The 461,373-nt window shown below is 35.7% G+C and carries 431 protein-coding genes, 5 tRNA genes and 1 other RNA gene (2 of these 437 cut by a window edge); 230 read left to right on the plus strand and 207 right to left on the minus strand.

Translation table 11 applies throughout. The annotated features are described in order from the left end of the window. Positions 1 to 1,384 carry the 3' portion of a DEAD/DEAH box helicase gene (locus tag BUE84_RS10990; RefSeq protein ID WP_079241663.1) on the plus strand. The gene continues 761 nt to the left of window position 1, outside the view, so only the last 1,384 of its 2,145 coding nucleotides appear in the window; the start codon falls outside the window, past its left edge; it ends in the stop codon at positions 1,382 to 1,384. 34 nt (positions 1,385 to 1,418) lie between these two features. Here BUE84_RS10990 and BUE84_RS10995 read toward each other — a convergent pair whose 3' ends face one another. Further along, positions 1,419 to 2,012, minus strand: coding sequence for a Crp/Fnr family transcriptional regulator (locus tag BUE84_RS10995; protein ID WP_079241664.1), 594 nt, complete (start codon positions 2,010 to 2,012; stop codon positions 1,419 to 1,421). 592 nt (positions 2,013 to 2,604) lie between these two features. On the opposite strand from BUE84_RS10995, the gene BUE84_RS11000 reads away from it, so the two are divergent. Further along, a complete protein-coding gene (locus BUE84_RS11000; protein WP_079241665.1) occupies positions 2,605 to 2,946 on the plus strand; it encodes a helix-turn-helix transcriptional regulator in 342 nt (113 codons plus the stop codon). A 14-nt stretch (positions 2,947 to 2,960) separates the two neighbouring features. Here BUE84_RS11000 and BUE84_RS11005 read toward each other — a convergent pair whose 3' ends face one another. Continuing rightward, a complete protein-coding gene (locus tag BUE84_RS11005) occupies positions 2,961 to 3,692 on the minus strand; it encodes an MBL fold metallo-hydrolase (protein ID WP_079241666.1) in 732 nt (243 codons plus the stop codon). 244 nt (positions 3,693 to 3,936) lie between these two features. On the opposite strand from BUE84_RS11005, the gene BUE84_RS11010 reads away from it, so the two are divergent. Then, the gene (locus BUE84_RS11010) at positions 3,937 to 5,121 is read left to right on the plus strand and encodes an MFS transporter (protein WP_079241667.1); all 1,185 of its coding nucleotides are present in this window, start codon (positions 3,937 to 3,939) and stop codon (positions 5,119 to 5,121) included. A gap of 78 nt (positions 5,122 to 5,199) precedes the next feature. Here BUE84_RS11010 and BUE84_RS11015 read toward each other — a convergent pair whose 3' ends face one another. Beyond that, the gene (locus BUE84_RS11015) at positions 5,200 to 5,583 is read right to left on the minus strand and encodes a winged helix-turn-helix transcriptional regulator (RefSeq protein ID WP_079241668.1); all 384 of its coding nucleotides are present in this window, start codon (positions 5,581 to 5,583) and stop codon (positions 5,200 to 5,202) included. A gap of 157 nt (positions 5,584 to 5,740) precedes the next feature. Between BUE84_RS11015 and BUE84_RS11020 the strand changes: the two genes are divergently transcribed. The 7 genes from BUE84_RS11020 (at position 5,741) to BUE84_RS11050 (ending at position 11,724) form a co-directional block, all read left to right on the plus strand. After that, positions 5,741 to 6,670 (plus strand): alpha/beta hydrolase, encoded by a 930-nt coding sequence (locus BUE84_RS11020; RefSeq protein ID WP_079241669.1) that lies wholly within the window; start codon positions 5,741 to 5,743, stop codon positions 6,668 to 6,670. Positions 6,671 to 6,678: 8 nt separating this feature from the next. After that, positions 6,679 to 7,845, plus strand: a complete 1,167-nt coding sequence (locus BUE84_RS11025; protein WP_079241670.1) for an MFS transporter — start codon at positions 6,679 to 6,681, stop codon at positions 7,843 to 7,845. 259 nt (positions 7,846 to 8,104) lie between these two features. Further along, on the plus strand, positions 8,105 to 8,806 hold the full coding sequence (locus BUE84_RS11030) for a DsbA family oxidoreductase (RefSeq protein ID WP_079241671.1): 702 nt from the start codon (positions 8,105 to 8,107) through the stop codon (positions 8,804 to 8,806). Between the two features lie 102 nt (positions 8,807 to 8,908). Beyond that, a complete protein-coding gene (locus BUE84_RS11035; protein WP_079241672.1) occupies positions 8,909 to 9,490 on the plus strand; it encodes a nucleosidase in 582 nt (193 codons plus the stop codon). 17 nt (positions 9,491 to 9,507) lie between these two features. Beyond that, positions 9,508 to 10,029, plus strand: coding sequence for a GNAT family N-acetyltransferase (locus tag BUE84_RS11040; protein ID WP_079241673.1), 522 nt, complete (start codon positions 9,508 to 9,510; stop codon positions 10,027 to 10,029). A 144-nt stretch (positions 10,030 to 10,173) separates the two neighbouring features. Continuing rightward, complete coding sequence (locus BUE84_RS11045) at positions 10,174 to 10,749, plus strand: Crp/Fnr family transcriptional regulator (protein WP_079241674.1); 576 nt, start codon at positions 10,174 to 10,176, stop codon at positions 10,747 to 10,749. A gap of 162 nt (positions 10,750 to 10,911) precedes the next feature. Continuing rightward, the gene (locus tag BUE84_RS11050) at positions 10,912 to 11,724 is read left to right on the plus strand and encodes an alpha/beta hydrolase (RefSeq protein WP_079241675.1); all 813 of its coding nucleotides are present in this window, start codon (positions 10,912 to 10,914) and stop codon (positions 11,722 to 11,724) included. A 177-nt stretch (positions 11,725 to 11,901) separates the two neighbouring features. On the opposite strand, the gene BUE84_RS11055 is transcribed toward BUE84_RS11050, so the two are convergent. Together BUE84_RS11055 and BUE84_RS11060 are read right to left on the minus strand one after the other, a co-directional pair. Further along, positions 11,902 to 13,308 carry a serine hydrolase domain-containing protein gene (locus BUE84_RS11055; protein ID WP_079241676.1) on the minus strand — a complete coding sequence of 469 codons (1,407 nt, stop codon included), beginning with the start codon at positions 13,306 to 13,308 and terminating at the stop codon, positions 11,902 to 11,904. A 260-nt stretch (positions 13,309 to 13,568) separates the two neighbouring features. Next, positions 13,569 to 14,666, minus strand: coding sequence for a TauD/TfdA family dioxygenase (locus BUE84_RS11060; RefSeq protein ID WP_079241677.1), 1,098 nt, complete (start codon positions 14,664 to 14,666; stop codon positions 13,569 to 13,571). Between the two features lie 216 nt (positions 14,667 to 14,882). On the opposite strand from BUE84_RS11060, the gene BUE84_RS11065 reads away from it, so the two are divergent. From BUE84_RS11065 to BUE84_RS11105, 9 genes are read left to right on the plus strand one after another with little or no spacing between them, the layout of a single operon-like run. Continuing rightward, complete coding sequence (locus BUE84_RS11065; RefSeq protein WP_079241678.1) at positions 14,883 to 16,409, plus strand: pyridoxal phosphate-dependent decarboxylase family protein; 1,527 nt, start codon at positions 14,883 to 14,885, stop codon at positions 16,407 to 16,409. Continuing rightward, complete coding sequence (locus BUE84_RS11070; RefSeq protein WP_079241679.1) at positions 16,381 to 18,789, plus strand: GNAT family N-acetyltransferase; 2,409 nt, start codon at positions 16,381 to 16,383, stop codon at positions 18,787 to 18,789. The genes BUE84_RS11065 and BUE84_RS11070 overlap by 29 nt, the downstream gene beginning before the upstream one ends. After that, on the plus strand, positions 18,782 to 20,098 hold the full coding sequence (locus tag BUE84_RS11075) for a lysine N(6)-hydroxylase/L-ornithine N(5)-oxygenase family protein (RefSeq protein WP_079241680.1): 1,317 nt from the start codon (positions 18,782 to 18,784) through the stop codon (positions 20,096 to 20,098). The genes BUE84_RS11070 and BUE84_RS11075 overlap by 8 nt, the downstream gene beginning before the upstream one ends. Before the next feature lie 7 nt (positions 20,099 to 20,105). Further along, positions 20,106 to 21,917: an IucA/IucC family protein gene (locus BUE84_RS11080; protein WP_079243918.1), complete on the plus strand. Its 1,812-nt coding sequence runs from the start codon at positions 20,106 to 20,108 to the stop codon at positions 21,915 to 21,917. Next, the gene (locus BUE84_RS11085; protein WP_079241681.1) at positions 21,914 to 23,317 is read left to right on the plus strand and encodes an MATE family efflux transporter; all 1,404 of its coding nucleotides are present in this window, start codon (positions 21,914 to 21,916) and stop codon (positions 23,315 to 23,317) included. Before BUE84_RS11080 ends, BUE84_RS11085 begins: the two co-directional genes overlap by 4 nt. 1 nt (position 23,318) lies before the next feature. Next, positions 23,319 to 23,564 carry an acyl carrier protein gene (locus BUE84_RS11090; protein ID WP_002979498.1) on the plus strand — a complete coding sequence of 82 codons (246 nt, stop codon included), beginning with the start codon at positions 23,319 to 23,321 and terminating at the stop codon, positions 23,562 to 23,564. A gap of 4 nt (positions 23,565 to 23,568) precedes the next feature. Further along, positions 23,569 to 24,957 carry an AMP-binding protein gene (locus tag BUE84_RS11095; protein ID WP_079241682.1) on the plus strand — a complete coding sequence of 463 codons (1,389 nt, stop codon included), beginning with the start codon at positions 23,569 to 23,571 and terminating at the stop codon, positions 24,955 to 24,957. Continuing rightward, positions 24,944 to 27,388, plus strand: a complete 2,445-nt coding sequence (locus BUE84_RS11100; protein WP_079241683.1) for a TonB-dependent receptor — start codon at positions 24,944 to 24,946, stop codon at positions 27,386 to 27,388. Before BUE84_RS11095 ends, BUE84_RS11100 begins: the two co-directional genes overlap by 14 nt. A 2-nt stretch (positions 27,389 to 27,390) precedes the next feature. Then, positions 27,391 to 28,578: a PepSY-associated TM helix domain-containing protein gene (locus BUE84_RS11105; protein WP_079241684.1), complete on the plus strand. Its 1,188-nt coding sequence runs from the start codon at positions 27,391 to 27,393 to the stop codon at positions 28,576 to 28,578. A 513-nt stretch (positions 28,579 to 29,091) separates the two neighbouring features. Here the strand turns inward: BUE84_RS11105 and BUE84_RS11110 are convergent. Beyond that, positions 29,092 to 30,582 carry a PLP-dependent aminotransferase family protein gene (locus BUE84_RS11110; protein ID WP_079241685.1) on the minus strand — a complete coding sequence of 497 codons (1,491 nt, stop codon included), beginning with the start codon at positions 30,580 to 30,582 and terminating at the stop codon, positions 29,092 to 29,094. A 66-nt stretch (positions 30,583 to 30,648) separates the two neighbouring features. Between BUE84_RS11110 and BUE84_RS11115 the strand changes: the two genes are divergently transcribed. The 5 genes from BUE84_RS11115 (at position 30,649) to bioA (ending at position 35,767) form a co-directional block, all read left to right on the plus strand. Beyond that, positions 30,649 to 31,272 (plus strand): hypothetical protein, encoded by a 624-nt coding sequence (locus BUE84_RS11115; protein ID WP_079241686.1) that lies wholly within the window; start codon positions 30,649 to 30,651, stop codon positions 31,270 to 31,272. Then, the gene (locus tag BUE84_RS11120; protein WP_079241687.1) at positions 31,265 to 32,374 is read left to right on the plus strand and encodes an aminotransferase class I/II-fold pyridoxal phosphate-dependent enzyme; all 1,110 of its coding nucleotides are present in this window, start codon (positions 31,265 to 31,267) and stop codon (positions 32,372 to 32,374) included. The genes BUE84_RS11115 and BUE84_RS11120 overlap by 8 nt, the downstream gene beginning before the upstream one ends. Positions 32,375 to 32,421: 47 nt before the next feature. Continuing rightward, positions 32,422 to 33,036 carry a dethiobiotin synthase gene (gene bioD / locus BUE84_RS11125; RefSeq protein ID WP_079241688.1) on the plus strand — a complete coding sequence of 205 codons (615 nt, stop codon included), beginning with the start codon at positions 32,422 to 32,424 and terminating at the stop codon, positions 33,034 to 33,036. Then, positions 33,036 to 34,019, plus strand: a complete 984-nt coding sequence (bioB, locus tag BUE84_RS11130; RefSeq protein WP_079241689.1) for a biotin synthase BioB — start codon at positions 33,036 to 33,038, stop codon at positions 34,017 to 34,019. Before bioD ends, bioB begins: the two co-directional genes overlap by 1 nt. 455 nt (positions 34,020 to 34,474) lie before the next feature. Beyond that, complete coding sequence (gene bioA / locus BUE84_RS11135) at positions 34,475 to 35,767, plus strand: adenosylmethionine--8-amino-7-oxononanoate transaminase (protein ID WP_079241690.1); 1,293 nt, start codon at positions 34,475 to 34,477, stop codon at positions 35,765 to 35,767. 101 nt (positions 35,768 to 35,868) lie between these two features. On the opposite strand, the gene BUE84_RS11140 is transcribed toward bioA, so the two are convergent. Beyond that, positions 35,869 to 36,423, minus strand: coding sequence for a hypothetical protein (locus tag BUE84_RS11140; protein ID WP_079241691.1), 555 nt, complete (start codon positions 36,421 to 36,423; stop codon positions 35,869 to 35,871). Positions 36,424 to 36,502: 79 nt separating this feature from the next. Continuing rightward, positions 36,503 to 36,817 carry a winged helix-turn-helix transcriptional regulator gene (locus BUE84_RS11145; RefSeq protein ID WP_079241692.1) on the minus strand — a complete coding sequence of 105 codons (315 nt, stop codon included), beginning with the start codon at positions 36,815 to 36,817 and terminating at the stop codon, positions 36,503 to 36,505. Between the two features lie 92 nt (positions 36,818 to 36,909). On the opposite strand from BUE84_RS11145, the gene BUE84_RS11150 reads away from it, so the two are divergent. Continuing rightward, the gene (locus BUE84_RS11150) at positions 36,910 to 37,680 is read left to right on the plus strand and encodes an MBL fold metallo-hydrolase (RefSeq protein WP_079241693.1); all 771 of its coding nucleotides are present in this window, start codon (positions 36,910 to 36,912) and stop codon (positions 37,678 to 37,680) included. A 56-nt stretch (positions 37,681 to 37,736) separates the two neighbouring features. Continuing rightward, positions 37,737 to 38,444 (plus strand): DUF421 domain-containing protein, encoded by a 708-nt coding sequence (locus tag BUE84_RS11155; RefSeq protein WP_079241694.1) that lies wholly within the window; start codon positions 37,737 to 37,739, stop codon positions 38,442 to 38,444. Positions 38,445 to 38,456: 12 nt separating this feature from the next. Here BUE84_RS11155 and BUE84_RS11160 read toward each other — a convergent pair whose 3' ends face one another. Continuing rightward, positions 38,457 to 39,662: a CynX/NimT family MFS transporter gene (locus BUE84_RS11160; protein WP_238594406.1), complete on the minus strand. Its 1,206-nt coding sequence runs from the start codon at positions 39,660 to 39,662 to the stop codon at positions 38,457 to 38,459. Positions 39,663 to 39,733: 71 nt separating this feature from the next. Here BUE84_RS11160 and BUE84_RS11165 point away from each other — a divergent pair, with 71 nt between their 5' ends. The 8 genes from BUE84_RS11165 (at position 39,734) to BUE84_RS11200 (ending at position 50,534) form a co-directional block, all read left to right on the plus strand. Further along, on the plus strand, positions 39,734 to 40,516 hold the full coding sequence (locus BUE84_RS11165; protein ID WP_079241696.1) for an AraC family transcriptional regulator: 783 nt from the start codon (positions 39,734 to 39,736) through the stop codon (positions 40,514 to 40,516). Between the two features lie 580 nt (positions 40,517 to 41,096). Further along, on the plus strand, positions 41,097 to 41,705 hold the full coding sequence (locus BUE84_RS11170) for a hypothetical protein (protein WP_079241697.1): 609 nt from the start codon (positions 41,097 to 41,099) through the stop codon (positions 41,703 to 41,705). An 85-nt stretch (positions 41,706 to 41,790) separates the two neighbouring features. Continuing rightward, entirely contained in the window at positions 41,791 to 42,966 is a 1,176-nt protein-coding gene (locus BUE84_RS11175; RefSeq protein ID WP_079241698.1) for an MFS transporter, read from the plus strand. Between the two features lie 2 nt (positions 42,967 to 42,968). Then, entirely contained in the window at positions 42,969 to 43,718 is a 750-nt protein-coding gene (locus BUE84_RS11180; protein ID WP_079241699.1) for a siderophore-interacting protein, read from the plus strand. Between the two features lie 53 nt (positions 43,719 to 43,771). After that, entirely contained in the window at positions 43,772 to 44,341 is a 570-nt protein-coding gene (locus BUE84_RS11185) for a Crp/Fnr family transcriptional regulator (protein ID WP_079241700.1), read from the plus strand. Between the two features lie 132 nt (positions 44,342 to 44,473). After that, the gene (locus BUE84_RS11190) at positions 44,474 to 44,836 is read left to right on the plus strand and encodes a hypothetical protein (RefSeq protein ID WP_079241701.1); all 363 of its coding nucleotides are present in this window, start codon (positions 44,474 to 44,476) and stop codon (positions 44,834 to 44,836) included. A gap of 201 nt (positions 44,837 to 45,037) precedes the next feature. Continuing rightward, positions 45,038 to 49,375, plus strand: coding sequence for a CusA/CzcA family heavy metal efflux RND transporter (locus tag BUE84_RS11195; RefSeq protein ID WP_079241702.1), 4,338 nt, complete (start codon positions 45,038 to 45,040; stop codon positions 49,373 to 49,375). 7 nt (positions 49,376 to 49,382) lie between these two features. Then, entirely contained in the window at positions 49,383 to 50,534 is a 1,152-nt protein-coding gene (locus BUE84_RS11200) for an efflux RND transporter periplasmic adaptor subunit (protein ID WP_079241703.1), read from the plus strand. 57 nt (positions 50,535 to 50,591) lie between these two features. Here the strand turns inward: BUE84_RS11200 and BUE84_RS11205 are convergent, their stop codons facing one another. Both BUE84_RS11205 and BUE84_RS11210 read right to left on the minus strand, forming a co-directional pair. Continuing rightward, positions 50,592 to 51,110 (minus strand): hypothetical protein, encoded by a 519-nt coding sequence (locus BUE84_RS11205; protein WP_079241704.1) that lies wholly within the window; start codon positions 51,108 to 51,110, stop codon positions 50,592 to 50,594. Next, a complete protein-coding gene (locus BUE84_RS11210) occupies positions 51,107 to 51,547 on the minus strand; it encodes a hypothetical protein (RefSeq protein WP_079241705.1) in 441 nt (146 codons plus the stop codon). The genes BUE84_RS11205 and BUE84_RS11210 overlap by 4 nt, the downstream gene beginning before the upstream one ends. Before the next feature lie 244 nt (positions 51,548 to 51,791). Between BUE84_RS11210 and BUE84_RS11215 the strand changes: the two genes are divergently transcribed. Continuing rightward, a complete protein-coding gene (locus BUE84_RS11215; protein ID WP_079241706.1) occupies positions 51,792 to 53,600 on the plus strand; it encodes a hypothetical protein in 1,809 nt (602 codons plus the stop codon). A 293-nt stretch (positions 53,601 to 53,893) separates the two neighbouring features. After that, positions 53,894 to 54,838: an aldo/keto reductase gene (locus BUE84_RS11220; RefSeq protein ID WP_079241707.1), complete on the plus strand. Its 945-nt coding sequence runs from the start codon at positions 53,894 to 53,896 to the stop codon at positions 54,836 to 54,838. Between the two features lie 165 nt (positions 54,839 to 55,003). Here BUE84_RS11220 and BUE84_RS11225 read toward each other — a convergent pair whose 3' ends face one another. Beyond that, complete coding sequence (locus BUE84_RS11225) at positions 55,004 to 56,851, minus strand: chloride channel protein (RefSeq protein ID WP_079241708.1); 1,848 nt, start codon at positions 56,849 to 56,851, stop codon at positions 55,004 to 55,006. Between the two features lie 173 nt (positions 56,852 to 57,024). On the opposite strand from BUE84_RS11225, the gene BUE84_RS11230 reads away from it, so the two are divergent. The 6 genes from BUE84_RS11230 (at position 57,025) to BUE84_RS11255 (ending at position 63,564) form a co-directional block, all read left to right on the plus strand. Then, the gene (locus BUE84_RS11230) at positions 57,025 to 57,714 is read left to right on the plus strand and encodes a response regulator transcription factor (protein WP_079241709.1); all 690 of its coding nucleotides are present in this window, start codon (positions 57,025 to 57,027) and stop codon (positions 57,712 to 57,714) included. Between the two features lie 13 nt (positions 57,715 to 57,727). Beyond that, positions 57,728 to 57,961, plus strand: a complete 234-nt coding sequence (locus BUE84_RS25050; protein ID WP_409993841.1) for a four helix bundle protein — start codon at positions 57,728 to 57,730, stop codon at positions 57,959 to 57,961. 148 nt (positions 57,962 to 58,109) lie between these two features. After that, positions 58,110 to 59,396: a sensor histidine kinase gene (locus BUE84_RS11240; RefSeq protein WP_079241710.1), complete on the plus strand. Its 1,287-nt coding sequence runs from the start codon at positions 58,110 to 58,112 to the stop codon at positions 59,394 to 59,396. Positions 59,397 to 59,492: 96 nt separating this feature from the next. Next, entirely contained in the window at positions 59,493 to 60,248 is a 756-nt protein-coding gene (locus BUE84_RS11245) for a hypothetical protein (RefSeq protein WP_079241711.1), read from the plus strand. Between the two features lie 53 nt (positions 60,249 to 60,301). Next, a complete protein-coding gene (locus tag BUE84_RS11250) occupies positions 60,302 to 62,722 on the plus strand; it encodes a TonB-dependent receptor domain-containing protein (protein WP_079241712.1) in 2,421 nt (806 codons plus the stop codon). A gap of 32 nt (positions 62,723 to 62,754) precedes the next feature. After that, entirely contained in the window at positions 62,755 to 63,564 is an 810-nt protein-coding gene (locus tag BUE84_RS11255; RefSeq protein ID WP_079241713.1) for a phosphatase PAP2 family protein, read from the plus strand. Positions 63,565 to 63,623: 59 nt separating this feature from the next. Here the strand turns inward: BUE84_RS11255 and BUE84_RS11260 are convergent, their stop codons facing one another. Together BUE84_RS11260 and BUE84_RS11265 are read right to left on the minus strand one after the other, a co-directional pair. Then, positions 63,624 to 64,427, minus strand: a complete 804-nt coding sequence (locus BUE84_RS11260; protein WP_079241714.1) for an SDR family oxidoreductase — start codon at positions 64,425 to 64,427, stop codon at positions 63,624 to 63,626. 18 nt (positions 64,428 to 64,445) lie between these two features. Beyond that, positions 64,446 to 66,104 carry an FAD-binding dehydrogenase gene (locus BUE84_RS11265; protein WP_079241715.1) on the minus strand — a complete coding sequence of 553 codons (1,659 nt, stop codon included), beginning with the start codon at positions 66,102 to 66,104 and terminating at the stop codon, positions 64,446 to 64,448. 151 nt (positions 66,105 to 66,255) lie between these two features. Here BUE84_RS11265 and BUE84_RS11270 point away from each other — a divergent pair, with 151 nt between their 5' ends. From BUE84_RS11270 to BUE84_RS11290, 5 genes are all read left to right on the plus strand, one after another. Then, the gene (locus BUE84_RS11270; protein ID WP_079241716.1) at positions 66,256 to 66,684 is read left to right on the plus strand and encodes a rhodanese-like domain-containing protein; all 429 of its coding nucleotides are present in this window, start codon (positions 66,256 to 66,258) and stop codon (positions 66,682 to 66,684) included. 1 nt (position 66,685) lies between these two features. Then, positions 66,686 to 67,189 (plus strand): TlpA family protein disulfide reductase, encoded by a 504-nt coding sequence (locus tag BUE84_RS11275; RefSeq protein WP_238594407.1) that lies wholly within the window; start codon positions 66,686 to 66,688, stop codon positions 67,187 to 67,189. 357 nt (positions 67,190 to 67,546) lie between these two features. Beyond that, on the plus strand, positions 67,547 to 67,942 hold the full coding sequence (locus BUE84_RS11280) for a DoxX family protein (RefSeq protein WP_079241718.1): 396 nt from the start codon (positions 67,547 to 67,549) through the stop codon (positions 67,940 to 67,942). A gap of 148 nt (positions 67,943 to 68,090) precedes the next feature. Then, a complete protein-coding gene (locus BUE84_RS11285) occupies positions 68,091 to 69,164 on the plus strand; it encodes a sensor histidine kinase (RefSeq protein WP_079243919.1) in 1,074 nt (357 codons plus the stop codon). Beyond that, positions 69,145 to 69,846, plus strand: a complete 702-nt coding sequence (locus tag BUE84_RS11290; protein ID WP_079241719.1) for a LytR/AlgR family response regulator transcription factor — start codon at positions 69,145 to 69,147, stop codon at positions 69,844 to 69,846. The genes BUE84_RS11285 and BUE84_RS11290 overlap by 20 nt, the downstream gene beginning before the upstream one ends. 190 nt (positions 69,847 to 70,036) lie before the next feature. Here the strand turns inward: BUE84_RS11290 and BUE84_RS11295 are convergent, their stop codons facing one another. After that, the gene (locus BUE84_RS11295) at positions 70,037 to 70,354 is read right to left on the minus strand and encodes a DMT family transporter (protein ID WP_034698029.1); all 318 of its coding nucleotides are present in this window, start codon (positions 70,352 to 70,354) and stop codon (positions 70,037 to 70,039) included. Between the two features lie 240 nt (positions 70,355 to 70,594). Between BUE84_RS11295 and mug the strand changes: the two genes are divergently transcribed. Next, positions 70,595 to 71,098, plus strand: a complete 504-nt coding sequence (gene mug, locus BUE84_RS11300; RefSeq protein WP_079241720.1) for a G/U mismatch-specific DNA glycosylase — start codon at positions 70,595 to 70,597, stop codon at positions 71,096 to 71,098. 3 nt (positions 71,099 to 71,101) lie between these two features. Here mug and BUE84_RS11305 read toward each other — a convergent pair whose 3' ends face one another. Beyond that, entirely contained in the window at positions 71,102 to 71,707 is a 606-nt protein-coding gene (locus BUE84_RS11305) for a DNA-3-methyladenine glycosylase (protein WP_079241721.1), read from the minus strand. 377 nt (positions 71,708 to 72,084) lie between these two features. Here BUE84_RS11305 and BUE84_RS11310 point away from each other — a divergent pair, with 377 nt between their 5' ends. Next, positions 72,085 to 73,014, plus strand: a complete 930-nt coding sequence (locus BUE84_RS11310) for a hypothetical protein (RefSeq protein WP_079241722.1) — start codon at positions 72,085 to 72,087, stop codon at positions 73,012 to 73,014. Between the two features lie 17 nt (positions 73,015 to 73,031). Further along, positions 73,032 to 74,015, plus strand: coding sequence for a hypothetical protein (locus BUE84_RS11315; RefSeq protein ID WP_079241723.1), 984 nt, complete (start codon positions 73,032 to 73,034; stop codon positions 74,013 to 74,015). A 62-nt stretch (positions 74,016 to 74,077) separates the two neighbouring features. On the opposite strand, the gene BUE84_RS11320 is transcribed toward BUE84_RS11315, so the two are convergent. Further along, entirely contained in the window at positions 74,078 to 76,249 is a 2,172-nt protein-coding gene (locus BUE84_RS11320; RefSeq protein ID WP_099049842.1) for a S9 family peptidase, read from the minus strand. A gap of 14 nt (positions 76,250 to 76,263) precedes the next feature. Further along, the gene (locus tag BUE84_RS11325; protein ID WP_079241724.1) at positions 76,264 to 77,658 is read right to left on the minus strand and encodes an aminopeptidase P family protein; all 1,395 of its coding nucleotides are present in this window, start codon (positions 77,656 to 77,658) and stop codon (positions 76,264 to 76,266) included. A 187-nt stretch (positions 77,659 to 77,845) separates the two neighbouring features. On the opposite strand from BUE84_RS11325, the gene BUE84_RS11330 reads away from it, so the two are divergent. The 18 genes from BUE84_RS11330 to BUE84_RS11415 all read left to right on the plus strand — a co-directional run bounded on the left by BUE84_RS11330 (position 77,846) and on the right by BUE84_RS11415 (position 101,007). Beyond that, entirely contained in the window at positions 77,846 to 78,730 is an 885-nt protein-coding gene (locus BUE84_RS11330) for an AraC family transcriptional regulator (protein WP_238594408.1), read from the plus strand. 93 nt (positions 78,731 to 78,823) lie between these two features. Next, on the plus strand, positions 78,824 to 79,747 hold the full coding sequence (locus BUE84_RS11335) for a dihydrodipicolinate synthase family protein (protein ID WP_079241725.1): 924 nt from the start codon (positions 78,824 to 78,826) through the stop codon (positions 79,745 to 79,747). After that, the gene (locus BUE84_RS11340) at positions 79,744 to 81,234 is read left to right on the plus strand and encodes an aldehyde dehydrogenase (NADP(+)) (RefSeq protein WP_079241726.1); all 1,491 of its coding nucleotides are present in this window, start codon (positions 79,744 to 79,746) and stop codon (positions 81,232 to 81,234) included. Before BUE84_RS11335 ends, BUE84_RS11340 begins: the two co-directional genes overlap by 4 nt. Then, positions 81,231 to 82,229, plus strand: a complete 999-nt coding sequence (locus tag BUE84_RS11345; RefSeq protein ID WP_079241727.1) for a 4-hydroxyproline epimerase — start codon at positions 81,231 to 81,233, stop codon at positions 82,227 to 82,229. The genes BUE84_RS11340 and BUE84_RS11345 overlap by 4 nt, the downstream gene beginning before the upstream one ends. A gap of 9 nt (positions 82,230 to 82,238) precedes the next feature. After that, positions 82,239 to 83,504, plus strand: coding sequence for an NAD(P)/FAD-dependent oxidoreductase (locus BUE84_RS11350; RefSeq protein WP_079241728.1), 1,266 nt, complete (start codon positions 82,239 to 82,241; stop codon positions 83,502 to 83,504). A gap of 84 nt (positions 83,505 to 83,588) precedes the next feature. Continuing rightward, positions 83,589 to 85,736, plus strand: coding sequence for a M43 family zinc metalloprotease (locus BUE84_RS11355; protein ID WP_079241729.1), 2,148 nt, complete (start codon positions 83,589 to 83,591; stop codon positions 85,734 to 85,736). A gap of 191 nt (positions 85,737 to 85,927) precedes the next feature. Continuing rightward, positions 85,928 to 86,422 (plus strand): GNAT family N-acetyltransferase, encoded by a 495-nt coding sequence (locus BUE84_RS11360; RefSeq protein ID WP_079241730.1) that lies wholly within the window; start codon positions 85,928 to 85,930, stop codon positions 86,420 to 86,422. 257 nt (positions 86,423 to 86,679) lie between these two features. Beyond that, positions 86,680 to 87,096 carry an RrF2 family transcriptional regulator gene (locus BUE84_RS11365; protein WP_079241731.1) on the plus strand — a complete coding sequence of 139 codons (417 nt, stop codon included), beginning with the start codon at positions 86,680 to 86,682 and terminating at the stop codon, positions 87,094 to 87,096. An 83-nt stretch (positions 87,097 to 87,179) separates the two neighbouring features. Next, positions 87,180 to 87,893 carry a phosphoadenylyl-sulfate reductase gene (locus tag BUE84_RS11370; protein ID WP_079241732.1) on the plus strand — a complete coding sequence of 238 codons (714 nt, stop codon included), beginning with the start codon at positions 87,180 to 87,182 and terminating at the stop codon, positions 87,891 to 87,893. 12 nt (positions 87,894 to 87,905) lie between these two features. Next, complete coding sequence (gene cysD, locus BUE84_RS11375; RefSeq protein WP_079241733.1) at positions 87,906 to 88,814, plus strand: sulfate adenylyltransferase subunit CysD; 909 nt, start codon at positions 87,906 to 87,908, stop codon at positions 88,812 to 88,814. A gap of 106 nt (positions 88,815 to 88,920) precedes the next feature. Further along, the gene (locus BUE84_RS11380; RefSeq protein WP_079241734.1) at positions 88,921 to 90,159 is read left to right on the plus strand and encodes a sulfate adenylyltransferase subunit 1; all 1,239 of its coding nucleotides are present in this window, start codon (positions 88,921 to 88,923) and stop codon (positions 90,157 to 90,159) included. Between the two features lie 5 nt (positions 90,160 to 90,164). Further along, on the plus strand, positions 90,165 to 90,995 hold the full coding sequence (gene epsC / locus BUE84_RS11385) for a serine O-acetyltransferase EpsC (RefSeq protein ID WP_079241735.1): 831 nt from the start codon (positions 90,165 to 90,167) through the stop codon (positions 90,993 to 90,995). Between the two features lie 27 nt (positions 90,996 to 91,022). Then, positions 91,023 to 91,934 carry a cysteine synthase A gene (gene cysK / locus BUE84_RS11390; protein WP_079241736.1) on the plus strand — a complete coding sequence of 304 codons (912 nt, stop codon included), beginning with the start codon at positions 91,023 to 91,025 and terminating at the stop codon, positions 91,932 to 91,934. Between the two features lie 23 nt (positions 91,935 to 91,957). Further along, positions 91,958 to 92,803: a uroporphyrinogen-III C-methyltransferase gene (gene cobA / locus BUE84_RS11395; RefSeq protein ID WP_079241737.1), complete on the plus strand. Its 846-nt coding sequence runs from the start codon at positions 91,958 to 91,960 to the stop codon at positions 92,801 to 92,803. Continuing rightward, positions 92,793 to 94,505 (plus strand): sulfite reductase flavoprotein subunit alpha, encoded by a 1,713-nt coding sequence (locus tag BUE84_RS11400; protein WP_079241738.1) that lies wholly within the window; start codon positions 92,793 to 92,795, stop codon positions 94,503 to 94,505. The genes cobA and BUE84_RS11400 overlap by 11 nt, the downstream gene beginning before the upstream one ends. Positions 94,506 to 94,547: 42 nt before the next feature. Continuing rightward, positions 94,548 to 96,224: an NADPH-dependent assimilatory sulfite reductase hemoprotein subunit gene (locus BUE84_RS11405; RefSeq protein ID WP_079241739.1), complete on the plus strand. Its 1,677-nt coding sequence runs from the start codon at positions 94,548 to 94,550 to the stop codon at positions 96,222 to 96,224. A gap of 383 nt (positions 96,225 to 96,607) precedes the next feature. Further along, the gene (locus tag BUE84_RS11410) at positions 96,608 to 99,484 is read left to right on the plus strand and encodes a TonB-dependent receptor (protein WP_079241740.1); all 2,877 of its coding nucleotides are present in this window, start codon (positions 96,608 to 96,610) and stop codon (positions 99,482 to 99,484) included. A 5-nt stretch (positions 99,485 to 99,489) separates the two neighbouring features. Next, entirely contained in the window at positions 99,490 to 101,007 is a 1,518-nt protein-coding gene (locus tag BUE84_RS11415) for a TSUP family transporter (RefSeq protein WP_079241741.1), read from the plus strand. 459 nt (positions 101,008 to 101,466) lie between these two features. Here BUE84_RS11415 and BUE84_RS11425 read toward each other — a convergent pair whose 3' ends face one another. The 5 genes from BUE84_RS11425 to BUE84_RS11450 form a co-directional block, all read right to left on the minus strand. Beyond that, complete coding sequence (locus BUE84_RS11425) at positions 101,467 to 101,961, minus strand: DoxX family protein (protein WP_079241743.1); 495 nt, start codon at positions 101,959 to 101,961, stop codon at positions 101,467 to 101,469. Positions 101,962 to 102,560: 599 nt separating this feature from the next. Further along, on the minus strand, positions 102,561 to 103,469 hold the full coding sequence (locus BUE84_RS11435) for a helix-turn-helix domain-containing protein (protein ID WP_079241745.1): 909 nt from the start codon (positions 103,467 to 103,469) through the stop codon (positions 102,561 to 102,563). A 136-nt stretch (positions 103,470 to 103,605) separates the two neighbouring features. Continuing rightward, positions 103,606 to 104,541 (minus strand): NAD-dependent epimerase/dehydratase family protein, encoded by a 936-nt coding sequence (locus tag BUE84_RS11440; protein ID WP_079241746.1) that lies wholly within the window; start codon positions 104,539 to 104,541, stop codon positions 103,606 to 103,608. A gap of 244 nt (positions 104,542 to 104,785) precedes the next feature. Continuing rightward, entirely contained in the window at positions 104,786 to 105,175 is a 390-nt protein-coding gene (locus BUE84_RS11445; RefSeq protein WP_145953234.1) for a DoxX family protein, read from the minus strand. A 96-nt stretch (positions 105,176 to 105,271) separates the two neighbouring features. Further along, a complete protein-coding gene (locus BUE84_RS11450; RefSeq protein ID WP_079243922.1) occupies positions 105,272 to 106,255 on the minus strand; it encodes a polysaccharide deacetylase family protein in 984 nt (327 codons plus the stop codon). 90 nt (positions 106,256 to 106,345) lie between these two features. Here BUE84_RS11450 and BUE84_RS11455 point away from each other — a divergent pair, with 90 nt between their 5' ends. Next, complete coding sequence (locus tag BUE84_RS11455) at positions 106,346 to 107,194, plus strand: AraC family transcriptional regulator (protein ID WP_079241748.1); 849 nt, start codon at positions 106,346 to 106,348, stop codon at positions 107,192 to 107,194. Positions 107,195 to 107,226: 32 nt separating this feature from the next. Here the strand turns inward: BUE84_RS11455 and BUE84_RS11460 are convergent, their stop codons facing one another. After that, entirely contained in the window at positions 107,227 to 107,718 is a 492-nt protein-coding gene (locus BUE84_RS11460; protein WP_079241749.1) for a hypothetical protein, read from the minus strand. 163 nt (positions 107,719 to 107,881) lie between these two features. On the opposite strand from BUE84_RS11460, the gene BUE84_RS11465 reads away from it, so the two are divergent. Continuing rightward, a complete protein-coding gene (locus BUE84_RS11465) occupies positions 107,882 to 109,141 on the plus strand; it encodes a hypothetical protein (RefSeq protein ID WP_079241750.1) in 1,260 nt (419 codons plus the stop codon). 167 nt (positions 109,142 to 109,308) lie between these two features. Further along, the gene (locus BUE84_RS11470) at positions 109,309 to 109,794 is read left to right on the plus strand and encodes a hypothetical protein (protein WP_079241751.1); all 486 of its coding nucleotides are present in this window, start codon (positions 109,309 to 109,311) and stop codon (positions 109,792 to 109,794) included. A gap of 65 nt (positions 109,795 to 109,859) precedes the next feature. Here BUE84_RS11470 and BUE84_RS11475 read toward each other — a convergent pair whose 3' ends face one another. Beyond that, a complete protein-coding gene (locus BUE84_RS11475) occupies positions 109,860 to 110,249 on the minus strand; it encodes a Fur family transcriptional regulator (RefSeq protein ID WP_079241752.1) in 390 nt (129 codons plus the stop codon). A gap of 86 nt (positions 110,250 to 110,335) precedes the next feature. Here BUE84_RS11475 and BUE84_RS11480 point away from each other — a divergent pair, with 86 nt between their 5' ends. The 11 genes from BUE84_RS11480 to BUE84_RS11530 all read left to right on the plus strand — a co-directional run bounded on the left by BUE84_RS11480 (position 110,336) and on the right by BUE84_RS11530 (position 122,049). Beyond that, on the plus strand, positions 110,336 to 110,674 hold the full coding sequence (locus BUE84_RS11480; RefSeq protein ID WP_079241753.1) for a MerC domain-containing protein: 339 nt from the start codon (positions 110,336 to 110,338) through the stop codon (positions 110,672 to 110,674). A gap of 4 nt (positions 110,675 to 110,678) precedes the next feature. After that, complete coding sequence (locus BUE84_RS11485) at positions 110,679 to 111,881, plus strand: GTP-binding protein (RefSeq protein WP_079241754.1); 1,203 nt, start codon at positions 110,679 to 110,681, stop codon at positions 111,879 to 111,881. 79 nt (positions 111,882 to 111,960) lie between these two features. Beyond that, positions 111,961 to 113,355: an alkaline phosphatase gene (locus tag BUE84_RS11490; RefSeq protein WP_079243923.1), complete on the plus strand. Its 1,395-nt coding sequence runs from the start codon at positions 111,961 to 111,963 to the stop codon at positions 113,353 to 113,355. 215 nt (positions 113,356 to 113,570) lie between these two features. Continuing rightward, positions 113,571 to 114,896, plus strand: coding sequence for a phosphatidylserine decarboxylase family protein (locus tag BUE84_RS11495; protein WP_079241755.1), 1,326 nt, complete (start codon positions 113,571 to 113,573; stop codon positions 114,894 to 114,896). 257 nt (positions 114,897 to 115,153) lie between these two features. Continuing rightward, positions 115,154 to 115,768 carry a TetR/AcrR family transcriptional regulator gene (locus BUE84_RS11500; RefSeq protein ID WP_079241756.1) on the plus strand — a complete coding sequence of 205 codons (615 nt, stop codon included), beginning with the start codon at positions 115,154 to 115,156 and terminating at the stop codon, positions 115,766 to 115,768. A gap of 85 nt (positions 115,769 to 115,853) precedes the next feature. Then, positions 115,854 to 117,140, plus strand: a complete 1,287-nt coding sequence (locus BUE84_RS11505) for a TolC family protein (protein WP_079241757.1) — start codon at positions 115,854 to 115,856, stop codon at positions 117,138 to 117,140. Between the two features lie 15 nt (positions 117,141 to 117,155). After that, the gene (locus BUE84_RS11510) at positions 117,156 to 118,085 is read left to right on the plus strand and encodes an HlyD family secretion protein (protein WP_079241758.1); all 930 of its coding nucleotides are present in this window, start codon (positions 117,156 to 117,158) and stop codon (positions 118,083 to 118,085) included. A 24-nt stretch (positions 118,086 to 118,109) separates the two neighbouring features. Next, positions 118,110 to 119,039, plus strand: a complete 930-nt coding sequence (locus BUE84_RS11515) for an ABC transporter ATP-binding protein (protein WP_079241759.1) — start codon at positions 118,110 to 118,112, stop codon at positions 119,037 to 119,039. Further along, on the plus strand, positions 119,029 to 119,772 hold the full coding sequence (locus tag BUE84_RS11520; RefSeq protein WP_079241760.1) for an ABC transporter ATP-binding protein: 744 nt from the start codon (positions 119,029 to 119,031) through the stop codon (positions 119,770 to 119,772). Before BUE84_RS11515 ends, BUE84_RS11520 begins: the two co-directional genes overlap by 11 nt. A gap of 49 nt (positions 119,773 to 119,821) precedes the next feature. Next, entirely contained in the window at positions 119,822 to 120,928 is a 1,107-nt protein-coding gene (locus tag BUE84_RS11525) for an ABC transporter permease (protein WP_079241761.1), read from the plus strand. Next, positions 120,925 to 122,049: an ABC transporter permease gene (locus BUE84_RS11530; protein ID WP_079241762.1), complete on the plus strand. Its 1,125-nt coding sequence runs from the start codon at positions 120,925 to 120,927 to the stop codon at positions 122,047 to 122,049. Before BUE84_RS11525 ends, BUE84_RS11530 begins: the two co-directional genes overlap by 4 nt. Before the next feature lie 16 nt (positions 122,050 to 122,065). Here BUE84_RS11530 and BUE84_RS11535 read toward each other — a convergent pair whose 3' ends face one another. Both BUE84_RS11535 and BUE84_RS11540 read right to left on the minus strand, forming a co-directional pair. Next, a complete protein-coding gene (locus BUE84_RS11535; RefSeq protein WP_079241763.1) occupies positions 122,066 to 122,890 on the minus strand; it encodes an anti-sigma factor domain-containing protein in 825 nt (274 codons plus the stop codon). 1 nt (position 122,891) lies between these two features. Beyond that, positions 122,892 to 123,461 (minus strand): RNA polymerase sigma factor, encoded by a 570-nt coding sequence (locus tag BUE84_RS11540; RefSeq protein ID WP_238594409.1) that lies wholly within the window; start codon positions 123,459 to 123,461, stop codon positions 122,892 to 122,894. A 90-nt stretch (positions 123,462 to 123,551) separates the two neighbouring features. On the opposite strand from BUE84_RS11540, the gene msrB reads away from it, so the two are divergent. From msrB to BUE84_RS11580, 8 genes are all read left to right on the plus strand, one after another. After that, on the plus strand, positions 123,552 to 124,067 hold the full coding sequence (gene msrB / locus BUE84_RS11545; protein ID WP_079241764.1) for a peptide-methionine (R)-S-oxide reductase MsrB: 516 nt from the start codon (positions 123,552 to 123,554) through the stop codon (positions 124,065 to 124,067). Between the two features lie 113 nt (positions 124,068 to 124,180). Next, on the plus strand, positions 124,181 to 124,750 hold the full coding sequence (locus BUE84_RS11550) for a fasciclin domain-containing protein (protein WP_079241765.1): 570 nt from the start codon (positions 124,181 to 124,183) through the stop codon (positions 124,748 to 124,750). A gap of 78 nt (positions 124,751 to 124,828) precedes the next feature. Continuing rightward, positions 124,829 to 125,539 (plus strand): ferritin-like domain-containing protein, encoded by a 711-nt coding sequence (locus tag BUE84_RS11555; RefSeq protein WP_034697923.1) that lies wholly within the window; start codon positions 124,829 to 124,831, stop codon positions 125,537 to 125,539. A 24-nt stretch (positions 125,540 to 125,563) separates the two neighbouring features. Further along, positions 125,564 to 126,379, plus strand: coding sequence for a ferritin-like domain-containing protein (locus tag BUE84_RS11560; RefSeq protein WP_079241766.1), 816 nt, complete (start codon positions 125,564 to 125,566; stop codon positions 126,377 to 126,379). A gap of 407 nt (positions 126,380 to 126,786) precedes the next feature. Next, positions 126,787 to 130,695, plus strand: a complete 3,909-nt coding sequence (locus BUE84_RS11565) for a response regulator (RefSeq protein WP_079241767.1) — start codon at positions 126,787 to 126,789, stop codon at positions 130,693 to 130,695. A gap of 12 nt (positions 130,696 to 130,707) precedes the next feature. Beyond that, on the plus strand, positions 130,708 to 131,064 hold the full coding sequence (locus BUE84_RS11570) for a response regulator transcription factor (RefSeq protein ID WP_034697917.1): 357 nt from the start codon (positions 130,708 to 130,710) through the stop codon (positions 131,062 to 131,064). Between the two features lie 9 nt (positions 131,065 to 131,073). Further along, on the plus strand, positions 131,074 to 132,141 hold the full coding sequence (locus BUE84_RS11575) for a HEAT repeat domain-containing protein (RefSeq protein ID WP_079241768.1): 1,068 nt from the start codon (positions 131,074 to 131,076) through the stop codon (positions 132,139 to 132,141). Next, positions 132,135 to 135,572 carry a sulfatase-like hydrolase/transferase gene (locus BUE84_RS11580; RefSeq protein WP_079241769.1) on the plus strand — a complete coding sequence of 1,146 codons (3,438 nt, stop codon included), beginning with the start codon at positions 132,135 to 132,137 and terminating at the stop codon, positions 135,570 to 135,572. The genes BUE84_RS11575 and BUE84_RS11580 overlap by 7 nt, the downstream gene beginning before the upstream one ends. Here BUE84_RS11580 and BUE84_RS11585 read toward each other — a convergent pair. Next, entirely contained in the window at positions 135,569 to 136,804 is a 1,236-nt protein-coding gene (locus BUE84_RS11585; RefSeq protein WP_079241770.1) for a YaiO family outer membrane beta-barrel protein, read from the minus strand. The two genes, BUE84_RS11580 and BUE84_RS11585, sit on opposite strands and share 4 nt — an antisense overlap. Before the next feature lie 279 nt (positions 136,805 to 137,083). Next, positions 137,084 to 137,869 carry an XRE family transcriptional regulator gene (locus tag BUE84_RS11590; RefSeq protein ID WP_079243925.1) on the minus strand — a complete coding sequence of 262 codons (786 nt, stop codon included), beginning with the start codon at positions 137,867 to 137,869 and terminating at the stop codon, positions 137,084 to 137,086. 467 nt (positions 137,870 to 138,336) lie between these two features. On the opposite strand from BUE84_RS11590, the gene BUE84_RS24415 reads away from it, so the two are divergent. The 8 genes from BUE84_RS24415 to BUE84_RS11630 all read left to right on the plus strand — a co-directional run bounded on the left by BUE84_RS24415 (position 138,337) and on the right by BUE84_RS11630 (position 148,593). Continuing rightward, positions 138,337 to 138,603, plus strand: coding sequence for a hypothetical protein (locus tag BUE84_RS24415; protein WP_158521356.1), 267 nt, complete (start codon positions 138,337 to 138,339; stop codon positions 138,601 to 138,603). 212 nt (positions 138,604 to 138,815) lie between these two features. After that, complete coding sequence (locus BUE84_RS11600) at positions 138,816 to 141,200, plus strand: TonB-dependent receptor (RefSeq protein WP_079243926.1); 2,385 nt, start codon at positions 138,816 to 138,818, stop codon at positions 141,198 to 141,200. A gap of 286 nt (positions 141,201 to 141,486) precedes the next feature. Then, positions 141,487 to 142,980, plus strand: coding sequence for a BspA family leucine-rich repeat surface protein (locus BUE84_RS11605; protein ID WP_079241772.1), 1,494 nt, complete (start codon positions 141,487 to 141,489; stop codon positions 142,978 to 142,980). 147 nt (positions 142,981 to 143,127) lie between these two features. Beyond that, the gene (locus BUE84_RS11610) at positions 143,128 to 143,835 is read left to right on the plus strand and encodes a hypothetical protein (protein WP_145953236.1); all 708 of its coding nucleotides are present in this window, start codon (positions 143,128 to 143,130) and stop codon (positions 143,833 to 143,835) included. A gap of 393 nt (positions 143,836 to 144,228) precedes the next feature. Beyond that, positions 144,229 to 145,386, plus strand: a complete 1,158-nt coding sequence (locus BUE84_RS11615; protein WP_079241774.1) for an alpha/beta hydrolase — start codon at positions 144,229 to 144,231, stop codon at positions 145,384 to 145,386. Positions 145,387 to 145,463: 77 nt separating this feature from the next. Beyond that, positions 145,464 to 146,456 (plus strand): phosphotransferase, encoded by a 993-nt coding sequence (locus BUE84_RS11620; RefSeq protein WP_079241775.1) that lies wholly within the window; start codon positions 145,464 to 145,466, stop codon positions 146,454 to 146,456. A 10-nt stretch (positions 146,457 to 146,466) separates the two neighbouring features. After that, entirely contained in the window at positions 146,467 to 147,255 is a 789-nt protein-coding gene (locus BUE84_RS11625) for a DUF2625 domain-containing protein (RefSeq protein ID WP_238594410.1), read from the plus strand. 99 nt (positions 147,256 to 147,354) lie between these two features. After that, positions 147,355 to 148,593: a hypothetical protein gene (locus BUE84_RS11630; RefSeq protein ID WP_079241777.1), complete on the plus strand. Its 1,239-nt coding sequence runs from the start codon at positions 147,355 to 147,357 to the stop codon at positions 148,591 to 148,593. Positions 148,594 to 148,690: 97 nt separating this feature from the next. Here BUE84_RS11630 and BUE84_RS11635 read toward each other — a convergent pair whose 3' ends face one another. Together BUE84_RS11635 and BUE84_RS11640 are read right to left on the minus strand one after the other, a co-directional pair. Beyond that, positions 148,691 to 149,098 (minus strand): GNAT family N-acetyltransferase, encoded by a 408-nt coding sequence (locus BUE84_RS11635; RefSeq protein ID WP_079241778.1) that lies wholly within the window; start codon positions 149,096 to 149,098, stop codon positions 148,691 to 148,693. A gap of 22 nt (positions 149,099 to 149,120) precedes the next feature. Then, on the minus strand, positions 149,121 to 149,456 hold the full coding sequence (locus BUE84_RS11640) for an antibiotic biosynthesis monooxygenase family protein (protein ID WP_079241779.1): 336 nt from the start codon (positions 149,454 to 149,456) through the stop codon (positions 149,121 to 149,123). A gap of 93 nt (positions 149,457 to 149,549) precedes the next feature. Here BUE84_RS11640 and BUE84_RS11645 point away from each other — a divergent pair, with 93 nt between their 5' ends. The 7 genes from BUE84_RS11645 (at position 149,550) to BUE84_RS11675 (ending at position 157,154) form a co-directional block, all read left to right on the plus strand. Then, complete coding sequence (locus BUE84_RS11645) at positions 149,550 to 151,007, plus strand: PLP-dependent aminotransferase family protein (RefSeq protein WP_079241780.1); 1,458 nt, start codon at positions 149,550 to 149,552, stop codon at positions 151,005 to 151,007. Positions 151,008 to 151,150: 143 nt separating this feature from the next. Beyond that, positions 151,151 to 152,110, plus strand: a complete 960-nt coding sequence (locus BUE84_RS11650) for a DUF6624 domain-containing protein (protein ID WP_079241781.1) — start codon at positions 151,151 to 151,153, stop codon at positions 152,108 to 152,110. Positions 152,111 to 152,267: 157 nt separating this feature from the next. Then, on the plus strand, positions 152,268 to 152,876 hold the full coding sequence (locus BUE84_RS11655; RefSeq protein ID WP_079241782.1) for a hypothetical protein: 609 nt from the start codon (positions 152,268 to 152,270) through the stop codon (positions 152,874 to 152,876). 580 nt (positions 152,877 to 153,456) lie between these two features. Beyond that, positions 153,457 to 153,915, plus strand: coding sequence for a hypothetical protein (locus BUE84_RS11660; RefSeq protein ID WP_079241783.1), 459 nt, complete (start codon positions 153,457 to 153,459; stop codon positions 153,913 to 153,915). An 806-nt stretch (positions 153,916 to 154,721) separates the two neighbouring features. Continuing rightward, positions 154,722 to 155,117 (plus strand): VOC family protein, encoded by a 396-nt coding sequence (locus BUE84_RS11665; protein WP_079241784.1) that lies wholly within the window; start codon positions 154,722 to 154,724, stop codon positions 155,115 to 155,117. Positions 155,118 to 155,314: 197 nt separating this feature from the next. Continuing rightward, positions 155,315 to 156,184 carry a DMT family transporter gene (locus tag BUE84_RS11670; RefSeq protein ID WP_079241785.1) on the plus strand — a complete coding sequence of 290 codons (870 nt, stop codon included), beginning with the start codon at positions 155,315 to 155,317 and terminating at the stop codon, positions 156,182 to 156,184. Between the two features lie 94 nt (positions 156,185 to 156,278). Beyond that, entirely contained in the window at positions 156,279 to 157,154 is an 876-nt protein-coding gene (locus tag BUE84_RS11675) for a YDG/SRA domain-containing protein (RefSeq protein WP_202971515.1), read from the plus strand. A gap of 98 nt (positions 157,155 to 157,252) precedes the next feature. Here BUE84_RS11675 and BUE84_RS11680 read toward each other — a convergent pair whose 3' ends face one another. Then, positions 157,253 to 158,035 (minus strand): YdcF family protein, encoded by a 783-nt coding sequence (locus BUE84_RS11680; protein WP_079241786.1) that lies wholly within the window; start codon positions 158,033 to 158,035, stop codon positions 157,253 to 157,255. Between the two features lie 651 nt (positions 158,036 to 158,686). Between BUE84_RS11680 and BUE84_RS11685 the strand changes: the two genes are divergently transcribed. Beyond that, positions 158,687 to 159,448 carry an O-methyltransferase gene (locus BUE84_RS11685; protein ID WP_079241787.1) on the plus strand — a complete coding sequence of 254 codons (762 nt, stop codon included), beginning with the start codon at positions 158,687 to 158,689 and terminating at the stop codon, positions 159,446 to 159,448. A gap of 98 nt (positions 159,449 to 159,546) precedes the next feature. Here the strand turns inward: BUE84_RS11685 and BUE84_RS11690 are convergent, their stop codons facing one another. Continuing rightward, the gene (locus tag BUE84_RS11690) at positions 159,547 to 159,786 is read right to left on the minus strand and encodes a SymE family type I addiction module toxin (RefSeq protein WP_034697863.1); all 240 of its coding nucleotides are present in this window, start codon (positions 159,784 to 159,786) and stop codon (positions 159,547 to 159,549) included. Between the two features lie 150 nt (positions 159,787 to 159,936). Between BUE84_RS11690 and BUE84_RS11695 the strand changes: the two genes are divergently transcribed. The 8 genes from BUE84_RS11695 to BUE84_RS11730 all read left to right on the plus strand — a co-directional run bounded on the left by BUE84_RS11695 (position 159,937) and on the right by BUE84_RS11730 (position 167,044). Continuing rightward, a complete protein-coding gene (locus BUE84_RS11695; protein WP_079241789.1) occupies positions 159,937 to 160,341 on the plus strand; it encodes a helix-turn-helix transcriptional regulator in 405 nt (134 codons plus the stop codon). 28 nt (positions 160,342 to 160,369) lie between these two features. Continuing rightward, positions 160,370 to 161,617, plus strand: coding sequence for a hypothetical protein (locus BUE84_RS11700; RefSeq protein WP_079241790.1), 1,248 nt, complete (start codon positions 160,370 to 160,372; stop codon positions 161,615 to 161,617). Between the two features lie 284 nt (positions 161,618 to 161,901). Then, positions 161,902 to 164,016 carry a carboxy terminal-processing peptidase gene (locus tag BUE84_RS11705; protein ID WP_079241791.1) on the plus strand — a complete coding sequence of 705 codons (2,115 nt, stop codon included), beginning with the start codon at positions 161,902 to 161,904 and terminating at the stop codon, positions 164,014 to 164,016. Between the two features lie 150 nt (positions 164,017 to 164,166). Next, the gene (locus tag BUE84_RS11710) at positions 164,167 to 164,493 is read left to right on the plus strand and encodes an ArsR/SmtB family transcription factor (protein WP_079241792.1); all 327 of its coding nucleotides are present in this window, start codon (positions 164,167 to 164,169) and stop codon (positions 164,491 to 164,493) included. A gap of 186 nt (positions 164,494 to 164,679) precedes the next feature. Then, positions 164,680 to 165,144, plus strand: coding sequence for an SRPBCC domain-containing protein (locus BUE84_RS11715; RefSeq protein WP_079241793.1), 465 nt, complete (start codon positions 164,680 to 164,682; stop codon positions 165,142 to 165,144). Between the two features lie 217 nt (positions 165,145 to 165,361). After that, entirely contained in the window at positions 165,362 to 165,940 is a 579-nt protein-coding gene (locus BUE84_RS11720) for a YdeI/OmpD-associated family protein (protein WP_079241794.1), read from the plus strand. 17 nt (positions 165,941 to 165,957) lie between these two features. Beyond that, entirely contained in the window at positions 165,958 to 166,356 is a 399-nt protein-coding gene (locus tag BUE84_RS11725) for a DoxX family protein (protein WP_079241795.1), read from the plus strand. A gap of 133 nt (positions 166,357 to 166,489) precedes the next feature. Further along, positions 166,490 to 167,044, plus strand: a complete 555-nt coding sequence (locus BUE84_RS11730; RefSeq protein WP_079241796.1) for a DUF4256 domain-containing protein — start codon at positions 166,490 to 166,492, stop codon at positions 167,042 to 167,044. Between the two features lie 10 nt (positions 167,045 to 167,054). Here the strand turns inward: BUE84_RS11730 and BUE84_RS11735 are convergent, their stop codons facing one another. Then, positions 167,055 to 168,017, minus strand: a complete 963-nt coding sequence (locus BUE84_RS11735) for a hypothetical protein (protein WP_079243927.1) — start codon at positions 168,015 to 168,017, stop codon at positions 167,055 to 167,057. Positions 168,018 to 168,481: 464 nt separating this feature from the next. Between BUE84_RS11735 and BUE84_RS11740 the strand changes: the two genes are divergently transcribed. After that, a complete protein-coding gene (locus BUE84_RS11740) occupies positions 168,482 to 168,985 on the plus strand; it encodes a hypothetical protein (RefSeq protein WP_079241797.1) in 504 nt (167 codons plus the stop codon). Between the two features lie 73 nt (positions 168,986 to 169,058). On the opposite strand, the gene BUE84_RS11745 is transcribed toward BUE84_RS11740, so the two are convergent. Continuing rightward, positions 169,059 to 170,087 carry a threonine aldolase family protein gene (locus tag BUE84_RS11745; protein WP_079241798.1) on the minus strand — a complete coding sequence of 343 codons (1,029 nt, stop codon included), beginning with the start codon at positions 170,085 to 170,087 and terminating at the stop codon, positions 169,059 to 169,061. Between the two features lie 85 nt (positions 170,088 to 170,172). Between BUE84_RS11745 and BUE84_RS11750 the strand changes: the two genes are divergently transcribed. The 3 genes from BUE84_RS11750 (at position 170,173) to blaIND (ending at position 172,044) form a co-directional block, all read left to right on the plus strand. After that, on the plus strand, positions 170,173 to 170,826 hold the full coding sequence (locus BUE84_RS11750) for a metal-dependent transcriptional regulator (RefSeq protein ID WP_034697829.1): 654 nt from the start codon (positions 170,173 to 170,175) through the stop codon (positions 170,824 to 170,826). 151 nt (positions 170,827 to 170,977) lie between these two features. Further along, positions 170,978 to 171,151, plus strand: a complete 174-nt coding sequence (locus BUE84_RS24815) for an Lrp/AsnC ligand binding domain-containing protein (RefSeq protein ID WP_238594411.1) — start codon at positions 170,978 to 170,980, stop codon at positions 171,149 to 171,151. Positions 171,152 to 171,315: 164 nt separating this feature from the next. After that, on the plus strand, positions 171,316 to 172,044 hold the full coding sequence (gene blaIND, locus BUE84_RS11760; RefSeq protein WP_079241800.1) for an IND family subclass B1 metallo-beta-lactamase: 729 nt from the start codon (positions 171,316 to 171,318) through the stop codon (positions 172,042 to 172,044). A gap of 47 nt (positions 172,045 to 172,091) precedes the next feature. On the opposite strand, the gene BUE84_RS11765 is transcribed toward blaIND, so the two are convergent. The 4 genes from BUE84_RS11765 to BUE84_RS11780 form a co-directional block, all read right to left on the minus strand. Then, positions 172,092 to 173,261 carry an aminotransferase class V-fold PLP-dependent enzyme gene (locus BUE84_RS11765; RefSeq protein ID WP_167595389.1) on the minus strand — a complete coding sequence of 390 codons (1,170 nt, stop codon included), beginning with the start codon at positions 173,259 to 173,261 and terminating at the stop codon, positions 172,092 to 172,094. Positions 173,262 to 173,360: 99 nt separating this feature from the next. Beyond that, complete coding sequence (locus BUE84_RS11770; protein WP_034697821.1) at positions 173,361 to 174,500, minus strand: hypothetical protein; 1,140 nt, start codon at positions 174,498 to 174,500, stop codon at positions 173,361 to 173,363. Positions 174,501 to 174,526: 26 nt separating this feature from the next. Beyond that, entirely contained in the window at positions 174,527 to 175,363 is an 837-nt protein-coding gene (locus BUE84_RS11775; RefSeq protein ID WP_238594412.1) for a TssN family type VI secretion system protein, read from the minus strand. A gap of 120 nt (positions 175,364 to 175,483) precedes the next feature. Then, complete coding sequence (locus BUE84_RS11780; protein ID WP_238594413.1) at positions 175,484 to 176,401, minus strand: type VI secretion system baseplate subunit TssG; 918 nt, start codon at positions 176,399 to 176,401, stop codon at positions 175,484 to 175,486. A gap of 490 nt (positions 176,402 to 176,891) precedes the next feature. Here BUE84_RS11780 and BUE84_RS11785 point away from each other — a divergent pair, with 490 nt between their 5' ends. The 6 genes from BUE84_RS11785 (at position 176,892) to BUE84_RS11810 (ending at position 183,503) form a co-directional block, all read left to right on the plus strand. Next, positions 176,892 to 177,683 carry a S1/P1 nuclease gene (locus BUE84_RS11785; protein ID WP_047374592.1) on the plus strand — a complete coding sequence of 264 codons (792 nt, stop codon included), beginning with the start codon at positions 176,892 to 176,894 and terminating at the stop codon, positions 177,681 to 177,683. 338 nt (positions 177,684 to 178,021) lie between these two features. After that, positions 178,022 to 178,888, plus strand: a complete 867-nt coding sequence (locus BUE84_RS11790) for an RNA polymerase sigma factor RpoD/SigA (RefSeq protein WP_002979276.1) — start codon at positions 178,022 to 178,024, stop codon at positions 178,886 to 178,888. Between the two features lie 186 nt (positions 178,889 to 179,074). Further along, the gene (locus BUE84_RS11795) at positions 179,075 to 179,683 is read left to right on the plus strand and encodes a hypothetical protein (protein WP_079241803.1); all 609 of its coding nucleotides are present in this window, start codon (positions 179,075 to 179,077) and stop codon (positions 179,681 to 179,683) included. Between the two features lie 15 nt (positions 179,684 to 179,698). Then, positions 179,699 to 180,199 carry a GNAT family N-acetyltransferase gene (locus BUE84_RS11800; RefSeq protein WP_079241804.1) on the plus strand — a complete coding sequence of 167 codons (501 nt, stop codon included), beginning with the start codon at positions 179,699 to 179,701 and terminating at the stop codon, positions 180,197 to 180,199. A 78-nt stretch (positions 180,200 to 180,277) separates the two neighbouring features. Beyond that, positions 180,278 to 181,396, plus strand: a complete 1,119-nt coding sequence (locus tag BUE84_RS11805; RefSeq protein ID WP_079241805.1) for an FAD-dependent monooxygenase — start codon at positions 180,278 to 180,280, stop codon at positions 181,394 to 181,396. A 73-nt stretch (positions 181,397 to 181,469) separates the two neighbouring features. Next, positions 181,470 to 183,503 (plus strand): S9 family peptidase, encoded by a 2,034-nt coding sequence (locus BUE84_RS11810; protein ID WP_079241806.1) that lies wholly within the window; start codon positions 181,470 to 181,472, stop codon positions 183,501 to 183,503. 300 nt (positions 183,504 to 183,803) lie between these two features. Here the strand turns inward: BUE84_RS11810 and BUE84_RS11815 are convergent, their stop codons facing one another. The 8 genes from BUE84_RS11815 to BUE84_RS11850 form a co-directional block, all read right to left on the minus strand. Next, complete coding sequence (locus tag BUE84_RS11815) at positions 183,804 to 186,461, minus strand: multicopper oxidase domain-containing protein (RefSeq protein ID WP_167595390.1); 2,658 nt, start codon at positions 186,459 to 186,461, stop codon at positions 183,804 to 183,806. A gap of 89 nt (positions 186,462 to 186,550) precedes the next feature. Then, positions 186,551 to 187,024 carry a DUF3347 domain-containing protein gene (locus BUE84_RS11820; protein ID WP_079241807.1) on the minus strand — a complete coding sequence of 158 codons (474 nt, stop codon included), beginning with the start codon at positions 187,022 to 187,024 and terminating at the stop codon, positions 186,551 to 186,553. A gap of 116 nt (positions 187,025 to 187,140) precedes the next feature. Further along, entirely contained in the window at positions 187,141 to 187,521 is a 381-nt protein-coding gene (locus BUE84_RS11825; protein WP_238594414.1) for an HYC_CC_PP family protein, read from the minus strand. 129 nt (positions 187,522 to 187,650) lie between these two features. Beyond that, positions 187,651 to 189,888 carry a TonB-dependent receptor plug domain-containing protein gene (locus BUE84_RS11830; protein WP_079241808.1) on the minus strand — a complete coding sequence of 746 codons (2,238 nt, stop codon included), beginning with the start codon at positions 189,886 to 189,888 and terminating at the stop codon, positions 187,651 to 187,653. Between the two features lie 43 nt (positions 189,889 to 189,931). Beyond that, a complete protein-coding gene (gene kdsA / locus BUE84_RS11835) occupies positions 189,932 to 190,741 on the minus strand; it encodes a 3-deoxy-8-phosphooctulonate synthase (RefSeq protein WP_079241809.1) in 810 nt (269 codons plus the stop codon). A gap of 409 nt (positions 190,742 to 191,150) precedes the next feature. Further along, positions 191,151 to 191,678, minus strand: coding sequence for a DUF1697 domain-containing protein (locus tag BUE84_RS11840; protein ID WP_079241810.1), 528 nt, complete (start codon positions 191,676 to 191,678; stop codon positions 191,151 to 191,153). 122 nt (positions 191,679 to 191,800) lie between these two features. Then, a complete protein-coding gene (locus BUE84_RS11845; protein ID WP_079241811.1) occupies positions 191,801 to 193,294 on the minus strand; it encodes a hypothetical protein in 1,494 nt (497 codons plus the stop codon). 89 nt (positions 193,295 to 193,383) lie between these two features. Next, on the minus strand, positions 193,384 to 196,869 hold the full coding sequence (locus BUE84_RS11850; protein ID WP_079241812.1) for a DUF2723 domain-containing protein: 3,486 nt from the start codon (positions 196,867 to 196,869) through the stop codon (positions 193,384 to 193,386). A gap of 222 nt (positions 196,870 to 197,091) precedes the next feature. Between BUE84_RS11850 and BUE84_RS11860 the strand changes: the two genes are divergently transcribed. From BUE84_RS11860 to BUE84_RS11870, 3 genes are all read left to right on the plus strand, one after another. Next, positions 197,092 to 198,129 carry a PLP-dependent cysteine synthase family protein gene (locus tag BUE84_RS11860; RefSeq protein ID WP_034697765.1) on the plus strand — a complete coding sequence of 346 codons (1,038 nt, stop codon included), beginning with the start codon at positions 197,092 to 197,094 and terminating at the stop codon, positions 198,127 to 198,129. Between the two features lie 84 nt (positions 198,130 to 198,213). After that, positions 198,214 to 199,485 carry an aminotransferase class I/II-fold pyridoxal phosphate-dependent enzyme gene (locus BUE84_RS11865; protein WP_185117024.1) on the plus strand — a complete coding sequence of 424 codons (1,272 nt, stop codon included), beginning with the start codon at positions 198,214 to 198,216 and terminating at the stop codon, positions 199,483 to 199,485. Positions 199,486 to 199,549: 64 nt separating this feature from the next. Beyond that, the gene (locus BUE84_RS11870) at positions 199,550 to 200,428 is read left to right on the plus strand and encodes a DMT family transporter (protein ID WP_079241814.1); all 879 of its coding nucleotides are present in this window, start codon (positions 199,550 to 199,552) and stop codon (positions 200,426 to 200,428) included. Positions 200,429 to 200,504: 76 nt separating this feature from the next. On the opposite strand, the gene BUE84_RS11875 is transcribed toward BUE84_RS11870, so the two are convergent. Further along, a complete protein-coding gene (locus tag BUE84_RS11875) occupies positions 200,505 to 201,155 on the minus strand; it encodes an NADPH-dependent F420 reductase (protein ID WP_079241815.1) in 651 nt (216 codons plus the stop codon). A 130-nt stretch (positions 201,156 to 201,285) separates the two neighbouring features. Next, entirely contained in the window at positions 201,286 to 201,873 is a 588-nt protein-coding gene (locus tag BUE84_RS11880; protein ID WP_079241816.1) for a Crp/Fnr family transcriptional regulator, read from the minus strand. A gap of 352 nt (positions 201,874 to 202,225) precedes the next feature. Here BUE84_RS11880 and BUE84_RS11885 point away from each other — a divergent pair, with 352 nt between their 5' ends. Both BUE84_RS11885 and BUE84_RS11890 read left to right on the plus strand, forming a co-directional pair. Further along, on the plus strand, positions 202,226 to 202,987 hold the full coding sequence (locus BUE84_RS11885; RefSeq protein WP_079241817.1) for a hypothetical protein: 762 nt from the start codon (positions 202,226 to 202,228) through the stop codon (positions 202,985 to 202,987). Positions 202,988 to 203,145: 158 nt separating this feature from the next. Beyond that, entirely contained in the window at positions 203,146 to 205,335 is a 2,190-nt protein-coding gene (locus BUE84_RS11890) for a B12-binding domain-containing radical SAM protein (protein WP_079241818.1), read from the plus strand. Between the two features lie 368 nt (positions 205,336 to 205,703). On the opposite strand, the gene BUE84_RS11895 is transcribed toward BUE84_RS11890, so the two are convergent. From BUE84_RS11895 to atpD, 3 genes are all read right to left on the minus strand, one after another. Further along, positions 205,704 to 206,522, minus strand: coding sequence for a hypothetical protein (locus BUE84_RS11895; RefSeq protein WP_034697750.1), 819 nt, complete (start codon positions 206,520 to 206,522; stop codon positions 205,704 to 205,706). A gap of 80 nt (positions 206,523 to 206,602) precedes the next feature. Further along, positions 206,603 to 206,884 (minus strand): FoF1 ATP synthase subunit delta/epsilon, encoded by a 282-nt coding sequence (locus BUE84_RS11900; RefSeq protein WP_034697749.1) that lies wholly within the window; start codon positions 206,882 to 206,884, stop codon positions 206,603 to 206,605. Between the two features lie 98 nt (positions 206,885 to 206,982). After that, positions 206,983 to 208,491, minus strand: a complete 1,509-nt coding sequence (gene atpD / locus BUE84_RS11905; RefSeq protein WP_034697748.1) for a F0F1 ATP synthase subunit beta — start codon at positions 208,489 to 208,491, stop codon at positions 206,983 to 206,985. A 288-nt stretch (positions 208,492 to 208,779) separates the two neighbouring features. Here atpD and BUE84_RS11910 point away from each other — a divergent pair, with 288 nt between their 5' ends. Together BUE84_RS11910 and BUE84_RS11915 are read left to right on the plus strand one after the other, a co-directional pair. Next, on the plus strand, positions 208,780 to 209,706 hold the full coding sequence (locus BUE84_RS11910) for a bifunctional riboflavin kinase/FAD synthetase (RefSeq protein WP_034697746.1): 927 nt from the start codon (positions 208,780 to 208,782) through the stop codon (positions 209,704 to 209,706). Continuing rightward, positions 209,690 to 210,739, plus strand: a complete 1,050-nt coding sequence (locus tag BUE84_RS11915) for an acyltransferase family protein (RefSeq protein ID WP_079241819.1) — start codon at positions 209,690 to 209,692, stop codon at positions 210,737 to 210,739. Before BUE84_RS11910 ends, BUE84_RS11915 begins: the two co-directional genes overlap by 17 nt. A 9-nt stretch (positions 210,740 to 210,748) precedes the next feature. On the opposite strand, the gene BUE84_RS11920 is transcribed toward BUE84_RS11915, so the two are convergent. Both BUE84_RS11920 and BUE84_RS11925 read right to left on the minus strand, forming a co-directional pair. Continuing rightward, complete coding sequence (locus tag BUE84_RS11920; protein ID WP_079241820.1) at positions 210,749 to 211,240, minus strand: hypothetical protein; 492 nt, start codon at positions 211,238 to 211,240, stop codon at positions 210,749 to 210,751. Positions 211,241 to 211,322: 82 nt separating this feature from the next. After that, the gene (locus BUE84_RS11925; protein WP_079241821.1) at positions 211,323 to 211,676 is read right to left on the minus strand and encodes an MmcQ/YjbR family DNA-binding protein; all 354 of its coding nucleotides are present in this window, start codon (positions 211,674 to 211,676) and stop codon (positions 211,323 to 211,325) included. 119 nt (positions 211,677 to 211,795) lie between these two features. Between BUE84_RS11925 and BUE84_RS11930 the strand changes: the two genes are divergently transcribed. Beyond that, positions 211,796 to 212,452 carry an NAD(P)H-binding protein gene (locus BUE84_RS11930; RefSeq protein ID WP_079241822.1) on the plus strand — a complete coding sequence of 219 codons (657 nt, stop codon included), beginning with the start codon at positions 211,796 to 211,798 and terminating at the stop codon, positions 212,450 to 212,452. A 4-nt stretch (positions 212,453 to 212,456) separates the two neighbouring features. Here the strand turns inward: BUE84_RS11930 and BUE84_RS11935 are convergent, their stop codons facing one another. From BUE84_RS11935 to BUE84_RS11995, 13 genes are all read right to left on the minus strand, one after another. Further along, a complete protein-coding gene (locus tag BUE84_RS11935) occupies positions 212,457 to 213,371 on the minus strand; it encodes an ADP-ribosylglycohydrolase family protein (RefSeq protein WP_079241823.1) in 915 nt (304 codons plus the stop codon). 2 nt (positions 213,372 to 213,373) lie between these two features. Beyond that, positions 213,374 to 213,949, minus strand: a complete 576-nt coding sequence (locus BUE84_RS11940; RefSeq protein WP_079241824.1) for a glutathione peroxidase — start codon at positions 213,947 to 213,949, stop codon at positions 213,374 to 213,376. 34 nt (positions 213,950 to 213,983) lie between these two features. Continuing rightward, the gene (locus tag BUE84_RS11945) at positions 213,984 to 214,646 is read right to left on the minus strand and encodes a hypothetical protein (protein ID WP_034697731.1); all 663 of its coding nucleotides are present in this window, start codon (positions 214,644 to 214,646) and stop codon (positions 213,984 to 213,986) included. 98 nt (positions 214,647 to 214,744) lie between these two features. After that, complete coding sequence (gene kdsB, locus BUE84_RS11950; protein ID WP_079241825.1) at positions 214,745 to 215,467, minus strand: 3-deoxy-manno-octulosonate cytidylyltransferase; 723 nt, start codon at positions 215,465 to 215,467, stop codon at positions 214,745 to 214,747. 139 nt (positions 215,468 to 215,606) lie between these two features. Further along, positions 215,607 to 216,593, minus strand: a complete 987-nt coding sequence (locus BUE84_RS11955; RefSeq protein WP_079241826.1) for a phosphatase PAP2 family protein — start codon at positions 216,591 to 216,593, stop codon at positions 215,607 to 215,609. Positions 216,594 to 216,721: 128 nt separating this feature from the next. Further along, positions 216,722 to 217,273: a hypothetical protein gene (locus tag BUE84_RS11960; RefSeq protein ID WP_145953237.1), complete on the minus strand. Its 552-nt coding sequence runs from the start codon at positions 217,271 to 217,273 to the stop codon at positions 216,722 to 216,724. 158 nt (positions 217,274 to 217,431) lie between these two features. After that, positions 217,432 to 218,685: a pyridoxal phosphate-dependent aminotransferase gene (locus BUE84_RS11965; protein WP_079241828.1), complete on the minus strand. Its 1,254-nt coding sequence runs from the start codon at positions 218,683 to 218,685 to the stop codon at positions 217,432 to 217,434. Between the two features lie 22 nt (positions 218,686 to 218,707). Next, on the minus strand, positions 218,708 to 219,619 hold the full coding sequence (locus BUE84_RS11970) for a hypothetical protein (protein ID WP_079241829.1): 912 nt from the start codon (positions 219,617 to 219,619) through the stop codon (positions 218,708 to 218,710). 17 nt (positions 219,620 to 219,636) lie between these two features. Beyond that, the gene (locus BUE84_RS11975; RefSeq protein ID WP_079241830.1) at positions 219,637 to 221,352 is read right to left on the minus strand and encodes a phospho-sugar mutase; all 1,716 of its coding nucleotides are present in this window, start codon (positions 221,350 to 221,352) and stop codon (positions 219,637 to 219,639) included. Positions 221,353 to 221,415: 63 nt separating this feature from the next. Next, positions 221,416 to 222,117, minus strand: coding sequence for a GIN domain-containing protein (locus tag BUE84_RS11980; RefSeq protein ID WP_079243930.1), 702 nt, complete (start codon positions 222,115 to 222,117; stop codon positions 221,416 to 221,418). A 188-nt stretch (positions 222,118 to 222,305) separates the two neighbouring features. Continuing rightward, entirely contained in the window at positions 222,306 to 222,695 is a 390-nt protein-coding gene (locus BUE84_RS11985) for a hypothetical protein (RefSeq protein WP_079241831.1), read from the minus strand. Between the two features lie 197 nt (positions 222,696 to 222,892). After that, complete coding sequence (locus tag BUE84_RS11990; RefSeq protein WP_079241832.1) at positions 222,893 to 223,843, minus strand: glycosyltransferase family 2 protein; 951 nt, start codon at positions 223,841 to 223,843, stop codon at positions 222,893 to 222,895. A 16-nt stretch (positions 223,844 to 223,859) separates the two neighbouring features. Then, positions 223,860 to 224,462 (minus strand): DUF4199 domain-containing protein, encoded by a 603-nt coding sequence (locus BUE84_RS11995; RefSeq protein WP_079241833.1) that lies wholly within the window; start codon positions 224,460 to 224,462, stop codon positions 223,860 to 223,862. 130 nt (positions 224,463 to 224,592) lie between these two features. Between BUE84_RS11995 and ffs the strand changes: the two genes are divergently transcribed. After that, positions 224,593 to 224,690, plus strand: an RNA gene (gene ffs, locus BUE84_RS12000) — signal recognition particle sRNA small type. 117 nt (positions 224,691 to 224,807) lie between these two features. Here ffs and BUE84_RS12005 read toward each other — a convergent pair. The 6 genes from BUE84_RS12005 to gyrA form a co-directional block, all read right to left on the minus strand. Beyond that, positions 224,808 to 225,494, minus strand: coding sequence for a metal-dependent hydrolase (locus tag BUE84_RS12005; protein ID WP_079241834.1), 687 nt, complete (start codon positions 225,492 to 225,494; stop codon positions 224,808 to 224,810). A 116-nt stretch (positions 225,495 to 225,610) separates the two neighbouring features. Continuing rightward, positions 225,611 to 226,057 (minus strand): SRPBCC family protein, encoded by a 447-nt coding sequence (locus tag BUE84_RS12010; protein WP_079241835.1) that lies wholly within the window; start codon positions 226,055 to 226,057, stop codon positions 225,611 to 225,613. 16 nt (positions 226,058 to 226,073) lie between these two features. Continuing rightward, positions 226,074 to 227,003 (minus strand): 1,4-dihydroxy-2-naphthoate octaprenyltransferase, encoded by a 930-nt coding sequence (gene menA, locus BUE84_RS12015; RefSeq protein ID WP_079241836.1) that lies wholly within the window; start codon positions 227,001 to 227,003, stop codon positions 226,074 to 226,076. Between the two features lie 74 nt (positions 227,004 to 227,077). Then, on the minus strand, positions 227,078 to 227,914 hold the full coding sequence (locus BUE84_RS12020; RefSeq protein WP_034697698.1) for a 1,4-dihydroxy-2-naphthoyl-CoA synthase: 837 nt from the start codon (positions 227,912 to 227,914) through the stop codon (positions 227,078 to 227,080). Positions 227,915 to 228,236: 322 nt separating this feature from the next. After that, the gene (locus BUE84_RS12025; RefSeq protein WP_079241837.1) at positions 228,237 to 229,271 is read right to left on the minus strand and encodes a tetratricopeptide repeat protein; all 1,035 of its coding nucleotides are present in this window, start codon (positions 229,269 to 229,271) and stop codon (positions 228,237 to 228,239) included. Between the two features lie 29 nt (positions 229,272 to 229,300). After that, positions 229,301 to 231,901 carry a DNA gyrase subunit A gene (gyrA, locus tag BUE84_RS12030; RefSeq protein WP_034697691.1) on the minus strand — a complete coding sequence of 867 codons (2,601 nt, stop codon included), beginning with the start codon at positions 231,899 to 231,901 and terminating at the stop codon, positions 229,301 to 229,303. A 150-nt stretch (positions 231,902 to 232,051) separates the two neighbouring features. Between gyrA and BUE84_RS12035 the strand changes: the two genes are divergently transcribed. Further along, positions 232,052 to 232,366 (plus strand): DUF4286 family protein, encoded by a 315-nt coding sequence (locus BUE84_RS12035; RefSeq protein ID WP_034697690.1) that lies wholly within the window; start codon positions 232,052 to 232,054, stop codon positions 232,364 to 232,366. A gap of 43 nt (positions 232,367 to 232,409) precedes the next feature. Here BUE84_RS12035 and BUE84_RS12040 read toward each other — a convergent pair whose 3' ends face one another. The 4 genes from BUE84_RS12040 to BUE84_RS12055 all read right to left on the minus strand — a co-directional run bounded on the left by BUE84_RS12040 (position 232,410) and on the right by BUE84_RS12055 (position 234,111). Then, a complete protein-coding gene (locus tag BUE84_RS12040; RefSeq protein WP_079243931.1) occupies positions 232,410 to 232,670 on the minus strand; it encodes a hypothetical protein in 261 nt (86 codons plus the stop codon). Between the two features lie 77 nt (positions 232,671 to 232,747). Further along, complete coding sequence (locus BUE84_RS12045) at positions 232,748 to 232,888, minus strand: quinol oxidase subunit 4 (protein WP_407849198.1); 141 nt, start codon at positions 232,886 to 232,888, stop codon at positions 232,748 to 232,750. 213 nt (positions 232,889 to 233,101) lie between these two features. Continuing rightward, positions 233,102 to 233,593 (minus strand): GNAT family N-acetyltransferase, encoded by a 492-nt coding sequence (locus tag BUE84_RS12050; protein WP_079241838.1) that lies wholly within the window; start codon positions 233,591 to 233,593, stop codon positions 233,102 to 233,104. Positions 233,594 to 233,598: 5 nt separating this feature from the next. Next, the gene (locus tag BUE84_RS12055; protein WP_079241839.1) at positions 233,599 to 234,111 is read right to left on the minus strand and encodes a DUF421 domain-containing protein; all 513 of its coding nucleotides are present in this window, start codon (positions 234,109 to 234,111) and stop codon (positions 233,599 to 233,601) included. Between the two features lie 123 nt (positions 234,112 to 234,234). Between BUE84_RS12055 and BUE84_RS12060 the strand changes: the two genes are divergently transcribed. Beyond that, the gene (locus BUE84_RS12060; RefSeq protein ID WP_145953238.1) at positions 234,235 to 234,777 is read left to right on the plus strand and encodes a DUF3828 domain-containing protein; all 543 of its coding nucleotides are present in this window, start codon (positions 234,235 to 234,237) and stop codon (positions 234,775 to 234,777) included. A 34-nt stretch (positions 234,778 to 234,811) separates the two neighbouring features. On the opposite strand, the gene BUE84_RS12065 is transcribed toward BUE84_RS12060, so the two are convergent. From BUE84_RS12065 to BUE84_RS12090, 6 genes are all read right to left on the minus strand, one after another. Next, on the minus strand, positions 234,812 to 234,946 hold the full coding sequence (locus tag BUE84_RS12065) for a bacteriocin-like protein (RefSeq protein ID WP_079241841.1): 135 nt from the start codon (positions 234,944 to 234,946) through the stop codon (positions 234,812 to 234,814). A 114-nt stretch (positions 234,947 to 235,060) separates the two neighbouring features. Beyond that, positions 235,061 to 235,465, minus strand: coding sequence for a hypothetical protein (locus tag BUE84_RS12070; protein ID WP_079241842.1), 405 nt, complete (start codon positions 235,463 to 235,465; stop codon positions 235,061 to 235,063). Positions 235,466 to 235,713: 248 nt separating this feature from the next. Beyond that, positions 235,714 to 238,545 carry an excinuclease ABC subunit UvrA gene (uvrA, locus tag BUE84_RS12075; protein ID WP_079241843.1) on the minus strand — a complete coding sequence of 944 codons (2,832 nt, stop codon included), beginning with the start codon at positions 238,543 to 238,545 and terminating at the stop codon, positions 235,714 to 235,716. 305 nt (positions 238,546 to 238,850) lie between these two features. Next, positions 238,851 to 240,734 carry a type VI secretion system baseplate subunit TssF gene (locus BUE84_RS12080; RefSeq protein ID WP_079241844.1) on the minus strand — a complete coding sequence of 628 codons (1,884 nt, stop codon included), beginning with the start codon at positions 240,732 to 240,734 and terminating at the stop codon, positions 238,851 to 238,853. Positions 240,735 to 240,758: 24 nt separating this feature from the next. After that, a complete protein-coding gene (locus BUE84_RS12085) occupies positions 240,759 to 241,199 on the minus strand; it encodes a GPW/gp25 family protein (protein ID WP_002979175.1) in 441 nt (146 codons plus the stop codon). A gap of 156 nt (positions 241,200 to 241,355) precedes the next feature. Then, complete coding sequence (locus tag BUE84_RS12090; RefSeq protein WP_079241845.1) at positions 241,356 to 242,768, minus strand: APC family permease; 1,413 nt, start codon at positions 242,766 to 242,768, stop codon at positions 241,356 to 241,358. A 142-nt stretch (positions 242,769 to 242,910) separates the two neighbouring features. On the opposite strand from BUE84_RS12090, the gene BUE84_RS12095 reads away from it, so the two are divergent. Continuing rightward, positions 242,911 to 243,408 carry a DUF4920 domain-containing protein gene (locus BUE84_RS12095; RefSeq protein WP_079241846.1) on the plus strand — a complete coding sequence of 166 codons (498 nt, stop codon included), beginning with the start codon at positions 242,911 to 242,913 and terminating at the stop codon, positions 243,406 to 243,408. A 292-nt stretch (positions 243,409 to 243,700) separates the two neighbouring features. On the opposite strand, the gene BUE84_RS12100 is transcribed toward BUE84_RS12095, so the two are convergent. Continuing rightward, positions 243,701 to 244,810: a M14 family zinc carboxypeptidase gene (locus BUE84_RS12100; protein WP_079241847.1), complete on the minus strand. Its 1,110-nt coding sequence runs from the start codon at positions 244,808 to 244,810 to the stop codon at positions 243,701 to 243,703. Positions 244,811 to 245,777: 967 nt separating this feature from the next. Here BUE84_RS12100 and BUE84_RS12105 point away from each other — a divergent pair. Continuing rightward, positions 245,778 to 246,314 (plus strand): helix-turn-helix transcriptional regulator, encoded by a 537-nt coding sequence (locus tag BUE84_RS12105; protein WP_079241848.1) that lies wholly within the window; start codon positions 245,778 to 245,780, stop codon positions 246,312 to 246,314. A 449-nt stretch (positions 246,315 to 246,763) separates the two neighbouring features. Here the strand turns inward: BUE84_RS12105 and BUE84_RS12110 are convergent, their stop codons facing one another. The 30 genes from BUE84_RS12110 to BUE84_RS12255 all read right to left on the minus strand — a co-directional run bounded on the left by BUE84_RS12110 (position 246,764) and on the right by BUE84_RS12255 (position 275,078). Next, positions 246,764 to 247,930: a proline dehydrogenase family protein gene (locus tag BUE84_RS12110; protein WP_079241849.1), complete on the minus strand. Its 1,167-nt coding sequence runs from the start codon at positions 247,928 to 247,930 to the stop codon at positions 246,764 to 246,766. A 63-nt stretch (positions 247,931 to 247,993) separates the two neighbouring features. Next, positions 247,994 to 248,923 (minus strand): UbiA family prenyltransferase, encoded by a 930-nt coding sequence (locus BUE84_RS12115; RefSeq protein WP_079241850.1) that lies wholly within the window; start codon positions 248,921 to 248,923, stop codon positions 247,994 to 247,996. 10 nt (positions 248,924 to 248,933) lie between these two features. Next, on the minus strand, positions 248,934 to 249,860 hold the full coding sequence (locus BUE84_RS12120) for a mevalonate kinase (RefSeq protein WP_062674970.1): 927 nt from the start codon (positions 249,858 to 249,860) through the stop codon (positions 248,934 to 248,936). Between the two features lie 203 nt (positions 249,861 to 250,063). Next, positions 250,064 to 251,554: an MFS transporter gene (locus BUE84_RS12125; RefSeq protein WP_079241851.1), complete on the minus strand. Its 1,491-nt coding sequence runs from the start codon at positions 251,552 to 251,554 to the stop codon at positions 250,064 to 250,066. Between the two features lie 289 nt (positions 251,555 to 251,843). Continuing rightward, positions 251,844 to 253,022 (minus strand): acetyl-CoA C-acyltransferase, encoded by a 1,179-nt coding sequence (locus BUE84_RS12130; protein WP_079241852.1) that lies wholly within the window; start codon positions 253,020 to 253,022, stop codon positions 251,844 to 251,846. Between the two features lie 57 nt (positions 253,023 to 253,079). Further along, positions 253,080 to 253,490 carry a hypothetical protein gene (locus BUE84_RS12135; protein WP_079241853.1) on the minus strand — a complete coding sequence of 137 codons (411 nt, stop codon included), beginning with the start codon at positions 253,488 to 253,490 and terminating at the stop codon, positions 253,080 to 253,082. Between the two features lie 2 nt (positions 253,491 to 253,492). After that, positions 253,493 to 253,897 (minus strand): hypothetical protein, encoded by a 405-nt coding sequence (locus tag BUE84_RS12140; protein WP_034697646.1) that lies wholly within the window; start codon positions 253,895 to 253,897, stop codon positions 253,493 to 253,495. 298 nt (positions 253,898 to 254,195) lie between these two features. Beyond that, complete coding sequence (locus tag BUE84_RS12145) at positions 254,196 to 255,578, minus strand: nucleoside permease (RefSeq protein ID WP_079241854.1); 1,383 nt, start codon at positions 255,576 to 255,578, stop codon at positions 254,196 to 254,198. Between the two features lie 22 nt (positions 255,579 to 255,600). Further along, entirely contained in the window at positions 255,601 to 256,200 is a 600-nt protein-coding gene (locus BUE84_RS12150) for a bifunctional nuclease family protein (RefSeq protein WP_079241855.1), read from the minus strand. A 184-nt stretch (positions 256,201 to 256,384) separates the two neighbouring features. Then, a complete protein-coding gene (locus BUE84_RS12155) occupies positions 256,385 to 257,332 on the minus strand; it encodes an electron transfer flavoprotein subunit alpha/FixB family protein (RefSeq protein WP_034697637.1) in 948 nt (315 codons plus the stop codon). A 41-nt stretch (positions 257,333 to 257,373) separates the two neighbouring features. Then, entirely contained in the window at positions 257,374 to 258,120 is a 747-nt protein-coding gene (locus BUE84_RS12160; protein ID WP_034697635.1) for an electron transfer flavoprotein subunit beta/FixA family protein, read from the minus strand. Positions 258,121 to 258,319: 199 nt separating this feature from the next. Then, positions 258,320 to 259,027: an SDR family oxidoreductase gene (locus BUE84_RS12165; RefSeq protein ID WP_079241856.1), complete on the minus strand. Its 708-nt coding sequence runs from the start codon at positions 259,025 to 259,027 to the stop codon at positions 258,320 to 258,322. Between the two features lie 79 nt (positions 259,028 to 259,106). Next, positions 259,107 to 260,030 (minus strand): T9SS type A sorting domain-containing protein, encoded by a 924-nt coding sequence (locus BUE84_RS12170; RefSeq protein WP_079241857.1) that lies wholly within the window; start codon positions 260,028 to 260,030, stop codon positions 259,107 to 259,109. Positions 260,031 to 260,242: 212 nt separating this feature from the next. After that, positions 260,243 to 261,163, minus strand: coding sequence for a T9SS type A sorting domain-containing protein (locus BUE84_RS12175; RefSeq protein ID WP_079241858.1), 921 nt, complete (start codon positions 261,161 to 261,163; stop codon positions 260,243 to 260,245). Between the two features lie 200 nt (positions 261,164 to 261,363). Further along, on the minus strand, positions 261,364 to 262,743 hold the full coding sequence (locus BUE84_RS12180; RefSeq protein ID WP_079241859.1) for a dipeptidase: 1,380 nt from the start codon (positions 262,741 to 262,743) through the stop codon (positions 261,364 to 261,366). 158 nt (positions 262,744 to 262,901) lie between these two features. Then, on the minus strand, positions 262,902 to 263,174 hold the full coding sequence (locus BUE84_RS12185; protein WP_047429856.1) for a hypothetical protein: 273 nt from the start codon (positions 263,172 to 263,174) through the stop codon (positions 262,902 to 262,904). Between the two features lie 139 nt (positions 263,175 to 263,313). Next, a complete protein-coding gene (locus BUE84_RS12190) occupies positions 263,314 to 264,459 on the minus strand; it encodes a class I SAM-dependent methyltransferase (RefSeq protein WP_079241860.1) in 1,146 nt (381 codons plus the stop codon). A 156-nt stretch (positions 264,460 to 264,615) separates the two neighbouring features. Then, a complete protein-coding gene (locus BUE84_RS12195; RefSeq protein WP_079241861.1) occupies positions 264,616 to 264,999 on the minus strand; it encodes a GxxExxY protein in 384 nt (127 codons plus the stop codon). A gap of 204 nt (positions 265,000 to 265,203) precedes the next feature. Beyond that, positions 265,204 to 266,367, minus strand: a complete 1,164-nt coding sequence (locus tag BUE84_RS12200) for a methylmalonyl-CoA mutase family protein (RefSeq protein ID WP_079241862.1) — start codon at positions 266,365 to 266,367, stop codon at positions 265,204 to 265,206. Between the two features lie 84 nt (positions 266,368 to 266,451). Further along, positions 266,452 to 266,808, minus strand: a complete 357-nt coding sequence (locus BUE84_RS12205) for an FtsB family cell division protein (RefSeq protein WP_034697620.1) — start codon at positions 266,806 to 266,808, stop codon at positions 266,452 to 266,454. 3 nt (positions 266,809 to 266,811) lie between these two features. Continuing rightward, on the minus strand, positions 266,812 to 267,426 hold the full coding sequence (gene udk, locus BUE84_RS12210; RefSeq protein ID WP_034697618.1) for a uridine kinase: 615 nt from the start codon (positions 267,424 to 267,426) through the stop codon (positions 266,812 to 266,814). 209 nt (positions 267,427 to 267,635) lie between these two features. After that, entirely contained in the window at positions 267,636 to 267,941 is a 306-nt protein-coding gene (locus tag BUE84_RS12215) for an ATP-dependent Clp protease adaptor ClpS (protein WP_099049883.1), read from the minus strand. A gap of 10 nt (positions 267,942 to 267,951) precedes the next feature. Continuing rightward, positions 267,952 to 269,310, minus strand: coding sequence for a hemolysin family protein (locus BUE84_RS12220; protein ID WP_079241863.1), 1,359 nt, complete (start codon positions 269,308 to 269,310; stop codon positions 267,952 to 267,954). A gap of 272 nt (positions 269,311 to 269,582) precedes the next feature. Then, on the minus strand, positions 269,583 to 270,446 hold the full coding sequence (gene atpG, locus BUE84_RS12225) for an ATP synthase F1 subunit gamma (protein ID WP_034695417.1): 864 nt from the start codon (positions 270,444 to 270,446) through the stop codon (positions 269,583 to 269,585). A gap of 76 nt (positions 270,447 to 270,522) precedes the next feature. After that, positions 270,523 to 272,100: a F0F1 ATP synthase subunit alpha gene (gene atpA / locus BUE84_RS12230; RefSeq protein WP_034695418.1), complete on the minus strand. Its 1,578-nt coding sequence runs from the start codon at positions 272,098 to 272,100 to the stop codon at positions 270,523 to 270,525. A 16-nt stretch (positions 272,101 to 272,116) separates the two neighbouring features. Beyond that, positions 272,117 to 272,656, minus strand: a complete 540-nt coding sequence (gene atpH, locus BUE84_RS12235; RefSeq protein WP_034695420.1) for an ATP synthase F1 subunit delta — start codon at positions 272,654 to 272,656, stop codon at positions 272,117 to 272,119. A 2-nt stretch (positions 272,657 to 272,658) separates the two neighbouring features. After that, positions 272,659 to 273,156, minus strand: a complete 498-nt coding sequence (locus BUE84_RS12240) for a F0F1 ATP synthase subunit B (protein ID WP_034695422.1) — start codon at positions 273,154 to 273,156, stop codon at positions 272,659 to 272,661. 82 nt (positions 273,157 to 273,238) lie between these two features. Continuing rightward, on the minus strand, positions 273,239 to 273,433 hold the full coding sequence (gene atpE / locus BUE84_RS12245) for an ATP synthase F0 subunit C (RefSeq protein WP_002979108.1): 195 nt from the start codon (positions 273,431 to 273,433) through the stop codon (positions 273,239 to 273,241). Between the two features lie 47 nt (positions 273,434 to 273,480). Further along, positions 273,481 to 274,578 (minus strand): F0F1 ATP synthase subunit A, encoded by a 1,098-nt coding sequence (gene atpB, locus BUE84_RS12250; RefSeq protein WP_079241864.1) that lies wholly within the window; start codon positions 274,576 to 274,578, stop codon positions 273,481 to 273,483. Positions 274,579 to 274,637: 59 nt separating this feature from the next. Further along, complete coding sequence (locus BUE84_RS12255; RefSeq protein WP_145953239.1) at positions 274,638 to 275,078, minus strand: hypothetical protein; 441 nt, start codon at positions 275,076 to 275,078, stop codon at positions 274,638 to 274,640. A gap of 107 nt (positions 275,079 to 275,185) precedes the next feature. Between BUE84_RS12255 and ffh the strand changes: the two genes are divergently transcribed. Beyond that, positions 275,186 to 276,547, plus strand: coding sequence for a signal recognition particle protein (ffh, locus tag BUE84_RS12260; protein WP_034695428.1), 1,362 nt, complete (start codon positions 275,186 to 275,188; stop codon positions 276,545 to 276,547). A gap of 72 nt (positions 276,548 to 276,619) precedes the next feature. On the opposite strand, the gene BUE84_RS12265 is transcribed toward ffh, so the two are convergent. The 6 genes from BUE84_RS12265 to BUE84_RS12290 all read right to left on the minus strand — a co-directional run bounded on the left by BUE84_RS12265 (position 276,620) and on the right by BUE84_RS12290 (position 281,578). Beyond that, on the minus strand, positions 276,620 to 277,288 hold the full coding sequence (locus tag BUE84_RS12265) for a porin family protein (RefSeq protein WP_079241866.1): 669 nt from the start codon (positions 277,286 to 277,288) through the stop codon (positions 276,620 to 276,622). Between the two features lie 72 nt (positions 277,289 to 277,360). Next, on the minus strand, positions 277,361 to 278,023 hold the full coding sequence (locus tag BUE84_RS12270) for an outer membrane beta-barrel protein (RefSeq protein WP_079241867.1): 663 nt from the start codon (positions 278,021 to 278,023) through the stop codon (positions 277,361 to 277,363). A 75-nt stretch (positions 278,024 to 278,098) separates the two neighbouring features. After that, complete coding sequence (locus BUE84_RS12275; RefSeq protein WP_079241868.1) at positions 278,099 to 278,743, minus strand: outer membrane beta-barrel protein; 645 nt, start codon at positions 278,741 to 278,743, stop codon at positions 278,099 to 278,101. A gap of 460 nt (positions 278,744 to 279,203) precedes the next feature. Then, positions 279,204 to 279,704 (minus strand): hypothetical protein, encoded by a 501-nt coding sequence (locus tag BUE84_RS12280; RefSeq protein ID WP_079241869.1) that lies wholly within the window; start codon positions 279,702 to 279,704, stop codon positions 279,204 to 279,206. A 132-nt stretch (positions 279,705 to 279,836) separates the two neighbouring features. Then, the gene (locus BUE84_RS12285) at positions 279,837 to 280,499 is read right to left on the minus strand and encodes a porin family protein (RefSeq protein WP_079241870.1); all 663 of its coding nucleotides are present in this window, start codon (positions 280,497 to 280,499) and stop codon (positions 279,837 to 279,839) included. Between the two features lie 119 nt (positions 280,500 to 280,618). Continuing rightward, positions 280,619 to 281,578 (minus strand): PhoH family protein, encoded by a 960-nt coding sequence (locus tag BUE84_RS12290; protein ID WP_002979097.1) that lies wholly within the window; start codon positions 281,576 to 281,578, stop codon positions 280,619 to 280,621. Between the two features lie 133 nt (positions 281,579 to 281,711). Between BUE84_RS12290 and BUE84_RS12295 the strand changes: the two genes are divergently transcribed. The 7 genes from BUE84_RS12295 (at position 281,712) to rplI (ending at position 287,625) form a co-directional block, all read left to right on the plus strand. Further along, positions 281,712 to 282,539, plus strand: coding sequence for an S-adenosyl-l-methionine hydroxide adenosyltransferase family protein (locus BUE84_RS12295; RefSeq protein WP_079241871.1), 828 nt, complete (start codon positions 281,712 to 281,714; stop codon positions 282,537 to 282,539). A 63-nt stretch (positions 282,540 to 282,602) separates the two neighbouring features. After that, positions 282,603 to 283,910 carry a dihydrolipoamide acetyltransferase family protein gene (locus BUE84_RS12300; protein WP_079241872.1) on the plus strand — a complete coding sequence of 436 codons (1,308 nt, stop codon included), beginning with the start codon at positions 282,603 to 282,605 and terminating at the stop codon, positions 283,908 to 283,910. A gap of 270 nt (positions 283,911 to 284,180) precedes the next feature. Further along, positions 284,181 to 284,804 carry a hypothetical protein gene (locus BUE84_RS12305; protein WP_079241873.1) on the plus strand — a complete coding sequence of 208 codons (624 nt, stop codon included), beginning with the start codon at positions 284,181 to 284,183 and terminating at the stop codon, positions 284,802 to 284,804. Between the two features lie 43 nt (positions 284,805 to 284,847). Then, on the plus strand, positions 284,848 to 286,221 hold the full coding sequence (locus tag BUE84_RS12310; RefSeq protein WP_079241874.1) for a chloride channel protein: 1,374 nt from the start codon (positions 284,848 to 284,850) through the stop codon (positions 286,219 to 286,221). Positions 286,222 to 286,334: 113 nt separating this feature from the next. Beyond that, on the plus strand, positions 286,335 to 286,676 hold the full coding sequence (gene rpsF / locus BUE84_RS12315) for a 30S ribosomal protein S6 (protein ID WP_034695444.1): 342 nt from the start codon (positions 286,335 to 286,337) through the stop codon (positions 286,674 to 286,676). Positions 286,677 to 286,708: 32 nt separating this feature from the next. Continuing rightward, entirely contained in the window at positions 286,709 to 287,011 is a 303-nt protein-coding gene (rpsR, locus tag BUE84_RS12320; RefSeq protein ID WP_002979091.1) for a 30S ribosomal protein S18, read from the plus strand. A gap of 110 nt (positions 287,012 to 287,121) precedes the next feature. After that, on the plus strand, positions 287,122 to 287,625 hold the full coding sequence (rplI, locus tag BUE84_RS12325; protein WP_068945117.1) for a 50S ribosomal protein L9: 504 nt from the start codon (positions 287,122 to 287,124) through the stop codon (positions 287,623 to 287,625). A gap of 288 nt (positions 287,626 to 287,913) precedes the next feature. Here the strand turns inward: rplI and BUE84_RS12330 are convergent, their stop codons facing one another. Beyond that, positions 287,914 to 288,717, minus strand: coding sequence for a helix-turn-helix domain-containing protein (locus BUE84_RS12330; RefSeq protein WP_079241875.1), 804 nt, complete (start codon positions 288,715 to 288,717; stop codon positions 287,914 to 287,916). A gap of 214 nt (positions 288,718 to 288,931) precedes the next feature. On the opposite strand from BUE84_RS12330, the gene BUE84_RS12335 reads away from it, so the two are divergent. The 4 genes from BUE84_RS12335 to BUE84_RS12350 all read left to right on the plus strand — a co-directional run bounded on the left by BUE84_RS12335 (position 288,932) and on the right by BUE84_RS12350 (position 294,562). Beyond that, positions 288,932 to 290,188 (plus strand): TolC family protein, encoded by a 1,257-nt coding sequence (locus tag BUE84_RS12335; RefSeq protein ID WP_079241876.1) that lies wholly within the window; start codon positions 288,932 to 288,934, stop codon positions 290,186 to 290,188. Positions 290,189 to 290,193: 5 nt separating this feature from the next. Continuing rightward, a complete protein-coding gene (locus BUE84_RS12340; RefSeq protein ID WP_079241877.1) occupies positions 290,194 to 291,240 on the plus strand; it encodes an HlyD family secretion protein in 1,047 nt (348 codons plus the stop codon). A gap of 297 nt (positions 291,241 to 291,537) precedes the next feature. After that, entirely contained in the window at positions 291,538 to 293,100 is a 1,563-nt protein-coding gene (locus tag BUE84_RS12345; protein ID WP_145953240.1) for a hypothetical protein, read from the plus strand. A gap of 100 nt (positions 293,101 to 293,200) precedes the next feature. After that, the gene (locus BUE84_RS12350) at positions 293,201 to 294,562 is read left to right on the plus strand and encodes an aldehyde dehydrogenase (protein ID WP_079241879.1); all 1,362 of its coding nucleotides are present in this window, start codon (positions 293,201 to 293,203) and stop codon (positions 294,560 to 294,562) included. A 103-nt stretch (positions 294,563 to 294,665) separates the two neighbouring features. On the opposite strand, the gene BUE84_RS12355 is transcribed toward BUE84_RS12350, so the two are convergent. Further along, the gene (locus tag BUE84_RS12355; protein ID WP_079241880.1) at positions 294,666 to 295,238 is read right to left on the minus strand and encodes a thioredoxin family protein; all 573 of its coding nucleotides are present in this window, start codon (positions 295,236 to 295,238) and stop codon (positions 294,666 to 294,668) included. Positions 295,239 to 295,319: 81 nt separating this feature from the next. Here BUE84_RS12355 and BUE84_RS12360 point away from each other — a divergent pair, with 81 nt between their 5' ends. The 3 genes from BUE84_RS12360 to BUE84_RS12370 all read left to right on the plus strand — a co-directional run bounded on the left by BUE84_RS12360 (position 295,320) and on the right by BUE84_RS12370 (position 297,956). Beyond that, the gene (locus BUE84_RS12360; RefSeq protein WP_079241881.1) at positions 295,320 to 296,204 is read left to right on the plus strand and encodes a lysophospholipid acyltransferase family protein; all 885 of its coding nucleotides are present in this window, start codon (positions 295,320 to 295,322) and stop codon (positions 296,202 to 296,204) included. Positions 296,205 to 296,210: 6 nt separating this feature from the next. Beyond that, positions 296,211 to 297,191 carry a glycosyltransferase family 2 protein gene (locus BUE84_RS12365; protein WP_079241882.1) on the plus strand — a complete coding sequence of 327 codons (981 nt, stop codon included), beginning with the start codon at positions 296,211 to 296,213 and terminating at the stop codon, positions 297,189 to 297,191. Between the two features lie 210 nt (positions 297,192 to 297,401). After that, positions 297,402 to 297,956 carry a 3'-5' exonuclease gene (locus BUE84_RS12370; protein ID WP_079241883.1) on the plus strand — a complete coding sequence of 185 codons (555 nt, stop codon included), beginning with the start codon at positions 297,402 to 297,404 and terminating at the stop codon, positions 297,954 to 297,956. Between the two features lie 72 nt (positions 297,957 to 298,028). Here the strand turns inward: BUE84_RS12370 and apaG are convergent, their stop codons facing one another. The 7 genes from apaG to glgB form a co-directional block, all read right to left on the minus strand. Then, complete coding sequence (apaG, locus tag BUE84_RS12375) at positions 298,029 to 298,418, minus strand: Co2+/Mg2+ efflux protein ApaG (protein WP_034695467.1); 390 nt, start codon at positions 298,416 to 298,418, stop codon at positions 298,029 to 298,031. An 80-nt stretch (positions 298,419 to 298,498) separates the two neighbouring features. Continuing rightward, positions 298,499 to 299,752 (minus strand): 2-oxoglutarate dehydrogenase complex dihydrolipoyllysine-residue succinyltransferase, encoded by a 1,254-nt coding sequence (odhB, locus tag BUE84_RS12380; protein ID WP_034695469.1) that lies wholly within the window; start codon positions 299,750 to 299,752, stop codon positions 298,499 to 298,501. Positions 299,753 to 299,791: 39 nt separating this feature from the next. Beyond that, positions 299,792 to 302,608, minus strand: a complete 2,817-nt coding sequence (locus BUE84_RS12385; RefSeq protein WP_079241884.1) for a 2-oxoglutarate dehydrogenase E1 component — start codon at positions 302,606 to 302,608, stop codon at positions 299,792 to 299,794. Positions 302,609 to 302,733: 125 nt separating this feature from the next. Beyond that, on the minus strand, positions 302,734 to 303,774 hold the full coding sequence (locus BUE84_RS12390) for an SRPBCC domain-containing protein (protein ID WP_079241885.1): 1,041 nt from the start codon (positions 303,772 to 303,774) through the stop codon (positions 302,734 to 302,736). Positions 303,775 to 304,027: 253 nt separating this feature from the next. After that, positions 304,028 to 305,296, minus strand: a complete 1,269-nt coding sequence (locus BUE84_RS12395) for a glucose-1-phosphate adenylyltransferase (RefSeq protein ID WP_079241886.1) — start codon at positions 305,294 to 305,296, stop codon at positions 304,028 to 304,030. A 101-nt stretch (positions 305,297 to 305,397) separates the two neighbouring features. Beyond that, complete coding sequence (locus tag BUE84_RS12400) at positions 305,398 to 306,804, minus strand: glycogen synthase (protein ID WP_079241887.1); 1,407 nt, start codon at positions 306,802 to 306,804, stop codon at positions 305,398 to 305,400. 3 nt (positions 306,805 to 306,807) lie between these two features. After that, complete coding sequence (glgB, locus tag BUE84_RS12405; protein ID WP_079241888.1) at positions 306,808 to 308,754, minus strand: 1,4-alpha-glucan branching protein GlgB; 1,947 nt, start codon at positions 308,752 to 308,754, stop codon at positions 306,808 to 306,810. A gap of 199 nt (positions 308,755 to 308,953) precedes the next feature. On the opposite strand from glgB, the gene BUE84_RS12410 reads away from it, so the two are divergent. The 9 genes from BUE84_RS12410 to BUE84_RS12450 all read left to right on the plus strand — a co-directional run bounded on the left by BUE84_RS12410 (position 308,954) and on the right by BUE84_RS12450 (position 318,411). Next, positions 308,954 to 310,075 (plus strand): alpha/beta hydrolase, encoded by a 1,122-nt coding sequence (locus BUE84_RS12410; protein WP_079241889.1) that lies wholly within the window; start codon positions 308,954 to 308,956, stop codon positions 310,073 to 310,075. An 86-nt stretch (positions 310,076 to 310,161) separates the two neighbouring features. After that, positions 310,162 to 311,577: a M17 family metallopeptidase gene (locus tag BUE84_RS12415; protein WP_079241890.1), complete on the plus strand. Its 1,416-nt coding sequence runs from the start codon at positions 310,162 to 310,164 to the stop codon at positions 311,575 to 311,577. Positions 311,578 to 311,718: 141 nt separating this feature from the next. Continuing rightward, positions 311,719 to 312,933 (plus strand): acetyl-CoA carboxylase biotin carboxylase subunit family protein, encoded by a 1,215-nt coding sequence (locus BUE84_RS12420; RefSeq protein WP_079241891.1) that lies wholly within the window; start codon positions 311,719 to 311,721, stop codon positions 312,931 to 312,933. A 3-nt stretch (positions 312,934 to 312,936) separates the two neighbouring features. Then, on the plus strand, positions 312,937 to 313,215 hold the full coding sequence (locus BUE84_RS12425) for a hypothetical protein (protein WP_079241892.1): 279 nt from the start codon (positions 312,937 to 312,939) through the stop codon (positions 313,213 to 313,215). A 29-nt stretch (positions 313,216 to 313,244) separates the two neighbouring features. Continuing rightward, positions 313,245 to 313,958, plus strand: a complete 714-nt coding sequence (locus BUE84_RS12430; RefSeq protein WP_079241893.1) for an alpha/beta hydrolase-fold protein — start codon at positions 313,245 to 313,247, stop codon at positions 313,956 to 313,958. Between the two features lie 53 nt (positions 313,959 to 314,011). Next, positions 314,012 to 314,965, plus strand: coding sequence for a RimK family alpha-L-glutamate ligase (locus BUE84_RS12435; protein ID WP_079241894.1), 954 nt, complete (start codon positions 314,012 to 314,014; stop codon positions 314,963 to 314,965). 32 nt (positions 314,966 to 314,997) lie between these two features. Beyond that, on the plus strand, positions 314,998 to 316,119 hold the full coding sequence (locus tag BUE84_RS12440; protein ID WP_079241895.1) for a carboxylate-amine ligase: 1,122 nt from the start codon (positions 314,998 to 315,000) through the stop codon (positions 316,117 to 316,119). Between the two features lie 33 nt (positions 316,120 to 316,152). After that, positions 316,153 to 316,986: a type 1 glutamine amidotransferase gene (locus BUE84_RS12445; RefSeq protein ID WP_079241896.1), complete on the plus strand. Its 834-nt coding sequence runs from the start codon at positions 316,153 to 316,155 to the stop codon at positions 316,984 to 316,986. 246 nt (positions 316,987 to 317,232) lie between these two features. Further along, positions 317,233 to 318,411, plus strand: coding sequence for a hypothetical protein (locus BUE84_RS12450; protein ID WP_079243932.1), 1,179 nt, complete (start codon positions 317,233 to 317,235; stop codon positions 318,409 to 318,411). A gap of 327 nt (positions 318,412 to 318,738) precedes the next feature. On the opposite strand, the gene BUE84_RS12455 is transcribed toward BUE84_RS12450, so the two are convergent. From BUE84_RS12455 to cphA, 3 genes are all read right to left on the minus strand, one after another. Next, positions 318,739 to 319,158, minus strand: coding sequence for an N-acetylmuramoyl-L-alanine amidase (locus tag BUE84_RS12455; protein ID WP_079241897.1), 420 nt, complete (start codon positions 319,156 to 319,158; stop codon positions 318,739 to 318,741). A gap of 230 nt (positions 319,159 to 319,388) precedes the next feature. Then, positions 319,389 to 319,538: a bacteriocin-like protein gene (locus tag BUE84_RS25055; RefSeq protein WP_156106441.1), complete on the minus strand. Its 150-nt coding sequence runs from the start codon at positions 319,536 to 319,538 to the stop codon at positions 319,389 to 319,391. A gap of 403 nt (positions 319,539 to 319,941) precedes the next feature. Further along, a complete protein-coding gene (gene cphA, locus BUE84_RS12460) occupies positions 319,942 to 322,572 on the minus strand; it encodes a cyanophycin synthetase (protein ID WP_079241898.1) in 2,631 nt (876 codons plus the stop codon). Positions 322,573 to 322,770: 198 nt separating this feature from the next. On the opposite strand from cphA, the gene BUE84_RS12465 reads away from it, so the two are divergent. From BUE84_RS12465 to BUE84_RS12475, 3 genes are all read left to right on the plus strand, one after another. Beyond that, positions 322,771 to 323,661, plus strand: coding sequence for a cyanophycinase (locus tag BUE84_RS12465; RefSeq protein WP_034695508.1), 891 nt, complete (start codon positions 322,771 to 322,773; stop codon positions 323,659 to 323,661). A gap of 388 nt (positions 323,662 to 324,049) precedes the next feature. Beyond that, positions 324,050 to 324,892, plus strand: coding sequence for an isoaspartyl peptidase/L-asparaginase (locus tag BUE84_RS12470; RefSeq protein WP_079241899.1), 843 nt, complete (start codon positions 324,050 to 324,052; stop codon positions 324,890 to 324,892). Between the two features lie 99 nt (positions 324,893 to 324,991). Continuing rightward, positions 324,992 to 325,228, plus strand: coding sequence for a YtxH domain-containing protein (locus BUE84_RS12475; protein ID WP_034695510.1), 237 nt, complete (start codon positions 324,992 to 324,994; stop codon positions 325,226 to 325,228). 96 nt (positions 325,229 to 325,324) lie between these two features. Here the strand turns inward: BUE84_RS12475 and BUE84_RS12480 are convergent, their stop codons facing one another. The 9 genes from BUE84_RS12480 to BUE84_RS12520 form a co-directional block, all read right to left on the minus strand. Further along, positions 325,325 to 326,116, minus strand: a complete 792-nt coding sequence (locus BUE84_RS12480) for a class I SAM-dependent methyltransferase (RefSeq protein WP_079241900.1) — start codon at positions 326,114 to 326,116, stop codon at positions 325,325 to 325,327. A 20-nt stretch (positions 326,117 to 326,136) separates the two neighbouring features. Next, positions 326,137 to 326,664 carry a hypothetical protein gene (locus tag BUE84_RS12485; RefSeq protein WP_145953241.1) on the minus strand — a complete coding sequence of 176 codons (528 nt, stop codon included), beginning with the start codon at positions 326,662 to 326,664 and terminating at the stop codon, positions 326,137 to 326,139. A gap of 197 nt (positions 326,665 to 326,861) precedes the next feature. Further along, a complete protein-coding gene (locus BUE84_RS12490) occupies positions 326,862 to 327,401 on the minus strand; it encodes a PH domain-containing protein (RefSeq protein WP_079243933.1) in 540 nt (179 codons plus the stop codon). Between the two features lie 62 nt (positions 327,402 to 327,463). Further along, positions 327,464 to 328,111: a GNAT family N-acetyltransferase gene (locus BUE84_RS12495; RefSeq protein WP_079241902.1), complete on the minus strand. Its 648-nt coding sequence runs from the start codon at positions 328,109 to 328,111 to the stop codon at positions 327,464 to 327,466. Between the two features lie 18 nt (positions 328,112 to 328,129). Further along, the gene (locus tag BUE84_RS12500; RefSeq protein ID WP_079243934.1) at positions 328,130 to 328,978 is read right to left on the minus strand and encodes a PH domain-containing protein; all 849 of its coding nucleotides are present in this window, start codon (positions 328,976 to 328,978) and stop codon (positions 328,130 to 328,132) included. Positions 328,979 to 328,989: 11 nt separating this feature from the next. Next, on the minus strand, positions 328,990 to 329,853 hold the full coding sequence (locus BUE84_RS12505) for an SHOCT domain-containing protein (RefSeq protein WP_079243935.1): 864 nt from the start codon (positions 329,851 to 329,853) through the stop codon (positions 328,990 to 328,992). Positions 329,854 to 330,041: 188 nt separating this feature from the next. Next, positions 330,042 to 331,412 (minus strand): histidine--tRNA ligase, encoded by a 1,371-nt coding sequence (gene hisS, locus BUE84_RS12510; RefSeq protein ID WP_079241903.1) that lies wholly within the window; start codon positions 331,410 to 331,412, stop codon positions 330,042 to 330,044. A gap of 120 nt (positions 331,413 to 331,532) precedes the next feature. Further along, the gene (locus BUE84_RS12515; RefSeq protein ID WP_238594254.1) at positions 331,533 to 331,988 is read right to left on the minus strand and encodes an HRDC domain-containing protein; all 456 of its coding nucleotides are present in this window, start codon (positions 331,986 to 331,988) and stop codon (positions 331,533 to 331,535) included. A 12-nt stretch (positions 331,989 to 332,000) separates the two neighbouring features. After that, the gene (locus tag BUE84_RS12520; RefSeq protein WP_079241904.1) at positions 332,001 to 332,333 is read right to left on the minus strand and encodes a single-stranded DNA-binding protein; all 333 of its coding nucleotides are present in this window, start codon (positions 332,331 to 332,333) and stop codon (positions 332,001 to 332,003) included. 350 nt (positions 332,334 to 332,683) lie between these two features. Here BUE84_RS12520 and BUE84_RS12525 point away from each other — a divergent pair, with 350 nt between their 5' ends. Further along, entirely contained in the window at positions 332,684 to 333,061 is a 378-nt protein-coding gene (locus BUE84_RS12525) for a helix-turn-helix domain-containing protein (RefSeq protein WP_079243937.1), read from the plus strand. A 69-nt stretch (positions 333,062 to 333,130) separates the two neighbouring features. Here the strand turns inward: BUE84_RS12525 and BUE84_RS12530 are convergent, their stop codons facing one another. The 4 genes from BUE84_RS12530 to BUE84_RS12545 all read right to left on the minus strand — a co-directional run bounded on the left by BUE84_RS12530 (position 333,131) and on the right by BUE84_RS12545 (position 336,468). Then, the gene (locus BUE84_RS12530; RefSeq protein ID WP_079241905.1) at positions 333,131 to 333,916 is read right to left on the minus strand and encodes a GLPGLI family protein; all 786 of its coding nucleotides are present in this window, start codon (positions 333,914 to 333,916) and stop codon (positions 333,131 to 333,133) included. A 59-nt stretch (positions 333,917 to 333,975) separates the two neighbouring features. Then, positions 333,976 to 334,176 carry a hypothetical protein gene (locus tag BUE84_RS12535; protein ID WP_079241906.1) on the minus strand — a complete coding sequence of 67 codons (201 nt, stop codon included), beginning with the start codon at positions 334,174 to 334,176 and terminating at the stop codon, positions 333,976 to 333,978. A 330-nt stretch (positions 334,177 to 334,506) separates the two neighbouring features. Beyond that, positions 334,507 to 335,532: a methyltransferase gene (locus BUE84_RS12540; protein ID WP_158521357.1), complete on the minus strand. Its 1,026-nt coding sequence runs from the start codon at positions 335,530 to 335,532 to the stop codon at positions 334,507 to 334,509. Positions 335,533 to 335,676: 144 nt separating this feature from the next. Continuing rightward, positions 335,677 to 336,468 (minus strand): hypothetical protein, encoded by a 792-nt coding sequence (locus BUE84_RS12545; RefSeq protein WP_079241908.1) that lies wholly within the window; start codon positions 336,466 to 336,468, stop codon positions 335,677 to 335,679. A gap of 318 nt (positions 336,469 to 336,786) precedes the next feature. Between BUE84_RS12545 and BUE84_RS12550 the strand changes: the two genes are divergently transcribed. The 12 genes from BUE84_RS12550 to BUE84_RS12605 all read left to right on the plus strand — a co-directional run bounded on the left by BUE84_RS12550 (position 336,787) and on the right by BUE84_RS12605 (position 345,161). Then, complete coding sequence (locus BUE84_RS12550) at positions 336,787 to 337,692, plus strand: arginase family protein (protein WP_079241909.1); 906 nt, start codon at positions 336,787 to 336,789, stop codon at positions 337,690 to 337,692. Continuing rightward, the gene (locus BUE84_RS12555; RefSeq protein ID WP_034695530.1) at positions 337,693 to 338,286 is read left to right on the plus strand and encodes an HPP family protein; all 594 of its coding nucleotides are present in this window, start codon (positions 337,693 to 337,695) and stop codon (positions 338,284 to 338,286) included. A 5-nt stretch (positions 338,287 to 338,291) separates the two neighbouring features. Next, positions 338,292 to 338,636: a hypothetical protein gene (locus BUE84_RS12560; protein ID WP_034695532.1), complete on the plus strand. Its 345-nt coding sequence runs from the start codon at positions 338,292 to 338,294 to the stop codon at positions 338,634 to 338,636. 24 nt (positions 338,637 to 338,660) lie between these two features. Then, a complete protein-coding gene (locus BUE84_RS12565) occupies positions 338,661 to 339,566 on the plus strand; it encodes a TIGR01777 family oxidoreductase (protein ID WP_079241910.1) in 906 nt (301 codons plus the stop codon). 65 nt (positions 339,567 to 339,631) lie between these two features. Further along, positions 339,632 to 340,213: a GDP-mannose pyrophosphatase NudK gene (gene nudK / locus BUE84_RS12570; protein WP_079241911.1), complete on the plus strand. Its 582-nt coding sequence runs from the start codon at positions 339,632 to 339,634 to the stop codon at positions 340,211 to 340,213. Between the two features lie 81 nt (positions 340,214 to 340,294). Beyond that, complete coding sequence (locus BUE84_RS12575; protein WP_079241912.1) at positions 340,295 to 340,669, plus strand: hypothetical protein; 375 nt, start codon at positions 340,295 to 340,297, stop codon at positions 340,667 to 340,669. A 40-nt stretch (positions 340,670 to 340,709) separates the two neighbouring features. Continuing rightward, positions 340,710 to 341,168 (plus strand): DUF2750 domain-containing protein, encoded by a 459-nt coding sequence (locus BUE84_RS12580; protein WP_079241913.1) that lies wholly within the window; start codon positions 340,710 to 340,712, stop codon positions 341,166 to 341,168. A 14-nt stretch (positions 341,169 to 341,182) separates the two neighbouring features. Then, positions 341,183 to 341,845 carry a DUF2306 domain-containing protein gene (locus BUE84_RS12585; RefSeq protein ID WP_079241914.1) on the plus strand — a complete coding sequence of 221 codons (663 nt, stop codon included), beginning with the start codon at positions 341,183 to 341,185 and terminating at the stop codon, positions 341,843 to 341,845. A 284-nt stretch (positions 341,846 to 342,129) separates the two neighbouring features. After that, positions 342,130 to 342,510, plus strand: a complete 381-nt coding sequence (locus BUE84_RS12590; RefSeq protein ID WP_079241915.1) for a VOC family protein — start codon at positions 342,130 to 342,132, stop codon at positions 342,508 to 342,510. A 209-nt stretch (positions 342,511 to 342,719) separates the two neighbouring features. Further along, a complete protein-coding gene (locus tag BUE84_RS12595) occupies positions 342,720 to 343,484 on the plus strand; it encodes a hypothetical protein (protein WP_034695647.1) in 765 nt (254 codons plus the stop codon). Between the two features lie 184 nt (positions 343,485 to 343,668). Then, positions 343,669 to 344,565: a retropepsin-like aspartic protease gene (locus tag BUE84_RS12600; protein ID WP_079241916.1), complete on the plus strand. Its 897-nt coding sequence runs from the start codon at positions 343,669 to 343,671 to the stop codon at positions 344,563 to 344,565. Positions 344,566 to 344,714: 149 nt separating this feature from the next. Next, positions 344,715 to 345,161 (plus strand): KTSC domain-containing protein, encoded by a 447-nt coding sequence (locus tag BUE84_RS12605; protein WP_079241917.1) that lies wholly within the window; start codon positions 344,715 to 344,717, stop codon positions 345,159 to 345,161. A gap of 301 nt (positions 345,162 to 345,462) precedes the next feature. On the opposite strand, the gene BUE84_RS12610 is transcribed toward BUE84_RS12605, so the two are convergent. The 4 genes from BUE84_RS12610 to BUE84_RS12625 all read right to left on the minus strand — a co-directional run bounded on the left by BUE84_RS12610 (position 345,463) and on the right by BUE84_RS12625 (position 351,766). Continuing rightward, positions 345,463 to 348,651 (minus strand): efflux RND transporter permease subunit, encoded by a 3,189-nt coding sequence (locus BUE84_RS12610; RefSeq protein ID WP_079241918.1) that lies wholly within the window; start codon positions 348,649 to 348,651, stop codon positions 345,463 to 345,465. A gap of 7 nt (positions 348,652 to 348,658) precedes the next feature. Continuing rightward, the gene (locus BUE84_RS12615) at positions 348,659 to 349,720 is read right to left on the minus strand and encodes an efflux RND transporter periplasmic adaptor subunit (RefSeq protein WP_079241919.1); all 1,062 of its coding nucleotides are present in this window, start codon (positions 349,718 to 349,720) and stop codon (positions 348,659 to 348,661) included. Between the two features lie 9 nt (positions 349,721 to 349,729). Beyond that, positions 349,730 to 351,082, minus strand: a complete 1,353-nt coding sequence (locus BUE84_RS12620) for a TolC family protein (RefSeq protein ID WP_079241920.1) — start codon at positions 351,080 to 351,082, stop codon at positions 349,730 to 349,732. A gap of 90 nt (positions 351,083 to 351,172) precedes the next feature. Further along, positions 351,173 to 351,766 carry a TetR/AcrR family transcriptional regulator gene (locus BUE84_RS12625; RefSeq protein WP_034695556.1) on the minus strand — a complete coding sequence of 198 codons (594 nt, stop codon included), beginning with the start codon at positions 351,764 to 351,766 and terminating at the stop codon, positions 351,173 to 351,175. A 290-nt stretch (positions 351,767 to 352,056) separates the two neighbouring features. Between BUE84_RS12625 and BUE84_RS12630 the strand changes: the two genes are divergently transcribed. Then, positions 352,057 to 355,122 (plus strand): T9SS type B sorting domain-containing protein, encoded by a 3,066-nt coding sequence (locus BUE84_RS12630; RefSeq protein WP_158521358.1) that lies wholly within the window; start codon positions 352,057 to 352,059, stop codon positions 355,120 to 355,122. A 39-nt stretch (positions 355,123 to 355,161) separates the two neighbouring features. On the opposite strand, the gene BUE84_RS12635 is transcribed toward BUE84_RS12630, so the two are convergent. Beyond that, positions 355,162 to 355,986, minus strand: a complete 825-nt coding sequence (locus BUE84_RS12635) for a S1 RNA-binding domain-containing protein (RefSeq protein WP_079241922.1) — start codon at positions 355,984 to 355,986, stop codon at positions 355,162 to 355,164. Positions 355,987 to 356,122: 136 nt separating this feature from the next. On the opposite strand from BUE84_RS12635, the gene BUE84_RS12640 reads away from it, so the two are divergent. After that, the gene (locus BUE84_RS12640; RefSeq protein ID WP_079241923.1) at positions 356,123 to 356,569 is read left to right on the plus strand and encodes a hypothetical protein; all 447 of its coding nucleotides are present in this window, start codon (positions 356,123 to 356,125) and stop codon (positions 356,567 to 356,569) included. Between the two features lie 29 nt (positions 356,570 to 356,598). On the opposite strand, the gene BUE84_RS12645 is transcribed toward BUE84_RS12640, so the two are convergent. From BUE84_RS12645 to recQ, 10 genes are all read right to left on the minus strand, one after another. Then, complete coding sequence (locus BUE84_RS12645; RefSeq protein WP_079241924.1) at positions 356,599 to 357,390, minus strand: SDR family NAD(P)-dependent oxidoreductase; 792 nt, start codon at positions 357,388 to 357,390, stop codon at positions 356,599 to 356,601. Positions 357,391 to 357,434: 44 nt separating this feature from the next. Beyond that, positions 357,435 to 358,016 (minus strand): TetR/AcrR family transcriptional regulator, encoded by a 582-nt coding sequence (locus tag BUE84_RS12650; protein WP_079241925.1) that lies wholly within the window; start codon positions 358,014 to 358,016, stop codon positions 357,435 to 357,437. Positions 358,017 to 358,074: 58 nt separating this feature from the next. After that, complete coding sequence (locus BUE84_RS12655) at positions 358,075 to 358,995, minus strand: helix-turn-helix domain-containing protein (RefSeq protein ID WP_079241926.1); 921 nt, start codon at positions 358,993 to 358,995, stop codon at positions 358,075 to 358,077. 17 nt (positions 358,996 to 359,012) lie between these two features. Continuing rightward, positions 359,013 to 359,837, minus strand: coding sequence for an SDR family NAD(P)-dependent oxidoreductase (locus BUE84_RS12660; RefSeq protein WP_079241927.1), 825 nt, complete (start codon positions 359,835 to 359,837; stop codon positions 359,013 to 359,015). Between the two features lie 126 nt (positions 359,838 to 359,963). Continuing rightward, complete coding sequence (locus BUE84_RS12665) at positions 359,964 to 360,818, minus strand: DUF4476 domain-containing protein (protein WP_079241928.1); 855 nt, start codon at positions 360,816 to 360,818, stop codon at positions 359,964 to 359,966. Between the two features lie 120 nt (positions 360,819 to 360,938). After that, positions 360,939 to 362,342, minus strand: coding sequence for a dihydrolipoyl dehydrogenase (lpdA, locus tag BUE84_RS12670; RefSeq protein ID WP_047429636.1), 1,404 nt, complete (start codon positions 362,340 to 362,342; stop codon positions 360,939 to 360,941). A 130-nt stretch (positions 362,343 to 362,472) separates the two neighbouring features. Continuing rightward, a complete protein-coding gene (locus BUE84_RS12675; RefSeq protein WP_079241929.1) occupies positions 362,473 to 362,859 on the minus strand; it encodes a cupin domain-containing protein in 387 nt (128 codons plus the stop codon). 24 nt (positions 362,860 to 362,883) lie between these two features. Next, entirely contained in the window at positions 362,884 to 363,228 is a 345-nt protein-coding gene (locus tag BUE84_RS12680; protein ID WP_079241930.1) for a hypothetical protein, read from the minus strand. A gap of 68 nt (positions 363,229 to 363,296) precedes the next feature. Then, on the minus strand, positions 363,297 to 364,376 hold the full coding sequence (locus BUE84_RS12685; protein ID WP_079241931.1) for a glycosyltransferase: 1,080 nt from the start codon (positions 364,374 to 364,376) through the stop codon (positions 363,297 to 363,299). 209 nt (positions 364,377 to 364,585) lie between these two features. Next, positions 364,586 to 366,790, minus strand: a complete 2,205-nt coding sequence (recQ, locus tag BUE84_RS12690) for a DNA helicase RecQ (protein ID WP_079241932.1) — start codon at positions 366,788 to 366,790, stop codon at positions 364,586 to 364,588. A gap of 158 nt (positions 366,791 to 366,948) precedes the next feature. On the opposite strand from recQ, the gene BUE84_RS12695 reads away from it, so the two are divergent. The 6 genes from BUE84_RS12695 to BUE84_RS12720 all read left to right on the plus strand — a co-directional run bounded on the left by BUE84_RS12695 (position 366,949) and on the right by BUE84_RS12720 (position 376,346). Continuing rightward, entirely contained in the window at positions 366,949 to 367,908 is a 960-nt protein-coding gene (locus BUE84_RS12695) for an SIS domain-containing protein (RefSeq protein ID WP_079241933.1), read from the plus strand. 69 nt (positions 367,909 to 367,977) lie between these two features. After that, positions 367,978 to 368,505, plus strand: coding sequence for a hypothetical protein (locus BUE84_RS12700; RefSeq protein WP_079241934.1), 528 nt, complete (start codon positions 367,978 to 367,980; stop codon positions 368,503 to 368,505). A 67-nt stretch (positions 368,506 to 368,572) separates the two neighbouring features. Further along, positions 368,573 to 369,400, plus strand: a complete 828-nt coding sequence (gene tatC / locus BUE84_RS12705) for a twin-arginine translocase subunit TatC (protein ID WP_185116992.1) — start codon at positions 368,573 to 368,575, stop codon at positions 369,398 to 369,400. A gap of 228 nt (positions 369,401 to 369,628) precedes the next feature. After that, positions 369,629 to 372,589, plus strand: coding sequence for a reprolysin-like metallopeptidase (locus BUE84_RS12710; RefSeq protein ID WP_079241935.1), 2,961 nt, complete (start codon positions 369,629 to 369,631; stop codon positions 372,587 to 372,589). 135 nt (positions 372,590 to 372,724) lie between these two features. Beyond that, entirely contained in the window at positions 372,725 to 374,356 is a 1,632-nt protein-coding gene (locus BUE84_RS12715) for a M1 family metallopeptidase (protein ID WP_079241936.1), read from the plus strand. Positions 374,357 to 374,489: 133 nt separating this feature from the next. Next, on the plus strand, positions 374,490 to 376,346 hold the full coding sequence (locus tag BUE84_RS12720) for a PDZ domain-containing protein (RefSeq protein ID WP_079241937.1): 1,857 nt from the start codon (positions 374,490 to 374,492) through the stop codon (positions 376,344 to 376,346). A gap of 124 nt (positions 376,347 to 376,470) precedes the next feature. Here the strand turns inward: BUE84_RS12720 and BUE84_RS12725 are convergent, their stop codons facing one another. From BUE84_RS12725 to pepE, 4 genes are all read right to left on the minus strand, one after another. Then, the gene (locus BUE84_RS12725) at positions 376,471 to 377,646 is read right to left on the minus strand and encodes a sensor histidine kinase (RefSeq protein WP_079241938.1); all 1,176 of its coding nucleotides are present in this window, start codon (positions 377,644 to 377,646) and stop codon (positions 376,471 to 376,473) included. Between the two features lie 6 nt (positions 377,647 to 377,652). Next, the gene (dacB, locus tag BUE84_RS12730) at positions 377,653 to 379,026 is read right to left on the minus strand and encodes a D-alanyl-D-alanine carboxypeptidase/D-alanyl-D-alanine-endopeptidase (RefSeq protein ID WP_079241939.1); all 1,374 of its coding nucleotides are present in this window, start codon (positions 379,024 to 379,026) and stop codon (positions 377,653 to 377,655) included. Between the two features lie 108 nt (positions 379,027 to 379,134). Beyond that, a complete protein-coding gene (locus tag BUE84_RS12735) occupies positions 379,135 to 379,986 on the minus strand; it encodes a hypothetical protein (protein ID WP_079241940.1) in 852 nt (283 codons plus the stop codon). Then, positions 379,986 to 380,678 carry a dipeptidase PepE gene (gene pepE / locus BUE84_RS12740; protein WP_079241941.1) on the minus strand — a complete coding sequence of 231 codons (693 nt, stop codon included), beginning with the start codon at positions 380,676 to 380,678 and terminating at the stop codon, positions 379,986 to 379,988. Before pepE ends, BUE84_RS12735 begins: the two co-directional genes overlap by 1 nt. Positions 380,679 to 380,867: 189 nt before the next feature. On the opposite strand from pepE, the gene BUE84_RS12745 reads away from it, so the two are divergent. Beyond that, complete coding sequence (locus BUE84_RS12745) at positions 380,868 to 381,410, plus strand: tetratricopeptide repeat protein (RefSeq protein WP_034695599.1); 543 nt, start codon at positions 380,868 to 380,870, stop codon at positions 381,408 to 381,410. Positions 381,411 to 381,533: 123 nt separating this feature from the next. Here the strand turns inward: BUE84_RS12745 and BUE84_RS12750 are convergent, their stop codons facing one another. Next, positions 381,534 to 382,022, minus strand: coding sequence for a YdeI/OmpD-associated family protein (locus BUE84_RS12750; protein ID WP_079241942.1), 489 nt, complete (start codon positions 382,020 to 382,022; stop codon positions 381,534 to 381,536). Positions 382,023 to 382,227: 205 nt separating this feature from the next. On the opposite strand from BUE84_RS12750, the gene fsa reads away from it, so the two are divergent. After that, positions 382,228 to 382,881, plus strand: a complete 654-nt coding sequence (fsa, locus tag BUE84_RS12755) for a fructose-6-phosphate aldolase (RefSeq protein ID WP_047094862.1) — start codon at positions 382,228 to 382,230, stop codon at positions 382,879 to 382,881. Positions 382,882 to 382,951: 70 nt separating this feature from the next. Here the strand turns inward: fsa and BUE84_RS12760 are convergent, their stop codons facing one another. The 5 genes from BUE84_RS12760 to BUE84_RS12780 form a co-directional block, all read right to left on the minus strand. Then, positions 382,952 to 383,812, minus strand: coding sequence for a GLPGLI family protein (locus tag BUE84_RS12760; protein WP_079241943.1), 861 nt, complete (start codon positions 383,810 to 383,812; stop codon positions 382,952 to 382,954). 19 nt (positions 383,813 to 383,831) lie between these two features. After that, a complete protein-coding gene (locus BUE84_RS12765) occupies positions 383,832 to 384,398 on the minus strand; it encodes a sugar O-acetyltransferase (protein ID WP_079241944.1) in 567 nt (188 codons plus the stop codon). Between the two features lie 161 nt (positions 384,399 to 384,559). Continuing rightward, positions 384,560 to 385,450, minus strand: a complete 891-nt coding sequence (locus BUE84_RS12770; RefSeq protein ID WP_079241945.1) for a GLPGLI family protein — start codon at positions 385,448 to 385,450, stop codon at positions 384,560 to 384,562. 65 nt (positions 385,451 to 385,515) lie between these two features. Further along, on the minus strand, positions 385,516 to 387,408 hold the full coding sequence (locus BUE84_RS12775; protein ID WP_079241946.1) for a M56 family metallopeptidase: 1,893 nt from the start codon (positions 387,406 to 387,408) through the stop codon (positions 385,516 to 385,518). A gap of 5 nt (positions 387,409 to 387,413) precedes the next feature. Continuing rightward, complete coding sequence (locus BUE84_RS12780) at positions 387,414 to 387,779, minus strand: BlaI/MecI/CopY family transcriptional regulator (RefSeq protein ID WP_034695620.1); 366 nt, start codon at positions 387,777 to 387,779, stop codon at positions 387,414 to 387,416. A 499-nt stretch (positions 387,780 to 388,278) separates the two neighbouring features. Here BUE84_RS12780 and BUE84_RS12785 point away from each other — a divergent pair, with 499 nt between their 5' ends. The 8 genes from BUE84_RS12785 (at position 388,279) to BUE84_RS12820 (ending at position 394,790) form a co-directional block, all read left to right on the plus strand. Further along, positions 388,279 to 389,187: a heme-binding domain-containing protein gene (locus BUE84_RS12785; RefSeq protein ID WP_238594255.1), complete on the plus strand. Its 909-nt coding sequence runs from the start codon at positions 388,279 to 388,281 to the stop codon at positions 389,185 to 389,187. Between the two features lie 3 nt (positions 389,188 to 389,190). After that, complete coding sequence (locus BUE84_RS12790) at positions 389,191 to 389,664, plus strand: hypothetical protein (RefSeq protein WP_079241947.1); 474 nt, start codon at positions 389,191 to 389,193, stop codon at positions 389,662 to 389,664. A 58-nt stretch (positions 389,665 to 389,722) separates the two neighbouring features. After that, on the plus strand, positions 389,723 to 390,616 hold the full coding sequence (locus BUE84_RS12795) for a hypothetical protein (protein ID WP_079241948.1): 894 nt from the start codon (positions 389,723 to 389,725) through the stop codon (positions 390,614 to 390,616). A 104-nt stretch (positions 390,617 to 390,720) separates the two neighbouring features. Continuing rightward, positions 390,721 to 391,773 carry a sensor histidine kinase gene (locus BUE84_RS12800; protein ID WP_079241949.1) on the plus strand — a complete coding sequence of 351 codons (1,053 nt, stop codon included), beginning with the start codon at positions 390,721 to 390,723 and terminating at the stop codon, positions 391,771 to 391,773. Next, positions 391,748 to 392,515 (plus strand): LytR/AlgR family response regulator transcription factor, encoded by a 768-nt coding sequence (locus tag BUE84_RS12805; protein ID WP_079241950.1) that lies wholly within the window; start codon positions 391,748 to 391,750, stop codon positions 392,513 to 392,515. The genes BUE84_RS12800 and BUE84_RS12805 overlap by 26 nt, the downstream gene beginning before the upstream one ends. Before the next feature lie 143 nt (positions 392,516 to 392,658). After that, entirely contained in the window at positions 392,659 to 393,330 is a 672-nt protein-coding gene (locus BUE84_RS12810) for a Crp/Fnr family transcriptional regulator (RefSeq protein ID WP_079241951.1), read from the plus strand. A gap of 35 nt (positions 393,331 to 393,365) precedes the next feature. Beyond that, positions 393,366 to 393,932 carry a glutathione peroxidase gene (locus tag BUE84_RS12815; RefSeq protein WP_079241952.1) on the plus strand — a complete coding sequence of 189 codons (567 nt, stop codon included), beginning with the start codon at positions 393,366 to 393,368 and terminating at the stop codon, positions 393,930 to 393,932. Between the two features lie 276 nt (positions 393,933 to 394,208). Further along, complete coding sequence (locus BUE84_RS12820; RefSeq protein WP_034695632.1) at positions 394,209 to 394,790, plus strand: hypothetical protein; 582 nt, start codon at positions 394,209 to 394,211, stop codon at positions 394,788 to 394,790. A 347-nt stretch (positions 394,791 to 395,137) separates the two neighbouring features. On the opposite strand, the gene BUE84_RS12825 is transcribed toward BUE84_RS12820, so the two are convergent. Further along, a complete protein-coding gene (locus BUE84_RS12825) occupies positions 395,138 to 395,584 on the minus strand; it encodes a GNAT family N-acetyltransferase (protein WP_079241953.1) in 447 nt (148 codons plus the stop codon). Between the two features lie 191 nt (positions 395,585 to 395,775). Here BUE84_RS12825 and BUE84_RS12830 point away from each other — a divergent pair, with 191 nt between their 5' ends. The 4 genes from BUE84_RS12830 to BUE84_RS12845 all read left to right on the plus strand — a co-directional run bounded on the left by BUE84_RS12830 (position 395,776) and on the right by BUE84_RS12845 (position 398,894). Then, positions 395,776 to 396,489, plus strand: coding sequence for a 2OG-Fe(II) oxygenase (locus BUE84_RS12830; protein ID WP_079241954.1), 714 nt, complete (start codon positions 395,776 to 395,778; stop codon positions 396,487 to 396,489). A gap of 27 nt (positions 396,490 to 396,516) precedes the next feature. Next, entirely contained in the window at positions 396,517 to 396,756 is a 240-nt protein-coding gene (locus BUE84_RS12835) for an Ada metal-binding domain-containing protein (protein ID WP_079241955.1), read from the plus strand. 209 nt (positions 396,757 to 396,965) lie between these two features. Continuing rightward, positions 396,966 to 398,315: a hypothetical protein gene (locus tag BUE84_RS12840; RefSeq protein ID WP_145953242.1), complete on the plus strand. Its 1,350-nt coding sequence runs from the start codon at positions 396,966 to 396,968 to the stop codon at positions 398,313 to 398,315. A gap of 12 nt (positions 398,316 to 398,327) precedes the next feature. After that, a complete protein-coding gene (locus BUE84_RS12845; protein ID WP_145953243.1) occupies positions 398,328 to 398,894 on the plus strand; it encodes a DUF6705 family protein in 567 nt (188 codons plus the stop codon). A gap of 223 nt (positions 398,895 to 399,117) precedes the next feature. Here the strand turns inward: BUE84_RS12845 and BUE84_RS12850 are convergent. From BUE84_RS12850 to BUE84_RS12870, 5 genes are all read right to left on the minus strand, one after another. After that, positions 399,118 to 399,190: transfer RNA gene (locus BUE84_RS12850), tRNA-Met, on the minus strand. 38 nt (positions 399,191 to 399,228) lie between these two features. Beyond that, positions 399,229 to 399,301 (minus strand) — tRNA-Met (locus tag BUE84_RS12855). A gap of 38 nt (positions 399,302 to 399,339) precedes the next feature. Then, positions 399,340 to 399,412, minus strand: a tRNA-Met gene (locus tag BUE84_RS12860). 38 nt (positions 399,413 to 399,450) lie between these two features. Then, a tRNA-Met gene (locus tag BUE84_RS12865) sits at positions 399,451 to 399,523 on the minus strand. 38 nt (positions 399,524 to 399,561) lie between these two features. Continuing rightward, positions 399,562 to 399,634, minus strand: a tRNA-Met gene (locus BUE84_RS12870). 101 nt (positions 399,635 to 399,735) lie between these two features. Between BUE84_RS12870 and BUE84_RS12875 the strand changes: the two genes are divergently transcribed. From BUE84_RS12875 to BUE84_RS12905, 7 genes are all read left to right on the plus strand, one after another. Continuing rightward, on the plus strand, positions 399,736 to 400,347 hold the full coding sequence (locus tag BUE84_RS12875) for an L-threonylcarbamoyladenylate synthase (RefSeq protein ID WP_034696488.1): 612 nt from the start codon (positions 399,736 to 399,738) through the stop codon (positions 400,345 to 400,347). A gap of 37 nt (positions 400,348 to 400,384) precedes the next feature. Next, positions 400,385 to 401,086: a CPBP family intramembrane glutamic endopeptidase gene (locus BUE84_RS12880; protein ID WP_079241958.1), complete on the plus strand. Its 702-nt coding sequence runs from the start codon at positions 400,385 to 400,387 to the stop codon at positions 401,084 to 401,086. A 4-nt stretch (positions 401,087 to 401,090) separates the two neighbouring features. Next, positions 401,091 to 401,849, plus strand: coding sequence for a peroxide stress protein YaaA (gene yaaA / locus BUE84_RS12885; RefSeq protein ID WP_079241959.1), 759 nt, complete (start codon positions 401,091 to 401,093; stop codon positions 401,847 to 401,849). Then, positions 401,850 to 402,698, plus strand: a complete 849-nt coding sequence (gene prmC, locus BUE84_RS12890; RefSeq protein WP_079241960.1) for a peptide chain release factor N(5)-glutamine methyltransferase — start codon at positions 401,850 to 401,852, stop codon at positions 402,696 to 402,698. 15 nt (positions 402,699 to 402,713) lie between these two features. Beyond that, positions 402,714 to 403,073, plus strand: a complete 360-nt coding sequence (locus BUE84_RS12895; protein ID WP_079241961.1) for a DUF4180 domain-containing protein — start codon at positions 402,714 to 402,716, stop codon at positions 403,071 to 403,073. 536 nt (positions 403,074 to 403,609) lie between these two features. Next, positions 403,610 to 404,182 carry a hypothetical protein gene (locus BUE84_RS12900; protein ID WP_079241962.1) on the plus strand — a complete coding sequence of 191 codons (573 nt, stop codon included), beginning with the start codon at positions 403,610 to 403,612 and terminating at the stop codon, positions 404,180 to 404,182. 7 nt (positions 404,183 to 404,189) lie between these two features. Next, the gene (locus BUE84_RS12905; protein WP_079241963.1) at positions 404,190 to 405,731 is read left to right on the plus strand and encodes a lectin-like domain-containing protein; all 1,542 of its coding nucleotides are present in this window, start codon (positions 404,190 to 404,192) and stop codon (positions 405,729 to 405,731) included. Positions 405,732 to 405,748: 17 nt separating this feature from the next. Here the strand turns inward: BUE84_RS12905 and BUE84_RS24820 are convergent, their stop codons facing one another. From BUE84_RS24820 to BUE84_RS12940, 8 genes are all read right to left on the minus strand, one after another. After that, positions 405,749 to 406,132 carry a hypothetical protein gene (locus tag BUE84_RS24820; RefSeq protein ID WP_238594256.1) on the minus strand — a complete coding sequence of 128 codons (384 nt, stop codon included), beginning with the start codon at positions 406,130 to 406,132 and terminating at the stop codon, positions 405,749 to 405,751. Further along, positions 406,108 to 406,737 (minus strand): NAD-dependent epimerase/dehydratase family protein, encoded by a 630-nt coding sequence (locus tag BUE84_RS24825; protein WP_238594257.1) that lies wholly within the window; start codon positions 406,735 to 406,737, stop codon positions 406,108 to 406,110. Before BUE84_RS24825 ends, BUE84_RS24820 begins: the two co-directional genes overlap by 25 nt. Then, on the minus strand, positions 406,734 to 407,519 hold the full coding sequence (locus BUE84_RS12915) for an SDR family NAD(P)-dependent oxidoreductase (RefSeq protein WP_079241964.1): 786 nt from the start codon (positions 407,517 to 407,519) through the stop codon (positions 406,734 to 406,736). Before BUE84_RS12915 ends, BUE84_RS24825 begins: the two co-directional genes overlap by 4 nt. 158 nt (positions 407,520 to 407,677) lie before the next feature. Further along, complete coding sequence (locus tag BUE84_RS12920; RefSeq protein WP_079241965.1) at positions 407,678 to 408,766, minus strand: helix-turn-helix domain-containing protein; 1,089 nt, start codon at positions 408,764 to 408,766, stop codon at positions 407,678 to 407,680. Positions 408,767 to 408,797: 31 nt separating this feature from the next. Further along, positions 408,798 to 409,439, minus strand: coding sequence for a rhomboid family intramembrane serine protease (locus BUE84_RS12925; protein WP_034696498.1), 642 nt, complete (start codon positions 409,437 to 409,439; stop codon positions 408,798 to 408,800). Positions 409,440 to 409,484: 45 nt separating this feature from the next. Further along, complete coding sequence (locus tag BUE84_RS12930) at positions 409,485 to 412,076, minus strand: DNA gyrase/topoisomerase IV subunit A (protein WP_079241966.1); 2,592 nt, start codon at positions 412,074 to 412,076, stop codon at positions 409,485 to 409,487. After that, entirely contained in the window at positions 412,051 to 412,557 is a 507-nt protein-coding gene (locus tag BUE84_RS12935) for a hypothetical protein (RefSeq protein WP_238594258.1), read from the minus strand. Before BUE84_RS12935 ends, BUE84_RS12930 begins: the two co-directional genes overlap by 26 nt. A gap of 110 nt (positions 412,558 to 412,667) precedes the next feature. Then, the gene (locus BUE84_RS12940; protein WP_079241968.1) at positions 412,668 to 414,554 is read right to left on the minus strand and encodes a DNA topoisomerase IV subunit B; all 1,887 of its coding nucleotides are present in this window, start codon (positions 414,552 to 414,554) and stop codon (positions 412,668 to 412,670) included. 219 nt (positions 414,555 to 414,773) lie between these two features. On the opposite strand from BUE84_RS12940, the gene BUE84_RS12945 reads away from it, so the two are divergent. The 4 genes from BUE84_RS12945 (at position 414,774) to BUE84_RS12960 (ending at position 420,462) form a co-directional block, all read left to right on the plus strand. After that, entirely contained in the window at positions 414,774 to 417,602 is a 2,829-nt protein-coding gene (locus tag BUE84_RS12945; protein ID WP_079241969.1) for a histidine kinase, read from the plus strand. Next, positions 417,592 to 418,323, plus strand: a complete 732-nt coding sequence (locus BUE84_RS12950) for a LytR/AlgR family response regulator transcription factor (RefSeq protein ID WP_079241970.1) — start codon at positions 417,592 to 417,594, stop codon at positions 418,321 to 418,323. The genes BUE84_RS12945 and BUE84_RS12950 overlap by 11 nt, the downstream gene beginning before the upstream one ends. A gap of 108 nt (positions 418,324 to 418,431) precedes the next feature. Then, positions 418,432 to 418,632, plus strand: a complete 201-nt coding sequence (locus BUE84_RS12955; RefSeq protein WP_079241971.1) for a hypothetical protein — start codon at positions 418,432 to 418,434, stop codon at positions 418,630 to 418,632. Between the two features lie 117 nt (positions 418,633 to 418,749). Further along, the gene (locus BUE84_RS12960; RefSeq protein ID WP_079241972.1) at positions 418,750 to 420,462 is read left to right on the plus strand and encodes a hypothetical protein; all 1,713 of its coding nucleotides are present in this window, start codon (positions 418,750 to 418,752) and stop codon (positions 420,460 to 420,462) included. Positions 420,463 to 420,521: 59 nt separating this feature from the next. On the opposite strand, the gene BUE84_RS12965 is transcribed toward BUE84_RS12960, so the two are convergent. Then, complete coding sequence (locus BUE84_RS12965; RefSeq protein ID WP_079243940.1) at positions 420,522 to 421,073, minus strand: DUF2867 domain-containing protein; 552 nt, start codon at positions 421,071 to 421,073, stop codon at positions 420,522 to 420,524. Positions 421,074 to 421,299: 226 nt separating this feature from the next. On the opposite strand from BUE84_RS12965, the gene BUE84_RS12970 reads away from it, so the two are divergent. Continuing rightward, positions 421,300 to 422,448: a methionine aminotransferase gene (locus BUE84_RS12970; RefSeq protein WP_079241973.1), complete on the plus strand. Its 1,149-nt coding sequence runs from the start codon at positions 421,300 to 421,302 to the stop codon at positions 422,446 to 422,448. Positions 422,449 to 422,538: 90 nt separating this feature from the next. On the opposite strand, the gene cls is transcribed toward BUE84_RS12970, so the two are convergent. The 3 genes from cls to BUE84_RS12985 all read right to left on the minus strand — a co-directional run bounded on the left by cls (position 422,539) and on the right by BUE84_RS12985 (position 425,878). Next, positions 422,539 to 424,005 carry a cardiolipin synthase gene (gene cls, locus BUE84_RS12975; protein WP_079241974.1) on the minus strand — a complete coding sequence of 489 codons (1,467 nt, stop codon included), beginning with the start codon at positions 424,003 to 424,005 and terminating at the stop codon, positions 422,539 to 422,541. Between the two features lie 80 nt (positions 424,006 to 424,085). Further along, the gene (locus tag BUE84_RS12980; RefSeq protein WP_079241975.1) at positions 424,086 to 424,850 is read right to left on the minus strand and encodes an SDR family NAD(P)-dependent oxidoreductase; all 765 of its coding nucleotides are present in this window, start codon (positions 424,848 to 424,850) and stop codon (positions 424,086 to 424,088) included. A gap of 89 nt (positions 424,851 to 424,939) precedes the next feature. After that, positions 424,940 to 425,878, minus strand: a complete 939-nt coding sequence (locus BUE84_RS12985; RefSeq protein WP_079241976.1) for a helix-turn-helix domain-containing protein — start codon at positions 425,876 to 425,878, stop codon at positions 424,940 to 424,942. A 280-nt stretch (positions 425,879 to 426,158) separates the two neighbouring features. Here BUE84_RS12985 and BUE84_RS12990 point away from each other — a divergent pair, with 280 nt between their 5' ends. Genes BUE84_RS12990 through BUE84_RS24205 form a run of 4 tightly spaced genes read left to right on the plus strand, consistent with a single transcriptional unit; the run spans position 426,159 to position 427,065 of the window. After that, the gene (locus BUE84_RS12990) at positions 426,159 to 426,347 is read left to right on the plus strand and encodes a hypothetical protein (RefSeq protein WP_062675156.1); all 189 of its coding nucleotides are present in this window, start codon (positions 426,159 to 426,161) and stop codon (positions 426,345 to 426,347) included. 30 nt (positions 426,348 to 426,377) lie between these two features. Beyond that, positions 426,378 to 426,575, plus strand: coding sequence for a hypothetical protein (locus BUE84_RS12995; RefSeq protein WP_079241977.1), 198 nt, complete (start codon positions 426,378 to 426,380; stop codon positions 426,573 to 426,575). Between the two features lie 36 nt (positions 426,576 to 426,611). Beyond that, positions 426,612 to 426,770 (plus strand): hypothetical protein, encoded by a 159-nt coding sequence (locus BUE84_RS24570; protein WP_167595391.1) that lies wholly within the window; start codon positions 426,612 to 426,614, stop codon positions 426,768 to 426,770. A 37-nt stretch (positions 426,771 to 426,807) separates the two neighbouring features. Then, positions 426,808 to 427,065, plus strand: coding sequence for a hypothetical protein (locus tag BUE84_RS24205; RefSeq protein WP_145953244.1), 258 nt, complete (start codon positions 426,808 to 426,810; stop codon positions 427,063 to 427,065). A 160-nt stretch (positions 427,066 to 427,225) separates the two neighbouring features. Here BUE84_RS24205 and ychF read toward each other — a convergent pair whose 3' ends face one another. The 6 genes from ychF to BUE84_RS13025 all read right to left on the minus strand — a co-directional run bounded on the left by ychF (position 427,226) and on the right by BUE84_RS13025 (position 433,545). Further along, the gene (gene ychF / locus BUE84_RS13000) at positions 427,226 to 428,317 is read right to left on the minus strand and encodes a redox-regulated ATPase YchF (protein WP_034696517.1); all 1,092 of its coding nucleotides are present in this window, start codon (positions 428,315 to 428,317) and stop codon (positions 427,226 to 427,228) included. 176 nt (positions 428,318 to 428,493) lie between these two features. Beyond that, the gene (locus BUE84_RS13005) at positions 428,494 to 429,045 is read right to left on the minus strand and encodes a ferritin (RefSeq protein WP_079241978.1); all 552 of its coding nucleotides are present in this window, start codon (positions 429,043 to 429,045) and stop codon (positions 428,494 to 428,496) included. 241 nt (positions 429,046 to 429,286) lie between these two features. Next, the gene (locus tag BUE84_RS13010) at positions 429,287 to 430,903 is read right to left on the minus strand and encodes a family 10 glycosylhydrolase (protein WP_079241979.1); all 1,617 of its coding nucleotides are present in this window, start codon (positions 430,901 to 430,903) and stop codon (positions 429,287 to 429,289) included. Between the two features lie 129 nt (positions 430,904 to 431,032). Further along, a complete protein-coding gene (gene typA, locus BUE84_RS13015; protein ID WP_079241980.1) occupies positions 431,033 to 432,838 on the minus strand; it encodes a translational GTPase TypA in 1,806 nt (601 codons plus the stop codon). Between the two features lie 136 nt (positions 432,839 to 432,974). Continuing rightward, a complete protein-coding gene (locus BUE84_RS13020) occupies positions 432,975 to 433,181 on the minus strand; it encodes a bacteriocin-like protein (RefSeq protein ID WP_079241981.1) in 207 nt (68 codons plus the stop codon). A 109-nt stretch (positions 433,182 to 433,290) separates the two neighbouring features. Then, positions 433,291 to 433,545 (minus strand): DUF1294 domain-containing protein, encoded by a 255-nt coding sequence (locus tag BUE84_RS13025; RefSeq protein ID WP_079241982.1) that lies wholly within the window; start codon positions 433,543 to 433,545, stop codon positions 433,291 to 433,293. Between the two features lie 132 nt (positions 433,546 to 433,677). Between BUE84_RS13025 and BUE84_RS13030 the strand changes: the two genes are divergently transcribed. Next, positions 433,678 to 434,034 carry a hypothetical protein gene (locus tag BUE84_RS13030; RefSeq protein WP_079241983.1) on the plus strand — a complete coding sequence of 119 codons (357 nt, stop codon included), beginning with the start codon at positions 433,678 to 433,680 and terminating at the stop codon, positions 434,032 to 434,034. Between the two features lie 86 nt (positions 434,035 to 434,120). On the opposite strand, the gene BUE84_RS13035 is transcribed toward BUE84_RS13030, so the two are convergent. Together BUE84_RS13035 and BUE84_RS13040 are read right to left on the minus strand one after the other, a co-directional pair. Further along, the gene (locus BUE84_RS13035) at positions 434,121 to 434,798 is read right to left on the minus strand and encodes a YceI family protein (protein ID WP_079241984.1); all 678 of its coding nucleotides are present in this window, start codon (positions 434,796 to 434,798) and stop codon (positions 434,121 to 434,123) included. A 111-nt stretch (positions 434,799 to 434,909) separates the two neighbouring features. Then, positions 434,910 to 435,221 (minus strand): hypothetical protein, encoded by a 312-nt coding sequence (locus BUE84_RS13040; protein ID WP_079241985.1) that lies wholly within the window; start codon positions 435,219 to 435,221, stop codon positions 434,910 to 434,912. Between the two features lie 270 nt (positions 435,222 to 435,491). Here BUE84_RS13040 and BUE84_RS13045 point away from each other — a divergent pair, with 270 nt between their 5' ends. From BUE84_RS13045 to BUE84_RS13060, 4 genes are all read left to right on the plus strand, one after another. Next, positions 435,492 to 437,888, plus strand: coding sequence for a hypothetical protein (locus BUE84_RS13045; protein ID WP_079241986.1), 2,397 nt, complete (start codon positions 435,492 to 435,494; stop codon positions 437,886 to 437,888). Between the two features lie 117 nt (positions 437,889 to 438,005). Beyond that, a complete protein-coding gene (locus BUE84_RS13050) occupies positions 438,006 to 440,129 on the plus strand; it encodes a Tex family protein (RefSeq protein ID WP_079241987.1) in 2,124 nt (707 codons plus the stop codon). Between the two features lie 45 nt (positions 440,130 to 440,174). Beyond that, positions 440,175 to 440,825, plus strand: a complete 651-nt coding sequence (locus BUE84_RS13055) for an HAD family hydrolase (protein ID WP_158521359.1) — start codon at positions 440,175 to 440,177, stop codon at positions 440,823 to 440,825. 886 nt (positions 440,826 to 441,711) lie between these two features. Beyond that, positions 441,712 to 442,149 carry a transposase gene (locus BUE84_RS13060; RefSeq protein ID WP_079241989.1) on the plus strand — a complete coding sequence of 146 codons (438 nt, stop codon included), beginning with the start codon at positions 441,712 to 441,714 and terminating at the stop codon, positions 442,147 to 442,149. Between the two features lie 181 nt (positions 442,150 to 442,330). Here the strand turns inward: BUE84_RS13060 and BUE84_RS13065 are convergent, their stop codons facing one another. The 3 genes from BUE84_RS13065 to BUE84_RS13075 all read right to left on the minus strand — a co-directional run bounded on the left by BUE84_RS13065 (position 442,331) and on the right by BUE84_RS13075 (position 444,559). Then, positions 442,331 to 442,579: a hypothetical protein gene (locus BUE84_RS13065; RefSeq protein ID WP_079241990.1), complete on the minus strand. Its 249-nt coding sequence runs from the start codon at positions 442,577 to 442,579 to the stop codon at positions 442,331 to 442,333. 178 nt (positions 442,580 to 442,757) lie between these two features. Further along, positions 442,758 to 444,161 carry a tetratricopeptide repeat protein gene (locus BUE84_RS13070; protein ID WP_158521360.1) on the minus strand — a complete coding sequence of 468 codons (1,404 nt, stop codon included), beginning with the start codon at positions 444,159 to 444,161 and terminating at the stop codon, positions 442,758 to 442,760. A 113-nt stretch (positions 444,162 to 444,274) separates the two neighbouring features. Next, on the minus strand, positions 444,275 to 444,559 hold the full coding sequence (locus BUE84_RS13075) for a hypothetical protein (RefSeq protein ID WP_079241992.1): 285 nt from the start codon (positions 444,557 to 444,559) through the stop codon (positions 444,275 to 444,277). A 635-nt stretch (positions 444,560 to 445,194) separates the two neighbouring features. Between BUE84_RS13075 and BUE84_RS13080 the strand changes: the two genes are divergently transcribed. Then, the gene (locus tag BUE84_RS13080; protein ID WP_079241993.1) at positions 445,195 to 445,533 is read left to right on the plus strand and encodes a transposase; all 339 of its coding nucleotides are present in this window, start codon (positions 445,195 to 445,197) and stop codon (positions 445,531 to 445,533) included. 357 nt (positions 445,534 to 445,890) lie between these two features. Here BUE84_RS13080 and BUE84_RS13085 read toward each other — a convergent pair whose 3' ends face one another. From BUE84_RS13085 to BUE84_RS13100, 4 genes are all read right to left on the minus strand, one after another. Further along, positions 445,891 to 447,462 (minus strand): M28 family peptidase, encoded by a 1,572-nt coding sequence (locus BUE84_RS13085; protein ID WP_079241994.1) that lies wholly within the window; start codon positions 447,460 to 447,462, stop codon positions 445,891 to 445,893. Positions 447,463 to 447,651: 189 nt separating this feature from the next. After that, complete coding sequence (locus tag BUE84_RS13090; RefSeq protein ID WP_079241995.1) at positions 447,652 to 448,800, minus strand: carboxypeptidase-like regulatory domain-containing protein; 1,149 nt, start codon at positions 448,798 to 448,800, stop codon at positions 447,652 to 447,654. 218 nt (positions 448,801 to 449,018) lie between these two features. After that, positions 449,019 to 449,195, minus strand: a complete 177-nt coding sequence (locus BUE84_RS13095) for a histone H1 (protein WP_002978882.1) — start codon at positions 449,193 to 449,195, stop codon at positions 449,019 to 449,021. Between the two features lie 307 nt (positions 449,196 to 449,502). Further along, positions 449,503 to 450,918: a PLP-dependent aminotransferase family protein gene (locus BUE84_RS13100; protein ID WP_079241996.1), complete on the minus strand. Its 1,416-nt coding sequence runs from the start codon at positions 450,916 to 450,918 to the stop codon at positions 449,503 to 449,505. A 117-nt stretch (positions 450,919 to 451,035) separates the two neighbouring features. Here BUE84_RS13100 and BUE84_RS13105 point away from each other — a divergent pair, with 117 nt between their 5' ends. The 3 genes from BUE84_RS13105 to BUE84_RS13115 all read left to right on the plus strand — a co-directional run bounded on the left by BUE84_RS13105 (position 451,036) and on the right by BUE84_RS13115 (position 453,926). Continuing rightward, positions 451,036 to 451,551 carry a hypothetical protein gene (locus tag BUE84_RS13105; protein ID WP_145953245.1) on the plus strand — a complete coding sequence of 172 codons (516 nt, stop codon included), beginning with the start codon at positions 451,036 to 451,038 and terminating at the stop codon, positions 451,549 to 451,551. A 166-nt stretch (positions 451,552 to 451,717) separates the two neighbouring features. Then, positions 451,718 to 452,632: a helix-turn-helix domain-containing protein gene (locus BUE84_RS13110; protein ID WP_079241998.1), complete on the plus strand. Its 915-nt coding sequence runs from the start codon at positions 451,718 to 451,720 to the stop codon at positions 452,630 to 452,632. Between the two features lie 88 nt (positions 452,633 to 452,720). Further along, entirely contained in the window at positions 452,721 to 453,926 is a 1,206-nt protein-coding gene (locus BUE84_RS13115) for an MFS transporter (RefSeq protein WP_079241999.1), read from the plus strand. Positions 453,927 to 453,938: 12 nt separating this feature from the next. Here the strand turns inward: BUE84_RS13115 and BUE84_RS13120 are convergent, their stop codons facing one another. Further along, positions 453,939 to 454,298, minus strand: coding sequence for a DUF488 domain-containing protein (locus BUE84_RS13120; RefSeq protein WP_079242000.1), 360 nt, complete (start codon positions 454,296 to 454,298; stop codon positions 453,939 to 453,941). 211 nt (positions 454,299 to 454,509) lie between these two features. Between BUE84_RS13120 and BUE84_RS13125 the strand changes: the two genes are divergently transcribed. Beyond that, entirely contained in the window at positions 454,510 to 454,986 is a 477-nt protein-coding gene (locus BUE84_RS13125; protein ID WP_079242001.1) for a MarR family winged helix-turn-helix transcriptional regulator, read from the plus strand. Further along, positions 454,983 to 455,825, plus strand: coding sequence for a universal stress protein (locus tag BUE84_RS13130; protein WP_079242002.1), 843 nt, complete (start codon positions 454,983 to 454,985; stop codon positions 455,823 to 455,825). Before BUE84_RS13125 ends, BUE84_RS13130 begins: the two co-directional genes overlap by 4 nt. A gap of 28 nt (positions 455,826 to 455,853) precedes the next feature. On the opposite strand, the gene BUE84_RS13135 is transcribed toward BUE84_RS13130, so the two are convergent. Continuing rightward, a complete protein-coding gene (locus BUE84_RS13135) occupies positions 455,854 to 456,450 on the minus strand; it encodes a Crp/Fnr family transcriptional regulator (protein ID WP_079242003.1) in 597 nt (198 codons plus the stop codon). A gap of 114 nt (positions 456,451 to 456,564) precedes the next feature. Further along, a complete protein-coding gene (locus BUE84_RS13140) occupies positions 456,565 to 456,921 on the minus strand; it encodes a winged helix-turn-helix transcriptional regulator (protein ID WP_079242004.1) in 357 nt (118 codons plus the stop codon). Positions 456,922 to 457,036: 115 nt separating this feature from the next. Here BUE84_RS13140 and BUE84_RS13145 point away from each other — a divergent pair, with 115 nt between their 5' ends. Beyond that, positions 457,037 to 457,639 (plus strand): FMN-dependent NADH-azoreductase, encoded by a 603-nt coding sequence (locus BUE84_RS13145; protein WP_079242005.1) that lies wholly within the window; start codon positions 457,037 to 457,039, stop codon positions 457,637 to 457,639. 156 nt (positions 457,640 to 457,795) lie between these two features. Next, positions 457,796 to 458,212, plus strand: a complete 417-nt coding sequence (locus tag BUE84_RS13150; RefSeq protein WP_079242006.1) for a RidA family protein — start codon at positions 457,796 to 457,798, stop codon at positions 458,210 to 458,212. On the opposite strand, the gene BUE84_RS13155 is transcribed toward BUE84_RS13150, so the two are convergent. Next, complete coding sequence (locus BUE84_RS13155) at positions 458,209 to 459,528, minus strand: M20 family metallopeptidase (protein ID WP_079242007.1); 1,320 nt, start codon at positions 459,526 to 459,528, stop codon at positions 458,209 to 458,211. The two genes, BUE84_RS13150 and BUE84_RS13155, sit on opposite strands and share 4 nt — an antisense overlap. A 470-nt stretch (positions 459,529 to 459,998) precedes the next feature. Here BUE84_RS13155 and BUE84_RS13160 point away from each other — a divergent pair, with 470 nt between their 5' ends. Both BUE84_RS13160 and BUE84_RS13165 read left to right on the plus strand, forming a co-directional pair. Next, the gene (locus BUE84_RS13160; RefSeq protein ID WP_145953246.1) at positions 459,999 to 460,445 is read left to right on the plus strand and encodes a hypothetical protein; all 447 of its coding nucleotides are present in this window, start codon (positions 459,999 to 460,001) and stop codon (positions 460,443 to 460,445) included. After that, positions 460,442 to 461,373, plus strand: the start of a protein-coding gene (locus BUE84_RS13165; protein ID WP_079242009.1) for a GMC oxidoreductase. It continues 1,144 nt past the right edge of the window; the window shows 932 of its 2,076 coding nt (coding positions 1–932); the start codon lies at positions 460,442 to 460,444; the stop codon falls past the right edge of the window. The genes BUE84_RS13160 and BUE84_RS13165 overlap by 4 nt, the downstream gene beginning before the upstream one ends.

The following is a 461,373-nucleotide window of genomic DNA, read 5'->3' on the forward strand; positions in this document are numbered from 1 at the left end:
AATATTTCCCAATGCCCGTGGAAGAGTAGAAGAAGTTGCGGTGAAGTTGAAACAAATTTCAGAAAAAGTAGGGGGACACAAAAATTATTTTTCACATCATTCTTCTGTAGATAAAGAAGTTCGTGAATATGTTGAGTTTTTTGCTAAAAATTCAACGTTACAGAATTTTTGTATTTCCTGTACTTCAACATTGGAATTAGGAATAGATATTGGTAATGTAGATGAAGTGGTACAGATTGATGCTACCCATAGTATTGCTTCACTTATTCAGCGTGTAGGAAGAAGTGGTAGAAGAGAAGGTAAAGCCAGTAATTTATTCCTGTATGCAACAGAAACATGGAGCTTATTACAGTCTCTGGCATGTTGGATGCTCTATCAGGAACATTATATAGAGCCTGTTTATATCAACAAAAAGCCATATGATGTAATGGTTCATCAGCTTTTATCTATTGTTAAAAGCTCTTCCGGAGTTTCTTTATCTAAGCTTGTAGAAGAAATGAAAGGAAATTCTGCCTTTACAGAAATTAGTATAGAAGAAACAGAAGAAATCATCAGCCATCTTATTGCTATTGATTTTTTTGAAAAACTAGGAAATGAATTGATCATTGGTATAGATGGAGAAGAAGTGGTAAACACGAAAGAGTTCTACAGTCTTTTTAGTACTCCTGTGTTTTTTAAAGTAGCCAGTAACGGAGTGAAAATTGGAGAATTACCTTTAACTCCACAAATAAGAATAGATGAAAATATTTATCTTTCTGCTAAAATATGGAGCATAAAAGATATTGATTATCAGACAAAAAAAATAGAGGTAATCCCTGCCCGAGATGGTAAGAAACCTAAATTTTTCGGAGATGCTGCGGATACAGTTCATCAGATCAGAGAAAAAATGTTTGAAATACTTATTTCTAAAGAACAATATGAATTTCTGGATGATGTTGCTCAACAAATCATTATTCTTTTACGAAGTGAATTTTCTTCTTTTACCATCAGTGATTTCAAAAAGGAAAGACCTTTGTTGGAGCATAATGAAAAGCTTACTTTTTATTCTTTTACAAGTTCAAGAATTAACCGTACTATAGAATTGTTATTGAATAGTCTGAATATAGAGAATGTATTGGATCCTCAAAAAAGTGCTTTTGAAATAGAAAACTATACCACAGAAGAACTAAAAATAGCCTTCATTAGTTCTGATATAGAGCAAAATATTAATAAAATACTGAATGATTTATTAGAAAACAGACCTGAAATTATTGATTTTTCTAAGTGGGGGAAATATCTTCCTATATCTTATCAGGTGAAATTATTAAAAGAAAAATATTTCGATTTTGAAGGCTGTAAGAATTATCTTCAGGACTTGAAAATAATAAAGAATAAAGAGCAATAATAAAAAAAGCCGGACTCAGCCCGGCTTTTGCCTTTTAATAATAAATCTTCCCGCGTTCTATTTTCAAAATTTGATCCTTTTCCATATGTTTTATGGTTCGTATAACTGTTTCTACACATAATCCGGTAAGTGAAGCAAGCTGTTGGCGGGTAAGGGGAATCTGGAAAGAATAAGGGGTTTTATCGTCATGGTAGCTTTTCAGATAATCCATCAGGAGTTTTAGTTTGGAAACAGGGTTTTGGAATGAAAGATTATAAAGCATGATATATTTATAATACATTCTTTCAGCGAGACATTGATAAACATTTAATGAAATTTCAGGGTTATTCCGGAGCAGCTCCATAAAGTTCTGTCCCGGCATTATAAAAATACTTGAATCTACCATTGCAACAGCGTTCATAGGATAAGGTCTGTTGACAAAAAGTAAGGATTCTCCAAAGCTATGACCATCTGAGAATATATTTTGGATAAACTCTTTCCCGTTTTCTGTATAATTATTGAGTTTAATTTTACCTTTTTGAATCTGGTAATAATATATTGGTGACTCTTCTTCACGGAAAATAATAGCTTCTGCTTTATAGTCTTTAATTTCTGCTCCAAACGAGATGAGTAAATTTTCAGGGATCATAGTTGTTATTTATTTTCAGCTAAAATTTTAAATATCTCTTTGAGAGATTGCCTGATGCTTCAAAATTTTATAGTAATAAAGGAACACCCATTTTATTTATTTCTCCTATGATGTGGTACCATTCATATACCACATATATTTAGTTTTTTCCGATAAATAGGTTGAAAACATTGATCGAGATCATAAAAAGTTAACGGAATAACAGACTACATTTACTTCCTATCAAAACAGAAACGCAAATAATGGGAAACAAGTTGATAAAAGCAATTATGATATTTCGACTCAATATATAACGTGGTATCTATGTGGTACACGTATTTAATAAAATTTTAATCATTTTCTCTTTCTTTGCCTGTATAAAAATGGAAAGAAATTCATATGTGTAATTTTTTTAACATAATCATTCAATAAATGCGGGCTATACATCATCAATCGTTGCGTAATATTGATTAAAAGCTATAGAATTTTGAATACATAAAAATTATTTTGTTCCCAATGTTGATTCGGTAAAACACAAATTGAACAGTGAAAAAAAGACTTTGTACAGATTCACAAGAGATGTGGCATCTGAAATAAGAGATGAAAAAGTATTATGAAAAATAGAAAACCTGAAACTAACTTAGAGGATTTAACCCAAAAGATTCTTGTACAAGACGAAATAATGGCATTAGCCAAAAGCAATTCCCCTCGTCTCTTAAATAAATTCCGACTGGTTTATCCCGATTTTTTTAAAAAGTTATCTGATATACAGCCTTCCCTTAAAAATTCTGAACTGATCTTTTGTATTTACCTTAAGCTCAATATGACTACCAAGGAAATTGCAACCTGTATTTTTGTTACCCCAAAAGCAATACAAAACAGGAAAAACAGGATCAGAAAAAAACTCAATATTCCTTCTGAATTTGATATCTATAAATGGTTTAATGAAATTTAAACCATTTTTTATATTTAAACTTCTACTACAGATTTCTCCAGATCATGATACAAAAGAATTTTCCAGTTGTTCTCTCTTGCTTCCTTTTCCCATGTAAGTCTTAATTCCATTGCTTTTCTGCCATCGAAATCACTTTTATAGGCTAAATGATATTTTAAATAAGAAGCCTGCGGAAGATCATCAGCTCCATAAAAAACAGTTTCCCCATTTTCCCTGATCCAGAACACCTGCATAAAAGGAGTATGTCCGCCAACTACTTCATATGAAATTTCGTCTGTGATCTGTCCCTGATCTTCATTCATCCATATGATATTAGGAAGCTGAATTAGTTTTTCCAGCACATCAAAATCAAAAGAAGGATTTCCTTTCTTTTCCATTGCAAAATCCAGTTCACGTTTCTGAATATAAATCTGAGCATTGGGAAAAGCAGCCTCAAAACCATTTTCTGTAAGCTTTACAGCTCCTTCAATATGATCTTTATGAAGATGGGAAAGCAATAACTTTGTGATCTGTTCAGGACGAATATTTTCCTTTTTAAGAATTTCTGAAACCATTGTATTTCTGGATTCATTTTTCCAGCCAATCCCAGCATCTAAAAGGATAAAATCATTTTCAGTAATGATAAGAAATGGCTGAACAGACATTTTGATTCCTCCGATTGTATCAAAATTTTCTTCTGTTAAAAGCGTAAAGTCTTTGGTTTTGCTTGCAGAAAAATTGCCTTCTTTAAGTGGAATAATTTTCATGCTGCAAATTTCCTTAATATTTCTAATATTTAAAAGGTTTTTCATCGATATATATGATCAATAAAAACAATCATAGAGGCAGAATACTGAAATCATTCTACTTATCGCAGCATTACTGATTATTCATAAGGATGTAAAAGATAAGACCGGAAATTTTCTTTTTTTAATGATTATATTTGATCTCTTAAAAATCTGACGATCTGCTGTCAGATGACTTTCAATTCAAATAAAAACTTTATACGTAATGCAGGAGAGTTCTTCCTATGGTATTTCCCGGACGGTCATCTGGCTTATGGCCGTTATTTCCGGGCTTGTAGTCGCCAACAATTATTATAATCAGCCTTTATTGGCACTCATCTCTGAAGAACTTCAGGTTTCCGAAAGTGCTGCAAGTAAAATTTCTGTCCTTACACAGATTGGCTATGCATTAGGATTGCTGCTGATTGTTCCTTTGGGAGATAAGTTTTTCCGCAAGAAATTAATTTTAATTGATTTGTGTCTGGTTTTCGGTTCACTTTTATGGATGACTTTTGCTACTCAGTTGTGGATGCTGTATGCAGCCAGTTTACTGATTGGAGCTACATCGGTTATTCCGCAATTATTTGTCCCGATTGCAGCTGAGCTTTCATCTGATAAAGAGAAATCAGCCAATATTGGGCTGGTTATGTCCGGATTATTGTTGGGAATCCTTCTTTCCCGTTTTATAGGGGGAATAGTAGGGGAAGTCTGGGGATGGAGAGCCATGTTTGGAATTGCAGCAGGACTGATGATCCTTGTTTGGTTAGCTGTTTATAAAATGCTTCCAGAGCTGTCTCCCAATTTTAAAGGAACTTATAAAGAGCTGATGCGTTCTGTAGCCCAACTTGCCAAAACACAACCGATTCTTCAGCTGGCATCCTTCCGTGGAGCAATGGCATTTGGATCAATGTGTGCTTTGTTTACCACATTAGTTTTTCATATGGAAAAGCCACCTTTTAATGCAGGATCTTCTGTAGTTGGGAGCTTTGGATTAGCAGGTGCTGTAGGAGCTTTAGCCGCAGCCAAAGTGGGAAAGCTTCAAAAGTATCTGGATATTAACCGGATAATATTGTACTCTTTATTGATTGTAATAGCAAGCTGGGGGTTTACTTATTTTGCCGGAGAAACCTATTGGGGGCTGATTGTCGGAGTAATTCTTGTAGATCTGGGAGTACAGTCAAGTCACATTATGAACCAGACCAATTATTTCCTTATCAAATCAAATGCTGTTAATAGACTGAATACCGTTTATATGGTGTCTTATTTTATCGGAGGATCACTGGGAACCTGGCTGGCTTCTATTGCCTGGCAAAAGGCTCAATGGACCGGTGTATGCTTCGTAGGAACGGCCTTTGGAGTTCTGGCTCTGATAGCGCACATCCTGTTTTGTAAAAAAGTAAATAAAGCATAAAAAGAAAAGTATTTTTTATCCTAAACCTATGTATTGCTTCGGAGGATTTTATCTGCGATAAAATCCTCCGAAGCTTTTTTATGATACTTCTTCTATATTTTCCTGTGCCTGCATCATTTCTCTGTGTTTTCCTCCCCATTCATCAAGCTGTTTCCAAATGGGGATCAGCTCTCTGGCAATATCCGTAAGTTCATAGTCTACTCTTGGCGGAACTTCAGCGTGGACAGTTCTTTTTACCAGGCTTTCTTTTTCAAGTTCTCTCAGCTGAAGGGTTAGCATTCTTTCCGTTATTCCTGAAATAGAGTTTCTAAGCTCACTGAAGCGTAATTTTCCGTCTTTTAACTTGTTTAAAATGATCAGCTTCCAACGCCCTCCGATTTTGCATACTGCATAGCTCAGATCACATCCCTGGATATACTTTTTATTGATATTATTCGTTGAGTTTTCTTTTATTTTGCCCATTACTTACAAATTTGTTAGTACCATACATTTAGCTGTATACAATGCAAATGTAAGGTTTGAGATTTAATTTTGTTCATCAAAACAGAAAATAACTGCAATAGGAAAGACAATAGCGCTCATGTTTTCCGTAGCAGCAACAACTTAAATCAAAATAAAAATGCAATTAACTCCTAAAATAACACAAATTTTAAATCATTTAGAAACCATACAACCCTTCAATCCACAGGATTCTTTAGACGGAGCACGCAAATTTCTTGAAACCATGTCTCTTCAGCTTAGCGGGAAGAAAGAATCAGTAGCTATGATTGAAGAACTGCATATTCCACAGGAAAATCATCAGATTCCTATCCGGATTTACCGTCCTAAAGGAAGAGATGTTCAACAATCGTCGGCTATTATTTATATTCATGGAGGATGGTTTATTGCTGGTGGTTATGAAACACACGATGCTGTAGTCCGTAAACTGGCTAATAAAACAGGATCCGTTATTATTTTTATAGATTACCGCCTTGCTCCCGAATATCCTTTTCCAGCTGGTTTAAATGATTGTATTGGTGGTGTAAAATGGGTATTTGAAAATGCAGAATTTTTAGGAATCGATCCTGATAAGGTTGGAATCATTGGTGACAGTGCCGGAGCAGCTTTATCAACGGCAGTTTCTACTCAGCTCGGAAAACAATTGAAATTTCAGGCCTTGATTTACCCTGCTGTAGACAATCAATTGAACTCAAAGACCTGGGAAATCTATGAAAACGGTCCGGTTCTTAACAAACAAGGCGGTATAGAAGCTTGGGCTGGCTATCTTCCGGAAAAAGAAAATGAAAATCCGCTCGCGATTCCTGTTTTAATTAAAGATTTTAAAGAAACGCCACCTACCTTAATCATTCTGGCAGAGCATGATCCTTTACTGGATGATGGAAAACAGCTTTCTGAAAATATGAAAAACGCAGGAGTTGAGCTTAAAGCAAGTCTTTACAAAGATATGGTTCACGGATTTATGCACATGGGAGAACTATTGGAAGAAGTACAGGCTGCAGTGAATGAAATGGCTGATTTTGCCCATCAAAACTTAAAATCTGACGAATAAAAAGGACTATGAAGAAATATGCATACATTGGATGTCTTGGATTTATAGCCGTTATTACAACAGAATTTGGTGTCATCGGAATTCTACCGCAAATTGCTGAGCATTATAAAATCAGTATAGACAAAGCTGGGTATCTCCTGAGTGCTTTTGCTTTAATCATTGCTCTTACAGGACCTTTTATGACCTTGCTTACCTCAGGTTTTGACCGTAAGAAAATAATGCTCACTGCTATTTTTATGTTTCTGATTACAGGATTTGTATCTTCTTTTTCACCTCCTTTCTGGCTGCTGATGTTGGTGAGAATTTTGCCTGCATTCCTTCAGCCGGTATATATTGCGACCGCATTATCTGTGGCTGTTTCTCAGGCAGATGACCGTAAGAAGAATGAACTCATGGGGATTGTTTTTAATGGAGTAGCCGTTGCCATGGTTACTACAGTTCCTTTTGCAACATGGATTGCAGGTCTGTGGTCCTGGGAATATTCATTTATGATACAAACTATAGTCAGTTTGATTGCTCTGGTTGTCATTTATTTCCTTCTTCCTCCAATGCCTGTAAAGGAGAAAAAATCTTATGGAAATCAGGTCAGAATATTGAAGCAGCCTCCATTTGTACTCAGTACACTGACTAATTTTTTCATGATTACGGCTTGGTTTTCTACTTACAGTTATTTCGCAGATTATCTGAACAAAGCCAAAGGAATGGATACTTCAATGGTAAGCTATATGCTCTTGTTATTTGGAATTATCGGAGTATTTGCCAATGGAGTAGCCGGAAAAATGCTCAATAAAAATGTGGCAGCTACAACAGCTATTTTTCTTTCCGGAACTATTGTAGTACCTGTTCTTCTCTATTTTTCTGACGGAAATATATGGGCAACAATTGTAGTTATAGGAATCTGGGGATTTCTTTATTCACCTAGCTTTTTGAATGCATCCACCTATATGATCTCTTCAGCACCAGACTCATTGGAGTTTGCCAACAGTCTTGCCACATCATTTGGAAATCTTGGGGTGACGCTGGGAACTACAATTGGAGGATGGGTTATCGTAACAAAAGGAGTAGAGTACATTCCTTGGATAGGTCTTGTTTTTGGACTTCTTGCCTTTGCAATGATGATTCTAAAAGGGATAATGGAGAAGCGCAGTCAGGTACTCTCCACCTGTCAGAATTAAACTGTAATGATTTTTGTTACATTAAATAAAATAGACTATCTTTGTACTATTAATTTGAAATTGATTTAAGCTTTTATTTTTAAACCATTAAGATTTAATATGAGTTTAAGAGTATTAAGATGAGCTTCGCTTTAAGCTTAAAAATCAGAATGATTCATCTTAACTATACTTTATCTCTTAAATCCTTCTTAATGGTTTTAATAGATATTGAATATTTTTTGATAAGTTTAAACAGTTTCTTGATGTAAAATTAAATACAATGAAAATAGAAATCTGGTCGGACGTGATGTGTCCGTTTTGTTATATCGGAAAAAATAATTTTGAACAGGCTTTGAATAAGCTTCCTTTTAAAGATGAAGTAGAAGTGGAGTGGAAGAGTTTTCAGTTGGATCCTACTTTAGATCCGAAGGAAACGCAGGACACCATTCAGTATTTTAGAGAAAAAAAGGGGGTTGCAGAAGCTCAGGCTACACAAATGCTTGGTCAGGTAACGCAAATGGGTAAAGGAGCCGGAATTGATTTTAATTTTGGAAAAACATTGATCACCAATACCTTCAGTGCCCATAAATTGCTTCATTTAGCTAAGAAACATAATAAGTCTAATGAAATGGAAGAAGCATTATTTATCGCTCATTTTATTGACGGTAAAAATGTGGGAGATACAGAAGTTCTGGTTGATCTTGCTGAAAGCTTAAACATTAATAAAGAAGAAGCAAGACAGGCAGTTACAACAGATCAATTGGATTATGAAGTCAACCAGGATATTCAGGAGGCAAGAAACAATGGTATTTCCGGAGTTCCTTTCTTCGTTTTGAATGGAAAATATGCCGTTTCCGGAGCGCAGCCTGCAGAAGTATTTGAAAATGCACTTCAGCAGACATATAAAGAAACGGTGAGCCCGTTTAAGGATCTTTCCGGTGAAAACGGAGCTTCCTGTAATGCGGATGGATGTAGTATCTAAGATATGAGAACCCCAAAATAAAACTATTTTGGGGTTTTTAATTAAATAGAGTCTCGTATCTTTGTCATACAGCACCAATCGCTGTATAAATCTGATTTCTCAATGATAAAAATTAACAACGAAAGTCATTATTCAATAGATGATACCCTTTTTGTTTTTGCATTAGATTCCGAAGCAGGAACCGTTTTTGATGATAAAAACAAATTAATTACCGGCATCGGAAAAGTAAATGCAGCGATCGAATTAACCAAAGAAATTCATACAAGAAAACCTAAACTGATTGTAAATTTAGGTTCTGCGGGAAGTAAAGGATTTCACAAAGGAGAAGTAGTATGCTGTACAAAATTCATCCAGAGAGATATGGATGTAAGAGGATTAGGATTTCAATTGTATGAAACACCGTTATCCGGAGTACCACCTGTATTGGAATACGGTCTTAAAATGGAAACCCTGAAAGAAGGCGTTTGCGGCAGTGGTGACAGTTTTGAAATGAACCACTCTGAAACCGTATATAATATCGTAGACATGGAAGCCTATCCGTTGGCATTAATTGCCCAAAAGGAAAACATTCCGTTTCTATGCCTGAAATATATCTCTGATGATGCCGGAAGCGATGCTGCAGACGACTGGAGTGTACAGGTTCACCTGGCTTCTGAAGCTTTTAAGAAAATTCTTTTTTCATAACATTTATTCTTACTATCATGAGTTCAATTATCATTAACAAAGCCTTGGCTGAAGACATAGAAATTGTACAAAGTTTGGGAATACAGACATTTTCTGAAACTTTTGCAGAAGATAATACAGAGGAAGCCATGAAAAAGTATCTGGAGGAAAGCTTCAATACTGAAAAAATAAAATCTGAACTTAATAATCCTGATTCTCATTTCTATATTGCCTGGGAAGAAGACAATCCGGTAGGATATCTGAAGGTAAATACAGGAAATGCTCAGACAGAACTTCAGGATGATAGCAGCCTGGAAATTGAGAGAATCTACGTGAAGAAAAGCCATCATGGTAAAAAAGTAGGACAGCTACTGTATGATCAGGCTTTGGAAACGGCTCAACAACTCAAGAAATCCTATCTATGGCTGGGAGTCTGGGAGGAAAATCTGAGAGCTTTACAATTTTACAGAAAAAACGGATTTGTCGAGTTTGACAAACATATTTTCAGATTGGGAGAAGAAGAACAAACGGATCTGATGATGAAAAAAATACTGGATTAAACTTTTTTAACCACAGATGACGCAGATTTTCACAGATGATTATATTTTAAAATTTGAGAAAAATCGGATTTTAATCTTTTATCAGAAATTTTGTGATTCAAAGACAGAAAGTAAGGCAATTGCATTTGAGTAAAATATTCCCAAATGAACCATTCAGAGTTTGTAAAACATATTAATCAGTATTATCCTTTATCCGAAGAAACGGTTAAAGATGTATTGGATATCTGTACGGAAGAATATTACCGCAAAAATGATCTTCTCTTGGAATCCGGATCCATGGCGAGATATTATTATTTCATCAAATCCGGACTCATAGGATATTATACCATAGATGAACAGGGAAACAATATTTATAAAATCTTTTTTGAAGAAAACAGCTTTGTTGCTTCTACGGCCGCCATTATTAAAAATGAACCCAGCGATTTCAATATCATTGCACTGGAAGACTGCTCAGTGATACAATATCCCGCAAAAGCGTATCGTGAATTATTGGAGAAACATCATGATCTTGCACTTTTTCACATGTATTACCTGGAAAAAAACTGGGTGGTAAATAAAGAACCTTTAGAAGTTTCCCTGAAATACGAAACTGCAAAAAAGAGATATCTGCAATTGCTTGAAAATGCCTCCCTTTATAATCGACTCAAACAGCATCATATCGCTTCTTATCTGGGAATTACCCCTACACAGCTAAGCCGGATAAAAAAAGAAATTGATTGACATTTTTAATATAAGTAGAAAATAAATTAATAAAAGCTTCAACATATGTTGAGGCTTTTGTTTTTTTTCAGTGGCAATTTTGCTGTATCAAAAAGATCATTGGTACATTATATGTTCTATAATTAGAAATCCGTGATTATCATTCATTAAACATTTTTCAATATGAAGAAGCTTATCAACATTGTATTTGTCCTGACTGCATGTATTCAGTTATCAGCACAAAAAATTATTCATCAGGAAATTTTCAGTCCGAAAATGAATAAGAAAATCAAAACAGTAATCATCACTCCCAATCTTCAGCCTAATACAACCTATCCGTCTGTTTATATCCTTCATGGTTTCAGTGGAAATCCTGACAGAATCATTAAGCAGGACCTACCGGATCTGGTAAAAAAAGCACAGGAATTGAAAACAATCTATGTGCTTCCGGATGGGAATTACAGTTCATGGTATGTGGACAGCCCAATCGTTAAAGACTCACAATACCAAACCTTTATTGGAAAGGAATTGGTAGAATTTATTGATAAAAATTATCCTGTGAAAACAGAGAAAAAATTCCGTGGAATTCTGGGATGGAGTATGGGTGGCTATGGGGCAACCAATATCGGAGTGACTTATAATAAGACATTTGGTATCGTAGGGAGTTCTTGTGGAGCGTTGGATTTCAATTCTTTCGGAGAAGGCTATCAGAAATATATGGTGAATAAAGTTCTTGGGCCATTGGAATCAATTAATCCCAATTTTCTTACCGATAGTAAAATAAAGCTGATGGCCGGAGCAGGACAGCAATATATCTTCGACTGTGGTACAGAAGACACCCAGATGATCAATATGAACAGGAATTTTCATAAAAAACTGACAGAAATGAAAATCCAGCATCTCTATACCGAATCTTTAGGAGGACATGTTCCCGAATATTGGAGCAGATCATTATCTGAGCAATTGTCTTTGTTTGACAGGTTCTTTAAACAGTAAAATTATAAACTTTTAAGTTTTGGCTAAAGCCATGGAAATTTATATTTAATTATTAAACGGGCTAAAGCCCGCTCCTATTGAATATAGATTCGTTTTTATATCAATAGAGGCGGGCTTTAGCCCGCTTTCTCTATTATTGATGATAATATTGGCTTTAGCCAAAACCTATTATTCTTATTACTTTTCTTTTGAAAATGTAAACTTAGGTGAACCTCCCTGCGTGAAATCCATTGTGTTTTTTGCCGGATCAAAGACCATTCTTATATCTGCACTGTCAAACTTAAAAATATGATTTTCATAAGCTGTCAGTTCAAACGCTTGCTGCCCTTCCGCCTGTCCGTAAAGAGCTCCGTTCTGAACAAATATTTTTATTTTCATCGGGAAATTGGGAGCAGCATATACTCCAGAATATACTTGAAGCTGATCTGCAGAAAGGCTGGCTTTTTTCAGATTTTCAGATCCAAGTTTTTCATGATAAAGTATTTTCCGAATATCATCTGATGGAATTTTAGTGAGTGGAGTTCTGTTATTTTGAAGTAAAATAAAAGTTTTATCATTATCCAGATGCCTTTCTATGAAGGTGGCATACCCTGCCCAGCCTCCGGAATGATTGGCTATTTTTCCATATTTGGAAGTCTTTTTAACAAACCATCCGAATCCATAATTACTTGCTTTCCCATTGGCTGTAGTAACATCATTAAATATCAGTTTCTTATCATCTTCTTTCACTAGCTTGTTTGTATAAAGGGCTCTGTCCCATTTAAGAAGATCTTCCAAAGTAGAATTTACCATCCCATCACCTACAATTCCGTCAAGATAATAGGTGTAATATTCTTTCCCATGACTGTCCAGCAGAACTTTTTTTCCGGACTCATCAGTTTCATATCCTAAAGCATAATTGGAAACTGACTGTGGCTGATAGCGACTCCTGTATACCAATGTATGTTTCATATCCAGTGGTTTGAAAATATTCTGGCTTAAAAATTCTCCAAAAGATTTTTTGGAAACCCTTTCAATAATGCTCGCTAAAAAAGCATATCCCGTATTACTATATTCAAACTGTTGATTAGGTTCGAATTCCAAAGTAGGTTTATACTTTGCAAATTCTTTAATGATATCATCGTTTACTGCAAATTTACTTTTGTTCCAGTTCTTTTCGAATAACTCCATATAATCAGGAAGTCCACTGGTGTGATTTAAAAGATTTCTCACTGTAATTTTATCATAAAAGGAGAGTTCAGGAAGGTATTTGGATATTTTGTCATCATAGTTCAGCTTTCCTGCTTTCTGTAAAAGAACAATTCCCATTGCTGTAAACTGTTTGGATACAGATGCTAATTCAAAAGTGCTCTGTACATCAAGTTTACGTTTATTTCCTTCATCTGCCAGTCCATAGCTTTTCTCAAAAATAGGTTTACCTTTTTCAGCAACCAGGACATTTCCGTTGAATTTATTCTGGCTATGAAGAGCTGTAAAGAGACTATCCAGTGTTTTCGCTTCATTCTGGGCATAAGTTCCCATGGCAAATAAAACCAGCGGAAGACTGATTATTTTTTTTGTAAATAATGTTGTTGATTGTATCATGATGAATAGTTTTTAAAGAAAATATTTATTTGTTAATTTCCATTAATATCTGTCGTACAGTAACAGCATATGTTTCATGAAAAAGAATAATTTATTCATTTTTATTAAAATCTATTTAAGTTATTAGCCAGATAAAAGAAATTTAAAATGATTTTTAAATTTAAATAGGAAAATATAGGTCTAATAAAAAATCCTTTTTAAGCATTGCTTAAAAAGGATTTACGATTGATTGATGTTCAAAATGCTAACTAACCAGCATATTAAAATTGTTGAAAGTTTTTACCCAAATGCTCTTCTATTACAAAGAACGGATCTTCTGTAAGCGTGTGTGCTCTCATATCAATAAGACTCACTTTACTCATCATACGAAGCATAATTCTTCTCTCGCACGGCTGTTCTATACCGTCAATATTTCTTACGCCCGCACGGAATGCCGACCTCCCATGAGCGCATAAATGATTATTAACCAGAATAACATCTCCTGCCTGAGGAGTAAACCCGGAGTAAATCAAATGTCTGGCTTCTTCCCAGAACTCATGCAGCGTACTTTGAGCTTCCTCAGATTGTCTTATACTCGAATTGAAAAGCTGTTCCGCAGCATCAAATCTCATAAACGGAAGACTATAATTACCATACAGTACAGAATCTAACGTCTCTTCTTCATTTTCCGCCGTTTCCAGGTTAGCATCTTTCGGGATTTTATAAATACGCTCAAAAAGAGGTCTGTAATTATCCCCGATAGATTCATGAGAACGGATAGAGTAAAGCGTAGAAGGAACCTGTTCCTCATTTCTTACATACATAAAGCTTAAATAATCTGCCTGATGTTTCAGAAAAGCATCTTCTGTGTGTACATATAAATCTGTTGAAGATCCTGATCCGGTTTGTGTTTCCTTCATTTTTTCGTCAGGAATAATAGCGTGGATCAATCCGCCGCCTTTACGCTGTGAATAATATTGTACAGGTTTTGAAGGAAGTGCCCCATGAATAAGTGCACACGCAAAACCATATAAATTAAATTTTGAATAATCTGCCGCCTGCCAATTCGGAGGGGTAGATCCTATATCCTCCTGATCTATATCCATTAATCCTGTAAAGATCAGTGCACCATACTGATTTTTTGAAAAGTCACTCGCAAAATCAGCCGCTATGTTTAAAATTCTCTCCGGTAAGAAATAAGACGCCAGCTGATGTACATGCTTTATAAAATCACGGTTTTCATAATTGTCATACTTTTTCTGAAGATGCAATGCCGCATCTTTTATCATTCTTCTTTCCTGAGAGGTGACTTCTATGACCGTAGGAAGCAGTTTTACCGCTGTTAAACAGTCTTTATCTAAAATTTCTGTAGAATTCATTAAAAAAAATTTGGTGTTAAGTAATAATTTTTATCTTTGTTTTTAATTATTCTAAATAACAATAGCTGGTTCAAATTTAGTAATAATTACGTAATCACCAAATAAAATATAATAAAAAATGTAAAATTTAAAAACATGACTATCAGATATATATAATCGTATATCGAAAAAACCACAACAACTCACAGATTTAAAAAATCACATTACAAAACTTTTATGAACAACAATTTAATATCCCTAGAAGAGCTCGCAAGCACCACTTCACCTCACATTTCGGGGAATTTTGGGAATATTTTTCATCCTGACAATTATGATCATTATCGTAATGCTGTCAATAGTACTTTAGACCTGGTTCAGGAATTTCTTCACAGAAACAACAAACCTTTCAGTGGTATAGAAGCCCAAACAATGAAAGGAATGGTACAACAGATAGACCTTAATCAAAAACTTTCCAATTATAATGAGCTTCTGGCAGAAGTAGATGATATTTATGTAAAGCATGCCACAGCTTTTCACTTACCACAATATGTAGCTCACCTTAACTGTCCTGTGGTAATCCCGGCATTGGCAGGAGAAATTCTTGTAAGTGCCATCAATTCTTCACAGGATACTTATGATCAGAGTGCCGGAGGAACCTTCATGGAGAGAAAACTGATCGACTGGACTGCCGGTCAGATCGGATATAATACGAATGAAAGTGACGGTGTTTTCACCGCAGGGGGCTCACAGAGTAATTTAATGGGACTGGTCATGATGCGTGACTGTTTTTCTCAGAAAAGATATAATCACAACATTAAAATGGATGGTCTGCCAGCGGAGGCAAGCCGTTTCAGAATATTTGTTTCAGATAAATCTCACTTCAGTAATCTGAAAAACGCTTCCATTATGGGACTGGGTGAGAAAAGTATTGTTAAAGTTCCTACCGATGACCGCTTCCGTATGGACATTTCTCTTTTGAAAAAATACATTAAGAGAGAAGAACAATTAGGAAATATCCCAATTGGGATTGTGGCTACAGCCGGAACTACAGACTTTGGAAATATTGATCCACTGGAAGATATCGCCAATATTGCAGAACAGTATAATATATGGATGCACGTAGATGCCGCTTACGGTTGTGCTTTACTATTAAGTGAAAAATACCGTAATCTGATTAATGGTATTGAAAGAGCAGATTCTGTAACGATTGATTACCACAAATCATTCTTCCAGCCTATCAGCAGCAGTGCTTTTATTGTTAAGAATAAAAAAGAACTGTTAATTCTTAAACATCACGCCGATTATCTGAATCCTAAAGAAATGGACGAAGAAGAAATTCCGGCACAGATCAATAAATCCATTACCCAGAGTACGAGAAGATTTGATGCTTTAAAACTTTGGTTTACCATAAGAATGATGGGGAAAGAACAGTTGGCAGAATATACAGATACAGTGATTGATCTTACCAAAGATGTTGCTGCAATGATTACGGAAGATGCAGATTTTGAACTCCTTTCAGATTCTGACTTAAGTGTTCTTGTTTTCAGATATGTAAATCCTGAAATCAGTGATCTGAATGCCTTGAATCAATACATCAAGATGAAACTGTTCTACAGCGGGGAAATCCTTGTAGCCAGTACCAAAGTGGATGGGAACTTCTATCTGAAGTTTACGTTCCTGAATCCGATTACGACCACGGAAGACATTCATCAAATTCTCACCACAATCAAAAATCATGGAAAAGACTTTAATTCAGAAAAATAGAACAGGAGAAAAAGCCCGGGAAATTACCTTCAGAATTCTGTTGAACGGAATGCTGAGAGAACTGGGAAACGGAAAATTCTATCAGGGCGTTCCGAAATATGATCTTCTTACAGCAAAAGCTCTTCAAAATAGTGATTATTCATTGTTTATGAGGTTTGAAATGAAGAAAAGCGGACTGTTTTTATTTGCTCCGGTTTCTTATCGTTCCGAAACTCTTTTTCATGAATACGGACCTGTTTTGTGGGCGGTAGATCACCAAAATCAGGAAGTTTTTGAAGTGAATGATCAAAAGCTTACTGAACTGGTTTACAGAGAACTTTCTGAGACTACAAACGAAACAGGTTTCAGAAATTTTGTGGAAAGAATTCAAAGCAGCTTAAGAAATTTGGAATTGACAACAGAAGCTTGTCTTCAGGATGATCAGCTTTTAACCTATTCTTTCCTTGAATCCGAACAGATGCTTCCTGCCGGACACAATCTACACCCTTTCACCAAATCAAGAATGGGATTCTCTGAGGAAGAACAGTTGTTATACGGTCCCGAATTCGGAAAAGGATTTCAGCTGGATTATTTCCTGATTCATAAAGACTGTATCACAGAAAAATCCCTTCCGGGAATTTCTGCAAAGGAAATCTTCGAAAAATGGACTTCTTTACCGGAAAGCTACGATTTTGAAAACACAAATGATTTTTATATAGTTCCATGCCATCCATGGGAAGCACAATATCTTTTATCAACCGAAGAATATCCTGAAATGCTTGGTTCCGGAAAAATTATTCACATAGGACCTTTGGGGGAGGATTTTTATGCAACTTCTTCTATAAGAACAGTATATAATCCGGACTTTAGCTGGATGTTAAAGTTCTCTTTGCATGTTTTAATGACAGGCTCTGTAAGAACAAACAGCTTAAAAGATCTCAACAGAGGATATGCTTCGGCAATATGGTGGCAGCATCAAAAAGCTTCATTTGAACAAAACTTCCCGAATTTTAAATTATTGCTGGAACCTTCCACGTTAAGCGTTCATTATGGAGGAAAGAATATGGACAGTCTGAATATACTGCTCCGTGAAAATCCTTTTTCAAATGAAGACAAGGTGATTCTATTAGCAAGACTTTGCCAGGATGAATCTACAGACGGGTTTAATTTTACGACGCACTTCTTTAAAAATGTAGCCAATCAATTGGGTGTAGATGCAGAAAAAGCAGCTATTATTTGGTTTGAAAAGTATGTAAACTTATTGCTTTCTCCTTTAAACAGGTTGTATGATCAATTAGGCATGGCTCCTGAAGTTCATCAGCAAAACTTACTTGTTCAATTGGATAATCAACTTCTTCCTGAATCTATTTATGTGAGAGACGGACAGGGGTATTTAATCAAAGAAAGCTTTAAAGGAAAATATGAATCTCTGATTAAAGATTATCCTGAAGTTGAAGATCTTTTCATTAGGGATGAGCGCCTTCTGGACATTATTTCACACCACCTTCTGGTAAGTAACCTGAGCGCACTGATTGCTTCAATAGGCAAAACAGGTCTGGTTAAGGAAAGAAGACTGATTCATATTCTGTACAGGGAGTTTGAAAATCTTTATGAAACTGAACCTTCCTCATTAACGGATTATGCTTTGAATCAAAGATATTGGGCAGTAAAATCAAACCTTCAGTCGGCGGTTGCTGATGTAGACGGAGGCGTGAACGCTTCTTCAATTTCTTATGCTAAAGTTCCGAACCTTCTTCACAAACATTTCTTCTCGGATCAGTTAATCAATCCGCAGGGAACAGAAGTTTTCTTTAAAAGATATTTCCAGAAAGAGGACGTAACGATGAGTATGCGTCCTATAGATCTTGAAAATGACCTTGAAATGCTTCATGAATGGTTCAACCGTGAACATGCCGTAAAAATTTGGCAGATGAACTGGCCCATTGACGAGCTGGAAACGTATTACAGACTAATGCTTCCAAGCGATGAAGCTCACAGTTATATCATCGCAGGTAACGATGAACCATCATGTAATATTGAGGTGTATTGGGCTTGCAGAGATATTGTAGGTGATTATTACGAAGTGCTGCCAACAGATTACGGTACACACCAGTTTATTGCACCTATTGATCCTAAAAAGAAATTTGTATCTCCGTCTACTCAATCTATGGTTGACTATGTTTTTGCACAGCCACAGGTAGGAAAAATGGTAGGAGAAGGATCTGTTGACTCGCTTGCGTCTATGATGAATAAAGCCCATGTAGGATTCAAAGTAGATAAAGTAATAGAAATGCCTCATAAAAAAGCCAATCTGAACTTCTGTTACAGAGAATGGTATTGGGAAAAATTCCCACAGAATAAAGAGGTACAAATCACCACAAACATCACAAAAAATGACTAACGAAGCCGTATACAATGTAATAGGCATAGGTATAGGTCCTTTTAATCTGGGACTTGCCGCATTATCTAATCCGATTTCGGAACTGAAAACCCTTTTCCTGGACCAAAGAGATGGTTTCGACTGGCACCCGGGATTGATGATTGACCATGTAACCCTGCAGACTCCATTTTTATGCGACTGCGTTTCCATGGCTGATCCTACGAATCCTTTAAGCCTTTTGAATTATTTAAAGGAAACTGGAAGATTGTATAAGTTTTTTATCAGAGAAGATTTTTTCATTCCGAGAAAAGAATACAACCGTTACTGTCAATGGGTAATTGAACAGCTTCCACAATGCCGTTTTTCTACTCAGGTAGCGGATATTATTTATGAAGATGGATTATATCATGTGACGACAGTTCACACCAAAACAAAAGAGACGACGGTTTTTAAAACGGAAAGACTGATTTTAGGAACAGGAACACAGCCTCATATTCCTTCTTTTATTCCGAAGGATGATTCCCGTGTTATTCATACAAGTTCTTATCTGTATAGAAAAGAAGAACTTTTGTCTCAGGGAAAAAAAATAGCGATTATCGGTTCTGGTCAGAGTGCTGCAGAAGTTTTTTATGACCTTCTTCAAAACAGGAACGAAAAAACACAACTGGGTTGGTATTCCCGTCCGGACAGATTTTTCCCTATGGAATATTCTAAACTAACATTGGAGCTTACTTCTCCTGATTATGTAGAATATTTCTACAACAGAAGCGAATCTGCAAGGAAAACCATTTTAAGCAAGCAGCAAGCTCAGTTTAAAGGAATCAATTACGATCTGATCAATGATATCTATGATTTTATTTATGATCTGAATATCGACAATGCTGATCCTAATCTTAAAATTATTCCTAACAGCCAGTTGAATAGAGTAGACAACAGCAATCCGGATTTCATCAATCTTGAGTTTACGCAACTTGAACAGGATGTGCCTTATGATCAGGAAGCTGATTATCTGATTTTAGGAACAGGATATCGTTATCACGAACCTGCCTTCTTAAAGAATATTCAGGATAGAATCAAGAGAGATTCCAGTGGATTATTTGATGTGAACAGGAATTACTCAATAGACCATAACGGAGCTGAAATTTATGTTCTCCATGCTGAAGTACATACCCACAGCTATATTTCTACCGACTTAGGAATGGCGGCTTACCGTAATTCCTACATCATCAATGATATTCTGGGAAGAGAGTATTATAAAATTGAAAAGAAAATTGCTTTCCAGGATTTCGATGTAGAAAAATATGCTGATTTACCAACTGCCAAAATTTAATCAAAAAATGAACACCAACTTAAAAAATACAATAAGCCAGGAAAACTGGAATCAGGCCAACAGAAACCTAATGGCCAAAACCATCGCAGAACTGATGCACGAAGAGCTTCTAAAACCTGTGGTAACCTTTGAAAATAAAAACGGATATACTGTTTTTACCCTTGAAACCGGAGTTGAAAATATTGTCTACAGCTTCCGCGGACAGGAAAGAATGATGGATTACTGGCATATTGATAAAGACAGCATTACAAAAACAGAAAACGGTGAAGAGCTGTCTTCAGTAGATGTAGCAGCTTTCTTTCTGGAAATGCAGACTGTTTTTGACTTAGATCCTTATACGATTGCAAGATACACGGAAGAATTATTGCATACTTTGTATTGTGATGCTTTAATTTTATCAAGAGGAGTGATGTCTTCAAAAGATCTTGCGGATGCAGATTATCAAACTGTAGAACACAATATGACCGGACATCCGTGGGTCATTGTGAACAAAAGCCGATTAGGTTTTTCTCCAAGAGATCTGAAAACATACGCTCCTGAAGCCGATGAAAATTTAAAAGTAATCTGGCTGGCCTCTCATAAAAGCAGATCATCATTCCAGTCTTTGGAACATATCAACAGAGATGAGTTTTACCGTGCAGAAATAGGAGAGGATTTATATAATGATTTTCAGCAACAGTTGTTAAACAAAAGAAAAGTTGTCGAAGATTATCACTTTATCCCAGTACATCCATGGCAGTGGGAGCATAAGCTTCAGATTCATTTTGCCGGAGATATTGCTTCAGGAATTTTAATCCAATTAGGTGAGGGTAGTGATACGTACAGTCCACAGCAGAGTATCCGTACTCTATTCAATGTAGATCATCCTAAAAAGAGATACCTGAAAACGGCTGTTTCTATTCTGAGTACAGGAAATATCAGAGGATTATCACCTAAGCAGATGAAAATTGCTCCGGCTATTACAGACTGGGTAAAAGGCTTGATTAAAGATGATGCTTACCTTGAAAACAAAGAGACTATTTTCTTAGGTGAAGAGGCTGCCATCACATATCTGCATCCACAATATGGAGCTATTGCGAGCGTACCTTATCAATATAATGAATTCCTTGGAGCATTATGGAGAGAAAGTGCTGAAAATTATCTGAAAGAAGATGAGCAAATGGTAACCATGGCTTCTTTACTATATGTAGATGAGAGCGGAGTTCCATTGGTTCAGGCATTTGCTGAAAAAGCAGGAGTGAGCATTAAAGAATGGATTGAAAGCTATCTTGATGCCTATCTTACGCCTTTGCTACATATCTATTACACGCATTCATTATGTGTAACGCCACACGGAGAAAACATTATGGTGGTTCTGAAGAACGGAGTTCCGAAGAGAATCGTAATCAAAGATTTTGTGGATGATATTGTACTTACTACAGAAGCCAGAGAAAAGCTTCCTGCACACCTTGCAGATGGTTTGATTCAGTCTTCCAATAAAGAAAATATCCCGTTGTTTATTTTGTTGGGAGTTTTTGATGCTTTCTTCAGATATCTGTCGAATGCGCTGCATACCTATTCCAACTTTAATGAAGAGACATTCTGGGAACTAGTTCACAACTGTGTAGAAAATTATAAAGCTGAGAATACCCACCTTCAGGAAAGATACGAAAAGTATGACCTGTACGTGCCGGCATTCAAAAGATTCTATATCAACAGTCTGCGTCTGAAAAATAACGGTTACAGCGAAAATAAAGCATTTGCCATTCCGAGAAAAGACGGAGCATTGCCTAACCCACTTTATCAGATTGCCAATAAAAATTCAGTAGCAGCAGTATGAAGAAATTCCTGCATATACTAAAAGAAGGAGCGGTTTTTACGTATGGAGCCATAGCCGGAAAAAAAGTTGAACTGACTTCCGGAAGTATCAACCGTTCCATCTTTAGTCTTGCCATTCCCATGGTAATGGAACTTGTCATGGAATCTGTTTTTGTGAGTGTCAATCTATTGATTATTGCAAAATTAGGAGACAAAGTTCTGGGCCTTGTGGGAATTACAGATAACTACATCAATTTTGCTTATGCCATTGCAGTAGGGTTAGGTATTGCTGCAGCTACTCTCACAGCCAGAAGAGCAGGTGAAAAAGATCAGGAAGGAATGGGCAGAACAGCTCAGTATATCATTCTTCTTGCTTTACTTTTTGCGGTGCTTATTGGGGGAGTTTCCAGCTATTTTGCCACAGAAATTGTGGATTTCCTGGGAGTTAATGCCGGTACGGTAACCGAAGGCGTTTCTTTCTCAAGGCTGGTCTTCCTAAGTATCGGGCTTGTGATTTTCCGTCTTTCTGTGAATGGACTCTTCAGAGGGGCTGGTGATGCCGATATTGCCATGAAATCACTTTGGATCTGTCATATTTCCAATATCATTTTCGCAGTAATCCTTGTTTTCGGATTAGGATTTATTCCTGCTTTTGGATTGATGGGATTGGCTTATGCTACAGTTTTGTCGAGGCTTTTAGGTGTTTTATACCAGGCTTTTGTATTTGCCACAGGAAAAACCAGTATAAGCATCAGAGTTCCTTTCCAGCTTGATATTCCATTGCTGCAGAAGATTCTGAAAATAGCTTTTGGAGGGCTGGTTCAGTATATCATCCCAACATCCAGCTGGCTGATTATGGTGAAGATTATCTCCACTTTCGGAACTACAGCGCTTGCAGGATATATTATTGCCCAGCGTATTGCTTCAGTAGCTACAATGCCCGCCTGGGGAATAGGAAATGCTGCCGGAGTTCTTACAGGACAGAATTTGGGTGCCGGAGAACCGGAACGTGCTGAAAAAACAGTCTGGAGAGCCGGAACAATCAATATGACTTATCTGGTAATTGTAGCCTTATTCTGGCAGATCGCAGCGGAATATGTGGTGAAATTTTTCACTACAGAACCGGAAGTTGCAAGATATGCGGTTCAATACATCCATGTGGTATCTATGGCTTATCTGCTGTTAGGATTTACCATGGTGATCAGCCGTGCTCTGAATGCGGCCGGAAACATATTACAGGTAACGTTGTTGTACCTCGTCATGTTTTATGTGATTCAGCTTCCTCTGGCTTATCTCTTGGGAGTAAGATTTCAGTGGGAACTGAGAGGAATATTTACCGCAATCGTTTCTTCGGAAATTGTTTTGGCTGTACTATTCCTAATGATTTTTAAAAATGGAAAATGGAAAACTATAAAAATTTAAAATGAACACTACAGAAGAATTTTATGAAATTATTGCCTCTGCCATTGCAATCAAGAAAGAATTGGTAGATGAAAAACTAACGTATCAGGAAATCCCGGAATGGGATTCTATGTCTCATCTTCTTATCGTAGAAGCACTTGAACAGTTTTATCAGATCAAATTTGATTTTAATGATATTCTGGAGATGGGAACCGTCGGAAAGATTCGCGAAAAAATGAAAAAATACGATGTATTCGTAGAAAACTAAGCATATGAAAATTTTAGAAAATGTAATTGCCAATAAGAACTTGGGGTTTACAGATGCTTCCACCGGTACAACAATACCGGTGGGAACACTGTACCGGTCTTTAGGCTTAAACCCCGTAGAAAAAGGGCTGCTCTTTTTATACAATGACAACCAGCTGTCAAGTATTGAAGTGCTGCTCAATTTTTATGGTACAGCGCACACCATTGCGGTACTGGGACAGAAACTGCATGAGGAATTTAAAGAACGTATTGAAGCGGAATACCGTCCTAAATACATCTTTGATCCGCAAAGAGAGGAAATTGCCGGATACAGTCTGAAAGTATTCTCAGACAACATCAGCATCTTCGCGAAGAATGATTATAAGAGTGAAATTACGATTCATCCTGATATCAAAATCCTTTTGAGTACTTCAGGGACAACAGGCGTTCCAAAGCTTGTTAAATTATCTGATGAAAGTCTTTATCAGAATGCATTGAGTATCCTTCAGTATATGCCGATTCAGGGAACGGATGTAGTTCCTTTAAACGTTCCTATCAACTTCGTATACGGGTTCTCTATTTTCACTACGAACTGTATGCGCGCAGGAAGAATTGTATGTACAGATAAAGACATTATGCAGAAAGCATTCTGGGACGAAATGGAGGAGTACGGCTACAGTACTTTAGGAGGAGTTCCTTTTCTTTATGAGAACCTGAACAGAATAGGATTCTTCAGAAAAGACTCTCCAAGTCTGAGGTATTTTACCCATACCGGAGGGGTGATCAACGCTGAACTGAGGAAAACTCTATTCTCTTATTGTCATGAATTTAAAAAAGAATTCTTTGCGCAGTACGGACAAACAGAAGCTGGAGGAAGAATGGCTTACCTTACGACGGAAGGACTCCTTGAAGAAGAAACCTCTATTGGAACTGTTGTAGAGAGAGGAAACTTCAAGATTGATCCTGACACAGATGAACTTCTTTTTTCACATGTCAGTATTTTTGGAGGTTATGCTAATAAACTGGAGGATCTTGCTACTTATGAGCAACCTTCCGTACTACATACCGGAGATACAGCAAGAAAAGGGGAGAACGGAATTTATTATATCACAGGAAGAATAAAGCGTATCATGAAGCTTTTCGGAATACGCCTTAATCTGGATGAGGTAGAATTTATCCTTAAAAATGAAATGCAGGGCAATACTTTCGTATGTCTGAATGCCAATGATAAAAAAATCGTGGTATTGTATGACAATCCGGAAATAGATCCTCAGATCATCACCGAAACCATTAAAAATAAACTGCGTATCAATCCCCAATATGTACGCACAGAACTTATAGAATCATTCCCATTATCACAAAACGGTAAAATAAACTATCCCCTGTTACAAAACTTACAGCATGAAAACATCTAAAACCCTTATATTACTTCTTGGTCTTGCTTTATCTTCAAACTCGCTTTCTGCACAACAGGGCGACAGAATTCATGGCAAAATCATGCTGTCTGAAAAAGCACCAGTAAAAAATGCTATTTTAAGACTTGTCAACACGTCTTATCAGGCAAAAACCAATAATTTAGGAGAATATTACTTTGAAAATGTACCACCTGGAGAATATACGCTTCAGGTGGTTTTAAATGATATCGAACTGATGAGGGAACCCATCCACATTCAGAAAGATGTCTATGAAATCCCTGCGATCTATGCCCCTTTACACAATAATGTGATTGAGGGAATTACAGTATACGCAGTGAGCAGAAATAAATTTTTGGATAAAGACAGTACTTCAGTGGCTAAAATGCCTTTGAAAGTTCTTGAAAATCCACAGGCTTACACAAGCATCAACCAGCAGATCATGAAAGAACAGCTTACTTACGATATTTCGGAAGTATTGAAAAACGTTCCGGGTATGGTAAAAATGCAGGGAAGTCCGGGAAGAGGTTCAGGAGACGGAAGTTTCTACTACAGCCTTAGAGGATTTCCTACCAAAGTATCTATGGTAGACGGCGTTCCTGCAACTACGAACGGAGAGATAGATCCTGCCGATCTTGAGCGTCTTGAAGTGATCAAAGGACCTTCAGGAACATTGTATGGTGGGGCTGTAACTTCTTTTGGAGGTTTGATTAATGCGGTCACCAAAAAACCGAAAGATTATTTCGGGGGAGAAGCTTCTTATCTGATGGGAAGCTATAACCTGAACCGTGTAACCGCTGATGTTTATGGTCCGATTACAGAATCCAGAAATATGTTATTCCGTTTGAATGCCGCTTATCAGTATCAGAACGGATTTAGAGATTCTGAATTCAGAAAGTCATTCTTTGTAGCACCTACAGTAAGTTATCAGGTTAATGAAAGATTGAAATTTAACTTAGGAGCTCAGATTTATAATTATGAAGGAACAAACACTCCAATTATTTTTCTGGCCAGAACAAGACCCTATGTTGCTCATACACCAGATGAACTTGGATTCGACTGGAAAAGGTCTTACTCCAACAATGATATGACCTTAAAAGCTCCGTCTATCAATGTAAAAGCAGAGGCCAATTACAAAATATCGGATAAATGGACTTCGCAAACGTTGCTTTCAAGAAACTTCAGAAAAACGGAAGGATTATATCAATATCAGTTTATCAGAGGAACAACCAGCGATGCTCTGCTGGAACGTAACGTACAGTGGCAGAACTCGGAAGCTTCTTCTACAAGTGTTCAGCAGAACTTCAACGGAGAATTTAATATCGGAAAAATTAAAAATAAAGTGTTAATCGGATTAGATTATTTAAATCAATCTATCAACAATAATCATTCTCCGATTGTAGTGTATGATTACATTGATGGGACAAATCCTACAGGACCAGTAGTACTGCCGGTAACAGGGGTATATGGTAATATTTCCAAAGATTTGGCATTAAAAAAGATTCAAGCTTCTCCAGCATCTTTGGTGCGAAATACTTCTTCATCAAACCTTTATGGAGCCTATATATCTAATGTAACTTATATTACAGACCGTTTGATTACCCTTTTAAGCTTACGTATGGATCATTACGAAAGTAAAGGACAGCTTAATATGAGTGATAACAAACGTGTTGGTGATTTTAAGCAGACTGCATGGTCTCCAAAAGTGGGAATCGTATACCAGATTCTTAAAGACCAGTTATCTGCTTATGGAAACTATATGAATGGCTTTAGCTATATAGCACCTGTTACACAGCAGTTGCCAGATTATAGCGGAGAAATGAAACCTCAGATGGCCAATCAGTGGGAAGTAGGATTAAAAGGAAATCTTTGGAGAAATAAAATTAATTTCACCGTTGGATACTACGATATTCTTGTAGATAACATCCAGAGAGGAAGTGGCGTAATCCGTGACGGAAAAGAATACAATATTGTTGTTCAGGATGGAACACAGAGAAGTAAAGGGATTGAAATTGAAACCATTATGAACCCTGTTCAGGGATTAAACATTATGGCCGGATATTCCTATAACCACAGCAGATTTGAAAAAGCAGATGCAGATGTAGAAGGACGTCGTCCGGAATCTGCAGGTCCTGCGAATGTATTTAATTCCTGGATCAGTTATATCCTTCCGATCAAAGGACTTCAGGGACTTGGAGTAGGTTTTGGGGTAAACCGTGTAGGAAAACAGATTACCGGAAATAAAGTGAGAACCGGACAGTTTATATTTCCTGCCTACACCTTAATCAATGCTTCTATTTCCCTTGAAAAAGAAAGATACAGATTAGGATTTAAAATGAATAACCTGGGCAATGTACAATATTTTGCAGGACAGGGAGTGGTAGTAGCTCAAATGCCTCGTAATTTTGTTGCTGAGGTTAGCTTTAAATTTTAAGAATGAAGCTGAAGTTTAGAAAAATTGCATATCAGTTACATCTATGGCTCGGACTAACGTCCGGGCTTATAGTTGTTATCATGGCCGCTACAGGTTGTATTCTGGCTTTCGAAGAAGAATTAAAACATATTGTTCATCCCAACAGATATTATGTTGAAAACATTGGAAGAAAAAAACTTTCATTATCAGAACTTACGGAAAAAGCAGAAAAAGCACTTCCTGAAGGTTTGAAAGTCAAAAGAGTGGTAATGCCTTCCGATCCCTCACGAACCTATGTCTTCCGCACACTGAAAATGGATGAGGAAGCATGGACGTATTGGGGAACTTATCTTTATTATTACCGGATTTATGTAGATCCTTACACGGGAAAAGTACAGGAAGTAGAAGATGCCAAAAAAGATTTCTTTGAAATTGTGCTGGATCTTCACAGAAGACTTCTGCTGGGAGAAAAAATCGGAAAAACAATTACCGGTTATTCCACATTGATTTTTGCTATTATCCTTTTATCGGGGCTTGTGATATGGTATCCCCGAAAAATGAGTAAAGCCATGCTGAAAGGAATGTTCTTCATTAAAACGTCCGCCAATTGGAAGAGAATCAATTATGATGTTCATAATGTGTTGGGGTTCTACGCTGTGATTCCTTTACTCTTAATCTCTTATTCCGCATTGATATGGAGCTTCGAAGATGTAGATAAATGGGTAAAGAACACACTGAACGGAAATATTCCAACAGAAAAAAAAGCCAAAAGTACAATTCCTTCCGAAGAATTTTCAAACCGGAATAACATCCTGGATTTGATTGGAAACACTATGGAAAAAGGATTGAAAGATAAAAAATCAGCACTTATCAATTTTCCAAGATCGGAAGAGGGAACATATTATGCTGAACTGACCTATGACGGTAGACAGTATAGAAACGAACATTTTAATTTGGATCAATATTCAGGAGATATTTTAAAATCTCAATCTTATAAAAACAAAAATATCGGATATGGAACCGCATTGAGAGAAAGAAATTATGATCTTCACACCGGAAGCATCTTTGGAATGACCACCAGAATTATTTATTTTCTGGCAGCCATTATTGCTCTGTCACTCCCGATTACCGGTTTTATTATCTATTTGAATAAGAAAAAGAAGAAACCAAAACATAAGAAAAACAAAGTAGTTTTTCCTTCTCATCATTAATAAAAAGCCTCTGGAAAGAGGCTTTTATTTTTTTTTAAAACCACAAAAGTCACAAAAGATTTTACTTTAAAAATTTTAACTGTTTAAATAAGCTTAAAATGATACTGCAAAAAAGTTCACTAAGATGAAAATCAAAGATTTTCTAAAAACTCATGTGTACTTATTAAGCGTAAATCAGACTCTTAAAACTTAAATATTCAAAACTTTTGTGTCTTTTGTGGTTAAAATCAATCAATCTAAAAGTTAGATAACTTCTTATTTTTAAATATCCAGTATCAATTTTATTGCAGATAAAATCCTTGCGCCTTCAAAACAAGTTATTTTTGATTTCAATTGCGCCTTTGCGTTCAAAACTAAAATATTCTTTTGATAAAGTATTTTTTGGTGATCGCAAAGGCACAAAGTTTTTTAATCTTATAACTTTTTAAGGCGCAAGAAAATCAAAGATTTTCAGCAAGTGATACCTCATAATTTTCCTGCAGATCCATAAAACGGTACAATTATCTATTTTAATCAACCAATCAATCCCTTCACATTTTTAGTAAAAACCTCAATCCCTTTGTTCATCTCTTCAAAATTAAGATCACCAAATCCCAAACGCATGGCGGTAAGACCTTTATTCTGATATAACAATGTTTTGGGAATGAAAAGGTTATCCTTAGCACAGCTTCGGCTTAGTTGCATCAGATTCAGTGGAATATTCCATTCCAGCCATATAGCGAGCCCTCCGGAAGGTTTTTGAAAAGTAATCAAATCACCCAGGTTTTCTTCCAGTAGCAAAACAAAATGATCACGTCTTTCCTGATAAACCTTTAAAGATTTTTTCAGATAGCGGTTGATTTCCCCTTCTGCAATCATTTCTCCAAGAGCTCTTTCCATAAGAATATCGCCCTGGCGGTCAATAATTCCAAGATATTTACGCATCTCGGTCATCAGATTTTCCGGAGCAACAATAAATCCTGTCCTGAATCCCGGAGCCAAAGATTTCCCGAATGAACCAATATAAATTACCATTCCGTTGGTATCGGCACTGGCTAAAGGAAGAATGGGGCTTTTATCATAATGAAATTCGTAATCGTAATCATCTTCGAGAATAATAAATCCATATTCATTGGCCAGTTCCAGCAGTTCAAATCTTCTCTGGGCACTTAACGCAACCGTAGTAGGATAGTGGTGGTGCGGAGTAAGATAAAGCATCCGTATTTTCTGCTTTTTACAGGCTTCACGAACGCTTTCCACAATAATTCCTTCTTCATCTATGGGAATAGAAACAATGTCAACCCCAGCTTTCATAAAGATCATATTGACGGAGAAATAGCTCAAAGCTCCCACCAATACAGTGTCACCGGCAGAGAGAAGAATTTCTGAAACAATATAAATACTCATTTCCGTGCTTCGGGTGATGAGCAGGTTGTTCTTAGAAATAGGAAGTCCACGGGAAAGATTCAGATATTGGGATAAATGTTCTTTAAAAAATTCACTTCCATCATGATTATAATGTCCCAAAGCTTTCTGATTAGATTTGCGTTTCAGAATAGAACTGTAAAATCGGGAATGCTGTCCGATCTGAGTCAAACGGATATCCGGTACACCATCATTAAAGACATACTCACAGTCCGAATGTTCAAAAGGATTATCGAGAATATTGGATGTTTTGAATGAAAAACCAGTAGAAGCAGGGTAGTTTTGAAGGTTATTTTGTTCAAAATCGTTCAATTTAACAGGTTTTTCCTGATCTTTTCCAATGACAAAAGTTCCTTTGTTTGGAAAACTCTCTGTCCAGCCTTGTGCAGAGAGTTCATCATATACCGCAACTGCTGTATTTCTATGGATTTCCAGCATTTCACTAAACGTTCTTGTTCCAGGCAGCTTCGTTCCAAAAGGCAAAAAACCTCTCTGAATGGCATTGATCAGCTGATTGGCAATCTGTAGATAGATAGAAGTCTCTGATTTTCTATCAATTTTTATAAAACTTTCATAAGGAATCTTAACCGGACTATCCATAATATCAAAACTGGCACAATATAACCATCCGGCAATATACTACTTTTGACATCAAAATAAAAATCTATGGAATTTCATCATCTGTTAAAAAAAATTGTACAGGAAGGAAGTACCCACGCCAAATGGCTGAACACTCTTTCATTCATGGAAAATGCCGGTGCAAGAAAAATATCAAAATGTGAACATCCAACCCTGGTTTCTCAGATCCAGCTGAAACACGCTGCTGAAGAGCATCGCCATGCTTATTATTTAAAAAAACAAATAGGGAAAATAAATCCTGAACTCTGCAAAACTTACGAAAGCTCAGAACTTCTGGCCCCTATTGCAACAAGCCAATATCTTCACTCATTGGATATTAAAGCCTGTCGATATCTTCAGAAAGCATTCAATCTTGATAAAACAGATATTAAATATGCCGCTTATCTTTTTGTAACCTACGCTATTGAAGTTCGTGCTGATGAACTTTATCCTGTGTATCAACAAGCACTTACTGAAGCTTCTTCTAAAATTATGGTAAAATCAATTATTATTGAAGAAGAAGGACATCTGGAAGAAATGATCAACCAGCTTAATGAGTTTTCGCCAGATTGGAAACATCACGCGGATCATATTCTGACGATAGAAAAAGAACTGCATGAAGAGTGGATCAATGCCATTACCCAGGAAGTTGCTCAGTTGAATTATGCTTAGCAATACCTCTCGTTTTCAGGAATCTCTTGACAAAAGAACAGAAGAGGGAATATTAAGGCGTTTGCTTCTTCAATCCGATGGAATAGATTTTTATTCCAATGATTATCTGGGATTGGCAAAAAGTAAAGAGCTTCAACAATTACTGCTGCAAAACATTACAGATAACCCTCAGCTGCTTTCCGGAAGTACAGGTTCAAGATTGATTAGCGGAAACAGTGATATGGCAGTTTCTGTGGAAAAGAATATCGCTCAAAAACATCAGTTTGAGTCTGCATTGCTTTTTCCATCCGGATATAATGCGAATCTGGCTTTGTTTTCTACACTTCCAAACCGTCATGATACTGTGATTGTAGACGAACAGATTCATCGGTCGGTGCATGATGCCTGCAGATTATCAAATGCAAAAAAACTGAAATTCAAACACAATGATATTGAAGGTCTTGAGAATGTTTTAAAAAGACAGAAAGGTCATTCTTATATCGCCATAGAAAGTTTGTACTCAATGGAAGGAGATTTTGCCCCTATTCAGGAAATTGCTGAGCTTGCCCATCAATACAAAGCCTCTCTGATTGTTGACGAAGCCCACGCATTTGGAGTTTTCGGATATGGATTGATTGAAAAGTATCAGTTACAACATCAGGTTTCAGCGGCAGTTGTGACCTACGGAAAAGCTCTCGGAGCACATGGAGCTGCAATTCTCTGTAATGAAACGGTGAAATCTTACCTGATCAATTTTGCAAGTCCGTTCATTTATACAACATCCGCACAGGATTTTCAGTGGATGAGTATTAAGACAGGATATGAATTTTTAGATCAAAATCATGACCTGGCGATAAAACTTCAGGACAATATTAAAATTTTCCGAAGTCAAAATCTACAGTCTCCATCAATGGAAATAAGCCCCATTCAGGCTATCGTAATTCCGGATAATCAAAAACTAAAACAATTACAGGATACTTTATCTGAAGAAGGTTTTTTAACCTATGCCATATACAGTCCTACGGTAAAAGAAGGAAGTGAACGACTGCGGATTTGCCTTCACAGCTTTAATACAGAAGAAGAAATTATGAAACTGACGGGAATTATTAAAGAATTTATTTAAAGCAAAAAGATTCAAAACCCGGAACACGAACCACGAATCCCGAAAACATGAAATTATTTATAACAGGAATAGGAACCGAAATAGGAAAAACAGTCTGCTCAGCCGTTTTGGTTCAGCATTTTAAAACAGAATACTGGAAACCCATACAGTCCGGAGATCTTCACTACACAGACAGTCATAAAATTGAGGAATGGACTGATACGAAGGTATGCCATCCGGAAACCTATCGTTTACAGCTGGCTGCATCACCACACCAGTCCGCAAGAGAAGAAAATATTGCCATCAATCTGAATGATTTTCAACTCCCTGAAACAGAAAATCCACTGATTGTAGAAGGAGCAGGAGGCTTAATGGTTCCGATTTCAGACACTACTTTCATGATTGATCTCATTGAGGAATTAAGTCTTCCTGTAGCATTAGTAATCAGAAATTATTTAGGCTGCATTAATCATAGCCTGCTCTCAATCCTGGCTTTACAACAGAGGGGAATTCAGTTAGAATATTTAATTCTTAACGGAGATTTTCCGGAAGATACAGAAAGGGTAATCTGCAGTTTTATCGAAAAAGAAACAAAAATTATAAAGATTCCCGAAATCAACAGTACGGATAAAGAATCTATACAACATGCTGCAAAGCAATTAACAATAACAAAAATAGGATAATGGATACAAAAACAACATTGAGAAACAACTGGACGAAAGAAGAAATTGAGGAAATTTATCACCTTCCCCTGATGGAGCTGATCTATAAAGCAGCCTCCGTACATCGCGAATGGCATGATCCTTCTGAAGTACAGATCTCCACATTATTATCCATCAAAACAGGCGGATGCCCTGAAGACTGTTCATATTGTGGACAGGCAGCCCGTTATCATACGGATATCAAAGTACAGGCTTTATTACCTACAGAAACTGTAATTGCCCATGCACAAAAAGCAAAAGATTCAGGATCTTCAAGGTTCTGTATGGCAGCAGCATGGCGTGAAGTTCGTAATAACCGTGATTTTGACAGAGTGATTGATATGGTGAAAGGAGTAAATGACCTTGGTCTGGAAGTTTGCTGTACACTGGGAATGCTTACCGAAGAGCAGGCTTTAAGATTGCAGGAAGCCGGATTATATGCCTATAATCACAATCTTGATACCTCAGAACAATATTATGAAGAGATCATTTCTACCAGAACGTTTGACAATAGAATCAATACGATCAACAACGTAAGAAAAGCAGGAATTACAGTATGTTCCGGAGGAATTATCGGACTTGGAGAGACCCACAGAGACAGAATTTCAATGCTTCTGACCTTGGCAACAATGCCAAAACATCCCGAATCTGTTCCTATCAATGCTTTAGCAAGAGTAGCAGGAACTCCGTTAGAAGACAATGAAAAAGTTGATACCTGGGAAATGGTAAGAATGATCGCTACTGCAAGAATCGTAATGCCTTCTTCTATGGTAAGATTAAGTGCAGGACGTATAGAAATGACTGAAACAGAGCAGGCATGGTGCTTTATGGCAGGAGCTAATTCCATTTTTACAGGAGAAAGAGAAACGCTATTGGTAACGCCTAATCCGGGAGTTTCTGAAGATATGCAGATGCTTCAGACTTTAGGACTGAAACCTATGATGAAAAAAGAAACATGCTGCTAGGTAATTATAAATTATGAATGATAAATTATGAGTGATGAGCTGGATTATTGGTATTATAGCGCTTATTATAAAATTGGTTTTGAATTTTTATAAACTGCTTTAAACGGATATGAGTTGGAAAACGCAAAGACGCGAAGATTTTTAAGGTAAATAATATTTTAAGGCGCAAGAATTTTATCTCCAATAAAATTGGATATTGCAAATTTTAGTCTCTCGCAGATTATACAAAGTAAGCAGATGAAATTTAGAAAATCTACTAAATTCCCTAAATCTGCAAGGAAATTTATAACACTTCACTTGCTGAAAATCTTTGATTTTCTTGCGCCTTAAAATACTCGCAATCTTTGACAAAAACTTTGCGCCTTTGCGATTACTTCAACATTTACGACAACATATTCAACTAAATTATTGTTAAATCCAACTCCATCACTTATTTCTACTTTTTACATCAAAATATGAATACAATAATAAAAGAAATCAGCCTGCAGGAGAGAGATAAAGCGGTCAACTGGCATCCGTACACGCAGATGAAAACAGCTGATGATGCCATTCCTATTGTAAAAGGAAAAGGAATTTACCTGTATGATACCGAAGGAAAAAAATATCTGGATGTTGTTTCATCATGGTGGGTAACACTACACGGACATTCACATCCTTATATTGCACAACGTGTTTTTGAACAGTTGAATACACTGGAGCAGGTAATTTTCGCAGGATTTACTCATGAACCTGCTGTACAGCTTTCAGAAAATTTGCTGAAACTTCTTCCGGCTGGTCAGGAAAAGGTCTTTTATTCGGATAATGGTTCTACCTCAGTAGAAGTTGCTTTGAAAATGTGTATTCAATATGCATATAATCAAGAGAAAAAGAAGACAAAGATTTTAGCTTTTAAAAATGCGTATCACGGAGATACTTTCGGGGCGATGTCTGTAAGTGGAAAGAGTTTCTGGACAAGGCCTTTTGAAAGCATGTTGTTTGAAGTTGTTTTTATAGATACACCCAATGCAGAAAACTTGGAAAGCCTGCAGAAACAGATTAAAGAACTTGCTGATGAAGTAGCCTGCTTTATCTATGAGCCATTAGTTCAGGGGGCTGCCGGAATGTTGATGTATAAAGCTGAAGACCTTAGCCAGCTGATGAAATTCTGCAGAGAAGAAGGGGTTCTTATGATTCAGGATGAAGTTTTTACAGGGTTTGGAAGAACAGGTAAACTTTTCGCAGCAGATTATCTTACGGAAAAGCCGGATATTATGTGTTTTTCAAAAGGATTGACAGGAGGAACCATGCCAATGGGAATTACGACCTGCTCCAATGAAATTTATGAGGCTTTCCTTTCTGAAGACCGTTATAAAACATTATTTCACGGGCATTCGTTTACAGCTAATCCTTTAGCCTGTACAGCGGCTCTTGCCAGTATGGAATTATTACTTACAAACGAAACTCAAATGAATATCAACCGCATCACTCATCAACATTCAGAGTTTGTAAAAGTACTTGCATTGCATCCTCATGTAGAAAAGATTAGGCAGATCGGAACTATTTTAGCTTTCGATTTTAAAACCGGGAATGACACTTCTTATTTCAATGAAATAGGAAAGACGCTTTACAATGAATTCTTACAGAGAGGGATTATCATGAGGCCGTTGGGAAATGTAATCTATCTGGTTCCTCCTTATTGTATTACATCAGAAGAATTAGATTTTGTCTATCAGAATATTACAGAGGTTCTGGATCAGTTTAGAGAATAAACGATCTGTTCCGGTAATAATTATTTTTAATTTTTTTAATATACCTTATAGGTTTCCAAGACCTATAAGGTTTTTATGTTGAATGCCAGTGCCTGTATTTTTTAAATCTCCTGTTCTGCTTTCTTTAAAATAGTAATCAATTCTTTTAATTCATCTTTATTGAATTCCAGTAAATTATGATTAAAATGATTGCCTGGAATTTTTATATAATTCACCCACGAAGAAAGCTTTTCACGATAAACACTTCCAAATTCAATATTACTCATCGTTACAAACTTATATTTGGTTTCCTGGCCAGCCTTTTCGTTTTCTTTCTGTTCCACAATCTGAAGAGACTGGATCAGTTTTCCCAGTTCATTTTTATCAACGGTAAGTGTTTTTTTTGATATTTCATCAAACGTTTCGTATTCGTACATGATTCCCAGAAGAGTATCTGAAGAATTGTCGGAAACATCTTTCGTTACAATTTTTTGAATATTCAGGTTTTTGAACTTGCCCAGATTGGTAATTTTCTTTTCAATTAATGTCCCTTTTCTAGAATTGACAGTAAGTCCGCGGGATGTGGTGTTAGATCTTTGAATCGTTGGCGGTGGAGCTATCTGTGCAGTTACCCATGCGCCTATTGCACAGGAAATCAAAATAATAATTCTTTTCATCTGTAAAAATTGTTATTAGTTTTTATATCATTTAAATTACAGTGTAATTTTCAACAATATATAAAATTTTTAAAATAATTTATCCCAATTCATTTCCCCAAGAATGAAGTTCGGAAAGAATAGGTCCCAGTTTTTGTCCTTTCTTTGTTAGTTTATAATAGACTTCCGGTGGGAAATTATAAACTTCAATCCGTTCAATAATAAGGTCTTCTTCCAACTGCTTCAGCTGTTCTGCCAATACTTTCTTGGAAACCCGAGGCATATTCCGCCAAAGTTCTACAAAACGGACCTGGTCTTCTTCAAAAAGATTGTGCAGGATCAAAGGCTTCCATTTCCCTGAAAGAATATTCAGGCTTCGTCTTAATCCACAGTTTTTAAATTCTTCAAAATTCATAGCTCAGTTGAAAATTTATGGTTAACCTTTTGGTAACCTTCGATTGTTTTACCCTCATCAGGCAATAGCTTTGTTCTGCAAACATACTCAAAATGAAATTACAATTATGGCGCAATGCTACATTGCTATTGAATATTGATGGAATTTCCATCCTCGTAGATCCTATGCTGGGCGAAAAAGGCTCTATGGGAAAAATGCCGATGACAGAAAGTGAATTACTGAACCCTCTCACAGATCTGCCTTTTAATAAAGAAGAATTAAATAAAAGATTGGAAGAGATAGACGCAGTTGCGGTCACCCATCTTCACCCTGATCATTGGGATTCTGAAGCCGCCAGACTTCTTGATAAAAATATTCCGATCATCTGTCCGGATGTTATTTCAGACCAAATCGCAGCACAGGGCTTTACCAATATTATTGCTGTGAATAATAAGATTCAGTGGGAAAATATTGGGATATCTACCACGAAAGGCGAGCATGGAACCGGAGAAATCGGAGAAAAAATGGGAATCGTAAATGGTTTTGTTTTTAAAAAAGAAAATAAATCCGTTTACATAGCAGGAGACACGATTTGGTATGATGAAATTGCCGCAGAAATCGACAAACACCAGCCACAGCACATTATTGTTGCAGGAGGAGCTGCCACTTTCTCTGTGGGAGATCCTATTATTATGACTGCTGAAGATATTATAAAACTCTGTGAATACACACCGGAATCTACCGTTTGGGTAACCCATCTGGAAGCGGTAAGCCATTGCAGAGAAGACAGAAAATTTATTCAGGGAAAAATAACAGAAAAAGGACTCGAAAACCAATGTTTCATACTGAAAGACGGAGAAGAGGTAAGCCTGAAACAGATATGAAATAAATAACAGGAGTTATGGCTTATTTTTTGAATATTTCCTGATAAATAATTTGTATGCTGTCAGTTTTTCTCTTAAATCTTGATTGGAAAGAATTATTACTGGGACACGAAGAATGGTCTTTTCTTTTGGAGATCATTCTTCGTACCATGATTATGTTCCTTGCTATTATCATCGGACTTAGAATTTTAGGAAAAAGAGGGGTAAAACAACTCTCAATCTTTGAGTTGGTAGTCATTATTGGCCTGGGATCAGCAGCAGGAGATCCTATGTTTAATAAGGATGTCGGAATTATTTCATCCCTTATTGTTTTTATTGTTATTATCCTTCTATATTCTATTGTGACCCATTTTATCGGAAAAAGTAAAAGTTTTGAAAATCTGGTGGAAGGAAAATCTATCTGTCTGGTAGAAAATGGCGAATTTTCAATTAAAAACTTTCAAAAAGAAAACCTTGGGAGTGATGAATTCTTTGCTGAGTTGAGACTAAAAGGAATTTCGCAACTTGGACAGATTGAAATGGCTATAGAAGAGATATCAGGAGAGATCAGTGTATTCTTTTTAGAAGATGAATCTGTAAAGTATGGACTTCCTATTATGCCAGGCTCATTACATAATCCGTTACAATATATTCATGAGGAAAGACATTACTCTTGTATATTCTGTGGGTATACTGAACATAAAAAAGCGGGTAATGCCGGACGCTGCCCAAAATGCCAAAAAGAAGAATGGGTAGCATCCAGCAATAAAAGACGTGTCACATAACCTTTAGCCATCTTAATCCTCAACATATTTATTTCTCGCTGCTTTCAATCCGAAATACAGCATCAGCAGTACGGCACAACTTAATAAATAGAATGAACTGTTCCAGGAAATATCCCAATCATGCAGTTTTCCAAATAACGGAGGTCCGAATGCGGCAATCAGATATCCCACAGACTGTGCCATACCAGATATTTTAACCGCATTGATACTGCTTTTCGTTCTCGTTGAAAAAAACAGGATAGATAAACTGAAAGACAAACCGTTGGAAATTCCTATGATCACAGCATTCACATAAATCCACTGAGATTTCAGGAACACAAACATCATCGTACTTCCGAACATCAGAGCACATATAAAAAAAATCATCAGTCTCTGATCTTTCATCTTACTGGCAATAATCGGGCAGCAGAACGTCACAGGAATCATCGTAATCTGAATCACAAAGAAAACCCATCCCGAGCTTTCTCCCTGCATATTAAAATCCGCAAGAAATGAAGGCAGCCAGGCCACCAGACAATAATAAAATAAAGACTGCAGACCCATAAAAATACTGATATTCCATGCCTGGGCAGATTTGAACATATTAAAATCTGAAGTACTGAGCGCTGTTTTAGGCTGAACCGGATTTCTTTTGTTAAATATGAATTCCAATGATAAAACCAGAAAGCCGAGTGCGGCAATCACCAGCCATATTCCCAGAGATCCTTTCCATCCAAAACCTGTCAATTCTCCTATTTTTACACTGAACCCAGAAGCTAAAGCTGCAGTGAGATTCATAGATACAGCGAAAATTCCTGTCATAAGACCTATCTGCTTCGGAAAATTATTCTTAACATATCCTGGAGTAACCACATTTCCGATGCATATTCCTAAACCAATGAATAGAGAACCTAAAAACAAAAGCCATAGAGATCCACTGATTCGTAAAAATAACCCGAAGCTTAAAATAATCAGAGAGTATATTAGAAGTTTACTGATCCCGAACTTATTAGAAAATCTACTCACAAGAACAGAACAGGCGGCAAACATGAACAGTGGAATAGACGTAAGCAGACTTACCTGAAAATTATCCAGTTTCAATGCATCTCTTACTTCTCCCAGTACAGGGGCAACCGCTACAATAGGTGAACGGAGGTTACTGGAAATTAATATAACTACCAGAACATTAATGATTAATAAAACATAAGAAGCATTCTTTTTTACTTCATTCTTCATCATAATAAAAACTTTTGCACAAAATTAACACAGTAATTTTGTTTAATTTTGCCAAAGTTTTAACCTAAAACGACATGAACGCTAACGACAGCATAAAAATAGATGAACTGAAAAAGCCTTATTTTGTATGGTTTGAAGAAAACTGGATACATGATGATGTGCTCCATTACCATCAAAAAGGTCAGCTCGTGTATGTGGAGAGTGGTTTTCAGTATATTACTATTGAAGAAAAAATCTATCTCCTTCCTCAGAATCATGCGGTATGGATCCCGCCAAATGCTATCCATAAAACCAATTCCCATTCTGAAAAGATCAAGCTGATGATCATGTTTGCGGAGATCAGCACCCAGGAACCTTTTTATCATGAAGTGAATGTATTTTCTGTTCCTCCTGTTTTGAAGGAAATGATAAAATATGCAGAGAAATGGTCTAAGCTGATGACTCCGGATCATCATGAGAGCCTATTTCTGAAAGCATTATTCAACGAACTTCCACGGTTTGTAGAACATTCTCTTACTCTTCATATCAGTCTTCCCAAAGATAAACGTCTTACAAAAGTTATAGAACATCTTCACAATCATTACCGGAATGAGATCAAAATGGAAGACCTCAGTGATACAGCACTTTTATCTTTCCGTACCCTGGAACGTATTTTCAAAAAAGAAACCGGCCTTACCTTAAGCAAATATCAACAAATGCTTCGTATCCTCAAGAGTCTGGAATATTTGAGTTCAGGAAATCTTACCATTTCAGAAACAGCTTATGAAGTAGGATATAAGAGTGTTCAGGCTTATACCAGAAGTTTTCAGTCTGTGATGCAGTTCAGGCCAACTGATTTTATTAAAACCATTCAATAAGCTTTAAAACACGTACAAAGCGGGTCGGGATTTATTAAAAAGAAGAGTTATTAACATCTCAAAACTTTATATATTCCTTTGTGTAAAAGCGATTGGGGATATTGAAAAAGATAATATTTCACATTTCGTTCATTTTTTCACTTCAATAGCCAATATTCAATTATGAGATTATTGAAAATAAAAAGGTCTCCACGAGTGAAGACCTTAAAAAAACACAAATGATGAAAAAAAATTATTTCGATTCACAAATATAAGCAAAAATCATGGTATGCAAAACATCATAAGCTTATTTTTTTTAAAAAATATTTATTTTAAGTAAAAACAATTATTCCTTAAATGTTGTTGGTTTTCTTTGGGATTCCGAAATTACTAACGGAAAAATATATCTATTTAAATATAATTCGCCACCTGAAGAATTGTATGCCTGTTTTTTATCCAAAATAAAAATGTCGTAAAAAGTGAATTATTATCAAAATATGGCTTTGATGAGTCTGTATTCAAACAATTGTTTAACTCTTTTGTGACCCTGCTCATAAAATTTTATAGTTTTTTTGTTCTATTTTGCTTAAAAACCTGTCATATGAGTCCAAAGATATTTAAGGGAGTTCCTTCACAAAAATTCGGAGGCTTCCATGATACAGAAAGCAGAAAAGTATTTGAACAGGGTTTGATTCCGGAAAAGTTTACCATATTAAAAGAAAGATTTTTTTCAGTTAATAATTGGGGAAGTTATAGTGGAAAAGCATTTGCTACATTTAAATTGTATGATTTTGATGGGAATCCCGCAGACCGAGAACCTCAAAAAGGAGATTTTATCAGGATTGATATTCCTGGTCCGGGAGAACCTGAAGCTAAAGGATACGATTGGGTAGAAATAACAGATATCTGTTTCTATCAGGACAGTTTTTCCGAAAGTATATCAATCACATGCAGACCATCAATAGATCCTCAAAATAAAAAAAGCCGTCATATTGCTCATTTTTACAGTTCTGCAGCAAGCTCAACCTTTATGATATCCAGAAATATAGCTTATTTAAAAGCAGCTGTATACGGACGAAATGAAAGACCCAACTTGAATGCTCAGCTCCTGGATGTTTTTAGAAATCTTGCCACTGCTATAGGTGGAATGATGGGGATTGCTAAAATACAATGGAAAGGTCTTACAGACGGTTTTTTGAATCTTGATTAAGGCTGTTCTTCCTTTTTTGATCTAAGTCAAAGTTTTTTATCTGTTGTACCGGGACCTTTGCACCCGAATATTTTAAACAAAATTTATGAGTACAACATTAGAAAAAGGACAGACTATTAATTTCTATCAGGCAACCGCTCCTATTATCATTTCGGTATTTGCGGTCTACCTTACCATAGGAATTGCTTTAGGAGTACTTCCCAGGTTTGTTCAGAACACATTAGGCTTTGACAGCATTATTGTAGGACTTGTGATTGGTCTGCAATCATTATCAACACTTTTAACCCGTGCCTATTCCGGAAAGATGACAGACACCAGAGGTGCTAAGAAAAGTAAAATGTCAGGTGTAATATTGGCTGTTATTGCTGGGATTATTTATGTACTGGCAGTATTATTCCAAGCTAATCCTATTCTGGCACTTGCTTCTCTCTTATTGGCAAGAATTATTCATGGGGTTGGTGAAAGTTTTCTGGTTACCGGAGCGTTAACGTGGGGAATAGGCCTTGTAGGACATTCCAGCTCGGGAAAAGTAATGACCTGGAATGGTATTGCCATGTATGCGGGAATTGCAATCGGAGCTCCCATCAGTATATGGTTAAGTAAAGAATACAATATTCTGCCTGCTTTTCTTTTTATTGCCTTACTTCCGCTGGTAAGCTGGCTTTCCACTGCTAAACTTCCTTCTATTCCTGTGGATAAAGATTATGTAAGAACACCTTTCTACAAAATAATTGGTGCCATATCTGGTCAGGGTCTGAGCCTTGCTTTTTCATCAATGGCTTTTGGATGTATTGCTTCTTTTATTGCGTTATTTTTCTCTCAAAAAAATTGGGGTGATGCTTCATTGGCTTTTATGATCTTCGGAGCATGTTATGTGCTGACCAGAATTTTCTTTGCTTCTTTTCCAGATAAATACGGAGGCTTTACAATAGCCTTGATCTCTCTGATTATCGAAGTGGCTGGACAAATGCTGATTTGGACCTCTGCATCCAAAACATTGGCCATTATCGGATGTGGGTTGACGGGTGTTGGGTTTTCATTGGTTTTTCCGGCTTTGGGAGTTCTTGCCATTCAAAAAGTAAAACCGCAGATGAGAGGAACAGCACTAGGAGCCTATGTCGCATTTGTTGACCTTTCATTAGGGCTCGCAGGTCCTATAGCAGGATTAATTGCCGGTTGGTTTGATTATCAGACTGTATACCTGTTCGGAGGCATCAGCTGTATCATTGCAATGATTATTTTACTATTTAACAAAAAATAAAAATGGAACATTCACTAACATCTCAAGTAAAAGAAACGAAGAAAATACATTCTGTATTTACCGTTAAAAAGAAACTTTTTATTACACCACATTTAATCCGTGTTATATTTGATATTGATGAAAAACAGGCTGAACTATTGGCGAATGTAAAGTCCGGATCTAATAATAAAATCTTTATCCCCACTGAAGAAGAAAACATCACTCTGATCAGAACCTATACCAATAGAAAAATTGACCTGGAAGAAAAAGAACTGAGTGTTGATTTTGTAGCTCATGGTGACAACGGACCAGCTTCTGCATGGGCATTGAAGACCAAACCAGGAGGTCTATTGGAAATAGGAATGAAAGAAAGTTCAAAACCGTTAGTTCCGAATGCTGATTTTTATCTGCTTGCAGGAGATGCAACGGCACTGCCGGTGATTTGTGCCATTTCAGAACAGTTTCCTTCCTATGTAAGAGCAAAAATAATATTGGAAGTGGCAGGTAAAGAGGACGAATTGATCCTGTGTTCTGCGGCAGATATTTCGGTTGAATGGCTGCACAATCCTCATCCTGAACAGGGAAGCAAGCTTGCAGAAGCAGTGAAATCTGTTCAGTTTCCACCTGGCGTTTTAAAAGAATATGTTTATATCGCTGCAGAATATTCCACTGTGCATGAACTTCGTACTTACTTCAAAACAACACTGGAATGGGATCCACATGGAATGTACATTTGTTCATACTGGAAAGCCGGACAGGCAGAAAACCTCTAAACAGGAAAGAATAAAAGATGTAAGCAAAGCCATTTATCACTATTTTTGCTTACATGCAGGAACTTTTAACGTCATATATCAAAAATAGAATATCAATAACAGATTATGAATTGGAAACGATACTTTCTTATTTTAAAGTTATTTCCCTGAAAAAAAATGAGTTATTACTTTCCAACGGGCAAAACAGCCAGAGAACATTTTTTGTTGTCAATGGCTGTCTCCGTATATTTTTTATTAATGAAGAAGGGCAGGATTCTACCCGATATTTTGCTTTTGAAAATCAGTTTGCAACTGCACTCACCAGTTTTATTACTTCTGAACCCTCTGAGGAATTCATAGAAGCCGTAGAGGATTCAGAAGTATATTATATTACTCATAAAGATTTTTATCATCTTCTGGAGATTATCCCTCAATGGGAAAAGTTTTACAGAATATATCTTGAAACTGCCTATGTAAATAATACCAAAAGACTGATGTCTTTCCTTGTTCAGGATGCACTTGAAAAATACCGCCAGCTTTTGGATGAAAATCCGGTGGTGGTAAGAAGGCTTTCCAATAAATTGGTCGCTTCATATCTTAATATTTCGCAGGAGACATTGAGCAGGCTGAAGTCAAGGCTTTGATTCTTGTTTGATAAACCTAACATTTTTACGAAGAGTTATTATTTATTTAAACTGCTTTTAAACTGGCTAAAATTCTCAAAAAATTAATATTACAGCCTTCTCAGAAAAAATTTAAGCCCTATATTTGCACTCATGTTAAAATGGTTCTCCATATTATGTTCAATAATGTATGTGCTGGCTACCACCAATGCGGGGGAAGTACTGAAAGTGCCTATGTTTGTGGAACATTTCATGGAATACCATGGAAGCTTTTCAGAATTTGTAATGGAGCACTATGATAACCACAAACAGGATTCTGACTGGGATACCGATCAGAAACTGCCGTTTATCAATCCACCTATCGTACTTACTGTACACGCCCAGCTTCCTGAGCTTTCATTTGAAATAAAAAAACCTAAGGAAATTACTGTTTCAAAGAAAAGCAGTATCTATAAGGAAAAAGATTTTTCCAACCAATACCTTTCTCAGATTTTCCAGCCACCACGGCTTTCTTAATTGACTTTACATTGAAAATTAATGCTTTATGTTTTTACCTAAAGCAGTGAATTCTTGTTACATATCAATTAATTCGTAATGCATTGTATTGATGCTTAAACCTTAACCAGAGAAGTTACAAACACTTGTTTTGATACTTTAAGTTTTGGGTGAATCTCAGCTTTTATAAAGCATTCCGGATTATCAATTAATAGTTTTTCCATGTTAAATAAAATTATTGAGTTTTCTGTAAAGAATAAACTCATCATTGCTCTGTTTACAGTAGCTCTCATCCTTTTTGGAGTCTATGAAACCACTAAACTTCCCATTGATGCCCAGCCGGACATCACCAATAATCAGGTTCAGATTATTACTACTGCTCCTTCTTATGGTGCTGCAGATATAGAACGCCTTGTTACATTTCCTATCGAACAGGCCACCAGCAATATCAGCGGAATTACGGAGCTGAGAAGTTTCTCACGATTCGGACTTTCATTAGTGACTGTAGTTTTTGATGATAAGACGGATGTGTATTGGGCTCGTCAACAGGTTCAGGAACGGTTGCAGCTTGTTCAGGACAATATACCAGCCGGAATCGGTAAACCGGAATTAGGGCCTATTTCAACAGGATTGGGAGAAATTTTCCAATATGTGATACGGGCAAAAAAAGGATACGAAAATGTATATGATGAAACAGAACTGAGGACTATCCAGGATTGGGTGGTCAGAAGACAACTTCTTGGAACTAAAGGTGTGGCGGATGTCAGCAGTTTCGGAGGAAAACTGAAACAATATGAAATTGCCATTAATCCTAATAAACTACAAGCATTCAACATCAATATCAATGATGTTTTTGCCGCGCTGGAAAAGAATAACCAGAATACCGGAGGTGCATATATTGAAAAGAAAGAAACTGTTTTGTTTATCCGCAGTGAAGGGCTTCTGGGAAGTACGGAAGATATTGGAAGCATTCAGGTAGCGGAAACGAAAGAAGGCATTCCGGTACATATCAAAGATGTAGCTTCTGTGAAAATAGGTTATGCAACAAGGTATGGCGCTATGACTTATAATGACACTGGAGAGGTTTCCGGAGCTATAGTTCTGATGCTGAAAGGTGAAAATGCCAATGTAGTGATTGGAAATATCAAACAAAGACTGGAGAAAATTCAGGAGTCCTTACCGGAAGGAGTAGTAATTGAGCCTTTCCTTGATCGTGCTAAGATGGTGAATAATACCATCAGTACTGTAAAAACAAACCTGATGGAAGGAGCTTTGATTGTGGTTTTCATTCTGGTATTATTTTTAGGAAATTTCAGAGCAGGATTATTGGTGGCTTCTGTTATTCCTTTGGCCATGCTTTTCGCCATTATCATGATGAATATTTTCGGTGTAGGAGGAAATCTTATGAGTCTTGGAGCGCTGGATTTTGGTCTTATTGTAGACGGTGCCGTCATTATTGTGGAATCCGTGCTGCATCAACTTGCCCATAAAAAGCATTTTGGAAAAGACAATATGCTCAGCAAAAGAGAAATGGATGATCAGGTTTCCAGCTCTGCTACCAAAATGGTTAACAGTGCGGTTTTCGGGCAGATCATTATCTTAATCGTATATCTTCCGATTTTTACCCTTCAGGGAATTGAAGGGAAAATGTTTAAGCCTATGGCTCAGACCGTTGCCTTTGCCCTGATTGGAGCATTTATTCTTTCCCTGACTTATATTCCGATGATGAGTTCTCTGGTATTAAGCAGAAAGAAAAAAGAAAAAGAGAACATCTCGGACCGCGTCATGGATAAAGTGGAAACCGGACATCAGCAATTACTGATGAAAGCTCTTAAATTCAGAAAAACGATCATCATTGGCGTATTGATCCTGTTTGCAGGTGCTGTTTTTACCCTTTCCAGAATGGGTGGAGAATTTATACCCTCTTTGGAGGAAGGCGACTTTGCTGTTGAAATGAGAATTCTTCAGGGAAGTAATATCAATGAAACCAAAAAAGCCACCACACAGGCCGCACATATCCTTTTAACACAGTTTCCTGAAGTAGAAAAAGTAGTCATGAAAATTGGGAGTGCAGAAATTCCTACAGAACCTATGCCTATGGATTCCGGAGATATGATCGTTGTTTTAAAGCCTAAAAAGAAATGGACTTCCGCAACAACATTTCCTGAGCTTTCTGATAAAATGAGCAAAGCATTAAGCGTTATCCCAGGCCTCACCACCAGTTTCCAGTTTCCGGTACAGATGCGTTTCAATGAACTGATGACGGGTGCAAGACAAGATGTAGTCTGCAAGATTTACGGTGAAGATCTGGACAGCCTTGCCACGTATGCCAAAAAGATTGGAAGCATTATTAACACTGTAAAAGGTGCACAGGATCTATATATCGAGCCGGTAGTAGGAGCTCCACAGGTTGTGATTGATTATAACCGTTCGGAACTGTCCCGATATAATATTTCAGTTGCAGATATCAACAGAGTGATTAATATGGCTTTTGCCGGACAAACTGCAGGAGCATTGTATGAAGGTGAGAAAAAGTTTGATATCGTTGTCCGAATGGATAATGAACATAAAAAAGATATTACAAGCATCCAAAACCTTCTGATTCCTACCACTTCAGGAGAACAGATTCCTTTGTCTCAATTGGCTAAAGTAGAGCTTAAAAACAGTCCGAACCAGATTCAGAGGGAAGATACTAAAAGGAGAATTATTGTAGGTTTTAATGTGAGAGGAAGAGATGTTCAGAGTATCGTGGAAGAACTTCAGCAAAAAACAGATAAAAGCCTGAAATTATCACCGGGCTACACTGTTTCTTATGGAGGAGCTTTTGAAAATTTAAATGAAGCCAAAGCCAGACTGGGAATTGCAGTTCCTATTTCGTTAGTGATGATTTTCCTGCTCTTATTCTTTGCTTTCGGTTCTGTAAAACACAGCCTGCTGATCTATACAGCCATTCCTTTATCTGCGATAGGAGGTGTGTACTTTCTGGCGTTGAGAGGAATGCCTTTCAGCATCAGTGCAGGGGTAGGATTTATTGCATTATTTGGAGTTGCCGTACTTAATGGAATTGTTTTGATATCAGAATTTAACCGATTGAAAAAGAATGGAATAGTAAATACGAGCAGAATTGTACTCATAGGAACAAAAATCAGGCTTCGTCCGGTTTTAATGACGGCTTTTGTAGCTTCTCTGGGATTCCTTCCCATGGCAATCAGCAACGGTGCAGGAGCAGAAGTACAGAGACCTTTGGCAACGGTGGTGATCGGAGGATTAATGCTTGCGACCCTTTTAACCTTGTTTGTCCTTCCAATTTTATACGTCCTGTTTGAACATATTAATAAAGATAAAATGAAATACTCAAAAAAACTCAACTATAAAAAATTGTCTGTTTTCCTGTTGTTAATATCCTTTGGAACTTATCAGGCTCAGGAAAATATTACCTACGATCAGGCTTTGGAAAAAGCATACCTGCAGAATGGTACTCTTAAAAATTCAAAATTAGTATCAGATTATCAGGAAAAACTGAAAGCCAGTTATCTGGATATTCCCCAGACGGAAATTACCGGAGGATTTGGTCAAATTCAGGGCGAGGAAACGGATAATTCATTCGGAATCTCTCAAAGATTCAGTTTTCCAACAGTGTATTCAAAAAGAAAACAAATGCTGGATGCCGAATGGTCTGCCAGTGTCATCAATCAGAATCTGACTAAAATACAGCTTACCAAAGAAGTAACAGATGTTTTCTACAGGATACTGGTGCTTCAGGAGAAGAAAAAAGTCCTGGAATACATCAGCCAGTTATATCATAATTTTGCAGATAAAGCCGGATTAAGATTAAAAAAAGGGGAAGCCAATATTCTGGAGGAATCCACCGCGGAAATTCAGAAAGAACAGATAGAAGTACAACTGAATACCCTTGAAAATGATCTGAATATTGCAAAGCTTCAACTTCAATTATTGCTACAGTCTACAACACCTTATCACCCCATTGCTGATCATCCCACGATGAATATTGGTTTACAGATCTCAGAAGAAATGGTAAAACAGCATCCTGAGCTTCAATATTTGCAGCAACAGATCAAAGTAGGAGAGGCAGAAGTACAGCTTGAAAAAAGCAGGCTGCTTCCGGATCTTCTTATAGGATATACCAATCAGAGTATGAAAAACATCAATAATAATCGGTTCAATTCGGTTCAGGTAGGAGTGGGAATTCCATTGTTTACCAAAGGACAGAGAGCTTTAGCAAAGGCAGCACAGACTAAAATTGTTATTTCCGAAAATCAGTATCAGAGAAAAGAAATTGAGCTTAAAAACAGATTGAAACAACAGTTGACTACCTATATGAACCAACAGCAGATCATCGAAAATTATGAACAAAAACAGCTTCCAAAATCTGAAATCATTTTAAAAACAGCCCAGAAACAGATGGAAGTAGGAGAAATAGACTATCTGGACTGGGTAATATTGGTGAATCAGGCCGTAAAAACCAAAGCAGATTATATTGATCAGCTGGAAAAACTGAATCAGATCGGAGCCGAACTTCAATTCTTAATTTCAAAATAATACCATCATGCATTTCAAGAATATATCCCTATACAGCCTAGCTTTCATCCTTACTCTATCTTCATGTTCAGGAAAAAATGAGGAGGAAAAAACGGTGTATGAAAACACGAAATTTTCTAAGAACGACAAAAACTCCGTTCATCTTACAGAAAAACAGATTCAGTCTGTAGGATTAACAACAACCAGTATTCAGAACAGGAATATGGAAAAGCTGGTGAGATTGAATGGAAAGGCGGAAATTGCACCTTCTCACATTAGTTTGGTTTCCAGTATCATGGGTGGACATATCAAATCTATCAATGTCATTAATGGAAGCCATTTCAGCAAAGGGCAGGTGCTTGCAGTAGTGGAAGATCCTCAGTTTATACAATTGCAGCAGGATTATCTGGTCACCAAAGCCCAGCTTGAAGCGGCAAGATTGAATTTCAACCGTCAGAAAGATTTGAATACAAGTAAAGCCAGCAGTGACAAAACCATGCAGATTGCCCAGGCAGATTATTCTACTTTGAATGCCACTCTAAAGGGGTTGGAAGAAAAACTGAAAATCATCGGAATCAATGCCAAAAGTCTGACTACCGGAAATATCAGAAGTAAAATCAATATTTATGCTCCGTTTACAGGTTTTGTAAGCAAAATTCTTGTGAATAACGGACAATACATCAATCCGGCAGATACTTTATTTGAATTGATCAACCCTGCAGGATTACTTTTAGAATTAAAGGTATTTGAAAATGATGTGAATGATATTCAAACAGGACAGGAAATTTTAGTGTATAACAATCAGAATCCGGAGCTGAAGTCCAATGCCAAAATTGTCAGCGTAGTGCCAAGTATTGAAAATGGAGGATCTGCCACTGCAATTGCTAAGCTGTCTTCGGCAAATGCTGAATTTGTAAAAGGAATGTATATCAATGCTGAAGTTAAAATCAGTAGCCGTTATACACAAGGTCTTCCCAATGAAGCAGTGGTTTCTTATGAAAATAAAAATTACGTTTTTGAAGATCTGGGAAAATCCAATTATAAAATAATTCCCGTAGTGACCGGAATTTCTGATGACCAGTTTACAGAGATAATAAAATCAGACTTTTTAAAAGATAAGAAAATTGTACAGAAAGGAGCTTACAGTCTTCTGATGATGCTTAAGAACAAAGCTGAATAGCTCTTAGGGAAACATGATACAAGTAAAAAGATCAGTCTGGTTTGACTGATCTTTTTGTTATTTTTTTACAGACTCATTCCAATGCACTCCCTGCTTTTTAAAAAACTCTTCAAGATTGAGCCAGTCCTGATAACTATGCAGAAATTCTTCTCTATTAACGGGTAATTCTTTACTATGATTATATTGCTTACATCCAAAACATAACTCAATATTCTTCCACTGATTTTCCTTATAAATGAACAACGTATTGTGCGGCTCGAAACAGAAAGCTCCATCCCAGACTTTTACACTTTTCTGCCCTTTTATAATCTCTATTAATTCTTGTTTTGATTCAGGAGTGAGTACGACCTTATTTATTATGATTTCATTGTTGGGAACACCATTTTTTAGTAAGTCTCTGTAAATGGTTATACTCTTACCAGGTGTTTCAATATCAAGTCTGAGATCTTCATGACTGGTAATAAGAATCGTTTCCGCCTCTTTTAAATAGTGAATAAGGTCTTCATTGACATTTTGGGAGAAAGTCCAGATAGAGCTTAAAAATAAGCTTAATACGTATATTTTATTTGTTATCATTTAAGTTTTCTTCTGTATCTGTCATAAATAAGACCAACAACAGGATATATCAAACTGGTATAGGCTACTTTTTCAAAAATATAAAACCCAAATTGTCCATCAAGTTTCTCTACTTTCATTGCTTCAAACTGGAGCAATACATCACTCCCAAAAACAAATATTGAAGCCATAAAAACCAAAAGAGTAATAAATGAAAAAATATCATTTTTAATTTTTCTGAGGGAGAATACATACGCAACTCCGGTAATACCAAGAAACAGAAGATCTGTTATAAGATGTTCTTTAATATTGGAATCAATCGTAAAAAGATCTCCTATTACGTCAGAAGTACTTTTTGCAATTTCCATTGCGACCAGGGCTTCAATTATTATAATGGAAGAAGAAAAAGCAATTAGAGCGGCGATTATTCCGGCGAATAATCCTTTATTTTTTCTCATAGGATGGTCATCGTTCAACTAATAAATATAGTAAAAAAAGTTATAGTTGATGTGGTAGTCATACAATTAATGGTGTCTCAGTAACAATTTTACAGAAATCGATTCAAAAAAATGACATTTGACATGTTTTACACAAAATGAAATATTATTTAATGCATAATTCATTTTAAAATAATATTTTTAAGCAGTGAATAGTTGTAAAGGATTTTTAGATGAATAACAAAAGAACTTTTATCAAAACTTTATGACAAAAAAACCTTTGCACAATTTCCATATTCCGGTAATGGGTCTGGCTTACACAATAGACAGCCCGATTCGTGTTGCCCAGTATGGAATTTCTTCCGTCATTTCCATTATTGATGATGAAATTCTGGAAAAAATGAAGAACTTTTACAACAAAAAGTTCAATCTTAACTATTTCGGAATTTCAGCAAAAACAGAAGACTACAGAGCCAGAAGAGTTACGGCTTATCTGGATATGGTGGATGATATTGTGAATGAAAAATTTGAATCTTTCAAACAAGAAATCAGCAAGAATAAAGAAGCTTTGATGGATTTCGTAGCTATGCTTCCCAATACATCAGATTTCAAAAACAGTCTTCAGAATCTTATCAATCAAAAAGACAATTGGAGTTCTAATATCAAAAATTTCATAGAATCCAATTTAAAACCGGGAAGTATTGATGTCAATATCATGACGAAAGTAGATAAAGACAATTATCAGAATAATGAACAGCTTCCTGTGATGTACAACGATGCGCATGCCTCTCTGCGTGGATTTGCCAAAAGTAAACTATCATCATCAATGGTTCTTTCTGCAGGGATGAACCCCCGTTTGTATAGCTATATGGAAGAGTTTGATGATTTTTTTCCGGATGAAAACGGCAACATCAAAAAGAAAATTATCCTTAAAGTAAGCGATTTCCGTTCTGCTATGATTCAGGGAAATTTTCTGGCTAAAAAAGGATTATGGGTTTCAGAATACAGAATAGAATCCGGACTGAATTGCGGTGGTCATGCTTTTGCCACTGAAGGAATGCTTCTTGGACCTATCATGGAAGAATTTAAGCAGAAAAAAAGCGATCTGATACAATCAGCTCACACCTTAATGACGGCTGCTTTAGAACAAAAAGGAAAACATATAGTTTCCGAACCTTTAGAAATGAAGATTACCGTTCAGGGTGGAGTAGGAACTTCTGAAGAGCATGAATTTTTACTGGCTAATTATAGTGTAGACAGTGTTGGATGGGGTTCACCATTTTTACTTGTACCAGAAGCAACATCGGTAGATACAGAAACCCGAAATCTGCTTTTACAGTCAAAAGAGAAGGATTTCTATCTAAGTAATATTTCGCCATTGGGAGTGCCTTTTAATACGGTAAAAGGGACATCCAATGAAGTCTTGAAGTATGAGAAAGAAGCAAAAGGGAAATATGGAAGTTCGTGTCCCAAAAAGCTTCTCGCACTAAGCAAAGAATTTTCTCAGGAAGGAACATGTACTGCTTCCAGAAAATATCAGGAGATCAAACTGAAAGAGCTGTTCGAAAACAAACAAACCTTGACGGAAAAGGAATTCAATAAAAGAAAATCCGAAATTACCGATAAAGCCTGCTTATGTGTAGGACTTGTGAATGCAGCATACATGGAACAGAACCTTGAAATTAAAGGAGAAAAGCAAGGCGTTGTAATATGTCCCGGACCGAATATTGCCTTTTTTGATAAGGAAGTTTCTCTTTCAGAAATGGTAAAACATATCTACGGAAACACCAATATTCTTTATGATAATCAACGTCCGAATATGTTTATTAATGAACTGAAAATGTATGTGGATTATCTGAGAAAGGAAATCACCGAATCCACTGTACAGATTACTCATTCGCAGACAAAAAAATGGAATGCTTTCAGGAAAAATGTTCTTGAAGGGATCGCATATTATCATGAGCTTTTTACAGCATCATCATTCTTCAGCAACGGTTTATCAGCCATCAATCTTCAATTACAGGAATACAAACTTCAGCTTATTGCTATTGATATTCCACAGGTTGAAAAATAACCGTATTTTTAATTGATAGATAATAAAAACAGCTTTTCAAACGGGCTGTTTTTATTTTTTTTTAGCTTTTTTGTTTGAAAATAGCAAATCAAAGATAAAATCTTTGCACCTTATGGCAGCTGGTGTTTAATTTATTTGCGTCTTTGCGATTTTCTAACAACAAAATAATAATCAAAAAAACTGAGGAAAGATCAGCATTTTCATTTATAATAACTATAAAGAGAATGGTCATTTTGAATATTCTCCGGACTTAATATTCCTTACCTTAGAGCTCACTTAGTAAAATTATTTTTATGGAAAAAAGAAAAATCAAAAACACCGATTTAGCGATTGCCCCAATCAATTTCGGAGGAAATGTTTTTGGATGGACACTGGACGAAAAACAGTCTTTTGATATACTGGACCGCTTTACTGAAGCCGGATTCAATTTTATAGATACTGCAGACACCTATTCATGGTGGGTGAACGGAAAAGGCGGACAGTCTGAAGAGATCATCGGAAAGTGGATGAAAAGCAGATCAAACCGCAACGACATCGTTTTAGCAACGAAAGTTGGCTCAGAGACAAAAGAACATGGTTATGATATCAGTAAAAAACATATTCTTAAATCTGTAGATGAGTCTCTGCAAAGACTTCAGACGGATCATATTGATCTCTATTATACCCATTTTGATGATAATACCACTCCGGTAGAAGAAACGCTTTCTGCTTATGATGAGATCATTAAGGCTGGAAAAGTACGTTATATTGCGGCTTCCAACTTATCTCCGGAACGCCTGAAAGCATCATTTGAAGCCGCGGAAAAGAATAATCTTCCTAAATATGTTGCGTTACAACCTCATTACAATCTGATGGAAAGAGAAGGTTTTGAACAAAATTATGCTCCTCTGGCAGACCAGTTTGACTTAAGTGTATTTCCGTATTGGTCACTGGCAGCAGGTTTCCTGACCGGTAAATATCGTGATGAAGCAGATCTTGCAAAAAGCGCGAGAGGGGAAGGGGTAAGAAAATATTTGAATCCAAAAGGGCTTGAAGTTTTAAAAGCGCTGGATCAGGTGAGTGCAAAACACAATACCACTCAGGGAATGGTTTCTCTGGCATGGCTGCTATCCAATCCTTTGATCACAGCACCTATCGTAAGTGCCACCAGTGCTTCACAGCTGGAGACCGTATTCAATGCGCCTAAGCTTATTCTGGATCAGGAAGATATTGACCTGCTGAATAATGCAAGCAACTAATTTTTTCAAATTTCATTATAGACTAAAATTAAATCCGTTCAGAAATGAACGGATTTTTTTGTTATTCGACGATGTTAACCACCCCGTCAAAAATTCTTTGAATTTTCGCCACCCCTCCGGAGGAGGGGAATTTAGGTTTTCGGTTGTTATATTCTGTTATTACTATTAATCGGAATATTCCTTCAGAAGCTGTCTGTAGCTCATTAATATTGAAGATTTTGAAATAAAGCCTATGAAATCATTAGCATCACTCACTACCGGCAGATTCCACACTCCTGTATCATCAAAGGTCTGGAGAATATCCAGTGGTCTATTTTCCCTATGAAGAACAGCTGGTGGTGCTTTCATGATCTGAGTAACTGTCTGAGAGGTTTCCATTTCTTTGTTGAATAAATAAGGCCTTATATCATCCAAAGTAAGAACTCCTTTAAGTTTTCTGTTCTCATCTACCACAGCGAAAATATTTTTATCTCCATTCTTTACCATTTCAAACAATTCTGTAACAGAGGCATTCTGACTGATTGTTTGTGAATATTTGTCAATAAAGTCTTCAGTTCTCAGGGCGAAAAGTAGGTTTTTGTCATGCTTGTTTGTGAAAATTTTTCCTTCATCAGCTAATGATTTTAATTCCGGAGAAATTGGGGAGAACCATTTGGCAATAAGGTAAGATATGATAGAGGCTATCATCAAGGGAATAAACAAATCATATCCGAAACTTGATTCTGCGATCAGAAATATAGCTGTAAGAGGAGCATAGAGTACACCACTCATGGCACCTGCCATTCCAACCAACACAAGATTGGTCACAGGAACATCCGTAAAGCCTAAATGCTGACAAACCAGTGCAAATAAATAACCTAAAGTTCCTCCGGCAAAAAGAGAAGGCGCAAAATTACCACCATTTCCACCACTGAATATGGTAAATGAAGTGGCAAATGCTTTTAGAAGCAATACCAGAACTAAAAATATAATAATGGTCCAGTCGCCGATCTCAAAATATCTGAAAAAACTGTTTTCAATAATAGAGTAGGTATTTCCATTGGTAAAAGCTTTTACCGTTTCATAACCTTCCCCAAACAAAGGAGGAAAAAGAACGCATAATAGAGAAAGAACAGCTCCTCCGAACATTGCTTTACGCATTCTCGAAAGCTGAAGCCCTTTTATAAAATGTTCTACTTTTTGAGAAATAATCACAAAATAACGGGCGTACAAGCCTGTAACAATTCCTAAAATAAGATAATACGGAACATTTTTATAGTTAAATGGATCTCTGGTATAAAACCTAAAAAGCACATCTTCCTGCAACAAAATCCTAGATAAAAGACTTCCGCAGACCGCAGCAACGACTAAAGGAATAAAATCTGTGAAAACAACTCCGGTTAAAAGAATTTCAAAGGCAAACATAATCCCGGCAATAGGAGCATTGAAAGCAGATGCAATCCCGGCAGTAGCTCCCGCAGCAAGTAATAAAGTACGTTCTTTGTAACTCAGTCTGTACGTCTGTGCATAATTGGAACCAATGGCAGCTCCGGTAACGGCAATAGGACTTTCCAATCCTGCTGAACCTCCCAATCCTACGGTAACTGCACTCTGTATTACCTGAGAATACATTTTAACGGAAGCCACAATACTGGAATTCTGAGCAATTTCGTACAAAATAGCTCCGATCCCTTTACGGTCCTGACCTTTGAACAGCGTCAGAACAATCATGGTAGTCAAAACAATTCCTAAAAAAGGAAAGACGATATAGAATAATATCTGATATTCAAAATGAACTTTATTCGTAATAAAATAGTGAATATTGTGTACCAGCGTTTTCAGAATAACTCCTGCCAGACCAGCTGTGCAGCCTACCAGAATTCCGGAAAGAACAAGAAACTGATTTCTACTTAGCCTGTTGTTCAGCCAATGCAGAATAAGCTCATAACTGCGTGCTTTTTCTAGTCCGTATTTTTGGAAATCTCTTTTAAATTTAAGGAAGCTCAGGTACTTTTTTTTGTTGTGAATTTTCACCTTGGAAATATTTTATACTATCATCAGATTGATACAGCACCGTAAATTTATGAAATATATCACAAAAAACCTCCTTTTGAGCCTTTACACTTGTTCTATAGATTCTATTTTTGTAATTTATAATTTAATTTAAAATTCAAAATTTCTTCTAAATTTGGTTATAGATTTATCGCATGAAAATTCTTATCATTGAAGACGAAGCAGCACTTGCTCAAAGTATTTCCGAATATCTTTCCGGAGAAAACTACCTTTGTGAAACGGCCAGTACCTTCGGTGAAGCCATGGATAAAATTGAAACATTTGACTATGATTGTATTTTATTGGACATTATGCTACCGGACGGAAATGGACTTACCATTTTGGAAGAATTAAAAAAACAACAGAAACAGGACGGAGTAATTATTATTTCTGCAAAAAATGCCCTTGATGATAAAATTGAAGGGCTAAAGCTGGGCGCTGATGATTACCTTACCAAACCTTTTCATCTTTCTGAGCTTATGGCCAGAGTATATTCTATTATCCGGCGGAAACAGTTCAGCAGTTCTAATGTAGTAAAACAAAATGAACTTCAAATCGATTTATTGGCCAAAACTGTGGCTGTAAATGATGAAGTGATTTCTTTGACAAAAAAAGAATTCGATCTCCTCATTTATTTTATCGGTAACAAAAATAAAGTTATTTCCAAAAGTACTCTGGCAGAACATCTTTCCGGAGACTTCGCAGATATGCTTGACAATCATGATTTTGTCTATGCTCATGTAAAAAACCTCAAGAAGAAGCTCTATGACGCAGGATGTGGACATTATCTGAAAACAGTCTATGGAACGGGATATAAGTGGGAAAACTTAAGTAATTATGAATGATGAATTATAAATTATGAGTGAAAAGAAAAATGTGCTGAAAGATAAAAGTTTTAATTTTGCAATTAGGATCATTAATCTTTATAAATATCTTTCGGCTAATAAGAATGAATATGTTCTGAGTAAACAATTATTAAGAAACGGAACTGCAGTAGGAGCTTTAATAAGAAAATCACAGAATGCAGAAAGTAAAGCAGACTTTATTCATAAACTCGCTATTGCCCAAAAAGAATGTGATGAATCTATTTAATGGATTGAGCTTTTATTTCATACTGATTATTTATCATCCACAGAATATGAAAGCATCAATAATGAAGCTACAGAAATATTAAAAATAATCCGAAGCATTATCATTACCTCAAAAAGTAAAAATTTATAATTTATAATTCATCATTATTTTGAAGCCTCTACTCACCAAAACCACCAAACCCTTTCTTATCTACGTACTTATTGTACTGATGATCAGTATTCCTGTGTATTATTTTGTGGTGGATACGATCTGGAAAAGTGAGTTGGATGAGCATAATCAGATTATTATAGAAAAAACGGCTTATGAATTCAATCAGCTGCAACTTTCTGAAGAAGCACTGGACAAAAGCCTTGAATTATGGAATCATATTCAGCCTGAAACCAATATTGAAAGAATTTCTCCCCATCAGGTAAAGCGGGACAGTGTTTATACTTACGAAAGGCATCTTCCTTTTATTTCGGAACAGAAAAAAGAACGCTACAGATGTCTTGAAAAAGTAATTTATCTTCATAATAAGCCCTATCTGTTTACCATACAGACCAATATTGAGGAATCTCATGAAACCATAGCAGTTATTGCCATGATTACCATTTTCTTTTTTGTGGTGATTGTTGTTGGTCTTTTATATCTTAACAGAAGGCTTTCCTCATCTGTCTGGAAACCGTTCAGAAGTACATTGGATCAGTTGAAGAGTTTCAATCTTAACAGTCAGAATACTATAGAATTTCCGACTTCTGACACCACTGAATTTGAAGAACTCAATCAGTCTCTTTACAAACTTATTGAACGTAATGTATCAGCTTACAAAACCCAGAAAGAGTTCACTGAAAATGCCTCCCACGAATTGCAGACTCCACTTGCCATTATTAAAAACAAACTGGATCTTTTGCTTCAGGATCAGAATCTTACCGAAAAACAATACAGCATTGCAGAAGATATGAACAGGGCGCTTACAAGAAGCTCCCGTATCAATAAAAACCTTTTGCTGCTTGCTAAAATTGATAATAACCAGTTCGACAGTTCAGAAACTATTTCTTTTGATCATTTGCTTCATCAAAGCATTGATATTCTCAGAGAACATTTTGAGCAAAAAAATATTTCAGTTACAGAACATATTTTCAATGAGGTACAGGTAAGTGGAAATAATATTCTGGCAGAAATACTGATCAACAATCTTATTATCAATGCAATCCGTCATACTACTGCAGGCGGGAGTATTTCTCTACAGCTTACTGATTCTGTTTTTGAAGTTTCCAATTCCGGGACTGAGAAACTGAATACAGATTTTTTATTCAAAAGATTTTCAAAACTTTCAACAGATAATAGTGGAAGCGGGCTGGGGCTGTCTATTATTCAAGAAATCTGCAGACTTCATCAGTGGACTATCAACTACAGGTTTGAGAATCAACATCATATTTTCTCTGTTAAATTATAGTTAAAAATATTCCCTTTTCCCACAATTCTAAATTTCTTCTAAATCGGGTTGCACCTTTGTATTGAAAACATACTGAGGTATAAATTTTATTTAGAAATGAGAACAGTAAACAAAGTTGCAACCGTTACCCTTCTATTCTGGCTGATGAAAATTGTAGCCACCACATTAGGAGAGACTTTAGGTGATTTTATTTCTATGACGCTTCATCTGGGCTATATAGTAGGTATTCTGATTACCCTGTTGTTCTTTGTCGTCATTTTATCCGTGCAGCTTGGTGTAAAAAAATATATACCAGCCATCTATTGGATGGTGATTATAGGAACAACCACTTTAGGAACGGAAATCTCTGACTGCATCGACAGAACTCTGAAGACCGGCTATCTGACTGGCAGTTTAATTTTACTTTCAGGTCTTTTATTTTCTTTGTTTTTGTGGTATAAAAAGTATGGTAATCTTGAGGTTTATCCCATTTTTGAAAGAAATAAAGAATTATACTACTGGACTGCCATTTTATTTTCCAACAGCCTGGGAACTGCTTTTGGAGATTTTCTGAGTGATAATTTAGGACTTGGCTACATGACAGGAGCTTTGATTACCGGACTGATTATCCTTATTGTTGTCGTACTTCATTATGCCACAAAGATCAATCATGTGTTGCTGTTCTGGATTGCTTTTGTTTTCACCAGACCATTTGGGGCTACTTTCGGAGATCTTTTAACCAAACCTTTAGCGAAAGGAGGGCTGGATCTGGGAACTCTCAATGCTTCTCTGATATCTCTTGCTCTGATGGTATTGATGATTGTCATTTCACAAAGAAAATACAACCGGGAATTACCCCTTCAAAACGAATAATCCAACACCTGTTATAACGAAAAAGACTTTAAAGAAAATATAAAACTAGAAGAATGAATAAAACAGCTCTGATATTTTTTCCAGCCTGTATAGTGGCTTCTTCCCTTGTTTCTGCACAGATAGCTTCTGTGACGGCTTCAGGAAGGATCACGAGTATAGACAAAACAGCATTGCCTTATGCTCATATTATTTTAAAAAAAGAAAAAGACAGCACTTTTACAGCCGGAACAATTACCAATGAAGACGGCAGATTTTCTCTTACCGGAATAAAACCAGACCACTATCTTCTGGAAACCTCACTCGCAGGATATCGTACACAGATACAACCTGTTTTTATAGGAAGTCTTTCTGAGTTTCTGGAAATTCCTACCATTGAGTTAACTCCACAGCAGGAAACTGAAACCAAAATAGAAGCGATTACCATTACAGCTTCCAAAAAGAATGAAATAGACAGCCGTTTGGATAAGAAAACCTATTCTGTGGCCGATAATATCAGTCAAAGCGGTGGTTCCGTATTACAAAGTATGCAAAACCTTCCGGGAATTACCGTACAGGATGGTAAAGTACAGCTGAGAGGCAATGATAAAGTAACCGTTCTGATTGATGGCAAACAGACGGCTCTTACAGGTTTTGGAAGCCAGACCGGACTGGATAATATCCCTGCTTCTGCGATTGATAAAATTGAGATCATCAACAATCCTTCCTCAAAATATGATGCGAACGGAAATGCCGGAATCATCAATATTATCATGAAAAAAAATAAACAGAACGGATGGAACGGAAAAGCAGGGTTCACTACAGGACTAGGTTCACTTTGGGTAAGAAAGGAAAATCTTCCCACCATAAGACCACAGTATACTCTTACGCCTAAAATTAATCCATCATTATCTATCAATTACAGAAAAAACAAAGTCAATATATTTTTACAGGCGGATAATCTTTATACGGAAACCCTTAACAAAAATGAATTTGTTACCCGTAGTTATGATGACGGAACATTGATCAACTCTCAGCTGAAAAGAAACAGAAATACCAATTTCTTTACGACCAAAGCCGGAATAGACTGGAATATTGATCCTCAGAATACCTTCACTATTTCAGGAATGTATGGAAGTGAAAAAATTATCGACAGGGGAGATCAGCCGTTTTTCAATGGAGATATGTCTCAGCGTCTTCGTTTATGGCAGTTTCTGGAGGATGAACTGAAAACAACAGTGATGGGAACTGCTTCTTATCAGCATAAATTCAAAGAAGCCGGACATGTACTGAATGTGGGATTCAACTATACGTACCATAGAGAGGATGAAAAATATTTCTATGACAATTATCTGCCGTCTTCTACCGGAACAGATGCTTTTAAACTATTATCGGATGAACAAGTCTACGATTTCAATGTAGATTATGTAAAACCTTTAAAATATGGACGAATAGAAACAGGAATTAAGCTGAGAAACAGAAGCATTCCTACCAATATGAATTTTATTCCGGGGGCAAACTCTGTTCTGGATGTTTCTGCAGGTGGGAAGGCAGATTATAAAGAATTTATTCCTGCCGTGTATGGAAATTATATTTTTGAAAATGAAAAATGGGAAGCAGAATTGGGGCTTAGACTGGAATATGTGAGAATTCAGTATGATGTAAATCCAAACCATCCTACGTATAAAAGTGACGGATACAATTACACCCAGCCATTCCCGAATTTCAGGTTGGCGTATAAGCTTGATGACCGTAATAAGTTCTCTGTTTTCTACAACAGAAGGGTAGACCGTCCCAATGAAGTAGATATCAGAATTTTCCCTAAATATGACGATGCTGAAATTATTAAAGTAGGAAATCCTGCCTTACGTCCACAGTTTACGAACTCCGTTGAACTCGGATATAAACACAATTGGGATAGCGGATATTTATATTCTGCATTATATCATCGTTTTGCCAATGGGACGATCACTAGAATTTCCAGTATTGTTCCGGGCAGCACTTTAATTTATGCCATCTTCCAAAATGCAGGGAAGAGTTATAATACAGGACTTGAAACAATTTGGAACCAAAAAGTATCGGATGTTTATTCCCTGAATGTCAACGGAAATATATACCGTAATCAGATTGACGCATTTACTGTACAAAATCTGTATCCTCAGCCTAATACATTCTCTGCAGATCAGCAAACAGCTATCTCAGGGAATGTTAAGATGAACAATGTTTTTCATTTCTCCAAAGGGTTGGATATGCAGTTTACCTTGGTGTATCTGGCTCCGGATATTATTCCTCAGGGAAAAATACAATCAAGATTTTCGATGGATGCAGGAGTGAAAAAAGCCATTCAGAAAGGAAAGGGAGAACTTTTTTTTAACGCCTCAGATTTACTCAATACAATGGTGATCAAGAAGTCTGTACAGGGTAAAGGATTTGCTTATACCAGCAATGATTATTACGAAACCCAGGTGGTTCGCTTGGGATACAGCTATAAATTTTAATACAGAATCGGATAATTTTAAAGTAATTTAGAATGAAAAAGCACTTTCAAAAAACATGGATGTATGTAATGATTTTGAGTTCAATTTTAAGCAGAATCAATGCACAGAGTGTCAATGATACAATTAAGGTTGAAAAGTCTGTACAGGATAGCATTAGCACGAAAGAAGTTCAAAAAAACACACTGAATTATAAAAGCCTGATCATTCCTGCAGTATTTATTACCTATGGAGTAGCAGGTCTTTCCATTAAGAATCTGAAGCAGCTTAATGTATCTACTAAGGTTGAAATCAACGAACATCAGCCTAAACAGATACAGCTCGATAATTATACCCAATATGCTCCGGCAGTAATGGTATACGGGCTTAATGCAATGGGAATAAAAGGAAAACATAATCTGAGAGACCGCACCATCATTTATGCTTCGTCACAGTTAATTGCAGCTGCCTTTACAATGCCATTAAAGTATCTGGTAAAAGAGGAAAGGCCGGACGGATCTAATACGTTATCTTTTCCTTCAGGACATGCTGCCACCGCATTTTCTTCAGCACAATTTATGTTCCGGGAATATAAAGACACCAATTTCTGGCTCAGTATCTCCGGATATCCGTTTGCAATTTTCACCGGAGTTTACAGAATGTTGAATGATAAACACTGGCTGGGAGATGTTGTAGCAGGAGCCGGATTTGGAATTCTTTCTACAGAACTGGCTTATTGGCTGTTTCCAAAAATTGATAATTTATTACGAGGAAAAAATAAAGTTAAAACTTCGCTTTCATCCACGATGGTAATGCCATTTTATCAGAATAAAATTGTGGGAATTGGTTTGGTAAAAACCTTTTAAAACAAATTCTTCATTATATTTATTAAAAGCATCATTTCTTCTTGAATGGTGCTTTTTCTTTACACCACCTTAGCTTTACGGATTATTTTGGCTAATATATTGGGAAAGAATCTCTTTAGATACACAGCCATAACTTCTTTACCGCCTATAGCTTTTTGATGTTTCTGTTTTTCAATGGCATGGAGCATTTTTTTTGCAAAAATATCTGTAGGCATACCATTCTTTGTGGCATCATCCATAGTACCCTGTAATGATCCGTTTCCTGTAACTGCATTAATAGAAATATCAGTTTGTATAAAACCAGGACAAATGATCGTAATCTTAATATTCTGACTGAATAATTCTGCCCTCAAGGCATCAAAAAAACCATGTAATGCATGTTTTGCACCGGCATATCCGCTTCGCATAGGAGCACCGAAAATTCCCATTAAACTGGACACGACGGCAATGTGTCCTCCTTTATTTTTAATCATATAAGGCAAAACAGCCTTTGTAAGAGCTACTGTTCCGATATAATCAATATTGATAAGCTGTTTATCTACTTCAATATCGGTTTCCATAGCTAATGACCGTTGTGACAATCCTGCATTATTAATCAAAATATCGATCTTACCGAATTGTTCTGATGCTTTTACTGCAATGGAAGGCATTTCTTTATAATTTTTAAGATCTAAAGGAATCACCGCATACCGATCTTTACTCAATCCAGCTTTTTCAGCAACGGAATGAAGCTGTTCTTCTTTTCTGGAAGAAAGGATAATTTTGGCATTGCTACTTTCGGTTAACTCTTTTACCAAAGCTTCGCCAATGCCTGAGGATGCTCCTGTGATCCAGATGACTTTATGATCGAAATAATTACTCATATTTATTAGTATTTAATTTTAAAGTCCGGCAATGTATTTTCCGGCTTTCATTCCTGAAAAGATACAACCACCTAAGAATGTTCCTTCCAGAGCTCTGTAGCCATGCATTCCGCCACCGCCAAAACCGGCAGCTTCTCCTGCAGCATACAGTCCTTCAATAATACTGTCATCCTCTCTCAATACCTGACCATTCAGATTGGTTTTTATTCCGCCCAACGTTTTTCGGGTTAAAATATTAAGGCGTACAGCAATCAAAGGTCCGTTTTCAGGATCTAGAATCTTATGCGGAGCAGCAACTCTTCCCAATTTATCACCTAAATAATTTCGGGTATTCCGGATATAATTAACCTGAATGTCTTTTGAAAACTTATTGTCTAGCTCTCTGTCTCTGGCTTCAATCTGAGATTTTATGTTTTCATATTTCAACAGAGTATTTCCAGCCAGTTCATTCATTCTTTTAACCAGATCTTCCAGACTATCTGATACAATAAAGTCTTTTCCGTGTTCTTTAAAAGCTTCTACAGGTCCTGGTGCTTTTTTACCAAAAATCCTTTTCAGAAAAAGAGAGTAGTCTTTATTAGTGATATCAGGATTCTGCTCTGAACCTGAAAGAGCAAATTCTTTTTTGATAATTTTCTGAGTAAGAATAAACCACGAATAAGAAAACCCCGTTTCCTGAATATACTGTAAAGTTCCCAGCGTATCAAATCCAGGGAGAAAAGGGGCTGGGAGACGTTTCCCTTTTGCATCAAACCATAGCGATGAAGGCCCCGGAAGTATCCGGATTCCGTGTTTTGGCCAGATTGGATTCCAGTTCTGTAAGCCTTCTGTATAATGCCACATTCTGTCCGGATTAATGATATGAGCGCCTGCATTTTCTGCAATGCCTATCATTTTACCATCCACATAGGCCGGAACACCACAAACCATGTTTTCGGGTGCTTTTCCCAATCTTTCCGGCCAGTTTTTTCTTACCAGCTCATGGTTGGCACCAATTCCTCCGGAAGCGATGATGATATTTGGAGCTGTATATTCAAATGTTGAGATAACATTTCTGTTGGTAGCAGCACCTCTTTCCTGGGTATCATTTTCCAGAATATCCCCTTTAAGACCTTTTATCTTTCCGTTTTCGGTAATAAGTTCTGTCACCCGATGTCTGAATTTCATCTGAAGCAGCCCTTTTTCCTGAGCTTTATAAGCTTTTTCCACAAAAGGTTTTACAACTCCCGTTCCTGTTCCCCAACTCACATGAAAGCGGGGTACAGAATTTCCATGACCTGTTGCGGAACCATCACCACGTTCCGCCCAGCCTACCATAAACATTAACTTGATTCCCAGTTTTGAAATATATTCGTACTTTTCACCAGCAGCAAATTTCAGGTAAGCTTCAGCCCATTGACGAGGCCAGTAGTCTTCCGAGCGGTCAAAACCAGCTGTTCCTTTCCAGTCCTGTAATGCCAGTTCATAAGAATCTTTGATTCCCATTCTTCTTTGCTGTGGTGAATTGATGAGAAATAATCCTCCAAATGACCAGAATGCCTGTCCACCAATGTTCTGTTCAGTTTCCTGATCTAAAAGCAGTACTTTTTTCCCGGTATTGGTAATTTCCATGGCAGCAGTAAGCCCTGCCAGTCCGGTTCCGATAATGATAGCATCAGGCTGGAATCTTTCTTCCATTGTTAAGAGTGTTTTTATTCAACAATACTTCACATAAATGTATAAAATTATTTGTTAAAGGCTTTAAAATTAAAAATTTTAATAAGTCAACTTGAAACACTCCAGCCCTGAACTCTGAACTTTTCAACTTATCTTTGTGAAAAATAGAAGAATGAAATATTTGTTTATCATTGCTTGCTTGGTCTGTTCAGTTTTCATTCAGGCACAGCAAAAACAGGATCCATGGAAAGACAGCCAGCTGATGGATCCCGCATTACTGGCTTCCAGAATTGAAAAAAATAAAACAAAAGATCTTGTGATTATTTCAGTTGGTCCTGAAGCTATTATCAAGGGTTCTGTTGACATTGGCCCAACACATGAACCTGAAAATCTGGAAAAATTGAGAAATTATCTTAAAGATATTCCAAAGAACAGAGAAATTGTGGTCTACTGCGGATGCTGTCCTTTTGTAAAATGCCCCAATATTCGTCCTGCATTTGCTTTGCTGATGGAAATGGGCTTCAAAAATGCGAAACTTTTAAATCTTTCGAAAAATATCAAAACAGACTGGCTTGATAAAGATTATCCTACAAATGATTAATATGAAGAATGGTTTTAAACTACTATTTTTAATACTGTTTTCAAGCTATATGAATGCTCAAAACAAAATAGAAATAGGGAAGAAAGCGCCTGAAATTACAATGACCAAAGCGGATGGAACTTCATTTTCTCTTTCCGAATTGAAAGGAAAATTGGTTCTGATTGATTTCTGGGCAACATGGTGTGCTCCTTGTGTAGAGGAACAACCTCAGTTGAAAACGATGTATAGTACCTACTCAGAACAGATAAAAAATAATCAGTTTGAAATAGTAGGTGTTTCTTTGGATAAGAATAAAGAAAACTGGCAGAAAACAATTGACAGATTTCAGATCAACTGGATACAGATCAGTGATTTAAAATTCTGGAAAAGCCCTGTAGCAAAGCTTTATGAAGTTGATGAACTGCCTTTTAATGTCATTATTGACGGGCAGGGAACTATTTTAGCTAAAAACCTTCATGGCAAAGAACTGGAAGATTTCATTAAGAAAAGTCTGACACAGAATTAAGAAAGATTGTTTTCTGGATATAATATAAAAGAGTGGTAAGTTATTTTACCACTCTTTTTTAATTGAAAAAGATAAAAGTATTTGTGTATTAGAATCTTGCCATAATCATTTGAAATATCTGTTGAAGACGGGTTAATGATTATGAGGGAACTCATCATCGTATCTGGGCGTAAAGATAATAAATTCTTTTAATTAAATCACTTTATATTGAAATATGTTATAAAATTAATATCTCATTAAAATACTGTTCACCAATAAAAGTTATAATTACCACGAACATAAAACGTTTATATTGATTTAACAGTTGTTGATATTCAGAAAATTGTGCCTTTGTTTTTGTATACTAATTTTGTTTCTATGAAAAAAAGTTTCTACCTCCGTTTTGCGCTTTCAATGATCTTGCTGATGCATAGTGTGATTTCTATTTTCAGTGGGGATGTAAATGACTTTGGACAGATCTATCTGAATGGATTAGGTTTCAATCCTGTAGGAATTTATATAGCCTGGGTAGTAAAACTGACCCATCTTTTATCGGTACCATTAATCTGGGTTGACAGATGGATCAAGCCAGTGGCTGTTTGTAATATTTTGATTTTCATTTTTGGAATCTATTACGTCCACTGGCAAAATGGATGGTTTGTGGCAGGTGGCGGAACTAATGGTATTGAGTTCAATGTTTTGCTGATCTTCAGTTTTTTTAATCTGATGTACCCCGAAGTTTCCCTGAATTTTATGAATAAAAAGAAGAGGTAACATTTTAAAATCATTTGTTTTTTCATAGTCCTTTATTAGCAGCCATCATCAATACTGATAGTTGGTAGATGGTAACCTTCATTTAATAGACTTATTTTTTATATTTGAGAGAACAAATAGTACTTTGTACTTTTAAATGATAATAAGCTTGAAATCAGACAGTCAATCTAAATGGCGGATTCATCTGCTTTTTTGGATATTGTATTATATTCTGGAAATTTACCTTGACTTTTACTGGTCCAGATATCAGTTTCCGGATTTTAAATGGCAGATAAGACTTCAGAATACCTTTATGCTGGAGCTCGGATATCTTTTTGTGAAAATTCCCTTAGCGTATGCTTTGCTGTATGTAAACGAAAGGCTTGATCTTAAGCATGTTTTTAAATATATTTTCTGTATTCTCATTATAATAGCAACTGTTTTGGTTCACCGGTTTTTAACCCATTATATTATTTATCCTGAGATCTATGGCGTTACAGAAACATTGGACGGAAAGCATGCTACAGGATTTATCAACGGCTATGTGGCTTTTAATTCTTTTATGGATCTGATTTTTATGGTAGGTCTTATTTTTGGGGTTGAAATTACACGACAAAAGAATATACTCAAAGAACAGATCTCTCAATTAAAATCAGAAAAACTAGATCAGGAACTTACTATGCTGAAGGCTCAGATCAATCCTCATTTTCTTTTCAATACGCTTAATAACATTTACGGAATGGCACTGAAAAAAGCAGATGAAACTCCGGATGTTATTCTGCAGCTTTCCAAAGTAATGCGGTATAATATTTACGAAGCTGCAGAAAAAACTATTTCTGTAGCCAAGGATATTGAGAATATTAAAGATTTCATCCAGATTCAGAAGATTCGTTACCGTCAGCTTACTGTGAACTTTACAGAAAATATTGATAATGCTTCTCAGGAAATTTCACCACTGATATTGATACAGTTTATAGAAAATGCCTTTAAACATGGCGTTTCCGAAACCCTGGGAGAAGCATTCATTACAGTAGATATCCGATTAAAAAACGGAATTCTTACTTATTTCATAGAAAACTCCAAACAGGAACAACCCCATGAGCATTCCACAAAAATAGGTCTGAAAAATATCCGCAGGCAGCTCGAATTGCTTTATCCCAATCATACGCTTTCTGTAGAAGATAAGAATAACCGCTATATTATAACTTTAATCATTGATTTCCATGATACAACCAGCCACTAAAAGATACAACTGTATTATTGTAGAAGATGAACCTATTGCTGCTGATATACTGGAAAATTTCATTTCTAGAGATCCGGAACTGAATCTCGTAGGAAAATGTGCCGATGCAGTATATGCCAGCAGTCTTTTAAGTATTCATGATGTAGATTTAATGTTTCTTGATCTTCATCTTCCTGTAATAAAGGGCTTTGATTTTCTCAGAAATGTAAAAAATCCTCCTTTTGTGATTGTTACAACTGCTTATCATCAGTATGCGGTTGAAGGTTATGAGCTAGATATTGCGGATTATCTGATGAAACCCATTCCTTATGAGCGTTTTTTGACTGCTATTGAAAAATTCAGGTATTTGATGGAAGCAGAAGATGCTTTACTTGAAGTTTCTGAACGTGATTTTATTTTCATGAACAGTGGTAAAAAGAAGATTAAAATTATTCTCCAGGATATTTTTTATATTGAAAGTTTAAGAGAATACATTCATATTCATACAAAGACAGAGACTTTCACTTTTAAAATGCCCATCAGTAAAATAGAGGAAATTCTAAATCCCGAAATGTTTGTCCGCATTCATAAATCCTATATTATATCACGATCAAAAATAGAGGTGAAATCTGCCAATATTATTCAGATCAATGGAAAAAAACTTCCCGTGGGGAGAACTTATAAGCCATTGATAGAGCTTTAGGATTGAGAAGTGAAATTATGTTTAAAACCACCCCGTCAAAAATTCAAAGAATTTTTGCCACCCCTCCAAAGGAGGGGAATTTTAAGTCCTTCAATTCAAAGGCGGCAAATATACATGAAGATAGTTTATTATTTGAATGTTGAATAATGTTTTGGTTTAAGACTTATAATTATCTTAAGCCAATTTTTGTTTAAAATACCTTAAGACCAATGATTCCCACTACAATCAATAAAGCAGAAAGCAATCTTAAAATACTTGCAGAATCCTGAAAAAAGAGAATGCCCACCAATAAAGTTCCTACCGCCCCAATTCCTGTCCAGACTGCATATGCCGTTCCTATAGGAATACTTTTTTGAGCAAACCAGAGAAATCCACCACTGATGGTCATGCATAAGATCGAAAACATGATCCAGCTCCATTTATTATTTTCCGGTTGTTGGGATAATTTAAGCCCCAAAGGCCATCCAATCTCAAAAATTCCTGCGATAATTAATGCAATCCAGTTCATACTATTTTTGTTTTAATGATATTGAGAATGAAAATCTATTAAAGAAAATTCATTGCTTTTACAATACAAAATTACCGCTATCAATTTATAATCAATACTATAAACTATGTGATCCGGCAAAAAACAGAGATAGAATGTATTTTACCGAAGATGAAACGTTTCATATAATATAATAATATAATGGAATTTGAATAACACAAATAGTGATACCTTTATACCACGAAGTAACTTAATATCATTATGCTGACAGACATTATTTCAACACATCTTAACGTTATTTTTTGTGGAATTAATCCAGGTTTAAAATCCTCAAATGACGGCCACCATTTTTCAGGGAGGAGTAATCGTTTTTGGAAAGTACTGCATCAGGCAGGGTTTACACCCTATGAAATAGAAGCGGTGAATGATACTTCTCTTCTGGATTTTGGATATGGACTAACGACAGCTGTGGCTAGAGCAACCTCCCGTGCAGATGAACTTTCAAAGGAAGAATTTGATGAATCTCTTGAAAATTTTAAACTTAAAATAACAAAATACCAACCGAAATATGTTGCTTTTCTAGGCAAAGCAGCTTACAAAGCATTTTCTAAGAAAAAAGAAATTCTTTGGGGAGAGCAGCCAGAAGATTTTTGCGGGGCAAAAGTATGGGTTTTACCCAATACAAGCGGTCTGAACCGAGGTTTTTCTCTTGATAGTCTGGTGATGTATTATAAAGAGTTCCATCATTCGGTCCATGAATCCTGATATTTATACTTTATTAGGTTTACTCACATATTTATTTCCCTTCACAAAAAAACGCCAGGGTAAAAGAGCATCTTCCTGTGCATAGGCAACACCAATACGAGGACTTGCACTGATTTCATCCTGAGCATATGAAATTCCATGGTCTTCAATCCAGATCTCATGTCCGGCCAGATCTTTTTTATTGAATGTCCTGTCAATTCCTAATGCTTTCGCTGCCGATCCGGGGCCTGCAGAAATAGAAGGTTTAGAAGCTGACATATTCCTTCTGAGCTCCATAATTTCTGTTCCAATTAAAGGTTCTATAGCTCTCACAAGAACAGCATGAGGATCATCTTGCACTGAAGTCACCACATTAAAAAGATGATGAACCCCGTAGCATAGATACACATAAGATACACCGCCATGACTGTATAATGTTTCTGTACGATCTGTACGTCTGCCTTTATAGGCATGGGAAGCTTTATCCTTAACGCCAAAATAGGCTTCTGTTTCTACAATAATTCCTGCTGTTGTTTCACCATTGATTTTGGTAAAAAGTACTTTTCCCAAAAGGTCCTGCGCCAGAAAAAGAACATCCTGATTGGAATAATAGGAGGGTGGTAGTTTCATGAATGATGTTAGAATTATTAATTCAAAAATAATAATAATTTATCTTAAATGAAATTCGGGAAGATGAGTTTCTTTTTTTAAATAATAAATATGTACAGAGCCGTAATTTTTCAATATTATTTTTTTATGAATATTTATACTAAAAAAAATGTTATTCTTTGCATAATATGTTTGATGGTAATTTTTACAGTTCATTTTGTCAAGATATAAATAAAATAAATCTATATTGATACAATAATAGAATAATTAAATAATTGAAAATTAATAACTTAGATTAAAATGAGAAACTTGTGTTGTATGCGTGATGTATTTATGTTGTATATATTTATTTGATATATTTTGATTTTTAATGCAGATTTGTCACCAAATAACACAGGATGAAAAAAATATTATTACAGGCTTTTGTGCTTACTTTTGCATTAAGCCATTCCCAAGTAGGCATTAATCAGTCATCACCGTCTGCTGCACTGGATATCGTCTCAAAAGGCAATACCAATACTACAAAGGCATTGGAAATAAACAACTCCACAGGAACGGAAATGGTGACAGTTCTTGATAATGGGAATGTGGGAATAAACGCACCTATCCCAACTGCGAAGCTGCATACCAAAGGAAGTATCCGTTACGAAAACCTTCCCCAATTAGCAGGCAGTGTAACACCTATTGCAATAGATGCTAATGGATATGTAGGTACCTATGTACCTGCTGTACTTTATTCTTACATTACTATCGACAACTCTCAGACAACTTCTCCATTTTCTCTTTACAATAATAGTATTTTCTACAGTTTGCCTTTCCAGGCTACCGGTATTGCCAGTAATTCACTAAATGTAACATTGGGCACTGATGCATCTGCAACGCTTAACAGAACCTCCGGAGGAAGTAATCCGGCAACCAATGTAATTTACATTACCATTCCTGATCCTGGCGTATATAAACTAAATTTAAAGTATTCTATTAATTGTACTGGTGCTATATCGGGAAGCAATGGAGGAAACAATTTTATAGGTGCAGTCAGCAGTATTTATCTGGCAGCTACAGGAAGTACTACTTATAATGAACAGGCCAGTATACGCAGCAATATATTTCCTCTACGTGACAGTGCAGGTAGTTTAAGTAGCCCAGGGCAATATGATTATCCCTCACAAAATAGTATGTTTTCTATTATAGCTACTACAACAGCCAATCAGAAACTTGCTCTATTTACTAACTGGGGAACAGGTGATCAGTTCAACACAAATGCATGCTCTCTTTCAGAGGCTGCTGGTTTGGAAAAAAAAGCAACATTTATTATTTCTAAGTTATAACTGCAAATAAAAAGGTAATGAACAAAATATTCTTTATACCATTTACATTTGTTTCCTTCTTTTTATTTGCTCAAAGCAGCAATATAGGATTCAATACAGCGACGCCTACTGCCACTCTTGATGTTGTATCTAAAAGTAATACTAGTGGGACGAAAGCTTTGGAAATTAATAATTCTGCTTCTTCAGAACTTATGAAAGTCATCAATACAGGAAAGGTGGGAATTAATATAGGAACTTCCACACCCACAGCCTTATTACATGTAAACTCTGCCGGAGTACTTAATATAAGGCATGAAAATTTACTTGGACTTTCATCACCGGCTTATACTCCTCCCTTCAATAAATTAGGAGTGGATGCCTCTGGAAATAGTGTAGTAATGCCAGTCACTGTTAAATATTTGTATTATCAGCAACTTTCCAACTATCCTGCCACCTATTCATTTACTACCAACACAGGCGGATTTTCGCTATATGACCCCAATCAATATATCAATATTCCTATTAATAATGATGCCGGCTTAAAGGGCAATAGCGCAGGATTTACCTTTGGTACAGATGCTTCGGCAACAGTGAATGGGCAGTCGGTAAGTAATGTTAAATATATTGTAATTCCTGAGCCTGGTGTATATTCTTTTGAAACCTGGGGATCAATTCGTTGCAACAGATATAATAACACTCAAAATTATAGTTTCTCCGGACAGATCAATATAAATACCGTTTTTGCCACAGCATCCGGCAGTACTTATACTTCTAATACTACTTCAGGAGGAATTATTAACGCAAACAGGGATGATTTTGGAAATACAACAACTGTATCTTATGCATTTTCAAATGCTCAGATCTTAACACATACATTACAAACAACAGTACCTAATCAAAAAGTAGCACTTTTCTTTCAATATATAGGCGGAGAACCTAATCAGTTAACTCACAATGAATGTTTACTCAATATACCAACTGGTGGTGACACAAGTTATTATATCATCATTACTAAATCGTAGTTTAAGATACCAATTTCTCTTTAAATACAAAAACCTGCAATAATGCAGGTTTTTGTATATTTTTATTTTGCTCCCGGGGGGCAGTGTTCTTTTAAATATTTTGTAAACATAGTTGTCAGATGCAGCGATGTTCCTTCTCCTTCATTAATAGCGTGGCTACGGTTAGGATAAGACATCAGCTGAAACTGTTTGTTGTATTTTACCAGTTCATTGATGTATACTTCTGTATTCTGATAATGTACATTATCATCACCCGTTCCATGAACCAACAGAAGGTTTCCTTTTAAGTTTTTAGCATAAGCTAATGGTGAACCCTTAACAAAATCTTCTCTGTTTTCCTGTGGAAGCCCCATATAACGTTCCTGATAGATATTGTCATAGAATAACTGATTAGCAACCGGTGCAATGGCAATTCCTGTTTGATAAATATCAGGATACTGTCCTAAAAGATTCAGGGTAGAAGAACCTCCACCGCTCCAGCCCCATACGGCAACTCTTGAAGTATCGATATAAGGCCATTTTGCAAATAAAGCTTTCGCTCCCATAGCCTGATCACGGATATTCATCTGACCTATTTTACGATAGACAGATTTTCTCCATTCGCTTCCTCTAGGAGAAGGTGTGCCACGATTTTCAATAGAAACATATAAATAACCATCTTCAGCCATATTTCCGGCATATAACCAATTCCAGCCGGTATAAAAATCATCTGTAACTGTTTGCAGAGCAGGCTCTCCATATACGTAGAAAACGATAGGATATTTTTTATTAGGATCGAAATTTTTAGGCTTTACTACCCATCCATCTAATGTAATACCGTCCTGTGTAGTAATCTGGAAAAATTCAGCTTTAGATTTTGCAGGATCTGCTTTTACAGACCTGTTGGCAGCAACTAATTCTTTATGTTCCGGAAGTGATATCACTGCATCTGCGGAAAATGCATTGATACTGTTATTCGTAAACAGGGCAATTTTTCCATTGGGTGATATTGTATAAGTATTAGAACCCGTATAGGATTCAGGGGTTACTTTTTGGGCTTTTCCTCCTTTCATACTTACCTTGTACAGGTATTTCTGAGTGGCATTATTGGGGGAAGCTAAAAAGTAAATCTGATTGTTCTTAACATCAAAGAATTCCGGTTTTATGACATCGTAAGCATCTTTTGTAATTAATGTTTCCTTACCATTCATATCTATTTTATAAATATGTCTCCATCCGTCCTTCTCAGAAAGCCATAAAAATTCTTTTCCATTATCAATCCAGTCCCAACCCTTTGGATCGTTGTCATTCCATCGGGATTTTATATCAATCCATGCCGCATCGGTTTCTGTATGAATCGTCTTACTGCGTGCGGAGTTGGCATCTGCTACGATAATTTTACTTTGATTCTGCTTTCTGTTCAGTTGCTGCAGAATAATGGATTTAGAATCCAGCACCCATTCCATTCTTGGGATATAGTTTTGCATTTCATCCCCTGCAATATCAGCTTTCTTTGAAGATTTGGAGGCCAGATCATAAAACCAGATACTGCATCCGGAAGGATTTTCTCCCACCTTTGGATATTCTACGGGAACGGTAAAAGAATACAGACTATCCGTATTATTGATCATCAGGAAGTTTTTCGTATCACGTGCATCCAGCTTCCAGTAAGCAATTTTACTTCCATCCGGAGACCATCTGAATCCATCCTGAGTTCCGAACTCCTCTTCATATACCCAGTCAAAAGTTCCGTTGATTATTCCGTCTGTACCATCTGTGGTGATTTTAGTCTGCTGATTACTGGAAAGATCTTCAACATAAATATTATGCTTAGACACATAAGCGACTTTTTTGCCATCCGGAGAATACTTTGCAAACATCAGTGAGGAAGTGGGTAACCCTTTTCCCAATTGGGTAAGCTTTTTAGTATTTTTGTCGTAAATCCAGTAATCTCCACGGGTATTATCTCTCCATACTTTCTTTGTATTGGCAAAAAGTAATAAACTTTTATCATCAGGAGATACCTGAAAACTCTGTACCTGTAAGGCTTCAGAACTTCCTGTAGGAACCAGTTCGCTACTATTTAAAAGAAGCTGATCTTTCCCGGGATGCAGTATGTCAACAATTTCAACCCCTTTTTTAGTAAATGAATAATACGCATTACCATCAGGAGTCCATTGAGTTTTCTGTGCTGCCAATGGGGACAAACACAGGAAATACAATGCAATAGATGTTATTTTTTTTATGTTCCTCATAAATATGATTTAAATTAAGCTAAATGTTCAGCTCTGTAATTTTCAATTTCTTCAACCGTTTTGATAAGTCCATTGCCTAAAAGTCTGTAAGCATTATCTGTTATCAGGAAATCATCTTCCACACGAATTCCTCCGAAATCCCGGTATTCATTTACTTTATCATAATTAATAAAGTCTGCGTTTTTGTTTTCGGACTGCCACATATCAATCAGATCCGGAATCATGTAAATACCGGGCTCAACCGTTACAACAAAACCAGACTCCAATGCTTTCCCTAAACGTAAAGATTTCAATCCGAATGTTTTGGTATCTTTTGGTTCGTCTTCAGTATAGCCAATATATTGCTCTCCAAGGTCTTCCATATCATGTACATCAAGTCCCATCATATGCCCAAGCCCACACTGAAAGAATAGTGTATGAGCATGATTCTTTACCGCATCTTCAGGATTTCCTTTCATCAATCCGAGATCGATAAGCCCTTCTACCAGATGTTGTGCTGCTTTCAGGTGAATATCTTTAAATCGTACTCCCGGTTTCAGAAGCTGTTGGGCATTGTTGAAAGCATTCAGAACAACTTCATACATTTCCTTTTGTTGGGTTGTAAAAGTTTTGCCTGCAGGAAAGGTTCTCGTAAGATCCCCTGCATATCCCATCGCTGTTTCTGCTCCGGAATCATTGAGGAAAAGATCTCCCTCTTTTAAGGTATTGAGGCGGTAATGATTATGCAGAATCCCTCCGTTGATCGTCACAATAGGTGGATAAGACATCTGACACTCTTTGTTGGCCGCAAGATACTGGATTGCGTTGGCAATTTCATATTCTTTCATTCCCGGCTTTGCTGCACGCATTGCCAGTAAATGCATTTCATTGGATACATTCACAGCCTGTTCGATCTGTACAATTTCCTGAGGTTCTTTGATGGAGCGCTGTTTTACAATAGCTTTAATCATTTCCACAGATGGTTGCAATTCAGCAATTTTAATCCCAAGAAGATCTCCCAGTACAATTTTATTGGAAGACTGATAGGGAGGAAGATAATGTACTTTTCTTCCTGAAGCTTTTGCTTTTACAATATATTGAGAAAGCTCTGCATAAGGTAAAGTTTCCTGTACTCCGGACTTCAGGCTTTTTCCTTTCAAGGTTTCCTGCCTGCCCATCCACACAATATCATCAATACTTAGTTCATCTCCGAAAACAATGGTCTTATTTTCATCAATATCAATAATGGCTGCAATTCGGGGTTCCTGAATTCCAAAATAATATAAATAAGTACTATCCTGGCGGAAATAATAAGGATTGTGTTCAAAGTTTACAGGATTCTCTATATTTCCCAGAAATAATAAGATTCCGTTAGACACATTTCTTTGTAATACTGACCTTCTGTCCTGATAAGTTTGTGCTGAAAACATATATTATGAATACTTTTTATTTTAAAAGTTTAAAGTTACGATTTTGTACTATTTATAGTACTTTATTCATTAAAAATAAGAATATGTAAAATTTGGATTTTAATATGATATTTAATGTTCATATTTTGCTTAACTTCAGCAATATTTTAACATTGTTAATCTAATAACCCAGTAAAGCATTCATATTATGATGAAGAGCCTCCAGTTTTCTGTTCCCGCCGATACCAACAAAAGTATTCGCATTCAGGAAGATATAATGCCTAATTTCTATCCTTATTTCCATCGTCATACAGAAACGCAAATCATGTGGATTCTTAAAGGACATGGCACACTGGCCATAGAACAGAATCTCTTTAATTTTGAAGCGGGCGATATTTTCTATCTCGGAGCTAATCAATCCCATGTTTTCAGGGGCAATTTTGAGAAAAATGAAAAACAGAAGGTTCATGCCATCTCTATTTTCTTTGATCCTCATAAAAAGATTGCTGCATTTTTCGACTTACCTGAATTTGAGGAACTAAAAAATTTCATCAATCATTCCGAAGTAGGTTTCCAGGTGGCAGCCAAGCTTAAAAAAAGTATCGCAGAAGATATTGCTGCCCTGCAAAAAACTAAAGGAGTAGATCAGATTATCGATTTTATCAGGATTTTAAATCATCTTATGCAAAACAGGCATTTGCATATTCCGTTATCTTCAGAAAAGAATTTACCTAATCCTATTTCTGATACTGATCAAAGAATTATAGATGCGCAGACTTTTATCAAGAAAAATTTTACACAAAGTAAACTGACTCTGGATCTTATTGCCAAAGAAGCCTGTATGACACCTCAGGCTTTTTGCCGGTCTTTTAAAAAACGTACCCGCATTACGTATATTGAATACCTCAATGAACTTCGTGTACAAAGGGCCTGCAGACTATTAACTGCCAGTAATATGTACAGTATTTCATCTGTTGCATTTAATAGTGGATTCAATAGCCTTACCAATTTTAACAGGGTGTTCAAATCCATTATGAAATATTCTCCTAAAGAATACCTGAAGCATTATAAAGAGGCTACCATAGAGCAATAAAAAAACAACATGTTAAAATACGGTTAGAACCTATTAAAATATTAACATTTACCGTTTTGAAATTCTGCTAGTTTTGGATAAATATTATTTGATATGAGTACAAAACTAAACTGGGAAGGTATTTATCCCGCTGTATTAACTCCTTTTACAAAAGAAGGTGGGATAGACTTTGAAATGTTTGCTATCAATACAGAAGCCCAGATTAAAGCAGGAGTTCACGGAATTATCCTTGCAGGAACATTAGGAGAAGCCAGTGCTTTGGAAACAGAAGAAAAATTTGAACTGCTGAAATACGCAAAAAAAATAACGCAGGGAAGAATTCCTGTCATTCTCAATCTTTCTGAAAATACTACCAAAAATGCAGTCAACTTTGCCCAAAAAGCAAAAGAATTAGGGGCAGACGGTCTCATGTTGCTTCCACCTATGCGTTACAAAGCAGACAACCATGAAGTTGTTGAGTATTTCAAAGCAGTGGCTTCTGCGACAGATCTTCCTATTCTTATTTATAACAATCCCATAGATTATGGAATATATGTTTCCCTTGAAATGTTCGAGGAGCTTATTGAATATCCGACCATTCAGGCTGTTAAAGAATCAACAAGAGATCTCGCGAATGTAACCAGAATGATCAACCGTTTTGGAAAAAGGATCAAAATTCTTGGTGGGGTAGATACAATTTGTCTGGAAACCCTGATGCTTGGAGCAGACGGTCTTGTGGCAGGTCTTGTAGATGCGTTTCCTAATGAAACCATGGCGATGTACAATCATGTGAAAGCAAATGAGTATGATAAAGCTGTAGCGATCTACAGATGGTTTATGCCATTGTTGGAACTGGATATTCACCCTAAACTTATCCAATATATTAAACTGGCTGCAACAGCAGAAGGAATAAGCAATCCATATGTAAGAGCTCCACGTCTAGAACTTTATGGAAAAGAAGCTGAAAAAATTCAAAAAATTATTGAAGAGGGCAGAGCTAATCGTCCCGAATTATTAATTCCAGAACAACAAATATGATGGAAGAAACACCCACACAAAATATTGATAAAAGAATCCAGATGGCTGTTGAAGCTTTTCAATTCCTGAAGAATACAACCATCAATGAGCGGGCAGAATTTATGAATGCTGTTGCGGATCAGATTGAAGTATTAGGAGTAGAGCTTCTGGAAGTTACTCATGCCGAAACTTCTTTGCCATTAGCCAGACTTATTGGTGAAAAAGCCAGAACAACAGGACAATGGAGAAGCTATGCAAAAGCGGTTGCTGCCGGCATATATACAGAAGCCAGACTCGATCTTGCGCAGCCTGAAAAACAAAAAGGAGATCTCAGAAAATACAATGTAGGCATTGGGCCTGTTGTCATTTTTGGAGCCAGTAATTTTCCTTTTGCATTTTCTACTGCGGGAGGAGATACTGCCAGTGCTATTGGTGCAGGCTGTCCTGTCATTATAAAAGCACATCCTGCACATCCTAAGACTTCACAAATCATGGCTGATGCTATCACTACTGTTGTTAAAGCATTTGGATGGCCTGAAGGAGTTTTTAGCCATATTACCGGAACCTCTTATGAAATCGGGGCTTATTTAACTCAGCATAAAGACATCAAAGCAGTTGCATTTACCGGTTCTTTCCATGGGGGAAAAGCTCTGTTTGATATTGCTAACAGCCGTGAAAATCCTATTCCTGTATTTGCAGAAATGGGAAGTATCAATCCTGTATTTGCCTTTCAAAACTTGCTTGAAACAAAGGCAGAAACTCTGGCCAAAGAATATATTGCTTCTTTAACGTTAGGAGTTGGACAATTTTGTACCAATCCGGGAGTGTTTATTTCTTTGAAAGGGAAACCACTTGACCGTTTTATCACTGTATTAAAAGAGGAAACTCAGTATGTTACTCCTGTCAATATGCTCCACAAAGGAATATTGGAAAGTTTTGAAAAAAACAGGAGTAGCGCAATAGAACAGCCTGATGTTGAAATAATAATGTCAGCAAACACAGCAACAGAAGATTCTAAGGTAAGCGCTTCAATTATAAAAACAAATGCCCAAACATTCCTGAATAATCCTGTATTAAGTGAAGAAGTTTTTGGTCCGTTTGGTGTTGTTGTAGCTTGTGAAACAAAGGAAGAACTCGTGAAAATTGCTCAAGAATTAAAAGGGCAGTTAACAATTACTGTAGCCGCTACCCATGAAGATGTGCGTAATAATGATACACTGATTAATATTCTGAAAGATAAATGCGGAAGACTATTATTCAATGGAATGCCCACAGGAGTAGAAGTTGTGTATGCTATGCAGCATGGTGGCCCTTTTCCTGCCACTACTGATTCCCGTTTTACCTCTGTAGGGCCGGATGCTGTAAAGCGTTTCGTTCGTCCAATTTCTTTTCAGAACTGGCCGGATGAATTTCTACCCGAAGAGCTTAAAAATGACAATCCGTTACAAATAAGCAGAATGGTGGATGGGGTAATGAATTCAGAATCTTTAAAATTACAGACAATATGAACAGAACATTTTTTTGTATAGATTCACACACCTGTGGATGTCCTGTACGTCTTGTTGCAGGAGGAACTCCTATTTTAAAAGGAAATTCCATGATGGAACGCAGGCTTCACTTCATGAAAGAATATGACTGGATAAGAAAAGGACTGATGTTTGAACCCCGTGGTCATGATATGATGAGCGGAAGTATGCTGTATCCTCCTGTAGATGAAAATAATGATATCGGAGTTTTATATATTGAAACCAGCGGATGTCTTCCCATGTGCGGACACGGAACAATCGGAACGGTTACCATAGCTATTGAAGAAGGGCTTGTTGTTCCTAAAATTCCGGGAAAATTACGTCTTGAAACACCTGCAGGACTCATTCTCATCGATTATATACAGGAAGGGAAAAAAGTAAAGTCTGTAAAGCTGACAAATGTAAAATCTTTTCTATACGCTGAAAATCTGGAAGTTGAATGTCCGGATCTTGGATTAATAAGTGCTGATGTAGCTTATGGCGGAAACTTTTATGCCATTATCGATCCTCAGGAAAATTTCAGAGATATTTCTGATTTTACGGCCAGCCAGCTCATTCATTATGGAAAGATTATCCGAAAATTACTCAATGAAAAATATGAATTCTTCCATCCTGAAATTGAACATATTAGCGGATTAAGTCATATTCAATGGACGGGCAATCCTACAGATTCTAAAGCGAGTGGAAGAAATGCAGTGTTAGTAGGAGAAAATGCTCTGGATCGTTCTCCATGCGGAACAGGAACTTCTGCAAGAATGGCTCAATGGTATGCTAAAGGAAAATTAAAAGAAGGGGAAGAATTCATTCATGAAAGCTATATCGGTTCTCAGTTTATAGGGAGAATTGAAGGAACCACTACTGTTGATGGAAGGCCAGCCATTATCCCGTCAGTAGAAGGCTGGGCCAGAATTACCGGCTATAATCATATTATTATTGATGACGAAGATCCTTATTGGCAAGGATTTCAGGTGATGTAAACAAACAAGATGACACAGAATAAAGGAAAAGCACTGATTATCGGTGCAGGAATAGCAGGATTAAGCTCAGCGTATTACCTTTTACAGAAAGGATGGCAGGTAGAAATTCTGGAACAGAATGACCTTACCAACAACTGCTCCTATGGAAATGCAGGAATGATTGTACCCAGTCATTTTACTCCATTGGCAGCACCGGGTGTCGTCGCTCAGGGAATACGCTGGATGTTTGACAGTAAAAGTCCGTTTTATGTAAGGCCATCACTCAATTCCAGACTGGTTTCCTGGGGATTGAAGTTTTTGAAACATTCCAACCAGAAACATGTTGATTACTCTGCATCTGCAATCCGGGATCTTAATCTTGCAAGCAGCAAATTGTATGATGAAATTGCCCAAAAAGACGGATTTGATTTTGAACTGAATCAAAATGGTATTCTAATGCTCTATAAAACAGAGAAAGTTGCAGAAGAGGAAACAGAACTGGCTTACAAAGCCATCAATATGGGATTACCCGTTGATATTCTGGATCAATCAGAAATTCAGGAGCTGGAGCCCAATGTCCGGCTGGATGTAATCGGTGGGGTCAATTATAAATGTGACGGCCACATGAATCCCATGAAGCTGATGAAGCAAATGATCTCTTATCTTAAAAATAATGGTGTCGTTTTTCATACACATCATCAAGTAACGGGCTTTAAAACTTTTGGAAACACTATTAAAACGCTCATTGCCAATGGAAAGGAATTTACTGCAGATCAATTTATTATGACAGGAGGTTCATTCCTACCTGAGCTTGCTCAAAAAGCAGGTATTAAAATACAATTAATGCCTGGAAAAGGGTATTCGTTGATGCACCAACCGGAAAATCCTCTCAATACATTAGAGCATGCAGCATTATTACTTGAAGCTAGAGTAGCAGTCACTCCTATGAATGGACTGATCCGTTTCGGCGGAACTATGGAGCTGGCTTCCCATCAGGATAAAATTAATATGAAAAGGGTAGAAGGAATCATCCAATCCATCCCCAAATATTTACCCGATTTCAAGGTTGAAACCCCAAAAGAATCTGAAATTTGGTTCGGATACAGACCTTGTGCTCCGGATGGACTTCCGTATTTAGGACAGTCTTCCCAAATGAAGAATCTGATTATTGCAGGCGGCGGCGGAATGATGGGACTAAGCTTAGGACCCATTTTTGGAAAAACAGTTTCAGAACTTGCCAATGACCAAAAGCCAACGGTTGAGATAAAGATATTCAACCCTGAAAGATTTAATTAAAAACATCACATAACACACAAAAAAAATTATGCCTAAAACCATTTAATTATTCAAATAATTTATTAACAACCAAATCCAAAAATCATGAAAAAATTTAAATTACTACTACTTGTTTCCCTATTTCCAATAATAGGTTTTGCTCAAGAAAACAGACCTCATGAGTGTAAAGCAGATGAAATGATGAAAAAACATTTTGAACTGCATCCTGAATCTAAGGCTGAATATGAAAATTTTGAAAAATTCACCAAAGATTTTGTAAAAAAAATGGAATCAAACAAAACTCCATTGAATAAAAAGGTGAATTCTCCCACCTATATCATCCCTGTGGTTTTTCATGTGTATGGAGAATCTCAGAGTAATGTAAAAGTAAATTACCAAAAAGTAGTTGACTTGCTGCAACAAATCAACTTAAATTTCAATGGAATCAACACTGATTCAAACACTGTAGATCCTGACTTCCAATCTATCAGAGGAGCGTTAAGCATTGAATTTCGATTAGCTAAAATTGATCCAACCGGAAAAGCAACAAGTGGAGTGGTATTTCATCCTTTCAAAGGTGGATATGGCAACGGTGGCGGATATGATGCACAAGTTGGCACAGATGCCTGGGATAATTCAAAGTATATGAATGTGTATATCCAAAATGACCTATATGCTAATAAGGATTTATATCAATCAGGAGTGGCGTGGTATCCGGATTCATACATGACTTCAGTAAATACAGCCAGAGTTGTTTATAATGGACGTTATATATTTAATGCTGCAGGAACAGTGGCTTCAAACGAGTTTTCTGATACATTCACTCACGAATTTGGACATTGGCTAAATCTTCAGCACACGTTCAATGTTCTGTGTTCAACTGCCAACCCTGGTAATGATGGTGACGGAGTGGCTGACACCCCTGTAGAAAATATGTCTTCCGGACTAGGATGTACAGTGGGCAATAATTGTCTAGGACAAAAAGTGAACGTAGAAAACTATATGGGATACAACGGTTCTTCCGGTTGTTATAAAATGTTTACTAATGGGCAGGTTAACAGGATGATAGCTGCATTAAACCATGCTACAAGAATAAATTTATGGCAGCCTGCCAACTTAGCTGCAACCGGAGTTGCTAATACTCCACCAAGGCTAACCCTTAGCAACAGTACATTTACAGAGAACTTAGACAATAACGGAGCTGTATCATTAGATGGAACAGTAGCCTCTGCTCCTACATCAACAATTACATTAAATTCAGCAACATTTGCCGTACCAAATGGAACAACTCTTACTGCAGGAACACATTTCACTTCTTCATTACCCGCAGGATTAACAGCAGCTATAGTAGTTACAAGCCCTACTACTGCTACACTTACCATAAATGGTGCGGCAACCAGTCACCCTAAAAGCCAGGTTCTCAATTCATCAATTACATTCCTTAATCCAGCTATAACAGGAGGTACAACTTCACTAGGATCAACAACAGCTTTAGCATTAACTTTTTCTTATAAAGATCCTTATAAAATAGTTACAGGGACTCCTCTGGAAAGCTATGCCAATCCAACACCAACAACAGTAACAACCAACTCCGGAGCACCTTGGAAATATTTTATCATTAACCCGGAACTTAGTGATGATGCAGGATATGGCGCCTGGTATTATGCTGCAAATCAATTAAAACTGGAAACCTATTGGAAAGGATTAGTATGTGAAACAGGAACAAGAAATATCAGTTTAATTCCAGCCTGCACCACCATAACTAATGCAAATAATATAGGTTATCCTACTTATACTCCCGGACAACTGGATGTCTACACTCCTACATACACTACCTGGTCTGGCAAAACAGCTTATGTTGGTTTTAGAAACCAATTCGATGGCTACAACATTAACGGTTATTTCAAACTGATTGCTGGGGCCAATGGTTCAGGTTATTCTGTAACTGAATTTGGATATAATACACAACCATATGGCAGTATTACAACGCCTTGTGCATTACCATTATCCATTGCAGACATTGATACAACAAACTCAGAAACATCCATCTATCCAAATCCGGCTTCTGATGTATTGAATATTAAAACAAAAGGAAAAATTAAATCAATTTCTGTTTACGATATGTTTGGAAGAAAAATGAATGCTAAAATTATTGGTGATAAGGTGGATGTTAAACACTTCCTAAGCGGAACTTATTTAATTGATATTGAAACCACTTTAGGAAAATCTTCCCAAAAATTCATTAAAAAATAGAATCAAACTCAAAGCAGTTACAGACTGGTTTAAAACATTTTAAATAACAAAACACTTTTCTCAGAAATATGAATAATAGTTTAGTATTCATATGCAGTTAATTGGGCTTCATGGTAAGCCCAATTTTTTATCCTATTTATGAGCAGTTCTCCATTTATTTATGTAATTTTATTCTTTGATAAAAATATTCAGTGCATTATAAAAACGACACCATCACCATCCGCGAATTTACTCCCGAAGAATTCCCTTTATTTTCTGGTCTTTTTGAAAATGAAAATGTTACCCGGTATCTGCCTTACAAAACTCCGGAAGAGTATAAAGAAATGTTTGATAAGGCATTATCTGATTACACAGAAGGAAGCTTCAGCAGATGGGGAATATTTAATACCCAAAATCAGGATTTTGTAGGAATGTGCCTCGCAAGAGTCTTCCTTGACAATCCGGAACAACTGGAAATCGGCTATACCTTAGGAGAAGAGTATTGGGGTAAAGGACTTGGAACTGAGGTTTGTAAAGCTCTTATTGATTATTGTTCTTCACTGAATCATCAGAAAGATATTGTGGCTGTAACCGATCTTGATAATATAGGATCTCAAAAAGTACTTTTAAAAAGTGGCTTCAGCAGAATTGAAAATCTGGTACGAGAGGATAGAGAACTGGCTTACTTTATATTGCAGAAAGGGTAAACTTATTGAGTATCTTTTTCCCACAGATTTCACAGATTTACCCAGATGCTTGTGCATATTTTTAGACTAAAATAATCTCAGGCAATAAAAAATATTTGATTTTTTTAAGCTTAATAGAACTTCCCGAGAGTTTATTTCTTACTTAAAATCAACTTAAGTGTTTTTAAAATCTTTTGTGACTTTTGTGGTTGAATACAAAGTCTTCAACCCTAAAAACATTTCATTTATACAATAATTTATCATAACTTGCAGGAATTATGATGTCGAAACGTTGCAAATATGCGCTTAAAGCAATGGTCAGATTAGCAAGGAATTATAACCAGGGCTTTCTGCCAACCTCCGTTATTGCACAAGACGAAAACATCCCCAAGAAATTTCTGGAACAAATTCTTCTCGAACTTAAAAGAGCCAAACTGGTCAACAGTAAACAAGGCAAAGTAGGAGGGTATTACTTACTGAAATCACCCGACGATGTCTCATTAGCAGACATTTACCGTATTTTCGATGGTCCCATTGCGCTTACACCATGTGTTTCTTTAAACTTTTACGAAGCATGTGACGACTGTGTAGATGAAGCAGTCTGCTATCTGAGAAAAGAATTAATGATCGTTCGTGAAAAGACCAGAACAAGCATGATGGAAGCCACTCTTACTAAGTTTATTACCAAGGGATAAAATTTTTTTTATTTAAATTCTACTATTTTGATAGGAGTTATAGAATTTTATATATATTTGCAAGACTTAAATCTCAATTCAAAATGAATAACAGTCTGGAAAATGAATTCGAAAAACTTGTGAAAGAGGCTAATGAAGCATCTTTTCAAACCAATGTATTGCAAATACTGACTGAAAGATTCCCGGGTAAAGTGATCTTTTCAACCAGTTTCAGTTACGAGGATCAGGTCATCACTCATCTGATTAAAGATTTAAATATTGAAATATTTACCCTGGATACGGGAAGACTTTTTGAACAGACTTATGAAACCTGGACTTCCACCAAGGCTTTCTTTAAAAAGAAGATCAAAGCCTATTATCCGGATACGGGAGAACTCAGAGAATTTGTCACAGAAAATGGCCCTGATTCATTCTATCAATCTGTAGAGAAAAGGAAAGCATGCTGTACCATCCGAAAAGTTCACCCACTAAGAAAAGCACTAGAAGGCTATGAAGTATGGATCACCGGTCTGAGAGCGGAACATTCTCCCAACAGGCAAAATATGCCCCAATTAGAATGGGATCCGGATAATAAGATCATAAAATTTCATCCTATCCTTCACTGGACGACAGAACAGGTGACATCCTATGTAAAAGATCATCACTTACCCTACAATCACCTTCATAAAAAAGGATTTGTAAGCATAGGATGTGAGCCTTGTACCAGAGCGGTCAAAGAAGGAGAAGATTTCAGAGCAGGCCGTTGGTGGTGGGAAGATGCCAACAAAAAAGAATGCGGTCTGCATATTCATCAATAAAAAAAGAAAAAAATGTCAATACATCAGTTAAACTATTTAGATCAGTTAGAAGCTGAATCTATTTATATATTAAGAGAAGTAGCGGGTCAGTTTGAACGTCCTGCCTTATTATTCAGTGGAGGCAAAGACAGTATTGTGCTGGCTCATCTGGCGAGAAAAGCTTTCTTCCATGGGAAAATCCCGTTTACATTTGTTCATGTAGACACCGGACACAACTTTCAGGAGGTATTGGATTTCCGTGATCAGCTGGTAAAAGAATTAGATGTTAATCTGGTCGTGAGGAAAGTGGAAGATACCATAAAAAGTAAAAAATTAACTGAGGCTAAAGGTAAATTCCCAAGCAGAAACTGGCTGCAAACCTATACACTTCTTGATACGATTGAAGAATTTGAATTCGATGCCTGTATCGGAGGAGCCAGAAGAGATGAGGAAAAAGCCCGCGCCAAGGAAAGAATATTTTCCGTCCGTGATGAATTCGGACAGTGGGATCCTAAACTGCAACGTCCTGAACTTTGGAATATTTTTAACGGAAAAATCCACAAAGGAGAAAATGTAAGGGTTTTCCCTATAAGCAACTGGACAGAACTTGACATCTGGAATTATATCCGAAGAGAAAAAATTGCACTCCCTTCCATCTATTTCTCGCATGAAAGAGAAGTGGTAGACTTTAACGGTCAATGGCTTGCCAATTCTTCACATGTTGTATTAGAACCGGAAGATATCATCACCACAAAAAAAATACGTTACCGAACTGTAGGCGATATGACCTGCACTGCTGCTGTAGAATCCAATGCTGTAACCATTGATGCGGTAATCGATGAAATTGTAGCCACAAGAATTTCAGAACGCGGAGAAACCAGAATTGACGACAGAGTAACAGAAGCCGCCATGGAAGACAGAAAAAAAGGAGGCTATTTCTAGATAAGCAATCAGCAATGAGTAATAAGTAATAGAATAGACAGCTTTTACTTCTTAACCACAGAATATTACTCATTACCAATTACTCATTATTTATAACAAAAATCGGATGGATATATTAAGATTTATAACAGCAGGAAGCGTAGATGACGGTAAAAGTACCCTTATTGGCAGACTGCTTTACGATAGCAAAAGTATTTTACAGGATCAATTGGAAGTCCTTGAAAAACATTCTAAAAATAAAAATGAAGACGGAGTAGACCTTGCTCTTTTAACGGATGGTCTGCGTGCAGAAAGAGAACAGGGAATCACGATTGATGTTGCCTACCGTTATTTTTCAACCGCAAAAAGAAAATTTATCATTGCTGATGCTCCCGGGCATGTACAATATACCCGTAATATGATCACCGGAGCATCCAATTCTGATCTGATGGTAATTCTGATCGATGCAAGAAAAGGAGTGATAGAGCAGACCAGAAGACATTCCATTATTGCCTCTTTATTACAGTTGAAGAAAGTTGCGGTAGCCATCAACAAAATGGATATGGTAGATTATGCAGAAGATGTTTTTGAAAATATAAAATCAGAATATGCAAAAATTGCAGAAAATCTGGGATTAAATGACGTAAGCTATTTTCCGATCTCCGCATTAAAAGGAGATAATATTGTTTCAAAATCTTCCAGAACAGATTGGTATGAAGGAAACTCTCTTCTTGAGTATCTTGAAGAAGTAACCCTACATGAACAAAAAAATAACGGAAGCCGTTTTCAGGTTCAGTATGTGATTCGTCCTCAAACGGAGGAACTGCATGATTATCGGGGTTATGCCGGGCAAATACTTAGTGGAAAATTTACCAAAGGAGACAAAATCCATATTCTTCCGGCAGATCTTACGACTGAAATTACCAAGATAGAGATCAATGGCGTTGAAAAAGAAGAGGCATTTGAAGGTCAGCCTGCAGTGATTCACCTGGCTCATGATGTAGATGTCAGCAGAGGAGATATTTTTGCAACGGAAGAACATGTTCCTGCGGTTGAAAAAGACCTTGAAATTCTGTTATGCTGGCTTGATCAGAAGCCTTTGCAGCCAGGGAATAAATATCTGTTGCAACAGAATAGCAGACTTGTCAAAGCCGTTGTAAAAGAAGTAGATTACAAGATCAATGTCAATACCCTTATCCGGGAACAGGCGGATGGGGAAATTAAACTGAACGAAATTGTAAAAGTTACCCTTCGAACGGCACAGCCTTTGGTCTATGACAGCTTTACCAATAATAAAACAACGGGCTCTGCCATTTTGGTAGATGAAACGTCCAATTCAACGGTAGCAGCCTGTATAATTCAATAGAAAAAATGGCAATTCCCGATCAATTAATTGAAAGAATTCATCAGACAAAGCAAAACAGCATTCATGGATTCTTTGATAAAATAAAGACCAAAAAATGGGTTAAGGATTTGTATGAAACACTTTTCCTGCCTCAGACTGACAATACTGAAGAGCAACTGAAAAGAAATTTCGAAGCCTTGCAGGAAACACTTTCTGACTTAATTAATACCGTTGCAGGAGATAAAGATCTTACTGAAAAACAAGTCAATCAATTTTTTGAAGCCTTGCCGACACTGTATGATCAGTTGGTTCTGGATGCAAAATCTATTCTGGAATTTGATCCGGCAGCAGATTCTCTGGAAGAGGTATATCTGGCATATCCAGGCTTTTTTGCCACCTATGTCTACCGTATTTCGCACCAGCTTTGGAGTCAGGAAGTGAAGATTCTACCACGTGTCATTTCAGAATATGCCCACAGTAAAACGGGAATTGATATTCATCCGGGAGCGACCATTGGAAAATCTTTCTTTATTGACCATGGAACAGGAATCGTGATTGGAGAAACAACCATTATAGGAAACAATGTCAAAATCTATCAGGGAGTAACCCTCGGAGCCTTGAATGTTTCCAAAGAAAAAGCCCATCAGAAAAGGCACCCCAATATTGAAGATGATGTGATCATCTATTCGGGAGCCACCATTCTGGGAGGTGAAACAACCATAGGCAGAGAAAGTATCATAGGAGGAAATGTCTGGGTAACCCAAGATGTTCCTGCCAACTCTCTGGTCTATCACAAAAGTGAAATAAAAATAAAGGATAATACTTCATTACCGGAATCATTAACCTTTGTGATTTAAAAAAACAAAAATAAAAAGTATATTGATATGAAGTTTCAGAACGCATTAGAAACGATTGGAAACACACCCGTCGTAAAAATTAATAAACTCTTCAGTTCAGATCATGAAATCTGGATCAAACTTGAAAAAAGCAACCCTGGCGGAAGCATTAAAGACAGAATTGGATTAGCAATGATTGAAGATGCAGAAACCAAAGGATTATTAAATAAAGACAGTGTCATTATAGAACCTACGAGCGGAAATACAGGAATAGGACTCGCTTTGGTAGCTGCTGTAAAAGGATACAAACTGATCCTTGTCATGCCGGAAAGCATGAGCATAGAACGCCGTAAAATTATGGAAGCGTATGGAGCAGAATTCGTACTTACCCCAAGAGAAAAAGGAATGAAAGGGGCTATTGAAAAAGCCAACGAGCTTGCTGAAGAAACCCCAAATTCATGGATTCCAAGACAGTTTGACAATCCTGCCAATGTAAAAGTACACGTAGAAACCACCGCACAGGAAATTTTAAAAGATTTCCCGGATGGCCTGGATTACATCATTACAGGAGTAGGAACCGGAGGACACATCACCGGAATCGCAAAAACAGTAAAAGAAAAGTATCCTAACGTAAAAGTTATTGCTGTAGAGCCGGAATTATCCCCTGTATTAAGCGGAGGAAGCCCGGCGCCACACCCATTACAGGGATTAGGAGCAGGCTTTGTACCTTCCATCCTGGATATTACTCTTTTAGACGGAGTGATCACAGTAGGCAAGGAGGAAGCTTATGAATATGCCCTTAATGCAGCTAAAAAAGAAGGCCTTTTTGTGGGAGTTTCCACAGGAGCTGCTTTAGCAGCCATCGCCAAACATTTACCGGAAATACAACCTAACGCTAAAATTCTTACCATTAATTACGATACCGGAGAAAGGTATCTGTCCGTAGAAGGACTCTTCTAAATCCTTAAATAACACCTACTTCAATGAAAACAAATATAAAATCACCAAAGGTCTACCTTATCGGTGCAGGACCCGGCAATCCTGAACTGATCACTGTAAAAGCAGTAAAAGCAATCGCAGAAGCAGACGTCATCTTATGTGACCGCCTTGTAAGTCCGGAGATTCTGGAAACCTACGTCAATGAAAACACAGAAATCATCTATGTAGGGAAAGAATGCAGTAAAAATGCTTCCACACCGCAGTCTCATATCAATACTTTGATGGTGGAATATGCCCATCAGAACAAAACTATTGTCAGGCTTAAAGGAGGAGACGTTTCTATATTCTCTAATATTCTGGATGAATTGCAGGCTTTAAAACAGAATCATATTCCTTACGAAATTATTCCGGGAATTACAGCCGCATTAGGAGCAGCCGCATTTGCAGGAATGCCTTTAACAGCAAGAGGATATTCTACATCAGTGCGTTTTCTGACGTATTATAAATCAGAAATTGTGAGTGAAGAATACTGGAAAGAGCTTGCTTTAACCAATGATACCCTTGTTTTCTATATGTCTAAAGGAAATCTTACCCCTCTTGTAGAAAAGCTGAAACAGCTTGAGATTTCAGGTGATAAAAAAATTGCAGTCATTGAACAGGCGACAACGCCTTTCCAAAAGGTGTACACTTCATCATTTGATGATTTTAATGAAAAATTCGGAGACAAAAACTTTGCTTCACCTTCATTGGTTGTTGTTGGTAAAATTGTTAACCTTCATGAAGAATTTTCATGGCTGGAAAATGCTGAGCAGGAAGGTCTTTATTTTAAATCAGTAGAAAACGGAAGTCTAATTCCTACCACTCAAAATTTCTTTGAATATGCTGTCTGAAACTAAATTAAACGTATTAAAACAAATCTCCGGAGACCTCTCCAGAGACGAAGCCATCTGGGCAAGCGGATATCTTGCAGGGATCGCCGGAGGATCGTCACTGACCGCTGTACTGCCGCCTCAGGAAACCAATAATACTTCACAAAATGTTGTAAAGAAAATAACACTGGCTTACGGAACAGAAACCGGAAACAGTAAAAAATTGGCTACAGCTTTGGCAGGTATTGTGAAGAAAAAAGGACTTCAGGTAAAACTCGCCGACCTTTCTCAATACAAACCTAAAGACCTTGCTAAAGAAGAGTTCTTTTTTGTAGTGATCAGTACTCAGGGAGAAGGTGAACCACCTGCTCTTGCCAAAAAGTTCTATGATTATATTTATGAAAATGAAATTAATCTTAGTGGACTTAAATTTGGAGTATTGGCTTTGGGAGACAGCAGTTATCCTCTGTTCTGCCAAACCGGGGAAGATGTAGATTCGCGCTTTGAAATACTGGGAGCTCAGCGTGTTATCCCACTAAAGAAATGTGATATTGATTATGAGCAGGAAGCTTCACACTGGATAGAACATGTATTTGAAACAGTCAATAAAAATGTTGGTCAAAGTGCAAAAAGCATTTCAGCTCCAAAGGTTTCCACCGGAAGAAAAAAATACCAGGGAAAAGTCTCAGCAATCATCAATCTGAATGATATTACTTCAGAAAAAGAAACGTATCACATCGAAATTGAAACAGAAGAATCCCTGGCTTATCAACCTGGTGCAGCGTTAGGATTGCTTCCTTTCAATCCTAAATCTGTAGTAGACGAAATTATTGCTCTCACAGGAATTGATCCTCAGAAACAGGTTGAAACAACAAAAATTACGGATTCTGTAGAAGAACTTTTGCACAAGCATCTTAACATCAGCTATCTGCTTAAATCTGTAGTAGCTCAGTATGCAAAAATAACGGAACATTCCATTCCTGAAGTCAGATTAAGTCTTCTTGATTTGCTTAGAATTTATCCGGTAAAAAATGCAGATGAATTTGAGGAAATCATTCAGGTATTAACCGCTCAGACACCTCGTCTCTATTCAATTTCATCTTCTCTGGAAGCTCATGGGGATACGGAGATTCATATTACCGTTGCCCGGTCAGAATTCTTTATTGACCATCAGAAACACAATGGATTATGTAGCGGTTTTCTGAGTGAATTCAAGGAAGGAGAAGAGGTTGAGTTTTATATTCAGGATGCAGGACACTTCAAATTACCGGAAGCTGATAAAGACATTATTATGATTGGTCCGGGAACAGGAATCGCTCCATTCAGATCTTTCCTTTGGGAGCGTGATGCCACAGGGGCAGAAGGAAGAAACTGGCTGTTTTTTGGGGACAGAAGCTTTGTATCAGACTTTCTTTATCAGGCTGAACTTCAGGATTTTCTTAAAACGGGCAGCCTGACGCATTTAGACCTTGCATTTTCGAGAGATACAGCTGAAAAAGTATATGTGCAGCACAGACTGGAACAAAAGGCTCAGGAAGTGTTTTATTGGTTGGAAGGAGGAGCATCGGTATATGTATGTGGAGCCAAGGAACCAATGGCTCGTGATGTAGAACAGACACTTCTCACAATCATTCAGAATGAAGGAAAAAGAAGCAAAGAAGATGCAGCCCTTTATCTGGAAGAAATGGAGCTTAGCGGCAGATATTCCAAAGATGTTTATTAAATGGGATAAAGAAGTACTCGTAAAAAATTAAAGGAAACAATTATGAACAATGATAAAGAAAACCTTTCACCGGTAGAAAGGATTAAAACCAGCAGTAACGGGCTCAGAGGATCTTTAAAAGAGAGCCTTGCTGATAATTTTACCGGAGCCATAAGGGAAGATGATCAGACTCTGATCAAATTTCATGGAATGTACCAACAGGACGACAGAGACCGAAGGGAAGAGCGTGTCTCTAAAAAACTGGAATGGCTATATTCTTATATGATCAGATTAAGACTTCCCGGTGGCTTTTTAACTCCGGAACAATGGATAGGACTGCATGAAACAGCAGAAGATCATTCTACGGGAACCATTAAAGTAACAACAAGACAAACCATTCAGCTGCATGGTATTTTAAAATCTCATTTAAGACCTACCATTCAGAGCTTCAATCTTCAGCATCTGGATTCTATTGCCGCTTGTGGAGACGTCAACAGAAATGTAACGTGTACAGCTAACCCTTCGGAATCTCCTTTACAGCAGGAAGCTTACGAACTGGCAGGAAAAATCAGTGAAATGTGTCTTCCAAAAACCAAATCTTATTATGATATCTGGATTGATGATGAACTTCTGGTAGACCGAAAAGCAGAAGAAGATCCTCTGTATCAGGACAGATATCTTCCCAGAAAGCTGAAAATAGGGATAGCTGTTCCACCTAATAACGATGTGGATGTATTCATCAATGATATTGCCTTAATTGCTATTATCGAAAATGATAAAATTGTTGGCTACAACATTGCTGCCGGAGGAGGACTTGGTGCCACTCATGGAAACGAAGCAACCTATGCACGTCTTGCCTCCATTCTTGGGTTTGTAGATACGGAAGAAAAAGTTTTGAAGGCTGTCTACGAAATCATTACGGTACAAAGAGACTTCGGAAACAGAAGCGACCGGAAATTATCAAGGTTAAAATATACGATTGATAAATTGGGTATCGACCAGTACAGAGCGGAAGTAGAAAAAAGAACAGGTTTCAGTTTTGAACCCGCCAGAGAATTTAAGTTTGAACAGCGAAAAGACCGCTATGGCTGGATTCAAAATCATGAAGGAAAATGGTTTTATACTGTATTTGTAGAGCATGGAAGAATCCTTAATACAACAGAATATCCTTTAAAATCAGGATTATTAAAAATCGCACAAACTGGTAAAGCCAATTTCCGTTTTACCTGTAACCAGAACCTTATTCTGGCTGATATTGATGATAAAGATAAAGGTGACATTGAAAATATTTTAAAAGAACACGGAATTTCAGAGTATACAAACGGAGCCAGTGCATTACGTAAAAACTCTGTTGCCTGTGTTGCCCTGAATACCTGTTCACTGGCTTTGGCTGAAGCACAGCGTTATCTGCCTTCACTGGTAACTAAAATAGAACCTATCCTTGAAAAATATGGTCTGCGGGAAGAAGATATTACCATTCGTATGACCGGATGTCCTAATGGCTGCGGGAGATCTCCCAATGCTGAAATCGGATTTGTGGGTACAGCTTATGGAAAATATAACCTTCACATCGGAGGAGACCGTCTGGGAATGAGATTGAATACAAAATTTAAAGAAAATATTGGCGAAGAAGAAATTCTTACAACGCTGGATGAGCTTTTCGGAATTTATGTACAGAAAAGACTTGCAGAAGAAACATTTGGTGATTTTTCATACCGTTATTTACATACCTTAAATTAATTATATGGCTAATTTTCATTATGATCTGAAAAAAAACAAAAAAACTAAACCTCTTCATTTAGGCGGACGAATGTGTATGTGTTGTTGATTCTCAAAATAACAATACAATCAAAGCTGTTTCAACTTTTCAATCCAACCACAAAAGTCACAAAAGTTTTTAAACACTTAAGTTTTTTAAGAGCCTAACTTTGTGCATAATAAGAACACCTAAGTTTTGTGAAAATCTTTGATTTTCATCTAATGTGAGCTTTCTACGGTATCATTTTAAACTTACTAAGTGAACTAAAGTGTTTTAACATGAAAACTTTTGTGCCTTTTGTGGTCAAAAACAATCAATGTAAAAGTTCAGACAGCTTCATTCTCAACCTAAAAATGAAGCAAAAATGAAAAACAAAAAACAGGGAAATTTTCTACCAAAAGCAGGTATTATTGCATTCACATTTCTATTCTTTAATTTTGCAGAAGCACAGCAGCAGCTTATAGAGCTTAGCGGAAGCATCAAAAATACAGATACACGAAAAGGTCTTGACTCCGTAAAAGTACAGATCGAAAATACACAGGATAACGCATTCACGGATCAGTTGGGTAATTTCAAAATCAGAACAAGAGTCACCATTCCATTCAGAGTGGTTATTCAGAAAGATGGCTTCACCAGCCAGACTGTTGAAATTCTTTCTCCCTCCAACAAAATAACGATAGGGCTGAACCCTCAGAATACCATCATTGATGATGTCGTAATCTCAGCTTCCAGAGTTCCTGAAAAAATATTAAGATCACCGATTGCCATTGAAAAAATTGATATTAAAACCATCAGGGAAAGTCCGGCAGCTTCGTTCTATGAAACATTGGAAAATGTAAAAGGACTGCAGCTTTTAACCTCAAGTCTTACCTTAAAAATACCTAATTCAAGAGGTTTTAACTCACCCAATAATTTTCGTTTTATGCAGCTGGTAGACGGAGTAGATGTACAGTCGGCAACGTTGGGAGTACCACTGGGAAATGCCATAGGGCCAACAGAACTCGACATCCAGTCTATGGAAGTGACTCCGGGAGCAGCTTCAGCATTATATGGAATGAATGCCATTAACGGACTGGCAAGTTTACAAACCAAAGATCCGTTTACCTCTGAAGGAATAAGTGTTTATTTCCGTGGTGGAGTGAATCATGTAGACAATGCTAACCATAAAATAAGTTCTCTGGGAGAAAGTGCTATCCGTTTTGCAAAGGTGATTAATAAAAACTTTGCTGTTAAAGTCAATGCCTCTTATTTCAGTGGAACCGACTGGATTTCGAACAACCTGACAGATCAGAACTCAGGAGCATTGGTCACAGCCAATCCTAATTTTGCTCTTGCTAATAATCCGGCAGAAGACCTTTGGAATAAATATGGCGATGAAAGAAACAACCGTGTTGCTGTAAAAGTAGATTACAACGGAAAGCCCACCACATTTAATGTTTCGAGGACGGGATATCTTGAAAAAGATCTTGTAAGCCCGGATGTAAAAAATATCAAGTTCGATGCAGGATTATACTACCGTTTCGGTGATCAGTGGAGAACATCTTATGTATACCGTTATGGCTTGCTGGACGGAACTTTCCAGAGAGGAAATAAAATCCGTTTGCAGAATGCTACGGTTCAGAACCATAAAATAGAACTCACAGGAAAAGAACTGACCTTCAGAGCTTATGTATCCATAGAAAATACAGGAGATTCTTATAATCTGAAACCTTTGGCAGATAATCTTGATCTGACCAACCTTTCCAATACCAATTGGAAAAATATATTTCAAACGACTCTCCAGAATAGCCTGAATTCAGGGATTAATCTTAATGATGCATTTATCCTGGCTCGGCAGCAAGCAGATAAAAACAGAGTTGTTCCGGGAACGGCAGCCTTTGAACAGTTAAAAAATACCATTATCGGAATCAATAACTGGGATTCAGCCAATGGAGGAGTAGCAGGTGCTCCGGCAACGGGTGGCGCTAAACTGGAACAGAAATCCCGCTTTTATCAAGGAGAACTGACCTATGATTTCAGCAGATTTGTAAAGATATTCAACCTTCTTGCGGGTGTAGATTACCGTTTGTACAGTATTACTCCGGATGGCAATAATTTTGTTGATTTTAACCGTCCTGTCAATGAAAGAAATATTCCTTTAGACAACGGTACTTTTGGAAAAGATGTTATTTATAAGAAATATGGAGCTTTTGCTCAGATTACCAGGCTTTTCTTTAATGATAAAATAAAAGTTAACGCTGCTTTACGAATTGACAGGAATCCCGAATTTGAAGCCAAACTTAACCCTAGAATAAGTGTCGTTTATTCTCCGGTGAAAGAACATAATTTCAGAGCATCTTTCCAGAATGGATATCGTTTTCCTTCGTTATTTGAAGCACTTTCATTCGTGAATAATGGAAATGTAAGAAGAGTGGGAGGCCTTTCGAAAGTGAATGACGGACTGGGATATCTGGAAAACTCCTATACCCTGGCTTCCATTGACAAATTTACCTCAGCAGTGAATGCAGATGTAGATGCCGGAAAAACTCAGGCTCAGGCCGCTCAGGATAATAAACAGCTTTTAACTGTAGCTAATCTGCAGAAATTACAGCCGGAAAAAATCAATTCATTTGAAGTAGGGTACAAGTCTACTTTCTTCAATAACAAGCTGGTGCTGGATTGGGATTTTTATTACAATATTTACGAACGATTCCTTGGTCAGGTAGAAGTAGCCGTCCCAAAAAACAGTCAGGTAGGGAGCAATGCTGCTGTACTTGCTATGCTTGACCGAAGTAAACAGGACAGATACAGAGTTTATACCAACAGCAATAATACCTACAAAAGCTATGGAACCTCTTTAGGAATTCGTTATAATATTACCGGAAATTATAATGTGAATACCAATGTTTCTTATAATGATCTTGCCTCCAACAATACATCAGATCTGTTTATTACGGCTTTCAACACTCCGAAATGGATGGTGAATGTAAGTATCGGAAACCGAGAAATTGTCAAAAATATAGGATTTACCCTTGTTGCAAGATGGCAGAGTGGTTTTATGTGGGAAAGTCCTTTAGCATCAGGAGCAATTCCGGCTTATTATACCATTGATGCTCAGGCTACATGGAAGATCCCTGAAATCCGTGCGAATGTAAAAATTGGAGCAACCAATCTTCTGAACCGTCGTTATTTCCAGTATGCAGCAGGTCCTGAAATCGGAGGACTGTACTATCTCGCTTTTACTTATGATTTAAAACTGTAATCAGCATGAGCAATTCTTTATATCCCATATTTTTAAAACTTGAAACCCTTTCACTGCTGATCATTGGTGGTGGAAAGGTTGCTCTCGAAAAACTGGAATCCGTACTGGGCAATTCACCGGAAACTTCCATCAAACTGGTAGCAAAAGAGATTATTCCTGAAGTAAGAACCTTACAAAATAAATATTCCAATATAGTACTGCACGAAAGGTCATACCATGATCATGATTTTAATGATATGGATATTGCAATTATTGCGGTAAATGATATTGTACTGGCAGGGGAGATCAGGGAAACAGCGCAGAAAAAAAATGTACTGGTCAATATTGCCGACAAGCCTGATCTATGTGATTTTTATTTAGGTTCCATTGTCAAAAAAGGAAGCCTTAAAATTGCCATTTCAACCAATGGAAAATCTCCGACCATCGCTAAAAGATTAAGAGAAACCTTTACAGAGGTCATCCCTGATGAAATGAATCATGTATTAGACAATATGCAGGATATCCGTAACAAGCTGACGGGAGATTTTAATTACAAGGTGAAAGAACTCAATAAGATCACTACAGAATATCTATCGGACGGAAAAGTTTCTTCGAAACCGGATATGGAAATTGAAAAACTGATCAATATTACCAAAACGGCGCAGAGAAAAGCCAATATTTATCTTGCCATCATAGGTGTTTTATTGCTTTTCGGATTATTTGGACTTGTGGTGTATCAGTTCAACCTTTCGGGGAATATTCAGTATTTCTTGAATAAAGATGGTCATATTTTTTACTGGATGCTGTTTGCAGGATTTATGGCAGAGATTGTTGCCGGATCCATGGGAATGGGATATGGCGTAATATGTACTACAATCCTTTTACTCCTGAATGTTCCGCCACCCGTTGTAAGTGCAAGCATTCATTCTGCAGAGTCATTTACCACTGCAGCCGGAAGTTTCAGCCATTATAAACTGGGAAATGTTAATAAGAAAATGGTATGGGTTTTATTCCCGCTGGCAATTGTAGGTTCTGTTATCGGAGCATTAACGCTTTCTCATTATGGGGAACATTATGCTCATATTGTAAAGCCAATTATCGCCTGCTATACCTTGTATCTTGGAGTAAACATTTTAAGAAATGCATTCAAAGATAAAAAACCAGGGCAAGCAAAGCCTAAACGCAGAACCAATCTCAGAGTATTAGGATTGGTAGGTGGTTTTATTGATTCTTTTGCAGGTGGTGGCTGGGGACCATTGGTGACCGGAACATTGATCAAAGAGGGAAGAATTCCCCGTTATGTAGTAGGAAGTTCCACCGTTGCCAAGTTTTTACTGACCATTACGAGTGCCATTACCTTCATCTTTACCATTGGTATTCATCACTGGAATATTGTGTTGGGGCTTTTGCTGGGTGGTGTTTTTACCGCTCCTTTTTCTGCCATGCTTACCTCAAAACTGCCAACAAAGAAAATGTTTGTCGTGGTAGGAATGGTAGTTATTGCCATGAGCCTTATTACCATAACAAAATCAATCTTATCATAAAAGAAGTATGCTATTTAAACGCAAAGATTTTAATGTTTTACTTTATCTTGAGGAATCACAGGGGAAAAATCAATGATACAGTCTATATGGTATTATCATTACTCATTTTTAGTAAAAATCTGAAACCATTAAATCTTTGCGTTTTTTTATTTTTTTTGAATGCTTTTATTTGGGAAACGCAAAGGTGCAAAATGATATTAAAAAAGCTTCTGTAAGGCGCAAGGATTTTATCTTCGATAAAATTAAACACTGTATATTTTAAAACTTTCACAGATGATTTAAAGTCAACAGATGTTGATGCAAAAATATGCTAATCACTTTACTCTATTATAAAAACACAATCATCACTTGCTGAAAATCTTCGATTTTATTGCGTCTTAAAATCATACATAAAATTTAGAAAAACCTTGCGATTTTTCAACAAAAAACAGCTCCCAAAAAGAGAGCTGTTTATAATTATTAGCTGTTTCCAGATTTTGTTTTTCTGAGACGATCAATTCCAAATCCTGTACACCCCTGAAATAAAAACAGAAGCAAAAACAGGAGATATAACACTTGAGGCAAGTATAGAAAATAACCCAGCCATGTAAAAGGATCCATTTTATACACTCCGGTTTCGGGTTTGATAGGAATAAGTTCCTTAGGAATTGTCCCCAGATCATGGGTAAATAAAGCGACAAGTATAATAATGATTAAAAATACTGAACTTATTCTCGTCCAAAAGCCCAGCATTAAAAACAAACCAAAGATACATTCACAAAATGCAGCGAAATTGGCCGTAAACTGAGGAAAAGGAAATCCTATAGTACTGATGGTATTGAACATATATCCCTGGAAAACAGGATGGAAAAGTTTGTTAAAGCCTGCTACAAAAAAGAATAACCCAATTAATATTCTGCATATTATATAGATGGTATTCGTGTTTTTTTCGAGGTTTGATACTATTGTTTTCATTATTTTTTTAATTCATTTTTTGATTACATCACCGTGACAAAGCCATGAACAGCAGCTGGTCATGTAATTCTGATTTAGATAATAGGATAGGGTATGGAAAAAAAATATTCCATAGCTGAAAATGTTATTTTACCAATAACTGAAAATTACATTTTTATTTTGGGCGGAATCCAAATAGAATTAAAAAAAGAAGAATAGGGTGGATCATCGTATAAAAAGAAGCCTTTGCTTATTTCCGGATCCATAAATTTTTCAAATCCAAAGGAAGGAAAAGAGGTGGTAAAAAAGAGAGAAGAATTAGAGCAATAGTTATTATTGCATTTTATCGGAGTCTTGTTATTTTCTTCAAGAAAATTCTTATTACATTTTTTCTGAGGACTTTCTTCGGAATTGGAATTACTTGTGATTTCTATGGTAGAAAAGGTTGTGTTTTCTGTTTTTGGGATCAGAAAATGGACTAGTATTAAAAATATACTAACGATCTGTATACCATGTAATATTCCATTCTTTCCTGTCATAAATCCCATGCAATTCAGACAAATATAATAAAATATTTATACTTGCTTTTTAATTAGCGCACATTATAATGTCAAAAAGCTCTAATTAAAGCTCTTTCTGAATTCTAAAGGAGAAACAGCGGTCTGATTTTTAAACAAACGATGAAAAGACTGTGGATGCTCAAATCCCAGATTGTAAGCAATCTCAGAAACAGACATTGTAGTGGTAGACAACATCTCTTTTGCCTTTTCAATCACTCTGTTCTGAATATGCTGCTGCGTTGTCTGTCCTGTATGAACCCTCAGCATGTCACTTAGATAATTGGGACTTATATTCATCTGTCCTGCCATAAACTGTACGGTGGGAATCCCATTGATCAGCAGTTTTTCATTTTTGAAATAATCATCCAGTAAATTTTCAAGCTGAGTCAAAAGATCATGATTTACTTTTTTTCGGGTTAAAAACTGACGGTTATAGAATCTGTCACAATATTTTAACAGCAAATCAATATTGGATACCAGTAAATCCTGGGTAAAACCATCCATATTGGCTTCAATCTCTCTGCTGATATTATCCATGATATCCGTTACAGATTTTTCTTCTTTTTCGGAAAGGTAGAGCGCTTCGTTGGCCGTATAAGAGAAGTAGCCATAATCTTTTATGACAGACGCTAACGGATATCCCTGCAGAAAATCAGGATGTATAACCAATACATTTCCTCTCACTTCGGAAAGCAGAATATCTTCAAACTGCAATACCTGATGGGGAGCAATAAAATACATGATTCCATCCTCAAAATCATAATAATGCTGTCCATATTTACATCTTCCTGCACAATCCTTTTTAATGGAAACCACATAAAAATCTGTAGTCACGGCACTTAGTATCGTTTCCGGATCTATATTCACTTCATTAAAATCAAACACGCTGATCAAAGGGTTGGAAGGCCTTTTCAATTTCAGATAGTTGTGTAATGCTGTGATAGAAGTTACTTTTTCAGGAGCTTTCATTTCCTTTTTTGTTTGAATTTATCCTTTAACCACCCTGTCAAAAATTCTGTGAATTTTCGCTACCTCTCCAAAGGAGGGGAATATTTTCCCCTTCGGTTGTGGTATTGGTGTTTCTAAGTTACTTATTTTAACCGTATTATTTTGCCGCTAGCTGTTCTTTTTTGATCTGTTCAATTCCCTGTCTGTAGGGAGTTACCTTAAATTCCGGGAACCTTTTCCTGAATTTTGAATCGTCAAAAAGATTATCATATTGATATCTTGGAAGCAGTTCCTTCAATTCTTTTGCATTTTTATTGAAGAAAGACCCTATGGTAAAAGCCAGATTGGGGATTACGGCATACCTGAATTCTTTCCCATAGATCTGAGAAGTCAATGCAATGAACTCTTTATAGGTTAACTTATTATCGTCTACCGGCAAATGCCAGGTTTGTCCATAAGCATCGGGAGTATTTCCGATTAAAGCGGTAGCACGGCTTGCATCAGGTGTCCAGATCAGACTTCGTAATTTATCATCTCTTAAAGGGACTTTCAGTTTTTTATCTTCTTTAATGGCATTGAAAATAAGACTATTGGTAATACTTTGAGTTTTTCCGGGGCCATAAAATTCTGGAGCTCTGCAGATGACGGCTTCTATTGTTCCGGCCTGCATTTCTTTTAAAAGCATTTCTGCCATCTGTTTTCTTATCATTCCTTTTCGCCCTACGGGAGCAAACGGAGTTTGTTCTGTTAAAACATCATTGTTTTGAGGATACATATAGGTGTTATCAAAAAACACGAGCTTGGTATCATTGATTTTACAAGCTTCAATAACGTTTTTCATAATGACCACGAATTGCTTTTCCCACAGATTAGTATCCATAGGAAGTCCAAGGGTAAAATAGGCAATTTCGCTTCCTTTCACAGCTTCAATTGCTCTTTCTCTGTCTGATAAATCTGCAGAAAAAATACTGTCAGTATCATTTACTTTTTTAGCATTTCTGCTGACAATACGGATATCTGAGGTATAATTTCTTTTTAGTTCTCTTGCCAGCTCTTCGCCAATCTGCCCATTGGCTCCTAATATCGTTTGCATCATTTTTTATTTTGAGGGTTGGATATCGCACTGAAAATAAACAGAATATTCAGTTGCTCTTATTTCTAATACAAAATTCGGGCATAATGATAAAAATAGAGTAGCTGAATTCATGAAAGTTGTAACATAATCTCTGAAGTCGCAAAAAAAGCCGGAAAAGTAAAGATCACAACGATGAATAATTTATTCTTTATTTCTCTTTGTTTCCTTTTCTTTCCCAGCCTTCTCTGCTCGTTAGCTTGATTTAATTTTTTCTATCCAGTGCCAGATAATTATCTTCAATTCTGCTGATCAATAGGTAAAATAACCCTGCATAAATCATCTGAATTCCCATGGCTTCCCAGTTTTCAACGGTACTGCTTCCAAAAAGCAGCAGGACGATCAGGGAAGCTCCGGCTATGGTGGCAATGCGGGTTTTAAAACCAATCATCAGCAATAATCCGATGAGAAATTCGAAAAAGGGTAGCGTTATCCCAAAGAGCTGTACCAATGGCTGTGGAAGCCAGCTTGTTTCAAAACCTTTCATCATTCCTGAGGCAAAGTCCTGTAATTTTACCAATCGGACCAATCCGTGTCCTAAAAGGTTTATTCCCATCGAAACACGAAGGAAAATATAGGCTGTTTTTGTATTCATAGAGGTATGTTTTTGGGGTTGGGAGAGGGAAGGTATATTTGTCAAAAAAGTACTTTTAAGACTTCAACAAAATCATTCTTCCAGCTTCCATCCTCCTTACTTATTAAACTTTTCTTCACTATCATCAACCGGAGTATCGGGATCATTCATTACCATTTTGGCGATATCATCTTTTCTCATAAAGACTACACCTTGTTTTTCTTTGGTGTATTTAATGAATTCTTCCATAGCATGAACCATAGTGGGTGTTCCTCCGATTCTGTCATGGAAACTGATACTCATCATTCTTCTTTTTGATGCTCCTTCTTCATAAAGACGATCAAATTCAAATTTTAACTGATTCAAAAACTGATCAGGGCTCCAGTGTTTTCCTTCAATGTTAACAATATCATTATTACGTAATGTATAAGGGATTACCACAAAGTTTTTATCTTTTACTTTAGTAATGAAAGGTTCATCGTGGCTTAAATCATCTATATGATACAGAAAACCAAGATCTTGTAGTACTTTAAGCGTATTCGGGCTTCTTCTGAGCCAATTAGCGTTATAGCCAACAGCTTTCTTCCCTGTAATCTTTTCAACGACATCTACGCCTTGCTTTACAAAATTCAGTTCATCGGCATAGCTCTTATTCCACTGGTTGTCCCAGGTAAAACCATGAGCTGCAATTTCATGACCACCGTTGGCAATAGCTTTGGCAACTTCAGGATATCTTTTAGCAGCGGTTCCCACTACATGAGAGGTTACTTTGATATTGTATTTTTTCCATAAATCCAACATCCGGTAAATTCCTTCATTTCCGCCGTAACGATACCAGCTTTCTGCCGGAAGATCGGGTTGTCCTTTAGGCAGAGGTGTCCCGCTGAATGGACTTTCTGCTCCTTCCGGCTGCCCTCCAGTTTCAAACTGCATGGAAACAGAAATAACCAATTGAGCTCCGTTGGGCCAGTATTTTTTAGTTGAAGCCTGTGTTTTATGCTGTTGTTTTTTATCAGTTTTATCTCCATCATGACGATCAGAAAAGGACATCAAAGCAATGGTTGAAGCAAGCAGCAATACGGATTGTTTTATATATTTCATTTTGAATGTATTGATAGTACAAATTTGATCAATAATCCAACAGTAGACATTGTAAAAATTAATGATAAATTTGTAAAAATCCATTCTTAGATGAAACGAATCGTTAATTTCAATTCTTTCAATGTTTTCAGTATTGAAAAAGAAAATTGGGATGTTGAATATCATAATCATAACTTTTATGAGCTGATTATCATAGAAAGTGGAAAAGGATTTCATCATCTTAACAACATTACTTTTCCATACAAAAAAGGAGATGTTTTTCTTTTAAGGCCGAGTGATGGCCATGAATTTTCGATTAAAAACAAAACGAAATTCATTTATATCAAATTTACGGAACAGTATATCTGGGAAAATTTGCTATCTAATAAAAAGAATGAACTTCAGAAAGTTGTGCAGCTCCTGATGGAAGATCATTCTTTCGTTTATGAATCAGTGATTAAAAGTAAAACTGATCGGGTACATCTGTTACAGCTTGCCCGGATTCTTCTGTATGAATTCAGCCATAAAAACACCTATAACAAAGAGATAACGACTGATCTCTTTTCCAGTATTATTACGATTCTGATCCGAAATACGATGCAAAATGTTACTGCAAAAAACTGGATCACTCAAAATGTAAGCAGAATTGAGAGGATCTTATATTATATTAATGTCAATGCGTTGGATACCTATAAAATGAAAATTGAAAACCTTGCCAAAGAATTTATGCTGTCTCCGAACTATATTAGTATTCACATCAAAAAGCAGACAGGTTTCTCCATACAACAGCATATTATACAGCATAAAATTAAAACTGCTGAAAAGCTTTTACTCCAGAGTCATTATAATATCAGTGAAATTGCTGATAAACTGGGCTTCAATGATGCCAGCCACTTCAATAAAATATTCAAGTCGTACAAAGAAATGTCTCCTTCTGAATTCAAGAAGAACCTGCAATAAGATAATAGCTTATGATATATTAGTACGACAATTTATCTCTTTATTCCGATTGCTTTTAATGCGCTGGAAGTTAAAAAGATATCGTCAAACACAGTCAGTGATTCTACATCATTGAATCCTGAAGGAATAAGATCATTTTTGTTAAAAGACAATTCAATAGAAGGGTCATAAGAAGCGATGATTCTCACTTTTGAGTATCCATTATAATCTACTTTAAATCCTTCAAACATACAATTCTGCTCAGCCTTTTGATATTCAGCATATTCTTCAAAACCGACAATATCCGTTCTTTTCCCATCATTATGGTCAAGAGATTTCCATGCTGTGTAATTTTTGGGCTCTTTTAAGATATTTCCTGTACGGTCTATGGGAACAAACATTCCAAGAGTCAGACGCTTCTTTAAGAAATTGGCATAATTATTCATCAGATTCAAAATCTGAAGATCAGCATATCCTTCGTGGGAATAATACTCCAGCACGAAAGTTGTCATAGGAATCAGCTTAAGAGAAGCATCAGTCGGCATATTTAGTCTTTACTTTTTTGGGCGATAAAAATAGTATTTTTATTTACGCTACCCAATGGAAACAGATGAATAGGATGGAATTTATACCCATTCTGAATAACAATAACTTTAGGACAAACTCTCATTTTTCATTATTTTTGAAGGAGTAACCATAAAAACCATTATGAACACCCCTGTGAAAGACATGAAAACTTTCGCAGATACCCATTACAATATGTTGAATAAGATACTATTGGCAGCCGGAATCATTCAATGCTGCTTCTACAATATCCAGGCTCAGAATGCCGGAGCACGCCCGATTTATACCTCCGAATGGGGTCACCTTTATCGTGAAAATGGAAACAATAAGGATGTTTTGGGAGTTTTTTCTACTGAAGCACCGGTTTACGTTCTGGATTCTACCCAAACACAATACAAAGTACAGGTAAGCAATGGTGATATTGGTTTTATAGACCGCCAGCTACTCCAAAAGTCTATGCATGGAAAAAAATCAGCGGGTGAGCCACTACAGTATTTCTATAGAGGAAAAGAAGGATACCAATGTCCACATTTTTATGTACAGGGATCAGAATTGCGTGTACGAAAAGGACCAACAACAGAAAGTACAGCGACCCGCAGAGCTGTTTTAAACGAGTTGATCTGTATTGATTATGTTCCTTTGTACCAGGATGGCTGGGTATATATTGGCGACCATTTCCACGAAAATCCGGAATATATCCAGATGAAATATCTGGGAACAGAACTTACCTACGATAAAATTCTGAAAGATTATCTGGCAGCAAAAGGAAAGAACAAGGAAAAAGAACTGGCTCAGGTTGGAAGATTACGCGAAATAGCATGGCTGGAAGATAAAAATCTTAAACAAGCATTACTCTATTGGAAAGAATCTTATTCAGGAATAGAAAATCCAAAAGTAGATATCGATTTTGAACTTCTTCTGGCAGATCAATCGGCGAAAAAGCCACAAACCGAAATCTATGAGAAAAAGCTGAAAAGTTTGAATATGCACTTTCTATGGAAAGAAACCCAACTTTTTGACGGAAAAATTACAGAGACACAAGTAAAACAGCTGGAAATGCAGAAGGTAAAAGACATTCCCAATACCCCTGAATGTGGCTGGGAACCTCAGTATTTTTACAGAACGTCCGATATTATTGTAGCTTTTGAAGAATATAAAGGAAAAGTTTCCGGAAGTATTTACAAAATGTCTTTTAACAACGGTGAAGCTGTAATTCTTGGCAATGAGCGTATGGATTCCAATTATAATGAAAAGGATTTTGTTACCCGTTTTGGAGATCTGCTCTCAACACGCTGGATTGCTTCTCCCCACGAATATTATATTCAGAATGGAGATGCAGGTGTCTTTATTTTTACATTTAAAGAAGGAAAACTTTTCAGCTATGAATGTATGTTTTATTGTTAGAAGTTTTAAATTATATTATCAATAGAGGTGGGCTAAAGCCCACCTAATTTATTATTCATCATGCCAAAGGCTTTAGCCAAAACTTAAAAAAATAAAGACCTATTTTCTAATAGAAGTGATTAAATTTTAAAGCTGTATCTTTACTTCACCAAACAAAATATTACAATATGTCATTTATAACACCGGAAGGAGCCAGGAAGGCTCAGCTATCCCTATCTGAAAGGGCACCCGTTGCTCATTCCATTCTCTCAGGGGAAGAGAATATTTCGAAATACAACAGTGGAGTATGTCATGATGTGGTTGCCTATGCATTGTATATGCGTGGTGCCAGGATAAGTCCTACTCAGCTTGCAGAATCTGCAGGACAAAAATGGTTAACCTTATTCAATTATCCGGCTGGAGAAAAATGGGATGGATATGCGCCCATTCCTGCAGGAAAAGCCATTGGTTTTTACAGGCTTATTGATAAAACATTTTTTCATTCAGCGATTACGACAGGAAACGGAAATGAAATCAGATCTGTCAACGGATTTTCATTAGGATCAGCATGGACAGTACCTGTGGATATGAAATGGGTATTGGGTAAAAAGAATTCTGACGGAACCTTCAATTATGATGGCACCAAAATAGAAGTCTATATTTCTTCTTTATAACAGAATTTATATTTCAATAAAACAAAAGGCAGATCAGTATATTCGCTTTTCTGCCTTTTTACTTTTTAAGCATCAGCACATTTCGGGCATATCCCGCTGATGATAAAATTATATTCCTGTGCGATAAAATGTTCCGGTAAACTGATTTCAGGAATAGCGTTTTCAATGCACGTCACGGAATGACATTCTTTACAGTTAAAATGAACGTGATTGTGAAAATGCTGTTCATGTGTACATTTTCCACTACACTTTGCAAAATTCACCACACCGTCAATATTGACGATCTTGTGTATAGCACCTTCGTTTTCAAGCCTTTCCAATACCCTGTAAATGGTTACTCTATTGCACAGATCTCCCAGTTTCTTCTGAATATCAGAGTGGGTAAGGGCTATATCTGAACCATTGATAAGGTTTAAAATTTCCGTTTTGGCCTGTGTATTTCTGACCTGTTTCATATTTTAATGCAACAAAGTTGCGTTATTTAATTTTTTATTTCTACTTTTGCAACAAAGTTACGATAAGAAAATTAATCCATACTATTATGAAATCAAAAATTCTTGATGCTGTAGGAATCTCCGCTGCTGTTTTATGCCTGATTCATTGTATCGTCTTTCCGTTATTACTGATTGTTCCCGTGGGAATATCACACAATCCCTATATTGATCTGGCTTTTCTTTGCATTGGAGCCGTTGTGGTGTTCAGAATAACGAAGAGAATGGAAAACCGATGGCTGAAGTTTTTATTCTGGGCATCTATAGCTCTCATTTTCATTTCTATACTGGCAGATTTCCTGTTTGAAGTCCATATTCCTCTGATTTATGTAGGAGTTGTCGGATTAATTACCGGTCATATTATCAATTTTAAAAATCATAAACATTAAGAGAATGGTTAAAAAACTTCCTGTAACGGTACTCAGCGGCTTTCTAGGAGCTGGAAAAACGACACTACTGAATCATATTCTTCATAATAAACAAGGATTAAAAGTAGCAGTCATAGTGAATGATATGAGTGAAATTAATATTGATGCACGCCTTGTTGAAAATCAAAATACCCTTTCAAGAACTGAAGAAAAACTGGTAGAAATGAGTAACGGATGCATCTGCTGTACACTTCGTGAAGATCTTATGGTAGAAGTAGAACGTTTGGCGAATGAAAACCGTTTTGACTATCTCCTTATCGAAAGTACGGGAATCAGTGAACCTATTCCTGTTGCTCAAACCTTTACTTATATTGATGAAGACAGTGGAATAGACTTGTCCCGTTTCAGCTATGTTGATACAATGGTAACGGTGGTAGACTGTTTCAATTTCATGAATGATTTTGGATCCAATGAAATGTTGCTGGATCGTGATCTTACCGATATGGAAGGCGATTACAGAACCATTGTCAATCTTTTGACCGACCAGATTGAATTTGCCAACGTGATTATTTTAAACAAAACAGATCTTATAGATGCAGAAACATTAGGCTTTTTAAAAGCAGCGATCAGAAAACTGAATCCAGATGCGACACTTTTACATGCAGAGTTCGGAAAAATTGATCCTCAAAAGATTTTAAATACACAGCTTTTTGATTTTGATAAAGCACAGTCATCCGCAGGCTGGCAAAAAGAATTACAGTCAGAACATCACATCCCGGAAACGGAAGAATACGGAATAAGTTCAATGGTTTTCAGAGATAAAAAACCCTTCCATCCTATAAGATTGTGGGAATATCTGAATCACCATTATCCGGAAGGAACCATCCGAGCTAAAGGATTATTCTGGTTAGCCTCAAGACCTAATGATGCATTGAATTTTTCTCAGGCAGGAGGTTCTTTCAGACTTGAAAAAGCAGGCGTTTGGTGGAGTAGTATGCCTATGAATCACAGGGTTCAGTATTCTTCATTTGTAGAAAATCAAAAGTTCATAGAAAGCAGATGGGATAAAAACTGGGGTGACAGAATTAATGAATTGGTGTTTATCGGGCAGAATCTGGATAAAGAACAAATGTTATCAGACCTTCAGCATTGTCTTATTAACGAAAGTGAAAAGGAGCTGTTTGATAAAAATCAAAGTTTTGAAGATCCGTTTCCGAAGAATATTTAAAATTAACCTTTAATTAATGCAACAATGTTACGATAAAAAAAATAAATACGATAACTTTCAGCATTATTTCAAAAACAATATGGACAGAAGAAAATTTCTAAAAGGATCTGCACTGCTTTCAGGACTATTGACCTTATCACCATCCGATCTCTGGAGCTTCGGGAAGAACACTGAGCAACACGGAAAAGGGAAAGCTAAGAATATCATCTTCATGGTAAGTGACGGGATGAGCCTGGGAACGCTTTCAATGGCAGACTTGTATTCACGGAACATTTTAGGAAAAGGAAGTAACTGGCTTAATCTGTATCATGATAAAAGGGTGACCCGTGCTTTGATGGACACCGCTTCTGCAAGTTCTATCGTTACAGATTCTGCTGCCGCAAGTTCAGCTTTTGGAGGAGGAATAAGAGTTAAAAACGGAACTCTGAATATAGGAGCCAATGGAGAAAAGCATCTTCCCATATGGCAGAAATATAAAAAAGCAGGAAAGAAAGCCGGTTGTGTGACTACGGTAACCATTACTCATGCGACTCCTGCAGGATTCTGTATAAATTCTTCCAAAAGAAATGCTGAACCTCAAATTGCAGAAATGTATGCAGAGCTGGAATTAGATGTGCTGTTTGGAGGCGGAGACGAATTTTTCAACCCTGCCAAAAGAGAAGATAAAAAAGACCTCTATTCTGTTTACAGCAAAAAAGGATACCGGATCCTGAAAACACAAAATGATCTGAAAGAAATCAAAAAAGGGGAAAAACTATTAGGAATCTTCAGTACAGGTGCATTACCCTATACTATTGACAGAACCCATCTTCAGGAGTACAAAAACACACCGACTCTTGCTGAAATGGCCACTACCGCCATCAATCAGATGAAAGATCATCCCGAAGGTTTTGTCCTTCAGGTAGAAGCCGGAAAAGTAGACTGGTCTGCTCATGCCAATGACGTAGCCGCACTTATCCATGATCAGCTGGCATTTGATGAAGCTGTAAAGGCAGTCATAGATTTTGCTGAAAAAGATGGAAATACTTTAGTCATCATCACTACAGATCATGGAAATGCGAATCCGGGAACTATTTACGGAGCTGAAGCCACCAAGCAGTTTAACAGTATTTCAGAATACAAATACACCAATGAATACATTCTGAACAAGATTCACAAAGATTATTCTGTAAAAGACATTAAAGACTGGATTTATGAAGGCAACAAAATTACACTGAACGATGATGAAGCCAAACATATTTTGAGTTTTTACAACGGACTTGAAAAAGAAGAAGGACTTTATAATTATAAGAAACTGCCTTTTAAATTATATTCAGAAATTCAGAAAAGCAGGAATTCTGTGGGGTGGATCAGCATGGATCATTCCGGAGATTATGTGGAAGTAGCTGCTTATGGCCCTGGAAACGAGTTTTTACAGCCGTTCATCAAAAATACAGACCTTCATGATCTGATGCTGAAGGCCTGTCTGGTATAGACATTCATATTTTTTCATATTTAATTATTTGGGAGATACGAGGCGGATTGATTGTGTCCGCCTTGTTTTTTTGTGCATAAAAACAAACTGCCATTAAAATTACACAGTAGGTGTTTTTACTTATTTCACATTAAGTAGAAATACTATTGTGATATTCTGTCAATTGAAGTAACTTTATAGTACCATCAATTTTAAAAAAACTTAAAAACCGTACTATGAACCATGTAAAATACAGAGTGGGGAAATGGCTGCCCTCAGACAGAAAGTTCCTTAACACCTGGCTGGAAAAAAAAGTAAAGCAGGCTCAAAACAGCAGACTTCCAATGAATCCGACCGTTGCTGATCTCAGGGACGCAATCTACAATAATCCTGTTTTATATATGAGTTTTACCAGCATGTATGATGAGATCCCACAAGGATATAATGAACCTGTAAAAAACTTCGAAACCATGCTCCTTATTATCAATCAGGTTTTACAGGAAGCGCCATGCTACAGTGTTATAGAAGATAATATAGGACTTGTAGGATTTCCGATTAATGCGATTGTAGACTGGGCAATGGGAACTCAGGCAGGATATTTAACGTTTCTTCATCCCGAAGTTAACGAAAAACTAAGCGTTATTTTAGCAGAATGGAAAACTTTTCTGGAATCTCCGGCATCACAATATGTTTTGGTGAATGGTCCGGTAAACCAGCCACAGCCGGATTACACCAATCCTTTAGGTTGGTTTTCTCCACAAGCTCTCGAAGCAATTGCTGCCATGGATCCTTTAAGAGGAAAAGGGAATAATCCTGAAGATCCTTTACAGAATTTCATTTACAATTATCAGTGCCAACCTAATGAACCTTATTTTGGATTTAAAAGCTGGGACGATTTTTTTACCCGTCAATTTAATCCAGGAGTAAGAGAAGTAAGTGAGGAGGACAAAGATCCGTCAGTTATTGTTAATGCCTGCGAATCGGCTCCTTACAATTGTGTTACCAATGCTCAGATGAAAGATAAATTCTGGATGAAAGGACAACCTTATTCTTTGCTGGATATCATGAACCATCATGAACTGGCTCAGAAATTTGGTGATAACAGCACAGTCTATCAGGCATTTCTTTGTGCTAAAACCTATCATCGATGGAACAGTCCGGTAGATGGTACTATTGTAGCCATTGAGAATGTTCCGGGAACTTATTATGCTGAAGCTCCTATTGAAGGTTATGATCCTTCCGGCCCTAATGATTCTCAGGGATATATCACAGAACTGGCTGCACGTGCCTTGATTTTTATCCAGTCAGATAATGATAAAATAGGATTGATGTGCTTTGTTGCTATTGGAATGGCTGAAGTATCCAGCTGTGAAATTACTGTAAAAGAAGGGGATCACGTCAAAAAAGGAGATCCTATAGGCACCTTTCATTTTGGCGGATCTACCCATTGTTTGATTTTCAGGCCTGAAGTCAATATTGATTTTGATTTCCACGGGCAGACACCTTGCCTGAATACCTACAACATTCCTTTGAAAGCAAGAATCGGAGTAGTTACTAATTAAATCATACGTCAAAATCATATTTTATCAATCATAGAAACAGAAAATAATCTTCAGTTTCTATGATTTTTTTATAGGTTATGAAACAGTAAACTTTTCCAAAATTCTGTCCTCAAAATATATGAATACTTTACATTTAAACACACAAAACTTTGTTTATCAAATAATTAAATGTCACTATGTTAAATTTAATCAAATGATTAAAATATTTGATTAAATAATAAATTTTGTTTATATCTTTGTAAGAGAAAATAGTAGGAATGAAAAAAATAGATAGCAGTACGGAAGAAAAAATAAAAGAAGCAGCCCGTACTGTGTTTTATAAAAAAGGATTTGCTGCCACAAGAACGCGGGACATCGCAGAAGAAGCGGGAATCAATCTGGCATTACTCAACTATTATTTCAGAAGTAAAGCAAAGCTTTTTGAGATGATTATGATAGAAACAATGGCAGGATTTTTTCAGAATTTAATGATGGTACTCAATGATAAAAATACCAGTATTGATGAGAAAGTGGTGGAAGTAGTAGGAAAATATATTGATCTCATCATCAAAGAACCGGAAATTCCAACGTTCATTATCAGTGAACTTCGCAATAATCCTAATCTGCTTTTACAAAAAATTCCTCTGAAAGAAGTAATAGAAACCTCCGAGTTTTTAAAACAACATCAGGAAGCCATAAAGAACGGAAGCATTAAAGAGCCCAATCCTCTCCATTTTCTGATCAATATACTCGGACTTACCGTATTTCCTTTTATTGCCAAGCCCATGTTACTGGGAAGCAGTAAACTGAATGACAAAGAATTTGAAAAGCTGATGCTGGAACGCAAGAAGCTCATTCCTATGTGGATAAAAGCCACCATGTCAAAAGGATAATTTTTTTGTCCTTAATTTAATCAAATGATTAAATCTGATGAATAATAAATGTAAAATTGGTTTTAACTTCAAATAATCAATTCTTATGTATAGAAAATTTCATATACCTCTTCTTACGCTTTTTTTAAGTGTGACAGCTGTTACTTCTCTGAATGCTCAGTCTGCACCATTAACGCTTGAAGAATGTTATCACCTTGCAAAAGAAAATTATCCTACAATCAAAAAATTAGGAATTGTAGCAAAAACGGCAGAATACACAATAGATAACGCAAATAAAGGCTACCTGCCCAAAATTTCATTTACCGGTCAGGCAACTTACCAATCCCAAACTATCAGCTTTTCTGATGCTTTAGGGGCTCTACCTATCAATGCATCACTTCCGTCATTAAGTAGAGACCAATATAAAATTCAGGGAGAGGTAGATCAGTTATTATATGATGGTGGTATAATACACAACCAGAAAGAGCTTACAAAAGTTAATACAGAACTACAAACCCAAAATATAGAAGTTTCCTTATATACATTAAAACAGAGAATTAATGCTTTATTTTTCTCTATTCTTTTAACCAATGCTCAGCTCAGACAAAATGAAATAAAAAAAGCAAGCCTGCAGACTCAGGTACAGAAAGCAGAAGCATCTTTGCAATATGGAACAGCCTACCGCAGTAATGTAGATGAACTGAAGGCAGAAGTATTGAATACAGAGATGGCCGGTACAGAATATATATCCAGTCGCAACGCTTATCTGAAAATGCTTGGGATCTTTATTGGAAAAGAACTTTCCGATTCTTCAGTATTGGAATCCCCGGAGCCGGAACTTCTATCTGCGGAAATCAACAGACCGGAACTGAAAGGTTTTGATCTTCAGAAATCAGTCTACACATTACAGGAAGAACAGCTTAAATCTGATCTTATGCCTAAGGTAAGTGCTTTCTTTCAGGGAGCATATGGAAGACCTACTCTTAATATTATTGAAAATAAATTCGGACCATGGTTTATTACCGGAGTAAGATTCAGCTGGTCTCTGGAAAGTTTGTATACATCTTCCAATAAAAAACAAATTCTGGAGCTGAACAGAAAAGCTACCGATACGGACAAAGAAACATTTTTACTCAATACCAAAATGGACATGGCTCAGCAGGAAGAAAACATTAAAAAATACAGCAACCTGCTGGAGCAGGACAAAATCGTAATCGGCCTTAGACAATCAGTCAGCAGATCAGCAGAAGCTCAGCTGGCAAATGGTGTAATTACGACCCATGAATATATTCAGAAGCTTAATACAGAACACCTGGCTAATCAGACAATGATTCTCCATCAGATTCAGCTGTTACAGGCCAGGTATAATCAGAAATTTATTTCCGGAAATTAATAATCCTTGAATTCTATGAAAAAAATGATCATCATACTAAGTGCTTTTACCCTGTTAAGTGCATGTAAATCCAAAGACGAATTTGATGCTTCAGGAAACTTTGAAGCAGATGAAGTTATCGTTTCTGCCCAGCAAAACGGAGAATTAATTTCCTATTCCATACAGGAAGGAGCCACTCTTAAAGCAGGTGCTCAGGTGGGCCGTATTGACGTTACCATGGCCGAACTGCAGAAAGCACAGGCAGAAGCCAGCATTCAAGCCTTACAGCAAAAAACAAGTAATACCAATGAACAGGATTTGTTGGTGAAAAAACAGTTGGCCGTACAGGAAGCACAGCTGGATCATCAGATTCATGAACGTACCCGTACCGCCAATCTGGTAAAGGCAGATGCTGCAACCCGAAAGCAGTTAGACGATATTGATGCTGCCATTGTACAGCTCAAAAAGCAGATTTCCGTTACCCGACAGCAGCTTTCCGTCAATAATTCCAACAACAGCACCCAAAACAGAAGCATTTTAAGTGAAAAAGCTCCCCTGGAAAAAACAGCAGCACAATTTCAGGAACAAATTAATAAAGGAACAATTATCAATCCTATCAATGGGGCAGTATTGGTTAACTATGCGCTGAAAGGTGAAATGCAGGTGATTGGAAAACCTCTGTATAAAATAGCAGATATCAGTACTCTGGATCTCAGAGCCTATATTACCGGAACTCAATTGCCACAGGTAAAACTTGGCCAGAAAGTAAAAGTAAGAATCGATCAGGGAGAAAAGGGATTTAAAGAATATCCGGGAATCATTACATGGATTTCAGACAAATCGGAATTTTCTCCAAAAACCATCCAAACCAAAGATGAAAGAGCCAATCTTGTCTATGCGATCAAAATACGAGTGAAAAATGATGGTTATCTGAAGATAGGAATGTACGGAGAAACACTATTTTAAAAAATTAAATACGATCACCAGAAAATGTTTTCCATTACCGTAAAAAATATAATCAAAACCTACAATGGCGTAAAAGCAGTAGATGATATTTCTTTTGATGTAAAGAAAGGAGAGCTTTTTGGTCTTATCGGGCCTGATGGAGCTGGAAAAACCTCTCTATTCCGGATTCTGACCACTCTTTTACTGGCAGACAGCGGAACGGCAGAAGTGGAAGGTCATGATGTGGTAAAGGAATATCAGCCCATCAGAAATAAAGTAGGATACATGCCCGGAAAATTTTCTCTTTATCAGGATCTTACAGTGAATGAAAATCTGAATTTCTTTGCAGCCATTTTTGAAACTACAATTGAAGAAAATTACGATCTGATTAAAGATATTTATGAGCAGATTAAACCATTTGGTAACCGGCGGGCAGGTAAGCTCTCTGGAGGAATGAAACAAAAACTGGCATTATGCTGCGCTCTGATCCATAAACCGGAAGTCTTATTTCTTGATGAGCCCACAACCGGAGTAGATGTTGTTTCCAGAAAAGAATTCTGGGATATGCTGGCTAAATTGAAAGAGCAGAATATCACCATCCTGGTATCCACACCTTATATGGATGAAGCAAAACTTTGTGACCGGATTGCACTGATACAGAATGGAAAAATAATGTCTATAGATCAACCTGAAAACATTGTAAACAATTTTCCCAAACCACTTTTTGCTGCTAAAAGTAAAAATATTTATCCACTGCTTGAAGCTCTCCGTACTGACAAAGATATTGAAAGCTGTTATGCTTTTGGAGAATATCTGCACCTTACATTAAAAGAAGATGGAGATATGCAATCTGTAATAAATATAGCCGAAAGATATCATCCGGAAAGTTTGGAAGTGATGAAAATAACACCAACCATTGAAGACAGTTTTATCCGGCTGATGCGGGAACAAAAAGAAGTAAATCATGGAGAATAAAGCAATTATCTGTAGAGACCTCACCAAACAGTTTGGAGACTTTAAAGCTGTTGATTCTATTTCTTTTGATGTGGATCAAGGCGAGATATTCGGTTTCCTTGGAGCTAACGGAGCAGGAAAAACTACCGCCATGCGGATTCTGTGCGGATTATCTTACCCTACTTCAGGAACAGCATCAGTAGCCGGATTCAATGTATATAAACAACAAGAACAGATCAAAAAAAATATTGGCTATATGAGCCAGAAATTCTCGCTCTATGATAACCTTACCATTCTGGAGAATATTGAGTTTTATGGAGGTGTATATGGGGTTTCCCGCAAGGATATAAAGACAAGAAGTACTGATCTGGTTGCTACATTGGGATTAGAAAACGAAGCAAAAAAACTGGTAGGAGCCCTCCCATTAGGCTGGAAACAAAAACTGGCATTCTCGGTGGCTGTTTTTCATAAACCTAAAATTGTATTTCTTGATGAACCTACCGGAGGCGTAGATCCTATCACCCGAAGACAGTTCTGGGATATGATTTATCAGGCAGCAGCAGATGGGATTACCGTATTTGTGACCACACACTATATGGATGAAGCAGAATACTGCAACCGAATCTCTGTGATGGTAGATGGAAAAGTAGAAGCCATGGATACACCTTCCAATCTTAAAAAGAAGTTCAATACCCATTCCATGGATGATGTATTTTATGAACTGGCAAGAGGAGCCAAAAGATCAGGCGATTAAAACAAAAAAGATCTCAACGGATAAAGAGTTGTCCAAAAAAGACTAAATAATGAAACAGTTATTCGTATTCATCAGAAAAGAATTCTATCATGTATTCAGAGACCGGAGAACGCTGCTGATTCTTTTCGGTATGCCTGTTGTTCAAATTATCCTTTTTGGGTATGCTTTGAGTAGTGAGGTTAAAAATATCGGGATTACAGTTTTGGACAATGCCCATGATGTTCAGTCTGAGCAGGTCATTTCAAAGATAAAATCAAGTTCCTATTTCCAGATGCAGGAATCTTCTCTAAATTATCCGGATATTGAGAAAAAATTCAGGGAAGGGAAGATAAAATGTGCCGTAATATTTCCCGCGAATTTCGGATCAGATCTCTATACCTCAGACGGAGCGCAGATACGGATTATTGCCGATGCTTCAGATCCGAATACAGCCACTATTCTTACCAATTATCTCAATGCAATGATTGCAGGGTACCAGCAGCAGCTCAATCCCAATATCAAACCTTCCTATAAGATTCTTCCTGAAATGAGGCAGCTTTATAATGAAGACCAGAATGGATCCCTTAATTTTATTCCGGGTGTTATTGCCCTTATCTTTATGATTGTAAGTACTGCTTTGACATCCGTAGCTGTTGTTCGCGAAAAAGAAATGGGAACCATGGAAATATTATTGGTGTCTCCTTTCAAACCTGTTATGGTATTGATAGCAAAAGCTATCCCTTATCTTGTGCTGTCTCTTGTTAACTTTATCATTATTCTCCTTCTCTCTGTTTATTTATTAAATGTAGAGATCCGTGGCAGCCTTGTTCTATTGTTTGTAGAAAGCATATTATTCATTATCACATGTCTTTCATTAGGTCTATTGATATCTAATGTTACCAACTCCCAGCAGACCGCTATGCTTATTTCCATGATGGGAATGATGCTTCCTACCTTATTATTAACGGGATTTATGTTTCCCGTAGAAAATATGCCGGTAGTTTTTCAGGTGATATCCAGAATTCTTCCCTCAAGATATTATTATGATATTGTAAAAGCAGTCATGCTGAAAGGTCTTGATTTCAGATATGTATGGAAAGAGACGTTGGTTTTACTGATCATGTCGGTAGGATTGCTGGCACTTGCCCTGAAGAAATTTAAAATCCGTCTGTCATGAGAATAATGGTATTCATATTGAGAAAAGAATTTCGTCAGATATTCAGGGATAAAACGATCCTTGCGATGATGTTTGTAATGCCTGTAGTACAGCTGATCATCATGCCTCTGGCCGCCAATTTTGAAGTAAAAAACATCAATATTGCCTATATAGATCATGACCACAGCAGCTATTCTCAAAAATTACTTCATAAAATCATGTCTTCCGGTTACTTTAAACTGGCAGGAAATCCTGAATCCTATAAAAATGGATTAAAAATGATTGAAGAGGGAAATGCTGACCTTGTTTTGGAAATTCCTCCCGGATTTGAACGCAATCTTGTGCGGGAAGGAAGCCAGAAAGTGAATCTCTCTATTGATGCAATTAATGGAACAAAATCAGCACTGGGAGGAAGCTATTTACTCTCTGTGATCAATGATTTCAACAGTAGTCTGGATGTGAATGTAAAATTATCAGCCCGAAAATCAGACAATACTCCTGCGAAAATTGTTATTAAAGAGACCAACTGGTATAACCCAAGAGCAGAATATAAATATTATATGGTTCCGGGTATATTAGTACTGCTTCTTACTCTGATCGGAGGTTTTATCACTGCCTTAAACATTGTAAAAGAGAAGGAAATAGGAACGATTGAACAAATTAACGTAACTCCTATAAAAAAATGGCAGTTTATTTTAGGTAAGCTGATTCCTTTCTGGATTGTAGGAATGATCGTTTTTACCATAGGACTCGTTGTAATGTATGTTATTTATGGTATTTTTCCGGAAGGGAGTCTTTTCACACTGTATGTTTTTGCAGCAATTTATCTTATTGCTTTACTGGGGTTGGGACTGCTCATATCCACCTTTGCAGATACCCAGCTGCAAGCCATGTTTATTGCATATTTTTTTATGATGGTATTTATGTTGATGAGCGGTTTTTTTACGAATACCGAAAGTATGCCGGACTGGGCTCGGAAAATGTCTAACCTTACTCCCGTAACTCATTTTATTAAAGTAGTAAGACTCATTGTCCTGAAAGGCAGTCGATTCTATGAAGTACAAACCGAATTCTATTATCTGGTAGGTTTTGCAGTGGTACTTAACGGTCTTGCGATCTATAATTACAGAAAGGCCAATTAAATGAAATGGGTGAAACTTAAATTTCACCCATTACAAACATATTTTCCATAGTCGGAACGCTGCTTCCACCTTCTTTTTCAAGCGTAATAGCAAAAGCCTGAGCTTCTGGTATACTGGCCAGAGCAATCCTACTGTCTTTATCTTCGGTGTACATTCCTGCATTTACCGGTTTTCCATCTTCTATAGCCCAAAGCTGATATTGCATACCTTCAGGGGCTTTAGGAAGTTTTTCTGCATTCAGATAGACTTCTTTCGTCTTTTTGTCCCAGAAAACCATGGCTTTGTCCTCTGTATGTTTTTCTACGCCCTTCAGCATTACCATCTGCATATCAGGATTGGAAAACATATCAATCTTAAGATTCATTTTCTCCATTGCCTGATCCTGATTCTTCTTGTCTGCCATCATTAGTGCTATTTTTTCCTGATTGTCAGATTGCGTATTCATCCAGAATACATTTCCGCCAACACTTACCAGAAATAATACCGAAGCTGCTATAGCATATGTTTTCCAAGGAGTACTTCTCTGAATCTCCTTTCTGTCTGTATTATTTTCTCTCTGTCTTCCTACTTCAGGAATATCTGCTGAAAGAACAGGAGCTACTTCTTCAGCCACCTGTTCCTGTTGAATTTTATTCCAAATCTTAGATTTCAAATCACTTGGAGGTGTTACAGCCTGAGCTGTAGCAAGATGTTCTAAAGTTTTCTGTGCTTCTTCAAAAGCCGCTTTTACTTCAGCATTATTTTTCATCACACACTCCAAAATCCCTGCTTCCTCGGGAGAAGCATGACCTAGAATATAAGATTCTATAATTCCGGATGATATGTATTCTTTAGTGTTCAATTTATTGATAATCTTTTAGCAAATCTTTTAATTTCATCAGTGCATTCCGCATTTTCGTTTTTACCGTTCCCAGCGGTATCTTCAGTTTTTCGGATATTTCATGCTGGGTATATCCCTGATAATAAGCAAGGTTTATAAGCTCCTGCTTGTCTGCTTCCAGACCTTCCAGCACGTTATTAAATCCGATATAATCGGAAGAATTATTAGTGGTTGAAAGCTCTGCAGTATTATATACGAAATCCGGAAGTGATTGGTTTTTAAGTTCATTCTGGAATCCCTTAGATTTTAGATAGTCGATAGCTGTATTCCGGGCAATATTGATCATCCATGTATAAAACCTTCCTTTGGAAGAGTCATACTGATGGATGGAGTTCCATATTTTAACAAAAACATCCTGAATAACTTCTTCGGTATATTCTTTAGACTGAACGATTCGAAGAATGATTCCATACAACGCACCGGAATAGTGGTCATACAGATAATGAAAACCGTTTTCGTTTTTTTCTTTTAATAAAACGATAAGTTCCTCTTCCGAATAGGTTGTTTTAATAGCGTTTATTTTTCTAGTCAAATGTAATAAAATAAAACATATTCCCAACAAAATCTACAACAACTTTTATTTCGTACATGATAATAAGAAAATAATTAAAAAATAGTCAATATGAAAACACCATTTTCAAAAACAATACTTGCTTTTTGCGTTGTCTTATCTTTCGGGACTTATCACGCACAAAGTACTCTTTTTAAAAGCAAAAATCCATATTACTCACACACTGCACAAAATACACTGAAAGTAAGCAATAATGAATGGAAAAAGATTTTAAAACCAGAACTCTATCAGGTGGCCAGAGAAGGAGCTACAGAAACGGCTTTTACCGGAAAATATTATGAATTTGATGAAAAAGGGACTTATTATTGTGCCGTATGCGGGAATCCTCTTTTTATTTCAACCTCCAAATTCGCTACCACCTGCGGCTGGCCTTCTTTTTATCAGCCCATTGGTAAAAAAAGTGTCAAATACAGAAAAGATACTTCTTATCACATGGAACGTACGGAAGTACTATGCGGAAGATGTGATTCTCATTTGGGACACGTCTTTGATGATGGTCCGAAACCTACAGGAAAACGTTTCTGCATGAACTCTATATGTCTTGAATTTATTCCAAATAAAAAATAATAAACTGATTTACAGTGAATTAAAAATAATTTTCATTTTTTTCAATCTAAAATAAAACCAACCTCGTAAATGATTTTAAAACACACCAGTATAATTAACTAAAAATCAACGCAATGAACACACATTCAAAAATCACAGTTTTAGCAATGGTAGCTTTATCATTTGCTTTCAGCGGAAAGGTAACTGCACAAACGATGAAAGAAAAAACAGTAATGGTAGGAGGAGCCCCTATGTATCCATCCAAAAATATTATTGAAAACGCGGTCAACTCCAAAGATCACAAAACTCTTGTTGCAGCAGTGAAAGCAGCAGGTTTGGTAGAAACTCTACAGGGCGCAGGACCTTTTACTGTACTGGCACCTACAGATGCTGCCTTTGCAAAACTTCCGAAAGGAACAGTAGAAAACCTTGTAAAACCTGAAAACAAAGCAATGCTTACTTCCATCTTAACTTATCACGTTCTTCCCGGAAGATACAGTGCTAAAGAAATATGGACAGCCGTAAAAGCAGGGAACGGAAAAAGCATGATGAAAACAGTACAGGGTGAAAATCTTACATTCTGGACAAAAGGTAAAGATCTTTACATAAAAGATGCAAAAGGAAACAGTGCCAAAGTAACGATTGCTGATGTGAACCAATCTAATGGAGTGATTCATGTAATAGATACGGTATTGATGCCATAATAAATTCTAAGATTTCAAACAGCATATTCAGTATGCTGTTTTTCTTTCTTTTATATCTAACACTAAAAAATTAATAGTATGAAAAAACCAATTCAGGTTTCTAATCAGGGTGCCACCCTTGATACCAGCAGAAGAAACTTTTTAAAATTAGGTGGAGTAGGATTAGCCATTGCAGGCCTTACCATCATCGGATGTAATGATGATGATGACTTCCAGATTATAGAAGAATCCAAGTATGATCTTGGCACAGGAGATGTAGGTGTACTCAATTATGCTTATGCTTTAGAACAGCTTGAAGCCGATTTTTACACGAAAGTGGTGAACAATTTTTATACGGGAATTTCCAGTATTGAAAAAGAGGTTTTTACAGATCTCTATCATCATGAGGTGATTCATAGAGATTTCTTCAAAGTTGCCATTAGTGGCGCTACAGATCATGTGCTTCCTAAGCTTGAATTCCAGTATCCGAATGTGAATTTTAATGACAGGAATTCAGTATTGGCTACCGCAAAAGCATTGGAAGATACCGGTGTTGCAGCTTATAATGGAGCAGGAAAATATATTTCCAATCCTGCCTATCTTGTGATTGCCGGTAAAATAGTTTCTGTGGAAGCCAGACATGCCTCTGCCATCAGAAATCTAATCAATCCCGGATCTGCCGATTTTTCGGGAGATGATGTGATAGATGCTAATGGACTTGATCTCGCCAAAGAGCCAAAAGATATTGTAATGGCTGCCGGAGCATTTATCAAAACACCTTTTACCTGGAAAGAAAGAGGAATCAACTAATCATTCACCTTAAAAACTCACATTATGAATATTCTTAGATTACTGGACAAGCTTTCTGATGATAAATTTTTCACTTCAGAAGCTTCAAGACTGGAAACCATTACGAATATTTCTTTATTCGGAAAAAAAGCAGCTACAGCAGCTGTACCTCTTGGATTAGGAGCGATGATGGCTACTCCAGCCAAAGCAGAAGCTCCAAAAGCAAAATTAACAGGTATGGCTCTAAAAAGTACACTCACAGATGCTTTACAGCTGGCATTGGTACTGGAATATCTGGAAAATGAGTACTACAGCATCGGATTGTCAACACCAGGATTAATTCCTAATGGAGACAGAACCGTTTTCATGCAGATTTCAAAACATGAATCTGCCCATGTAAGCTTCCTGAAAAGCACACTGACTTCTTTAGGAACAACTCCCGGAAATAAGCCTACGTTTGATTTTACAGCAGGCGGAAATTTCATGCCTTTTATAGATTATAACCAATTTCTTATCCTTGCTCAGGCCTTTGAAGATACCGGAGTAAGAGCTTATAAAGGACAGGCAGGAAATGTGATGTCCAACAAAGTGGTGCTTCAGGCAGCATTACAGATTCATTCCGTTGAAGCAAGACATGCTTCACAAGTAAGAAGAATGAGAGCCAACAAAGGGTGGATTGAGCTTGCTAACGGAGGAAGTATGCCTTCAGCCACCAATCCTGTGTATGCAGGAGAAGACAATACCAATCAGGCAGGCTACAACACAGCAACTCTATTTGGTGCTGCGGCAGGTTCTGCAGCTTATGATGAAATTTTAAGCGGCAGCGATGCACAGGCTATTGCTTCATTGTTCATAGTTTAGTTGTGATTTGGATGATGATAAGTGGTGAGTCCATTTCCGAATTTTCCGGGAATGGACTTTTTGAAATAATAAATGATCTGCCTTCAAAAATATTCATATTTAAGATGTATTATACAACAGATTTCATTCATTAAGCATCTTATTATCAGACCAGGTACTTTTATCTTTATAATAGATATTACTTCTTTATTTATTTAAAAACTTTTCCTGGTTAATTTTAAATAAATACACATATAGCTTTATTATCAAATTTACTGTAACGGAATACGAAATAATTTCGTAATTTGGTTTACTTATTAAAATAATAATTTAAAGCACTTAAAAATATTTAAAATATAAACTTTAATGCCTTGATTATCATTTTTTAATAATCAAAAAAGAAAAGTCTCTAATTGTTGATATAGTATATGAAGAAGTATCCAATTCCTGCGAATGAAGAAGGGAGAATGAAGAAACTGGAGTATTTTGATCTTTTAAACCTTGAAAAAGATCCCCAGTTAGACATTTTTGCAGAAACCGCATGTCTGGTGACAGACTGTCCTGCAGCGCTTATTGCCATGATGGAAAGCGAAACCCAGACCATTCAGAGTTGCGTGGGAATGGCTCTTGATTTTGTAGACAGAAAAAATACGGTATGCCAATATTCAATTGCAAGTGGAGAAATTCTGATCATCAATGATACATTATTGGATGAAAGATCATCAGAAAATCCACTCATTCTGGCGGGCGGAATCCGGTTTTATGCAGGAGTTCCTTTGATTGATGATGAAGGTTTTGTATTGGGAACCATCTGCGTTATCGACTATAAACCTAAAACCATCACAGAAGACCAGATATCTGCTCTAAAAAAGATAGGAGACGCGATCACAAAAATTCTGACGGGCAAAAGGAAAAATATCCAGGCTGAGTATTTTCAACAAACTTTTACCATTTCCAATAACCTGATCTGTGTTCTGGGTAAAGATTTCTCACTGAAAGAGATTAATCCGGCTTTTGAAAATACATTTCAAATGGATAAAGGTCAGATTCTCGGCCAGAATTTCCTGGACCTGATAGGGAATCATAATTCTCAACTCCAATTACTTTCCAAAAACCTTCCCAATACGGATGAAGAAGTAACATTTACTACTTCAACAAAAATAGATGATATCCAAACGATCATTATTGAATGGTATTTAAAGCTCAATCAAAATCATTCAGAGATTTTTTGTTTTGGAATTAATATCACCCAACGTATTGAAGAAAAGCTTAAACTAGAAAGCTCTGAACGCCGCTTCAGAAGCTTCTTTGAAAATGCTATAGGCTTAATGAGTATGCATGATATGGAAGGAAATATCATTGCTGTCAACGAGAAAGGAAGAGAAACCCTTCAATATTCTGTCGAAGAGGTAGAAAGGTTGAATTTAAAAGACCTTGTTCCCCAGAAAAACTGGCCTCTTCTTGAACAATACCTCGAAAGAATCAACAAAAATCAGGAAGATTTCGGAACCATGATCCTGAGAACTAAAGGAGGTGAAGACATGATCTGGATGTACCATAATCTTGTGGAAATCAACAAAGAAGGAAATCCTTACGTGGTGAGTACCGCACTGAATGTTACCGAAAGAATAACTTTGGAAAAAGATCTTGTTCATACCAAAAAGATGTTGGAACAAACCAGTGCCGTTGCACAGGTGGGAGGATGGGAAGTCAACCTGAAAAACAATACTGTTCTCTGGTCACAATCTACCAGAGAAATCCATAAAATAGATAAAAATTTCCAGCCTGATTTTGAAAATGCACTGGGGTTCTATAGTGAAAAAAGCCGTGAGAAACTGGAATTCTTATTCGAAAAAGCTATAAAAGAAGGGATTCCCTATGATGAAGAATTACAGCTTGTACAAAATGACGGCATGATGATCTGGGTAAGGGTAAAAGGTATCCCGGAATTTGAAGATGGAGTATGCACCAGAGTCTATGGAATTATTCAGAATATTGATACCTTCAAAAATATCTACCTGGAACTGGCTAAAAAAGAAGCTATGCTGCAGTCTTTTGTAAAATATGTACCTTCTACAGTAGCCATGTTTGACAAAGATCTCAATTATGTTTCTGTAAGCAGAAGCTGGAAAGATGAGTTTCAGATGAATGACATCAGACTTATTGGTGAGAACATGTTTAAAATCTCACCCAATGTACCGGATGAGAGATTAAAAATATATCAGGATGCACTGGCAGGAAAGGCCTATAAAAATGAAGATATGGCCATAGAAGTTCCGGGTAAAGGAATCATTCAGCATTACAGTGTAGAAGTGACGCCTTGGTACCTTTCCAATAATGTTATCGGAGGAATTATTGTTTCTGCACAGAATATTACCCCTTCCGTAAGAATCAATAGAGAACTGAAAAATGCCAAGAAAATGGCAGATATTGCCAGCAAAGCAAAGTCTGAATTCTTAGCCAACATGAGCCATGAAATCCGGACTCCGCTGAACGGTGTTATTGGTTTTTCCGATCTTCTTTTAAAAACTCCGTTGAATGATATACAGACTCAATACCTCAATTATATCAATGAATCAGGAGAGAATTTATTGAATATCATCAATGATATTCTTGATTTTTCCAAGGTAGAATCCGGAAAAATGGATCTTATCATTGAAAAATCCAATATTTATGACATGGTAAGTCAGGTGATCAATGTAATCCTTTACCAGTCACAGAAAAAAAATATAGAATTACTCCTCAATATAGAACAGGGTCTTCCTGAAATCATGTGGCTGGATGAATCAAGACTGAAACAAATTTTAGTCAACCTTCTTGGAAATGCCGTGAAATTTACACAACAGGGAGAAATAGAGCTTAAAGTAGAAAAGCTCAATATTGATAACAAGAATATCAAACTTAGATTTTCTGTAAGAGATACCGGAATTGGTATTCCTAAGGAAAAGCAACACCATATTTTCAATGCCTTTACGCAAGAAAACAGCTCTATCAGTAAAACGTATGGAGGAACGGGTCTCGGATTGACCATTTCCAATAATATTCTGAAATATATGGGAAGCAGCCTGTCATTGGTAAGTGAACTTCAAAAAGGTTCTGTTTTCTATTTTGACTTAGAGGTTCCTTATGAACTATCTGATCGTCATGAAGACGAAGATCTGAAAATAAGCAAAGTACTTATTGTAGATGATAATGAAGCAAACAGAATTATCATTCAACACATGCTTGCTTATAAAAATATAGATTCAAAGCTTGCGGCCAATGGAATGGAGGCTCTTCAGATACTGCTTGCAGGAGAGCGTTTTGATGTCATTCTGATGGATTATCATATGCCTATCATTTCCGGTCTGGAAACAATAGAAAAAATCAAGGAACTATTCAGCAAACAAAATGAATCTTCTCCTTTGATTATTCTCCACACGTCTTCCGAGGAACATGATGTGATCAATTCTTTCCGTCAGGAAAACAATTCATTCTTCCTGCTGAAGCCTATCAAGTCTGAAGAACTCTATAAAACATTGAGACGAGCTGTAAAAAACACTGAAAAGGAGGTAACCAGCATTGCACAACCGGAAACAGAAGACTCTATACTGATGCAGGCACCGCAGGTTTTATTGGTGGATGACAATCCTGTTAATATGGTTCTTAACCACAAAATGATGCGTTCATTGGTACCGGATGCACATCTTACAGAAGCTACGGATGGACTTCAGGCAGTTTTGCAGTGTAAAGAAAAGGCATTCAATATCATTTTAATGGATGTTCAGATGCCGGTAATGGATGGTATTGAAGCGACCAAACAAATCCGTTTACTCCCGGAATATTCTAATGTTCCCATTATTGGGGTAACGGCAGGTAATGTACTGGGAGAGAAAGAAAAATGTCTGGATTCCGGGATGAATGACTTCCTTCCTAAACCTTTAAGGCAGGCAGATCTGCTGGAAATGCTTAAAAAGTACATCATTAACGAAAGTAATAACCCTGCTGAAGATTCTTCCCATCAGGAAAATTACCTTGATATAAATCTTCTGAACGAACAAATAGGTGACGATGATGAAGATTTCAGGAAAATCTTCTTAAATCTTGTCATAGAACAACTTAATCAGGCTGAAGAAAATATCAAAAAAAGTACTGCTGAAAAAGACAGTGACCACCTGAAACTGATTCTTCACAAACTCAAAGGAACAGCAGGAACAGCAGGATTGGTAAAACTTACAGAACGTACTGCCAGCTGGGAGAAAAAAGCAGAAACGAACATGGATTTTATGTCCATGGAAGAAGAAATTATCCGCGAAATAACAACAGGATTACAATTAATTAAAAATCTAATACAATAAAATACTAAAATTATGCTGATTCTAATCGCCGAAGACGACGAACTGATTCTAAAAACGATTGAACACAAATTATTAAAAGAAGGGCATGAAGTGATCCTGACCCGAAACGGGAAAGACGCTATCGAAACCCTTAAAACCAGAGATGTAGATCTGGCTATCACAGATATTATGATGCCGTTTGCCTCAGGAATTGAAATACTTTCAGCCATTAAAACCATGGGCAAGCAGGTACCAGTAATCATGCTTTCCAGCATGGGGCAGGAAGAAGTAGTACTGAATGCTTTTGACCTCGGAGCTGCCGATTTTATTGTGAAACCATTCAGTCCCAATGAATTGATATTAAGAATAAAAAGATTCTCTTTAAAATAAACTAAAGCCATGTTTCTCACCACTTCTGTGCATTTTCTTTTTCTTGTTTTTCTGGGAATGCTATCTTTAGTACTCTTACTGATTATTGTTGTACTGATTTACAGCTTTTATCAGTACAGAGAATCTGTTCAGGCCTTCAGATGGTCTGAAGTGATCAATAAAAAAATCTCAGAAGTGATTGTATATGGCGAAGAGGAAATGTATGCAGACACTAACTTTTCAGTGGCTTCTGGCAGTCCTTCATTCAGAAATCTATTCCTTCAGAAACTGGCAGAATCCGAGAAAAAATTTTCCGGAGCAGCTCAAAATAAGCTCAAAGACTTATTCCGGGAATATGGCCTTCAGGAAGAAGCATTGAAAAAACTGAATCAAAAGAAAGAACATATTATTGCAGGAGGAATACAGGAGCTTACAGCAATGCACGTGGAAGAAGCATTGCCAAAAATTTCTACATTTTTAACCCATCCTTCAGCTCAGGTGTATCAGGAGGCTCAATATGCGATGGTTAACTTTAAAGGATTTGAAGGTCTTCATTTTCTGAACAGCATTTCCTCCAGAATATCAGAATGGCAGCAGCTTCGTTTGCTTATTTCAATCACCCACATTCCTGAAAAATCAGGGGATAGTATTAAAAAATGGATGGAAAGTTCTAATGAATCCGTAGTCATTTTTACCCTTAAGCTATTAAGAAAATTTCAGATATTATCACTCTATTCTACAGTAATTGATCTGTTGAATCATCCTTCCGTTGAAGTAAGGGTACAAGCAGTACAGACTTTATTGTCACTGGAAAATTCTTCCACCATTGCTCATCTTATGGAAATGTATCCAAATCAACCCATTGAAGTGCAGAAAGAGGTTCTGAAAGTCATGAAAAAGTCAAAAGAACAATGCAGTACGGATTTTCTGAAAAATCAATTATTAAACAATGCTGATTCAGGGATAAAGGTGTATGCTGCAGAAGCTTTATGTGCTTTGGAGCAACAGGAATACCTGGCAGAAATATCTCAAAAAGAAACCTCTTCAGAAGAACTCATTCAAATTATTAAATACGCATTACAGGAAAAAGTATGTTAGAATTCTCACACATCATCTATGAAGTTGTTATTTGGTTGTTTTTGGTTTACGGAACAGCAGTAACCCTTATCTATGGCTGGATAGGAATTTATGCGTTGGGTGCTGTATTGCGTTATAAAAAAGAAAATACATTCACAGACTACAGCATCATTGCGGCTAATCCCAATGCTCCTGTATTCAGCGTTATTGCTCCGGCCTATAATGAAGGAATGACCATTGTGGAAAATGTACGTTCTCTCTTATCTCTTTACTATCATAATCTTGAAATTATCATTGTAAATGACGGAAGTAAGGATGATTCTATCCAAAAGCTGATCGAAGCTTACGAACTTGAATCTGTAGTTTATTTTATTCAGGGAAAAATAGAAACCAATGCGGTAAGAGGAGTTTATAAAAGTAAAAACCCGGCCTTTAAAAAACTGATTGTTGTTGATAAAGAAAACGGAGGAAAGGCAGATGCTTTAAATGTTGGCGTCAATATTTCTTCCGGTGAATATCTGGTCTGCATTGATGTTGACTGTATTCTGGAGCAGGACTCCATTTTAAAGCTTGCAAAGCCCATGCTGGAGCAGACTGATAAAAAGTTCATTGCATGCGGTGGAGTGATTCGTCTGGCTAACAATTGCGTCATTGAAAACGGAAAAGTAGTAAGTGTCAATATGCCGAAAACCCTACTGGGAAGAACACAGGCATTGGAATATATCCGAGCTTTTGTATTGGGGCGTATGGCGTGGTCCAGAGCTTCAGGATTGATTCTGATCTCCGGTGCTTTTGGAGTCTTTGACCGAAAAATCGTACTGGCTTGCGGTGGTTATGATAAAAGTACAGTGGGAGAGGACATGGAGCTGGTGGTAAGAATGAGGAAGTACATGGAAGAAAAAAATGAGCCTTACGAAGTACTTACTATTCCGGATCCTCTATGCTGGACAGAAGTTCCCGAATCCAAAGATATTCTTAGAAAACAGCGAAACAGATGGATGCGCGGTACCATGGAAACCCTGTGGAAACACCGAAAAATGATGTTCAATCCAAAGTATAAAAAACTGGGAATGATCAGCCTTCCTTATTGGTTCTTCTTTGAATTTCTCGGTCCGCTCATCGAATTTTCAGGTTATATTATCTTTATCATCTTTTTATTACTGGGAATTATCAACTGGCCATTCTTTATCGTTCTGTTCGCCCTCGTGATCTCAATGGGATTCTTATATTCCATCTATGCGATACTGGTGGATCTCGTAAGCCATCAGGTCTACACCAAAAGAAAAGACTTCTTTAGATTAATTTTCACAGCTTTTTCCGAACCTTTTTATTTTCATCCAATTGTGGTAAAAGCAGGGGTTAACGGATTTATAGATTATTTCAAAAAATCTCATGGCTGGGGCGAAATGACAAGACAAGGTTTCAACCAAAGTACACAACATTTACCGCTGAAAGAAAGAATATCTGCTATTCTTCAGGTAGGACTCAAAAAATGGGGAATGCTGGCGTTGGTTTTCTTTGCATTATTTTTAATAGGAGTAACCGCAGAATCTCTATGGTACAAATATACCTTTCCAAAATTTGAAACATCAGCCATTATTGGGCGTCTTTTCTTTGAAAACATTTTATTTGCCCTGCAACTGACATTCTGTGTCGGAGTTATATATCTGATTATTAATTTTATCAAAGAAGGCTGGGCAAGAATTCTGGGAATTTTAACCCTGGTTGTTGTAGCAGTTACACAGTATATCTTATTCCTATATTTTTCTGAAAGCCGTAACGTATTGGGTGCAGATCTTTTATACTACAGTAAAGAAGAGATGAAGCAGATTTTGCAGGCAAGCGGAATGCTCAACTTCAAAAACTTTGCATTACTGGGAATTTTGATAACAGCTTCTCTTGTTCCTTTATGGATTGCAGGTAAAACAGCTTTAAAATCAATATATCCGGGAATGATATTATTGATTTTCGGATTATCAGCATTCTTTATTCCTTCCAATTTAGTAGGAGCAAAGGTTTTGAATTCTGAGAGTGAGTTTAACCAAAATGCAGCAAAAAGTAAATGGGCTTATTTCTTTAAATCCAATGAAGACAATTTCATCAGCGACCATCCGGAACTCACCGAATTGCTAAGCGATAATGAAGATTTTACCGCCAACGCAGAAATGATCGATAAAAACTTTCCGTTCTGGAGAAAAGAAAACACCCCGGATTTCTTAGGATCTTATATGAACAAATCTGAGAAAGTTCCTAATCTTGTTTTTCTTGTTATGGAAGGCTTCGGACATGCGTATACATCTCCGAAAGGATATATCGGCAACTTCACCCCTTATCTTGATTCTTTATCCAATAAAGGGTTGTATTGGGAAAACAGTTTAAGCTCAGCAGGAAGAACATTCGGAGCATTACCATCATTAACGGGATCTCTTCCTTTCGGAAAAAACGGCTTCCTTGAAATAGAAAAAACACCGGAGAATTTCAATCTTTATAATATCCTTAAAGCGAACGGATTTGAAACAGGATTTTATTATGGAGGTCATGTATCATTTGACCGCTACCGTGAATTCCTGGAATACAGTGGAGTAGATCATATTGTGGACGAAGCCTCATTCACCATTCCATACCGTAAACTTCCTGCTAACAACGGGGAGAGTTGGGGATATGAAGATCAGGCAGTCTTAAATAAAATGCAACAGCAACAGAAACCGCAGAATCAGCCGTATTTCAATATGATACTTACACTTTCAACACATAATCCTTTTTTAATCAACAATAAGGATTATTATGAAAAGTTGTACAACCAAAGGCTAAACTCAGGGATTTTAACCAAAGAACAGAAAAAATGGGCAGCCGCTCATAAAAATCAGCTCATCTCCGTCTTGAATGCTGATGATGCTATGAAAGGGTTCTTTGAAAATTACAGCAAACGTCCGGATTTCAAAAACACAATTTTTGTCATTACAGGAGATCACAGTATGCCTGAAATTACCTTAGAATCTAAAATTGACAGATTCCATGTGCCTTTATTAATCTATTCACCATTATTAAAAGAATCAAAACGTTTTCATAAAACAGTAAGTCATTTTGATATTGCACCTTCTATTTTAGCGTACTACAGAAATAATTATAAAATCACTACACCTTCTACAGTAACATGGGTTGGAAGAGGATTCTCCGCAGATGCTGAAATCAACAAAGCCGGAATTCCTATGATGCAAAGTAAAAACCAGCTTATAGATTTTGTTTCTGAAAAATATTATATCCATGATGGGCAGCTTTTCACGCTTAAAGACATGGAAGAAGATGCTTCCAATGACGCTGCAGCCATGAGTAAGATCAATGGAAGGTTCAATCAGTATAAAAGCATGAATGCTCAGTTTTATTCCACGAAAAAACTGATGCCGGATTCAGTAATCGTCAATTTTAAGAAAAAAACAAAATCAAAGTTTTAAAACTTTCGGGTATAGCCTAAAGTAATGTCAAACTGATTTCCTTTCTCACCCGGACGGAATTCCTGGTTATAATACATTGTTCCTATAGAAAAAAGATTGACGGAGCGGTAAGAAAAGTTATACTCAGCGCCTACTTTAAAGGTTTTAAGCTTAAAGGTCTCGTTTTCCAGAAGATTATTTCGGTATTCTTCCGGGCTTATTCCTGTTCCAATCTGAAAAGCAAAATAATCCTGAGCTCCTTTAGTATAATAACGCACCGTTCCTGTATAAGAATGTGAAATGTTTTTGCTGTCAGGAGTAATATAAGTACGCAGGTTGAACCAGAAATTTTTATAATATTTTCCTACAGCAGCAGTATACATCCAGATGCTGTTGCTGAAATGAAGCTGGCGGTATCCCAATTCTGCTTCAAAACTGTGAGGAAGATTGGCATTCAGGGAAACACCGGTACGGTATTTCGGAAACAGACCTACATCATCAGAATATCCTCCGCCTACATAAAGGTAGAACATTTTGGAAAGTCTTGGATACGCTTCCAATTCAATCTGTGTACCGCCTTGTGCAAATTTGTTTGCATAGTTTCCGCGAAGGATCACAGAACCAATAGGTGTAATTCTTTTGTAACTTACTCCTACGATATGCCAGTCATCATCAAATTGTTTGTCAAAATGGGAATAGTTGTAAATAATTCCAACAGCATTTTTAGAAGACAGATCCTTGATTCTTACTGCAAGAGCCCTTGCCTCTGTATTTTTTGGATTAATAGATAATAGAGTGGTTACTGCTTTGTCAGCTTCTTCATAATTATCCATTCCAAAATATACTTTTGCTTTCAACAATAGTAATGCCTCAGATTTAGAATGATAAAAAAGTCCTTTATCTATAATTTCGATAGCTTTTGTATTCTGATCATTCCAGTATTCCAATGAAGCATACGCCAGGAAATAATCTTCATCCTGAACCTCTCTTTTTCCGAGATCTTCAAACACAGCTCTTGCTGCCGCTACGTCTTTATTCCAGGTATATAATCTTCCTAGAAAAACGGAAATATCAGTATAATTAGGTGCTTTTTCCAATGCCTCTTTTGCCAGGGCAATAGATGTAGCATAGTCTTTCTGCTCAAAAGCAGTGGTACGGGCTTTAACAAACAATTCATCAGCAGTAAGATTCTGCTGGCTATATAGAGTAATTGGGAAAAGTAATGCTAATAAAAAAGTCGGATATCTTTTCATCGAAGTTTATTATTAATGAGCTACATCTGGTATCACAAATATATTGAACTTTTATCTCTCAAACCAGAGATTATTCATTAAAACTTATTTTTTTGAGATTATTATTCCATAAAACATCAAATAATAGATATTTATGATGAAATAACTATTGCCGTAATTAAAAAGAATTGATTTTTGTAATACTCACATCATATACCGCTACAAAAAGATGCCATATAAACAAAAATATCCCGGCTGTATGACCGGGAGTATATTATATAATAAATATTTTACATATTACTATTGTTTACGACGACGGCCGGAAACCTTTTTGTCAAGATCCCTGATGTCCTGTCTCAGTTCACGGAACATTTCTTTAAAATTGTAGCTTTCATAATCGCCCGGTTCAAAATCTTCAGGGAAAATTCCTGAAGCGTACTGCCAGATTTCCACTACTTCTTCAAAAGGAATATCATAAGGTTCATAAAAAGAATTGTCAGCACTTACTGAGATTGCATTTTCTTTTCTTTCTTTAAAACGCTTATAGGTAATTCCATCATTTAAGGTAACGAAAACATAGGTTTTACCTGGTTTCAATTCATTGATTCCCTCTACATATTTTCCTACAATATAAGATCCGTTTCTGAACGGAGGCATAGAATCCCCATCTGCAGGGAAAGCTCTGTATTTTCCATTGGTAAGAAATGGAAGAGCAATACGCTGAAGACTTTCAATATAATCTATATCGCTATAACCTTCCAGATAACCCATTGAAGCTTTCTGAGGAATAATTTCTATCGTATCATTTCCATGAGTATCTACCGCAACCGGAAGAACAATTCTGTTGTCCGGAAGCTTCAGCATTTCATCTATCGGATGCTTCTCAATATCTACAGACAGCATAAGATCAATACTTACATGGAAATATTTTGAGATTTTTACCAGCAGCTCAATAGGAGGTTCAGAAATTCCGTTTTCATATTTTGAATACCGGACTCTTGAAATCAATAATTCATCGGCTACATTTTGTTGGGAGAGCTTTCTCCTGGCTCTTAAAAAGCGTATATTATTTGAAAAAACTGACATTGATATAAGTATGTCAGCAAAAATACAAAATTTGATTCCGTTATCAATGAACAGAATGGTTTTTACTACAAGAAGAACACAAATTTTATCTTCCTTTTCTCTTTTTTTCAAAAATTAATCCTTCCGAGGACTTCAAATGGTCAATTTACACCTTAACAAAAGTCTGTTTATAGGCAAATTACAGAGATTTCATTGGTGTTGAAAAATAAACACCAATAAAGAGCATTTAATGCAAAAATAATAACTCTAAAATCCACAAATTGAGTTATCATTTTTAACTTTTAGAAAATCAATCACATATAAGTGAAAATCATATTTTTATTAAAATACACTTATATTAATGAAATATTAAATAATAAAAACATATAATTAATTTATTGAAAATAATTTGCAATTGTAAAGTTATTATTCATATATTCGTGATGTAATAATCATATAAAATTATAGTTATGAAAAACTTAAAAAAATTGGACAGAAACGAATTAAAAGCTATTTCAGGTAACGGATTACTAGATCCAATCGGCGGTCTTCTAGGTGGACTAGGAGGTGTAGTTGGTGGAGTAGTAGGCGGTGTAGGTACTATCGTTGGAGGTGTTGTTTCTGGCGTAGGATCTACAGTAGGTGGAGTAGTAGGCGGTGTAAGCACTGTTGTAACTAACGCTTTATGCCAAACACAATGTGTTGTTAATGGTGTAATCCACATCAAATTACTTGAGTGCGGTTCTACTTGCTAATCAGCAAGCAAATTCACAGTAAAAAATCAGACCGCTCTTTTTAGAGCGGTTTTTTTATATCCTTATAGACCACAGAAACCTCATATAGAGCACTTATTTTCAAACACTTATATTCATTCAGAATATCTTTTCAATAAAAAATCAATAAAGCAACAATGTTGCATTAATAAATTTAATTTTCTAGCTTTGCCGGATCATTAAAGTATATGCACATGAAAAGGACCGTTTATTTTTTGGTGGGTGGCACACTTATGTATTCACCATCTCTACTGAAAGCTCAGAAAATTACCCCTGAAAAAAAGATTGTAAAGGATATAGAATCCGTTCAGGTACAGGGAAAATCTAATTATAACACTGTAAATATTTCAAGAAAAAAGCTGGATTTTATTCAATCCAATACATTGGGAGAAACATTGAGTAAGATTCCCGGAATTCAAAATTCAGGATACGGACCGAATTCCGGAGCTCCTGTGATCAGAAGTCTAAGCGGAAACCGGGTAAAAATATTGGAAAACGGAACAGCAGTGAATGATCTTTCCGGGATAAGTCCAGATTTTAATACGGATATAGAGATGAACAATGTTCAGAATATTACCGTTTATAAAAACTCAGCATCGGTTTTATATGGAGGAAAAGCTATTGGAGGAGCCTTAGATATTGAAACAGATTATATTGTCAGACAATTGCCGGATAAAAAATTTAATGTAAAAGGACTTCTTGAAGGGGGAAGCAACAGTGGACAAAAACAGGCTTTTTCAGCGAAAGGAGTTATTGCTAAAAACTGGGTCTGGACGGTAGGAGCATCCAATCAGAAACAGGAAATGGTCAGAATTCCGGGAAAATCAAAAGACAGCAGATGCTATGATCCGAACCTTGTCGGTTTCAACAGTATCTTACAGTCGTTGTGCCAGATTGATGTAAATTCAAGACGGGTACTCAACAAGAGTCTTTTTCCCTACATCAGCCAGTTTGCCAAGGATCATATGATTGAATATGAGCTGTCTGAAGATGATCTTTACACCTTCAGTTCTACGTACTACAATCCTGCTGATGGTAAATATTATCCTAATCCAAAGAATGATCTGTATGTTCCTGGTCAGGATGCCGTGAAAGACCGTTATAAAAGTGAAGTAAACGGAATCAAGGATTATGTGGAAACAAAAGATGGAGTGATACCCAACAGTCATTCGGAAAGCAATTCATTTTATGTTGGCACCAGTTATATTGGAAAATCATTGTATGTGGGAGGTGCTTATCAGAATTCTTATTCCTATTTTGGAGTTCCCGGGTATGCAATCCCTAAAATACCTAAACATAGCCATGGAAAACCACAGCCCAAAATAGAATATAGTCCCATTAATATCAGAAGCTTATCCCATAAAGCCATGTTTGAATCCGGTTACAAGTTTACCCATTTTCCGATTTCAAGCATCAAACTGAATTATATGGGCGTATTTTCGAAAAACGCAGAACTTCTGGATCGTTACCGCGCCAATCAGTTTGCCATAAACCAACACAATAGCCGTCTGGAAATCACACAGCAGAAATTGAGGTTTCTTACTGGAACTACAGGTCTTGAAGTACAATACAGAGATATGGAAGGAACTGGAGGCCAAAAATATCTGCCTAATACTATAAGCCGTGAAATTGGAGTCTTTACGATGCAGCATCTTGATTTTAATATCATTCAGTTTGATCTTGGGTATAGAAATGATCATGTACAACGTAGAGCGGAAGCAGATAATAAATATGTCAGAAGTCGTGGACTTTCCGGTGGAAAACTCAGCGACAGAGATTTTACCCTTCACCAATTTCATAGTTCCGCTCAATGGACTCTCTTTAAAAAAGGATATCTGAAAGTACAGTACAACCATTCAGAAAGAGCACCGGAAGTGAATGAGCTTTATTCAGGAAACAATCATTTTGCCATCCTGACGGAGGAAAATGGTGATGACAGACTGGATAAGGAAACTGCAAATACGGTTGAAATAGGAGGAGGGCTCAACCTGAAGAACTTCCGCGTATCGGCCAGCTGGTACAATACTTCTTATAAAAATTATATTTACCTTGCCCATACCGGGATTTCCAGAGAAATTTTTCTGGTAAAAGAATGGCGTTCTGATGATACAGAAATCAATGGAATTGAAGCTGAAGCTTCTTATAAAGCAGATCTTGGAAAAATAGGAAAGTGGGAGATAGGTGGATATTATGATTTGGTAAGAAATATAAGCGTTGCCGACAGCTCCATAAGAAAGTGGAGTGATGGTGATTATATGCCTAATATGCCTACAAGCCGTTTCGGATTCTCTCTGGAAGGAAATGTACAGAACTTCAGTATGAATGTAAGTTTAGACCATTATTTAAAACAAAAATATTTAGGAAAGAATATCAATCCTGAGCTTCCTATGCCAGCATTTTCATTGCTAAATGTACGTTTAGCCTATAAAGACAACAGTTTAGGCATAGGTGATCTGGAGTATTATATTATAGGAAATAACCTGTTGAACACCGAAGCAAGACTTCAGAACTCTCAGTTAAAGTTTCTCAGCCCGCTTCCCGGAATTAATATTTCAGCCGGTGTGAAAATAACAATATAAATCAATCTTACTTCTGCAGTTCTTAGTCATTAATAGCTGCAGATTTTTTTAGGTTATCTATTCAAAATCCTTCTTAGAATGCAGACTATTTCTGACGGCTTTTACCCTGTCTATTTATACAAAAAATAATCAACAAAAAAACTAAAAAAAAGAGGTCATAACTTTTAATACGACGAGTTCTGTCGCTATGCGTAAGTACCTTTGTATTAGAGATAAGATAAAGAATCCCGGGAAATTAATTGTCTTACTAAACCCAATTTTAACCTAACAAAACCTCTTTTAATTTATGTGTAAAAAACAACTAATAATCATTTTTCTTCTTTTATTTTGCATTTCCTATGCGCAGAATGAATTTACTACCATCTGGAAACCCAATGCAAACGGCATTATCGATCATTCCATAAGGTTCGGTGGCACAGGAACCGATTACACCATTCACTGGGAAGAAGTAGGATATCCTGAGCATAACGGGATGTTTGATTATGTAACCTCTAGCAGCAATGAACCTCTACTCATCTATTTTGGGCCATCATTCCATCCAGATCCTCTGCAGGCCACTTACCAATTAAAAGTATTCAGTGGTAACGGATTATTTTACGGGTTCAGGGCCAATACCGACATGGTGCCTCCAGGTGGAAATCAGGAACTCATAGAACTCAGCCAGTGGGGAAATACGACATGGCTTCAGCAATTCGACAGAGCATTCGCCAACTGTCCCAATCTTAACGTAACCGCTGCAGACGGTCCAGATCTTACACAGATTACCAGTTTATCACAAATGTTTCTTAATTGTTCATCTTTGACAGGACACACTTCATTTTCTTACTGGAATCCATACAATGTTACAGACATGAGTGGTATGTTCAGTGGAGCAACTCTGTTTAATCAGAATATTGCAAACTGGTATACAGCCAAAGTAACCAATTTCAGCAGCATGTTTTCTTCTGCATCTTCTTTCAATCAAGATATTTCTGCTTGGAATACAATATCCGGAACTGATTTCTCCTCCATGTTTGCAGATGCCACAGCTTTCAACCAGCCATTAAATTCATGGAATACAGAAAATGCGACTAATTTCCGCTATACATTCTATAATGCAGCAGCGTTTAATCAGCCACTTGATAACTGGAACACAGGTAAAGTGACAGATTTTGAGCATATGTTTGAAAATGCAGTATCATTCAATCAGCCCATCGGAAACTGGGATGTAAGTAAGATTGATTATTTCGCCGGATTTAATATGTTTGCAGGTGCTTCAAATTTTGACCAGGATATTTCTTCATGGAATATCAAGCTTCAGAACTTCAGCTGGAATTCAATCTATTTGGGATTTAAAAATGTCGGCTTATCATGTACAAATTACAGCAATTTTCTCATCGCTCTGAATAATAATCCTACATGGGCGAACTCAACAATAACATCCGGAACTATAGATGCAACAGGATTGGTTTATTCTACACCGCAAGCAATGCTGGCGAGAGCCCAACTGATCAACAAAGGCTTTAATATTATTGGAGATTCCTATATTTCCGGTTGTTATCTGTCAACAAGAGAAGCTTCACCAAAAACGAAAACTTCCGCTTATCCTAATCCAACGACAGGAGTGATCAATGTGGAATCCTCAGTAGACGAAAATGTTTATTTATATGATAATAACGGTAACCTCATTAAAAATATATTATTTAGAAAAGGGAAAAATACCATCGATCTGACTGAATATCCTGCAGGAGACTATATCTTTAAAGGTGATACTTTTTTCAATAAAATCACCAAGCAATAATAGGACAGCCGAAAGGTTAGCTATTTAAATTTAGCTCCAAAGTCATTGTACTTTGGAGCTTTATGGTTTTCCTCAATTTATATATAAATAAGTGTGTTATATTTGTGTAAAGTATGGATTGAATTCCAATATATTAAAATAACAATTATGAAAAAAACAATTACTTTTTTTACTATTCTTTTATCGATAGTACATATTCAGGCACAAGAAAATATTAATTTATTGACCTACGAAAACACTCAGGATATTAATTTTTTCAATACTATTAAAAACGGCGCTCAGGTTAAGGAATATCTTACAACGAGTAAAAATAGTGTGAAGGTGGGTGATACTTTAATATTAGGATCTCCTACCTCGGAAGAACTGAATACAAGAACTTATTCGGGGAGTTATGGTAATAAAGCAAGAGGGGGAATTTCACAATCAAGAAGTACTTCAAAAAAAACTTATGAATTTATACAAATGGGAAGACCCGCTGGATTTGGAAGTATTATGTCTGCTATGGGTGGTGAAGCACAAAATATGGCAGACAACAGCTTAAAAAACACTAAAGTTATTGTCAGAGAGATAAAAACATATCACAGAGGCAGTAAAAATAAGCCCCTGTATGTGGTAATGGTTTTGGGAGAAATAAATGACAGAGCTTTTGGAATCAATAAATATTTAAGCGTTATGGATACTGAGTTAGGAATTGAATCTGGTGAAATTCTTTTAAAAAACAGAAAAATGACCAGAGATGAAGCAATTGCAAAATTAAAAGAGGCAAAAGAGTTAGTGGAAATTGATATGATGAGCAAAGAAAAGTTTGAAGAATTAAAAAAAGAACTGGCTCCGATTATTAACAATAATAACTAAGAACATGTTTATCTTTTATAACAGGAGATCAACCTATAATCAATCTTATTGGCAATACAACTGATGATGAAGGATTTACTCAGTGAAAATTATTAAGTCCGCTTCCCGAAATTAATATTTCAGCCTGTGTGAAAATAACGATATAAATCAATCTCATTTCTGCACGTTAATAACTGCAGATTTTTTTAATCATACATGGACAAATTCAACAATAACATCCGGAATTATAGATGAAAGTAGGTCAGCCGAAAGACCAGTTATAAAATCAGCTCCAAAATCTACGGATTTTGGAGCTTTTTTGTGAATAAAATCGAAAAACATTATCATCATTGCAAATTTTATATAAACACAATCCGTACATTTGAGTCTTAACTGATATTTACACCAATTACCATGATAAAAAAGTATTTACTCTTTCTTTTAATTTTCACTTCAGCAACTTCTTCACTGCTTGCCCAGAACTATGAAAGATATAAAATACTAAAAGACACAATATTAAAATCAACTAGTCTTGGTTTTGAGAAAAAAATTTCAGTAATGGTTCCCATAGAATGGCAGAAAAAGTCCGGGAACAAATTTCCTTTAATCATTATATTTGACAGGCAAAATAAAAGGAGTAATCATTATATTCTCAATACCATTGACTATTTAACGAGTAATGAACAGATTCCTTCCTCTATCATAATAAGCGTTGAATCAGAACAAAGATACCGCTATCTTGAAACACAGTATAAAATTTCTGATCCCAACGGCCTTGCCCTGGAAAATGAAAAATTTATTTTTGAACAACTCATCCCATTAGCTGAAAGAGAGTACAAAGCCTCTGCTTTTAGAGTGTTAATTGGTCATTCCCGATATGGGTATTTTACAACATCATTATGGAATTCAAGAATAAATGATTTGAATGCCATTATCTCTATGAGCCCGTTTTTTACTCAGAAAAATGTTGACTTAACAGATTCTATAAGCCAATTCAATAAGCGCTCTTTTCGTACAAAAAAATATTATCGTTTTGGAATCGGAAACGATTATCCTGAAGATTTCATGAAGATGGATTCTATCATTAAGAAAATTAACAATCCTTTTCTGGATATGAAAGGATATGAGTTTAAAAAAGCAGATCATAATGCAACGCCAGGCCTACTTATTAATACAGCTCTTTATGAAATATTTGAAGATTGGTCTGCCATTCAGTCGAAGTATATATCAAATAAGCAAACAGACTTGAGTATTAAATCATTATTGGATAAAGAAATACGATCCAATTACGGGGTTAATCTAAATTTTTCCCTGGGTATTTTAAATGGAAAAGGATGGGCATTTTATAATGAAAAACAATACGATAAAGCTCTTCAAGCCTGGAAAATCCTCACAGATTCTTATCCAAATTTTTCAGAGGCTTATTTGAATATTATAAAAGCTAAAATCTTACTACACCAGGATTATTCTGCAACTGTCAAAGAATTTAATATTTCGTTAGCAAATTCTGAATTTTATAAAGAAAAGGAAAAAAAGGATTTAGAAGTTGAATTGCAGGAAATAGTTAAATAAAAGGATTAATAGGTGTAAAATAGAAAAATGTTAACGAAATTGCACAAACTATATAACCAGCTACGAACGAGAATTAAATGACAGAGAAATTTCCGACCATAAACAGCACGCTTTCACCTGATAGACTTGGTCAACTTATTCAAGAAAAATATGGATTTACCGACAAAACGGAATGCAGCATCTTTCGGCTTGCAATGAACCATTTATACATTGTTCATGATGGCGAAAACAAATACGTTTTTAGAGTCTACACCCATCATTGGCGAACTGAATTAGAAATTCAAGAAGAATTAAGACTTCTCAACCATCTGAAAGAAGCAGACCGACAAGTTGCTTTTCCTATAGCAGATCAATCCAATAAGTTTATCCAGGAAATTGAAGCTCCGGAAGGAACAAGATTTGGGGTTCTATTTTCATATGCTAAAGGTATAAAGACAGCAAAATTCTCCCCAGAAACAAGCTTTCTGATTGGAAAAGCATTAGCGAAAGTTCATCAATCAACAGAACATGTCGAACTGATGAGAATGTCTTATAATTCTCAAAATCTGCTCAAGAACCCTGTTATAAGGACAAAAAATTTCTATAGTAAAAACACTGCCGAAATTGAATTTTTAGAGAACGTTTCCGATTTTTTAACGCTAAAAATGGAAAAAGCAGACCAACAGAACATGAGATATGGAGCGGTTCATCTTGACGTGTGGTTTGATAATTTACATATTGATAACGAAGAAAAAATCACATTTTTTGATTTTGATTTCTGTGGGAACGGTTATTTATGCTTTGATATTTCTTATTTTCTATTTCAGTTATTTACAACCCATTTGAACCAAGAAGAGTATGAGGCAAAAGCAGATCATTTCATAAGAGGCTATGAAACTGTCACTAAAATTAGTCATGAAGAGAAACAGTTTTTACCTTACGCATGTCTGGCCATTATGAACTATTATATAAGTGTTCAGTGCGACAGATTTGAATATTGGACCAATATTTTCCTGAATGAAGATCATTTAAAAAGAATGGTGGGCAATCTCAAACGATGGATTGCTTATCATAAAATTGAGGTAAAATAATGACAGAAAAATGTATACAATTAATTATCATTTTAGAAAACTAAACAACATGATAAAATATTTGACAATTATTATATTATCCTTATTCTCATTAACAACTTATGGACAAACAAAAATGCGCTCTATTGATGAATTAATAAACGATAAAGATCCAGGCTGGATTCTTGTAAAAGAATGGATAGACACCGCAAAAAATAAAGTGGAAATATTGCCAGTAGATAGCAACAAAGCAAAGGATGCTTTATATAAAACCCAAGTTACAACCAAATCTCCAATGGGTTCAATTGTATACATGACAGGGGGGCTTTTGGTTGATAATGGCTGGATAAGAATTCTTGGCTCAGGTAGTGAGAAGCTACGCAGGTCATTGCCGGAATGGAATAGAGGAAAAACATTTGAGGATTATGGGCAGCCCATTCCATATCTTTTAATTGCCGACGATGCAATAGGAGGTATTTTCATCCTTAATGGTGGAGGACTTGGAAACGATTTAGGGAAAGTGTATTATTTGGCACCAGATAATTTGGAATATGAACCTCTTGATATTACTTACACGGAATTTCTGAATTTTTGTTTTAATAAAAATCTTGATGAATTTTACAAAGAATACAGATGGGCAAATTGGAAAAAAGATGTAGCAAAACTTAAAGGCGACCAGGTATTCAGCTTTTTTCCTTACTTATGGACAGAACAAGGTAAGGATATTAGTAAAGGATCGAAAAAGGAAGTTCCAATTGAAGAAAGTTACAAGCTAACTCTTGAATTTAGAAAGAAGCTTGGATTTGATACAGAGAAATAAATGATAGAGCTTTTAAATTTTACCCAAAATATATCAAAAACGATCTAAAAATTTATATGATTAAAGCAAGCTTTTTTATCTTAAATAAATATTATTAATATGGATACAAAACCGATCAGTTTTCCCAATCAACGAAAGCACAATACTGTACTACGTTTCCTGCATTTGTTTGTTATTTCTTATGTGTATCTTTTTATTTTCACCTCCCAGTTTTCACCTTTAGCAGGAATATATAAGAGCGGAGTCTTGTGGTTGTGTAAAAATGTTTTTCAGCAAACACAGGTAGAATATATTATAATGACTGGCAGCGGCGATACTACATTAGATTATTGGGTAGTGATTGTCAATATTGGCTTAGCGCTGGTGGCTGCACTCATTATACTTCTTGCAGATAAAAAACAGCGGACATTTAAAGATCTTCATTGGTTTACGGTAGTAGTAGCACGCTATTACGTAGCTATGATAATGCTTTCATACGGTTTTGCAAAACTACACGACGGACAGTTTCCTCCTAATTCAATTGGCAGACTGGAAGAAAAGGTTGGAGATATGTCACCAATGGGCATGGTATGGACTATGATGGGAGCTTCCACTGGTTATACATTTGTTTCCGGATTGTTGGAAGTTATGGGTGGACTTTTACTTCTTTTCAGGAGAACCAAAACTTTTGGTGCGCTTTTTTCCATGACAGTGATGATTAATGTAGCTCTGTTGAATTTTTTTTATGATGTGCCGGTTAAAATATTTTCCAGTCATATTGTTTTGTTCTGTCTCTTTATTGTTAGCGGTGATGCAATGGCGTTATATCGTTTTTTTATCTTGCATCAGCCATCGCAGTTACGTTTTCAAAAAAGAACATTTGACAAAAAGTGGAAGAGTATTACCGTTATTGTATTCAAATGGCTTGTAGTAGCATTTTTCATATTGAGCTCTTCATCAGCACTATTCTATACACCTCCGGCCGCTCCAATGGAGGGTGCGTATATTGTGGATAAATTTATCATAAACAACCAGGAAATACCATGCAACGATTCTATTGGCTGGAAAAAAATATTGATAAGTTCTCCAAGCCGGGCAAAAGTTATCCTGAACAATGACAGTACTAAAACGTTTCAGAGTGTTGTAGATACTGAAAAGAAAACACTTATGCTTCGTAAAACAGATCATCAGGAACTATATGCTTACCTGCATTACAATACCCAAAAAGACAGTATCATTTTTACAGGAAATAAGGGTCGCGATTCTGTAAAAATAAAAACAATAAAAAAGAAAAAGGAAGATTATCCTTTAAACAAAAGGAGTTTTCATTGGATTAATGAATATCCGTTTAACAGGTAAGAGATATCTAGTTTAGCGGGAACAATATAAATAAGTGATTATACTTGAAAGAAGACATGTAATTTTAGTACATGTCTTCTTATTTTCCGGGGTATTTTTATTTCAAATTCTCCACATTGTTCAGGATATAACACTGTTCCCACTGTTTCATCCCGATTTTAGGATAATAACCTACAGCTTTTGGTGCTGCCAATAGAATCAATGTAGCTTTTGGAGTGTGTTCTTTTGTCAATCGGATTAATTCTTTTCCAATGCCTTTCTTTTGATAATTCTCATCAACAGCTAGGTCTGAAAGATAAGTGCAGAAGGCAAAATCGGTTAACGATCTTGATATTCCAATCAATTTCCCATTATCCCGGGCTGTTGCAATAAGATTGGCATGCTGCAGCATCTCTGTTATTCTTTCCGGTTCGTTGATCGGACGTCTTTCTCCTAATGTAGAGTTTTCCAACACCTGGATGAATTCTTCTATTCCAATTTTTTCTTCAATTTGGTACGTAATCATTTTTTATTTTTTTACTATTATTTTAAAAGATATTATCCGTAGGGGCTTCCTGTCTTTCAGACATTCCATAATCCCGTATGACGGAAGCTACACGCAATCTGTAATCTTCAAACACAGAATTCCGTCCTGCCTGTTGTGCTTTCCTGTGCGTGGTTCTGTTGCGCCATTCTTTTATACTATATTCATCTTCCCAAAAAGACAGGGAGAGGATTTTCTTTGGATCTACAAGACTTTGAAACCGTTCAATCGAAATAAATCCGGGAATCATTTCCAGCTCAGATTTTAGTGATCTCGCTATATTCAGGTATTCATCTTTTTTTCCTTCTTCAGGAACGACTTCAAATATTACAGCTATCATACTTTTAATTAAATTTATTGGGTTTACAGGACAAAATTATAGGTAATTTGGACTACATTTGTATACCAGATTAAACATATAGAGTAGTCCAGAATGTTTCCGTTTGAACACATCATCAATATTGATAAAGAAAAAAAGCTTCCTGTTTACAGACAGATAGCCATCTCTATTATTAATACAATAAGAAATGGTAATTTAAAGGCTGGAATGGCTCTTCCCGGCACCAGAGAACTTGCAAAAACACTGGGTGTACATCGTAAAACGGTAATCGCTGCATATGAAGAGCTCAATGCCCAGGATTGGATCTTGATTATTCCCCGAAAACAGGTTAGAGTATCTGAGCATATTCCCACTCTACAACCTCAAAAGTGGAACGCTCAAGATTCATCTGTATCCTATGAAAATAATTTCGATCTTCCGCTTCATATCTCAAAGAAAGATCCGTCACTGCAGGAGCTGACTGTTCTTCCTGAGGTTTTCATTGATGATGGACATCCCGATATTCGGCTTTCTCCTATAGATGAGCTGTTGAAAATTTACCGTAGTTATACATCAAGAAGCTTTAGCATTAAAAAAGCAGTTGTAGGGACAACTCAAGGTACGCTAAAACTAAGAGAAGAGTTATCGAGATATTTATCTGTAACAAGGGGACTGAATATTTCCGCTGATAATCTGTTGATTACCCATGGTGCACAAATGAGCATTTATCTGGCGGCTCAGTTGCTTTTACAGGCAGAAGATATTATTATTTGCGGAAAACCAGGATATCCTATTGCGAACAGTGCTTTTGAAAAAACAAAGGCGTCTGTGATAGAAATTCCTGTAGATGAAAACGGGCTGGACATCAATGCTCTAGAAAAAATATGTAAAAAGAAAAAAATAACTGCTGTATACCTCATTCCTCATCATCATTATCCTACAACTGTCACTTTGAGCGTTGAAAGAAGAATGAAACTATTGGAGCTTTCCAATCAATATTCGTTTGCTATTATTGAGGATGATTACGATTATGATTATCATTATTCCTCTTCACCATATCTACCTTTGGCAAGTGGAGCTCATAAGGGGAATGTCATTTACATAGGTTCATTTTCAAAAATATTGGGTTCTTCCATTCGTATTGGTTTTATGGTAGCTCCTAAAAATTTCATTCAGGAAGCTGTTGTTTTACGAAAAGCAATAGATGTAGGAGGGGATGGATATATGCAGAATGCATTAGCAGAATTGATTAAAAGTGGTGATTTGGGAAGATACCTAAAGAAAGCCAAAAAATCTTACCATCAACGCAGAGATTATCTGAATATACTTTTGCAACAGCATCTGAGTCCTTATATATCTTTTACTTTACCAGACGGAGGCCTGTCGGTTTGGTTACAACTAAAAGATTCCTACAGCGTTAATACATTGAAAACTCATCCACAATTGAAAATCAAGCAAATAGATGAAAAAGAGAATGCTTTTCGATTAGGTTTTGCTTCAAAGAATGAAAAAGAACTTGAAGATGCTGTTTTACTTATAAAAAAAATTCTTACAAATAGCTATTCAATATGATGATTTAATTTAAAAACAAAAAAATTCGTCAATCCAACGAAAACATAGTATAATTTCTTTTTTGTGATCTCTTAACAATCCAATCATCAAAATAAATTTTATATTAGTAGAATAATAACCATAAAAATTTAAATACAGAAAACATGAGAAGCACTATTTATACTTTGTTATTATTATTTTTATTTGTAAACGTGAATGCTCAGGAATATTTAAAATTAATAAGTGAAGCTAATAAATTATATGAATCAAAAGATTATAAAATGTCTGCAGATTTATATAATAAGGCTTTTAAAATCGAAAGCGAAAATCCAAGTCATTTATACAATGGTGCATGTTCATCTTCTTTAGCAGGAAATGAAAAGCAAGCATTTAAATGGTTGAACTTATCAATAGAAAAAGGCTGGACTAATCTAAAACACTTAAATTCTGATACTGATTTAGAAAATTTGCATTCAAAAAAAGAGTGGGGGAAAACCATTGAAAAGTTAGAGAAAAAAATAGCATCAATAGAAGCAAATTATGACAAGCCATTGCAGGCTGAATTATTGGCAATTCTTGAAGAAGACCAAAAATATAGAATGCAAATGAGTGAAACTCAAAAAAAATTCGGTCCAAATTCTAAAGAAATGAATGATCTTTGGAAAATAACCAATCAGAAAGACTCCATTAATTTAATAAAAGTAAAAAAGATATTAGATGAAAAAGGCTGGGTGGGTAAAGACAAAGTAGGCGCACAAGCCAATAGTGCATTATTTCTTGTCATTCAGCATTCAGATCTGGAAACGCAGAAAAAATATTTACCCATGATGAAAGAAGCGGTAACAAAAGGCAATGCAAATCCAGGTTCTTTAGCTTTGTTAATTGACAGAATAGAAATTCGGGAAGGTAGAAAACAAATCTACGGAAGCCAGATAGGAATCAATCAAAGTAATAATACTTACTATGTTTTACCTTTAACTGATCCTGACAATGTAGATAAAAGAAGAACAGAAGTTGGCTTAGATCCAATTTCTAACTATATTAAAAATTGGGATTTAGTTTGGGACGTTGAAAAGTATAAAAGAGAATTACCCGAATTAGAAAAATTAAATAAAATTAAATAAAATTAAATAAAATTAAATAAACAGAAAAATATCTGTTCATAGCAGTTTGTACAAGTGGCGGATTAAGGCTTCATTTAAGATTCCTTAATCCGCCATTTATTTTGTAGGCTGTTTATACAATACCTAGATTTAATACATAGCTCAAAATTACACTAAAATGAAAAATATTATAATAGTAACAATACTTTTTCTTTTTGTAGCTTGTGAACAAAAAGGAAAAAAAGCATTTAATCTGAAATATATTAACAGTAATAATGAACTGTCACTTATATTTGAAAATAATACTTCTCAAGATATTATTTTTCCCGCACCTAATACGCTTCAATTTAAAGATATAAATTTAAAAGATGATATGAAACATCGTGATCCAATTATAGTTTATGCAACAATAAAGGATAACCCATCTTCAAAATTTTATCAAAAAAAATTAGATAGTATTTATGATGGGTATTTGACTGAAATTGGTGATTCTGGTTTGATTACTTATAAAAAGCCTGATGAAGGCAATTCGATATTTTATTTAAAAGGAAAGGAAAAATTGAATATAAAATATAAGGTAACTGTCAAGAGATTTTATCCACTAAATTATTCTTCAAAATTTAAACAAAGTTATTATCCCTATGATAAAGGATTAAAGGGAAATTATTCTGAAACTGAATATTTAAGAAGGTTTTCAAAGCTAAATTTAGGTAAAGCAAAGTTTGTAGCACAACCTGAAATAGAGGATAGTTTGTTTTTGAATATCTCACAAAATGGTTATAAATAAATCTCACAACTCGGATTGATCAGAGCAACATTTTACAGGTATGCTAAAATTCTGGACCATCATACAGGTGAAGAAATTAATAATATAGCAGTCAAAAAATAATCAAAAAGATTTATTGTTTTTTTGAATATACCACAAAAGGGTTATTTCATATTGTAGATTTTGATTTTAACTTTAACAAACCTTTAAAATTATTTAATTGAATTTAAAACCAAATCCTTTTATTATAACCCACAGACCTTTTACCGTAGATCCTATTACAGGAAATTACAACTGAATAGGCGAAGAAATAACATATTTGATATCTGTAATTTCGCAAACACTAGTTATTCATAAACAAATAATTGACGGCATAGGATCTCATTGCTACAGATTATACAGCTAAAGGCCTGGTAAAAGTATCTGAAGAATATGCTGGAATCCTTAAACTAATAATACCAGATTCAATAGCTGATAGTGTTCGTGAAAATGTTTGTGAAAACCAATTAAATAAATAAGATAGATACGGTTTACCGTAAAGAAGTTTAATTTTTTAAAGATAATTTTAAAGACTAAAAATTAATACTAAATCTTAAAAAAGATGAAAAAACTAGAATTTATTTTAATTTTCTTTGCTTTTAATTTAGCACTAACTAATTCTAAAGCACAAACAAAGAAAATAATTTGTTATAATGTTCCTGTTCCTAAAGGTTATGTTATAATTGGAAATGCTATGGAAAGCAGTTGTCCCAATTTTGGTTCATATGCTCCAAATGCTAATGTAATTGATTTAGCGAAAGATAATCTCGAAATTTGTTATAATTCACCAATTCCCGAAGAATATGTTTTTGTTGCTTCTCTAAGAAGTTTATCTTGTAATACGTTAGGAACAGCAACAACCAACAATGCTATGATACTTAAAAAAGCTTTAGATAAAATGGAAATCTGTTATAATTCTCCAATTCCAAATGGGTTTCGTGTTATTTATTATGGAAATGGTATGCAATGTTCAAATTATACAGCAACAGGAAAAAACACAAAAATTATTTCAAATAAATAATCTCAAAAAATGATCAGAATAAAGTTTTATATTACTAATATAAATAGATTTACGAAAGTTATTTTACAATGAACAAATTATACACCATATCAAATTTAACATAATATAAATTATAGGACTTTTATTATTGTCCAGAAATAGAGTAATTAACCGCCTGAGAATCTCTTATTCTGTCATTTTCCCTATCAAATATTCTTTAACCGTTTCTAAGAACTCTTCCTGGGTCATAAAATGATCCAGAAACTCTTCCAGCTTTCCTTCATTCTCAATTTCCTGAAAATACATTTCATGAAATCCATCTCTTTGCCTTGTACGATTTTTTTTACTTCATATTCCTCTACAAGTCCATCCAGTTCTTCATAATCCTCTGAGTTTTTTTTAAATGGCGTGAAAATCCAATCTTAAAAAAAATATTGACCGCACGGCAATTCATCGTCACAAAAATAATGTTCCAGTATGTTATTATAAAAACTTTTCTGATTCGCTGCATATAAATCTTTATACTCTTCATAATACTGTCTATACCATAGACATCCCAATCTTTGTCATAGAGATGATGACTAAAGCTGAGACTCTTCCAGTTTTCAACAAAACTTTGATCAGCCCGCAAACCCTCTGTATTTCATCCTAACTGCTTAATCTTAATCTGCAATACTCTTATTCATGTATTATAATTTCATTATATTATGTTAAATTTAAACCATTCAAAGTCTCTTATTAATCTTAAAAATACAAAATCTTGCCACATGGCAGGTTTTATTCTGTAAAAACAGAATACCTTTATCCTAACCAAAAAATAAAATAGTATGAAACCTAAAATGATCTGGGCCAATCTGGCCGTAACCGACCTTGAACGCACGCAGAAGTTCTATACTGAGCTGGGATTCAAACCCAATAATCCTCACAGTTCCAATGAGCTGGTAAGTTTTTTTATGGCTGGAAATGAATTGATTGTTCACTTTTTCTTAAAAAATGTCATAGAAAACAACCTGAAAAGCATGAAATTTGGAGATCCGCAAAGCTCCAACGAAATTATATTCACCCTTTCTGCAGAAAGTAAAAATCAGGTGGATGAATGGGCTGAAGAAGTAAAAAATGCTGGTGGAACCATTGTTTCAGAGCCTGAGAGCTTTGGAGAAAACTACTATGGTTTTGTATTTGCAGATCCGGATGGACACAAATTCAATGTATTTTTTATGTAGACTTTCAACATATTTTTCCCTATATTTGACATTCAACAGATCAATATGAACCGCTCGAACTGTCTGCCTCCTCCGGCACCTTAATATTTTCAATCTAATTTGAAGCGTACTCATGTCGTTAACTTATTAACGACCTAGTTTTTCGTGCTTCACATTCTAACAAAAATATTAATTCCAATTTTACAGTTCATTCTCTAATGAAAAAATCATATTTATTATTACATCTGGCCGTAATTCTGGCCGGATTTACAGGTGTATTCGGGAAATTGATCACTCTTAACGAAGGTTTGCTGGTCTGGTACAGACTCCTCTTCTCCTCTATTATTTTGTTCTTTATTGTAAAGCTCTTGAAAATTCCAACGGATATTCCTTTCCGGGAAAAAATTCAGATTTCAAAAGCCGGCTTACTGCTTACGCTCCATTGGCTTCTTTTTTATGCCAGTATAAAATATGCCAATATATCCATTGGTGTGGTATGCTACTGCCTGACAAGTTTTTTCACAGCCGTATTCAAACCTGTTCTTGATAAAGAGAAATTCAAGCTTTCAGAATTACTTCTCAGTACGTTAACTATTGCAGGAATCAGTTTAATATTTCATTTTGATACTTCCTATCAGTTTGGGATTATATTAGGTGTCTTTTCATCGGCATTCGGGGCTTTGTATACGATTTATAATAAACGTCTTGTAAGTCATTTTGATACCAAAATCATCAACTATTATCAGATGATTGCCGGCACTTTATGCTGGGGAGCGTTTTTGCCCGTATATCTCCTCTATTTTCAGTCAGATAGCATAGTTACTGACTTAAAAAACACGGCTTATTTGGGCATTTTATCGCTTTTTTGTACTGTTGGCTTATATGTGATGTTTGCAGAGGTTTTGAAGAAAATTCCGGCATTTACCGTCAACTTAACCTACAATCTGGAACCTGTGTATGCTATCATTATGGCATTCTTATTTTTCGGAGAAAGCAAAGAAGTAAATCTTTCGTTTTATATAGGATTGGTGTTTATTATTGCTTCCGTGGTTTTGCAGACGGTAATTTCTATTAATAAAAAACATTAAAACGTCAAAATATAAATAAAAACATTCTAAAATAGTTTATTTTCGGTTATTTTTTTACATAAAATTATAAATTTGTACTTAAATAAAAATAACCGTGAGTAAACCTATCATATTTGGTGAGATAGAAGGTATTGAAGAAGGATATCATTTTAAGAATAGAAGAGAAATGATGTCTACAAGTTTTCATAGAAATTGGGCAGCAGGAATTGATGGAAACTCAAACGAAGGCACTGCTGCTATTGTTCTTTCTGGTGGATATGAAGATGATTTAGATTTTGGAGAAGAAATTGTCTATACAGGAGTAGGCGGCAATGATAGTAATACTGGAAAGCAAATAAAAGATCAAGTCTGGGAAAAAGGAAATGCAGGACTAAGAATAAGTATGGACCAAGGATTACCCGTAAGAGTTATTCGAGGAGCATCTCATAAGTCTGAGCACTCACCTAAAGAAGGATATTTATATGCGGGGTTATATAGCGTTGTAGATGCATGGGAAGAAATTGGTAAAAGTGGCTTCAAAATTTGTAGATTTCGTCTAGAATATTCAGGTAATAATCAATCTAAAAAAACAGTACAGCAAATTGAATTAGACTATTCTGAAAGAGCCAAAAGAATTATAGAGAGTACTGTTCTAAGAATTGTACGAGATACAAAAGTCGCATGGCAGATAAAAAAATTATATGATTTTAAATGTCAAGTTTGCCAGATTTCTATTCCTACCAAATTAGGCCATTATGCGGAAGGTGCCCATATTAAACCATTGGGCAAACCTCATAATGGAGATGATAATCCTGATAATCTTATTTGCCTTTGTCCTAATCATCATATTATGTTTGACAAAGGAGTATTTTCGATTAATGATAACTTACAATTAATTGGATGTTTATCAGGTCACTTAATAATTCACAATCATCATAAATTGAATCTCTCAAATCTAAAATATCACCGTCAAACCCACGGTTTGGAATAAAAAAATGGGCCACTCAATAATTTTATTGAGTGGCCTTAATATTTAATTTTTTATAGATGTCTTATTAAACACCATTCTTTATAAGCAAAAACATATAACTATCCATTCAATCCCAGGCTATTATACAGCTGCACCTGCCATATTCCCAACACTTCTTTGAGCATCACAAAAGTAAATGCCGCATTATAGCTGTTAGGAAATACAGTAGTTTCAGTATCTATAAAATCTGAGGCTTGTGGAACTGGGTTTAATCCAAATGTCTGAAACAAAGCCATAGACCTTTTCATATGAAACCCGGAAGTAACCAGGTATACATCAGAAGGAGCCATCTGTTGTAAGATCTTGCTGGAATATTTTGCATTTTCATACGTATTCATGCTTTTATCTTCTTTTATGATATCAGCATCTGATACGCCCATTCTTTTAAAATTTTCACTGAATAATTCTGCTTCACTTTTGTGCCCTCTTCCTTTTCCGGAAATCAGGATTTTACAAGTCAGATTATTGGCCTTGTATTCATGATACAGCTGATAAGCCATTACCATTCTGGAATAAGACATGGTATGCAGCTTTTCTGTATATTCAAAATCTACAACTCCACCACCCAATACAACAATAACAGGATTTTGAGGAGCTCTATTTTTACTCACAACCGTACTCACGTAATTTTTCTGCAGATATCTGGAAATCAGTTTTCCCAGAAAGCCATTTCCTATAAACAGGACCATTAAAACAGCAAAAAAGCCAACTCCTATCCTCAGATTTTTGCTTTTGTTTTTTCTTTTGAGGAGAGCAATGATAACTACTGCAAGAAATACTAAAAAATAAGGTTCTGTAAAAAGCTGAACAACACGGAATAAAAGGTCTAATAAAAATTTCATTTTCGAATACTATTGATTAATGCCAGAAAGCATAGAAACCCCAAAGATAGGGCAATTTCCTGAGTATAGCTTTCCGCAGCCATAAACCCTTGAAAATTATCCTGATAATTTGGTCTCATTTTTCTTTCTGTTTATACAATTATTTTATACATTTGCAAACAACACACTTTTTAGTGTGTTAATGAAAAACAAAATACCTACCCCCAGTGAAAAAGCAGAATAGTATTGCCGTTTTTATGACCGTACTCCATATATTTTTGGACAGACATTTTTGTAAAGAGAAAAGCAAAAACTCTTCCTCCAATATAAAGAAATGATTTCTCCCTTAAACAGATGAGAATCAAAGAATACTATCTTTTGCGAATCAAAGAGATCCCGCAAGTTATTCTATAAACATCTGCCTAATCATCCAAATCTGCGAGCGACTCTCATAGCACGTTCACTTACCCATCATTAGTTTTTTTTAAACAAAGCAAATCAATGCTTTAAAACTTAATATTTATATCAAAATAAGATATTTCACTGATCTATTACCGGACTCTATTTATTAAAAAATCTTAAACAGATTTACTCTCAAAATTAATATTGCATCAATGTAATATGGTTTTTAATAGGATACATTTGTCTTGTAACTTTAATACAATCAATGAAATGTCAACAGTTCTCAAAACATTTGTAGCTTATCTTAAAAGACCTGCTCTTTATCCTGAACTGGGCAGAAAAATCATTAAAAATACGGTAAGCAGAAGAAGTCCGTTCAAAGGAAAAGCAAAAACAAATTCCTGGGCTGCCTCCATAGCAGTTTCCCAAAAAGAAGCAGTTTCCAGACTTTTCGCTATGAATACAGATCCTTTCAGATCTACCTATGCTGACATCCTGGAAAAAGCCAGCTCAAAAGAAAAAGAATGCCCTATTACAATGGGTGGACCTGGTGCTCTGGAGCTCATTTATTACGCCTGCGAATTTACCAAAGCACAAAATGTTCTGGAAACAGGTGTGGCTTATGGATGGTCTTCTCTGGCCATATTACTTTCGCTTCAAAAAAGAAATGGTACACTCTATAGCTCAGACATGCCTTATCTTGCTCAGGATGGTGATCAGTATGTAGGATATGTTGTTCCGGAAAATCTTACAAAATATTGGCAGTTATTCCGTTTTGCAGATAGGGAATCATTACCTAAAATTTTTAAAAAGGTTTCCTCTTTTGATGTTTTCCACTATGATTCTGACAAAAGTTACCACGGAAGAATGTGGGCTTACCAGCAGATTTATAAAAAACTGAAGTCTGGGGCAGTCTTTATTAGTGATGATATTGGCGACAATTCTGCTTATCAGGATTTTTGTATCAAAAAAAACATAGAAACGACTGTAGTAGAATACAATGGAAAATATATCGGTGTTTTTATAAAATAAACAATCTAAAAATCTTCCGCAGATCAAGCAGATATCGCAGATAATAACTAATAAAAATCTGCTCAATCTCCTAAATCTGCAAGAAACTATCAAAAAAATCATACTGATCCTTCATAATCCACTTCCCTTTCCAAAATAATCTGGTTTCTGCTCACCGTAACCAGTATTTTATCTCCTGCCTTAAAACCACATTGCTGTACCCACTTCCCTGCTATTCTTATTTCGGGGAAGTAGACTATTTTGCCATACGCTCTTGAAAATGATTTGAGGAAAACCGTAAGGTAACGATTGTTCAGTTCATTATATTTGCTGCTGTTCATTCTTCTTTTTCTTTTCATAGGTGTTATTTTTCTACAAATGAAGGGATAATAGGAAGGATAAACCATCTGAGGAAAGGATATTTTATTCTGAAACAGGGATATTTTAGAATAGTATTTATTTTAAAACAGCGCTTTATTTTTTTGATCTAAAGCTTTATATTTGTTATTATGAGTTACACAGATATGCAAAATAAAAAAATACACCAAGGTAGAAATATAAAGCGTTTCCGCGAAATGCTGGGCATCAAACAGGAAGCATTGGCTTTTGAACTGGGCGACGACTGGAACCAGAAGAAAATCTCCCTTTTAGAACAAAAAGAAACCGTAGAATCTGATATTCTGGCGCAGGTAGCACAAATATTGAAAGTTCCCGCGGAAGCGATTGAGAATTTTGATGAGGAGCAGGCGGTGAATATTATTTCTAATACGTTCAATGATCAATCGAATGGTTATAACTATTATCCTAATTTCAATTTCAATCCTCTTGATAAAATGGTGGAGCTTTATGAGCGTATGCTTCAGCAGCAGAAAGAGATGATTGAGAAGTTGGAAACTTTGATTGAGAAGAAATAATTTATAAGAAATCTAATCTGAAAAAACTATGATCCTAGAAAATTTCAAAAATCATTCTGTTTTTGAGAAGCTCGACCAACTTCAAAATGCACTTAATAATGAGAATGCAGAGACGTCAATAGGAATTGAAAACTTTACATTTTTTAAAACGGTTCATCAATATATCATTGATAAATTACGAATAACTATACCAATTCTTATTACAGACGCAGAACTTTTAAGTATAGCTACTGAAATTGAGGCTGGGACATCTCAAATCAATACATTTTATGGAAATAAAAATACAGGACATATATCAAATGCTATAAATAATTTCCAATCAGCTTTAAGCAGAGTTCGTAATCTTCCTTTTGCAGTTTCTAAGAATGACTTTAATTTTTCTAAAGCAATTTCAAGTTTTCAAAGCACCATTGAAAGCGCTTACCAAAAGCTACAAGATAATAATAAAAAAATACAGGCAGAATTACTTAAAACACAGCAAGATTTATCAAATAAAAATACAAAATTACAAGACTTTGAAAGACAACTCGTAGCAAAAGAAGCTGAGATCCAGAATGTAATGGCAACTTACAACAATGAATTTGAGACAATAAAAGTTAATAATAGTAACATTTTCGAGGCTGAGCAGAAAAGATTCAATGAAGAAATTTCATTAGACAGAAAATCGTTCAAAGAACAATTAAATACTGATATAGAGACTAATAGTAAAATATTTGAAAATCAGAAAACTGAACTTAAAGAAGCATCTGATCTAATAATTAATAATTTAAATACAAAATTAGAAGAAGCAAAAAAAATTGTCAATATTGTAGGGAATGTAGGGGTAACAGGAAATTATCAGAAAATTGCCAATCAGAATAATAAAAGTGCAAATTTTTTCCGATGGATAGCACTAGGATTTATGATTTTAATGTCTGTATTATTAATTAAGTCAATTCTAGATTTAAGCAATGGAGAATTTAATTTGTATAAATCATTAGTAAGAATATTAGCTGCTGCTGTACTTACTTATCCAGCTGTATATGCAGCAAAAGAGTCCAATAAACATCGCAATCTAGAAACGAAGAATCGAAATTTAGAATTAGAATTGGCATCTATAGGTCCGTTTATTGAACTTTTACCAGATGATAAAAAACAACAAATTAAAGAAGAACTAGTAGCTAAGTATTTTGGAAACAATGTTTCTTATACTGATGATAAAAATGATAATGAAGACATTTCAATTAATGCTCTGGAAAAAATAGTGAAAGCCATTCTTCCATTTATAAAGAAATAAGAAATACAGTAATTGATTTAATATAAAAAGAATAATTTAGCTAATAAGAACAGTTTTGCTCGTATCATTTATTTTAATATGGATGGCTGTTATTAAACCTTAAACTTATCTTAAAATCCTCCTCCCCAACTCCTTATTATCAATATTTTTCATACATTCACATGATTTTATAAAAGCACATTGAAAACTCTTGTTTATTGCTGTTTTCAATTATTACATTGAAAAAAGATCAATTAATGACAACAAAATAAAGATAGTTTTCAATTAAAAGCACAATCAGAGATATGTTGAAAAATTTTAGAACCGTTCGTTTATTACTTCTTCTCCCGCTTACATTTTTCGTGTTCGGTTTCCGTCCTCCTCTCAATGAAGAAGAAAAGATGCAGATCATCATGGTCAATACAAAGAATATTTTGTCTTATCTGCATTACAGCCCCAAACCTATTAATGATGCGTATTCAAAAGAAGTGTATAAGCAGTATTTTGAATCAATAGATCCTACAAAAACCTATTTTCTGCAATCTGACATGGATGAGTTTCGTAAATATGAAACCAAACTGGACGATTATCTGAACACCGGAGATCTGACTTTTTATAAACTGACGGTCGATAAATTGTATCAAAGGATTGATGAAATTGATAAAATGACGAAGGATATCTTCAGCAAGCCCATCAATCTCCAAGAGGATGAAATATTAACATTGGAACCCAAACTAAAAAATGCACCTGCCAACAAGCAGCAGCAATATAATGAGTGGAGGAAATATGTGAAATACAATATTCTCCAGGAAATAGAATCCCTGAACAGGAAAAGCGAAGAAAAAAAGAAGGATGATTCTACCAATAAAGATAACAACAGCAAGCCCGAAGTACTGAGCCAGGATGAAAAGGTAAAAAAAGCGACAGAAAATGTGAAAGATCTTCTGGAAGAAAAATTTATCAGATTCAGGAAAAGACAAAAAATGGATTGGTTTACCGTCTATATGAATGCTTATACTCATATTTTTGATCCGCATACCAATTATTATTCGCCGCAGGGAAAGAAAGATTTTGATATGGACTTCAAAGGAAAGATCATCGGGATAGGTGCAGTCATACAGGAGAAGAAAGGAAACCTCTATATTGGCACATTATCCATTGGAGCTCCGGCATGGAAAACCAAACAGCTGACGGAAGGTGATAAAATCTTAAAAATAAAATCTACCCCCGATACTGATCCTGTCAATGTTGTGGATATGCTTTCCAGTGAAGCCATCAAATTAATCAGAGGTGAAAAAGGAACTCCGATCACTTTAACCGTACAGAAAAAAGACGGAACGATTCAGGATGTGACCATTATCCGTGAAGAAATATCGATTGAAGATACTTTTGCTAAAAGTATTATCATCAATACATCCGATAAAAAATACGGACTTATTAATTTACCTAAGTTCAATGCTGATTTTGAAGATAAAGACGGCAGAAATGCTTCTGATGATATTAAAAAAGAAATCATCAAACTTAAAGAACAAAATATCCAGGGAATTGTTCTCGATCTGAGAGGTAATTCCGGAGGTTCTTTAACGGAAGTTGGTGATATTATGGGACTTTTCATGGATGCAGGCCCGTATGTGCAGGTGAAGGATGGAAATGGAAAGATTACCACGTTAAAAAATAAAAATGAAGCGCCCATTTGGAACGGTCCGCTTGTGATTCTGCAAAATGAATTATCCGCTTCTGCAGCAGAAATTTTAGCCGGCGTAATGCAGGATTACGGAAGAGCGGTTATCATGGGCTCTCCTGTATCGTATGGAAAAGGAACCGTACAGGTATTTGTAGATTTGAACAGGTTTTTAAATACTGAAGAAGATTTCGGTTCGGTAAAACTAACGATTCAGAAATATTATAGAATTACCGGAGAGTCTACCCAGAGAAAAGGCGTAAGCTCGGATATCCAGATGAAAGATGTTTTTTCTTATGCAGACATCGGAGAAAAATATGATGACTATGCATTAGCGTGGGATAAAATACCGGGAACGAGCTTCAACAAACAAAACGTCTTCAATATTCAGGCTTTGCAGAAAGTAAGCGCAGAGCGAATTGCTAAAAATGATAATTATAAACTGTTACTTGAGTACGCCCAATGGAAAGAAAATCTGGGTAAGGAAAAAACTGTGCCTTTGAGTATTCAAAAATATAGTGACCTGATGAAGCAGAGAAAAACTCAGGATGATAAATTCAAAGTGTTAAAAACATTAGAAAGCGGCCTTACATTCACTATGTATCCAAAGGATATCGAAAGAGAAAAAAATGACGCAGCATTCAAAAACAAATCGGAGGTATGGATTAAAAATCTGCAAAAAGACCTCTATTTACAGGAAGCCATAAATATCGTTGAAGATCTGGAAGTAAGATCTTAAGCATACTTCCCTATTCTCCTATAAAAATTCAAAGCTCAACAATGTATTACCTTATATTGTTGAGCTTTTTTCATTATAATCAAAAATTTATTGCAAAATATTTGCGTAGCTGAATAACTACACATATATTTATAGTCAAATAACTACACGATGAATTTAAGAAGAGATGTATTTCAGGCGATAGCAGATCCTACAAGACGATCTATATTGATATTGGTAGCAACACAGTCGATGACAGCAGGAGCGATTGCCTCCAATTTTGATACGGCAAGACCCACTGTTTCAAAACATCTCCAGATCCTTACAGAATGTGAACTGCTACGATCTGAACAAAACGGCAGAGAAATTATCTATCACCTAAATCCCAATAAAATGAAAGAAATAGCCGATTTTATAGAACCTTTCCGCAAGATGTGGGATGAAAAGTTCAACAAACTGGAGGATGTTATGAAAGCGTATCAGAATAGAGAAGCGTGATGCCAGGTGCGAGATACGTGTTTCGGGGTGCAAAGTTCCAAGATAAATTGGATAAATGAATTGCAATTTAAAAATCTACAATACCTCGAACCTCGCAAACACAAAACCCCGAAACACGTATCAAACTCTCCCACTCTAACACTCTCAAACCCTCAAACCCTCAAACTTAAACACCAAACTCAAAATATGGAACTTAAAACAAAAATCCAGGCAGAAGACGGCCAGCAGGAAATCTTCATCATCAGAGAATTTGATCTTCCTGTAGAACTTCTTTTTAAAGCGTATACAGAAGCTGAACTGTTCGAACAATGGATGGGAACGAAAGTAACCCACTTCGAAAACAAACAACATGGAAGTTACCGCTTCGAAACCTCAAATCCTCAGGGAGATGTAGTTTTCAGTGCCAATGGAACTATTCATGATATTGTTCAGAATGAAAAAATTATAAGAACTTTCCAGATGGAAAATACTCCTTTTCCGGCTCAGATCGAGTTTTTAACATTTGAAAAATTAACGGATACCACCAGCAAGATTACCATCCAAACCATTTATAAATCTGTAGACTTCAGAGATCAGCATCTGAAAATGCCATTCGCACAAGGTATTAATATGGCGCATAATCGTTTGCAGGAATTGTTAGGTGGAAGGTAGCAGATTATAGATAAAAGATAATAGACGAAGAGATGATAGACGATACGAGTTTCGAGGTGCGAGGTTTATATACTACCCTGAATAACTTGCATCCCGAAACCCGAAACTCTCCCAATCAATACTCTCAAACACTCTAACCTGAATAACCCGAATCTCACATCCCGAAACCCCAAACTCTCTCACTCTAATACTCCCAAACCCTCAAACAAACCACACAATGAATCCAAAAGTTAATTTTTTCTTCGAAAATGCCGGACAGTGGCAGGAAGAATTTGAAAAGTTAAGAGCTATTGCCCTTCGTACTGAGCTTGTAGAAGATCTAAAATGGGGCTGTCCCTGCTATACCTATGAAGGGAAAAATATTTTCCTTATCCACGGTTTTAAAGAATACTGTGCACTTCTCTTCTTTAAGGGAGCTTTGATGAAAGATCCTGACAATATCCTGATTCAGCAGTCTAAAAATGTACAGGCTGCAAGGCAGATTCGTTTTACTGAGGTAGCGCAAATTAATGATTTGGAGGAAATTCTTCGGGCTTATATGTTTCAAGCTGTTGAAATAGAAGAATCAGGTGCAAAAGTGGAAATGAAGAAAACAAAAGAGTTTGAAATGGCTGAAGAGTTTCAAGAGAAGCTGGATCAAAATCCTGCATTACAGGAGGCTTTTAAAGCATTAACTCCCGGAAGACAAAGAGCCTATCTACTCCACTTTTCTTCTGCAAAACAATCAAAAACCCGTGAAGCGCGCATTGAAAAATGCATTCCACAAATCATGGACGGAATAGGATTAAACGACTAATTATATAAAAAACAATCATGAACACACCACAACCATCACAAAAAAGAACAAAAATCATCTATTGGATATTCACCCTTTGGATGGCTTTGGGAATGGTTTCAACAGCCATTGTCCAACTAATGAAAAACAAAGATGAACTGGCCAATTTTACCAATCTCGGCTACCCTTCTTATCTGATGACCATCATCGGAGTCTGGAAAATTCTGGGCGTTATTGCCATCTTAATTCCTAAGCGTCTGCTTTTAAAAGAATGGGCTTATGCAGGATTTTTCTTTGTCATGTCAGGAGCTGTAATCTCTCATCTTATCGTGGGTGATACAGTTGGCAGAACTTTTCCGGCCGTATTATTATTGGTGTTGGTTCTTATTTCATGGTATTTCAGACCTGCAGACAGAAAAATCACTATTATTGATTAATAGTTTTAAAGAATAACAGTCAGAAATTTTATCGAAGATAAAATCTTTGCGTCTTAAGAAATATTCTCACTAAGAAAGTTGCGCCTTTGCGATTTCAAACAGCACAACACAATAAATTATAAAAAAATTTGACATGAAAAATAAACTAACCCAGGAACAAATCAACGAACTTTTAAAAACATTAAAAACCCGTTTCGAAAAAAATATGTCCCGTCATAAAGACATGAAATGGGAAAAAATCCAGCAAAAACTGGAATCCCACCCCGAAAAAATCCGGTCTTTACACGAAATGGAAGCCACAGAAGGTGAACCCGACGTGGTAGATTACAATAAAAAAACGGATGAATATTCCTTTGTGGACTGCTCTCCGGAAAGCCCAAAACGCAGAAGTTTATGCTATGATTATCATGCCTGGGATGCCAGAAAAGCCAACAAACCGGAAAGCAATGTCATTGATACCGCTTCCGAAATGGGTATTGAACTTTTGACAGAAGAACAATACCGCCATCTTCAGGAATTAGGAAAGTTTGATCAAAAAACTTCAAGCTGGATCAAGACACCCTCTCCAATACGAGAGCTTGGAGGCGCTCTTTTCTGTGACAGACGATACAACACTGTATTCACCTATCACAATGGTGCAGATTCTTATTATGCAGCAAGAGGCTTTAGAGGATTATTAAAAATATAAGGGAGAATTGTTAATTGGGATCTCTCAACCAGGGAGATTCCACACTCCAGAAAATAATGTTAACGCCAAGATAGTTTTCGGCATATTCTGTAAATTCTTCTTTGGTAAAAGGTTTGTTCGTTTTCGGGTTTTTGTAAGTCAGCGTCGGCTCCTGAACGGCCATGGCTACCAAAGAAAGCTTTCCTTTATATTGATTAAAAAAAGGATAAGAATTTTTCATTTGTGCTTTTTTATCCGGAACAATATCGGGTCCACCCAATCCGATATTATTTTTATAAGCAAACTCGAACAGCCTGGACATATACTGGTGATCATTTCCCCATTCACACGGAAAGAAATTGACATATTGCAATACGTAAGAATGATGGAAAGCAGTTCTTGCAAATTGTAAATTTTCCAATTCGGCCTGAAAATAACGGTCGCAGCTAAAACCTGTTTTATCCTTTTTCATATCAATATCGATCACTGTTTCCGGAAGATTAATCCCCTGAATTTTTCCGTCAAATCGCTTTGCCAGCTCTCCTATCAGTTTCTGAAATCTCATTCGGACTGCTGGATTCCATTGCTGGGTAGCCCAGCCGTTTCCAACAGGTTTATTTTCACCCGGATTATCATACTGAGGAACCAGTCCTCCTGTATATTCTTTATCTTTCAACACATAGTCAGGGATATATTTTGCCTGTGGTTCAAAAAACCTGTCCTGAAGCTGGATAAATAGTTTTTTATTGAGGCTTGTCAGATAATTCAGATCTTTCTCAATAACAGAAAAATCATACACATCTTTTGAAGTTTCCAAAGCCTTCCAGTTGTAAACAATCTGTACTCCGCCAATATCTTTGCGGGTAATCATCTTTTCAATTCCATGCAGATCTCCCGAGGACGTATAAATATAATTCTGAGGAGCCTGTCCTTGTACAAAGTATAAACCCAACATACATAATCCCAAGCCTAGTACTTTAGCGATCTTTTTCATTAAATCAATTTTAAAAAGTAGATCATTTTTCGTGCCTAAAAACATTAGACATTTTAAAGAGCATTAAAATAGTATTTCATTATGAGCAATATTTTTAAACATTGTTGTCCAATTAGATTAAAGTATAATTAACAGATCGCTCCTCTGGAGCTATAATTTTAAAGCGAATACGTACTATTAACAGTTAGCTCCTATTGGAACTGAATTTGATCCCATCGGAATCTACTGTTAATAGAAAAAATGAAGTCTCCGTAATAATAAAGCTCCGGAGGAGCGACCTGTTAATTCATGCCGTAAGTATTGATAATTTCAATGTATTTTTCAATTAATATTTTCCTTAAAATTCATTTTCTGAAATATTAATTTTCATCATAAAATCATTATCTCTTCATATCCTATTTTTAATATACAAATACTATTATTATTTTAGCAGAATAGAAATTTGATTTTTAACAATTAAGGATATGAAAAAATTAATCTTATTGGGCGCTGTATCAGCTTTTTTAATCAATTGTAATAAGAAAACTGAAGCACCGGCTCCCAAAGTGGAAGCAGATACCATTGCTGTGGAAGAACCTGTAATAGATACTCTTGGGCCAAAATCGTTCTGTTATATCGGGGCTACAGGAAAAGACAGTGTTTTTGCTTCTATTGATGACAATTTAGGAACAATCACCGGAAAATTATCTTATAAAAACAGTGAAAAAGACAGCTCAAAAGGAGATGTAACGGGTTTCAAATCCGGAGATACCCTGAAACTAACTTATGAATTCAGCTCTGAAGGAAAAAAGAGTAAAAGAGATATCTACTTCCTTCAAAAGGATAATGTTTTGACGGAAGGTATTGGTGATCATAAAGAAGAAGACGGACAGTCTAAATATGCTGATGAGAAAAAGATAAGCTATAAAGACGGACAGAAGCTAAGCCCTGCAGATTGTAAGGCCGTAAGTGAAGCTTTGAAAAAATAATCTGTTATAAAATAAAAAAAGGCTGTCTCAAAAGTTCTCTATGGCACTTTCGAGACAGCCTTTTCATTTTATATTAATTCTGTTCAATAATTTCAATAAAACGGTTTACAGCTTCATCTCCTGTGCTCCATGAAGTAATAAGACGAATGGCTGAAAAATTTTCATCTACTTTTTTCCAGACATAGAATTCAAAATTCTCTGATAATACCTCAATAAGATCATTATTTAAAATAGGAAAAATCTGGTTGGTATAGGTATCTGAAAGAAAAGCTGTTCCTTTTTCCTGCAAAGCCTTTTTAATTTTCATCGCCTGCTGATTGGCATGTCTTGCCAGATCAAAATACAGATTGTCTTTCATGAGTTCCATAAACTGAATTCCCAACAGTCTACCTTTTGCCAGTAACGCTCCTTTTTGTTTGATATTAAAAGCAAAATCTTCCTGCAGCACAGGATTATTTATTACAATTGCCTCTCCTATCAAAGCTCCGTTTTTAGTTCCTCCAAGATAGAAAATATCAGTAAGAGCAGCTACTTTTTCAAGGGTCAGATCACTGATCTCTGCTGTCAGTCCATGCCCCAGCCTTGCTCCATCCATAAACAGGTATAATTTATTTTCCTTACAAAATGCGGAGAGTTCTTCCAGTTCTTTTGCCTGGTAGATTGTTCCCAACTCTGTAGAATTCGAGATATATACCAGTTTAGGCATCACCTGATGCGGAACATTACTGTGGCCCTCTAAAATTGGAACAATATCTGAAGGTTTTATTTTTCCATCTGCTGTTTCAATACCCAATATTTTATGGCCTGTAGCTTCAATAGCTCCTGTTTCATTATTCAGTATATGCCCGGGAGCAGCAGAAATAACACACTGATAAGGTTTTAGAATGGCAGAAATAACAATTAAGTTCGCCTGCGTTCCACCAGAAACTAAAAAAACTTCCGAATCCGGATTGTTGATTTTTTCTTTAATTAATGCTTTCGCTTTTAATGAATACTCATCTTCTCCATAGCCAGCCTGCTGTACAAGATTATACTGTGAAAGTGCCTGTAAAATATTAGGATGGCAGCCTTCAGAATAATCGTTTTTGAATGAAAATTTCATAGAGTAAAAGTAAAAAAAGTTAAAATAACAAGAGTCAACTTTTCATTTTATTTTGTTAGATTTGTACTGAAAATCATCTAACATTTTGAAAACAACCCTAACAGAAGAGAATTACCTGAAAGCTTTGTTTCATTTAGTTGACAATGAAGGAAAGGTTACGATTAATGAGCTCAGCAAATTTTTAAATGTAAAAATGCCGAGTGTCAATAACATGATGAAGAAATTTGCGGAAAAAAAATGGGTCATTTATGAAACCTACAAACCCTTAATCGTGACAGAAAGCGGGAGACGTGAAGCTGCCCTGGTTGTTCGTAAACACCGGCTTACCGAAATGTTCCTGGTTAAGAAAATGAATTTCGGCTGGGAAAACGTTCATGAGATTGCAGAACAGCTTGAGCATGTGCATTCTCAAATCTTTTTTGATAAAATGGACGAAATTCTGGATCATCCTAAATTCGATCCTCATGGAGAACCTATTCCTGATAAAGACGGTAATATTATCGCCCAGGATCTGCAAAAATTAAGCAGTTGTGAACCGGGAGAAAATGTAACTTTCGCCTCTGTTACCCTTTCCGATGATGCTTTCCTGACGTATCTGAACGACAGAAAATTACTTCTCAATACAAAAGTAAAAATTGTAAAAATAGAAAGTTTTGATAAATCAATGACGATAGAAATTGAGGGCAAAACAGAAATTTTAAGCAAAAAGGCGACTGAGAAAATACTGGTTAAGAAATAAGTCATTAAAACTGAGAAAATAAACCTCACACGTTTTTATAACCTGTGAGGTTTGTTATTTTACAAAAAGCATCATAAACAACTTAATTGACCAGATAGATCAAGCACAGACATTATTCACCTCTGCTCCTGAAGTTCAGCAATGTTACTACGTGACGGGAGAGTCAGATTTTGTATTGATTATTGTTGTTTCTTCTATGAAAGACTATGAACAGCTTACCCGCAGAATATTTTATGGTAATGATAATATCAAACATTTCAGAACGTTAGTTTCTATGAATACAGTAAAATCAGGACTTGAAATTCCTATTCATATGTTGTTGTAACATTATAAATGTGAAGAAGTAATTTTACCTGAAATCGTTAAAAAACGGTTAAACTCCCTTTTTACATTATCCGGAAAATTATTTTTAGTTAGGTTTGCAAAACAATCTACCGACTTTGTCTTTTCTGACAAATACAAACATTTTAATTATTACTTTAAAAAATTATGAAAAAAAGCATTCCGTTTTTTATTATTTCGATGTTGCTAAGCCCATTGGCAAATGCCCAAACCACTCAGATAAGAGACTTTGTAATTGAACCACAGATTCAACCCAATTTTTATATTTATAAAACTTTCGGGGTATTCGGAGGTAAAGAATATTCTACCAATGCCGTTTATCTGGTGACCAAAAAAGGGGTTGTTTTGTTTGATGTTCCCTGGCAGAAAACACAGTATCAAAGTCTTTTGGATACAATTCAAAAACGTCATCATCTTCCTGTGATAGCTGTATTTGCAACGCATTCACATGAAGACAGAGCCGGAGATTTAAGCTTTTATAATAAGAAAGGGATCAAAACCTACGCTACAGCGAAAACCAACGAGCTTTTGAAGAAAGATGGAAAAGCAACTTCTACAGAACTTATTAAAACAGGAAAACCTTACCATATTGGTGGAGAAGAATTTATAGTAGACTTTCTTGGTGAAGGACATACTGCTGATAATGTAGTGGTTTGGTTTCCAAAATATAAAATACTTGATGGAGGATGTCTTGTCAAGAGCAAAGCAGCCGTTGATCTTGGCTACACGGGAGAAGCCAACGTTGCACAATGGCCGCAAACCATGACAAAACTTAAAAACAAATATTCACAAGCTACCCTGATTATTCCTGGACACGATGAATGGAAAGGAGGCGGACACGTAGAACATACGCTTGATCTTCTGAACAAAAAATAAAATCGGAGCGCCCTGACGAATGCCAGGGCGCTTCAAATTTTAAACCATCATATATTTTCTAAAAGTTGTGATACTTTTTCAATTTCTTCCATCGTATTGAAATAATGGGGAGATAGCCGGATCGCGTGGTCTACATTTTTATAGGAAAAATCAATTAAAGCATCCTCTCTGTGGTTTTCCTTAAAAAACACCTTATGATCACTCAAAGCCTTATGGATTTTTTCTACCTTTCCATCTGCCTGGCAAAAAGTAACAATACTGCTTAACCTGTTTCCTTTATCCAACACTCTGAAATCATTATTCTGCAGATTGATTCTTAATGTATCTGCCAACTTCCGGTTGTAGCTCTCAATCTGATCCATTCCAATGACATTGGCATAGCGCAAAGCTTCTGCAAATCCCACCAAAGCAGCATAAGGTCTTTCAAAAAGCTCAAATCTTTTGGCTGTGTCATAAAGCTGAAAATCATTAAATGCGGTCCATTGAGCACCAAAACTATCTAAAAACAATGGATACATTTTCTGGTTTAATACTTTATCTGAAACGTATAAAAATCCAGTTCCTCTTGGTCCTCGCATAAATTTCCTTCCGGTTGCCGTCAGAAAATCACAATGGATTTTTTCTACATCCACCACAATCTGTCCTACTGACTGACAAGCATCCACAAGATACAGAACATCATATTGTTTACACAACTTCCCCACTCCTTCTACATTCTGAATTAAACCGGAATTAGTTGGAATATGAGTAACAGCAATTAATTTAGGATTATGTTTTTTAATTAATCTTTCGAAATCTTCAAGATCCAATTCATGGTCAGGAAGATTGGCGACCCTGATGATTTCAATTTGATACCTTTTCTGCAAAGAAATAAAAGCAATCTGATTGGAAATATAATCATCATTGGTGGTAATGATAGAGTCTCCTTCTTTAAAATCAATACTGGACAAAGCTTTTGCATATCCATCTGTAGAACTGCCTGCAAATGCAATATTGGAAGGCTTTGTATTAATCAATTTTGCCGTCTCTTCGTAAAACTGATTGATGAGACCTGGGTTTTGCACCGCTGCCGCATAGCCTCCCAATTCCTGTTCCTGATATAAAAACTTAATGGTAGCCTCCACAACGGTTTTAGGCATTAATGATGCGCCTGCACTGTTTAAAAATATTTTATCCGAACATCCCGGAGTATCTTTTCTTATAAACTCTGAATTCATTTTATCAATCCTTACAACAAATTTACTTTTAATTTTTTCAAAATAAGCCTATAAAAAATCCCGAATTTTCATCCGGGACTCTATTTTTACTTAATAATTTTAATCTAAAACACTCCAACCTCTTTTTGGGTTCGTGTTGGTAGAAACTTCCTGCTCATTAACAATGATATTTTCTTTTCTCTGACCGATATAATCAAGCTCGCTCAGTTTAGAGAAGATAATTTCAAGGCTTCTCAACATCTGTTGAATATAAAGCAATGGCTCTCCACAATTATGGTGATCATAGTTTGTTTCTGCTACAATAGACAACTGGTTCAATAAGGTATGAGGAGCAATCTCACTCCATTCCAAACTGTAGTTCAGCATTTCCTCCAATTCTGCAGGAACAAGAAGCTGGGTTGAATTGTATAAATGAAGCGCCAGTCTTGCAAAAGACTCAATTAAAAATACAGGTGGCTGCCAAGGCGTAATATTTCTGAACTGGAAATACATATCTCCAAAAGTATTCACCATGGTAGTACACAAGAACTTAACGTTTTGTGCCAACGCGGTATTCTGATTTTTATGAGATGCTTTCTGAATGATTTTAAAAGCATACTGCTGAAGATTTCCGATAGATTTCGCATAGCTGCTGTAATAATCTACCAAAGCCGGATGACTCTGTACAGAAGTACAGGGCGGAATAAAATTGGAATCCACCTGAGCAATATTTCCTTTTAAATCTACCTTACCAATGATAAGATAATTTCCACCTGAATAGCTGCTGTTTAAAGACGTTACAGGAAGAAGTTCAATATGGTGATTCGGTTGTGCACTTGGGTGGCGTGGTGGAATTTCCTCAGGATCAATATCTCCAAAAGGTACTTTATCAAAAGGATTTACAGAGATCAAAATATAATATTCCCCATCAGCCTGTTCTTCGTTCATTGATTTTGCCAATGATTTCACGCTGATTCGTCTGTCTGTCAACTCAATACGGTATCCTGCCATCGTAACAGCACTGCAACGCTTAATGACAAGCTGTACATCATTGGTTGCCGTGTTATGAACATCAAAAATGGTACGGTCTGTAAATTCATTGGAAATAGGTAAAAGTCCGTAGTTATATGTAGTAATTCCAAGGGAATTGGAATCTCTGATGGTATCAATTAAGAAATTATCCTGATCATTAAGGTGCCTCTGGGACACTTTCATCCCATCCACCCAATTGATTGCAAAATGTTTAATAGGCTGTATCATGTTTAATACTTTTTAATTTTTTGTGTTTATGATTTTCTTGTGACTCCCTCCTCTTCATGCTGAATAACTCTCTTACAAATCACCACTTCATTTTCAGAAATGTTGTTTGTCGTAATGTCGTGGTCGAAATCTATATATTTTCTAAAGCTGAAAAACGATTTTTTAGTGTAAAAGATCCAGTAGTAAGGCTCATTTCCTTCGTCTGAAAGGTGAATAATAGAACCTGGATTTTTGTGGTTGTAATCATCCACCACTCTGTAGAACCAATCTCCGAAAGTAACTCCTGTAGGAAGCGTTTTTGCTTTAATTCTGAAACGGTTGGTATCTTCTAATTTTTTGCTCAGTTCAACATTCAGTACCATCAATCTGTCAAAATCTGCACCTTCAAAATCAGGAAGTTTCTGCTCCGGTGAATATCTCCAAGTTTTATAAATATCAAAAGGAATACTGATAAACTGAATATAGCAGTAATAAAATACCATCGGAACCACAAAGATGACCATACTTGTAGCTGCCATTACAGCATATCCTGTGCCTTTGCTCATCCAGTTAAAAATCAGAGTGAAAAGATATCCTCCCAAAGCCATACACGTTAATGAAAGAATAGACTCAAACAGAATACTCATTGCCAGAGAATCAATATGCTTTTTGAAATATTTATGTAACAGATTCACATGAATAATCCCAAAAATAAGATAAATAACCTGTGCAATAAGGTACCAGTACGGATTAAAAAGGTTTCCCGCAAATCCAAAAACACCCGGGATAGCCAGACATAAGCTGCAAAGCAGTACGTATATAATAATTACTTTAATTTTGATCGCAGGTTTATTTCTCCTGATTACACCGAGTATAACCATCATAATAATTGCGATTAAAGGCATTAAGATATACCTTAAAAAAATACCTTTTACTGAAGAAATTTCCATTTGTTTCTTTTCGAATTTATACTTTGTTGGTAGCTGTAAATATAATAAAATAATTTAGAGGAATGTAGAGTATCCAAGGCGGCTGGCATTTCTTTCATCGTCTTCAAGACTGAATGAATATTCCTCTTTTTCTGTAACAAAATTCTCTTCCACATCTACTGTTACAGGAAGAAAATAATCATACAGTGCCTGAAGCACATTTCTGAAAGGACTTCCAGGAATATACTTCTTCATATCCCCATAAGGAATAGGTCCAATGTTCACCACCCAATTTCGCTGTCCATCCATATGAGGCCCGCTTGGAATATAGGTGACTCCTAATCTCGAATTTCCCAATAACATGGAATCGTCATTTTTCTCAATTCCGTCAATAATATTAGGAGAAAAAGTAACTTGTACCGGTACCTGCAGAAAAGCAGTCATGCATCTTTCAAACCATCTTTTGTCTCCTCTTATCTGGTGGAAAAATGGTAAAATATGCATAAAAATATAGGCACTCTGCTTGTCCAGCATTTTGATCATAGGCCAAAGCTCACTTACTGTTTCCAGTAAAGAATCTGTACTGCTTGTAATATCAAATTCTGATTCTTTAAGCAAAGCACTGATTTCTGTAAAAAATACTTCCAGCTCAAAAGGTCGGAAAAACTTACGGGCATCATCTTCTACCCTTTTCTGTTTCCGGATTTCCCTTACCACAGTATCTACATTCTTTCTGGAAGCCCCGAGAGACGGCGGATGAAATAAACCTTCCGGAAGATAATCGTAAATACCTTCTCTGTAGCTCTCTATAGTAAAGACTTCCTCATCAAATCCTAAATAACTGCTTGAAATACTTTTAATGTCTTTCAGGTAAGCACGGTCGTTTACACCAACCCTCTCTATGAATATATTGCTTACCGCACGGTGGTATTTCAAAAGGTTAACAGCTACAGCTTCAGCCTTAAAGTCTGTCTGCAGCTTATTGTAATGCATATCTACAATATTACTCTCATACATAGTGTTTCCTCTGATTATGACTTGTAAAGATAATATATCTCATAAGTTTGAAAAAATATTTTTACAACAATTTTATTTTAAAAGTAGTAATTTATTGACATTAATAGGAATAATTTTCTACAAATTCCGTGAAAATACGGTAAATAGACTATTTATTTGTTTTTTAGAATTTAAAATTAACTATTCAGAACCAATTGTTTAGAGTGTGAGGTTCAAGGTTCAAGGTTCAAGGTTTAAAGTTTAAAATTTAAAATTCGGGAGTTAAGGTTTTAATTTAGGTTTATATAGAATATGAAGAGTTTTACACCTTTATCTTCAATGTTTTCTATTCTTTTCAAACCTAAGATTATTATGTATTTATTTACATTAAATTTTATTAACATTATCTTATAGAATAAATTCAGCATTATGTATGCTCATTCCGAAAGTGGGCCGTATCTTTGCAGACTGAAAATTGTTATTTAAAATGAAAAGTATTTATTCTAAAATTCTGATTTTAGCATTCATGGCCTCTTCACTTTATTCTTATGCGTGGGGATTAACGGGACACAGGGTGATTGCAGACATTGCACAAAACCACCTTTCCCGCAAAGCAAGAAGAGAGATTAAAAAAATCATGGGAAAAGAGCGTCTGGCTTATTGGGCGAACTGGCCGGATTTTATAAAATCTGACACTACAGGTGCATGGAAGCAGGCTTCTTCATGGCATTATGTAAACATTGATCCGATGACTGATTTTAAAGCTTTTGAACAAAATCTAAAAGCACAGGCAGGACCAAGCCTTTATACTCAGGTAAATACATTGTCCAGCCAGATCAAAGACAAAAACACTTCTGAAAAAGACAGAAAAATTGCCTTAATCTTCCTTATCCACATTATGGGAGACCTTGCACAGCCACTTCACGTAGGAAGAGCTGAAGATTTGGGTGGAAACAAAATCAATGTTACCTATTTCGGGGAAAAAACCAATTTACACTCTGTTTGGGATGGAAAATTAGTAGATTCTCAAAAATACAGCTACACTGAATATTCCAAGCTTTTAGATATCAAATCTAAAGAAGAAGTAGCACAGATTCAATCCGGAACACTGGAAGACTGGTTGTATGATTCTCATAAAATCGCCAACAAGATTTATGCACAGACTCCAAACGATTCTAAGTTATCTTATGACTATCAGTATAAATTCAATGAAACAATGGAAAGACAATTGTTGTACGGAGGATTGAGACTGGCAAAAGTATTGAATGAGCTTTTCTAAGTAGAATTTCGAGTTGCAGGTTTCGGGTTTTTAACCCAATACAATTTAAAATATAACTCTTAGAGATAAAAACGGGACTTCGGTTTCGTTTTTTTTGTTTAAAGTTTAAGGAATTGACAGGTTTCTCGAATGAATGCCAGGGTTTTGATTACTAATTTAAATTTTATTTTCAAAACAAGAAATAACATAAAACACTTTATATCAGTGAATTAAATTATTTTAAATGTACATTAATGTATTTTACTTTATATATTGTACAAAAAATATTGCACCTTGTGTAACCTTTTTACCTTTTCATACGTATATATTATAGTAACTCTTTTTTGAGGATAAAATAAATGAGACAATTAAAAATCACTAAGCAGGTTACCAACCGGGAAACTGCTTCATTAGACAAGTATTTGCAGGAAATTGGTAAAGTGGAACTGATCACTGCGGACGAGGAAGTAGAATTGGCACAAAGAATACGTGCAGGTGACAGAGCCGCACTTGAGAAATTAATCAAAGCCAACCTTCGTTTCGTAGTATCTGTATCTAAGCAATACCAAAATCAAGGTCTTTCTTTACCCGATTTGATTAATGAAGGTAACTTAGGATTAATGAAAGCGGCAAAAAGGTACGATGAAACTAGAGGTTTCAAATTTATCTCTTATGCAGTATGGTGGATCCGTCAATCAATCCTACAGGCATTGGCTGAACAGTCAAGAATTGTAAGACTACCATTGAACAAGATTGGTTCTATCAACAAAATCAATAAAGCATACGCTCACCTTGAACAGGAAAATGAAAGACCACCTTCTCCGGAAGAATTGGCTGAAGTTCTTGACATGAGCGAGGAAGATATCAAAGAATCTATGAAAAACTCCGGAAGACACCTGTCTATGGATGCACCTTTAGTAGAAGGTGAAGATTCTAATCTTTATGATGTATTACGTTCAGGAGAATCTCCAAGTCCTGATAAAGATCTGATGCTGGAATCTCTACAAATCGAGATTGAAAGAGCATTGAATACTTTGACGCCAAGAGAGGCTGATCTGGTAAGATTGTACTTCGGACTGAACGGAAAACACCCAATGACTTTAGAAGAAATTGGTGAAACTTTCGATCTTACAAGAGAGAGAGTTCGTCAGATCAAAGAAAAAGCAATTAAGAGACTAAAACACAATACCAGAAGCAAGATTCTTAAATCTTATCTGGGTAAATAATTTTAGCGTAAAAAATTTTATAGGCGGAGTCTGGTTTCAGGCTCCGTTTTTTTATTGATGTAACATTTTTCAAGGTTTGTTCAACTAATTAAAATCATATCCTTTAATCTCTTGTGTTAGAATTGAAATGATTAATTTTAGTTGCTTTGGATATGAAGCTGATTTTCAACCAAAACAAAACATACTATGAAAAAAATACTTTTCGCTTCTATTCTGGCTTTATCTCTGCTTTCCTGCGGAGAAAACAAATCGCAGCAGGCTCCTGTGATAGAAAACGCAGTTGACAATGCTGAGTCTTCAGTTTCAGGAACTATTAAAAAAAATACCAGATACTCCTCACGTGAAGGAAACCTTGTTCATGAAATCTATCAGGAGCTGATAAAAAATGATAAAACTTTACAGGATCTTGATACAAGAATAGAAAATATTCAAAAGGAAGCTGAAAACTCCATTTCGGAATATGATGATATTATCGGTAAATCGGAAACCTACTATAATGATGCAATGGCACTATCAAATTCGGTAACCGATTCTGTTACAAAAAAACAAATTGAAAAAGAGATAAAAGCAAGCTCTGAAAAATACGATATAAAAACACAAACTATCCGAGACCTCATCGCCAAAATAAAAGCAAATAGGACCACACTTCATGATCAATACCTTGTATTCAAAATCAGAAAAACGCTTCCTGAAATTGAAAAATACCAAACCGCTCATCCACTGAAAGCAGACAACCTCAATCAATTTATCAATAAGCAGAATCAACTTCTAGAAGAATTGAAAAAATTAAAATAAAAACCATTACACCTCATGAAATATACTACCCAATGGCTTACCGATAAAAGCCGAGTGAAAGAACTCGTAGACTTTTTCATTACCCATAAAACAGATGCTTACATTTCTCATGGCGAAATGATGTCAGGAAGAGCTATAGATTCACACCACTGGAATCCAGATCTTGAACTGATTCTGACAGAACAACTAATCACTGATTTTAATTCTGACGGGAACTCCAAACTGAATATTCTGATCGCTGAAAATGAAAATGGAGAAATTGTCGGCATGATGGTTTTCAACGTCATCAACAGTCCTTTTAAAAAATATGCAATTCTGGAGGATATGCTCCTGGATCAGTCTGTGAGAGGTCAATCCCTGGGAAGTACTCTTTTGGAGAAAGCCATTCATGAATCTAAAAACTGGAATATCAGTTTCATTTTGCTGGAAAGCGGAGTCAATAATCATGGTGCTCACAACTTTTTCAGCCGATATGGTTTTAAAAAGGTATCAGAGAGTTATATTTTAACGCTATAAGTTACCATTAGACTGTCATAAAAAGATATACCAATAAGAATCTTTCACCTCTTTACGTTTTAAATAAAACTAAGCCTTATGAACACCATTTCAATCATCGGAGCCGGAATCGGAGGACTTACCCTCGGAAATGTACTGAAAAAGCATCAATATGATTTTACGATCTATGAATCTGCTCCCGAAATAAAACCTGTAGGAGCCGGAATTATGATGGCCGTCAATGCCATGCAGGTTTTTGATCGTTTGGGCTTAAAAGAAAAGATTGAAAATGCAGGTAATAAAGTTCATAGAATCGTTATCGCCAATGAATCTTTACAGACCATCACCAAAACAGAGATTATGGAACTGGAATTTCAGTACAATTCCTGTAACGTTGCCATTCACCGGGCTGAGCTTCAGAAAATTATGGCTGAAAATTTAAACCCAGATTCTATACAACTGAACCATTCATTACAAAAAATAAGAAAAGAAGAAAACTATATTTTAGATTTTGAAAATGGAAAACGGATTGAAAGTACAATCGTTTTTGGAGCCGACGGTATAAAATCTCCTATCCGTAATCAGATCCTGAAAACAGGTATCATACGGAACTCTGGGCAGAAATGCTGGCGTGGCCTGGTAGATTTTGACCTTCCGGAAAAACACCATCAGGAAGCTTTTGAAATGTGGGGAAAAGGAAAACGTTTCGGTTTTGTAAAAATTTCTGATAAAAAAGTGTACTGGTATGCCTGTGTCAATGAAAAAAGCTTTGGAAAGGATTTGAAAATTGCAGAGATCTTTAAAGATTTTGATGCTTTGGTTTTAAAAATTATTGAAGCTACCACCAACGAAAATATTATCTGCAACACAATTTCTGACCTCGCTCCTATTCCTCAATGGTATTCTGAAAATCTTTGTCTGATTGGTGATGCGGCCCACGCTACAACTCCCAATATGGGACAAGGTGCCTGCCAGGCCATTGAAGATGCTTATATCATTGGAAGATTACTGGAAGATCATCAGGATTTCAATGCTATTTTCAAAAAGTTTCAAGGGATCAGAAGAAAAAAAGTTGACTCTATCGTCAATACAAGCCGTACCATCGGAAAGGTTTCTCAATGGGAAAGAGGAAATTCAATCCGGAATTTTCTGATGGGCTTACTACCGGAAAGTATGAATCAGAAAATGGCGAGAAAAATCATAGAACTGGAAATGTAGGTCATTATTGTTAGAATCGATAAAAATTAAAAAATCATAAACAATTTATTAATAACAACTAAAACTTAAAAACATGAAAAAAATCTTTTATGTATTGCTCCTGCTCATAGGAGTACATACAGCACGAGCACAGGAGGTCCCGGTACTGGACAGAGGTTTATTCTTTGGTAACCCGGAAATTTCAGGAGGACAACTGAGCCCGGATGGAAAATGGATTTCCTTTACAAAAGAATATGAGGGGATTATGAATATCTGGGTAAAAAAAATTGATGAGCCTTTTGAAAAAGCACGTCCTTTAACAAACAGCAAACGCCCGTTGAATGGATATTTCTGGACAGAAGACGGAAAATATATCCTGTATGTAAAAGATAATAACGGAGATGAAAACATGAATATTTTTGCAGTAGATCCTATGGCAAAAGTGACAAAAGGAGTTCCGGAATCAAGAAATATAACACCGCTTAAAGACGTTACTGCAAGTATTTATCTGGCAAGCAGAAAAGATCCTGATTTACTAATGATTGGTTTGAATAACCGTGATAAAGCATGGCACGATTTATATTCACTGAAGATTTCTACAGGACAGCTGAAAAAGATTTACGAAAATACAGACCGTATTACAAGCTATGAATTTGACTGGGATGAAAAATTGAGGGTTCTTTCTAAAACGGATGATAAAGGAACCACACAGTTTTTTTACAAAGAAGGCGATAAGCTGACTCCTATTTACGAAACATTGGTAACGGAAAGTGCTTATATATCAAACTGGAACGAAGACAATTCTAAGTTTTATCTGGTAACCAATAAAGGAGATCTGGATAAATCTGCACTATTCCTGATGGATCCGAAAACAAAACAGATTACAAAAATAGAAAGTGATCCTAAAGATAAAGTAGATTTTGGAGGACTGTTTATGGACAGAAATACAAGAAAGATGATTTATACGTCTTATACAGGAGATAAAACAGAATATTACTGGAAAGATAAAGCGTGGGAAGCTAATTATAAATTCCTGCAAAGTAAATTCCCAGGAAGAGAGGTTGGTTTTGCAAGTTCTACCAATGATTATTCTAAGTTTCTGGTTTCTGTGGGAGGAGATAAATATGCTTCAGAAGCGTATTTCTTCGATGCAAAGACAAAACAGCTCATATTCCAGTATACGCCAAGAACAGAATTGAAAAAGGTTGAGAAGTATCTGGCTGCAATGACTCCTATCAGCTATAAAAGCAGTGACGGACTTGAAATTCCGGCTTATCTGACTTTACCTGTAGGTTCATCTGGCAAGAATGTTCCTGTTGTTGTTTTGGTTCACGGAGGCCCAAAAGGTCCAAGAGATTATTGGGGATATAACTCAACAGTACAGTTTTTAGCCAACAGAGGGTATGCCGTGCTTCAGCCTAACTTCAGAGCAAGTGGCGGTTATGGTAAAAAGTTCCAGAATGGCGGAGACCTTCAATGGGGAAAACTGATGCAGGATGACATTACCTGGGGCGTAAAATACCTTATTGATCAGGGAATTGCAGATAAAAATAAAGTAGTCATCATGGGAGGAAGCTACGGTGGCTATGCAACACTGGCAGGTCTGGCTTTCACTCCGGATGTATATGCTGCGGGAGTAGATATCGTAGGACCAAGTAACTTATTTACGTTACTGGATTCAGTTCCTGCTTACTGGGAAGCTGCCCGTGCTTTCCTTTATGGGATGGTAGGTGATCCTAAAACGGAAGAAGGTAAAAAACGTATGCATGAGGCAAGCCCTTTATTCAGTGTAGATAAAATCAACAAACCTTTACTGATTGTTCAGGGAGCTAATGATCCAAGAGTAAAGCAGGCTGAGGCAGATCAGATTGTCATCGCGCTTCGTGATAAAGGTAAAAAGGTTAATTATATCTTAGCGGATGATGAAGGTCACGGATTCCGTAAACCGGTAAATAGTATGGCGATGTATGCTGAAACAGAGAAATTCCTCGCTGAAGTAATCGGAGGAAGATATCAGAAAGAAATGCCTGAAAATGTAGCAAAACGTCTGAAAGAAATGACGGTTGATATTTCGAAAGTTACTTATACACCAGCAAAGACTGAAAAAGCCGCAGGAGCTTCTAAATAAAAGCATTTGCATCAATTATATAAAGCCATCTCGTGAAAATGAGATGGCTTTTTTTATTGATTCCGGTCTATATAGAATATATCTTTAGGACCTATAAAAGGGAATAAACAAACTCTTTTTCTAAGCAAATGTATTACATAAAGCTTCTTCAGCGACGAAGTTGCTTCTTTGCCTTCTAAAATTAAACATTACAATTATCTATTCTTTGTGTTTATATACAGTTTGGCAATAACTAACATCTATTTGATCAAAAAAAGCTGCCTCAATGAGACAGCTTTTTTGAATATAATTTATTTGTAATTAATAAGTTAAAGTAACACCCGCACCCCAACCTATTTCTTTATCATAGTTTCCGGAAAAGGATAACCATTTCTGCACAATGTACCGAAGTCCTGTAGAAAACTCACCGTCCGAATTGATGCTAAAGTTCCCTCTCAGCCTTCTGGAAAGCGGTATATCTTCACGACTAAGCTCTAATAATACTTTTCCGTTCTGATCAACACTTGCATCAGCAGTAATCAGCATTGGCAATACATACTGCATACCCACCATCAATGCAAATCTGTTTTTTGAAGCCTTCTGCTGTCCAAACCAGGTCTTTTTACCATGAAATTCCATTCCCAGATCTTCTGCCATCTGTCTCTCCATGATCTCATGATTTTTCTGCACTCTAATTCCTGCATAAGGTAATACCCATTGAAATTTACCTAAGAATCGCCCTACTTTTGCACTTCCTTCAAAATGATCAAAATTCCAGTTGGTATGAAACTCATTCAGATTGGCCCATCTCGGTCCAAACATCGTCATTGTTTCTGCATGGATCTTATTGCTTGCTAAATCCAGCATTGCCATAGAACTGGTCATTTTATTATCCTGTATAAAGTTTTTCCAGGCCAGCTTTCTGTTCGGAAGCTGTGGATTGGGTTTCGAGTTTTCATAACTGAAAATTCTTCCCATCCCTGCCATCATATGGTATAGAATATGACAGTGGAAGAACCAGTCTCCGTCCTGGTTGGCCGCAAATTCTATGGTTACAGTTTCCATCGGCATGATATCCACTACATTTTTCAGCGGAGAATACTCTCCTTTTGAATTGATTAATCTGAAATCATGACCATGAAGGTGCATCGGGTGACGCATCATGGAATTATTATAGAGTTTAATTCTAAGGACTTCTCCTTTTTTGATCAGAATTTTATCTGTTTCTGTAACGGTTTTGTTATCCAGTGTCCACAGATAATGATTCATATTTCCTTCCAGTGTAAATTTCATTTCACGAAGACTGTCTGTGGGAAGAATGGTCTTCTCAGGAGATTTTAAAATATTATAAGAAAGTCTCTTAATCGTTTTTTCTTCCTTCATCTCCATTCCTGAGTGTTGAGAATGATCTTCTTTTTTATCTTCTTTGGTTTTCACTCCCATCATCTCATTGATGTGCTTCGCTGTAGTTTTTCTTTGGTTTTCAGACAATTCCGGATACATCACTTCGTTCATATCCATCATTTGATTTCCCATTGTCATGTTCATCGGTTTCATATTTCCGCTCATCTCCATCATACCGTTCATCATTTTCATTCCTTCAAAAAGCATCAATCTCGGAAGATTGGGAGCTTCAACCTTTTCACCTGAACCCAGCCAGAGAGAAGCATGTCCTATTCTGTCTTCAGAAGTTGCTCTGAATTCAAAACTCTTATTTTCGGGAATGGTAACTTCAATGTCATACGTTTCTGAAACTCCTACAATCAGTCGGTCAACTTCTACTGGTACCACATCATTTCCGTCATTTCCCACTACTTTTATCTTTCCACCGCCATAATTCAGCCAGAAATAGGTAGATGAACCTCCGTTCGCAACTCTCAACCGTACTTTGTCACCAGCTTTTAAGTTAGAATAATCTGAGCTGGGAGAACCATTGATTAAGAATTTATCGTAATACACGTCACTTACGTCCATGGCTTCCATCCTTTTCCATTCATTCAGAGCCTTTGTTCCCAGGTTTCCGGATTTGATGGCTTCCCAGTAACTTTGTACAGCGTTTTTCTTTACCGCATACCAGTCTGTATTGGCCATATGAAGTCTTCTTGCAATCTGCATGGGGTCATCATCACTCCAATCTCCCAGTAATACCGGAATATCAGCATTGTATTCTGTTTTGGGTTCACCTTCTCTTTTCTTGAAAACCAGAATACCGTTCATTCCTATCTGTTCCTGAAGCGCTTCGTGAGAATGGTACCAATACGTTCCGTTTTGAGAGATTCTGAATTTATATAAATGGATTTCTCCAGGCTTTACAGGTTTTGTGGTAAGGTATGGAACTCCATCCTGTTCGTTTGGAAGAATCACACCATGCCAGTGTAATCCTGTATTTTCTTTAAGCATATTGTGCAGATAGATCTCGGCCGTGTCTCCTTCCGTAAAATATAGAGTTGGAGACTGGAGTTTACCATTGATTGCAATTGCTCTTCTGTTTTTTCCTGTAAAATTGACAATCGTATCTTTTACATAGAGATCGTAACGAACTGTTTTTCCTCCAAAAGTAATTCTCCCGTTTTCAGAATTTCTTCTTAAAACAGAACTTTCTGACTTCGGTTTATCTGTAGGGGAATGATCTTCTTTTTCCTCAAGCTCCATCCCGCATTTAGGACATTTTCCCGGTTTGTCTGAAACTACTTCCGGATGCATCGGACATGCATAGGTAATTTGAGAATGGATTGTATTTATTTTTGTTTCTGAGGATTTTGCTTTTGCCTCTGTTATAGATTTCGCTTCCGGTTTGGTTACCGATTTTGACTTTACGGCAGCAGTTTTCTTCTCCAGAGTCATTCCGCATTTCGGACAGTCTCCAGGTTTAGAAGACACCACTTCAGGGTGCATCGGACAAGTATAAACGTTTTTTGTAGTTTGAGCGAAAGTTAATACAGAGAACAAAAGTATCAGAAACATTATCAGCTTTTTCATAATATTTCGAACTTCTTAGAAGTTGCAAAGCTTAAAGTTAATTATAGTTCAAGCCATGCAACTTATTATTTTAAAGAATAGTATGGTAATTATTTAATCTCCGACTTTACACTTCCACATGTAAGCATAGACTTTCCGTAATATGGATTAACGATCTGTTTTTCATCGCTTAGCCAGCTTCCGTCTGCCATTGGGCAATATTGAACATAAACTGGTTTTTCAGAAAGCTTGAACTGCTTGGTCAGAGCAATCATATTATCTGAAAGGTTTAAGAAAGTTTCTCTTTGTGCAGCAATAGTTCTTGCATCGGAAATAACAGAAGCATCTTTTCTTAGAACATTAAGATTTCCTTCTGAAACTACTTTATAATCAATAACAGAAGCTGTTTTAATGAATTCTGTTGCAGCTTTTGAAGTTTTATCCGCATCATCTGAAGCTAACGCTGATTTGATAGCAATATAATTCTGATATAGTTTAGAAACCTGAGCATCCTTTTTAGATTGTGCAGATAATGAAACGATTGAGAATAATGATAAAGCTGCTGTGATGATATATTTTTTCATTGTTTTAAATTTTAGAATTAATTTTTAATAAAGAATAATGGATTACGCATCAGTAAATGCGTCAGTACATGTCGCTCATAACAGTATATGCTTATACCGCAAACGACTGACAAATTCTAAATTCTAAAATTACAATGATTGATGTAGATAGCTATCAGACGGCCTTCAGGTGGTGCATTGATCTGAATTTGAGTAAATTTAGTGGCAGAAAAAGATTTATCAATGAAAGTAAACTGATGTTTCACCGGAATCTCTGAAACAGCACTTAAGAAATCAACATTCAGATAATCAGATTTCTGGGAATCGTCTACTTTTACGATTTTGATCTCCGTTTTGCAACATCCTTTCTTTTCTTTAACACCACATTTCGCACAGATGTCATCCGCTTTCTGACTTACAGAAATAAATTCTTTCATACAATAATGAATGCTAAAAGCTGCTCCGGAAGAAAATCCGAAGTAGAAAATAGAAAACAATATGGCAAGAATCTTTTTCATTAGTAAGACAAAGGTAAAAATATCTCTGAAACCGTTGTTATAGAATTTGGTAATGTTGTTATAAAATTCGGGTAAACAAAAAAGCTTCCGGATTTTCGGAAGCTTTTATTTTATTTTTTGATCTCAATTCTATAGTTTGAATTCCAGTTTCACATTAAAGAAACGCCCTGTAAGACGTACCGGAACAGGATACATATAATTGCTGTTATAGTCCGTGATCCATTGGTTAGCAACAGTGTTGTTGATGTTAAATGCATTGAAAACCTGAACACCTAATGTAAGTTCCTCGAAATTACCCCAGAAACCCGATCTCTTATTTTTTTCTTTCGGATCAATAAATACCTTTGTTAATCCTAAGTCTACTCTTTTATAAGAAGGCAGCGTCTGCTGATAATTATAAGCTGAACCAAAATCAGGTTGTCCATTGCTGTTAAACATTACGGGAGCTCCTGTAGGCAATCCCATCGCATACACTAAGGTAAGGTTTACACGCATAGACGGAAAGCTTGGCATATAATCCTGATAGAACATCGCAAACCTCAACCTCTGATCTGTAGGTCTCGGAATATCCCCTCTTCCATCAATATTCTCATACACCCTTGCATAACTCGCAGATAACCATGAATCTACACCCGGAACAAATTCTCCGAATAATCTGGTATCAATACCATAAGCATATCCTTTAGAATTATTCTGCCCGGAATAACGGATCCTTACATTATCCATATAATATGGAATCAGGTTATCCATTTTCTTATAATAAAGTTCTGTAGTCAGCTTAAAGGGTCTGTCATACATCTGGAACTCGTAATCATTGGCAAGAATTACCTGGATAGAGCGTTGTGACTTTATATTGGAGTTAAAATTACCGTCCAAATCTTTGATCTCTTTATAAAAAGGAGACTGATAGTAAATACCTCCGGAAATTTTGAACAACATATCGCTGTCCCAATCCGGTTTGATCGCAAACTGTGCTCTTGGAGAAAATATTGTTTCTTTATTGAAACTCCAGTTCGCCACACGTACTCCCGCATTCACGAATACTTTACTGGCTCCCCAATAAAACTTCTGTGAATACTGTGCGTATGCTGAAAGTCTTGTAGGCTCAATATTATTTTGCCCGGCAATATAATAAGCAAGCTTAAGATCTCCTGTAGTTCCGGTTCTCGGATCAATGACTTCCGGTCTTGGAATGCTGTATCCTGCAGAATCTACTAATTTCCATTCATTGGTAAGATCTTTCAGATTTTCTTTTTCATATTTAAATCCAACCTCAAAGTCTGTATTAACATTGGGAGAGAATTTTGCTCTGAACTGTGTTCCGTATGTTCTTACAAACAAGTCATTTCTTGCATGTTCTATCTGCCCTCCAACATCGAAAGACGTTACAGGCTGCTGCGTCACAGGATCAAAAGTTTGAAGCTCGTAGGCTGACTGTATTGTGTAATACTCTCTTTCTCTGTTCTGATAAGCAAAGGCATCCAGTGTAAGCTTCCATTTGTCTGCAGGCTTATAGTTCATGGAAAATGTACCCATCATATTTTTATATTGGTCATTTTCCTGCCCTCCATAGCCAATATTTACAGTGATAGGCTGCTGAAGACTTCCAAACGTAACACTTTTCGCTTTAGGAATCATCTGATAATCATTCTTGGAATAATATCCGATGAATGACATCGTGAATTTATCACTCACATGATAATTCAGATAAGACTGAAAATCCCAATACGTCGGGTTAAAATCTGTATCTTCTTTTAAAGTATTAAGAACAAGATTGGTGTTTCTGTATCTTCCGGAAAATAAGGCTGTAAATTTTTTATTTTTGGAAGCCAGGCCTGTTGTCAGCCTTCCTCCAATTAAACTTGCCTCTCCTGAAACTTCAAATTTTTCAGGCTCACGGTAATAGATATTTAAAGCGGAAGACATTTTATCCCCATATTTGGCTTCAAATCCTCCTGCGGAAAAATTCACTGCGGAAACCATATCCGGGTTAATGATACTCATCCCTTCCTGCTGAGAGTTTCTGATCAGGAAAGGTCTGTAGATTTCAATATCATTAATGTAGATAAGGTTCTCATCATAGTTTCCACCACGAACCATATATTGTGAAGACAGCTCGGTGTTGGAGTTTACGGAAGGTAATGTTTTAAGCAATCCTTCAATTCCTCCATTAATAGAAGCTACTGATTTCGCTTCTTTCGCTGAAATTCTTACGTTGGTAAGGTCATTGGTTCTTCCTGTTGCTTTTTTCTGGAAGACAACTTCCTCTATATCGGTTACTTTAGTAGTCGCTGTATCTTTTTTCCTTTGTTGGGAGAAAAACAGTACAGGGACCATAAGGCTTAGCGGTAAAACTAGTTTTTTCAAAAGAAATGTTTTAGAATTTCTAAAATTAATGTTTTTTTAACAATTACAAAATCGATTCTCTAATTCTTGTCAATTTTTGTAACAAATCTTCTAATAAATCTAATCTTAACATGTTGGCACCATCAGATAATGCCGTTTCCGGTGTAGGATGCGTTTCGATGAAAATTCCGTCTGCTCCTACTGCAATTCCTGCTTTGGCAACGGTTTCAATAAGATCCGGTCTTCCTCCTGTAACCCCTGAACTTTGGTTAGGTTGTTGTAAAGAGTGAGTAACATCCAAAATCACTGGAGCGTATTCTCTCATCGTAGGAATTCCTCTGTAGTCCACAATAAGATCTGTATATCCGAAAGAATTTCCTCTTTCAATAATAGCTACTTTCTGATTGTTAGAATCTGTAATTTTCTGAACGGCAAACTTCATTGCTTCCGGTGAAAGGAATTGTCCTTTTTTCAAAGTCACACACTTTCCTGTTTGTGCTGCAGCCACCAATAAATCAGTCTGACGTACAAGGAATGCAGGAATCTGTAATACATCTACATATTGTGCTGCCAATGCTGCATGCTCATTCTCATGAATATCTGTAGTGGTAGGAATATTGAAGGTCTCTCCTACTTTTTTAAGGATTTCAAGAGATTTCTCTTCACCAATAGTTGTGAAAGAATCTACACGGCTTCTGTTAGCCTTTTTGAAACTTCCTTTGAAGATATAGGGAATATTATATTTATCTGTGAGACTGATTACTTTTTCAGCAATTCTTAATGCCATATCTTCTCCTTCAATGATACAAGGGCCGGCAATAAGGAAAAAGTTTTTTGAATCTTTGTGCGAAATATTATCTAAATACTGAATCATTTTGTTGTAATTAAAAAGTTCAGTAAAAATACTGAGAAAGTTTCACAAATGGAAATTATTTGTAGGGTTTAGGGTTTAGGGTTTAGGGTTTAGGGTTTAGGGTTTAGGGTTTAGGGTTTAGGGTTTAGGGTTTAGGGTTTAGGGTTTAGGGTTTAGGGTTTAGGGTTTAGGGAAAGTTAAGAAACAATAATCTGGGCAAAGTATTGCTTTGATTAATTTTTTACAATGCTTGTGGAATGCGAGATTAGATTCCTTCGGAATGACAAACTGTGAGTTTTATTCATTCCTTTATAAAAAATATACTATCTGTGGACTATTATTTATTCAATAGGAACGGGCTTTAGCCCGTTTAATAAAGATAAAATACTCAATTGGCTTTAGCCAAAACCTAAAATAAGCAGAAAATATTTTAATTCATCTTTTTCAAAACCTTCTCAAACGTATTCACATTCCTGCTGGTAAACTGATCTTTAAGACTTTTTTTGCCCAATACTTTTCCAAAGGTAGAATCTAAGGTATTGCCCTTCGGAACCTGCCAGTAAAATATATCATTGATAATCTCTGCCTTTTCATTTTCTGCCTGTGCAGCTTTCTGAAATTCTTCCATCAGAACTTTTTCAACCCCTGGAATTCCAACAAAACCATAAATATGAAGTTCATCATTTTTTTCGAAAGGAATACTGTTCCAGAAAACCTCAGTTTCTTCCTGAGATTTTACAAACAAAAAGGCTTCATAAGAAAAGTACTCTGACATTGCTTTTTCCAGAATGACCTTTAAATCTCCAATACTTTTATCTGAAGAAAATACAATATTTCCGGAAGCCAGTATTGAACTCACGTCTTTCATTCCGGCATCTTTAAAAACCTGGCACACATCAGCCATTTTCATATTGGTTCCTTTTACGTTGACACCACGGAGAAAAGCACAGTATTTCATTTTTTTCAGGGATTAGGGATTAGATGATAGGTTGCAGGTTGTAAGTTTGAGGGTTTGAGGGTGAAAAAATTATAAGAACTCCTTATTTTTTTAATCTTTAAATGCTTAAATATTTCAATCTTTTAATCAACTCTAATGTACAAATTATAGTCTGTTCCTGAAGGTTTCAGGTGGTAAATTTTTTCTAAAATCTTATTATTACTTTTCAGATGATCTTTCACCCGGAATTCTTTTAAAAGCCTGTAGTGAGTTTTATAATATTCTGAATTTGCCGTATTTCCTTCGTACAGATTCTGGTAAGAAAGAAGATATTTCGGTTTTCTTGTCTTTACGGTATTGATCCAGTAATTTACCTTATCTTTTTTTATTTCCTCCTGAATTTCTTTATCTACCAGCCCAACCTCATCAATCGTTTTTAACCCTGAAAAATAAGGAACATAACCTGCTGGTTCAAGCAAGATCCATTGATTTTTATCTTTTTCATATTGATGTAAAAAGGTACCAATTGTTCTGCGGTAGTTCCATTCCCCATTTCCTGTTGCGATACAGTGAACAGTCTGGAAAACAAGCATGGGGAAAATATAGAATATCACAAGCAATGACAGCCATAGATTTCTCTTTTCTTTCTGTTCCAATACAAAAATAAGAATAGGAACAAAAAGCAAAAGCTGCGGCACCCAGTAATACCAGTCGAACAAGCTTTTCTGAGAAATAAAAATGATTTGTTTTGCCCATCCGAAAAGAAAAATCATCCACAAGAAGTAGTTTCTCTTCTCTCGTTGTCTGATCAGATAAATAAAGCAAAGCAGTTCAAAAATCAAGACTACAATGGTGAGAGGATTAAAATCTCCCGGAACTTTCAGCATTCCCCAGAAGTTTCCGAAGCTCTTAAAAAAGTAACCAATATGCTGCTGGATCGTAAAGTTCTCGCTATAAAGAAGTTTTTTTGCAGTAATGGTATTATTAACCAGTTCGCCAAAGTAAAACCAGTTGAAGGCAACTGTGGCTAAGACTCCCAGCACTCCGCCAAAAATATAATTCCATCTGATTTTTCTGTTCCAGAATAGATCCACTAGAAATACAATTCCCAGGAAGATTACTGTATCAATCCTTGTAAACATGATTAAAACAGGAAGAAGTGTCACTACCCATTTTTTCCCTTTGTTAAATCCGTAGTACAGCAATGCCATCTCCAGAAAAAACAGAATTCCGTATTCCATTCCAAGAATTGAAATTTTAATGGATGGCGGCAAAATCCCTATCAAAAATATAAAGATAACTTTATGCCATGGATTTTTTAAAACCAAATGAGACAGCCATAACGTTCCTATGGTAAACAGTAAAGAATTAAAAATCAAAAGAGGTTCAATAAAGTTTTCTTTTCCAAAAACAAAATTGAAAATATAGGATACAAATACATACAGATGTGTGGTAGAGGCAGAAATCTTGGTATCTCCATTGAAGCCGATTACTCCATAATCCAACAGGTTCTGAGCAACCCTCCAGGTAATAAATGCATCTTCCTGAATGTAGTGCGTTAATAAAAAAAGAAGCTTAAAAAGAACCGTAGCAATGACGGCATAGATTGGGAATTTGCTATTTTGTGTTTCGGACATTATGTATTTTTACTTTCACAAATATAACCTTAATATTCAGGATTCCCAATAATAAAAAAACGGAACCGAAGTTCCGTTTTAAAGTATTTTTATTTTGTCGCTTTGATAATCGCGTTGGTAATCTGATTTTCCTTTTCTTTTGAATACGTAGAATCATATGGTTCCATGACATCAAATAAGTACTGATAGAACGGCGTGATCTGCTGAACATTTTCAGACTCTTTCATCGCCTTATCTCTGCCCATTTCCTGAAGATCTTTGATAAATACATTGAACTTCTTGTCAATCGGCTCTATGGATTTTACCAGATAAGCATAGGCTTTTTCTTTCTGTCCGATCTTTGTGTAAGCGTCTGTTACTGCAGAAACAACAAGAGAATATTCCATTGGTTTTGTTCTCATTTGTCTTCTCAGATAGCTTTGATCTGCTTTAGAAAGACTTAAATAATAATCATATTCTTCAAAGATCCCTTTCTTAAGTACCTCAGCAAGCTGAAGACCTTTCTGTTCCTGACCTGCAATGATGTATCCTGAAACAATTGAACTTAAAGAACGAGGATCATTATATTTCTCTGCTGGAATTTCTTTCGCTGCAAGATCCAGAATTTCTAATGCTTTAGCTTTCTGTCCGCTTAACGCAAGGGCTGCCGCCGCTCTGCTTGCTGACATTCTGTAGCTGATGATATTGGAAGTAGCCGTTTCATCAAAGTGAGCATTTAAATTCTTGAAGTTCCCCCATCTGAAGTTTTTCACTACATTATAAAGAGAATTAGTATCTACTCTTCCCATATCTCCATCAGCTGTCGGAGGCGTTTGGATAGGAATTAATCTGTAGCTGAATCCGTCAAACTGAAGGTAATCGTTCAGATAGAAAATATTCTCGCTGTCATAAATCCCTCCTGATGAGAAGTTGATCGGACGCTTCCAGTCGAAGTTCGCTAAAAGATCCATCAGAATAAGGTTGTTCTTATAAAGTGTATTTCCTTTGTAAGTAATCATGATTTGATTGGCTACATTCGGAAGATCTTCTTTGTTGATGATTCCAGCTTTTAAAGCATTTTCTTTATTTACAGGAAGGATGAATTTGTTTACCGGAAGGATATTGTATTTTTCGAATTTCTCTTCTCCAAAATACATTTTCAACAATTCGTCTTTTTCAGGAGATTTGAATTTAATGAATTCAATTGCTTGCTTCAATGTTAAAGAATCCTGAGTAAGATACTTTCTGAACGATTGGAATTCTGTTTCCGGAGCTCCCTGTTCTTTCAGCATAGAGAAAACACCTTCCCAATCTTCCTTCTTCATCATATAAATCTGGTCATTTACTCCATCTCTGTAATCATCGTGTGTCAACTGGCTAGGAATACCCATAGCGTTGTACGTTCTTCTTTTCACCTGATCCAGATTCCATGGCGTTGAAGCAAGGGTAAAGTTCACTACCTTCACATCATCTCTGAACTGCTCTGTTTCCTGAATAGCCCAAACCGGATAAGTATCATTATCTCCGTACACGAAAAGGATATCGTTTTTCGGTAATGATTTTAATACTGAATATGCATAATCATACGCTGTATATCTGTCGCTTCTGTCATGAACATTATAGTTTTGGAAGCCCATCATGAAAGGTACTCCTAATAAAACCACTCCTAAAGCAATGTTAGCTCCGTTTGATTTTATTTTAGACTGTAAGAACCATAGGATGGCTCCTGCTCCCAATCCAATCCAGATCGCAAACGCATAGAATGAACCTACCATTGCATAATCTCTTTCTCTCGGTTCAAAAGGTTTTACTCCTGTATAGAAAACAATCCCTACACTTGTCAAAATGAATAAAGATAACAAGGCATAGAATCTTCCGAAGTCTCTGTTCAATTGGAAAAAGAATCCGATCAAACCTAAAATTAATGGAAGGAAGAAGAATTTTACTGTACTTTCATTCTTGAATTTAGCAGGCATTTTATCCTGATTTCCTACAGTAGCATTATCAATGAAAGGAATACCGGAAATCCAGTTTCCTTTTGTGCTTTCCATGTTTCCTTCAAGGTCATTTTGTCTTCCTACGAAGTTCCACATCAGGTATCTTACAAAGTAATATCCGTTCTGGAAAGTAATAAAGTAATCCATATTCTGAAGTAATGAAGGCTTCTGAACATTGATCAGGTTATAAGGTTTTACTTTCAGATAATCTGAAGCGGTAATGGATTTGTCTTCATATTTAGCTCTCAGCTCATCAAAAATCTGCTTAGCCTGTGGATTGTCTGCCACATCTTCATTACCATAGTTGAATGTAAAATCAGGAGCACCATACATAGAAATATAGTTTGCCATTACATCCTTATCCTCATTAAACATTCTTGGCATTAAGCTCACCTGAGACTTGTTGAATACATAATTGAAACGGTCTCCGGTTTTTCTGTATGTTCCGGTTTTTTCGTCTTTTTCGTAGATCTCTCCGGTTTTTTGTGTTTTAAAACTTCCGTCTTCATTCTTTTCAATTCCGTTAGCATCAAGGAATGCCGTGTAGTTTTGCCCGTAAATTGTAGGCCAGTCACCATACTGCTCTCTGTTATAATAATCCAGCATACCAATTGCTGTATCAGGATCATTAAGGTTCATCGGTGGATTTGCGTTGGCTCTGATAGGAATAACCATCCAGCAAGAGAACCCAATCATCATGAAAACTACAGATAATGCAGCGGTCTGATAGATATTTCTTTTTGCTTTTCTTGCATACTTAATTAAGAAATAGCAAATCGCTACCATTAAAATAAACGCTGCAATTGTTCCTGAGTGGAAAGGAAGTCCAAGACCATTCACAAAGAAAATCTCAAGTCTTCCGAACATCGTCATAATTAAAGGGAAGATAATTTTGAAAACAATAATCAAAATCCCCAGTGTAATAAGGTTTGCCCAGATAAAGTTTTTCCAGGTAAACTTATAATTTCTTGCATAGTAAACCAGACATACTGCAGGAATCGCTAGCATACACATCATGTGCACTCCCACAGAAAGTCCTAAAATAAAGAAAATAAGAATAATCCATCTTTCACTGTCTCCCGCTTGATACTCATTCTCCCATTTGGTGATTAACCAGACCAAAAGCGCAATAAACATAGAAGCCATAGAGTAAACCTCTCCTTCTACTGCCGAAAACCAGAATGTATCTGAGAACGTAAAGCAAAGTGCTCCTATCGCTCCGGCAAATAAAATAGAGATTTCCTGATGTTTTGTAATTTCTTCAAAATCTTTGTTTAAAAGCCTTCTCACAAAATGAGTGATCGTCCAAAACAAAAATAAAATAGTCAGCGCACTGAACAATGCAGACATCGCGTTGATCACGATAGAATAGTTTTCGCCTTTCCCTAATGCAAAAATGGCTGCCACGGCACCCACTATCTGGAATAAAGCAGCTCCGGGAGCGTGCGTTACTTCAAGTTTTACTGCAGAAGAAATGTACTCGCCACAATCCCAGAAACTGAAATTGGGTTCTATGGTGGACAAGTACGTGAAAAAAGCAATGACGAAAATCACCCATCCTGAAACGGTGTTCCATTGCCTAAAAGTCCAATTTTTCATAGTATTAAATCAATTATGCGAAAATAAGGCTTTTATCTTATTTTATGCGGGTTTTAACAAAATTTAAAAATTTTGGCGTAGTATTTGCGATTATACTCGTGTCAAAACTGAAAATACTAAAATATTTTTTTACAAACTATGCCCTAGAAATCAAACAAAAGTTTAGTAATTATTTATTTTTTTGTATTTTTGCAGTCAGATTTTTATTGAAAATAACAAATAATGAGTAATGTTTACGATAATATTCTTGGCCTAATAGGACACACTCCTATGGTGAAGCTAAATACTGTTACAAAAGATATTCCAGCAACCGTATACGCCAAGTTAGAATCATATAATCCTGGACATTCCACCAAAGACCGAATCGCACTTCATATTATAGAGAACGCAGAGAAAAAAGGCCTTTTAAAAGAAGATTCTGTAGTTGTAGAAACTACTTCCGGTAATACTGGGTTTTCTATTGCGATGGTATGTATCATTAAGGGATATAAATGTATTCTTGCAGTAAGTGATAAAACAAAACCTGAAAAAATTGCTTATCTGAAAGCATTGGGGGCCACGGTGTATATATGCCCGGCCAATGTACCGGCGGATGATCCCAGATCATATTATGAAGTAGCTAAAAGAATCGCTCAGGAAACCCCTAATTCTATTTACATCAATCAATATTTTAACGAACTTAATATTGATGCACACTATCAGACAACAGGTCCTGAAATATGGGAACAGACAGAAGGTAAGATCACTCACCTTTTCGCTTGTACAGGAACTGGTGGTACACTGTCTGGTTCTGCCAAGTTTTTGAAGGAAAAAAATCCTGATATCAAAATCATTGGTGTAGATGCTGATGGTTCTATCCTTAAAAGCTATCACGAGACAGGAGAAATTCATAAAGAAGATGTACATCCTTATCAGATCGAAGGAATGGGTAAAAACCTGATCCCTTCTGCCCTGCTTTTCGACAAGGTGGATGAGTTTGTAAGGGTAAATGATGAAATGTCCGCGTACAGAACCCGTGAAATTGCTTTGAAAGAAGCTATTATGGGAGGTTATACTACCGGAGCTGTAACGCAGGGATTGATGCAGTATGCCCAATCTCATGAGCTTACAGAAAATGATATAGTTGTTTTAATATATCCTGACCACGGTTCCCGATACATCACTAAAGTATACAGTGATAAATGGATGGCTGAACAGGGATTTGTCAACAACTGTGTTCACAATTACGACGAAGTTTTCAAAACGGAGTTTATCAAATAAGAACGAATAAAATCACGATACAAATAAAGCCTTTTGCGTGTTCAGACAAAAAAGGCTTTATTACTTAAAAATTACGATACAATGTTGGATATTTTTGAAAGAATAAAAGAAAATCCAGGACCACTTGGACAATTTGCAGATTATGGTGAAGGCTATTTTATTTTCCCACGATTAGAGGGACCCATCGGCCCTAGAATGCAGTTTCAGGGTAGAGAAGTAATTTTCTGGAGTGCTAATGATTATTTAGGATTGTGTAATCATCCTGAAGTAATAGAAGCGGATGCAAAAGCGGCTGCAGAATACGGAATGTTCTATCCAATGGGAGCAAGAGCAATGTCTGGAGAAACAGATCAGCACCTTCAGCTGGAAAGAGAATTGGCAGACTTCGTAAAAAAAGAATCAGCATATCTATTGAATTTCGGTTACCAGGGAATGGTTTCTACCATTGATGCTTTGGTAAGCAGAAATGATGTTATTGTTTATGATATGGATTCTCATGCCTGCATCGTGGATGGAGTAAGACTTCATTCCGGTAAAAGATTTACCTACAAGCACAATGATATGGCAAGTCTTGAGAAAAACCTTCAGAGAGCAACCAAGGTGGCTGAAGAAACAGGAGGAGGTATTCTTGTGATTACAGAAGGTGTTTTCGGAATGAGAGGACAACAGGGAAAAATCAAAGAGATCTGCGATCTTAAATCCAAATACCAGTTCAGACTTTTAGTAGATGATGCTCACGGTTTCGGAACACTTGGAACAACAGGTGCGGGTGTAGGTGAAGAGCAGGACTGTAACGATCAGATTGATGTGTATTTCTCTACTTTTGCTAAATCAATGGCAGGTTTCGGAGCATTCCTTGCGGGTGACAAAGAAATCATCAGATATCTGAAATTCAACCTGAGATCACAAATCTTCGCAAAATCTCTTACAATGCCAATGGTAATCGGAGGATTGAAAAGACTTGAGCTATTGAGAACAAGACCTGAGATCAAAGCTAAACTTTGGGAGAATGTTTACAAACTACAGAACGGACTTACAGAAAGAGGATTCAATATTGGAGACACTAATACTTGTGTAACTCCGGTAATGATGCAGGGAACTCCTGTAGAAGCTACTCTATTGGTAAAAGATTTAAGAGAAAATTACGGTATCTTCACCTCTGTGGTGGTATATCCGGTCATTCCGAAGGGAATGATTCTTTTAAGGCTTATTCCTACCGCTTCTCATACCGATGCAGAGATCAACGAAACTCTGGCAGCGTTTGAAGCAATTCATGATAAATTAGTAGGTGGCTACTACAAAGAGCAGGAACAAAAATTACTGCAGGAACAAGGATTAAGTTTTAAACCAATTTAATCTTAAAAATAAAAAAAGCCACTGATTGATTCAGTGGCTTTTTTATTTAATAACTATAAAGCAAATGAAACTTAGAGGTTACACACTGGGAATTTTATCAGCCGTTTCATATGGTTTGATTCCTATTTTTATCCTGCCTGTTAAGCAGGCACACTTTTCAATGGACATCACGCTGTTTTACAGATTTTTCTTTTCGGCTCTAATGGTGGGAGGATATTTGCTGTATTCCAGAGAAAGTTTTAAAATCAATAAAAAAGAAGCCTTAATTCTGGCTATCCTTGGAATCTGCTATGCCCTTTCTTCAGAGTTTCTGTTTTTAGGATATGATTTCCTCACGCCAGGAATTGCTTCTACCGTTTTATTTATTTATCCGATTATTGTAGCACTCATCATGCTTTTCTTTTACAAAGAGAGATTGACCAGGCTATCGGGAGCATCTTTACTTCTTGCTTTCGCTGGAGTCATTGTTTTATGTTTAAAAGGAAACGGACTGGAAATTAATTTTGCAGGATTGGGAATTGTAATGCTTAGTTCATTGTTCTATGCATTATATATGGTCATTGTCAACAAATCGAATATCAAGGTTTCCGGATTTAAGCTTACGTTTTATTCTATGCTTTTCACCTCAATGTTCTTTATGACCAAAGCTTTGATGGCAAATGAATCGTTTGCTATTCCTTCAACAGAAATTTTTATTAACTTCCTTATTTTTGCATTTCTTACTACAGTTATTTCCAGCTTATGTTTGGTATTTGCGATCAAATATATCGGATCTACTCCTGTTGCTATTTTAGGAGCTTTGGAGCCTGTAGTTGCTGTACTGATCAGTGTCTTGATGTTTCATGAAAAATTTACGCCTAATTTGCTCATCGGGATTACTTTAATTCTTTTTGGAGTTACCCTGAATGTCATTGGTGATCAAAAGAAAATAGGTCATGCTTAACCTGATATAAAAAATAATATAAAAGCCGGGCTTCTTTAGGAGTCCGGCTTTTTGTATAACTTTAGCAAGTATTTTTCTATAATTTTGATTGAGCTTCTGCAAGACTTACCGTTTTTCCCAGTGCTCCAAATTCATGCAAATCTCCAAAAACTTCAATACGGATCGACTGATCAATTCCTCCTACTTTTAAAGGATCAAATCCTGCATTTCTAATAACATCTTCTATATCTTTGTCAACTGAGGTATCATCTGAAGCATAAAACAATACTGCTTTTTCAGGATTACTGTTGGAAGCTCCCGCAAGACTTGCTGCACCCAATGTCCCAAATGCCTTTACCAGCTTAGCTCCCTGAGGAAGCACAGCTCTGTTGAGTTCTCCTGCAGATTCTTTTTCTCCGATAATCTTTTTAAATCCGCCATTTCCATCCGGAGTAATAGGATTGGATACATCAATAATGATCTTCCCTTTCAGAATATTCCCATGATCATTGAAAAATTCTTTGAAAGCACCAAACCCTATTGCCGGAATAATAATATCTGCGGTATTGATTGCCTGATCAATATCCATACTTTTGGCAAAACCATTGGACTGTTGAGCAAAACCAGCAGACTCTTCATCATTTCTTGATGCTACAATCACGTTACGGTTATTATTAACCAAATCATCTGCAATTGCTTTTCCAATGTTACCAAGACCAATAACGGCCACTTTTTTTAATGTTTCCATTTTCTTTTGATTTTTAATAAATTATCTATGTCAAAATTAGTAGGAAAGCCATTCAAAAAAAGACAAACTAGTTTAAGAACTCATCTTGACATTTGGTAAGGCGAATGATGAAACTAGTTTCATATAAAAATTAGTTTTTTATTCTTCTCTGCCGGATTTTGCTTAAAAACTGTGGTGTGATTCCAAGATAGGAAGCAATCTGTGTATTGGGAAGCCAATTCGCCAGGTGAGGATAATGTTTGAGGAAAAACTCATATTTTTCTTCTCCCGTAGCACTTATATTTTGAAGCACCCGATTTTGCAGTTCAATAAATTTTTGCTCAATAATTACTCTGAAATTTTTGTCAAATTTAGGATAATAGGTGTAAAGAAACCAAAGGTCATTTTTTTCAATCTGTAGTACAGTAGAAGTTTCCAGTGCAGCAATGTATAGTTTACTGGGCTTTTTATTATGAAAACTGTCTATATCTACAATCCAGTCGTTTTCTGCAGCAAACTGAAGATTGTGTTCTTCTCCGTTACCATGTATATTGTACATTTTTAAGCAGCCGGAGACTACAAATGTATAATACTGGCAGATCTCGTTTTCTTTAAGAATAAACTGTTTTCGCTTGATTCTTCTTTCAACAAACCGTTCATTCAATACCTCAATTTCATTCTTTGAAAGCGGAATATAGCTTTTAAAATATTCTATAAGCGGAGTGGTTTCTTTTGACATTGTAAATAAAATGTACTTGTTGTATAAATTTTTAGTAAATCATTATTACAATATATCAAAAAAACTGAACATTATAGGAATGAAAGACTCCCAAAAATCAAGTATCTAAAAATATTTTTACATTGTTCTTTTTTGTATCATAAATAATAAAATGCCACACAGGAGTTCGTAGAAGTGAGCTTATTGATAAAATAATATCATATTAAGCTAAAAAAATATTATGCTGGAAAACATTTAAGAAAATAAATCCTTTACTTTCTGGCATAACAAAATTTATCTGATTATATTGCATTGGTCTATTAATAGGTGTTTCCCCCACTGAACTGACCCATGTATATACTTTTAAAAGCCGATGAAAGAATTGCAAAAACTTACCAAAGATCAATTATACAAACAGCTCAAAGATAAATCGGAAAATCTATATAGCATCGCTCATGAAGCTTTGGAAAATAATTTTTTCAATGAAAGCTATTTAGATGAAGAAAGTCTTGCCGAATTTCTCGAAATGCTGGATGATGAAACAGCAGAAAAGATCAAAGATGCTTCTCTGTATATCAACAATGAGGATAATGCACCTGAAATTGTTCTCATAGAAAATGAAGACAGCATTTCTCTTGAATTAATTACCTCTGAAGATGAAGGATACAAAATAATTCTTATAGAAGGTGACCTTCGGTTATCCAAAAAACTGTTTGTGGAAGACTATATTGTTCTTATTGTTACCGGTAATATACAGGCTGAAAATATTATCGTCAACGGTTCATTATATTGCTCTGGAAATGTTACCTCAAAAGTATTGTTTGGTGCTTCAGGAAATGATAATGAAACATATATCGGAGGAAGCATTATGACTTCTCTCATTGCAGAAAACGGACATTACACGGTGGCCGAAGGAAATATTTATTCCAGATACTTAATCAGTTTTCATAATGAAATAATAGGGAAAACCGGAAAGTTTATTGAAAATATAAGCCTTGAAAGACCTGGTGAAATCGGATTGCTGAAAGCTGAAATTCTTGATGAAGACGGATATTTTGACGAAGATGCTTTCTTAACATTTATTGACAGCTATTCTCCGGATGCTTTGTTTAATAAACCTTCTAATTTATTCTAAAATAATTTGCTGCTTCTATGAATTGGAAATAAGAAGAATCAAGAAAATCGAATAGTAATAAAATGCAATATCTCTAAAGACTTTTCCTCACTGTTTATAATCAGGAGAAAAAATTTTTTTCTAAAAAAACTTTGGAATAACTTTGCAAAAAATTTCTGTTGAAAGACCTGCTTCTTATTACTCCGCCGTTTACCCAACTTAATACTCCTTATCCTGCAACAGCTTATATAAAAGGTTTTTTAAATACCAAGAATATTTCAAGCTATCAGGTAGATTTGGGGATCGATGTTATTTTGGAATTATTTTCAAAGGATGGAATTCAGAAGGTTTTCAATAAAAAAATTGACCTCCTGAACACCTCTGAAAACTCTCAGAGAATCTATGCCTTAAGAGAGGAGTATTTAAAAACAATAGATCAGGTTATTACTTTTTTACAGGATAAAACTCCTACACTGGCAAGACAGATCTGCAGCATGAACTTTCTTCCCGAAGCTTCCCGTTTCAACCAGCTGGATGATATGGAATTTGCTTTTGGAAATATGGGACTTCAGGATAAGGCCAAGCATCTGGCAACTCTGTACCTGGAAGATATTTCCGATTATATTGTAGAAAATATTGATGCTGATTTTGGCTTCAGCAGATATGCAGAACGCCTTGGAAAAAGTGCCAATTCTTTTGATGAATTATATTCTAAACTATCTGGTGAACCTACATTTATAGATGGGTTCACTTTAAAAATTCTTCAGGAAAAAATTGAAGCTGTTCAGCCAAAGCTTGTTTGTTTTTCCATTCCGTTTCCTGGTAATTTGTATTCCGGATTCAAATGTGCCCAATGGATCAAAAAGCATTATCCTCACATTAAAATTGCTATGGGAGGAGGATTTCCCAATACGGAATTAAGAGAAGTCAAAGATCAGAGAGTATTCGAATTTTTTGATTTTATTACTTTAGATGATGGTGAACTTCCTCTGGAACTTCTTTACCAGAATTTAGAAATTGCATCTGAGGAAGGTGAGTTTAAAAGAACTTTTCTTCTCGAAAATAAAGAAGTTGTCTACAAGAACAATTCTAAAAGACATGACTTCAAACAGTCTGAAGTAGGAACTCCTGATTATACAGATTTAAAACTTGATCAATATATTTCCGTTATCGAAATTGCCAATCCGATGCACAGTTTATGGAGCGACGGAAGATGGAACAAACTGACCATGGCACACGGATGCTACTGGGGGAAATGTACATTCTGTGATATTTCTTTAGACTATATTAAAATCTATGAACCTATCTCTGCTAAGATTCTGGTAGATCGAATTGAAGAATTAATCAAAACAACCGGTGAGACAGGATTCCATTTTGTAGATGAAGCAGCACCACCAGCTTTAATGAGAGAGGTTGCTCTGGAAATTCTCAGAAGAAATCTTGTGGTTACGTGGTGGACCAATATCCGTTTTGAAAAAAGCTTTACCCGTGATTTATGTTATCTCCTGAAACTTTCGGGATGTGTTGCGGTTTCCGGTGGTCTGGAAGTGGCCAGTGACCGATTGCTGAAGTTAATTGATAAAGGAGTTTCTGTGGAACAGGTTGCTAATGTAACCAGAAATTTTACAGAAGCAGGAATTATGGTTCATGCTTATCTGATGTATGGCTACCCTACCCAAACGATTCAGGAAACAGTAGATTCTCTGGAAATGATTCGACAGATGTTTGAGATGGGAATTCTTCAAAGTGGATTCTGGCATCAATTTGCGATGACTGCTCACTCACCCGTTGGAATGAGCCCTGAAGATTTTGGGGTAGTTCCGGTAAAACAGGAAATTTTGTTTGCCAATAATGATATTGACTTTAAAGATAAAACCGGAATCGATCACAACAAGTTCAGCTTCGGATTAAAAAAATCTCTGTTCAATTATATGCATGGAGTAAATTTCGAGTTACCGCTTCAGGAGTGGTTCGATTTTAAAATTCCAAGAACAACCATTCATCCGGATTATATTCACGACTGTCTTTTGGAAGATGGACAGTTTAGTCTGAAAGCAAATTCAAAAGTTGTCTTTTTGACCAAAAATGTAATCGCTGAGAATCGCGTAAAAAATAAAAAGAAATATTCTGGTACGTATACGCTTCTTACATTCCACCTAAAAACCAATATTGTGAAGATTGAACTGGAGCAGGAAAAGGCAGAATGGTTGATGAACATACTGGAAGAGAATGCGATTGAAAATTCTAAAAAACCTACAATTCAGCAACTTAAGAGTCAATTTGAAGAAAATTTCGATGATTTTGAGTTATTCTGGTTCTCAAAACCGATACAGCAGTTGAAAGAAAATGGGGTGATTTTAAGTTTATAAAAATTTCTGCTTTTTTCTCAGGGATTTTTAAAAAAACATAATTTTCTATAAATTTTTCTTTTTCTGAACGAATTACATCTGTTTCTATAGAATTATAATCTCCCACAGCTTACGCGGATTTACACAGATTTTTATTTAAGAGAATAAAGTTTTTTTTCGTTTCGAAAAAATCAAGTCCAAATTTTTAACTACTATATATAAACCGGCAAAATATTACCATCCTCTGGAGGGTGGCGAAAATTCAAAGAATTTTTGACAAGGTGGTTTAAAGTAAATTATATAAGTTTTGGCTAAAGCCAATGGAAATTTGATCCTTAATAAATAAACGGGCTAAAGCCCGTTTCTATTGATATAAAAATATATTTCTTTTAATTAGGCGTTTCTTTTGTTACAGTCCCCACTGATACTTTCTCCTGTATTTTAATAAAATTAGGATCCATAATCGCCATACGTTCAGCTAATGCTTTATAGGTTGGGAATTTTAAAATAGAAGCTCTCCCGGACATTTCCTTGTATATGGTAAATGACTTCCCTCCTGCTGTTTTTAATTGCTTTGTGGTCGTGATATATCTACCGATAAGTTTACTCTTAGCATCATAGATTTCAATGTCTATTGGAGTCTTATCCATGATGGTATCTTCTGAGCCAAAACTTACAGGAAGATTCGTAAAATATCCTACCGGAACACCATTACTAAGAATCTCTCCTACTTTATTGACCTCAATATTCATCTTATCAATTTTCTTTCTGATAGCATACGCATCTTTCGTTTTAGTATCCAGCTTTCTTTTGGGTACATTTGAAAAAAGTTCATCGAGATTTTTGACATTGATTCCTTTGTTATCAATGATTTTAAGATCTTTAACTGAAGTAAAGACGGCAGATTTTTCTTCTCCGGAAAATGCAGAAGGTGATGAATAATCAATTTCGATTGTTTTATCCCTGTTATATACTCTGTTGACACTGATATAGCTGTCGCGAACAGAATCAACGATGCTTTTGTCAATGAATTTTATCGTATAGAGCGGAGTCTCTTTTAAATCCATAAAAGTATATTCGCTGGATTTGTTGGAGAGCTTAGCTACCGGAATACCGTCAAGATTAATAATTCCTCTCTTGGTTTTAATATTCTGAGCATGGAGGAAAACACCCAGAACTGTAAAGAATATGATTATGCCTTTCTTCATACCATCAGACTTTTACATAAATAAAAAAAGTGTAACACAAAGTTACACTTTCTTGAAAATATATTTAGCTTTTCATTTAATTATTCACAAAGGATAATACCTTTATTATGATTAAATTCTACAACACCGCTTTTGATAGCATAAGCAAAAACAGAGTCTTTTCCAGTTTCTTTAGTGAAGTTTTTAGCATAAGCCTCATCAATAGAATTAGCAAAAAGCTTTACATCACCTCCGATTAAAGAAGAAACAATTCCTGCGTGGTTTTTCATGATGTGAAATTCACCATTTTTTCCAGGCAATAATACTGAGTCTACTTCTCCTTCAAAAACTACGTATTCTGGTGTTAAAATTTTTATATTCATTTAATTTAGATTAAAAGATTAAAAGATTGAAGATTAAAAGATTTTTGACAAACATTATATGTCTCTCATCTCATGTCTAAAAATCTTATGTCTAATTATTAAGCGTTTTCAGCTAACATTTTTTGTCCTGCTTCGATAGCTTCTTCGATGGTTCCTTTCAAGTTGAAAGCTGCTTCTGGTAAGTGATCTAATTCACCATCCATAATCATGTTGAATCCTTTGATAGTATCTTTGATGTCTACCAATGATCCTGGGATACCTGTAAACTGCTCTGCTACGTGGAAAGGCTGAGATAAGAATCTCTGAACTTTTCTTGCACGGTATACAACAGCTTTATCTTCTTCAGAAAGTTCTTCCATACCAAGGATTGCGATGATATCCTGAAGAGCTTTATATCTTTGAAGGATTTCTTTTACTCTTTGAGCACAATTGTAGTGATCATTACCTAAAATTTCAGGGTTTAGGATTCTAGAAGTAGAAGAAAGTGGATCTACCGCTGGATAGATACCTAATGAAGCAATCTTTCTGTCAAGTACTGTAGTTGCATCCAAGTGAGCAAACGTAGTTGCAGGAGCCGGGTCAGTTAAGTCATCCGCAGGTACGTATACCGCCTGTACTGAAGTAATTGAACCATTTTTAGTTGAAGTAATTCTTTCCTGCATCGCACCCATTTCAGAAGCAAGTGTAGGTTGGTAACCTACCGCTGATGGCATACGACCAAGAAGTGCAGATACCTCAGAACCAGCCTGTGTAAAACGGAAGATGTTGTCTACGAAGAAAAGTACGTCTCTACCTTGTCCGCTTTCTCCACCATCTCTGTAGTACTCAGCCAATGTAAGACCAGAAAGTGCTACTCTAGCTCTTGCACCTGGCGGCTCGTTCATCTGTCCGAAAACGAATGCAGCTTTTGAATCTTTCATAGCTTCTAAGTCTACTTTAGAAAGATCCCAACCTCCGTTTTCCATAGAATGCATGAAATCATCACCATACTTGATAATACCTGATTCCAACATCTCTCTCAAAAGGTCATTTCCTTCTCTCGTTCTTTCACCTACTCCAGCGAAAACAGAAAGACCTCCGTGTCCTTTTGCAATATTGTTAATCAACTCCTGGATCAATACTGTTTTACCTACACCAGCACCACCGAACAATCCAATTTTACCTCCTTTTGCGTAAGGCTCAACTAGGTCGATTACTTTAATACCTGTAAATAAAACTTCTGCTGAAGTTGATAATTGATCAAATTTTGGAGCTGGTCTGTGAATTGGAAGACCACCATCCTTAGAAATATCTTGAAGTCCATCGATAGCATCACCAACAACGTTGAATAGTCTTCCGTTTACTGCCTCTCCGATAGGCATCATAATAGGATTTCCGTATCCAATTACGTCTTGCCCTCTTTTAAGACCGTCAGTAGCGTCCATTGCGATACATCTTACTGTATCTTCGCCAATATGTTGTTCTACCTCTAAAACTACTTTTTCACCGTTTTCTTTTGTAATTTCTAACGCGTCATAGATTGCTGGAACAGCTTCCACATCTGTGAAGACAACGTCGATTACCGGACCAATAATTTGAGAAATTTTACCTTTAATTTGGTTTGCCATTGCTAAATTTTTTCTTGGTGCAAATATAGTGATTCTTCATAAACCCGCAATTGGTAAAAAAAAGATTTTTATCATGCTTTTGAAGAGATGAATGAGTTTGTCATTTACTATGTAAAATTCAATATTTATCATTATATTTAACAGCAAATTTGCAATTCATTAAGTTGTTATTATTATAGTATTATATAATGTAGGATTTTTTTCAAAATTTTTCATTTTCAAATTTTCAGATTCCCTCCGTTACATTAAAAATAAAGGTTTTATATTTGCAATCAAAATTTTTCCGTTTTGAAAGTTTTCAAGAATTTTACAGATTACTCCTCACAGAAGCCTTTAGCATTGTCTTTAGGAATGTTTGACGGGGTACATCTCGGGCACAAGAGTATTATCGATGAACTGACTAAAATAGGTACAGAAAATAATCTGGAAACAGCAATCCTTACGTTCTGGCCTCATCCAAGATTTGTTTTTAATCCTAATGAAGATTTAAAACTTCTGAATACACTGGAAGAAAAGAAACAACTGGTTGAGAAATATGGCATTGATAATTTGTTCCTGAAAGAATTTGATGAAGAATTCAGAAATCTGACCGGAGAAGAATTCGTACGCCAGATTTTAGTTGATAAACTTAATGTAAAGTACCTTATTATAGGATACGATCATTCTTTCGGAAAAAATAAAAGTGGAAATTTTGAGCTTCTTCAGAAATTATCAAAAGAACTGGATTTTGAAGTAGAACAGATGGAAGCGATTAATATTCATGAAAATAATATCAGTTCCACAAAAGTACGTAATGCCCTGTTAGCAGGAAATGTTAAAGAGGCCAATGAAATGCTGGGATATTCCTACTCTGTTTCAGGAACTGTAGTTCATGGAAAAAAGATTGGGAGAACCATCGGATATCCAACAGCCAATATTGACACTGAATCTATCAAGCTATTACCTAAAAAAGGAGCTTATATTGTAGAAGTATTCGTAAAAGGCAACCAATATAAAGGAATGCTGAGTGTGGGAACCAATCCCACGGTAAACGGAGAAAAACTAACTGTGGAGGTTTATATCCTTGATTTTGATGATGATATTTATGAAGAAAAGATTACGGTAAGTTTCAGGGATTTTCTTCATGATGAAATCAAATTTGAAGGTCTTGACAAATTGATTGAAAGACTGGATGAGGATAAAAGATTAACACAAATATATGAATTCAAGGAGTAATAATTTTGACTTTCTAAGGCTTATTTTTGCAAGCTTTGTTGTCATTTCCCATTCCTATGCTCTTTCAGGAGCGCCTCATGGTGATCTACTGTCACAACTTACCAACGGCCAGATGGAATTTTCTTATCTGGGAGTTCATGGTTTTTTTATTATCTCCGGATACCTGATTTTTAAAAGCCTGCTTCGCTGCAAAAGTCTTCCCGATTTTTACTGGAAAAGACTTTTAAGACTTTTTCCGGCACTATTAGTCGTACTTTTTCTTACGGTTTTACTGGCACCTGCAGTGTATGAAAATACTGTTCCTTACTTACAGAACAAATCTGTTTACACTTATATTCCTCAAAATATCACTTTATTTTTCCGTCAAAAAGGTATTGATGGAGTTTTTGAAAACAATCCTTACAAACACAGTATCAATGGGAGTTTGTGGACTATATGCTATGAATTCAGCATGTATGTCATGGTTTCACTACTCTTCTTTATCAGGGAAAAAACATTTGTGAAAACAGTTGTCATTCTGCTATTTATATCAAGTTATCTCTTAAGTCTTTTTCATCCCTATTTCCTTCACGGATTATTCATGAAAATGGAACTGGGAAGTAATCACTTTTACAATCTGATGTGCTTTTTCGTCGGAGGAATGATCATGACTTACCTGAATACCAATAAAAGAACAGAAAACATTCTTATTATTCTTTCTTTCACTGTTCTTATTGCCAGTGTATATTTAAATATTAATCAGTATACCTGCTATATTACCCTGCCTCTGCTGGTAATTCTTCTTGGGAAAAGCTCTACCCGATATCTTAATAAAGTTGGAGATACTATCGGAGATACTTCTTATGGTATTTATATTTATTCTTTCCCTATACAGCAGACGCTGATGTATTTCTTTAAACTGGATACAGCTATGTTATTTATAATTTCATTACCGCTATCTATTCTGTTAGGATACGTTTCCTGGCATCTGATTGAAAAGAAAGCATTAGAATATAAAGATTTATTAACAAGAAAGGCTATTCTCACTGAATAGCCTTTTAGTTTATTTTAATACTTTTAAGTAGATTTTCTGGGTTTCATTGTTCAGTTTCACATTGGGGAACTGTTTGTCATAATCAATGAAGATATCACCCTTTTCATCTGCTTTTCCATTTCCATCTGAGTCCCAGCTTATGGTTACATAGTATTTTGCCGGACCAGCAGGTTTTGGATTGATTTTACTTTCAGCATCTTTTGGCACCGGAAGATCAATAGTAAATGGTACAGATTTCTGCTCAAATTCTTTCTCTGTAATTAAGCTGGCAGGAGCATCGGCCAGTTTTTCATCCATTCCGTACAGGCTAACCTTTAGTTTTGGATTTTTAATGGTAAAATTCTCCACTCCTGAAAATTCTATTTTAAGATTTTCAGAGGAAGCGGATGCTGCGGATGCTTCAGGAGTTGTAGTTTCTGTAGTACTTTTCTTTACCGGATTGGTACAGCTTGATAGCAGAAATGCACCTGCTGTTGCGAATAATAAAAGGTGGTTTCTCATTTGTTATTTATTTTATTAAGATTAAATATATTATTTCACCGGTAATAGATAACAAATTTCATACCTCAATTTATTTTATTTACTATAAAGAATTTACTTCATTTTGAGCCTTCTTGGTAAGAGATTTAAAAACCAGATCATAGGATTGGTCAATAAGTTTAAAGATCAAATCTCTTTTCAGTCCATCTACTGCCACGGAATTCCAGTGGGTTTTGTTCATATGATAAGCACCTGTGATCTGAGGATATTGCTCACGAAGCTCTGCACTCCACTCCGGATCTGTTTTTACATTGATTGCTAACGGCTGTCTTTCAAGACCCATCAGTAAAAACATTTTGGTATCTACTTTAAGTACAAGTGTTTCGTTATCAAACGGAAAACTTTCCGTAACTCCTTTTTTGGCAAGGCAATAGTCTAAAATTTCGTTGGCATCCATATTCAATATGAGTAATGAGTGATCAGTAATTCGTAATGATTAAATGATATAATTCTTTAATCTTTGATTCAAATTTAGTAAATTTAAGAAAGAAATAATCTCACAAAATCGCAATTATTATGAAAGCTCTGGTAATAGGTGCTACAGGCGCTACAGGAAAAGATCTGGTGAATCAGTTACTCAATGATAAAGAATTTGATGAAGTAGATATTTTTGTCAGAAAACCTGTCGATATTCAGAATGATAAACTGAAAGTTCATGTGGTGAATTTTGAAAAGCCTGAAGAATGGAAAAATATGGTGAAGGGAGATGTGGCGTTTTCATGTCTGGGAACTACCTTAAAAGATGCCGGAAGCAAAGAAGCCCAGAAGAAAGTAGATTTTGATTATCAGTATGAATTTGCAAAAGCCGCAAAAGAAAATGAGGTGGAAGATTATATTCTGGTATCTGCTTATGGTGCAAATCCGCAGTCTAAAATTTTCTATTCCAAGATGAAAGGTGAACTGGAAGAGGCCGTAAAACAATTGCATTTCAATAAGATTACCATTTTTAAGCCAGGAATGCTTGAACGAAAAGACTCTGAAAGAACCGGAGAAGTATTGGGAAGCCGCATTATTAAATTTGCGAATAAACTTGGGCTGTTAGAAAGTAAAAAACCTTTGCCGACCGATATTCTGGCAAAGGCCATGATCAATTCTTCGAAAATAAAAAGTAATGGCTATTCGAGTATTAAGCTGGGGAACATTTTCTGCTTTGCAGAGAAGAGTAATGGATAATGCTTCAACTGATTTTCTGTTTTGTTGCATCAATAATTGGCTTGATCCATTTATAATCCGGTAGTTTTTTAAGTTTCAAAATTAATTCATGGGGAATATTTTCAGTTCCGATCAATGTTCCCGCAATTTGTCCGGCAATTGAAGCATTGGTATCTGTATCTCCACCCGAACTTATAATTTGTTTCAACATTTCTTCCAGACCTAAATCAATAATTTTGGTTGAACAGTAAATTGCAAAAGGAACCGAATTAACAACATAGCCATTATTGCCCAATTTTGATATTTCTGAAATTGAAGAATTATTGCCTATTGAATTAATTTCGATTAATCTGTCTTTTACACTTGTATCGGGAATTTCCGGAATAATAATATCAAAAAGATTATTGTTTCCATTCCAATCAGAATTTAGAATTGCTTTTATGGAAAGAAAAACAGCCAGGGCTCCAGAAAAAGCTTCATCATTTCTGTGTGTTACCTTACAGGCTTCATAAATATCTTGCCTTGTCATATGTGAGAAAAAAGCAAAAGGAGCAATTCTCATTGCTCCTCCGTTTCCTGCGGCAAATTCTCCAGTTCGTCCTGCCTGGCTCCAATGAATACCAGCTTCAGTATCTAAAATTGCCTTAAGTGTAGAAGCGCCAATTCCTGTTAATTTGCGGCTTCTGTAATATTCTATAAATTTATTGATAAGATTTTCAGGAGTAAAGCTGTCCTCAGACAAAACTTCACAAGTCGCCAAAGTCATTTGTGTATCATCCGTAATACTCCAAACTCTTCGGTTTATGTTTTTTTTCCCTAAATAATAAATATGGGAATCATCGATTTTTATTTCATTTTCATAACTGCTTCCCCACGCATCTCCAATTGCTCCGCTGATGATACAAGCTTCAAACCGATCCAGAAAATCTACGCAATGCATTATTATTTCAGATACTTTGTAATCGCCTGATCTGTAGGATTTGTAGTACTTACAAAAGAATCAATCAGTTTTCCGTTTTCGTCCACCAGGAATTTCGTAAAGTTCCAAAGGATACTTGTATTTTTTACTCCGTTTAATTCTTTCTCTGTTAAAAATTTAAAGATTGGTGCGGTATCATCACCTTTTACAGAAACTTTAGCAGCCATAGGGAATGTTACTCCATAGTTTTTCTGGCAGAAAGCTCCAATCTCAGTATTGGTTCCAGGTTCTTGTCCTCCGAAGTTATTAGCAGGAAAACCTATAACTACCAATTTATCTTTATATTGCTCATATACCTTCTCAAGATCTGCATACTGAGGGGTAAACCCACATTCTGAAGCTGTATTAACAATCAGGATTTTTTTTCCTTTGAAATCTGCAAAATTGATTTCTTTGCCATCAAGACTTTCTACTTTGAAGTCATATATTGTTTTTCCCATAAGTTCGTTGGTTTTAGCTTTTGAAATTTCACTTTTTTGATTGAAGCAGCTTTGCAGAAATGCCATGAAAGAAAGCAGCAGTAAAAAAATCTTTTTCATGTCTTATAAGTTTATGCAGAGAACTGCAGTTGAATTAAAACTTAAAAATATTAGCCGGGAATACTTTATTAATGTCTACTCTGTTTAATAACATCACATAATCTCCATCTTTTTTAGCACTTGAAGATTCAATTCTGAAAGGCATTACAATGTTTCCAACTTTTTTAAAATCAGAATAGATCAATGTTTCATCTTTTTTCACTTCTTTGATCAACATATAAGTTTTTGTATCAAAATAGTACATATTCTTATTCACATTTTTGGTAAGTTCTACCTTATGGCAGTAGATCTCTCCTACTTTTTCTTTTCCAAGGTATTTGGCATCAAATCCTTTATTTTCCCAATCAATGAAGTCATTATCAAAGCTTTCCGGCACATATTCAGGATATTCCTGAAGTTTGTTGGCCGCATAATTCATAGCATATCCTTTGGTACCATCAAAACCTTCAATTGCGGTTTCTTTTCCTCCGGTAGTAATCAATGTTTTAGTAAGATTTGGACGTTGCTGGAAAATTCTTATCGGATATTCATCTTTAATTCCCAGGATTACTTTTCCCTGAAGCAATACTGAATTTAACAGTTTCCAATTGGTTAACCCTCCGGATAATTCAATATTTTTGTCAATAATTTCCTTTGCGGTCTGTCCGAATATCACATGCGAAAATATCAGTCCAAATACTAATAATAACTTCTTCATTAATTTTATTTATAAATTCAAATATAGGGGGATTTATGTAAAATTGCAAAAACACAAAACAATTAAAAGGTCAATTTGTTTTGCTCATTCTTCTGATTTTAAATTAACTTCCGGGCTTTTTCCAGATCTTCCGGAGTATCAATGCCTACTCCTACAAAATTGGTTTCTATCATTTTGATTTTCATTCCATATTCAAGATAACGGATGCATTCAATCTTTTCTGCTATTTCCAATGGCTTCATAGCCAGCTTTGAAAATAGCAACAAGGCTTCTTTCCTGAAAGCATATACTCCAATATGTTTAAAATAACTTACATCATAAGAAACTTCTCTGTGAAAAGGAATTACGGAACGGCTAAAATACAAGGCAAAACCATTATTATCAGTAATCACTTTTACATTATTCGGGTTTTCAATTTCTTCTTTTTCATGCAGTTGTATTTTTAAAGAAGCTAAAGATATTTCCTGTTGGTTGTCATTTCTGAAAACTTCAATCAACTGACATAAAGGTTCTAACTTAAGGAAAGGTTCATCTCCCTGAACATTGATCACGATATCACAATCTATATTCTGTACTGCTTCAGCAATACGGTCGCTTCCGGTCTCGTGCTGTCCTGTCATTACAGCTTTTCCTCCGTTTTTTACGATTTCATCAAAAATAATTTCAGAGTCTGTGGCGACAAATACTTCGTCAAACAGTCCGGTTTCCACTACATTCTGATAGGTTGTGGTAATCACGGTTTTTTCTCCTAAAATCTGCATTAGTTTCCCTGGAAAACGGCTTGCTTCGTAACGCGCAGGGATGACAGCGATTATTTTCATTCAATACAATATTAAGTAATTCTTTTTAAATCAGGAGGTTCCATTCCGGCATTTATAAAAGCCAGGATAAACCTTTTATCCTGAGACCAAATGTAGTGAAAAGTATCTTATTTCCTCTACAAAACAGAGATTTCAGAGTTTAAAAAGAGAGTTTTACGCCTACCATATTGTATTCCCATTGGCGGGATGCAGTGAAGTTGAGACTATATTTTGTCTTTCCTATAGTTCCTTCTGAAGAAGTATATCTGCTTTTTGAGATTGTTTTTCCAATAAAATATCCCATTAATAAGGCTAACGGATAGTCTGAAGCCCAGTGAACTTTACTTTGCATCATTTGAAAGCATAATGCTCCTGCCAGTGTATATCCTACAGGTTTGATCCATTTGGCATCCGGATAGTTATCTGCAATAACTGTGATCCCAGCCATAAAGGTAGTTAAATGTCCTGATGGCATTGCATCATAATTCGATGTATTTTTACTGAATGCGGAGAAACTTGGAAATGGATTCCACGCGCCTCCTTTATGCCCATATTCTTCGGCAATAAATGGACTTTCTCTTCCGGTAATTCTTTTAAGGGTTTGAGTGAAAACTCCGGAAAGAATTAAACTTTCCATCAAACCACTCGCCGTAGCCTGTGCTCTGTAATCATTTTTAATCAATCCATAGGTACCAAAACCAATTCCTAGTAATACTAATGTGGAACCATTTCCTATGAGATACAGAGTAGATCCGATATCTTTCGGAATTTTAAATACACCTCCGACTTTGTGGTAGTTATTATCCTTATCCATCCCCCATTGTTCTGCAAGCTCTCTTGAGTTGTCAATCAGTTTCTGATCAAATGGCAGAAGAATCAAAGTTGCCGCAACAGCACCTCCCAGATAATAAGCATGATCTTTGGCTACAAAGTCTTTATTGGTATCGATAAAGTTTCTGGGTAATTTGGTTACAAAATCTAATAATTTAGGTTTAGGATAGGTTCTGACAGATCCGTCTTTTAGGGTGTAAGTTTGTACTTTTGGCAATCCAAGTTCCTTTGGAAGCTCATTTACCTTCAATGTATCAACCTCTTGTGAGCATACCAATATTGAAACTGGTAAGAGTAGAAATCTCAGTTTTTTCATCGTGTAATTTTCGACTTTATTATATTCAGGTGTGTAAAAGTCTCAAAGATAATTCCTTGTTGTATGTCGTACAAAGAGATTATTTAATTTTTAATATTTATTTAATTTTTTGATTAATAAACACAACTTCAATGCAAATATTTGATCAGAAAAATAATTCCATACATCCAGGAGATATAGAGAAAAGAATAAAAAAGTCCGAATCCAAAACTTTTTAGCAAATTGCCCTTGCATTTTCCTGAGTTTTTGAAAACCAACCTTAAAGCTCTGAAAAAAATCCAGTACAAGATAGCTCCTAATAATAATACAGACGACCAAAAGAAAAGACCAAAAAAGTAGGAAAGAAAAATGAGTAGAATTGAAACTACAATCCATAAAAGAATTGATAAAATAATACCTCCTATTCCATCACCAACAGCTGGTGGATCAAACTCAAAACCATCAAGTTTTGGTGTTTTATCAGCATATCTTTGTATTCTTTCTTTGTTTAAAATATTTCCGATATTGTCTTTTAGTTTCAACCCAAAATATAGTCCCAACGTAATAAATAGGAAAAATGCTCCAGCCAAAACAGAGGTTGATAAAATTGAATTCTGAAATAGTGAACGATGAGATCCTTTTCCTGAAAGCCAAACACTGAGAATCACTATTACAATGATTGCCAGCGTTGAAAAAAACATATATTTTGTTTTAAGAAAGAATTTCTGTGAAAGTTTCATGGTTTCATAAGGTGTGTAAAAAATGTTTCGACTTTGCTCAGCGTGACACAATTAAACTCATTTTGTTTTTAACAGTGTCATGCCGGACAGAGTCGAAGCATTTATATTTTATGTAAAGATTACTTTAATTTGTTCAAAGCACTTTCCAGTTTTGGAAGCATTACTTTAATCTCATCTACAGCTAATCCTCCTACAGAAGCACGGAACCAAGGTTCAGTTTTTTCTTCTCCGAAGGCTGAGAATGGCACTAATGCTACTCCTGCTTCATTAATTAAGTAGAATACCAGGTCTGAAGAGTTTTCAATTACTACGCCATCTGGTTTTGTTTTCCCGATATAATCTAATTTAATAGTAAGATAAAGAGCTCCCATTGGTTCAATACTGTCAACAGCCAATCCTTTTCCTTTTAAGTCCTGAACTCCATTGTGAAGTACTTTTAAGCTGTTTTCAAGTTTAGCTTTAAAATCATTCACGAAAGTATCTACATTCTCTGAATTTTCATAGAATTTAGCCGTCGCTTCCTGCTCTGGTTTTGGTGCCCATGCCCCAACGTGAGTAAGAAGCGCCTTCATTTTATCAAGGATATGAGCAGGCCCGAATCCCCATCCAACACGTACTCCTGTTGCTGCAAGGCATTTTGAAATACCGTCGATATAGATAGTGTAGTCTTTCATTTCAGGGAAAAGAGAAACTGGATCTACGTGCTCAGCACCGAATGTAAGGCAAGAGTAGATCTGGTCATACATTAAGTATAAAGGTTTTTGATTTTCCCCTCTTTTTTTGTTTTCAGCAATGACCAATTCGCAGATCTCAGAAAGCTGTTCTTTTGTAAACATGGTTCCTGTAGGGTTCAAAGGAGAACATAAAGCTAATAACACAGCTCCATCCAAATGAGGTCTTAAATCATCAGCAGTCGGAAGAAAATTGGTTTCAGGCTTTGTCTTTACTTCTACAGCATTGGCTGAAGTAAGGTAAGCATAGTGATTATTATTCCAAGATGGTGTAGGATATACTACTTTATCTCCTTCATCTACGATCGTTTTGTATACAGCATAGATCAAAGGTCTTGATCCTGCAGTAATCAGGATATCTTCAGGAGAATAGTCAAGATTCCATCTTTTTTTAAGGTCTTTGGAAACTTCTTTTCTTAAAGATAAAAGTCCGTTGGCAGGGGGATAGTTCGTCAGATTATTCTGATATGCTTTCTGAATCTCTTCCTTCAATAATGTTGGAATAGGATAGATATTAGAATTCAGATCACCAATAGTAAGATTGGCAATTTCTGCTCCTTTTGCTTTTAGATCATTTACTTCGTTACCAATTTTTACAATTTCAGAACCGATCAGGTTCGCTGCTAATTTTGAAACTTTCACTTTTTCTTATTTTAAATTTATATTATCGTTCTCCATGAATCTTCTCATATATTTGATCTACCGGTGTTTGTGCATCAAAAAGGGTGATTACTTCTTTTGCTTTTTTTGTCGTGTTGGAATTCGGATATTTTTTGATCATCCTGTTGAATTCCGCTCTGTTTTCATCGTTTAGTTTTCCGGTTTCTTTGTCTGGTTCTCTTTCGTAGGTTGGAGTATTATCCATTCCCAAAAGATAATCAGACAAATAGTAGTTATAGTCTTGTTTTACAGTCTTTATCAGCTTGCTTTCAGGATATTTATTCATAAAATTTTCCCAGAACATCAGCCTGTCGCCTAGTTGCTCCCAGCTGATTATCAATCCTGCATCTGCTGCATAATTAGCTTCACTTTCTTTATCCGTTTGTGAAATATAAGCTTCATAATCCGGAGTCAGTTTATTTTTAAAAAGAGAAGAATAATATCCCGGAATGGTCCATATTTCAGTCATTCCTTCTCCTACTTCTCTGAATTCAAGACCTGCTTTCTTTAGTTCTGAAGCTATTTTTTTAACGTTATCCGGAAAGTTGTACTGATCCTTATCATAGTTATAATAATTCGCATATTTATCCAAGACATCAGTATGAAGATTCATCAGACATTCTGTATACTTTCCTCTTATTTTTAAATAATCTTCGTATACTCTGTCATTCTGTTCCGGACTGTTAGCTGCCATCTCTTTTTCGATTTTGGTACGATACCATTGAAGAGATGTAATATAATCCTCCGTTTTGTTAGTGGATGAACAAGCTGTGTCTATGGGTTTGTACTGATCTTCTTCGGATTCAGTTTTGGTAATCGAATCGTTTACCTGTTTTACTTCTGAAACTGTAGTTTCCTTTTTACAGGAAACTACAGCTGCAGATAGTATGCATATTGCTATAACTCTTTTTATCATCTGCTGTTTTCAGCACCTTAATCCAGTTTCAAATCTGTTTTAACGGCTCCTATTTTAACTTCCAATGATTTTAATTTGTCTCTGAAATCAGCTTCTGAAGTAACGGAATCCTTCACTGAAACATAGAACTTGATTTTGGGTTCTGTTCCTGAAGGTCTTACGCATACTTTTGTTCCATCCTGTGTGTAATAGATCAAAACGTTAGACTTCGGAATATCATTCATTACTTTTTTCTCGTTGGTAGAAACGGTAAGGCTTGTCTGTTCCTTAAAGTCTTTCACTTCTTCTACTAATGAACCAGCCAGTTCTTTTGGAGGATTCTCACGGAAGTCTTTCATCATATTCTGAATTTCTTCAGCTCCTTCTTTTCCTTTTCTTACGATATTGATCAATCCTTCATAATACATTCCAAGGTCTTCGTAGATCTCGATCATGTACTGATACATAGTTTTTCCATTGGCTTTGCACCATGCAGCAATTTCACAAGCTACAAGGATACTTCCGCAAGAGTCTTTATCACGAACAAAATCTCCGGTCATGAATCCGAAACTTTCCTCGCCTCCACACACAAATTTCTGTGTTCCTTCTGCTTCGCGGATCATTTTTCCGATCCATTTGAATCCGGTAAGACCTACTTTGCATTCTACCCCAAACTTCTGTGCAATATCAAAGAAGATATCTGAAGTTACGATCGTAGAACCAATAAATTCTTTTCCGGTAATTCTTCCCTGCTTTCTCCATTCATTCAGGATGTAGTAAGTAAGGATTGTATTGGTTTGGTTACCGTTCAGTAACTGCATTTCACCCTCAAGGTTTCTTACTGCAATACCTAATCTATCCCCATCCGGATCTGTTCCGATAACGATATCAGCATTGGTAATTCTTGCCAGATCCATTGCCATTTCCAGTGCAGCAGGCTCTTCCGGGTTTGGAGAATCTACGGTAGGGAAATTTCCGCTTGGGATCATCTGTTCTCTTACAAGATCTATTTTTTTGAATCCTGCTTTTTCTAAAGCTTTTGGAATGGTCGTATAAGTTGTTCCGTGGATAGAGGTGAAAACAATATTTAGATTTTCTTTTCCAACATTCTGATAGGTAGAATTTTCAATACAGGCATCGATGTAAACATCATCCTGCTCCTCTCCGATCCACTCAATTAGATCGTCATTTCCGTTGAATTTAATTTCTTCAAATTTTACGGAATATACCTCATTGATAATAGCTTCATCATTAGGCGGAACAATTTGTGCTCCGTCGTTCCAGTATACTTTATAACCGTTGTATTCAGGCGGATTGTGAGACGCTGTCAATACAATTCCTCCATTACATTTTTTATCACGAACAGTGAAAGACAATTCCGGAGTCGGTCTGTGATCTTTGAAAAGTAATACTTTAATTCCGTTGGCTGTCAGAACATCTGCTACCAGTTTTCCGAATTCTTTTGAGTTATTACGAACATCATAAGCGATGGCCACTTTAATCTCTTCTCCTTTGAACTGCTGAAGCATATAATTGGCCAATCCCTGAGTAGCCTGTCCTAATGTATATTTATTCAAGCGGTTGGTCCCCACTCCCATTATCCCACGCATACCTCCTGTACCGAATTCCAGTTCTCTGTAGAAAGAATCTTCCAGGTCCGGAGAATTACTGTCGATTAATGTCTGTACAGCATCTCTCGTTTCTTTATCGAAGGTATCACTTAACCAAAGTTTCGCTTTTTCTAGTGTATTCATATTTGTATTGTTGTTCTTTTATAGTTTGTAAAGTTCCTAGTTTCTGGTTTAAATAATACTGGTTTAATCCAGTTTTTTGTTTTCGACTTTCGTCGTTTTATCAATCTTAAATGCTCTGATTGGATCGTTATAGTAAATAAATTTTGCAGTATTCTGAATATGTCCTTTTAAAGAATCTTTTACATTTACTTCTGCATAATTTCCGTTTTTTGAATCAATATTCAGGTTGGTGATTTTCCAGTAAGGTGCAATTAAACTTGCTGTATCTGAAATCTTTATCACAGCATCTTTAGACAATCCCAAAAAGTTAGCGCGGCTTCTGTTGTGCATTTCCACTTCTGCCCTTCTTGTGTTGACAGACCCCATGAAGCTTGCATTATTCTTCATATTTAGCCTGAAATTGTCTGTTTTGATTTCACTTGAAATATTCACTTCCACAGAATCAGAAACAGCTACTTTTTCAAGATTATATTTGGAATAAATTGTCACATTATAAAAATCAACTCCTTTTGTCGCTCTTTTTTCTTTGATGAAAAGTGTTTTGTCTTTTACATCTACATCCAGATTACCCGCCACATTCGGATAGGTCTCTATTTCTACAAAATTCTTTGGACCTTTGGCATAAAATACACGGAATTTACCTTCCAGATCAAGGTTGACGAACTCCGAAACATCCACATCTTTCTTTTCAATATTTCCTTTTGGAGAAACTTTTCCACAGGAAACTACGGCCACCAGCATTAATGTGTATACAATTTTTTTCATATGTAATTTGAAATATTCAATATTATAATCGCAATCATTTTTACTGAAAATCTCTGAAAGCCTTTCTTCATGCATCTTACAGGATTTTCAATATTACTTTGAACAAAAATAGGATTAAAATTTCTAAAAATCTTTGTCTTTTGACAATAAAATACCTGATAATTTTCAATTTTTTGCTTTTCTGAAAACTATTTCTTATTCGTCTTTTCTTTTACTTTTTTATAAAACCACGTTTTAGGACTACCTGCCACTGAAAATAAAAGTAGATAATTTTTACTTACACCAGAAATTTTCATTGGGGTTACATTTTCATCATCATTATACTTCATTTTCAACAGATTATTTTCTATCTGATATGTCCCGTTGTTCCCCATTGAAGTAAAAGTTTTATCCTGATAAAAGGTCAGAATTCCTGTTCCATATCTGGAATTGTTTGTTTTATTTTTCAACGTATCTGTATTACAGATTTCTCCATCATAAATATCAATAAACTCCCATGAGCCGGAAAGTTTGTTGGATGAACAGGAAATGGTCAGGAATAAAAGAAAATAAAAAAGAATTGATTTGAGTTGAAACATTTAGATTAAAAGTTTTTATAAAATTACAAAAAAGCACCCTGTTGACAGAGTGCTTTTATTTATTAAGATGAAGTTATTATAATTGTGGTTTCCTATTATTTAGTTTAAAAACCACGAATCACACTAATTTTATCCACCAATATCACAAGCATACATAGTGCTATTTGTGAAACATTCGTGCCATTAGTGTTTAAAGATTATATCACTTCGTCAATATTATAGTTCTTATGTTCGCGGTTTGTTCTGATAATCATTTCTCCCAAGAACCCTGCTACAAACAGAAGACTTCCCAAAATCATCATGGTCAAAGCAATAAAGAACCAAGGATTATTGGTAATTAAATGTCCATAAATTCCTCTTGCAACATCAATAAGTTTAGAAATTCCTAACCAAAGTGCTGAAAGAAAACCAACAATAAACATTAAAGTACCCACAGCTCCGAAGAAATGCATTGGTCTTCCTCCAAAACGGCTTACAAACCAAAGGGTTATCAGATCCAGAAATCCTCTGACAAATCTTTCTGTTCCAAATTTTGAAGTTCCGTAAGGTCTAGCCTGGTGCTGCACTTCTTTTTCCGTGATTCTTCTGAAACCAGCATTGGCAGCCAGTACCGGAATATAACGGTGCATATCTCCATAAACATCAACCGATTTTACCACCTGTCTTTTATAGGCTTTCAAACCACAGTTGAAATCATGAAGATAAACTCCTGAAACTTTTCTCGCTGCTGCATTGAATAATTTTGACGGAATATTTTTCGTCATGACATTATCAAAACGCTTCTTTTTCCAACCGGAAACGATATCATAATTATCATGAATCACCATATTATACAGTTCCGGAATTTCTTCAGGGAAATCCTGCAAATCGGCATCCATGGTAATCACTACATCACCGTTTGTTCTTTCAAAAGCGGCATGAAGTGCTTGTGATTTTCCATAATTTCTGGAAAATTTAATAGCGTGGATCTGAGGATACTGAACTTTCATATTCTCAATAATACTCCACGACAAATCCGTACTTCCATCGTCTACAAACCAGATTTCATAAGATAAATTACTGGTTGTGCATACTTTATCGATTCTTGAAAAAAGCTCTTCCAGAGAGTCTTCTTCGTTCAGTAACGGAATAACTATAGATAAATTCATTTAATTTTAATAAAAATTAGGCTTGATTTGTTTCTTCGGGTTGATGTATCGTTCTTGTTCTGAAAAACGCTCCGAAAAACACCGACAAAACTACGTAAAATATAAGAATTGCTGCAAAATATCCTGAAAAATGACTTGCGGTAAGCATATCTTTTCCTTTAACCGCCTCTGGTGTGAAGCTTTGCAATCTTTCTTTGTATTTCTGATCCAGCTCATCAATATCTTTCTGATGCTTCAGAATTTTTCTTGCTGAAGTATATTCTGTATCCAGTTCTGATTTTTGTCTTTGAACATATTGATAGTTCAACAGGCTTTTAGCTGCAGGATCTACAAAAGTTAAAAAAGCATAAATACTGAAAATGGAAAGAATTCCTCCGATGAACATCGGAACAAATGCTCTTTTGAAAGCTTCCTTGAATTTTACGACTCTATGGTTGTTCCAAAACGATTTTACAGACCAGAAAGCAACTCCGGCATATAAAAGAGGCAAAATAAAAGCGTTGGCTTTCAAAGAGATATCAAAATAATTGATTCCTGAGAAAAAAGTATACACTACAAAAAAAACAATCATTGTAGCGATAAAAAGTATAATTCCTAGTGTTGATGGACTTTTCGTCATATTTAAATTTTTAAAAAAAGTTGAAAATTTTTCCCTCTAAATGTCAGACGTTTAGCTTTACCACTGCATTTTTTCAACTAATTTTCTTTGATAAAGTTTTGAAGTTTATAAAATATTCCTACCTTTGCAACGGCAAGTCCTAAACAACCAGCTCCTGAGAATCCTCCAGGGTGGGAACGCAGCAAAGGTAATCGGTCGTAGCGGTGTGATTTAGGTAGCTTGCCATTTTTTTTTGATTTAAAGTAAGAAGAGAGGTAATTTGATAATTATCTTTTTTTGTTTTTAATACCTTACGCATCATTTTCATTTTTCTAATTTTCAGATTACCTCCGGTTTCGTTATTGATTAAAATTCGAAAGTCTCCCCCAATTTTGGTAAAACAAGTTCTACATTTTTATCAGCAAAATGTTTTAATGCACTTTCATGGTTAATTTCAATAGCAGGGAAAGTATCAAAGTGACATCCGATTACTTTCGGTGTTTTTAATAGTTCTGCTGCTGCAAAAGAAGCTTTTCTGGGGCACATTGTATAATGGCTTCCGATGGGAAGAATAGACAGATCAATGTTTCCGTATAATCTCGGAAACAGCTCCATATCCGCCATTACTCCAGTATCACCTGCCAAATAGATGTTTTTACCTTCAGGAAGTCTGAAAATATATCCTACAGGAACGCCTCCATAGCTTCCATCCGGGAAAGAACTTGTATGGTGAGCCGGAACCATGGAAATTTTAAGATCGTCGATTTTTGCCGATCCTCCTAAGTTCACATCATCTTTATTTTTAGCCTGCTGGAAATAACCGCATACTTCAGGAACTCCAATGATGGTAGCATCCGGATGATGCTGTAATACTTCTGCTACATCAGCAATATGATCACCATGTGCATGAGTCAACAGAATGTAGTCGATTTTTTGAGCAGCGATATCAAAACCTGATTCTGCTTTTTTGTAGTTGTAAAAAGGGTCGCTCAGAATTGTTTTGTCCTTATACGTGAACAGGAAACAATTTTGCCCTAAGAATTGTATTTTCATTTTAAATTTTAGTTTAAATTTTTAAACACAAATGACTCAAATAATTTCACAAAGAGCACAATGAGATTAGTGACATTTGTGAAATTATTCGTGCCATTTGCGTTTTCTTTAATTTGTTATTTCGATGGGAATTTATCTTCAATTAATCTGAGATTAATTCCATGTTCCAAATAAGCTTTACACCCGTCTAAAACTGTCGTAAAACCTCCTGTATTGTCATTAATTACTTTAAGCAGATCTTCACCCGTTTGGCTGAATCCATAGCTTTTAACGATAACAAGAGTTCCTTTTTCCATGGTTTTGAATTCATAGTCCACGTTGGTTGAAGGCTCTCCCCATTCTGTTCTGATCAGCTGATTCGGAATGATCTCGTGAACCTTCACTACGTTTTTCACGCCGTACATTTCCCATTCCCAGGTAATAGTTTTACCTTCTTCCAATTTTCCGGTAGATTTTGTAAACCAGAAATGGGTGGTTACTTCCGGATTGATAAATGCTTCAAAAACATCTTCAATCGGTTTTCTGATAAGCATTTGAGCTTCAACATAGACATTAGAACTCATGATATAATATTTTGGATTAGTTAAATAAATTAAGTCCAGCTGCTGTAAGAATAGCCATCACAAAGGTCATGATTCCCACCTGCTTTAAATATTGATCTAATTCCTTCGGTTCTTTTACAGACAATATCTTTCTTCTTAATTTTGATAGTGGAAACAACAGAATCATTACGATGAAGACGTAATAGTTTTGCTGCTGCATAAATCCATTCATTCCTAAAAATACAAGAATAAGTAGTAAAGGAAGTTGCAAAAGAACCATTTCATAGATCATTGCATTTTTGAATCCGATCCTCAATGCAAAGCTGTTTTTCCCTGATAGTCTATCACTTTCAATATCTCTCATATTGTTCAGGTTAAGAACAGCCATACTCATCATTCCAACAGCTGTTCCTGGTAATAATATATCCCAGCTGAAAGTTTTTGTAAATAAGAAATAGCTTCCACATACAGAAACCAGTCCAAAGAAGATAAACACAAAAATATCTCCCAATCCCATGTATCCGTAAGGTTTTTTACCTACAGTATATCCAATTGCTGCAAGAATACATGCTACGCCCAGTCCTATGAAGATATAGAATTCATTCATATAGTTCGGAATGAAAGCTACGTATAGCAAAGCAATGGTAGCAATGAAAGATAATGCTGCGAAAAGGATTACCGCATTCTTCATTTGTTTCGCAGTAATTTTTCCTGATGCTACAGCTCTTGCTTCTGCTTCATTGATTCTTTTGGCGTCGGTTCCTTTTACTCCATCCCCATAGTCATTGGCATAATTTGATAAAATCTGGTATAAAAGGGTAACCAAAAGAGCAAACGCAAGGATTTTCCAGTCCCAGATTCCTCCTTCTCCGTAAAGTCTCCATTTTGCAATGAAAGCCCCCATAATAATCCCGCTTAGGGAAAGCGGTAAAGTTCTTAGCCTTGCGGCTTTTATCCAATCCGTCATAAATTTATAAGTAATAGGCAATGGGTAATAAATAATGAAAAATATTGCTCATTACTTATTACTCATCACTCATGTTATGATATCCATTGATCTTCTCCGAAGTTGGGCTTTCTTTTTTCAAGGAAAGCATTTCTTCCTTCCTGAGCCTCTTCTGTCATATAGGCAAGACGGGTTGCTTCTCCTGCGAAAACCTGTTGCCCTACCATCCCATCGTCTGTAAGGTTCATGGCAAATTTCAGCATTCTGATAGAAGTTGGAGATTTAGCCAAAATTTCCTGAGCCCATTCGTAAGCAGTATCTTCTAATTCTGCATGAGGAACTACTTTATTTACCATTCCCATCTCGAAAGCTTCCTGAGCAGAATAATTTCTTCCTAAAAAGAAGATTTCACGGGCTTTTTTCTGCCCTACCATTTTAGCAAGGTAAGCAGAACCGTAACCACCATCAAAACTAGTAACATCAGCATCTGTTTGTTTGAAAATAGCATGTTCTTCACTTGCTAAAGTAAGGTCACATACTACGTGAAGTGAGTGTCCTCCACCAACTGCCCATCCCGGAACAACTGCGATTACCACTTTCGGCATGAAACGGATCAGACGCTGAACCTCAAGAATATTCAAACGATGCCTTCCATCTTCTCCTACATATCCCTGATGTCCTCTGGCTTTTTGATCACCTCCACTACAAAATGCCCAGCCACCGTCTTTAGGGCTAGGTCCTTCTCCTGAAAGTAATACAACTCCTATTGAAGGATCTTCATAGGCATCATAAAAAGCATCGTATAATTCTGAAGTTGTTTTAGGTCTGAAAGCATTACGCACCTCAGGTCTGTTGAAAGCAATTCTTGCTACTCCGTTAGATTTTTTATAGGTAATATCTTCGTATTCCTTGGCGGTTTTCCACTCGATCATCTTAAAAAAATTTTTCTCAAAGATACGGAATTACAGAGAAATTCTCAGGTTGAAATTTAAGGTTCATCTCTATAAAAAACAGAAATTTTGAATGCATGAATTCGGCATGAAGAATTTTCAACAGAAACTGCATAGCAGAGTTGAATAAATTAAACCTAACAGGTTTTAAAAACCTGTTAGGTTTATACATCATAACAGATCTAAAAACTCCTGCATAAAAAATAAAATCCGGATAAGAAGCTCAGTCAACACTTTCTGTTTACAATAAAAAAACCGGAACATTTCTGTTCCGGTTTTCATATCTGTTATTGTAAAAAAATGATTATTTTGCTCCAGCAGCTGTAAGTTCAGCTTCTTTAGCTTTCATTTCTTTAACTTTATCCACGTTTTTAGTTACTACATAAATTTCTTTTAGAGCAGTAACAGCTTCAATATTTTTTGGTGCTACTTTATACCATCCTTCTGCAAATGGTAATGCTTTAGCAAATCTTTCTCTTCTTGCATCAATTAATTTAGAAGCCTCGTCTGGCTTATCTTTTCTTAATGCATTAATATCTGCTACTACTTTAGAATCATCACCAATTGTAGTATAAACCAAATTCTGGTAAGCATCAGCAAAATCAGGTTTTAATTCGATTGCTTTCTTAAATGCTTCTAAAGCATCTGCAACTGTTTCAGGTTTTTTGCTCTGCATTACACCTAAATTAAACCAGCTTACTGCATCATTTGGGTTTTTAGCCAATTGTTCTTTCAATCCTGCAACAAATTTTTCTGTGTTTCCTGACTGAAGATATGCTGTAGTTTGAGCTTCTTTAAGCTTAGCATTGTTCGGGAATTTAGCTAATCCCTTATCAATAACCACAAGTGCTTCATTAGCTTTTTTAGCATTCAGAAGTAATGAAACTAAGGTTTCATACAAATCAGTCTCTATACTCTTAGATTGTTCAGTTTTGAAATCAGTATAGTCTGAATTTTTCTTCATCACCTCCCAAGTTGCTTTATCAAAGTTCACAACCTGACCACTTTTCTTTTCTTTTGCAGTATATGTAGTTTCTACACCTGTAAACCCTGAATTCACAAGATCTGTATATATTTTGATAGACTGGTCACTGTTATTAGCTAACGCGTGGCTAAGTCCTGCATAATACATATATATTTTATTGTCCTGACCGCTGGATTTTAATAAGTCATAAACTTCAATAAACTTAGGTGCTGCTGCTGCATAGTTTTTTGCATCATACGCAGCCATCGCTGCTTTGTTGGCTTCCTGAAGCTTTGCATTCAGAGCATTTGCATCTTTTTGTCCGAAAACAAAAGCAGACGCCACGATAGCCATTCCTAAAATTAGTTTCTTCATAATAACTATTCTATATTTAATTGTACAATTTATTCTTCAGAATCAGAATTCTCATTTTCCTCTGCCGAATTTTCATTTTCAGCCTGAGGTGTTACATTGTCATTTTCCTGGTTATCAAATAGCGATCCTACAACTCCTTCTTCTGTTTCTTCAAGTTCTTCAGAATCTTCTTCTACATCTTTATCCATTTCTACTTTTGCAATGGCTGCAATTTCGTCATTTTTCTTAAGGTTGATCAGTTTCACTCCCTGAGTATTTCTACCCATCACTCTCATTTCATCCATTCCCATTCTGATCGCAACACCGGATTTGTTGATAATCATCAATCCGTCTTCGTCTGTTACATTCTGAATAGCGATAAGATTTCCTGTTTTTTCAGTGATATTAAGGGTAATAACTCCTTTTCCTCCTCTGTTGGTAATTCGGTAGTCTTCTACTGCAGTTCTCTTTCCGTATCCTTTTTCAGATACTACAAGTACTGTTTCGTTCTCTACATCGTTCACAACAATCATACCAATAGCTTCGTCACCTTCTTCAAGCAAGATCCCTCTTACACCGATAGATCCTCTTCCTACTTCTCTTACTTTCTCCTCAGGGAAACGGATACATTTACCATTTTTAGTAGCAATCATAATCTGAGATTCTCCGTTGGTAAGGTAAGCACCTAATAACTGGTCATTATCTCTAATTTCGATAGCATTTACCCCGTTTACTCTTGGTCTTGAATATGCTTCCAATGATGTTTTCTTGATTGTACCGTTTTTGGTTACCATCACAACGCTCATTTGATTTACATATTCAGAATCCTTAAGGTTGTTCGTTCTGATATAGGCTTTAATCTTATCATCCGGTTCGATGTTGATTAGGTTTTGTACCGCTCTTCCTTTTGCTGTTTTAGAGCCTTCAGGAATTTCAAATACTCTTAGCCAATAACATCTTCCTTTTTCTGTAAAGAATAACATGTACTGGTGGTTGGTTGCAGAAACAATATACTCAAGGAAGTCAGAATCCCTTGTTGTTGCTGCTTTGTTTCCTACACCGCCTCTACTTTGAATTTTATATTCTGAAAGTGAAGTTCTCTTGATGTATCCTGCGTGAGAGATCGTAAGAACTACAGATTCGTTAGGGATGATATCTTCGATAGACATTTCTCCTCCTGAATAATCAATTTCAGTTCTTCTTTCGTCTCCGTATTTTTCTTTGATTTCGATCAATTCTTCCTTGATGATCTGGAATCTTCTCGGCTCGTTAGCTAAGATGTCTTCCAAATTTGCAATTTCTTTCATGATTGCATCGTATTCATCACGGATCTTATCAAGCTCCATTCCTGTTAAACGAGCTAATCTAAGATCTAGAATAGCCTGAGCCTGAATGTCTGAAAGTTCAAATGCTTCGATCAAGCCTTCTTTTGCAGCCTGAGGGTTTGCACTGTGACGGATAATAGAAATGGCTCTGTCCAGAGAATCCTGAGTTCCAATTACTTTCATGAATCCTTCAAGGATGTGCGCTCTTTCTTTTGCTTTTTTAAGCTCATACTGAGTTCTTCTTACGATTACCTCATGTCTGTGCTCTACAAAGTGATGAATGATATCTTTAAGGTTCAACTGCTCCGGTCTTCCGTGTACCAGTGCAATATTGTTTACACTGAAAGAAGTCTGAAGTGCCGTATATTTATATAATAAGTTAAGAACTACATTTGGGATTGCGTCATTTTTCAATTCGTAAACCACACGAAGTCCTTTTCTATCCGATTCATCTCTGATCTCGTGGATACCAGGGATTTTTTCGTCTTTAACAAGCTCTGCTGTTCTGGCGATCATTTCAGCTTTGTTCACCTGATAAGGGATTTCAGTAACGATAATCGCGTTTCTGTTTCCGATTTCATCAAAGTTAACTTTAGCTCTTAAAACAACTCTACCTCTTCCTGTATGGAAAGCATCTCTTACTCCGTCATATCCATAGATGATACCACCTGTAGGGAAATCCGGCGCAATAATGTGCTGCATCAGCTCATCAATCGTAATTTCTTTATTATCGATATAAGCACAGATTGCATCTACGGATTCTGACAGGTTATGAGGCGCCATATTGGTTGCCATACCTACGGCAATACCTGAAGTACCGTTTACCAAAAGATTTGGAACTTTAGTAGGCATTACTGTCGGCTCCTGTAAACTGTCGTCGAAGTTATTCTGAAAATCAACTGTTTCTTTGTCTAGGTCTGAAAGAACCTCATCAGAGATCTTTTTCAATCTTGCCTCGGTATAACGCATTGCTGCAGGCGGGTCACCATCCATAGAACCGAAGTTACCCTGTCCGTCTACCTGAGGATAACGTAAGCTCCAATCCTGTGCCATTCTTACCATAGCATCATATACAGAGGAATCTCCGTGTGGGTGGTATTTACCTAATACATCCCCAACAATTCTCGCAGATTTTAAATATTTTCTGTTAGAAAATACCCCTAATCCATACATACCATAAAGTACTCTTCTATGAACGGGTTTCAAGCCGTCTCTTACATCCGGTAACGCTCTTGAAACGATAACCGACATCGAATAATCGATATAAGACGACTTCATTTCATCAACAATGTTGATAGGAATCAGTCTTTCTCCTTCTTTTTGCATAAACAAATTTTATTGTAATGATATTCAAACTCTTAGCTGTAAGTCTGAAAATTATTTATTTCCAATTTTTATTAACGGGCTAATTTACGAAAAAAATGCCGATTTTTGCTGTAGAATTTATCCAAAAAAATCTTAAAAATTCATAAAAATATGAGCGTATTAAGTATAACTTTCCACTGCACGAAAGATAACCTAGAAGAATGGGAAAATTATATTGATGAAACACTGGTTTTAATGACTGAAAACCTGATGGATGTTAACAAGTATATTCTTTCTGAGGTGCACAGTGACTTTATCGAGGAAGGAAAAAATTATAATCTCCTGTTAATTTTTGATAATGAAGAATTACGTGAAGATTTCATTAAAAGTGAGCTTTTAAATATTTCTGAAAGAATTGAGAAAAAGTTTGGGCAGGAAGTGATGGTATTTAACACTTTCCTTAATCCGAAAAAATCGAGATTATAATTAGTCATAAAAAAAGCACTGAAAAATTCAGTGCTTTTCTTTTTTATCTGTGATGTCCATGACCGCGACCTTTGTGATGATGACCACGATCGTCATAAATATACACTTTCTTTACCTGGCCGGGTGCATAGTACCTTGCACTTCCGCCATAATACCTTTTGGCATGCCCGGGTGGCATTCTTCTCCCATGATGCTCATGTACCACGCAAGAGGACATCATTAAAACAACTACTGCTACCCCAGCAATTTTCAACATACTTTTCATTATTTTCACTTTTTCAATTTCGATAGCGAAATATATCAATGTTAATGCCAAAAGAAATTGAAATTAAGCTAATGTATGTTAAAACTAACGGCTCATATTTTTATTTTACAAGTGCTTTAATAGCCACTTCTCTTTTTCACCTGTCCCGGAGCATAATCTTTTGCACTTCCTCCAAACACTTTTTTAGCCTGTCCCGGAGGGATTGTATTTCCTCTGGCTCCATTGTCATGAACTACGCATGATGACAGCATAAACATCACAATAAGGACTCCTGTAACTTTAATCAAATTTTTCATTATTTCTATTTTTTCACTTATTAATATAACAAGGGTAATGCCAAAAGTTCAAAGTTTAAGGTTGGTCAATTTTGTTTCGCAAGTCAATTGTGAATTTTGTTATGAGACTAGTATGCTTATCAAACAAATTCATCATTCATCATTCATCATTCATCATTCATCATTTATAATTTTTTAAATGACTTCGCTTCTTTTTTCCATCAGAACAAGGTCTTTCCACTCACCATTAAGCTTTCCGATTTTTTTACGGACTCCTACCATTCTGAAACCGTTTTTCTGATGAGATTTGATGGCCATTTCATTTTCGGAGAAGATATTGGTCTGTAATGTCCAGAATCCGTGATCCTCGCTATCCAAAATTATCTTTTTAAGCAATACCGAACCCAATCCCTTACCTTGGTATTCGTTATCAAAATAAATGCTTACTTCTGCGACTCCTTTAAAACATTCTCTTTTGCTGACCGGTTTCAGGGCGCACCATCCTACTACTTCATTATTTTCATTTTCCAGCACCCAGCGGCAGTCATTGAAATATTCCATGCTCCAGGCTTCAGCTGTGGGAACTTCTGTTTCTAAAGTTGCGATACCGCCATCTACACCCTGCTTGAAAATCTCAAGCACGCGGGCTTCATCACTGGGAAGCATTTCTCTTAATTCGTAATTCATTGTATTTAATGGTATTTTCTTTTAAGTTTTCTTTTAATTCTTGAATAGTGGGTCTGTTTACTTTTTTCGTCCTGAGAAACAACACTGATATTCCCATCCACTTCCAACACAGAAAGCTTTACATTGTGTATGTTTTCAATTCCATGTTCTCTTATGGCTTCTTCCAATTCGCTTTCTGTAATTTTAACCCGATTCAGAGCGGCCTGATCTGCTACTCCGTCTCTGATAAGAATTACCGGTTCATCTTCCATAAAAGCCTGAAAGGAACGACTTGAAAACATGATCCTTTTCAAAATAAAATTAGCAACAAACAAAACCAATGCCGCAATAATTCCTCCCTGAAGAGAAGTGTCCGGGCCAACCATTGCATTCTGAACGGCATTTGAAATTAATAGAAGCAGCACAACATCCCCTGCATTGAGCTGAGAAAGCTGATTTTTACCAAACAAACGGATAGCGATCACCATAAAAAGGTAAACGCAGAGGGAACGGATGGCAACGTTAAGAATAGGATCCACAATTTTTTTTTATCTACTCAAATGTATCGATTTTTGCGATTCGTAAAAAATATTTTATGGACAGATTTTGGTATACATTTTGAGCTTGGGATTCTTATAAACACCACAAAAAAATAATATCAAATGAAAAAACTACTCCTCTGTTTAGGAATATTCCTGTTCTTTGTGTCTTGCAAAAAAGACAAACCACAGCCTGTCATATCTCCAGAGTCGGCCATCACTGAAAAAGTAAATGAGCTTTATACTCAATACGGTAAATCTAATGAAGCAATTTACAACCAGCCTATTCCGGATACTTTGTTTTCTCAGGATTTAAAAAAAGTTTTAGACAATGCTATAAATGCCTCAAAAGCAGATATTGAAAGGGTAAAAAAGAGTGATCATCCTGATGAAAAGCCATTAATTTTTGAAGGAGCTATTTTCTCCAGTTTGTATGAAGGATTTACCAGTTATACAATTAAATCTGTCAAGATACAGGATAAAACTGCTGAAGCATTGGTATCCTTTGAATATAGTATGGGTGCACCTAAAGAAACATGGATGGATACAGTACACCTGACCCATACAGAAAAAGGGTGGAGAGTAGATAATGTTACTTTTGATAAAATAGGGAATTCTAAAGATCTTAAAGCAAGATTAACAGAATTTGTTGAAAGTACAAAATAATAGAAAAGCCGCTTATAAAAGCGGCTTTATTTTTTTAAGGGCACTGAACAATTGGAACGTCGCTGCAAATTACTTTATTTGCCCATTCGCAAAATGTACAGTATTTTACAGGTGCTCCTCCGTACACTGACTTCAAATCTGATTTTGTCAGCTTCTTTAAATTTTTCATATAGTTTTAATTTTATGGTAGCCCAAAACTAAAACTTTACGGTTTATTGTTTATTACAACTTAATCTGATAAGTTTTCATTATTCACACATTATTGAATAATATGCAATGAATACTATCTGCTGTGGATCTCTACTGTCACAGGCATTACGTAAGTATAGGCAACCATATTTTCAGTCAGTTTTTTACGGTCTACTTTATAATCAAGGTCGCTTAATACCATTTCAATTTCTTTGCTTACGGTTTTACAGTCTCCTGTGGAGTGAACATTTACAATTTTACCATTTTTTGCAATATCAAACTTCACCACCGAATTTACGGTTCCCTGTTTGTAATCAGGATTGGTAAGGTCAAAATTGGCTTCTAATTTATTTCTGATATCGTTAAACGTTTCACTTCTACTCAGTTGAATTTCCTGAATGGTATTATGATCTGTAGTTTGAGCTTTAGCAGTGTTCAAAACAGCAGCAAATCCACAAACGAAAAGTGAAGCCATCAATATTTGAATTCTATTTTTCATAACTAACTGGTTTTAAATATTATACTAACCTTATTTTGTATCTCTTAACCAAAGTTATTAAAAATAATTCATATTAATTTTACATTCAGTTAACATTGAGTTAATATTGTAATTTAATTAACTGATTATCAGCGAAATAAATTTTTAAAATAATTGAAAATTTAATATTGGAGAGTTATTTTAAGCATAAAAAAGGCTAAACTATTTAAGTTTAGCCAATAATTATCTCTATTTTTTTATTCTGATATCTACTCCAATTCCCTCTTCAAAAACTTCCCGGTCAAACTCTTCTTAGACTTCACAATTTCCTCAGGAGTTCCCTGTGCTACAATCTGTCCTCCATATTTTCCTCCTTCCGGTCCAACATCAATAATATGGTCTGCTAATTTGATGACGTCCATATTATGTTCGATGATGATGAACGAGTTTCCAAGTTCTACCAATTGGTTAATGGCATCCATCAGGATTTTCACATCTTCAAAATGAAGCCCTGTAGTGGGTTCATCAAGGATGTAAAGGGTATTTCCGGTTTGTCTTTTTGACAGTTCGGTTGCTAACTTGATACGCTGTGCTTCACCTCCGGAAAGCGTCGTTGATTGCTGTCCCAGGGTAATATATCCTAATCCAACATCCTGCAGAGTTTTCACTTTTGCAAAAATCTTAGGAATCGGCTGGAAGAAATCTACTGCTTCATCAATCGTCATATCCAGAACGTCAGAAATTGATTTACCTTTGTAACGTACTTCCAGGGTTTCCCTGTTGAAACGTTTTCCGTTGCAGGTTTCACAATGAACGTATACATCCGGAAGGAAATTCATTTCAATCACTTTCAATCCTCCTCCCTGACAGGTTTCGCATCTTCCGCCTTTTACGTTGAAAGAGAATCGGCCTGGTTTATAACCACGGATTTTACTTTCCGGCAGCTCTGCAAAAAGGTTTCTGATATCGGTAAACATTCCGGTATAAGTAGCAGGATTTGAACGTGGTGTTCTTCCGATTGGTGTTTGATCTACATCTACAATTTTATCAATATTATCTAACCCTTCAATTTTTTTGTACGGTAACGGCTCCTGAACCGCTCTGTAGAAATGTTTGTTAAGGATCGGATACAATGTTCCGTTAATCAAAGAAGATTTTCCACTTCCTGAAATTCCGGTTACTACGACCAGTTTTCCAAGAGGAACATCCAGGGTAACATTTTTAAGATTGTTTCCTGTAGCTCCTTTTAAAACAATATTTTTACCGCTTCCTGCTCTTCTTTCTTCCGGAATTGCAATTTTTCTTTTTCCATTGATGTATTGAGCAGTGATGGTATCTGCTTTCAATAAATCTTTCGGTTTTCCCTGCCAAAGGATCTCTCCACCGAACTTTCCGGCTCTTGGACCAATATCCAGTACCTCATCGGCTTCCAGAATCATGTCTTTATCATGCTCTACCACCAATACAGAGTTTCCGATATCTCTAAGGTTTTTCAGAGAATGGATCAGCCTTTCATTATCTCTCTGGTGAAGTCCGATACTTGGTTCATCAAGGATGTACAACACATTCACCAATTGAGACCCGATTTGAGTCGCCAGACGAATCCTTTGTGATTCTCCTCCCGAAAGGGTTTTCGAACTTCTGCTCAGACTTAAATAATCCAACCCTACATCCAGCAAAAACTGAAGTCTGGTTTCAATCTCTTTTAAGATTTCATGAGCAATGATTTTATTTTTTTCTGAAAATTTATCTTTAACGTCAGCTAACCAGTCTTTTAAATCTGCTAAGCTTAATCCATTGACCTCAGCAATATTTTTTCCGTCAATTTTAAAACTTAAACTTGAAGGCTGAAGACGGGTACCATGACACTCCGGGCATGTTTCTTCTGTGGTGAAATGTCTTTCCAACAAAATGGCTTCATAAGATTCTCTCTCATCGATAATTTCTTCCATGAAAGCAATAAGACCATCGAAACCAATCTTTATTTTCTTGGTAATTCCTGCGTATTTCAGGTCTTTATTAAATTCTTTGTGACAACCGTTGTAGATATAATCCAATGCTTCTTCCGGAATATCCTGCAAAGGAGTTGTTAACCCCAATCCAAAGATTTCAAGGATATTTTTAATTTGTGACAGAATCCATTTATTCGATTTGATATCTTCCAACGGCAATAATCCTCCCTGATTGATGGATAATTTTGGATTGTCTATGAAATAATCCGTATTGATCTTTTTGATTGTTCCCAATCCTTTACAGTTCGGGCAGCTTCCTTTGGGTGAATTGAATGAGAATGTGTTGGGTTCAGGCAACGCCAAAGAATGTCCTGTTTCAGCATCCATCAGGTTTTTAGAAAAGTATTCGATGTCTGTACTTCCCAGTTTCTGAATTCCAATAATACCTTCTCCCATTTCCATCGCTGTACGCAATGATTTTTCCATTCTTCCTTCCGAAGCATTCTCTCCGATAATCCAACGGTCGATCACAATATCGATGTCGTGGGTTTTATAACGGTCAAGTTTTAAATCATATTCAATATCCTGTAATTCACCATCAATTCTTGCCTGTCCGTAGCCTTTTTTAGCCATCTGGACAAAAAGTTCATGATAATGTCCTTTTCTGGAACGCACCACTGGCGCCAAAAGCATGATTTTTTCTTTTTTATAATTTTCTTTGATGGTTTCAAGGATCTGATCTTCGGTATAGCTCACCAACTTTTGCCCTGTAGACAAAGAGTACGCATCCGAAACTCTTGCATACAAAAGACGCAGAAAGTCGTACAGCTCAGTAACTGTTCCTACAGTAGAACGTGGATTTTTATTGGTTGTTTTCTGCTCGATAGCAATAACCGGTGAAAGTCCTTCAATTTTATCTACATCAGGACGTTCCAGTCCGCCTAGAAACTGACGTGCATAGGCAGAGAATGTTTCAATATAACGACGCTGGCCTTCCGCAAAAATGGTATCAAAAGCCAATGACGATTTTCCACTTCCGGAAAGGCCGGTAATCACGACCAATTCATTACGTGGAATTTTTACATTAATATTTTTAAGATTGTGTTCACGTGCTCCGTAAACTTCTATATATTCTGTTGATTTGCTCATAATTTGGAGTGACTTTGCCTGAAAATCACAACGTGCAAAAATACGAAATTTTATAGACTTTTTTGGAATATAAAAGGGATAAAAGTTTCATAAAAAATTCTTAGGTTTTGTTAAAACACTGAACCCGATATTATTGCATTTTTCTCAAATCATTTCGGCATTTTTGGATCATTATGTTTGGGCTGAAGCCAATGGAAAACTCATTTATTAAAAAACATGCTAAAGCCCGTTCCTATTGATATCATTTAAAAATGCCGCAATTGATACGGCATTTTATATTTTAAACTGATTTATTTTTTTAAGAATTACATATCCTGGAAATCAACATCTTCATTGGTAATTGTTACAATATATTCAATTCCGTCAATGGCTTTGGCAATAATCTGGTTTCTGATGATATTGGCCATATTCTCCCAATAGGCTCTTCCATAAAAAGAATAGTTTTGAGGAACAATTTCTACCTCAACAGTTCTTACAAATCCTTCTTTTGGTTTATTGCTGATCATGGTTCCTCTTCTTACTCTTACTTCTCTTACCTCATCTTTCAGAATCATGCGGCAATAATTTTTAACGTCTTCCAAAGAAATGATCTTATCTCTGGTCGTCAATGCATATTTGTAAGCCTGAATACTATCAGTTCCTTTCTGCTCTTCAGATCCTCCTAATGTTTCTGTAAGCAATACCACAGTCTGAGATTTCAGCTGATTGGAAAGTTCTGTTCCTGGTCGCATATGATTAGCCAGCGTACAATGTGTTACCCAGAAAGAAGCGTAAGTATGATCTGTTTTTTCTACAGGTTCCATGATGACATAATTCAGTTCCTGTCTGATATTCCTTTTGGCATTGTTTACTTTCTGCACCATAGTTTTCATTTTATCAGACATTTCGCTGAGAACTCCTTTTACATTATCTCTGTTCAAAAGGGAAAATGCAGCAATTTCGTCTCTGGTCAGTTCCAGAACATTGGCTATCATATCGACTGCATTTCTGCTGGTGAATCGTTCCATTCCTCCTTTTCTTACGGTATACAATCCTTTTTTAAGATCATCAGCAGGAGTAAAAGGAATTTCAGTATATTTTCTTCCGTCACCATCCTGTACTTCATCTACATAAAGGAAATGTTCTCCTTCGTCTGTTACCAAAGGAATATTATTTCCCATAATATCCAGGCTGTACTCTGTTTTTTTCCAGCCTCTGTTGTAGACTGGAAAGGCATTCAGAACAAAAGAGAAGTTATCCAGGATTTCTGCGGAAAATTGTGGCGGAAACTCAAAAGTAAGCCACAGATAACTTTTATTGTCCAGGAATTTAGTAATTTCTTCTTTTCCTGCAAGAAAATCAAGATTCTGAGGAAGCTGTCCCGGTTCTGAGAACAAACTTTGAGAGATTCCTGTTACTTCAATAAATTTATGGCGATAGATACTTTTAATATCCTCAATTACTTTATTTCTGATGGATTGTTCTTTAAACATCTGTTCATAACCATCATTCTGACTTTCTGTAAGATAGCTTAATCCTTCTCTTACAAACAGAGGATTGCCATTACTTGTTACAGAGATGTAAGGCAATAATTTGTATACGAAATCAAGATGCTCAAAAGCAGGATTGGAGCAGAATATACTCAGATATTTCGGAAAATTTTCACTTACATATTTGCTTACATCTACTCCGATTGTAATTTTTCTGTAATCTTCAGGCTTTCCCTGAAATCTTGCAATAGGAATTTTATTGAATCTGTCATCGATGCTGTAGCAGGTATTTCCTACAAACATGATGGAAGTGTGAACTTTATTGATTCTTACATTTCCTACCGGAGTAAAAGGAATGTTCAGCTGCTTATCTGATTCTGATTTTACAGTGGAAGTCATCTGTTTACGGAAAAAGAATTCCGTGTGCTCCAATAAAATTTCAGAAGACTCATAAGGTTGTGTAAAAGCTACGGAATGAGCCGGAATAGGATGTGTATAGATGGACGGTGTAAGTAATTTTGCCAGTTTTTCCAGTATACGGGCATTGACCGTCTGTATTTCATTATTCGCTTTAAAAACTTCTGTACTGAATGCATCTATCAACAGTTTAACAAAAGGATCCAAAGACTGCGGACTTCTCAATCCCCATACCTTTGTTGCATTCTGCAGCATTCGTGCTTTTACAGATTCTTTGGAATAAATATTCTGATCTAAATTCATAATTTTCTTTCGCTGTTAAAAATATTAATCAATAGACATTGGACTTAGAAACAATTCTGTTGAAAAACTAAAGCGTTCTCCTGTTTCTTCCATTTTTGCATTGATGGCAATTCTTACTTTCTTTTTAATTTCGGTGTGTTCTTTAGTATCATAACTGTGCTCTACAAATTGTATATGAGCATCAATCTGCGGGTTTACGATTCTTGGTTCATATTCCTGAATCTGTCTCCTTAAGCTTTTGATAAAAACGCTTTCCCAGATGGCACTTGTAACTCCATTATCGAATTCAAGGTTCCAAACATCATTTCCATAGTTTTCATCATATCTGTTCTCCCCTTTTTTGGTGGTGATCAGCAGCATAATATTGTGGGCAATACTTTCTCCCATATCGCAGGTATCGATACTTCCGCCTTCGGTCATTAAAGTAGACGGTACGAAAGGCATTCTGTAATTTGGTGTATCCATAGCTTATTGTTTTTACTTCATGGTCCTGTTTTAAAAACGAAATACCAAATTACACATTTTCGACAAATAATGATTACAATACTTTAAATATTATTCAAAAATAAGGGCCTTCAAACTGAATTGAAAGCCCTTTAATCTGTTATATTTTTATGTTATTTAAGAATTTGCTTTTTTTCGGTTGATAAAATAGTACACGGGAAGTCCCAGTAATACCAAAACAAAACCAGGCCATGTATACTGCTGTTTGTAAATAAGCAACAGGATGCAGAAACAAGTTCCGATGACAAGGTAAATAACAGGTGTTACCGGATAAAACCATGTTTTATAAGGTCTTTCCAGTTCCGGCTGTTTCATTCTTAAATAAATAACTCCAAAAACCGTAATCATATAGAACAGAACGATCACGAAAGAGATCATATCCAATAAATTTCCATACTGTCCGCTCAGACATAGAATTGAGGCCCAAACTCCCTGCATCCATAAAGCATTTTCAGGAACTTCATTTTTATTATTTTTTTCTGCTGACTTAAAGAACATTCCGTCTTTTGCCATCGTCTGGAAAACTCTTGCTCCTGCCAGAATCAATCCGTTATTACATCCAAATGTAGAGATCATGACCAATAAAGCAATGATGATAGTTCCCGCACTTCCGAAAATATTCTGGGATGCTGCTACTGCTACCCTGTCATTGGCTGCAAATGCAATCCCCTCTCTGTCCAGTGCATTTAAGTAGACATAATTCACCGCGATATAAAGGATCATTACAGCAGAAGTACCGTAAATCATAGACTTTACTACATTCTTTTTAGGATTTTCAATTTCTCCGGAAACGAATGTTACACTTTCCCAGGCAACGGAACTGAAAACAGAACCTACCATTGCAGCAGCAATTCCTCCTAAAAGAGTCATTCCTCCGATGGGTTTCCAACCTTCTTTAAGGAAATTACCACTTAAATCTTTTTTAAGATTATTGAAAGAATCTGTTCCCCAGCTGAAATTTTCTGCTAAATGAGAAACGTCTACCAATATAAAACCGGCAGCAATCAAACCTAATAATGCGATAATTTTGGAACCGGTAAAGATATTCTGAAGGATTTTTCCACTCTCTACTCCTCTGGTATTGATGTACGTAAGCAACAGAATTACAGCAATTGCCAGAATCTGTATCCAGGTAATTTTAAATTCACCGCTCTGAAAAATAGGGGCAGCATCGTTTAATGAAGGAATCAGATATGCTGTAAATTTACCAAAAGCCATTGCTACAGCAGCAATTGTTCCGGTTTGTATTACGGTAAACAATCCCCATCCGTAAAGGAAACCCATTCTTTTACCGAAGATCTCTTTCAGGTAAGTATATTGCCCTCCTGCTTTCGGAAACAGTGCGGACAGTTCTCCATAGCTTATGGCTGCGGCTACTGTCATTATTCCTGTGATGACCCACACCACAATGAGCCAGTATCCTGATCCCAGGTTTCGCATCATATCAGCACTTACAATAAAGATCCCGCTTCCGATCATAGATCCCATCACAAGCATGATGGCATCCCATAGTTTCAGTTTTTTTTGCATAGTCAAGTATAGGGGTCAAATATAATCAAATCTGCCTTTGATTTTCAATTTTGTTGAAAATTCATCAAAACACCTGTTTTTTGTTATTTTTTATTCCTTTATGATTCAATTTTAATTAGTATTTTTGAGAAAAATATTAAACATGAAATTTAAAGTTTTATTATTTGCTGTCGCTTTAACAGGTTCTTCATTAGCATTTGCTCAATCCGGACCGCCAGAAGGGAAAGCTTTGGTAGGTGATACTTATGGAAGTCAGGTAACTTCATCTGCTGAATCCAAAGCGATTACCGTAGATAAATTGAATAAGCAGCTTAAAAAAGACAACAAAAAAGTTGAGAATGTATCTATTAAAGGAAAAGTAACTGACGTATGTGACAAAAAAGGTTGCTGGCTTACGATCCAGACAGAAGATAATTCTAAGTTTTTTGTAAAAATGAAAGACTATGCTTTCTTCGTACCTACAGCGTTAAAAGGAAAAAATGTAGTATTGGATGGCAATGCAGAAAGAAAAGTAATTTCTGTAAATGAGCAAAAGCATTATGCAGAAGATGCTAAACAGCCTCAGTCTGAAATTGATGCTATCACTCAGCCTAAAGAAGAGATCAGATTTGTAGCGAATGGAATTAAAGTGGTTAAGTAAACTTTAATTATTGAATAAAATTTATTTATAAGGTTAGGTTTTGGCTAAAGCCGGATGAATGTTTATTTAAATTAAATGGGCTAAAGCCCATTCCTATTGATATTAAATTAGTTTATATTTTCAATTGGGTATGAACCAGAATAAGAAAATATAGAAAACAATAAAAAAGCCGATAATTTAAATTATCGGCTTCATTTTTAGAGTTGTGTTGGAAATATAATAAAAACAATAAGGAAGACTTTAAGTTAAGCTTCTCTTAATACTCTATTACATCTTAATGGTTTTAAGTTTTTTAATCTTCAATTTTAAATTCTACCACAGCATCCAGTTTCGGATATTTAGTTGCAGAAATAAATTTCTTTCCCGTACAGTCAATTTCCAGCCAGCCCTTCTTTTGCTTTACATCACCTGCTTCCATTACAAAAGGAATAAAAGAGATTTCATTTTTCCCTTCTTCTTTGGTCTCCCTGTACTGAACTGCAATATCCAGGATACATTCATGCTCTGTATTTAGCTTTACATTTCTGTAAATAATATCATAATGCGTTTCCTGATTCTCAGGAATTTCAAGGTAAGTTTCCCAGCCTGCAATATCAGAGTTCAGTTCACTGATTGCTTTCAATGCATAATAAAGAGCAATTGTATAATATTTTCTTGTTCCTGTTCTGGTATAATCTTCTACAAAGTGCCCACCTTCGAATAAGATGGTTGGCATTCCCACTTTGATAAAATTATCTCCGGTAGAAGTCGGATAAAATTCATCAGAATATCTTCCGATCTGGTTGGGAATCATTTCTTTTAAATGATTGTATACGCTTCCAATTACTGCCATACATTTTTTTCTGTTTTCAGTAACGGTACGTTCTACATTTTCTGAAGGTGCCAAAAAGGAAAGCGTAGCAGGATGAATTCCATCTGTAGTAAATATGGTTCTCTGCTCATGAAGGTTGAGTGCATAATCATATTTTTTTGAAGCGGCTGCTTTCTTCAGAAATTTAATCTCTTTACTGGCTTCGTTATGAAAATCTCTGTTCAGGTCAATATCGGATGCATTCAGTCTGGTCCATCTTTCAGATCCATCCGGATTCAGCATGAATATAAAATCAAGCTTTATTTTACTGAATAAATCCTCTTTCATTTCGGGTACTTTATCAAGACTTACCAAAAGGTCAAGCATAGCATGAGTAGCATTGGATTCATTTCCGTGCATTTGTGACCAGGCCAATACCTGAATGTTTCCGGTTCCGATGCTTAACTGATAAATAGGTTTATCTAAATAGGATGTTCCGATCTCCTGAATATAATCGCTGAGATTGGTCTGTAGATAAGAAAATAATTTTTCAGGGGAAATATAGCGATTTGAGAAATCGGGGTTTTGAGAATAGATCTGTTCAAAATTCATTTTAGGAATAGTTTACAAGAATCAAATTTAGCCATTTTTAGCCAAAAACTTAAATTAACATTTGTAAAAATGACTAAAATTAACAAATTTACATTTGACATCTGATTTTGAGATTGTTTACAAAGTTTAAATTAGGCAATTTCAGAGTTATGCAGACAAGTTAACACTTGTAACATTGTTAAACATTACTGAAGGACAAATTGTCTGTGGATAAAATTGTGGATTGAGAATAATTTAATTGCATATATTTAAACAACTGTAAATCATATATTTATAAAATTTATCTCAATTGTATTTGTAATAGTACTTTAAGTGCATAAAAAGGCTTTTTTTACTAATTGAGAGTTATTTTATTAAACATAAAAATTGTAGAAAACATGGATGTTTAATGAAATATACATATGTAAAACGAGTAAAAATCAAATGGATCTCTGAAAATTACTCAAATTGCACTTTTTTTAGGATCCTTAATCTTCGATAAAAAGAGTTGTTTAACAGAAACACAATTTTCACCTCAATTTAGCCAAATATGGGCTTAAAATGGTGTGTTTACATCAGTAATTTACCTATGTAATTCTATTAAAAGTGCTTTTATATGCGTTTTATGAGGTATTTATCGATAATCTTATTTCTGAAAATGATTTAAGTAGTTTAATAATGTATATTCTATTTTTAAAGATATCTAATGGACAAAATAGCTCATAAATGGGCTGAATTTACATTTTTAAACCAATATTTTGGAAAAATATAAGTCCTTTAATAGATATAAACTACTTGTGCAGAACTTTAATGATGGATAAGTATTATAAGTAAATACAATTGTAATTTAACTGTAAATATTTGATTTTAAAATGATTAAAATAAAGTTACAAATGTATACAAAGAATATTTTCAATTATTTACATTTGTATTTTGCATTTGTAAATTATATATATTACATTTGTAAAATAATTAATGACTTATTTTTATGAGTTTAAATGAAAGAATTTCCAAAATTATAGAGTATTCTCATCTTACTCCTTCCGAGTTTGCTGATGAGATTGACGTACAACGTTCATCCATTTCACATATCACATCAGGAAGAAACAAACCGTCTCTTGAGTTTATCATAAAAATAAAATCCCGTTTTCCGGAACTTCTTTGGGACTGGCTGGTTACCGGTGAAGGTGAAATGTTGAAATCCCAGCTACCTGAATCAGAAACTAACGAAGAACATCCCGAAGAGGAAAAAATAAAGACAACTCCACTACCCGACCTTTTTACGATGATGAATGATGATGATGAATTCGGAAGTGATGAAACGGAAACGCAACCTTCAATATCAAGTCCTGGAGAATCGGTTATACCAACCCATGATAAAGCTCAGGAAAAAATATCGGATTCTCAGCGATTAGAAAATTCTGGCGATCATATTTTAGGTCAACTATTTGGTAATCAACAAAGTAAAATAAAACGTATTGTTCTGTTCTACGAAAACGGAAAATTCGAAAGTTTTGAGCCTTAAAAAAACCTGATCAAAAAAAATGATCAGGTTAAAAAATATTTGAAGAAGAAAACTAAAGCTATTGCTTTATTTTATTTTTAAAATTTTTACAGGATACCAGTTGATAGAGTTTTTTTTATGATCATCTGTTCCTATAATTATAGTTTTTACAATTTGGGCTATTTAAAAGGGTAATATAGTACTGGATTATTATATGGTTAGGATTCTATTCTAAGACAGAATTATGACAGTAATTGAAAATATTTTTTTTTCATTAGTTTTTATGGTTCTATCAAATATAATTATTTAAAATTAAATCAGCAATAAAAATAAAATTATTTTACTATATAATCACAACAACAGACAATTGTTTCGATTATTATTAATTATCATATTTTCCCAGTCGCTTAGTTCCAATAAAAAAGACCCACACAACTGCAGGTCTAGTAATAGATATATTGACAATATTATTATTTCTTTCTTCTTTCAAGTTCTTTTTTGATCAGTCCAAGCTCTCTTCCGGTTTGTCCGGCCACAGAGGTATTTTCCTGGGCTCTTCTCGTCAAATAAGGCACAACATCCTTTACAGGTCCATATGGAAGATATTTAGCCACATTATAGCCTTTATCTGACAAATAGAAAGTAATATTATCACTCATTCCGTAAAGCTGTCCAAAATAAACGTGTGGATTACTGCTTTCCAGAGATTTTGCTTTCATTTTATCCATGATCAGCTCAGAAGAGATTTCGTTATGGGTTCCGAAGAACGCTGAAACTTTATCCAAATGATCCATTACGAAGTCAATTCCTGCATTATAATTTTTATCTGAAGCCTCTTTGGTTGGCTGAATAGGATCTGCATACCCTTTTTCTGCAGCTCTGGCTCTTTCTTTTTCCATATAAGCACCACGAACGATCTTGTAACCAATGAAGTAATTCTTTTCTCTTGCTCTTTGAAGGTTGGCTTCCATATACTCCAGTCTTCCGGTTCTGTACATCTGGATGGTATTCCAAACAATAGGTTTCTGCTGGTTATATTTCTCCATCATCTCTTCGCAAAGATGGTCTGCTGCGTCCTGCATCCAGGTTTCTTCAGCATCTACCATTACTTTTTTATCATGTTCATGGCAAAGACTGCATACTTCATCAAATCTTTTTACGACTCTTTCCCATTCTTCTTTCTGGCTGGTAGTAAGCTCCGCTCCTTTTCCAACAGCTTCATAAAGATCAATTCTTCCGAAAGCGGTAGGTTTAAATACAATAAAAGGAATCGCCGGATTTCCTACTGAGAATCTTACAATGTCCTTAATTTCTTTGCAAACCGCATCAAAGGTTTCTTCATCTTCTTTCCCTTCAATGGAATAATCAAAAATACTTCCGACTCCTCTTTTGAATAGCTGCTTTACAACTTTCATACTTTCTTCACGGGTTTCACCACCACAAAACTGCGCAAATAAAGTATTTTTTACAATTCCGGTTACGAAAGGAAAATTATTGTGTACTGTGAAATTCAGAACAGATGTTCCAAGGCTTGTAAGAGCGGGCTGTTCAATCATTTTAAACATCCAGTAAGCCTTTCTCAATTGTGCATCAGACTTGTCTGCAAATGCAATTTTAGTATCATTAAAAATGGGCATTCCTATTTATTAAATTTAGTTATGCAAAGGTAATAATAACCTCAGTTTATTTAAAGATTTTTTTTACAATTTATGCTCTATTCCATTTAAAAGCATTGCGATGATTCCAACGAAAACCCAGAATCGTAATATATTTAATGTGAAGATGTTACTTCTTCGGGAAGCGTTTAACAGGAGATAAATGCATACGATCATGACAAAAAGCCCTCCGGCAAAATAATAGGCCATGAATCCGGTGATACCGGTTTTTGTAATAATCTTCATGGAAACTACCATGGTAAATATCAGTAAAGAAGTCAGAATAATTTTTGTATTTCTGCTTTTAAAGTAATTGGGAATTGTGGTATATCCGAATGTTTTATCCACACTTCTGGTAAGTGTATCTTTCACAATATCAATACATAGCAGGATAAGAAACAGAAAGACAGCCATCAGGAAAACCTTTTTGGAAAAGGTTTCGTAATACACCATCATTCCAAAGAACGGATACAAAGTGAGACTAACAAAAGTAAGATTGTTCAGGATCAGTATTCTGCTCAATTTATGGCTATAAAACCACATAAAGAATTGATAGACCACAAAAAAAACAAATACATTGTGAGAAATCATCCAGGCTACCCCTAAAGAAATAGCACTGAGTGCTAAATAGGCATAAAGAAAATATTTCTGTTTGATGAAGCTCTGAACTCGTGTTCTGAAAGGTTTTACTACATGATCTTTTTCCAGATCGTAGAATTGGTTGATAATACCACCGGCCAGAATCGTAAGGACGGTACAAAAAATAATACCGTGAACTTTAAAATCAAAGACAAATTTTCTGAAAGATTCATCCTGATTGAACAGGAAAAAAGTAGAAACATAAAGAGCAAACGTCAAAAGAGCAGCTACAAAAAAACGTGCTCCAAGCAAAAAGCCCACGAATTGTGAAAATCTGTAAAATAGAGATTTTGAGAGATAGTTTTTAGATTGGAAAGGTTCTTTTTCAGAATTCATTCCAATCTATTTAAAATCTGTAAATCACTTCTTTTTGGAAGCCATCAAGCATTTTTTCTGCTTTTGCATAATCTTTGGTAAATCCTAAGATATAGCCGCCTCCACCGCTACCACACAGTTTCAGATAATAAGCGTTAGAATCCAGTCCTTTTTTCCAGATATTAAAAATACTTTCAGGAATCATAGGACGGAAATGTTCATAAGCCCAGTGAGAAAGCTTTTTAAGATTTCTGAAGAATGGGTTCATGTCTTTTTTAAGGAAAGATTCGATACATGCGTTGTTGTAACGGATGAACTCTTCCTTCAGGGTTTTACGGAAACCTTCTGTTTTCATTTTTTCGAAGAAAATCTGGATCATAGGTCCTGTTTCACCTGTCATTCCGGAATCAATCAGGAAAATAGCTCCTTTTCCTTCTTCACCTTCCGGAATATCTACCCTGTCTAAATTTTCTTTATTTTCGATAAGAATTGGCAGATTCATATAACAGATCAGTGGATCCATTCCTGAACTTTTTCCATGGAAATAACTTTCCATTTCACCAAAAACAGCTTTTAATTTTTTAAGATTATCTTTTGAAATGTTTTCAGGGTTCAGTTTGCTGACTGAATATTTTTCAAAAATAGCAGCTACCAAAGCTCCGGAACTTCCCACTCCATATCCCTGAGGAATATTGGAATCAAAGAAAAGGCCGTTTGAAATATCATTTTTGAAGCTCTCGATATCCAACTTAAAGTCGTCGGAAAGATCAAGTGCTGTAAGAAATTCAGAATACTTCTGCAGATGTCTGTTGGAATTCAGTTCAAATTCAGAACTCAAATCTGAAAATTTCAAAGTTCCTTTATAGAAGCTGTAAGGTACTACAAGCCCCTGGGAATCTTCAATCATTCCATATTCTCCAAACAGGATTATTTTTGCATAAAATAAAGGGTTGGTCATATTGACAATAAATCTTTTTGCAAAGTTAAAAATTATTCCGCTGAATATAAGCAAAACTCAGGCCGAATTGCCTTCTATTTTACTTTCTTCAGTTCTTCTATTAAAAATACGAAAAAAATATGGTAAATAAATATAATTTCATGGATAAAATTCAATAGATGATCGTAATAAAAAAAAGACGTTAAAAATAACGTCTTTTAATTTTATAATGTTTCTCTGTCTTTTCTCATTGTAACGTTCAGGAATCGTATTAAAATTAATCCTGCACCAAAAAATATGGTCATTGATAAGGCTGCAATACGCATATTATTGAAATGTTCAATCAATGTGGCAAAGATAAATGTTCCGATAATGATGGCAATTTTCTCCAAAACATCATAGAAACTGAAGTAGGTAGTATTTTCCATTGAGTTTTCCGGAAGCAATTTTGAGTACGTGGATCTGGACATCGCCTGAAGACCACCCATTACTAAACCTACTACAGCTGCTACACCATAAAACTGGTATTCTACTGTAGGATTTTCTTTGTTGAGGAAATAAGCCCAAAGGCACGCTACAATCCAAAGGATGATTGCAATGGAAATAACATTTCTATTCCCAATTCTCTTGGATAATCTTGAGAAAATAACGGCTCCGATAATGGCTTCAATCTGAATTACCAGAAGAGTTCCGATCAGTTTATCCTGAGCAAGATTAATTTCACTTTTTCCAAATAATGTAGCCATCAGGAAAATAGTCTGCATTCCTACACTGTAAAAGAAGAAACTCGACAGGAAGAATTTCAGATTTCGATCTTTGAAAAGTTCTCCTCCTACTTTAAACAGTTCGTGGAAACTTTCTTTGGCTATATCTTTATAGAAGCTCAGATTATCTTTAAATACTTCAAAGAAGCCACCCTGCTCTTCATGTTTTTTGAAGATATTCTTATAGTTCAGTAGTACTAAATCTTTAGGAAGTTTATCTTTCACATCCCCAAATTGAGGAAGATGTTTGAATGTATATTGAGAAAACCCGAACCACCATGCTCCTGTTAAAAGGAAACTGATTCTTGTAAACAGGAGCTGCTGGGCTGCTCCTTTGGCAAAAACCTGAATCAGCACCAAACAAATCACCACTAAAACTACAGAACCAATATATCCGTAAACATATCCTCTTGCAGAAAGTGCATCCTGCCTGTCTGGTGTCGCAATATCCGGGAGGAAAGAGTTGTAAAACACTAAACTTCCCCAGAAACCGACACTGGCTGTAATACTGAATAAAAGTCCTAAAAATACATTATGCATTCCTGTAAACATGGCCAATCCCATACAAGATGTGGCACCAAGATAACAGAAAAACTGCAGGAAAGATTTTTTGTTTCCAATAGTATCCGCTAATGAAGATAAAAATGGAGACAGTAATACCACAACAAAGAATGATATGGTAAGGGAATATCCATACACCGCATCCGGCTGATATTCTTCGCCAAAAATTTTAATCATATGCCTTACCGGAACATCAATCCAGGTTTTTGTTTCCGCTACATATTCTTTTTTCTCGTAAGCGGTGGTCAGGATAGAGTAATAAATGGGAAAAATGGTAGAGGTAATCACCAGGGAATAAACAGAATTTGCCCAGTCATATACCGCCCAGGCTTTCATAATTTTCGGATTATTCTTTATGTTTTTAGGCTGTCGATTCTCAGTTTCAGACATTTCAAATATATATTAGTAGCACAAAAATAGAAAAACTACGGAATATTCTACGGTTTTTAATGTTATTTTGAAAATAATAATTGTAGGGTATTGAAATCATTCAGCAAAGTTTTAATCTTATTTTATACTTTATAGGGGCTGAAAATCCTTAATCTATGTTGGTAAATAATGTGTTGACCAATCTGAATATATGATTGAAGATCTCATCATTCTATTCTGTAACGAAAAAATCGGGGTACAAAGACCCCGATTTTTATATTTTAAATACACAATGTGTTTGTATGTGTAATTATAAGTTTTCAATCACAATTGCAGAAGCACCACCACCACCATTACAGATAGCAGCAGCTCCATATTTCGCATTATTTTGCTTCAATACGTTGATTAATGTAACGATGATTCTTGAACCTGAACTTCCCAGTGGGTGTCCTAATGCTACAGCACCTCCGTTTACGTTTACTTTAGCAGCATCTAATCCTAAGATTTTGTTGTTAGCTAATCCTACTACTGAGAAAGCTTCGTTGAATTCGAAGAAATCGATATCTGAAACTTCTAATCCTGCTTTTTTAAGAGCGATAGGTAAAGCTTTTGCCGGAGCTGTTGTAAAGTTTTCAGGCTCATGGGCTGCATCAGCATAAGAAACGATTTTTGCCAGAGGTTTCAATCCCAGTTCCTCCATTTTTTCTTTGGAAACAAGGATTAATGCAGAAGCTCCATCGTTCAAAGTAGATGCATTAGCTGCAGTTACTGTTCCTTCTTCTTTTTTAAATACAGTAGGAAGTGTTGAAATTCTGTCGAAGTTTACCGCTTTATATTCTTCATCTTCAGCAAAGATTACAGGTTCACCTTTTCTCTGAGGAATAGAAACCGGTACAATTTCTTCGTTGAATTTACCTTCGCTCCAAGCTTTTGCAGATCTTTTGTAAGATTCTACAGCGAAGTTATCCTGATCTTCTCTTGTAATATTATAGTCTACAGCACATTTTTCTGCGCATACTCCCATATGTACTTTGTTGTATACGTCTGTAAGACCGTCAAGTACCATTCCGTCAAGCATTTTGATATCGCCTAATTTTGTAGCGACTCTTGCATTGTAATAATGAGGAACTAAAGACATATTCTCCATACCTCCTGCAACTATTACATCAGCATCACCAGCTTTGATAGCCTGAGCTGCCATTGTTACAGCTTTCATTCCTGAAGCACAAACTTTATTTACTGTAGTAGAAGGTGTATTGATTGAAAGACCTGCTCCTAAAGCAACCTGACGAGCCGGCGCCTGGCCTTCTCCTGCCTGAAGAACATTTCCCATATAGATTTCCTGAACATGATTAGGATCTAAACCAATTTTATCTAATGCTCCTTTTACGGCAGTTGCTCCCAGTTTTGTAGCCGGAACTGTTGATAAGCTTCCCATAAAACTCCCCATAGGTGTTCTTACTGCGGAAACAATGAATACTTCTTTCATGTATATAATTTTATTTTAGCTAAAACGGAATAAAGATTCCATTTTTATAGTTAGAATTTATTTCACTTTTACGTATACCAGATCAAACTGAGTCCCTTCAATTTTGGTATTCACTTTCAGAAGATTATCCTGAGTGGCTACTATTTTATTATTGAAGACATCTCCAATCTGTGCGGGATCATTTTTATCGGATTTTTCCATCACGATTGCTTTATAATTGCAGTCGTCCACAAAAACCAATGTTGACTTGATATAATCTTTTCCATTATTGAAATATTCAGTTTGAACATTATCTTTAATAGTCATATACCATATTGCTTCCGGGTAATTGGGTCTTGTAAACTTCCCTTCTTTTATATTCACACATTTAGGCGGATTGTCCGGTTTTTTCTGTTCTGTTGTCTGAGCATGCATCTGTGTAGCTGCTGTCAACAAAATACCTGCTGAAAATATTTTTAAGAAGTTCATATTTATATTTGTGTTCTGTTGTTAACTTTTTTATTTCCTCCGGCAAAAACCATCAGAAAAGCGCCTAAAAACTCTACAGCCCAACCCCATTTCAATTTAACAATTCCTGCAAAAGTTTCCTGCCAGGATTTGAAAGGTAAAAAGCTAAAGTATTGCAGTGACTGCATTTTCACAGCAATCAGGGTGAATCCGAATAAAAGAATAAGCAGAATACCAAAGAATCTGACAATTTTAGCACTGTTATTTACAATTCCAAAAACTGCACATGCCGAAAAAATCCAGCACGCAATAGCAAGATAATGATCAAGCTTCCAATAGTTCCAGTTCCCGATAACAGGCACATGCACCAAGGGTAAAAAGCTGCCTACAATTACTAACAGTAATCCTAATAACTGAATATTTTTCATATTTACTAAAGTGCCAAAATACAAAAAAAAACACACTTTTAAGTAGTGTGTTTTAAAAATAGAAATTCCATACCCGAACACTTGTTAGTTACAAAAAAACTCCGGAGTTTTTGATTATTATATAAATAAAAATGGAATTTATTATCAAATTAAAAATCACCACCTGAAGTTTCTATCACGACGGAAGTCCATATTTTTCTTCTGCAAAGCTTTATTGTATAAAAGGATATCTCAAAATAAAAAAATTGCATTTTTTTTCAAAAATGCAATTTAATATCTTAATAAATATACGTTTCAATTAGTGTTTCACTGATGAAACATCTTCCGGGTTATGTTTATGTTTAAACAGTACGGCAAAGAAAACCGCCAGTATTAACGCATAGATTGCAAAAGAAAGCCAAATCTGCTGCCAGTCTTTTACCATCACAACAGAGGAAAGAGTTCCGTCTGAATTGACAGCAGCATTAAAACTCTTCTTTAAAATATTCAGGAAAGTAGGATTATCAGGGGTTGTCTGCAGGTAAGCAGAAAGATCTGAAGCTGTAGAAAACTTATGCGTAAAGAACTTATCAATAGCCCAACCTGCGGCATAACTTCCGAAAACCGCTCCAAAACCGTTGGTCATCATCATGAATAATCCCTGAGCCGAAGAACGTATTTTTTTATCGGTAGTCGTTTCCACGAAAAGTGACCCTGAGATATTAAAGAAATCGAAAGCCATTCCGTACACGATACATGAAAGAATGATTAAAGAAAGGCCAAATCCGTCCGGCACCCCATAAGCAAAGAATCCGAATCTTAAAACCCAGGCCAGCATCGATATCAACATTACTTTTTTAATTCCAAATTTCTTCAGGAAGAAAGGAATTGCCAAAATAAACAGGGTTTCTGAAACCTGAGAAATTGACATAATGATGGTAGATCTCTTTACTACAAATGAGTCTGCATATTTAGGAAAATGAGCAAACTCACTTAAAAATACATCACCATATGCATTGGTAAGTTGAAGTGCTGCTCCCAAAAGCATTGAAAACATAAAGAATAAAGCCATTTTATAGTTTCCAAAAAGCTTAAATGCATTCAAGCCTAACTGCTCAGATAATGGTGAATGTTTGTCAATCAGTTTTTGTGGGGGACATTTTGGAAGTGTAAGGGCATAAATTCCTAAGAAAATTGCGACAACACCTCCGATATAAAACTGACCTTCTGTTTCTTTATTCCCACTAAGGTTTGTGATCCACATCGCAACAATAAAACCAATAGTTCCCCATACACGAATCGGTGGAAAGTCTTTCACCACATCCAGATTGTTATTTTTCAGGATCGTATAAGAAATTGAATTGGCAAGTGCAATGGTAGGCATGTAGAAACACATGGCCAAAAGCATTACTGAAAAGAAGGAATTCGGGTCTGTAGAATGAGGTAAAATAAAAAGAATAACCCCATAGAGGATGTGTAATACTGAAAATATGCGTTCCGCATTTACCCAGCGGTCAGCAATAATTCCAGTAATGGTTGGCATAAATATAGAAGCAATTCCCATTGTTCCGAACACAGCTCCAAACTGAGTTCCATCCCAATGTTTTGTGCCAAACCAGAAGTTTGCCATCGTAATCAGCCAAGCTCCCCAAACGAAAAATTGGAGAAAACTGAGGATGGTCAGGCGTAATTTTAAATTCATAGTTTATATAAAAAGTATCTCTTTAATCAATTTTCTTTTTCCTCCTCTTGATTTCTTCCTGGATTTCAAGGGCGGTATCATAGTCTTCTTCTTTAACGGCTTCATCTAGTAATTTCTGAAGCTCTTCCATAGAAAGAGATTTTAAGTTATCTTCTGTTTGTACAGTTTCTGAGAATGATTGTTCTTCTTTTGAAACATCTTCCAGTTCCAATAAAATCCCGGCTTCATTTAAAACCTGCTGCGTTGTAAATATGGGCGCATCAAATCTTACAGCCATTGCAACAGCATCGGAGGTTCTGGCATCAAGGATCAGTTCTTCGTCTGTTACTTTATTTTTAAAGTTGATATTTGAAAAGAATACTCCGTCTACAATCTGATAGATAATGACAGAAATCAGCTCATAATTGGCAGAAACTATAAATTTTGTAAATAAATCATGAGTAAGAGGACGCGGTGGATGAATATCTTTCTCCAATCCGAGAGAGATAGACTGGGCTTCGAAATTTCCTATAACAACAGGTAATTTTATATGTGTTTCTTCATGCTCCAGTAACAATGCGTAAGCCCCCGACTGGGTCTGGCTGTACGATATTCCGCGAATAATTAGCTGCTTATAATCCATAGCTACAAATATAGATTAATTTTTTATTGTGTTTTCACTTTTTTACGCAAAAATAAAAGCCCGGAAAGCCGAGCTTTTATCTGTATTGTTGATGATTGTCAAACGTCAATAGTGAATTTTGCTTTGCAAGTATTTACTTAAAAATTGACGAGCAAAGCGAATTAACTATTCACAATTCACTTTCTTATCCTTTAATTGCTTTAATTTTCTCTGTTAATGCAGGAATAATCTGGAAAGCATCTCCTACTACTCCATAATCAGCAGACTTGAAGAATGGTGCTTCAGGATCACTGTTGATTACTACGATTGTTTTTGAAGAGTTTACTCCGGCAAGGTGCTGAATAGCTCCTGAAATTCCTACTGCAACGTAAAGATTAGGGGCAATTGCTTTACCTGTTTGTCCTACGTGCTCTGTGTGAGGTCTCCATCCGATATCAGAAACAGGCTTAGAACATGCTGTAGCTGCTCCTAAAACGTTTGCCAAATCTTCGATCATTCCCCAGTTTTCAGGTCCTTTCATCCCTCTACCAGCAGAAACAACAACTTCTGCTTCTTTAAGGTCTAATTTACCTGAACTCTGCTCGTGAGAAATCACTTTAGTATCTTCATTAGCAACAGATAAGTTTTTCACTTCTTCTGAACCTGATACTGCGTTTTCTTTAACACCGAAAGCATTTTGAGAAACAGTAACAATTACTCCGTTTCCTTCCGCTTTTGCATGCATGAAACCTTTTCCTGAAAATGCTCTTCTTTTTACCTGGAAAGGAGAAAGGCTTTCAGGAGCTTCCAATGCATTAGTAATTAAAGAATAGTTCTTCATTACCGCAAGCATAGGAGCAATGGAAGAAGCGTCAGTAGTGTGAGGGAAAACGATGATATTTCCGTCTGCTACTTCACTTACAGCCTGAGCGAATGCTTTTGCTGAGAAATTTTTAAGACCTTCGTCTTTGATATTGATAACATTTGATGCTCCATATTTGTATAATAAATCTGAAGAATCTGTTGGGTTTACAGAGATTGCTGTAACGGTATCTCCTGCTTTATCAGCGATAGCTTTAGCATAAGAAACTGCTTCAAAAGCTGCTTTTTTGTAAACTCCGTTTATATTTTCTGCGTATACGAATACTGCCATTGTTTTAAATTTAAAAATTAAAAGATTGAAAAATTTAAAGATTAGATTACTTTAGCTTCTTCGTGAAGTAATCTTACCAATTCATCAAGATTATCCGGAGAAACCATTTTCACAGCAGCTCTTGGCGGAACGCTGTCATAAGATACTCCCTGAACTTTTACTTCTGAAGAAGAAGGTTCTACTACCTGCAAAGGTTTTGTTCTTGCAGACATAATTCCTCTCATATTCGGGATGATAAGATCTTTCTCATCTACTAATCCTTTCTGACCTGCAATAATTGCCGGTAATTTTACAGAAATAGTTTCTTTTCCTCCTTCAATTTCTCTTACTGCAGTAGCTTCGCTTCCGTTTACGTCTAATCCTACTGAAGCGTTTACGAAAGGTTGGTTTAATAACTGAGCTACCATTCCAGGAACAGAACCGCCGTTATAATCGATAGATTCTTTTCCGCAAAGGATAAGATCATATCCTCCGTTTTGAGCTACAGCTGCAATTTCTTTTGCTGTAGAATAGCTGTCTTTTGGATCAAGATTTACTCTTACTGCATCGTTAGCACCAATTGCTAAAGCTTTTCTGATTACAGGTTCTGTAGCAGCATCACCTACGTTGATTACTGTTACTGTTGCTCCCTGAGATTCCTGAAGTTTAACCGCTTTTGTCAACGCAAATTCGTCTAGAGGGTTAATTACCCACTGAATTCCGTTTTTGTCGAAAGCAGATTTGTCTGCTGTAAAGTTAATTTTGGAAGTAGTATCCGGAACACTACTAATACAAACTAATATTTTCATATGTTGTTCTTAATTTTTTTATGGGTCATATGTAACCTTAAGGTTTCATGTGTACTATTTTATTTTTTCCCTTTTGGCGCATAAAATCATGACAGTTTATGCAGAGATTTTGTTTGAATTAATTTTTGCTAATATAAATAAAAAATATATTATGCATGCATAATACTTATTAAATTATTATTCAATACATTAGATGTAGTTACTTAGCTGGTTTCGTTGCCCTAAACTCTATTTTACTTGGCAAAACTCTTGGATTCATCTTTAAAATATCCAATATAAGATTCCCCATATCTTCAGGCTGGATCTTCCAACTGTCCTTTTCAGACGGAATATTTCCGTTAAAATGAGTGGCTACAGAACCCGGCATGATCACAGTAGATTTAATATTGTATTTCCTTAGATCAATCATGGCAGCCTGTGTAAAACCTACCACTCCGAATTTTGAAGCATTGTATCCTGTCCCATTTTCAAAGAAATTCGCCCCTGCGAGACTGGAAATGGTAATATAGTAGCCTTCTGTCTTTTTCAGTTCTTCCACAGAGGCTTTCAAGGTATAAAAAACACCTGTAAGATTCGTTTCTATCATATCATTCCACTCCTCTGCCGTCAACTCATCTACGGGCTTAAAAATGCCCAATCCTGCATTGGCAATAATATAATCCAGTCTTCCGAACTTTTCAACGGTATATTTTACAGCTTCCTGTTCGCTTTCCAGACTTCTTACATCAGAAACAATCCCCAAAACATTTTCTGAATATTGCTTAAGTTCTTCTTCTGCCTTCATTACATCTTCTCTTTTTCTTCCTGAAAATGCTACAGAAATGCCATTTTCAAGTAAAATTTTCGCAATCCCGAAACCTATTCCTTTGGTTCCTCCTGTTATATAAGCTGTTTTATTATCTGACATATGATTGAAATTTTTAATTCTCTAAAATAACAAAAACGCTCCAATTGGAGCGTTTTGCTGATACTAAGATTTATCAGTATTATTTTTTGATGAACTTCTCTGTGAAGTTTCTTCCTTCTGTTTCTACATTCAGTAAATAAGCTCCGGCAGACAGGCTTCTGACATTTACCTGATCTCCGTTTAATGTTACATCTACTCTCTTTCCAGACATATCATATGCTTCAACATGTTTGATCTTGTTTGGTGTTGTGATTTTTATAACATCAGTAGCCGGGTTTGGATAGATAGACAGTTTTATGTCATTTTTAACGGCGTCTTTTGTAGATAAGGCTGCTTCATTATTAATTTTGATATTATCGATATAAGCAGAACCTCCATAGTTATCATGTACAAAATCCATCCTGTTAATATTATTGTTACTGAATGGTTGTCCTGTGTAAATGAGAGCATCATTCAGGTAATATTGGATTCCCGTAGCCGTAGAAACTATTTTTACCCTGTACCAGGTATTGGCATTCCAGGTTTGATTGGTATTGACTAAATTATTTGAACCTGCTGTTGCAATCAGAATGCTTCCATCATAAGAGAAGTCAATATAAGTAACGATTCCTCCTGTACCTACTGTATTTACAGTTCTAAAAACAAAGTCTGAACTTGATGTACTTTTTTGAGTCAGTCTTACATCAAATGATTGTGTAAAGCTATTATACGTTAATGGTGTCGTAAAGGTATAAAAACCACCCATTACAGGACTTTGCTGTGGCCCATAAGGGGCATCTGTTGTTATTTTAAAACTGTTTGATCCCTGGCTTGCCATTTCAGCTGACACCAATTGACTTGTCAGATATACTGGCGGTGTTGCTCCATTATTAGTCGTAACCCAGCCCTGCTGTCCATTAATGTTTCCTGCTGTATACCCTTCACCGGCTTCAAAAGAAATAGTCTGCTGAGCAAAAGATGATATTGAAATCAACGAAATTGCGAAAATGTAAAGTTTCTTCATGATATTTTTTTAGTTTCGAACAAATATATACGTTTTAAATCTAAAAAGCAAAATATATGAATATTTTACACCTATTAACAAATTAACATAATATTTTTAATCAAAAATAATGAAGATATTAAATCTAAGAAAGAATAGTAATTCCGAAAAAATCATCCATAAATATATCAAAACACTAAACAGAGCACATGTTTTCAGCGGTGTGAAATAATTTATCTGACGATCACTTTTTCTGTAAAATTTCTTTCTTCAGTTTTTACATTGACCATATATACTCCTTTGGGTAAGCCTTTTACCTCTATTTTATTATGGTTTATTTCAGTCTTTATAAGCTTACCTGTTTCGTCATAGAGTTCTATACTTTTTACTTTGGCAGCAGTATTGATATTGATAAAATCAGTTGCAGGATTAGGATAAAGAGATATTTTTTTAGTATTTGCATTGGAATCCTGAACACCCATTGTTCCCAACTCGCTATTAATTTTAATATGATCAATATAAGCTGATCCCAGCGAATTATTATGAACAAAACGAAGCTGGTTTATATTCAATGAACTTGCTGCTGTACCTGTATAGATCAGCAAATCATTAAGGTAATACCGTACATCTGTGGCGCTTCCTACTACTTTTAACCGATACCAGGTATTCGACAGCCAGGCGGAAGGTGTAGAAATAAGATTCTGTATGCCAGATAACATATCCAGGATCTTTACCGACCCGGTTTTTCCAAAATCCAATCTTACTACAAACTGGTCATCCATATTGTTTACAGCCTGAAAACCAAAATCAGAACCGTTGAGCTGTGACATATTAATATCGAATGATACAGAAAAATTATTGTAAGCAAGAGGAGCCGACAGATTATAAAAACCTCCTATGATTGGCTCAGCCTGCGTTCCATAAGTATTTTCTTTGACAATTCTCAGGGAACGGCTTCCATCACTGGCTTTATCAAAACTGATGCTTTGATGGGTAACATTTTCCGGCACCCCTCCGGTAGGAGTACTGATCCAACCAGCCTGTCCATTGATATCTCCAACGTTGAATCCTTCAATAGGCTCAAATGATATGGCTTGTTGGGCGAAAAAACATATTGATGATAGCAAAAATGCAATTGAGTAGTATTTTTTCATAGTAAATCAAGTTTTGTATTAAAAATATAAACTTTCAATGAATAGTGAAATAACTTATTGCAAATAAAAAATTAACCCATTTATTTTCAGCGAATTTAATTTTCAAAACCTTGAAAAGACTTCGTTAATAATTGATAAAAGAGCAAAAAAATAAGGTATTTCTTTGCAGAAATACCTTATCATATCTTGTTTTCGATTAATTATTTTGAATAATTCTCAAAGAACAAAGGAATACTTTCAATCCCTTTATAGAAATTAAATAGTCCATAATGTTCGTTTGGAGAGTGGATCGCATCAGAATCCAATCCGAAGCCCATTAATACAGACTTAGCTCCTAAAATCTGCTCAAACATTGCTGTAATCGGGATACTTCCTCCACCTCTGTAAGGGAGAACTTCTTTTCCGAATGCTGATTCCATTGCTTGTTTTGCAGCAGCAAATTCTTTTGTATCCGTTGGTAAAACGTAAGGCATACCTCCGTGGTGAGGGGTTACTTTAATTTTTACCGTATCGGGAGCAATCTTTTCAAAATATTTTGTGAATTTCTCCGTAATTTCCTGAGGAGTCTGGTAAGGAACCAAACGCATTGAAATTTTAGCAAAAGCTTTTGAAGGAATTACTGTTTTTGCTCCTTCTCCTGTATAACCGCCCCAGATTCCGTTGCAGTCTAAAGTAGGGCGAATAGAAGTTCTTTCTAAAGTTGTATATCCTTTTTCCCCTTCGATATTGCTTAATCCGATTGATTTTTTGAATTCTTCCGGATTATCTTTCAATTTGTTCATATCAGCTCTTTCAGCATCTGAAACAGTTTCTACATTGTCGTAGAATCCGTCTATAGTGATATGCCCGTTTTCATCAATCAGATTGGCGATCATTCTTGAAAGAACATGAATAGGATTCGGAACTGCTCCACCGTAAAGGCCTGAGTGCAAGTCTCTGTTTGGACCTTCCACTTCTACTTCTACATAACTTAAACCTCTTAAACCTGTTGTTACAGTAGGTTGTTCATTACTATAAATGTGAGTATCAGAAATTAAGATACAGTCGCAAGCTAATTTCTCTTTATTTTCATTGACCCAGTCTCCTAAGCTTACAGATCCTACTTCTTCTTCTCCTTCTAAGATAAATTTAACATTGCAAGGAAGAGCATTGGTCTTCATCATCGCTTCAAAAGCTTTCAAATGCATAAAGAACTGTCCTTTATCATCAGCAGAACCTCTTGCGAAGATAGCTCCATCAGGGTGTAATTCAGTTTTTTCAATATAAGGCTCAAAAGGTGGCTTTGTCCATAATTCCAATGGATCTGCCGGCTGAACATCATAGTGTCCATACACCAAAACTGTAGGTAAATTTTTATCTAAAATCTTTTCCCCGAAAACAATTGGATATCCTTTTGTGTTGCAAACTTCCACATTATCAGCGCCTGCATTTTTAAGATGTGCTGCCACTACATCTGCGCATTTCAAAACGTCATCTTTATACGCCGGATCTGCAGAAATAGAAGGAATTCTCAATAACTCAAATAATTCATCCACGAAACGCTGTTTGTTTTCGTTAATGTAATTTAATGTCTCTTGCATTGTAAAAATTTATTTTGTTAAAATTAAAAAAAATGCCCGGCAGGAACAAACAAAAAGCAAGGATTTTACGAACCTCCTGTTAATGAACCTCGTAACCCTCTTTTTTAATAAAAAAATGCCCTGCAGAAACAGGGCACTTATATATTTTGTACTTCTAATTAGTGTTCAGCTTTTGGTGCTTTATCAGCTTCAGCAGGTTTCGCAGCTGCAGTACTGTCTGTTTTTGGAGCAGCAGCTTCTGGTGTTGCATGAGCCTCTTCTTTATGCTCTGCAGCTCCAGCTTCATGTCCGTGAGCTTCTCCCTGAGGGTCGTCAGAATATCTTTCTACTCCTTCTTCAAGTTTCAAAGTACCTCTGTTTCCTCCTTGTGGAACTTTCTTACAGCTTACCGCTACCGTTGCAATCGCTAAACATATAACTAATTTTTTCATATGTAAAATTATTTTTTTTAAAAGGTAATATGAAACCGCACTATTTTTAACTTATTTGATCCTCCAAACAGCAAGCGATTTCATGCTTAAATTTTTGATTGCCCAAAAGTAAGAAATCCTGCTTTTTTCGGCAACATTTTTATACTGATTTTAATATTATTTTCCCTTTTTTGGATTGGGTAAAAATAAGATACTGATCTCCTCCGTCTTTTAAACCATATTTCTTTTTGATTTCTTCAGGTTTTAGAGGATAATTTTTTGTTATAATATTAAACTGACCTTTCTTTTTAATGCTTTTAGAATCAACAGATTCCATCTCTAAAATTCTTCCCGGGAAGTTTTCAATTCTTTCGCTGGAAGTATAAAGATGACTATTGGGATGAAGTTTTTTTAATCCAAATTTCTGAGAGATCAGATTAAAGACTCCAGCCTTTAAAATGGAATGATTGGGGATGTAAATGTATCTTTCGGGTTCAGAATATTCGGATTGGGCAGTTTCTTCTTCGCCAAATGTAAAGCTAAAGACAGATTCTTTGCTTTCAAGGTTCACACAATTACAGATGATTTTATCCGTATTTTCGTTGGAAAGAAATACTACAACTTCTTTCACATCATTTTTCAGAGCGATAATATCCATTCTTGAAATACCCGGCAATACTGAAACAAGATACTTAAGATCAATAAGCGGGGAAAGCTTTATCACCACAAGATCGGATATAGAGCATAATTTTTCCTGAATTTCAAGAATATCAGGAGAGAGATCTTCCAAAAGAAAAACTTTGTTTTTTTGCTCGTCTCTTCTGGCCGGATCAAGATAAATGACATCAAAGTGTTCCTGATTTTCATTCAAAAAATCTTCAAGCTTTAGATTGATAAATTTCGCCTTACGATTTAAAATACCCCAGTTATTTTCAACAATCTCTAAAAGCTCTTTATTCTGCTCTATTAAAGTGATATTATCAAAATTTTGAGACAGATAAAAGGCATCAATCCCGAAACCACTTGTAAGGTCAATGAATGTTTTCCCTTTCAGTATTTCAGATTTATAAAGTGCCGTTTTTTCTGAAGAAGACTGTTCAAGATTAAGCTGTGGTGGGAAGAGAATGCCTTCTTTTAAGAGAAATGGAAATTTCCTTTCCGCTACCTGTTTTCCTTTGATCTGCTGTACAATTTCATGCATGGAAACTTCTGGAAACGGAGATTTTTTTAATAACAATGAGTGCAGATCTGTTTTTAGATTTGCATTGATATAATTTTGAATTTCTTTGTTTAGTAATTTAACCACAGATTTTCACAGAATTACACAGATGATTATGTTTTATATTTTAAAGGATGCCAAATAAATTATGTGCAATCATCTGAGGAAATCCATGTAATCTGTGGTGAAATTAAAGTATCCTACAGTTTTCATAAACTTTCGAAGATGATTATTCTTTATTTTTTAGTCTAACTTTCCATTTATCTTTCTAAAAATACTTTTATCAATATAGTCTGTATTAAAGTTAACCAAAATCCCTAATTTCAAATTTGTTAGTTTTAAATATGTTAATAATTGCTGATGATGGATATTTGATATTTCAGTAACTGCCTCAACTTCTATGATTACTTTATCTTCAACAATTATATCTGCTATAAAACCTGAATCAATAAATACATCTTTAAATTTAATATTCATTGAAACTTGGGTCTGTACTCTTAAACCATTATTTTCCAGTTCATAAGCTAAGGCTTTTTCATAAACTTTCTCCAAAAGACCTGGACCTAGTTCGTTGTAAACAGAAAATATAGATTTTCTGATATAAAAACTTATCTCATTTTCTTTCATTACATTGTATTTGTATCAAAAGTACAATATTATGAGATACACTATAGTTTCTTAATTTAACCAAAATTCAAATAGAATTTATATTTCAACTTAAACTGGTTTTAATTTTATATAATTGTTCGTATTTAAACTTTTGATAAAAAAATTCACAGAATATTATGAATAATCATCTGTGAAAATCTGTATAATCTGTGGTTAAAAATATTATTCAAACATTTCGGCCCAACGAACGGCTTTTATTTCTTTTTCGTTGTAAAGATCTGCAATAGACTTTTTAATGTCTAATTTAGGGTACAGATTCACTCCGATAAGCTTTATTTTCCCTTCTTCAATCCATTGCTGCTCTTCAATAGCATGATCATAGATTTTTTTCTGAACGACTCCCTGTTTCAAAAGCTCTAAATATCCTCCCGCTTCTTCAATTTCAACGAACAAAGCCCATGCTTTTTCAGCAAACTGCTGAGTAATATCTTCAACATAGTAACTTCCGTTAGAAGCATCTTCAAATACATTGATAATACTTTCGTAAGCCAGAACGATCTGTTGTTTGAAAGAGATCTCTTCTGAATTATCGGTACTTCTGTCAACAAGATAATTGTTAGAGAAAACAGCATCTGCCCCACCAATCATGGCAGAAGCAAGCTCCAGTGTAGAACGGATAAGGTTATTTTCGTTATCAGCAACCGCTTTATTTCGCAGCGAAGTTTCGGCAAAGATGTAAGGAACTTCGTCCAGTCCGTATTCTTTAGAAAGCTGATTAAAAATGATTTTAAAAGCTCTCAGTTTGGCCATTTCAAAGAAATAACTTCCTCCTACAGCTATTCTGAAGATCAGTTTGTTTAAAACTTCAGCACCATATATCTCTGCCAGCTCCTTAGCTTTTGCAAGGCCAATTCCCAGCTGTTGGTAAATAGCAGCTCCAGCATTCTGATGAAGTGAAATATCTATACAAATATTTCTTTTAAAATCTTTTGACAGCAATTCTTTTACCAGCTGATCATCAATACTTCCTTCTTTTTCATTAAAGACATCAATCAGCGAAAAATACTGGTCTTCTTCTTTAGGACTTATATGCCCTGCAAGATCTTTATTATTCACAAAAAGAGTTTTCTGATCAAGATTTTCGACATTCTGATCAAGGATGAATGCAAATACTTCTTCTTCCAGACTTTCATGGTATCTAGCTACCAAATGGGTGCTTTCTTCCACTCTGGGCAGGTTTACCAAAGGTTTCTGAACCTCTGTATAAAAAGGTTTTACCTCTACTCCTTCCAGATTCTGTTTTTCTAAAACAGGGTAAATATCCTCTGTTTTAAGCTGTTTTTTGACTAGATTTTCCCAGTTTGAAAGTATATCTGTATTTGACATTAGTTTTTTATTTGTGAATGGTCAATGTGAATTTTTAAATATTCAAAATACATTTCCTCATTGACGTCATTCTATTCAACTTTATTACTTTTTAGCGACTTTTGTACTGTCTACTACCAGAATGAAGATCTCTTCATTTGGTTTTTTCATAAAATAATTTTCTCTTGCGTACTTTTCTTTTTCTGACTTGTTGTTCATCAGTTTTTTATAAAAAGCATCATTTTTCTCATATTCTTTTTTATAATAATCCAGCTGATCTTCATATTTATGAATCTCACCATTCAGTTCATTAATTACAAGAAATGAGGTTTTATCGAAAAAAATCATCCATACCAAAAACAGACAGATCGTAATGGTATACTTATTCAAAACATATTTCTGGATAAGTTTGAATGTTTCAGATTTCGGCTGAATGTCTTTGATAAGGTTGTTTTCTTCCATTTTTTAATGTTTTTTCAACGAATTTTTAATAACGGTAGTTAAAAAATCAATCGCTACGGAATTCTGCTTCATATTGGGGATAATAAGATCGGCATCATTTTTAGACGGCTCGATGAATTCCTGGTGCATTGGTTTCAATGTGGTCTGATAACGGTGTAATACTTCGCTCAGATCTCTTCCTCTTTCCTGAGTATCTCTTCTGATCCTCCTGATCAGTCTTTCGTCAGAATCTGCATGAACAAATACTTTCAAATCAAATTCCTTCAGCAATTCTTTGTTGGTTAAAACAAGAATTCCTTCTACTACCAATACGTTTTTAGGTTCTACAGTAACATGATCTCCTGTTCTGGAATGAGTAACAAAGCTATAAATCGGCTGTTCAATAGACTCATTGTTTTTTAAAGCTTTTACATGTTTTATCAGTAAGTCAAAGTCTATAGATTTCGGATGATCATAGTTTAAAGCTTCTCTTTCCGTCAGTGTAAGACCCTGGTTGTCGTGATAATAATTATCCTGAGAGAGGATATTCATTCCCTCAATATCAAGCTGCTGAAGTATCTTATCAACAACTGTAGTTTTGCCGGATCCTGTACCACCGGCAATTCCTATTACAAGCATTGTTTTTTTGTTTCTTTATAGTTGGTACAAATATACTATTTTAGATAAAATATGGCAATGTAAGTGTATTGAGAAATTAAAAGATTAAAGCATTTAAATATTAAAATATTTTCGGGAAAGCTGCCAGTCTTTATGATTTATTGTTATTACTCAAATTTACTCTCTTGATTTAATAAAAAAATCCGACAATTAATTTGTCGGATTTTATTTTATACGATTTCGCTTGTTAATTCACGCGAAATTAATTTTTCATGCATAGGCTTCAAAACATCCATTGAGCCGGTTTTTACGGTACACTTGCCTTTGTAATGAACCAGAATCGTACATTGCTCAGCTTGTTCCAGGGTATGCTTACATATTTCGATCAGGCAGTCTATGACATAATCAAAAGTATGAATATCGTCGTTATGCAATACCAGTTTATAAACTTCATCCGTATCATCTAAAACGAGAACTTCTTCTTCGTACTGACGTTTCGGATTTTCGTAATCTTTTATGCTGTTATAAAAATTCATTCTCATTCTTTTAAACTTCTCCTATTTTATCTGCCAGATTATCTATAGCATTAGGTTCCTGATAAATCAATTCCACAAGTTCCACACTCTTGTTGTTCATTTTCAGAATTTTGAAGTGATAATCCTCAAGATCAAATTCCTGGTTTTCTTCAGGGATTTCTTCCAGCTCATAAAGAATGAATCCTGCCAGTGAGTTGTACTCGCTTTCTTCGGAAAGAGGAAGCTTTTTAGGCAGAAACTCATTGATTTCGTCCAACGGCTGTGTAGCCTGCACCCAATAGGTATTGTCCGCTATTTTATCAACGATTTTTTCTTCATCGTCTTCTTCATCCTGAATTTCTCCTACAAGTTCTTCAAGAATATCTTCTAATGTAATAATACCTTCTGTTCCTCCAAATTCGTCAATAACAATGGCGATATGTTGTTTTTTAAGCTGGAAAGTCTTCAGTAAGTCTGAAACTTTTTTACTTTCTACTACGAAAAAGGCATCACGCATTAGATCTTTAAGGTCTTCATGATCCAGATCTCCTTTTCTCTTCACAAATTCTCTTATAATTTCCTTTGTGTAGAAAATTCCGATCACGTTGTCAATAGAATCAATATAAACAGGAATACGGGAATAACCGCTGTCCATAATTTTATTGATGATATCATTAACATCTTCTTCAAAGTCTATGGAAGTAATATTCTGTCTTGGAACCATGATCTGCTTGGCAGAATGATCGGTAAAATCAAATGCATTTTTGATGATCTCATAGTTTTCCTCCTCAATTTCTCCACTGTCTGCACTTTGTTTTACCAAAAGCTGAAGTTCTTCCGTAGAGTGAATTTCCTGTTCGGAAGCAGGGTGAATTTTTACAAGTCTTAAGAAACCATTTGACATGGAGTTCATCAACCAGATAAACGGTTTAAAAATAGTATAGAAAACTCTCAACGGAACCGCTGTTGCCATTGTAGTTGCTTCAGATTTTCTGATAGCGATTGATTTTGGAATAAGTTCACCAAACACAATATGCATGATGGTAATCAATACAAAACTTGTCACTACTGAAATGGTAGTAATGGTTGTCTGAGTCAAATTAATGCTCAAAGACGTAAAAATATTTTCAACAATATGATGCAGGGCGCTTTCTCCTACCCAACCAAGGGCAAGGGATGCTAATGTAATTCCTAATTGTGTAGCGGAAAGATATTCATCAAGATGTTTGATGATATGTTCTGCCTGCTTAGCCATAGAGTTTCCTTCTGCGGCTTTTAACTGAATTTGTGAATAACGAACTTTAACAATTGAAAATTCTGCGGCTACGAAGAAGCCATTTAGTAAAACAAGAAATAAGGCCAGCAAAAGCCTGACTATGTCCGAGTCCATTTAGAGGTTGTATAAATTTTATTAGCTACAAAGATATGTAAAATAAAAATAACCTGCCTGAATCCGGGATTGATTATTTCGATGAAGGAATTTTCTTACAAAAATATGGCTTGATATAACATGGCTATTTTTAAATAAAAACAATAATTGGAACAACTGCTCATTTTCTGATGGAAACGGGATTTTTGAATAACCAATGACTGTTTCATCACTATGTAAACAAAAAAGCACCGATAATTTCGGTGCTTTTATTTGTATAATAAAATAATTCTTTATGAATTTTTCAAAGCTTCTGCTCCGGAAACAATTTCCAGGATTTCGTTGGTAATTGCAGCCTGTCTTGCTTTGTTATAGAAGATCACTAGATCATTCTTTAAAGCTTGAGCGTTGTCTGTTGCTTTGTGCATTGCAGTCATTCTCGCTCCGTGCTCAGATGCTACTGAATCTAAGATGGCTTTGAAAACCTGAGTTTTGATAGACTTTGGAATCAAATTATCAAGAATCTCAGTTCTGTTAGGTTCAAAGATATAATCTGTTTCAACCTGTGGCTCAGTGTTTTCCGGCATTGAGATAGGAAGAAGTTTTTCTGTAGTTACTTCCTGAGTAGCAGCATTAACGAATTTGTTATAGATAACATAAACTTCGTCAAATTTACCTTCTCTGAAGCTTGTCATTACCCCTTCAGTGATATGAGCAACTGCATCAAAGTTCAGATTATCATACACAGAACTTCCATTAGCATATACCGTACGGTTTCTTCTTACAGCATCAAATGCTTTTTTACCTACAGGTAGAATTTCAATCTCATATTGAGAATTATTCTGAGACTGAAGGTTAAGCTCTTTTACGATAGAAGAGTTAAAAGCTCCCGCAAGACCTCTGTTTGAAGTAACAGCGATGAATAGTACTCTTTTAACCTCTCTTTTCTGAGCATATACAGAAATCTGATCAGGATCAGAGCTAGAATTTACATTCTGGATAAGCTCCTGTAATTTTTCAGAATAAGGTCTTAACATTACGATTGCGTCCTGTGCTTTTTTAAGTTTCGCTGCGGAAACCATCTTCATAGCACGTGTAATCTGCATCGTAGATGAAATTGACGTAATTCTGCCTCGTATTTCTTTTAAGTTTGCCATTAATTTGGGTTCAAAGTTTAAGGTCTAAAGTTTAAGGTTTAAAACACTATATTTCAAACCTTAAACATTGAATTTTTTAGTTGTATTTAGAAGCTAAATCGTTAGCTGCCTGCTTAAGAACACCTGTAATATCGTTATCGATTTTTCCAGACTTAATAGCAGCCATTGTATCAGGGTGCTTAGACTTAAGGAACTCGATATATTCGTGTTGGAATTCTTTAATCTTGTTCAATGGAACGTTTCTCATTAAGTTTTCTGTTCCAGCGTATACGATCGCTACCTGACTTTCTACAGGAAGTGGTGCATTTACCGGCTGCTTAAGGATTTCTACGTTTCTTTCTCCTTTAGAGATAACTGCTAAAGTAGAAGCATCAAGGTCAGAACCGAATTTAGCAAACGCTTCTAGTTCTTTATACTGAGCCTGGTCAAGCTTCAATGTACCAGAAACTTTTTTCATTGATTTGATCTGAGCGTTACCTCCTACCCTTGATACAGAGATACCTACGTTGATTGCAGGACGAACCCCTGAGTTGAATAGATCAGACTCCAAGAAGATCTGTCCGTCTGTAATAGAGATTACGTTTGTAGGGATATATGCAGAAACGTCACCAGCCTGAGTTTCGATAATTGGAAGGGCTGTTAATGAACCACCACCTTTTACGATTGGCTTAAGAGACTCTGGCAAATCGTTCATTTGCTTAGCAATTTCGTCATCAGCGATTACTTTTGCAGCTCTTTCCAATAGTCTTGAGTGAAGGTAGAAAACGTCTCCAGGATAAGCTTCACGGCCCGGTGGTCTTCTCAATAGTAGAGAAAGCTCACGGTAAGCAACAGCTTGTTTAGATAAATCATCATAAACGATAAGTGCTGGTCTACCAGTGTCTCTGAAGAACTCACCGATAGAAGCTCCTGCCATTGCAGAATATACCTGCATTGGAACTGGATCTGATGCGTTAGCTGCAACGATTACCGTATAAGCTAAAGCTCCTTTATCAGAAAGAGTTTTAACGATTTGTGCTACAGTAGAAGCTTTCTGACCGATAGCAACATATATACAATATACTGGTTTACCAGCATCAAAGAATTCTTTTTGGTTGATGATCGTATCGATAGCAACAGTCGTTTTACCTGTTTGTCTGTCACCAATGATAAGCTCTCTCTGACCTCTTCCTACAGGGATCATCGCATCAATTGCCACGATACCAGACTGTAAAGGCTCAGTTACCGGCTGTCTGAAGATAACTCCAGGAGCCTTTCTTTCCAATGGCATTTCGTATAAATCCCCAGTAATAGGACCTTTACCATCGATTGGGTTACCAAGAGTATCTACTACTCTTCCTAACATACCTTCTCCTACTTTGATAGAAGAGATTCTGTTTGTTCTTCTTACTGTATCACCTTCTTTTACTAATTTACTTTCACCAAGTAGAGCAACACCCACGTTGTCTTCTTCAAGGTTAAGTACAATACCTTCTACATCACTAGAAAATTTCACCAACTCTCCGTATTGTACGTTTTCTAACCCGTATACACGAGCAATACCATCACCGATGGTTAAAACTGTACCTACTTCCTCAACGTTTGATTGAGTATCGAAGTTGGCCAATTGCTGTTTTAAGATCGCAGATACTTCTGCCGGATTTATTTCTGCCATTGTATGGTTGTTTTTCTTAATTTAATTGGAAATCTTTTTTAACTTGGTTCAATTTTGTCTTCACAGACGCATCTACCTGCTGGTCACCTACTCTCAGAACATATCCTCCAAGAATTTCAGGCTTCACATTTACTTTCAGATCAAAGTTTGAATCAGCATTTACAAGATTGGTAGATCTTAAAATCTGATCAAGGTTTTCTTTTGAAAGCGGAGTTGCTGTTGTAAGTGTTACTCTCTGTACACCACTAAGGTCTTCAACTTTGTTGATGAATTCCTGAGCGATATTTTTCAATTGGTTTTCACGTCCGTGCTTAATAACCAATCTGATCAGGTTCTGAGAAGAGACAGATAAACCTTTGAAAATTTCGTTTGCTACTTCTATTTTCTTTTTAGAATCGATGTAAGGAGTCATGAAAAATTTATTTAAGTCCGCAGACTCTTTCATGATCTTTACTACATCTTTCATTTCAGAAAATACAGTAGCCGTTTGACCTGATTCGTTGGTGAAGTCAAGTAAACCTTGTGCGTATCTTTTAGCTACTTTAGATGTAAGCATTCTTAGTTAAGGTTTGATTTGTTTAAATAATTTTGAACTAATTCGTTTTGAGCTTCGCTGTTGTCTAGCTTTTGCTTCAAGATAGACTCAGCAATGTTTACAGATAAAGTACCAATCTGAGTTTTGATGTCTGCCATTGCAGCATTTTTCTCAGCGTTGATAGTCTGTTTAGCAGCTTCGATCATTTTGTCTCCTTCAGCTTTAGCAACATCTTTAGCTTCTCCTACGATTCTGTCTTTAATTTCTCTGGCTTCTTTAAGGATAGCATCTCTTTCGATTTTAGCTTCACGAATGATTCTTTCGTTATCCTCTTTTAAAGTTTCCATTTCTTTTCTAGCTAATTTAGCTTGATTAAGAGCGTCAACAATAGATGTTTCTCTGTCATTGATAGACGTTAAAATAGGTTTCCAAGCGAATTTACCTAACAAAAATAATAATGCTAGAAAAATTACAGACTGGATAATAAATAACCCTGATGAAAACTGATGAATTAATTCCATTATATAAATGTATAAATAATTATTACTTTTTTAAAGAACCATTACCTGTAACCAACCGTCACAGATAATGGTTTGAATTTAATTAGTTTACTGCGAATAGAGCAGCAAACGCAACACCTTCTACAAGTGCAGCTGCGATAAGCATAGCTGTTTGGATTTTTCCAGATTGCTCAGGTTGTCTAGCGATAGCTTCAAGAGCAGCAGCTCCGATTTTACCAAGACCGATACCTACACCTAGTACTACGATACCAGCACCTACAATTTTAGGGATTTCCATAATATATAATTTTAAAAAATTTGTTTTACTTTAATTTATAATTTCAATTAGTGAGCTGCATGATGTTCGTGCTCGTGCTCTTCTACTGCCATTCCGATAAACAGTGCTGATAACATTGTAAAAATATAAGCCTGTAGGAATGCTACCAATACTTCCAGTAAATAAATTACTAATGTTAAGAATGGGAATGCAACACCTGCGATGAAATTCTTGAATACATAGATCAATCCGATCAAACTCATTACTACGATGTGTCCTGCAGTCATGTTTGCAAAAAGTCGGATCATCAATGCGAATGGTTTAGTGATTGTTCCCAACAATTCGATAGGAAGCATGATCAGTTTCATTGGAACCGGTACTCCTGGCATCCAGAAGATGTGTTTCCAGTAATCTTTGTTCGCTGAGAATGTTGTAATCAAATACGTAAGGATAGCCAGGAAGAATGTCATTGTAATATTACCTGTAACATTGATTCCGAAAGGCATTAATCCAAGAACGTTAAGGAAAAGGATAAAGAAAAACACTGTTAATAAATAACCCATGAATCTCTTATACTTGTGTCCGATATTAGGAATAGCAACTTCGTCTCTCACAAAGATGATTAGTGGCTCTAAGAATCTTGCTACACCTGTAGGAACTGCAGACTTCTTATAAGATTTAGCCATTCCAACAAATAATACAAACATAAAGATTGACACTAATAAAATGATCAATACACTTTTTGTTATAGAAAGATCTAAAGGTTTTACGTTAGTTGGATGACCGTCTTCACCAAGTGTTAAAGTTCCAGCGGCATCAGTCTTGTAGATTTTCTCATGGTGCAATACATAAAAAGAACCGTCTACTTCAGTAGGCTCTCCGTGCATGAACCCTTCTTTGTTACTCATGAAAGAGTGGAAACCGTTATCATAGATAATAACAGGAAGAGGGAAACCGATGTGGTGACCATCTTTATCAACCATCAATGTGAAATCATGTGCATCTAATAAGTGATGATCGATGAACTCTTTGTTTTCTTTGCTTACTTTGTCTTTCTCTGAAAGCTCTTGAGCAGGAGCTGCGCCAGCAGTAGCCTCACCGTGCTGTGCAGACACTAAGTTTAATACAAAAATACTGTAGAATAAAACTGCGAATTTCTTAAACATTGATAGGTTTTTTTCGTTGTGCAAAAATATGATATTTTTTCTAGTTTCAATAAATTATTTTACTGTTTTTTATCATGATTAATCAGCTTAATGGCATAGTATGTAAGCAGGGCTGTCAGGACAAAATAAGGCATAATAAAATGAAATTTATAGCCGGGAATCACTTCAAAGTTCAGTTTTTTTCTGATTAAGTACATCAAACCGAATTTTAAAAGGATCAAACCAATAACAGACAATCCTAAAAATTCCGGTGCTACTCTATTGATTAAGATAATAAGAGTAATCATCATCATAAATATGACGCTTAGAAAAAGGTAAAATTTAATGATTACAATTTCATCCAGGTGAAAAACAAATTTCCAAAGGGAAAAATGCACCAGGAAAGTCAGAAAGAATAAAATGACAACAAGAATATTGGGATTGATTTTCATTCTATATTTTAATTGATCGCAAAAATAGACTTTTTCTATCGGATTATACCATGATTTGATATTTATCATTTTTCTTGTCTATAATAATATTACGTATATATATAATATTACGCGATCAAACACTTTAGATATGCTAAAAATTCCTTATTTTTGCAAACCTATAATTTACAATAAATATGTTTAATAGTTTACAGGATAAATTAGACAAGGCATTACATAATATTTCCGGAAGAGGAAAAATTACTGAAATCAATGTTGCGGAAACCGTAAAGGAGATCCGTAGAGCATTGGTGGATGCCGACGTTAACTATAAAGTTGCCAAAGATCTTACAAAAAGAGTTCAGGATAAAGCATTAGGAGAAAACGTTCTTACTTCCCTTACTCCGGGACAGTTGATGACGAAAATTGTTCATGATGAACTGGTAGACCTGATGGGAGGTTCTCAGGAAGGAATTAATCTTTCAGGAAAACCTACTGTAATCCTTATTGCAGGTCTTCAGGGATCTGGTAAGACAACTTTCTCAGGAAAGCTTGCTAATTATTTACAGACAAAAAGAAATAAAAAACCTTTATTGGTAGCCTGTGACGTATACCGTCCTGCAGCAATTGACCAGCTGAAAGTATTAGGAGGACAGATCAATGTTCCTGTTTTTACTGAAGAAGGCTCTACAAATCCTTCTACCATTGCTGAAAATGCAATTAATTTTGCAAAATCAAACGGCCATGATGTAGTAATTGTGGATACGGCAGGTCGTTTGGCCATTGATGAGCAGATGATGAACGAGATTAAATCTGTTCATTACTTCATTAAACCCAATGAAACGCTATTCGTAGTAGACTCCATGACAGGTCAGGATGCTGTGAATACAGCAAAAGCATTCAATGATGCTTTGAACTTTGACGGAGTTGTTTTAACGAAATTAGATGGTGATACAAGAGGTGGTGCTGCACTGACAATCCGTTCTGTTGTTGAAAAACCAATCAAATTTATCTCTACAGGAGAAAAAATGGAAGCTTTAGATCTTTTCTACCCGGAAAGGATGGCAGACAGGATCCTGGGAATGGGAGACGTTGTTTCCTTAGTAGAAAGAGCTCAGGAGCAGTTTGACGAAGAAGAAGCTAAAAAACTTCACAAAAAAATTGCTAAAAACGAATTCGGTTTTGATGATTTCCTTAAGCAGATCAATCAAATCAAGAAGATGGGTAACATGAAGGATTTGATGGGAATGATTCCCGGAGTTGGAAAAGCGATTAAAGACGTAGAAATCAGTGATGATGCATTTAAGCACATTGAAGCGATCATCTACTCTATGACTCCTGAAGAAAGAAGAAGACCTTCTATCATCAATACACAGAGAAAAGGAAGAATTGCTAAAGGTGCCGGCAGAAAAATCGAAGACGTGAATCAATTGATGAAACAGTTCGATCAGATGGGTAAAATGATGAAGATGATGCAGGGACCTCAAGGAAAGCAAATGATGCAGATGATGAGCAAAATGCCAAATATGCCTGGAATGGGTGGAATGTTTGGAAAATAAGAAAGACAAAAATCATTCATAAAAAAACTCTCAGAAATTCTGAGAGTTTTTTGTTTTTATATTGAGATCTGTTTATTTAAACTTATACCCTACTCCTAACTGAAAGAAATTCATTTTTAATGTTTCACCATCCACAGGATTCTTGATCATATTTGTAAGACCAAAACTATAGCGTGCATCTACAAAGAATCCTTTGTATACTTTATAATCTGCCCCTAAGAACAAACCGAAATCAGTAGATTTCAACCCGTCATTCAATTCTCTTTCTAAATAACGCTCCCCTTCTTTAAGTCCTGAAGGATCTACCATACCGGCATTAGGACCACTTATTTCAAATTTTACTTTATTATTTGTTTTAAAGCTTACATAAGGACCTGCGTAAATTCCCAGCTCCGGAGTTGCGTAATACCTTGCGGATACAGGAATTACAATTCTGTTAAGATTCATCTTTTCAGTTACAGTAATGCCTGTGCCTGGTATTCCAACCTCTGCCTTTCCTCCAAGATTAGCATATTCTACTTCTCCCTGAACCGCAAATTTAGCTGTGAATTTGTGCTCAACCAAACCTCCGATATAAAACCCTGATTTTGATTTTAAATTTGCTTCTACCCCTCCCAATTCAAGATCTCCTTCACTGGAATTTAATTTTGATAAAGCATATCCTGCTTTTACACCGAATGTCGTTTGTGCATTCAAACCTGCAAATAAAGCAATTGCAGATGCCAATAAGATTTTTTTCATGATTATTAAATAGTTTTATAGTAAAGAAGCCCTAAGGTGGCCATCTCAGGGCTAATATATCTATTTTATTTATTATTTTGCAAATACATATTTAACTCCAAAAGTCACGGACGTTAAACTGATACCAAATTTGTAATCATCAGTTCTTTTTGCCCCGTCAATATCTCTTTTGTGAGTATTGTACCCGAACTCTCCTATTGTAGCTTCAATTGACCAGTTCTTCGTGATGAAATAGTCCAGCCCTGGCTTGATATTCACTCCAATATTGGTATAGTTATTTTCTCTGTTCAAAGCAGCTGTAAGTAATGGATCCGCATCGTTAATATTACTGTTTGCATTCATTTTTTCCTTACCAAACTCTAATGGAACCTGTAACTGCCCGAAGATGTATAATTTATCCGATAAAGTCCAGTATTTTCTCACGAATGGAGCTACCACAAAAGCATTATCTGTATATTTAACTTCAAATACATTACTGATGGCAGGATTGCCCAATTTGTATTTTGTAACAGCACTTTTATAGCCTATACCAAGTCCCACAGCCAGATTATTAGTAACGAAATACCCCGCTGTAGGAAGGATTCTGATCACATCATCCTTTCTATTGGTTTCAAATTCGTTTTTCTCATTGTGATAATATCCTACCTGACCTGAAAGATAAGAAGTTCCTTTTGCAATCTGTGCATTTGATAAACCGAAAAGCGCCACAGCGCCCATCAATACGATTTTTTTCATGATTATTATATTAGTTTTATATAGAAAAAAAGCCCTAAGAGTTTCTCAGGGCTTTCTTGCTATATGCTTTGTTTATTATTTTGCAAATACATATTTAACTCCGAAAGTTACAGAAGATAAATTCAATCCGAAGTTGTAGTTGTTTGTAGCATCACCATCTTTTGGCTTGTAGTTGCTATAACCGAACTCACCGATAGTAGCTTCAATAGACCAGTTTTTGTTTAAGAAATAATCTAAACCTGGTTTAACAGTAACACCGATTTTAGTGTATTTAGCTTCAGTTGAAGTTGAAGTTGAAACTGTATTGTTTCCTATTGTAGTTACAGAGTTAGTTTCAGTTTCAGTTTTTCCAAATTGCATTGGCACTGCTAATTGACCGAAGAAATATAACTTGTCAGATAAAGTCCAGTATTTTCTTACGAATGGAGCAACAACAAAAGCTGGTTGCTTAGTGATGCTTTCCCCTACTGTGTTACCAAGAGTAGTTGTTATAGTGTTCTTTTCAGTTTGGTATCCAACTCCTAATCCAATTGCTAGGTTAGTGTTTACGAAATATCCAACTGTAGGTAATACATTGAAGTTTTCTTTTTTATCGTTACCGTTGTTAGATTCTACCTGAGAATAACCAACAGATCCTGATAAATATGTAGTTCCTTTAGCAATCTGAGCGTTTGATAAACCAAAAAGTGCAACAGCACCCGCTAATAATATTTTTTTCATTTTAAAAAATTTTAATACTTTCTGAGGGCAAATTTACAGTGGTCCCCACTAATATTAAAATTTGTTAATGTGATTAATATCATTGTTAAAATTTGGAGTTTTATAAAAATAAATCCTAGTTAAGAGGACTTATTAAGTTTTTCACAAGATTATGAATAAAAAAATCACTTTTTTTCAACAAGAGACAAATATATTTAACTTTTTAAATTTTGCGATTTTTTGCAAAACCCCACCAATTCTGGAGAAATGCTAAAATTAATTAACCTAAACCATTAATTTTAAAGTTATTAACTCTTAAAATTTAAACAAATGTTTATTATTCAAAGCTGTTTTTCCTTATTTCTAATCGTTATACATCCACTCTATTAAAAATTCATGATCAGAAATCCGTACAGTCTATATATAAGTAATCAAAAAACTCCGGCCTTCGGCCGGAGTTTTCATATACAATTGCTTTTCCTTATTTCAAGAAGAAATTATAACCAATGTTAACAGCTCCTACATTCCAGCTATAGCTTCCCCATCCTGGCAGGTCACGCTTGTTGCTGATAGATTGGTAACCGATGTACAACTCCCCTTTAGACATTTGATATCCAAATTTAGGCTGTGCATAGAAACCACCATCTACACCATCTTTTGTAGAAATACCGTATCCAAGGTCTAATCCTACAAAGATAGGAGCTCCTTTAAATCTATATTTCCCGGAAACAGCTACAGGAACAAATCCGAAATCATCAAAGTGATCTTTTCCGAAGAAATGAGAATATCCTGTGGTTACCCCAAGATCAAGACCTTTAGCAATATTCCACATATAAGCTGCATCTACTCCTAATGTAAACGAAGATACATCACTTGCATCTGATACGGGAACACCAATATGTCCACCGATTTTAAAACCTTCCTGCGCTTGAGCAGCACCTCCTAAAAGTGCAAAAGCACCTAGTAATAATAGTTTTTTCATTTTTTTAGTAGCTTTGAATTACCGTGCAAAAATACTAATTATTTTTATTATTAGAATAAACCATACTACAACAGGAAAAGCAGGACAAAATTTGTCCTGCATTATATTATTTGATAGTAAAAAATTTCAGAATTAGTTTCCTCCGAATTTGAAACCCACACCCACCTGAGCAAAGCTGTTCTTTACAGTACCTCCGCTGTTGTCATTGGATAGGTTGGATACTCCTAAGCTGTATCTTGCATCAAAGAAAAGACCGTTTTCCAGCATATATTCAACACCTAAGAACGGAGCAAGGTTCAATGATTTGATATCTTTTTTAATATCTACATCACCGCCTTCACCTTCCATTTCTACATCAAGGAAATCTGAACCGATGACAGTCTTTTGTTTAGCGGTAAGAATAATTCCCACGTTAAGACCTGCAGCTACAGAGAAGCCTTCTGTAATAAAGTATTTTGCAGAAACAGGAACCAAAAGAGTCCCGAAAGTCACTTTAGTCGACTCCCCGAAATACATTCCTCCGGCGTTTACTCCATCAATCTTTTCTTTAGCTCCAAGTGGTGAATACAACACCTCTCCCTGAACAGCAAAGTTATCATTGAATTTGTACTCAGCCATTCCACCGATATAGAAGGTATATTTAGGAGACATTTTTCTTCCGTCAAGATCATCTTGCTTATCGTCTAGTTTAATGGTAGACATTGCGAAACCGGCTTTTGGACCAAATCGAAATTCTTGTGCGTTGGCACAAATTCCCATAGCAGCGACTGCCGCAACAAGTAAAAGTTTTTTCATGTTTAATTAGTTTTTACATTTAAAGGTCTGCAAAACTAATTATTTTTTTCAAATTAACAAATTTTAACTAACCAATTTAAGGTTAATAAAAGGTTAATGGAAACTTTTACTCATCCTCCCTAGTCGTTTCTTAGTCTCTTTTCCTCATCGTTATAAGCCAGGATAATCTTTCTTACTACCGGATGCCTTACCACATCCTCTTCTGTAAGATGTACAAATCCTATTTCTTTCACTCCATTTAAAATTCTCATGGCTTCTTTCAATCCGGACTGTTGATTTTTAGGAAGGTCAATCTGACTTGGATCTCCTGTAATAATGAACTTGGCATTCATCCCCATTCTGGTAAGGAACATTTTCATCTGAGCATGAGTGGTGTTCTGTGCTTCATCAAGAATCACAAAAGCATCATCCAAAGTACGTCCTCTCATGAAAGCCAATGGTGCTACTTCAATCACTTTCTTCTCCATGAAACCTTCCAGTTTCTCATGCGGAATCATATCACGAAGTGCATCATACAAAGGTTGTAAATACGGATCAAGTTTTTCTTTAAGATCACCAGGCAGAAATCCCAGACTCTCTCCTGCTTCTACAGCCGGTCTTGTCAGGATAATTCTTTTCACCTCTTTATCTCTCAAAGCTCTTGCCGCCAATGCCACACTGGTATATGTTTTTCCGGTTCCTGCAGGTCCAATGGCAAAAACCATGTCCTTTTTCTCCGTCTCTTTTACCAGCTTTTTAAGATTGGTTGTTTTAGCTTTAATAACTTTTCCGTTAACTCCTTTTACAATGATATCCTGATCGAATACCAGTTGCTTCTCATTTTCGTCTTTAATATTCAATATATTTTCAACATCTTTCAGCCCTATTGAATTGTTTTTGGAGATAAAACTGACAATATCATCCAGTTTTTGTTTCAGTATGTCTAAAGCTTCCTGATTTCCCATGGCAAAGATAAAATGATCTCTTCCTGTAATTTTAATGGTTGGAAAACTTGATTTTATTAAGTTGAAATATTGGTTATTAACTCCATAGAAGATTTTCGCATCGATATCTTCCAAATCATATGTTAATTCAAACATGCAGTATTTTTATTTTTAGATTTTAAAATTAAAGCTTTTTTTCAAATTTATATCAAATTCTTTTCAACAATCTTTCGGGCTTTCTTTTTATTTTAAATAACTTTGCAATACTACACTATTCTATAAATTGCTCATGTCAATTATTACCCTTACTTCGGATTTCGGAAATTTAGATTACAGAGTTGCCGCTGTGAAAGGCAAAATTCTGTCCCTAAACCCTGAGGTTAATATTATTGATATAACCCACGATATCCAGGCATTCAACCTTATACAGACTTCGTATATTGTAAGAAATGCTTATAAATATTTTCCTAAAGGAAGCATTCACATTCTTTCTGTAGACAGTTTTTACAACAAATCAAGAAAGAATCTCATCTATAAAGCAGACGGATCTTATTTCCTGGCAGCAGATAATGGTCTTTTAAGCCTTATATTTTTTGATATTAAACCGGAAGCGATCTACGAACTTACGCTGAACAATCGTTTTGACGACGTTATCAACTTTACTTCTACAGACATTTTTGTTCCTGCAGCAGTACATCTTGCCAATGGTGGACTTCCTGAAGTCATAGGAAGGAAAATAAGCACCGCAAAACAACTGATGTTTCCACGAGCGGTTTATAATGAATCGGAAGGGATGATTATTGGTGAAGTGACTTATATTGACAATTTCGGAAATATAATATCAAATATCAATAAAGATTTTTTTGAAAACATCAGTAAAGGTTACAGTAGTTTTACTATAAAATTCAGAAATTTAAGCCTTTCAAGAATATTTTCAAGTCATACAGAAGTCGTTTCAGACTGGAAAAGGGAGACTGAATTCCACGGACAGTCTGCTGCAATCTTCAATGATAGCCAGTTATTGGAGCTTACCATCTACAAAGGAAGCAAGAAAAACGGTGCTAAAAGCCTGTTTGGCCTGAATGTAGGTGAAAATATTTATATCGAATTCAGCTAAGATTATATATTTCTTAAAAAAACCGATTTTTTTTATATATTTGTCAAAATCTAAAAATCAAAAATGGCAGAATACAAATTATTGCTTCCATCCATGGGAGAAGGGGTTATGGAAGCGACAATTATCACTTGGTTATTCAATGAAGGTGATAACGTAAAGGAGGATGACTCCGTAGTAGAAATTGCAACAGATAAAGTAGATTCAGATGTACCGACACCAGTTTCGGGGAAAATTGTAAAAATTTTAAAGCAAAAAGATGAAGTTGCAAAAGTAGGTGAAGCCATTGCTATTTTAGAAATTGAAGGAGAAGGTTCAGCTTCTGAAGAAGTAAAAACTGAAACTCCGGCAGCTACTCCGGATGCTGAAACTTTAAAAGCGATTGAAGAACCTCTACAAACAGTAGCTGCTTCAAACGTAGAATTCTCAGGAGACCTTTATCTATCTCCACTGGTAAAATCTATAGCACAACAGGAAAATATTTCTGAAACCGAACTGAAATCTATCAAAGGAAACGGTTTAGAAGGAAGAATTACCAAAGAAGATATATTAGCGTATGTTGCTAACAGAGGAAGTAAGCCAGCTCAGCAAGCGGCTCCTGTACAGGCAGCTTCTACTCCACAACCAGCAGTATCTGCTCCTGCAGCTACCATTCCGGTAAATGCAGGTGATGAAATCATTCCAATGGACAGAATGAGAAAGATCATCGCTGAAAACATGGTAAAAGCGAAACAAATTGCTCCACACGTTACTTCATTCATTGAAACAGACGTTACCAACGTTGTAAAATGGAGAAATAAAAACAAAGCAGTATTCGAAAAACGTGAAGGTGAAAAACTGACTTTCATGCCTATTTTCGTAAAAGCTGTAGTGAAAGCAATCCAGGATTTCCCAATGATCAATGTTTCTGTTAATGGTGAAAACATCATTAAAAAGAAAAACATCAATATCGGTATGGCTACTGCTCTTCCGGACGGAAACCTTATCGTTCCTGTCATCAAAAATGCAGATCAGTTATCTCTTTCAGGTCTTGCAAAAGCAATCAATGACCTGGCTTACAGAGCAAGAAACAAGAAATTGAGACCAGAAGACACTCAAGGGGCAACTTATACAATTTCTAACGTAGGAAGTTTCGGAAACCTGATGGGAACACCGATCATTCCTCAGCCTCAGGTAGCTATTTTAGCCATCGGAGCAATCGTTAAGAAGCCTGCAGTTCTTGAAACAGCTGACGGAGATGTAATCGCAATCAGAAACTTAATGTTCATGTCTCACTCTTATGACCACAGAGTGGTAGACGGTTCTCTCGGAGGAATGATGCTGAAGCACGTTCACGACTACCTTGAAAACTGGGATCTGAACACAGAAATATAAGTAATAAATAATCAGTAATAAGTAATTTTGCTTATTGCAGATCATATAAAATGAAAACCTTCGATTAAATCGGAGGTTTTTTGTTTTTTACCAGTTAAGTTTGATAAACTTTCAAAAGACCAAATATTTCGCAAAATAAATATCAAATACTCAATAAAAATAACAATTACCAAACAAATCAACAATTATCAAAATCATTTATATACTATACTAACTTTTTTGGAAATTAGATTGATTAACATTATTTTTAAACAAATATTATTTGAGAAAATGGATCCGGATTACAGAAAATATGACGTTACACGATTTTTTGATTTCACAGAGGAAGATGAAAAATTAATTACTGAGGTTTTTGATCTGCTTTCTGAGTCATATGATATTTCAGTAATTGATAGTAAAGAATCCCCTTATGAACAATTCAGCTCTCATGATATATATTCATTGTTTATCCCACAAATCTGCTATTTAGTAAAAGGCAAAACCCAAAAAAGTTCTTTCTATCTTTTTATTGTCAGTAAAGTTGGAATAACTTCCAGAGGTGGGCGTTTAGGACGTAAATATGACACTATTCAGCTTTGGGGATTAAAAGAATTAGATGAAAATTTTGGATATATTTTTCTCAATAAAAAGAAATTAATGGATAAAATTGCAGGAATTTTCAGCAGTTTCAATGTCAATTTTAAAGACCGTGATTTTAAAGACTTTTATGTAGTAGGAAATGATCAATTTAAAGTCATGAACTTTTTAACCCAGCAAAGAAAAAATACCATCAAAAGTTTCCCCAACGAGGATTTTAAACTTGAAGTGAGAAACAGTATTTTAAGTTTTGGCATTCCTGATATTCTTACGGTTGAAAGTGCTGAAATCATTTCAAAGTTTTTAAACGAAATATAATTTCCAAAAATTTTACCGTAATTTCATCCCTCAAAACCTGCAAATGCTGAAAATTTTCGCCCTAATAAAAAGATCTCTCAAAAATTCCTTCGATAACATACGGAATGAACAGCTGAAACACAACCTGCTTCAGGCCATCCCTTTTTGGATAGGATCTGTAATTACAGGCTTTTTTGCTGTAATGTATGCACAGGTATTTGCATGGGGTGAACATCTCATGAATTTTATTTTCGACTGGCATGCATGGATGATTTTTATTATTGCTCCCCTTGGATTTGTTTTATCGTGGTGGTTGGTGAAAGAATTTGCTCCTAATGCCAAAGGAAGTGGTATTCCTCAAGTGATGGCAGCTGTAGAACTGGCCAATCCGAAAGAACATAGGAAAATCCGGAATCTGTTAAGTATTAAGATTATTTTTTTTAAAATACTGTCTTCCGTGATCCTCGTAATCGGAGGAGGTGCAGTAGGACGTGAAGGCCCTACCATTCAGATAGCAGGTTCAGTTTTCAGAAAAGTGAATGAATACCTTCCGGAATGGTGGCCGAAGATTTCCAAGAAAAACATGATTATGACAGGAGCTGCAGCCGGACTTGCTGCCGCATTTAATACTCCGCTTGGAGGAATTGTGTTTGCAGTTGAAGAATTGTCAAAAACCCATATCAATTACTTTAAAACGGCTTTATTTACAGCAGTAATCATTGCAGGTCTTACCGCTCAAACATTGGCAGGATCTTATTTATATCTGGGATACCCCAAAACCAATGATGTTTCTTTAATGGTTATGTTTCCCATTGTATTGGTTGCTGCTACTGCTGGCATTATGGCTAGCCAACTATCTGTTACCATGCTTAAAATCAATAGCTGGAAGAAGAAAAAACTGAAAACGGATAGAGCCAATGTTGTTTTTCTTATTGCTTGTGCTTTAATTATTGCTTCCATCGCTTATTTCATCAACAGAGAAGTTCTGGGATCAGGAAAAGAAATCATGGAACGCGTTCTTTTTACTAAAGACAAGCACGAAGACTGGTATGTTCCTATCCTCAGAATGCTTGGCCCTGCACTTTCCTTTACTTCAGGAGGTGCTGGCGGAATTTTTGCTCCAGCTCTTACTGCGGGTGCAAGTATAGGTTCTGTTATTTCAGGAATTATTCATTTAACACCTAACGAAACCAATGTGGTGATTCTGGCGGGAATGGTAGCTTTTCTTACCGGTATTACAAGAGCTCCGTTTACTTCAGCCATTATTGTGCTGGAAATGACGGACAGACATTCCCTGATATTCCATCTGATGCTTGCCGGAATGGTATCTTCTATTGCCTCTATTCTGGTGAGCAGACATTCTTTGTATGATGTTTTGAAGGTGAATTTTCTGGCGGAAATCAGATCCAAAGATGAAACTGAATCCAGAAATCAATAAAAAGATGAATAAACATTCTCAGGAAACGTCAACTATTTCACCAATACTCTTGCATATAAGAAATATATTTTCTACTTTTGCACCTCGAAATAATTAACAAATTTTTTAACATTATGAACAATTACGAAACTGTTTTCATTTTAACTCCCGTTCTATCTGAGGCACAGGTAGAGGAAGCAGTGAACAAGTATGTAGATCTAATCAAAGAAAAGAACTGCGAAATCGTTGCTAAAGAAAACTGGGGATTAAAAAAATTAGCTTACCCAATTCAATTGAAAAAGAATGGGTTCTATACTTTAATCGAATTTAAAGGAGAAGGTACTGTAGTTGCTGATTTAGAATTAGCATTTAAGCGTGACGAAAGAGTAATCCGTTACCTTACTACAAAACTTGACAAGCACGCTGTAGAGTACGCTGTAACAAGAAGAGCTAAAGTAAAAGCAGCTAAAGCTTAATTATTAACCCTATTTTTTAAAAAAGACAAGACATGGCAATAGATGAAATGGCTAAACAAGCCTCAGCAGGAGGAGAATCAGAAGTAAAATTCCTTACTCCACTTGATATCAATACAAAATCTGAAAAGAAATATTGTAGATTCAAAAAATACGGAATTAAGCACGTTGATTACAAAGATGCTGATTTCTTATTACAATTTGTAAACGAGCAAGGTAAAATTTTACCAAGAAGATACACTGGAACTTCTTTAAAATACCAAAGAAAAGTTTCTGCTGCTATCAAAAGAGCAAGACACCTTGCTTTACTACCATACGTAGCTGACTTATTGAAATAAGACAAAAAATAAATAAAAGAAGAGATCTCCTCTTCTTTTGTTGCTGAATACATCATTAATTCTAACTTGATTTTAGATATAAAACTAAAATCTTAAAAAGGACAACAACAATGGAAATTATCCTAAAAAAAGACGTAGAAAACTTAGGACTTGAGTTTGATACAGTAAACGTAAAGCCAGGTTATGCTAGAAACTTCTTAATTCCTCAAGGAATTGCTCTTTTAGCTACCCCTAAAAACAAAGCTGCTTTAGAAGCTACATTAGAAGCTAGAAAAGAAGAAGAAGCTAAATTAATCGCTGCTGCTAACGCTGTAGTTGAGCAATTGAAGAAAACTTCTATCACGATCCCTGCAAAAGTAGGTACTGGTGACAAATTATTCGGATCTATCAACAATGCTGATCTATCTGCTGCTTTAGAAAAAGCTGGTGTTTCTGTAGAGAAAAAATACATCAAAATTCCTGGTAACACAATCAAGAGAACTGGTAAATTCGCAGCTCTTATCAGACTTCACAGAAATGTAGAGTACAACTATGAGTTTGATATCGTATCTGACGCTCCAGTTGTAGCTGCTCCTGCTGCTAAGAAAGAAGAAGCTAAATCTGAAGAAGCTTAATATAAGCAACTGAGATTTTCTCACAATACAAAACCACTTCAATTTATTGAGGTGGTTTTTTTATGTAATTTAGAAAGAGTTACGCAGAGACTACCCAGTACTTTTGCTTGGCAAAAATCCACCTCTTCTGAGAAGGGGAATGTAGGAAATCTTAACTGCTATTACTCGTTACATTGGCTTTTTAACAACCTTATATGTAAGAACAGGCAAGAAAGTTTATCCCGTTATAAAAACCTGTTACCACGTAACACGCAACCCGAATCTCAAACTCTCAAACGCTCCTACTCACTACTTATCCCCTCTCAATTTGTGCTGATACTCCGTAGGGGCAATACCGATTACCTTTTTGAAAATATTACTGAACGACGAGAGGCTGTTGTACCCTACCATCATAGCAATTTCGTACATATTATATTTTCCTTCCAGCATCAGCTCAAGGGAGCGGGTAATTCTCAACGCTCTTAGAAAACGAATGTAATTCATGCCCAGAATCTCTTTAAATTTCCTGGAAAGGGTTCTCGTACTCATTCCAAATTCTTTTGCCGTAGATTCGATTGTAAGAGGCTTCTCAAGGTTAGCATGAATATATCTTGCAATTTTCAGTAAAGTTTCATCTTTGGGAAACGGATGCTGTATGGGAAAGGCAAGGTGTTTGTGTTTTTTCTCTTGCAAGACATCTTTAAGAGCTTTGAGAAAAAAATATTTAGACGTGTCATTTTTTGTGATTTTCCCATCCCATTCTTTAGTATACAAAATCATCTCCCGCAGTAAATTATTTACAGAATAAATATTGATTTCATCAAAAAAGCCACTTTCATTTTCTTCTTTTTTAAAATAAAAGTTATATAAATCAACCTTTGGACTGGTAGAAAAGATATAGTGAGGAGTTCCGGCTGGAATCCACATAAAACATCTGGCAGGAAGATACCAGTGTTTCTGATCTGTAAAAACATGTACAATACCGCCTTCTGCATAGACTAACTGTGCAGAACTGTGATAATGAATTTCCGTGGTTACATTTCCGGTAAGGACATGATAAACGTAAAATTCGGTATCATCTTCTTCTACTTCTTTAAAATGGCTGTTGTTCATCCCATAAAGGTAAGAAGAATTTCTAAATTGGCGTAAATGAGCAAATCTTTTTCTGTTTTCACAAATAGGGTCTGTGGCTTCTCATCGTAACTTTGCTGCATCAAAATCATTTTAGCAAAAATCTTTTAATTAATTTATGAATATCATATTTAACGCATGCCGGTATATGTGCATTGCGTTGTGCTTATTATTGAGCAATTTTTTACACTCACAGATGATCGATTACCAGCATCTCGGCTTACAACAAGCTGTAGAGATTGGTCTGAAAAACAATAAAAACATACAGATAAGTCATCTCAAACAGGAAATGTCCGTTACCAAAGAAAAAGATCTCAAAATGGAAAAGCTTCCGGACATTGAGTTTCATACAAGCTACAATCAGGTAACGAACCTGTTTCAGCATCAGAATGGTGTATTTAATAAAGCCACCAAGTACGATGCGATTAATGGAATGTACGATTTTACATTATCTGCTTCAATCCCGGTTTACATGGGAGGAAAAATTAAAAATACAGAGAAAAAAGCGGCTATAGATACTGAAGTTTCAGCTTTAAAAACCCATCTGGACGAAAGACAGCTTAAAATGGCCATCATTACTGCTTTTCTACAAATCCATCATTTAAAAGAGCAACAGAGTCTTATTAATGATAAAATGAAAGAAGATTCTGTAAACATCAAGCAGGTAAAAGCTTTGAAAGCTAATGGTGTTGTAACGGTAAATGAAGTCTTAAGAACTTCACTGCAGCTGTCAAACCATAAAATGAGCTGGACGGAACTGGATAATGATATTCAGATCGCAGAACATAAATTGAAGACGATTCTTTCTCTTCCTGAAAATCAGGAAATGCATGTGAATACAGAAGATTTGATTTCAGACAATGCAACGATTCCCTATGTTGATGAACTGACAGAAACTGCTTTAAACAAAAATGAGTCTGTTGAAATCACTCATAAGAATCTTTCTCTTAAGGAGCTAGATCAAAAGATTATCAAAGCGAATTATTTACCCAAAATTACAGCTGGTGGAGAATATTTTTTAAAATATCCGAATATGATGTTCTTTCCTCCTGAACCCTATGCATATCGTTTGGGAATGGTAGGTGTAAATCTTACCTATCCTATCGAAAATCTGTACAAAAACAAATACAGAATGCAGGAAGCACGGGAAAATATTGATCTTGCCAAACTGCAGATTGAAGAAAACGAGGAAAATCTAAGACATAATGTTTATGAGGCTTATAAAAAGTTTGAAGAGACAGACCAGAAGGTGAAAATTGCTGAAGAAGCGATTAATCAGGCTAAAGAAAATTACCGTATTGTAAGAACTAAATACGCTAATAAACTAAGTCTTATCACTGAACTGATAGACGCCGATAATACTTATCTGGAAGCTGAATCTAATCTTATTTCCGTAAAAATCAACAGACAACTTAAATATTACCAACTCCAATATACGATTGGAAACTTATAAAAACTATGGCACAGAAACAATTGACACAAAAGGAAAAAAGAATCAACAAATCCATTACTTTACTGGCCTGGATCCTTATTATCAGCGGAATCACAGGAATGGTAAGCTTTTATCTTTTTTCTAGAAAAAATGTGACGACGAATGATGCGCAGATCGAGCAATATATAACGCCTGTATCCAGTAAGGTATCGGGTTTCATCAAAACGATACGATTTAACGAAAATCAGTTTGTACATAAAGGAGATACTTTAATTGTCATTGACAACAGAGAGTTTGTGAATCAGGTACACATGGCTGAAGCGAATCTTCATGCCAATACGGCAACCATCAGTACCATTGAAAGTGGTGTCAGCACCAAAGAAAGTGACACAAAAATTATTGATGCTAAAATTGCTTCCGCAAAAATTGATATCTGGAGAACAGAACAGGATTACAAAAGATATAAAAACCTTTTGACAGAAGATGCGGCTACAGAGCAGGAATTTGAAAATGTAAAAGCATCTTATGAACAGTCAAAAGCCAATCTTTTAGCATTGGAACAGCAGAAAAATGCAGTAAAAGCCGGAGCGAACGAACAACAGACGAAAGTTGCTCCTGTAAAAAGCCAGATCCAACAGAGTTCTGCAAGTCTTAATAATGCGAAACTGTATCTTTCTTATACTGTCATTACGGCTCCTTATGACGGGTGGGTTGGAAAAAAGACCATTCAGGAAGGGCAGTTGATTAAAGAAGGTCAGGCCCTGGTTCAGATTGTCAGCAAAGAAAAATGGATTATTGCTAATTATAAAGAAACACAGCTTGGGCAGATTGACCAAAGCCAGGAAGTAATTATTACTGCAGATGCTTATCCCGATGTTGAGTTTAAAGGAAAAATTCTTTCCGTTTCTCCAGCTTCAGGTTCTCAGTTTTCCTTAGTAAAACCTGATAATGCAACGGGAAACTTTGTGAAAATTGAACAGAGATTTCCTGTGAAAATTATTCTAGATAACAATAAAGACAACGAAAAACTGCTTTCCGGAATGAATGTTCTGGTAAGTGCGAAGAAGATATGAGTTTGAGTGTGGGAGGGTTTAGAGTATTAGAGTATTAGAGTATTAGAGTATAAAAATATCCGGTTTTATTATCATTTTCAAATTCTCTCATTTTCAAATTTTCAAATTAAATTATTTTTTTAGCGAAAAGACAAACTGCAAAATAGCGAATCTGCAAATTTTTTCTTACGCATATTTGCCATTTTACCTTTTACTTATTTACACCTTTGCCCTTTGTCTTTTCGCATTTTTAAATCAGGTTCAATGACAATTTGTTCATTTACCATCTCCTTTTTCTAAGCTTAATGCTTACAAATTATGCAACATAATACAGTTTATCATAAATGGGTACCACAATGGCTGAAACTGCCACTTCTTATACTGGCATTGTTTCCCCACCTGATGTTGTTGTCGCTTTTACATTCGAACAGCGCCTTCACATCTTCTTTTATGGATGTAGATTCAGATGACATCCAGTATTTAATGATTTTGATGTATGGGACATTTGTGGTTACCCTTTTAGTTTTACAGCGGTTTATGGCCTATTTCAGTGTCAAATATTATGTACTGTTGATGGCTTCCATTTCCGTTATTATTCTTTACGTTTTATCAGTTACCCATGATTATCATGTTATATTGGTGATTCGGTTTTTAGAAGGAATTTTCGGGCTGCTGGAAGGGGCTATTTTCCTTCCTTTAATTATTGCTGAATTAAAAACAAAACACGCCAAAGTTTTAGCATACCTCTTCATGTATACGATCATGCTGACAGGAGGAACAATTACCACTTCCCTGCTAAAATCAAGCATTGAAGATTACGATTTTCAGCATATGATTCTGATGATGGTGTATTTTCATGTATTTGTACTGATTATAGGCATTGCTTTATTCAACAGAAACAGATTCTTTCCTAAAAAACCTTTATACCAATTGGATATTACAAGCTGGTTTTTGCTTTGGGTTTGTCTGCAGGCTGGCGGCTATGCTATTATTTATGGGAAAAGACTCATGTGGTTTGAATCTGATACCATTATCATGTGCCTTTTTATATTCCTTCTTTCAGGAGGCTTATTTATGCTTAAACAAAGAAATTCTAAGAGACCTTTGTTTCATTTTGAAGTTTTCAGCTCCAAAAATGTCATTGCGGGAATGATTCTGTTTTTTATTTTTTATTTGATCCGTTCAGGGCTAAATAACGTCTACAGCATTATGGCTACAGTATGGAAATGGCCCTGGGATTATATTGTGAACATCCAGTACTGGAATGTGGCAGGAACTCTTGTGGGAATACTATTATCAGGAATCTGTCTGGTTCGTGGAATATCTTCAAGAATTGTTTTCTTTACCGGATTTCTTTTACTGGCCATAGATTGTGCCTGGTTTACCTATACTTTTTATCCTGACACTACCCTTTCCACCATCTGTCCGCCTTTATTTCTGCAGGGAGTAGCTCAGGGATTATTATTTACGCCGCTTGTTTTCTTTTTAATTTCAGGAACTCGTGAAGAATATGTATCCAACGCTACGGCACTGGGAACGACAACCCGTTTCTGGACAACTGCGATCGGTTACGCTTTGATGCAGAATCTGATGTTATTTTTAACATTAAAACATTCTGATACCCTCAGTGCTAATCTTACAGATACCAATCCCGTTTTTTACAGTCAGTGGAATCAAATTTTCGGAGCTCATATTTCCAAACTGTCAGTGAATGATTCTTTATCCATGACAGCAGGAGCTTTTAAGGCTAAAATAACAGCCCAATCTATTCTCCTTTCCAATATGGAAATTTTCACAGGATTGTTCTGGCTGGCGCTTGTTACCGCAATTGGTCTGTTGCTTTACCATCCTGTAAAAATAGCAGTGAGGAATATTATGTAAAAGAAAGAAGTTTCGCTTAAAATTTTTTGGCCGATTTATTGTTCGTATTTTTAAACCGCAATATTGCGCAGATGACTACGTTTAACACAAAAGCCTACCCATGGAAATTGAAAGTATTTTACTGAAGCAAAGAGATTTTTTCACTACCCAACAAACCAAAAGCCTTGCTTTCCGGAAAATGTATCTTGAAAAGCTTAAAAAGCTTATTATTTCTAATGAAAATATGCTGTGTGAGGCGATTTATAAAGATTTTGGAAAATCGAGATTTGATACCTTCACAACAGAGCTGTCTTTCATTGTGAATGATATTAATTACTATATTAAAAACTTAAAGTCCCTTTCAAAACCTAAAAAAGTAAGCACCAACCTTGTCAATCAGCTGGGAACCAGTAAAGTTTATGCTGATCCGCTTGGCTGTATACTCGTCATCGGAGCCTGGAATTATCCTTATCAATTATCACTTTCTCCTATTATTGCCGCAATGGCTGCCGGAAACTGTTGTATTCTTAAGCCCAGCGAAATAGCCGAAAATACAATGAAAGCTATGGCATCCATGATCAATGAAAATTTTCCCCCTGAATATCTTTATGTGTATGAAGGAGGAATTGAAGAAACAACAGCTCTTTTAAGATTAAAATTTGACAAAATATTTTTTACAGGAAGTACAAAAGTTGGAAAGATTGTTTATAAAGCGGCTGCAGAACATTTAACTCCCGTAACCCTTGAACTGGGTGGAAAATCTCCGGCTATTGTTACAAAAAATGCGAATCTCGAAATGGCTGCCAAAAGAATTGTGTGGGGAAAATTTCTCAATGCCGGGCAGACCTGTGTAGCTCCTGATTATCTGTTGGTGGAAGAAACTATTCAGGAACAGTTTCTGGAAATGTTGAGAAAATACATCAAAGAATTTAAATATGATCAGGATTCTGAACAATATACAAGAATTATTAACCTAAAGAATTTCCAGCGCCTTATCCGCCTTATTGATCAGGAAAAAGTATACTCAGGAGGTCACTTCAACGAGGAAAAACTGTATATAGAACCTACTATTTTGAATCCAGTAGATTGGAATGATGCAATTATGCAGGAAGAAATTTTCGGACCGCTGCTTCCGGTCATCAGTTTTCAAAATTATAATGCTGCACTCAACTCTATTGTAGAACTTGAAAAACCACTGGCAGCTTATCTTTTCACCAACGATTCTGAGGAAAAAGAGAACTTTACCCGTAAATTGTCGTTCGGAGGAGGCTGTATCAATGATACGGTGATGCATTTAAGCAATGATCATCTTCCGTTTGGAGGAGTGGGAAGTTCCGGTATGGGAAATTACCATGGGAAATATGGCTTCGAAACCTTTTCTCACGCAAAATCAATTCTTGAAAAAGCGACATGGGGAGAACCGAATATTAAATATCCACCTTATTCTGAGAAAAAATTAAGCTGGATCAAAAAATTAATGTAATACTGAAGTCCCTATTTACAGATTACACTCATTGTATGGTAATTATATAAATCAACTCAATAGAAATAAAAAACTGCCTCATTGCTGAAGCAGTTTTTATATTTTATCCTTTTTTAGGAGCCCAGGTTGTAAAGAATTCTTTCACTTTTTCTTTACTATATCCTTTCCCTTCTTCTAAAACATCACTTTGCTGAACTTTGATCATTTTCCCATCTTTATCTAAAACAATAAAAACCGGATAACCAAATTTATCCCCTGGATTGCCATATTGGGCAAAAACCTTTTCATTCTTGTTATCAGGAGAAAAGTTTAAATGATAGTAGACATAGTTCTTATCTACAATTTCCTTCAGTTCAGGGGTAGTCTGAACGTAATTATTAAAACGAAGACACCAGATACACCAGTTTCCACCAGCCTGGATCATTACATTCTTGCCTTCTTTCTTAGCCTGAGCAACTAATTTATTAATATCAGCCTGAGCATCCGCTTTTGGATCATATGGCTTTGGAAGCTTCGCTTTTTCTTCAGCGGCCTTTTTCTGAGCTTCTAATTTAGCCTGCTCTGCAGGCACTATAAGAGCTGTTTTTTGTTTTCCTTTATCGGGCGAATTCTTTACATCTTGCGAAAAAGCGAAAACACTTAATCCCAAGGAAGCGAATATTATCAATTTTTTCATAATATAAAAGTAAAAAAAATAACATATATCCTTCTGCAAAAATAGAACCATAATTTTATTATCACTAAATTTGCGTGTTTTATGAATTTTCTAATCAAAATATTAACTCTGATCTCTAAGCTTCCGCTTAAAATATTGTATATTTTTTCGGACGTTATCTTTTTCCTGAATTATTATATTGTAGGATACAGGAAAGAGGTTATCACTCAAAACCTTAGAAAGTCTTTCCCTGAAAAATCCGAAGAGGAAATAAAAGAAATCCGAAAGAAATTCTACCTTAATTTTTCAGATTATCTGGTAGAAACCATTAAATCTTTCACTATTTCAGAGACAGAATCCCGGGTGAGAATGCAGCATATCAATCAGCATTTATTTCACGAAGCTAAAGAAGAAGGTAAAAATATTATCCTTTTGGCAGGGCACGTTTTCAATTGGGAATGGATCAATGCACTGGCAAAAATTATCCCTCAGGCACATTGCCACCCCGTGTACAGAAAGGTAAACAGTGATTTCTGGGAAAATCAGATGAAGAAAGTCCGAAACAAATTTGGAAACGAAGCACTGGAAGCCAATGAAGTTATTCTGAATATTTTCAGATCTAAAAATAACGGAGATTCAGCTTATATGTTTGTAGCTGATCAAACACCTCACCACGCTCATGTCACTTACGGACTGGAATTTTTGAATCAGCGTACTCCTGCTTTCATAGGCTATGACAGGCTTGCTACAAGGATGGATCTTGTGTTCATCTATTGTGAAATGAAAAAGGTAAAACGCGGTTATTATCAGGTTAATTATCACAGAATATATCCGGATGGTGAAAAGTTTACAGAAAATGAAGTAGTGAGAAAATTTCATAAATTATTGGAAAACACTTTACACAAATATCCGGACAACTATCTTTGGTCACACAGAAAATGGAAATACCAGGATTCTATTAAAAATTTTGATTCTGAAAAAAAATAAATTGACATGCAGAAAAAACTGGCAGTAGCCATCTTAAACTGGAACGGCAGAAATTGGCTTGAAAAATTTCTTCCGGGAGTGGTTCAATTTTCTCAGAATACAGATATCTATGTAATAGACAACCTTTCTACAGATGATTCCATTGAATTTCTACAAAAGAACTTCCCAACAGTAAACATTATTAGAAATGATAAAAACTATGGGTTTGCAGGAGGTTACAATGAGGGATTGAAAGCAATCAAACATGAATATTACTGTCTTCTCAATTCAGATGTGGAAGTTACAGAGAACTGGACAGAACCTGTGTTGGAATTATTGGAAAAAAATCCTTTAATTTCAGCAGTACAACCTAAAATTTTATCTTATCATAACAGAAGTCATTTCGAATTTGCCGGGGCTGCCGGTGGATTGATTGACAACCTTGGATATCCTTATTGCAGAGGAAGGGTTTTTGATGATCTGGAAGAAGATAAAGGCCAGTATAATGATGAAACAGAGATCTTCTGGGCATCAGGATGCTGCTTTTTTATCCGTTCAACAGATTTTTGGGATCAGAATGGTTTTGACGCAAGATTTTTTGCTCATCAGGAAGAAATTGACCTTTGCTGGAGACTTATCAACTCAGGAAAAAAGATTTATTATACCGGAAAAGCCAGTGTTTATCATGTAGGTGGTGGAACGCTCAACAAACAGAGTGCACAAAAGACTTATTTAAACATCAGAAATAATCTTTCCATGATGCTTAAAAATCTTCCTTTTCCACAACTGATCTGGCTGATTTTTTTCAGATTATGTCTGGATGGTGTGGCTGGAATTTATTTTGGATTAAAGCATGGTTTTCCACATCTGTGGGCTGTAGTAAGAGCTCATTTTGGATTTTATGCTCAGCTTCCCGGAACATGGAAACTTCGCCAGAAACATCAGAAGAATGACTTCTACCAATCAAAATGGTTGATTTTTAAACACTTTTTGGGAGGAAGGGAATAGGTGGCAGATGATGGGTTATAGGTTGCAGGGATTAGGGATTAGGGATTAGGGAAAATTGCCACTTTCTATACCTATTTTGAGCTAAGACGCATTAGAGTAAAATTTCATAACTTCAATTAACCTTAAACTTTAAACCCAAAACCTTGAACCTCCAATTCTAAACAAGAGAACCAGTAACCAGCAACAAAAAACAATTTATAATTTAAAACAATGGATTTCTGTGCAATAGATTTTGAAACGGCCACTCACGAGAAAAGCTCAGCTTGCGAGATGGGAATTTGTGTCGTACAGGATTCTAAAATTGTAGAAACAAAGACCTGGCTGATAAAACCACCAAGTTTTCCTTATTTCAGTAAATTCAATATTGCTGTACACGGTATTCATCCTGAAGATGTAAAAGATGCACCTACCTTTGATGAAGTATGGTATGAAGCTCAGGATATGATGTATGGAAGTCTTATGATTGCTCACAATGCAGGGTTTGACGCTTCTGTTTTAAGAGGATGTCTTGAGCATTACGGAATGTTTACCCCAAAATTGAACTATCTCTGCAGCATACAGCTTGCTAAGAAGTCTTGGAATTATCTTCCGAAATATGGTCTGAAGCCATTAGCTGAATACCATCAAATTGATTTTACCCACCACAGAGCCGGGGCAGATGCTGAAGTATGTGCCAAGATTTCTTTACTGGCATTTGAGAAACTCTTCCTCACCAGTAATGATGAAGTAAACGAGTATATGAAAGCAAAAATTAAAAGGCTTTAGTAATTTTATAAACAAATAAACCCGGGTTTTTATTGATCTGTAAAACCTGTACTTTTTACAGGGCATCAGTTTTTAATTACTCAACACTTCAGACAACAAATTGAATTTTGGAATATCAATCTCAAAAGTTTCCTGTGTCTCCATGTTTTTAACCAGGTATTTTCCGCTCATATTTCCTACTCCGGAACGAAGCATTACATTGGAGAAATAAGCAAAATTTTCACCAGTTCCTATCTCAGGGGTCAATCCAATCACCCCGTCGCCTATAATTTCTGTGTATCCGAATCCGACATCGAAGATCAACCATTTTCTTTTCAATACTTTGATAGGAAAGCTTCCGTCATTTTCTATCGTGATATTGTATTTAAAAACGTAACGGTTTTCGGAAGGATAACTGTTTTTACTATCATATTCAGGTATAACTGAAACTTTGATATTGGAAGTCATTTTTGAAAACATCATTGTAGCATTTTCTTAATAAATACAAAAATCTCGCCTTTTTTGAGGCGAGATTATATATTATGTTATAATTTCATTAAAAACTATAATCCAAGGCCTTTTCTTTCGTCACCTCCCATTAGAATTTCAACAGGATTGTCGATACCTTCTTTTACCGCTACAAGGAATCCTACAGATTCTTTACCGTCAATAATTCTGTGGTCATAAGACATTGCAACGTACATCATTGGTCTGATTACTACCTGTCCGTCAACAGCTACTGGTCTCTGGATAATGTTGTGCATTCCTAAGATTGCAGATTGTGGAGGGTTGATGATTGGTGTAGACATCATAGATCCGAAAGTACCACCATTAGTAATAGTGAAAGTACCACCAGTCATTTCATCAACAGTAATTTTACCGTCTCTTACTTTTACAGCAAGATCTTTAATGTTGGCTTCAACACCTGCAAAAGACATATTTTCAGCATTTCTCAATACCGGAACCATTAATCCTTTAGGACCTGAAACGGCAATTGAAATATCACAGAAATCATAGTTTACTTTAAAGTCTCCGTCGATAGATGCGTTTACATCCGGATACATTTGTAATGCTCTTGTTACTGCTTTTGTAAAGAAAGACATGAAACCAAGTCCTACTCCGTGTTTTTGAGCAAATTCTTCTTTATATTGCTTTCTTAATCTGAAGATTTCAGACATATCCACTTCGTTGAAAGTCGTCAACATTGCTGTTTCATTTTTTACAGAAACTAGTCTTTGAGCGATTTTTCTTCTTAAAACTGAAAGTTTAGTGGTAGTGGTAGTTCTGGCACCTGTAGCAGTCATAGGGCTTCCTCCTAATGCAGGAACTGCCGCTAATTCAGCATCAGTTTTAGTGATTCTTCCATCTCTTCCTGTTCCTGAAACCTGAGCAGCATCCATCCCTTTTTCGTCAAGGATTTTCTTAGCAGCCGGAGATGGAGCTCCTGTTGCGTAAGTTTGTGGAGCAGCTACCGGAGCAGCTGGTTTTGGAGCTTCTTGTTTAGCAGGTTCAGCAGCTTTCGGAGCTTCTTCCTGTTTTGGAGCTTCAGCAGCAGGTGCAGCACCTTCTGGTCTTGCAGCATCCATATCAATTAAACAAACTACCTGACCTACTTGTACTACATCACCTTCTTCTGCCTTTAAAGTGATAACACCACTTTGTTCTGCAGGCAATTCAAGAGTTGCTTTATCTGAATCCACTTCGGCGATAGGTTGATCTTTTTCTACATAATCACCATCTTTTACAAGCCAAGTTGCAATTTCAACTTCTGTAATTGATTCGCCCGGTGAAGGAACTTTCATTTCTAAAACTGACATATCGAGTATTTTTTATTTTTTAATTGATTATTATTTAAATTAAGCTGTAACTGGTCTTTTTGCAGGAGCATCATCTCTATCGAAAACTCTATTGATCACTGCATTTTGGTTTTTCTCAAACATCTTGTGGCTACCCGGAGCCGGAGCACCGCTTGGTACCGGAGCTACTACCTGGATTCCTGTATCTCTGAAGTTTCTCAGGATATAAGACCAAGCACCCATGTTTTCAGGTTCTTCCTGAGCCCACACTAATTGTTTTTTGTTTTCATACTTATTGAAGATCGCTTCGATAGCATCTGCCTGAAGCGGATATAACTGCTCGAATCTTACTAAAGCAATGTTTTCACAGTTCAGTTCTTCTTTCTTCGCTAATAATTCGAAGTACAGTTTACCTGAACAAAGAACTACTTTTTCTACTTTTTTAGGATCTGCTGTAGGATCGTCTAAGATTGGCTGGAATGAACCTGTTGCGAAATCTTCAAGTGGAGAAACTACTTTAGGGTGTCTCAATAAAGATTTAGGGCTCATTACAATTAATGGTTTTCTGAACGCCCATTTCAACTGTCTTCTCAATAAATGGAAGTAGTTGGCAGGTGAAGTAATATTCGCTACTACCATATTTTCGTTAGCACAAAGAGTAAGGAATCTCTCCAATCTTGCTGAAGAGTGCTCTGCTCCCTGTCCTTCTGAACCGTGAGGCAATAACATTACCAATCCATCCTGAATTTTCCATTTTTCTTCTGCAGCAGCTAAATACTGGTCAACAATAATCTGAGCACCGTTCACGAAATCTCCGAACTGAGCTTCCCAGATGGTTAAAGTATTTGGAGACGCCATTGCATATCCGTAATCGAAACCTAGAACACCATATTCTGAAAGGTGAGAGTTGAATACATCAAATCTGTTTTCAGAAACATGTCTTAATGGGATATATTCTTCTTCTGTATCTTCAGTTTTTACCACAGCATGTCTGTGAGAGAATGTTCCTCTTTCCACATCTTCTCCGGAAATTCTTACATTGTGACCTTCTACAAGCAGAGTTGCATATGCTAACCACTCTCCTAGTGCCCAGTCTAATGAGTTTCCTTCAATCGCTTTGATACGGTTATCGAAAAGTCTTGTAATTTTATTGATGAACTTTTTGTCTGCAGGAAGTGTTGACATTTTAAGCGCCAATTCTTTCAGCTTCGCTAAGTCATATTTTGTATCTACCGGTAACTGAACTGCTCCTCTCTTACCAATTGGATAATTTACCCAATCTTCAGCCATGAACACATCCATTACGTTTTTCTCAATTTCTTTAGAAGCGTCAAAGTCTTTATCTAGAAGAGCTTTAAATTCCGTTTCCATTTTAGCAATTACATCGTTTGAAGTAACACTGTCTTTAAGCAACTTATCTTTATAAATTTCTCTTGGATTCGGGTGCTTTGAAATAGATTTATACAAGTTAGGCTGAGTAAATCTTGGCTCATCACCTTCGTTGTGACCATATTTTCTGTATCCTAAAAGATCGATGTAGACATCTTTTCCGAATTTTGCTCTGAAGTCAGCAGCAAAGTGGATAGCATGAACAACCGCTTCAGCATCGTCAGCATTTACGTGCATTACAGGAGATTCTGTAACTTTTGCAATGTCTGTACAGTATGTTGAAGATCTTGCATCCATATAGTTCGTTGTAAACGAAACCTGGTTATTAACAACGATATGAACTGTACCTCCTGTTCTGTATCCTTCCAAAGTCATCATCTGAGCAACTTCATAAGCGATACCTTGTCCGGCAATAGCTCCGTCACCGTGGATGATAATTGGCAATACTTTAGAATAATCTTTGTATTTGTCGTCTACTTTTGCACGGCAGATACCTTCTACAAGAGCAGCAACCGTTTCAAGGTGAGACGGGTTTGGCGTAAGGTTGATACACACTTCTTCTCCTGAAGCAGTTTTGATCTTTTTAGAAGAACCTAAGTGATATTTAACGTCACCAGAGAATACATCTTCTTCAAATTCTTTCCCTTCAAATTCTGAGAAGATCTGCTTGTAAGATTTTCCGAAAATATTCGTAAGAACATTCAGTCTACCTCTGTGAGCCATCCCTAGTACGACTTCATCTACTCCTAGTTGAGAAGATCTTGAGATCAGCTGGTCTAAAGCAGGGATTAATGTTTCCCCTCCTTCTAATGAGAATCTTTTTTGTCCTACAAATTTTGTGTGAAGGTAGTTTTCAAAAGCAACCGCCTGGTTTAATTTTAATAAGATTTCTGTTTTTTCATTTGCAGAAAGACTTGGATGGTTTTCGTTTACCTGAAGCCATCTTTTGATGAAATCTTTTTCTTCAACATTGTTGATGTGCATGTATTCTACTCCGATAGAATCACAGTAGATGCTTTCAAGATGCTTGATAAGGTCTGCTAAAGTAGCAGGCTCTTTCATTCCTGTTTCAACGGCACAGTTGAATTTTGTATTTAAATCTTCTTTAGAAAGACCAAAATTTTCGATGTCTAAAGTAGGTGTATAGTGTCTTCTTTCTCTAACAGGGTTAGTCTTTGTAAAAAGGTGTCCTCTTGTTCTGTAAGCCTCGATAAGGTTTACTACTTTAAATTCTTTCTTGATATGCTCAGGAACTTCTCCGTTTGATACTGCCTGAGAAATCTGTTGTTGAACTGCCGGGGCAGCGTTGGCCGAAGCCTGAATAAACTGGATGTTATCGTCATCTCCGTAGTTCTCCAAAGCAAAATCGAAGCCTTGAAAGAAAGCTTTCCATGATGGTTCTAGAGAGTCCGGGAATTTTAAGTACTGTTGGTATAAATCCTCAATTAACTGAGAATGAGCTGCGTTTAGGAATGAAAATCTGTCCATTATTACAGTTTATCTATTTATTAAAATTTATTTGTAGAATTAATCTTCAAATTTAATAAAAAAAACCGAGTTAGAACAGTCTGAAACCGTTAAAAAAACTTAAGAAAAAATAAAATAAAAAAAAATTACTTATATACTGATAATGAGAGCTTAACATTTACTTCCTGACCTTCCATCGGACGTTCAATAAAGGTCTGACGGATATCTCCGAAGCGCATCTCGTCTTTTTTGGCTTTCTGAATGAGCTGCTGGATTGCCCGAATTCGTCCCTCATAGTTCCCTTTGTAGTACATTACGTAATTTTGAGACGGATTTACGGACCTAAAATTGAAATTATTATCAGACACTCCGATTTTCTTAGAAAGTGGAATTCCGAGGAAATAAGAAACCTCCTTGTCTTTGTAATTATCTGCATCAGTAATCAAGACCGGATACCCGAATTCATCATCTCTTTTTCCAAGATCCATTGTCACGAAGTTATAGACTTTGTTATAGTTCATCACGATATTTTTGTAAAGAGCATCTTTCTTATTCGAAGTACTTACATTGATTCCCAACAACAGTTTGTCTTCTTCATTTTCTACCATCAGACTATCATATTTGATGGCTGCCATCTGGTTATCTTTTTCCACTTTATTTCCTAAAGAGTTTTTAAGATTCACCATACTTTTGTTGATATTTTCAGCAAAACGATCTTCAGTCCAGAAGTTTTCTACTCTTCTCCAGACCGCGAGTTTTGGGGTATGAACATACCAGATAATCTTTGTCTTTTCAGCAGAAACCGGCTTGAATTTAACATCAACCAATGTCGGATTTTCATTTTCGTCCTCAAAAAGCTGATATTTCAATGTTTTATTAAGATTTTCATACCTGATGAACATTTCTCCGTCGGTGTCATTTTTAGGATCTACATAGCTGATGGCACTTCCCTGTCCTTCATATGGCGTATAATAATCAATGTCTATAGATGGTGAGCTGGTAAAAAAGTTATTCCATCTTGTAAAATTCTGAAGGTTATTAAACTGGGAAAAAACTTTATCCACGGGATAATCGATCTCTTTTTCAATCGTAAAGTTTTTACTTTCATCTACAAAATAATACATGGAAGCAGCATAAGCTCCCCCCAAAAGAATAATGATTACCGCTAAGATTTTAAAAATACGCATCGCACAAAAATAATACAAATAAAAAGAGTGAACAATACGCTGATCACTCTAGTTGTATGTTTAACAATAATTAACCTGTTAAAGGCTGGAAGCAGGGTGAGGGAAGCAGGAGGATACTGTTAGCCAGAAATCATTCGTGAACTTATGATTGAAAATTATTGAAATAATTGTATAAACCGGAATTTTATATAAAAATTTTTGTATCTACTCCAGCTTTCATAACTTCAATCTTCCAGCATCCATCTCCCTTTCTCTACCCTATATGTGTTCCCGGAGCAATCACTGCTCCCTTCTTTACTACGACAATCCCATCCTGTACGGAATAAGTCCCATAATCACCATCCGGAATATGTTTTCCTCCAATGATTTTCACATTGTCACCGATGTAACAGTTTTTATCAAGGATTGCTTTTTCTATGTAACAGTATTTTCCAATTCCCATATTAGGACGGCCACCTCTGTCATTCAGAACAATTTCCGTTGTGTTTTGATAGAAATCAGCTCCCATGACGTAGGAATTTACGATGGTACTTCCTTTATCAATTCTTGTTCTGTTTCCGATCACGGAATTTTCAATTTTATCTGCCATTATGATACATCCATCTCCAAAAACAGCCTTACTTACATATGAACCATTAATTTTTGAAGGCGGAAGCATCCTTGCTCTGGTATAGATAGGAGAAGAAGAGAAAAGGTTAAATTGAGGCAGATCCAGACAAAGGTCCAGATTGGCTTCGTAGAAAGACTCTATGGTTCCGATATCCGTCCAATAGCCTTCGTACTGATAGCTTAATGTCTTATATTTTCCGATAGAGCTTGGAATGATATCTTTTCCGAAATCATCTCCTGCTCCTTCTTCAAACATCTTTTTAAGGATATTCTTGGTGAAAATATAAATTCCCATGGAAGCAAGAAACTCTTTTCCGGTATGTTTATTTTCTTCTGAAACTTCAGATTTCAGGCCTGGCAGCATATCGTAATCAGGCTTTTCATAAAATGAAGTGATATTTCCTTCATCATCGGATTTCAAAATCCCAAACCCTGTGGCATCTTTTGCATTAACCGGAATGGTAGCAATGGTAAGGTCACCTCCGTTTTCAATATGAAAATCGAGCATTTCCCTGAAATCCATCTGATACAACTGATCCCCTGAAAGAATCAGGATATAATCATAGTCATATTTTTCAAGATGTTTCATAGACTGGCGCACGGCATCTGCAGTTCCCTGATACCAGCTTTCATTTTCTACATTCTGCTCAGCTGCCAGAATATCAACAAAGCCTTTGCTGAAGATATCGAAGTGGTAAGAGTTTTTAATATGTGAATTGAGGGAAGCAGAATTAAACTGCGTTAACACCAGAATTTTATTCAATCCTGAATTCAGGCAGTTTGAAATAGGAATATCCACCAGTCTGTATTTTCCTGCAATAGGAACAGCCGGTTTTGATCTGGTATACGTTAACGGGAATAATCTTGTTCCTCTGCCTCCTCCTAAAACAATGGAGATTACATTTCGATTCATAAATATCTTGCGTTTTTTATTGTATTAAGTTTACTGTTCGGTTCTTAGTGTTTACTACTACTTTAAAGCATTCTTTGTTTTCATATAAGTAAGAATGCTTATCAGCTATTATATAAAGCTATGTATTTTTCTGCAGATTTCTCCCATGCAAAGTCAAAATTCATGTTGGCATGAATAAGATCATCCATCACTCCTTTTTGATTATAAATCGCCATTGCCCTGTTCATCGCATGTACAACATCATCTACGCCCGGATAAGTAAAATTAAGTCCTGCTCCACCTGTTGAAATATCTTCCACCGTATCTCTGAGACCTCCTGTATATCTTACCACCGGAACGGTTCCGTATCTCATGGAATACATCTGATTCAGTCCGCAAGGCTCTACTCTTGAAGGCATCAGAAGGAAATCTGCTGATGCATAAATCTTATGGGAAAGATGTTCTTTATATCCCAGATCGAGAGCAAAATTGGTGTAGGTATAATCGTATTCTTTCAGTTTATTTTCAATATAGGTATTTCCTGACCCGAGAATCATAATATTTAAAGCACCATAGCTCTGCTTAATACTTCGCCACACAACATCAGGTAGCAGGTCTGCTCCTTTTTCCGTGGCAAATCTTCCGATAAAGGCGAACAAAGGAAGTTCTGGTTTTAATCCATATTCTTTGCAAAGCTTTTCTTTGTTTTTCTTTTTCTGAGCTATTGCATTTTTGCTGTTAAAATTAAAATCCAGCATCGGATCAGTTTCAGGATTCCAGACTTCCGTATCAATACCGTTGATGATTCCATATGCTTTTCCGAATTCCTGACGAACGAGACTTTCCAGCCCACGAAAGCTGATGAAAAGTTCTTCAAGATAGCCTTCGGAAACAGTGGTAAAAGCATCGGCACATTTAATCATACTTGCCAGAGGATTCATGAATCCGTTCCAATCCATCAGCCCCCATTTGTAATTATCAAAAGCAGGCATATAGTTAGCCATGCCCCAGCTCATCATTCCCTGATATTCTCCGTTATGAATAGTTCCTATTGTCTTTACTCCTTTTAAGAATCCGAATTCCGGACAGTTTTGTACCATAAAAGGAACCAATCCGGTATGATAATCATGGCAATGCAGTACATCTGGGCGAATTTCCATAGCACATAACCAATGCAGCACTCCATGCTGAAAAGCCAGAAACTGGAAGCTTTCGTCCTGATACCCGTAAGGATTGTCTCTGTCTAGCAACCCGGGAATTCTTACCATATACAGTTCAAATCCCAGCACATTACTCTTTTCCTTCAATATCTGAACCTGCAGCATATTCGTTCCCTGATGAATAAAACCATCAAAAACAACTTCAAATTCATGATCATGGATAAAAGGTTTATTGTACCATGGCATTACTACCTTGGCTTCTATGCCTTTTATTTTATTCTGATACTTTGGTAACGCTCCCACCACATCTGCCAGACCTCCCACTTTTGCTACGGGATAACATTCTGTACTTAAATGATAAACAACCATTCTTTATCTCTTGTGTTTAATTCTATGTAATTTATACTTTTTATCTTTCTTTTGTCGTAAAATAATTCCAGCCAATGGAGGTAACTTAATCGTCATTGTTTTCGGATATCCTCGCCATTCTTCATACTTTTCTTCCACAATTTCGGGTTCTACTCCGCTTCCGCTGTATTTTTCATCATCGGAATTTAAAACAACTTCCCAATGGGTTCCTGCAGAAATCCCGATTTTATAATCCAATACTTTTGGTGCCAGATTTAAAGCTACCATCAGGACATCATCTTTTCTTTTTCCTTTTCGAAGGTATACATACACTGAGTTTTCCAGATCATCCGCTTCTACCCATTCAAAACCATGTTTATCAAACTGATTTTCGTAAAAAGCAGTTTCTGACCGGTACAAATGATTCAGTTCTTTCACTATATCCTGCATTCCTTTATGAACAGGATATTTCAGCAAATGCCAGTCGAGGCTTCGGGTAAAATTCCATTCACTGGTCTGCCCGAATTCATCGCCCATAAAAAGCAGCTTGGCTCCGGGATGGGTATACATGTATACATATAAGGTACGAAGATTGGCAAATTTCTGCCATTCATCGCCTTTCATTTTATAAATAAGACTTGCTTTTCCGTGTACCACTTCGTCGTGCGACAAAGGCATCATATAATTTTCATTATACATATACATGGAAGCAAAGGTTAGTTTATGATGATGAAATTTGCGGTTAATAAAATCTTCTTTGAAGTAATCCAGTGTATCATGCATCCAGCCCATCATCCATTTCATTCCAAATCCTACACCACCGTCATGGACAGGTTTTGTAAGCATAGGAAAATCTGAACTTTCTTCCGCTATGGTCATGATATTATTCCCAAATTCTTTATAAACCGCCGTATTAAATTCCTGAAGAAAAGCTTTAGCTTCCAGATTAACATTATCCCCATAGATATTAGGTTCCCATTCTCCTTCATTTCTTGAATAATCAAGATGAAGCATTGAGGTTACCGCATCCACACGCAGTCCGTCCGCATGATAACGATCCAGCCAGAACATGGCATTTGAGATCAGAAAAGATTTAACTTCATTTCTTCCGTAATTGAAAATATGTGATTTCCAATCGGGATGAAAGCCTTTTCTCGGATCTTCATGCTCATACAGATAGGAGCCATCAAAACGGTGAAGACCATTAGCATCTCCCGGAAAATGGGACGGAACCCAGTCCAGAATAACGCCTATTTCATTGTTGTGAAGTTCATCAATAAGAAACATCAGATCCTGTGGTGAACCAAAGCGCGAAGTTGCAGCATAAAAACCGGTAATCTGATATCCCCAGCTGGGTTCGTAAGGATATTCCATCACTGGCATCAATTCCACATGGGTAAAACCCATTTCTTTGATGTAAGGAACCAGCTTTTTAGCAATATCTCTGTAGTTTAAAAATCTTTGAGGTTGATCTTCTTCCCTCACCCAGGAACCCAGATGAAGTTCATATACTGATAGGGGAGCTTCAAGTCTGTTGTTTCCCCAGCGGTTATCCATCCACTTCTGATCGTTCCATTCATACCATGTGGTAGAAACCAGAGAAGCCGCCTGTATATTCTGTTCCCAGCTTACAGCATAAGGATCACTTTTTTCCAGAATTTCACCTCCTTGTGTTTCTACAGCATATTTGTATAACGTTCCCCAGGTTAATCCTTCAATAAATCCTTCCCAAATTCCAGATTCGTCCCATCTTGGAAACAAAATATGATCTTTGTGATTCCAGTTATTAAAATTTCCAATCACGGAAACCTTCTTTGCATTGGGTGCCCAAACTGAAAAATAGACACCTTTTACACCATCTTTTTCCGCAGAATGCGCTCCAAATTTATTATACAGCTTATAATGCCTACCTTCTTTGAAAAGATACACATCATGATCAGTGAAAAGTGTGTAGGTCTTAACAGAATTCATCAAGATCAGTTTGTATTTATATTTTCCCTGAAACTACGAAAAATACTGACAACAGCGATGAATTATTCATCAAATAATTGTCAACATCACTTCGTGTTTTGTCTATCTATCAAATATATCATTTTTTACTTCACATTTTTATGATTTCAAAACAATCTTTTTTTATAAATTTAACATCAACATTTTATTAAACACAACGATGAGGTTTGAACTTTATACAGCAGAAAAAGACGACAGACCGGTATTTATTACCGGAAATTTCAATACATGGAACCCTAAAGATTTCCATTTTCAGCTTAAACAACTTGATGCATCCAATTATTGTATAGAAATCGAAGATCAGGCACTTCCTGATGAAATTGAATATAAATTCACAAAAGGCGGATGGGAGAATGTGGAACTGGATCAGTATGGAAATATCACCCCCAACCGGAAAATCAAAAAGACTGCAGGTAAAACTTCAGATTCGGTGGAAAAATGGAGATTAAACTGGGGACCATTCAAAGAAGAATATTATCCTATAGCAAAAGTTATTTCCGAAAATTTTTATATCCCGCAGCTTGACCGTTACCGCAAAGTCTGGGCTCTTCTTCCCTACGATTATCACACAACCGATAAACGATATCCCGTTTTATACCTTCAAGATGCACAGAATTTATTTAATGAAGGAAGTGGTTTCGGGAACTGGGAGATTGACAAAAAGCTGTCTATTCTTGCAGAGTACGGACGTGGTGATCTTATCATCATAGCAATAGAACATGGCAGTGAAGAAAGAATCAAGGAATATATTTTTGATAATGATCATGTAGCCAACGGTTCTGAAGGAAAAAAATACATCCGCTTTATTGCAGATACTTTAAAACCTTTTGTGGACGAAAATTACAGGACTAAAAAAGACCGTGACAATACCGGAATCGGAGGCAGTTCACTGGGAGCGCTCATCAGTATATACAGTGGATTTCTTTATCCTGAAGTATATTCCAAATTATTGATCTTCTCGCCTTCGCTTTGGGTAGAACCGAACAACAACTTTCCGATGATGAATTTCAGAGTTCCTTTTAAAACCAAAATTTATCTTTATGGCGGAGGTCAGGAAGGATCAAAAATGGTCAAAAGAATTCATATTTTTGAAGAATATCTGAAAAGATGGGAAGAGAAAAAACTTTTTGATTTTGAATTTAAAACCAATATCAATCCTGAAGGCACTCACAATGAATTTTACTGGTCTCAGGAGTTTCCAAGGGCTATTGAATGGCTCTTCTATGATAATACGGAAAATCCTGTAGAAGTAAAACCACAACAACAAAGCATAAAAAACTAAATATAAAATTGCTGTAGAAGATTTCAGTCAGACAGATGCAAATGAAGACAGCAATCTTTATGAATTTAGAAATATAACATCTATTTATGAAACTAATCAATAAAAAAAACAAAAATTACACTCAGGTTTTTCACCTGTTTACCGAGGAAGAATGGACAAAAACCAGTAAAAATTTCAATAAAAATATTTCCACTTTTTTTACAGGAAAAAAATATGAAGTTTTTGTCAACGCTCATGAAGAAGGAATTACTTATTTCATTGGATTAGGGAAATCTACTTTACAAAATTTCGAAATTCAGCAGGTAGCAGCCAAGTTTTCACAGACACAGAAAGAAAAACTACAAGCAATGCCTACGTTAGCCCTTGCCGATTTCATGAACGAAAAACAGTTCGAAGAATTTATAAAAGGACTTTTGGTTGGAACTTACAACTACCCTTTTGATAAGAAACATACTTTCTGGAATACAAAATTTGAGTTGCATTTTGAAAATTTAAGCCAGAAAAAGCTAGACCATATCAGCCAGAAAGCTGAAGCACTGGTTAACGGACAGACTACCTGCCAGGACTGGCTTAACAAACCAGCCAATCTTAAAAAACCTGATATTTTAAGTGCATACCTTAAAAATATGGCTAAAAAATATGACTTAAAATACACTGCATTCAACAGAAAGAAATGTGAAGAACTTGGATTAGGTGCTTATCTTTCTGTGAACCAAGGAAGTGCTTACGATGCTGCTTTCACTATTTTAGAATATAAAACTACCGTTAAAAATGCCAAAACTTTCGGAATGGTAGGAAAATGTATCTTATTTGACACAGGAGGAATATCAATAAAAAGCTCTGCCAATCTGCATTATATGAAATCCGATATGGGAGGCGCTACCGCTGTTTTGGGAACGCTAATCTATGCCGCTGAAATGCAGCTTCCTGTGAATATTGTTGCTGTACTACCCATCACAGATAATGCCGTTTCAGAAAAGGCATTGCTTCCAAGTGACGTAATCACCGCTTATAACGGAAAAACTATTGAAGTTCTTGATACCGATGCGGAAGGCAGACTGATCCTTGCAGATGGTTTATCTTATCTTTCTAAGAACTACAAAACAGATTTCCTGATTGACCTGGCTACTTTAACGGGAAGCTCGGTAAGAATGTTCGGTGACACTTGTGCTGCCATGTTCTCCAATAATGAGGAACTGAAAAATAACCTGATCAAAACAGGAGATCAAACCAATCAGAGAGTATGGAATCTGCCTTTATGGGATGTATGGAAAGACGATATTCAGTCTGATGTAGCCGATATGAAAAACATCTCTCTGAAACCTGTAGGAGACTGTATTATTGCGGCAAAATTCCTGGAACAATTCATTGAAAATCACCCTAAATGGGCTCATCTGGACATTGCCGGAGTAGCCTTTGGAAGTGTAGGATATGCTAAAGAAAAAGCAGCAACAGGTTTTGGAGTTCAACTCCTCGTGAATTTAATTGAAAATTATCACTAAAAATTAGTTTTTTACAAAAAAACTCTGTATAATTGATTAGTGGATTTTCAAAACCATACAATATTTCATTTTTTTCTATTAATAAAATAATAAATAAATGCTTTTATTTTTGAAAATTCACTAAATCTTAAAAAACATTATATGGAGAAGAAAACCATTGTGTGTATTTCGTGCTATTATAAAGGCTACGATTTTATGGACGAAATGAAGAAGCTCGGTAATAAAATCATCCTTGTAACCTCCGAAAACCTCAAAGAAAAAAACTGGCCCTGGCATGCTATTGATGAGGCATTTTACATGCCGGAACTAAAGCCGTCTGTATGGAATCTGGAACATTTAATTCAGGGATTTTCCCACCTGATGAAAACCAGAAAAGTAGATGCTGTAGTGGCTTTGGATGATTATGACGTAGAAAAAGCTGCATTAATCAGGGAAACATTCCGTATTCCAGGGATGGGACAAACTACCCACCGCTATTTCAGAGATAAACTGGCTATGCGCCAAAAAGCAAAAGATTCCGGGATCAGTGTTCCTGAGTTCACCGCTGTTTTCAATGATCATGAAGTGGATGAATTTACAGACCGTGTTTCTGCCCCTTGGGTACTGAAACCCCGATCCGAAGCATCAGCATCAGGAATCAAGAAAATAACCTCTAAAGAACAGCTTCTTGAAGCATTGGAAACTCTGGGAGAGGAACGTCATCTTTTTTTACTGGAAAGCTTTAAACCGGGAGACGTTTACCATGTAGACAGCCTTACTTTCAATAAAAAAATAGTATTCACTTCTGCTTCAAAATATCTTGCTCCTCCTATGCAGGTCTCTCATGAAGGCGGAGTATTCCGGTCCAAAACTTTAGGAAGATATTCTGAAGAATTTAAAGCACTGGAAGAAATAAATGCTAAAGTATTGTCCAATTTCGGGCTGATCAACGGAGCAACCCATACAGAATTTATCCGTGGAAAAGAAGACGGAAAATGGTATTTCCTTGAAACGTCATCACGAGTTGGTGGTGCTCATATTCCGGACCTGGTTGAAGCATCAAGCGGTATCAATATCTGGAGAGAATGGGCCAAAATTGAAGATGCCCTTCTGAGAGGAAATGATTACAGTGTTTCTCCGCCTACAGGATACTACTCCGGACTGATTGTCGCCCTGATCAAAGATAAAGAACCCAACTACAGCAGCTTTGAGTGCGAAGAGGTGGTAAAATTCCTTCCGATAGACTATCATGTAGGAATTGTATATAAATCCGGAGATGCCACCGTTGTACAGGACAGATTAGATTCAGCTGCCGAAATAATTCATGCAGATATGCTGAACATCCTTCCCCCCAAAAGCAACAAATTGAGTTCTTAAAAAATGCAGCGTGATATTGATATTCAAAATGTTATTGAATTCATAATATACAATCTGCCTGAAGATTCCATACTAAAATGTAATTTAGAGAGCATAAGTTCTGGAAAATGGCAAAGCAAAGCATATTATAGGTTTGTAGATTCAACTTATGCTAACAAACCTCGATCAAAATGGATCTTTAAAGAAAATATAATCCTCGAACATCCTACATTAGGAACCATCGTACTGGATATTTTAGAAAAAGATCAGCTTGGAGGAATTGAATTTATTACACTCATATAAAGCACAATATTAAAACCAAACAAGGAAAAATGCCTCACATAGAACATACAGAGTATTATTCAAATATATTGGGAACAAGTCTCAAGGTAGAAGTGACCGGACATTACGGCCATCCTATCATCATGTTTCCAACCTCCCAGGGACAGTATACCCAGAATCATGATTTTCATCTCAACGGAAGTATCAACTGGTTTATAGAACAGGGAAAAGTAAAGCTTTACAATGTACAGACCATCGATAGCTGGAGTTTTTATGATGACAACATATCTCCTCAGCAAAGAATAAGAAACTACGAAAGGTATGTACAGTTCCTGATCAAGGAATTTGTTCCTTATATCCAAAAGCTTCACAAGACCCATCGTGTGGCCGTAGCAGGCGCTAGTTTCGGAGGATATCATGCGGCTAATTTTGCATTCAGATTTCCGGATGTGGTTTCTCATCTGTTCTGTCTTTCAGGAGCATTCAGCATAAGAAACTTTATGGATGGTTATTCCGATGATTTGGTCTACTTCAACTGTCCAAGGGAATTTGTAAGAAATGATGAAGCCTGGAAATACAAACATATGCACATTGTACTCAGCACTTCTGATCAGGATATCTGCAAGGATAAAAATATTGAAATGTCCGAAATCCTGAGGATAAAAGGCATTGACTTCTGGTATGATGAAAGAAAATGGATTGGCCACGACTGGCCGTTGTGGAGAATGGTCTTCCCTACATTTATAGGAGCATTTTTCTCTTAAAAACAATAAAAAACAAATAGAAAAAAATAACACCCACCCTAAAAACAAAAATTATGACAAAAAAAGTAGGAATTCTTTTCGGTATGGAAGACACTTTTCCCTGGGCATTTATAGACAAAGTAAATGAAATGGGAGGTGGAGATATCATCGCTGAACCCGTTACTATTGATAAATTGGAACAGGGTGCAGATTATGGTTATGCAGTGATTATCGACAGAATTTCACAGGACGTTCCCTTTTACAGAGCTTATTTAAAAAATGCAGCCCTTAACGGTACTTATGTAATCAATAATCCATTCTGGTGGAGTGCTGATGAGAAATTTTTCAACAATGCCCTGATGTCAAAACTGGGAATTCCGCTTCCTAAAACGGTTCTCCTTCCATCGCACGAAAGACCGGACAATACTTCAGAAACTTCATTCAGAAACCTGAAATTTCCTCATGACTGGGAATATATCTTCAATTATGTAGGGTTTCCTGCATATATGAAACCTCATGACGGTGGAGGCTGGAAAAATGTGTACAGAGTAGAAAATCCGGATGATCTCTGGAACAAATTGGGAGAAACGGAACAGCTGGTGATGATGGTACAGGAAGAAATTATCTTTGATGATTATTACAGAGTGTACTGTCTGGGTCAAAAATATGTCCACATTATGCCTTATGAGCCGAGAAATGCACCTCACCTCAGATATGCCACCACTCATCAGACCCAAGGTGAAGAACTTGAAAAATTATTGAAAACCATTCATGATTATACGATTAAAATGAATCAGGCTTTAGGATACGATTTCAACACTGTGGAATTTGCTGTAAGAGACGGTATTCCTTATGCCATCGATTTCTGTAATCCCGCTCCTGATGCAGACCGAAATTCTGTAGGAGAAGAAAACTTTGCATGGATCATAGAACATGCTGCCAAACTGGCTATTGAAAAAGCTAAAGAATATGTTCCGGGGAAACCTAACATTGCCTGGGGAACATTCGTGAAGGATTCCATTAAATAACATTGAAAAAGAATTAAAAAACACAAAAGTACATGCATCATCAGTTTACTATTGGAATTGAAGAAGAATATCAGATCATCGATGTTGAAAGCAGAGATCTGGTTTCTCACGTTTCAAAAATTATTGAAGGCGGCAAAGCGGTTTTAAGTGAGAACTTAAAGCACGAAATGCACGAATCCATGATTGAAATGGAAACGGGAATCTGCCAGAACATTCAGGAAGCCAGAACAGAATTAACGAATTTAAGGCGTCACCTTATCAATATCGCCCATGAACAGGGACTTCGTGTTTCCGGAGGTGGTACTCACCCTTTTTCGCATTGGTCAGACAACAGTATCACTCAGGGAGAAAGATACATTAAAATCGTAGATGATATGGGAGATGTGGCCCGTGAAAATCTTATTTTCGGACTGCATGTTCATATTGGAATTCCCAATCGTGAAGAAGGCGTAAGAATTCAGAATGTGATGAGGTATTTCCTTCCTCACGTATACGCCCTTTCTACCAATTCACCTTTCTGGATTGGAAGGTATACAGGTTTTAAATCGTACAGACAGGAAATCTTCGTAAAATTCCCAAGAACCGGTATTCCGAGTTACTTCAACTCTCTGGCAGAATTTGACAGTTATGTAGATCTCCTGGTAAAAACAGGAACCATTGACAATGCCAAGAAAATCTGGTGGGATCTACGGGTACATCCATTCTACCCTACAATTGAATTCAGAATCTGTGATATGCCGCTAAGAATTGATGAAACGGTATGCCTTGCTGCTATCATGCAGAGTCTCGTTGCCAAAATCTATAAACTTCACCAGCAAAACTTGAGCTTCAGAAGCTATAGAAGACTATTGCTGAACGAAAATAAATGGCGTGCATCGAAAAGTGGTATTGAAGCCCATCTGATCGATTTTGGGAAAGAAGAATCCGTTCCTTATCCTCATTTATTGAAAGAACTTTTAGAGTTTATTGATGATGTGGTAGACGATTTGGGATGCCGTCATGAAGTGGAATATGCATGGAAAATTCTTGAAAACGGAACCGGTGCAGACCGACAGCTTCAGATCTTTAAAGAAACTGGTGATCTGACGAAAGTCGTTGATTATATGATCTCTGAAACCGAGTATGGCATAACCCATGGTGAACCTGCTTCATAATTTTTTTGGTAACTTTACAAAAAATATGATGTAATGAAAGATATTCGAATTGCTCTGCTGGACATGAACAATAATCATGTGAACCAAGGCTTTAGAAACATTAAAGAAATTTCTGAATCTTTTCAGCAGAACTCTGAAGAAAATGTTGTTATCAAAACATTTGATGTAAGATTTAAAGATGAAATGCCGGAGATTGGGGATTTTGATATTTTCATTTCTTCAGGCGGTCCCGGAAATCCACATCGGGAAGGTCTTGCCTGGGAAGACAGATTTGCTTCTTTTTTAGATGCTGTTCTTGAGCATAATAAATACCATGAAGATAAAAAATATCTTTTCCTGATCTGCCATTCATTCCAGCTGGCAAGTATTCACTGGAATCTGGGAAATATCTGCAAAAGAAAGTCTTATTCTTTCGGAGTAATGCCTGTTCATAAAACAGATGAAGGTAAAGAAGAATTCTTGTTCAAAAATCTTCAGGATCCTTTTTATGCGGTAGATTCGAGAGCCTACCAGTTTATTGAACCGGATCATGAGCGTTTTGAAGAATTGGGCATGACCATCATGGCGATTGAAAAATTTCGTCCTCATATCAATCTTGAAAGAGCGGTAATGGCTGTTCGTTTTTCGGAGGAAATATTCGGAACACAGTTTCACCCGGAAGCCAACCCTGAATCTTTGATCGAAAACCTGAAGGATGAAAAGAATAAAGAAGCTATGATTGAAAGCTTCGGAATGGAAAAATATCTTGAAACAATAGATAGAATAGACGATGAAGATAAAATCATTCTGACCAGACATCAGATTCTTCCGAGATTCCTTCAGTTTGCAAAAAAAAACATTTTGAAAGAAGCTAAGACTTTGGCTTAAAAAATTAAATCAATATAAACCACAAAAGTCACAAAAGAGATTTGGGCATTAAGTCTAATAAGCAATCATAAAAGCTGTTGAAAAGAACACATAAGCTTTCTTGAAAATCAAAGATTTCCCAATTAAATAGATATTTTATAAAAGTGTATTGTAAACTTTTATATTCTAAAAACTTTTGTGCCTTTTGTGGTAAACTCAAATCGGGCAGAAATGCTCGATTTTTTTAACATCACAAAGAAAAAAAATATGATTCCAAAATATAGAAAACAGTACAATCAGGCGTTTTCAGATGAAAAATACAATCAACTCAAAAGTATCCTGACAGAAAAGGGAGGAACAGAACCTACGTTCAGAGTTTCAGAAAGTCCTATTTTCCTTACTAAAGAGTTTGAAGCAAAACTTATTGATGCCAGCGAAAGTATCATTAGCCAGATTAAAGCAATGCCCGCAGAATTACTTCAAAAAGCCATTCCTGATAACTGCCGGGTTCCCAATGATACGGATCAGCCTCATTTTTTCACAATAGATTTTGGAGTCTGCAAAAGCGAAAACGGAGCAATAGAACCTCAGCTGATCGAGCTTCAGGCATTTCCTTCTTTGTATGCTTTCCAGAAAGTATATGAGGAAACGTATTGTGAAGTCTACCCTTTTCTTGCAGAGATCAGAAATCCTATGCCGCATGAAACTTTTAAAAACTATTTAAAAGAACTGATTGTAGGAGATGAAAATCCTGAAAATGTAATCCTGCTTGAAATTTTTCCGGAAAGACAAAAAACAGCTATTGATTTTGCTCTGACAGAAAAATTAATAGGCATCAAAACCGTATGTCTGACAAAAGTAAAGAAGGAAGGACGAAAGCTGTATTATGAAAATAATGGTAAGCTAACCGAAATCAAAAGAATCTACAACCGTGTTATATTTGACGAACTGGATAATATTCCTGATCTTACTACAGAATTTGATTTCCGTGAAGAAGTGGATGTCAAATGGATCACCCACCCCAATTGGTTCTTTAAAATCTCAAAGTTCCTTTTGCCATTACTGAAGCATGAGTTTGTTCCAAAGAGTTATTTCCTGCATGAATTCCCGGAAAATGAAAACCTGGATGATTTTGTATTAAAACCTTTATTTTCATTCGCGGGAAGTGGCGTTAATTTAAATCCTACAAAGGAAGTTACAGAGGCTATTCAGGATAAAGAAAACTATATTTTGCAGAGAAAAGTGTACTATGAACCCATTTTTGAAGATATCAACGGAGATTTTTCAAAAGCGGAGATCCGTTTGTTGTATATTTGGCGGGAAAATGACGACCGTCCTATTCTATTGGAAAATCTTGGAAGAATGACAAAAGCCGCCATGGTCAATGTAGATTTCAATAAAAAAGATGCCATCTGGATCGGTAGTTCTAATGCTTTTTTCGGATAAAATCAGCTTCATCTCAGATTAGAACGTATTCCTTTATTTTTATCTTAAAAATGCTGAGTATAAAGAAAACCTGAGAAAACGTATAGAAACAAACCTCCGAAATGTCGGAGGTTTTATCTTTTACTACTGAAGATCTCTCCGGGATTAAAAAAAAATCCCCCAACAAGGGAGGATAAAAAAATTGACATGTACGCTGTGTTTTCACAAACATTGTAAATATACGGATAGGCTGTTGGGATATTCTACGGAAAACCGTAATGACTGATTTTTAATTGTTTGTATATTAAGTTTCCCATAATGTTATTTTAAAAACGCTTTTGCACGAGTTCATGTTATTAATAACCCAGCATATTCTTTCTTAGCATCAAAACTAGGGCAAGCTTTATGAACATTGGGAAAATCTCTATGTCCTTGAATTTTAGCTCTGGGAAATTTTGATTTTAATTCTCTTAACAGCTTTATAATAGATTTTTTTTGCTCTTCCGTTCTTGTGTCTTTTGGATGGTTGCTTTTATCAATGCCTCCGATGTATGATATATTGATAATTTGAGAATTCCACCCTGCAACTCCATTGGATACCTGATCGATGGGCAAAGTGTTGACTACTTCTCCATCCGCTTTTATCATATAGTGATACCCTGGATTTTTCCATTTCAGGTTTTCCTTCCAATACCTTTTAATGCTCTCTATTTTAACATCTGGCTGTGTTGCGGTACAATGTATAACGATGTAATTGATTGTTCTCATGGATTCATTTTATTTATTTTGAGCAAAATTAAACCTGTAACTCCCAAAATAGTGAAGGAAAAACACCCTATTTTAAATTGACAGGCCCGGACGCCTGAAAACCAGGAAAAGCTGATTAAAAACTATTTAGAAAACAGTAGATCTCGGGAAGAAGTCTATAAAGTCTGAGTGAAGATGTTTAAACTTTGAAATATAAGAACAAAAAATCCCTCTCAGCGAGGAATCGTTTTTTATAAATCGGGACATGCCATTTCATTGTCATGCGGAATGCATACCTTATCATTCCATGGCACCGGGCAATCATGCCAACCTGGAGGACATCCTCCTTTTCCGTTGATACTTCTTAATTTCTCCTTAGAGATTTTCTTTAAATTTTTCATGGTTTTGATTTTAGTTTAAAAGTCAAATATAAAAACTATTCTCCATTTAGAGATTTAATATAAAGAAATAATGGTTACGGGTTTCCGTAAAAAAAGAAGGTTTAAAAATAACTATAGAATCCCCACTCTCAACTCATAATAAAAAATCCTCCCAAACAGGAGGACATTAAAAAAACTTGACTTGTACTTTTAGTTTATACAAACGATGTAAATATACGGAGAGACTGTAGGTATACTCTACGGGAAACCGTAATGATTAACTTTTAATTGTTTGTACAATAGTCATCACAGATATATCATCTGTTTTTAATCAAACAAACTCTACTACAACACAATAGATAAAAAAATTGCAATACGTTTTTTTGTTCCGTATTGCAATTTTAGTAAGTTTTATATAGATGTATTACACGTTTTTATCATCTTCCAAAAGTTCTTTGGCCTGATATTCCTGAACCAGATCAATGGCATTGGAAATAACATCACTTAAGGCAGTAATAAACGTTCCTTCTTCTGCCATTCCAATCGCATGCTTTAAAGCTTCAATCTCTTTAGGAATAATCTCATAACTAACGTCTCTGCCTGCAGAATTAATCCCGTCAATAATCAATCCGTTGATTTCCTCTTCCGTTCTTCCACGTAGATGTTTCTCATTTCGGATAATAATATAATCGAACATTCTTCCGGCAATTTTTCCGCATTCTCTGATATCATTATCTCTTCGGTCTCCGACACCGGAAATAATACCGATTTTCTTTGTAGACTCTACGTTTTTCAGATAATCTTCAATGGCTTCGTATCCTGAAGGATTATGGGCAAAGTCAATCAGAACTTTAAAATTTTTGAATTTAAAAACATTCAGTCTTCCAGGAGTAAGCTGAGCACTTGGAATAAACGTTCTCAAAGAGTTCGAAATATCCTCAATTCCAAATCCATAAAGATAACTTGCCAAACTGGCTGCCAGTACGTTTTCAATCATAAATCTGGCCTTTCCTTCCATCGTAATCGGGAAATCTTTGGCTTTTCCTATTCTGATTTTCCAGTCTCCTTTTTTGATGGTTACAAAACCTTCTTCAAACACACAGGTGATCTTTCCTTCTTTGGCAAATTTTACAATATGAGGGTTGTTTTCATCCATACTGAAAATAGCCACATTAGAATCGAGATCACTCACAATCTTCATGGAATATTCGTTGTCGGCATTCAAAACACTCCAACCACTCTTTTTCACGCTATCCAGTACAACACGTTTTACTTTGGTAAGATCTTTCAAACTGTGAATATCATTCATTCCCAGGTGATCTTCTTCAATATTGGTCAGAACTCCGATATCGCATTGTGAAAAACCAAGACCGGATCGTAAAATTCCGCCTCTGGCTGTCTCCAGAACTGCAAATTCCACCGTAGGATCTTTTAAGATAAATTCTGCAGAAAGCGGCCCTGTAGTATCTCCTTTTGACAGCATGGTATTTTGAATATAAATTCCGTCTGAAGTCGTAAATCCTACTCTGTAACCATTACTTTTTACAATATGAGAGATCAGTCTCGTTGTGGTTGTTTTTCCATTGGTACCTGTTACCGCAATGATTGGGATGGTAAAAGGTTTTCCTGGAGGATACAGCATATCAACCACCGGAGCAGCCACATTTCTTGGTAATCCTTCACTTGGAGCAAGGTGCATTCTGAACCCTGGTGCTGCATTCACTTCAATAATAGCTCCACCACTTTCTTTTAAAGGCTGGGTAAGGTTTTCTGCCATCACGTCAATACCGCAGACATCCAACCCGATAATTTTAGAAATTCTTTCAGCCATTGTGATATTTTCCGGATGCACCATATCTGTTACATCAATGGAAGTTCCTCCGGTAGAAAGATTGGCTGTTGATTTCAGATACACCACTTCTCCTCTTTGAGGAATAGTTTCCAGAGTATATTGAAGTTTATCGAGTAACTCTAAAGTGTCTTTATCCACTTCAATTTCGGTAAGGACATTTTCATGGCCATAGCCTCTTCTCGGGTCTTTGTTTTCTTTTTCAATAAGCTGCTGAAGGTTCAGTTCTCCATCTCCTACAACATGGGCAGGAACTCTTCTGGCAGCAGCCACCATTTTATTATTGATGACCAGTATACGGAAGTCGTAGCCAGTGATATATTTCTCAACAATTACTTTTCTAGAATATTTCTGAGCGTGCTCAAGACCGATCTTAGCAGCATCCCAATCGTTGACATTAATGGATGATCCTTTTCCATGGTTTCCATCCAGAGGTTTTAAAACTACAGGATAACCAATTTTTCTGATCACAGCGTTTAATCCTTCTTCATCAAATACCAAGTCTCCAATAGGCACGGGAATCGCTGCATCGTGAAGCATTCTTTTGGTAAGTTCTTTATTACAGGCAATATCTACAGCAATAGAACTTGTTTTCCCGGTAATCGTAGCCTGAAATCTTTGTTGATTCACTCCATAACCAAGCTGTACCAATGAGTTTGTGCCCAATCTGATCCATGGGATTCTTCTGGAAGCAGCTTCTTCCACAATACTTCCGGTAGAAGGCCCCAAACGGACACGCTCTCTGATTTCTTTTAATCTATGGATACATGCATTCAAATCATAGTCTTTGCTTTCAACCAGAGCTTCTGCAATCTTCACAGATTCTTCTGCAGCATAAATTCCGGCATTTTCTTCGATATAATTAAACACCACATTATATACTCCCGGAGTTTTTGTTTCACGGGTTCTTCCAAACCCTACATCCATTCCTGCCAGGGTTTGTATTTCCAAAGCAATATGCTCAATGACATGTCCCATCCATGTTCCCGTTTCCACTCTGTGGAAAAAGCCTCCTTCCACTCCTTCCGAGCATCGGTGCGTCATCAATGATGGGATTAATTTTTCAATCCTTTCCCGGAATCCTTCAATTTTATTGGTAGGATAATTCTCCATTTCTTCTAAGTCCAACCTCATCTGTATCAGCTTCTTTCTTCTGATGCTCCAGATGTTAGGACCTCTTAGTGCCTGAATCTTTTCGATTTTCATAGTCTATTGGCATTTTAACAGTTAACAATAACTCCTTTCAAAACCAAAGATAATGTAAAACCCTAAACGAAACTATACCACATTTAAAGATTCGTTAAAAAAAAATTAATTTTAATTAACATTCCTAAAACATTAAAAATCAACTAAAGATGGCACGAATTTCGCCAAAGAATGTTAATTATTTTTTAATTTTGTACCATGACGAAACCTGTTGGAAAATTAATAGTTATCGGAGGCGCTGTAAACAAAGGAAGTTTTGCTGAAACCGATTATGATCAGAATATCGAAAAGAATCTTAATTTTTTTGAACGTGGGATCTTAAGAAAGATCATCAACGAATCAAAACTGAAAGAAAATTCTGTGATTGAAATCGTTACCACTGCATCTCAAATTCCCCAGATCGTAGGTTCTGAATATAAAAAAGCATTTGAATTTCTTGGGGCTAAAAATGTAAATGTTCTTGACATCCACAACCGTGAGGAAGCCAATTCTGATGCGATGGTGGCAAGAGCAAACGCTGCTGATGTCATGATGTTCACAGGAGGAGATCAGTTGAGACTAACTTCTATTCTTGGTGGAACAAGATTTCATGATACCGTTTTATTAAAATATCAGGAACAGGATTTTATTTATTCCGGAACTTCGGCAGGTGCTGCGGCAGCTTCTGAAAATATGATTTATCAGGGAAGCAGCTCTGAAGCTCTATTAAAAGGAGAAATTAAAACCACTCAAGGATTGGGATTGATCGATAATGTCATCATTGATACGCATTTTGTACAACGAGGAAGAATCGGGCGTCTTTTCCAGGCAGTAGTCAACAATCCGAGAACTCTGGGAATCGGCCTGGGTGAAGATACGGGACTTTTCATTCATAACGATGTCATGACTGCTGTGGGCTCAGGCCTTGTGATCTTAGTTGACGGAAGATTTATCAAAGATACCAACCTTACTAATATCAACCTTGGAGAACCTATTTCTATTGATAATTTAACGGTACATGTGATGTCTATGAATGATCATTATGATCTTACAACGAAGACATTAACAATTGAAAACTCTCAGTTTAATCCGATACCACAGGATAAATAGCTGATATAATCAAAAAAATATTAAAAGCGTCTAAACTTTTTGCAATGATTATTTTTTAACCATAAATTTATAATATTTTAAATACTTAAGTTTTTTATAGTTAAGCTTCATGTATAATAAGTACACTTAAGTATTCTGAAAATCTTTGATTTTCATCTTATGTAAACTTTTATCCAGAACCATTTTAAACCTACTGAGGTGAGCTAATATGTTTTAACATGAAAACTTTTGTGACTTTGTGGTTTTATAAAATTTAAACAACTTCATTATTGATGAATATAAAATGGAACTTCGGTTTCATTTTTTTGTTTAAAGTTGAATGTTTAATTAGAATATATAAATTAACTTCGTAAAAGAATATCATTTATCAATCATCATCTATAATTTTATGAAAGTAATTATCCACGGCGGTTTTTTCTCTGAAAGCGACCAAAGTCATGAAGTAAAAATAGCAAAACAGAACTCTTTAAAAGAAATTGCTCAAAAATCGTTTGAGTATCTTAAAACTCATTCTGCATTTGATACGGTTGCCTATGCCGTTTCATTACTGGAGGATGATCCTTTATATAATGCAGGAATCGGTTCTCAGATCCAGAGTGATGGTGTTATCCGTATGAGTGCTGCCATTATGAATGGAAATACTCAGAGACTAAGTGGTGTAATTAATATTCAAAATGTACAGAATCCTATTTTTGTGGCTAAAGATCTTATCAATGAAGATGACAGAGTTTTAGGAGGAAATGGTGCCAAGATCTATGCTACAGAGAATGGATTTGAGAATTTTTCTACAGAAACACCTCAGAGAAGAAAAGAATATGAAGCCAAACTTGCTAATGGAGGTAAAGGAACTGTGGGCTGTGTAGCCATTGATCAGGAAGGAAAACTAGCTGTTGCCACCTCTACGGGAGGGAAAGGTTTTGAGATTCCAGGGAGAATTTCGGATTCTGCCACAGTGGCCGGAAATTATGCCAATGCTTTTTGTGCCGTAAGCTGTACCGGCGTAGGTGAAGATATTGTGAGCAATGCTACTGCTGCCAAAATTGTAACGAGAGTTACAGATGGTATGAACCTTGAACAGGCTTTTAGCAAGACATTTGAAGAACTTGCAGTCATTGGTGGGTTTGCAGGTGCTATCGCTATTGATAAAGAGGGAAATATTTATCATCAGGATTCATATCCTACTATGGTTTTCGCCAGTTTTGATGGTGAAAATTTTGAAGTCTTCTCTTAAATTTAACATTTTTTTATAAGTCCAGTTATTTTTTTGGCACGTATTTTACATTATTCATAACAACAAATTTTAATATTAATACTTAAAAAAATAGAAATCATGGGAAACAAGACAAAAGGATTATTAGCTTTACTAGGACTAGGTGCATTAGCTTATTGGAAATATAAGAATTCAAGCCCTGAAGATCAACAAGCTGTAAAAGATAAAATCAATACTGCAAAAGATAATCTTAATAAGTGGGGAAATGACCTTAAAAGCAAAGCAAATGACGTTGCTTCCCAGGTTCAGAATAAAGTAGACGAAGTAAAGACAAAAGCAGAGGATTCCCTAAGCTAATCAACACAGAGCAGTTTTTTTAACATTCATATATAGGAAAAAAGTCATCGTAGTAGTACTACGGTGACTTTTTATTGTAATACAACCCTTAAGGTTTTATTTTTTCTGTGCTATAAGCGCATAGACAAGAGGTATTTTATTTCCGAACTGTGGAATTCTCCATTTTCCTGTTTCAAATTCTTCTACATGCCTGAAACAAGGATATGGTGACCAGTTAAACTCCAGGAAAGTATTCAGTTGTAAATCTTTCTTTATCAAATTATCGAGAACTTCTGATAAAGAGTGATTCCACATGACGTATTCCTGCTCAATAGGTGCAGACTGATCCGCATAAGTCCCTTCATAGGTTTCTACAATCGGTTTCTCATTGAAATAATTGTAAGCCACTTTTGTAAAGTCATCATCAAACATCCAGACAACAGGATGGAATTCTGCCATAATGAACTTTCCTTCCGATTTTAAGAAATGATTGATAATTCCAGCCCATTTTTCAAGATCAGGAAGCCATCCTATTGTACCGTAGCTTGTATACACAATATCAAATTTCTGATCCAGAACATTGGGCAGATTATACACATCTGAACAGATAAATTCTGTATCAGCACCACATTTCCGGGCAAGCTCTCTGGCAGTATCAATAGCTTTATCAGAAAGGTCTATCCCGGTAACTTTAGCTCCCATTCTTGACAAGGAGATAGAATCCTGACCGAAATGGCACTGCAAATGCAGAATAGTTTTCCCTTTTATATCCCCAAGAAGATCTAATTCTATTGAGTTCAGAGAGGTTCTCCCTTTTAAAAATTCATCCACAAAGTAGAAATCCGATTTCAGATGAGGTTCTACTTTAGCGTTCCATGATTTTTTATTGATTTCTAAGTAATTTTCCATAGTTTAATTCTTTAAATCATCTATCTCATCCAGCCTTGAACAATATAGTTTTTTGTGATTAATTTTCTTTCAGGTTTATTGACATCATCTGGTTTAAACCAAACCTCAATTCTACCCCCATAAAACTGTCCCCAATCGCCTTCATAGATTGTAAAGTCATCTTTTAATTCAAATCTTTTTAATTCATCTGGCTTATTTTCAACTTCAATCTGGCTTTTCTTTTTTATACTTTCCTCAGAAAGAATCTGGTTTTTAGTAATTTCAAATATTTTCAGATATACTTTCCCTTTTTCAATCTTATGTAAAAACAGATCATATTTATACATCCCCGGCTGGAAATAATCGTAAAGAATAAAGTCCCGCTGATGAATATTTATTCTGTCATTTTCATCATTAAGCTTCAAAGGTTTTTCAAATTTAATATTTCCGGGAATTTTTAATCCTTCCGCGAAATAATCATAAGGATAAAACATCAATGCAAAAGTGAAGTAACCAAAGGTAACCGCCGCCAATGCTACTGTAGAAAGAATCTGCAAAATTCCTTTCAAATAATCTTTCTTTACAATCCTGATGATACCCAGAACAAAAGTAATCAGAAGAAAAATAAAAGGAAGAAAACAGCAGATATACAATGTATACCTATTAAATAGAGAAAGTCCAAAAAAAAGCAGAAGAAAGCTACAAGGGCCGAAACTAATACAGAGTTATACCAATTATTATTAAAAACTTTCCACATATTGTATGTTTATGGAAGTTTCTCCATCAATTTTTTCTTTTGCTCCAGAAATTCTTCTTCGCTTAATACTCCGGCTTCCCTTAGTCTGCCCAATTGTTCCAACTGATCTAAAACGCTAGGTTCGGATTTGCCTTGAAAGGATTTTTCAGGTTGGGACATGAAATCCCTTACTTTTTCGCAAAACAGCTCAGCGTGATACTTTCCTACTCCATCAATCTCTACAATATCATCAGTAACCTGAATATCTATAGAAGCCAGTAAGAATTCCGTTTCATATTGTATGGAGCTTATTTTGCTGTAAGAAAAATCTTCTACTTTCAGTCCGTACATGAACTCCTTATCTACAAAAATCAGCCTTCTCTCTGTAGCTACTAAGATGATATGATGATTGTTCAGTTTGTTTCTACCTTCTACGAGATAGACAATTCTTTCATCTGATGATAGGATATCCGGCAATTCATGAATTTCTTTTCGGGCAAATATGGTAGGGCTTATATCGAGATTTTTAAGTTCATCTCTTATTTCGTCAAGTCTTGATTTTTCACTCATAGCATTAGTTTATGGGTCTAAATTACTGTTTATTAGTAATAAAATTTAATTCAATAAAAATATTAGTCTTCTGATGGTATCACAATGGAAGTATGCAGACTGTACAGCTTCCAGCCTAAGGTTTCATACAATAGTTTACCTTCTTCCGTAGCCACTAAAAGATTATTGGGACATCCTTTGGATAAAGCGATTTTCTCCAATTCTTTCAATAAAAAACGGGCAAGCCCTTTCCTTTGATGATTTTTTTCGGTAATGATCCTGTCATAGATAGCACAACCATCTATAAGAGAGACACGCCCTATGGAAGCCAGTTCGCCATTTTCGGCTACAATTCTGATCACGAAGGTAGTGTTATATTCAGAAAACATAAAGTGATATCCTTCTGCAAGACTGGTTTCCGGAAATTCCATCGGGTGAAAACAGGTCATCAGATATCCCTGTGACTGCAGTTGCCATCTTTCAGGGATTTTCTCTATAAACTCATCAGGAGAAGTGGATACCTTCAGATAAATCCAGGGCTCATCAATTGAATCGGCAAGCTGGAAAAAATCCTCATTAAGCTCAGGAAATACGAAACGTTCTTTCTGTTTTTCATCTCCTACAGTCACATGGAATCCTGATTTATAGGACACAGGAAAAGGTGTTTCTCTTGACAGGCACCATCCTTTCAGCCAGTTTTCAACTATTTTTGAAGATACTTTATCCTTCATGATTGGGTGTTAAAAGTTTTATTTTAATTGCTCCAATAATTTCTTTTTTTGCTCTGCAAATTCCGCATCGGTTAAAATTCCGTTCTCTCTCAGCTTTCCTAATTTCTCAAGTTGATTAAAAACTTCTTCTGATGAAACTGAAACACCTTTGTTTGCAGAGCCGATTTGTTTTGAAGGTTGTTCCTGAGGACTATTATAAGTACTTTTTATCTTATCGTAGAATTTTTCTGCATCTTCTTTATCCATGAAACATTCAAACTCTACCACTCTTTCATCAAGATGCAGCTTAATAATGGGGGATCTCGGATCTGTTACAAAGCTTATAGCTTTAATAGTTTCATTAGGGTAATCATTGATTTTTGCGTCGCCAAACATAGCTTTTGATACAGAAATTAATCTCGTAGGGGTTGCCACTAATATTCCGGCAGCTAAGGTATTGACAAACTGTGCATCTGTAATTGCAATGATCTGTTCTTCTTCAGAGATAAGATAAGGAAGTTCCTTGATTTCTCCTTTGGTAAAGATGGAAAGATTCGCATTCAGCATTTCCAGTTCATTCTTTATTTTCTGGTGTCTTCGTTTGTAAATCTCTTTTGAGATTTGATGAGAGCCATAATTTATCGCTGCAGGAAGATTCTGTTCTGCTATCATGACTGCCTGAACTGTTTCAGTTTTTTCTGCACTCAGCATGGTATTGATATCTTTAATGCTGAATTTATTAAGATTATAAAGCAACTCATCATTGATATCGGTTACTTTATTTAAACATTTATTACATAAAATATTACCGTCTGAAAGCGTATTCGCTCCCAAAAGCGTATCCATGGATGTTAATTCTGTAGTACACAATGCACAATTATTGCTCATTTCTTCTTCTTTTATAATTTATCAAGCAGTTTTTTCTTTTGTTCTGCAAACTCTTCATCTGTTAAAATTCCGTTTTCTCTTAGTTTTCCCAATTTTTCCAGCTGTTCAAAAATTGTATTTGAATCTTCTTGAGCTGCAGAATATACATCTTCTTGTACCAGATCCGGAATTGTTTGAGTAAATGCCTGTAATGGACTAGACTCTTGTCTGAATTCATTTTCAGTATAAGTTGTACTTCTGTTTTGAACATTGGAAAATGCTCTTCCATCATTTTTATTATGCAGTTTAAACTGTGCAGAACCTCTATAAGTATTGATTTTCAGTATTGAATACAAAAGGTTTTCAGTATGATCGATAGAAGAGATATCCTGAATGAAGAATTCATTTTTTGCAACACCACCCAGAAATTTTTTATCAATAAAAGCAATTCTTTTCTGGGTTGAAAATATAATCCCTTCTCTGTTACTCTGAAGGTCTATACCTTCTGCAATGGCCAATAATCTTTCATCTCTATCCAACACATTCGCCAATTCATTCACTTCCTCATTCGCCAAAACGCTCAGTCTTGCATTAAGTGCAACAATCTGATCTTTTATTTCATCCAGTCTGGTGGGCGCATCATATTGGTCGTGGTGATTGGTCGTGGAATGAGATCCTCCCGAGTTCTGGCTGGCATCAATTTTACTTTTCAGAATTATTCCTGTAATTTCTGCAAAATAGAATTGGTCAAGATTATTGATAAGGTCTCTATTGATCGTAATAGCTTTAGTAAAACATCCTGCACACAAATAACCACCATCAGCAAGTTTATTTTTACCAACGGACATATCAGTAGCCGTCAGCGGTGTTCCGCACAATGCACAAATAATATTCATCTGGTTTTTATGTTTAAAAGTTTTTATGAATACAGAGCGTCATTTCACCCTGTTTTATAATATCGACTCCAAATTACAAATTCTAAACCGATTGTACAGGTTAAAAATATTTAAATCTTAGCATCCATCAAATAAAACAACCACAAAATTACTTTTGTGGTTGTTTTATTTTTTATAGGTGTTTACTATTATTCTCCTAAAAACTCTTCTAAAGAAACAGTTTTCTGTTCTCCAGCCTCAAGATCTTTGAAAGTAACTGTATTATTTTTAATTTCTTCTTCACCCAGGAAAACAAGATTTTTTATGCCTTTCTTTTCAGCATAGGTAAACTGCTTGTTGATCTTTGCATTTTCAGGATATAATTCAGCTGAAATACCTTTTGCTCTTAGCTTCATGATCAGCTTTAATGCATCAGTGATTCCTTCACCTCCAAAGTTAGCAAACAGATACTCTATTTTGGCTGATGCTTCTTCAGGGAAAAGATTCAGTTCTTCCATTACCAGGTAAATTCTGTCTAATCCGAATGAAATTCCTATTCCCGGAATGTTTTTCACTCCAAAAACTTCAGTCAGGTTATCATATCTTCCACCACCTCCAATGGACCCCATGGCAACCTCATCTGCTTTCACTTCGAAAATAGCTCCGGTGTAATAGTCCAGACCTCTTGCCAAAGTAATATTGAAAACCAGGTTTTGAATATCCACACCCAGGTTCAGAGATTGTGTAAGAACAAATTCAAGTTCTTCTACTCCTTTCAGGCCGATTTCATTTCCTGTAAACTTTTCTTTCAACTGAAGAAGATTTTCCAACGCATCGTCTGACTGGCTGAATAAGAAATCCAGTTTATCAATAGATTCCTGAGAAATTTCTCTTTCCAATAATTCTTTTACAACTCCGTCTTTACCAATTTTATCCAGTTTATCCAATGCTACAGTAAAATCAATCAGTTTATCTGTGATTCCTGCATATTCTGCCAATCCGGAAAGAATCTTTCTGTTGTTCATATGAATGGTTACTGGAACTTTCAGATCGGCAAATGACTTCAGATATAACTGAACCAGCTCCACTTCCTGTAATAAACTCTCACTTCCTACAACATCAGCATCACACTGATAAAACTCTCTGAATCTTCCTTTCTGGGGTCTGTCTGCTCTCCAAACCGGCTGGATCTGAGAACGTTTGAAGGGAAATGTCAGTTTACCATGATTCATTGCCACGAATCTTGCAAAAGGTACGGTAAGGTCATAACGAAGGGCTTTATCTGTAAGACTTTCCGCACTGAATGGTTTGTCTAATGCTTTCTGAAAGTCATGAAGCATCTGATTCTTTTTCTCTTCTTTTGCTTCGTTGATACTTGAATTTAAAATTTTAAAAATCAAGCGGTCACCCTCTTCTCCGTACTTTCCTGTCAGTGTAGACAGATTTTCAAAACTTGGAGTTTCCAGTGGCTGAAACCCGAATAATTCGAAATTATTCTGTAAAATATTGATGATATATTTTCTTCTGGAAACTTCCTGTGCCGTAAAATCTCTCGTCCCTTTTGCTAAACTTGGCTTCATTTCTTATATGTCATTTTGATAAATGCAAAAGTACGGAATTACAAGGACTTTACACAGTATAAAAAGCTGAAGAAAATCTTCCCTCAGCTTTTCTTGTTGTGTTATCAATTATTAAAAAAATCATACGCTTTCAAGAATCTCAAGGATCTCTTCACCATAGTTTTCAATCTTATGCTTTCCAAATCCCTTGATCTCCAGCAATTCTTCTTTTTTAGCAGGTTTATACTTGGCTACAGATATCAGTTCTTTATTGCTCGCGATGAAATAAGTGGGCAGGTTCTGTTCTCTGGCTTTTTCTGATCTCCAGAGTTTCAGAGCATCCAGAATCTTTTCTTCATCTGTATTCAAAAGATCATTTTCTGCAGAATATTTAATTACCTTAGGTTCTTTTATTGTATTTTTTATCAATTTTAAGTCTTCAAAATACAATATTACAGACCAATATTTTTCTTCACTCACAAAAGCTGTTTCCACTTTCATGATCTCATTGCCTTCCAGAAAATCATCCAGCATTTTCTGATCTTTATAGAGAAACTCTTCAGGCAGCCTGATTTTAAAAATTTTCACTCTCATCATTTGTGTTTTTTATTATTTACCTCCTAATAAAAGAATCTCGTCTACACGAATTTCTGTGATATACCGTTTTACCCCATCTTTATCATCATATGATCTGTAGGTGATTTTTCCTTCTATGGCAATTTCTTTTCCCTTAGATACATACTTTTCAAAGATTTCTGCTGCTTTCCCAAAGGCAATCAGGTTGTGCCATTGTGTTTCTTCTACTTTTTCTCCTTTAGCATTCGTGTAGTGATCGCTGGTAGCTAAAGATACACTTGCTTTTACATTTCCGTTGTCGAAGTTTACCATTTCAACTTCTTTTCCTGTGTAACCAATTAATGTTACTTTGTTTCTTAGTGACATAACTTTTATATTTTAAAGATTAATAAATTCAGATAAGAGACGTTCACTGTTTTTCTCAAATCTCTGTTGCAAAGATTGCGATGTTCCGATACCACAGTCGGTTATAAACTATTTAAATCCGTTTGTAGTCGTTTGAAAACGAATAATAAAAAAAAACAAAATTCCGTAGAAACAATATTTATAAAGATTTAAAAGCATTAATCATCACTTTTAAAGTAAAAATTAAATGATGAAAAACCACATCTTAAAATATTTTTCTCTTTCTAAAAAACATTGAAAAATAGATGCGTTACAAGGATTTTTTTCTCTTTAATTTAATTTTTTTTTGCAAATTTGTAAAAATGTCTGATATGCAAAAAGAAAAACTCCGTATAGTAAGAAAGATGAAAGGCTTCACTCAACAGCAAATGGCTGAAGTGATTCCTACTGACGTCTCCAATTATAGCAGAAAAGAAAGCGGTGCTGTATCTATAACACAGGCAGAATGGAACAAGCTTGCCCAGTATTTAGAGGTTCCTGTGGAAGAAATCTACGAGGAAGAGGAAGCTAAAATTGTTATTGAAAATCCTGTTTTTAATGACAGTCCAGGATCTTCTGTAAATGCTAATAATGGTGGTGATAATAGCAATGTTACAAATATTGGTCATGAACTAAGCATAGAAATCATAAAAACGATGCAGGAATATATTGGTTTGCTTAAAGAAGAAATTGAAAGACTTAAAAAATAGAAAGCATCAAAAAAATTGACAGATTAAAATTAATTCTTTTAATAAAAAAACATCTCCTAGAGATGTTTTTTAGTATATGCTTAATTCGATGGGATTGTAATTTTTTGCTCTATTTCCTGCTTTTTTAAGGAGAGAACGACGCTCTTCAGTATCTTCAATGAATTTGTTATAAAGAGTGGGATCAGTTAATTCTTTTCGTTGATAGTCAAATATTTTTTCTTTCTTCACTGGTTTAGCATTAGAATGCAAATTAGCAGAAATACAATAATATTTCCTTTTTTTGAAATTATACATCGTAAAATGATAATCATCTTTGTCATCAAACACTTCCAAAATCAACCCTGGTAATTTACTAAACTTGTATGGACCAAAAGGAAAGGGTATTTCTTTTGTAAAATATGCAATCCAGGTTCTACCATATTTTTTTGTTATAGCTTTTTGGCATTTATACTTCCCAATTGTTTTAAAGTCATTTGTAAGTTGCCAATTGATATTATTTGTTTCTTCGTATTTAAAGTATTCATTAGATGTTTTAAAAGTTACATAAATCTTTCCTGTTGTTGTTCCTATATTTTCCGGAAAGTCGGAAATATATTTCATTTGCTCGTCAATCGGACTATTTTCATGAAGTTTTTTTTCTAAACGCAATGAGTCTCCGACATATTGATTAATGTTTTTATAGTAAGATTCTTTTTCGTTCATCAAAAGAGCAAACGCAGCATCCTGGATAATAGCATTTTTGGTTTGATTTTTATAAACTAATTTGTAATCAGCTTCATATACAACATTAAAACCTCCTTGAGATTTAATAATGATTATAAAGAAAAAGAAAAATAGACTGCAGTAAATTTTCATAGTTTAAATAATACAAGCAAAGCATAAATAATACTTTGCTTGAAATTTTGAATTAGTAATTAATGAATATAAAGAGTTATTCCTTTGGGCTTAGTACCACATTCATTATAATTAACAAATTGTAAAAAGTTGGTTATTTGCTCCATTGTATATCCTTCTGTTTGCGTTACATTTACAACACTCCCACACGAGGTTCTGAAAGGGAATGCGCTAGCTATACCAGCTAGCAAAATAGCACCTAATAAAATTGTTTTTTTCATAATTGTTTTTTTTAATGATTAATAATAAATTTAAATTAAACATTTTAAAAATAGAAAATAAATCAAAATTGATGTGAATTATTTCATTATGTTAAATGCTTGAAAAACAATATTTTAAATAAAAAAATCACATGTATTTAAAAATTACAGCTTTATATAATTTCTGTAAAATATAATTTCTAATTATAATTAAATAAGAATATAAATTTAAAATTATGTGGGAAATTTTCTGTTCTGACTTTCATCTAAAAAAATCCAACAAAAAAGGCACTCAACAAAATTGTTGAGCGCCTCCTACTTAATCATGCAACTAAAAATAAAATTTGAAATCTATATTTTTTCACATTCAATAATGCTTTTTGCTTCTGTTCCGATATGAATAAGCTGATTAAACTTTAATCCTGCTTTTTCAATGATTATTTTAAACTCACTTAAACTTCTTTCTTTTCCTGTAAGGCAGGCCAGCATAACAATATCCAGAAGTTTGGCCATATGGGGTTTATTTAAAGAATCATCAGGGATAACGGCATCTATGATTAATAGCTTTGCCCCTTTAGACATGGCATTATAACAGTTTTTCAGAATTTGTACACATTCATCATCACTCCAGTCATGCATAATCCATTTCATGGTATATAAATCTGCTCCCTGCGGAACTTCATTAAAAAAACTTCCTGTAGCGACAGAACATCTTCCTTTCAGATTTTCAGGAATCATCTTAATTGTTTTCTCAATCACATTGGCTTCATCAAAGATAATCCCTGAGCTTTCCGGAGCATTATTCAGAATGGTATGGATCATTATCCCATTGCCGCCGCCTATATCAACAATTTTTTTATAAGGTTTAAAATCATAGTTTTCTATAATGCCTTTCAGCTCCATTCCGGACATTCCCGTCATTCCTTTTCCAAAGTTTTCCCCTATTTCAGGAAATTCTTTATAAAAACCCCAAAGATCTTTCCCATGAATATGTTCAAATGGTATTTTCCCTTTCTGAACTGCATACGTCAGATCCCCATAACCAGGAAAGTGCTCATTCATAATGGTTAATACAAAGTTTTTTGCAGTTCCTGGCGCATCAGTTTGCAAAGCAGCTCCAAAATCATTCAAAATAAAAGTTCTGTTTTCTGATTCTTCAAATATTCCGGCACTGCTCAATGCTCTCATAACCCGGTACAGTTGCGTTTCATGTGATTGAGTTTCTTCAGCAAGGAAGGAAATTGTTTTCGGACCAGAGGCCAGCAAATCTGCAATATTGAGTTCAGCAGCTGTTTTTACACATCCGGTTAACCATAAACCGCCTAATATTTCATACATTTTAAAAGTAAACTCAGGTTTAACGGCTTGTTTTTCCATAGTAAGCATTTTAATTGAATAGTATTTTTATGGGTTTTAATGTTTAACAAATTATATCTGTCACCATGAAAACAAGAACAAACTTAAAGAGTTTGTTCTTGTCTGACATCTGTCAAATTTGAAAATAAGCTTTTAATAATGAGATTAATCTTTGGCTTGAGAAATCCTTGTAACACTATCAATAGTAGCATCTAATGTGGTATCAGATTTTATTTTAATAAGATACCCGCTGCCTATAGATAAAGGATCTGCAACGCTCACCAGATAAAAGACAAGATTTCCGGAAGTTACCCCGTTGGGAGCCACAGCAGTCTGATCTATAGAAAATGTTGAAGGAGGAAGTGGATTGGAAAGATTTACAGTCACAAATGCTACAGAGCCGTTATTCTTATTACTGTAGCTCACAATAACCCTCCACATGTGAACCTGACCTGCAATAGGATTTTCCAAAAACTGTCCTGTAGAAGGGTTGTATATATCTCCCGGCACCGGGCTTGCAATATTTTCCGGCCATGTGGTAGTAGGAGGTGCCGCAAAGTCTGTTACAATATTCATCGGTGTCTGATAAACAATATTCTGATAAGTCATTAAAGGAACTCCTCCTGAAGATTTGAAGGCAAATGTGGGTTTCACACCTGCTCCACTATTCAGTTTAACAACTCCTTCATTCGCTGTTGTTAAGGTTGCTGAAGAGATCACTGTACTCCATTGGGTCCCATTATAGTACCTTAAAGTCTTATTGGTGGAATCGTAGATGATCATTCCCGCAGTGGGTGTGGTTACATTAGCCGGAGGATTGGCATTTCTTGAGAGTACAACTGCTGAATTAGCTGAGGTGACATCCAGAACTCCTTGTGGAGAAGTGGTATTAATCCCTACCTGTCCAAGCATAAATGAAGAACACAGAATACTGAGTAATAAATTGGATTTTTTCATGGTTTGTTTTTTTTGAATGTTTGATATCAAAATTACAAAAAAACACAATACAGTGAAATAAAAATTAAATTTATTTACTGAAAATAAGACTGTTATACATAACAATATAGGTTTATGAATGAATATTTTTTCATAAACACCGATCAATATTACATTATTCAAAACACAGAGAAGTACAAAAAAAGTTTACATGTTTTAAAAACTGATCCTATAAATCAAGATCCTTTATTTTCATAAAATAGAATGAAATACTGATGAGTGCTTTTTTAATTATCCATTTACAAACGGATAATTCCTTATCTTTGTGAAAATTCATCTATGAAAAGGAGCATCAATATTTTTGAGTTTCCTCTCAATTTGGGACTTACCAAAAAGGAACATGAGACAGAACCCGGAGTTCGAAAGCTTCCGGAATGGCTCAGAAAATTTGGTTTTCATAGCAGAATTAATCCTGTCAATGTTTTCAGACTGGAAGCTCCTGAGTATTCTATGGACTTTGATGAGGAATCGAAAGTCAGAAATGCCAATCAGATTATTGAATATGCTAAAAAACAGGCAGACTGTATTCTCCATCATTACGAAAAGAATACATTCAATATTATTCTTGGAGGCGACTGCAGCATTCTCATAGGAAATGCCATCGCTCTGAAAAAAACAGGGAATTTCGGACTTTTTTATCTTGACGGGCACACAGACTTTATCCTGCCGGAGCTTTCTGAAACCGGAGGTGCAGCAGGAATGGATCTCGCCATTATTACAGGTACCGGACATCAAAAACTGACTAATATTGACGGTTTAAAGCCTTACCTTTCCGAGGAAAATATCTTCTGCTGTGGAAATGCAGAAACTGATGATAAAGAATATGTTGATCAGATGATCAATTCCAATATTCATTATTTTGATTTATACCGTCTGAGACAAAATGGTTTCAGAAAAACGGCTGTAGACTTTCTGAAAATGGTAAACGATAAAGGGTTGGATGGATTTTTCATTCATTTTGATGTTGATATCCTGAAAGATGAGATTATGCCTGCTGTAGACAGCAGAATGGAAGACGGAATCAGCTATGATGATCTCGGGGAAATGCTGAAACCTTTATTCGAAAACCCTTTATGCTTTGGAATAGAGATTACCATTTTAGACCCTGATTACGATGAAAACGGAACGTACACCCGTCCGTTTGTAGACAATTTAATTCAAATTATAAAAAATAAAGAAGAGTAAATGAAGAAGACAATCAAAAGAACATTCAGAGTTTCAAAATATGTGATCTATAAAGAAACACTTGTTGACTATAAAGAGCATTTCTGGTCATTTTTAGGTGCATTTTTTGGCATCGGGATCATTGCATTTATCCAGTCTCACTCACTTACAGAAACTGAGAATATATTCCTGATTGGTTCTTTTGGAGCATCAAGTGTTCTTATTTATGGAGCAATACAGAGTCCTCTGGCACAACCGAGAAATCTTATCGGCGGACATGTTCTGTCTGCATTGGTAGGAGTTACTGTTTATCAGTTTGTTCCGGATATCATCTGGCTTTCGGCACCTTTGGCAGTAGCATTTTCCATAGTATTGATGCAGTATACAAAAACTTTGCATCCACCAGGCGGAGCTACTGCTCTGATTGCAGTAAGTTCTACAGGGAAAATTCCGGAATTGGGATATTGGTATGTTCTCTCTCCTGTTCTTTCCGGATGCATTATTCTTTTGATTGTTGCATTATTTTTCAATAATATTACACCTAACAGAAGTTATCCTACCCACAGCATGTTCAAAAAACTGCTGAAAAAAAGACACAACCATCACTTAAAATAAAAATCATGAATTGTCTGGAATGTGGCGAGAAAATCATCGGAAGATCAGATAAAAAATTCTGCAACGATGCCTGTCGAAACGCCTATAACAATAAGCAGAATAAGGACTCTAGTAATCTAATGCGGAATGTTAATAACAAACTCCGTAAGAATTACCGTATCCTGATGGAAATAAATACCGATGGCAAAACAAAAGTCCCAAAATCCAGACTGGATGGCTTAGGTTTTGATTTCGATTATTTTACTAATCTGAAAGTTTATAAAAACGGCTCTGAATACAAATTCATTTATGATTACGGTTATAAACTTCTGGAAGATGATTTTGTACTGATTGTAAAAAATCAGGCATAACCTATCCACCACAAATATAATACTATGAAAGAAGTTGTTCTGATCACCGGTGCCAGTGGTATGATTGCCAAAGAACTGGCAAAAAAAATAGGCAAGGAATACGAAATCCGGTTTCTGACCCGAAAAAAAGTGCATGATCATGAATATGAATGGGATATCCAAAAAAAGGCTATAGATGAAACTGCCTTTGACAATGTTTCTCATATCATTCATCTTGCAGGTGCCAATATTTCGGAAAAGCGCTGGACTCCGGAAAGAAAAAGAGAATTGATTTCCAGCCGTGTGGATTCCGCAGAATTGCTTCGAACAACTTTAAGAAAAAACAAAATCAAGCTTAAATCCTTTATTTCAGCCTCAGGAATTAATTTCTACGGTACAGAAACTTCAGAAAAAATTTATACAGAAACCGATCCACCAGGCAACGATTTTCTAAGTGAAGTGGTTGTTTTATGGGAAAGAGCCGCTGATGATTTTAAAGAACAGTATCTGGCGGAAAGAGTTGTGAAAATACGCACTGCTGTAGTGCTTTCTGAAAAAGACGGAGCATTAAAGAAAATGATCCCTCCTATTCAATATTATATCGGATCTCCACTGGGAAGTGGCCAACAATATATGCCATGGGTTCATATTGAAGATATCTGTTCTATATATGAATTTGCTTTAAAAAACCCAGCAATAGATGGCGCTTATAATGCTGTATCTCCACAGCATGCCACCAATAAAGATCTTACAAAAAAGATTGCCCAAGTGCTTGAAAAACCTCTATTTATGCCTAATGTTCCCGGATTTGTGCTAAAACTCTTATTCGGAGAGCTGGCTACTGCAATATTGGAAGGTTCAAGAGCTTCCTCAAAGAAACTTCAGGATGCAGGTTTCCATTTCAAATTCCCGGATCTGGAGAATGCTTTAAAAGACTTATTAAAGAAGTAAATTCAAGAAAAATTAATTAAAAAAATATTTCAACACCTATTTATTATAATACAGAAAATATTCTCATGAAAAACCCGAATATCACCTTATTAAACACAGAAATCCTTTCAGACAACTGGTATACTTTAAACAAAGTCACCTACTCTGTTTTGAAAAAAGACGGAACTACAGAAACTCAGAGCAGAGAAGCCTATGACCGCGGAAACGGCGCAGTAATCCTTCTTTACAATACAGATTCAAACACTGTTATTCTTACCCGCCAATTCCGTTTACCGACTTATATCAACGGAAATTCTACAGGCATGCTCATTGAAGCCTGCGCAGGACTTTTAGATAATGATAATCCGGAAGACTGTATCAAAAGGGAAACTGAGGAAGAAACCGGATATAAAATTTCAAAGGTTGAAAAAATATTTGAAGCCTATATGTCGCCCGGGTCTGTGACGGAAATTCTTTATTTCTTCATTGCAGAGTATTCAAATGAAATGAAAATCAATGACGGAGGCGGATTGGAAGAAGAAGGTGAAAATATCGAAGTTCTGGAATTATCGTTCGAAGAAAGCCTGAAAATGATTGATACCGGAGAAATCAAAGATGCAAAAACCATTATGCTTCTGCAACATTTGAGGATCAAAGGAATCATGTAGAAATCAATGATGATTGATACTTGAAAACTGCATATCTAAATAAAAATATTAACTTATAATTCATATTTAAACTATTAACAGATGATTGAACATGTGAAGCTTGCCATTAATCCCAAATTTCAGGATTGGGTTCTTTTTGAAAATGGCACTTATATTATTTTTGATGATATCAGTATTATCGAAGATATAAAAAAGGAAGCATTACAATTAATGAAAGAATTTGGTCCGGTTTATGCCGGAGGCCCTGCCGGAGATTTCAATGTAATTCATTTAAACCTTACTGAAGGATGGCTGGTTTCCGGGCATGGATATGGTATGTATACGTATGTACATCCTTCCGAACTGGACAGTGATTCTCCAAATGATCTTGAAATAGGACTTTATGGTAGATCTAAAAGAGATTCAGATGGTCAAAATCCCGAAATTATTCATATCAACAAGAGTGAAATTTCATAAGACCTACAATTCATCACTCATAATTTATAATTCAATAAAAATGCTCCAAGATCATATTACGGTAGAGAATCGTCATAAAGACTTTATTAAAAAAATTACTGAGACAGAAACAGTCTATGCTTTAAAAGATGGTAATGGCTATGCTACCTCCTACTCCAACGAGTCAGAATACGAAGACGGTGAAGAGGTACAGATCATTTGCTTCTGGTCTGATGCTGTCATAGCAAAATCATGCATAGAAAACCAGTGGAATCATTATGAGCCCTCTCCTATTCCTCTCAACGAGTTTGTAGAAAACTGGTGTCTGGGAATGAATAGTGACGGATTATTGGTAGGAACTAATTTTGACAGCAATCTGTTTGGCTACGAAGCTGAGCCTTTAGAATTAATCCTTGATATTATTGCAGAGCTCAGATCTTCAGGAAAGTCACTGGAATTGAGAAAGTTTGAAAACATGGAAGATCTTGAAAAACAGATCAGAGAAGTATTGGAAGATTAATCGTTTTATACCATATGAAGTCTTTGGGAATAAAGATCATTAAAGTAAGTGCTTTATTTTTGGTCCTTCTTTTCAGTATTCTGATGCTGAAAACCATTTCCCAGTATACTTCTTTTGAAAAAAATATAGGATTTCTGGCTTTTAAGCAGCAGGTAGTGAATAATCCGTACTGGATGACTTTTTTCTACATTCACATCTTTTCCATAACGCTTTGCCTTCTGGCAGGTCTGACACAGTTTTCAAATCGATTTTTGACTGAAAATAAAGGACTTCATAAGATAATTGGAAAAATATATGTTTATAATATTCTGATCATCAATGTTCCGGCTTGCTTTGTACTGGGACTTTTTTCCAATGGCGGCATTATTGGAATTACAGGATTTCTGATCCAGGATGTCCTTTGGGCTTATTTCACTATTGTAGCCGTACTTTTCATCAAAAAAGGAAATGTGAACAGACACAGGATGCATATGATCTTAAGCTATGCAGTTACCACCACAGCCATTACGTTCAGAATTGTTAAAAATCTGTTTTATAATGAAACCCGTCATGATTATGAACTTTTTTATGGTCTGAATGTCTGGGCAGCCCTTATGATCAATCTTTTTATGGCTTATTTAATTCTCAGAAAAGAATCATTATTACCTGGAAAAATCAACGGTGGAAAAGAAGATTAAAAGACTGATAAATGACACCAGAAAAAATGATGCAATAAATATCAGGGTATTAAAAAATGCTCCATATTGACTATTTCGGGTCCATTTACTGAAAAAACGCATTATCAGATAAGAGATTCCTCCCAAAACAGCAATAATAAAAAGAAGAAAAAAATAATATATCATGGCTTCGTGTTAATGTGTGTAAATCTATTATTTTAAATCTAAAAAAACAATCAATTACAGGACAACAATCGTCTAAATAGCCTTAATTTTGATCTGCATTATTATCTAAAAATTAATGTATGAAAATTAAAAACCTTGACCATCTTGTTTTAACGGTGGCAGATATTGATAAGACTATTAAATTTTACACTCATGTTATGGGATTTGAAGTCATTACTTTTGGAGAGAACAGAAAAGCACTCATTTTTGGAAATCAAAAGATTAATCTGCATCAGAAAGGATATGAATTTGAACCTAAGGCAAAGACTCCAACCTGTGGTTCTGCTGATCTTTGCTTTATTGCAGAGACAGATGTTCATGAGATAATGAAAGAGCTCAGACAGAAAAATATAGAAATTATTGAGGGAGTTGTAGACAGAACCGGAGCGGTAGGAAAAATCAAATCAGTTTACTTCCGTGATCCGGATTATAATCTTATTGAAGTAAGTAATTATTATTAACGAAAATAACTCTGTATCAGTTTATTGCTATTCATTTTTTAGAATTTAAGGAGCTTGGATTTTTAAAACATAAACCATTCAGTATAAAATTCATATAAAATTTGCAAAAACCATTGAGAAAATCTATTTAATCCTTTATATTTCGAATTTAAAGCCTTAATTTTGCATAGAAATTCAGAAAATTCGGATTCTTTCAACAGGTTATGTACATGAAAAAAATGATGATCGGGCTTGCTTTGGCCTTATCCATTACTATTTGGGGGCAAAAAACTCCTGCAAAAGCAAACAATCTGACCCCTTACAGCTATCAGACTTTTAATTGTGACAATAAAGGGTATTTTGACCCGGCTAAATATAACAAGGAAGAAATAGACGGGGTAAATAAACTTTTGTATCAGTTCAATGGTGTTGTATTTGACACCCAACCTGTTTTTAAAATTACCCAGCTTGACGAGATCCGCAAAAACAGAGAAACTTATTTACAGGAACTGGAAAAGCAGTATGAAGAAAAGAAAAAGGAATTGTACAGCCTTAAAGTCATTGATCTTCCCCAATGGAAAAAATTAATGGAAGAAACCATTGATTCTTTTGAAAATGAATACCAACTTAACAAAGAAGAAATCCTAGCCTATTCTGATCCTTCCACGCTGAGAAACAGTAAATATTATGATACCTGCAGAGAACAGATTGATGCTATATCTTCTCCTGACAGAGAAAAGATGTTTGCAGCCTGGAGAGCGTATACTGAACTTAAAAGCAAAAATAATGCTGACCCGAAAGGCGTAATGGCAAGGTTTGATGCCAAAATGAACGACCCCCAAAAAGAAGATTATGCATTAATTGATATGATCGGTCTTGGTTTTCACAACTGTGCCAACAGCAGTTTCAGACAAAAGCGTAATAATGAAGAGACAACTTATAAGGATTTTGATAAGATTTTCACCAAGTTAAAAAGAACTTGTGATCAGCCATAAACTTATTAAAAAGATTGAAAGATTGAATCATTAAAAAATAGAATAGCAGCACTCAGATTGGGTGCTGTTTTTTATTGGTTAAGTCTGCAGAGAACGGTTAAGGAACGGTTAAAAGTGGGTTAATGGCCTGTTATTTCTTTGTAAAAGCCGTCATTACCTCTATTTTCGTCTTTAAAACTACTCCATGAAGCCAATTGTTATTCTCCTGACCTTGGTATTGTGTCTAACAGTATCTGCTCAAAAAACACCTACTATTCTTCCCTTTTCCCTGGAAAACAATTCCGTCTATGTGTATTGCCAAGTAAACAAAACCGACAGTATTAAGTTCCTGTTTGACACAGGTGCCGATGGCTCTGTGATTAATAGCAATTCAAAAAAAAAGATCCCAATGAAAATTGATGGAAAGTCTGAAAACAGAGGTTCTAATGGAGTGAATACTGTAGATTACAGCAGCCACAACACAATACAGTTTGGAAATTTTGAGAAAAAGGAAATACAATTTACTCTTATTCCTTATGAATCTACCCATTTTGATGGGGTCTTCGGAACGGATATAATGAAGGGCAAACTCATTGAAATAAATTATCATAGAAATGAAATCCGGTTTTATGAAGAAGATGACCTGTCTGTGGATTTAACAGGATATGAAAAGGTAAAACTCCATATGATCGACAACTACCCTGCCGTAGAAAGCAGTATCATTGTGAATGATAAAGAATATTCAGGATTCTTTGGGCTCGACAGCGGAGCTGATGATGTGCTTACGATTACTTCTCCTTTTGCAAAAAAGAATGTTCTGGTAACAACCATGAAAACAATAGGTAAAGCCACAGCACAAGGTTCTGACGGCTCTGTGTATGAAATGCCTGTTGTTATTTGTCCGACTGTTAAATTCGCTCAGAAATATCTTTATAATCTTCCGATTACACTTTCGGGTTCTACAGAGGGAATTGATTCCACAGAAAAAATGGCGGGATTTTTTGGTAATCAGTTTTTAAAAAGGTTCAATACAGTGATTGATTTTAAGAATGGATTTATTTATTTTAAACTGAATAAAAATTTGTATTCTGCATTTAATTAGCTGTAAAAGTTAATTTTACGCTCTGTACTTACCTCTATCCATTATAAATTTCCAACTTCAAAAATGTTCAAATAAATTAATAATGAATAAGTTATGATTTTATGGATTTAATTTCTTAATTTTGCACCCCGAAAATAAGGATTAGAGATATGAAAAAAATTGGTGAGCACAGAACACTTCTTGGAGTTGATAAAAACGTTACTTTAAGAGAATTAAAGACGATTTACAGGAATGTAATGAAAGATACCCATCCTGATAAATTCATTAATGATGAAGCAGGAAAGCAGGAAGCAGAAGAAAAAAGTAAATCTGTGATTGAGGCATACCACTTTTTGGTAAGTATTAATCCTGAAACACAGGAAAAGTACAAAGAAGAATATACTGAAACCATTACAAAATCGAATATTCAGGATTTTTATCTGGAGAAATCAATTTTAACGGTTCAGCACTTAAACGGAAATATGTATGAGTATATGGGAGTTCCTAAAAACACTTACATTAAAATGATCAACGCTGATTCACCAAGCCGTTTTGCAAGAAGACACATCTACGGAAACTTCGTGTACAGAAAGTCCGGAGAGGCTATGGCAGATTAATTTTTTCCATTACAATATAGAAGAGCTTTCAGTTTTACTGGGAGCTTTTTTTATGTTCCGGCTAAAACCATCTATTCGTTGTTGTAGAGTTAAGCGGGTTTCCTTCGTCTAAGCTCAGGATTAGAGCCTACTCCTATTGAATATTTTCTTAATGCGCAATAATCATCAATAGAAATGGGCTTTAGCCCATTTACAACAAAAAAAATAATCCAACGGCTTTAGCCCAAACCTATATTATAAATCAACATGAAAAAAGCGCCTCAGAAAATCTGAGGCGCTTTCGGTTAATTAAAGGTTTAATTTATTTATCTAAATGCTTCGGAGTAAATCCGTCTTCATTCAGTTCTCTGTGTACGTAATCTGCTTTCATTTCAGCTTCATAGTCTACTTTAGTATCTTTACCCATTCTTCTTAGAACAGAGTCAAATAGAGAGTATACTACCGGTACAATGATCAAAGTAAGGAATAGTGATGATGTCAAACCACCGATTACTACCCATGCAAGACCTTTGTTCATCTCAGCTCCGGCCCCTGTTGCCAATGCGATCGGTAACATACCGAAGATCATCGCAATGGTGGTCATCAGGATCGGACGAAGACGTGCGTGGTTGGCTTGTACCAGGGCATCGTGAGTATTGGCACCTGCTGCTTTTCTTGCATTCGTAAAGTCAACGATAAGGATCGCATTCTTCGCTACCAGACCAATCAACATGATCATCCCTAACATCGTAAAGATGTTCAATGAATTGGCAGTTAAGGCAAGGATTACCATTACCCCGATCATCGCTAACGGGATTGAGAACAATACCACGAAAGGATATACGAAACTGTCATATAGGGAAACCATTACCAGGTATACCAATACGATAGCGGCTAGTAATGCAATTCCTAACGTACCGAAACCTTCCTGCTGATTCTCCATATCTCCACTCCAGATGTAATCTACCCCTACAGGTTTTTTGGTGCTGTTCATGAACTGGTTTGCCCACTCATTAGCTACGTCCCCTACTGGTCTACCTACAGCTTTAGCTCTTACTTTTACAGATGGAGATTTATCTCTACGTTCAAGCAAACTTGGTCCTGAACCCATTTTTACATCAGCAAACTGGCTTAAACGAACCTGCTGTCCCTGAGGGTTTGTAAACATAAGGTTTTTAACGTCATCAATAGATTGTCTGTTCACATCTCCGAAACGGATATTGATGTCATATTCATATTCTCCGGCTCTGAATTTTCCGTCAGTATTCCCGTTGAATGCGGTCTGCATTGTCTGTCCTACACTTGAAAGGTTTAAACCTAAGGCAGACATTTTATCTCTGTCAATACTTACCTGAACTTCCGGGCTACCTGTATCGGTTGATAATTCAGCATCTACTGCTCCAGGAACTTTTTTCAATAGTTCAAGGATTCTTGTAGCTTCTTTTACTGCTGTGGCGTTATCCGGAGCGGTTACCACCATCTCAATTGGAGCATTTTCAGCACCCATGATACCGATTGGAGCGGTTTTAAATTCAACTCCTGTGAATTTCTCCTCTAACTGTCTTTTAATTTTTGCAGCTTTGATATTGGTACTTTCAGAACGTTCAGACTTATCTGTTAAGTTCACCTGAACCTCAGACTGGTAAGTGGTTGCCTGAGCTCCACCAAAACCTGTAGACTGCTGTCCAACTGTGGTGATAAGGTCTACAACATCTTTATCATTTCTTAAAAACTTCTCAACGTCTAATGTTAACTGGTTTGTTTTTTCAACGGTTGCATCTTTTGACAATTCCATCTGTACTAAGAACTGACCACGGTCGATTGGCGGGAAGAACTCACCTCCAATGAATCCGAATGCTACCAACATGAATGAACTGATTAAGACAATGAATGTAATTACTACTGTTGAAATTCTTCTTAATGTTGTTTTCAGACACCATTCAAGGATTCCTGTGATCCAGTGTGTAAACTTGTCAATTAATCCTTCAAACCAAAGGATGAATTTCTCAAACCAGTTTTTACCTGTTAAATGTTCCAGTTTACCAAATCTTGATGATAACCAAGGAATGATGGTAAATGAGGCCAACAATGATAACAAAGTGGCAATAACTACCGTGACGCAGAACTGTGCCAGGATGTTGGCTACAAGACCTGAACTCATCGCAATCGGTAAGAATACCACCACAATTACCAAGGTAATCGCAGCCACGGTAAATCCAATTTCTGAAGCTCCGTCATAAGCAGCTCTGATCTTACTTTTACCCATCTCCATGTGACGGTAAATATTTTCCAGTACTACAATCGCGTCATCCACCAGGATACCTACCACAAGTGAAAGCCCCAGTAAACTCATTAAGTTCAAAGTATATCCCATCAGGTTCATTCCGATGAACGCTGCCACCAATGAAGCCGGGATAGAAACCATTACAATAAATGCGTTTCTGATACTGTGAAGGAATAATAACATTACAATGGCCACGAGGATAATCGCTAAAAATAAGTCGAAAATAACGTGGTTGGCGGATTCAAGGGTAAATTCTGTAGTATCGTTTACGATTTTTACTTTTACTCCCTGAACTTTATAAGCTTCTTCTACTGTTTTAATTGTTTTCTGAACACTTTCAGATACCGCTACGGCATTCGCATCAGATTGTTTTTTAACCTGCATTAAAATGGTAGGAAACTGGTTGAATCTCGCTACTTTTTCAACATCCTTCTGAGAGTCGAAAACGGTTGCAATATCAGATAAACGTACTTGTGCTCCATTTTTGTTAGAAACAACAAGGTTATTCATTTCCTCTGTAGATTTATACTTTCCTGAAAGTCTGATCGTAGATTTTGTAGTTCTCGTTTTCAAACTTCCTGTAGGGAAGTCAAGGTTTGATGAAAGAATTGCCTGTTGTACGTCTCCGATTGAAAGTCCGTACCCCTGTAATTTTTTTTCATCAAGATTCACCTGGATTTCTCTCTCCTGTCCACCTACAAGGTCAACCTGAGCCACACCGTTTACACGGGAGAAAATAGGTTCAATCTTTTTATCCAATAAGTCATAAAGATCTTTACTGTTCAGTTTATCCGATGAAATACTCATCGTGATAATAGGTAAGTCATCTAAGGAGAATTTATTCAAAGACGGTGCTTTTACATCCTCCGGAAGATCTGCCAGAATCGCATTTACCTTTCTCTGGGCATCATTCAAGGCGTAGTCTACATCGGCACCATCGTTCAGCTGAACCATGATTACGGATAAACTCTCGTATGAAGAAGATTCTACTTTTTTAACGTTTTCCAAAGACCCTACGGCATCTTCAATCTTTCGGGTCACGGAGGTTTCCACCTCTGCAGGTGAAGCTCCCGGATAAACCGTAGAAATGGTTACCATGTTGGTTTCAAACTTTGGAATCAATTCGTATCCCATGAGCGTATAACTCAGGATACCTCCCAACGTCAGAATTGTAAATAATACAATTACCAGCGAGGGTCTTTTAATCGATATTTCTGCTAACTTCATAGATCTACTACTTTATAATGTTCACTTTAGATCCGTTATCCAGATTGATCTGTCCGCTGGTTACCACCTGCTCTCCTCCATTCAATCCGCTTAACACCTGAACTTTATCTCCGTAAACTTTTCCAATGGTTACTTTGATCAATTTAGCAACTCCATTCTGAACAACGAATAATTGTCCTGAGCTTACTCCATTTACAAACGCTTCTGCAGGAACTGTCAGCATATTCTGAGTCTCGGCACCGTTGTTTGTACTGAATTTAGCAGTTGCGTACATACCTGCTTTCAGGTTTCCTCTGTTTTGTACTTCAATTTCTACAGGGAAATTCAGAGAAGCATCACTTTTAGGAGCGATGAAAGTAATTCTACCTACGAAAGAATCTTCAGGTAAAACATTTACTTTAATCGGAACTTCCTGACCTAACTGGATTTTTCCGATCTGGCTTTCATCTACTAAAACAGAAAGTTTAAGGCTGTTGATATTTACGATTTCAAACATGGACGTTCCAGGAGAAACTACTGTTCCCGGTTCAACCATTTTCTTGTTGATTGTTCCGCTGATTCCCGCACGGATGCTTGTGTCATTTACTTTTACGCTTTGTGCTCTAACTGCAGCCTGCATATTTTTCAGCTGTAATCTTGAGTTATCAAGCTGTTGCTTTGTAACTCCGCCTGTTTTGTAAGCGTTTTCATAGCGTTGGTTATCCATAATAGCATTCTGAAGATTATTCTGAGCCTGGGTAACATCAACTTCAATAGCATCTCTTTTAATTGTTGCTAAAACCTGACCAGCTCCAACTCTTGAACCTTCTTTTACCAAAACACTTACGATACGTCCTGAGATTTCAGAAGACTGGTTCATTTCCTGCTTAGGAATGAAAGTTCCGTTGGCTGAATAGTCTGTATCAATATTTTCTCTTGTAACTGTTACAATATTGACATTGATTTTATCCACCTGCTTGGCAACTTCTTTTACTTCCTGCGTCTGCTTTTCTTTGTTACCAGCAATCTTATACGCGGCTAACCCTACCAGTACAGCTGCTACGATGATATATATTAAAGTTTTTTTCATTTTAGTTTATTATAAGTTTTGTAGTGTGTTTAGTTCACCCTTAGCTTTTATCAGCTTAATCTCTGCCTGTTTGTAATCTAATAATGCATTAGAATAGTTCTGTTTTGCTTGTGTCAAAGCATTTTCAGAATCCAGTACTTCTGTAAGGGTAGCCAGGCCATACTGATAGTTAGACTGAGTATTTTTCTGAACTCTTTCCGCCAATCCTACATTATCTTTCATGCTTTCGATATTAATCAATGCATTTTCCATATTGGTAACTGCATTTTTATAATCTAAACTTAAGCTCAACTGAGTATTTTCAATATCAACATCAAGATCCTGAATATCAATTTCTGCCTGGTTGATCTTTGCTTTTGTAGCTCCTCCAGTGAAAATAGGAATATTTACATTCAAACCAATGGCTGAATAATCACTCCAAAGAACGCCTCTGCTAAGACCATTTGTCAACGGGAATTTTGCACCGTTTGCTCCCCATCCATAGTTCGCTGTAAGATTTACTGATGGATAAAGATAAGCTTCAGTCGCTTTTTTATTGAAAACCAAAAGTTCCCTATTTTTGTTTAAAACTTTAAGCTCTGTACGATCATTAAGATTTACGTTGCTCGCAATCAGCTCAGGCTTTGGTTCGATTTCTTTTTCTTCAAGTTCGATGTCTGTAGAAATCGGGATTCCCATATAGAACTTCAGAGCATTTTTTGAAAGTTCAACAGAGTTGATTAAGGTCTGTTTATTGGAACCAATATTGGTAAGCTGAACATTTGTTCGGTCTAAATCGATTGATTTTGCCAAACCATTATCAACCAGACTTTTAATCACATTTCTTACTTTTTCAGTGTTGGCATAGCTTGCAGTTACCGTTTTAAGATTTTCCTCCTGTACAAACACCTGATAATAAGCTGTTGCTACATTTTCAATAATCTGTTCATTGGTTAACTGAGCATTCAGTACATAAAATTCTCTTGTTGATTTTGCAGCTTTCAATCCTGTAAATACTCTTTGATCAAAAATCGCCTGTTGAAGTTGTACAGAAGCTGTTGAACCCCAAGGCTGACCAAACTGAGCTCTGATTTTCTCTCCTCCAAATTCCAGTAAAGATTCCTGAATAATCGGATTATAGGTTAAACCTGCCGTTGCAGTCACCTGCGGAAGGGCACCAGCTCTGGCTTCATCAATTTTAAATTCGGCTTTTTTGACCTGTAAAGCAGCCTTTTTAGCTTCTGCTTTATTTTGAAGTGCCTGCTTTATTGCTTCCTGCAGGGAAACCTGCTGCTGGGCAGACATCAGTGTAGAGCCGAAAATCATAAATGCTGAAGCTATCCCAATTTTTAGCTTTGTAGCAGTTATACGTTTTCTATTCATAATTTTATACTTCGTTTATTTTTTATTTAATTTTCAGTCATTATTTATTTCTATTTGACGAATCATTTTCAGAAATACTTTAGTTTTTTTTTAGTTTTTGAACAACATATTGATAATAATCTCTTTTCTTTCAGAAATAATCTTATCATATTCTTCATCATTAATTAAAAGATTTTCCATAAATAATGGTCTTATTGCACTTGGGAATACCAATAGCGCAACCATATTCAGAATAAACTGAACAGGTGCCATTTTCTCAATATTTCCCAATTCCATTTCCTTTTCAATATCCTTGTACATATCGTTCAGGATATCTTCTTCAATTTCTCTCTGATGGCAGGTTCCTTTATTGATCTGGGATACGATATACGTTTCCAGATACGGATACTGAAGACTTGTAGAAAGACTGCTTTCTATGAATTGGCTGATCTTCTCTTTAAAAGGCAGATCAGAATTCTGAATGATCTTCGATTTTTCCTGTTCTACTCTTTGTGCTTCATCAAAGATGATCTGGATAAGCTTATCCCTTGAACGGAAATAGTAATTAATAAGGGTTCTGTTCACTCCAGCTTCATCTGCAATCTCCTGCGTAGTAGCATCAAATTTTCCTTTCACAAAGAATAAATTCTTCGCTGTCTCTTTGATCAATTCCTGTGTTTGGTCTTTTTTTGCTTGATTTGACATTTTTGTTAAACAAATTTGTGCAAATTTATAGTAAAAAATATTTTTGACAAAATTGTTAAACAAAAAAATTAAACAAAATTGTCATGATATCCATCATATTTGTTCACACAAGTTTGTTATTACTTACTGTTTAATGAGAAGTCTATTTTTATATCTTTGCCGCAAAAATTAATAACCCAATGCGAAAACTTCTCTTGCTATTCGTTCTATTGATAGCAACTCTGTGTTATTCACAATGTAATAACTGTGCAAAAAATTTTGGGGGCTGGATTGAGGATAATATGGTAGGCATGAAAAAAACAAATGATGGTTTTTTATATGTTTATCAGGCTGACCAGTCTTATACGTATGCCAAAATGCTCAAATATGATTTTAACTGTAATCTGATTTGGGAAAAATATGATGTAATACAGGCTTTAACAGTAGACAATGCCGGGAATATCTATACGCTTGGAACGTCTGGTTATTATATGAACTATGTCAACAAATTAAAAAAGTACAGTGCAGACGGTACTTTAATTTGGGAGAAACAATTCACTGGAGAGATTGGAAGACTGGCAAAAAACATATTTGTTCATCAGAATGATGTTATTGTAACAGGTGTTTTCAGTTATACACTGGATTTTTTCAATCAGGTTTCATTAACCAATAACAGCGGTCTTACGCAGCCTTATCGCAGAGGATTTCTAGCCAAATTTGATACCAATGGAAATTTCTACAATGCGATCCAGCTAGGTCAGGATATGGAATTTTTTAAAGACTCTGAAATGGATAATGCCGGTAACATTTATATATCAAAAGTTCATGCGAATTTTGCATATAGTAAGATTGAAAAATTTGATCATAACCTACAGTTGATCCTTTCTAAAGAGATCTCCAACAATACGGGAGTTTACTGGGCATATTGCCCCACAAATCTTCATTATAACAAAATTAATGATAAGATGTATGTTTATGGAACTTTTGCTATTTCAACAAAAGTAGACAACACTTCATTTTCTACAGGCAGTACCAGTAATGGAGTACAGCAAAGTATTATTACCGAGTTTGATATTAATAATTTAAATCTACTCCGGTATTTAAAGTTTTACAACAACAGTTTCTTACAAATCCCTCAGGAATCCAATAATAATACAAGAACTTTAAATAATGCCTATTTTGCTGAAACCAATGATTACCTGTACACCTTTGGAACCTTTTCAAAAACGATGACACTGGGCAATACTACGATTACCAGTTCTAATACCAATAACACTTATTATGGTGAAGATTTGGTTTTCTTTAAAATTAATTTAATCAATTTTGAAGCTGAATATCTGTTCAAATCTGATGCCCCGCAAAATACTCCTTATCAAAACTTAAATGCAGCAAACGAAATCTTCATCAATAATGATAATGTCTATCTTTCATCAAACTTTAGAAATATACCGATCATACTGAACGGAACAACAATTAATAATAACAGTGGAAATGGTGCTGAGGATGTGCTACTGTATAAATATAGTACAACCAACTCTTCCAATACACTCTCATCAAACTCTCCTGTTTGTACTAACTCTACTCTTCAACTTAATGCCTCTGGCGGAACAAACTATAGCTGGACAGGCCCAAATGGTTTTACATCAAACCAGCAGAACCCAACCATACCTAATGCGACAACAACTCAGGCAGGAACTTATACTTGTCAGGTTTCAGGAGGAACTTGCAGTGGAACATTTACCATAAATGTTATTGTAGGTGATCATATTGCCCCTGTTCCGAATATTCCTGCTCTGGCAGACATTACCGGAGATTGTCATACAACGGTTACTACTATTCCTACTGCTACCGATAATTGTGCTGGCTCAATTACTGCAACAACAACAGACCCTTTATCTTATTCAATCCCTGGAAACTATATCATCCACTGGACTTATAACGACGGAAATGGTAATACTGCAACTCAGAATCAGAATGTAATTGTATCATCTCCTGCTCTTCCGACAACAGCAAACGCTCAGCAAACGTTCTGTGCTACCAATAATCCTAAGATTTCTGATATTCAGATCACAGGACAGAATATAAAATGGTATGATGCAGCAGGAAATATTTTACCTGCAACAACGGCTCTTATCAATGGACAAACCTATTATGCTTCCCAGACGATTAACGGCTGTGAGAGTAATAAAACTTCGGTTCAGGTAACGGTAAATAATACTCCTAAACCTACGGCCAATGTTAATCAGGATTTCTGTGCTTCTGCAAATCCTACACTAGAAAAGATAGTTGTAACGGGAACATCCTTTAAATTCTATGATACAGCAGGAAATGTAATTCCAATGTCAACTCCTCTTATGAACGGACAAACATACTTTGTAACCCAAACAGTAAATAACTGTGAGTCTGAAAAACTGGCTATTACCGTAACACTGTCCACAGACAATGTGTCCGCAAAAGACATTACGCAGGTACAGTGTAATACAACTACTGCCAATTCAATGGTTGTTAATCTTCACTCATACGAAGCAAGTATTATTAATAATCCGGGGAATTATATTTTTACTTATACTGACACTGCAGGAAACCCTATTTCTAATCCTTCAGCTTATATTTTGAATGTCGGGACAACCCTTATCCACGTAAGGGTTTCAACTCCGGACGGATGTTTTAAAGTGGTTCGATTAAGCCTTACGCTTAATCCAAAACCTAATGTTCTGCTTCCTGATATGCTTGATTTCTGCGAAGGGAAATCAGTTGTTTTAGATCCGGGTCCCGGATTTAAGTCTTATGAATGGAATACGGGAGCAACCACACAAGCTATTACAGTATCTACTCCGGGAACATATACTGTGAAAGTAACCAACGTTTTCGGATGTGAAAGTACAAGCTCTACCCAGGTGAGCTACTCTGTTTTGGCTCATATTGTTTCTGTGAATATTACAAACAATACAGCAACTGTGATTCTTTCTCAGAGTGGAAATTATGAGTTTTCTTTAGATAATTTCACATGGCAGGATTCTAATATATTCACTAATTTAAATATGGGAGAATATACTGTGTATGTGAGAACAAAATCAGGATGTATTATCGGACAGAAGAACTTCTCAATATTCAATATTCCAAATGCAATCAGTCCCAACGGTGATGGCATCAATGATACATGGAGAATTGCCGGATTGGAAAATTATCCTGGGACAGAGGTAAGTTTATATGACAGAAGAGGCGCTGTGATCTACAAAGAGATTATTAAAAAGAATCCTTTTCAATGGGATGGAAAATATGAATCTCACCCTATCTCCACCGGAAATTACTGGTATACTATAAAAGTTTCTGACGGAAGAGTCTACAGCGGCTGGCTTCTGATTAAGAACAGATAGTAAAATAAAAACGAGCAGAAATTTCTGCTCGTTTTTGTTTTATAATAATTTGATCTTATCGTCTGAAATATCGATGATTTTATCTTTATAAAGTCCTCCGATCGCTTTTTTAAAATTCTTCTTACTCATCTGAAGTTCATCCTTAATCTCTTCAGGTGAAGATTTATCAGATACATACAGAAGTCCGTAGTTTTCTTCCAGTTTGTTCAGAATCTTTTGTTTGAACTCATCAATATTTTCAAATCCTTCCGGCTGTAAAGAGACATCTATTTTACCGTCTTCACGAATAGCTTTGATAAATCCTGTTTCTTCTGATAATGGATACAGTTTTTTAAAAACATCGGAAGCGTAGATCAAACCAATGTATTGTTTATTGATGATGACATTCCAGCCCAATTCACTTTCATTCATCATGATCAGGTCTACTTTGTCTCCTTTTTTGAACGGAAGTTCATCATACTGAGGATTTCTCTTGAATTTCGTAGTACCAGTAATCAGTTCCATATCTTCGTCTACATAGATATAAACCAGGTATCTTTTCCCTTCGATAATTTTGGTTTTCTGCTGCTTGTAAGGAATAAATAAATCTTTAATGATTCCCCAGTCCATAAAAGCTCCGCTTGGAAGACTTTGTACACAGCTCATTACCGCAAATTCACCGACTTCAGCTAACGGAATCTCAGTAGTTGCTTTTAATTTATCATCATCCTGATATACAAAAACTTCAACCTCCTCACCTATTTCTTTTTCATCCTGAATAAAGATTTTAGGCAGAAAAGCCTTTTCACCGGATTCATCTACGAGGATCCATCCTGAATTAATTTTTTCTGAAATTGTTAAAGTTTGAGTTTTTCCGAGTTGCATTGATGATAAAATTAGCTGACAAAGGTACGGAAATTTGAAGATGCCAACCTAGTCAATACCGTTATAATTCTTTTGAAGACTTATTTTAGCCTTTCATAAAGACTGTAAAACGCTTACATTTGAATAAAAAACAATCATGAAAAAGTATTTCATCCTCCCTCTTTTCCTTTCGGTTATCTTTTCAAATGCTCAACTGCTGGAGAAAACAGCGGTGAATATTTCATATCGATATACCGGAAGAAATTTTCTGCAGGCCGGATTAGAATACAGATTTGGAGAGCGCTATGAAGGTTCTATTATTGCGGGCCCCTCTTTGCTTTATACCCGTGTTAATGAGACAGATAAATTGATTCCCGAGATGAATATCAATTTTCTCCGTGCCGGATTGTTGATTGGAGCTTCCGCCAACCCCTATTCAGTAGAACCAAGAATAGGGGTGTCCCTATTTAATGCTGTATTTCTCAATACCGGATATGCTTTTCCTATTCACAGAGATAAATATTTTAAAGGAATAACCTTTGGAATACAGCTTAATATCGCTCCGAAACATTCTAAGTTTTATGACAAGCTGAAAATAATGTAAAAGAACAACTTCAGATGTATTTTTATTGATTAAATGATCTTTAAAACTCCGCTATCTGCTCTTAAGCTTGCTCCATTTACCGCAACCGAAAGAGGACTGGAAAGGTATACTGCCAGACTGGCAATTTCTTCAGGATTTATAAATCTTTGTAAAAGAATATGCGGATTGGAGGTCTGAATAATAATTTCTTTCATTTGATCCACAGTCAGATTTTGAACTTCGGCTATTTGCTCTACAGTATGAGCAACCCCATCGCTATAGGTAGGGCCACCTAAAATGGTATTAACCGTAACGGCACTTCCTTTTGTGAGTTTAGATAAACCATTACTTAATGCTGACATCGCAGCTTTTGTCATTCCATAATGAATCATATTTTCAGGAACATTGACCCCTGATTCGCTGCTGATAAAAATAATTCTGCCCGAGTTTTTTCTGATCATCCCGGGAAGCAGCTTTCTTGATAAACGCATCCCGCTCATCACATTGATTTCAAAATAATGATACCAATCTTCATCTTTCAATTCATAAAAATCACTGATTCCGAAAACGCCGACATTATTAATAAGAATATCAATATCCTCCAACTCCTCAAGCAGCTTGTTAAGATCTTCTTTTTTAGCAAAATCTGCCGCAATTCCAAACACATCAGCTTCTGGAAATTCCTGTTTGAGTTTTCTCTTTGCCTCTTCCGTTTTCTCAGCATTTCTTCCATTGATGACCACTGATGCTCCTTCCTGTAATAATTGTTTTGCAATTGAAAATCCTATTCCTTGTGTAGAACCACTGATAAATGCTTTCTTTCCTTTTAGTTGTAAATTCATTGTTTTATTTTTGTAATGATCGTTAAATAAATAATTAAAAAAATTTAATGCAGTAACTGTAATTGTAATTCAATCTGAGTTTTCAAAATCTTCCGGTCCGGATAGATTCTTCGAAGGGAATTAATCCCACACCAAAAAGTAATCAGATATTTCCCCAAAATATCAGCCGGTAATGATGACTTCAGGTTTCCCTTTTTTTGCTGAGTTTCTATGACAGAGGTATAGAGTTTCTCTGTTTCTTTTAATATTTCCGCAGCTTCCTCTTTCAAGTCTTCATCTACGAATGTCATTTCAACAAGCGTATTGGCAACGATACAGCCTTTCCTATGCTCATCATATTCAGCATTGGCAATATTTATAAAGAAATTTTTGATGACTTCAATAGGATTCTCACTGTTTTCCAAGGTGTGTTTAAAAGTTTCAAAATCTTCTCTTCGCTGTTCCAGGCTTTTCTTAAAAAGCTCTTTTTTACCTCCTTTGAAAGTATTATACAAACTACCGGCACCTGCTCCTGTTGCATTGCTCAGGTCAGAAAGTGAGGTTGCAGTAAAACCTTTTTCCCAGAATATTTTCTGCGCTTTTAGAATCAATTCTTTGTCCTGATAAATATTGGGTCTCCCTTTCATTTATTTTTGTAATAATTACTACAAAAATATAAAAAAAGAAATTATCTGACTTATTTTTTTAATTAAAAGATTTCCGGAACTCTAATGGAGTTTGTTTTGTACTTTTTTTGAATAATTTACTGAATGACTGAGGATATTCAAATCCCAGTTGATAAGCAATTTCTGTAACTGTTAAATTGGAAGCTGTTAAAAGTTTCTTAGCTTTTTCAATTAAATGTTCATGAATATATTGTTGCGTATTCTGCCCTATCGTATTGCGCAGCAGATCCGTCATATAATTGGGTGAAAGGTGAAGTTCATCAGCAAGAAACTGAACGGTGGGCAGCCCTTTGGCAAAAGTTTGTTCATTATTAAAATAATCCTTCAAAATTTGTTCAAGCCTGGTAAGAATATCATTATTCACTGATTTTCTGGTAATAAACTGTCGGTTATAAAAACGGTTGGAATAACTCAATAAAAGATCCAGGTAAGATACTATGACATCCTGACTGTAATGGTCTATATTATTCTTCAGTTCCTGTTGTAACTGTTTCAGTAAAGATGAAATTACCATATTTTCTTTTTCTGAAAGATGCAGTGCTTCTGCTATGGAATAAGAGAAAAAACCATATTGATCTATATTTTTCCCTAAAGAATATGAACGGATTAACTCAGCCTTGAATACTAGCATATATCCTTTAACAGGATTATTTTTTATTGATGTTACGGAAAATACCTGTCCTGGTTTTGTAAAACTCATCATCCCTTCATCAAAATCATAATCTTTAAGACCGTATTTAAAATTCCCGTTGCTTCCTTTTTTAAGAACAATGCAATAAAAATCATTGGTAAAATGCTTCCATATATCGCTATGCTCATAGCTTAATAATTCAAAATCAATTACACTTATCAAAGGATGATCCGGCTGAGGAAGAGCAAACAAACGATGCAGCTCTGAAATAGATCTTATGACATAAGGTACTGAATAAGGCTTTTTCATTTACTCAAATTTACACATTATTTAAAATCCGTAGAAAAGGAAAGCTGTTTCCATTGTTCTAGTTCTTCTGTTTCATTTTTTCTATGTTCAATAATTGATTCATAACTATCCTTTCCTAATATCAGATGCAATGGAGGATTACTTAAAGTACTAATATTATAAAGTATCTGAGCTAGTTTTACGGGATCACCAGGCTGATGACCATGGAAGCTTTGAAGCATATCAATATGTTTGTCCAAATGATAATCTTCAATCTTATTTTCTGCAGCCATTAAAGTTGCCTCACTCATAAAACCTGTACGGAACATCCCGGGAGCTACTACTGTAACATTGACCCCGAAAATGTTGACTTCCTGCGCAAGGGCTTCCGAAAGTCCTATGACCGCAAATTTTGAGGCATTATAACTTCCGGTATTGGCATAGCCAACATAACCCATGTTGGAAGAAATATTGATAATATGCCCTGAACCCTGCTTTCTCAGAAATGGCATAGCATGCCTTATAACATTAACCATCCCAAACAGGTTTACATCCATTGTTTTACGGAATTCTTCATCCTTTATTTCTTCTATACTGCCTGCTAAATAATAGCCTGCATTATTAAGAACCACATCAATACTACCAAAATACTTAATCCCTTTTTTTACAGCATTTTTTACATCCTCATCATTAGTAATATCAACCTGTAAAGAGAGGAAATTTTCTGTATCTCCATTATGGGTAGGTTGTATGTTCCGGGAAACTGCTATTACTTTATCTCCTTTATCTAAAACTTCTTTTACCACCTGCTGTCCCATTCCTCGTGATGCTCCGGTTATAAACCATACTTTTTGCTTATTCATAATATATCTTATTAATGAGGCAAAGTTCGGATTTCGGAAAGATCAGGACGTGTTCAAATCATTGTTTGTTGTATTCAAATACAGGATTTTCAATTATTCCAGGGAGAAAGATGAACAAGATTCTTATTATAAATTAGAAATATAATCCATCAGTTCCCGTTTGCTGCTTTCAAAATCAAAGGCATCATACACCATGAAATATCTGTCTTTATCGGCACAATTTCGGTACATAGACTTCGCCAATGCCAATTTTTTATTATCAAAACTAAGGGCTTTTACCAGATCTCTTATTTGTGCAGAAGTAAACATAGAAGTACGCATCTGCTGATTGATCATGGCTACTTTCCCGTCATCAAACTTTTCATTTCTCATCATCATATCAAAAAACTGGCGGAAAGAATTGTTATCCATCACATTTCCTTGGTTATTCCAGTCTCCAGGTTGATTTCCGTAAGGATTGTTCCAGATGTCATTCCAATCATTAAATCCATACTGATTCTGAACAGGATAAGAATCCAATAAAAAGAGACCTTCATTGGTGAAAAAATCCAGCACCATTCTGTTGTTGTTACGAAGCATCAACGTTGTTCTGTACACCAGAAAACCATTTTCATAAATTGAAATAGGCATTCTCCCTGATGACAAATCAAAGAATCTGTATTTTCCGGAACCATTGGCCATCATCTGATCTCCAACCTCAACGGTAAAAAAGCCCTGCTCAGGAATTCTGAGAAAAACTTCTGCATATCCGTAGTTTCTGTTCCACTGATAATTTGGATTATTATTTCTATTTCTCTGAGGAATAGTATTATTTCCAGGTCTCATCCCATCAGGAGTTTTGTTTCTTTCATTTAAGATTTTGGGAGATCTCATTTCTGTAGCAGAAGCTTCATTTTTTAATAATTCCCCTGCTTTTCCTGCTTCCTGTGCCCATGCGCTTATTCCCGCCAAAAGCATCCAACCGATAAAAATCTTTTTCATACATGAAATTTTCAAAAACCATCTCCATTTTTATGCCAAACCCATATAAAAAAGGCTGTCTCAAAAAGAAACAGCCTTTAATTTTTAAATATTTAAATGATTAAATCTTTTAATCAAATATTACATATGAATAGGTCTTTTTGCTGTAGCATCCAATGCAGCCTCTTTAATAGCTTCTGCATACGTTGGGTGAGCGTGAGAACTTCTTGCAATGTCTTCAGCACTTGCACGGAATTCCATAGCGATTACCCCTTCAGCAATAAGGTCAGCAGCTCTTGCTCCTACGATGTGCATTCCTAAAACCTCATCTGTTTTTTCGTCTGCAATAATCTTAACAAGACCATCGATATCACCACTTGCACGGCTTCTACCTAGAGCTCTCATTGGGAAAGATCCAACTTTGTAAGCTACTCCTTCCTCTTTCAGCTGCTCTTCAGTTTTACCAACTCCTGCCACTTCCGGCCATGTATAAACAACACCTGGAATAAGGTTATAGTTGATGTGAGGTTTTTGTCCAGCTAATGTTTCAGCTACAAAAACACCTTCTTCTTCAGCTTTGTGAGCCAGCATCGCTCCTTTGATAACGTCACCGATTGCGTAGATATTCGCAACATTCGTTTGTAGGTGGTCGTTTACTTTTACTCTTCCTCTTTCGTCAAGTTCTACTCCTGCTTTCTCAAGGCCAAGACCATCTGTGTAAGGTTTTCTTCCCACAGAAACTAAACAGTAATCTCCTTCTACTACTACTTCTTCTCCTTTTTTATCTTTAGCCGTGATCTTTACAGTATCTCCGTTTCTTTCAACCGCAGAAACCGCAGTAGAAAGCATAAACTTCATTCCTTGTTTTTTAAGAACTTTAGTCAATTCTTTGCTTAAAGCTCCATCCATTCCAGGGATGATTTTATCCATAAATTCAACAACTGTTACCTGAGCTCCCAATCTTAGGTATACAGAACCTAGCTCAAGACCGATAACTCCACCTCCGATTACTACCAAATGCTTAGGAATTTCTTTAAGATTTAAAGCTTCCGTAGAAGTAATCACTCTTTCTTTGTCTAAAGAGATGAAAGGCAGTGTAGATGGTTTAGAACCCGTTGCAATGATTGTATATTTAGATTCGATGGTTTCAGAAGAACCGTCGTTTTTCGTCACTTTAATCTGAGTAGCAGATTCGAAGCTTCCTACTCCTTCAAAAACAGTAATCTGGTTTTTGTTCATCAGGTAGCTGATTCCGTCAGTGTTTTGTTTGATCACTTCGTTTTTACGCTCGATCATTCTTGCGATATCTGCCTGAGGCTCGTTGATGATAATTCCGTGACCTGCAAAATTGTGTTTTGCATTTTCGAAATGTTCAGAGCTGTCAAGAAGCGCTTTTGACGGAATACATCCAACGTTAAGACAAGTTCCGCCTAAAGTTGAATATTTTTCAATAATTGCTGTTTTGAAACCTAATTGTGCTGCACGAATAGCAGCCACATAACCACCGGGACCAGAACCTATTACGGTAACATCGAATTGACTCATGTTATTGTATGAATTTGTTTATTATTATCTATCTTAATTCTCACAAATTTACATATAAATTACCAAGCACCAAAGTGAGTTTTATCAATTTTAAAAATGATAATTATATGCTTTAGTTTTATGAAAAGTGTTATTTTATGAACTTTATATTTTCTTCATTCCCTTCCTTCAGGTAAATTGCGGTGAAGACCAGAGGTTTTTCAGCTGACGCATTATCAAAATGAAGAATTTTCACGTTTTTAGGTTCGTAAAAAGCATCTCCTGCATGAAGCACCACTTTTTGTTGTCCTTCAATCTGAAAAACAGCTTCGCCAGAATTTATAATTCCTAAAACGGGACAGGGATGCAGATGTTCAGGAGCTCCTTGTCCTGCAGCCATTGTTATTTCCTGAATTTCTGTAAATTTAACATTCTGATCAAGAGCAGTTTTTAATAATTCTTTTCTGGAAATGGTCTTCTGCTGAGCTGCTAAAACAACAGAGTTCAGCATCAAAATAACAATTATAAATGGCTTCATTGATTAGATATTTAATGTATTAGATTAGATATTCAGCTTTCCTTGTCCAAATGTACCTGTGCTTTCAAAAAAAGAACCACCATACACATACCAGTCAAGGCTTTCCAGGTATTCCACTGCATTTTCCGGAGTGATCTGGGCACGGTCTTTTTTCGAAACAATTCCTTTGTACCATCTTCCTGATTTGGAAAAACTTTCATATTCAACAAAATAATGAATCCATATTCTTTGGCACAGTTTGCACTGTTGAATCGTTACTTCTCCATATCTTCCGTCTGTATGATCTATACCTAATTCCGAACTTCTGAATTCAGTATAATTGAAGTCAGGTTTTTCACAGGCACATCCTAATTTTTGGATTTTATTCATTGATATTGATTTAATAAAGCCCCAAATCTAAGAAAATAAAACTCCATAAGGCAAATAATATGATGATACTACTTCATTAAATCCAGCAAAACTTTCTCATATTTATCCAAAATAATATTCTTGGAAAACCGTGATTTAATCGAGTTTTTTATAGCATCTCTGTTGTAATTGTTCTGCAATACGGTTACAATCTGCTGGGCAAAGCCATCATAATTTTCAATATTGGCAATTTCACCATTTATATTGTGCTGGATAATTTCATTGATTCCCCCAGGGCAGTTATTGGCTAAAGAATAGGTTCCACAGGCTCCAGCTTCCAGAAGAACATTGGGAAAACCTTCGTATCGCGAAGAAAGCACAAATAAATCAGCATATTTCAAATATTGATAGGGATTTTCTTGTCTGCCATGGAAAATCACTTTTTTCAATCCTAAAAGCTCTTTTGTCTGAAGCAAAAGGTCTTTGTCTTTTCCATCTCCTAAAATATGAAGCATAATGTTTTCATTCTTCAGTCTTGAAAAAACTTTCAGCAGGTTATCAAATCCTTTTCTGGAAGACAGATTTCCAATGGCCACTACATTTTTATAATTGTATTTGAAACATTCCGGTTTTAAAGAAATAGACATTTTATCTTCAATAAAGTCAAAGTCTACAGGATTATTGATCTTGACAATTTTTTTCTTTTTAATATTGAAATTATCAACAAGATCTTTCATCATATCATCACTTTGAGCGATAATTCTCTGATAGTTATTGTAAAAATTATAGAAAAACTTAATCTCTTTGCGGGTTACATGCTGTGTGACAACATTAGTTTCTCTCGCAATAAATTTTGTTCTTGGAAAAAGTCTTATAAACAATGATAAATAAGCATTTACTTCACCAAAACCGGAGAATACAATATCAGGTTTTCTTCTGTAGATTTCTCCTAAAATAGGTTTTAAAGAATGTCTTATTCTTTCGGTATTGATATCGATAATTTCGACATCTTTTTTCAGAAAATTCAAATATCCGCCTTGTTTACGTAACAGCAAAATCTTAGGCTCAAACCGATCTCTGGAAAGATGATTCGCTATTGTGGTAACAATCCTTTCTGCGCCCCCGGTTTCTAAGTCCGGCAGAATAAATATGACAGATATTTTTTTCATCTTATCAAAGTTACTAAAAAGTTTGGTTAAAAGTCAAATATAGGAAGGGTGAAGATTGCTGTTTTGATGGTAATTAACAGAAATTAACTAAGCTTTAAAATCTGATTTGATTTTACTATTTACTGTAGACGTAGCACGCTATAAAAATAAAGTAAGCCTTCCTGATGAAAAGCTTACTTTATCTAATTATTCTAAAAATATTGATTTTTTTAATTCGCTACGTCACTAATGAATTTAATTCTCAACATTCTTACTTCTTCATCAGACAGTTCATCCCCGAATTCATCCAGCAATACTTTCATACTGTCGCTTTCAGATTCGTTCATGAATTCCATGAACCCGTCTACAATGTCTTCATCAAAATTATCTTCAATATAATAGTCGATATTCAGCTTTGTTCCCTGATAAACAATCCTTTCCATTTCTTTCAGAAGTTCATCCATAGAAAGATTTTTAGCTCTTGCTATATCTTCAAGGTCAATTTTCTTATCAGTACTCTGGATGATGAAAACTTTATGGCTGGATTTATTGGCCACCTGCTTCAATACCATATCCTGAGTACGTTCGATGTTGTTATCTTCTACGTATGTTTTGATGTAATCTGCGAATTCTTTACCGTATTTTTTGGCTTTTCCTTCCCCTACACCATAGATTTTGGTGATCTCATCTACACTTATTGGATATTGAACTGTCATATCCTCCAAACTTGGATCCATAAATACTGTATAGGGTGGAATCCCATGTTTTTTGGCTACTTTTTTTCTCAATTCTTTCAACAGATTGAAAAGGTTCTGATCCAGTCCTCCTCCAGCCTGCTGCTGTACCTGATCACTCTCAGCTTTTGCCTGAGTAAGATCAAATTCACGGTCTTCAGCAATTAAAAAGATGTCTTTAGATTTACCATTCAGGACACTTTTCCCTTTCTCTGTAATTTTTAAAACCCCGTAGGTTTCAATATCTTTCTGTAAAAAATTCTGAACAGTCGCCTGTCTCAAAATTGTTTTCCAGTAATTATCTTTTTCGTCTTTTCCAAAACCAAAGTGAGAACTTTGTTCAAGCTTATAAGATTTTGTTACTGCATTTTCCTTTCCTACGATAACGGAAATCAGATCTTTAGATTTGAATTTTTCTCCTGTATCATTGATCAACGCCAATGACTTTTCGAGATCTATCGTAGCATCTTTTAATTTTGGAGGATTGGATGAGTTGTCGCACATTTTAGCTCCGTCTCCGTTTACCGGATCGAAACTTTCTCCAAAATAGTATAGAATATATTGTCTTCTGCTCATGGAAGTTTCGGCATACCCTACCACTTCATTCAAAAGCTGTAATCCGATTTCTCTTTCTGAAACAGGTTTTTGAGCCAGGAATTTCTCCAGTTTTTCAATGTCTTTCGGATCATAGAATGCCAGACAATGGCCTTCTCCTCCGTCTCTTCCTGCTCTGCCGGTTTCCTGATAATAGCTTTCCAGTGATTTCGGGAAGTCGTAATGAATTACAAAACGGACATCAGGTTTATCAATTCCCATCCCGAAGGCAATGGTGGCCACAATTACATCCACTTCTTCCATCAGAAATTTATCCTGATTCGCTACTCTCACTTTTTGGTCAAGACCGGCATGATAAGGAAGTGCATTAATTCCATTCACCTGCAAAAGCTGGGCAAATTCTTCAACTTTTCTACGACTCAGGCAGTAAACAATTCCTGATTTTCCTTTATGTTGATTGATAAATTTAACGATTTCCTTATCTACATTGATTTTAGGACATACTTCATAATATAGATTAGGACGGTTGAAACTTTCTTTAAACACCAACGCATTCGTCATTCCTAAAGTTTTCTGGATATCATCCTGAACCTTAGGAGTAGCAGTAGCCGTTAAAGCAATCACCGGTACATTGGCGATTTTGTCAATAATCTGTTTCAGATTCCTGTATTCCGGTCTGAAATCATGTCCCCACTCTGAAATACAGTGAGCCTCGTCGATAGCAAAGAAAGAAATTTTCACCTCTTTCAAAAAATCCAGGTAATCATCTTTAATTAATGATTCAGGAGCTACATACAGAAGTTTGGTTTTGCCGCTTTTGATATCGTCAAAAACCTGCTTGGTCTGCGTTTTGTTTAATGATGAATTCAGGACGTGTGCTACTCCATCATCTGATGAAAGACCGTTCACCGCATCTACCTGATTTTTCATTAACGCTATTAAGGGCGAAACTACTATTGCTGTTCCTTCCGAAATAAGTGCCGGAAGCTGATAACATAATGATTTTCCGCCACCTGTAGGCATTAAAACAAATATATCCTTCCCATTCAATAGGTTGTCTATAATTTGTTCCTGCTGGCCCTTAAATGTAGAAAACCCAAAATACTTTTTCAATTCGCCTGATAAATTGGCTTTTTTTGCGCTCATCTAATTTTCTATTGCTAAATTTGCATCTCACCCAAAGTTATAAAAATTCTGCTTAAAATAAAAGCGAACGAATTTATAAAAAATAAAATTTATATTAAATATTCTTTTTAAAATATAACGTTTTTTATAAACTTTTTTGTATACCTTATCATCGTAAAATGGATAGAACCAACATTATATCAATTGCAAAAAGCACTTTAGAAATAGAAATTTCTGAACTAGAAAAATTAAAAAACAGAATTGATGACCAATTTGCACAGGCTGTAGAGATCATTCACTCGGCAAAAGGAAAGCTCATTGTAGTAGGAATAGGGAAATCTGCCCATGTGGGTAACAAAATTGTTGCTACGCTGAATTCTACAGGTACGCCTTCTCAGTTTTTACATGCTTCAGAAGCTATTCATGGTGATCTTGGAGTCATTCAGAAACAGGATGTTGTTTTATGTATCTCCAACTCCGGAAATTCTCCAGAAATTGCCAATCTGGTTTCTTATTTAAAGGATTATTCTTCTGCTCTTATCGGAATGACAGGAAATAAGACGAGTAAACTCGCTGAGTTTTCTGAGGTTATTTTAGATACTCATGTAGACGTTGAAGCCTGCCCTAATAAACTGGCTCCTACAAGTTCTACAACTATACAAATGGCTTTGGGAGATGCTTTAGCTGTTGCTTTAATGGAACTGAATGATTTTAAAGCTAATGATTTTGCCAAATTCCACCCTGGAGGAAGCCTAGGAAAGAATCTTACTTCTAAAGTAGAACAGTTTCTTTCTTCCCAAAAACCTCAGGTTACAGAAGACTCTTCCATAAGAGACGTCATCATTTCCATCAGTGCTTCAAGCCATGGAATCACTGTCGTAACCAAAGAAGATCAGATTATTGGAGTGATCACAGATGGTGATTTGAGAAGAATGCTGATGAAGGGAGAAGATATAAGTAAGGTATCGGCTAAAGATATTATGTCTGCCCGTCCGAGAACAATTGAAAAGGAAGCTCTGGCGAAAGAAGCCATGAAAGTTCTGAAAGAAAATAATATCGGCCAGCTTGTAGTAACGGAAAACGGAAAGTATTTTGGGATTATAGACCTGCATAAACTGTTAGACGAAGGAATTAACTAGAATTCAAATAAAGGATTTCAGGCATTGTACCTCCGGATCAGCATTTTAATTAAATATTTTTAAGGTATCATGATGATTATTCTTTATTTACTGATTCTATTCCCTATATTTTTGAAAAAATATCTTGACTATCAGGATTCACAAAGAAATAAAGTACATCATCTTCCGATGGAATCTGATCATAGACCTGAATATCCTACTCATGATAGAAATTTATACTATGATCAAAAAAGTCAGGACTATTTTGACCTCGTTGTCCGATGTCTGATCTTCTGTACTTATGATGATAAAAAATTCAATTCTGTTGCAGACTGCCTGTCTCTGACAGATATCGGAGATGATTTACATATATTCTCATACAGCGAAGAAATAGAATCGTTATTCAGAAATAAGTTCATCAACGAATCACTGAGACAGAAAATATCAGATTTTAAAAAGGTTACTGATGAAGTCACAGAAGAAGAATGGGTTTTCGAATCAATAGATCTTAGCCATGATGAAAGGTGGAAAAAAATCAACGCAGCTGCAGAAGACCTTTTAACAGAAATGAATATTAAAGAAAGGGATTTTGATTTTGCTTTATATGTACCACGATAATTTTAGAATCCAACATCGGTCATTTAATTAAATATTTTATAAATTTGCGCTTTAAAAATTGTATTCTGTGAGTGATGGTAAAGACATGTCCTTTCTTGGACATATAGGAGAATTAAGAGGGCATCTGATCCGTTCGATTATTGCTATCATAATTGCGGCTTTTGTGGTGGGTTTTAATATCAACTGGATTATGGACCATATCTTTTTTGGACCCACCAGAAATGATTTCCCGACTTTCAGAGTTGTTAATCATTTTTCAAGAATGATTTTAGGAGAAGATAGTATTCATCTTCCAAAGGACTTCCCTGTTCGTGTACAAAGATTGTATCAGCAGTTCAACGTAATGATGGCTGTTTCTGTTTTTGGAGGAATGGTAGCTGCATTTCCTTATATTGTCTGGGAACTGTGGCGTTTTATTGGTCCTGCTTTACATCCGAGAGAAAGAAAAAATTCTATTTATATTATTAATGCGGTATGGATTCTTTTTATGACCGGAGTATTATGTGGTTATTTCCTGATTCTTCCGTTTGCCGTTAATTTCGGGGTCATTTTTAAAATCTCAGACATTATCGTTCCGCTTTATGATTTAAGTGATTATACCACTTTATTTTTACAGGTGGTTTTGGGTATGGGCGTTATTTTCCTTTTCCCGATTTTGATCTACTTCCTTACCAGCATCGGAATTCTGACGCCTACATTTATGAAGACCTACCGTCGTCATGCTATTGTTCTGATTATGGTAGTGGCTGCAATCATTACTCCGGCAGATGTTTTAAGTATGCTGATGGCTGCATTCCCGCTGCTTATCTTATATGAATTCAGTATTATGATGTGTACATTCACCTATAAAAAAGTACAGAAGAGCAACGGAAATCTTCCTGTAGTACAGAAATAAACAGTATTTTTTACTAATAAAAGCTTAAACGCTACCATTTGATTGAATGGTAGCGTTTTTTTTATTTAAAAAATCAACCTTAATTATATCTATTCTTAATATAATTAAAAACAACGATAAAATTCAACTAAAATTATAAAGTTGGGAGCAATTAACAATGTATCACCAGCTAAAGATTTAAAAAAATAAACTATCTTTAAAAACTTTAATAACAATCAATAAAAAAATATGAAAAAGAAAATTATTTTCGTCTGTGCATTGGCTTTAAGTCTAAGTGGTTTGCAGGCACAACGCTGGAAACCTGTCTCGGAAAAAGTTACGCCAGTAAGAAAAGAAGTAAAAGTAGAATATGCCTACAAATTTGATCTTTCTGCATTAAGAGATCAACTAAAGAATGCTCCTGAAGCAGGAAAAGGAGGAAGCGCTGTAATTGTTTCCCTTCCTACAGCAGATGGAAGAATTGAAAGGTTTTCAGTGTACAGTTCGCCGGTAGTAGAAAAATCTATGGCGGACAGATATGAATTGGGAGCATACTCAGGTATCGGGCTGGATAATCCGCATAAACAAATCCGATTCAGTACAGCACCAAACGATTTTCAGTCTATGACATTTAATACTGATACAGGAAAATACGAATTCATAGAACCGATCAATAAAGAAAAGGATGTATATGGAGTCTTTTTCAAATCTAATAAATCTCATGAAGATCCTTTCGAATGTAGAACCTCTGAACCTGAGAAGGTAAAGAAAGAAATGAATAAACTGCTTAAAACAAAAAATGTTTTAAAGGGGTTAGGGAGCGCTAATAAAAGTAATGAACAAAAATACAGAACCTACAGAATTGCCATCTCTGTAAACGGTGAATATACGCAACTTGCCGGAAGTGTTCCAGCAGCAGCAGCCCGTATTAACGCTACAATGAACCGTGTAAATGGTGTTTTTGAAAAAGATTTCGGAATCCATATGATTGTACAGGATCTTCCCCAACTTATATTTGCAGATCCCGCTACTGATCCTTATTCAAATGTAATCACCAATTCAAACGGAACCTATAGTGCTCCCGGTGCATGGAACCTGCAGCTTCAGCAAACGCTTACCAATACTGCCGGTGTAGGTAACGCTGCATATGATATAGGACATTTCTTTGGCCATAGAGGTGGCGGAGGAAGTGCCGGAGATGTAGGAAATGTCTGCAGAAACCCTGCAAGTAACAATGATGCAACCTCTAAAGGAGCGGGAATTACTTCTCCTTCTACTCCGGATCAGCCTTTTGGAGATAATTATGACATCGATTTTGTAGCTCATGAAATCGGCCACCAGTTCGGTGCAGCACATACCATGTCTATTGCATTGCACGGTGCCCATATGGAGCCGGGATCCGGATCTTCAATTATGGGATATGCTGGTATTACCAACTATAATGTTCAGATGCATTCTGATGCTTATTTTCATACCAAAAACATTGAAGAAGTAGGTACCTATGTTAATGCTCAGGACTGTGGAATTATTACGAATGTAGCCAATACACCTCCTTCTATTCAGCCAATGGCTAATAAAATGATTCCTAAAGGAACGGCTTTTGTGTTAACAGCTTCTGCAACAGATACACAAAATGATCCTATGACTTATACCTGGGAACAATATGATCTGGCTACATCTGCTTTTGGGCCAGTAAGTGCAACCAGAAATAATGGAGCGAATTTCAGATCTCTAATGCCTACAACCTCGCCTACCCGCTATTTCCCTAAATTCACCAATGTTCTTAACGGTGCTCTTACCAGTGCAGTAGATTGGGAGACTGTATCCAATATCCCGAGAACAATGAATTTCAAGGTAACGGTAAGAGATAACAATCCGGATGCTGCACAACAGCAAACTCAGAGCAGTCTGATGAAAGTGGATATAGGAAATGAAGGACCTTTCAAAGTAACTTCAACTACCGTTTATAATAATACAGCTGGAGCCGTGACTTGGGATGTGGTAAACACCAATAATGCTCCGTATAATGTACAAAATGTTAAAATAGATTATACTACAGACAACGGAACTACATGGACCGTTATTAGTCCGTCTACAGCTAATGACGGATCTGAGCCGTTTTCTTTTTCTTCTTTGGCAACAGGTGCGAGTGTAAAAATAAGAGTAAGCGCCATTGATAATGTATTCTACGCTGTTGGAAATGCTACCGTATCCGCATCTGCGAGTGCTTGTACAACATCTGCTCCAACAGGAATTACTGTAACCGGTATTACAAGAACTTCAGCATCAGTAAACTGGACCGCATTAGTAGGAGCAACATACTCTGTAATGTATAGAAAAGTAGGAACAGCAACATGGACTACAGTACCTGTTTCAACAAATGCTTACAACATTTCAGGGCTTACTGAAGCTACTCAATATGAAGTACAGGTAGCTAATGTTTGTAGTGCTTCGGTTGGTTCTTATTCAGCATCAACGAATTTCACAACATCTCCATTTGCTAAATGTTCAATAACCGGAACAAATGCTGCTGATGAGTATATTTCCAATGTTACAGTAACTGGTGCCGGAATGAGCCCTGTTTCAAACAGCAGCAGTAATACTCCTTACACAGACTATACTACAGATCCTTCAAAACTAATTACGCTTATGTCCGGATCTACTGGGAATAATGTAAGTATAACCAAAGGATGGACAGGTGCTCAGTATAATGACGGAGTAACAGCATGGATAGACTTTAACAAAGACGGAGTATTCTCTTCTTCTGAAGTCATCTACACCAGCGCAGCTAGTACCATATCACCTGTTTCCGGAACATTCTCCGTACCGGCAGATGCTTATACCGGAGGAAACGTAATTATGAGAGTTGTATTAGGCTATGAAAGCCAGCCAAACAGCGGATGCAGCAACCAGCAATATGGTGAAGTTGAGGATTATCCGGTACTGATTCAGCAACAGCTTTCTACCAGTGAGACTGTGAAAGATAAGAACTCAATTCAGATCTACCCTAACCCGGCAAGTGATGTATTGAATGTAACTCAGATTTCATCTAAAGCTCAGTATATCATTACCAATATGGCGGGTCAAAAAGTAATGAATGGCCAGATTAATGATAATAAAATCTCTGTATCCAACCTAAGTACAGGAGCTTATATTATTTCAATTGAAGATAAAGGAACGACTTCAAATCTGAAATTCATCAAAAAATAAAATCTAATCAGTTTTTACAGCCCGGCAATGACCGGGCTTTTTTTATGTCTTCTTAAAATCTGTATTTAATTTGATTTCCTGCATGGGGCTATTAATTTAATTTTATACTTTTGAAAAGATTTAATATAAGTTTAAATGAAAAAATTATCATATACACTCTTATTTGCATCAGGGCTGGTTTTCGGACAGTTCTTTGAGAAGGGTAAGGTTTTCACCAAACAGGATACATTAAAGGGTTCCAATACCGAATTCAGAAATTTTTGGGATGTCAAAAAATATGATCTTTCTGTAGAGCCCGATTTTGAGCAGAAAAGCATTAAAGGAAATAATAAAATCAGTTTTGAGATCATCAAAGATATTACCAATCCTGTTTTCCAGATTGACCTTCAACAACCAATGAAAGCGGATAAGGTGGAAGGAAACTTTCCTATTGCCAATTATAAGCAGGATGGAGACTTTATTTTCATTACAACAAATAAAAAATTCAAAAAAGGTGAAAAATATACAATTAACGTTACCTATTCCGGAAAGCCTACCATAGCTAAAAAAGCACCGTGGGATGGCGGATGGGTTTTCACTAAAGATGAAAAAGGGAATCCATGGATGACTGCTGCTGATGAGGGAATAGGAGCTTCCATATGGCTTCCTACCAAAGATATCTGGAGCGATGAACCTGATAACGGGATCATTATGAAAATTGTCACTCCCAATGATCTGGTAGGTGTGGGTAATGGCAGACTCACTGATAAAAAAACAACCGGCAGTAAAACTACTTATACCTGGGAGGTCAAAAATCCTATCAACGCCTACTCCATTATCCCGAGCATAGGGAAATATGTAAATTTTAAAGATACATTTGAGGGTGAAAAAGGAAAACTGGACCTGGATTACTGGGTAATTGACTATAATCTGGACAAGGCAAAGAAACAGTTTGAGCAGGTAAAACCTATGTTATCAGCTTTTGAATACTGGTTTGGTCCGTACCCGTTTTATGAAGATTCATACAAGCTTGTAGAATCACCTCATCTTGGTATGGAACATCAAAGTAATGTAGCCTATGGGAATAAATATCAGAACGGCTATCTCGGCAGAGATCTTTCTGGGACGGGAGTTGGGCTAAACTGGGATTTCATTATTATTCATGAAAGCGGACATGAATGGTTTGCTAACAATATTACCGCAAAAGATCAGGCTGATATGTGGATCCATGAAAGTTTCACCAATTATTCCGAGACTCTTTTCACGGAAAAATATATGGACAAAAAATCTTCTGAAATTTATGTTCAGGGGATCAGGAATTTGATAGACAATGACATTCCTATTATTGGCCAGTATGGTGTAAGAAATGAAGGCAGCGGAGATATGTATCCGAAAGGAGCCAACATGCTTCACACGATAAGGCAAGTTATCAATAATGATGAAAAATTCAGACAGATTTTAAGAGGTTTGAATAAAGACTTTTATCATCAGACTGTTACCACTCAACAGATAGAAGATTATATTTCTTCAAAATCAGGAATCGATTTTTCAACGGTTTTTGATCAGTATCTGAGATCCATAAAAATACCAACCCTTGAGTATGCTCAAAATGGGGATACTTTAAAGTTCCGTTATACGGATGTGGTAAAAAACCTGAAATTACCTATCATCATCAATGGTGATCAAACCATAAATCCAACGGAAGAATGGCAGACCGTAAAACTTAAAAAGAGCACTTCGGTTGAGCTAAGCCCGAACTATTATATCAATTATAAGGAAACTAAATAAAGAAAAAGGCAAATCCGCACATCAGCAGATTTGCCTTTTTGCTTTTTGCTATTAAAATTTTAAGAAAAGTTTAATACTTTCTTCGTAACAAACTCAGAAAAAAAGCAACTATTTAACTATTAATTTAAGCCTAATGAGAAAAACAGTACTTAGCCTTGGTATTTTTGCTGCTTTTTTAGCAAATGCTCAGTCTATAAAAACTACTATTGACCTTGTCAATGTAAAAGATGATAAAGTAGCCGTTACCATGGAATTTCCGAAAATGAAATCCGGAGACATTAAATTTCATTTCCCAAAAACGGTTCCAGGTACTTATTCTGTAGACGACTATGGAAGATTCATCGAAGGAATCAAATTTTACGACAATAAAGGAAAAGAACTTACTTATACTAAAGTAAATGACAATACTTACTCCTTGAAAAATGCTCAGGCACTTTCCAAAATCTCATATCTTGTGAATGACAGTTTTGATGATGAATTGGATACATCAAAGCATAAAGCAGTATTTTCTCCTTCAGGAACGGATATTGAAGAAGGAAAAGTATACATGATCAATACCCACGGATTCATAGGATATATTGAGAATATGCAGGATGTTCCTTATCAGCTTGTCGTTCAGAAACCAACTGATTTCTACGGAACCACAGCGTTGGTGGATCAGGATAAATCTGAATCTACAGATACCTATACTCTTGCCAATTATGCTAAGGTGACAGATTCTCCATTAATGTATACAAAACCTGATTATATTACCTTCAACGCAGGAGGAATGGATCTTGTATTGGGTGTATATTCTCCAACAGGAAAATATAAAGCAGCAGATTTCAAAGACAATCTTGAAAAAATGGTTGTTGCCCAGAAGAAATTCCTGGGAGATATGAACACGAATAAAAAGTATGCCATCATGCTTTATCTTTCCGGTGGTGACGGACCTAAAGTAAAAGGTTTCGGAGCATTGGAACACCACGAATCTACAAGTGTTGTTCTTCCGGAAGCAATGCCAAAAGATGCTATTGACAATACTATTACAGATGTAGTTTCTCACGAATTTTTCCATACTGTAAATCCTCTGAAGACGCATTCTGAAGAAATTCACTATTTCGATTATGCAGATCCTAAAATGTCTCAGCACCTATGGATGTACGAAGGCGGAACAGAATATTTTGCCAACTTATTCCAGATTCAGGAAGGTTTGATTAATAAAGATCAGTTCCTTGAAAGAATCGGTGAAAAAATTGCCAACTCCAAGAGTTATGATGATACAATGCCATTTACGGTAATGAGTAAAAATGTATTGGTAGAGCCTTACAAAGATCAGTACAGAAACGTATATGAGAAAGGAGCGCTTTTAGCCATGTGTTTAGACATCGAGCTTAGAAAATTGTCCAACGGAGAAATGGGATATCGTGATATGATCAGAAAACTGTCTCAGAGATTTGGTGAAAACAAACCTTTCAAAGATGATAAACTGATTGACGAACTGGTAACAGTTACGGGATATCCTCAGGTAAAAGATTTCTATAACAAATATATTGCAGGAAACCAGCCAACCCCTTATGCACAATATCTGAGCATGGTAGGTGTGGATATTAAAAAGCAGGAAAGCCAACCTCTTTTCTGGTTTATCAAAGACCCGAACCAGACTGGTTTTGATGAGAAGACTAATGCTTTTGCTTTTGATGACCATTCTGCATTATCTCCATTTGCAAAAAGTATCGGATTCAAAATTACAGACCAGGTACTTGCTTTAGACGGAAGAACAGTAGACATCAAAAAAGTACAGGATTTTATTGGTTATACCAGAACCATTAAAGAAGGCCAGGAAGTAACGGTAACTATTTTAAGAGATAATGCCGGGAAGAAAGAGAAAATGACATTGAAAGGAAAGGCTATTCTGGATAAAATGACTATGGAAACTCCTTCATTTAAGGCGAATCCAACTCCGGAAGAACTGAAACTACAGACACAGTGGCTTACTGGTAAAAAATAAAAACAAAAGCGGGGAAAATTTCCTCGCTTTTTATTTTCTTACTCGATAGCTTTATTCTTGAATATTCAAACCTAACAGTTTTTGAAAACCTGTTAGGTTTCTTATTTGTAAAAGAAATTTGCAGTTAAAGAGTTTCCTCCTTTCTGATTGTTATCCTGAAAGTACTTCCCTTTCCTACTTCAGTCTGAGAAATTTTGATATCTCCGTTGTGGTATTCATGAATTACCCTTCTTGCTAATGACAACCCCAATCCCCAGCCTCTTTTTTTGGTAGAATACCCTGGATTAAAAGCATTTCGGGCCTGTTGTTTTGTCATCCCGCTTCCGTTGTCCTTTACTTCAATGAGAATATTTTTATTTCTTTCAAAAACAGACATGGTGATAGCTCCTTCTCCTTTCATTGCATCCACAGCATTTTTTACAAGATTTTCAATCACCCAGCTCATCAGAATTTTGTTATGAGGAACCAAAACGGTATATGTTGGAAGATTAAGTGTAAAATTGATTTTCCTTGAAATTCTTGTTTTCAAATAGTCATAATTCTCCTGAATGGTTTTATTAAAATTTCGGTCATTCAACTCAGGAATAGAACCAATTTTTGAGAATCGTTCTGAGATCGTTCTGAGTCTTTCAATATCTTTTTCAATCTCATGTACGCCATCTGAATCCGGATTATCCAGCTTCATAATCTCTATCCAGCCAATCATAGAAGACAAAGGAGTTCCAATCTGATGCGCTGTTTCCTTAGCCAACCCAGCCCAAAGATAACCTTCATCTGTTTTCTTTATCGTTCTGAAAAACCAGAAAGAAAAACCAAAATACAGTAAAATAAACAGTCCTAAAATATAGGGTGAATACCTAAGATTATTAAGCAGACGCGAATTGTCATAGTATACAAACTGATTATTGCCATCTGGTACCTTAATCTCAATAGGATCATAGTTTTTCTCCATATTCCGGATCAAATCCTGCAATTTCTCAGGATCCTTAATTGTACTTTCAGGAATATTTCTGTAGTATCCGAGATCAAGGATTGGATTTTTATACTTATCTGTTACAATGAACGGAATAGTATTATTGATATTCAGGATATCAGGCAACAAATCCAGAACGTCTGTGTCTGGAGTTTTCACTTCCTGTTGTATTCTTATTGCTTTGGAAAGAAGACTGATCCTTTTGATCTCCTCTTTTCTGAGAAAATTAATAAGCGATGTTGAAGCTACTACAATAGCAATCACCAAAGTAGTCATCACCACAAAAATGATCCAGTTATTCAGTCTGGTGAGTATGGATTTTCTCAAAGTATTTTATTTTAAAACATTCAGGATTTTCTGCAGCTCTGTATTTCCACTTCCCTGATAATTGTTGATGATAATCGAAAATACATATTTTTTTCCATCTTTTGCAGTGTGATATCCTGCGAAAGATTTGGTATCTCTCATCGTCCCGCTTTTCATCTTCATTCCATTATCCTGAACCGGGAATCCGTCGTAATAAGCCTCAAACCATGATTGTTTTTTAGCATATAAAAGTGCCTGTACTTCTGCTTTTGCAGCCACATAATTTTGTGGAGAAAGTCCGCTCCCATCAGCAAAATTGATCATATTAGGATTAATTCCCTTTGATTTCCAGAATTCTTTCAGATAAGAAACACCGCTTTTGAAACTTGAATTTCCTTTTTTCTCTTTTCCTAATGTTTTAATCAGGGTTTCTCCGTAAAGATTGATACTTTTTCTTAAAAACCAGTAGACAATTTTATCTAAAGTCGGAGACTGATAAGTAAGGAGAATATTATTTTCCGGAGCGACTAAAACCTGTTTTCCTTCTATTTCAAGTTGAGAATTTGTTATTGCTTTTCCTGAAAGTTCAATTCCGGCTTCTTTTAACCATTGTTTTACTTCTGTGGCTAATTGTAATGGAGGATTAGGAGTAGAACCGGAAACGGTAACGGTTTTTCCTGCCGGAAGCATTCCATTAATCAAAGCAACATCAGAATGAGGAGCGGTAAAAATCAGACTTTGATCCGAGTTTCCTCCTGCTTTAAGATCATTGAGCCACTTTACGCCTTCCAGCGGATAAGAAAACCCTTTAAAATCAGTTCCGTTAATATTGATATCAAACTGGTTTTCTCTCCAGTTGATTCCCCAGACTCCAGCTCCGTAGTAATTACCAAGATCATCCCAAGGCCACCCTCCCGGAATCGTCTGATGATCAAAATAAGAATCATCAATCACCAGATCTCCTGAGATTTTTGTTATTCCTGAGTTTTTAATTGCCTCAATCAGCTTCTTTTTAAAATTTTCAGGTTTATAGCCATCATACCTCCAGCTTCCTAATGTAGGATCACCTTTGGAGCTGATGAAAAGATTTCCGTTCAGCGTTCCTCCGGAGATATTTCCGGAATAGCTTGAAGTAGTAGTGAAAGTATAATTTTTCCCTAAAGCTTCCAATGCAGCACCTGCCGTAAAGATCTTCTGTGTAGAAGCTGTAGAAAGTCCTCTGTTTCCCTGATATTCGTATATAAAACTGCCGTTTTCATCTGAAACATAAAATGATAAACTGGAAGAAACTGCTCCAGAAGAATCCATAAGATCCTTTGTTACTTTATCTAATTTTTGGGTTATATTCTGAGCAGTAACAATTTGTACAGAAAGTGTGAGAACAGCAAGTGTTTTTTTCATTGAATTGTTGTTTTGATCTAAGCAAATAGTTTCAAATACAGTTCACAACAATAGTAATGTTACCTGTAGCTGAATCTTTTGCCTACATTTAATTCTAATCAAATATAGTTAAAATAAAAGCTTTTTATACTCAATGAGGTCATCGGAAGTGAAAAGAATCTGATGGTCAGGAGATTTTTCAAATGAACGATCATGTTTGAAATATTTCTCATAATCATCTTCATCTATGGAAATATCCATCTGGCATTCTTTGATATAATTTGATTTTTCTCCGTAGTCCTGAATAAAATATCCGGAATCATTCCAGGGTTCATGATGACAGCGTAAACAGTTTTTTTGGTAAACTGCTTTATGACCACATACTTCACAATCCTGTAAGTTTTGAAACAATACCGAAATCTCATGCTGGTTTTCTTCCGAAAAAAGGGAAAGAGGAATTGTTTTCAGAAGCAGATAATAATTCGGTTCCTGCCATGAAAAATACACCGACTCCGTTTTATTTATAAAAAGCCATAGCCTTTGAAGGTCATATTCTACCTCAGCTTTAACAATATTTTTAATATTCAGAACAGTCTCATTGCTTCTTTTGATATTCTGTTTGTCATCAATTTCAATAACAGGTTGCTGCTCCAGAAAGTGATTCAGACACAATGTTGTCTGCCATGAACCAATTGTTCTTAATTTACCTTCTTCTCCACAGATCTCACACGTCTTGACAGACAACTCTGAATATTTTTCTTTGATTTTTTTTAGTTGGGCATTAAGTGTTTCATCTTCAGAATAGGTGTAGCATCTCAATTCTCCAAACTTTTCCTTTCCAAAGACACGATGTTCCATGTTCCAGCCCGCTGCAGCAAATTCATACAGCAATTTCCGGATAAGATCACTCCATCCGGTACTGTTCACTGAAAAATTAGTCAGATTACGCTCTATAAAAAGGTTTATTTCTTCTTTGTTCATTAAAGGCTGCTTCCTGATTCTATTTCGTAAGGCTCTTTCCCTTTTTCAAAAATTCTTGTCAGTTCACTTCCTTCCACTGTTATTGATTCTCCCGTTCTCCTAATCCAGTTTCCTTCTCTAAGACCAACTACTTTGATATCATTTTGAGTAAGGAATTCCTGAATACGGGTTTCTCTGGTTTCTCCATTATGTTTCAAATCCGGATTAGGGTCAAGGTAATGGGGATTGAGATTAAAAGGAACCAATCCCATACAATCGAAACTTGGCGGATATACAATCGGCATATCATTCGTAGTTTTCATATTCTGACCTCCGATATTACTTCCTGCACTACATCCAAGATAAGCTTTTCCTTCAGATACATTTTCTTTCAGAGCAGACATCAGCCCTTCTTCATGTAAAGTTTTAACCAATAAAAAAGTATTTCCTCCTCCGGTAAAGAACCCTTTTGCCTGATGAATGGCTTCTTTTTTATCTTCAAATTCATGAAGCCCTTTTACTTTTATATTGATGGTTTCAAAGAAAGAACGTGCTTTAGTCGTATAATCATCATGGGAAATTCCGCCTGGTCTTGCGAAAGGGATAAACACAATTTCGTCAATTCCTTTATAGAGTTGGATTAATTCTTCTCTTAAGTATTCCAGATATTCTCCACCAAAAAGTGTGGATGTTGAAGCTAATATAATGTTCATATGGTGAAATTATAGGTATTAATAAAAAAATGAATTACAAAGATAGCTTCAAAGATGAACGAATCAAAAATTAAACTAAAAAAAACACGAATCCCGTTAATATTTTCTAAAAAAACTTAAAGCCTCTAAAATTTTAGATTTTGTGGAATTATTATTGAATTTTAGATTTCGAATTTAAAATATAAGATTATGAAAATGAGTAAAATTAATAGTAGAAGCCTATTTTTAGGATTAATACTAGCAGGAAGTGTAAGTCTTGTAAACGCACAAACGACTCAGCCGGAAACTTCGGCATCAACGAGTCAAACCACTAATCCAACTATTGAGGGTCTTAAAAAACAGATTGCAGCCAATCCAAAAGATGCAGAATCATTAGCAAAACTGGCGAATGCTTATCAGGAAGCTTCAGACTGGCCCAATGCCATTGATACCTGGAAGAAAATATCTGTTTTATTACCAGACTGGGCTCCATCTTATTACAGCCAGGCCTATGCCTATCAGTCTGCAAAAGATGATGCCAATGCAAAAATTGCTTACGAAAAGTATATTGCAACAGTAAAACCTGAAGAAGTAGAGCAAAATAAGAAGAATCTGGCATACGCTTATTTCTATCTTGCCTTTACAGAACAGCAAACTGATCCTAATAAAGCAAAAGAACACATTGCAAAATCCATACAGTATGACCCAACCAATGAGGATGCTGTAAAGCTTAGCAAAACATTAAATTCTTAGTAAATAAAAAAGACCGGAAAAATTTTCCGGTCTTTTTGTTTTTAATTATAAATGATAAACATGTTTAATTTATCACTTGTTTATTCATTCTTTATAATTTGATCTCTTGATTCCTGGTTTACGCTACTCAATCTTTTTTCCGAAAAAATCTGTTTCACCATGCAGATGTCTGATAATTTTATCAATGTTTCTCTGAATACTGGCTTCGGTCTTTAAATTATTGATATACCGGATCAGCTCATGTCTTCTTGAAGGAATCAGGTTTTCGAAATTTGCTGTTGCCACAGCACTTTCTTTAATTGCTTTTTCTAATTGAGGATGGATAGAAATACTTCTGTCAGAATCATCGTATTCCAGAACAACTTCAATAACTTCTCCTATTCTTTTCGGAGAGTTTTTCAGCATTATCAGGTTCACATACAGCCTCCATTCTCCCAGATATTTCATCAGGTTTTGTTTAAACTCTTTCCCGTTCACAGTTCCTTTTACAGCAATGGGGCTTTTATTTCTCCCTGATTCATTAAAAATTTCTTCCAGAATTTCTTCAGGAATAAAAACAAAAGGATTGATTCCTATAATTTCCAATGTGGCGGTGAAGCTGTTGTTTTTCATGGATGGCAGATTTAGTTAGGCTAGAAACAAAATTAACTATTTGGGTTAACATCAACATATTTTTTTTTCCTCTATAGCCTTCCTACTCTAAAACCCTCCTACACTCAAACTCATTTACTCTAAATCCCATCCCTCGTAACTCAAAATTCATACCTCAGAACCCAATTAATTCCCTATCTTTGTATCAATAAATCTATTTATCAAAATGAAATTTTTTATTGACACAGCTAATTTAGAACAAATCAAAGAAGCAAGAGATCTTGGGATCTTAGATGGTGTAACTACCAATCCTTCATTAATGGCAAAAGAAGGAATTCAGGGAGCTGAAGCGATCAAAAACCATTATAAAACGATCTGCGAACTTGTAGACGGAGATATTTCTGCAGAAGTTCTTTCTACAACGTATGAAGAAATGATTAAAGAAGGAGACGAATTGGCTGCTATTCACCCAAATATCGTTGTTAAAATTCCGATGATCAAAGACGGAATCAAAGCTTTAAAATATTTTTCTGATAAAGGAATCAAAACAAACTGTACTTTGATCTTCTCTCCGGGACAGGCTCTTTTGGCAGCAAAAGCAGGAGCAACTTATGTTTCTCCATTTCTAGGAAGATTAGATGATATTTCTACAGACGGTCTTAACCTTATCCAGGAGATCAGATTAATTTTCGATAACTATATGTTCGAAACTGAAATCTTAGCAGCTTCTATCCGTCACTCAATGCACATTATCGACTGTGCTAAAATCGGAGCAGATGTTATCACGTCTCCACTTCCTCCGATCTTGAGCTTATTGAAGCACCCGTTAACAGACAGCGGATTGGCTCAGTTTATTGCAGATTCTCAGAAATTAGCATAATCACTGATCCTTATTCAGATATAAAAAATCCCGGAATGTTATTCCGGGATTTTTTTATAATGTTTTAAGTTTATTTCAGCAGATCCAGTTCAAGAATATTATTCTGTTTTTTAATATTGGCTTTGGCCATCGCTTCCTGATCTCTGCTTGCCTGTACCGGGTCCAGTATTTTTCCTGTACTGTCTCTCATCTCAATGATGGTGCCCTGTGCCAGCATTTGTTTTTGACTCTTCATAGGATCCTGGCGGTAATCATTAAAAGCTTTTTTAAATTTGGCTTCGTTAAGTGTGATAAGAGTATGATAACGTTCTTTATCTTTGGTACTTTTCCATTCATATCCAGCCGGAAGTTTCTGGCTGCCTTTTAATTCGAATGAATGAGAATGGGTATTATCTTCCACTTTTACAATTAATCCCGGAAGTCCATAAAATTTGTAGGGCCCATCCTGAATGGGAAGATCTGTAGTGAACCATGCCGTCCATTTTCTACCAGCAAAATCACAAACAGCTTTCTGTGTATTAAATTCTCCTATTTTTTCTTTTTCAGGAAGAATCTTCCAGTTCTGCTTTCTCTTTTCCTCTACCTGGTATTCATCAGAACCCAGAGTAGTAAAGAAGTTGGTAGAATAGTCAGGATACATTTTTTCAATGTTGTAGCGTATTTTGCCTTTAAACTTAAAGTTTCCGAGGTTAATGTTTAAGCTTTGAGTATCTTTTTCAGTGATAGCTCTCATCGTGGAGTCGGACTGAAAATAATCTTTACTGTAAAATTTGGATCCCTTGGAAGCTACTTCAAGGTACATAGTTTCACTTAGCTCTTTATCTCTCGCTGTAGAGTCTGTGATAAATTTGTACTCGTAGATAAATCTTTGATTCTGTGCATTAGTCATTACAGCCAATATAAGGCTGAAGAGAATGATCATTTTTTTCATGGTTAGTTTACTATATTTTTTAGTTTTTTTCTGTTATAAATTTAACAACCTTACACGGATTTCCCACAGCTACTGCATTGTCCGGAATATCTTTTGTGACAACACTTCCCGCTCCAATCACCGAATTATTTCCGATAGAAACACCCGGAAGTACAATCACATTTCCTCCCAACCATACATTATCACCAACTTTGATCGGATGTGCATATTCCAGCCCTTCATTCCTTTGCTGTACATCAAGCGGATGGCCTGCTGTATAAAAACTGCAATTGGGCCCGATAAACACGTTATCACCAAACTTTACTTTAGCACAGTCCAGAATAACAAGGTTATGATTGGCATAGAAATTCTCCCCTACTTTTATATTATATCCATAGTCGCACCAGAAATTGGGTTCTATACAGATATTTTCTTTTATACTACCAATAATCTTTCTGAGCAGTCTGTATCTGTTTTCTGTATCTGAGTTTTTCAGACCATTATATTCCTGACACAGATCTTTGCAGGCAATACGTTCCTGAATCAGTTCTTTGTCATAATTGGCATTATATAAAAGCCCGGCTGCACATTTTTCCTTTTCTGTCATGAGATATAACGTTGGTTGCTATTACTTATTGTTCATTGAAGATACTAAATATATCATAACATGATGAATTGATATTTATCACACTTTTTCTTAATGTCTTTTGTTAAAATAAAAACAGGATGACAAAATGCCATCCTGCAGATATTAGAAAATATATAATTTTACTTGAACAAATCCGGTTCTATTTTATTGTTATTTTTTAATTGATCTTCTTTTGCTCTTTTTTCAATATTCCTGTACATTTCATTCATATCAATGCTTTTACCATCCTGATTTTTCATATTTACAACAGCTCCTGCCGGAAGAGTACTCATGGTTTGCTTCATATCTTTTGTAGGATCAACAAGATAATCTTTCCAGGCTTTTTTAAACTGCTTTTTGCTGATCTCTATTTCTTTACCCCCCAAACCTATTGTAGTGAGGCCAGGTATTTGAATATCTTCCTGCGATGCAGCTTCTGTTTTCTTATTCCCGATCAGGGTCATTATATGTGAGCCTGTGGTATCCTCAATTTTAACAATAAGTCCCGGCAATCCATAGAATTTATAAGGACCATCCTGAAAAGGAATATCTGTAGAAAACCATGCTACCCAACTTCTCCCTCCATAATTGGTGGTTGCTTTTTGCGTATTATACTCTCCGATTTTCTGCTTTTCAGGAAGTATTTTCCATTCAGGTTTTTGATCTTCCGGCATCTTATAGCTGGTATTCCCAATGTTTTCTGAGAATGAAACACTGTAATCCGGATACTTTTTTGTAACCGTTGAAGAAATTGTTCCCGGTTTTATATTTCTTTTGATATTAATACTGCCTCCGAATCCTCCTTTCATCTGCTTTGCAATATCTGCTTTTGTTGCAGAATCTGAAACAAATTTTTCTCGGCTGTAATATTTAGACCCATTTTTATCAATGTCCAGAAACATTACATCATTTTTCACATCTGCTTTATTAGTAGAATCAGATATATATTTATAGTCATAGAAAAACCTGTTGACTTGAGCGTTGGCAAACACTCCTAAAAATACCAGTAAAATCAAATATTTTTTTCCCATAGTGTATGTTTAATTGTATTAAAAAAGGCTTTGCCAATCTGAAACAGACAAAGCCTGATGGAACTTTATTTCTTTGTTTCAATTCTTATCTCCCCTTCTGTCCCTTTTACTAGACTTCCTTTAATAACTCTCATACTTGAAATACTTTCAGGTTTTAAAGTATTAATATCTTCTTTGGAACTCTCTCTTCCGTCTATATAGTATTTGTATCTGAAATCATCTCCGGCACTTACATTAAATTTTTTAACTCCATTCATTGAAATATTGCCATTTCCGTCTTTTTTAATAAAATCAGCACGCATTACCATGACGTTAGGAGAAGAACTCACCATCGTAAAATTACCTCCTCTGAAATTTTGCGCTGTTTTTTCCGCTTCCAGGCGGGCTTTTTCAGCTTCTTTTCTGATTCTGTCCGCATCAATCCTGATTCTTTGGCTTTGTACTCTGATTCTATCTCCTTCAGCACGTGCTCTGTCACCTTCTACTCGTGCTTTTTCTCCTTCTATTCTGGCCTTAGTTGCTTCTTTCATTGCTTTTTTAGCTTCGGCCATTGCTTTGCGTATCTCTTCTTTTTCCTGAGCACTCAGATCACTATAATTAACAACTCTGTTTGTTTTAAAATAGGTTATTTTTGGTTCTTTTGGCGCTTGAGGTGATGCTTGAGGAATTGGCAACTCTCCTATTTTTGCAGCTGCTTTTTCTGCTTTTTCTGCTTTTTTTGCTGCTCTTTCTATTTTTCGAAGCTCTTTTTTACTAAGAGGTTCCATATTCTCGAGCTCCTTCATCTGATTCTTCCATTCTACAGAATTGAAATACTTATCAACTTCAACTTTTGAAGCAATTTCACCTATCTCTGAAGCCAGATTGCTTATTTCTTCTATTTTATCGCTGAAGAGGTCACTTTCGGGATCCAAACCTTCCAGCTCTTTCTCTTTTTCTTTTATTTTCTTTTCAAGCCCGGTTATTTTGGTGTGGTCTTCACCCGATACCGTTTTTAGTTCTGCAATTTTTTCCTGACCCGATTTTTCAGGTCTTATCGTATCTTTTTTGATTTCTGAAACTACTTCTTTTATAGAAAGGTTTGTTTCTTCAATTTCTCTGTTTTTAGCATTTACCAGATAAGCAAAAGCGATAGAGAATACAACCGGTAAGGCAAAAATTCTTCGCGCATATCCGAATTTGGTTTTTGGTTTTTGTAACATCTTAAGTCTTTTTTTAAGGTTTGAACTTAGAAACGGACTGGTAACAGGCAACTGTGTTCCGGAAAAGTGGCTTGCTAAAAGCATCTGCGCAAATGCTTTGGTGTCCGATTGTTTTACGGCTTTTTTATCAGCCAGATATTCATGGATTAGATTAATTTCTCTTTTAATGAGATGAAAGAACGGATTGAACCAGAAAACAGAGGTAATAATCTCGATAAAGATTTTATCAAAGGAATGTTTCTGCTCAATATGTACCATTTCATGCTTTAAAATCTGTTTTCCTATATCAGAATGCAGTGTAATTGTATTCTTCCAGAACAGGTTTTTAAAATAAGAAAATGGAGCTTCAGTAAGGTCTGTACGGTAAAAATTGATCCCGTCAAAACTTTCTTTCTGAAATTGATTTTTAAACTGCTGGATTTTGAAAATCCCATACAACAGCTTCCCTAAAAAATAGAGAGAAACCAGTCCCAGAGCTGAAAAAATAATGTTAAAATAAAGGTTACCATTGTCTATGTTTTTTTCTGTGTTAAAATTCTGAATCTTGTCAAGAAGCATATACATATCATTATTTACCTCTATCGTAAAATCATCTATTCTGATAAGTGGTAACAAAAGTGATATCACAATTGCACCCAGCAGATAAAATCTGTTATAATGATGGAATGTCTTGTCTTTTAATGACAACTGATAATACAAAAATGTTACACCTGAACATAAAATAGTTTTCCCAAAGTATAAAAGTATGGCTTCCATAGGTCTTAGTCTTTCTTTTTGAGTTCATCTAATAACATCTCAAGATCTTCTACTGTCATTTCATTTTTTTCAACTAAAAATGAAACGGCACTTTTGTAAGAACCTTTAAAATAGTTTTTCACAAGGCTCTTCATGGTTTTCCCGGAGTACTGTTCTTTTGAAACCAGCGGAAAATACTCATGCTGTCTTCCATAGACATGATAGTCTACAAATTCTTTATCCTTCAACACTTTTAAAATAGTAGAAACAGTATTTGTGTGTGGTTTTGGCTCCGGGAAAAGATCAAGCACATCCTTCAGGAAGCCTTTTTCTAATTTCCATAAATACTGCATTACCTGTTCTTCTGCTTTTGTCAGAGTCTGAATTTTCATATTCCGTTCATTTATCAATTAAAGTGATATACAATCATCTCATTCTATATCACTAATAAATTAGTTATACAAATGTAGAAATAAAAATGAATCAAACAACTATTTTTTTAGTGATAAAACATATTAAACAATAATCACTTGAAAATCAACACAATAGAAATAGTTAAAATTTATTAAATTTTTAATGAATAGATTTATTGGCTGTTTATTGTGCAAAAAACTATTCAATAGAGTTATTATTCTATACTAAATAGATCTGATTATTCTAAGATCTTAAACTCTTTTTCATCCTTGTCAGGGTTTTAAACCTTGACAAGGATAAGACTGATCAAAAATAAAGGTTAAAAAAATTCATAATCACAAATGTCAGATTCAAAGTAAAATTTGTCCGATTGATCAAATTTTCAGAAAAACATACTTCAAAAAGTCCTGAAATTTGAATAAAAAACAAAGAGATATGAATCGTTTTTTGAAAAAATTAAAAACAAAAAATATCCTGATGATAGTACTGATTGTCTTTACTGGAATTCAGTTTTACAGACCTGAAATTGTACAAAAGCCTGTGACGGGTGAGATTCATGTGCCTACTGAAGTAAGAGCGATCCTGCAGCGCTCGTGTTTCGATTGCCATTCTAATCAGGCAGATCTGAAGTGGTTTGATCAGATTACACCTGCTTACTGGCTGGTAGCAGACCATATTAAAAAAGGAAAAGAAGGACTCAATTTTTCTGAATGGGATAAACTGGCTCCTCCTGCACAAAATGCCAAACTTTGGGAAGCTTTTAATCAGATTAATCTGAAAGCAATGCCTCTAAAAAGCTACGAATTACTTCATCCCGAAGCAAAACTTTCTGAAAATGATATCCGCATCCTTAAAAACTATGTGACTTCTCTTGCTCCAAAACAAAAGCCTGATACAGCAAAAGTTTCTGCATATAACAAACAGCTTCAGCAAGGCGTCCATACTCAGGTATCCAAAGTCTCGTTCCCTACTGCACTGAATGGGATCAGCTATATTCCTGATTATAAAAACTGGAAACCGATCAGTTCTACAGAAAGGTTTGATAATGGTACCATGCGTATCATATTCGGAAATGATATTGCTGTAAAAGCGGCAAAAGAACATAAAACAAATCCATGGCCGGACGGAACCATATTCGCGAAAGTAGCATGGGATCAGATTATAGACAGTGATGGGAATGTTACTACCGGAGCTTTTAAACAAGTGGAATATATGATTAAGGATTCCAAAAAATTCGCCTCTACAAAAGGATGGGGATGGGCAAGATTTTTATCTCCCAAACTTGAACCGTATGGAAAGACAGCAGATTTCGCCAACGAGTGCATCAGCTGCCACCGCCCTATGAAAGACAATGATTTTGTATTTACCTCTCCTCTTAACCATTAAGCTATGAAGAATCTGATTGTTTATTTAATAATGTGCGTATTTGTTGTGAGCTGCAATTCCAAAAAACAATACGAACCCGTGAATCAAAATGCCTCCCTTCCTGAAAGCTTTGATTTTAATGTCATGAATTTAAAGGTGGTAACCTCTTCCATCAATCATAAAAAACAGACTATGATGACGCTGTACGGCACTGATTCAGCAATTGATGATTTGAAGGATAATGCTAAAAAAGTCAATGGTAAGGAAAGAATACTGGCTTTGGTTACCTGGTCGCAGAAGGATGATCCTTATTGGTATGGAGCCAAAATCCCCAATAACCTTCTGTCTGTAGAAGTTATCAAAAGTAAATTGCCTTTCTCCGAAAACTCAGAAATTCTATATCAAAAATATGAAGGGAAAGAACTTAAGAAAGTGAAGGCAGATGGGACAAACAGAGTTTCTACAATTCTAAGTATGAAACCTTCAATAATGCCTTAACACAGGATTTTAAAATCACATATAAAAAAATAATATTCATTAAAAACTATTAAAAAAAATGGAAAAATTTACATTCAGTTCAAGCCTGGTAACAGGATGTATTTCAGCAGCATTACTGCTCTTCACCTCTGTTGCCTGTTCGAAGGATAATCAGGATGAGCCATCTGATCCTGTTGTTAAAGAAGTACAATTGAGAAATGATGCCATTCTTGGAAATGTCCTGACTGATAAAGAGGGTCACACTCTTTATTATTTTGCCAATGATGCTACCGCCACTAACAATTGTACCGGAGGATGCGAACCGGTATGGCCTATCTTCAATGCAGATAACCTTTCTGCTGAAAAACTAGGTTCCGGATTGGAACTTTCAGATTTTACAACAATAACAACAGGTTCAGGGAAAAAGCAGGTAACCTATAAAGGAAGACCTCTTTATTACTATGCGCCTTTGGTGAACGGAACCAATGTAAAAGAAGATGCAGGGAAAACCGGCGGAGAAAACGTAGGAGGCGTATGGTTTGTTGCAAAACCTGATTATACTATTATGCTTACCAATGCACAACTTGTAGGACATGACGGAAAAAACTATACTTCAACTTATACGGAAGGCACGGGAAAAACGCTGTATTTTACAGATGCTAAAGGAGTAACACTTTATACCTTTAAGAATGACAAACAAAATAAAAACAATTTTACAGCCTCTGATTTTTCGAATAATGGAGTTTGGCCTATTTATGAAACAGATAAAATTGTAGTTCCTTCCGGGCTGGATAAAACGCTTTTCGGATCTATTACAGTATTCGGAAGAAAACAGCTTACGTATAAAGGATGGCCTCTTTACCGTTTTGGACAGGATAATATGGTGATGGGTTCTAATAAAGGCATTTCATTTCCTACTCCAGGCGGTGTTTGGCCTGTACCTGTGAAAAATATGGCAGCAGCTATGCCCTAGTTTTGTGTTTTTATAGAAATCTCAGTGCTAAATAACGGACATGCTGCCGTGCCGTTATTTAGCTTTTGTATCTTTGTGACTGCTTAACTGCCTGATTTTTATTTATGATCTATGCAAAATATATAAATACCAACGGAAGAAAGGTATTCAGGATTGATCCGAGAATCATTCTCTTCAGTGCTCTTTTTATGGGGATTCTGGCTTCAGTACCCAAAATACTTCGTATGCATATTACATTGGGAGAGCTGACGATAGATTTTTCCATCTCCTTTTTATTCTCATTATTTGTATGGTATTTTAATATCTATAGTCTGCCGAAGTTTTCTATTCAGAATATATCTACGAGATTTTTCAATAAAAAACTGGTGGTCAGCTTATCCATCGGAGTAGTTGTCATGGCAGCCATAGTGCTCATTCATCATATTATATTTCCCAAGTATGGATTTAATACTATGGTTCTGATGTACGAATTCCGGGGAGTACTGATCAATCTTACGATTTATATGTTCCTCTACCTTTTGTATCAGACTTATAATTCTCAGCAGATTAAATTTGAACTTGAACAAATCAGAACGGATAATCTCAATGCCCAATATGAATTGCTGAAGCAGCAGATTAATCCTCATTTTTTATTCAACAGCCTCAATACACTGAAGTCTATGATTGACATAAAAGATGAAAGTTCGGGAGATTTTGTGGTGAGGCTTGCGGATTTCTATCGCTTCACTTTAGACAACAGAAAAATGGAGCTTATTCCCTTAAAAAAGGAGCTTACAATACTGGATGCCTACGTTTTCCTTCTGACATCTAGGTTTGAAGATGGTATAGAGTTTAAAATAGATATTCCGGAAGAGATCTTAAATTCTTACATTCCTCCGTTTACACTGCAGCTTTTGTGTGAAAATTGCATCAAACACAATATTGTATCGCTGGCCAATCCGTTAATCATAAAACTATACAGCGATAACGAATATATTATTATTGAAAATAATTTCCAGCCCAAGAATATTCCTCAGGAATCCGCAGGAATAGGAATTGAAAATATCAGAGAACGTTATAAGCATTTTGCTGAAAAGGAACTTACCATATTGCATAATGATCATAATTTCACAGTCAAATTACCCATAGTAGATGAAAGTTTTAGTAATAGAAGATGAGATAAAAACTGCAAAGGCATTGGGACGGATGATCGTTGCAGTACAGCCGGAAGCTACCATAGTACAGTACATTGAAAGCGTTGCTATGGCTGTGGAATATCTTTCTGGCACTGAAACTCCGGATATTATCTTTATGGATATTCAGCTGGCGGACGGAAATTGTTTTGAGATATTCAGTAAGGTCAGGATAAAAATGCCTGTTGTTTTCTGTACTGCCTTTGATGAATATGCGATAGAAGCTTTTAAAAGTAACGGAGTGGATTATATCTTGAAACCTTTTGAGAAAAAAGATATTCAGTCCGCTTTTGAAAAGATCAATGATCTTAAAAACTTTTTTCAGCACGCTCCTTCTCCTGACCGGAAACTGGAAGATATCCTGAATAATCTGACAACAGGAAGAGGAAAAACCAATTTTCTGGTCTTTTCCAATAATAAATACAATAATATTCCTGTTGACAAAATTGCCTGCTTTTACAGCCAGTTTGGAAGTACAGTACTGGTGACTTTCGATCAGAAAGAATATTCAGTTCCACAATCATTGGATGAGATCGGGCAGCTCGTTTCAGGAGCTCAGTTCTTTAGAATTAACAGACAATATCTGATCAACTTTACAGCTATTGTTGAAGTGGAACATTATTTCTCCAGAAAACTTCTTGTCAGCCTGAAAATTACCACTCCGGAAAAGCCATTGGTCACCAAAGACAAAGCTTCCCGTTTTCTTCAGTGGCTTGAAGAGCGGTAAACAATTAACTAAAAGCTGTATATAAAATAATTTAATCTCTGATTATCATCGGAGAAAGCTAATATTTTGCCTGATCAGAAATAATTTTTGCACAGCAATAAACAAACGAGCTCAACTCCAGCTCAAAATAAAGAATAAATAAAATGGATCAAAAAAATACTATTGCAGACGGATTTATTCGCCGTAAATTTGGTTTTCTTGGTGAGGACTTTCTGAAAGAGCTCAAAACCCATGGAATCTACGACAAAATAGAAGCCAGGCAGGAAATTATCCGCGAAGGAGACCGCGTCAAGTATGTTTTGTTTTTAATAAAAGGAGCTATTAAAGTATATTCTCTGAATGATGGCCGTGAACTTGTATATTATTATATCAGTGATGAAGAGAACTGTCTGATGACCTTTTCATCAATTTTTAATAATAACATCAGTAAGGTCTATGCCACTACGGAAGAAGACTCTGAAGTTCTTCTTGTTCCTCTGGCAGTGATGAGCAAGTGGCTGGTAGCGTTTCCTGCCATTAATGCAATATTTTTTCATGAATATGAAAGAAGATTTTCAGCTGTAATGGATATGATTAATGAAGCGATGTTTCATCATCTGGACACACGTGTTTTGAATTATATTAAACGAAAAGTGATTTTAGCAGGAAATCAACCTGTAAAAATCAAACACAGAGAAATAGCAGGAAGTCTGGGAACCTCACGGGAAGTGGTAAGCAGAGTGCTGAAAAAAATTGAAAATGAAGGAAAAATCTTTAAAGATGAAGAAGGTAAAATATGGGCAGCAGATCAAATGCCTTTACTATTAAATAAATAACATAATATATACATTAATATTAAAATCTTTTCTCAATGAAAAAAATACTTTTTATCGGAATGGTGCTTATAGGGATTATAAGCCTTTCATCATTTATTAAATCGGATGACTCCAGAGGTACGAAACCTGCAAAATCAATTTATGATTTTAAGATTGAATCCATCGATGGAGGAAAAATTGACTTTTCTGAATACAAAGGAAAATACATTCTTATTGTAAACACAGCATCCAAGTGTGGATACACGCCTCAATACAAAGGATTGGAGCAGCTTTACAAGGATTATGGTGATAAACTGGTTGTGGTTGGCTTCCCTTCTGATAATTTTGCAGATCAGGAATTTCATGACAATGTTGATATCAAATCTTTCTGCGAAAAGAACTATGGGGTAACCTTTCCTCTTACCACTTCAGTGGATGTAAAAGGTTCAAAAATCACTCCCGTATTCGATTATCTTACTCATAAATCTCAAAACGGAGTAATGGACGCTGCCATAAGCTGGAATTTCAATAAGTTTCTGATCAGCCCAGAAGGAAAATTACTGGAGCATTTTGACTCTAAAGTAGTTCCTGAAAGTGATAAAATCACTCATTATTTCAAATAAATAATCTTTGCAAAACACTACTATCATTATGAGTAGTGTTTTTTTTATCCATGCACATAAAAATATTTTGATAGTGAATGACTATTCAAATGCACAAATTGAATTATATTAACATTTTAAATTACAAAAATCATGTCAATAAAGACCCTGAAGACGTCATTTTTACAACAATGATTCATATACATTATAGAATTGTTAAATTTTATTAAATAAATATTAAAATGTATTTGTTTTAACCGGGAAATTATATTTATTTTAGTGCTTTAAAAATTTCTCATGAAAAGATATAATTTATTGATTGTACTATTACTGCTTATTTTCAATGTTACTACAGCACAAAAGAAGGGTTCTCCTGCTGCCGATCTTAGTATATTAAAAGATACAAAATCAAAAATCGAAGCTACCGTTCCATTGGTTATTCAGCATCTTCAAACGATCTCTACAAAAGAAGGAGATAATAATATTGTGAATAACGGAAAGATTGCTTTGGGTAGAGAATATGGTATTTTAGAGTCTGAATGGTTTTTATACAGAAACAATATGAAAAACTGTATCCTGAACAATTCTTCTAAAAAAGCTAAGAAATGTATGGAATACCACAACAATATGTTGAGAGGTACGATGATCAATTACAACAATTATATTACCAACCTTACAAGAAAGAACGGATATCTGGGTGTTGAAGGAGATACAAAATTTGAATTCAAACCTGCTGATATTGCTACAAAGCTAAGTGAAGCGTATTTCAATGCAAACGATGCTGCGGGAAGAATGAAAGCGGATCAAAAAAGAGACTTTTTAGGACAGACAATGTCTGATGACAACAAGCTTACTCCTTACGCTCAACTGGCACAATAATATTTAAATCATATTTAAAAATAAAAAGAGAACCGCAATTGTGGTTCTCTTTTTTTATTCAAAAGCAAAAAATCTCCGCCGGAAAAAGCAGTTTTGTGGTACTAATCATAAAACCCTTGGGGAAAAAGTAGAAAATTAGGCAGAGATTTTTTTGCATACACTCTACAGATCAACTGTCCTACCCATGATCTGTAAGAGCTTTACAAAAATAGGACTATAGCCTTCTGCTGGCTGAAAATACCTGTAGAATTAAATGTTCAAAACTGTAGAACTAATACTACTTCTCATTATAGAAGTAAAGCACCTCAAAAAAAGATGCTCTACGATTACGTTTGACTCGCTTTGTTCTATTTCCACCAATGGTAGTAATTATGCAATCCGTCATATTCAAACCCGCAGCGTGGATACAGCGTGTTTCCTATATCATTTGTTTTTTCGGTTTCAAGCATCAGCCCACACGCTCCTGTTTCTTCACACCATTGTTTACTGCGGTCAATTAGTGCCACAGAAAGTCCCTTCCCTCTATAATCAGGATGAACAAAAAGATCACTTAACAGCCATTGTTTTTGTAATCTGGTATAATGAAATAATTTGTAAAGCTGTACGAATCCTACGGCTTTTCCGTCTGCTAATGCAAGGAAAATATCGGATTCACTGTTTAAAAACCGCTCTTTGAGAAAAGCCTTCCCTTTTTCAAGATCCGACTCCTGTCTGTAAAAAATACGGTAAAGATTGAACAATTCAGCCGTTTCATCAAGATCCTCAAGACTTGCCTTTTTAATCATGTGATTCATCGTTATATCTATTTTTATTAACACGGCAAAAATAGCTTTAAACAGGACCAGTGATATCATCCAGAATCATATTAAAACCATAGTCCAGATAGACTTACTCTTATCTTTATTAAATCATACAATGAATATCGCACGTTTCGGATTGTATTGTTCTGAAGAACTATAGATTTTTGCAGAATAAAATCAAACCAATGAAAAATATTGTTCATACAATCAAAAATACAGACTGGCAACAACTTACAGAAGCAATGCATCAAAACGGCTATGCTATCATTCCTGATCTGCTGTCTGAAGAAGAATGTGAACTATTGAAATCAGATTACGATCATTCTTCTCTTTATCGTAAAACAGTTGTAATGGCCAGACATCGCTTTGGATTGGGTGAGTATAAATACTTTAGCTATCCATTACCAGAAATTATTCAAACCATACGAACAACAATCTATCCCTATCTGGCTTCTATTGCCAATACGTGGTTTAAAGCTTTACATATTGACACTCAATTTCCTTCAGATCATCAGGAGTTCCTGAACCTGTGTCATTTTAACGGCCAGCAAAAAGCTACGGTTTTAATTTTGAAATATGGAAAAGATGGATTTAACACCTTACATCAGGATCTATATGGAGATGTATACTTTCCTATTCAAATTGTATTAATGCTCAGTGAACCTGATACAGATTTTACAGGCGGAGAGTTTGTGCTTACCCAACAAATTCCGAGAGCGCAATCAAAAGCTATTGTTTTAAAACCTAAAAAAGGGGATGTACTTATTTTTACAACTCAATTTAAACCGGAAAAAGGAACCAAGGGTTACTACAGAGTCAATATGAAACATGGAGTAAGTGAAGTGAGAGAAGGAAACCGCTATACTTTAGGTATTATTTTCCATGATGCAGCCAGTTAGTTATTAAATGTTATAAAAAGATGAATCATGATTCAGCATTCTCAACTATCATCTGAAAATCTGAGAAGTAAAATCCACAGCGGAGACATTTGTTTTGGAGGGAATAAAAAATTGAAAATCTACGGATTACTCAGCTGCCGATCAGGAAAAAGAATGAAGATGGAAAACAGGGTTTTCTTTGCAGATGAAAAAGAAGCTTTAGAAAATGGTTATCGTCCGTGTGGTCATTGTATGAGAGAAGCTTATCAACAATGGAAAAACAAATGAAACAATAATTAATAAATGAAAAAGTGAAGCAATAAATATTGCTTCATCCTGCATGTATAATATACATTTGAAAAAGTTTTAAAAATTACGGAATCCCGTAGTGGTATGTAAAATATTTGTTGCAAAATTGTCCTGTATCATATTCATTAAAATTATTCAATTGAATGTGAAAAATATATTATATTTAAAAACTAAAAAAACAAATGCTTATGAAAAGAAAAATGCATGTAACAAGAATATTTCTGGTGATTGTAACATTATTCAGTATGAATTCTTGTATCCGCGATGATCTCGCTGTTGAAAGTCAATCCCAGCAAAATTCAAAAAATATGTCTGCTAAATTTGCTTCACGGAGTTTTTGGAAAGAAGATAATGTGTATATCAGCAAAGTACAACAGATATTCCTAAAAGTTGCCAATCTGGAACATGTAAGGACTAGATATGGGGAATTGAACTGGGATTATGCCATGACTTTTGGCAATTTTAATGAAACGTATGCTTTAGTACCTATTATTAAAGACAATAAAGTAGTACTTTTAATGGAGGCGGTTAGAACAGGAAATAAAGTATTTTTTTACGAAAAAGATAATAAAGACCTCATTGAATTTTTTAATCTTGCCATGCATTCAAATGTTATAAAGTATGAGGAAGTAATTAATATGAAAAGAAATATATCATCTAAGACAATATCTGCTTTCGTATGTACTACTAGATGGTTATCAATAGGATGTTCTGATAATGAGCCTAATTGTGTGCCTTATGTGAAATCAGTTACCAATTGTGAATATCAGGGAGGCACCGGCATCCCACCAAAGTCATTCGATCCTATTGGAATGGATGATGGGGGAAACGGAAATAATGGGTATGAATATCCTGAAATACCTGAAGAGCAAAATCCATGTTCGAAATTGAAAATACAAACGACCAATACTACTTTCAAAAGTAATATTACTTCCTTACAAGATAAAACAGGAGAATCTCACGAAAGTGGATATAGAATTGGACGTAACCCTGATGGTACCCTGCAAAATCAATTGTTGCAAAATAAGCCAGGAACCAGCCAGGTAGATATGAAAATATTTCCAAATACCACTACCTTAATGCACTCTCATTATAATACATTATATCCTATGTTTTCTCCAGGAGACATTATTTTATTTAATCAATGGATTGTTTGGGCTCAAAATTGGAACGCAGTAGCAACAAATACTCCTAAAATCCCTTTAAATAATCTTACTCTTACTGTAGTGACTAGTAATGGAAATTATTCATTTAATTTTGACGGATCATCTGCAACTGCTTTTCCTAATTATACGCAACAACAATATGATGAGCTAAATGAATTATATGCAAAAATGTTAAGTGAAGCAAGAACTGTTTCAAATGTGAGTGGAACTGTAAATTATGATATGGAGAAATTGGAAAAACAATTTTTAAACTTTATGAAAATTAAAATGAATATGACTGGACTTGTATTATTTAGAAATACAGATACTGGAAATACAAAACTTGGTCTGAATACTAATGGAACTTTAAACGCATCGGAGTGCCCTGAATAAAAACATAAAATTATGAAACAAATATTCTTAATCATACTTTCAATCATTACAATTTCTTGTAAAGCACAGATTTATCCTTTAAATACTAGTTTGGATAATCTTCCTGATAATGCGTACTTAAAAGACACCAATAATGAACTTGATCAATATGTAGGCCTATGGAAAGGAAATTGGGGAGGTAAAACACTATTTTTAGAATTAAAGAAAGTGAAATATTATTATAGTGGTAACAAGCCATTTTACGAAGATAAAATATTTGGTGAAAGAAAAATAATAGCATCAAATGGAGTGATAGAAATAGATAGGATTACAAATTTTGACTACCAATCTCCTGAATTTAGAGGTATTGAAAATAGTTTAGTAAATGGAAACTGGAAAAGAATATATTTTTCTCCAAAAAACATGTGTAATAAAAAAGCTTTTCTTGATATTACAAGTTTTTCAGGTAACCAAATGACTTTACATTTCGAATATTATCCAAGTTTTATTGATGAAAATTGTCAACACAATGCCTATGTCAACCAATATGGTGATTTCCCAATAAATTTTCCAAAAGATATTGTGCTGACAAAGCAATAATTGATAATTAGATAGATATTAAATTGTAAAAAAACTTCTGCTAGTAGGAGTTTTTTTATTAAAAATTACCCCGAAGTCTTTCAAGTTTTTAATAAACTCTTCTATTTCTTCAACTACTGTATTCCCAATGTTCCTAAACAAGAATTAAATCAAAGTTTATTAATTCTAAAAAAATATACAAAAAAATCGGCATAACAATAAGTCATACCGATTTTTTGTTTAGTAGCGGGAACCGGACTCGAACCGATGACCTTCGGGTTATGAGCCCGACGAGCTACCTACTGCTCCATCCCGCGGTATATTTTTAGAGTGTTTACCGAAAACACTTGCTTAGTAGCGGGAACCGGACTCGAACCGATGACCTTCGGGTTATGAGCCCGACGAGCTACCTACTGCTCCATCCCGCGGTGTATTTTTAGAGTGCTTACCGAAAGCACTTGCTTAGTAGCGGGAACCGGACTCGAACCGATGACCTTCGGGTTATGAGCCCGACGAGCTACCTACTGCTCCATCCCGCGGTGTATTTTTAGAGTGCTTACCGAAAGCACTTGCTTAGTAGCGGGAACCGGACTCGAACCGATGACCTTCGGGTTATGAGCCCGACGAGCTACCTACTGCTCCATCCCGCGGTATATTTTTAGAGTACTTACCGAAAGTACTTACTTAGTAGCGGGAACCGGACTCGAACCGATGACCTTCGGGTTATGAGCCCGACGAGCTACCTACTGCTCCATCCCGCGATATTGGATTGCAAAGGTACGAATATTTTTTACAAATCCTAATTTTTCTTTTAAATAAAGGACTTTTATGAAAACTATTTTATTATTTGTATCTTTGTTTTATGGCAAAAATATTAAAAATTTATCCGGACAACCCACAGGAAAATCTTGTGAATGAGGTTATTAAAACTTTAAACAACGGCGGGCTGATTATCTATCCTTCTGATACGATTTATGCTTTAGGGTGTAATATTTTTGATATAAAAGCCATGGAAAAACTGGCCCAGCTCAAAAAAATGAAGCTTGAGAAGTCAAAATTCTCAATTATCTGTAATGATCTAAGCCATCTTTCGGACTTTACAAGACCTATCGACACCTCGGTTTTCAGATTTCTGAAAAGTCATCTTCCCGGACCATTTACTTTCATTCTTGAAGCCAATAAAAGTTTACCTTTAGCTTATAAAGGACATAAAACAATTGGTATCCGTGTTCCTGACCATCCGATTCCACAGCTTATTGTTGAAAAACTGGGCCACCCTATTGCATCTACTTCCATTAAAGACGATGATGAAATTATTGAATATTCTACCGATCCTGAACTTATTGCTGAAAAATATGATCATCTGGTAGATATTGTTATTGATTCAGGGTATGGAGATAATGTGGCTTCCACGATTGTAGACCTTACGTCAGGAGAACCGGAGATTATTCGTCAGGGAAAAGGGATCATTTAATTCAAAGTTTAAAGTTCAAGGTTTAGGGTACTGAATTATGAGTCTTACCGGGAAATATGCTGTAGGGATTTTACTCACGTTTACTATTTTGGCTACTGCCATGCTGTATGCTTTTCCAGCTGTCACAATGATAACCGGAATAAAAGGAATTACAGAAGTCAATTTCTTTCTCAGCAGAATTACGTTATGGATAATTCTCCTTCTCGTACTTCTCTACACTATTTTTATTGAAAAAAGTGCTTTTTTATTTAAGGAAGAGAAAAAATATTCAGCTGCATTTTATGTCAAAGCTGTGCTGAGCTTGTATTTTATCTGTTTGATTGGCGGAGGGATTCTGAATGCAGTCATCCTGTTTTTTATAGAGGAAAAAATAAGCACTAAACTTCTCAACCTTGTACCCATTTTTAGAAATAATTATTTTTTAGTTATTTTTACATGCCTTACAGCTGCTATTGTAGAGGAGTTCCTGATGCGAGGCTATATACAGTCCAGGCTTGAAAAAATCTACAACAATCCCACCGTTGCAATTGTTATTTCATCGGTCTTATTTGGAATTTTACATAGTACTTACGGTACCATAAGCCAGGTTCTCGGACCTTTTTTTATCGGAATCGTATTTGCTATATTTTATAAACGTTATTCAAATATTAAAATTCTGATCATCTGTCATTTTATGATTGATTTTATTGCCATGATGATGATGAATTTTATTGATATTAAACACTTATCTGTATTTTAACATTATGAAAATTATAACATCTCCTGCCAAATTAATGAACGTGGAAAATTCAACAGATCTGTTGAAATCTTCTACTCCAAAATTCATTGAAGATGCAGCATTGATACAATCTTATTTAAAAGAAAAATCGCCAAAATATCTTTCCGAGTTGATGGAAATATCACCTAAGCTTGCTGATGAAAACTGGGAAAGAAATCAAAAATGGAAATCCAAACCTACAGCGAAAGAATCTGCTCCTGCCATGTTTGCCTTTACAGGAGAGGTTTACAGAGGGCTGGATTCCAAAACACTGGATAAAAATGCTGTAGATTACCTGCAGAAAAACTACAGAATGCTTTCCGGGCTATACGGTTTACTGAAACCCTCTGATAAAGTGATGCTTTACAGACTGGAAATGGGTCGCCCTTTTGAATTTGAGCAATACAAAAACCTATACGAATTCTGGAGAGAAAAAATTACAGAACAACTGAATGCTGAGATGAAAAAAGGAGAAATCCTTCTTCACCTTGCCAGTAACGAATATGGGAAAGTAATCGACAGAAAAAAACTGAACCACAAAGTTATTGATTTCGATTTTTACGAATTAAAAGACGGAAAACTGAAGACCATTGTTGTGTATACCAAACATGCCAGAGGCCTTGTAGTGAGATTCTGTGCAGAAACCAATGCCAAAACACTGGAAGATGTGAAAGCCTTCAACTATGAAGGATATAGAATTGATGAAGAGAAGTCTACAGATACAAAACTGGTTTTTACAAGATAAATGACAATTTCAGCATTTAAAAAACATTTCAAAACAGAACTTTCCGGCCTTTATACAGAGTCGGAAAGTATGTTTTTATCGTCTTTGTTTATTCATCAAATCGTAGGTTTTGATCCATTTCAGCAAAGAAGATTCGCTGAGCAGGAACTTCTGATTGATGATGAAGAAAAACTTTATCATCTTGTTTCGGAACTTAGAACAGGACGACCTTATCAGCAGATATTGGGTGAAACGGAGTTTTACGGAATGAAATTCTTTGTGGATGAGAATGTCCTGATTCCACGCCCTGAAACTGAGGAGCTGTTGGAAATGGCTATCAGGGAGATTAAAGATTCAAAGTTTAATGTTCAAGGTTTAAAGATTTTAGATATTGGAACCGGAAGCGGAATTATTCCTTTGGTTTTAAAAAAACATTTTCCAGAAGCGGAAGTTTCATCCATTGATTTTTCTGAAAAAGCTTTGAATACAGCTAAAAAAAATGCGGAGTACCACCAATTGAAAATCCGGTTCATTCATGCTGATTATCTCAATTTTGAACTGGCTGAAAATTATGATATCATCATTTCAAATCCTCCATACATCGGGATTGAAGAAGAGATAGAAATTGCTGATTCTGTAAAAGAGTTTGAACCTAAAATGGCTCTTTTTTCTCCTACTTCAGATGCTTTGATATTTTACAGAAAAATTGCAGAAGATGCTAACAAGTATCTGAAGAATAATGGACTTCTGTTTCTGGAAATCAATCAGAAACTGGGCCCTGAAACGCTGGAATTGTATCAGGATTTTTCTGACGTTCAATTATTGAAGGATTTATCTGAAAACGACAGGTTTATTTATGGAAAGAAATAATTAATTGCGAGTACCATGCTCATCAAATCACACGAAATCAACACGATAAAAATTGCAGAAATTATTTCTGATGACATCATTATCCAGTCTGCACAAGACGGGCTCGATCTAATGGGAGATATCTATTATCAGGGGTTTGATAAAGTTATTCTTCACGAAAAAAACATTACCTCTGAATTCTTTGATTTAAAAACAAAAATTGCCGGAGAGATTCTTCAAAAGTTCTCAAACTATCGTATAGGATTGGCTATTGTAGGTGATTTCGGTAAATATGAAAGCAAAAGCATGAAGGATTTTATGTTTGAAAGTAATAAAACAAGACATGTCAATTTTGTAAGCACTCTGAATGATGCGTTGAATAATTTTTCAAAATAGACTCTTTTTCAATTCTTTGTATTTAAAAATGTGATTTTTTCCTTCGTTTTTTACATATCAACGTCTCAATTTCATCTGTTTTTTAGGATTTCCTAATACAATAGCAAGATTTGCATAATAAAAATAATCTTATCTATTTATAAATTATGTAAAAAATTAAACTAAAATATGTTAATTATTAAGAGGAATTTAGAATTAATTCTATAAACATAAACCTGTGGATATTTCTTTGTATATTTGCAAAAAACACGAGGGAATATGAATCTTACTTATTTAAGAGCTTATACGGCTACATAATCAATTTATTTTTTCGACTAACCGCCCAGGTAGGCATAAGATATTTCTTTATGAAGTATACTTGCTATATCTGTTGATGAGCTTTTGAACAAAAGGTCTCATTTGGCTATTATTTGAGCAGAACAATTCATTGTTTTAATGAATTTGTCAGTGATAACTATTGCCTTTGTAGAATTAAGCCTAAAAATATTCTTTTCCCTAAAAAAACATACACACAGATAAAAAATTATTAAGACATCATGATTAAAAAATTATTTCTACCAATCATTTTTGCCAGTTCATTTTCTTTCGCTCAAGTAGGGATTAATATAGCCACACCTGATCAAAGTGCAATTCTGGATGTTTACAGCCAAAATAAAGGAATGCTGATACCTAGGTTAACCACAGCAAAGAGAGATGCAATTGCGAATCCGGCCAACTCGCTTCTTATCTATGATACCGACAAAAAATGTTTAAGTCAGAATATTGGAACTCCTACTAAACCTGATTGGCTTTGTATCAGCAGTAATGCAGTAAAAATGTTTTATATGCCTAGTGTTTCTTTTGACACTTCCACCACAGCCAATGGTAGAACCAAAGATTTATATACATTGTATAAAACTCAGTTTGGCTCTCCAAAAGCAAAGAGTACCAGTGCTCCCGCTTCAATTCCTTTTTTCCCGTCCAGTAAAGATCTTTACTATTATGTAACAGATGCAGATCCTAATGTATTCAGTAATATTTCTATTTCTGATGATGGAGTGATGACTTATGATGTAAAAGCTGCAGCAACGGACTGTTCTTTTATCAATATTGTTTTCGTTGTTAAATAATTGAGTGATGATAAAAAACAGCTCAATTTTACGATACAAAAGATTTCTGTTTATTTTTTCCTTATTTATTTTCTCACAAAATATTAAGGCACAAAATGAACAGGGAACCGGTTATCCGTACTTTGTTAATTTCACACAGGGATTACAGCCTCAGGAAGCCTATAAGGTTGCTACCAGTGGTGTTCAGAATGATGCAACGTTTACTACAGACGGGCTAAGACTTACCAGAAGTGTCAATAATATTTCGGGAGGAGTTATCCTTGCAGATAAAATTTTCAAAAGTGATCAGGGAATCAAGTTTGAATTCGAATTTGCTATTTATGGAGGAAATACCAACGGAGGTGATGGTATTTCTATATTCTTAGTAGATGGATCTATTCCTAAAGACCAGCTTAATCTCGGATATTTTGGTGGAGGATTAGGATATAGTTTTGTACGTGGCGGAGAATCCACGGAAGGGCTGAGAGGAGCCTATCTGGGAATAGGTCTGGATGAATACGGAAATTTTAAAACAAGTTTTAACCAAGGTGAAAGAGTTCGGAATGGAATATTTGGGGTAACATTAGCCGATGGACGAAGCAATATATCTTTAAGAGGTAAACGTGGAAACCAATATCTTTCGTCTGCAGAACCGGTAGGATATAATGGCTATCCTTTACTTTACAGTACAGCCACCAATGCCTCCCCTTCCAGCAGCAACCGAACGGCTTATCTGGATCCTGCAACTGGAAAATATATTGGTATTAAAAATACGACTCTTCAACAATTCAGCATTGAAAGTGGCGGAACAACAATCCCTCAAAATGAAAATGATGCAAGATTCCGTAAAGCCTATATTACATTAGTTCCCAATCCTGCCGGCGGTTACAATATAACCCTGGAAATACAGCATGGAACTGTAAAAGAAAAAGTGATTGACAATTATTACTATCCAACATCTCTGAAGTACACTGAAACTACTATATCCAACACTACAGTAAGAACTCTGGATACCTCAGCTCCTTCTACTTTCAGAATTGGGTTTGCCGCTTCTACCGGAGCTGCCAAAAATATCCATTTATTGAAAAATTTGGGAGTTACAAGGCCTTATGCTGCGGAAGTAACAGATGATTTGTTTGCAGGATGCCCTGGAATAAAGTCAATCTACTACCCTTTGCTTAATGATGCGGCTTATTCTTCAGCAAGTGGCCAAAACCCGCCAACACTTTCGTATAACAACCTTGATTTTAATTCATTCCGTTTTTTAGATAACAACGGAGCTGTAATTCCTAATATCACAGGAGGTGTTTATACCAACAGCCAGGGAACATGGACCTATTTCCCTACTACCGGAGCACTTTCTTTCAAACCTGCAACGGGATTCACAGGAGTAGCCCAGGTACAATATGATATTAAAGGTGGTGGAAGCAATGGTACTGAAGCACCTTACAATAAGGAAGAATACAGATCATTACCGGCATTGGTACAGGTTAATATTTCAAGTGCCAATAACTGCAGTAAAGCCTGCGTTATTTCCAACAAAAATGTAACTCAGAAAATCACAAGATAACCTGATAAAACCAGCTTTTAAGAGCTGGTTTTTTTATTCCTGACAGAATTTTCAATAAAATACTGTACAGCCTCTTCAATAGCTTTATCAATCGATTGATATTGAATCCCCAACTCCTCTATTGATTTCTGATTAGAATAATAATTAAAGATCTGCAGGGATTTCATATTGGCAGAACTCAGATCCGTTTTTATTTTTAATTTTCTTAAACCACCACCCATTAATCCAAGGAAACTCAAAAGCTTGTTTGGAATGGGGATCATGATTGGATTTTGCCTGGTAATCTGGTTTACTTTCTTAAAAAAATCTCTGTAGCTTAAGTTTTCATTAGCTAGAAGATATTTTTCGCCATTCTTTCCTTTTTCAATAGCATTTACTATTCCGTTGGCTGCATCTTCCACATGTACAAAGTTCTTCCTCCTTTCGGATAGAAAACCAGTTTCTTTTTCCAGGCCCAGAAGATGATTTTCCCGGAACTCGGTTTGCTGTCATAGGCTCCAATCATAAAAGTTGGATTAACAATGATAACGTCAGTATTCTTACCGTTTTTTAAAAGATAATCTTCAGCAGCCAGTTTACTTTGCGCATAGAATGAATGAGTAAAAGGATAAATCTGTGGTGCTTTTTCACTTCCCCAGAAGGCTGTGTTTCCAAATCCTAAGGTATTGGCTGTACTTACAAATAAAAACTTTTTTACACCCATCAATTCTGCATGGGTAAACAGATTCACAACTGCTTCATAATTCACTTTTCTGTATTCGTCATACCGGATGAGATTCTGGCGTGTTTCTGCCGCAATATGAATGATACAGTCAATATCGGTAATATATACTGAGATATCTGACGAAAGGTCTGCTTCCACCAGCTTCAGATTTTTGTTTTCTTCGCCCAGCCAGCTGCTTTTCTGACGCACCAGAGCAGTAACAGAATAACCATTTTGTAATAATTTAAGGATAACATTAGTTCCCAGAAGTCCTGTTGCTCCGGTTACACAAACTTTTTTCATGCTTCGATTTCTCTTTTTATAGCCTGAGTCATTAATGGCAGTTTGATCCATATGGGTAAAATTTTCATCACCAGCCAGCTGATTGGGTTCACCATAATGACGGAATCTTTTTTAAACAATTGCCGGATGCAGTATGAAGCTACTTTATCAGGATTTAAAAGTGTTAATCTTCCCATAAGGCCTTGTTTTTCTATTCTTTCACAAACATCTTTATTCGTTTTCATGGCTCCCGGATTCACAACGCTTACAAAGACATTAGTATCTTTTAGTTCTTCATGAAGTCCTCTCGAAAATGAATGGATAAAACTTTTAGAAGCCGGATATACGGTTTTAAAACCTATGGGTGAAAAGGCTGCCATACTGGAAACATTCAGAATATAGGCTTTGGGTTGTTTTAAAAGGTTAGGAAGCAGCTGATGCGTAATTAGTGAAGTGGCTGCTACATTCACCTGTAAAATGGTGTTGATATAATCAGAAGAAGCTTCTGTGAATTTCTTTGTTCCGTCAAGTCCTGCATTATTAATCAGAATATGAATATTAAAAGAACTGTTGAGCCATTCTGTAAGCTTCATCACATTTTCATGAACTGAAAGATCTGTTTCATAATAATCCACTTTTATCTCATACAATCTTTTGAGATCCTCGGAAAATTCTTTGAGATTCTGATCCGGAAGGCTGATAAGGATGACATTGATCTTTTGTTTTGCCAGATGTTCAGCGAATGATTTTCCGAGTCCCTGACTTGCTCCCGTAACGACAGCATAGGATTCTTGGGTATCCATAAGTTTAAATTTTATGGTACAAAACTATGATGGAAGGTAGGTTTGAATGTTCCGGATTATCCGAACGAACCGATTTTCAAGAAAGAAATTCAAAACACACAGTGTACTGAAAATCAATTATTTAAATTTATAAAAAGTAAAAGTTTATAAACCGGAACTTATTTTTTGAACTCAGAAGGAGTTTGTCCGGTCACTTTTTTAAAGGTTGTATTAAAAGAAGTTTTAGAATTGAACCCGGATTCGTAAGCAACCCCGAGAATGGATAATTTGCTGTTGGATTCTTTCAAAAGTTTTTTGGCATAATCTACCCTGAATTCATTCACATATTGGAAGAAATTTTTTCCAAAGCCTGTATTGATGACGTAAGACAAATGATGGGTAGAAACGGACAGCATTTCAGCCAGTCTGATCAGATTAAGTTCACTGTCAAGATAAGGCTTTTGAAGTTCCATAATTCCTTCCAGTGAAGTTTTAATCTTCAGTAATTCTTCATCAGAAATAAGTTTTCTTTTAACTTCTTCCTGATCGGAATCTTCATCTATAGAGATCAATTCCTGTCTTTGTTTTTCTTCTAAAGGATAAATTTCCTTCTGTTTCAGAGAATAATATCCAACACAGTAAATAACAGATAAAAAGACCGTATTGATAAAGAAATTCAGTGATTTTGGATCATAGAACAGATTATAAATCACGTAAATGATATTCACTATAAGAAGCACCAGAATAATATATTCCAGCCAGTTCAGATTGATTCCTTCGGTATTGGAAGAAAACTGCTGGATCTTTTTCTGATGTTTTCGGATGGTAATATAGGAAAGTGCCGTATAGAAGAGCGCCTGAATAAGGATCAGAATAATACTGAGATATTCAAATGGTTTTGCATATCCCAATTTGATCAATACAAGACAAATCAGAAAAGCTGCCGGAAGGATTAAAAACTTAACCGCTGTAAGTTTAAAAGTAAAGGAAGGATTGGTATAAAACAATACACTAAAGTAAAAAACGATGGGAGTAAAAAACTGAATAAACCTTACCCAAAACAGGGAATGAAACTCCACAACTGAACCTGTGATCAAAAACAGCACCTCATCCAGCCAAAAGGTAGACCACAGAAAGAGAAATATTCCGAACCAGAAATTGGCTTTATGATTTACTTGTAAAGGATTGGCCAGCTTTAGCAGAGAAAGCAAAACCAATGAACCATAGATAAGTATCACGATGAAACTGTTTAACTCTGATGTGTTCATTGGTTTTGATATTTTGATTAAAAATAGTCTTTTATCCTATTCGCTTCCTTACAAAAATTTCATATCCTAAATAAATGAGTGGAAGTGACATGATTCCCAGGAAAAGAATATTGCTCATGGCCAGCTGCGGATGCATTACAATAGAGTAAACCAACCCGAAAAATGCTCCTCCAAGGTGAGCTGCATGCCCCAGATTATCCCACTGCTTAGGATTCAGCATCATATACACTGAGTATCCGAAATACAGGGTTCCAAATAACCATCCCGGTAAGAAATTGACGCTGATCTCATTTGGAGCCATGGCTATGGATGCAAAAATAATTCCTGAAACCGCTCCTGATGCTCCAATTGCAGAGTACCAAGGCTGATTTTTATAAATCTGTAGACTAAATAAGTTTCCAAGAATCATAGATCCAAAATAAAGAATCAGAAATCCTATTTCTCCAAAGAAACTAATAACTACTCCCTGGAAAAAATACAGGGAAAGCATATTAAAAAATAAGTGCATAAAGTCTGCATGCAAAAATGCCGAACTGATAAGTCTTACATACTCTTTACGATTCGCAATTGCTCCGACATTGAATTTATATTTTTCAAATAATGCTGTATTATTGAACCCCATGTAACTAAAAATACATGTAGCTGCAATGATAATGATAACAACTATATCCATTGTGTTCTTTTTATTTTATATCTGAACAGACATCTTTAGTTTTGTCTATTCATTTTCATTATTCCCGTCATCCTGGAACAGATCTCCAATCATTCCTCCATCTTCATCCATATCTCCTGTTGGTTCAGGATCTTCGTATACTTCAGGTTCTTCTTCCACAGGTTCAGGAATGGTAATATTGATGGCTTTTACTTTGAATTTCGTAAACTGGTTTCCAATGGCTTTTATACCTTTTACCGCTATGAATTCATCAATATTGATGGTTTCCGGATCACGTTCTTTCCCTTTATCTTTAGCAAAAATGATTTCTGCAGTAACGTCGTTGGCAACAATTACATTTTCGATGAATGATTTCGGGTGTTCAGAAGGCATAAAAGTCTGCACATTCACTGTATTTTCCAGTAAGAATCTCTTAATGAAATAAATATCTTTTTCTCCGTCGTAATAGATACAGGTGATTGGCTGTGCAGGTCTCCATTTTTCCAACACCAGATATTCATCATCAAAACGGTTACCCAAATCAAAAGACACCAGTTTTACTTCACCATTTGTATTGATGGTCAGGATTTTGTCATCTCCTTTGAAGCTTCCCAGTAGTGTACCTCTTACATCTGCATTCAGCCTTCTTACCGTATCATCAAACCAGATTTTTCTAGGAGCGAGAGTAGAAACTCCTTCTTCCTTCATATCTACTTTCTTTACAGCATACTTAGTCACAAGGTTTCCTTTGGAATCACGTCCTTTAATGGCAAGATCGGAGAAATTGATCTCCATTTTGTTCTTCCTGATTCTAGGATTTGGTTTTAAAAGAACTGTTACAGTTTCTGCTTCCCCATTAGGGTTGGCTGAGAAATAGAGTGTTTCCGAGCCTTTTTTATCTGAAGCTAAAGGATAATCTGTATTTCGTGTAACTCCGGTTACAGAGAATCGTTTCATATAATACGGACCTTCCCTTCCTTCACGATAGATCATATTATAGACGGTTCTCTTGTCGTTTTTCTTCCAAATGGCAACGTGAAGAATATCTTTACCAATGAAAGTTTTCGCTTCCACTTTTACGACCTTCATGCTTCCGTCTTTTCTGAATGTGATGATATCATCAATGTCAGAACAGTCGAACAAATACTGATCTTTTTTCAGAGATGTTCCAATGAAGCCTTCTTCGAAATTCGCATAGAATTTTTCATTGGCTACAGCTACTTTTGTAGCGTCAATAGTATCAAAGATTCTAAGTTCAGTCTTTCTTTGTTTGTCTTTACCGTATTTTTTCTGAATATTTAAATAGTAATCGATAGCATAAGCAATCAGGTTAGCAAGATGGTATTTCACCTGTTCTATTTTACCTTCAAGTGAGGCTATATTTTCTTTAAATTTATCTAAATCGAATCTTGAAATTCTCTTGATTCTGATTTCTGTAAGTTTTAAAATATCTTCTTCTGTAACAGCTCTTAAAAGATGTTTCGTATGAGGTTTTAATCCTGCATCAATAGTTTTTATTACCTCTTCCCAGGTTTTCACTTCTTCAATATCGTGGTAAATCCTGTTCTCAATGAAAATTCTTTCCAATGAAGAAAAATGCCAGCTTTCCTGAAGTTCATGAAGTTCTATTTCCAGTTCTTTCTTCAGTAAGGATACGGTATGATCTGTATTTGTTTTCAGAATATCAGATACCGTCAAAAACATTGGTTTATCTCCTACAATCACACAGGCATTCGGAGAGATTGTCACCTGACAGTCTGTAAATGCATACAGCGCATCAATAGTCTTATCCGGAGAAACATCATTATGAATATGAATCAGGATTTCTACTTTATCTGAAGTATTGTCCTCAATCTTTTTGATTTTGATCTTACCTTTCTCATTGGCTTTTAGAATAGAGTCAATAAGATCCGTTGTTGTTTTGGAGTAAGGAAGTTCAGAAATGACTAATGTATGCTTATCCGTCTGGGTAATTTTGGCTCTTGCTCTTACTTTTCCTCCTCTGTGACCATCGTTATATTCGGAAACGTCAAGATAACCGGCTGTTAAAAAGTCCGGATATAGTTCAAATTTCTTACCTTTTAAATAGGCTACGGATGCGTTAATAAGTTCATTAAAGTTATGAGGAAGTATTTTTGTGGAAAGTCCTACTCCAATACCTTCTACTCCCTGTGCAAGAAGCAAGGGGAATTTTACCGGTAAATCAATAGGTTCATTGTTTCTTCCGTCATAAGACTTTGTCCAATCTGTAGTTTTAGGATTAAAGACTACTTCCAGGGCAAAAGGAGTCAGTCTTGCTTCAATATATCTCGCGGCAGCTGCAGAGTCACCTGTATAAATATTACCCCAGTTTCCCTGAGTATCTATTAACAGTTCTTTCTGTCCAATCTGTACCATGGCATCTGTAATGGAAGCATCACCGTGTGGGTGATATTTCATGGTATTTCCCACGATGTTGGCTACTTTATTGTAACGGCCGTCTTCCAGCTCCCGCATGGAGTGCATAATTCTTCGTTGAACGGGTTTTAAACCGTCATATATTGAAGGGATAGCTCTATCCAGAATTACATAGGAAGCATAATCAAGAAACCAGTCTTTGTACAGCCCGGAAACTTTTTTTAAGCTTTCACCCTCATGCGAATATTCTTCTGTCGTCATCTATTTTATCTTTTTTCTCTTTATTAGCTTTCACTACTTTGTTCAGAGAGAGTTTTAAATCGTTTACTTCTTTGTTACTCAAATAAGAGATCTGGTATTTGAGTATGGTAGAACCATTATTCTTACTGGAAACGGTAATGTATAATCTTTTGAAAAAGAGAATACTGACCACATCATATTTTATCAGTTTGTATTTTGGAAATTCGTCATGAAGAGGCTTGTTTAAAAAGGGAATAACATTCCTGTTTTTAAAATTCAAAGCTTCTCCGTCACTGTCATATTCAAAAATCTGTCTTCCGCTGATATAAAAGATAATCAGCAGCAAAACAGGAACAATAATTAATAAATAACTTTCTTTACCCATCGCATGAAATCTGTATTCATTAGCTGCAAATACAGTTATCCCAAACACTGCAATCATCAAAAGCAGTGTACTCAAAGAGTTATAAATTGATGCTTTATTACGGTTACTTAGTCTCATTTTATTTTTTTGGCTGTGTAAGTATTATAATTTCCTACTTCATCCAAAATTGTGCTTTTTTTCAGTCTGCAATGGCTCTTACAACCAGTTTTTAAGTTATAAGTTTTTTTTTAATTTTCTACTTCATTCAGTATTTCTTTTTTATCAATATCAGTATCATCCTCTACCACAAGGTTTTCCAGGATGAAGGTTTGTCTGTCCGGTGTATTTTTCCCCATGTAGAATTCCAGAAGTTGATCAATCGTCTGGTCTTTTCCTACTACTACAGGTTCTAAACGGATATCTTTACCAATGAAGTGCTTAAATTCGTCCGGAGAAATTTCTCCCAATCCTTTAAATCGGGTGATTTCAGGGTTTTTCCCCAATTCGTTTAATGCTTTTATTCTTTCTGCTTCTGTATAGCAATATCTTGTTTCCTTTTTATTTCTTACTCTGAATAACGGAGTCTGAAGGATATAAAGGTGTCCGTTTTTAATCAGATCCGGGAAGAACTGCAGGAAGAAAGTAATCATCAGCAAACGGATGTGCATCCCATCCACATCGGCATCAGTAGCAATAATTACCTGATTGTATCTCAGATCTTCCAGACTTTCTTCAATATTTAATGCGGCCTGAAGAAGATTAAATTCTTCATTTTCATATACTACTTTCTTGGTAAGACCATAACAGTTCAGTGGTTTACCCTTCAGTGAAAATACGGCCTGAGTTTCTACATCTCTGGATTTTGTGATAGATCCGGATGCAGAATCTCCCTCGGTAATGAAGATCTGGCTCTCTCCTTTTCTTTCGGCTTTCTGATCGTTATAATGCTGTCTGCAGTCACGAAGTTTTTTATTGTGAAGAGATACTTTTTTAGCTCTTTCTCTTGCCAGTTTCTGAATTCCTGAAAGTTCTTTTCTTTCTCTCTCGGAAATTAATATTTTTCTCTGAATTGCTTCAGCTATTTCCGGATTTTTGTGCAGGAAATTGTCCAGTTTACTCTTCAGGAAATCAATAATGAATGTTCTTACGGTAGGTCCGTTTGGCCCCATATCATTAGATCCTAATTTTGTTTTGGTCTGGGATTCGAAAACCGGTTCTTCTACATTGATGGAGATTGCAGCAATGATAGATTTTCTGATATCAGAGGCATCAAAGCTTTTATTGAAAAACTCACGAATCGTTTTTACATATGCTTCACGGAATGCATTAAGGTGTGTTCCTCCCTGCGTTGTATTCTGTCCGTTCACGAATGAGAAATAGGTTTCGGTCTGTGATTTATCAGAATGGGTAATGGCAAGTTCAATATCTTCATCCTTCAAATGAACAATCGGATAAAGAATCTCACTCTCCAGCTCTTCTTCCAACAGGTCTTTAAGACCATTTTCAGAATAATAGGTTTCTCCGTTGAAAAGAATTTTAAGTCCCGGATTCAGGTACGCATAGTTACGGAGCATTCTTTCGATATACTCTTTCCTGTATTTGAAATGCAGGAAGATTTCTCCATCAGGAATAAAAGAAATTTCAGTACCGTTTCTGTCTGAGGTTTCTTTCTCATCAAAGTTTTCTGTGATCATCCCGCGGGAGAATTCAGCAACTTTCATTTTTCCGTCACGGAAAGAACGAACTCTGAAGTAATCTGAAAGGGCATTTACCGCTTTGGTACCGACACCATTCAAACCTACAGATTTTTTAAACGCTTTACTGTCGTACTTACCACCGGTATTCATTTTTGAGACAGCGTCTACCACTTTCCCTAGTGGAATTCCACGTCCAAAGTCACGGATGGTAACTTTACCATCGTCCAGCTTTATTTCAATTCTTTTCCCTGATCTCATCCTGAACTCATCAATAGAGTTATCAAGGATTTCTTTTAACAGGATATAAATACCGTCATCAGCGGAAGAACCATCACCGAGCTTCCCGATGTACATACCGGGGCGCAAACGGATGTGTTCCTGCCAATCGAGGGTTCTGATATTATCTTCGGAGTAGGTTGGATTTATTTCTTGTGACATATATGATTTCAGCAAACATACAAAAGTACAAAATTGTCCAAAATTATCCGAATTTTTTCCTCTTGTTTTTTTTCAATATTCTACTACAAACATTGTATTATTCTTAATCAAATTATATATTTACGAAATTATCATTATCATGTGAAAAATTTATTTACTTTCCTCACATTATCTGCAATTTTATTCTTTCCCTCATTATTTTCTTCACAGATCCCCGGGATGGTGAACTATAGCGATGAGGAAGGATTAAACTGCTCCTATACCTATCATCTGAGACAAGATAAAAATGGTTTCATCTGGATAGGCAGCGATAACGGCTTATTCAGATTTGACGGAAAAGAATTTAAACAATACGGTAAGAAAGAAGGTTTAAAGAATATTGATATTATATCCTGTGAGCCTTTGCCCAACGGCGAGGTATTCATTCTTCCCTTCCTGAATGATTTTGCTTATTTAAAAAACGGCCGTGTTATCAATCTGAACATTAATGACTATGTAAAAAATCAGTTTTCAAGCTCTATTCCGAAAGTTACCCGTAATGGAAACCGACTTTATTTTTATGGAAATTTAAACCCTCAGAATATTTTCATCTATGAAAGCGGAAAAGTTAAAAAGATCTCCATCCCATTAGATTACGGGAAAAGATATTTTGCAACGCTCAGGTTTGAGCCGCATACTTACAATCTCTATTTGCATGATTCTCATCAGGGAAATATACTTGTCTACAATATCCTCACCGGAAAAAAGCAATATTTGAAGGCAGAAACCGGAAGTATGATCTGTGAGAAAGATGATCTTTTTGTATTCTTAAATAAAAATACAATTGAAGTGTATCAACTCTCTGCACCCTCAGGCATAAAAAAGATCCTATCTTATGATTGTGGCACACAAGAGAATGTTTTCTACGGACTTATTGATAAAAACAATAAACTATGGCTGAATATAAGTAATGGAGGCGTTTTATATTTCAACGAATCACTGACTGAAAAAAAGATAAACCTTGGTACTCCCATCAAAATACTGGACCGTTATGTGATCAATAATGTTCTTGTAGACAAAGATGATAACGTATGGTTCAATTCACGGAATAATGGTGTATTTTTCATATCAAAATCCCTTTTTGCCAATCATATCAATTTGCCTGTAAAAAGTAATTCTGAGTATATAAAAGCCATTACAAAAGATAACGGAAATATTCTTCTCGGCTACAATCAATCTGCCGGTGCGCTTATCAGTAAAAACAATAAAATACAAAATATTATCCTGGATAAAGGTGATAAAGATGAAAACATCTCGGTATATTTAAAAGGCAATATTTCCATTTTCGGTTTATCAGGTAAAGTTATTGTTCATGATATGGTCAATAATACTTCTAAAAAGATATATTGTTCCTTAAAGAACATTGTCTCTTACACACAGGATTCCTTATTTTTCTGTACATCTGGCGGCTTATTGACCTATAGTTTAAAGACTAAAAAAACAACAACCCTTTTTCAGGAGCGGGTATACACCGTTTTTCCCTACGATAAAGAGAATCTGTTTATCGGCAGCTTCAGTGATCTGTACAAATACAATATCAGAAACCGGAAAAAAACTTTATTTTTAAAGGGATACTATTTTACAGATATTAAAAAATTAGATGATTATACTTATTTGGGAGCAACTAACCTCCACGGGATTATTCTTTTTAATACTCAAGGAATTATAAGAAAAATCGGAAAGAATGATGGATTAATCAATGACCAGGTAAAAAAAATAGAAGTAGAAAATAAAAATACATTCTGGGCAAGCACCAATTCAGGGATATCCAGAGTTGAACTGACAGCAAAGAATCAACATATCAATAACTTCACCCAGACAGACGGACTTCCCTCTGATGCAGTGGCAGGTTGTGTGATAAAAAATGACACCATCTTCATTGGAACTTCTAAAGGACTTGGAATATTTTCCATCAAAAAACTACTGACTCAGGAAAAATTCATTCATAAAAAGGTCGTCATTAATTCAGTATCTATTGAAAATAATGAGCATTATGACCTGCAAAAAAGCCTGACTGCTTATCCCCACAATACCGTTATTTTCAATCTCAGCTTTCTGGATTATACCTCGTTGGGAAAAATAAGCTATAAATATAAGCTGGAAGGCCTTAATAACTCATGGCAGATCAATAATTCTTCTAAAGTCATCTTCAACTCTATTCCGCCAGGTAAATACACCTTCCGGGTTTACGGTTTAGGATATAACGGAAAACAATCCTACGCCTCTTCCGATCTCGCTTTTTATATAAAACCTCTGTTCTGGCAGACATGGTGGTTCAGGCTGATATTGGCCATCATCACCATCGGAACTCTATTGATGATTGTCTTTTCTTACCTGCATAAAAAAAGAAATAAGAAAATGGAAAAAATGGAATATGAAAAGAAGATTGCCGAACTTGAACTTCAGGCCATTAAAGCTCAGATCAACCCTCATTTTATTTACAACTGTCTGAATTCCATCCAATTTTTATTGTATAAAAAAGATTACCGTGAAACAGAAAACTACCTGGATATTTTCGCCAAGATGATCCGAAAAACACTTTATTATTCAGAAAAAACCTTTATGTCTATTAAAGATGAAGTGGAATATCTCACGCTGTATCTTGATATGGAAAAGCTTCGTGTAAAAGATCTTTTTGAGTATAAAATCATCATTTCTGAACAGGTAGATCAAAACTGGAAGATTCCTTCTTTACTGATACAGCCCTTTGTGGAAAATGCGATAAAGCATGGCATTTCAGGATTAAAAGACAGGAAAGGAAAAATTCTTATCAGCTTTGATTATACGAATGTTTCTTTATGTATTACCATTGAAGATAATGGTATAGGAATTTCCAACCAGGAAGCTTTGAAAAAAGACAACTCCTTCGGGGTAAAACTTTCTCATAAAAGGATTGAGACTTTCAAACAGCTTTTTGATACCAATATTTTTTTAGAAATCAATGCGTTTCCGGAAAGCAACAGACAGGGAACGCAAATAAAACTTTATATAAAACCTTATGAGAAATAAAATACAGGCATGCATTGTTGATGATGAGCAAGATGGCAGAGATTATATTGCATTACTTATGGAAAATGAATTTCCTGAAATCAACATAGAATTCCAGGCTTCCTCCGTGGAAGAAGCTTATATTTACCTTATCAAAAACTCTCCCGACATTCTGTTTCTGGATGTTCAGTTAGGTGATGGAACCACTTTCGATTTACTCTCAAAGCTGAATGAAGTTCATTCCCAGATCATTTTCATCACAGCTTACGAAAATTTCGCTATTCAGGCGATTAAAAATGGAGCTACAGATTATCTTTTAAAGCCTATAAAAAAAATGGATTTTATGATTGCTGTCAATAAAGCCCTGGACAATATCAAAAAAATACAGACTCCCAATCATACTCTTCTTAAAGATAACAAAATTGTTCTTTCTACCCTTCAGGGATTTAAGTTGGTAGAAATATCCAATATCATCCGCTGTGAAGCAGATTCAAGCTATACCCTTTTTTATCTTGCCGATAAATCAAAAATAATGGTATCCAGAACGCTTCATGAGTTTGAACCCATTCTGATGGAACATCATTTTTTCAGGATACATCATAAGCATCTTATTAACATTAATCATCTTCAGGAATATATTAAAGGCAGAGGCGGACAGGTAGTAATGAGTGACGGATCCGTTCTGGATGTCTCCTACCGCAAGAAGAATGACTTCCTTTCCACCATAGGAAAACCCGAATAAAATATTTTCTTTCGCACTTACTTATTCAACCTCCGCACTTATTAGTTGGAGCTGTTTTTTGTTAAGACTCTTCTCTACTTTCGTCATGTTAAACAAAAAAAAATTATCATGAAAATCACTAGAAAAGTACTCAAGAGAAATCAAATGAGATCCATTGCTGGAGGAACAGCATTTGTTACCCCAAGCAACCCCGGAACAATCCCTCAACCCCAGCCTCCTATTGCATCTAATCCGCAACAACCTATTGGAGGACTTCCTTTTATTTATACCATGCCATGGAATGGACTTCCATGGATTGAACCTAAATAATAATGATTTTAAAAATACATTCCAGTCTGCCGATTGGAATGTGGTTTTTAAAAGAAAAAGTTTCCGGCAATCTTATTCCGGACCAGAAAATAATGTAAAAACTGAAAAAATTAACCCATGAAAAAAATAGTACTCTACATGGCTTTGGTTTCTCTTTTATCCGCATCCTGCTCTGATGTGATAGAACAGTACGAAACTGAAGCTTCCAATTCCCAACTCATGAACAGGGATCTCACTTCAGAAGATGAAACAAAATATGCTGAAGAGGGAGAACCTACCGTATTAGGAGAACAGCTTCCTATTCCATACACGATTGAAAACATGATGGCTGCCTACAAATCATTGCTGGCTGAGCCAAAAGCAGAAGGCAACAGATCATTGACTGCTGTAAATATTCGCTCTACACACAAATACATTAAATTCAATCCGGCAACGGAAGATGAACTGGAAACACTACAGCAATCCGATCTTATTCTTTATGATTATCCACTTGATAAAGAAGTATTGGTAGTCGGTAAATTCTATCATGATCCTGATGTTCCCGCCGATCAGCCTACACCGCAATATGCAACGGTGAGGAATGAGACAGCCTTACCTGCCGGGATTAGCTATGAGATTCTTCAGGAGGTGTATCTTCCCGAAGAGGATCTTGAGCTCTTAGGCACTGGTAATATGAATTATAAATTCGTCTATAGCCTGGTCCATAGGGCAGAAAATATATCCGGTTTCACACCTTGGGAGCCCAGCGACTATAAGCCCTGGGATAACATAGGAGAACCTGGGCAATGGTATCCCAATCCAAACCCAAATCCCGGAGGAGGAGGAGGCGCTCCAATATATGGTACCATCCGAATTTTCGATACAAGATTAAATACACTGATCCCTTTTGAAGGCGCCAAAGTTACCGCTAAAAGAGGTTTGAGAACAAGAGAAGGTATCACCAATGCAAATGGCCAGTACGGATTGAGCGGCACCCCTTTTCCCAACAACAGAAATGTAGATTTTAAACTGCATATGGATAGAAAGCATTTTGTAATAAAGGATAACATGGTCAGCCCGTCCAATGTAGTCCGAAATAATATCAAAAGTAATCATTGGAGTCATGACATTATGCCTGGCTATGAAAATATGCAGGGCCACATGTTCAGAGCAGCTTATCGCTATTTTTATAAAGATATAGGAGGCCTGCAAAGGCCTGTCAGACCTGGTGGAAACCGTTCACACATCATAGCTAAAAATACCGCTAAAAATTGGCAGGGAATCAATTATGTTCTTTTTCCTTACCTAAAAATAGCAAGGTTTCAGCCCGGATCAACAACGGAATATCAGTCTGATGATTATTTTTCAACCACTGTACATGAACTGGCCCATACATCTCATGTGATCAAGATGAACACCGGTTTAGTTCAGTATTCACAGGTTAATTCTATGTTGCAGGAAAGCTGGCCATGTGCTGTAGAATGGTTTGTAACAGGAATAGAATATAGAGAAAGAGGCATTGCAAATTATGGAACGCCAAATTATAATCCATCTAATCCTCCTGTATTTCCTAATCGTTTCGGATATCAGTTCTGGAGTTTGAATACAAGTTCTGACTACACCAACTTATTCATTAATTTAGTTGATAATTTCAATGAATTGGGACAGTCATTTAGCCCTCAACCTATGGGAACGGTCAATGATCAGGTTACCGGCTATACCTTAGCAAATATTGAAAATAATTTCCTAAAATATTGTTATGGATTAAGCAGTTTAAGTGTTCAGCTTAAGGCGAACAGGCCCGCTGGAGTAAGCAATGCACAGATTGATTTACTATTAAGTTCCTATTAAATTTATTCCTTTTAAAATAATGACCATCCTTTTATGAGGATGGTCATTTTATATCAATTTTACATTGTATACAATTTCTTCTTTTCCAGCTGCCCAATCATATTTTTCAGCATTGCTGGTACAATCAGTCTATGGAAAGGCCGAACGGGTAAAAAATAGAGAACTCCCAGCCAGTTATGAAATTTTACCGTCGTTGATATGGTAAGGGAGTTTTTATTGATCTCTTTTTTATTCTTGTCTACGAAAAGAGAAACTCTGAAATCCAGATGCTTATCATCTTCTCCCAGAACAATTTCGTTATTGGTTTTATCAAACACCTTAAAAAGTCCTATACGCTCTCCTATTTCGCATTGAAAATCCTTCTCGGTTTGTTGTTTTTCTGCTTCATATCCGGTTTTCAACCCGAATAATCCCATTATTTTATTTCTGAAAGCAAACATTTTCTTTCCCCATTTTGGTCCGCTTGTAAAGAAAGTTTTTCCTATTTCCGAGATATCAATATTTCGACCGTCATTGGCAAGTTCTCCCTGAAAGCTATCCATATAATCGAAATCTTTTTTCCCTTGAAACAAAATAGACCTTTCAGGAAACCCTGTCTTCTTAATCTTCATTGTCATTGTTTTTATGGTTGTTGGTCTAACAAATGTAAGTATCTTTTCATTGGTTTAAAAGGAAAATTCAAACAATTGTTTAAACCATTTCTATAATCTGGAACTTACTATTTGATCTTAAAATTTTTCTAAAAACTTCATTAAACCTACTGTTTGCTAATTTTTATCTCCTTAACTTCAAACTGTTTTAATTATTTCATTAAATTCGGTCCACAAAACTGTTTTTATGATACAACTTCCTTTATCAAAACTTTCCAATGTAGGAACCACTATTTTCAGCCAGATGACTCAGCTTGCCAATGAAAATGAAGCCATCAATCTGTCTCAGGGTTTTCCTGATTTTATGCCAGATTCAGAATTATTAAATCATGTAGATCATTTTATTAAAAAAGGCTTCAACCAGTATGCACCTCTTGGCGGAATGATTAGCTTAAAGGAAGAAATTGCACGAAAAATTGAAAACAGCCATCAGGCAGTTTACCATCCGGACTCTGAAATAACAGTTACTGCGGGTGGTACTCAGGCAATTTTCACGGCTATTGCATCATTTATTAAAAAGGATGACGAAGTAATTATTTTTGAACCGGCGTATGATTGTTATGAACCTACGGTAGAACTTTTCGGAGGTATTGTCAAACGATTTGAAATGAAAGCTCCCGATTATGAAATCAACTGGGCGGAAGTAAACAATCTTATCAGTGAAAAGACCAGGATGATCATTCTTAATAATCCTAACAATCCTTCAGGAAAAATTCTGAAAGAAAATGATATCCAAGAACTTATTACGCTGGTAAAAGGAACTTCTATTCTTATTTTGAGTGATGAAGTGTATGAAAATATTATTTTTGATGGAAAACAGCATTTAAGCATCTGTAAATACCCTGAATTGAAAGAAAGAAGTCTTCTAGTGGCCTCTTTTGGTAAGCTTTTCCATGTTACCGGATGGAAAGTAGGCTATTGTGCAGCACCTGAAAGCCTAACGGAAGAATTCAGAAAAGTACATCAATTCAATGTGTTTTGTGTAAACACTCCTATTCAGCTGGCTCTGGCAGAATACATGAAAAACGATGAACATTATACTTATCTGAATCAGTTTTTCCAGGAAAAAAGAGACTTTCTGAGAAAAGGTCTTACAGGTACATCGTTCGAGCTTCTGGATTGTGAAGGGACTTATTTTCAGGCGGTGAAATATGATAAGATTTCGGATAAAAATGATTTTGATTTTGCTTCAGAACTTACCATCAATCATAAGGTGGCCAGCGTTCCTTTCTCTTCATTTTATAAAAACAAGCTGAATGAGAATGTGATCAGGTTGTGCTTTGCCAAGAAGCAGGAAACCCTGGAAAAGGCTCTTGAGAATTTATCAAAGATTTAATACTTTCTGATTAAAACAAAGAGGTAAAGAGATTATGCATAAAACTCCGGAAATGTTTCCGGAGTTTTTTTTTCTATTCACAGGTGAATTTTAAATTAGCGGAGAAAGCAGTCTGGCCAGATGTTCAAAAAAAACTTTGAATTTTGACCTTTTTTTCCAGGTATCAAGGAAGATTTCTTCACAATCATTCATATCCTCAATAAAAAGGTTTTTAAGCTTCTGATTAATTTCAGCATCAAAGATTAATGTATTCACCTCAAAATTAAGTTCCTGACTTCTGACATCCATATTCGCGGTTCCTACAGATGAGAAATGGTCATCAACAATCATTGTTTTGGCATGAATAAACCCTTTTTTGTAAAAGAATACTCTCACTTTGTTCTCCAGAAGTTCATCATAATAGGAATAGGCTGCGGCATTCACCACCACAGAGTCTCCTGATTTTGGTACCATAAGCCTTACATCAAGTCCGGAAAGACCAGCCTGCTTTATAGCGTTCAATACCGTTTCAACAGGGATAAAATAAGGCGTTACAATATATACTTTTTTTTGGGCAGAAAGAATTGCCGAACTGGTGCTCAACACAATGGAAGGTCTGGTATCAGGACCACTTGCAGCAACCTGAACAAGAGAACTTCCTGCTTCTGCTTTTTTATAATCGAAATACGAAGTTGAGATTTCGGGAAATTTTTCAGTAGCAAAAACCCAGTTGCTGAAAAACAAAAACTGAAAATAAAAAGCGGCTTCTCCTTTAATATAAAGATGAACGTCTCTCCAGTACTGTTTTGGATTAGGATTGATGTATTTATCCGAAACATTGATGCCACCTGTAAAAACCTCAGTCCCATCTACAATGATGATCTTCCTGTGATCTCTGTAATTTACTCTGTTCGCAAGAAGCCTGAAAGTAATTTTGTTGACCGGAGATACTTCCACTCCTGCTTCCTGTAACTTTCTTAAAAACTTCCGGCCTAATTTTCCACTTCCCAGATCATCATAAAGAAAACGTATTTTAACACCTTGCTTTGCTTTCCTCATCAACAGATCAGCAAGCCTGTTTCCGACGTCGTCATTATCATAAATATAATATTCCAGATGGATATGATGTGCTGCCTTTTCAAGTACTTCAAAAACCTTTTCAAATTTAGCCTCACCATTGATCAGGATTTCCGTATGATTTCCCTGAGAAACAGGTGCATTACCGGCATTGTAAAGAAAATTAACAGTGAGCAAAAAATTCTGTAATTCTTCCTGATGAGCAATCAGTGTTTTATGATGGGTTTCTTCAATATATTGCTGTACTTTTTGATATATCTGCTCATTGCGTTCTATTTTGAAGGTATAAAATTTATTCTTTCTGAAATTGACTCCAAAAACAAAATAAATGATGATTCCTACCACCGGAAGAAAAATAATAAGGAGAAGGTAAGCCAGTGTTTTGCTTGTATTTCTGGTATCCATAATGATCTTAGCTGCCAGGAAAATAACCCCGAGAAGATAAAGGGCCTCAAGTCCCAACAAAATGTATGGATATTGATCAAGAAATTCTTTAACCATATTGACTGATCTCTAGGTTAAAGATAGTGAAAAAGGCCAAAAAGGAAATTAAAAATTTCTCTTTTTGGCCTTTTAAAGTTCTATAGAAACATTCCTCCTGAAACTTCTATTCTTTGTCCATTGATCCATCTTGCATCTTCTGTACACAGGAAGGCAACCACTCCACCAATGTCATCCGGAAGACCTACTCTTCCCAGCGCTGTAGCACCTGCCACCATGGCATTAATCTCTTCATTGTCTCTTACTCTTCCGCCACCAAAATCTGTTTCAATAGCTCCCGGAGCTACAACATTGGCTTTGATTTTTCTCGAACCCAGCTCTTTAGCCATGTATTTCGTCAGCATTTCTACACCTGCTTTAATTGATCCATAAATAGAAGATCCCGGTGTTGCAAATCTCGCCAACCCTGAAGAGACATTAATAATACCTCCTCCATCATTGATAAACGGCAATAATTTTTGAGTCAGGAAAAATACCCCTTTAAAGTGAATATCTACCACATCGTCCAATTGTTCTTCCGTTACTTCTGTAATCGGGGAATATAAGGCTGTTCCTGCATTATTGATCAGGTAATCAATATGAGTACTTCCTGTATTTTGCTGCAAATGATCTGTTACGTTTTTTACAAAAGCATCAAAGCTTTTAATATCTTTTGTATCAAGCTGAAATGCTACAGCATTTCTTCCCATTGATTTGATTTCATTAACAACAGCATCAGCCTCTTCTTTGTTACTTCTGTAGGTAATAATAACATCTAATCCTTTTTGAGCAATTTTAAGTGCTGAGTTTTTCCCTAATCCACGGCTTCCTCCGGTTACCAGTGCAATATTTGTTTTTGTGTTCATTGTATTTTGATTATTTTGATGGTACAAAGTTGGGATATTTTCAGACTGAAGTGTTTGCTTGAATCAATCTGAAATTTGCAAAATTCAAATCAGGAACGAAATTCCAATGGGGTAAACGTTGTTTTCCTTTTAAAGAAATTGGAAAAATGGGCAATCTCCTCAAATCCCAGCGCATATGATATTTCTGAAACATTCCATTTCGTTTGTTTTAAGAGTATTTTAGCTTCCTGAATAATCCGGTCCGAAATAAATTCTGTGGTTGTCTTTCCGGTGCTTTCTTTTAATCTTTTGTTTAAGTAATTGACATGAACAGCCAATCGGTCTGCATAATCTTTTGCAGTCTTCAATTGCAGTCTCTGTTCCCATGATTCAATAGGAAACTGTCTTTCCAGCAGCTCTATAAATAAAGAAACCACTCGCATGGATGCATCATTTGAAGCCGATATTTTGGATGCAGGCTGTAATTTCTGTCCATAATGAATCAACTCCAGAACATAGTTTCTGATCAGATCATATTTAAATACATAATCTGAATCTATTTCTTTTTTAATTTTTTTAAAGAGGCTTTCAATCTCTTCTGCAAATTCATTATCAATTTCAAAGACAGGCACTCCTCCCGGCTGAAAGATAGGAAGATCTTCAAGATTGTAGTAAGATTTATCCTTAATGAAGAAGTCTTCCGTAAATACACAGAAACTTCCGGACTGATCCGGATCTTCAGGAACCCAGTGATACGGAACTTTAGGAGTTGCAAACAATAAGGCATTCTGTTGTATTGAAATTACTTTGTCTGCATATTCTGCTCTATTTCTTCCTTTTATAAAGCTGATTTTATAGTATTTCCTTCTGTTATAAGGCATTTCGGAAGTGGCCTTTGCTCTTTCTATCGTTTGGGCAATATCAAAAACATTAAAGTGACCGATGTCTTTATGCAATCCTTTTGGAAAAATACTTTCGAGATCTTTTCCCAGCTTGGCTGCCATCTCTTTATAAAAATCTTCCAGTGAAGTGTGTGCTATTTTTTCCATTACAAATGATTTGTAAAATTCAAATATACAAAGTTATGAAATAACCTACTTTGAATTGATTTTGGATGCCCCTATCTGAACTCTAAACTTATTTTTAAATTTCAAAACCATCCACTCAATATGTCAGTTTAAAACTTCAACGAATTTATTAATCCAACTTAATATTAACCATCAATATCCGAAACAACATTAAAAAAATATTTATTTTTTCTATACACAGTGATATAACTCATTTATTTTTATTACTTTAGTCAAAACTAACCTATTAAAAATCAAATCAATGAGAAATCAAATCAGTCAAATCGGAAAAAAATTAAACAAAAAAGAATTAAGAACTATTAAAGGAGGTCTTATCAACTGCATGGAACCAGTTCTTTGCCCTACCCCTTGTGAGCCTTCTTCTGATCCCTATGGATGCACAATCATTTCTCCAAAATGTGCACAGAAAGAGTGCAGACCACAATTATAATTAAAGGGCCATTTTATAAACAAAAAAACTATGAAAAAGATTGAATTAAGTAAAGGTAAAAAGCTTGAAAAAAAACAATTAAAAATGATTCAGGGAGGTATGCTGGATTGCATGGAGCCAAGACCATGCACAGAATTCCCATGTGAAACCTATCCTCCTGACGATGTCAGAAACTGCACCAAGATTTCTGTTGGCTGTGCCCAAAAAATCTGCAGACCACAACCCTAAAGATAGCACTCATTACAAAAACAAAAATTAAACAGTATGAAAAATCAAGATTTAACTCACGGAAAAAAATTGAACAAAAGACAATTAAGAGTAATAACCGGAGGAAAAGAAATGTGTCTTCTTCCAGACCTTACCTGTAAGAAATTTTCTTTTGCCTGCGCAGAATTACAGTGCCAGCCAGGTATTGAATTGTAATAAGTCAAAAAAAACTAAACCATAAAAACTTTAACGAATGAAAAATCAATATTTAAATAATGGTAAAAAACTGAATAAAAAACAGTTGAAAACCATTAAAGGAGGTGTCATGATATGTAGTACAGGTGGAGCAAACGGCAGAGTATGCGCACAAATCCATCCATCATGTTATGAACCAGAGTGTAGAAGTGGCCAGGCAGAATTAAGATGCACAGATATAACTAATAATTGTGTTGTCTTCTCTCTATCCTGTATAGAGCCAAAATGCCGGTTTGATATAGGTATCCCACTTTAAAAATAAAAATGCTGCTCTCTAACTTCAGGGAGCAGTAATTTTTAGTACCTGTTCCAAACATCAAAATATAAACAGACAGCCAACATTATTAATTTAAAGCAAAAAACGCTCCCAAATACATGGAAGCGCTTTTTTAATATAACTAACTTTAATACTTTTCTTATACGTTGAATCTAAAGTGCATGATGTCACCATCCTGTACGATATATTCTTTACCTTCTACAGAAAGTTTTCCGGCTTCTTTTATCTTTACTTCAGAACCGTAAGTAATGTAATCGTTATACTTGATTACTTCTGCACGGATAAATCCTTTTTCAAAGTCTGTATGGATTACTCCTGCAGCTTGTGGAGCTGTCCAGCCCTGTCCGATAGTCCAAGCTCTTACTTCTTTTACCCCAGCTGTAAAATACGTCTGAAGTTTCAAAAGATCATATGCTTTTCTGATCAAACGGTTAACTCCCGGCTCTGTAAGACCAAGTTCATCAAGGAAAATTTCTCTTTCTTCGAACGTTTCAAGTTCATTAATATCCGCTTCGATCTGTGCTGCCAGTACTACTACTTCAGCACCTTCGCCTTTAGCCATTTCTTCAATCTTAGCAATCCACTCATTTCCGTTTTTGATAGAGTTTTCATCTACATTACAAACGTAAAGGACCGGTTTATTTGTCAACAATTGAACTTCTCCGATGATTGATTTTGTAAAGTCATCAGTCGCAAATTCTCTTGCATTCTTACCGTCTTCAAGAAATTTCTGTAAATTCTGAAGGGTTTCGTAAGTAAGAATATCTTCTTTCTTCCCTGATTTGATGAATTTTTTAGCTTTTTCAACTGCTTTTCCTACGGTTTCAAGGTCTTTCAGCTGAAGTTCTATATCAATAATTTCTTTATCTCTTAATGGATCTACTGAACCTTCTACGTGAACGATATTTCCATTATCAAAACATCTTAAAACATGAATAATCGCTTCACACTCGCGGATATTAGCCAAGAACTGGTTCCCCAATCCTTCTCCTTTGCTGGCACCTTTTACAAGACCCGCAATATCAACAATTTCAACTACAGCGGGTAAAACTCTCTCAGGTTTTACGATTTTCTCCAGTTCAAACAATCTCTGATCTGGTACAGAAACCGTCCCAAGGTTCGGTTCAATAGTACAGAAAGGATAGTTTGCTGATTGAGCTTTTGCATTGCTCAGACAGTTAAAAAGAGTTGATTTACCTACATTCGGTAAGCCTACGATTCCACATTTCATATTGTAAAATTCAAAGTTTAAGGTTTAGGGCAACTCAAGGTATCTTCAACTTTAAACATTGATCTCAGAACCTTGAATTACGAGTGTGCAAAGATAGTGATTTTTAAGAGAGTTTCATAATAAAAAAATCTGTCAGTATTCTGACAGATTTAAAAGGCTTAGGTTCACCAGGTGTTTTATGGATTGTCTCCTGTGGCATTCTGAGCCAGCGGAACATCATTAGGTGCTTCCTGTAAAGTTTTATCTAAAGTAAATAAAGATTCGTCAGTAGCTCTGTCGCCGCCTGCGATTTTCAGTTTATCAATTAAATTCTGAGCTAATGTTTCTTCTTCAATCTGTTCCTGTACAAACCATTGCATAAAATTCCAGGTAGCCCAATCTTTTTCCTCCATAGAAAGGTCTACAATTCTGTAAATAGCGGTGGTATTGTCAACTTCATGTTTAAATACACCATCAAAGCAAGCGGTAAGACTGTCCGGATCTGCAGGAGGAGCAGGAATAGCATCTACTTTTGGTTTTCCACCTCTGTTTAAGATGTATTCCATGAATTTTATGGAATGATTTCTCTCTTCCTGAGCATGGCGGTAAAGGAAGTTTGCAATCCCCTGATAACCTTTGTCATCAGCCCAGATTCCATACGATAAAAAAACGTGTGAAGCATGAATTTCCTTGTTCATCTGGTCACTAAGTGCTTTTTCCATGTTGGTGGAAAGTCTTTTAGTATTCATAATGTTATATTTTGGTGATTATGGAATTAATCATGCAAAAACAGTTCCGATAAAGTTCTTATTATACTTAAAAACACATCTGCAATCCAGAAACAATACTGATTATCAATGATTTAAATTAATAATTTATAGTTATTCTAAAATAAAAACCAGCTCTAGAGAACTGGTTTTTACATTTATTATTGAGATTGCTTCATTTAAAGGTTCACAATGACATATTGGGAGCAGATTTTTAATCCAACTATTTAATTTTTCGAGCTGTATAATCACTTTCATTCCCTAATCTGTCGATGGCTTTGATTGCGACTGCATTCAATTTTTTTCCGTCTTTAGATTTAGGAATTTCTTTTGAAAGGGTATCCAGCGTTAAAATTTCTGTTTGCCATACACCGTTATATTGAGTGAAAAGTACCCATAAAAATACATCAGCGACATTTTTTGTGCTCCAGCTTGTCTGAGCAAAGCTTCCATTATCAGCAATAAACAAAGTAGGAGTTTGCAATGGAACTGTTTTGATCCATGGAGATTTCGGAACTAACGCTTTTTCATTATATGGCCCGGTTTTCAAAGCAGGAAGCATATTGGGGTTTCTGGTCAATCCGGCAATGCTCCAATGAATTTCTCCGGCATCATTTTTAAGGATATTTCTGGAAATAGCGATCTGATTTTTGATTTCGGCAGGACGGTCTGATACTTTAATCTCAACAGTATTCAACCCTGGCCAAAGGTGGCGGTTCATTGTATTTTCAGATTGCCACCAGCTTAACAAGGCTTCAAAGCTTTGTCCTTTGGAATCTACCGGCCAGTACAACTGTGGTGAGAAATAATCTACCCAACCTTTATTTAACCAAAGTTTAGCATCTGCATACAGTTCGTCATACTGAGAAGACCCTACAATTCCTGCAGGATATCCGGGTTTCCAAATTCCAAACGGGCTGATTCCAAATCTTACACTATTTTTTTCTGCGTGAATTTCTTTATAGATACGTTCTACAAATTTATTCACATTATCTCTTCTCCAGTCTGCTCTGGATAAAGTTCCTCCACTGCTAACATAGGCGCTCCAACTTGCATTATCAGGAAAATCCGCACCTTTATTATAGGTAGCATAAGGATAGAAATAATCGTCGAAATGCACAGCATCAATATCATATCTTTTTACAATATCTTTCACCACATTGGACACATGGCCTTGCGTTTTCGGATTAGCCGGATCAAACCAGTACATTCCGTTCTTTAATCTTACTACAATATCAGACAGCTTATTGGCCATCGACAGGTTATTAACAGCTCCGCCATTCGTATGGTGTGCACGGTAAGGATTTAACCAGACATGCAATTCCAGCCCTCTTTTATGAGCTTCTTCAATCCAGAACTGAAGCGGATCATAGTTTGGATATGGAGACTTTCCTGTTTCTCCGGTCAGAAAGTAAGACCATGGTTCGATATTACTTGTATAAAGTGCATCTGCGGAAGGTCTGATCTGGAAAATAGCGGCGTTGAAATTATTGTCTTTCAGCATATCAAGCATACTAATAGCCTCTGCTTTCTGCTGTTCCACCGTGAGATCATTTCTTGAAGGCCAGTTGATATTGGCAACACTGGCAATCCATGCTCCTCGGAATTCTCTTTTGATTTCCGGAAGATTGGTTCTGAAGTTTTCTTCCGTTGAAGCTGCTGTTCCTGTTGTAGGTTTTGTAGCTGTTGGATTTACTTTTGGAGGATTTGTATTGTTGGTTGGTTTTGTCGGATTCTTTGTGGAAGGTGTTTTTACAACATTGTTCTGAACGGAACATGAGGTAGTGTAAGAGGCAAAAAAGCCCAGTAAAACGATAAGTTTTAATTTATTCATTCTCATAGTCACAAAACTACATTAAAATTTATTTTTATTCTTAGAGATTATTATGCCAAAATAAGCATTTTAATGGGTTGGCATAGAAAAAAAGCCCCGAAAATCGAGGCTTTATTATATTTTAAGAATTTTAGATTATGCTTTCGCTCCTCTTTCAACTCTTTTTCTTTCTTCTTCAGAAAGGATTTTCTTTCTCATTCTGATGAAGTTTGGAGTAACCTCGATAGCTTCATCACCCTGGATGTATTCCATACATTCTTCCAGAGAGAATAAGATTTTTGGAGCAACACCAGTATCTTTATCTTTTCCAGAAGCTCTCATGTTATTCAACTGTTTTGCTTCAACGATGTTTACTACTAAGTCACCAGGTTTGTTTTGTTCACCGATGATCATTCCTGTGTAGATTTCCTCACCCGGATCAACGAAAAACTTACCTCTATCCTGTAGTTTAGCAATAGAATATTCTGTAGCAGGACCTGTAGTTTTGCTGATCAGAACCCCATTGTTTCTTCCTGGGATAGCACCTTTGAAAGGCTTATATTCTGTGAAACGGTGTGCCATGATAGCTTCACCTGCAGTAGCTGTCAACATCTGAGAACGTAATCCGATCAAACCTCTTGAAGGAATTTCGAATTCCATGTGCTGCATTTCACCTTTAGTTTCCATGATGTGAAGGTCACCTTTTCTCTGAGTTGCCAGGTCGATAACTCTTGAAGCAAATTCTTCAGGAACATCAACAACTAAAGATTCATAAGGCTCACATTTCTCACCGTCAATTTCTTTGAAGATAACCTGCGGCTGACCAATTGTCATTTCGTACCCTTCTCTTCTCATTGTTTCGATCAAAACAGATAAGTGAAGGATCCCTCTACCAAATACCAGGAATGTGTTTGCATCATCAGTCTGTTGAACTCTTAATGCAAGGTTTTTCTCTAATTCTTTAGTTAATCTTTCTTTAAGGTGGTTTGAAGTTACATATTTACCATCTTTACCGAAGAAAGGTGAGTTGTTGATAGAGAACGTCATGTTCAACGTAGGTTCGTCAATTGCCGTTCTTTCCAATGGCTCAGGATTTTCAAGATCAACGAAAGAATCACCAATCTGGAAAGCATCAAAACCTACTACAGCACAGATATCTCCTGCTTTTACTTCAGTTACTTTTTTCTTTCCTAATCCTTCAAAAACGTAAAGTTCTTTTACTTTTCCTTTTACAATTTTACCTTCTGCCTGAGCAAGACCGATCCATTGAGATTCTTTGATCTCACCTCTTGTCACTTTCCCGATGGCAATTCTTCCTAAGAAAGAAGAGAAGTCAAGAGAAGTAATCTGCATCTGAAGATTTCCTTCTGTTACTTTCGGTTCAGGAACATATTGTAAAATACCGTCTAATAATGGTAAGATATCTTCAGTTTGCTCTAATGAAGTGTTGAACCATCCTTGTTTTGAAGATCCATAGAACGTAGGGAAATCCAATTGCTCTTCTGTAGCTTCAAGGTTGAAGAATAAATCAAATACTTTATCATGAACTTCGTCAGGACGGCAGTTTGGCTTATCTACTTTGTTGATAACCACTAATGGTCTCAATCCTAATTCCAATGCTTTCTGAAGTACGAATCTTGTTTGTGGCATTGGTCCTTCGAACGCATCCACTAACAAAATAACCCCATCAGCCATTTTCAATACTCTTTCTACTTCTCCACCAAAATCGGCGTGACCAGGAGTATCAATTACGTTAATTTTTGTGTCTTTATAAGTAACAGAAATATTCTTGGATAAGATGGTGATCCCTCTTTCTCTTTCAAGATCGTTGTTATCCATAATTAACTCCCCACTCTCCTGATTTTCTCTGAAAATGTTGGTAGCGTGAATGATCTTGTCAACCAAAGTCGTCTTTCCGTGGTCAACGTGTGCGATAATCGCAATATTTCTAATGTTTTGCATAAAAGATTTTTACGGGTGCAAAAGTAGTGATTTTTAATGAAAAAATATTTAGTTATCTAAATATTTAATAATTTGTTTAAAATACTTATTTACAAGACAATAAAAAAAGAGTGTCGAAAAACACTCTTTAAGTTATTTATACACAAGCTTGTATTTCGCATGGATCTATTACCGGCGGTTCTCCGCAGATGATATCAAATTCTGCACAATTACTGGAGAATCCGGTTGCCCATCCCCATCTTACAGCACATGTATCGGCATCTTTGCATCTTACCATTCCTTTAATGATTCCTCCCTGAACTGATTTCATTTCAGTTCTGGAAATTTTTCTAAGATTTCTCATGTTATTTTGTTTATGTGTTATTAGCATGATAAAAATATAAAAAAAACATAACAATTAATATGTTATTCAAATATTTAACATTTCGAAAAACTATTTTTAACATTCACAATCAATGCCTTATCAACCTGCAAAACACGACAAGGTCAATTAAAACAACCAGTATAAATTTCATGAGAAAAGACTTTTTAGAAACTTTATGATTGAATAGAATCATTCCGGAAGCGGCTCCTAAAATTCCACCTAAAAGAGAGAGGACCAAAAGAGTGTTTTCTGAAATTCTCCATTGATGTTTTTGGGCTTGCCATTTATCAAAACCAAAGACGCCAAAAGTAATCAGATTGGCTATAAGGAGAAAAGGAATCATTCTAAAATTAATTTGCAGCAAAAGTAAAGCTTAATTTGTACATAGAACAACTCTAAAATCTACATCCATTTACCATGTTGGTGTATTATCAGAATAAGATTTTTTAAATTTGTCCTTCTTAAAAACAATTCAATGACAGTACAGGATCTTGCAGGAAGCTATTCAATTGAGGGAAGTAATCAGGAAGAATCTTCCCATCCATCTTATCATGGGATATTAACCTTAACTATTGATGAAAACAACCGTATTATTGCCCAATGGATGATTGGTGACCATCAGCAAAATGGAACAGGGTTTTATAAAGACCAAATTTTAGTGATTAATTTCAACTATGAAGGAGAAGACGATAAAATCTATAAAGGAGTTGCTGTATATCGCTGTCTGAGTAAGGACATACTGGATGGATTCTGGTCTGAGAAGCACGGGAATCCTTTATATCTGGGAAGTGAATATTGTGTAAGAATCCTGAATTCCAAGATTGTAAATTAGTTCCTTTATCCATTTAAGGAAAAAATCCAAATAAAAAGAGCTGTCTTCATGAAGACAGCTCTGGTAGTTATTAAAGTTTAAATAACTTATTTTTTAGCTTTTACGTCGATTGCAATCTCGATATCTTTGCTGATCATCCATTCTGCAGGATCTGCTTCAGAAGTACCGAATTTAAGCCCCCAATCTGCTCTGTTTACAGTAAATTTAGCCTGAATCGCTGCTGAATTTTCAGCTACTTCTACTTTCGCAGGGAAAGTAACATTCATTGTTTTTCCTGATAAAGTAAGGTTTCCGCTTACTGTTTTATTAGCACCAGCTACTGCATCTTTTGGCGCTTCTTTCAAATCTGCAACACTTGTAATTTTGAAATCTGAAGTAGGGTTTTTCGCTACATCAAAGAAATCAGGATTTTTAAGGTGAGCTTCAAGATCAGCCGGTTTTTTATCTTTTTCTGTTACTGAAGCCGGATCTACTTTGATAGAGGTCATATCAATCACAAAGTTTCCTGCAGAAACCTGACCTGCATCAACACTGATATCTCCAGACTTCACCGTAAGTGTTCCCCAACGAGGTGCCATTCCTCCTTTGTGGAAAGCTTTCCAGTTTACTACTGAGCCTACTGTATCTACTGCCAATGTTTCTCCTTTGCTCTCTGCTACAGTTTGTTCCTGAGCCGTAGCTGCTGTTTCTGCTGTTTTTCCTTTATCACATGATGCCAAAAGCAAACCTACTCCTACTAATGCAATTACGCTAATTTTTTTCATATTGAACTGTTTTAAAAAAGTTTATTGAAATTTTGTTGTTTTCGGGTACAAAAATAGAAAAACCTATTTGGAGGAGCCTTAACATACATCAAGAAATGTGGTATTTTGATATTATTTACAATCATAGATCCATTTACGATATACATCCCATCTGTATTGAGAATCATAACTACTGGAGAATTCCGTATCCTTTTGAGTTCCATTCCTGGAGCATTCAACGGAATTATCTTTCTGTGGGTTTCCTTTAACCACCCATCCTGTATCAGAGTAATCAGTATAAGTACCATCATTCCCGTTTTTTAAAATCACGGTCCGTCCATATTCCTGTACTGTGCAATTGCACTTTTTAGGCTCTTCATATTCTGTAACTGTACAAGATATTATAAAAGAAAAACAGATGAATAGTATAAATATTTTTCTCATGTTTATTATTGCGGTTATTAGGTTTTAGCAAAGCATAAATAAGTAAATATTTAAACATTATCATATATCAAACAAAAAATTAAATATTAGTTTTCTATTATTTAAGATTAAATTAATAAATATCCACAATAACTCTTCGATACACCATCAAAATATTAAAAAAAATTAGTGTTTTTGTTTTTTCAGTTGAATTTATTTTTTTCTGTTTTAATTTATTACAAAAAATGTAATTTTACCGCCTCGTACAAAAACACAAACTTTCATACAAACATGTCAAAAAAACTAATAACTGCACTTGCAATAAGCACAATGTATTGCATCAACGCACAAACAAAAGCTGAAGAAGCAATTAAAACTCTTGAACAAAAATATCCTCAGGAAAAAATACATTTATTATTGAATAAAAACAGTTTTGTTGCAGGAGATAATTTATGGTTTAAAGCTTTCGTATTTGATGGATATACTACCACAAACACATCAAGTTCTCTATTTATAGAACTGTATGACAAAAATAAGAATCAAATTAGTAAAAAACTTTTTCCATTAATAAATGGAGAAGGAAATGGAAGCATTTCTTTACCGGATTCTTTAAAGGAAGATATATATTACGTCAGAGCCTATACCACCTGGATGGCAAACTTTAGTGAAGATTTTCAGCTCGTAAAGCCTATTCCCATATACAATCCCACTTCTCCCGAAAAATTAACCGCAAACAACGATTCCCATTGGACAGCCTCTGTGCATCCTGAAAGTGGAAGCTTCATAGATGGAATCAACACCAAATTTGCTGTAAGACTACAATCAAATGGAGAAGCTCCTTCCAACTGGGAAGGCTATATAACCGATACAGACAATCCAAATGTAAAGATTTCAACATTCAAAGGGCTGGACCAAAATGTTGGTTTATTCAGCCTTACCCCAAAGAGTGGAAAAAAATATCAATTGATAGTTCAGGATAGTCAGGGACAAACTCAAAACATTTCTCTTCCAGATGTTTCGCCATCAGGAATCAACCTTCAAGTAACCAGCGATAAAAATCATCTTACTTATTCCTTACAATCAAAGAACCTACCGGAGAGCTCAAAATATTTTAAAATTATAGGAACAATGGCCAATCAATTGGTCTATAAAGCCAAGATTAGCAAGATTTCAAATGATACTCAATACCCTATTTCTTACAATCAACTTGTTAATGGTATTTTACAGCTCACAGTTTTTGATGATAAAGAGAATATTATAGCAAGCAGGTTGTCTTTTGTACAACCACAGTCTTTACAAGTCAAAAAGCCCGCCTTAGAATCTATTTCTTTAAGTAACAGCCCTCGGGGGAAAAGTTCATTTGATATTTCTAAAAATTCAAATCACCCTAATTATACCGTATTAATAACTGATTCAGGGGTTGGTAACACAGAAGAAGATCAGAATTTGCTAAGCTCTTTTTGGCTTACCGGAGATATTACCTCAAAAATCACCAAACCCGCTCAGTATTTCTCTCCCCGTTCTAATACAGATGCATTGGATGCCCTTCTAATTTCAGAAAAATGGAAAAGATTTGACTGGCAATCTATAATGTCTGGAAACTACCCTGTTATTAAATATGAGCCACAAAACTTTCTTTCTTATAAAGGAAAGATCAATGTTCAGGGAAAACCTTCTCCTAATACAGATTTAAATTTAATTTTTGACACCAACTCAGGTCCTCAGATCTTTCAGATAAAATCTGACAGCAATGGTTTTTTTACATTGAACAATCTGCTTTTTGAAGATTCAATGAAATTTTCTTATCAATTAAACACCAAACAGACTGACCCTAATTATACTGTTTTTTTTCAGCCTAGTTATGAGTTTATTCCTTATCAAAAGAAACTACCTTTAACACCCTATCAATTAACACCTCGATCTGCTAACGAACAACCTTCTAATGAAGTTACCAGAGCTATTACAGCCCTTAATACTCAAAAAGCCATCAGCGATAAAGTTATCAATATTGCAGAGGTAAAATTAAAGGGAGAATTAAAGGATAAAACAAAAAAATTAAATAAGCAATTAAGTAGTTCTCTTTTCACAAGTATTAACGAAAGCGTCTTTGATTTTGTTAACAATCCAAATCTCCAAGGTTCAACCAATATCTTGCAGTGGTTGCAGGGTAAAGTTGCCGGTCTTAATGTTCAATTCCAAAATGGAGACTATATACCTTACATCAGAGGAAGTGCAGCCGGTGTATTCCTAGACGAGGTAAATGTTGACCCTGGACAAATATCTAGTTTACCTATGTCTGAAATTGCTATGGTAAAAGTAAGCAAAGGGTCTATTGTAGGAGTTTTTGGAGGAGAATTAGGTATTATTGCAATTTATACCAAAAGAAGTGGTCCTTCAGGAAAAACAATCGATAAAAGTTTACCTTCACAGTTAAGAAAAATAACATTAAACGGATATAATAAAGAGATTCCTTTTGACAATCCTGTTTATGAAAATGACAGTTTTAAGAGTATTCCACAGGACACCAGAAGTATTCTTTACTGGAATCCTTATTTAGAAGATCAATCTCCAGAACCTTCAAACATCCAGTTTTACAACAATGATGATGCTAAGAAATATAAAATCATTATAATGGGATATGATAAAAATAGTGAAACTCCTCTTTATTATAATGAAGTTCTGCCTTAATTAATTTAAAAATTATCATACAGCCTGATTACATTTTCTGTAATCAGGCTTTTTTTTATATTTCAATTTCATTTTTTCCATTCCAAAACCCTATTTTAGCTATCCGAAAACAGAACAATGACGACCGTAGAATTTATACAGAAACAGCTCAATATTTCTGAAAAGAGAATCAACAATACTTTACAATTATTATCCGAAGACTGTACCATTCCTTTTATTTCCCGTTACCGAAAAGATAAAACCGGAAATCTTGATGAAACACAAATCGAACAGATCTCAAAAATCAGCAAGCAATTTGATGACATTGTCAAGAGAAAAGAATCTATCTTAAAATCAATAGAAGAACAGAATGCATTGACTCCTGAACTTCAACAGAGAATAGAAGAAAGCTTTGATATCCAGGAGCTGGAAGACCTTTATCTGCCTTTTAAAAAACGTAAGAAAACCAAAGCTGATACGGCCAAGGAAAAAGGACTGGAACCTTTAGCTAAAATCATTATGAGCCAGAAAAGTAATGACATTCAGTTTCTGGCTTCAAAATACCTGAATAATGATGTTGCTTCTGAAGAAGAAGCCTTACAGGGAGCGAGAGACATCATGGCAGAATGGATTAACGAAAACATGTATGTTCGTAAGAACCTTCGCAGACTATTTCAGCGCAAAGCAGTAGTTACCTCCAAGGTTGTAAAAGCTAAAAAAGATGAAGAAGAAGCCCAGAAATTCTCTCAATATTTTGAATGGGAAGAAAGCCTTAGCAGAACACCTTCTCACAGACTTTTAGCCATGCTCAGAGCTGAAGCAGAAGGTTTTGTAAAAACAAATGTAGGAATAGACAAGGAAGAAGCCATTGATTTTATTGAAAAAGCCATTATCAAATCTAATAATGAAAGTTCTGAACAAATTGCACTAGCCATAAAAGATAGTTATAAAAGACTTCTGGAACCCGCTATTTCCAATGAAGCCCTACAGGAAGCTAAAGAAAAAGCAGATAAAAAAGCCATTGAAATTTTCTCTGAGAACTTAAGCCAACTCCTTCTCGCCCCGCCTTTAGGAGAAAAGAGGATTCTGGCAATAGATCCCGGATACCGAAGCGGATGCAAAGTAGTATGTCTGGATGAAAAGGGAGATTTATTACACAACGAAACCCTCTACCCTCACGCTCCACAGAATGAAAGTGGAATGGCCATGAAAAAGATCCGTTCCATGGTGAATGCTTATAATATCGAAGCTATTTCTATTGGTAACGGAACAGCAAGCCGTGAAACAGAATTCTTTATCAAAAAAATTGCTTTTGATAAACCTTTACAGGTTTTTGTAGTTTCAGAAGCAGGAGCATCTGTTTATTCTGCAAGTAAAATTGCAAGAGATGAATTCCCGTCGTATGATGTAACGGTGCGTGGGGCAGTTTCTATCGGAAGAAGACTTTCCGATCCGCTGGCGGAATTGGTAAAAATTGACGCCAAATCCATCGGGGTTGGACAGTATCAGCATGATGTAGATCAGACTCAGCTGAAAAATGAACTGGATTCCACCGTAATGAAATGTGTAAACTCTGTGGGAATTAACTTAAATACCGCCAGCAAATCACTCTTAAGTTATGTTTCCGGAATTGGAGAAAAAATGGCAGAAAACATTGTGAATTACCGTACTGAAAACGGTGCTTTTGAAGATAGAAAACAGCTTAAAAAAGTTCCAAGACTTGGAGAAAAAGCTTTCCAGCAAGCCGCTGCTTTTGTAAGAATCACAAATTCCACAAACCCATTAGACAACTCTGCCGTACACCCTGAAGCTTATGGAATTGTAGAGAAAATGGCAAAAGATTTAGGCATTAAAACTAATGAACTGATAGCCAATAAAGAAAAAATAGCACTGGTAAAACCCGAGAACTATATTACAGGTGAAGTTGGAATCTTAGGAATCAAGGATATTTTAAAAGAACTTGAAAAACCAGGATTAGATCCCAGAAAAGCAGCAAAAGTATTTGAATTCGACCCGAATGTTAAAAGTATTAAAGATTTAAAAGCAGGGATGATTCTGCCGGGAATTGTCAATAATATTACCGCTTTTGGGTGTTTCGTGGATCTTGGAATCAAAGAAAGCGGACTAGTTCATATTTCCCAGCTGAAAGAAGGATTTGTATCCGATGTCAACGAGGTAGTAAAACTTCATCAACATGTTCGTGTAAAAGTAACGGAAGTGGATGAGGCAAGAAAAAGAGTCCAGCTGAGTATGATTTTGTAATTTTAAATATTACCCTATTTAAATTTAAACCACAAATTAATCATTTTGAAAACAAAGAATCTAATCTTCGATCTGGATGGAACATTATGGGATTCCAGAGCTACAATCATCAAAATATGGAATGAGGTATTGGGCAAACATCAGTTGATCAAAAAAGCCCTGAAACCAGAAGACATGGATCAGTATATGGGACTGTTAGCCCACGATATTGTAAAAGATATTATTCCCGGCATTTCGGATCTGCAAACCAAAGAAATCCTTTCTGAAATTGTAGCCGAAGAAAATAAAACACTTCACTTACAAGGTGGGATTTTATACGATGGAGTAGAAAACACTTTAAAGAATCTAGCCAACACTTATTCCCTTTTCATAGTGAGTAACTGTCAGGATGGCTACATTGAATCATTTTTAGATTATTATCAATTCAATGATCTGTTTGTTGATTTTGAGTCTCACGGACGAACCCAAAAGCCAAAGTCTGAAAACATAAAGCTTCTTATGGAAAGAAATCAACTATCCACAGATGATTCCGTATACATTGGTGATACCCAAACCGATTATGATTCAGCAGATTCCAACCAATTACCATTTATTTTCTGTAAATATGGATTTGGAAAGCTTACTGATCCTCTGTATGAACCTGAAATCCTCACCTTTTCACAGCTGGAATTTTATATTTCCAGTGACACAAAATAAATAGCATAAAATAAAAGGTTTCTTTTAAGAGAAGCCTTTTATTCATACTTACCAAACTGTAAATAGTGATCGCCTATCATAGAATTGATAATTGGTGCTGGTTTTATTTCTAAAGCTTTGTGTAAATAAAGTAGTGAAGAATCAATTGAACTGGCAGTTTTTAATAGGCTGATTAAATACCATACAACAAAACATTATTAACAGTGAAATAAATAAAACTAAAATTTCATTGTAAAATTGACTTATATAGAATTTGCTTTTTAAATCAGTTGCGATCCTGTAACAAAAATACATTCATATAATATAACTTTAACACCAACCGAAAACCATTTTATCAATACCAAAGGTGCTTTATTTACCCCTATAAAAAACTGATGTACTTTTGATGTATCTATTATTTTGCTTGGTTTATATATCAAATCTAAATTTACAGCAAGAAAATTTCTACAGGATAAGTTTGACACATGAGCATAAAAACCTTATTCATTTAAGAATCTGGTAAGAAAATAAGAAAACCTATTTAAAGCTTTTAGTCCTTCCTGTATCATGAAAAAAAATCTAGCGCATTTTTAATAACAAAATCAGTTTTCATTTTTGATTTTATAGAGATCTATAATACTGATCAAAGTTGCTACTCCCGTTTTTCGGGAGTTTTTTTGATCCATATACATTTGATAAAAAATGATGTACTTATGCTGTATGACTATTTGATTAGAAGCGAATAATCAGTGCTAAATTTGAACAAAAGAATTAATATCAACTGTATACCATTGAGTAAAATATTCATTAACATTCGGAGCTGCTTTTTCTTTAACCAGACAAAAAGAGGTTCTAAGACTTTTACTTTTTTTGAAAAAATTTAATCATATAAAAAACACCTTTTATTTTGAACTTTAAAAAAATACATATTGGCAGTATTATTAAAGCTAAGTTTCTGGAAGAAGCATTGGATATGCAGAGAGCATGTAGTTTTATGAAATGTACCGAATCTGAAATTGAACAAATGTTCCTTGAAAATGATCTGACAACAGATAAATTATTAAGATGGAGCAAACTGTTAGAATATGATTTTTTCAGAGCCTACTCACAGCACCTTATACTCTTTTCGCCTCCTAAAAAGGAATTTCCTGCTAATGCTTCCCATAAAAAAACATCTTGTTTACCTGAGTTTAGGAAAAATATCTACACCAAGGAAATCATAGAATTTATTCTGGAACAAATTGAAACAGGAAAAAAAACAAAGCTAGAAATAATAAATGATTATAAAATACCAAAAACCACATTATATAAATGGATAGCGAAGTATAGTGATGGAAATAATTAATTTATCAATTTAATTTTACCATAATTAATTTTATAGTTCTAATTGCAAAATTACCCGGCTATAAAAATACAGTACAGGAAATAAAGAAGTATATAACAAAAAATAGACTAATTTTTTAGTCTATTTCCTGTATTTGGATTTATTTTTCAAATAAATCAAAGCATAAAAAATCATAATTTCTCTATTTCAATCGCTTTAAAGACATTTGCGTAATGGGGCCAGACCCTGTAGACCCTGAGCTTAAATACTTAACCATTACATTCTCTGTATTATAAGCCCTGAATGAATATGTATGAGAAGCCAACATAGGAATAGAATTAAGCAGCGTATAGGTTTGCAAACTCCCCGTTGTTGCTGTATACAGGTCATTAACATGGGCAACCCATTTATCAGATGTATCATCCCAGATCCCTATCACAGGAGTGTGCATTCATTGTTATCTGGTACACACCGTCGGCAGATACTCTAAATGAATTACTTGTTGTAGAACCCGTATACTGGTTTTACAGCAAACATACGTCATAAAAAAAACAATTATAAAACCTTAAAAAACAAAGCATATAACTTTTTAAAGATACAATTACACCTACCTTACACATCCTTCTCTCCTAATTATCAGAAAGATTTTTAAAGAAAAAATACAGATCTATATCTGACGAGATATTCATTTTTTTCCTGAGTCTATGCTTTTTATTTTGCACAGACCGATGCTCCACAAAAGTATACTGTGCAATTTCTTTTGATGAAAACCCTAACCATATCATTGTACAAAAACTTAAATCAGATTTTGATAAATTAGAATTTATGGTAAGTAACTTCTTAATAAAGCATGGATATATTTCCTGAAATTTGTTAAGAAAATTAGGGTCATTTTTTTTAGCCAGTTCAATAATGTAATCACAGGAATTATTGAGTTTTTCTTTTAAAACACTCGCTTCAAATTCTTTTTGACTTATTATAATTTTGTTTTTTTGGTATAAGATATACGCAATACATAGAATAACTATAAGGCAGACAACCACAATATTGTAAATGAAAAAAATATTATTCTTTGAAATATTCTCAGATTCTTTTTCTTTTAAAGTTTCGCCCACAGAAATATTAATACTTTCATTACAAATTCTGTTTAAACTGTCTTTTAGCTTTGTATACTTATTAAGATATTCTTTTTCTTTCTCTTCATCATTTAAAATCCGATAAGTATTAGCTATTGTTTTGTACAACTGAGGAATATTATAGACCCTCTTTGTTTTTTCCAGAATGGAAACAGATTTCCCATAGTACACCAATGCTTTCGCGTAATTATTCTTTTTACAAAATAAATTACCGTAGTAGTAATAAGTCTGCCCTCTCTGAATATTCCAGTAATTCATTTTACGCAATAATTTTAATGCATTATTCAAATAGTATGAAGATGAGTCTGTGTCTTTTTTATAAACCATGTAATGATCTGCTATCAACGAATTGATTACCGGACTTGATTTTATTTTCAATGCTTTATGCAAATAGATCAATGAAGAATCATTTTGGTGGATATCATGCAAAAAATCCGCCCTATTAGCATAAACAGCAGATAACACTTCTTTTTCATACTGCTTAGAAAGCATCCTTCCATAATAAATAGATTGTGAGTTGTATTTCAACGCCTTTACATACAAACCAATAACATAATTAAGCTGCCCATATTCCTGATAAAGTCTTGCAGATAAATAAGCATTATTAATTTTTTTTATTTTCTCTTCCGCTTTCTGTAAATAGCAAAAAGAATGTTTATAGTCTCCTATGGTAGCACAAATATTAGCAATATTGATGTAACCTAAAATCTCTCCTTTTAAATAGTTTTGATTTCTGGAAATAACAATATAATTTTGATTTAAAGAAATTAATTCTTTTTTTTGTCCTCTTATTCTGAGTTTCTCGGATTTAATTATTAATGCATTGTCTATTTGCTCCGGAGTATAGGTCTGAGAATATAAAACAGTAAAAATAGACGAATGGGTAAATACCATCATTAAAAATTGAAATATTCTTTTTATGCTCACTATGATCATACTATATATTCAATTATAGTTCTGTCGATGTTAGATTGAATTGATAAGGAAATAACTCCAGTTATTCTTTTATTTTATGAAAAATTGGTTTTAGGATAAACAGAGCCAATACATTTCCTTTGAGGGGTAAATACAATAGATATAGGTTTTCCATCTGCTTCTATTGTTATTGAAGTCCAAAAAATATAATCAAACTCTACGTGTGAAGTAATTAATCTTTCTGCAAAATCTCTTTTATCGTAGGCATTCTTAATAAAATAATTCCTGGCTGATTTATAAGAAATATTTTTTTGAGGAGTATTTACAGCACACAAGAAAGTGATTATAATACTCATTAAAATGATAATTTTTTTTTTCATTTTTCTATGATTAAGCATAAAAGTTATACTAATGAACGTTCTATTGAGTATTAATCCCCACTTGGGAATACATGCTACACAAACACTATACGAACCTGGTTTTCTCCATATTGTTTTTTGTTTTTTAGGTTCGTACCAAAAGTATAAAATAAGTATCCCGAACTCTCAAATACCACATACATCATAGATACAGCATCACAAAACACACATGTTTTCAATCAAATAGATCCAGCCTATATTAAAAAAGGAAGAGATTCACATTAGACTATAATTTAACTTTTTTTGATTTTTAGCAAAAGATGTACACCTGATGTATTCAAAATTTTGCAGTGTATAGAACAAAAAATATAATTTTACACAAAACACAAACTACATACTTCTTATTAGCTTAGCATGCTGTTTTGCTAGTATTAAGGATCAAATACTAGAGTTGTAAACCACATAAAGAATAAAACTCTATGTAAGATTTTAAAAAAATAGTCTTACCATATTATTTTAAAATTTTAAAGTATTCTTACAATTTATTAGAGATCCCTCGTTCTTTAATTAATTTATAAACTCTAGTATTTATTATGTTTCAACTGCAGCTCCTACATAGGGCTATAAAATAAAAAATAAACATCAATATAATACAAATGGACAATCCAAGACAACCTCATTCAAATACTCCGGATTACAAAAAGATTTACAGTGATCTTGTTGACCTGAAATATCCGGAGAAAAAGCATGAATGTGCAAAAATTTTATCGAAGAAAAATCTATCAGCGTTTGATGTAATAGAAATCAATAGGATCATATTTAGTTATAATCAGAACATTAAGTCTAATCAGTCCCATCGTTCTTACAATAAGGAAACGATATTCAAAATTCTTGAATATCAAAAAAAGAATTATCTTAATAATACGCAGCTTGCCCTACATTTTAAATTAAGTCGTAACACCGTTGCGAAATGGAAAACTTTATTCAGTATTTAATCAATTCACACTCATATACCGTTATTATGAAATTTATCTGTATTTAAAAATATTATACTTTTTATTTTAAGAATATATTTTATACAGAGGATAAAAGAATATTATCTCTTTCTTATTTAGATAGTAAGGAATATTCCATTTCTTAGGAAATTCATAATAAAAAATGCCATCATTGGCTAAAACATATATTATTCAACTAGATAAATAAATGTTTTTAGCCAATAACGGCAAAAAAAGAATAGGATAAATTATAGGGCTTTACTGTTATATATTCAGAGAAATTTAAAATTATCCTGAATTAATATCTCTGTTCCACCCCATATATCTAATCTTTTATCTGTTTCAAATAAAGAATACCTATTTGTAATCTTTAGAACTTCTTCTAGGTTCTTTTACTTCCGACCATTTTACGACCTCTCCTTTTTCATCCCGAGGCATTACTCTTTTTTCCCTGTCGCTGAATTCAGGATCTTCGGAAGCCATATAGGCTAATGCTGCCGTTAAAATCACATTATTTTTTACTTCATCAAAAACGATCTTGTCATAAGTATCTTTCGTTGTATGCCACGTATATCCGAAATATCCCCAGTTCAGAGAACCTAAAGAAATTCCGGGTACTCCTGCTGCCACAAATGAAGCATGGTCAGAACCTCCTCCGCCAGGCATCCCCGGAAAGTCAGTTTTGATATGGCTTCTTACTGCTTTGGGAACACCGTCAAGCCATCTTCCTACGTAATCATAAGCTTTTACAAATCCCTGACCGCTGATGTTCACAACACGTCCGGTTCCATTATCCTGATTAAAAGCAGCCTGTACCCCTTTAATAATCTGAGGATTATCCATTACGAAACCTCTCGATCCGTTTAATCCCTGCTCTTCGCTTCCCCAAAGCCCGATTACAATAGTTCTTTTATTATTCGGATAATATTTCTTCAGAATCCTCATTGTTTCGAGCATGGTGATTGTTCCGGTTCCATTATCCGTAGCTCCCTGCGCTCCATCCCATGAGTCAAGGTGAGCTGAAAGGATCACATATTCATCCGGTTTTTCCTTTCCTTTGATCATTCCGATTGTATTGAAGCTTTTGGCTTCAGGAAGTATTTTGGATTGAGCATCAATTTTTATTTTAGGCTGAGTTCCTTTTTCTGCCATTCTGTAAAGCATTCCATAGTCTTCCACATCGATATCGATCATTGGAATTTTACTAGTTTTCGCTCCGAATATTCTGTTAGCTCCCATGATACCAGTCCAGTTTGAAATGACAATACCTGCCGCTCCAGCTTTCTCTAAAGCTTCAGGAAGACTGTTGTTATCATAACCGACATTCTTTATATAAGCAGCAAAATCTTTGGCAGCCTGTTCTTTTTCCGCTTTAAGCTTTTCATACAATTCAGGTGTTGCAAATTCTTTGATTTGTTCATCAGAACGACCGATTTTCTGGTACTGTGCCATCAGCACAATTTTTCCTTTCGCGGAAGGAAGCCACTGGTCAAATTCAGCTTTAGAAGACACTTTTGGAAGGATAATCACTTCGGCTTCAATTGCTTTTTTAGTAGCCGGACTCCATGCAAGTTGTGTTGCTGAAAGAGATTTTACACGAGGATATGTCATATCAACATGAGTCGTTCCTCTCTGCCATCCTTTCCATGTTCCGAATTGTTGAAGATTAGCCTCTATTCCCCAAGAACGAAGTTTATTGGCACTCCATTCGTTTGCCTGTAGCATTTCGGGAGTTCCTACAAGACGGGGGCCGATCCCATCTAGCAGCTCCGACGCAAGGTTTTCCAGCTGGGAATTATTATTTACTTCATCTACAAAACTTTTTACGATAGGGTTAAGCCTTTCTTTTGGGTCAACCTTTACCTGAGCCCATGAAAACTGGGCAGCCAGCACTACTGCAGGAACTGCAAAAAATCTATTTATCCTCATACTATTTATTGATTGGTTTAAAGATAAAAGAAATTAGGGAGATAGTGAAGGATTAAGCCTAAAAAAGAGGTTTTTCAATTATATTATCAACAGTTTTATCCAAAAGCAATAATAAAATTCTAAAAGCAACCATAATTAATAAAAAAAGACCATCAATACGACAGTCTTGCGGTCTTTAGAAATGACACTTTATTTTTCATTGAGAAACGCCTGTTCCTCTTTGGAAAGCAGTGTTATCCCAGCTTTTTTTTCATTTACAGGAACATTATTCCAGATACTGATATTAAAATCAACCTTCGGATTAAGTCCTTTCTTATTGGTTTTGGTAAAAGTAGTATAGATAATTTCACGACTGAATTTCCTTACATGGGTCTCATCTTTATAAAAAACGGTAAAACCATCTCCTTCCAGCTTCGTCAATGCAGGTACATAGACACCGTCTTTCTTATAAAAATCAAAAATTAATGTGGCATCACCAAGTTTGTATTGAAATTCTCTTCCATCTGTTGTAGTTTTCTTCATGGTAGGAAAATCTGTCTGATAATAATGCGTTTCAAAATAAGTAATCACTTTATCAGCTTTATTATATTTAAATTCACCTTTCATCTGAATTCCTCTTACTGAATCTATTTTAAAGGTAATCAACTGTTCATCGCCTTCCTCAAAAATCAACCTTCCGGTATATTTACAATCCTTCATTCTCAAATGCTGAAGTGTTCTGTAAAGTTCATAATTCAGAAAGAGGTTTCCTAGATATTCATGTGAAAACTCATTGGTTTTTCCCGTGAAAATACTATCAGTATTTACTTTCTTCAGGTATTTAACGTTATTCAGCTGCATCTGAAGGATTTCATCATAGTTTTTACGAAAACCATCTTTAAAATTATATTGGTTATTTTTACTCCAGAACTTGGCTTCCGCAATAACCAGAAAGTAGAGCTTATTATTATCAAAGCCTTTTTCCTTATATACAATGTCATAAAGAGAAGGATCATCATAATATTTTTTATGATAATTTTTATTGATGTCTTCAAATATTTTTTTGATGTCTACATTGATGATTTTGATCTCATCGATATTTTTATAGACAGGTTTAAGTTTTACCTGAGCGTTATAGGCTTGTATTTTCTCTTTTTGAAAACCTGAAGCAGAAATTTCAAAATTGACAGCATCTGAGTTTACTGGAGCAAAACCATCTTCATTGGTATAAATGATTTGATCCTGAAGGATAATTCTTGCATTGGGAATAGGATTTCCGTTTTCGGAATCCACTACTCTTAATTTCTGTGCAGAAAAAAAACCGAAAAAGAAAATGAATAGAAGATAATAGGACTTCATGGTTATTTGTAATATTAGTTTTAATTAATAACACAAATATAGACCTGGAAGTACATAGAAGAACAAAAGTTTAGTACACTTTAATACTATTTAACACTAAATACTTAATTTCCGCAAAATACATTCTAAAACTGGGGATTTTTAACATCTTTCATATTAAAACACTTTTTGTATTCCGGAAATAAAAAAACCGGCTTCAAAAGCCGGCTAAAGGTGAATTATTTCTTAGCTTCTTCTACAGAAACTTTTCTGAATTCTTTGAACAATTTGCTTAGTTCTAAAGCTGCTTTACGTGCTCTTGTACCAGCTGCTTTGTTTCCTTTTTCCGCTTGTTGGTTTGCCTCAGTTGTGAACGCTTCAAATTCTGCGTTGATTTTTTCAATTAGTTCTTTCATTTATTTAAAAATTTAGGCTGCAAATATAGGTTTTATGGTGATTCCAGCCTAATTGTGTTGAAAAAAAATAGTGGATTTAATCATTTTTTCTAAGTCTTTCTTAAATTCAATTTAATTTTTAAAATAAAATCAAATTATTGTAGAAAATCAGCCACGTATCTGGGGTTTATATACAGAAGAAATCAATATTTAAATAAACCACTCAGAATCAATAAGAATCAACAAAAACAGCAAACGAGATTGTCTTAAAAAAGTTTATTAACAAAGCCATTTGATTTCCTTATCATACTTAATTATTTTTAACCGTTCAAAACTGTAGTTCTTTTGCTCTCCTGCCTGCATTTTTTAATAAAATAATGCTTTCAGAAGTAATTCTTTCGGCAAAAACAATCCTGAAATGGTAATGGTATTTGTCTGTGAAGGAAAACGTGTCTCCGGGAGTAAATAAAATCTGATGCAACTCACAATACTGATAAAATCTTTTCATATCCATATTTTCCGGAAGCTGTCCCCAAATGCTGTAACCTCCCAGTGGTCTATGAAAATAAGCCTCTTCCGGAAAGAATTTCCTTAATGCTTCCAATACCTGAACAGCCTGCTGATTGAGCTTTTTCCGAAATGAACGGAGATGTCTTTCATAACGACTCCCCTGCAGCAGTTTCAACACCAGTTCCTGATAAATGGGAGAAACTGTACGTCCTAAAGCAAATCTTACTCTTTCAGATTTTGCATAAAAACTTCCGGCATGTAACCAGCCTAAACGAACCCCTGGAGCTAACGTCTTTGAAAAGGATGAATACGTCATCACGATTCCCTTTTTATCAAAACTTTTGATACTTCGCGGTCTTTGTTCTCCAAAATAAAGATCGGAATACATATCATTCTCAATAATACAGAACTGATGAATTCCTGCGATGCTCAGAATTTCTTTTTTTGTTTCATCATTCATTACAACACCTGTGGGATTGTGAAAATTGGGAGTCGTGACAAGAGCGCAGATTTTATTTTCCTTACAGGTCTTTTGAAAATATTCAGTATCAAAGCCTGTTTTATAATGCACAGGAATCTCAATGACTTTTAGTTCGAGATGAGCAAGCACTTCCAATACAGAAAACACGCAGGGACTGTCAACAGCGACCACATCACCAGATTTTGTAACTGATTTTAAAGCAATTGTAAGTGCCTGCAAAGCACCATCAGTAATAATTATTTCTTCAGGGTTTAATGCACAGCCATAGGTTCCCATTTGTTTTGCAATATGCTTCCTCAGTGCTTCCAAACCGTTTGAAGGATAATATCTGAGCAGTGCCGCTCCCTTCTCGCGAATGACTTCCTGCATTGTTCTGAGAATAAGCTTTTGCGGAATCAGAAGATCTCCGGGCACCGCCGTATTGAAAGAGCTGAATTCTGAAGTTCTTTTGGAAGTAAGCATCATATTTTTCATAAATACTTCATCCCTCACTACGGTTGGAAGTTTAACTTTTGCTTCCGGAATATTCTCCTCCTGGATTCCTGTGACAAAATAGCCAGACCGTGGATTACTCCTGACCAACCCTTTAATCATAAGGTATTCAAATCCACTTTGTACAGAGCTTGTACTCAGTTTGTATTTTTCTTTGATGTAACGAACGGATGGAAGCCTGTCATTTTCCTGTAAAATTCCACTGTAGATCTGCTTCTCTATTTCAGCCGTAAAAACTTCGTACTTATAAGGTTTCATCATATCACTTCAACTGTACTGAACAAATTTACAAAAATACCATTCTGTACCGATTATATTTTAGCGAACTGTACCCCTTTTGAACGGATTAATCTTATAATTTTGAATAAAAAAAATCCCATGGATATCATTTCAAAATTTACAGTAGGTTCTGAGGAGGGAATTTCTGATCTTATAACCATTATAGATTCTTCCGTTTATAGATTGCACAAAGAGTTTGTAAGCGAAGAACACATAAAAAAATATATTCAGCAAGAAATTGATCCGAGAAAGATGATCAATGATCTGAATGATCTTTCCAACCAGCTGATCATGACTTATGCCAATCAGAAACCTGTTGGATACAGTATTATAAAAAGCGGTTCTCTGCATTCAGGAATTCCAGATGGAAAAAGAGCAACAGAAATAAGTTTTGTAATTCTTTCAGAGTTTGACACTCCGGAAACAAGAGATTCTCTTTGGAAAAAATGCAGATCTGCAGTAAGTTTCACAGATATTATTTGGATCAATATACTGGATCATGATCCGCTTACTGGTTTTTTAAAAGAGTGTGGTTTTATAACTGCGGAAAGTTCGAAGACTGGCCCTTTTCAAATGCCTTCCCACATTTTGGAATTGGAAATCAATAAAAGTTAGTTCTTAATGGCAAATCGCACAGGTATTTGTGTATGCTTATATAGTAGTTCTTCCTTTCATATTATTGATATTGAGAAAGACTATAGTTCTTATTTTTATTATCTCACTTAAAATCATTTTATGTAAGCAATTGTTTACCTATCTTTGATTTTTATAATTTTCACCTATGAGTGATCAGCTGGAAACGATAGAAGATTATTACAGACGTATCCGTAACAATCAGATTAAAATGTTTGATTCTGAGGATTTTGAAACCGGAAAATCTCATTTCAACATTTCGATGCGAAGATACTGCAGCTTTAAAAGCCCTTACAACCGTCGTGATTATTATAAAATCAGCTTCATCATCGGAAAAGGCACGATCCATTATGGTTCACATCAGCTGTTTATAGATGGTCCTGCCCTATTCTTCCCTTCTCCAAGCATTCCTTATTCCTGGGAATGTGAAAGCGATGTACAGGAAGGATATTTCTGTCTGTTTAATCAGGAATTTTTTAATGGAAATTCAGAATTTAATCTGTTTAAAAAGACTTCAATGTTCAAGGAATGGAGCAAACCGGTTGTTTTTCTGACGGAAGAACAGACCCAATTAGCCACTCTTTATTTTGATCAGATTTACAGAATGAATAACTCTACCTACCCTTTCCGCTGCAGCAGCATCAAAAGTAATCTTGCTTCTGTTATGCATCTGGCATTGGAAAACCGTGTGGAAGACATCAATCCCAATGAACTTCCTGCCAATGTTCGTCTGTACAAACTTTTTGATGAATTACTCAATAAACAGTTTCCTTTGGATTCCCCTGCTTATCCTCTTGCCCTAAAGACGCCTTCCGATTTTGCAGAGCATCTGAATGTACACGTCAATCATTTGAACTCTTCCGTAAAATCTGTAACACACCTTACTACAACTCAGATCATTAAGGAAAAAATGTTTGAAGAGTCTAAAAATCTGCTGAAGTATACGAATTGGGATATTGCCCAGATAGGGTATACTTTAGGGTTTGATCAGCCTGCACATTTTAATAATTTCTTTAAAAAGCATGCCCGGACTTCCCCATTAAAGTTTAAGAATTTATCTTAATATTTGATTTTTGTAATTTTTACTTTGTCTTTTAAAATCCAGTTTTGTATTTCTTGACTTATTTTTGCATAGTAAAAAATGAATGAATATGTTGAGAGAAGCATCTGAGCAACGAATCAGATTAATTACTATTATGGCGTTTGTGTCTATCCCGCTTTCAGGGTTTGTCACAGATATTTATTTGCCATCATTTCCTTCTATGGCCAAAGAAATGATGGTATCGGAAAAAGATATCCAGATTACATTAACTTCATATCTTCTTAGTTACGGGATTTCACAGTTGTTTGTTGGAGGAATTCTGGATAGCATCGGGCGCTATCGTCCTAAATTGATAGCATTATTCCTATTGATCCTGACCAGTATTTTAATTACGATGACGAACAGTATTCTACTGATTTGTCTGCTTCGTATTCTTCAGGGAGCTGCGGTTTCTGTACTTGTTGTGGCAACTCGTGCTATTTTTGTGGATATTTATGATGCTGAAAGGGTAAAACATTACCTGAGCTATTTTACCATTGTATGGTCTTGCGGACCTATTCTGGCTCCTTTCCTCGGAGGATATCTTGAGAAAATATTTAACTGGCATGCTAATTTTTATTTTCTGGCCGGATATGCCGGATTTCTATTTCTTTTTGAATGGTTCTTCAGTGAAGAGAGTCTTCCCCAGAAAAAGAAACTGGATCTTTCAGAGAATATCAGCCTTTACAAAATGATGCTTAAAAACAGGATTTTCATGCTGGGTATTTTTATCTTAGGACTGAGCTATTCTATCGTGATGTTATTTAATATTACAGGCCCTTTTATTATTGAAAACACCTTTCATTTTACCCCTGTAGTTATTGGATACTGTACACTGATCTTAGGATTTTCATGGATGATTGGAGGGTTTATTGGAAAACGCAGACTGACTCTTGATTTTAAACCAAGAATTTTACAACCCATCCTTCTTCAGCTGATTCTGATCTCAGCCTTGATCGTCACCAGCTATTTTACAGAAAGTCTTTTCATTATGATTCCTTTTGCATTTTTTATTCACATCTGTTCCGGAATTTTATTTACCTCCTTTTTTACGACAAGTATGCTTTACTTTCCTAAAAATGCAGGAACTGCCGGTGGATTAATGGGTGGATTGGTATACGTAATCACTTCTGTAACAAGTTTTATCATTTCGGTAAGCGGAACGGTAACAGATCAAAAAGGTCTCTCCTGGCGCTATCTAATCATTGCATGTTTCCTTTTGGGAATTATCCTTATTATGCATCAGGCCGTTAAAAAAGAAAAAGCAGGGAATTAATCTCTGCTTCTTTTATACCTGTGATATACTCTCAAGGTATTTTTTCAAAATAATCGCATGACAATGTTCTTCGTCTTTAGCAGCATATAGCAAGGTAATTTTTTCCTGTTTCTTGTGGTGTTTCAGGAAATCTTTCCCAAGATTACTTTCATCAAGTTCCTTCCTATATTTTTCTGAGAATTCTTTCCATAGCGCAACATCGTGATGAAACCATAGTCTTAATTCTGTTGACGGAGCAAGATCTTTATTCCATTCATCAAGATCAGCATTTTCTTTTGAAAGACCTCTTGGCCAGAGCCGATCTACCAGAACACGGTATCCATCACCCGGAGATGGAGTTTCATAAACTCTTTTTAATGCAATTGTGGACATTATTTTAATTTTTGAGTTAATACTTTTCAAAAGCCTGTGATCATCAAAGTACAAAATCTGTTCCTGTAGCTTTCTTTTTCCTTTTACTCGGTATGTAATATTTCATCATTAATTAGTTTTAATTAAAACTAATTTTCTGTATATTTGTTAGGATAAGTCAGTTTAAAATCCTTTTGACAAACACCTTATCCTGCTATATTATTATAAAAGTATGTCCGTAAAACTGAATAACATATCGGAACTTGCTCTGGAGCTTGGCCTTGCAATGAGTGAAATGAAAAGCCGTCTTCGACAGAAAATCCAGACTACTATTAATGAATATGATCCGGATCTGTCTTTTGAACTGATTGAAATCCTGGGATTGCTTTCACGCAATAGTGGTATCAACCAACAGGAAATAGGAAATAAGGTAAGCAAAGACAAATCAAGTATTACCTATCTTATCAACAGTCTTGTCAAACGAAACCTTGTGGAACGGATCGCTGATAAAAACGACCGGAGAAATAAGCAGATCTTTTTAACTCCGAAAGGAAAACAGATTGTAGAAACTGTTTATCCCTGGGCATTGGATCTTTATAAAAAAGCAGCTGATGATATTCATGAAGAAGAGATCATTAAAGCACTGCTTTTGGTAAAAAAAATGACAGCCAACCTGGAAAAATCAGGACCAAAACATAATACAATATGAGAACAATCCTTGTACCCATTGATTTTACATCAACTACGGAAAATGCAGTAAGAATTGCCGCAGATTGGGCAAAAACCTACGAATATCAAAACATCATCCTGCTCAAAACAGCAGGAGAATCTGAGTTTGATTATCTGCATATTGCAGAAGGGCATTCATTTGTGAATGAAGAAAGTGTCAATACTTTACTGCAGAGAACAGAATCATTATTTGATGAGCTAAGCAGTATTATTACAGAAAAGTCAACTGAAGTTAAAGTTTCCAGAGTTTTAAGTGATTGGACTCTTACCAGAAGTATTAATGAGCTTTTAAAAAACCAACCGTCTGTGGAACTGATTATTCTGGGCAGTGATGACCAGACTTCATCCACTGATAGTTTTGTTTCTGACAATATTATAAGTATTGCAAGAACAAGCCCTGTAAAGACTTTAATTATACCCAACAGCTATCATTATACTCCTATTAAAAATATCTTTATTCCCTGTGATATAAAAGATATTAAAAGATTAGAGAGGCTTTTTCACCACAAATCTGTTATTCATAAACAAGATGTACGACTGTCATTTTTAAATATCAACACCAGTGAAAAAGAGGATGAAGGCAAAAAAAGGGAACTGGAAAATTATATCCGTGAGCATTTAACAGAAATTCCGAGCAGTATTCATTATTCTCATGATGAAAATGTCATCAATGGTATTCTAAGTTTTGCAACCTCCAATGAAGCTGACCTTATCATTGCTTTACCGGGTAAGCATAGCTTTCTCTATTATCTGGCAAGCAGAAGTATTTCTGAAGGAATTTACCAGAACACCCATCAGCCTGTTTTAATTTTAAAATAATAAAAGAGCTCAATAATGTGAATGAAAGCTAATAATAAATTTTGGTACTTTCAATTTTAACCATCTTCTGCTCCTCCATTTTCTTGACGTATCGAATCACCGTCTCCACGCGAAGACCGGTTAAGGTTGCTATTTGCTGTCTGGTATAAGGAACCAGAAATGAATAAGGTTCTTCAAATCCGAAATATTTTTTAATATGATCAAAAAGTTTCATGAGCTTTATGATAGGATCTGAAATTGCCAGAAAGCTGGAAATCATAAACCTGAAATGCATCCTGTCTGCCATATATTTATTAATTTCAAGCATTAATTCAGGCTTTTCCAGCAGTATTTCGAGAAGTTTAGTTTTGGAAATTTTAATAATTTCACAATGCGTAACAGCAATGGCATTAATGGCATAATGATGTTCAGTAAATAAGTAGCTTTCACCAATGCAATGTCCATCAAAAGGTAGCCCATGAACAAATTCTTTTCCGTCTTCCAAAAAGGTATTCAGTTTCACAGTACCATGCCTGATCTGGAAATAATATTTTGCTGCGGTACCTTCCTGAAAGATAGCATCTCCTGCTTCATAGTTTTCCAGAGTGGCTCCGTAAGAAAATAATAAGTCTTCATTTATGACCATCTTGTTATTATTAATTTGAATAAAAAATACTTAAAGCACAAGCAATGCCGTAACCCATCAAATACCCCAAAACATGGTATATTTTAATATCAACACTACTCATCCAGCCTGATATCAGGCTGTAATTTTCTTTTTATGTTTTGCTCCCCAATCTGCCAGTGCAGCAATAACCTCTTTCAGTGACTCACTGTATTCTGTGGGAACATATTCTACCAACACCGGCTTTTGATCCGTAATAACGGTTCTTTCAACCAAATGATTAACCTCCAGCTTTTTTAATTCACTGGATAATACTCTTGCTGAAATACCACTGATGGTTCTTTGAAGTTCATTGAAGCGCGTATGCCCACCCAGAATAGCAATCATAACCCGAATGGTCCACCTGCCTCCCAAAACGTACAAAGCATCCTCTGTAGCAGCCAGATGAGTACTGCATTGCGGCCTTGAATACACTATTTTTTCTTCTTCCATTGTCTCTTTTTCTGTTGTTACTAACCTAAATGTTATTACTAACCTTTCGGTAACTACTATCTTTTTATTAGTAAATATAAATAATTTTGAAACATCAATTTTAAAAAAAATAAAAATGAAACGAGTACTTCATATTACTTCAAGTCCAAGAAGCGAGTCATCAATCAGTAAAAAACTGGGAAATGCTGTTGTAGAAAAAATTACAACCAAATATCCTGACAGTGTTTTAAAAAAACGCGATCTAGCCAATCCTCTTTTTCCTCATTTGGAAGAAACGCATATCAATGCATTTTTTACTCCCGCTGAAAACCGTACTTCTGAGCAGTTGGAAACAGTAAAACTTTCAGACGCGGTAATTGATGAATTGCATGAAGCAGATATCATCATTATTGAAGCTCCTCTTTACAATTTCAGTATCACATCTACATTGAAATCCTGGCTCGATCATATTGCCAGAGCAGGAAAAACATTTAGCTATAGTGAAGATGGTCCTGAAGGATTGGTAAAAAATAAGAAAGTATATCTTGCTTTTTCCAGTGGCGGAGTATATTCTGAAGGAGAAAGACAAGCTTATGACTTTGTAGTTCCTTACTTAAAACAAACTCTTGGATTCATGGGAATGACAGATATTTCCGTTGTCCGTGCAGAAGGACTTTCTGTTCCGGTTATCCAGGATACAGCTTTGCAAAAAGGGATTGAAAGTATTGTTGTAGAGTAAAATTAAAAATGCTGTTCCTCTGAACAGCATTTTTTGTATCAAAATTTAATGATATACCAAAGCAATATTTACAGAATTAAAAGAATATTTTTCTCAACATATGTAAAGACTTTTTCGATTTTTTTCTCTCATTTTTACTTTATTAAATGAAAGATTATGGAAAACAATAAACAACCCAAACTGATTAATCCCTCTGAATTATTCAATCCCAGTCCTTATGGCTTCTCACACAGTATTTCTGTGGAATCTCCCTCCATAATATGTTTTATATCCGGCCAAAGCGGTGGTGTTGGAGAAAGCCATTCATTGGCAGCTGACTTTAAAACTCAGGTTCAGGATGCTTTGAATAATCTTGAAATAGTATTACAAAGCCATTCTATGACGTTTGATAATATTGTCAAAATTACTCTTCTCATTGTTGACCACAATCAGGAAAAACTTCAGATATGGACTGAGGAAGCCAAGAAAGTTTGGAAAGAATCATTCCTGCCAACTAGCACGCTTATCCCTGTAAGTCAACTTGCCTTACCAGGAATGTTGTTTGAGATTGATGCCATTGCAGTGAAAAATTAGTTTCTGTTAAGACGTTCAATGATTAATGATGAAAAACTTTTAACTCCCGTTCTGATACTTTCTTCATCCACCTGAAAATTGGGAGAATGATTCATAGCGATCACACCTTTTTCAAAATTGGAACCACCCAGGAAGAAGTACACTCCTGGGATTTTTTCTTGAAAATAAGAAAAATCATCATTAAAAAACGGAACCTGACCATAATCCGGAGCAACTGCATTTTTGCCATACAGATTCCGAAGAATTTCTGTTGCTGAACGGGTCAGTCTTTCATCATTGACGATAGTTGGATTTCCCTGAACAAATGAAACGGAAAGAAGCTGATCTTTATACCCGCTGTCTTCAATCACTTTTTGAACTGTAGGAATTATTTTATCTAAATTAAAGGAGTTCGTCTCATACAGGTACGTTTCAAGAAATGATTCGTTGTTTTTGGAAAAAATGTTGAATTTTCCGTCTGTGAACAGATAATCTTTGAAAATAGTATCAGGATTTGTCAATCCAATTTTAGAATCAACAATAGATTGTAATTCCCAGGGTTTGCCTCTGTCAGAAGTCCTGAATAATGAATTGCTGATCTTCTTTGCCAGCCCATTGAGCTCTTCTTCTGACAATCCGTTTTTTAACTGAATCCTGATTCTCTTCTGATAAGCAAACATTTCATTGGGTTTCACCATGATCTGCCCGACAGGTGTAGCGGTCACATGCAATCCATAGATTTCATCTGGTTTTATTTTGGAAAGCAATCCGTTATGAAGCATTTCTTTTGCTCCTTTAAAAGTTTCTTCTTCGGGCTGGAATATAAAATAAACTGTCCCTTTTAATTCTTTCTTATTTCTGGATAGAACCTCAGCAATTCCCAATCCGATCGCCATATGGATATCATGACCACAACCATGCTGAATTCCTTTTATTTTTGATTTGAAGATTTCAGGATCGGGATAATCATTCGGAAGGGCATCCATATCTGATCTCCAGGCAATTTTTTTTCCTGCCTTACCTCCTTTCAGAATCCCTACAACACTACGTCCGTAATTCTCTGTTTGAACTTCCATTCCCAGATCCAACAGATACTTCTTAATTTTTTCCTGAGTTTGCGTCTCCTTCCCTGCCAGTTCTGGGTTTTCATGAAAATCCCGTCTGATATTCACCAATTTATTGAATATTTTATCTGTTTCCTGTTCAATAGATTGATGTACGGACAGCAAACTTCTATTTTTCGAAGAATGAACAGCTGTTTCCTTTTTATTACCCAATCCCTGAGCAGACAAAAGAGAAGAAACAAAGCATAATAAAGTTAAGGTAAGGCGTTTCATGGCTATCAGTAATGGGTTTTATCTTTTATAATCGTTAAGTCAAAGGTTTAATTATATAGATTAGACATATGCCGTTTCGCTTTCGTTACATGCTGATCATCAATTTATTATTATTTTTTAAGTTATGGACTCCTCCGACATTAAAATCCTGTTTTATATTCAATACCAAATTATTTAAAATAATTCTAAACTAGGTGAAAACAAAACCTTCTGAAACAGCCTAATACAAAGGGTTTGTTACAAAAAATTAAAATTAAATAAACACAAATTACGTAGAAATACTGAATCCCATCTGCTGAGTTCTGATTAATTTCGGATAAACAAAATTGATAACTATGGATCGCTTGAAAAACATTCAATCATTTCTGAAAAAGAGGTGCTATCTGAAAAATCCGGCAACTGTAGATCGATCGGCATGATAACCTCCCATTAAAAGGAGTTGAAGATATCTAACCCAAATTTTTAACGAAATGAATATTATTAACAAAATCCTCAACGTCGACGATTATTATTTCGACGTGTTTATGTCTATCTCGGAAGCACTTGCCGGATTTACAGTAAATGAACTACAGTCAACAGGGCTTGCAGAAACGTATTATACTTATGTTTTAAAAAGCATGGAAGCAGCAACTTTCGTGGAATTCCTTACCGTTTCTAAAAATATTCTTGAAAATCATTCAGGTAAAGAAGAAGTAAACAAGGCCATTCAATCTGAAATTATCAGCAATCCGGGAATGAATGACATTGCCGGAAAAGTAATCACCATGTGGTATTTGGGAACCTGGGAAGGAGCCTATATCAATGATCTTTCTTACAAGGAAGGTCTTGTATGGAATCTTATGCACTCTCATCCTCCGGGAGCCAAGCAGCCGGGATATAAATCATGGAATATTAAACCTGTAAACAGTAACTCATGAGCCAGACCAATAACAAAAAAGATGTGATCATCGTAGGAACGGGGATCGCAGGATCATTGATCGCGAAGCTATTGTCCGATCATGTATTTGATATAACCAAAGGAAAAATGATCCACCGTGCAGATGCCGGAAAATCGGATAATATCAAGGAAATATCAATCCTTATGTACGAAGCAGGTCTGGAAGCTGGTATCGAACTGGATTCCGTATCCTCAATGACCACTTACAATGAATATATCCGTACTTTTTACAGAGAGGAAGCCAAAGTTCCCAATTCTCCTTATCCGAACTTAAAACAGGCACCTTCTCCCAACGTTCTGGATATGGAACACATTGTGCAGCCGTATCCGGATAAAAAGGGATATCTGGTACAGTTTGGGCCAATGCCTTTTGCAAGTGATGCGATAAGAGTAGGTGGTGGAACTACCCTTCACTGGCTGGGAACTACACCAAGAATGCTTCCCAATGATTTTAAACTTACAGAAAAATATGGCATTACCATTCCAAAGCCGGATTCTGATGAAAAAACTTCTATCAACTGGCCGATAAATTATGAAGAACTAAGGCCTTATTATGAAATGGCAGAATTTGAAATCGGGGTTTCTGGAGATGTTTCAAGGCAGGAATATCCAATTACGGAGAAAACGGAAGAATATTATGGGAATTATGTATTTCCGATGGAAGAAATTCCTCAGAGTTATATGGATCATAAGATTATCGAAGGGCTTAAAGGCACAAGTGTGAAACTAAGTTCCGGAGAGATTCCTTTAATGATGGTGCCTTCTCCACAGGGAAGAAACTCTATTCCGAATCCAAAATACGGGAAAACAAAGATCATCAAAGCTGAGCCAAAAGATTCCGGATACAAACTGGTTTTAGACAGCTCTGAAAAAGAAGAATACAAAGCACTTGGTTCTGTTTGGAATCC

Origin of the sequence: Chryseobacterium indologenes, assembly GCF_002025665.1 — a bacterium.
GTDB lineage: Bacteria > Bacteroidota > Bacteroidia > Flavobacteriales > Weeksellaceae > Chryseobacterium > Chryseobacterium metallicongregator.

What these genes read in the sequence shown, in the direction of transcription:
- BUE84_RS10995 (WP_079241664.1), bottom strand. Translation starts at nt 2,012, where the DNA reads ATGATCCCTGAAAATTTACTCATCTCGTTTGGAGCAGAAATTAAAGAC.
- BUE84_RS11000 (WP_079241665.1), top strand. Translation starts at nt 2,605, where the DNA reads ATGAAAAATAGAAAACCTGAAACTAACTTAGAGGATTTAACCCAAAAG.
- BUE84_RS11005 (WP_079241666.1), bottom strand. Translation starts at nt 3,692, where the DNA reads ATGAAAATTATTCCACTTAAAGAAGGCAATTTTTCTGCAAGCAAAACC.
- BUE84_RS11010 (WP_079241667.1), top strand. Translation starts at nt 3,937, where the DNA reads ATGCAGGAGAGTTCTTCCTATGGTATTTCCCGGACGGTCATCTGGCTT.
- BUE84_RS11015 (WP_079241668.1), bottom strand. Translation starts at nt 5,583, where the DNA reads ATGGGCAAAATAAAAGAAAACTCAACGAATAATATCAATAAAAAGTAT.
- BUE84_RS11020 (WP_079241669.1), top strand. Translation starts at nt 5,741, where the DNA reads ATGCAATTAACTCCTAAAATAACACAAATTTTAAATCATTTAGAAACC.
- BUE84_RS11025 (WP_079241670.1), top strand. Translation starts at nt 6,679, where the DNA reads ATGAAGAAATATGCATACATTGGATGTCTTGGATTTATAGCCGTTATT.
- BUE84_RS11030 (WP_079241671.1), top strand. Translation starts at nt 8,105, where the DNA reads ATGAAAATAGAAATCTGGTCGGACGTGATGTGTCCGTTTTGTTATATC.
- BUE84_RS11035 (WP_079241672.1), top strand. Translation starts at nt 8,909, where the DNA reads ATGATAAAAATTAACAACGAAAGTCATTATTCAATAGATGATACCCTT.
- BUE84_RS11040 (WP_079241673.1), top strand. Translation starts at nt 9,508, where the DNA reads ATGAGTTCAATTATCATTAACAAAGCCTTGGCTGAAGACATAGAAATT.
- BUE84_RS11045 (WP_079241674.1), top strand. Translation starts at nt 10,174, where the DNA reads ATGAACCATTCAGAGTTTGTAAAACATATTAATCAGTATTATCCTTTA.
- BUE84_RS11050 (WP_079241675.1), top strand. Translation starts at nt 10,912, where the DNA reads ATGAAGAAGCTTATCAACATTGTATTTGTCCTGACTGCATGTATTCAG.
- BUE84_RS11055 (WP_079241676.1), bottom strand. Translation starts at nt 13,308, where the DNA reads ATGATACAATCAACAACATTATTTACAAAAAAAATAATCAGTCTTCCG.
- BUE84_RS11060 (WP_079241677.1), bottom strand. Translation starts at nt 14,666, where the DNA reads ATGAATTCTACAGAAATTTTAGATAAAGACTGTTTAACAGCGGTAAAA.
- BUE84_RS11065 (WP_079241678.1), top strand. Translation starts at nt 14,883, where the DNA reads ATGAACAACAATTTAATATCCCTAGAAGAGCTCGCAAGCACCACTTCA.
- BUE84_RS11070 (WP_079241679.1), top strand. Translation starts at nt 16,381, where the DNA reads ATGGAAAAGACTTTAATTCAGAAAAATAGAACAGGAGAAAAAGCCCGG.
- BUE84_RS11075 (WP_079241680.1), top strand. Translation starts at nt 18,782, where the DNA reads ATGACTAACGAAGCCGTATACAATGTAATAGGCATAGGTATAGGTCCT.
- BUE84_RS11080 (WP_079243918.1), top strand. Translation starts at nt 20,106, where the DNA reads ATGAACACCAACTTAAAAAATACAATAAGCCAGGAAAACTGGAATCAG.
- BUE84_RS11085 (WP_079241681.1), top strand. Translation starts at nt 21,914, where the DNA reads ATGAAGAAATTCCTGCATATACTAAAAGAAGGAGCGGTTTTTACGTAT.
- BUE84_RS11090 (WP_002979498.1), top strand. Translation starts at nt 23,319, where the DNA reads ATGAACACTACAGAAGAATTTTATGAAATTATTGCCTCTGCCATTGCA.
- BUE84_RS11095 (WP_079241682.1), top strand. Translation starts at nt 23,569, where the DNA reads ATGAAAATTTTAGAAAATGTAATTGCCAATAAGAACTTGGGGTTTACA.
- BUE84_RS11100 (WP_079241683.1), top strand. Translation starts at nt 24,944, where the DNA reads ATGAAAACATCTAAAACCCTTATATTACTTCTTGGTCTTGCTTTATCT.
- BUE84_RS11105 (WP_079241684.1), top strand. Translation starts at nt 27,391, where the DNA reads ATGAAGCTGAAGTTTAGAAAAATTGCATATCAGTTACATCTATGGCTC.
- BUE84_RS11110 (WP_079241685.1), bottom strand. Translation starts at nt 30,582, where the DNA reads ATGGATAGTCCGGTTAAGATTCCTTATGAAAGTTTTATAAAAATTGAT.
- BUE84_RS11115 (WP_079241686.1), top strand. Translation starts at nt 30,649, where the DNA reads ATGGAATTTCATCATCTGTTAAAAAAAATTGTACAGGAAGGAAGTACC.
- BUE84_RS11120 (WP_079241687.1), top strand. Translation starts at nt 31,265, where the DNA reads ATGCTTAGCAATACCTCTCGTTTTCAGGAATCTCTTGACAAAAGAACA.
- bioD (WP_079241688.1), top strand. Translation starts at nt 32,422, where the DNA reads ATGAAATTATTTATAACAGGAATAGGAACCGAAATAGGAAAAACAGTC.
- bioB (WP_079241689.1), top strand. Translation starts at nt 33,036, where the DNA reads ATGGATACAAAAACAACATTGAGAAACAACTGGACGAAAGAAGAAATT.
- bioA (WP_079241690.1), top strand. Translation starts at nt 34,475, where the DNA reads ATGAATACAATAATAAAAGAAATCAGCCTGCAGGAGAGAGATAAAGCG.
- BUE84_RS11140 (WP_079241691.1), bottom strand. Translation starts at nt 36,423, where the DNA reads ATGAAAAGAATTATTATTTTGATTTCCTGTGCAATAGGCGCATGGGTA.
- BUE84_RS11145 (WP_079241692.1), bottom strand. Translation starts at nt 36,817, where the DNA reads ATGAATTTTGAAGAATTTAAAAACTGTGGATTAAGACGAAGCCTGAAT.
- BUE84_RS11150 (WP_079241693.1), top strand. Translation starts at nt 36,910, where the DNA reads ATGAAATTACAATTATGGCGCAATGCTACATTGCTATTGAATATTGAT.
- BUE84_RS11155 (WP_079241694.1), top strand. Translation starts at nt 37,737, where the DNA reads ATGCTGTCAGTTTTTCTCTTAAATCTTGATTGGAAAGAATTATTACTG.
- BUE84_RS11160 (WP_238594406.1), bottom strand. Translation starts at nt 39,662, where the DNA reads ATGATGAAGAATGAAGTAAAAAAGAATGCTTCTTATGTTTTATTAATC.
- BUE84_RS11165 (WP_079241696.1), top strand. Translation starts at nt 39,734, where the DNA reads ATGAACGCTAACGACAGCATAAAAATAGATGAACTGAAAAAGCCTTAT.
- BUE84_RS11170 (WP_079241697.1), top strand. Translation starts at nt 41,097, where the DNA reads ATGAGTCCAAAGATATTTAAGGGAGTTCCTTCACAAAAATTCGGAGGC.
- BUE84_RS11175 (WP_079241698.1), top strand. Translation starts at nt 41,791, where the DNA reads ATGAGTACAACATTAGAAAAAGGACAGACTATTAATTTCTATCAGGCA.
- BUE84_RS11180 (WP_079241699.1), top strand. Translation starts at nt 42,969, where the DNA reads ATGGAACATTCACTAACATCTCAAGTAAAAGAAACGAAGAAAATACAT.
- BUE84_RS11185 (WP_079241700.1), top strand. Translation starts at nt 43,772, where the DNA reads ATGCAGGAACTTTTAACGTCATATATCAAAAATAGAATATCAATAACA.
- BUE84_RS11190 (WP_079241701.1), top strand. Translation starts at nt 44,474, where the DNA reads ATGTTAAAATGGTTCTCCATATTATGTTCAATAATGTATGTGCTGGCT.
- BUE84_RS11195 (WP_079241702.1), top strand. Translation starts at nt 45,038, where the DNA reads ATGTTAAATAAAATTATTGAGTTTTCTGTAAAGAATAAACTCATCATT.
- BUE84_RS11200 (WP_079241703.1), top strand. Translation starts at nt 49,383, where the DNA reads ATGCATTTCAAGAATATATCCCTATACAGCCTAGCTTTCATCCTTACT.
- BUE84_RS11205 (WP_079241704.1), bottom strand. Translation starts at nt 51,110, where the DNA reads ATGATAACAAATAAAATATACGTATTAAGCTTATTTTTAAGCTCTATC.
- BUE84_RS11210 (WP_079241705.1), bottom strand. Translation starts at nt 51,547, where the DNA reads ATGAGAAAAAATAAAGGATTATTCGCCGGAATAATCGCCGCTCTAATT.
- BUE84_RS11215 (WP_079241706.1), top strand. Translation starts at nt 51,792, where the DNA reads ATGACAAAAAAACCTTTGCACAATTTCCATATTCCGGTAATGGGTCTG.
- BUE84_RS11220 (WP_079241707.1), top strand. Translation starts at nt 53,894, where the DNA reads ATGGAAAAAAGAAAAATCAAAAACACCGATTTAGCGATTGCCCCAATC.
- BUE84_RS11230 (WP_079241709.1), top strand. Translation starts at nt 57,025, where the DNA reads ATGAAAATTCTTATCATTGAAGACGAAGCAGCACTTGCTCAAAGTATT.
- BUE84_RS25050 (WP_409993841.1), top strand. Translation starts at nt 57,728, where the DNA reads ATGAGTGAAAAGAAAAATGTGCTGAAAGATAAAAGTTTTAATTTTGCA.
- BUE84_RS11245 (WP_079241711.1), top strand. Translation starts at nt 59,493, where the DNA reads ATGAGAACAGTAAACAAAGTTGCAACCGTTACCCTTCTATTCTGGCTG.
- BUE84_RS11250 (WP_079241712.1), top strand. Translation starts at nt 60,302, where the DNA reads ATGAATAAAACAGCTCTGATATTTTTTCCAGCCTGTATAGTGGCTTCT.
- BUE84_RS11255 (WP_079241713.1), top strand. Translation starts at nt 62,755, where the DNA reads ATGAAAAAGCACTTTCAAAAAACATGGATGTATGTAATGATTTTGAGT.
- BUE84_RS11260 (WP_079241714.1), bottom strand. Translation starts at nt 64,427, where the DNA reads ATGAGTAATTATTTCGATCATAAAGTCATCTGGATCACAGGAGCATCC.
- BUE84_RS11265 (WP_079241715.1), bottom strand. Translation starts at nt 66,104, where the DNA reads ATGGAAGAAAGATTCCAGCCTGATGCTATCATTATCGGAACCGGACTG.
- BUE84_RS11270 (WP_079241716.1), top strand. Translation starts at nt 66,256, where the DNA reads ATGAAATATTTGTTTATCATTGCTTGCTTGGTCTGTTCAGTTTTCATT.
- BUE84_RS11275 (WP_238594407.1), top strand. Translation starts at nt 66,686, where the DNA reads ATGAAGAATGGTTTTAAACTACTATTTTTAATACTGTTTTCAAGCTAT.
- BUE84_RS11280 (WP_079241718.1), top strand. Translation starts at nt 67,547, where the DNA reads ATGAAAAAAAGTTTCTACCTCCGTTTTGCGCTTTCAATGATCTTGCTG.
- BUE84_RS11290 (WP_079241719.1), top strand. Translation starts at nt 69,145, where the DNA reads ATGATACAACCAGCCACTAAAAGATACAACTGTATTATTGTAGAAGAT.
- BUE84_RS11295 (WP_034698029.1), bottom strand. Translation starts at nt 70,354, where the DNA reads ATGAACTGGATTGCATTAATTATCGCAGGAATTTTTGAGATTGGATGG.
- mug (WP_079241720.1), top strand. Translation starts at nt 70,595, where the DNA reads ATGCTGACAGACATTATTTCAACACATCTTAACGTTATTTTTTGTGGA.
- BUE84_RS11305 (WP_079241721.1), bottom strand. Translation starts at nt 71,707, where the DNA reads ATGAAACTACCACCCTCCTATTATTCCAATCAGGATGTTCTTTTTCTG.
- BUE84_RS11310 (WP_079241722.1), top strand. Translation starts at nt 72,085, where the DNA reads ATGAAAAAAATATTATTACAGGCTTTTGTGCTTACTTTTGCATTAAGC.
- BUE84_RS11315 (WP_079241723.1), top strand. Translation starts at nt 73,032, where the DNA reads ATGAACAAAATATTCTTTATACCATTTACATTTGTTTCCTTCTTTTTA.
- BUE84_RS11320 (WP_099049842.1), bottom strand. Translation starts at nt 76,249, where the DNA reads ATGAGGAACATAAAAAAAATAACATCTATTGCATTGTATTTCCTGTGT.
- BUE84_RS11325 (WP_079241724.1), bottom strand. Translation starts at nt 77,658, where the DNA reads ATGTTTTCAGCACAAACTTATCAGGACAGAAGGTCAGTATTACAAAGA.
- BUE84_RS11330 (WP_238594408.1), top strand. Translation starts at nt 77,846, where the DNA reads ATGATGAAGAGCCTCCAGTTTTCTGTTCCCGCCGATACCAACAAAAGT.
- BUE84_RS11335 (WP_079241725.1), top strand. Translation starts at nt 78,824, where the DNA reads ATGAGTACAAAACTAAACTGGGAAGGTATTTATCCCGCTGTATTAACT.
- BUE84_RS11340 (WP_079241726.1), top strand. Translation starts at nt 79,744, where the DNA reads ATGATGGAAGAAACACCCACACAAAATATTGATAAAAGAATCCAGATG.
- BUE84_RS11345 (WP_079241727.1), top strand. Translation starts at nt 81,231, where the DNA reads ATGAACAGAACATTTTTTTGTATAGATTCACACACCTGTGGATGTCCT.
- BUE84_RS11350 (WP_079241728.1), top strand. Translation starts at nt 82,239, where the DNA reads ATGACACAGAATAAAGGAAAAGCACTGATTATCGGTGCAGGAATAGCA.
- BUE84_RS11355 (WP_079241729.1), top strand. Translation starts at nt 83,589, where the DNA reads ATGAAAAAATTTAAATTACTACTACTTGTTTCCCTATTTCCAATAATA.
- BUE84_RS11365 (WP_079241731.1), top strand. Translation starts at nt 86,680, where the DNA reads ATGATGTCGAAACGTTGCAAATATGCGCTTAAAGCAATGGTCAGATTA.
- BUE84_RS11370 (WP_079241732.1), top strand. Translation starts at nt 87,180, where the DNA reads ATGAATAACAGTCTGGAAAATGAATTCGAAAAACTTGTGAAAGAGGCT.
- cysD (WP_079241733.1), top strand. Translation starts at nt 87,906, where the DNA reads ATGTCAATACATCAGTTAAACTATTTAGATCAGTTAGAAGCTGAATCT.
- BUE84_RS11380 (WP_079241734.1), top strand. Translation starts at nt 88,921, where the DNA reads ATGGATATATTAAGATTTATAACAGCAGGAAGCGTAGATGACGGTAAA.
- epsC (WP_079241735.1), top strand. Translation starts at nt 90,165, where the DNA reads ATGGCAATTCCCGATCAATTAATTGAAAGAATTCATCAGACAAAGCAA.
- cysK (WP_079241736.1), top strand. Translation starts at nt 91,023, where the DNA reads ATGAAGTTTCAGAACGCATTAGAAACGATTGGAAACACACCCGTCGTA.
- cobA (WP_079241737.1), top strand. Translation starts at nt 91,958, where the DNA reads ATGAAAACAAATATAAAATCACCAAAGGTCTACCTTATCGGTGCAGGA.
- BUE84_RS11400 (WP_079241738.1), top strand. Translation starts at nt 92,793, where the DNA reads ATGCTGTCTGAAACTAAATTAAACGTATTAAAACAAATCTCCGGAGAC.
- BUE84_RS11405 (WP_079241739.1), top strand. Translation starts at nt 94,548, where the DNA reads ATGAACAATGATAAAGAAAACCTTTCACCGGTAGAAAGGATTAAAACC.
- BUE84_RS11410 (WP_079241740.1), top strand. Translation starts at nt 96,608, where the DNA reads ATGAAAAACAAAAAACAGGGAAATTTTCTACCAAAAGCAGGTATTATT.
- BUE84_RS11415 (WP_079241741.1), top strand. Translation starts at nt 99,490, where the DNA reads ATGAGCAATTCTTTATATCCCATATTTTTAAAACTTGAAACCCTTTCA.
- BUE84_RS11425 (WP_079241743.1), bottom strand. Translation starts at nt 101,961, where the DNA reads ATGAAAACAATAGTATCAAACCTCGAAAAAAACACGAATACCATCTAT.
- BUE84_RS11435 (WP_079241745.1), bottom strand. Translation starts at nt 103,469, where the DNA reads ATGAAAGCTCCTGAAAAAGTAACTTCTATCACAGCATTACACAACTAT.
- BUE84_RS11440 (WP_079241746.1), bottom strand. Translation starts at nt 104,541, where the DNA reads ATGCAAACGATATTAGGAGCCAATGGGCAGATTGGCGAAGAGCTGGCA.
- BUE84_RS11445 (WP_145953234.1), bottom strand. Translation starts at nt 105,175, where the DNA reads ATGAATACAAAAACAGCCTATATTTTCCTTCGTGTTTCGATGGGAATA.
- BUE84_RS11450 (WP_079243922.1), bottom strand. Translation starts at nt 106,255, where the DNA reads ATGAAATATATAAAACAATCCGTATTGCTGCTTGCTTCAACCATTGCT.
- BUE84_RS11455 (WP_079241748.1), top strand. Translation starts at nt 106,346, where the DNA reads ATGAAACGAATCGTTAATTTCAATTCTTTCAATGTTTTCAGTATTGAA.
- BUE84_RS11460 (WP_079241749.1), bottom strand. Translation starts at nt 107,718, where the DNA reads ATGCCGACTGATGCTTCTCTTAAGCTGATTCCTATGACAACTTTCGTG.
- BUE84_RS11465 (WP_079241750.1), top strand. Translation starts at nt 107,882, where the DNA reads ATGAACACCCCTGTGAAAGACATGAAAACTTTCGCAGATACCCATTAC.
- BUE84_RS11470 (WP_079241751.1), top strand. Translation starts at nt 109,309, where the DNA reads ATGTCATTTATAACACCGGAAGGAGCCAGGAAGGCTCAGCTATCCCTA.
- BUE84_RS11475 (WP_079241752.1), bottom strand. Translation starts at nt 110,249, where the DNA reads ATGAAACAGGTCAGAAATACACAGGCCAAAACGGAAATTTTAAACCTT.
- BUE84_RS11480 (WP_079241753.1), top strand. Translation starts at nt 110,336, where the DNA reads ATGAAATCAAAAATTCTTGATGCTGTAGGAATCTCCGCTGCTGTTTTA.
- BUE84_RS11485 (WP_079241754.1), top strand. Translation starts at nt 110,679, where the DNA reads ATGGTTAAAAAACTTCCTGTAACGGTACTCAGCGGCTTTCTAGGAGCT.
- BUE84_RS11490 (WP_079243923.1), top strand. Translation starts at nt 111,961, where the DNA reads ATGGACAGAAGAAAATTTCTAAAAGGATCTGCACTGCTTTCAGGACTA.
- BUE84_RS11495 (WP_079241755.1), top strand. Translation starts at nt 113,571, where the DNA reads ATGAACCATGTAAAATACAGAGTGGGGAAATGGCTGCCCTCAGACAGA.
- BUE84_RS11500 (WP_079241756.1), top strand. Translation starts at nt 115,154, where the DNA reads ATGAAAAAAATAGATAGCAGTACGGAAGAAAAAATAAAAGAAGCAGCC.
- BUE84_RS11505 (WP_079241757.1), top strand. Translation starts at nt 115,854, where the DNA reads ATGTATAGAAAATTTCATATACCTCTTCTTACGCTTTTTTTAAGTGTG.
- BUE84_RS11510 (WP_079241758.1), top strand. Translation starts at nt 117,156, where the DNA reads ATGAAAAAAATGATCATCATACTAAGTGCTTTTACCCTGTTAAGTGCA.
- BUE84_RS11515 (WP_079241759.1), top strand. Translation starts at nt 118,110, where the DNA reads ATGTTTTCCATTACCGTAAAAAATATAATCAAAACCTACAATGGCGTA.
- BUE84_RS11520 (WP_079241760.1), top strand. Translation starts at nt 119,029, where the DNA reads ATGGAGAATAAAGCAATTATCTGTAGAGACCTCACCAAACAGTTTGGA.
- BUE84_RS11525 (WP_079241761.1), top strand. Translation starts at nt 119,822, where the DNA reads ATGAAACAGTTATTCGTATTCATCAGAAAAGAATTCTATCATGTATTC.
- BUE84_RS11530 (WP_079241762.1), top strand. Translation starts at nt 120,925, where the DNA reads ATGAGAATAATGGTATTCATATTGAGAAAAGAATTTCGTCAGATATTC.
- msrB (WP_079241764.1), top strand. Translation starts at nt 123,552, where the DNA reads ATGAAAACACCATTTTCAAAAACAATACTTGCTTTTTGCGTTGTCTTA.
- BUE84_RS11550 (WP_079241765.1), top strand. Translation starts at nt 124,181, where the DNA reads ATGAACACACATTCAAAAATCACAGTTTTAGCAATGGTAGCTTTATCA.
- BUE84_RS11555 (WP_034697923.1), top strand. Translation starts at nt 124,829, where the DNA reads ATGAAAAAACCAATTCAGGTTTCTAATCAGGGTGCCACCCTTGATACC.
- BUE84_RS11560 (WP_079241766.1), top strand. Translation starts at nt 125,564, where the DNA reads ATGAATATTCTTAGATTACTGGACAAGCTTTCTGATGATAAATTTTTC.
- BUE84_RS11565 (WP_079241767.1), top strand. Translation starts at nt 126,787, where the DNA reads ATGAAGAAGTATCCAATTCCTGCGAATGAAGAAGGGAGAATGAAGAAA.
- BUE84_RS11570 (WP_034697917.1), top strand. Translation starts at nt 130,708, where the DNA reads ATGCTGATTCTAATCGCCGAAGACGACGAACTGATTCTAAAAACGATT.
- BUE84_RS11575 (WP_079241768.1), top strand. Translation starts at nt 131,074, where the DNA reads ATGTTTCTCACCACTTCTGTGCATTTTCTTTTTCTTGTTTTTCTGGGA.
- BUE84_RS11580 (WP_079241769.1), top strand. Translation starts at nt 132,135, where the DNA reads ATGTTAGAATTCTCACACATCATCTATGAAGTTGTTATTTGGTTGTTT.
- BUE84_RS11585 (WP_079241770.1), bottom strand. Translation starts at nt 136,804, where the DNA reads ATGAAAAGATATCCGACTTTTTTATTAGCATTACTTTTCCCAATTACT.
- BUE84_RS11590 (WP_079243925.1), bottom strand. Translation starts at nt 137,869, where the DNA reads ATGTCAGTTTTTTCAAATAATATACGCTTTTTAAGAGCCAGGAGAAAG.
- BUE84_RS11600 (WP_079243926.1), top strand. Translation starts at nt 138,816, where the DNA reads ATGAAAAGGACCGTTTATTTTTTGGTGGGTGGCACACTTATGTATTCA.
- BUE84_RS11605 (WP_079241772.1), top strand. Translation starts at nt 141,487, where the DNA reads ATGTGTAAAAAACAACTAATAATCATTTTTCTTCTTTTATTTTGCATT.
- BUE84_RS11610 (WP_145953236.1), top strand. Translation starts at nt 143,128, where the DNA reads ATGAAAAAAACAATTACTTTTTTTACTATTCTTTTATCGATAGTACAT.
- BUE84_RS11615 (WP_079241774.1), top strand. Translation starts at nt 144,229, where the DNA reads ATGATAAAAAAGTATTTACTCTTTCTTTTAATTTTCACTTCAGCAACT.
- BUE84_RS11620 (WP_079241775.1), top strand. Translation starts at nt 145,464, where the DNA reads ATGACAGAGAAATTTCCGACCATAAACAGCACGCTTTCACCTGATAGA.
- BUE84_RS11625 (WP_238594410.1), top strand. Translation starts at nt 146,467, where the DNA reads ATGTATACAATTAATTATCATTTTAGAAAACTAAACAACATGATAAAA.
- BUE84_RS11630 (WP_079241777.1), top strand. Translation starts at nt 147,355, where the DNA reads ATGGATACAAAACCGATCAGTTTTCCCAATCAACGAAAGCACAATACT.
- BUE84_RS11635 (WP_079241778.1), bottom strand. Translation starts at nt 149,098, where the DNA reads ATGATTACGTACCAAATTGAAGAAAAAATTGGAATAGAAGAATTCATC.
- BUE84_RS11640 (WP_079241779.1), bottom strand. Translation starts at nt 149,456, where the DNA reads ATGATAGCTGTAATATTTGAAGTCGTTCCTGAAGAAGGAAAAAAAGAT.
- BUE84_RS11645 (WP_079241780.1), top strand. Translation starts at nt 149,550, where the DNA reads ATGTTTCCGTTTGAACACATCATCAATATTGATAAAGAAAAAAAGCTT.
- BUE84_RS11650 (WP_079241781.1), top strand. Translation starts at nt 151,151, where the DNA reads ATGAGAAGCACTATTTATACTTTGTTATTATTATTTTTATTTGTAAAC.
- BUE84_RS11655 (WP_079241782.1), top strand. Translation starts at nt 152,268, where the DNA reads ATGAAAAATATTATAATAGTAACAATACTTTTTCTTTTTGTAGCTTGT.
- BUE84_RS11660 (WP_079241783.1), top strand. Translation starts at nt 153,457, where the DNA reads ATGAAAAAACTAGAATTTATTTTAATTTTCTTTGCTTTTAATTTAGCA.
- BUE84_RS11665 (WP_079241784.1), top strand. Translation starts at nt 154,722, where the DNA reads ATGAAACCTAAAATGATCTGGGCCAATCTGGCCGTAACCGACCTTGAA.
- BUE84_RS11670 (WP_079241785.1), top strand. Translation starts at nt 155,315, where the DNA reads ATGAAAAAATCATATTTATTATTACATCTGGCCGTAATTCTGGCCGGA.
- BUE84_RS11680 (WP_079241786.1), bottom strand. Translation starts at nt 158,035, where the DNA reads ATGAAATTTTTATTAGACCTTTTATTCCGTGTTGTTCAGCTTTTTACA.
- BUE84_RS11685 (WP_079241787.1), top strand. Translation starts at nt 158,687, where the DNA reads ATGTCAACAGTTCTCAAAACATTTGTAGCTTATCTTAAAAGACCTGCT.
- BUE84_RS11690 (WP_034697863.1), bottom strand. Translation starts at nt 159,786, where the DNA reads ATGAAAAGAAAAAGAAGAATGAACAGCAGCAAATATAATGAACTGAAC.
- BUE84_RS11695 (WP_079241789.1), top strand. Translation starts at nt 159,937, where the DNA reads ATGAGTTACACAGATATGCAAAATAAAAAAATACACCAAGGTAGAAAT.
- BUE84_RS11700 (WP_079241790.1), top strand. Translation starts at nt 160,370, where the DNA reads ATGATCCTAGAAAATTTCAAAAATCATTCTGTTTTTGAGAAGCTCGAC.
- BUE84_RS11705 (WP_079241791.1), top strand. Translation starts at nt 161,902, where the DNA reads ATGTTGAAAAATTTTAGAACCGTTCGTTTATTACTTCTTCTCCCGCTT.
- BUE84_RS11710 (WP_079241792.1), top strand. Translation starts at nt 164,167, where the DNA reads ATGAATTTAAGAAGAGATGTATTTCAGGCGATAGCAGATCCTACAAGA.
- BUE84_RS11715 (WP_079241793.1), top strand. Translation starts at nt 164,680, where the DNA reads ATGGAACTTAAAACAAAAATCCAGGCAGAAGACGGCCAGCAGGAAATC.
- BUE84_RS11720 (WP_079241794.1), top strand. Translation starts at nt 165,362, where the DNA reads ATGAATCCAAAAGTTAATTTTTTCTTCGAAAATGCCGGACAGTGGCAG.
- BUE84_RS11725 (WP_079241795.1), top strand. Translation starts at nt 165,958, where the DNA reads ATGAACACACCACAACCATCACAAAAAAGAACAAAAATCATCTATTGG.
- BUE84_RS11730 (WP_079241796.1), top strand. Translation starts at nt 166,490, where the DNA reads ATGAAAAATAAACTAACCCAGGAACAAATCAACGAACTTTTAAAAACA.
- BUE84_RS11735 (WP_079243927.1), bottom strand. Translation starts at nt 168,017, where the DNA reads ATGAAAAAGATCGCTAAAGTACTAGGCTTGGGATTATGTATGTTGGGT.
- BUE84_RS11740 (WP_079241797.1), top strand. Translation starts at nt 168,482, where the DNA reads ATGAAAAAATTAATCTTATTGGGCGCTGTATCAGCTTTTTTAATCAAT.
- BUE84_RS11745 (WP_079241798.1), bottom strand. Translation starts at nt 170,087, where the DNA reads ATGAAATTTTCATTCAAAAACGATTATTCTGAAGGCTGCCATCCTAAT.
- blaIND (WP_079241800.1), top strand. Translation starts at nt 171,316, where the DNA reads ATGAAAAAAAGCATTCCGTTTTTTATTATTTCGATGTTGCTAAGCCCA.
- BUE84_RS11765 (WP_167595389.1), bottom strand. Translation starts at nt 173,261, where the DNA reads ATGAATTCAGAGTTTATAAGAAAAGATACTCCGGGATGTTCGGATAAA.
- BUE84_RS11770 (WP_034697821.1), bottom strand. Translation starts at nt 174,500, where the DNA reads ATGATACAGCCTATTAAACATTTTGCAATCAATTGGGTGGATGGGATG.
- BUE84_RS11775 (WP_238594412.1), bottom strand. Translation starts at nt 175,363, where the DNA reads ATGATGGTTATACTCGGTGTAATCAGGAGAAATAAACCTGCGATCAAA.
- BUE84_RS11780 (WP_238594413.1), bottom strand. Translation starts at nt 176,401, where the DNA reads ATGCATTACAATAAGCTGCAGACAGACTTTAAGGCTGAAGCTGTAGCT.
- BUE84_RS11785 (WP_047374592.1), top strand. Translation starts at nt 176,892, where the DNA reads ATGAAAAGTATTTATTCTAAAATTCTGATTTTAGCATTCATGGCCTCT.
- BUE84_RS11790 (WP_002979276.1), top strand. Translation starts at nt 178,022, where the DNA reads ATGAGACAATTAAAAATCACTAAGCAGGTTACCAACCGGGAAACTGCT.
- BUE84_RS11795 (WP_079241803.1), top strand. Translation starts at nt 179,075, where the DNA reads ATGAAAAAAATACTTTTCGCTTCTATTCTGGCTTTATCTCTGCTTTCC.
- BUE84_RS11800 (WP_079241804.1), top strand. Translation starts at nt 179,699, where the DNA reads ATGAAATATACTACCCAATGGCTTACCGATAAAAGCCGAGTGAAAGAA.
- BUE84_RS11805 (WP_079241805.1), top strand. Translation starts at nt 180,278, where the DNA reads ATGAACACCATTTCAATCATCGGAGCCGGAATCGGAGGACTTACCCTC.
- BUE84_RS11810 (WP_079241806.1), top strand. Translation starts at nt 181,470, where the DNA reads ATGAAAAAAATCTTTTATGTATTGCTCCTGCTCATAGGAGTACATACA.
- BUE84_RS11815 (WP_167595390.1), bottom strand. Translation starts at nt 186,461, where the DNA reads ATGAAAAAGCTGATAATGTTTCTGATACTTTTGTTCTCTGTATTAACT.
- BUE84_RS11820 (WP_079241807.1), bottom strand. Translation starts at nt 187,024, where the DNA reads ATGAAAAAATATATCATCACAGCAGCTTTATCATTATTCTCAATCGTT.
- BUE84_RS11825 (WP_238594414.1), bottom strand. Translation starts at nt 187,521, where the DNA reads ATGAAAAAGATTCTTGCCATATTGTTTTCTATTTTCTACTTCGGATTT.
- kdsA (WP_079241809.1), bottom strand. Translation starts at nt 190,741, where the DNA reads ATGATTCAGTATTTAGATAATATTTCGCACAAAGATTCAAAAAACTTT.
- BUE84_RS11840 (WP_079241810.1), bottom strand. Translation starts at nt 191,678, where the DNA reads ATGAAATACTGTGCTTTTCTCCGTGGTGTCAACGTAAAAGGAACCAAT.
- BUE84_RS11845 (WP_079241811.1), bottom strand. Translation starts at nt 193,294, where the DNA reads ATGTCCGAAACACAAAATAGCAAATTCCCAATCTATGCCGTCATTGCT.
- BUE84_RS11850 (WP_079241812.1), bottom strand. Translation starts at nt 196,869, where the DNA reads ATGAAAAATTGGACTTTTAGGCAATGGAACACCGTTTCAGGATGGGTG.
- BUE84_RS11860 (WP_034697765.1), top strand. Translation starts at nt 197,092, where the DNA reads ATGAGTAATGTTTACGATAATATTCTTGGCCTAATAGGACACACTCCT.
- BUE84_RS11870 (WP_079241814.1), top strand. Translation starts at nt 199,550, where the DNA reads ATGAAACTTAGAGGTTACACACTGGGAATTTTATCAGCCGTTTCATAT.
- BUE84_RS11875 (WP_079241815.1), bottom strand. Translation starts at nt 201,155, where the DNA reads ATGGAAACATTAAAAAAAGTGGCCGTTATTGGTCTTGGTAACATTGGA.
- BUE84_RS11880 (WP_079241816.1), bottom strand. Translation starts at nt 201,873, where the DNA reads ATGTCAAAAGAAACCACTCCGCTTATAGAATATTTTAAAAGCTATATT.
- BUE84_RS11885 (WP_079241817.1), top strand. Translation starts at nt 202,226, where the DNA reads ATGAAAGAATTGCAAAAACTTACCAAAGATCAATTATACAAACAGCTC.
- BUE84_RS11895 (WP_034697750.1), bottom strand. Translation starts at nt 206,522, where the DNA reads ATGAAGAAAGGCATAATCATATTCTTTACAGTTCTGGGTGTTTTCCTC.
- BUE84_RS11900 (WP_034697749.1), bottom strand. Translation starts at nt 206,884, where the DNA reads ATGAATATAAAAATTTTAACACCAGAATACGTAGTTTTTGAAGGAGAA.
- atpD (WP_034697748.1), bottom strand. Translation starts at nt 208,491, where the DNA reads ATGGCAAACCAAATTAAAGGTAAAATTTCTCAAATTATTGGTCCGGTA.
- BUE84_RS11915 (WP_079241819.1), top strand. Translation starts at nt 209,690, where the DNA reads ATGAATTCAAGGAGTAATAATTTTGACTTTCTAAGGCTTATTTTTGCA.
- BUE84_RS11920 (WP_079241820.1), bottom strand. Translation starts at nt 211,240, where the DNA reads ATGAGAAACCACCTTTTATTATTCGCAACAGCAGGTGCATTTCTGCTA.
- BUE84_RS11925 (WP_079241821.1), bottom strand. Translation starts at nt 211,676, where the DNA reads ATGGATGCCAACGAAATTTTAGACTATTGCCTTGCCAAAAAAGGAGTT.
- BUE84_RS11930 (WP_079241822.1), top strand. Translation starts at nt 211,796, where the DNA reads ATGAAAGCTCTGGTAATAGGTGCTACAGGCGCTACAGGAAAAGATCTG.
- BUE84_RS11935 (WP_079241823.1), bottom strand. Translation starts at nt 213,371, where the DNA reads ATGCATTGCGTAGATTTTCTGGATCGGTTTGAAGCTTGTATCATCAGC.
- BUE84_RS11940 (WP_079241824.1), bottom strand. Translation starts at nt 213,949, where the DNA reads ATGAAAAAGATTTTTTTACTGCTGCTTTCTTTCATGGCATTTCTGCAA.
- BUE84_RS11945 (WP_034697731.1), bottom strand. Translation starts at nt 214,646, where the DNA reads ATGAAGAAGTTATTATTAGTATTTGGACTGATATTTTCGCATGTGATA.
- kdsB (WP_079241825.1), bottom strand. Translation starts at nt 215,467, where the DNA reads ATGAAAATAATCGCTGTCATCCCTGCGCGTTACGAAGCAAGCCGTTTT.
- BUE84_RS11955 (WP_079241826.1), bottom strand. Translation starts at nt 216,593, where the DNA reads ATGAAAAAACTGAGATTTCTACTCTTACCAGTTTCAATATTGGTATGC.
- BUE84_RS11960 (WP_145953237.1), bottom strand. Translation starts at nt 217,273, where the DNA reads ATGTTTTTTTCAACGCTGGCAATCATTGTAATAGTGATTCTCAGTGTT.
- BUE84_RS11970 (WP_079241829.1), bottom strand. Translation starts at nt 219,619, where the DNA reads ATGATAAAAAGAGTTATAGCAATATGCATACTATCTGCAGCTGTAGTT.
- BUE84_RS11975 (WP_079241830.1), bottom strand. Translation starts at nt 221,352, where the DNA reads ATGAATACACTAGAAAAAGCGAAACTTTGGTTAAGTGATACCTTCGAT.
- BUE84_RS11980 (WP_079243930.1), bottom strand. Translation starts at nt 222,117, where the DNA reads ATGAAAAAAATTGTATACACATTAATGCTGGTGGCCGTAGTTTCCTGT.
- BUE84_RS11985 (WP_079241831.1), bottom strand. Translation starts at nt 222,695, where the DNA reads ATGTTTCAACTCAAATCAATTCTTTTTTATTTTCTTTTATTCCTGACC.
- BUE84_RS11990 (WP_079241832.1), bottom strand. Translation starts at nt 223,843, where the DNA reads ATGAATTTATCTATAGTTATTCCGTTACTGAACGAAGAAGACTCTCTG.
- BUE84_RS11995 (WP_079241833.1), bottom strand. Translation starts at nt 224,462, where the DNA reads ATGACGAAAAGTCCATCAACACTAGGAATTATACTTTTTATCGCTACA.
- BUE84_RS12005 (WP_079241834.1), bottom strand. Translation starts at nt 225,494, where the DNA reads ATGAAAATACAATTCTTAGGGCAAAATTGTTTCCTGTTCACGTATAAG.
- BUE84_RS12010 (WP_079241835.1), bottom strand. Translation starts at nt 226,057, where the DNA reads ATGAGTTCTAATGTCTATGTTGAAGCTCAAATGCTTATCAGAAAACCG.
- menA (WP_079241836.1), bottom strand. Translation starts at nt 227,003, where the DNA reads ATGACGGATTGGATAAAAGCCGCAAGGCTAAGAACTTTACCGCTTTCC.
- BUE84_RS12020 (WP_034697698.1), bottom strand. Translation starts at nt 227,914, where the DNA reads ATGATCGAGTGGAAAACCGCCAAGGAATACGAAGATATTACCTATAAA.
- BUE84_RS12025 (WP_079241837.1), bottom strand. Translation starts at nt 229,271, where the DNA reads ATGAAGAAACTAATTTTAGGAATGGCTATCGTGGCGTCTGCTTTTGTT.
- gyrA (WP_034697691.1), bottom strand. Translation starts at nt 231,901, where the DNA reads ATGCAAAAAGAAGGAGAAAGACTGATTCCTATCAACATTGTTGATGAA.
- BUE84_RS12035 (WP_034697690.1), top strand. Translation starts at nt 232,052, where the DNA reads ATGAGCGTATTAAGTATAACTTTCCACTGCACGAAAGATAACCTAGAA.
- BUE84_RS12045 (WP_407849198.1), bottom strand. Translation starts at nt 232,888, where the DNA reads ATGTTTATGCTGTCATCATGCGTAGTTCATGACAATGGAGCCAGAGGA.
- BUE84_RS12050 (WP_079241838.1), bottom strand. Translation starts at nt 233,593, where the DNA reads ATGAATTACGAATTAAGAGAAATGCTTCCCAGTGATGAAGCCCGCGTG.
- BUE84_RS12060 (WP_145953238.1), top strand. Translation starts at nt 234,235, where the DNA reads ATGAAAAAACTACTCCTCTGTTTAGGAATATTCCTGTTCTTTGTGTCT.
- BUE84_RS12065 (WP_079241841.1), bottom strand. Translation starts at nt 234,946, where the DNA reads ATGAAAAATTTAAAGAAGCTGACAAAATCAGATTTGAAGTCAGTGTAC.
- BUE84_RS12070 (WP_079241842.1), bottom strand. Translation starts at nt 235,465, where the DNA reads ATGAAAAATAGAATTCAAATATTGATGGCTTCACTTTTCGTTTGTGGA.
- uvrA (WP_079241843.1), bottom strand. Translation starts at nt 238,545, where the DNA reads ATGAGCAAATCAACAGAATATATAGAAGTTTACGGAGCACGTGAACAC.
- BUE84_RS12080 (WP_079241844.1), bottom strand. Translation starts at nt 240,734, where the DNA reads ATGAATTTAGATCAGAATATTTATTCCAAAGAATCTGTAAAAGCACGA.
- BUE84_RS12085 (WP_002979175.1), bottom strand. Translation starts at nt 241,199, where the DNA reads ATGGATACACCAAATTACAGAATGCCTTTCGTACCGTCTACTTTAATG.
- BUE84_RS12090 (WP_079241845.1), bottom strand. Translation starts at nt 242,768, where the DNA reads ATGCAAAAAAAACTGAAACTATGGGATGCCATCATGCTTGTGATGGGA.
- BUE84_RS12095 (WP_079241846.1), top strand. Translation starts at nt 242,911, where the DNA reads ATGAAATTTAAAGTTTTATTATTTGCTGTCGCTTTAACAGGTTCTTCA.
- BUE84_RS12100 (WP_079241847.1), bottom strand. Translation starts at nt 244,810, where the DNA reads ATGAATTTTGAACAGATCTATTCTCAAAACCCCGATTTCTCAAATCGC.
- BUE84_RS12105 (WP_079241848.1), top strand. Translation starts at nt 245,778, where the DNA reads ATGAGTTTAAATGAAAGAATTTCCAAAATTATAGAGTATTCTCATCTT.
- BUE84_RS12110 (WP_079241849.1), bottom strand. Translation starts at nt 247,930, where the DNA reads ATGCCCATTTTTAATGATACTAAAATTGCATTTGCAGACAAGTCTGAT.
- BUE84_RS12115 (WP_079241850.1), bottom strand. Translation starts at nt 248,923, where the DNA reads ATGAATTCTGAAAAAGAACCTTTCCAATCTAAAAACTATCTCTCAAAA.
- BUE84_RS12120 (WP_062674970.1), bottom strand. Translation starts at nt 249,860, where the DNA reads ATGACCAACCCTTTATTTTATGCAAAAATAATCCTGTTTGGAGAATAT.
- BUE84_RS12125 (WP_079241851.1), bottom strand. Translation starts at nt 251,554, where the DNA reads ATGTCTGAAACTGAGAATCGACAGCCTAAAAACATAAAGAATAATCCG.
- BUE84_RS12130 (WP_079241852.1), bottom strand. Translation starts at nt 253,022, where the DNA reads ATGAAAGAAGTATTCATTGTTTCCGCAGTAAGAACACCTATGGGGAGT.
- BUE84_RS12135 (WP_079241853.1), bottom strand. Translation starts at nt 253,490, where the DNA reads ATGAACTTCTTAAAAATATTTTCAGCAGGTATTTTGTTGACAGCAGCT.
- BUE84_RS12140 (WP_034697646.1), bottom strand. Translation starts at nt 253,897, where the DNA reads ATGAAAAATATTCAGTTATTAGGATTACTGTTAGTAATTGTAGGCAGC.
- BUE84_RS12145 (WP_079241854.1), bottom strand. Translation starts at nt 255,578, where the DNA reads ATGAATTTAAAATTACGCCTGACCATCCTCAGTTTTCTCCAATTTTTC.
- BUE84_RS12150 (WP_079241855.1), bottom strand. Translation starts at nt 256,200, where the DNA reads ATGGATTATAAGCAGCTAATTATTCGCGGAATATCGTACAGCCAGACC.
- BUE84_RS12155 (WP_034697637.1), bottom strand. Translation starts at nt 257,332, where the DNA reads ATGGCAGTATTCGTATACGCAGAAAATATAAACGGAGTTTACAAAAAA.
- BUE84_RS12160 (WP_034697635.1), bottom strand. Translation starts at nt 258,120, where the DNA reads ATGAAAATATTAGTTTGTATTAGTAGTGTTCCGGATACTACTTCCAAA.
- BUE84_RS12165 (WP_079241856.1), bottom strand. Translation starts at nt 259,027, where the DNA reads ATGTCAGATAATAAAACAGCTTATATAACAGGAGGAACCAAAGGAATA.
- BUE84_RS12170 (WP_079241857.1), bottom strand. Translation starts at nt 260,030, where the DNA reads ATGAAGAAACTTTACATTTTCGCAATTTCGTTGATTTCAATATCATCT.
- BUE84_RS12175 (WP_079241858.1), bottom strand. Translation starts at nt 261,163, where the DNA reads ATGAAAAAATACTACTCAATTGCATTTTTGCTATCATCAATATGTTTT.
- BUE84_RS12180 (WP_079241859.1), bottom strand. Translation starts at nt 262,743, where the DNA reads ATGCAAGAGACATTAAATTACATTAACGAAAACAAACAGCGTTTCGTG.
- BUE84_RS12185 (WP_047429856.1), bottom strand. Translation starts at nt 263,174, where the DNA reads ATGAAAAAATTAGTTATATGTTTAGCGATTGCAACGGTAGCGGTAAGC.
- BUE84_RS12195 (WP_079241861.1), bottom strand. Translation starts at nt 264,999, where the DNA reads ATGAAAGAAAATGAGATAAGTTTTTATATCAGAAAATCTATATTTTCT.
- BUE84_RS12200 (WP_079241862.1), bottom strand. Translation starts at nt 266,367, where the DNA reads ATGTCAAATACAGATATACTTTCAAACTGGGAAAATCTAGTCAAAAAA.
- BUE84_RS12205 (WP_034697620.1), bottom strand. Translation starts at nt 266,808, where the DNA reads ATGGAAGAAAACAACCTTATCAAAGACATTCAGCCGAAATCTGAAACA.
- udk (WP_034697618.1), bottom strand. Translation starts at nt 267,426, where the DNA reads ATGCTTGTAATAGGAATTGCCGGTGGTACAGGATCCGGCAAAACTACA.
- BUE84_RS12215 (WP_099049883.1), bottom strand. Translation starts at nt 267,941, where the DNA reads ATGAATTTTTATAACAGCATAAAAGATTACGAAAATCCGAAACGTCAG.
- BUE84_RS12220 (WP_079241863.1), bottom strand. Translation starts at nt 269,310, where the DNA reads ATGGACTCGGACATAGTCAGGCTTTTGCTGGCCTTATTTCTTGTTTTA.
- atpG (WP_034695417.1), bottom strand. Translation starts at nt 270,446, where the DNA reads ATGGCAAACTTAAAAGAAATACGAGGCAGAATTACGTCAATTTCATCT.
- atpA (WP_034695418.1), bottom strand. Translation starts at nt 272,100, where the DNA reads ATGGCAGAAATAAATCCGGCAGAAGTATCTGCGATCTTAAAACAGCAA.
- atpH (WP_034695420.1), bottom strand. Translation starts at nt 272,656, where the DNA reads ATGCTTACATCTAAAGTAGCTAAAAGATACGCACAAGGTTTACTTGAC.
- BUE84_RS12240 (WP_034695422.1), bottom strand. Translation starts at nt 273,156, where the DNA reads ATGGAATTAATTCATCAGTTTTCATCAGGGTTATTTATTATCCAGTCT.
- atpE (WP_002979108.1), bottom strand. Translation starts at nt 273,433, where the DNA reads ATGGAAATCCCTAAAATTGTAGGTGCTGGTATCGTAGTACTAGGTGTA.
- atpB (WP_079241864.1), bottom strand. Translation starts at nt 274,578, where the DNA reads ATGTTTAAGAAATTCGCAGTTTTATTCTACAGTATTTTTGTATTAAAC.
- BUE84_RS12255 (WP_145953239.1), bottom strand. Translation starts at nt 275,078, where the DNA reads ATGATAAATATCAAATCATGGTATAATCCGATAGAAAAAGTCTATTTT.
- ffh (WP_034695428.1), top strand. Translation starts at nt 275,186, where the DNA reads ATGTTTAATAGTTTACAGGATAAATTAGACAAGGCATTACATAATATT.
- BUE84_RS12265 (WP_079241866.1), bottom strand. Translation starts at nt 277,288, where the DNA reads ATGAAAAAAATCTTATTGGCATCTGCAATTGCTTTATTTGCAGGTTTG.
- BUE84_RS12270 (WP_079241867.1), bottom strand. Translation starts at nt 278,023, where the DNA reads ATGAAAAAAATCGTATTGATGGGCGCTGTGGCGCTTTTCGGTTTATCA.
- BUE84_RS12275 (WP_079241868.1), bottom strand. Translation starts at nt 278,743, where the DNA reads ATGAAAAAAATATTATTAGCGGGTGCTGTTGCACTTTTTGGTTTATCA.
- BUE84_RS12280 (WP_079241869.1), bottom strand. Translation starts at nt 279,704, where the DNA reads ATGAAAAAACTATTATTACTAGGTGCTTTTGCACTTTTAGGAGGTGCT.
- BUE84_RS12285 (WP_079241870.1), bottom strand. Translation starts at nt 280,499, where the DNA reads ATGAAAAAACTTTTACTTGTTGCGGCAGTCGCTGCTATGGGAATTTGT.
- BUE84_RS12290 (WP_002979097.1), bottom strand. Translation starts at nt 281,578, where the DNA reads ATGTTTGAATTAACATATGATTTGGAAGATATCGATGCGAAAATCTTC.
- BUE84_RS12295 (WP_079241871.1), top strand. Translation starts at nt 281,712, where the DNA reads ATGTCAATTATTACCCTTACTTCGGATTTCGGAAATTTAGATTACAGA.
- BUE84_RS12300 (WP_079241872.1), top strand. Translation starts at nt 282,603, where the DNA reads ATGGCAGAATACAAATTATTGCTTCCATCCATGGGAGAAGGGGTTATG.
- BUE84_RS12305 (WP_079241873.1), top strand. Translation starts at nt 284,181, where the DNA reads ATGGATCCGGATTACAGAAAATATGACGTTACACGATTTTTTGATTTC.
- BUE84_RS12310 (WP_079241874.1), top strand. Translation starts at nt 284,848, where the DNA reads ATGCTGAAAATTTTCGCCCTAATAAAAAGATCTCTCAAAAATTCCTTC.
- rpsF (WP_034695444.1), top strand. Translation starts at nt 286,335, where the DNA reads ATGAACAATTACGAAACTGTTTTCATTTTAACTCCCGTTCTATCTGAG.
- rpsR (WP_002979091.1), top strand. Translation starts at nt 286,709, where the DNA reads ATGGCAATAGATGAAATGGCTAAACAAGCCTCAGCAGGAGGAGAATCA.
- rplI (WP_068945117.1), top strand. Translation starts at nt 287,122, where the DNA reads ATGGAAATTATCCTAAAAAAAGACGTAGAAAACTTAGGACTTGAGTTT.
- BUE84_RS12330 (WP_079241875.1), bottom strand. Translation starts at nt 288,717, where the DNA reads ATGAACAACAGCCATTTTAAAGAAGTAGAAGAAGATGATACCGAATTT.
- BUE84_RS12335 (WP_079241876.1), top strand. Translation starts at nt 288,932, where the DNA reads ATGATCGATTACCAGCATCTCGGCTTACAACAAGCTGTAGAGATTGGT.
- BUE84_RS12340 (WP_079241877.1), top strand. Translation starts at nt 290,194, where the DNA reads ATGGCACAGAAACAATTGACACAAAAGGAAAAAAGAATCAACAAATCC.
- BUE84_RS12345 (WP_145953240.1), top strand. Translation starts at nt 291,538, where the DNA reads ATGCAACATAATACAGTTTATCATAAATGGGTACCACAATGGCTGAAA.
- BUE84_RS12350 (WP_079241879.1), top strand. Translation starts at nt 293,201, where the DNA reads ATGGAAATTGAAAGTATTTTACTGAAGCAAAGAGATTTTTTCACTACC.
- BUE84_RS12355 (WP_079241880.1), bottom strand. Translation starts at nt 295,238, where the DNA reads ATGAAAAAATTGATAATATTCGCTTCCTTGGGATTAAGTGTTTTCGCT.
- BUE84_RS12360 (WP_079241881.1), top strand. Translation starts at nt 295,320, where the DNA reads ATGAATTTTCTAATCAAAATATTAACTCTGATCTCTAAGCTTCCGCTT.
- BUE84_RS12365 (WP_079241882.1), top strand. Translation starts at nt 296,211, where the DNA reads ATGCAGAAAAAACTGGCAGTAGCCATCTTAAACTGGAACGGCAGAAAT.
- BUE84_RS12370 (WP_079241883.1), top strand. Translation starts at nt 297,402, where the DNA reads ATGGATTTCTGTGCAATAGATTTTGAAACGGCCACTCACGAGAAAAGC.
- apaG (WP_034695467.1), bottom strand. Translation starts at nt 298,418, where the DNA reads ATGATGTTTTCAAAAATGACTTCCAATATCAAAGTTTCAGTTATACCT.
- odhB (WP_034695469.1), bottom strand. Translation starts at nt 299,752, where the DNA reads ATGTCAGTTTTAGAAATGAAAGTTCCTTCACCGGGCGAATCAATTACA.
- BUE84_RS12385 (WP_079241884.1), bottom strand. Translation starts at nt 302,608, where the DNA reads ATGGACAGATTTTCATTCCTAAACGCAGCTCATTCTCAGTTAATTGAG.
- BUE84_RS12390 (WP_079241885.1), bottom strand. Translation starts at nt 303,774, where the DNA reads ATGCGTATTTTTAAAATCTTAGCGGTAATCATTATTCTTTTGGGGGGA.
- BUE84_RS12395 (WP_079241886.1), bottom strand. Translation starts at nt 305,296, where the DNA reads ATGAATCGAAATGTAATCTCCATTGTTTTAGGAGGAGGCAGAGGAACA.
- BUE84_RS12400 (WP_079241887.1), bottom strand. Translation starts at nt 306,804, where the DNA reads ATGGTTGTTTATCATTTAAGTACAGAATGTTATCCCGTAGCAAAAGTG.
- glgB (WP_079241888.1), bottom strand. Translation starts at nt 308,754, where the DNA reads ATGAATTCTGTTAAGACCTACACACTTTTCACTGATCATGATGTGTAT.
- BUE84_RS12410 (WP_079241889.1), top strand. Translation starts at nt 308,954, where the DNA reads ATGAGGTTTGAACTTTATACAGCAGAAAAAGACGACAGACCGGTATTT.
- BUE84_RS12415 (WP_079241890.1), top strand. Translation starts at nt 310,162, where the DNA reads ATGAAACTAATCAATAAAAAAAACAAAAATTACACTCAGGTTTTTCAC.
- BUE84_RS12420 (WP_079241891.1), top strand. Translation starts at nt 311,719, where the DNA reads ATGGAGAAGAAAACCATTGTGTGTATTTCGTGCTATTATAAAGGCTAC.
- BUE84_RS12425 (WP_079241892.1), top strand. Translation starts at nt 312,937, where the DNA reads ATGCAGCGTGATATTGATATTCAAAATGTTATTGAATTCATAATATAC.
- BUE84_RS12430 (WP_079241893.1), top strand. Translation starts at nt 313,245, where the DNA reads ATGCCTCACATAGAACATACAGAGTATTATTCAAATATATTGGGAACA.
- BUE84_RS12435 (WP_079241894.1), top strand. Translation starts at nt 314,012, where the DNA reads ATGACAAAAAAAGTAGGAATTCTTTTCGGTATGGAAGACACTTTTCCC.
- BUE84_RS12440 (WP_079241895.1), top strand. Translation starts at nt 314,998, where the DNA reads ATGCATCATCAGTTTACTATTGGAATTGAAGAAGAATATCAGATCATC.
- BUE84_RS12445 (WP_079241896.1), top strand. Translation starts at nt 316,153, where the DNA reads ATGAAAGATATTCGAATTGCTCTGCTGGACATGAACAATAATCATGTG.
- BUE84_RS12450 (WP_079243932.1), top strand. Translation starts at nt 317,233, where the DNA reads ATGATTCCAAAATATAGAAAACAGTACAATCAGGCGTTTTCAGATGAA.
- BUE84_RS12455 (WP_079241897.1), bottom strand. Translation starts at nt 319,158, where the DNA reads ATGAGAACAATCAATTACATCGTTATACATTGTACCGCAACACAGCCA.
- BUE84_RS25055 (WP_156106441.1), bottom strand. Translation starts at nt 319,538, where the DNA reads ATGAAAAATTTAAAGAAAATCTCTAAGGAGAAATTAAGAAGTATCAAC.
- cphA (WP_079241898.1), bottom strand. Translation starts at nt 322,572, where the DNA reads ATGAAAATCGAAAAGATTCAGGCACTAAGAGGTCCTAACATCTGGAGC.
- BUE84_RS12465 (WP_034695508.1), top strand. Translation starts at nt 322,771, where the DNA reads ATGACGAAACCTGTTGGAAAATTAATAGTTATCGGAGGCGCTGTAAAC.
- BUE84_RS12470 (WP_079241899.1), top strand. Translation starts at nt 324,050, where the DNA reads ATGAAAGTAATTATCCACGGCGGTTTTTTCTCTGAAAGCGACCAAAGT.
- BUE84_RS12475 (WP_034695510.1), top strand. Translation starts at nt 324,992, where the DNA reads ATGGGAAACAAGACAAAAGGATTATTAGCTTTACTAGGACTAGGTGCA.
- BUE84_RS12480 (WP_079241900.1), bottom strand. Translation starts at nt 326,116, where the DNA reads ATGGAAAATTACTTAGAAATCAATAAAAAATCATGGAACGCTAAAGTA.
- BUE84_RS12490 (WP_079243933.1), bottom strand. Translation starts at nt 327,401, where the DNA reads ATGAGTGAAAAATCAAGACTTGACGAAATAAGAGATGAACTTAAAAAT.
- BUE84_RS12495 (WP_079241902.1), bottom strand. Translation starts at nt 328,111, where the DNA reads ATGAAGGATAAAGTATCTTCAAAAATAGTTGAAAACTGGCTGAAAGGA.
- BUE84_RS12500 (WP_079243934.1), bottom strand. Translation starts at nt 328,978, where the DNA reads ATGAGCAATAATTGTGCATTGTGTACTACAGAATTAACATCCATGGAT.
- BUE84_RS12505 (WP_079243935.1), bottom strand. Translation starts at nt 329,853, where the DNA reads ATGAATATTATTTGTGCATTGTGCGGAACACCGCTGACGGCTACTGAT.
- hisS (WP_079241903.1), bottom strand. Translation starts at nt 331,412, where the DNA reads ATGAAGCCAAGTTTAGCAAAAGGGACGAGAGATTTTACGGCACAGGAA.
- BUE84_RS12515 (WP_238594254.1), bottom strand. Translation starts at nt 331,988, where the DNA reads ATGATGAGAGTGAAAATTTTTAAAATCAGGCTGCCTGAAGAGTTTCTC.
- BUE84_RS12520 (WP_079241904.1), bottom strand. Translation starts at nt 332,333, where the DNA reads ATGTCACTAAGAAACAAAGTAACATTAATTGGTTACACAGGAAAAGAA.
- BUE84_RS12525 (WP_079243937.1), top strand. Translation starts at nt 332,684, where the DNA reads ATGCAAAAAGAAAAACTCCGTATAGTAAGAAAGATGAAAGGCTTCACT.
- BUE84_RS12530 (WP_079241905.1), bottom strand. Translation starts at nt 333,916, where the DNA reads ATGAAAATTTACTGCAGTCTATTTTTCTTTTTCTTTATAATCATTATT.
- BUE84_RS12535 (WP_079241906.1), bottom strand. Translation starts at nt 334,176, where the DNA reads ATGAAAAAAACAATTTTATTAGGTGCTATTTTGCTAGCTGGTATAGCT.
- BUE84_RS12540 (WP_158521357.1), bottom strand. Translation starts at nt 335,532, where the DNA reads ATGGAAAAACAAGCCGTTAAACCTGAGTTTACTTTTAAAATGTATGAA.
- BUE84_RS12545 (WP_079241908.1), bottom strand. Translation starts at nt 336,468, where the DNA reads ATGAAAAAATCCAATTTATTACTCAGTATTCTGTGTTCTTCATTTATG.
- BUE84_RS12550 (WP_079241909.1), top strand. Translation starts at nt 336,787, where the DNA reads ATGAAAAGGAGCATCAATATTTTTGAGTTTCCTCTCAATTTGGGACTT.
- BUE84_RS12555 (WP_034695530.1), top strand. Translation starts at nt 337,693, where the DNA reads ATGAAGAAGACAATCAAAAGAACATTCAGAGTTTCAAAATATGTGATC.
- BUE84_RS12560 (WP_034695532.1), top strand. Translation starts at nt 338,292, where the DNA reads ATGAATTGTCTGGAATGTGGCGAGAAAATCATCGGAAGATCAGATAAA.
- BUE84_RS12565 (WP_079241910.1), top strand. Translation starts at nt 338,661, where the DNA reads ATGAAAGAAGTTGTTCTGATCACCGGTGCCAGTGGTATGATTGCCAAA.
- nudK (WP_079241911.1), top strand. Translation starts at nt 339,632, where the DNA reads ATGAAAAACCCGAATATCACCTTATTAAACACAGAAATCCTTTCAGAC.
- BUE84_RS12575 (WP_079241912.1), top strand. Translation starts at nt 340,295, where the DNA reads ATGATTGAACATGTGAAGCTTGCCATTAATCCCAAATTTCAGGATTGG.
- BUE84_RS12580 (WP_079241913.1), top strand. Translation starts at nt 340,710, where the DNA reads ATGCTCCAAGATCATATTACGGTAGAGAATCGTCATAAAGACTTTATT.
- BUE84_RS12585 (WP_079241914.1), top strand. Translation starts at nt 341,183, where the DNA reads ATGAAGTCTTTGGGAATAAAGATCATTAAAGTAAGTGCTTTATTTTTG.
- BUE84_RS12590 (WP_079241915.1), top strand. Translation starts at nt 342,130, where the DNA reads ATGAAAATTAAAAACCTTGACCATCTTGTTTTAACGGTGGCAGATATT.
- BUE84_RS12595 (WP_034695647.1), top strand. Translation starts at nt 342,720, where the DNA reads ATGAAAAAAATGATGATCGGGCTTGCTTTGGCCTTATCCATTACTATT.
- BUE84_RS12600 (WP_079241916.1), top strand. Translation starts at nt 343,669, where the DNA reads ATGAAGCCAATTGTTATTCTCCTGACCTTGGTATTGTGTCTAACAGTA.
- BUE84_RS12605 (WP_079241917.1), top strand. Translation starts at nt 344,715, where the DNA reads ATGAAAAAAATTGGTGAGCACAGAACACTTCTTGGAGTTGATAAAAAC.
- BUE84_RS12610 (WP_079241918.1), bottom strand. Translation starts at nt 348,651, where the DNA reads ATGAAGTTAGCAGAAATATCGATTAAAAGACCCTCGCTGGTAATTGTA.
- BUE84_RS12615 (WP_079241919.1), bottom strand. Translation starts at nt 349,720, where the DNA reads ATGAAAAAAACTTTAATATATATCATCGTAGCAGCTGTACTGGTAGGG.
- BUE84_RS12620 (WP_079241920.1), bottom strand. Translation starts at nt 351,082, where the DNA reads ATGAATAGAAAACGTATAACTGCTACAAAGCTAAAAATTGGGATAGCT.
- BUE84_RS12625 (WP_034695556.1), bottom strand. Translation starts at nt 351,766, where the DNA reads ATGTCAAATCAAGCAAAAAAAGACCAAACACAGGAATTGATCAAAGAG.
- BUE84_RS12630 (WP_158521358.1), top strand. Translation starts at nt 352,057, where the DNA reads ATGAAAAAAACAAATGATGGTTTTTTATATGTTTATCAGGCTGACCAG.
- BUE84_RS12635 (WP_079241922.1), bottom strand. Translation starts at nt 355,986, where the DNA reads ATGCAACTCGGAAAAACTCAAACTTTAACAATTTCAGAAAAAATTAAT.
- BUE84_RS12640 (WP_079241923.1), top strand. Translation starts at nt 356,123, where the DNA reads ATGAAAAAGTATTTCATCCTCCCTCTTTTCCTTTCGGTTATCTTTTCA.
- BUE84_RS12645 (WP_079241924.1), bottom strand. Translation starts at nt 357,390, where the DNA reads ATGAATTTACAACTAAAAGGAAAGAAAGCATTTATCAGTGGTTCTACA.
- BUE84_RS12650 (WP_079241925.1), bottom strand. Translation starts at nt 358,016, where the DNA reads ATGAAAGGGAGACCCAATATTTATCAGGACAAAGAATTGATTCTAAAA.
- BUE84_RS12655 (WP_079241926.1), bottom strand. Translation starts at nt 358,995, where the DNA reads ATGAAAAAGCCTTATTCAGTACCTTATGTCATAAGATCTATTTCAGAG.
- BUE84_RS12660 (WP_079241927.1), bottom strand. Translation starts at nt 359,837, where the DNA reads ATGAATAAGCAAAAAGTATGGTTTATAACCGGAGCATCACGAGGAATG.
- BUE84_RS12665 (WP_079241928.1), bottom strand. Translation starts at nt 360,818, where the DNA reads ATGAAAAAGATTTTTATCGGTTGGATGCTTTTGGCGGGAATAAGCGCA.
- lpdA (WP_047429636.1), bottom strand. Translation starts at nt 362,342, where the DNA reads ATGAGTCAATTCGATGTTACCGTAATAGGTTCTGGTCCCGGTGGTTAT.
- BUE84_RS12675 (WP_079241929.1), bottom strand. Translation starts at nt 362,859, where the DNA reads ATGAAGCCATTTATAATTGTTATTTTGATGCTGAACTCTGTTGTTTTA.
- BUE84_RS12680 (WP_079241930.1), bottom strand. Translation starts at nt 363,228, where the DNA reads ATGAATAAAATCCAAAAATTAGGATGTGCCTGTGAAAAACCTGACTTC.
- BUE84_RS12685 (WP_079241931.1), bottom strand. Translation starts at nt 364,376, where the DNA reads ATGAAAAAAATATCTGTCATATTTATTCTGCCGGACTTAGAAACCGGG.
- recQ (WP_079241932.1), bottom strand. Translation starts at nt 366,790, where the DNA reads ATGAGCGCAAAAAAAGCCAATTTATCAGGCGAATTGAAAAAGTATTTT.
- BUE84_RS12695 (WP_079241933.1), top strand. Translation starts at nt 366,949, where the DNA reads ATGGATAGAACCAACATTATATCAATTGCAAAAAGCACTTTAGAAATA.
- BUE84_RS12700 (WP_079241934.1), top strand. Translation starts at nt 367,978, where the DNA reads ATGATGATTATTCTTTATTTACTGATTCTATTCCCTATATTTTTGAAA.
- BUE84_RS12710 (WP_079241935.1), top strand. Translation starts at nt 369,629, where the DNA reads ATGAAAAAGAAAATTATTTTCGTCTGTGCATTGGCTTTAAGTCTAAGT.
- BUE84_RS12715 (WP_079241936.1), top strand. Translation starts at nt 372,725, where the DNA reads ATGAAAAAATTATCATATACACTCTTATTTGCATCAGGGCTGGTTTTC.
- BUE84_RS12720 (WP_079241937.1), top strand. Translation starts at nt 374,490, where the DNA reads ATGAGAAAAACAGTACTTAGCCTTGGTATTTTTGCTGCTTTTTTAGCA.
- dacB (WP_079241939.1), bottom strand. Translation starts at nt 379,026, where the DNA reads ATGAAAAAAACACTTGCTGTTCTCACACTTTCTGTACAAATTGTTACT.
- BUE84_RS12735 (WP_079241940.1), bottom strand. Translation starts at nt 379,986, where the DNA reads ATGAACAAAGAAGAAATAAACCTTTTTATAGAGCGTAATCTGACTAAT.
- pepE (WP_079241941.1), bottom strand. Translation starts at nt 380,678, where the DNA reads ATGAACATTATATTAGCTTCAACATCCACACTTTTTGGTGGAGAATAT.
- BUE84_RS12745 (WP_034695599.1), top strand. Translation starts at nt 380,868, where the DNA reads ATGAAAATGAGTAAAATTAATAGTAGAAGCCTATTTTTAGGATTAATA.
- BUE84_RS12750 (WP_079241942.1), bottom strand. Translation starts at nt 382,022, where the DNA reads ATGAAAAACAACAGCTTCACCGCCACATTGGAAATTATAGGAATCAAT.
- fsa (WP_047094862.1), top strand. Translation starts at nt 382,228, where the DNA reads ATGAAATTTTTTATTGACACAGCTAATTTAGAACAAATCAAAGAAGCA.
- BUE84_RS12760 (WP_079241943.1), bottom strand. Translation starts at nt 383,812, where the DNA reads ATGAAAAAAATGATCATTCTCTTCAGCCTTATATTGGCTGTAATGACT.
- BUE84_RS12765 (WP_079241944.1), bottom strand. Translation starts at nt 384,398, where the DNA reads ATGACAGAAAAGGAAAAATGTGCAGCCGGGCTTTTATATAATGCCAAT.
- BUE84_RS12770 (WP_079241945.1), bottom strand. Translation starts at nt 385,450, where the DNA reads ATGGGAAAAAAATATTTGATTTTACTGGTATTTTTAGGAGTGTTTGCC.
- BUE84_RS12775 (WP_079241946.1), bottom strand. Translation starts at nt 387,408, where the DNA reads ATGGAAGCCATACTTTTATACTTTGGGAAAACTATTTTATGTTCAGGT.
- BUE84_RS12780 (WP_034695620.1), bottom strand. Translation starts at nt 387,779, where the DNA reads ATGAAAATTCAGACTCTGACAAAAGCAGAAGAACAGGTAATGCAGTAT.
- BUE84_RS12785 (WP_238594255.1), top strand. Translation starts at nt 388,279, where the DNA reads ATGATAGTACTGATTGTCTTTACTGGAATTCAGTTTTACAGACCTGAA.
- BUE84_RS12790 (WP_079241947.1), top strand. Translation starts at nt 389,191, where the DNA reads ATGAAGAATCTGATTGTTTATTTAATAATGTGCGTATTTGTTGTGAGC.
- BUE84_RS12795 (WP_079241948.1), top strand. Translation starts at nt 389,723, where the DNA reads ATGGAAAAATTTACATTCAGTTCAAGCCTGGTAACAGGATGTATTTCA.
- BUE84_RS12800 (WP_079241949.1), top strand. Translation starts at nt 390,721, where the DNA reads ATGATCTATGCAAAATATATAAATACCAACGGAAGAAAGGTATTCAGG.
- BUE84_RS12805 (WP_079241950.1), top strand. Translation starts at nt 391,748, where the DNA reads ATGAAAGTTTTAGTAATAGAAGATGAGATAAAAACTGCAAAGGCATTG.
- BUE84_RS12810 (WP_079241951.1), top strand. Translation starts at nt 392,659, where the DNA reads ATGGATCAAAAAAATACTATTGCAGACGGATTTATTCGCCGTAAATTT.
- BUE84_RS12815 (WP_079241952.1), top strand. Translation starts at nt 393,366, where the DNA reads ATGAAAAAAATACTTTTTATCGGAATGGTGCTTATAGGGATTATAAGC.
- BUE84_RS12820 (WP_034695632.1), top strand. Translation starts at nt 394,209, where the DNA reads ATGAAAAGATATAATTTATTGATTGTACTATTACTGCTTATTTTCAAT.
- BUE84_RS12825 (WP_079241953.1), bottom strand. Translation starts at nt 395,584, where the DNA reads ATGAATCACATGATTAAAAAGGCAAGTCTTGAGGATCTTGATGAAACG.
- BUE84_RS12830 (WP_079241954.1), top strand. Translation starts at nt 395,776, where the DNA reads ATGAAAAATATTGTTCATACAATCAAAAATACAGACTGGCAACAACTT.
- BUE84_RS12835 (WP_079241955.1), top strand. Translation starts at nt 396,517, where the DNA reads ATGATTCAGCATTCTCAACTATCATCTGAAAATCTGAGAAGTAAAATC.
- BUE84_RS12840 (WP_145953242.1), top strand. Translation starts at nt 396,966, where the DNA reads ATGAAAAGAAAAATGCATGTAACAAGAATATTTCTGGTGATTGTAACA.
- BUE84_RS12845 (WP_145953243.1), top strand. Translation starts at nt 398,328, where the DNA reads ATGAAACAAATATTCTTAATCATACTTTCAATCATTACAATTTCTTGT.
- BUE84_RS12875 (WP_034696488.1), top strand. Translation starts at nt 399,736, where the DNA reads ATGGCAAAAATATTAAAAATTTATCCGGACAACCCACAGGAAAATCTT.
- BUE84_RS12880 (WP_079241958.1), top strand. Translation starts at nt 400,385, where the DNA reads ATGAGTCTTACCGGGAAATATGCTGTAGGGATTTTACTCACGTTTACT.
- yaaA (WP_079241959.1), top strand. Translation starts at nt 401,091, where the DNA reads ATGAAAATTATAACATCTCCTGCCAAATTAATGAACGTGGAAAATTCA.
- prmC (WP_079241960.1), top strand. Translation starts at nt 401,850, where the DNA reads ATGACAATTTCAGCATTTAAAAAACATTTCAAAACAGAACTTTCCGGC.
- BUE84_RS12895 (WP_079241961.1), top strand. Translation starts at nt 402,714, where the DNA reads ATGCTCATCAAATCACACGAAATCAACACGATAAAAATTGCAGAAATT.
- BUE84_RS12900 (WP_079241962.1), top strand. Translation starts at nt 403,610, where the DNA reads ATGATTAAAAAATTATTTCTACCAATCATTTTTGCCAGTTCATTTTCT.
- BUE84_RS12905 (WP_079241963.1), top strand. Translation starts at nt 404,190, where the DNA reads ATGATAAAAAACAGCTCAATTTTACGATACAAAAGATTTCTGTTTATT.
- BUE84_RS24825 (WP_238594257.1), bottom strand. Translation starts at nt 406,737, where the DNA reads ATGAAAAAAGTTTGTGTAACCGGAGCAACAGGACTTCTGGGAACTAAT.
- BUE84_RS12915 (WP_079241964.1), bottom strand. Translation starts at nt 407,519, where the DNA reads ATGGATACCCAAGAATCCTATGCTGTCGTTACGGGAGCAAGTCAGGGA.
- BUE84_RS12920 (WP_079241965.1), bottom strand. Translation starts at nt 408,766, where the DNA reads ATGAACACATCAGAGTTAAACAGTTTCATCGTGATACTTATCTATGGT.
- BUE84_RS12925 (WP_034696498.1), bottom strand. Translation starts at nt 409,439, where the DNA reads ATGGATATAGTTGTTATCATTATCATTGCAGCTACATGTATTTTTAGT.
- BUE84_RS12930 (WP_079241966.1), bottom strand. Translation starts at nt 412,076, where the DNA reads ATGACGACAGAAGAATATTCGCATGAGGGTGAAAGCTTAAAAAAAGTT.
- BUE84_RS12935 (WP_238594258.1), bottom strand. Translation starts at nt 412,557, where the DNA reads ATGAGACTAAGTAACCGTAATAAAGCATCAATTTATAACTCTTTGAGT.
- BUE84_RS12940 (WP_079241968.1), bottom strand. Translation starts at nt 414,554, where the DNA reads ATGTCACAAGAAATAAATCCAACCTACTCCGAAGATAATATCAGAACC.
- BUE84_RS12945 (WP_079241969.1), top strand. Translation starts at nt 414,774, where the DNA reads ATGGTGAACTATAGCGATGAGGAAGGATTAAACTGCTCCTATACCTAT.
- BUE84_RS12950 (WP_079241970.1), top strand. Translation starts at nt 417,592, where the DNA reads ATGAGAAATAAAATACAGGCATGCATTGTTGATGATGAGCAAGATGGC.
- BUE84_RS12955 (WP_079241971.1), top strand. Translation starts at nt 418,432, where the DNA reads ATGAAAATCACTAGAAAAGTACTCAAGAGAAATCAAATGAGATCCATT.
- BUE84_RS12960 (WP_079241972.1), top strand. Translation starts at nt 418,750, where the DNA reads ATGAAAAAAATAGTACTCTACATGGCTTTGGTTTCTCTTTTATCCGCA.
- BUE84_RS12965 (WP_079243940.1), bottom strand. Translation starts at nt 421,073, where the DNA reads ATGAAGATTAAGAAGACAGGGTTTCCTGAAAGGTCTATTTTGTTTCAA.
- BUE84_RS12970 (WP_079241973.1), top strand. Translation starts at nt 421,300, where the DNA reads ATGATACAACTTCCTTTATCAAAACTTTCCAATGTAGGAACCACTATT.
- cls (WP_079241974.1), bottom strand. Translation starts at nt 424,005, where the DNA reads ATGGTTAAAGAATTTCTTGATCAATATCCATACATTTTGTTGGGACTT.
- BUE84_RS12980 (WP_079241975.1), bottom strand. Translation starts at nt 424,850, where the DNA reads ATGAACACAAAAACAAATATTGCACTGGTAACCGGAGGAAGCCGTGGA.
- BUE84_RS12985 (WP_079241976.1), bottom strand. Translation starts at nt 425,878, where the DNA reads ATGGAAAAAATAGCACACACTTCACTGGAAGATTTTTATAAAGAGATG.
- BUE84_RS12990 (WP_062675156.1), top strand. Translation starts at nt 426,159, where the DNA reads ATGAGAAATCAAATCAGTCAAATCGGAAAAAAATTAAACAAAAAAGAA.
- BUE84_RS12995 (WP_079241977.1), top strand. Translation starts at nt 426,378, where the DNA reads ATGAAAAAGATTGAATTAAGTAAAGGTAAAAAGCTTGAAAAAAAACAA.
- BUE84_RS24570 (WP_167595391.1), top strand. Translation starts at nt 426,612, where the DNA reads ATGAAAAATCAAGATTTAACTCACGGAAAAAAATTGAACAAAAGACAA.
- BUE84_RS24205 (WP_145953244.1), top strand. Translation starts at nt 426,808, where the DNA reads ATGAAAAATCAATATTTAAATAATGGTAAAAAACTGAATAAAAAACAG.
- ychF (WP_034696517.1), bottom strand. Translation starts at nt 428,317, where the DNA reads ATGAAATGTGGAATCGTAGGCTTACCGAATGTAGGTAAATCAACTCTT.
- BUE84_RS13005 (WP_079241978.1), bottom strand. Translation starts at nt 429,045, where the DNA reads ATGAATACTAAAAGACTTTCCACCAACATGGAAAAAGCACTTAGTGAC.
- BUE84_RS13010 (WP_079241979.1), bottom strand. Translation starts at nt 430,903, where the DNA reads ATGAGAATGAATAAATTAAAACTTATCGTTTTACTGGGCTTTTTTGCC.
- typA (WP_079241980.1), bottom strand. Translation starts at nt 432,838, where the DNA reads ATGCAAAACATTAGAAATATTGCGATTATCGCACACGTTGACCACGGA.
- BUE84_RS13020 (WP_079241981.1), bottom strand. Translation starts at nt 433,181, where the DNA reads ATGAGAAATCTTAGAAAAATTTCCAGAACTGAAATGAAATCAGTTCAG.
- BUE84_RS13025 (WP_079241982.1), bottom strand. Translation starts at nt 433,545, where the DNA reads ATGATTCCTTTTCTCCTTATAGCCAATCTGATTACTTTTGGCGTCTTT.
- BUE84_RS13030 (WP_079241983.1), top strand. Translation starts at nt 433,678, where the DNA reads ATGACAGTACAGGATCTTGCAGGAAGCTATTCAATTGAGGGAAGTAAT.
- BUE84_RS13035 (WP_079241984.1), bottom strand. Translation starts at nt 434,798, where the DNA reads ATGAAAAAAATTAGCGTAATTGCATTAGTAGGAGTAGGTTTGCTTTTG.
- BUE84_RS13040 (WP_079241985.1), bottom strand. Translation starts at nt 435,221, where the DNA reads ATGAGAAAAATATTTATACTATTCATCTGTTTTTCTTTTATAATATCT.
- BUE84_RS13045 (WP_079241986.1), top strand. Translation starts at nt 435,492, where the DNA reads ATGTCAAAAAAACTAATAACTGCACTTGCAATAAGCACAATGTATTGC.
- BUE84_RS13050 (WP_079241987.1), top strand. Translation starts at nt 438,006, where the DNA reads ATGACGACCGTAGAATTTATACAGAAACAGCTCAATATTTCTGAAAAG.
- BUE84_RS13065 (WP_079241990.1), bottom strand. Translation starts at nt 442,579, where the DNA reads ATGCACACTCCTGTGATAGGGATCTGGGATGATACATCTGATAAATGG.
- BUE84_RS13070 (WP_158521360.1), bottom strand. Translation starts at nt 444,161, where the DNA reads ATGATGGTATTTACCCATTCGTCTATTTTTACTGTTTTATATTCTCAG.
- BUE84_RS13075 (WP_079241992.1), bottom strand. Translation starts at nt 444,559, where the DNA reads ATGAAAAAAAAAATTATCATTTTAATGAGTATTATAATCACTTTCTTG.
- BUE84_RS13080 (WP_079241993.1), top strand. Translation starts at nt 445,195, where the DNA reads ATGGACAATCCAAGACAACCTCATTCAAATACTCCGGATTACAAAAAG.
- BUE84_RS13085 (WP_079241994.1), bottom strand. Translation starts at nt 447,462, where the DNA reads ATGAGGATAAATAGATTTTTTGCAGTTCCTGCAGTAGTGCTGGCTGCC.
- BUE84_RS13090 (WP_079241995.1), bottom strand. Translation starts at nt 448,800, where the DNA reads ATGAAGTCCTATTATCTTCTATTCATTTTCTTTTTCGGTTTTTTTTCT.
- BUE84_RS13095 (WP_002978882.1), bottom strand. Translation starts at nt 449,195, where the DNA reads ATGAAAGAACTAATTGAAAAAATCAACGCAGAATTTGAAGCGTTCACA.
- BUE84_RS13100 (WP_079241996.1), bottom strand. Translation starts at nt 450,918, where the DNA reads ATGATGAAACCTTATAAGTACGAAGTTTTTACGGCTGAAATAGAGAAG.
- BUE84_RS13105 (WP_145953245.1), top strand. Translation starts at nt 451,036, where the DNA reads ATGGATATCATTTCAAAATTTACAGTAGGTTCTGAGGAGGGAATTTCT.
- BUE84_RS13110 (WP_079241998.1), top strand. Translation starts at nt 451,718, where the DNA reads ATGAGTGATCAGCTGGAAACGATAGAAGATTATTACAGACGTATCCGT.
- BUE84_RS13115 (WP_079241999.1), top strand. Translation starts at nt 452,721, where the DNA reads ATGTTGAGAGAAGCATCTGAGCAACGAATCAGATTAATTACTATTATG.
- BUE84_RS13120 (WP_079242000.1), bottom strand. Translation starts at nt 454,298, where the DNA reads ATGTCCACAATTGCATTAAAAAGAGTTTATGAAACTCCATCTCCGGGT.
- BUE84_RS13125 (WP_079242001.1), top strand. Translation starts at nt 454,510, where the DNA reads ATGTCCGTAAAACTGAATAACATATCGGAACTTGCTCTGGAGCTTGGC.
- BUE84_RS13130 (WP_079242002.1), top strand. Translation starts at nt 454,983, where the DNA reads ATGAGAACAATCCTTGTACCCATTGATTTTACATCAACTACGGAAAAT.
- BUE84_RS13135 (WP_079242003.1), bottom strand. Translation starts at nt 456,450, where the DNA reads ATGGTCATAAATGAAGACTTATTATTTTCTTACGGAGCCACTCTGGAA.
- BUE84_RS13140 (WP_079242004.1), bottom strand. Translation starts at nt 456,921, where the DNA reads ATGGAAGAAGAAAAAATAGTGTATTCAAGGCCGCAATGCAGTACTCAT.
- BUE84_RS13145 (WP_079242005.1), top strand. Translation starts at nt 457,037, where the DNA reads ATGAAACGAGTACTTCATATTACTTCAAGTCCAAGAAGCGAGTCATCA.
- BUE84_RS13150 (WP_079242006.1), top strand. Translation starts at nt 457,796, where the DNA reads ATGGAAAACAATAAACAACCCAAACTGATTAATCCCTCTGAATTATTC.
- BUE84_RS13155 (WP_079242007.1), bottom strand. Translation starts at nt 459,528, where the DNA reads ATGAAACGCCTTACCTTAACTTTATTATGCTTTGTTTCTTCTCTTTTG.
- BUE84_RS13160 (WP_145953246.1), top strand. Translation starts at nt 459,999, where the DNA reads ATGAATATTATTAACAAAATCCTCAACGTCGACGATTATTATTTCGAC.